Genomic DNA, 450,162 nt, shown 5'->3' with positions numbered 1-450,162 from the left:
GATCAGGACGGTGGCCACCGCGTACGGCAACGGCTGGCGGCAGGTGAAGCTCTACTTCATGTGCGGTCTGCCGACCGAGACCGACGAGGACGTGCTGCAGATCGCCGACATGGCGACGAAGGTCATCGCCAAGGGCCGCGAGGTCTCCGGCAAGAACGACATCCGCTGCACCGTCTCGATCGGCGGCTTCGTCCCCAAGCCGCACACCCCCTTCCAGTGGGCGCCGCAGCTCAGCGCCGAGGAGACGGACGCGCGCCTGGAGAAGCTGCGCGAGAAGATCCGCGGCGACAAGAAGTACGGCCGCTCCATCGGCTTCCGCTACCACGACGGCAAGCCGGGCATCGTCGAGGGCCTGCTCTCCCGCGGCGACCGCCGGGTGGGCGCGGTCATCCGCGCCGTCTACGAGGACGGCGGCCGCTTCGACGGCTGGCGCGAGCACTTCAGCTACGACCGCTGGATGGAGTGCGCCGGGCGGACGCTGCCCGAGTTCGGCGTGGACGTCGACTGGTACACCACCCGCGAGCGCGGCTACGAAGAGGTCCTGCCCTGGGACCACCTGGACTCCGGTCTCGACAAGGACTGGCTCTGGGAGGACTGGCAGGACGCCCTCGACGAGACCGAGGTCGACGACTGCCGCTGGACCCCGTGTTTCGACTGCGGTGTCTGTCCGCAGATGGACACCCAGATCCAGATCGGACCGACTGGCAGGAAGCTGCTGCCGCTGTCGGTCGTCAAATAACCCACGGCCCGACAAGTACGCTGGAAGAGGCACGGGCCGCTCCACCCGCTTCGGTGAGCGGCCCGCCCACCGGCGTATCACAGCCGTCAGACAGCAAGGAGAAGGACCCTGGGCAAGCGACAGCCCGAAGGCCCGCCGCCCGCACCCGCGGTACAGCGCATCCGTTTGCGCTACACCAAGCGCGGCCGCCTCCGGTTCACCAGCCACCGCGACTTCCAGCGCGCCTTCGAGCGGGCGCTGCGCCGCGCCGAGGTGCCCATGGCGTACTCGGCGGGCTTCACCCCGCACCCCAAGGTGTCGTACGCCAATGCCGCACCCACCGGCACCGGCAGTGAGGCCGAGTACCTGGAGATCCAGCTCACCGAGGCGCGCGACCCCGAAAGGCTGCGCGGGCTCCTCGACGAGTCGCTGCCCGACGGCCTCGACGTCATCGACGCCGTCGAGGCCCGTACGCCGAATCTGGCCGAGCGGCTGCAGGCCTCCGTCTGGGAGATCCGGCTCCCCAAAGTCGCCCCGGACGAGGCCGAGCGCGCCGTCGCCGCCTTCCTCGCGGCCGAAACGGTCGAGGTCGAGCGCAGGACGAAAAACGGGTTGCGATCCTTTGACGCGCGGGGCGCGGTGGCCCGGCTCGAGGCCCTTACGGCCCCGGTCGATAGGCCGGGAGACCCTGCCTGTGCGATACTGCGGCTGGTGGTACGGCATCTGACACCTGCCGTGCGACCCGACGACGTCCTGTCCGGTCTCCGCGCTACGGCCGACCTGGCGCCGCCGGTCCCCGCAGCGGTGACCAGGCTGGCGCAGGGGCTGCTCGATGAGGAGTCCGGCACGGTGACCGACCCGCTCGCGCCCGATCGCGAGGCAGTCCTGGCCGCCCCACCCACGGCCGCCGGGCTGACCGCCGCGATGGCGCCGGGAGGTTCCGCGTAGGACCGCCGTCGATGCGCCGCCGATGCACCAGGGAGCCACCCGGGTCCGGCAGGCGCACTGACCAGGAGACTTTCGCCGGTCCCGGCTTTTCCGGTCCCGGCGAGCGAGACGACAGCTCCCGTGCGGCGCCCGCGCCGCGGGCGGCGGCAATCGCGCAGAGCGCGGATTGCGGCCGGACGCAGACGCGGCGCCCGGGAGCGTGACGGGAGAAACGCCCGCATGCTCGAGCCTATTGAGCCGATCGAACCCATCCAGCCTCTGGGACAGCCCGCTCAGCGTGCCGTCGGACCCAGGGACACCACGGAGAACGACACGCCCAGCGACACCCTGCCGCCGCGGCGCCGCCGCGCGGCCTCCCGCCCGGCCGGCCCGCCCGCGGGGACGCTGAGCGCCGAGGCGGACCTGACCGCCGCCACCCCGGCCATACCGGCCGCCCAGTCCACCGACCTCGAGCTCCCGGCCGAGGCCCCGGCCGCACCGTTGGCCGCCGCGTCGGCCGAGGAGCCGGTGCCCGCGCCGCGTACGCGCCGTCGTGCGACGCGCAAGGCGACGGCTCCGGCGGGCTCGCCGGAGACCGCCGAGACGGTGGTCGCCGCCGCGGAGTCCGCTTCCGCCGCCGAGGACGTCGCATCGGCCGACGTCACCCCGGCCGAGGAGCCGGTGCCCGCGCCGCGTACGCGCCGTCGTGCGACGCGCAAGGCGACCGCTCCGGCGGGCTCGCCCGAGCCGGCCGAGGACGGCGCCGCTGAGGCCGAGGCGGCTGACGCCGGGGCCACCGGCTCCGAGGCCGCGGAGGAGGCCGCCGCGCCGGCGCGCAAGCGCCGCCGTGCGACCCGCCAGACCTCCGCTCCGGCGGAGGAGGCGGAGACCGCTGTCGCCGCGGAGCCCGTGGCCGCGTCCGACGAGGCGGCCGACGAGGAGCCTGCCGAGTCCGAGGAGGCGGCCGAGGCCGCGGCGCCGGTGCGCAAGCGCCGCCGTGCGACCCGCCAGGCGTCCGCTCCGGCGGGCGCGCCGGAGGAGGTGGCCGAGGTGGCCGCCGTCCCCGCTGAGGAGCCCACCCCGGTGGCCGAGGACGGCGTCGCGCAGGGTGCGGACGCCGATGAGGAGGCCGTGGCGCCGGCTCGCAGGCGCCGTCGTGCGACGCGCAAGGCGACGGCCCCGGCGGGCTCGCCGCAGACCGTCGGCGAGGAGACGGCGGAGGCCGCCACAGCGGACGAAACCGTCGGCGGGGCCGCCGAGCCCACCGAGATCACCGAGACCGCTGACGCCGCCGCCCAGGCCGCGTCCGAGTCCGAGTCCGAGGCGGCGGCGGAGGCCGCGCCGACCGCGCGGCGTACGCGCCGTCGTGCGACGCGCAAGGCCACCGCCCCGGCGGGCTCGCCCGAGTCCGAGTCCGAGCCCGAGGCCCCGGAGGCGGCAGCCGCCGTGGGCAGCGGCGCCGAGGAGACCACTGTGGCCGAGGCATCCGCCGCACCGGCCGACGAGAGCGACGCCGGCAAGAGCGCGAGCAGTGACGCCGCGGAGCAGCCCGCCGAGGCCGCGCCGCGCACCCGTACCCGCCGCCGCGCGGCCCGTGCGGCGACTGCCGCCGCCGAGCCGGCCGAGGCAGCGCCGCAGGCCCCGAGCCCGCAGGCCGAGGCCCCGCAGGCCGCCGACGAGGCCGAGCCGGAGGCTCCGGCCAGGAGGCGCCGGGCCGTACGGCCGCCGACGGCCGTGTTCCAGGCGCCGGTGTTCACCGAGCCGGTGTTCCAGACGCCGGAGAGCGCGGCCCTTGCCGCCGCCGCGGCCGCCGAAGAGGCGGACGAGGCGGATGAGACGGACGAGACGGAGGACGCGGCGGCGTTCGGGACCGCCGAGCCGTCGGCGCCCGCCAGTGGTACGCGCCGCCGTCGCCGTCGCCGCGGCGAGGCGTTCGACGAGCAGGCCGCTCAGGCCGAGGCCGAGGAGACGGCCGAGACCGCCGAGGACGCCGAGCTCGCGGAGGGCGAGCACGGCGACGAGGAGTCGGGCGAGCGCCCGGCCCGCCGCCGGCGCCGTGGCGGCCGTCGCCGCCGCCGGGGCGAGGCCGCGGACATCGAGAGCGCCGAGGGCGAGAACGGCGAGCGCTACGAGGACGAGCACGCCGGCGAGGGCGCGGAGGAGCAGGCCACCGACGAGGCCGGGGCCGAGGAGACCCACGAGGGCGACGAGGCGGCCGGCGCCGCGGGCACCAGCAGCAGCCGTCGCCGCCGGCGCCGCCGTCGGCGCAGCGGGGACGCCCCCGAGGCCGAGTCGGGCGACGACCCGGAGCGTACGGTCGTCAAGATCCGCGAGCCGCGGGAGCGGCGCGCGAAGGAGACCGAGTCCGGCGCCGACGAGGTGCAGTCGATCAAGGGGTCGACGCGGCTCGAGGCGAAGAAGCAGCGCCGTCGCGAGGGCCGTGAGCAGGGCCGCCGCCGGGTGCCGATCATCACGGAGGCCGAGTTCCTGGCCCGCCGCGAGGCGGTCGAGCGGGTGATGGTCGTCCGGCAGAACGGCGAGCGCACCCAGATCGGCGTGCTGGAGGACAACGTCCTCGTCGAGCACTTCGTCAACAAGGAACAGTCGAACAGCTACGTCGGCAACGTCTACCTGGGCAAGGTGCAGAACGTCCTGCCGTCGATGGAGGCCGCCTTCGTCGACATCGGCAAGGGCCGCAACGCCGTCCTCTACGCGGGCGAGGTCAACTTCGAGGCGCTGGGTCTCGCCAACGGCCCGCGCCGCATCGAGACCGCCCTCAAGTCCGGCCAGTCCGTTCTGGTCCAGGTCACCAAGGACCCGATCGGCCACAAGGGCGCCCGGCTGACCAGCCAGGTCTCCCTCCCGGGCCGCTATCTGGTGTACGTGCCCGAGGGCTCGATGACCGGCATCAGCCGCAAGCTGCCGGACACCGAGCGGGCGCGGCTGAAGCAGATCCTCAAGAAGATCGTCCCCGAGGACGCGGGCGTCATCGTCCGCACCGCGGCCGAGGGCGCGAGCGAGGAGGAGCTGTCCCGCGACGTCAAGCGGCTGCAGGCGCAGTGGGAGGAGATCCAGAAGAAGGCGAAGAGCGGTGGCGCCCCCACGCTGCTGTACGGCGAGCCGGACATGACCGTCCGGGTCGTCCGCGACATCTTCAACGAGGACTTCTCCAAGGTCATCGTGAGCGGTGACGGCGCCTGGGAGACGATCCACGGATACGTCTCGCACGTCGCGCCGGACCTCGCGGACCGGTTGCAGAAGTGGACGTCGGACGTCGACGTGTTCGCCACGTACCGGATCGACGAGCAGCTGATGAAGGCGCTGGACCGCAAGGTGTGGCTGCCCAGCGGCGGCTCCCTGGTGATCGACCGGACCGAGGCGATGGTCGTGGTCGACGTCAACACCGGCAAGTTCACCGGCCAGGGCGGCAACCTGGAGGAGACGGTCACCAGGAACAACCTGGAGGCGGCCGAGGAGATCGTGCGCCAGCTGCGGCTGCGCGACCTCGGCGGCATCATCGTGATCGACTTCATCGACATGGTGCTGGAGTCCAACCGGGACCTGGTGCTGCGGCGCCTGCTGGAGTGCCTGGGCCGGGACCGTACGAAGCACCAGGTGGCGGAGGTCACCTCGCTGGGTCTGGTCCAGATGACCCGTAAGCGGGTCGGCCAGGGCCTGCTGGAGTCCTTCTCCGAGCCCTGTGTGCACTGCAACGGCCGTGGTCTGATCGTCCACATGGACCAGCCGACGGCGGTCGGCGGTGGCGGCAAGCGCAAGAAGAAGAAGGCCGCCGCCCACCTGCCCGAGCCCGAGCAGGCCCCGGAGACCGTCGAGGTGGCCGAGGCCGTGGAGGCCGCCGCGGCGGCCGTGGTCGAGGCCGAGCCGGAGACGGTGGCCGAGGCCGCCCACGAGGCCGCCGAGCACAAGACCGTGCCGGAGCCGGTGACCTTCGCCGCCGACGAGGAGCTGTACAGCAGCGCCGCGGAGGCCGAGGCGGCCGCCACGCGTGGCCGTACGCGCCGCCGGGCGACCCGTAAGGTGACGGCCCCCGCGGGCGCCCCGAAGGCCGCGGAGCGGCCGGAGGCGGCCGTGGTGGTCCTGCCGGCAGAGGAGCCGAAGGAAGCCCCGGCGGAGCAGCCGAAGGCCGAGGCCGAGCCGGTCGCGGCGGCGGAGCCGGTGCCCGCGCCGCGTGCGCGCCGCCGGGTGACCCGTAAGGTGACCGCTCCCGCGGGTTCGCCGTCGGGCTCCGAGGAGGCGGCCGTGGTGGTCGTCAGCGCCACTTCCCAGGACCAGGCGCCGGAGCCCGCGGCCGTCGGCGGACCCGAGCCCGAGACGGCGCCCGCGGCCTCCGAGACGGCCCCCGAGGCCGCCGTGGAGCCGGAGGAGGCGGCCGCCCCGGCGCCGGCGAAGAAGACGGCTCGCAAGGCCGCCAAGAAGGCGCCGGCGAAGAAGGCGGCGGCCAAGAAGACGGCCGCGAAGAAGACGACGGCCAAGAAGACCGCCGCCAAGAAGACGACGGCCAAGAAGTCGGCGGCCAAGAAGACCGCGGCGGCGGAGCAGCAGACGCCGTCCTCGGTCTCGGCCTCCACCGACGACTGAGCACGCCGGACCGGGGCCGGGGCGCCCGGGTGTCCACCGCCACACGGTGCACACCCCGCCCCGGCCCCGGTTTGACCCCCTGGTTCCGGCCCCGTAACCTTGACCGTCGGCGTTTGTACGCCAAACCCCTGAGCAAATCCCTCCCGCTCTGTCGGGAGAGGCCGCTCGCCGTTGCCACGTCACCCTCCTGAGGCGATACGAGGCGATCGGTGAACCACGGACCGTGCGGGTCGGTGGGGAGCGGCTGGCATCAGAGGTCCCGATTACTAGCGAGAGAGTGAGAACCGCGTGTACGCAATCGTGCGCACCGGCGGCCGCCAGCAGAAGGTGTCCGTGGGCGACGTCATTGAGGTCGACCGTCTGTCCAGCAGTAAGGTCGGCGACACCGTCGAGCTCTCGACTCTGCTCGTTGTCGACGGCGACGCCGTGACCAGCGACCCGTGGGTGCTGGCCGGGGTGAAGGTTCAGGCCGAGGTCGTGGACCACCACAAGGGCGCCAAGATCGACATCCTGAAGTACAAGAACAAGACCGGCTACCGCAAGCGGATCGGCCACCGTCAGCTGCACACCGCGCTGAAGATCACCAGCATCGACGCGGCTGCGAAGTAAGGGACTGAGGAGAGATGGCACACAAGAAGGGCGCATCGTCCACCCGGAACGGTCGCGACTCCAACGCCCAGCGGCTCGGCGTCAAGCGCTTCGGCGGCCAGGTCGTCAACGCGGGCGAGATCCTGGTCCGTCAGCGCGGCACTCACTTCCACCCGGGCACGGGCGTCGGCCGTGGCGGCGACGACACGCTGTTCGCGCTGGCCGCCGGTGCGGTGCAGTTCGGCACCGCGCGTGGCCGCAAGGTCGTGAACATCGTTCCGGTCGCTGAGTAATCAGCCCGGGGCGACACCACACACCTTTCCGAGGGCGGACCGCTCTTCCCCGTGACGGGGAAGCGGGTCCGCCCTCGGTGCGTTACGCCTAAGACATCCTGTACGTCGTTACTTTGGAGGCACAGCGTCATGACCACCTTCGTGGACCGCGTCGAGCTGCACGTCGCCGCGGGTAACGGAGGCCACGGCTGCGCCTCCGTGCACCGCGAGAAGTTCAAGCCGCTCGGCGGCCCGGACGGCGGCAACGGCGGCCGTGGCGGCGATGTGATCCTGGTCGTCGACCAGTCGGTCACCACGCTGCTCGACTACCACCACAGCCCGCACCGCAAGGCCACCAACGGCAAGCCGGGCGAGGGCGGCAACCGCTCCGGCAAGGACGGCACGGACCTGGTCCTGCCCGTCCCGGACGGCACCGTCGTCCTCGACAAGCAGGGCAACGTCCTGGCCGACCTGGTCGGGCAGGGCACCACCTACATCGCCGCCCAGGGCGGCCGCGGCGGCCTGGGCAACGCCGCCCTGGCCTCGGCCCGCCGCAAGGCCCCCGGCTTCGCGCTGCTGGGCGAGCCGGGCCACGCCGGGGATGTGGTCCTGGAGCTCAAGACGGTGGCGGACGTGGCCCTGGTCGGCTACCCGAGCGCCGGCAAGTCCTCGCTGATCTCGGTGCTCTCGGCCGCCAAGCCGAAGATCGCCGACTATCCCTTCACCACCCTGGTGCCCAACCTCGGCGTGGTGACGGCGGGCTCGACCGTCTACACCATCGCCGATGTGCCGGGCCTGATCCCCGGCGCCAGCCAGGGCAAGGGCCTGGGCCTGGAGTTCCTGCGCCATGTCGAGCGCTGCTCGGTGCTCGTCCACGTCCTGGACACGGCGGCGCTGGAGTCCGAGCGCGACCCGCTGACCGACCTCGACGTCATCGAGGCGGAGCTGAGGGAGTACGGGGGCCTGGAGAACCGGCCGCGGCTGGTCGCCCTCAACAAGGTCGACGTCCCCGACGGGCAGGACCTCGCCGACATCATCCGGCCGGACCTGGAGGCCCGCGGCTACCAGGTCTTCGAGGTGTCGGCGGTCTCCCGGCACGGCCTCAAGGAGCTCTCGTTCGCCCTGGCGAAGATCGTCGCGGACGCGCGGGCGGCCAAGCCCAAGGAGGAGGCGACCCGTATCGTCATCCGGCCGAAGGCCGTGGACGACGCGGGCTTCAAGGTCGTCGTCGAGGACGGCTTCTACCGGGTGCTGGGCGAGAAGCCCGAGCGCTGGGTCCGGCAGACCGACTTCAACAACGACGAGGCCGTCGGCTACCTCGCCGACCGGCTGGCCCGCCTGGGCGTCGAGGAGGAGCTGGTGAAGGCCGGGGCGCGGGCGGGCGACGAGGTCGTCATCGGCGCCATGGACGACGCCGTCGTCTTCGACTGGGAGCCGTCCCTTACGGCCGGCGCGGAGATGCTCGGCCGCCGCGGCGAGGACCACCGCTTCGAGGAGCCCCGCCCGGCCGCCCAGCGCCGCCGTGAGCGCGACGCGGAGCGGGACGAGGCCCAGCACGAGTACGACGCCTTCAAGCCCTTCTAGCGGCGTCTGAGGCCCCGCTACGGCGGTGCGTACGGCGAAGGGCCCCGGGAGAACGCTCCGTTCTCCCGGGGCCCTTCGCCGTACTCGCGGGCGCGGCGGCCGGGTCAGACCGCCGCCGTCTCCTCCGCCTCGGGCGAGCCCGGCTCCAGCTCCGCCTCCTCGGCGGCGTCCCTGGCCTCACGCTGCGCGGGGATCTCGTCCGCCAGACGGGTGGCCATCCGGGCCCGGCGGGCGTCGGCCTTGGCGCACAGGGCCTGGGCGGCCGCGTTGAAGCGCACCAGCGACGGCGGGTCGGACGGGCCCAGCAGATGCACCTTCAGCTCCGCGCGCGCGGCCACGTTGGTGTCCTTCGCCGGGTCGCGGACCGCTTCGAGGAGCGCGGGGATGCCCTTGGCCTTCGGCGTGAGGATGGTCGCGGCGCGCACCGTCGGGAAGCCCGCCTTGAACTCGGCCTCGGACAGCCCGCTGGTGTTCGCCACCGCGTACGGCTTCTCGCTGGTCAGGTAGTCCGAGACCACGCTCGAGACGTCGCTGATCAGCAGGTCCGACTGGTTGAAGCAGGCGAAGATGGCCGGCCGGGGGCCGGTGATGATCTGGTGCTCCCACACCGGCATCGACGCCCAGTAGGCGTTCTCCCAGGCCGTGGTGGCCGCCGCGACGACCGCGGCGCGGTCCTCGCCCGGGGCGCCCTGGAGCTTCATGCGCTCGATCTCGTCCGCGCTGGGGCGGAAGGAGGTGCTGGTGAGGCGGTTCAGCTCAGCGGTGCGGCGGGCCAGCTCGGCGGCGGCCTCCGGGCCGGGCCGGGCGCCGCTCCGCTTGGTGTTGGCCTCGGCGATCATCGCCATGATGCGCTCGTTGGCGCGGCCCGCGCGCGGGTCGACCGAGCCGGTCATCGGGTGCGGCTTGTACAGCAGGCGCACCTTGGGGTCGGCGAGCAGCTCGCGGACGATGTTCTCACCCGCCAGGATGACCGAGGTGTTGCCCGGGTTGCCGTCCCATCCCTCCCAGGTGGGCGCGTACAGCACGGTGGTGAAGTGCTCCGCGCCGGCGCCGCCGAGCGCGCCGGTGGACGCGGCCGCGTAGGGGCGGATCGGGGCCAGCTGCGGGCGGCCGACCTCGGCCACGTCCTTGTCCTCGACGCCGATGTCGGCGAGCTGGTAGCGCTCACGCGCCGCCGGGCCCGCGACCCACACCTCGTCGTACGCCTTGGCGTACGGGTTGCAGCTGGAGAGCTTGTCGCTCTCGCCGTGGTTGATGAAGGCGTGCTTGATCGACGGGATGCGCAGGACCTGCGAGGTCTTGCCGGAGTTCGCCGGGTGGAGCAGCAGCTTGAGCGTGGAGTGCTCGAGCCGCATCAGGTGCGCGACCTTCGGCAGGCACACGATCGGCACGTCCGTCGCGTCGATCTTCTGCACCATGAACCGCTCGCGGAGCACGATGATCGGGTTGCCGTCGAGCGCGGCGAGCGTGGAGAGCCACATGTTCGCCTGGTACGCCGAGGTGGTGCCGCCGGAGAAGTACATGCCCACCGTCGGCTGGTACTCCGCCAGCCACTTGTCCAGCCACTCCAGCGCCTTGGCCTCGCCGACCACGCGCTTGCGCGGCAGCAGCCAGGTGCCCAGGTGGACGGTGCCGGCGACCGCGATCAGCAGCCCGACGGCCACGCCGATCGCGCCCCACAGGGCGTCCTCGGTGCCGGCGGTGACCAGCAGACCCGCGGTGACCGGGAGCGACAGGCGCACCAGCCGGCGGCCGTGCTGGCGGGCGAACAGCCGCGGCGGGGCGTCGGACAGCCGCAGCGCCGACGCGTCGATGTTGCGGGTGACGAACGGCAGCTGGCGGGTGCGGCGGACCACTATGGCCACGGCCTGGCAGGCGAAGTGCGTCACGTAGAAGAGCAGCAGCCCGGCCGTCAGCGGCGCCTGCTCGTGCAGCGGGTCGATGCCCTCTATGCGCAGCAGTCCCACCAGGATGAGCATGTCCCGGAAGAGCTGGCGCACCGTGACGTCGAGGCGGACCTTGCCCAGCAGCGACAGCAGTCCTGGTTGCTTGTGCTGCAGATAGAGATCGAGCGCGAGGCCACCCGCCGAAGCGGCGATCAGGAGGGGCACGTTCGGGAGCACGGCGCCGACGAGCTGTGTGGTGAAGAACACCAGCATCGCGAGCAGCGCAGCCAGCTGTACGGCCCGGCGGGGGGCGATTCCGGCAGAGGGCACGGGTTGAGCTCCTGGCAGGAGAACGAGGGAACTGTATGGGGGGACCCCTGACCGTATGCCGCCGCCAGGCCCGGTGACAATCCGCGCCCGCGCCAACCATCTCGAATCGGGTCCAAAGGATCCGCCCGAGGCCGCCCGGGCGACCGCCGGGCGACCGTAGGGCAACCGGCAGGCGGCCGGGAGGCGACCGCCGGGGGCGTTCGTCGGGCGTTCGCGGGGGCGGTGCGTCCAGGGGCTGAAATAGCCGGGCACTCGGCGCCCCGGCTGACGTACATTGCGCGCTTGTCATGATGAGTGTGGAGAAAGAAGCGCTCTTCAGGGCGCGCACCGACCAGGGGACGAGCAGGGGAGCGGCGTGAGCGAGCAGGACGGGTCGGCGGCGGTACGGGACGAGGTGGCCGCGGCCCGCAGGATCGTGGTCAAGATCGGCTCGTCCTCCCTCACCACCGCGGCGGGAGGCCTGGACGCGGACAGGGTCGACGCGCTGGTGGACGTCCTCGCCAAGTTTCTGGACGGCCCCCGCGACGCGGAGGGCAAGGAGATAGTCCTGGTCTCCTCCGGTGCCATCGCCGCGGGCCTGGCACCGCTGGGGCTCGAGCGGCGCCCGCGCGACCTGGCCCGCCAGCAGGCCGCCGCCAGCGTCGGCCAGGGCCTGCTGGTGGCCCGCTACACCGCCTCCTTCGCGCGCTACGGGCGCCGGGTCGGACAGGTCCTGCTCACCACCGACGACACCAGCCGCCGCGCCCACTACCGCAACGCCACCCGCACCCTGGACCAGCTGCTGGCCATGGGGGCCGTGCCGATCGTCAACGAGAACGACACGGTGGCCACGGACGAGATCCGTTTCGGCGACAACGACCGGCTCGCGGCCCTGGTCGCCCATCTGGTGCGGGCCGACCTGCTGGTGCTGCTCTCCGACGTGGACGGCCTCTACGACGGGGACCCCCGGACCCCCGGCACCTCCCGGATCGCCGAGGTCACCGGCCCCGGGGACCTGGACGGCGTCTCGATCGGCAGCGCCGGCCGCTCCGGGGTGGGCACCGGCGGCATGGTCACCAAGGTCGAGGCGGCCCGTATCGCGGCAGCGGCCGGTGTCCCGGTCGTGCTCACCTCCGCCAGCCGGGCCGGTGACGCCCTGTTGGGCCGCCCCACCGGCACGTTCTTCCACCGCACCGGCCGCCGCTCCGCCGACCGGCTGCTGTGGCTCGCCCACGCCTCCGCCCCGCGCGGGGCGCTCACCCTGGACGACGGGGCGGTGCGGGCCGTGGTGGAGCGCCGCACCTCGCTGCTGCCGGCCGGTATCGCCGCTGTGGAGGGCGAGTTCACCGCGGGGGACCCGGTCGAGCTGCGCGACACCGAGGGGCGGGCCGTCGCCCGGGGGCTGGTCAACTTCGACGCCAAGGAGATCCCCCGGCTGATCGGACGGTCGACGCGCGAGCTGGCCCGCGAGCTGGGCCCGGCGTACGAGCGCGAGGTCGTGCACCGGGACGACCTGGTCGTGTTGCACACGTGACGGACGTCACTCGAGGGAGAGAAAATCCGACAAGTCCGTTCATTCAACGGAGAGCTTCCGGAAAATCGCCACGCGGCCTCCCGCGGGCTGGTCAACTTTGTTGCACGGGGCCGCACCGGCAGTGGGCCCGTACATCGAACCGCGGGTAACCGCAGCACAACACCGGCTCCGCCCGGCGCGTGAGCGGAGCAGCGAGCAACAGGAGGCCGCCGGTGAGACGAGGGCGCTCGGGGGCGCTGCCCAAAGGAGCGGCGGGGCGCACCCTGACCAGTGTCGGGACCATGGGCGCGGGGGTGGGCGAGGCGCCGGAGGCGGTGGACGCGGCGGGCGCGCCCGGCGAGGCCACCCGCATGTGGCATGTCACCCTCAGCCTCTCGGGCGCGGAGGCCCCGCTGCGGGACGTCCGGCAGGCGCTCGAGCGGCTGGCCCATGACCATCCGTTCCTGCTGACCAGCCGCTATGCCAACGATCACGCCGAGATCCGCTACTGGGAACAGGCCCGGGACCTGCATGACGCGGCGGCGGTCGCCCTGCGGCTGTGGGGCGAGCACCGGTCCACGGCCAAGCTGCCGCCCTGGGAGATCGTCGGTCTCGAGGTCATCGACCGGGAGACATACCACCAGCGCGTCGCGGAGGGGTACGGCCCGCCGCCGGCCGCACCGGTGGGGGTGCACCCGTACTGACGGGGCCGACAGGGACTAACAGGGACGGACGGGGACGGACGGGGGCTGACAGCGGCTGACGGGGACGGACGGGGACCGATGGGGGCTGATGCGTCCCGATGAGGCCCAGCCGTTTCCATCGTGAGAATCCCGTCTCGAAAAGCGGGACGGCGGAGGGCATACGGCCGGGCGCTCAGTAGGCTTCATCCCATGACCAGCGCACCCACCTCGCCCCTCACGGACCCCTGGCCGAAGTCCCCGGTCCTCCAGGCCGCCTACCGTGCCCGCGTCGCGGCCACCGACCTCGCCCCGCTGCCGCGCGCGGCCAAGGACGACGCGCTGCTCGCGATGGCCGACGCGCTGGAGGTGCGGACCAAGGAGATCGTCGAGGCCAACGCGGCGGACGTGGAGCGGGCGCGCGAGGCGGGCACCAGCGAGGCGATCATCGACCGGCTCACCCTCACCCCCGAGCGGGTGCGGGCCATCGCCTCGGACGTGCGCGACGTGGCGGCGCTGCCCGACCCGGTCGGCGAGGTGGTGCGCGGCTCGACCCTGCCCAACGGGATCGACCTGCGCCAGGTGCGGGTGCCGCTCGGCGTCGTCGGCATCATCTACGAGGCCCGGCCCAACGTCACGGTGGACGCGGCCGCGCTGTGCCTGAAGTCGGGCAACGCCGTGCTGCTGCGCGGCTCGTCGTCCGCGTACCAGTCCAACGCCGCGCTGGTGAAGGTCCTGCGCGACGCGGTCGGCGGGGCCGGACTGCCCGCGGACGCCGTGCAGTTGGTGCCGGGCGAGAGCCGGGAGTCGGTGGCCGAGCTGATGCGCGCCCGCGGCCTGGTGGACGTGCTGATCCCGCGCGGTGGCGCCTCGCTGATCCGTACGGTCGTCGAGGAGTCGACGGTCCCGGTCATCGAGACCGGCACCGGCAACTGCCATGTGTACGTGGACGCGCAGGCCGACCTCGACATGGCGATCGAGATCCTGGTGAACTCCAAGGCGCAGCGGCCCAGTGTGTGCAACGCCGCCGAGACCCTGCTGGTCCACCAGGACATCGCGGCCGCGTTCCTGCCGCGCGCCCTGGACGCGCTGGCCGAGGCCGGGGTGACGGTGCACGCCGACGAGCGGGTGCTGGCCCTGGCGGAGGGGCTGGAAGGGTCCAAGGCCACGGTCGTCCCGGCGGTGGTGGAGGACTGGGAGACCGAGTACCTGTCGTACGACATCGCCGCGGCCGTCGTGGACTCCCTGGACGCCGCGGTGGCCCACATCCGGCTGTGGTCCTCCGGTCACACCGAGGCGATCGTCACCACCTCCCAGATGGCCGCCCGTCGCTTCACCCAGCTGGTGGACTCGACGACGGTCGCGGTGAACGCCTCCACCCGGTTCACGGACGGCGGCCAGTTCGGGTTCGGCGCCGAGATCGGCATCTCCACGCAGAAGCTGCACGCCCGCGGCCCGATGGGTCTGCCGGAGCTGACCTCGACCAAGTACATCGTCACCGGCGACGGCCACACCCGCTGAGCGGGACTCCCCCCGAGGCGTCCCGTACTGCCGTCATCCCCCGCATGGCGTCCCCCGATCGGGGGACGCCGCGGCCTCTTGGGGGTACGCCGATCGGGTGTATTTCCGCCGCTCCACTCCTGGCTCCTGTTCCCCCGAATAGCATTTCACCCTGCCCAAATTGACCCGTCCGGTCTACTCTGAATGGGTGCCGGACGATGTGGGAGGCAAGCCGTTCCCGGACGGTGACGAGCCCGAAGACCGCGGCCACGGGGAAGCGAACGACGAGTTCGCCACCGTGGTCTTCGACGAGGACTTCGTACGGTCCGCCGCGATTCACGAACCCACCGCCATCGAGCGGATGCTGGCCGCCGCCCAGGCCCGCGCCGACGCCGAGGCGTCCCGCCGCCGCACGGCCGGCGTCTCCCCCGAGGACGAGCTCTACGAGGACGGTTACGGCCCTGACGGCGACGCCGAGTTCGAAGACGGCCGGTACGACGATACCGACGCCGCCTTCGACGCCGACCCGGCCGGCGGATTCGGCCACGGCCGGGACGGCTACGGCCCCTATGGCCCGTACGGCCGGTACGGCAGCGCCGGGCGACCCTACCGCGGCCATGCCCGCTGGCACCGTCCGGTGGCCTGGCTGCTGGCCGTTCTGATGGGCATAGGGGTGGTCGCGCTGGCCTTCACGGCCGTCTACCGCGGCGCCTCCGGCAACCGCCAGGACCCGTCCCCGCCGCCGGCCACCAGCGGCGTCGACGCCACACCCGCCGGCCGGCCGGGCGCCGTGCCCTCGGAGCCGGCGTCATCCGAGTCCGCCGACGCGGGCGAGCCGGCCACCACGGTCACGGCCGTGCCGCGCTCGCCGTAAGCGGAAGTTGTGGAGTATCACCGCGTTTACCGGCGCCCCTCGCGACCTACTCTTGAGATATGACCGGGCGTGGAAACCCTCCTGAGGGGACACCCGAGGGCGTCCCGGGAGGCGGTGACGACGAGTATCGCTCCGTCGTTTTCGACGAGTCGTTCGTCCGTGCTGCCCGGCTTCAGGAATTCTCGGCCCAGGAGCGCATGGGCGAACACGCCAGAGCGGTGCGCAGCCGGCACGCCTGGGCGCGGGCGGGCGGCTCACGCCAGGCCGTCATCCTGGTGCTGCTGATCGCCTTCGCCTTCGCCACCGCCGTCTATCTGGGGGTGCGTCACCCCTACCCGAGCTCCCAGCCGCAGGCCGTCGAGCCGCTGCGCTCCAGCGTGGTGCCGCTCGCGCCGCGCGGTCAGGTGCCCGGCGGGGAGCCCGCGGCCCTGTTCGAGAACAGCCCGGCCGCCGCGTTCGCCACCGGCGCCGCGGGCGTCACCCTGCCCGGTGTGCGGCGCACCCGCAGCTTCTCCGAGAGCCAGGTGATGAGCGCGCTCACCACGGCCAAGGAATACGTCGTCAAGTCGGCCATCGACTCGGACGTGATCACCGGCGGCGAGGTGCGCTCCGTACGGCTGCTGCTCGACCCGGACCAGCTCGACCAGTTCGACCACAGCTTCGAGCACCCGGCCGACGACGGGCGGTACGCGGCCACCGGCTGGCTGAACCGCTTCAACCCGGCCGAGGCGTCGCTGGCCGCGCCCGTGGTCCGCGTCCACGGCACCCTGACGGCCACCGAGCGGACCACCTCGACGCTGGAGGTCACCGCCGACCACACCTTCGTCTACGCCCTGCAGCGGCCCCATGACGGCGGCACCGACCACGCCTCGCTGTTCACCGTGCGGCGCGAGACGCGGTTCCGCTTCGACCGCGGCGATCTGCGCGACCACCACCTGGAGGTGGTGCAGAGCTCCGTGCTGGCGGGCCCGCAGGCGTGCGCCGCTAACGCCGCCGGGTATCTGCGGCCGATGCTGGCCGGGCAGAGCGCCAAGGGCGACGCGCCGACCGGCACGGACCCGTACAGCTCCGGCCGCCCCAAGGCCTCCCTGTGCGGCGTCCTGGCCCCCGGAGCCCTGCCGCGTCTGCCGGGCTCCGGCTCCTGACGCCCGCCGCCCCTTACGGACGTTACGGAAGGTCCGGCCCGGGACCGGACTCGGGCGGGGTGTCGCCACCCGAGTCACCCGAGCCGCCAGAGCCACGCTGACCGCCCTGACCGCCCTGACCGCCCGGGCCGTCCTTGGGCGGCTCCTTGGCGGCCGAGGCGCCGCCGGTGAACTTCTCGCGCAGCTTGCTGCCGAGGTCCCCGGCACCGCCCGCCACATCCCGTACGAACGCCATCAGCGGGTCCTTGCTGCCGCGCACGGACTCCGCGTAGTGGTTCGCCGACTCCTTGAAGGAGTCGCTGACCGAGGTGTTCTTGTCCTCGTCGCGCCGCGGGTAGTGACCGTCCATGATCCGCTGGTAGTCGCGCCCGGCGGCCCACTTCTTCAGCTCGGCGGCGCGCACGGTGGTGAACGGATGGCTGCGCGGCAGCATGTTCAGGATCTTCAGCACGGAGTCCCGCAGATCGCCGCCGGCCTCGTACTCCTCCGCCTGCTCCAGGAAGGCGTCCACATTCATCTCGTGCAGGTGGTGGCCGCCCGCGAGCTTCATCAGCCCGCGCATCGACGCCTTCAGATCCTGCCCGACCAGCAGCCCGGCGCGGTCCGCCGACAGCTCCGACTTGCGGAACCACTCGCGCAGCGCCGTCACCACGGCCATCACCGCGACATTGCCGAGCGGGATCCAGGCGACCTTCATCGCCAGATTGGTCAGGAACAGCAGGATCGTGCGGTAGACCGAGTGCCCGGACAGCGCGTGGCCCACCTCGTGGCCGACGACCGCCCGCATCTCCTCCTCGTCGAGCAGTTCGACCAGGCCGGTGGTCATCACGATGATCGGCTCTTCCATGCCGATGCACATCGCGTTCGGCCGCGGGTCCTGTGTGACGTACATCGCGGGGACCTTGTCCAGGTCCAGGATGTAACAGGCGTCCCGGAGCATGTCGTGCAGATGCGCGAACTGCCGGTCGCTGACCCGCACCGAATCGGACAGGTACAGCAGCCGCAGGCTCCGCTCGGGCAGCAGCCCGCTCATCGCCTTGAAGACCGTGTCGAAACCGGTCAGCTTGCGCAGCGCGACCAGCGCGGACCGGTCCGCCGGGTGTTCGTACGCGCGCGAGGAGATGTCCGGGAACCGCCGCCGCTCACGCCCCGGCAACCGCTCCTGCCCGCCGCCAGGCGTGTTGTCGTCACTCATCTGGCCCCCTCGCTGGACTGCCTGGTCCGTGCGGTCACCAGCCTAGGGCCTGGTGACGGCCTCCGGCCCGGGGAGGGTTAGCGTGGAGGCATGCCCGACTTGACTGGTCTCACAGAAGTGCTCGCCGCCACCTCCAAGCACGAGGGTGGTCCGGGCGCCCTGCTGCGCATCGTCCTGGTGGTGGGCATCGTGGGCGCCGTGCTGCTGGCCTGGTTCCTGTTGCGCGGGTACAAGCAGGACTGAGATCCGGCTCGCATACGATGTGGCGGACGCACTTGCCCGCCTCGATCCGGATAGGTTCTGCCTGCGATGACCGCTCTCAGCACCGCGCACGCCACCCTGACGACTCTCGCCTCCGAGGGTGAGCACGTCGACAACCATCCGAGCATCAGCCCCTTCCTGACCGGCGGCGGTGCCCTGGTGATCCTCCTCCTGCTGCTGTGGGTGACCACGCGCTTCAACCGGGACCGCTGACCGAGGTCACAGTCCCCACGGGTCCCGGCGCCGGGCCGGGCCCAGTAGGGTCTGCTCGCATGGGAGAGCAGATGGGCCACGTCAAGCGGCGGCTCGGGGTGATGGGCGGGACGTTCGATCCGATCCACCATGGCCACCTGGTCGCCGCCAGCGAGGTCGCCTCACAGTTCCACCTCGACGAAGTGGTGTTCGTACCGACCGGGCAGCCGTGGCAGAAGAGCCACAAGAAGGTCTCCCCGGCCGAGGACCGCTATCTGATGACCGTGATCGCGACGGCCTCGAACCCGCAGTTCTCGGTCAGCCGCATCGACATCGACCGGGGCGGCCCCACGTACACCACGGACACGCTGCGCGATCTGCGCGCGTTGAACAGCGACGCGGACCTGTTCTTCATCACCGGCGCGGACGCGCTGGCCCAGATCCTCACCTGGCGGGACGCCGAGGAGCTGTTCTCGCTCGCGCATTTCATCGGGGTGACCAGACCCGGCCACATACTGGCCGATCCGGGGCTGCCGGAGGGCGGGGTGTCGCTGGTCGAGGTGCCGGCGCTGGCGATCTCCTCCTCGGACTGCCGCGCGCGGGTCGCACACGGCGAACCGGTCTGGTATCTGGTGCCCGACGGTGTGGTGCGTTACATCGACAAGCGTGAGCTGTACCGGCACGACTGCTGAAGGGGCACCGGTGAACGACCGACAGGACCCGTACGACCCGTACGCGCGGGATTCCTATCCCCAGGACCCGCAGATCTACGGCTACGACGCCTATGGCCGGCCGGTGTACGAGCCGCAGGACGCGCAGCAGGTCCCCCAGCCACCGCTGGACGGTGCCCCCTACGACCCGTACGCGCAGGGGCAGCCGCAGCAGCAGGAAGGTTACGGCTACGACCCGTACGCCCAGCAGCCGCAGCAGCAGCAGTACGGGCAGCCGCAGCCCCAGTACGACCTGTACGCCGGGCAGCAGCAGTACCCGCACCACTACGACCCCCAGCAGCCGCAGCCCCAGCAGCCCCAGCAGCAGGGCTACGACTACGCCCCGTACGACACCCCCCAGGACACCTCCCACGGCGCGGCCCCCTACGAGACGCCCTACGCCCCCGGCGGGCGCCCCGCCGTCCCCCCGCAGCGCGACCCGGCGGCCCCGGCCCCCGGTGACGCGTACGAGGAGCCACACCCCGCAGAGCGCGAGCAGGCGCCCTCCCGGGCCGACGCCCGCACCGGCGGACAGGCCGGCCGGCAAGCGGACGGGCGCCCCGGCGAGCAGTCCGCCGAGCAGCCCGAGGGCGAGCCGTACCGCACCGAGCAGTTCTCCTTCGTCGAGGAGCCCGACGAGGACTCCGAAGACGTCATCGACTGGCTCAAGTTCGCCGAGACCCGCACCGAGCGGCGCGACGAGCGCAAGCGCAAGGGCCGCAACCGCCTGGTGGCGCTCGTGGTGGTCATGGTCCTGGCGGCGGTGGGCGGGGTCGGTTACCTCTGGTACGCGGGCAAGCTGCCGGGCCTGTCCGACAGCGAGCAGGACCCGGCCGCGGCCGGGGGGCCGCAGAAGCGCGATGTGATCGTGGTCAACCTGCGGGAGACCAAGGGCGGGCGCACCTCCACCGCGCTGCTGGTCGACAACGAGACCACCAAGAGGGGCACCACCGTCCTGCTGCCGAACGCGCTGGCCCTGTCCACCGAGGACGGCGGCTCCACCACGCTCGGCAAGTCGGTGGTCGACGAGGGCTCCGACGCCACCCGTGACTCCCTGAGCACGCTGCTGGGCTCGAAGATCCAGGGCACCTGGCGGCTGGACACCCCGTATCTGGAGAACCTGGTCGAGCTGGTCGGCGGCATCACCCTCGACGCCGACGCCACCGTCCCGGGCGCCGCGAAGGGCGATGACCCGCTGGTCGAGCGGGGCAAACAGCGCGACCTGGGCGGCGAGGCCGCCGTCGCGTACGCCACCTACCGCGGGCAGGGCGAGACGCAGACCAAGCAGCTCGCGCGGTTCGGGCAGGTCATGCACGCGGCGCTGAAGAAGATCTCCAGCGACCCGGACGGCGCCACCACCACCGTGGAGTCGCTGGCCCAGATCCCGGACCCGTCGCTGAGCGAGAAGGAGCTCGGCGCGTCGCTGGCCCGGCTGGCCGAGCAGGCCAAGGGCGGTTCGTACGACACCACCATGCTGCCCGTCCAGCCGGACGGCACGCTCAGCGAGCAGTCCACCGACCGGGTGGTCAAGACCATCCTCGGCGGCGCGGTCAAGAACACCGACCAGGACGCGGCTCCGCGGGTCAGCGTGAAGAACGCGGGCGCGGTGCGGGGCGCGGCCAACGAGGCGCAGGTCGCCCTGGTCAACGGCGGCTTCACGGTCGTCGGAGCCAGCGAGCAGGGCGGTACTCCGCAGACGGCCTCGCAGGTGGTGTACGCGGACGCCAAGCAGGCCACCCAGGCCAAGGAGGTCGCCAGGACGCTCGGGCTCGGCGCGACCGCCGCGAAGAAGGGCAAGGTCGCCTCGAACGCGGACATCACGGTCCTCCTCGGCCCGGACTACAAGCCGAAGAGCTGACCGGGGGCGAGTAGGCCGGACGGGGTGACGGTGGGGCGTGAGACCCTTGGGGTGTCACGTCCCACCGACCGGAAGCCTTGCCTGTGACCGCCACTGACCGCTCCCTCGAGCTCATCAACGCCGCCGCCCAGGCCGCCGCCGACAAGCTCGCGCACGACATCATCGCGTACGACGTCAGCGATGTGCTCTCGATCACCGACGCCTTCCTGCTCGCCTCGGCTCCCAACGACCGCCAGGTCAAGTCCATCGTCGACGAGATCGAGGAGCGGCTGAACAAGGACCTGGGCGCCAAGCCGGTCCGCCGTGAGGGCGACCGCGAGGCCCGCTGGGTCCTGCTGGACTACGTGGACATCGTGGTCCACGTCCAGCACAGCGAGGAGCGCGTCTTCTACGCCCTGGAGCGGCTGTGGAAGGACTGCCCGCAGCTGGAGCTGCCCGCCGACGCCCAGGCCACCCGCGGCAAGGCCGAGGAGTACGCGAAGGCCCAGTCCGCCGACGTCGGGCTCGGCGGAATGGACGGTGAGCTGCGCTGAACGGCTCCGGGAGCGGCCGTGGCCGCCGCATAGTCCTGTGGCGCCACGGCCAGACGGCCTGGAACGTCGAGCGCCGCTTCCAGGGGACCACCGACATCGAGCTGACCGAGACGGGTGTCGTACAGGCGCGCCGCTCGGCGCGCCTGCTGGCCGCGCTGAAGCCGCACGCGATCCTCGCCTCCGACCTCAGCCGCGCCAGGGCGACGGCCGCCGAGCTGGCCGGCGTCACGGGCCTGGAGGTCGGCTACGACGCGGGGCTGCGGGAGAGCTACGCCGGGCAGTGGCAGGGGCTCACCCACGAGGAGATCACGGCGCGGTTCGGCGAGCAGTACGCGGCGTGGAAGCGCGGCGAGCCGGTGCGGCGCGGCGGCGGCGAGCTGGAGACCGAGGTGGCCGACCGGGCCGCCCCGGTCGTGACGGAGGCCGCCGACAAGCTGCCGGACGGCGGCACGCTGGTCGTGGTCAGCCACGGCGGCACGATCCGCACCACCATCGGGCGGCTGCTCGGCCTCGACCCCAATTCCTGGGAGGCGCTCGGCGGGCTGTCCAACTGCTGCTGGTCGGTACTGGGCGACGGGGCGCGCGGCTGGCGGCTCCTGGAGCACAACGCCGGATCGCTGCCGGAGCCGGTGCTCGGCGACGACGACTGAGCGGATTTCCTTTTCCGGCAGGTCACCGGCTAAGCTTCATCTCGTTCCAAGCGCTCCGGCGCGACGGAGCGCGGGGCTATAGCTCAGTTGGTAGAGCGCCTGCATGGCATGCAGGAGGTCAGGAGTTCAATTCTCCTTAGCTCCACAGAAGTTGGGCCATGGCGATCCCGCTTCCCTCACAGGGAGGCGGGATCTTTCGTTTCCGCCTTCGTGCCCCCGTCCGTGGCCGCCACCCGCTCCGCCAGGATCTCGGAGACGCGCCGGGCGTGCCGGGGGCAGCCGATGAGCAGGTCGTCGATCGTGCGCAGCCGGTCCAGGAGCACCCGGCTCTGCTCGTCGCTCGGGGTGTAGACCACGACGCGGCTCTCCGGAGCCCCCTGAATCACCAGGGAGGTCGAGATCAGCCGCAGATCGCCGACCGAGGCGTGGCGCACGAGTTTGATCCGGGAGCCGGGCGGGGCGACATCGCCGCTGTGCCACATCCGGGCGAATTCCTCGCTGAGGCCCAGCAGGCGGTTGATGAAGTCCTCCCAGGCGGGCTCGCCCACATGGCGGCCGTATCCGCCGCGCAGCGTCGCCACCATGAGCGGCAGTTCATTGGCCCGGTTGATGAACATGGAGCAGCAGCCGGGGTGGGAGAACAGCTGCCACAGCGCGTTCCGCTCGGCAGGGGGTGCTACCGCCAGCGACGGGAAGAGGGTCTTGTACGCGGCGTTCAGCGCCAGCAGGTCGTACCGGGCGTTGTAGACCACCGCCGGGAGCGGGTCGATCGCGTCGATGATGCCCTGCACCTCCGGGCTGACCGTCTGCGCCTGGCCCTCCCGATCGGGGGCGTACGGCACCTCGGCGAGGTGGTACAGGTGCTCGCGCTCGGCCTGGTCCAGACGCAGGGTGCGGGCCACGGCGTCCAGCACCTGGGCGCTGACGTTGATCGGGCGGCCCTGCTCCAGCCAGGTGTACCAGGTCACGCCGACCCCGGAGAGCTGGGCGACCTCCTCCCGGCGCAGCCCCGGCGTGCGGCGGCGCAGCCCCGGGGCCATGCCCACGTCGGCGGGCGTCACCCGGGCGCGGCGGGTGCGCAGGAAGGCGGCCAGCTCCGGCCGCCGGCGGTGGGTGCTCACTGCCATCGTCGTCCCCCAAGTCCCCCGTGTCCTGCACGCCCCCCATGTGTCCCATGCCGCCATGGGCGGGGGCCGCGTATGCGCCCCGGATCCACCCGGGGGTCTCCGTCCGCCCCATGGTCCTCGCTGCGGCGGACGGCTGCCAGGTGCTGCCAGTACCAGCATCGACGGGCTCTCGTTACCCGTACCGGCCCGCCTCCAGGCTTCGGTCCATGACACACACCACCCCGACCACCTCGGTGCCGCCCGGCGCGCTCGACGGCACCGGTGGATCCAGTAAAAGCGATGCCACTGACAACCGGCCGCGGCGCCGGGCGCCGGGCCCCGGCCGGGTGCTCGCGATCGTCCTGGCCGGGCAGCTCATGGCGGTCCTCGACGTCTTCATCGTCAACGTCGCCGCACCGGCCCTCAGCGCCGATCTGCATGCCTCGGGCGCCGGGCTGCAGATGGTCGTCGCGGGCTACACGATCTCCTACGCCGTGCTGCTGATCACCGGCGCGCGTCTTGGCGCCCTGATCGGCCACCGGCAGGCGTTCCTCGCCGGGCTCACGGTCTTCACCGCCGCCTCGCTGGCCTGCGGACTGGCCCCCGGGACGGGCGCGCTGATCGCCTTCAGGTTCATCCAGGGCGCGGGCGCGGCGGTGATGCTGCCGCAGGTGCTCAGCCTCATCCAGCGCACGTTCACGGGCGCTTCGCGGGCCCGTGCGCTCGGAGCCTATTCCGCGGTGCTGGCCTCCGGCGCGGCCGTCGGGCAGGTCCTGGGCGGGGCGCTGGTGCAGGCGGATCTGTTCGGGACGAGCTGGCGCCCGGTCTTCCTGGTGAACGTGCCGATCGGCCTCGTGCTGCTGGTCCTGGGGCCGCGCTGGCTGGGCGGCGCCGAGGAGCGGGCGGCGGCGGGCGCGGGCGGCGGCGCGGCGCGGCGGTCCGGGACCCTGGACCTGGCCGGTCTGCTGCTGCTCGCGGCGGCCGTGCTGCTGTTCACCGTGCCGATGGTGCTCGGCCAGGAGCGGGGCTGGCCGCTGTGGGGCTGGGCCATGCTGGGCCTGAGCGCGGTCCTGGCGGCCGTCTTCGCGGTGTACGAGGCCCGGCTGGCCGGGCGTGGCGGGGCACCGCTGATCTCGCCACGGGTGGCGGGGGCGCCGGGCATGCCGCTGGCGATCGTGCGGATCGTCCTGGGGATGGCGGCCAACGGGGGCTTCCTGTTCGTGATGACGCTGCACATGCAGGGCGGGCTCGGCTACAGCGCCCTGCGGGCCGGCTGCACATTCGCGCCCACGGCCGTGGCGTTCGGCCTGGTCGGGCTCAACTGGCAGCGGCTCCCGTCCCGCTGGCACGCCGTCACCGTACCGGCCGGATTCGTGCTGGCGGCCCTCTCGTTCACCGGGGTCGGGCTGGCGCTGCGCGACGGATCCAACGGCGGCGCCTGGCTGTTCGTCGCCCTGGTGGGTGTCGGGATGGGGCTCGCCTTCGCCTACAGCCCCGTGCTGACCCGGACGTTGGCGACCGTCCGGCCGCAGGACGCGGCGGACGCCAGCGGCGTGCTGGTGACATCGGCTCAACTCGGCCTGCTGACCGGCGTCGCCGTCTTCGGCGCGGTCTTCCTGGGCCAGGTGACGGGCGTGGACGCCTCCGCGGACGCTCTGTGGGTGACCTGCCTGGCGCTGGCGGGCGCGGCGCTGTGCGGGGCGATTGTTGGTCTGGTGATGCGTGTGAGGAATCTCCGCTGACCTGGGCGCCTTCCCGTGGCAGAATCGGCGGCCGGAGGGGGATGGGGCGACGAGTCCGAACGGAGGGGACAGTGGGATGCCGAGCAGCATTCTGCGGTGCCCGTCCTGCGGCTCCGGTGAGGTGGCCCAGGTCCTCGGTGACAACGGCGGTGTTTCCTACGTGTGTACGGCCTGCGGCCACAGCTGGAGCTGAGTGAGATTGGGAGCACACAGCCGGAAGTGCGACTGGTGTGGCAGCGGTACGCCGATCGTGCGCGACATGGAACCGCTCAACCCCGACTACCAGTACTGGTGTGTGGAGTGCGCCCGGGCGCTGATCATCAAGGGCGACCCGATCGAGACGTACCGGGAGCTCGAAGGGGAGCCGATCTACGGACGGCTCCTCGACGAGCACTGCACCCTGAAGCGCTTCTACTCCTTCGCGACGGCATAAGGAAACCGATTTGGCAGACGGCCGTGGGGTCCGTGTAATGTAGGCGATGCCGCCGGGGGGACCGGGCGGAGCAGGACCTGGGGCTATAGCTCAGTTGGTAGAGCGCCTGCATGGCATGCAGGAGGTCAGGAGTTCAATTCTCCTTAGCTCCACAGTGTGAATGGGCGGGCCGTCCGATGAGGACGGTCCGCCCATTGTCGTGGGCCCCGGGCCGGTCCGGCGGCGACCTCTGTGCGCGCCATTGGTGCCCTGCGGTAACCTGACCCCATGCGTGCCGTACGCCTTCTGCTTAGCGGGCCGCGCTGATCAGTCCCGACCGGTGAGCCACCTGGTCGGAATCGGCGCGGCGTCCCCTCCTGTGCGAGGGGTCTTTTTGTTTCAGATGCGACTGCGACGAAGAGTCGCCCGGTACCGCAGGCAGAGACGACCGATGGAGCTTTGAGGACCATGAGCGAGACCAATGCCGCCGAGGCGGCCGCGCCGCACCGCTACACCGCCGCGCTGGCCGCCGACATCGAGGCCCGCTGGCAGGACTTTTGGGACGCGAACGGCACGTACGACGCCTCCAACCCGAGCGGTGAGCTGGCCGGGGACCCGGAGGCCGTGGCGCGGCCCAAGAAGTTCATCATGGACATGTTCCCGTACCCCTCCGGCGCGGGCCTGCACGTCGGCCACCCCCTGGGCTATATCGCCACCGACGTCTACGCCCGCTTCCACCGCATGTCGGGCCACAACGTCCTGCACACCCTGGGCTTCGACGCCTTCGGCCTGCCCGCCGAGCAGTACGCCGTACAGACCGGCACCCACCCCCGGGTGAGCACCGAGGCCAACATCGAGAACATGCGGCGCCAGCTGCGCCGCCTGGGCCTGGGCCACGACCCGCGCCGCTCCTTCGCGACGATCGACCCGGACTACTACAAGTGGACCCAGTGGATCTTCCTGCAGATCTTCAACTCCTGGTACGACCAGGAGGCCGGGAAGGCGCGCCCGATCGCCACCCTGGTCGAGCAGTTCGCCTCCGGTGAGCGCACGACCCCGGACGGGCGCCCCTGGGAGGAGCTGACCGCCGCCGAGCGCGCGGACGTCCTGAGCGGCTACCGCCTGGCGTACGCCTCCGACGCGCCCGTCAACTGGTGTCCGGGCCTGGGCACCGTGCTGGCCAACGAGGAGGTCACCGCCGAGGGCCGCTCCGAGCGCGGCAACTTCCCGGTCTTCAAGGCCAACCTGCGCCAGTGGAACATGCGGATCACCGCCTACGCGGACCGGCTGCTGGATGACCTGGAGGCGCTGGACTGGCCCGAGGCCATCAAGCTGCAGCAGCGCAACTGGATCGGGCGGAGCGAGGGCGCCCGGGTGGACTTCCCCGTGGCGGGCCACCCCGACGCCAAGATCACGATCTTCACCACCCGCCAGGACACCCTGTTCGGCGCGACCTATATGGTGCTGGCCCCCGAGCACGGCCTGGTGGACGACATCGTCCCGGCCGCCTGGCCCGAGGGCACGCACGAGGTGTGGACCGGCGGCCACGCCACCCCCGCCGAGGCCGTCGCCGCGTACCGCAAGCAGGCCGCCGCCAAATCCGACGTCGAGCGGCAGGCCGAGGCCAAGGACAAGACCGGCGTCTTCACGGGCGCCTTCGCGGTCAACCCGGTCAGCGGCGAGCGGGTGCCGGTCTTCATCGCCGACTACGTGCTGATGGGCTACGGCACCGGCGCGATCATGGCCGTCCCCGCGCACGACACCCGCGACTTCGCCTTCGCCCGCGCCTTCGAGCTGCCGATGCGCTGTGTCGTCGAGCCCTCCGACGACCGCGGCACCGACCCGTCCACCTGGGACGACGCCTTCAGCTCGTACGACGCGAAGATCATCAACTCGGCGGGCGAGGGCATCTCACTGGACGGCCTGGGCGTCGCCGAGGCCAAGACCCGGATGGCCGAGTGGCTGGCCGCCCGCGGCATCGGCGAGGGCACGGTCAACTTCCGGCTGCGCGACTGGCTGTTCAGCCGCCAGCGCTACTGGGGCGAGCCCTTCCCGATCGTCTACGACGAGGACGGCGTGGCCCACCCGCTGCCCGAGTCGATGCTGCCGCTGGAGCTGCCGGAGGTCGAGGACTACTCGCCGCGCACCTTCGACCCCGACGACGCCGACACCTCCCCGGAGACCCCGCTGTCCCGGAACGAGGACTGGGTCAACGTGGTGCTGGACCTGGGCGACGGCGCCGGACCCAAGCGGTACCGCCGCGAGACCAACACCATGCCCAACTGGGCCGGCTCCTGCTGGTACGAGCTGCGCTACCTGGACCCGCACAACGCCGAGCGGCTGGTCGACCCCGACATCGAGCGGTACTGGATGGGGCCGCGTGAGGGGCAGCCGACCGGCGGCGTCGACCTGTACGTCGGCGGCGCCGAGCACGCCGTGCTGCACCTGCTGTACGCGCGGTTCTGGTCCAAGGTGCTGTACGACCTGGGCCACATCTCCTCGGCCGAGCCGTTCCACAAGCTGTACAACCAGGGCATGATCCAGGCCTATGTCTACCGGGACAGCCGCGGCATCGCGGTCCCGGCGGCGGAGGTCGAGGAGCGGGACGGCGCGTACTACTACCAGGGCGAGAAGGTCACCCGGCTGCTGGGCAAGATGGGCAAGTCCCTGAAGAACGCCGTCACCCCGGACGAGATCTGCACCGAGTACGGGGCCGACACGCTGCGCCTGTACGAGATGGCCATGGGGCCGCTGGACGTGTCGCGGCCCTGGGACACCCGGGCGGTCGTCGGCCAGTACCGGCTGCTGCAGCGCCTGTGGCGCAATGTGGTGGACGAGGCCTCCGGCGAGGTCACCGTCGTGGACGCCGAACCGGACGAGGCGACGCTGCGCGCCCTGCACAAGGCGATCGACGGCGTGCGGCAGGACATGGTGAACCTGCGGTTCAACACCGCCATCGCCAAGATCACCGAGCTGAACAACCACGTCACCAAGGCCCGCGAGGTGCCGCGCCAGGTCGCCGAGGCCCTGGTGCTGCTGATCGCGCCGCTGGCGCCGCACGTCGCCGAGGAGCTGTGGCGCAGGCTGGGCCACGACACGACGGTCGTCCACGAGCCCTTCCCGGTCGCCGACCCGGCGTATGTCGTCGACGAGACCGTGACCTGTGTGGTGCAGGTCAAGGGCAAGGTCAAGGCACGGCTGGAGGTCGCGCCCTCGGTCTCCGAGGAGGAGCTGGAGAAGCTGGCCCTGGGCGACCCGGCGGTGGTGGCCGCGCTGAACGGCGCGGGGATCCGGAAGGTGATCGTGCGGGCGCCGAAGCTGGTGAACATCGTCCCCGCGTGATCGCCTGCTGGCCGCTGATCGCTGATCGCTGATCGCTGATTGCTCCGGGGCGGAGTCGTCAGGGATCCCACCTACGGGTGGGTTGGGGGTTCGCCGGGAACCCCCGACCCACCCGTTGCGTTTACGGTGGGAGGACGACCGATGCCGTCGGCCGGAGCCACCCGGCCCGCCGCCGCGAAGGAGCGCGCATGGAAGCCGTTGTCTGGATCCTGCTGCTTGTCTTCCTGCTCTTCGTCTCGGCGGGGGTCTACGCGAGCGTGCGGGCGGTCAAGGCGGCCAAGCGCGGCATCGACCGCACGGTCAGCCAGGCCCGCCGCACGGTGGAGGACACCAGGCTGCGGGCCAAGCAGTTCGTACAGCCGGGCCCGGCGGGCGAGCTCGCCGAGCTGCGCCTGTCGCTGCGCACCTCGATGCGGGCGACCCATGAGGTGCTGCGGGCGGGGGCGCCCCAAGATCCGTCGCTGTCCGAGGCGTTGGGCCTCTTCGAGCGGCTGAGCGCCCACGGGCGGGAGCTGGACGAGGAGCTGAAGCGACTGGAGCAGGAGCCCGCCAAGGCCCGCCTGGAATCCCGGCTGCCCGAGCTCCGGGAGCGTACGGAGCGGATCACCCGCTCCGCTGACTCGCTCCGCTGGGCGGCGCAGGACCGGGCGCAGCGGTTCGCCCAGGACGACCTGGACGCGCTGGACCGCGAGATCGAGGTCGAGTCGGGCGCGCTGCGGCACTGGGCGCCGGGGACCGCGGCCGGGAACGGGGCGGGGTCTGCCGGTGCCGCGGCCGGGTCCGCCGGGCCTGCCGCGCCCGCGCCCGGACCGGCGTCCTCGGCGGACCGCCCGGCGGCCGGCGGCGAGCCACCCCGGTCCCTCACCGGCCCCGGCCCCACGGCCGGGGCGGACCACTGGTGGCAGAAGGTGGTGTCCCCGGCTGACGCCGCGGGCGCGCGCCGCGAGAACACGACCTGATCACCCGGCGGGGTCGCGCTGTCCGCCCAGGCCATCCCCCGATAACCTCCCAGTCATGTCCCGCCATGTCGCGATCGTGACCGATTCCACGGCGTACCTTCCACAGGAGGCCATGGAGCGGCACCACATCGTCTCGGTGCCGCTGACGGTGGTGCTCGGAGACCGGGCACTGGAGGAGGGGACCGAGATCTCGGCCCGGTCCCTCGCGCAGGCGCTGCAGAAGCGCAGACCGGTGACCACGTCCCGGCCCGGCCCGGCGATGTTCGCGGCCGCCTACCGCGCGGCCGCCGAGGCGGGCGCGACGGGCATCGTCTCCCTCCACCTGTCAGCCGAGTTCTCCGGCACCTACGACGCGGCCGTGCTCGCCGCCCAGGACGCGCCCGTGCCGGTGCGGGTGGTGGACAGCGGGATGGTGGCCATGGCGCTCGGCTTCTGCGCCCTGTCGGCGGCCGAGACCGCGGAGAGCGGCGGCACGCTGGACGAGGCGGTCGCGGCCGCCGAGAAGCGGGCCGAGAGCACCGCCGCCTACTTCTACGTCGACACCCTCGACTATCTGCGCCGCGGCGGGCGCATCGGGGCCGCCCAGGCGCTGCTCGGCTCGGCCCTCGCGGTCAAGCCGCTGCTCCAGCTGGACGAGGGCCGGATCGAGCTGCGGGAGAAGGTGCGCACCGCGTCGAAGGCCATCGCCCGGCTGGAGGAGATCGTGGTGGAGCGGGCCGGCCGGAGCCCCGTGGACATCGCGGTGCAGCACCTGGCCGCGGGCGAGCGGGCAGCGGCCCTCGCGGACCGGCTGCGCGAGCGGGTGCCCGGTCTCGAGGAGCTGTACGTCAGTGAGGTCGGCGCGGTGATCGGCGCCCACACCGGGCCCGGGCTGCTGGGCGCGGTGGTCTCGCCGCGCTAGCGCCGGTCATCGGCGGAGCGGGGAGGGGCGGGGCGTGGCGGGGCGTGGTTGGGTGGGCTCGTCCGGTGCCTGTCCGGGTGACGGAGTTATCCACAACTCGTGGGTTATCCCCGGAAATTGAGGGGCGTCGGCGAGATCGGCCGAGGCGGCCTACCGTCAGGCGCATGGGAGCACACTCACGCACAGTGACCACCAGGCCGGGCTCCGCCCGCCGCCATGACCGCCGCCCACCCTCCGGCCCGGGCCGCCACCTGCTCCGCCGCCGCCCTGGCGCCGGCGCACGCCCGGCAGCGGCCGCGTACCACCGCCAGGCGCGGGCGACCGCGCTCTTCCCCAGCGCACCACGAGTCACCGCCGCGACTCCCCAACCACCTCCGGCGCGCGAAGAACACGCCGGTGCCGGCACGGCGGACGCGGCGGACGCGGCGGACGGCGCCAAGGTGGCCGAGGTGGTTGAGGCAGCCAATGCGGCCGAGGGGGCTGAGGCAGGGAAGGAGGACGCCGGCACCGGCAGCCCGGGCCTGCCGCGCCGCGACCGCGTGCGGCTCGCGCTGAAGGAGCGGCTGCCGCTGTGGCTCCAGCTCCGCTGCGGTATCGAGCTGCGGACCCTGGCCGCGCTGGCCGTCGCGCTGCTCGTCGCGGCAGCCTTCGCGGCGTACCACTTCTTGACCGGCCGGCCGCAGACCGTCGCGGCCCCGGCCCCGGAGCCGCCGCGCCCGGCGGCCTCCGAACCGGCCTCGGCCGCTCCGGCGCCGGGGGAGGGGCCCACGGCCGGGGCGGGACCGGCCCCTGGCGCGGCGAGCTCGGTCGTGGTCGATGTGTCGGGCAAGGTCCGTGATCCGGGGGTGCACCGGCTGCGCTCGGGTTCGAGGGTCGCCGACGCGCTGGAGGCGGCCGGAGGGGCCCGGCCGGGCGCGGACCTCAGCGGGCTGAACCGGGCCCGTGTCCTGGCGGACGGCGAGCAGATCGTGGTCGGCGCGCCTCCTGCCCAGACCCCTCCTGGCAGCGGCCCCGCCGTCACGGCCGAAGCGGGCGGCGCGGCGGGTGGCGCGGGCCCGGCCTCCGCCGGGCCGGTCAGCCTGAACACCGCCACCGCCGACCAACTGGACACCCTCCCCGGGGTCGGCCCCGTGCTGGCCCGGCACATCCTCGACTACCGCACCCAGCACGGCGGATTCCGCTCCGTCGATGAACTCCGCGAAGTCAATGGGATCGGCGACCGCCGGTTCGCCGATCTCCGCCCGCTGGTCCGCCCATGACGCCCCGCCAGGCCCCGCGCCCTCGCGCGCCCGTGCACGTCGAGGCCGCCTCCCCGCGCGGAGCCTCCACCCCACGCCAGGAGGGCCCGGCCGACCTGCGCCTCGTACCGCCCGCCCTCGCGGCCTGGCTCGCGGCGGCCCTCGCCCTCGGAGCGTCCGGCCGCACGGTGGCCCTGGCCTGCGCGGGAGCATGCCTCGCGGCAACCGCCCTGGTGTGGTCCGCCCGCCGCTCCCGGGGCGCCGCGGCCACGCGAGCGGGACCGGCAGGTCCCCGCGAAGCGGGGGCCGTGGGCGTGCCGGGAGGCGGGGCGCCCGGGGGAGGCGGGGCCGTCCTGGGGGCTGTGGCTGACCCGGGGGCGGTGGCCGCTCCGGGAGCCGGGGCGCGGCGGCGGGGGCTTGGGGGGAGCGTGGCCGCGGCGCTGGTGTGCGGGGCCGTGGCGGCCGCTGTCGCCTGGGCACATGCGGCGGACGTACGGCGGGGGCCGGTGCCGTCGCTGGCCCGGGTGTACGCCGGGGCCTCCGTCGAGCTGACCGTCACGGGCGACCCGCGCCTCACCCGTCCCCGGGTCCGGGGAGCCGCGCCCGCGCCCGTGTCCGTGGTGCTGGAGGCGGAGGCCACTCGTGTCGCCGCCGACCGCGGCGGCCCGGCGGCCACCACCCGCGCCCCCGTCCTGGTGATCGTCCATCCACGGCCTCGGCAGCAGGCCGCGTGGCTCCGGCTGCTGCCCTCCACGCGCCTGCGCGTCCACGGCCGCCTCGCCCCGCCGATGCGCGACGGCGACCGCATCGCCGCCGTGGTGCGGGTCTACGGGGGCGGGGCGCCGCGGATCGTGGCGGGGCCCACCGCGGCCCAGCGGGTGGCCGGGCGGTTGCGGGGCGGTCTGCGGGCCGCGACCGACGGGCTGGCCCCGGACGCTCGGGCGCTGCTCCCGGGGCTTGTCGTGGGGGACACCTCACGGGTGCCTGCGGATCTCGACGAGGCGTTCCGGGCAGCCGACATGACGCATCTGCTGGCGGTCAGCGGGAGCAACCTGTCGGTGATCCTCGCGCTGCTCATCGGCCCGCCCCATCTCGCCGCCCGGGCCGAGCGGCGTGGTCTCGCCGCCCGGCTGGGCATCCCGCTGCGGATGACCGCGCTGTTCGGCGGCGGGCTGACGCTCGGCTTCGTCATCGTCTGCAGACCCGACCCCAGCGTGCTGCGCGCCGCCGCGTGCGGGCTGATCACCCTGCTGGCCATCGCCACCGGCCGGCGTCGGTCCCTGCTGCCCGCCCTGGCCGCCGCCGTCCTGGCCCTCGTCCTCTACGACCCCTGGCTGGCGCGGAGCTACGGTTTTCTCCTCTCCGTGCTGGCCACGGGCGCACTGCTCACCCTCGCACCGGGGCTCGGCGCCGCCCTGCGGCGGCGGGGGCTGCCGCCGCGGCCCGCCGAGATGCTGGCGGCGGCCATGGCGGCCCAGGCGGTGTGCGCGCCGGTCGTCGTGGTGCTGGCCGGGCGGGTGAGCCTGGTGGCGATCCCCTGCAATCTGTTCGCCGAGCTCGCGGTGGCTCCCGCCACGGTCCTCGGCTTCGCCGCCCTCGCGGCGGCCCCGCTCGCGTTCCCGGCCGCCGAGTGCCTGGCCTGGCTGGCCGGTTGGCCGGCCGGGTGGATCGCCTCCGTTGCCCGCACGGGCGCGGGGCTGCCGGGGGCGGAGCTGGCCTGGCCGGGCGGCTGGCCCGGCGGGCTGCTGCTGGCCGCCGTCACCGCCGTCGCCGTGTTCACCGGCCGCCGTCTGCTCAGACATCGGCTGCTGTGCGCGCTCTGTGCGCTGCTCCTGCTGCTCGCGCTGATCCGCCCGGCCCCGCTGGTCCGCGTCATCTCGGGCTGGCCGCCGCCGGGTTGGCGGCTGGTGGTCTGCGATGTCGGCCAGGGCGACGCGCTGGTCCTCTCGGCCGGCCCCGGCACGGCCGTCGTCGTGGACACCGGTCCCGAGCCGCGCGCCGTCGACCGCTGTCTGCGGAGGCTGGGCGTGGTCCGTATTCCGCTGCTCGTTCTCACGCACTTCCACGCCGACCATGTGGGAGGGCTGAGCGGCGTGCTGCGCGGCAGGGCGGTGGGCGCGATCGAGACGACGCCCCTGCGGGACCCGCCGGACCAGGCCGAGTCCGTGCGCCGCCGGGCCGGGGCGGCGCATATCCCGATGATCACCGCCGCGCCGGGCGAGCGCCGCCGGGTCGGCTCCCTGTCCTGGGAGGTGTTGTGGCCGCCGCCCGCGGCCGTGCGCTCGGCGGCGGAGCAAGGCGCGCCCGCGCCGCCCGGGGGAGGACAAGGCGTGGCCGTGCCGCCCGTGGAGGGGCCGAACGATGCGAGCGTGACCCTCCTGGTCCGCACAGGGGGCCTGACCTTCCTCCTGCTGGGGGATCTCGAACCGCCCGCACAGAGCGCCCTGTTGGCCGCCCACCCCGCGCTGCCCGAGGTGGACGTCCTCAAGGTCGCCCACCACGGCTCCGCCTACCAGGACCCGGGTTTGCTCCGCCGGGTGAGCCCGCGCCTGGCGCTGATCAGCTGTGGCGCGGAAAACCCGTACGGCCACCCGTCACCCCGAACCGTCAGCGCCCTCCGCGCCCAGGGCGCCGCCGTTCTGCGGACCGACTCCGCCGGTCCGATCGCGATCACCGGCCCGGATCTGCGGGCGGCCGTCAGATGACGCGGGTCGCGCCCGGCGGTGGCGCGCGGCCGCACAGCCCGGGGCTAGTCGGCCTCCAGCCACCCGTCGTACTCGGCCGCGAACGCGTCCAGCGCCGCCGGGTCAAGCGCCTCGGCCGGATCCTCCACGACCACCAGCCACTGCGCGTCCTCCGCGTCGTCCTCGCCGGCCAGCGCGTCCCGGACCAGATGGGGTTCCTCGGCGACGCCGAAGCGGTCGGCCAGGCCCTCGGCCACCTCCTCCGCCGCGTCGCGGTCGGGCAGCACGAGGACATGTCGTACGGGGTCGGGGCGTACATCGGTCACCGGATCATTGTCGGGCATCCGGGGAGCGGGGCTGTCGGGCCTGTCGGCGGGGCGTGGGATGCTGGACGGCGATGGCCAGGAAGACGACGACCGACGATCCGCTCGCCCCCGTGACTCTCGCCGTGGGCCAGGAGGACCTGCTGCTCGACCGTGCCGTGCAGCAGGTGGTGGCGGCGGCCCGGGCCGCCGACCCGGACACCGATGTGCGCGACCTCACTCCGGACGCGCTGCAGCCCGGCACGCTCGCCGAGCTGACGAGCCCGTCCCTGTTCGCCGAGCGCAAGGTCGTGGTGGTGCGCAGCGCACAGGATCTGTCGGCGGACACGATCAAGGACGTGAAGGGGTATCTGAGCGCCCCCGCCGAGGAGATCACCCTCGTGCTGCTGCACGCCGGCGGCGCCAAGGGCAAGGGGCTGCTCGACGCCGCCCGCAAGGCGGGCGCGCGCGAGGTCGCCTGCCCGAAGATGACCAAACCGGCCGACCGGCTGGCCTTTGTGCGGGCGGAGTTCCGGGCCACCGGGCGGTCCGCCACGCCGGAGGCGTGCCAGGCGCTGGTCGACGCCATTGGAAGCGATCTGCGCGAGCTGGCGAGCGCCTGTGCGCAGCTCGTCGCCGATGTGGAGGGCACGATCGACGAGGCCGTCGTCGCCCGGTACTACACGGGCCGTGCCGAGGCGTCCAGTTTCACCGTCGCCGACCGCGCGGTCGAAGGGCGCACCGCCGAGGCCCTGGAGGCGCTGCGCTGGGCCGTGGCCACGGGCGTGGCACCGGTGCTGATCACCAGCGCCCTGGCCCAGGGCGTGCGCGCCATCGGCAAGCTCGCCTCAGCGCCGCGCGGTGCGCGCCCCGGCGATCTGGCGCGTGAGCTCGGCATGCCGCCGTGGAAGATCGACCGGGTGCGGCAGCAGATGCGCGGCTGGTCGGCGGACGGCGTGGCGGTGGCGCTGCGCGCGGTGGCCGAGGCCGACGCGGGGGTCAAGGGCGGCGGTGACGACCCGGAGTACGCGCTGGAGAAGGCGGTGGTCACCATCGCCCGTGCCGCCCGCGCGGGCCGCTAGGCCCTGTCGTCAAAGTCCCGCCTGCCCCACGACGCCTGGCACGCGCCCCCAGCTACCGCTGGGAGGTGCCCCCGCGCTGCGTTGTCGGGATCGCCCCGCCCTGAGCGACCGGACGGGGCCGACGGCCCGTCCAGGCGCCGCTTCGGGCCGATTACTTCTGCAGCTTCTCCAGCGTCCCCTTGGCGCTCTCCTTGAGCATTTCGGTGATCTCGGAGTTGCTCTTGATCGGGCTGTCCGACGAACTCGACGCGTACTGCGACCACGTCGTCTGGTACGTCATCCAGCCGTCGCGCACCCCGAGGATCACATAGGCGCTGGTGTTGCTGGTGCCCTCGTACTCCTGGGCCACCACATACGCCTCGTCGCCGACACCGCTGACCTTGGACACCTTGTAGTGGGTGGAGGAGGTCTTCTGGTTCTTGTACGACATGTAGGTCGCCTTGAACTCGGGCGCGGGGTCCGTCTTCCGGTGCAGATACGCCGTCGTGTAGAGCCAGGCGGAGGAGTAGTCGCCGCTGGACGAGGAGCTGGGCTCGTAGTCGACGTTGCACGTCATCGAGTCCATGGCCGGGTCCTCCGAGCTGCTGTGCTGCGGATTGGCCCCGCTGGTGGAGTCCTTCTCCTTGAAGGAGGCGTTCTCGATGGGGGAGAAGTCGCTGGAGGTGCACAGGTTGCCGGCGTACTGGTAGCTCCCCAGGTCGGCCTTCTTCTCGGTGCTCCCGAAGCCGCCGGTCGAGAAGACCACACCGGCCCATACCGCCGAGGCGACGACCGCCCCGCCCAGGGCCCACACCCAGCCCTTGCCACCGCCCCTGCCACCGGTGCCGCCCGGGCCGGCGGGCGGCATGGGCTGCTGGGTGCCCATCGGGCCGTATCCGGCCCCGGCCGCCGTCTCGGGCGTGGACCAGCCCCCGGCCCCGGGAGGCCCGGGCGGGCCAGGGGGCATCGCGGTGACGGCCGGCATGGCGGGCATCGTCGGCTGCGCGTACGGATACGGCGACTGCTGAGGCGACTGTCCCTGCTGCGGGCCCTGGGCGTAGGGGTTGTGCTGTGGGGCGGGTGCGCCTGGCTGAGGTGGCTGGGGCTGCTGCGGCGGCCCGTACGGGTTGGGAGTCTCCCCCGGTATCGACATGACGTGAACATACCCGATTAAAAGCCAAAAGCCCCATGCTGCCCTGGGGAAAGGGCGAGCGTGGGGCTTTCGGTGAAAGCTGGTGCGCCGCACCCGCGTGGCGAACGCAGGCCGCGTGCGGCGCGGTGCCGCAGTCGTTGCTGTCGGCTGCCGGGGCGGAGCGGGTGAGAGGGACCGCTTGTGTCCGTACCGGTGGGGTGGGGCGGTCAGCCCCTGGGGCCAGCGCGGTGGCCCCGGAGATCAGCCCTGGAGGCCGGCGACCTGGGTGGCCAGGGCCGACTTCTTGTTGGCGGCGGCGTTCTTGTGGATGACGCCCTTGCTGACGGCCTTGTCCAGCTTGCGGGACGCGACGCGGGCGGCGACGGTGGCCTTCTCGGCGTCACCGGCGGCGACGGCCTCGCGGGTCCGACGGATCGCGGTCTTCAGCTCGGACTTGACGGACTTGTTGCGCAGACGCGCCTTCTCGTTCGTCTTGTTCCGCTTGATCTGGGACTTGATGTTCGCCACGTAAAGAGCCTTCGCAGGTTCGTTGGATTTCGCTGTTTCGTTTCGCATCCGGTGTCGCGCGCAAGAGGGGCACGAGACACAGTCGGCCAGGTTACCAGCAGGCTTCACGGCCTCCCAAACCAAGGCTTGAGGGCGTCCGCACCCAAGCCCCGAGGGCGTCCGCACTCAAGCCCCGAGGGCGTCCGCGACCAGGCCCCGAGGGGGTCCGGACAGGGCCCGGAGCCGTACCGAACCCGGACGCGGTCGCCAGTCGTGGGACCATGGACTGACTGACAACACCGAGTCCCGCCTAGACACAGGACCCTGCGTGCCCGCGACCCCTACCAATGTGCCGGAGCCGAGCCGTACCGACCCGGCTCTTATCCGTAACTTCTGCATCATCGCGCACATCGACCACGGCAAGTCGACGCTCGCCGACCGGATGCTCCAGCTGACCGGTGTGGTCGAGCAGCGGCAGATGCGCGCGCAGTACCTCGACCGCATGGACATCGAGCGCGAGCGCGGCATCACGATCAAGTCCCAGGCGGTCCGGCTGCCCTGGGCGCCCACCCAGGGGGATCAGGGCGGGGATGCGGGTGCCACCCACATCCTCAACATGATCGACACCCCTGGCCACGTGGACTTCACCTACGAGGTCTCGCGCTCCCTCGCGGCCTGCGAGGGCTGCATCCTGCTGGTCGACGCGGCCCAGGGCATCGAGGCGCAGACCCTGGCCAACCTCTACCTGGCCCTGGAGAACGACCTCACGATCATCCCGGTCCTCAACAAGATCGACCTCCCGGCCGCCCAGCCCGAGAAGTACGCCGCCGAGCTGGCCCACATCATCGGCTGCGACCCCTCCGATGTGCTCAAGGTCTCCGCCAAGACCGGTGAGGGCGTGGCCGAGCTGCTGAACGAGGTCGTCAGGCTGATCCCGGCCCCGGTGGGCGTCAAGGACGCCCCCGCCCGCGCCATGATCTTCGACTCGGTCTATGACGCGTACCGGGGCGTCGTGACCTACGTCAAGGTCGTCGACGGCACGCTGGGCAAGCGCGAGCGCATCAAGATGATGTCCACCGGCGCCGCCCACGAGCTGCTGGAGATCGGCACCAACTCGCCCGAGATGACCCCCGCCGACGGGCTGTCCGTGGGTGAGGTGGGCTATCTGATCACCGGTGTGAAGGACGTCCGCCAGTCCAAGGTCGGCGACACGATCACCCAGTTCACCCACGGGGCGACCGAGGCGCTGGGCGGCTACAAGGACCCCAAGCCCATGGTCTTCTCCGGGCTGTATCCGCTGGACGGCTCGGACTACCCGGAGCTGCGCGAGGCCCTGGACAAGCTCCAGCTCAACGATGCCGCGCTGGTCTACGAGCCGGAGACGTCGGCGGCCCTCGGCTTCGGCTTCCGCGTCGGCTTCCTCGGCCTGCTGCACCTGGAGGTCATCCGTGAGCGACTGGAGCGCGAATTCGGTCTCGATCTGATCGCGACCGCGCCCAACGTGATCTACCGCGTGGACATGGAGGACGGCTCCGAGCACACGGTCACCAACCCCAGCGAGTTCCCCGTGGGCAAGATCGCCCAGGTGCATGAGCCGGTGGTGCGGGCCACGATCCTGGCCCCGAGCGAGTTCATCGGCGCGATCATGGAGCTGTGCCAGAACCGCCGCGGTGTGATGCTCGGGATGGACTACCTCTCCGAGGACCGGGTCGAGATCCGCTACACCCTTCCGCTCGCCGAGGTGGTCTTCGACTTCTTCGACCAGCTGAAGTCCAAGACCCGCGGCTATGCCTCGCTCGACTACGAGCCCACCGGCGAGCAGGCCTCCGACCTGGTCAAGGTCGACATCCTGCTGCACGGCGACAAGGTCGACGCCTTCTCCGCGATCACCCATAAGGACAAGGCGTACGCGTACGGCGTCCGGCTGGTCGCCAAGCTGCGCGAGCTGATCCCGCGGCAGAACTTCGAGGTGCCGATCCAGGCCGCGATCGGCAGCCGGGTGATCGCCCGCGAGACGGTCCGCGCCATCCGCAAGGACGTCCTGGCCAAGTGCTACGGCGGTGACATCTCCCGGAAACGGAAGCTGCTGGAGAAGCAGAAGGAAGGCAAGAAGCGGATGAAGATGGTCGGCAGCGTGGAGGTCCCGCAGGAGGCCTTCATCGCCGTGCTGTCCTCCGACTCCGAGGGCGACGCGAAAGCGAAGAAGTAGCGCGGCCCGGAGGGCGGTGGGCCCGGCGCGCGGCGCGCCCGGCCCACCGCCCTCTTCACGCGACTTCTTCCCCGTGCTTCCGCACCGGCGCGCCCTAAGTTTCAACAAGGTGGCCGAAGCCCCCTTACGCGGTACGGTTCCGGCCCTTACCCTGATCACTGCTCAAAGGTTACTCGCGAGTCAATAAGCGCGAGGCAAGCACTGAGGCGGGCTCCGGAGGATGCCGTGACCGACACAAAGACCTTGCTCGAGAACCGCCCGCCGTCCCTGGCGACGCACTTCCTCCAGCGCGTCGAGGCGACGCCGGACGCCGAGGCCTACCGCTATCCGGTCCCGCCCGCCTCGGGCGAGGGCCCCGACGACTGGCAGCCCCTGACCTGGCGCGAGACCGCGGACCGGGTCTTCGCCATCGCCGCCGGCCTGATCGACCTCGGCGTCCGCCCCGAGGAGCGGGTGGCGCTGGCCTGCTCCACGCGCATCGAGTGGATCCTGACCGACCTCGGGGTGCTGTGCGCGGGCGCGGCCACCACCACGGTCTACCCGAACACCAACGCCGAGGAGACGGCCTTCATCCTCTCCGACTCCGGCAGCCGGGTGCTGATCGCCGAGGACGCGGCGCAGCTGGCCAAGGCGCGGGAGCAGCGCGAGGAACTTCCCGACCTGGCCCATGTCGTGGTGATCAACGCCGAGGACGCGATCCCCGCCGAGGGCGACCCCGAGGGCTGGGTGCTCTCGCTCGCCGAGCTGGAGAAGCGCGGCACGGCCCATCTCGAGGATCACCCGGACGCGGTGCGCGCGCGCATGGACGCGCTCCGCGCCGACCAGCTGGCCACGCTCATCTACACCTCCGGTACCACCGGACGCCCCAAGGGCGTACGCCTGGCGCATGACACCTGGTCCTACATGGCCATCGTGATCGGCAATCTCGACGGGATCCTCTTCGCCGACGATGTGCAGTACCTGTGGCTGCCGCTGTCGCATGTCTTCGGCAAGGTGCTGACGGCGGGGCAGGTGTACGTCGGGCACACGACGGCCGTGGACGGCCGGCAGGACAAGATCATCGAGAATCTGCCGGTGGTCAGGCCCACCTACATGTGCGCCGTGCCGCGGATCTTCGAGAAGGTCTACAACGGCGTGGCGCAGCGGGCCCGCGCCGGCGGCGCCGCCAAGTACAAGATCTTCCGGTGGGCGGTCGAGGTGGCCCGCGAGTACGCCAAGACCTCCCAGGACAACTTCCGCCGCACCGGCACGGCCTCCGTGCCCATGGGCCTCAAGGCCAAGCACGCCGTCGCCGACAAGCTGGTCTACGCCAAGCTGCGCGAGGCGTTCGGCGGGCGGCTGCGGGCCGCGGTGTCGGGCGCTGCCGCGCTGGCGCCCGACATCGGCTACTTCTTCGCCGGCGCCGGCATCAACATCCTGGAGGGCTACGGGCTCACCGAGACCAGCGGCCCCGGCTTCCTCAACCCGGTGGAGTACCGCACCGGCACGGTGGGCAAGGCGTTCGCGGGTCTTGAGGTGCGGGTGGCCGAGGACGGCGAGATCCTGATGCGCGGGCCGTCCATCATGCAGGGCTACCACGGGCTGCCGGACCTGACCGAGGAGGTGCTGGAGTCCGACGGCTGGTTCCACACCGGCGACATCGGCGAGCTCTCGCCCGACGGCTATCTCACCATCACCGACCGGAAGAAGGACCTGATCAAGACCTCGGGCGGGAAGTACGTCGCGCCGGCCGAGGTCGAGGGCCAGTTCAAGGCGGTGTGCCCGTTCGTCTCCAACATCCTGGTGCACGGCGCGGACCGCAACTACTGCACCGCGCTGATCTCCCTCGACGAACCCACGATCATGGGCTGGGCGCGGGAACACGGCCTGGAGGGCACGCCGTACGCCGAACTGGTGGCCACGGACGAGGTGCGGGAGCTGATCGACGGCTATGTGCGGCGGCTCAACGAGGGGCTGCAGCGCTGGCAGACGATCAAGAAGTTCCGGCTGCTGCCGCGTGACCTGGACGTCGAGCACGGTGAGCTCACGCCGAGCCTGAAGCTGAAGCGACCGGTGGTCGAGCGGGAATACAAGGACCTGCTGGAGGATATGTACACGGGCACGAGGGAAGCCTGAGAGCTCGGGTGGCCCGAAGGTTCGGGGTGGCCTGAAGGTTCGGGGTGGCCTGAAGGTTCGGGGTGGCCTGAAGGTTCGGGCGGCCGGCGAGTTCCCGTGCGCCGGGCATCCCGGGCGGGGTGTCGGGTGGGGCTCATGAGCCGCACGGGGCGTACCATCCGCACAGCTGCCGCAGCTCCGACACACTGTTCACCGGATTTTTCCCCTCATCGCGGCTCACTTGCGTAACTCGGTGCATATGAGGGCGGCATGTCTGCCACTCTGTCGGTGTCGGACTACGGCATGACGCCGGGACTGCTCAGGAGCCGCACAGTGGGGACGCCTTCTTCTGCCACACCTGCTTCTGTCACACCTGATCCGGCGCCGGGGGCAGTGCCGGGCGTAGTGCCCCGCCCCCGGCCCGGATCCGCGCCGGGACCGGCGCTCGTGGCCGTGCCCGGGGCCGTGCCGGCCGCTCGGATCGCCGCCGCGCGCACCAGCCTGCCCGGCAATCCGCTGGCGGCCTCCGCCGCCCGCCGGTTCGCACGCACGGCCCTCGCGGACTGGACCGCGCTCGACTTCCCCGCCGTCGGCCGGATCCCCGACCGGGTCGCGGACGAGGTCGTGCTGCTGATGAGCGAGCTGGTCACCAACGCCGTGGTGCACGCCGGGACGGCGGTTGAGGTGAGCTGTGCGCTGGACGTCTTAACGGGTGACGGGGAAGTGCCCTCCGTGGTCGTGGAGGTGACCGACCATCACCCCACCCGCTTCCTGCGCGGCGAGCCACCCGACGGGGGCGAGGACCCGGGGTGCACCGGACACGGGCTGCGGCTGGTGGCTGAGCTCGCCGAATGCTGGGGCACGGCCTATCGCCGGGACAGCAAGACGGTGTGGTTCCAACTGCCCGTCACCGCGGCCGAGCCCGTCACCCTTCCGGGGGAATCCGTCCCGGGCGGTTCACTGCCCGCCGACCTGCCCACCGCCCCGGGCGGCTCCCCGAAAGACGGCTCCCTCAAGGACGGCTCGTTCAATGACGGCTCCTTCAAGGGCGACGCGTCGAGCGGCGACCCGCTGAACGGCGACTCGCCGCGCGGCGACGCCTACGCCGTCGAACTGCTGGCCCCCGACCCCCGGCGCGTCGGCGTCCGCCCTACCGACGCCGACTGGATCCGGGAGGGCGCGCTGTCCTTCCTCGCCGAGGCGTCCGAGCTGCTGGCCGGGCAGTTCGACGAGGACATGGTGACCTCGCTGGCCGCCCAGCTGCTGGTGCCGCGGTTCGCCGACTGGAGCGCGGTGTGGCTCGACACGGAAGGCGGCCCGCCGCGGCTCGCCCAGGTGTGGCACGCGAGCGAGAGCCGGATCGAAACCCTCCGCCAGGTGCTCGAGAAGGAGCCCCCGGACCTGCCCGCCACCGCGCGCGGCCGGGCCGTGCCCTGGCCGTGGCCCACCGACCCCTCCGCCTACGGGCCCGGCGGCGCGGCCCTGGCCTGCCGCCTGATCGCGGGCGGGCGCACCGTCGGCACGCTGCTGCTCGGCCGGGCCGGGCTGATGCGGGTGCCGGGCGAGGTGGCGGGGCTGGTCGAGGACTTCGCCCGCCGGGTCGCGCTGGCGCTGGCCTCCGCCCGGCAGTACACGCGCCAGGAGACGATCAGCCGCGTGCTGCAGCGCGGGCTGCTGCCGTCCCGTATCGCCCGCATCCCGGGCGTGGAGTCGGCGGTGGTCTACGAGCCGACCGGCGGCACCTCGGCCGGGGGCGACTTCTACGACATCTTCCCCGCCGGGGACGGCCGCTGGGTCTTCGTCCTCGGCGACGTATGCGGCAACGGGCCGGAGGCGGCCGTGGTGACCGGGCTCGTACGGCCCTGGCTGCGGCTGCTGGCGCGCGAGGGGTACGGCGTCGGGGAGGTCCTGGAACGGCTCAACCGGATGCTCGGGGAGGAAGCCGTCGAGGCCGCCGTCGAGGGCGCGGCGGAGGCCGTGGCCGCGGGCGTGGGGCTGCCGGTGGGCGGCGGGGCGTCGCGGTTCCTGTCGCTGCTGTACGGGGAGCTGATGCCGCTCGGCGAGGAAGGCCGGGACGGCATCCGCTGCACGCTCGCCAGCGCGGGGCACCCGCTGCCCCTGGTGCTCCGGCCGGACGGGTCGGTGCGCACCGTCGCCGAGCCGCAGATCCTGCTGGGCGTCGTGGACGACGTCGCGTACGAGAGCGAGACCTTCGAGCTTGCGCCCGAGGAGACGCTGGTGTGCGTGACCGACGGGGTGACGGAGCACAGATCCGGCGCCCGGCAGTTCGACGACGGGGATGGGCTGGCGTCGCTGCTGGGCGACTGCGTGGGGCTGGACGCGGGGGACGTGGCGGAGCGGATCCGCCAGGCGGTGCACGCGTTCGCGGTCGAGCCGCCGGACGACGATCTGGCGATGCTGGTGCTGCGGGCGCGCGAAGATCGCCCGGAGAGGGCCTAAGGGGAATGGCCTAGGGGGCGTCCCGGACGGATCTCTTCCCCGACACGGATCCCTTCCCCGGCGCGCGGCTTCGGCCGCGCGGGGCGCCCCGGGCGCGAGGCGTTCGGCGCGCCGCGCCGATGGCGGACAATGGGGGGCATGCCTTCCGTACTGCCCGATGGCGAGCCCATGCCCGAGGACGGCGCGCTGCCCGCGAGCGCCCTGGCCCAGGCAGCGAACCGGCCGCTCGGGTTCTATCTGCATGTGCCCTACTGCGCGACCCGCTGCGGGTACTGCGACTTCAACACCTACACCGCCACTGAGCTGCGCGGATCCGGCGGCGTGCTCGCCTCCCGCGACAACTACGCCGACATGGTGATCGAGGAGGTCCGCCTCGCCCGCAAGGTGCTGGGGGACGACCCCCGGCCGGTCGAGACCGTGTTCGTCGGGGGCGGTACCCCGACCCTGCTGGCGGCCGCCGATCTCGGGCGGATGCTCGGCGCCATCCGGGACGAGTTCGGATTGGCGGAGGGGGCCGAGGTCACCACCGAGGCGAACCCGGAGTCGGTCGACCCGCGGTATCTGGAGCGGCTGCGGGAGTCCGGGTTCAACCGGGTGTCGTTCGGGATGCAGAGCGCCCGGCAGCACGTCCTGCGCGTACTGGACCGCACCCACACCCCGGGCCGCCCCGAGGCGTGCGTGGCCGAGGCGCGGGCGGCCGGGTTCGACCATGTGAACCTGGACCTGATCTACGGCACGCCGGGGGAGAGCGACGCGGACTGGCGCGCCTCGCTGGAGGCCGCGCTGGGCGCCGGGCCCGACCATGTGTCGGCGTACGCGCTGATCGTCGAGGAGGGCACCCAGCTCGCCCGGCGCATCCGGCGCGGCGAGGTGCCGATGACCGACGACGATGTGCACGCCGACCGGTACCTCATCGCGGAGGAGACGCTGTCGGCGGCCGGGTTCCACTGGTACGAGGTGTCGAACTGGGCCACCTCGGACGCCGGCCGGTGCCGCCACAACGAGCTGTACTGGCGCGGCGCGGACTGGTGGGGCGCCGGCCCCGGCGCGCACAGCCATGTGGGCGGCGTGCGCTGGTGGAACGTGAAGCACCCCGGTGCGTACGCACAGGCCCTGAGCGAGGGCCGGTCCCCGGGAGCGGGCCGTGAGGTGCTGACCGACGAGGAGCGCCGGGTCGAGCGGATCCTGCTGGAGCTGCGGCTCGCGGAGGGCTGCCCGCTGGACCTGCTGGCCCCGGCGGGCGCCGCCGCGGCGGCCAGGGCGCTGGCGGACGGCCTGCTGGAGCCGGAGCCGTACGGCGCGGGCCGGGCGGTGCTCACCCTGCGGGGGCGGCTGCTGGCCGACGCGGTCGTGCGCGACCTGGTGGACTGACGCCCGACCCGAGGCGTGCCTGACGCGCCCCGACAGGCCCTCTTACGGCCCGTCCGGACCGCCCACGGTCACATGGTCGATCAGCTCCTCCACCCGCCCCAGCAGGCTCGGCTCCAGGTCCTTGTACGTGCGGACCGAGGACAGGATCCGCTGCCAGGCCGCCCCCGTGTTCTCGGGCCACCCCAGCGCCCGGCAGACCCCCGTCTTCCAGTCCTGGCCGCGCGGCACCGTCGGCCAGGCGGGAATGCCGACCGAGGAGGGCTTCACGGCCTCCCACACGTCGATGTAGGGGTGCCCGACGACCAGCACGTGCTCCCCGGTGACCTCGGCCGCGATACGGGACTCCTTCGTGCCCGGGACCAGATGGTCGACCAGCACGCCGAGGCGGGCGTCGGGGCCGGGGGAGAAGTCGCGGACGATCGCCGGCAGGTCGTCGATCCCCTCCAGGTACTCCACGACCACGCCCTCGATGCGCAGGTCGTCCCCCCACACCCGCTCGACGAGCTCCGCGTCATGGCGCCCCTCCACGTAGATGCGCCCAGCGCGGGCGACGCGCGCGCGGGCCTGGGGGAGGGAGAGGGAGCCGGAGGCCGTGCGGCGCGGGCCCGTGGGGGCGGCGGCGCGGGGGCGCACCAGGGTGACGACGCGGCCCTCCAGGAGGAAGCCGCGCGGTTCCATGGGGAAGACCCGGTGTTTGCCGAAGCGGTCCTCCAGAGTCACCGTGGGGCCCTGCGCGGTCTTCTCGCAGCGGATCACGGCACCGCAGAACCCGGTGGTGACCTCCTTGACGACCAGGTCGGGCTCGGCCGGCACCTCGGGCGCGGGCGCCTGGCGCTTCCAGGGCGGGGTCAGGTCCGGGTCGTACTGTCGCATCCGAGTGACCCTAGCGCCGACCTCAGGGGGACACGCCGAAGCGAGCCGCGAGTTCGTCGCGCTGCGCCCGGACGAACCGGGCGTCCACGACGGCGCCGTGCCCCGGGACGTACAGCGCGTCCTCGCCGCCGAGGGCGAGCAGCCGGTCCAGGGCGGCCGGCCACTGGCCGGGGATCGCGTCGGCGCCCGCCTGGGGCTGCCCCGACTCCTCGACCAGATCGCCGCAGAAGACCACCTCGGGCTCGCCCGGGGCCCGGCCGGGGACGAGGACGGCCAGGTCGTGAGCGGTGTGGCCGGGGCCCACGTTCGCCAGCAGGACGGGCCGGTCGCCCAGGTCCAGGGTGAGCTCGCCGCACACCAGGTGGTGCGGGCGTACGAGATGGTCGGCGGCCCCGGCGGCGGCGCCGGGGTCCGCGCCGTGGCGCACCGCGTCCTCGCGCAGCGCGTCCCGTTCGCGGCCCAGCAGCTCGTCGAGTCCGGCGGCCCCGTACACCTCGCAGCCCGCGAAGGCGGCGGTGCCGAAGACATGGTCGAAGTGGGGGTGGGTGAGGGCGATGTGAGTGGGCCGGCGGCCGAAGAGCCGGGTGACCTCGCGGCGCACCCAGGCGCCCTCGGCCAGATCGGCGCCGGTGTCCACGACCAGGACGCCGGTCCGGCCGGCGATCGCGCCGACGGTCGCGTCCCAGCCCGGCAGCCGGCACCGGATGACGGACGGCGCGAGATCTTCCCAGCGCGCCTCTTCCCAACGGGTGTCCATACGGAGACGCTAGCTCCAGCGGTGGCAAAGCGGCGGCTCTTGCCCCGGCCACGGCACCCCGCCGTACACTGGCTGAGGGGTTCTGGCACTCGTGACCATTGAGTGCCAGGGGGAAGACCTGATGAGACGGCTGGACTGGAGGTGCGCGCGGTGCTCAGCGAACGCAGACTCGAGGTACTGCGTGCGATCGTCCAGGACTATGTGGGCACGGAGGAGCCGGTCGGCTCCAAGGCGCTCACCGAGCGGCACCGGCTGGGCGTCTCCCCGGCCACGGTGCGCAACGATATGGCGGCCCTGGAGGACGAGGGCTATATCGCCCAGCCGCACACCAGCGCCGGGCGCATCCCCACGGACAAGGGCTACCGGCTGTTCGTCGACAAGCTGGCCGGGGTGAAGCCCCTGTCCACGCCGGAGCGGCGGGCCATCCAGAACTTCCTGGACGGCGCCGTGGACCTCGACGACGTGGTGGGCCGCACGGTCCGGCTGCTCGCGCAGCTGACCCGGCAGGTCGCGGTGGTGCAGTACCCCTCGCTGACCCGCTCGACGGTCCGCCATGTGGAGCTGCTGTCGACGAGCCCGGCGCGCGTGATGCTGGTGCTGATCACCGACACCGGCCGGGTCGAGCAGCGCATGGTGGACTGCCCGACGCCCGTGAGCGAGGAGTCGCTGGCGGACCTGCGGGCCAGGCTGAACAGCCGGGTCGTGGGCCGGCGGTTCGCGGATGTGCCGCAGCTGGTGCAGGACCTGCCCGAGTCCTTCGAGCAGGAGGACCGGGGGTCCGTCTCGACGGTCCTGGCCACCCTGCTGGAGACGCTGGTCGAAGAGACCGAGGAGCGGCTGATGATCGGCGGCACCGCCAATCTCACCCGTTTCGGACACGATTTCCCCCTGACGATCCGGCCCGTGCTCGAAGCGCTCGAGGAGCAGGTCGTGCTCCTCAAGCTGCTCGGCGAGGCGAAGGACTCGGGCATGACCGTACGGATCGGTCATGAGAATGCTCACGAGGGCCTGAATTCCACTTCGGTCGTGGCAGTCGGCTACGGTTCGGGCGACGAGGCGGTCGCCAAACTCGGCGTGGTCGGACCGACCCGCATGGACTACCCCGGAACGATGGGAGCGGTACGCGCAGTGGCACGTTACGTCGGACAGATCCTGGCGGAGTCGTAAGTGGCGACGGACTACTACGCAGTCCTGGGCGTGCGGCGTGATGCCTCGCAGGACGAGATCAAGAAGGCATTCCGCCGGCTCGCGCGCGAGCTGCACCCGGACGTGAATCCGGATCCCAAGACCCAGGAGCGGTTCAAGGAGATCAACGCCGCCTACGAGGTCTTGTCCGATCCCCAGAAGAAGCAGGTCTACGACCTGGGCGGGGACCCGCTGTCCGCCGCGGGCGGCGGGGGCGGCGCGGGCGGCTTCGGCGCCGGCTTCGGCAACTTCTCCGACATCATGGACGCCTTCTTCGGCACCGCGTCCCAGCGCGGCCCGCGGTCCAGGACCCGGCGCGGCCAGGACGCCATGATCCGCCTCGATGTGGAGCTGACCGAGGCGGCCTTCGGGACCACCAAGGACATCCAGGTCGACACCGCGGTCGTCTGTACGACGTGCAGCGGCGAGGGCGCGGCGCCCGGCACCACGGCGCAGACCTGTGACATGTGCCGGGGCCGTGGCGAGGTGTCCCAGGTGACCCGGTCCTTCCTCGGCCAGGTCATGACCTCCCGGCCCTGCCCGCAGTGCCAGGGCTTCGGCACCGTGGTGCCGACGCCGTGCCCGGAGTGCGCGGGCGACGGGCGGATCCGCTCGCGCCGGACGCTGACCGTGAAGATCCCGGCCGGCGTGGACAACGGCACCCGGATCCAGCTCGCCGGCGAGGGCGAGGTCGGCCCGGGCGGCGGCCCGGCGGGCGATCTGTACGTGGAGATCCACGAGGTCCCGCACCCGGTCTTCCAGCGCCGGGGCGACGATCTGCACTGCACTGTGACCATCCCGATGACGGCGGCGGCCCTGGGCACGAAGGTGCCCCTGGAGACGCTCGACGGCCTGGAGGAGGTCGACATCCGGCCCGGCACCCAGTCCGGCCAGTCGATCCCGCTCCACCAGCGCGGCGTGACCCACCTGCGCGGCGGCGGCCGAGGCGACCTGATCGTCCACGTCGAGGTGCAGACCCCGGCCAAGCTCGACCCGGAGCAGGAGGAGCTGCTGCGCCGGCTGGCCAAGCTGCGGGGCGAGGAACGGCCGATGGGCGAATTCAAGCCAGGGCAGCAGGGGTTGTTCTCGCGGCTGAAGGATGCGTTCAACGGACGGTAGAGCCCTCAGGGGCCCCGAGCCGAGTACTGATCCACGCGGAGGACATGACACGATGTCGCCATGTCCTCCGCGCTGACCGATCTCTTTCGGTACCCGATCGTGCAGGCCCCGATGGCGGGTGGGGCCTCCTGCCCGCAGTTGGCTGTCACCGTCTCCGAGGCCGGCGGCCTCGGGTTCCTCGCCGCCGGCTACAAGACGCCGGAGGCGATGTACGAGGAGATCAAGCAGGTGCGGGGGCAGACCGGCCGGCCCTTCGGCGTGAACCTGTTCATGCCGCAGCCGCTCACCGCCGACCCCGCCGCCGTGGAGGTCTACCGCGAGCAGCTCGCCGGGGAGGCGGCCTGGTACGACACCCCGCTGGGCGACCCCGACTCGGGCTCCGACGACGCGTACGACGCCAAGCTGGCGATACTCCTCGACGACCCGGTCCCGGTCGTCTCGTTCACCTTCGGCTGTCCCACCCGCGCCGTTCTCGACGCGTTCGGGAAGGCCGGGACGCGGACGGTGGTGACCGTCACCTCGCCCGCCGAGGCGCAGGCCGCCCAGTGGGCGGGCGCCGACGCCGTATGCGTGCAGGGCGTCGAGGCGGGCGGCCACCAGGGCACCCACCGCGACGACCCGCGCGCCGACGGGACGGGCGCCGGGCTGGGGCTGCTGTCGCTGGTCGCGCTGGTCCGGGAGGTCGTGCAGATTCCGGTCATCGCGGCGGGCGGGCTGATGCGCGGCTCGCAGATCGCCGGGGTGCTGGCGGCGGGCGCGGTCGCGGCCCAGCTGGGGACCGCGTTCCTGGTCTGCCCCGAGTCGGGGGCCAACACCCTGCACAAGAAGGCCATGACCGACCCGGTGTTCGGCCGTACGGAGCTGACCCGCGCCTTCTCCGGGCGCCCCGCGCGCGGGCTGGTCAACCGCTTCATGCGCGAGCACGGCCGGTACGCCCCGGCCGCCTACCCCCAGGTGCACCACCTCACCTCGGGGCTGCGGAAGGCGGCGGCGAAGGCCGGCGATCCGCAGGGCATGGCGCTGTGGGCGGGGCAGGGGCACCGGCTGGCCCGGGAGCTGCCCGCCGCGCGGCTGGTGGAGACGCTGGCAGCCGAACTGGACGCGGCACGTGAGGGTTTGGGCGTCGGGCGGGACAGAGGTGCGGTGTCGTGACCGCTCCTGTCTTCCTGGCCGACTCCCTCGCGGGGGCGGCCGTGGGGGCGCGGCTGACGCTCGAGGGGCCGGAGGGCCGGCATGCCGTGTCGGTGCGCCGGCTGCGCGTGGGCGAGCCGGTGGTGCTGACGGACGGGGCCGGTACGGGCGCTTTCGGCGCCGTGGCGGCCGTCGAGGGCAAGGACCGGCTGCTGGTGGAGGTGGCCGAGGTACGTCATGAGGCGCCGCCGAGCCCGCGGATCACCGTCGTCCAGGCGCTGCCGAAGGGGGACCGCGGCGAACTGGCCGTGGAGACCATGACGGAGACGGGCGTGGACGCCATCGTGCCCTGGACGGCGGCGCGTTGTGTCACCCAGTGGAAGGGCGAGCGCGGCCTGAAGGCGCTGGGCAAGTGGCGTTCGACGGCCCGGGAGGCGGGCAAGCAGTCGCGTCGGCTCCTCTTCCCCGAGGTGACGGACGCGATGACGACCCGCCAGGTTGCCCGTCTTCTGGCCGAGTCCGACTTCGCGGCCGTCCTGCACGAGGAGGGCGGGGAGCCGCTGGCGACGGCGCCGCTGCCCGCCGGGGGGAGCGTCGCGCTGGTGGTGGGCCCCGAAGGGGGTGTGTCGCCCGAGGAGTTGGCTGCCTTCGCCGAGGCCGGGGCGCGCCCGTACCGCCTGGGCCCGACCGTGCTGCGCACCTCCACGGCCGGAACGGCGGCGGCCGCGCTGCTGTTGGGGCGCACGGGCCGCTGGAGCTGACGCCCCACCGCCACCCGGATGCCCCCGACTGCCCCCGCGCGCCCGGCGGATCATGTGGCCGAGTGTGCCCTTCCGGATTCCCCCGCTCCGGTGGGAACCTCTCCCTATGGGGGCAATGAGGCATCAAAGGAACGCGCTCTTGGCGGTGGTGGCGGCGGCCCTGGCGGCCGTCGCGGTGACGGCGTGCGAGCCCAGGGACAAGACGGGGCTCAGCGCCATCGGGGTGGCGGTCACCACGGACCGGGTCAGCACGCGCGCGCTCGAAAAGGGCGGCATAGACGTGCGCTGGATGACCTGCAACGCGGATGTGAAGGGCAAGCACACGTCCGGCCCGTCGCGGGACGCGAAGGCCTCCGTCCACTGCCGGGGCGAGACCAAGGACGACCGCACCATCAAGGTCAGCGGCACCGTCACCTACGAGCGCAAGAACATCTGCGTACGGGGCGATCTGACCGCCAAGGTGGACGGCCACCAGGTCTTCCGGGCGAATGTGATCGGCGACTGCAACGCACGGAAGACGGCGCATCCCAAGCCGTCCCGGAAGACCGTCCACCCGTGGGACCGGCGGACCACGGCGGCCAGCGACAAAGGCAGCGACAGAGGCAGCGACAGGGACAGCGGCAAGTAGGAGGCGGCCGACGGGCGGGCGCCGGGAAGCGGCCGGCCGAGAGGCGGCCGCAGCCGGCGCACCGCTCCCGCTCCACGGCGGCGGACCACCCCGTGGTTTCGGCGCGCGCCCTCCGGGCGTCCCGGTAGCATCCGGTTCCGTACCAGCCGACGTTGCGTAAGGAGCCACCGGTGGCGGGAGAACCGCAGGCCGACTGCCTGTTCTGCAAAATCGTCTCGAAGGAGGTGCCGGCGACCGTCGTCCGCGAGACCGGGACGACCCTCGCCTTCCGGGACATCAATCCCCAGGCGCCGACCCACGTCCTGGTGATCCCCAAGGTCCACTACCCGGACGCCGCCTCCCTCGCGGACGCGGAGCCGCAGGTCGCCGCCGACATACTGCGCGAGGCGGGCGCGGTCGCCGCCGACGAGTCGATCGACGGCACCGGCTTCCGCGTCATCTTCAACACCGGCTCGGGCGCGGGGCAGACCGTCTTCCACGCGCACGCCCACGTCCTGGGCGGCCGCGGCTTCAACTGGCCCCCCGGGTAGTCCCGTTGTCCGTACGTGAACTGGTCGTCCTGGGCACCGCGAGCCAGGTGCCGACCCGGCACCGCAACCACAACGGCTATCTGCTGCGCTGGGACGGCGAGGGCATCCTCTTCGACCCCGGCGAGGGCACCCAGCGGCAGATGCTGCGGGCGGGGGTCGCGGCCCATGACATCAACCGGATCTGTGTCACGCACTTCCACGGGGACCACTCGCTGGGTCTTGCCGGGGTCGTCCAGCGGATCAACCTGGACCGGGTGCCGCACCCGGTGACCGCGCATTACCCGGCGAGCGGACAGCGCTTCTTCGAGCGGCTGCGGTACGCGACCGCGTACCGCGAGACCGTGCCGCTGGCCGAGGCGCCGGTGTCCGGCCGGGGCGGGGTCCTGACGCGGACCGCCGGGTACACGCTGGAGGCGCGCAGGCTCTCCCACCCGGTCGAGTCCTACGGCTACCGGCTGATCGAGCCCGACGGCCGCCGGATGCTGCCCGAGCGGCTGGCGGCGCACGGCATCCGCGGGCCGGAGGTCGGCCGGCTGCAGCGCGAAGGGGCGCTGGAGCGGGAGGGGCGCACGGTCACGCTGGAGGAGGTCAGCGAGGTGCGGCGCGGACAGCGCTTCGCCTTCGTCATGGACACCCGGCTGTGCGAGGGCGCCTACGACCTCGCCCAGGGCTGCGACCTGCTGGTGATCGAGTCGACCTTCCTGGACGAGGACGAGCCGCTGGCGGTCGAGTACGGGCATCTCACGGCAGGCCAGGCGGCGCGGCTGGCCGCGGAGGCGGGGGTGCGGCACCTGGTGCTGACCCACTTCTCCCAGCGGTACGGCGACCCCTCCGACTTCGAGCGCCAGGCGCGGGCGGCGGGCTTCGAGGGCGAGCTCACGGTGGCGCAGGACCTGATGAGCGTGGCGCTGCCCAAGCGGCGCTGAGCGCCCGCTCACGCTCGGGCCCCGCCGCTGTCGGTGCCATCGTGCACACTGGCCGCAGCCGCACTGATCCACGACATTTCGCTGAACGAGATTCATTGAACGGGACCGGCGACGAGGCCGGTCCAATCTGGGAGCGCACGGTGACCACAGACCACGGCCAGCCGCTCGCGGCGGCGTACCCGGCGGAGTACCCCCTGCTCGACCCGCTCGCGGCCGTCCGCAGACCCGGTGACCCGGCCTGTGACGTCTATCTCACCGGCACGGTCTTCCTGGACATCATCTTCACCGGCCTGGACTCCGCCCCCGTGCGCGGCACCGAGTCCTGGGCCCGCGGTATGGGCTCCAGCCCCGGCGGGGTGGCCAACATGGCCACGGCCCTGGCCCGCCTCGGCCTGCGCACCTCCCTCGCCGCCGCCTTCGGGGACGACATGTACGGGGACTACTGCCGCGACGCCCTGGACCGCGGCGAGGGCATCGACCTGTCGCTGTCCCGTACGGTGCGCGGCTGGCACTCCCCGGTGACCGTGTCCATGGCCTACGAGGGCGAGCGCACGATGGTCTCCCACGGCCACGAGGCGCCGCCGCCCGAGGAGCCCGCCCCCAGCTGCCCGCCCCCGGCGCGCGCCGCCATCGCCTCCCTGGTCCCGGGGAACCGCGAGGAGTGGGTCACCCAGGCCGTCGGCCACGGCAGCATGGTCTTCGCGGACGTCGGCTGGGATGACACCGGCCGCTGGGACCCGGCCGACCTCGCCGATCTCGAGCACTGCGAGGCCTTCCTGCCCAACGCGGCCGAGGCGATGCGGTACACCCGCACCGAGTGCCCGCGCGCCGCCGCCCGCGCGCTCGCCGACAAGGTGCCGCTCGCGGTCGTCACCCTCGGCGCCGAGGGGGCGTACGCGGTGGACGGGCGCACCGGAGAGACCGCCGAGGTGCCGGCGATCGCCGTGGAGGCCCTGGACCCGACCGGCGCGGGCGATGTGTTCGTGGCGGGCTTCGTCACCGGCACCCTCGCCCAGTGGCCGCTCGCCGACCGGCTGGCCTTCGCGGGCCTGAGCGCCGCGCTGTCCGTGCAGGAGTTCGGCGGCTCGCTGTCGGCGCCCGGCTGGGTGGAGATCGCCGCCTGGTGGCAGCACGCGAAGTCGTACGACGACCAGGACCCCTCCGCGCTGCGCCGTTACGCCTTCCTGGACCGGATCCTCCCGGCGGCCGCCCGCCCCTGGCCGCTGCGCCGGGCGGTGCCGACGATCGGCTTCCGGCAGGCGTGAAGCGGGGGTGAGGCAGGGGTGACGGGGGAGGGTCCGCTGTGGACTAAAAGCACTCGGGTCTTGTCAGTGCTCCGTCGTACCCTTGTACTCGAGGTTGTCGAGCAACGAGAACCCCGTAAGAGGAGGTAGGAGCAGGCCTCAGAGCCGGCCCATGACGCAACCAACCACAGCACGCCAGGCGCATGCGCAGTTCACGGTTCCGAACAAGCACCCGATGGTCATGGTGCTGGGATCGGGCGATTCGCTGCTGCGCGTCATTGAGAAGGCCTTTCCGGCGACCGACATCCACGTGCGGGGCAATGAAGTCAGCGCGACCGGTGATCCGCGGGAAGTGGCCCTCATCCAGCGCCTGTTCGACGAGATGATGCTGGTGCTCCGCACCGGTCAACCGATGACAGAGGACGCGGTGGAGCGCTCGATCGCCATGCTGCGCGCGGCGGAGGACGGCGAGAGCGCGGTGGAGACCCCGGCCGAGGTGCTCACCCAGAACATCCTCTCCAACCGCGGCCGCACCATCCGCCCCAAGACCCTCAACCAGAAGCGTTACGTCGACGCCATCGACAAGCACACCGTCGTCTTCGGCATCGGCCCGGCCGGCACCGGCAAGACGTATCTGGCCATGGCCAAGGCGGTCCAGGCCCTGCAGTCCAAGCAGGTCACCCGGATCATCCTGACCCGGCCGGCGGTCGAGGCGGGCGAGCGGCTCGGCTTCCTGCCCGGCACGCTCTACGAGAAGATCGACCCGTATCTGCGTCCGCTGTACGACGCGCTGCACGACATGCTCGACCCCGACTCCATCCCGCGTCTGATGGCCGCGGGCACGATCGAGGTCGCGCCGCTGGCGTACATGCGCGGCCGCACGCTCAATGACGCGTTCATCATCCTCGACGAGGCCCAGAACACGAACCCCGAGCAGATGAAGATGTTCCTCACCAGGCTCGGCTTCGACTCCAAGATAGTGATCACGGGTGACATCACCCAGGTCGACCTCCCGGGCGGGACCAAGAGCGGTCTGCGCCAGGTGCAGGAGATCCTGGAGGGTGTCGAGGATGTGCACTTCTCCCGGCTCACCAGCACCGACGTGGTCCGCCACAAGCTGGTCGGCCGCATTGTGGACGCGTACGAGCTGTACGACAGCCGGAACGGAAAGTAAAACAACACTCTCATGGCGATCGACGTCAACAACGAATCCGGCACGGAGATCGACGAGCGGGCGGTGCTGGATGTCGCCCGCTACGCCTTGGCCCGGATGCGTATCCACCCGCTCTCCGAGCTCTCGGTGATCGTCGTCGACGCCGACGCCATGGAGCAGCTCCACATCCAGTGGATGGACCTGCCGGGGCCCACCGATGTCATGTCCTTCCCCATGGACGAGCTGCGCCCGCCCGCCAAGGACGACGAGGAGCCCCCGCAGGGCCTCCTCGGGGACATCGTGCTCTGCCCCGAGGTGGCCAAGAAGCAGGGCGAGGAGGCGCCGACCGGACACTCCATGGACGAGGAGCTGCAGCTCCTGACCGTCCACGGCGTCCTCCACCTCCTCGGCTACGACCACGAGGAGCCGGACGAGCGGGCCGAGATGTTCGGCCTCCAGGCGGCCATCGTCGACGGCTGGCGCGCCGAGCGCGGTATGACCGGCCCCTCTCCGGCCCCCACGACCCGATGACCGGCCGACTGATCACAGCCGCCGTCCTGCTGGTGGTGGTCGCCTGGCTCGCGGCCTGCGCCGAGGCCGGCCTGGCCCGTACCACCCGCTTCCGCGCCGAGGAGGCCGTGCGGGCCGGGCGGCGCGGCAGCGCGAAGCTGATGCAGGTCGCCGAGGACCCCACCCGCTATCTGAACGTCGCGCTGCTGGTGCGGGTCGCCTGCGAGATGGCGGCCGGCGCGGTCGTCACCTACGCGTGTCTGCGCGAGTTCGACGAGACATGGAAGGCGCTGACCCTCGCGATCGGCGTGATGGTCCTCGTCTCGTACGTGGCCGTCGGCGTCTCGCCGCGCACCATCGGCGCCCAGCACCCGCTGAACACCGCGACCGCCGCCGCGTATGTCCTGCTGCCCCTGGCCCGCGTCATGGGCCCCATCCCGCCGCTGCTGATCCTCATCGGTAACGCGCTGACTCCTGGCAAGGGCTTCCGCAAGGGCCCCTTCGCCTCCGAGGCCGAGCTGCGCGCCCTGGTGGACCTCGCGGAGAAGGAGTCGCTGATCGAGGACGAGGAGCGGCGCATGGTGCACTCCGTCTTCGAGCTCGGCGACACACTGGTGCGCGAGGTGATGGTGCCGCGCACCGACCTCGTCGCCATCGAGCGCTTCAAGACCATCCGACAGGCCCTGACCCTCGCGCTGCGCTCCGGCTTCTCCCGGATCCCGGTCACCGGCGAGAACGAGGACGACATCGTCGGCATCGTCTACCTCAAGGACCTGGCCCGCAAGACGCACATCAACCGAGAGGCCGAGTCCGAGCTGGTCTCCACCGCCATGCGGCCCGCCGCCTTCGTGCCCGACACCAAGAACGCGGGCGATCTGCTGCGCGAGATGCAGCAGGAGCGCAACCACGTCGCGGTCGTCGTCGACGAGTACGGCGGCACGGCGGGGATCGTCACCATCGAGGACATCCTCGAGGAGATCGTCGGCGAGATCACCGACGAGTACGACCGTGAGCTGCCGCCGATCCAGGACCTGGGCGACGGCACCCACCGGGTCACCGCCCGGCTCGGCCTGGACGACCTCGGCGAGCTGTACGGGACGGACCTGGACGACGAGGACGTCGAGACGGTCGGCGGGCTGCTGGCCAAGTCGCTGGGGCGGGTGCCGATCGCGGGCGCCACGGCGGAGGTCGCGGTCGAGGACGGCGGCCCGGACTCCGACCTCAAGGCCCTTCGGCTGACCGCCGAGTCCCCGGCCGGGCGGCGCAACCGTATCGTCACGGTCCTGGTCGAGCCGGTCCGCGCGACGGCGGAGACCGAACCCGAGGACCAGTGACGTCGCGGTGAGTTCGGGACGGCGACAGCGCCGAGGCCACGGCGTGCCGCCGTCCCGAACTCACCACAGGTCCAGGCCGGTGCCCGCCCCGCCTATGCTCGTCCGCATGAGCGAAGCCGCACCCCTGGACCCCGAAGACCGCAAGATCATCACCCTCGCCCGCTCCGCGCGAGCCCGCAACGGCGTGCCCGAGGGCGCCGCCGTACGCGACGAGACGGGCCGTACCTATGTCGCCGGCACCGTCGACCTCCCCTCGCTCCCGCTGAGCGCGCTGCGGACCGCCGTCGCCATGGCGGTGGCCAGCGGCGCGAAGTCCCTGGAGGCGGCGGCCGTCGTGACCGAGGCCGAGACCCTGCCGGAGGAGGACCGCGCGGCCGTACGGGACCTGGGCGGGGAGGGCACCCCGGTGCTGCTGGCGGGCCCCGACGGCGGGCTGCGCACCACGCTCCAGGCCTGAACGGCCCGCAGGCGCGGACCGGACCGCCCGCGCAGTGCGGCCGCCCGGGCAGTGCGGTCGGCGAGGGCCGGGGCATCGGGGACAATGGGCGCCATGAGTGCCGCTACGTCCCCCTCCCAGCCCGAGCCGCGGTCGACCGCGCACCGCGCGGGCTTCGCCTGCTTCGTGGGCCGCCCCAACGCGGGCAAGTCGACCCTGACCAACGCACTGGTGGGGACGAAGGTCGCGATCACCTCCAACCGCCCGCAGACCACCCGCCACACCGTCCGCGGCATCGTGCACCGCCCCGACGCCCAGCTGGTGCTGGTCGACACCCCGGGCCTGCACAAGCCGCGCACCCTGCTCGGCGAGCGCCTGAACGACGTCGTACGGACCACCTGGGCCGAGGTCGACGTCATCGGCTTCTGTCTGCCCGCCGACCAGAAGATCGGCCCCGGCGACCGCTACATCGCGGGCGAGCTCGCCGGGATCAAGAAGACCCCCAAGATCGCCATCGTCACCAAGACCGACCTGGTCGACTCCCAGCTCCTCGCCGAGCAGCTGATCGCCGTCGACCGGCTCGGCAAGGAGCTGGGCATCGAGTGGGCCGAGATCGTCCCGGTCTCCGCGACCGGCGGCGCCCAGGTCGGTCTGCTCGCGGACCTGCTCGCGCCGCTGCTCCCGGAGGGCCCGGCGCTCTACCCCGAGGGCGACCTCACCGACGAGCCCGAGCAGGTCATGGTCGCCGAGCTGATCCGCGAGGCGGCCCTGGAGGGCGTACGGGACGAGCTGCCGCACTCCATCGCCGTGGTGGTCGAGGAGATGCTGCCCCGCGAGGACCGCCCCGCCGACCGGCCGCTCCTCGACATCCACGCCAACCTCTACATCGAGCGCCCCAGCCAGAAGGGCATCATCATCGGCCCCAAGGGCAAGCGCCTGAAGGAGGTCGGGACGAAGTCCCGCAAGCACATCGAGGCGCTGCTGGGTACGCCGGTCTTCCTGGACCTTCATGTGAAGGTCGCGAAGGACTGGCAGCGGGACCCGAGGCAGCTGCGGAAGCTGGGGTTCTGACCGTACCGGTCACCGCCGGTCGGAGGCCGGCGCAGCCGTCCGAAGCCCGGGAGGCCCCCTGGGGCCGAGCGGTGCGAGGGCGGCAGAGGAGAGGGGACCCGAAGCAGCTGCGGAAGCTGGGGTTCTAAAGCTTCAGCAACTTATCCAGGAACGGGTTGCCGAAGACGCGGTGCGGGTCCAGCCGGTCCAGGGCGCGCACCGCCCGGTCCCAGGAGGGGTCCGGTCCTGCCCGGTACGTCTCCGGCACGGTGCCGGAGATGATCTCCTCCGCGTCCCAGGCGGCCGTGTCGGTGTAGCCCCAGCCCTTGGACCACTCGACCCGTACCTCCGCGTGTCCGCCGTCGAAGGTCCGCAGGCAGAAGCGCTCCAGCTCGCGGTAGAACTCCATCGCGCCCGGTGTCGTCGGCTGGGTGAGGACGTCCACCCACACCGCCACGTCCCACTCGGGCCGGTCCTCGCGCGGCCGCAGTACGGACAGCAGCGGCGGCCGGGCGCCCTCGGCGCGTACGTCGCGCGGCTGGTCGAGGCCGCTGACCCGGATCTCCACCTGTCCGTTGACCGGGTACCGGCCCTCGCGGGCCCAGGCCTCGAGCCGTTCCCGGTAGAAGCCGGCGAACTCCGAGACCACCCGCTGCACCTGGGAGCGCGCGGTCACGATGGCGTAGCCGTTCGCCGTCTCGCGCAAGGTGGTCGGCCGCAGATACATCAGCAGGTCCCGGGAGGGGCCCCACAGGTCGGCCGAGGCGGTGGCGGTGAGCCCGGTCGCGGCGACCGTGTACTGCGCGGCGCCCAGCTCGGGGGCCAGATACCAGGCGCCCTCGCCGACGAGGCGCCCGGCGAGCCGGGAGACCGCCGTGGGCAGCGAGTCGGAGAAGGGGTAGTTGTACGGGCCGGTGGTGGGGCGGGACGCGGCCGGGCGCCGCGGGCTGACGCTCCACACCTTCAGCCACGGCTTGTCCGTGTACGCGAACCAGATCGCCTCCACCCGGCCCGATTCGGCCATGAAGTCGGCGAAGGTGCGCCCCCGGCGGGCCAGTGGGCTGCCCGGCGCGGCGAACAGCTCGTCCACGGTGAGGTCGATCCGGCTCTGGCAGCGCAGCGGGGTGTCGGGCCCCGTCTGGAGCACGACCTCGGTGACGAAGGCGCGGCCGAGGTGGGTCAGGAGAGCGTCGGCGTCCTGGTCGGTGGCGCGGTCGAAGGTTCGCAGGACGTACGCGCCCTGGTCCGCGTCCCAGACCACGGCGGTGAGCCGCAGGATCAGATTGCTGAGGGTGCCGTAGGTGTGGCCGGGGAGCGGTGTCTCGCCGTCGGCCGGGACGCTGGTGCCGTGCCCGTCGATGGCGAGCACCCCGCCGAGCGTCAGCTCCCCGGGGGCCGGGGTGTTGGTCACGCCGAGGCCGTGGCCGCCGAGGAACTCCAGCAGCTCCTCGACGGTCGCCCCGGTCTGGGCCCGGACGACGCCGTGCGGGGCAGGGTTCTCCAGGCGTATCGCGGTCAGGTGCTCGGTGGTGTCCAGCAGCAGCACCTTCGCGTCGTCCGCGGTGGTGGGGGTGATGGTCAGCGGGGACCAGTTGTGCGACTTGCCGCGCGGGCGCAGCCGCCAGCCCGCCGTGTGCGCCCAGTTCGCCAGCGCCACCACGTCCTCGGCGGTGCGCGGGGCGCAGGCCCACAGCCCGTGGTGGCCGATCTCGCCGGACCAGTTCAGATACGGGGAGCGGTGGGCGGTGAGCCCGGCGGGCAGCTCGGGCGGCTCGGCCCCGGCCGCCGCGGCGGTGGGCAGGCCGCCGAGCGGGACGGCCAGCGATCCGGCGGCGGCCGCGGCTTTCAGCGCGCCGCGACGGGACAGTAACTTCGGAAGACTAAACATGCGCATGCCGCTTCACCGATGGCGAAAAATCAAACCAATCGACCATGGAAATCACCCGTACGAGTGAGCCCATACGGGTGACTCCCTACGGGTGAGCCCATGCGAGGGAGCGGGGCTATGCGCCCTCCTTGAGCACCGTACGCACCAGCTCCCGCTGGGCGTCGCTCAGGTGCGGGTCGGCGGCGTGGACGGTCCGGCCGTCCACCGTGATCTCGTAGTGGAAGCCGTCCGGGACGCCGCGCGAGGGCGTGATGTGCCCGGTCTCGACGGCCTGGTGGGCCAGGGCCTGCAGGTGCTTGGCGTCGGGCCGGCCGGAGGTGTCCAGCTCGGCCCGGCGCTCGATACCGGCGAACCCGCCGGTGCGGGTGACGGAAATGCGCATGCGTCCATCAGTACCCGGTACGGGCGGTCAGCGCGCTCCCGCCCGCGCCCGCAGGTCGGAGATGCCCACCTTGGCCCAGGCGTCCAGCACCGCCTGCCGCTCCTCTCCCTCTCCGTACCGCGACTGCGCGGCTGTCACCGTCGCCTGCGCGAAGTCGGCGAAGTCCGCGTCGGCGGCCAGCTCCCCGCCGGTCAGGGTGTCGTACCAGATCTGCCCGGCCCGCTCCCAGGCGTGGCCGCCGAGGGCCTTGGCGACGAGGTAGAAGGCGTGGTTGGGGATGCCGGAGTTGATGTGCACACCGCCGTTGTCCCGCGAGGTGCGCACATAGTGCTCCATCGTCGCCGGCTGCGGGTCCTTGCCGAGGACGTCGTCGTCGTACGCCGTGCCGGGGGCCTTCATCGAGCGCAGCGCGACGCCGGTGGCCCGGTCCGCGAGCAGCCCGGCGCCGATCAGCCAGTCGGCCTCGTCGGCCGTCTGGCCGAGCTGGTACTGCTTGGTGAGCGAGCCGAAGACATCCGACAGGGACTCGTTGAGCGCGCCGGACTGGCCGAAGTACTCCAGGTTGGCCGTGTACTGGGTGACGCCGTGGGTGAGCTCGTGGGCCGTCACGTCGACCGGGATGGTGAAGTCCTTGAAAATCTCGCCGTCGCCGTCGCCGAAGACCATCTGATCGCCGTTCCAGAAGGCGTTGCCGTACTCCTGGCCGTAGTGGACGGTGGCGTTCAGCGGCAGCCCGGAGTCGTCGATGGAGCGCCTGCCGTACGCCTTGAGGTACATCTCGAAGGTGGCGCCGAGGCCGTCGTACGCGCGGTTCACCGTCTCGTCACCGGTGGCCTGACCGCCCTCGGCGCGTGCCTTCTTGCCCGGCAGGTGCTCCTTGTGCCCGGCGTCGAAGATGGTGCGCTTGGGCTTGTCGGAGGGGGCCCCGGTGGGGGCGGCGAGGCCGCGGACGGTGGTGATACGGCGGCGGGTGCGCTCCAGCGCGTCGCGCTCCAGGGTGCGGCGGGCCGGCTCGGCGAGCGCGGGGTCCTCGGCGCGGGCCAGTTTGTCGAGCACGTGCGGCGGAACAATGGTGCAGAAAACGGGGCGGTTGTTCGCGTTGGCGTCCATGCGAGGCAATGTCGCAGTCTGTGCATCAGTTGTCACGCCTTGACATCGCGATTCCTGAAATCGAGTGATTGATGGTCAAGCGTGCCGGGTGAGCGTGACGGGTTCGAGTGAGCCATGAGAGTGACGCATTCGTCATCCCGGATAGTGATACGGGTCGGCCGGCCCCCGAGGTCTCGGTTAGGCTTCTTCGCATCATGCGTTTCGGGCTGCTTCTTCTTAGCTGCCGCGGCGAGGGCCTGTAGTCGTAGGCCGACCCCCTCCCCGCGGAGTTCGGTGTTGCGGTGCATACGCCCCGTCGGCCGCCCAGCGGACATACGAGGAGCCCCACGCATCATGAGCACGTCTGATCATTCCGCGAGCGCCCAGAGCCCCGTCGGCCGTCGTACGCCGATCACCGCCGCGACCGTCACCCAGCGCCCGTCCGGGATGCCGATCCACAAGTACGGCCAGTACGAGGCCGTGGACATCCCCGACCGCACCTGGCCGAACAACCGCATCACCGCCGCCCCCCGCTGGCTGTCCACGGACCTGCGCGACGGCAACCAGGCCCTGATCGACCCGATGTCCCCGGCCCGCAAGCGCGAGATGTTCGACCTGCTGGTGCGGATGGGCTACAAGGAGATCGAGGTCGGCTTCCCCTCGTCCGGGCAGACCGACTTTGACTTCGTACGGTCGATCATCGAAGAGGGCGCGATCCCCGAGGACGTGACGATCTCCGTCCTCACCCAGGCCCGCGAGGAGCTGATCGAGCGCACCGTGGAGTCCCTGCGCGGGGCCCACAAGGCGACCGTCCACCTCTACAACGCCACCGCCCCCGTCTTCCGCCGGGTGGTCTTCCGGGGCTCGCGCGAGCAGGTCAGGCAGATCGCGGTGGACGGCACCCGGCTGGTGATGGAGTACGCCGACAAGATCCTGGGCGACGAGACGGTCTTCGGCTACCAGTACAGCCCCGAGATCTTCACCGACACCGAGCTGGACTTCGCGCTGGAGGTCTGCGAGGGCGTCATGGACGTCTGGCAGCCCGAGGAGGGCCGCGAGATCATCCTCAACCTGCCCGCCACCGTCGAGCGCTCCACCCCCTCCACGCACGCGGACCGCTTCGAGTGGATGTCGCGCCACCTGTCCCGGCGCGAGCACGTCTGCCTGTCCGTCCACCCGCACAACGACCGCGGCACCGCCGTCGCCGCCGCCGAGCTGGCGATCATGGCGGGTGCGGACCGCATCGAGGGGTGTCTGTTCGGGCAGGGTGAGCGCACCGGCAACGTCGACCTGGTGACGCTGGGCATGAACCTCTTCTCCCAGGGCATCGACCCGCAGATCGACTTCTCGCAGATCGACGAGATCCGCCGTACCGCCGAGTACTGCAACCAGATGGAGATCCACCCGCGCCACCCGTACGCGGGCGATCTGGTCTACACCGCCTTCTCCGGCTCCCACCAGGACGCCATCAAGAAGGGGTTCGAGGCGATGGAGGCGAGCGCGGCCGAGCAGGGCAAGACGGTCGACGAGATCGAGTGGGCGGTCCCGTACCTGCCGATCGACCCCAAGGACGTCGGCCGCTCGTACGAGGCGGTCATCCGCGTCAACTCGCAGTCCGGCAAGGGCGGCATCGCCTATGTCCTGAAGAACGACCACAAGCTGGACCTGCCGCGCCGGATGCAGATCGAGTTCTCGAAGATTATTCAGGCCAAGACCGACGCCGAGGGCGGCGAGGTCACCCCGGCCCAGATCTGGTCGGTCTTCCAGGACGAGTACCTGCCCACCGACGACAACCAGTGGGGCCGGATCTCGCTGCGCACCGCGCAGACCTCGACGACGAGCGAGGGCACCGACGCGCTCACCGTCGAGGCGGTCGTGGACGGCGCCGAGACCGTGCTGACCGGCTCCGGCAACGGCCCGCTGGCGGCGTTCTTCGACGCGCTGGCCGCCATTGACGTGGACGTTCGGCTGCTGGACTACTCCGAGCACACCCTCAGCGAGGGCGCGGGCGCACAGGCCGCCGCGTACATCGAGTGCGCGATCGACGGCAAGGTGCTGTGGGGCGTCGGCGTCGACGCCAACATCGTGCGGGCCTCCCTGAAGGCCGTCGTCTCCGCGGTCAACCGCGCCGGCCGCTGAGCCTCCGGCCCCGCCGCCGGGGCCGCGTCAACCGCGTAAGGCACCACGAAACGCCTTCACCCACACGGGCCCCGCCCGCCGTGCACCCGGATGTCACAGCGGGCGGGGCTCCGTCTTTGGCCTGTTGTCTCCGTTCGGGGTACTGACGCCGCATCATGGATGTGGCTAGCATCACGTCAGCGCGGCAACGTGGCCGAAGCGTTATGGAGGTGTGACGTGGTGCACGCGCAAGCCCGACGCGACCGGGATCTGTGTGTGATAGGCGTTCGCACTCTGTGGCGGACCGTGGGCGACGGCGAGTTCTTCTGCCCCGACTGCGGAGGCGACCGGAACTATCGCCGCCGCACCGGCCGCCGCCGTATCGTCGTCCTCGGCCTCCCGGTCCTGCCGCGCGGGCCGGTCGCCCCCGTCGTCGAGTGCGCCGCCTGCGACGGCCGCTTCGGCACCGAGGTGCTGGACCACCCCACCACCACCCGCTTCTCCGCGATGCTGCGCGACGCCGTGCACACCGTGGCCCTCGCGGTGCTCGCCGCCGGCGGCACCGACTCGCCCGCGGTGCGGCAGGCCGCGGTCGGCGCGGTGCGGGCCGCGGGGTTCACCGAGTGCGGTGAGGAGCAGCTGCTGGAGCTCATCGAGGCGCTGGCCGCCGATACCGGGCGGCTGCCCGGCGCCGCCGCGTACGACGCGGCGACCGCCGCTGCCGCGGGCGCCGCCGGACCGGGCGGGCGGGACACCGGGCGGGACGGCCTCGACCCGTGCGGCACCGCGCTGGCCATCGAGCTCCACGAGGCCCTGGAGCCGCTGGCGCCGCACCTGGCGCCGACGGGGCGGGAGTCGATCCTGCTGCAGGGCGCCCGGATCGCGGTGGCCGACGGCCCCTACAGGCCGGCGGAGCGCGCCGTGCTGGAGACCGTGGGCCGGGCGCTGATGATCTGCCCCGACGACACGGCCCGGCTGATGGCCGCGATCCGCGCGCCGTTCTGAGCCCGCGCCCCTCCGAGCCTGGCCGGTCCTCCGCAGCGCCCCGGGGCGTTACTCCCCGGGGAGTAAGCGGGTCCGCTCCGCGCCCGCCGCAGTAGCCGTCATCTCCCTCGCCGGTGCGACGATTCGGCCGCCGGGCGCCGGGAGCCTGGAGGGCATGCAGACCACGCGACAGGCGCACGGCGCCGCGCCACAAGAACCCCGAGAACCCCGAGAACTCGGCGAACCGGGAGAGCCGGGAAAGCCAGGGGGGCCGGGGGGACCAGGGGGGCCGGGGGAGCCCGAAGGGGCGGCCCGCGCCACGGGGCGCCGCCGCGCCCTGCCGTGGACGGTCATCGCCGTATGGGTCCTGGTGCTCCTGGCCGCCGTGCCCTTCGCGGGCAAGCTGGGCGACGCCAAACGCGACACGGCGGTCGACTATCTGCCGGCGAGCGCCGACTCCACCCAGGTCGCGAAGCTCCAGTCGGCGCTTCCCGGCGGCGACACCACCGACCTCGTCCTCGTCTACCAGCGGGACGGCGGGCTGACCGCCGCCGACCGCGAGGCGGCCGACGCGCAGGTCGCCCGGGTCGCGGGCAGCCATGAGACCGTCCAGGGCAGGCCGCCGTGTGCCATCCCGTCCCGGGACGGCACCACCGTGATGTACCCCATGGCGCTCACCGGGCTGACGGACGAGGCGGAGCGCGCCGACGCTGTCAAGGACGTACGCGCCGAGCTGGCCGGCCATCCCAAGGGCCTGAGCGCCCGGGTGGGCGGCGGGGGCGCGCTGAGCGCCGACTCGCAGGAGGTCTTCGCCTCTACGGACGGCACCCTGATGTTCGCCACCGTCGGCGTCGTCGCCCTGCTGCTGATCCTCACCTACCGCAGCCCGCTGCTGTGGCTGATGCCCTTGGCCGTCGTCGGCGCGGCCGCGGCGGCCTCGATGGCCGTCGTCTACGGCCTGGTCCAGGGGTTCGACCTCGTCGTCACCAGCATGAGCTCATCGATCATGACCGTCCTCGTGTTCGGCGCGGGCACCGACTACGCCCTGCTGCTGGTCTCCCGCTACCGCGAGGAACTGCGCCACCACCGGCTCCCGTACGACGCGATGCGCGCCGCCCTGCGCGGCTGCGGCCCCGCCGTCCTCGCCTCCTGCGGCACCGTCGCGGCCGGGCTGCTGTGCCTGCTCGCCGCCGACCTCAACAGCAGCAGCGGCCTGGGGCCCGTCGGCGCGGTGGGCGTGGTGTGCGCGCTCGCCGCCATGCTGACGCTGCTGCCCGCGGTGCTGGTGCTGCTCGGCCGCCGGGTGTTCTGGCCGCTGATCCCCGCGTACGGCAGCGCACCCCGCGCCCGGCGCGGTCTGTTCGCCGCCATGGGCGCCTCGGCGGGCCGCCGGCCCGGGACCGTCCTGCTTGCCGGAGGCGCGCTGCTGGGCGCCCTGGCGCTCGGCATCCTCAACCTGCCCGGCGACCTCAAGCAGGAGGACACCTTCACCGAGCGGCCCGAGTCCGTCGTCGCCATGCGGACCCTCGCCGACGCCTACCCCGGGAGCAGCAGCCAGCCGATCAGCGTCCTCGCGCGCAGCGAGCGCGCCGATGACGTGCTCGACCGCGCGGGCCGTACGGAGGGCGTCGCGCGGGCCGAGCGCGGCCGCAGCGGCGGCGGCTGGACCGAGATCGACGTCTACGCCAAGGCGCCCCCGCAGTCCGCGGGGGAGCGGCACACCATCCACGCCCTGCGCGACGGGCTCCACCGGGTCCAGGGCGCCGACGCCCACGTGGGCGGGGTCAGCGCCCAGGAACTCGACCTGGAGGACACCAACGCCCACGACCGGGCGCTCGTCGTCCCGCTCGTCCTCCTCGCCGTCCTGGTGATCCTCGCCGTGCTGCTGCGCAGCCTGGTCGCGCCGCTCGTCCTGGTCGTCGCCGTGGTCGCCGTCTGGGGCGCGGCGATGGGCCTCGGCGGCCTCTTCTTCGAACCGGTCTTCGGCTTCGCGGGCATCGACCCCGGACTGCCGCTGCTCTCCTTCGTCTTCCTGGTCGCCCTCGGCGTCGACTACGGCATCTTCCTGATGCACCGCATGCGGGAGGAGTCCCTGCGCGGCGCGGACGTCCCCAAGGCCGCGCTCACCGCCCTGCGCACCACGGGCGGCGTGATCGCCTCGGCGGGCCTGGTGCTGGCGGCGACCTTCGCGGTGCTGGGGTCGCTGCCGCTGGTGATGCTGGCGGAGATGGGGTTCGTCGTCGCGGTCGGGGTGCTGCTGGACACCTTCCTGGTCCGGACGTACCTGGTGACGTCGGCGAGTCTGCTGCTGGGGCGCCGGGTGTGGTGGCCGGGGGCGCTGTTCCGCGGCTCGGCCGCCCCAGGGGCCGTTGCCCCGAGGCGGGCAGCGCCCGCAGCCCGGAGATGAGGGGATGAGCGGCGCCGCGCGGCGGAGCCGCATGTCGATACAGTCCCTGGCCCGAGCCGGTTTGCCCGGCTCGGGCCGGGACTCGCCCGGGGCGACCCGTCAGGATGGACCCGTGCCCCCACTGACCCGCACCGAGCCCGAGCGGCGGACGGAGCCCGGCACGCCGCCAGGCCCGGGACGCCGACCGCCGGCGGCGCGCTTGCCGCGCGCCCTCCACCGCCGCCGCGCCGCGGCCGAGACCCCCGCCGAGGCCGCGTCCCGGCGGCGGGTCGACGCCGCGGTCGCGGCGGTCGTGCTGGCCGTGCAGTGCGCGCTGGCGCTGTTCGTGCACGTGGACGGCAACCGAGGGCTCGACGCGATCGGGTGGGCGCTGCTGGTCGGCAGCGCGCTGGCGCTGATCGGGCGCCGGCACAGCCCGATGCGCGTCACCGTGGCGGTCGTCCTCATGGTCGGCCCGTACCACGCGCTGAACTACCAGCACGCCGCCGTCGTCCCGGCCGGGCTCACCGCCCTCTACACCCTCGCCGTCCTCGGCCCGCCGCTGCGCTCCCTGCTCACCGTCACCTTCGTGATCGGGCTCATGGTGACGATCATGTCGTGGGGCGGCAGACCCCATGGCGCGGTGGACATGCTGCGCAGCTCCGGCTGGGTGCTGTCGGTCGTGTTGGTTGGCGAGGCCGTACGGATCCACCGCGCGTACATCGCGGCGATCGTCGAACGGGCCGAGCGCGCCGAGCGGACCCGCGAGGAGGAGGCCGCCCGGCGCGTCGCGGAGGAGCGGCTGCGGATCGCCCGCGATCTGCACGACCTGCTGGCGCACAGCATCACGCTGATCGGCGTCCAGACCTCGGTCGCCGCCCATGTCCTGATCGCCGACCCCGACCGGCTCGACCGCGGGACGTTGGCCAAGGCGCTCGACTCCATCTCCGACACCTGCCGCGACGCGCGCGCCGAACTGCGGGCGACCTTGCAGGTGCTGAGGGCGGGGGAGGGCGGCGAGGCCGGGGAGGCGGACGGGGCCGACGGAGTCGGTACGGGGCCGCCGCCGGGGCTCGCCGGTCTCGCCGACCTGGCGGCAGCGGCGGAGGCGGCGGGCGTACGGGTGCGGCTGACCGTCGACGTGGACGAGGCGGACCTGTCCCCGGCCGTGGGCGCGGCCACGTACCGCATCGTGCAGGAGGCCCTGACGAACGCGGTCCGCCATGCGCCCGGCACGCTGGTGCGGCTCAGCGTGGCGCGGGAGGCGGTCGCCGGCCTGCGCGTCGCGGCCGTGGACGACGGTCCGTCCGGTCTGCCGGGTCCGCCGGGTTTCTCAGCCGGCGGTCCTCCTCCGTCCGCGGCCGAGGACCCCGACCGCCCGCGGGGCTACGGCCTCGTCGGCATGCGCGAACGCGCCCGCAGCGTGGCGGGAACCCTGACCGCCGGGCCGCGCCAGGACGGCCCCGGCTTCGCCGTGACGGCCGTCCTCCCGTACGGCAGGTCCGGGCGGGAGCACGCGGCGCCGCCCCCGCCCTCGCTCCCCACATCACGAACAGAGGGAACCGCATGAGTGCGACGAAGCCGACCCCGAGCGCCCCCATCAGGGTGCTGCTCGCCGACGACCAGACGCTGGTACGCGCGGCCTTCGCCATGCTGATCGAGTCGGCTCCCGGTATGGAGGTCGTCGGACAGGCGGGCACGGGCCGGGAGGCGGTCGAACTGGCCCGCACCGCGCGCGCCGACCTGGTCGTCATGGACATCCGCATGCCCGATCTCGACGGCATCGAGGCGACCCGCCGCATCGCCGCCGACGACGATCTCGCCGGGGTCCGGATCCTCGTCCTGACCACGTACGACACCGATGACCACATCGTCGAGGCGCTGCGCGCGGGCGCCTCCGGGTTTCTGGTGAAGGACACCCGGCCCGCCGATCTGCTGGACGGGATACGGACCGTGGCGGCCGGAGAGTCCCTGCTGTCCCCCGGCCCGACCGCCCGCCTCATCGCCCGCATGCTGCGCCTCCCGGCCGCCCCGCCGCCCGCGGCCCTGGCCGCCGCAGGGCTCGGCGCCCTGTCCGAGCGGGAGCGTCAGGTCCTCACCCTCGTCGCCCGCGGCCTGAACAACGCGGAGATCGCCGAAGCGCTCGGGCTGTCGCCGCTGACCGCCAAGACCCACGTCAGCCGCATCATGGGCAAGCTGGACGCCCGCGACCGGGCCCAACTGGTCATCGCGGCCTATGAGTGCGGCCTGGTCACCCCGTCCCGCTCCGAGGCGCCCTGACCGTCGGGCCCGGTCCGTCGGGCCCTGACCGTCGGACCCGGTCCGGCGGACCCTGACGCCCGCCGGACCGGACCGGCGGCTCAGGCCGCGTGCTCGTGCCAGGCGTAGGGCGCGAGCTGTTCGTCCAGCGGGGCGTCGATCAGCCGGTTGGCCAGGGTCGACATGGTGTAGGCGCCGATGCCCAGCACCACTTCGAGGGCGTTGCGCGGGGTGTAGCCGTGCGCCAGGAAGGCGTCGAGGGCGTCGGGGCCGACCGCCCCCGCGCGGTCCAGGACCTCGATGGTGAAGACCCGCACGGCCTCGAGCCGTTCGTCGGCCAGGGGCCGCCGTTCCCGCAGGGCCGAGGTGAGTTCGGCGTCCGCGTCGAGCGCGGCGAGCTTGCCGGTGTGCATGGCGACGCAGACGTGGCAGGCGTTGCGGGTCGCGACGGTGAGGATGACCACCTCGCGCGCCAGCGGGTCCAGGGTCGTCGTCTCGAACAGCCCGCTGAGCTTCAGGAAGCCGTCCAGCAGCTGGGGCGCGGCGGCCAGCCGCCCGACGGGCGCCGGGAGGTAGCCCAGCCGGCGGGCCGCGGCCTCCATGAGTCCGCGCGAGGCGGCCGGGGCGGACTCCAGGGTGTGATCGACGAACGGGGTGGACGGGTGCGTGGGCATGACGGGTCCCCTTGATCTAGGATGGACAACGTGGTTGTCGAAAAGGTAAACCAGGTTGTCGAGTTGTGCAATGGCCGATGACACCCAGGGCATGCCGCCCGCCCAGGACCGGCCGGGCTATGAGCTGCCTCTGCTGCTGTTCGCCGGATTCCGGTCCCTCATCGACCAGTTGCATGCCGAACTGGCCCGTCAGGGCCACCCGGACGCCCGCCCCGCCCACGGCTTCGCCATGCAGGCCATCGGCCGCGACGGGGCCACCGCCAGCGAGCTCGGCCGACGGCTCGGCGTCTCCAAACAGGCCGCGGGCAAGACGGCCGACCGCCTGGAAGCGCTGGGCTACGCCGTCCGGGCCGACGATCCGGCGGACGCCCGGCGCAAGGTGATCCGGCTGACCCCGCTCGGCGTGGACATGCTGGCCAAATCGGCGGCCGTCTTCGAGGAGTTGCGCGCCCAGTGGGGAGCGGCGCTCGGCCCTGAGCGGCTGCGCGACCTGGAGGACGATCTGCGCGTCATGGTGCCGCCCAGCGGCTTCCGTCTCGATGTGGCAGGGTGGTTCGGCCCCTGACCTCATCACCGGCGGCGCGAGCCACCAGCTTCCGCATCATGTCGGCGCCCGCCACGACGGCGGCGAGGTGCAGCACCGTGGCAACGGCAAGGTTCTCCGGTTGCGTGACTTCTGACGAGTCGGCCAGCGAAACGAACAGGGTGACCGGAAGTTTCCAGCCGCTCCAGGCGAACAGCGAGCCCGAGCCGAGCCAGCCGAGTGCCATCGGGAGCCGGCGGGGCAGCCGGGCGGGGCGCGCCCGGACTAGCGTCCAGAGGGCGGCGGCGCCGACCAGCGCCCACCACGCGCCCATTCCGGTCAGCAGGTAGCCGCTGCGGGTCCGCTCGGCCGGATGTGCGATTCCCGGGGTGCCGCCGGCCGCCCAGTACAGCCAGACCAGGCCGACCACGGCCGCGACGACGGCCGACCACAGCGGCGTACCGGCACCGCTACCAGTACTGGCGCCTTTGCCGTCCCCGACGCGCCCGGTGAACGCCGCGGGCCAGCGTCGCCGCAGGTAGGCGGGGAGCGCGACGGCAAGCCCCAGGCCTATCCCGACAAAGCCGAACTGGACCAGGGCCGCCTCCCAGCCTGGCATGACGGGGTCGTCGTCCCCGTCCGCATCGCCGGACCCCGAGTCCAGCAGTGCGCTGAGCACGCCAGCACGGACACGAGGAACCGTTCCTAGGGACTGAGCGGGAGTGAGTCCTGGTGCCAGGACTCGTGCTCAGCCGTGTGCCCCGAACGGTTGTGGGCACACTGGTCCCCCGCTTTCGCTCCGCATCCGGCGCCGGCGGATCGTGTCCGTGGTCCGGGAATGCGGGGGCGGGTTTCCTCACGCCCCAGGACGCCCGATGCGGCCTGGACGGTCCGATGCCCCACAGCATCACTCCGGTGCTGTGGGGGCGGTGTCGTCCGTCGCCTGATCGGGCATCCCAGGGCGCGCCGTCCGATGGCCACGGCGGCGGCGTCGTGGCGGGTGGTCGTGCGGGTCTTGGTGGTCAGGGGCTTTTGCCAGTGCTGGGCGCCCCAGCGGGAGGTGTAAGCGGGATCGACGGCCACGACGGTGATGCCGAGCTCGGCGGCCATGGAGATCAGTCTGCCACGCAGCCTGCTCACGGGCATGCCGGAGATCAGCTTGCGGAAGCGCTTGCGCCGCCCATGCTTCTCCCGGGTCTTCTCCGCCTGGAAGTCCAGGTCCTCGATCGCGATGGCCAGGCGGTGGCGTTGGGTCCAGTGCAGGAGGCGGATGAGGGCATGCCGCACCTGCGCGTCCCGGTGCGATGCGCTGCCGGACAGGTCGTAGTCGAACCTGCGGGGCTCGCCGAGGGGGTTGCCGTGGGCGTCCAGGCGCCAGGCGGCCAGATGGTCGGAGTTCATGTCCACACCCACCAGCCCGCCGGAGCGGGCCGCCTCCAGTGGGACCGTCCTGACCGGCGGGATCTGCCAGGAAGCCGTCAAGTACCAGCGGCCACGCCCCACGTCGAAGTGGATGCGATACGCAACGGCACGGTTGGCCGCGATACGGTCGGCCCACTGCTCGCCCCGGTGCGGGAAGCGGACCCGGCAGGCCAGGACGTACCGGCCGTGGGGGGTGTTCGCCAGCCCGGCCAGCGGCGCCGGAAGCCTCAGGCTCACCTCACCGTCCGGGGTGACGCGGATCGTCTCGTTTCCGTACCGCTTCCCCGACTCGCCATCGGCCTGGAGGAACCAGCGCTCGGCCTCCCACCGCTCCCGCCACTGTGCCTCGGTCAGCCGGGCGGCCTGGAGGTTGTGCCGGTTGCGCAGCAGCTTCCTTCCACCGCGCACCACCCGCACGCGTCCGGCCTCACGGTCGGCCTGTTCCCGCTCCAGCCGGTCTTGGAGCAGGTGCAGGCGCCGGGACTTGGCGAACCACTCCTGCCGGGATCGGTAACCACCCGGCGCCCCTTTGGAACCCTTCGCCCCGACCGGCAGCGACAGCCGACGAGCGATCATGCCGATGCCTGCCTGGAGGTTCTGGATATGCGCGAGCTGACCGCGCCGGGCCAGCGCCCACTGATCATGTGTGACCCTGGTGATACTGCCCGCCCAGCGCGAGGAGGAGTCCCCCGTCACGGCCCGCTTGCGCTGCGCCCACTGATCACTGTCGTGATGCAGCCCCGCCGCGCAGCGGGCCTTCAGGTCCCGCGAGGCCAGCGAGCCAAGCATGGCACCGACCAGGCACAGGACCTTCTCATCCTGCCCGGTGAGGCCCTTGAGGCTGCCGCGGATCGCCACCCCGGCCGGGCCTGGCACCACGAACGGCGCCGCCACCTCGCGTAGCCCGCCCACTTCCCCCACCTCCTATGCGAGGTCCCGCCACTGCACTCAACGAGCACCTCCCGCAAAGGACACGCATTCGACTTGGAAACCTCTATTCCCTTCCAAAGTTCGTCACGTGGTCGTCGATGCTCACTCATGCACACCAAAACGCGCCCAAGTACTGTCAACCGGCAGCAGCTCCCAACCCCGACCCCGTTCAGGTGTAGAACGTCACTAGCCACCCCGGTATCCGCGCTGAAACCCCCTCCGACCGGAGCCAGCCCTGCCAGTGAGCCGATCACCCACGACACCTTGATCAGCACATACGGCAGCAGCGCCAACGCCGCCCCGTATGCTCCACGCCGCCCGACCCGATCCCAGCGTTCCATCCGGCCGATCACCGGCGCACACGCTCACTCGCCGTCCGGGGCGCCCACCCCGAACAGCTCCAGGCACGGCTCGAGGCCCGCCACCTCCACCGGGACGGTCCGCCGCGCCTCCCAGTCGGCGCGCTCCAGGCGCAGCCGCTGGAGGGTGCGGGCCTGCCCGCGTACGGACAGCACCTCGAGCCCGTCCGGGCGGTAGCCGATCCGCCGCGAGACGCCCAGCGAGCGCGGGTTCTCCAGCATCGCGGCCGAGATCACGCTGCGCGCCCCCAGGCCCTCGAAGGCCAGATGTGCCACCGCCGCCCGCATCTCCGTGCCGATGCCCTGCCCTTGGTGGGCCAGGCCCAGCCAAGAACCCGTCTCCGCCTGCCGGGTCACCGCGAAGTCGGTCGCGAACAGGTCCTGGCGGCCGACCACCTTGCCCTCGTGCAGCACCGCGAAGCTCATGTTCCACTTCTGCGGGCTCCACTGCGCGATGGTGCCCAGCAGATGCTGGAAGGTGCTGCGTCCCACCTGCTCCGGGGGGTTGTCGGTCCATGCGAAGGAGAACGGCATCTCGGCGGGGTCGTGTACGCCCGCCACCGCGAGGGCGGCCATCTCGTCGAGGAGCTCCAGGTCCGGGAGGCGTAGTTCCAGGCGTGGGGTGGTGAGCCGCAACCCGTAGGGCGGCCAGTAATGGAGTTTCATGACGAGAGGCTGCCGGATGCCGGTTCGCCCGTCGAACCAATTTCGTCAACCGGGGTTGACGCCTTCCGTCGCGTCAACCTACATTGACACCATGACCGAGGCAACGAACCTTGCCGAGCGGGCCGGCGACCAGGACCCCCGGGTCGGGCTGCGTGCCGTCGCCGCGCTCCGCCGGCTGTTGGAGCAACTGGAGGCCGTGCAGGTGCGCAGCGCCCGCGCGAAAGGCTGGTCCTGGCAGGAGATCGCCGCCGAACTGGGCGTCAGTCGGCAGGCGGCCCACAAGAAGCACGGGAGGCGTTGATGTTCGAGAGGTTCACCACCAGCGCGCGCCAGGTCGTCAAGGGCGCCGTGAAGTACGCCGACGGCACAGGCAGCGGGTCGGGCAGCGGCACCGTCGGCGAGGCGGAGCTGCTGCTCGCGCTCCTGGACCGTACAGGCACCCCCGCCGCCGACGTCCTCGCCGCTCTCGGCGCGGCCGGTCGGCGCGCGGCGATCGAGCGCGACCTGGCCGCGGTGCGCCGCCGCGGCGGCATCTCGGCCGCGGACGCGAAGGCCCTGGCCGGGCTCGGCATCGATGTCGAGGAGGTCGTCGCGCGGGTCGAGCGGGTCCATGGCCCGGGCGCCCTCGCCGAGCCGGCGGACACCCCCCGTCGGCGTGGACGCCCGCTCAGGCGCGCCTTCGCGCGGGAGGCCAAATCGGTCCTGGAGCGGTCCCTGCGGATCTCGCTGGGCCGCGGCGACAAGTACATCGGCGATGAGCATCTGCTGCTGGCCCTGACCGCCCGCCCGGGGGTCGCCGCCCATGTGCTCGCCGACCACGGAGTCACGTACGTCCAGGTCGAACAGGCCCTCGCCAGCCGCCGGGCCGAGGCGGGGTAGAGGCGGCCCAACTACGTCGGCCGGTCGGCGTTGGCCTGACTCGCAGCGACGGCTTTCGTCATGCCTGGCGGGACGCACCCCCCGGCCACACGACATCCACAGGGACGCCTGCCTGGCGCGCTTCGTGGACCACGTCTGCGGTGCCGCCGCCCTTGCCGCTTGGCGGCTGCCCGTTCCACACGGCCACCAGGCGGTCGGCGCGCTTCAGCAGCACGGTGTTCGCCGCTTCGTACGCTTGCCGGTTCGCTGTCTCATGCGGCATCACCAGCACCTCGTCCGCAGCCTCCACAAGCCGGTCGAAGGTCTCGGTGTGGTCCGGCTTCACCTTTGCCTGCCGGTAATCCTGGGACGGAATCACCACGACCAGGCTCCCGCCCGCGGCCAGGACCGCATCCGCGAACAGGCTGTCGCTGCCCTTCGCGATGCACGACACGCCGACGAGACGGGAGGGCGCGTAGGCGGCCAGGAGCTCGTCCAACTCGGCACGCACCAGCGGCACCGACTCGTCGGTGAGGTCCATGTGCCCGGTCACGGCGATTGTCGTCATCGCGTTCGTGCCTTCCTTGTCATGCGGTCAGCAGACTCCGGATGCTACTGCGTACTTCGGCGACGGCCCGGGGCACACCGTCGCCCACCGTGTAGGGGTACAGCTGCGCAAGCTGTGCGCGCACACGTCCTGAGCGAAGTCCGGATGCGGCCTCAACCGCGCGGAGAGAGTCGTCGGCGGCGCCCGTGATGTCGCCGAGCAGGAAGGCGCATTCTGCGAGGCCGATCCAGTCAAGAGCATGGCTGCGGCCAGCCTCCGGTCCGCGCTGTTCCAGAGCGGCGCGGATGTGGTCGGCAGCCGACTCGGCGTAGGCGCGGGGTTCTTCGCGGGCCATGTCCAAGAGCCTGCCACCAGTAACTCCGGCGAGTTCGGCATCGTCGAAGTAGCCGATCCAGTACGGCTCCGCATCGGGACGGTCGGCGTCGCCGAGCGCCTCTGCGGCCTGCGCGGTCGCACGCCGGAATCCCGACGGGCGGTCCATGCAAGCCAGTGCCCAGGCCTCGCGCGTATGGAGCATCGCCCGCAACCTGGGTCCCGCTGTGTGACGGACGCCGTCCTGAGCGAGGCGGACGAGTTCGAGGGCGTCCCGCGGCCGGTCTTGGTAGAGCATCTGCCGGGCCATGCCGGCCAGCACGTTGGCACCAAATGTGTTGTCGCCACCTGAGTGGGCCGCACGGAGCGCGAGGCGATAGTAGTCCTGGGCGCGGCGCTGCTGGCCGACGTCCCAGGCCATCGAGGCGGCACTGCCGGCGAGTTGGGCCATGACTCCGTAGAGGCGGCTTTCGATGGCCGGGACCTGGTGCTCGTCGAGTAGGGCGGCCACGTCGGCGAGCTGCCCGGCCACTGCCCTTCTGCGGAGACCACCTCCGCCGGTGCGGCCCCACCGGCGAAAGGCGCGCGCGGTGGCTTCCAACTGTTCGACCTCGCGCATGCCAAGGTGGCCGGGACGGCGTGCTCGGTCATCAGTGGCGGTGGGCGTACGCCACCCGTCGAGGGCGTCGAGAAGCGGCGCCCCAGTGACGGCGGCGCCGGCGAGGGCGCGCGTTGCGGCTCGTCGGTCCACCACAAGATCGCTCCTGGTCAGGTCGGCGGCCATGCCGGTGGTGGCCTCCGGCCGCCACGGTACGGCGTCGGCATCCGCTTGCCCGGTGCGGGGGCCGGACGTCTGCGGTTCTCCCTGTGTGGTCTTCGCGCTCTCCCACGGGCGGGGTGCGAGGCCAACGAGTTGCCCGGGGATGCGCAGCCCGTCGGCGATCCGGCGAATGACCTCTATGGAGGTCACCCTGCTGGACCCGTTCATGATCGTGGATACCTTGCCGGGGGTGAGTCGGCAGGCGGCGGCGATCCGGTTCTGTGACAGGCCGCCCCACTTTTTGATGAGGCGGAAAGCCGCAGCGAAGTCGTGCTCATCCAGGGCTCGACGTAAGTCGTCCCTGTCAAGGACGGCCGGGGCGAGCGGGCCGGGGGCGGTGGCATCCATGAGGCCAACTTCCGGTTGATCGTAGGCGCAGGCGATGAGGTGTACCGAACCCAAAACGAGCGTATTACCGCCTCGGTAACACCCGCCGGTTATCCCGTGATCGCCGTCACACGACCAATCTCAATGTGTGCCCAAGAACCTTCACCGATGACACCGGGGGCCGATATGCCGGCGAAACTCCGAACCTTGCCGTGGACGCCGCCCAGCGGCAACGACCTACAGTTGCAGCCCGCTGGTAAAGCGTGGGACGCCGTCAGAGCGTCCATGCTCGTCGGAGAGCATGCGCTCAAACTGCTCGGCGACGAGTCCGGCGCCGTCATCCAGGACAAGCACGGCCCCATGTACTGGCTCGTTATGCTGGGCGCCGCCGAAGGCTGGAACGTGCGGCAGGTCCATGTGCTCGGCGCTTCCCTAGCCACAGCCAGCTACATCGGTGTACCGCCCGCGCATTGGACCAGCCGACCGGGCACCCACTGGCGCATCCCCGTGGGCCCCGGCCGCTACCTCACCGACGCCCGACTGCTGTGCGGGGCGCTCGTCTTGGCCGCTCTCGCCGAGCTCGGTCCGGCCGAGGAGACCGGCTGGTGACGTCTCAGGTCTGCGCGCGCTGCGACAAGCCGACCGCCAAACCGGTCATCGTGGGACATGTGCACTCCGCCAGCGTCGGGGGCCGCACTGCCTACGCGTGTCCCGACTGCGCGCCCAGCTTCCCGAAGGAGCCTGACCCGCTCGCCGAGATCGCCGCCCTGTGCCGCGCCCGACAGCAAGGCAGGGCCTGATGGCCGCCTGGATGTCCGCTTACTGCCGTCTCGCGACGCGAGACCCCCGGTACGCCGAAGTGCACGAGTGGTGCCGCGTCCCCGCATCCGCCCCGCTCGAACCATGCGGGTGCGACTGCCACAGGGAGAAGGCGCTGCCCCATCTGGATGAGGTCGCCCCGCAACCCGGAAAGGAGGCGAGCACCGCATGCACGGCCGATCCCAGTACGACGTGACCCCTGACGGGCGCCAGCGGATAAGCGTGGGCGAACTGATCGGCGGACCCTCCGACGCCGCATGATCACGCGGGCCGCGGTGCCGGGTCCACCGGCTCTGTCAGGCCCGCATACGCCTCGGCGAGGCGTTCTCGGTTCTCCGCCTCGGATGTGGCGCCCCGGATGATCCCCCGCTCGATCCGAGAGGCGAAGTAGATGGCATGGCACATCCACCGCAGCCTGACGAAGACGCCGAGATGACGTAGTTCTCCGCCGACTTCCGGAGCAACGTGCCGATAGCCCTCCAGGCACGGCGGCAGCGCCTCCGGGGTCTCCCGGGTCATCACTGCGAAACTGGCGAGATCGTAAAGGAGCGGCGCCTCCATGGCGGCGGCCCAGTCGATGAGGCCATCGTCTTGAGGCGACTCGTCACGCAGGCGGAAGGCGTCCAGCCCTGGGTCGCCGTGCACCACCCCCATGCGTGGCGAGATACGGGCCGTGACGTCGCGAGCCGTGTCGAGGGCACGCGCTGCCGCGTCGCGGACCCTGGACGCCATAGGCAGTTCCTGCAAGCAGACATCGGCCCACGCCCACGGCCACGTGTGCTGCTCGCTTACGCCCACTATGTCAGCTCCGACAGCCAGCTGAGCCCGAGCCAGGGCGCCCCCTACGCGTCGCATGTCGTCGTCCGACACAGCCGAGGGCGATCGTCCGGGAACGTACTGCAGCAAGGCGAGCACCCCCTCTGGCAGATCAACAGCCAAGCGGCCGTCGGCCGTGAGAACGGGGGCGCCGCTCGGGAAACCACGGGAAGCAGCAGCGCTCGCTACCCGCAAGCCACTACAAAATGCGTCACCGTCCTTGGAGTCGGCCAGCTTGGCCACATACTGGGCGGACTCATCACCGGAAGACACCCGGACAAGCCAGGTGGTCGAGTTCCAACCGCCGGCGAGCTTCTGGACCGACTGCACGGGCCTGCCCCACAGGGCAAGCACGGCCAGTAACTGATCAGGGCCGATGACGGTACCTCCTCGGACGAGACCGACGGGCCAGGCTACCGCTCCCTACCCGCGTGGGATTGCAAAGCGAAACAGGCATTCACCCGTCACGAATAGCCGTGATGACTCGCGCTTGGATCCGGACAGCGTCGCCCCGGCCGCGCACATCGGCCACGACGGGGCCTTCCGCGACGCTGCTGAGCTGACCGCGATGCTGCGCACCGCCGCCGACCTCGCCGAGGCGGTGGCCCCGGCCGTCCGGCAGTTTTTGAACTCCGTGCCACAGGTGCGCTGACCTGCGACGAAGCCCACGATCTACAGCTGGTGTAGGGGTGTTGTTTCCATCCTCGTAAAGATCTGTATTCCGTCGTCCCGAACCATGCCGAGGGGATAGTCGACGGCACCACGCCGTGTGTAGGGACGGGGGGAAGTTCAAGATGTCCTTCGACGAGGAATGGGCCGGGCTCAAGGCCGCCGCGCAGGAGGAGCACTCGGTGGCGGGGCGGTCCAGCGGTATGCGGCTCAACCAGCTCGACGGTGGCGGTGGCGGTGGTGGTGGGAGCACCCCGTTCGGCGGGCTGTGCTCGAGTCCGGCGCAGAAGAAGACAGCGGCCGGGGTCATCGAGGACGAGCTGGAGCCGGGCCTGACCAAGGCGGGCGACGACGCGGACTCCAAGTCCAACACCGCGATCAGCGAGTTCCAAGGCTGGGACACGGCGCTTGGGCTCAAGCACGTCCTGACCGAGTGGCGGACCCAGGTGAAGGCCCTGACGAAGCGGATCGGCGGGGAGAAGGAGGCCCTGCGGGGCACCAACACCCTGCTCACGGGCACGGACCTGCACACCGGTTCCAGCTTCTGCGGCATCTACGGGTTCCAGAACAACTCGTACGGCACCTCCGCCAACGGCGGTTCGCAGCCCTCGCTGCCCCTCCCCCTCACCTCCTCGCACCCCTGAGAGGGAAGCAGATGGTCACCTACCGCCAGGTCATGGACACCGACCTCGCCAAGCTGACCGACGCCGCCCAGGCGTGGGACGACATGGCCGACCAGCTCCAGAAGCTGGAGACGACGTACCAGACCAAGGTTCAGAAGATCAGCGCCGGCATGTCCTGGCGCGGTGTCAGCGCCAACACGGCCGCCAACACCGCCGTCCAGACCCGCCATGAGTTCGACGCTGCCCAGGTGGAGGCGCGGGCCGTCGCGGATCTGCTGCGCGATGCCCACGGCCAGTTCGTGCGGCTGGTGGCCGCGGTCAAGGACGCGGTCAAGGAGGCGCAGCAGGCCGGGATGAAGGTCGACGCCGACGGCCGGTGCACCTTCGACTACGCCAAGGCCACCAAGGAGGAGGCCTCCGCCGCCCACCACGACCCCGACCTCCCGGAGACCGAGCGCTCCTGGACCAAGAGGATCGAGCAGGCCGTCCAGGCCGTCGACGACGCCGACTACGGCGTCAAGCTCGCGCTGCGGGAGTCCGTGAGGGACACCGACGGCAAGGGGGACCTGAAGGGCTTCAACGGGGCCGCGCAGGGCGATGTCGAGGTGTACGAGGGGCGGCGGGCCACGGAGCTCGGGGAGAAGCTCGTCGACGGGAAGCTGTCGCCGGCGGAGCTGAAGGAAATGCAGATCCTGATGCGCAACAACGCGCAGAGCAAGCCCTTCAGCCAGACGTTCCTCAGCGGCCTGGGCCCCGGGGAGGCCATCAAGCTGAGCGACAAGCTCGTCGGGCTCTCGTACAACCGCGACGGCTCGGTCAGCAACACCGAATATCTCTCCGTGGAGCAGGGGCTGGCCCATTCGGTGGCCACGGCCACCGCGGTGCCGGGAACCCTCAAGGAGCGCCCGCCCGGCTCACCGCAGTTCAACGCCTGGCTGAACAGCCCGGACGGAAAGTTCTTCCGCGAGTGGACGGAAGGCGTCCGGAAGGTGGGCTTCGAGAAGTACGGCAGCAAGCAGGTGCCACGGTACGGCTACCAGTCGTATCTGACCATGCTCCAGAACTACGACAAGTTCGACGACCAGTACCTCTACACACTGGGCGACGACATCATCAAGGCGGAGAAGAAACAGCCTTCGGGCGTGTGGGACGAGTGGACCGGCGCCGACCCCAAATTCGTCAACGATCCGCTCGACACCGTCCTCGGCCTCATGAGCAAGGACCCCGACACCGCCACCGCGTTCCTCGACCCCGAGGGCAAGGGGCCGCTGAAGAACGACCACCTCACCTATCTCATCGAGCAGCGCGACTGGCCGAAGAACGTGCTGAACAGCGTCGGCCCGCCCCAGTCGATGGACGACACGTTCGGCAAGATGGGCTTCGGCGCCGCGCTCGAAGCGGCCGCCACCGGCCATGTCCCGGGCAGCGATTACCCCCTGGGGAAGCACACCGAGGACCAGGCCCGGGTGATGTACCAGGCCATCGAATCGCTCAACAAGGCGGGCGCGGCCGAGAACCTGGACCCCATGCTGCGCCGGCCGATGGCGAACATCCTCGCCGACTACACCCCCGACCTGCACCAGACCCTCGCCCGCGACAACCCCCTCTACCGCGAGCACAACGGACTCTGGAACGACAACGGCGAGCTCAGGGTCTCCGTCCCCGAGGAACACCTCGTCAAGATCATGCGCGGGGTCGCCAACGACCCCAGCGCGTTCGCGGATCTCTACAACGCCGAGCGGCACTACGCGGCGGGGACCTTCGCCGGCATGCCGGAGAAGATCTCCGAGCACACCCGGGTGCCGATCCAGGAGGCGTCCTCGGCCCTCGGCATGTACGACGGGGTGCGTGCGGACGTCCTCTTCGACGACCGCGACAAGAAGATCCAGTGGGAACGGGACTTCAACAACGCCCTCACCAGCGTCACCAGCATCGGCCCGAAGTTCGTGTCCAACAACGCCGCCGCGTTCGGCTCCGAGATCCTCTACCGGATCATCCGCTCCGAATCCCACAGCATCATGTGGGATCGCATCAAAGAGGCCAACCTGGACGCGAGCGTGGAGAACGCCAAACAGTTCACGGCGGGCCAGAAGGAGGTCGACTCCATGGTTGCCAACTGGGCACAGACCCACGGCCACGCCAAGGACAGCGACTACACCAAGGACCTCATCGGCATCGGCCAGACCAAGCACGCCGAGGGCCGCAACCAGGCCCTGATCCATCTGCGCGCCGACTACTGAGCCGCCGCCCCGCGGCCGGTGCGGTCCCGCACCGGCCGCGGGTCCCGCACCGGCCGCGGGTCCCGCACCGGCCGCGGGTCCCGCACCGGCCGTACGTCAGGCGGGGCGCCGCGCCGCGATCAGCCGGATGCCGAGCGCGGCGTCGTCCCACGCGGTCCGCACATGCCCGAGACCCGCCGCCCTCAGCGCGCCCTCGACCTCGCCGTCCTCGGGCGTACGCCCGCCCGCGAGCGCGAGGTCCAGGCGCGCCGCCGCGGCGCCCAGCGGGCGCTTGGGCGGCAGGGGGCACGGCAGGACGACCCAGCCGCCGGGCAGCAGCGCCTCCCCGGCCGCGGCGACGGCCGCCCGCAGCCGCCCGGGGTCCGGCAGTCCGGCGGCGGGCAGCCAGGCGAGCGCGAGCCGGTCGCCCGCCGTGAAGCCCGCCTCCGGGGCGTTCCTGGCGTCGTCGACCCGGACCCGTACCTCACCCTCACCCTCGCCCCCGGCTCCGGCCGCGCCCATGGCCACCGGCTCCGGCTCCGACGCGAGCACCGGGACGAACGGGATGTGACGCGCCAGCTCGGCGGCGGACCGGCCGCCGTCCCCGGCCGCGCAGCCCACCTGCGCCCCGGGCCGGTCCAGCAGCTCCGGCAGCCCCTCCAGCCTGCCCAGCAGCGAGTTGACCAGCACATCCGCCAGCGGCGCCGCCTCGCCTCCGCACCCGGTCAGCGACTCGCGCCCCGCGACCGGCTTCCCGTCTGAGCGGCCTCGGGGAGGTGGGGTGCGTTCCCGCGTCGTCCGGTGCGGTGCAGCGCAAGGCGGAGCGGCGCCCTCGTACTGGGCGTACTCGGGTGCTGCGACAACGCGGCGAGGTGCCGTGCTGGGCGGTGTGGGGGCGTGCCTCACTTCCCCGAGGTCGCTCAGCAGCCGGGCCCCGCCGTCCAGCGCGCGCCGCAGCCGCGCCGCGAACGCCGAGGCGCGCGGGCCGCCGATCAGCACCCGCTCCAGGCCCTCGTCGGCGACGTACCGGCCCTCGCCGTCCCGGTGCACCACCGAGGCGGCCACCAGGGCCTCAAGCAGCCCCTCGGCGAGGCCGGGCGGCAGCAGATCCCCGGCCGCCTCCCGTACCGTGCACGGCTCCAGCAGCCGGGCCAGCAGCCCGGTCTCGTGCGCCACCCCGCACGCCAGCAGGCCCCACGCCCCCGCCGCCAGGCGGGCGAGCCGCCCCTCGAACAGGCCCGCCGGCCCCTGCGGCAGCGCCTCCGGCGCCCGGCCCGCCCGTACGGCTGCCACCAGGGCGTGCGCCCGCTCGAGCAGCGCGGCCACCGCGGCCACCGCGCCGCGCCGGTCCGGGCCGAAAGCGTCGGGAGCGTCGAGCCCGGCCGCCGAGACCACCGCCGCCACCGCGTCGGCGAACTCCCCGCCGGCCCCGTGCGCGGCGGCGTGCAGCGCCCACCACCCGTCCGCCAGCTTGGACACGGTCCGCTCGGCGGCCTCCTCCCGGACCCGCTTGCCCTCCAGGCCGACGATCGTGCGCTGACCCAGCTGCAGCAGCAGCATCTCCTGGGAGCCCTGACCGGAGATCAGGCCCAGGATGTCGCGCATGAACCGCTCCCACGGGAACGCGGACATGTACGCCTCGCCGCCCTGCAGGCTCATCACCAGCCGGCCGACGCGCAGCGCGCACTCCGACGCATGGTGCTTGGCGACGGTCGCGAACTCGTCGAAGTACGGGTCGCGGTCCGGCGACCTGGTGCCGTCCAGCGCCCGGTAGACGCTCGCGCGGGCCGACTGCAGCAGCATGCGCATCTCGCCCACCGACCGCTCGACGTTGGGGTATTCGAGCACCCGGCGCCCGCCCCGCCTGCGCGGGTTCAGCGCCTCCACACAGTTCTCGATCACCCCGTCCAGCGCGCCCAGCACCCCGCACGCGCTCATCGTCCGCCGGATGCGCGCATAGGTGTTCAGCTCGCTGAGCGCGTCCGCGCGCCACACGAGCCGCGCCGGGGGCAGCCGCACCTCGTGCAGGATCACCTGGCCCAGGCCCATGGTGTGCATGCCCATGGTGTCCATGTGCACGGGGGTGACGCCCGGGTCGTCCTTCTCGACGAGGAACGCCAGCATGTCGTTGGACGCCTCGTCGCGCAGGAACAGCACAAAGAGGTCGGCGAAGCGCGCCCCGGCCAGAAACCGCTTGGCGCCGTTCAGCACCCAAACGTCGTTTTCCAGCCGCGCTGTGGAGTGGTAGTCGTACGGGTCCCGGCTCTCGTACGCGCCCTGCACGCCGAACCGCCGCCCGGCCACCAGGTCAGGAACGTAGGTCTCGATCAGCTCCGGTGTGCCGCTGGACAGGATCAGCTCGGTGATCTCGACGCTGATGTCGAGCAGGACCGCGAAGCCGGGGTCGCGCGAGAGACGGGCGATCTCCTCGACCACCACGCCCCACGCCAGTTTGTCCCGCCCCTCGCCGCCGATCTCGGCCGGCAGCGAGAACCCCAACAGCCCCAGCTCGCCGGCCTGCTCGAAGACGCGGTTGTCGAGCGGCCGGCACTCCTTGTTGCGGAAGTGCGAGCCGGGGTTGGCCACCTCCAGGACGAAGCTTCCGAACCTGCGCCGGGCCTCGCGGCGGATCCGCTCGATCTCGGCGTCGAGGGTGTGCTGTTCCGGGGCCGCCCGGTTCATCACATCGGCGGCGTGCGCCCGGTCCGTCATGCCCCGACCTCCTGGGCAGCGGCGTCCAGCTCGCGCACCAGGTCCTGAAGCGTCTCCTCGCCGAGGAACCGCTCCAGCGGGATGGTGGCGCCGGTGCGCTCCTCGACCTCGACGGAGAGCTGGGCCGCGGTGAGCGAGTCGATGCCGATCTCGCCCAGCGGCCGGTCGACGGGCAGCCGCTGCCCGTCCAGGCCCAGCAGCTCCCCGATCAGTGAGGGCAGCCAGGCGCCGGCGGACCCGGCGGTGCCGTCGCGGTGTTCGGTGGTCATGGCGTCCTCCCAAACGCGGCCGGAATGCGGCCTGGATGCGGCCCGAGTGTGGCCTGGATGCGGCCTAGATGCGGCCCGGCGCGGACCCCCGGTACTGCGGGGCGAGCCGCTGCGGTACGAGGGAGAACGCGCGATCGTCGTCGTCAAGGTCGTGCAGTCGGCGCACCAGCAGGTCCTCGGCCTCCCGGTCCGGCGGGGCCGGGAACCCCAGCCGCTCCACCACGCGGCGCAGCGCGGCCGAGAGCCAGGCCCGGTCGGCGGCCAGACCGCCGAGCGCGTCCCGGCGGAGCAGCCAGGTGTGCAGACAGCAGGCGCCGGCGTGCACCAGACAGTGCCGGCGGGCCGCCTCGTACGCCTCACCGGTGCGCGCCGTGCCGAGCCCGCGCAGCGTCTCGCGCGTCTCGTCGCGGACCTTCAGCAGCGTGTGCCCGAGCGAGAACAGCTCCTGGTCGTCGCCCAGCGCCGCGACCGTCTCGTCGAGGAGGTCGACCACCTCGTCGGCGGCCCCGTAGGTGAGCGACGGGCGCTGGTCCCGGGGCGCCACCGAAGTCACCGGCTCGCCGAACCCGAACAGCAGCGGCAGGGGCACCTCGGCCCGCGACCCCCCGGCGCGCCGCCGCGCCCCGCTGACCAGCTGCGCGCGGACCGTGTCCAGCTGCACCAGCTGGGTGCCCTCGAACACCGGGGTGATCGCCACATCGCGCGCCAGCTTCTGGAACGCCCCGTCCGCGACCCCCTCACGCAGATAGGCCCGGGCGCTCAGCACCTCGCCGCACGCGTTCACCGCGTCCACGCAGAGCGCGGGCACCACGTACTTGGCCACCGCGGACCACAGCGCCATCCGCTGCCGCGCCACATCGAGGGCGCGCGCCGCGGCAAGACCGGTGCACTCCGCGATCAGCAGGTCGGCGAAGGCGCGCGCCAGCAGCGAGCGCACCGGGGCCAGCGCCAGCGCCGGCTCGCCGTACAGCACCCGCCCGCGCGCGTGGCGCAGCGCGATGCGCAGCGCCGTGTCGGCGGCGCCGAGGCTGCTCCCGCCCACCAGCGTCCGGGTGAACTGGAGCATGCCGGTGACCATTTCGATGCCGCGGCCCGGCCGTCCGATCACGGCGTCTGAGCCGACCCGGCAGTCGTCGAGGACGAAGCCGCTCAGGTCGTGGCCGCGCAGTCCGTGGGTGGGCACCTTCGGCAGCCGCCGCACCGCGTCGCCGCCGACGGCCTCGAAGTCCACCAGGAACAGCCCGAAGGACGGGTCGGAGGCGGCGAGCACGGTGGCGAACGAGGACCGCCGGCCGTTGCCGACCAGCCACTTCCTCCCGTTCAGCACAAACCCGTCGCCTGTGGGCGCCGCGCGGGTGGCGGTGGCGAGCAGATCGCTGCCCGCCGCCTCCTCGCTGATGCCGGCGGTGCCCCAGGCGCGGCCGAGCGCCAGCTCGGCGACGCGGCGCCGCTGCGCGTCGTCGCCCCAGGTCCACACCGGCGCGGTGGCCAGCAGCGTCGAGCCGAACCCGACCGAGACCGCGAGCTCCCGGCGCGAGGCGGCGCGCACCACGGCCAGCAGCGATTCGAACGAGCCGAGCCGGCCGCCCTCGGTGACCGGCACCAGGTGCTCGTGCAGCCCGGCCGCCCAGGCCGCCTCGTACGCCGCGGTGGGCTCGGCCTCCAGGTCGTCCGCGCGCACCCCGCCCGCCAGCGACATGCCGGTGTCCGGATCGAACGGGCAGCCCAGCGCCCGCTCCAGCTCCTCCGCCGCCGCAAACGCCGCAAACGCCGAGAACGCGGCCGGCGATGCCCCGGTCATACGTGCTCCACCACGATCGCGTACGGCCCGCTGCCGTCGTCACCGTCGAGCCCCAGCTCATGGACGAACGCGAGCCGGCCGGCGTGGCGGTGGACGGTGGTGCGCACCCGCAGCAGATCCCACAGCTGACCGGCCCGCAGCCAGGTCGCGTCGACGCGGCGGACCCCCTCGGCCAGCGCGCGCCGCAGCTCCGGCACCTTCCCGCCGTGCCGCATCACGCACTCCTCGCGCGCGCCGCCCGCGAACCCGAGGGATTCGGCCCAGTACCACTGGTCGGCCACCTCGCAGTGGTGGCGGTGGACCCGGAACGTCGTGGTGTGCGAGGCGATCCGCTCGCCCTCGCGCTCGTACGTGCCCAACAGGGCGCGCACCGGCGACAGATACGGGGCGCGCTCGACCTCGTCGTCCGCGAAGCCCGCCACGAACGAGTCCGGCAGCGTCGTCGGCGCGCCCGAGAGCGCCTGGTCGCCGCTGAGCCGCAGCGGCACCGAGGTGGCGCGGGTGCGCACCGCCACGCCCGCCGGGCCCGAGACCTCCATCTCCATCTCCAGCTGCGAGGAGCGCGGTCCGCGCACCCGGGCGCGCACCTCGACCAGCGCCTCGTCGGCGTCGAGGAACCGCAGGGGCTGCTCGTACTCCAGCTGCCAGGCCCACAGCACGAATCCCACCTGGTGCTCGGAGACCAGCGTGCGGTGGCTGCACACATGGTCGCGCAGCCAGCGGGTGCCGGCCTGGAAGGCGAGCCGCCCGACGGCGGTGGGCTGCAGCCGGTCCGGGGTGAACAGGCTCGCGTCGAGCACGACCTCGTAGGTGGAGCTGCGCGGCATCGGCGCTAGCCCCCGGATATCGCGGTGACGATGTCCACCCGGTCGTCCTCGGTGGCCTCCCGGTCCAGCTCGTCCAGAGTGAGCTTTTCGCCGTTGAGGGCGATCAGATGGGTGGCGCGCACGCTTCCCTCGCGGTCCATCAGCACCTCGGCCAGGTCCGGGTAGCGGTCGGTCAGCGCGGTCAGCCCGTCGCGCACGGTGTCGCCGCCGACCTCGATCTCGCTCTCGTAGTCGGTGAACCGGAGCAGGACGCCCCGCACTTTGACGATCACGTCGGTTTCCCCCTCGTGGATGTGGTCATGTCGCGCCCGCGGGCCGGGCGGGAGCCTGGAGGCGGGCCAGCTCGTCGAGCTCGCCGGCGAGGAACTGGCGGCGCGCCAGCCAGCGCTGCACCTTGCCGCTGGAGGTCTTGGGGATGGTCCGGGGCCGCACCAGGACCACGGTGTACGGCGGGATGCTCAGCTCCATCGAGACCGCCCGCCGGATCCCCTCGACGGCCGCCGCGTACTGCTCCTCTTCCCCTTCTTTGACGGGGTTCGCCTCGTAGACCAGCACCAGCCGCTCGGCCGCGCCCTCGTCGTCCTCGATCGCGAAGGCGGCGCCGCAGTTGCGGCGGATGCCGGGGACCTCGGCCTCGCAGACCCGCTCGATGTCGACGGGGTGGTAGTTGCGCCCGTTGACGACGATCAGGTCCTTCAGCCGCCCCGCCGGGAACAGCTCGCCGTCCAGGACGAACCCGAGGTCGCCGGTGCGCAGATACGGGCCGTCGCCGGTGGTGGTCGTGGCGCCGAAGGTGGCGTCGGTGTCCTTTGGCCGCCGCCAGTAGCCGTCGGCGACGCTCGGTGAGTCGATCCAGATCTCGCCCACCGCGCCCTCGCCCAGCGGCTCGCCCGTGGCCGGGTCGGCGATCAGCAGCCTGGTCCCCGGGCCGGGGGAGCCGCAGCTCACCAGGGACCTGGAGCGCTCCTCGGACCCGGCCGGGCGGGCCGTGCCGTGCACGTCGAGCGCGTCGCGCGCGACCTCGACCGAGCGCCAGCCGCCCAGGGGTTTGCCGCCGGTCACGAACAGAGTCGCCTCGGCGAGCCCGTAACACGGGTAGAACGACTCGGCTCTGAAGCCGCAGGGCGCGAAACGCTCGGCGAAGCGCGCCATGGTGTCGGCGCGGACCGGTTCGGCACCGGTGAAGACCAGCTCCACGCCCGACAGGTCGAGCCCTTCCAGGTCCGCGTCCTTGGCGCGCCGTACGCACAGGTCGTACGCGAAGTTCGGGCCGCCGGTGACCGTCACGCCGTAGCGGGAGACCATGCGCAGCCAGGACAGCGGGCGGCGCAGAAACGTCACCGGCGACATGAGCGTCACCGGGATGCCGAAGGACAGCGGGGTGAGGATGCCGCCGATCAGCCCCATGTCGTGGTACGGGGGCAGCCAGACGCCGCCCGAGCTGCCCTGGTGCAGCCCGAACCCGCGGGCGATCTCCAGGGAGTTGTCGAGCAGCTGGGCGTGGCTGAGCATGACGCCGCGCGGCAGCGACGTCGACCCCGAGGTGTACTGCAGCAGCGCCAGCCGGTCCGGCCGGATCTGAGGCAGCGGGCCCTCGGCCCTCTCGCCGGTGGGCTCGGCCAGGTCGGTCGCGATCAGGCGGGGGGTGCGGCCGGCGAGCGCCGTGGCGAGCCAGCCGTCCAGCAGCGGTGCGATGTCCGAGGTGGTCAGGACGGTGTCCGAGCCGGTGTCCTCGATGATGGCGGCGAGCCGCGGCATCGTACGCGCCAGGCGCGCCGGGTCGGGCGGGAAGGCGGGCACCGCGGGCACCCCGGCGTAGAAGCAGCCGAACAGCCCCGCGAGGTAGTCCAGGCCGGGCGCGAAGAGCAGCAGCGCCGGATCGGGCCGCCCGCCGGTGGCGGCCGACAGCCTGGCCGCGACGGCTCGTGCGCGCGCGTCGAGCTCGGCGTAGGTGATCCGGTCGGCCGACTCGTCGTCCGCCACGAACCGGTAGGCGAGGGCGTCGGGCTCCCGCGCCGCCCGCTCACTCAGCAGCCGCGCGAAGCTTCCGGCGCCGCGACCATATGGACCAGCCACTTCAGCCGTCTCCCCCCGCGGTCGACCTCCGTGATCGACCCCCGTGATCGACACGGCGAGCAAGTGTTACAGCAATGTTGACGGTGGGTCAATGATCTTATGCAGACGGTCGGTTGAGGCGTGGAGGGTGTGTTCCGTGGGGCCGCCGGGGGGATTGACACTCACGGGTAACAACGAGCATCGTGATCGCCGAACCAGGGTGAAGGATCGGTGCCTGTCGACCGCGCGCTCCTGTCCAAGAGGGGACACCCCATGACCGACTTACCGGTCGCTCCCGACGGAACGCGGGGCGCCGTGGCGGGCGAGCCCGCCGCCGGCCCACCCGCCCGGCCACCCGTCAAGCTGGTCCTGCTGTGCTGCCTCGGCGCCTTCGTGGCATTCCTGGACAGCACCATCGTGAACGTGGCGTTCCCCAACATCGCCGAGGACTTCGACACCACCGATCTGCCCACCCTGTCCTGGGTGCTCAACGGCTACAACGTGGTGATCGCGGCGCTCCTGATGCCCGCCGGCCGGGCGGCCGACCGGCTCGGCTGCCGGCGGTCCTTCGCGGTGGGCCTCACCACCTTCACCGTCGCCTCCGCGGTCTGCGGGATCTCCGGCTCGGCCGCCGTCCTCATCGGCGCCCGGCTGGTGCAGGCGCTCGGCGCCGCGATCCTCGTCCCCACCTCGCTCGCGCTGCTGCTGCCCATGTTCCCGATGGCCAAGCGGCTGACGGCGATCACCATCTGGAGCGCGTCCGCGGCGCTGGCCGCCGGGATCGGGCCCGGCCTCGGCGGGCTGCTCGCCGAGCACTGGAGCTGGCGGGCGGTGTTCCTGGTGAACATCCCGATCGGGATCGTCGCCGTATGGGCCGGCCGGCACCTCGCTGAGCAGCGCGAACGCGGCGGCCCCACCCCCGACGTGCTGGGCTCGGCGCTGCTCGGCGCCTCCCTGGGCCTGCTCGCCCTGGGCCTGGTCAAGGCCCCCGACTGGGACTGGGCGAGCGGGCGCACCCTCGGCTGCCTGATCGGCGGGGCGGCGCTGGCGGTGGCGGTGGTGGTGCGCAGCGCACGCCATCCGGCCCCGGTCCTCTCCCTCGATCTGCTGCGCTCGCGCAACGCCGTGGGCGGCAACATCGGCTCGATGCTGTTCTCGGTGACCTTCTACGCCGTCATCCTGAACAACATCCTGTTCCTGACCGGCCGCTGGAACTGGTCCCTGCTCACCGCGGGCCTGGCCACCACGCCGCCGCCGCTGGCCACCGCCCTGGTGGCCCGGCCGGCCGCCCGCCTCGCCGAGAAATTCGGCGATCAGCTGGTCGTCATCGCGGGCTGTCTGATCTACATCTGCGGCACCTTGCTGCTGTTCTGGGGCGGCGGCCAGGACCCGGACTTCCTCACCCACTGGCTGCCCGGGGCGGCCGTCATGGGGCTGGGCGCCGGCCTGGTCTGGCCGGTGCTTGGCGGGGTGGCCCTGGCCGGGGTCGAGCCCAGCCGGCTGGCCACCGCCAGCGCGGCCAACGCCGCCTTCCGGCAGCTGGGCGCGGTCCTCGGCACGGCGCTCGCGGTGTCCATCGTCACCGCGTCCGCGGACGATGCGCTCGGCGGAGCGCGCAACACCTGGTACCTCTCGATCGGCTTCGCCTTCGGGGTGGCGGTGCTCGCGGCCGTGACCGTACGCCGCACCACGGCCCCGGCGGCCTGACACCGGAGACGACGATGACGACCGAGGCGAGCACGGCCAAGGCGGCGGAGACCAAGGCGGCAGAGGCCAAGGCGGCAGAGGCCAAGGCGGCGGAGGCCAAGCCGAGCACGGCCACGGCCGCCGGGGCGACCGGAGTGACCGAGGCGCCGTGCGCGGCCGGAACGCGGCTGCTCGGCTCGATGGCCGACCTGCTGGGCGATCCGCTGGCGGCCTATCTGCGGGCCCGCCGCGACCACGGCGACGTCGTCCGGTTCCGCGCCGGGCCGCCCGGCCTGCGGCGGGACATCTACGCCGTGTTCTCGGCCGAGGGCGTCCAGCAGGTCCTGGCCACGGAGGCGGCCAACTTCCGCAAGGACAACGTCATCTACCAAGAGCTGCGGCAGGCCCTCGGCAACGGCCTGCTCACCAGCCAGGACGAGGACTACCGGCGCCAGCGCCGGCTCATCCAGCCGCTGTTCACCCGCCGCCGGGTCGAGGGCTACGCCGCCGCCGTCACCTCGGAGGCCACCGCGCTGGCCGCCCGCTGGCGGGAGACCCCCGGCGAGGGCGTCGAGCTGGTGGAGGAGATGCGCGGATACGCGCTGCGCGTCGTCGGCCGCGTCCTGTTCGGCTCCGATGTCGAGCAGACCATCGAGGTCGTCCGGGACAGCCTGCCCATGCTCAACGAGCGCGCCCGGGCCCGCGCCCTGTCCCCGGTCAAGCTGCCCCGCGGCTGGCCCACCCCCGCCAACCGCCGCGCCGCCCGGGCCCAGGCCGGGCTGTACGCGCTGTGCGACGCGATCATCGGCAAGCGCATGGACGACCGGGAGCGCGACGGGCACGAGCGCGCGCCCGGAACCGGAGAGGAGGGCGGCGCCGAGGATCTGCTCACCCTCCTCATCCGCGCCCACAACGCCGAAGACGGCAGTCTGACCCGCGCCGAACTGCGGGAACAGGTCCTGGTCTTCTTCCTCGCCGGACACGACACCACCGCCACCGCGCTCACCTTCGCCCTCCACCTCCTGGCCCGCCACCCGGCCGAGCAGCAACGGGTGCACGAGGAGCTGGACCGGGTGCTCCCCGACGGCCGCACCCCCACCGCGGCGGATCTGGAGGCCCTGCCCCGCCTCACCATGGTGCTGAAGGAGGCCATGCGGCTCTTCCCGCCGTCCCCGGCCGTCAGCCGTCTGGCCGTGGCCGACACCGTCGTCGGCGGCCGCCGTGTCCCGGCCGGTGCCGCCGTGCTCGTCAGCCAGTGGGTCGCCCACCGCCACCCCGCCTACTGGGAGGATCCGGAGCGCTTCGACCCGGAGCGCTTCACCCCGCGGGCGGAGGCCGCCCGGCCGCGTTACGCGTACTTCCCGTTCGGCGGCGGGCCCAGGGCCTGCGTCGGCCAGCACTTCTCGACGCTGCATTCGGTGCTGAGCCTGGCGACGCTGCTGCGCGCGTACGAGGTGGAAGACGCGACGGACGGCGGCGACATTCCGCTCGGCGCCGGGATCACGCTGCTGACGAAGGGGCCGGTGCGCATCCGTGTACGACCCCGCATCTAATTGGCGACATTGCCGTGATATCGCCGGACCGGCACATTCGGGTAACTCGGATTGGAGTCCTCCGTTTGCTCAGTTGGCATCAACTTGCCTGTGTCTCCGATCACTTGGCCGAAAGAGCGGAAAGCCAGTACGCTTCTGAACCATGGTCACACCTGAAGTAGAGCCTTACATCCGGCAGAAATTCGCCGAGAACGCGGGCCTCACGGAAGAGCAGCTATTCAAGGCCGACGCGACATTGGCCGACGTCATCGCCGGTAGCCCCCGAATGACCAACAGCATCGATCTCATGGAAGCGTTTGCGCGCACCGCAAACGCATTGCGCAAGGACTACGGCGTGCGGGTGCGCCTCCCGGCGCTTCCTCTCGACACCCCGATTACGACCGTGCTGAAGACCTTCCTCGACGAATTCGAGCGTCAGCAAAAGGAGGCGGCCGCATGAGTATCGCCGAGACGGACCGCGCCTCGTCCCCGGTCATCCGCCGGTCGGCCGCCTCGGAGGGGCCGCCCGCCATCATCACCGACCTCTACGGCGCGCTGACCGAGCGCGGTATGTCCCTGGTCGACATCACCTGGGAGCAGCAGCGGCTGCACGAGTCCCGGCGGTGGAGCGTCGTGGAGATGCTGGCGGCCGTCGACCTGGACAGCCTCACCCCGCTCGACCGCAACCTGGTCTGGAACGCGGGCCGGGCCGAGCTGACCACCAAGCCGGGCGCGGACCGCCTCGAGCGCCAGGCGGAGGCCGAGGTCCGGCGCTGGCAGGACAAGAACCCTACGGTCGCCTCGATCATGGAGGCGTGCGGCACCTGGAGCCGCTACTGGAACGAGGAGGAAGCCCACCACGAGACGGTCTTCAACCGGCTGGCCGATCTCAGCGGGATGGAGCCGATCTCGGACGAGACCTTCATCCAGTTCCGCCAGGTCTTCCCCGACGACGACATGCTCCGCACCCTGGTGCTGCTCGCCATCTCCGAGATCACGGCCGCGGTCAACTACGGCCAGTGCCAGCACGTCATCGAGGACCAGGGGCTGCGCCGCATTTTCAAGCAGGTCGCCGCCGACGAGATCCAGCACCGCAACTACTTCGTCTCCTTCGCCAAGGCCCTGGTGGACAGCGGCGAATACCCGGCCAAGGACGCGTTCGCGGTGGCCCACCTCTTCCTCCGCGAGGACGGCGAACTGCAGGGGAGTGCCCGCACCCAGCTGGAGCAGCGCGGTTCGCATGTGAACTGGTGGGACCAGCTCGAAGTGGGCGACAGCGACTTCCGTCCCGAGGCGCTGGAGAAGAAGGAGCAGCTGATCTGCGGCGCCCTGAAGAAGATCACCGGGATCGAGGTCCATTCCCGTGAAGAGGTCGAGGACACGTGGATGGATCTCGTCGGGAGCTGATCGGTCTGGGGCACGACCTCCAGCGGATCAGTGAACTGGAGGTCGCCTCCTCTCTCCGCGAACCCGATGTCTTCTTCACCCGTGGAGAACTGCGCCACTTCGAATCCAAGATCTCTCCCCTGGAGAGCATGGCGGGGGCGTTCGCGGCCAAAGAAGCTCTTTTCAAAGCAATTCCGGCGGCGGACGAGACCTGGTTCTGGACCGATGCCGAGCTGGTCCACGACCACCATGGCGCACCGCGGTTCCAGGCCCATGGAGCGCTGGCGGACCATCTGGCCCGGCACCGGCTGCGGGTGAGCGTTTCCCTCTCGCACAGCGGCGGTTTCGTATCCGCCGTGGTCATGGTGGTCGGCGGGACCTCCGCACTGACACGTTTCTTCGACACGACCAATCGGGCGGTACGACGTGTTTTTCGGCGAATCCCGGCTGACCCTGCCGGTGCGCCCCAATGACCTCGACGCGCTGGGGCATGTGAACAACGCGGTCGCGCTCGAATATCTGGAGGCCGGCCGGTGGGACTGGCTCGGCCGCCAGGGGCTGGTGCACGGCGATCGCATGATCGCGGTGGTCGCCCGCACCGAGATCGACTACCTGGCGGAGATCCCCCGTGGCCGGGTCGAGGTGCGTACGTCCCTCGAATCGCCGTCCGCGGAGGAGTTCGACGAGGACGACCTCACCTTCCGGGCGCGGTTCCGGCAGCGCCTCCACCTTCCGGACGTGGCGCGCCCCGCGGTGGACGCCCTGGTCACCGTGGCCTTCCTGGACGCCGCCCAGCGGTGCCTGGTCTCGATGCAGGACTTCCTCGCGGCCTCCGCCGTCTCCCGCTGAACGGCGCCGAACCGGGCCGAACAGCGCCGAACGGGGCAGAACCGGGCTGGGCGAGGCTGAACGAGCAGGATTGGAGAGCGCGATGAGCACGGCAGACGACCCGGCGGAGACCGAACGCTGGGTGCCGACCTCCGACGGCCATGAGCTGCACCTCAGGCAGGTGCGGCCGGCGGCGGGCGGCGCGGCGGCGCCCGGAGTGCTGTTCCTGCCCGGCCTGTTCGCGGACGGCGGGTTCTTCCTCGGCAGATCCGGGCAGGGGCCCGCGAAGGCGTTCCTGGACGAGGGCTTCACCGCGTACGTGGCCTCGCTGCGCGGCCACGGCCCCAGCCGCTGGCCCGAGCGGCGGGCCTACGACTGGAACTTCGACACCTATGTGCGCCACGACGTCCCGGATCTGATCCGGGCGGTCTCCGCCGTCCACGACGGGCCGCTGTTCGTCCTGGCGCACAGCATGGTCGGCTATGCGGCCCTGGCCGCGCTCGGCGTCGACCCCGACCTGCAGAAACGTCTCGCCGGGGTGGTCACCGTCTCCTCGGCGGTCAACGACTACAGCGACGGCGGACTGTCCAAACGCGCCCAGGTGACGTTCTCCGCGGTGATCTCCCGGCTCGTCGGGCGGTTCCCGGCGCGGGCGCTCAAGCAGGGCCGCTGGGACGAACCGCCCGGCCTGATGCGGCAGTTCGCCGCCTGGGCCCCCTCCGGCGCCTTCCGCAGCGCCGACGGAGCGACGGACTACTGGCAGGCCCTCGGACAGGTGACGCTGCCGGTGCTGGTCGGGATCGGCGCGGGCGACACCTTCCACGCGTCCCCCGCCCGGGCCCGGAAGCTGGCCGACCACCTCGGCGGCGGCGCGGAGTTCGCCCTCTTCGGCCGCGAGACCGGGCTCAGCTGGGACCCCGGCCATGTCGATGTGATCCGCGGCGCACGCGCCCAGGAACAGGTGCTGCCCCAGCTGGTGGCCTGGATGCGCGGGACATCCCCTTCCGGCGACGCCCGTGGCGGCGCCACCGACGACACGACCAAGGAGTAGGAGAGGCGCGGTGCTCGAGCACATTCAGCGCAACCAGGAGTGCCCGCCCGAACGGGGCCTGTACCTGTACGACAAGTTCATCGACCCGCCCGAGTTCATCAGCTACCAGGGCTTCCCGGAGCAGGTCGCCGCGTACGCCGACTTCTTCCGCGACCAGGGCGTCGAACCGGGGGCGCGGGTGCTGTTCCCGTTCGAGACCTCCAGCGCGGTGATCTTCGCGTTCCTGGGCCTCATGGAGCTCGGCGCCGTCCCGCTGTCGGTCAAACCGCTGGTCCTGGACACGCCGAGGGACGCCTATCTGGACTTCCTGGGCCGGGTCGCACGGGACTACGAGGCGGTCCGCGTGCTGGAGACCCCGACCGTCGCCACCCTCGACCTGCCCGTCCCCACCCTGCCGCTGCCGCCGGCCGGCATCCGCAGGCCCGGCGCCCGGCTGCGCACCCCCGCCGCCGACGAACTGGCCTTCGTACAGTTCTCGTCCGGGTCGACGTCCTTCCCCAAGGGCATCCCGGTCCGGCAGGACATGCTCCGCACCAACCTGACCATGATCACCCGTACGGACGGCCGGAAGCCCGAGGAGCGGGTCAGCAGCTGGCTGCCGCTCTACCACGACATGGGACTGGTCGGCGGACTGCTCTCCTGCCTGGCCGTGGGGTGCGATCTGCTGCTCGCCGAGCCGGTGACGTTCCTGTTCGACGCCCGTGGCTGGTGGGAGCACATGGCCAGGGAGGGGGCCGCCGGCACGGTGATCCCCAACTTCGCGGTCGACTACTCGCTCAAGCTGATGCAGGACCTCGACGAAGAGGAGCTGACCGAGATCGACCTGTCCCGGGTGCGGTCGATCTACCTCGGCAGCGAACCCATCAACCTGCCCAACCTCAACGCCTTCCTGGACCTGATGGCCCCGGCGGGGCTGCGGCGCGATGTGTTCATGCCCTGCTACGGCATGGCCGAGGCCGTACTGCTGGTCTCCAGCCGCCCGGTCAGCAGCGAGATCCGGGTCGTCGAGACCCCCTCGGGAGTGCCGGCCATCTCGGTGGGCCGCCCGATGCCGGAGTACACCGTGCGCCTCCGCGATGAGCGGGGGCGGGTGTGCGAGGACGGCCAACTGGGCGAGATCGAACTGGCCGGCGGCAGCCTGGCCGCCTCCTACCTCGACAAACAGGCCCCGCTGACAGGGGACGACGGCTACTACGCCACCGGCGACATCGGATTCCTCGACGACGGCGAGCTGTTCATCACCGGCCGCATCAGCGACCGGATCAAGGTGGGCGGTCAGAGCTACTTCGCCGCCGACTTCGAACAGGCGATAGAGCGGCTGGACTTCGTGCGCGACGGCCGCACGGCCGTGGTGCAGATCGGCGCGGACATCGTCGTCCTGGCCGAGGTGGACCGCACGGCACGCGACGACATCCAGGGCAGCCGGGCGACGATCGTCGACCATCTGGTGCGCACGGTCGGGGTGACGGTGCGGGCCACCGATGTGCACTACGTACGCCCCGGCCAGCTGGAGCGCACCAGCAGCGGCAAGCTGCGGCGGCGGGCGATCGCGGAGGCGTACGAGCAGCGGCGGCTGAAGGGGCTGACCTTCGACCTGCCCGCGGGCGGCTGAGCCGGACCGGACAGCGGGCTCCGCCCCAGACCCCCGTCCAGGGGCGGAGCCCGATCCGCGCGGCGCAGCCGCACACCGACGGTCCGGGAGCTACTTCGCCCCGAGCACCAGGGCCAGCGGCACCTTCTCGTGGGACTCGGTCGAGGGCTTCATGGCGTTCTTGCTGCCGACGTAGAGCCGCTTGCCCGCGTAGATGATCTGCCCGTCCGTGGAGTAGCTGTTCTCGGCGAACGCGGTGTCCTCCGGGTTCTGCATCAGCTTCTTCTTCTCGTGTGATGTGGTGTCGATGCGCCAGACCGCACTGCCCTGGGTGAACGTGGGCTCCTGGTAGGCCAGGAGCGACGCGCCGTTCTCGTCGAGCCGGAGCGGCACCAGCGGGCCGCCCTCGGCGCCGTCGGCCTTGGCGGTCACCTTGCCGGTCTTCAGATCGATGACGACGATCTCGTTGGACGGACCCGAATCGGCGCCCGCGCGGTAGTCCGTGCCCATGTAGAGCACACCGGCCGCCTTGTCGACGACGATCTGCGTACAGCCCCCGACGTCGGTCGCCCCGCAGTCGGCCTGGTACTTGCCGCCCTCCATGCCGAACTTGCTCAGCAGCCTGCCCTCTTTGCCGCTGTCGTCGACCGCCAGGAAGTCGGAGACCCCCGAGCCCGACGAGTCGCCCGCGTTGACCCCGATGACCAGGGGGTCGGTGGAGACCACATGGGCGTACTCGATGCCCGACGTCACCTTGTACGAGGACTTCACCGCCCGGGTCTTCGGGTCCACGGTCTGGACCTCCAGCTGCGGGCTGCCGGACACCTCGCACTCGCGCACGGCGATCAGCTTCGGCCCCTCACCGAAGTAGCCGTTGTCCGAGCACTCCTCGTCCGACTCCGGCATCCACAGCGGCTTGCCGTCGATCGACCAGGCCGCGCCGCCGGAGAGGCCGCCCGCGGCGACGGTGTCGCCGCCTATGGTCACCTCGTCGAACATGATCGGGCTGTCGGAAGCCCACTCACCGGTCTCCTTGCCCTGCTTCGTCCAGACCAGCTTGCCCTTCTTCAGATCGACCAGGCCGACCTGGGTGCAGACCGAGGGGTCCTTGGAGTCGTCCTCGAAGAGGATCGCGGTCAGGCCCGCCTCGGTGACCTGCGGCGAGGACCAGCAGATCTCGCCGTCGAGCGGGATCTGCCACGAGGCGGAGCCCCCGGTGAGCGGATAGCCGACGATCTTCTTGACGTCCGCCTTGACGAACTTCTCGTCGGTCACCCACATGCCCGGGGTGTTGACCATCTTGGCGACCTTCGGCATCGGGACCTCGCCCAGCACCTGTGCCTCGACGGCCCCGTCCGCCGAGGCGTCGCTCCCGCCCCCGCCGGAGTCCTTGCCCACGGCCAGCCAGACGCCGCCGGCGACCAGCGCCAGCGCCACCACCGCGCCGACCACGATCCCGACGGGCGACTTCGACTGCTGCCGCCTCCGGCTCGCCCGGCCCCCGCCGGGCGGCGGGCCGGGCGGCGGCCCTTGCTGCGGCATCTGGGGCTGCTGTGGCATGTACGGCTGCTGCGGCGTCTGCGGTGGGGCCGGCGGTCCCGGGGGGCCCGGCGGCGGATAGCCGTATCCGGACGGCGGGGGCGGCTGGGACATCCCGATTCTCCTTCTCGCAGGGGTGGTCGCACGGGTCACACGAATATGTGGACCGACCATGTGAACCGGCAGCGAGAAGGATTTCTATCAAACGCGCGCCATTAATGCACGCCGCGGGGCCCGGATTCCCGAAAACCGCAGTTCACGAGATTACTGATCCAAATTCCAGTGGAAATGTTCCGCGGATTATTTTCCGAATTCGGCCTGCCGGGGGAGGAGCACCGTGCGCACATAGTCCTCGACCGCCGCCTCGAGCCCCACGTCCCGGCCCGCCCGCTCGCACAGCAGCCAGCGGTGTTCGAGCAGTTCGTGGTAGATCTGCGCGGTATCGGTGGAACCCCGCAGCTCCAGGGGCACGGCCCGCACGGTCGGCCGGAAGACGTCGCGGACCCAGCGGTGCGCGAGCACTTCCGGGCGGGCGCCGAGCGGATCGCCCGGAGCGTAGTCGTCCTGCGAGACCATCCACGTCTCCAGGTCGTTGAGGAGGCTGCGCGCCTGATTCTCCTCCGCGTCGAGACCGGTCAGCCGCAGCAATTGCCGCTGATGGTGCCCGGCGTCCACGACTTTCGGCAGAAAAGTGACCGCATCCCCGTCCGGTGAGCTCTGGATCTGCATTTCCGCGACATCGAAACCGAGCTCGTTCAGCCGCCGCACCCGCCGGTCGATGTAGTGCCGCTTGGCCAGCGGATAGACCGACTCGCGGGTCAGCTCGTGCCACAGCTCGTCATACCGCTCGACGATCTCCCGGCCGAACAGCACCGGATCCACGGAGGGGTGCAGCGACCCGCCCGCCTCCAGGTCCATCAGCTCGCCCGCGATGTTCACCCGGGCGACCTCGAGGTCGTAGCTGCGCTGCCCGCCCGACAGCCGCGGATGGAGCTGCCCGGTCTCCGCGTCCACCAGATACGCCGCGTACGCGCCCGCGTCCCGCCGGAACAGCGTGTTGGACAGCGAACAGTCGCCCCAGGCGAAGCCGCTCAGATGCAGCCGCACCAGCAGCACGGCCAGCGCGTCGAGCAGCCGCTTGATGGTGCCGGGCCGCATCGTCGTCTCGAACATCGACCGGTACGGCAGCGAGCCCACCAGATGGCGGGTGATCAGCGCGGGCTCCAGCGGCCGGCCGTGCTCATCGGTGCGCCCCGTCACCACCGCGACCGCGTCCACGGCGGGCACGGCCAGCCGGTCCAGGTCACGCAGCAGCCCGTACTCCCGCACGGCCGCCCACTCGCCGACCTCCTTGACCGCCACCACCTCCCCGCCCGCCCGCGCGAACCGCACCACATGGCGCGAGATACCACGCGGCAGCGCGACCAGATGCTCCTCCGGCCACTGCTCCAGCGGGACGCTCCACGGGAGGTCCAGGAGGGCGGCCGGGTGCTCGGGGGAGGTCGCGGTGATTTTGAGGTCCATGGAGAAACCAGTGACACACCCGCGCGCCGGAGTCCAGGGTTCGGCGCCCGGCAGCGACGGGTATCACACCCGCTGATGCGAGGCTGATCAGGGCTGATCAGCTCAGGGTGTCCAGCCAGCGGGTGAGGCGGTCCCCCTCGCGGGTCATGATCTCCGGGTCGCGCAGGGCGTTGGAGAGCAGCGACATGCCCTGGTACGCGCCGACGAGCGTGAGCGCCGGCCCCGCGGGGTCGGCCACGCCCATCTCGCGGAACTGCCGCTCCACCCAGTCCAGCAGCCGCCGCACGACCTGGCCCGCCGCGAGGTCGAGGCCGCCTTCGTCGCGTTTGCCGAGCTCGGTGGCGAGGGTGCCGGTGGGGCAGCCGTAGCGGGCCGCGATGTCGCGTTGGCCGATCCAGGCGGCCACCAGGCCCTTGAGGCGTTCGCGCGGGTCGGGGAGTTGGTCGAGCCGATCGGTGAGGGTCCGCAGATGGGAGACGTGCTCGGCGAGGGCCGCCTCGACCAGCTCGTCCTTGGTCTTGAAGTAGTAGTAGACGTTGCCCGCCGGGACATCGGCGGCGCGGGCGATATCGGCGATGGTCGTGCGCTCCACGCCCTGCTCGTGCAAGACCCGGGCCGCGGCGGCCGTCAGCCGCTGCCGCTTGCCGGCGGCTTTGCGCGGAGGGGGCGGCGAATCTCCTGAGTCAGTCACCCGACTCACTATAGACAACCGGGGGCCGGACTGTGCTAGCGTCTCGCCGTACCGAATAAGTCAGTCAACTAACTAACTTACTGAACAGGGAGAACGACATGATCGTGGTGACCGGTGCGACCGGAAACGTCGGGCGGGCGCTGGTACGGATGCTCACCGAGCCCGAGGCCGAGCCCGAGGTCAAGGCCCAGGTGCCGGTGACGGCCGTCTCCCGGCACATCACCGACGCCGACGTGCCCCCGGGGGTGCGGGCGGTGGCCGCCGACCTGGCCGACCCGGCCGGTCTGCGGGGCGCGTTCGAGGGAGCGGAGGCGCTGTTCCTGCTGGTGGCGGGGGAGGACCCGGACGCTCTCCTGGAGGTGGCCAAGTCCGCCGGAATCCGCAGGGTGGTGCTGCTGTCCTCCCAGGGCGCGGGGACCCGCCCGGAGGCCTACGGGCACCCGCGCCGCTTCGAGGCGGCCGTACGGGAGTCCGGGCTGGACTGGACGGTCCTGCGGTCGGGTGGAATGGCGAGCAACGCCTTCGCCTGGGCCGAGCCGATCCGTACCCGGCGGGAGGCCGCGGCGCCCTTCGGCGACGTGGGCCTGCCGTTCATCGACCCCGAGGACGTGGCCGCGGTCGCCGCCGTCGTCCTGCGCGACCAGGCCCCCCATCAGGGCGCCGTCCACACCCTCACCGGCCCCGCCCCCACCACCCCGCGCGAGCGGGCCGCGGCGATCGCGGCGGCGCTCGGCGAACCGGTCCGTTTCACCGAACAGACCCGCGAGGAGGCCCATGAGCTGATGGCGCGCTTCATGCCGCTGCCCGTGGTCGAGGGCACCCTCGCCATCCTCGGCGAACCCACCGAGGACGAGCGGCGGGTGAGCCCCGACGCCGAACGCGTCCTGGGCCGGGCGCCGCGCACCTTCGCCGCCTGGGCCGAGCGCAACATCGCGGCCTTCCGCTGAGCGGGTCGGCAGGCCCCGATTCCCCGGTCACAGGCCTCCGATTCCCCCGTCCCAGGCCCCCGATTCCCCCGTCAAAGGACCCGAACATGCCCGTTGTCCACGTCCACGACTCGACCATCCACTACCGGGAGTCCGGCACCGGAGTGCCGATCGTCTTTCTGCACGGCAATCCGACCTCGTCCTACCTGTGGCGGCATGTCATGCCGGCCGTAGGGCCCGGACGGCTGCTGGCCCCCGATCTGATCGGCATGGGCGAGTCGGGCAAACCCGGGATCGACTACACCTTCGCCGACCACGCCCGCTATCTGGACGCCTGGTTCGACGCGCTCGACCTTCAGGACGTGGTGCTGGTCGGCCACGACTGGGGCGGCGCGCTGGCCTTCGACTGGGCCGCGCGCCATCCGCACCGGGTGCGCGGCATCGCGTTCACCGAAACCATCGTCAAGCCGATGGCCTGGGAGGAGTTCCCCGAAGGCGGCCGGGAGCTGTTCCGGGCGATCAAGACGGACGGCATCGGCGAGGCGATGATCCTCGACGACAACGCCTTCATCGAGCAGGCCCTGCCCGGCACCGTCGCCTCCCCCCTCAGCCAGGGCGACCTCGACGTCTACCGCAAGCCCTACCCCACCCGGGAGAGCCGGCTGCCGCTCCTGCGCTGGCCGCGCTCGATGCCGCTGGGCGGCGAGCCCGCCGACGTCGTGGCCGGGATCGAGGCGTACGACCGGTGGCTCGGGGCCAGCCCCCGAGTGCCCAAGCTCCTGCTGACGTTCGCGCCCGGGCCGGGAGCGATGATGACCCCGGACACCATCGCGTGGTGTGCGAAGAACATCGCCGCCCTGGAGACCGAACACTTTGAGGCGGTCGCCGGGCACCACACCCCCGAGGACCAGCCGGCCCTGATCGCCGCGGCCGTCTCGGCGTGGGCGGACGGACACGGCCTGCGCCTCCCGTGAACCACGGTTCATGAACGCGGCCGCTCGTGGGGACTTGAGATCCCGTACCGGGGCAGTCGTACCGGATGGCTGCTCTCCTCGCACTGGCCTCGGCGGTGTGCTACGGCATCGTCGACTTCGCCGGCGGGCTCCTGTCCCGGCGTGCCCACTTCACCGTCGTCACCTTCCTCGGCCAGATCGGCGGGCTGTTCCTCGCCCTCGTGGCCGCGCTCGCGGTGCCCGCCGAGGCGCTTCGGCCCGAGGACTTGCTGTGGGGAGCGCTGTCCGGCGTCGGGAGCGGCACGGCCATGCACTTCCTCAACCGCGGCCTCAGCCGCGGCGCCATGAGCATCGTGATCCCGCTGAGCGCGGTCACCGGGGTGGCGCTGTCCGTGCTGTGCGGGGTGTGCTTCCTCGGCGACCGTCCCACCGCGCTGTCCTGGCTCGGTATCGGCCTCACCGTCCCCGCCCTGTGGCTCGTCTCCGGCGGCACCGTCCTCGGCCGCGACGAGCGCGGGCCCGGGACGGCGCGGGCCTCGGCGGACGGCCTGATCGCCAGCCTGGGAGTGGCCGTGCAGTACATCGGGCTCGCCCAGGCCGATGCGGCGAGCGGCCTGTGGCCCGTGGCCGCGGGCCGCCTCGCCGCCGTCGCCGTCCTGCTCCCCAGCGCCCGGCGGCACGCTCCGGACTTCCGCCAGCCGCCGAAGCTGCTGGCCCAGGCCCTCCTGACCGGCGCCGGCGCGGCATTGGGGCTGATCCTGTATCTGTGGGCGGCCCACCAGCAGATGCTCGCCATCGCCGTCGTCCTGGCGTCCCTCTACCCGGCCGTTCCCATCGTCCTCGGGCTGACGGCGCTGCGTGAGAAGGTCACCGCGAAGCAGACAACCGGCCTGGTCGGCGCGGCCGTCGCCACCGTTCTGCTGACCCTGGGATGAGGCGGCGGCGGGCCCCTCGACCCGCCCACGGCTCCGATCTCGCCGACCACGTAGGAAACATGACCACCCATCAGGGGCGGTCGTGCGCTATACAGACTGTCACACGAGGTGACGCACAGCGGGCGGGGCCCAAGGGGGGAGCGGCTGTGGCGGGTGGTGGCAAAGGTGCGGAACTGCTGACACGGATCGGCCTGGCGGCGGCCAGTGTGGGGCCGCCGGCGGTGTTGGGCGCCAAGTTCTGGTCGTCCGCCGCCGCGCATCCGGTCGCGGCGTTGCTCCTCTTCCTGGCGTACGAGGCGGCGCTGGCCGCCGTCGCGTTCGCGGCGAAGGTGTACGGCAAGGTGGCCGACCGGTGGGTGGACCGGGCCGCCGACGCCGTCGACCGGCGGCTGAAGTGGCGGATCTCCCGCGTCGAACGGGACTACCGGGCCTATGTGCTGCGGCACCACCGGTTCATCGACCTCAAGGGGCTGGCGACGCGCGGGGACTACACCCCGGGCCTCGAGGAGGTGTTCGTCGACGTCAGCCTGGTGCCCCGGCCGGCACACGAGGCGTCACAGGAGCCGCTGGCGGGCCCGGTGCTCTGGCCGCTGCCGGGCGGCACGGACGGCGGCGTCCCCGTACGCCGGTCGATCCGGGAGTTCATCGGCCGGCCGGAGGGCGCGGCGCTCGCGGTGATCGGCGCCCCGGGCACCGGCAAGACCACGATGCTCAAGCACCTGGCGCTGGGCCTGGCCCGGGAGCGCGGCGGACGCGGCCGCCGCGACCTGCCCGTGCTGCTGCTCCTGCGGGACCACGCCGGGGCGATTACGGCGAACCCCGCCCTCACGCTCCCCGAGGTGATCGGGGCCTCCCTGCGGCGCCCGCCGGACGACGAGCTGCCCGGCTGGTTCGACCGGCAGCTCCAGGACGGGCGCTGTGTGGTGCTGCTGGACGGCCTGGACGAGGTGGCCCGCGAGGAGGACCGGCGGAACGTGTCCAAGTGGGTCGAGGAGCAGATCGAGCAGTACGAGCCGAACGACTTCGTGCTCACCTCCCGCCCCCACGGCTATGCGAGCGCCCCGGTCAACCGCGCCCGTGTGCTGCAGGTCCGCCGCTTCACGGGGGAGCAGATCACCCGCTTCGTCCACGGCTGGTACCGCGCCATCGAGCGGCTGAGCACGGGCACGGACGACGCGGCCGTGGCGGACCGTGCGGAGGAGGGCGCCCGGGACCTGCTCGCGCGCCTCCACGCCCGCCCCGTCCTGTACGACCTCGCGGCCAACCCCCTGCTGCTCACGATGATCGCGAACGTCCACCGCTACCGGGGCGCGCTCCCGGGCAGCCGTGCGGAGCTGTACGGCGAGATCTGTGAGGTGTTGCTGTGGCGGCGGCAGGAGGCGAAGGGGGCCACGGCCGCGCCGGACGAGCTGAGCGGGGCCAAGAAGGAGCTGGTCGCGCGCGAGTTGGCGTATGTGATGATGGCCGACCGGCTACGGGACATCCGGGGCGAGTACGCGTCCGAGGTGCTGCGGCCGGTCCTCCTGAGGGTCGCCGCGACCATGTCCTCGCGGGAGTTCCTGGAGGCGATGGCCGCGAGCGGGCTGCTGGTGGAGAGGGAGCGCGGGCTGTACGCGTTCGCCCATCTCACCCTGCAGGAGCACCTGGCGGCCCTGCACATCCAGCACCGGGGGCTGGTCGACGTCCTGGTCGCGGGCGTCGACGACGACTGGTGGCGGGAGACCACGCTGCTGTACGCGGCGCGGGTGGATCCGGCGCCGGTGGTGGAGGCCTGCCTCGCCGAGGAATCCCTCACCATCAACAAACTCGCGCTCGCCTTCGACTGTGAGGAGGAGGCCACCGAGCTCGCCCCGGCCACGGCGGTCCGCCTCGGGGCGCTGCGCCACCAGTTGATGGAGGGGCCGGTGGACTCCCCCCGGCGCAGGCTGATGACGGGGGTCACCCTGGCCCGCTCGCTCCGCCAGGCCGTACGCCTCGGTGAGGACACCTTGGTCTGCGCGCGGCCGGTGACGAAGGAGGTCTACCGGCTCTTCGCGGCGGAGCGCGACACGCCCGCGGCCCCCGGGCTCACCGACGGCCCGGCCGATGACGTCGCGGTCGGGATGACCAGAACGGAAGCGGTGGCCTTTGTGCGGTGGGTGAATGCCCGCGCGGGCGGTGAGTTCGGCTACCGGCTGCCCACCCGGGCGGAGGCCGAGGACGAGGCGTTCGGTCTGGTCCTCGGGCCGGGCGACCGGCCGGTGTGGTGTCAGGACGACCCGGGGGCGGGGCCGGACGCCCCACCGTTGTTGTGGGTGCCGGACGGGGCCGGGCATCCGTGGGCGGTTCCGGCGGGCGCGGCGGACGGTGCGTGGCTCGGCCGGAGCGGTCAGGACGACATCGTCTTCTCCGAGGGGAGCCTCGGGCTCGCCCGCGCCATCAGCCTCCGGACGGACGTGGGCGGCGGTGACGCAGTCGGCTTCGACGTCGCCTATGAACTTCGCGCCGGGCGCGAGGTCAGGCTCATCCACACGGGGATGGACTTCCCCGACATCATGGCCCAGGTTCGCGCGGGAGGAGTTCGGATCAATCTCACGGGCGTCGAGGCCGGACTGCGGCTCCTGGACGGCGAATTCGCCGATCTGGGGTTCCCGGCGCGAGTCGAGTGGGCCACCCGGTGTGTGGCGCTCCTGTACGCGCTGGGCGGGCCGGTGGACGGGAACGCTCGCTCCGCTACGACAGGAGACTCCTTCGAAGAACGCTGCATACCCCTCCTGAGCGGGCTGGGCCCCCTTACCGTCCACCGCAAACCCCACTTCCCGGACATCTGTCACTGGGTGGCCGCCGATTGCGCGGGGCGCCTCGACGTTCTGCCCCCGGGCGACGTGCCGGAGCCGCTTCGGCCCACGATCCGCGAAGTGGCCGAGTTCATCGCTTCCCGGGCCAGGGTGCTCGCCGAGGCGCCGCATGCCATGGATCCCGCCGACGGCCCGTACCTGCGGATCGCCGCGCTCACCATGGCAGCGGTGATGGACCGGTTCCTCCCGCAGTCCGTACTGGCCGACGCCTACCGGGAGGTCGCGGCCGGCTTTCTGGCGCTTCAGCGTCGCGCCGACGGCACCGCCCCGCCGACCGAGACGCTCGTCCTGGTCCGCGCCTGACCGCGCCTGATCAGTACGTGGGACGGACCCGGCTCAGCCCAGCGGACGAGGCCGCGGCCACCGCTGGTCGGCGGCCCAGTCCGCGAAGGAGGTCCACGCGACGTCCGGGAAGTCGGCGCGCAGCGCGGGAATGTCCACGGCGTAGCCGGTCTCCGCGAGGAACGTGAACATGGCCCCCATGTCCGCGCTCGCCTGCCGGATCAGGTCCAGCGGCACATGGCGGTACTCGACCGGCCCGCCGGCCGCCGCGGTGATCGCCTGGGCCATCTGCCGTGGCGTGGGCGCGTCGCCCGCGACCTCCACCCTCCGTCCGATCCACCGCTCGGGGTCGGCGATGACGGCGGCCACCACCGCGCCCAGGTCGCGGCGGGCGATCTGCTGGAGCGGGGTGTCGGCGGGCACCGCGAGCGACAGGGTGCCCTGGGCGATCTCGTCCAGGCTGCCGAAGGTGTTCTCGAAGAAGTACGTCGGCGCGACGACGGTCGCCGGCAGCTCCGCCTCCGCCAGCATCCGCTCGATCCGCGCCTTGCTCTCGAAGTGCGGGATGCCGGTGGAGCGGTCCGCCGAGGCCACCGAGGCGAGCACCAGATGCGCCAGCCCCGCCCGGCCGGCGCCCTCGATGATCGCCCGGCCCTGCCGCACCTCCTCGTCCGTGCCCGACTCGAACGGTGTGGTCACCGCGAACGCGGCGGACGAGCCGTCGAAGGCCGCCGCCAGCGACGCCGGATCGGACAGCTCGCCGGGGACCACGTCCACCCCCTGCTCGGCGAGCCGGCGCGCCCGCGGCGCCGCGGGGTCCCGGACCACGGCCCGGACGCCTTGCCCCGACGCCAGCAACGCCTGGGTCACCGCGCCGCCCTGTCCACCGGTGGCTCCCAGCACTGTGATCATGAGTACTCCGTTACTCCGCAGAACAGCCGAGGCCGGCGGCCTCGGAACCCGGTGGGCGCGCTCGTGCCCCCGTGCGCCCCCATCGTCTTACATGATCAGTGAGCGGATGGCAGCCGAGGTGGTGTCCAGTCGCCGTGTCGGAGGACGGCCCGGACGGTCGCGCGGGGCGGGGCCAGCCGGAGAGCCGTGTTGCGCACGGCGATGGCCAGGGGGTGCGTCAGCTGCTGCCCCATTCGGCCGACCCGGCGGGCGGCGCGGGCGACGGACTGGCTGCGCGGGCGGCGCTCGGTGTCGTAACGGGACAGCGCCGCCGGGACGGTGGGCTCGGCGGCGAGCGCGGCGGCGAGGGTGGCCGCGTCTTCGAGGGCCTGGCAGGCGCCCTGGCCCAGATGGGGGGTCATGGCGTGGGCCGCGTCACCGAGCAGGGCGATCCGGCCCGCGGCGAAGGAGGGCACAGGCGCCGCCAGTTCGTGGAGGTCGTGGTGGAGGACGGCGTCGGGTCGGGTGGCCTCCAGCAGCGCCGGGATCGGGTCGTGCCAGCCGCCGAACCGCCGGCGCACCGCGGCGAGGGCGTCGGCGGGCCGTACGCCCGGGGGCGAGTTGAGCACCGCGTGCCACTCGGCCCGGCCGTCGGCGAAGGCGATGTGGCCGAACTCGGCGCCCCTGCCCCAGGTCAGTTCGAAGTCGGCGCGCAGCGCGAGGGGGCGCTCGGTGATGGCGCGCAGGACGGTCGAGCCGCTGTAGGCGGGGCCGGGGTGGTGGGGGAACAGCTGGGTGCGCAGCCGGCTGCGCACCCCGTCGGCGGCCACGACCAGATCCGCGTCCAGGGCGCCGCCGTCGAGGGGCACCCGTACCCGGGTGGGGTGGGAGCGGTCGACGGACGACACCTCGGCGCCGATGAGCAGGCACCCGGGCGGCAGGGCGGCGCGCAGGAGGCGGTGGAGCTCGGCCCGGGGGATGCCGACGATCGGTGTGCCCAGCGCGCGTTCGAGCGCGGCACCGTCCATCCGGGCCAGCCGGCGGCCGCCGGGGGTACGGGTGCCTCCGGTGTACTGCGGCCGGGCCGCCGCCCGCACCGCCCCGCCCACGCCGAGGGCGTCCAGCGCGCGGAGGCCGTTGGCGTGCAGCGAGATGCCCGCGCCCGCATCGTCGAGCACGCGGGCGCGTTCGACGACCGTCACCTCCCAGCCGATCAGCCGCAGGCCGATCGCGGCGGCGAGCCCTCCGATGCCTCCCCCGACCACCACAGCAGTACCGCCCATGCCCGCTCCTCGCTCCCTCGGCCCCGACCGCCTTCTACAGCTGTAGAAAGCGGATGCGGGAGGAGCGTACTCCGCCCCCTCTACAGGTGTAGAAAGGGGTGTGCCCACCGATGTGCCCGCCGATGTGCCCGCTGACCGACGCACCCTTCTCGCCGACACGGCCCTCGGCGTGCTCGCCGAGGCCGGGATGCGAGGACTGACCCATCGCGCGGTGGACCGGGCGGCGCGGCTGCCGTCCGGCACCACCTCCGCCTACTACCGCACCCGCCAGGCGCTGCTCACCGCGCTGGTGCGGCGGCTGGTGGCGCTCGACCAGGCGGAGCTCCAGGAGCTCGGGGCCCGGACACCGCCGCCACGCACCGCCGAGGACCTGGTGGCGGGGATCGCCCTGCTCGCCGGGCGGCGGCTCACGGGAGAGGGCCGCCGGCGCACCCTCGCGCGCTACGCGTGCGCCATCGAGAGCGTGCGCCACCCCGAGCTGCGGGAGATTCTGGAGCCCCGCGAGAACGCCGGCCGGCAGCTCGTGCGCGACTTCCTGGCCGCGCACGGCGTCGCGGACCCGGCGGACCGCACCGGCACCCTGCTGGTCTGCGTGGACGGCATGATCTTCGACCGCCTGGTGCGGGGCGGAAGCGTGTCCGAGGAGGAGATCCGCCCACTGGTGGCCGCGGCTCTGCGATAGCTCACACGACGGCAGGAGTGTGGTTGCAGGGATGCTGTGGGATGTAGTACTTCTTATACATGAGCGAGCAGGTGCACAACAGATTGGCGATGGTGCGCGCCGAGCGGAAAGTGTCGCGTCAGAGCCTGGCCGAGTCGGTCGGGGTGCATTACCAGACCATCGGCTACATCGAGCGAGGGCAGTACAACCCGAGTCTCGACCTGGCGCTGAAGATCGCGAAGTTCTTCGGGCTGCCGGTGGAGGCGCTGTTCTCACTCGAGCCGTTCCGGCCGCTCACGGACGAGGTCTACGGGAGGAAATAGCGATGCCGACGACGCGAATGACGCGCTATGACCAGCGCATGGTGCGGCTGATGAACAACCCCCAGGGGCGGCCGCTGTACGCCACGGCAGCACGCCGGCGCCTGGTCGTCGCCGTACACATCACGCTGACCGCGGCCTTCGGGGCGCTGATGGCCCACCTCTACCTCGCGAAGCCCGAGCCGATGTGGACCATCGTCGTGATGGCGGTGCTGCTGCTGCCCTGGATGGTCGCGACGGGGGTGATCAACGCTGCCACCCGCGGCCTGCTGGAACTGCGCGAACGCGCCCTGGACGAGCGGCAGTTGGCCGAGCGCAGCCGGGTCCTGGCCCGCGCCCACCGGGTGATGACCCTGCTGCTGGTCATGTTCGCGGCCGGCCTGCTGATCGCGGGCGCGGCCCGTGGCGACGCGCCCACGGCGTATGTGGCGCCCGTCCTCATCGCCACCCTCGTGGCCCACTGGCTGATGCCGCTGTGGGTGGCCGGCCTCATGGCCCAGGACGAGCCGGCCGAGGACGAGGCGTTCGCGGCGGTCCAGCCCGGCTGACCCGGCCGGCCCGCCCGGCCCGCCCGACCGGCGGGGCCGGTCAGGCGGGCCGTCGGGCGGTCGGTCAGACGGTCGGTCAGGCGGGGTCGGTCAGACGGCCCGTCAGGCGCTCGCCGGGGTGCGGAAGTAGTGGCCCTTGTCGAGGTCGTCGATGAGCCCGGGGTGGGTCGGCTGCCACCCCAGAAGCTCACGGGTCAGCTCGCTCGATACCGGGCCGTCGACCGCGAGGGCGCCGGCCAGCCAGCCGAAGTGCTCGGCCGCCTCCTCGGGGGAGACGGAGGCGACGGGGAGGCCGAGATGGCGCCCGATCGCTTCGGCGACGGCGCGGATGGGGACGCCCTCGTCCGCGGTGGCGTGCAGCGCCGATCCCGCCGGGGCCTTCTCGGCGGCCAGGCGGATGAGGCGCGCCGCGTCGAACCGGTGCACGGCGGGCCAGCGGTGGGCGCCGTCGCCGATGTAGCCGGAGACGCCGCGGGTGCGGGCGATGTCGACCAGCATCGCGATGAAGCCGTGGTCCCCCTCGCCGTGCACCGTCGGCGCGAGCCGCACGATCGACGAGCGGACGTCGTGGGAGGCGAGCGAGAGCGCAAGCCGTGCGTTGGCGTGCCGCCCGGCGCCCGGATTTCCCGAGGTCTGGCCCTCGGAAGTGCCGTCCTCCTCGGTGGCCACGCGCCCAGGTGCGAGCCCGAGCGTCCCGGCGGCGACGACCAGCGGCCGCCCGGAACCCGCGAGCGCGTCGCCGAATGTCTCGATGGCGCGGCGGTCCGCCGCGCCGGCTTCCTCGTAGCCGCCCGAGAAGGCGATGTCGTGCTTGAAGGCGAGGTGGATCACGCCATCCGAGGCGGCAGCCGCGCTCCGCAGGCTGTCGAGGTCGTCGAGGGAGCCGCGCCGCACCTCGGCGCCGGCCGCGGTGAGCGCGGCGGCCGATTCGTCCGAGCGGGCGAGCCCGACGACCTGATGGCCGGCGCCGATGAGCTCGGGTACGACGGCCGAGCCGATCCAGCCGGAAGCACCGGTGACGAAAACGCGCATGAGAAAGACCTCCAGTAAGCCGTTCGTCCCTGCCGCACGGCATGGCGCGGCGACAGGACGGACCGATCGATGTCAGTCACTGTCATCACTGCGACCGTAGCACCTGATGTCAGTCACTGCCATCACGTAGAATCACCGCCATGGGTCGATGGGAGCCGAACGCGCGCGGGCGACTCGAACAGGCGGCGCTCGAGCTCTACAGCGAGCGCGGGTTCGAGCAGGCGACGGTGGCGGAGATCGCCAAGCGCGCGGGGCTCACCGAGCGGACCTTCTTCCGGCACTTCGCCGACAAGCGGGAGGTTCTGTTCGCGGCCGGGGGCTCGCTGCAGGAGCTCTTCGTGAGCACCGTCGCCGACGTGCCCGATTCCGTGGCGCCCATCGACGCGGTGGCCACGGCCCTCGAAGCTGTCGCCGCCGGGTTCCAGGGGCGCCACGCCTATGCCCGGAAGCGCCAGGCCGTCATCGCCGCCAACGCGGAGCTCCGCGAGCGCGAGTTGATCAAGCTCGCGTCCTGGTCCGCGGCGCTGGCCGACAGCCTGCGTCAGCGTGGCGTCACCGAACCGGCCGCGAGTCTGATCGCCGAGACGGGGATCGCCGTCTTCAAGGTCGCGTTCGAGCGCTGGGTCGAGGAGCCGGAACCGCGAGACCTGACGCGGCTCGTCCGGGAATCGCTCGAAGAGCTCAAGGCCGCGACCGCGGGGAGGTGTTCGCCGGCGTAGGGCTCAGCGGCTCAGCGACTCAGTGGCTCAGCCGTTCAGTGACTCAGTGAACTCAGTGGCTCAGTGGACTCAGTGGCTCGGCGGGCGATGTCCAGCTGGATCTCCACGCCGGGCGCAGCGCCCTCGCCGCTGGTCAGGCTGTCGATGAGCGCCTGGAGGGTCTGTGTACGGGTTGCGGCACGCGGCGATGACCGCCTGGTCGTAGTCCTCGGCCAGGGTGTAGAAGCCCTGGTATTCGCGTGACTGCCCGGCGGCGTCCAGCGCGCGGAAGGACTCCTCGTGCTCGTCCAGCCGCGCCAGCAGCTCATGGAACGGGGTCAGTACGCGCTCGTCGGCCGCCCCCGAGGTCGCGACCAGGGCGGCGGCCCGAGGCTCGAGCAGCATCCGGATCTCGAAGAGCGCCCGCACTCCGCCCAGTGAAATCGCGGCCACCCGCGCCACCTCGCCCGGCACGAAGTCCACCAGCCCCTCGGCGGCCAGCCGGCGGATGGCCTCGCGCACAGGGGTGCGGGAGGCGCCCAGCTCCTCGCCGAGCTGGACCTCGCTCAGCTTCGCCCCGGGCTTCAGGCGCAGCGACTCGATGTCGCCCTTCAGCCGCTCGTAGACGGCCTCGCTCTTGCCGGTCGCCCGGGCCGCCGGCCCCCCTTGTCGATCCATCCGCACACGTTTCTGTATACACACCCTACTCAGCGCCGTCGGCCTGCGGCCCGGGAAGGCGCGGCCCCTCGACCTTGGTCCCGGCCTCGCTTCGCGGGCGGGGGTGCGCGGGGCGGTGGTGCTCGGTCAGCAGGGTGAGCAGGCGGGTGAGTTCGTCCTGCTGGCCGGGTGTGAGGGGGGCGAGGAGTTCGCGCTGGGCGTCGGTGATGAGCGTGTCCAGGCGCTCCAGGCGGCGGCGTCCGGCGGGGGTGAGGGTGATGACGTTGCGGCGGCGGTCGACGGGATCGGGTTCGCGGCGGACGCATTCGGCGTCGGCGAGCTCGTTGAGGACGGCGACCATGTCGCTGCGGTAGACCCCGGTGCGGCGGCTGAGTTCGGCCTGGCTCGCGGCACCGGCCTCGGCGAGCGCGACCAGTACGGCGAAGTGCCAGGTGCGGGCGCCCTCGGCGGCCAGGCGCTCGCCGACGAGCCGGTCGGCGACGGCCGCGGCCCCGGCGATCAGACGGCTGGGGATGGCGCGCAGCCGGGCCGGGGTGAGTTCGGGGGTCGGGCTCATCGGGGTCCTCCTCTGTTGCGTTAGTGCCACTAACAGTCTATCTTCGTTAGTGTCGCGAACGTTCAAGTCCCTAACGTTCCGGCTTCCGGTGAATCCCCCTGGAGTGAAGACCATGATCAAGCCGTTCCACATCGACATCCCCCAGGCCGACCTCGACGACCTGACCGACCGCCTCTCCCGCACCCGCTGGCCCAACGAGGTCGCCGACGCCGGGTGGGACTACGGCTTCCCCCTGGCGCGGCTGAAGGAGCTCGCCGAGCACTGGCGCACGGGCTACGACTGGCGTGCGCACGAGGCCGAGCTCAACGAGCTTCCGCACTTCACCACCGAGATCGACGGCCAGAACATCCACTTCGTCCACGTCCGGTCCGCGAAGCCGGACGCGCTCGCGCTGATCCTCACCCACGGCTGGCCCGGGTCGTTCCTGGAGTTCCTTGACGTCATCGAGCCGCTGTCGCGCGACTTCCACCTGGTGATTCCGTCCATCCCGGGCTACGGCTTCTCCGGGCCGACCCACGAGCGCGGCTGGGACGCCGTCCGGATCGCCCGGGCCTGGGCCGAGTTGATGCACCGTCTCGGGTACGAGCGCTACGGCGCGCAGGGCGGCGACTTCGGCGCGGGTATCTCCCTGGCGCTCGGCGCGGTGGCACCCGAGCGGGTCGTCGGGGCGCACATCAACTACCTGCCGACCCGGCCGGACCCGGACGCCGGCGTCGAACTGTCCGAAACCGACGAGGCCCGGCTCGACAAGGTCAGGCAGCTGATGGCGAACCGCCCGCCGTACCAGGCCCTTCAAGCCCTCACGCCCCAGACCATCGGCTACGCGCTGACCGACTCGCCGGTCGGCCAGCTGGTCTGGATCGCCGAGCGCTTCGCCCACTGGACCGACCCGCGCTCGCAGATCAGCGACGACCGGATGCTCACCGACATCTCGCTGTACTGGCTGACCGCCACCGCGGCGTCCTCGGCGCGGCTGCACCACGACGCTCCGCGGGGTGGGCCCGTGTCGTGCCCGGTGCCGGTGGGGGTGGCGGTGTTCGCACACGACATCACGCAGTCGGTGCGACCGCTGGCCGAGCGGCTGTACGACATCAGGCACTGGTCGGAGTTCGAGCGCGGCGGCCACTTCGCCGCGATGGAAGTGCCCGAGCTGCTCGCCGAGGACATCCGGGACTTCTTCCTCACCCGCGTCGAGCACGACCAGCAGGTCGCCTCCCGCTGAGAGGCGCTGCCGGTCAGCCGGCCCGGAGCAGGGCGCGCAGCTCGGCGGTGTCGATGATGTGGGCCCGTGAGGGGAAGACCCGGCGGAGCAGGACGTCGTGGACCTCGGTGTCCGGGTCGGCGACGCCGTCGGACAGGACGTAGAGCCGGTAGTCGCGGTCGGCCGCGTCGATGACGGTGGACAGGACGACTCCGCTGGTACTGATGCCGGAGACGACCAGAGTGGTGATGCCGCGCTCGCGGAGCCGCTGGTCGAGGTCGGTGGTGGACATGCCGCCGTAGCGGACCTTGCGCACGATGATGTCGCCGTCCTGGGGAGCCAGACGCTCATGGATGGCAGCGGCGGGGTCCTCGTGGTGCATGACGCGGTGCTGGGCCAGCGGAGCGAAGGACTTGTTGGAGTCCGGGATCGCGCCCCAGTCGGCCTCGGTGAAGCCGACGCGTACGTAGGCGATGGTGCCGCCGTTTGCGCGAACGTCGGCGATGGCCCCTTCCACGCGACCGAGCAGGGCGTCGCGGTCCGCGCCTTCGGGCACGAAGGCCAGGATCGCGGGCTGGTAGTCCATGACGAGAAGCGCGGTGTGCGTGGGGTCGAGTGCGGGGGCGGTGCTCACGCGAGTGTTCTCCTTGCTGATGGTGTTCGCGTCTGGTCATGTCGGGGAAGCAGGAGCGGGGTGGTCAGGATGAGCAGTCCCGCGACGGTGAGAGCGGTGCGTGGGCTGGTGACGTCGGCGAGCAGCCCGGCGAGCGCGGTGAGGACGGCGATGGACGCCTGCTGGCCGATCGACCAGGCCGCCAGGGTGCGGGCGACGAGATGCTTGGGTGTGTGTTCGAGCCGGTAGGTGGCGAGCACCGGGTTGTACAGGCTCATGTTGATGATGATCGCCAGTTCGACGGCCATCACGGTGACGAGGCCGACGATGCCAGGGCGGACGAAGGCCAGGCCGATCAGCCAGATGGCGCGCAGGGTGCCGACGGTCCGGAAGACGGTGGGCCGGCCGTAGCGGGCCACGACGCGGCGGGCCAGCCGGGAGCCGATGAGTCCGCCGAGGCAGGGGGCGGCGAAGGCGAGGGCGTACTGCCAGGGCGGGAACTCGAGCTGGCGGAGGAGGAGCACGGCCAGCAGCGGCTCGGTGGCCATGATCAGACCGGCGACGAGCATGTTGTTGAGGTAGAGCGGCCGCAGACCGGGGTGGCCCATGATGTGTCGCCAGCCGTCGAGCAGCGCGCCCGCCCTCACCGGGCTCTTGCCGGTCGTTCGCGGCGCTTCTTCCTGGCCGCGGATCGCGGTGATGCCCAGTGCGGAGAGGAGGTAGCTGAGCGCATCGGCCACCACGGTGGTGACCGGTCCGAATAGACCGATCGCCGCTCCGCCGAGCGGTGGCCCGACCGCGATGGAGCTCCAGTTCGTGGACTCGAACCGCGCGTTGGCGACGAGCAGGTCATCCGGTCGGACGAGGGCCTTGAGGTAAGCGCCGCTCGCCGCGTTGAACGCGATCTTGGCTGCGGCGACCACGGCCGAGATCACGAGCAGCTGGACGAAACTGAGCCGGCCGAAGGCGTAGGCGACCGGGATCGTCGCCATGGCGGCGAACCGGGCCAGGTCCATCATGATCATGACCGGGCGCTTGCGCCGGAACTCCACCCACGGCGCGAGCGGTACCGCGATCAGCGCACCCACCGCGGGCCCCACCGCGGACAGCGCGGACACCTCAGCGGGTCCGGCATGCAACACCAGCACGGCGATCAGCGGCAATGCCCCGAACCCCAGCCCGGACCCATACGCACTCACCGCGTACGCCGCCCACAGCCAGCCGAACTGCCGGCCCAGCGGTCTCCTGCCCACCATGCTCAGCGCGCTCCCCTTGCAGTCCCACCCGAACAAGCCGACGTTGACCAGGGAGAGCCAACCGGGTAGGGCAGAAGCAGGTCAAACAACTGACCTGCTGGTCATCCACAACTGTTGGTTGTGTAACTCCCGCCTGGTCATCCGGTTCATGCACAGGGTTCACCGCGCGCTGTTCGGCATCCAGCGAAGCGTCATGTCGGGCAGGTTCTCCATGTTGCGATCACCGTCGTTGGTGTCGACGACGGTGAACCCGTGGCGCTCGTAGAACGCGCGGGCGTCGGTGTTCTGCTGAAAGACGTGCAGGGACACCCCGCCAGGGCTGTGCCGCCTGACTTCATCGAGCAGTAGCGTGCCGACGCCCTGCCGACGGACGTCCGGGCGCAGATAGAGGTCTTCAAGCATGTCGCCGTCAAGGGCCGCATAGCCGATGATCTCCGCATCACGCACGGCGACCCAGGTACGGCATTGCTTGAGCAGGACGTCCCGGACCCATCGGGTCACCTGCTCGTGATCGCGCTTCTGCGGGGGCAGATAGGGCATGGTCGCCGACCGTGAGGCCATATGGATGCGCGCGATCACGGCTGCATCCGCCTCCTCGGCGCATCGGATTCGAGCCTCGCCGTCATCGCTCATGTCGGGAACTTACCCGTCTGCTGCCGTCATTCGGCGAGCGGGCCGCGCAGCTCGAACCAGATGTGTTTGCCGGTGGGGTGCGCCCCGCTCTCCCAGGTGACGCCGCAGGCGTGGGCGAGTTGCTTCATGAGGAAGAGGCCCCTGCCGCCTTCTTCGTCGGCCTCCGCCCTGCGGGGGCGGGGGAGGTCGTCCGGCGAGCTGTCGCGTACGGCGATGGTGGCGATGCGGTCGCGGACGAGGGTGTCGATGTGGATGACGGGGGTGGTGGTGTGCTGATTGACGTTGGTGACCGCCTCCGATACCAGGAGGCGGGCCGTGTCCGCGAGGTCGTCCAGTCCGTTGGCCTGGAGGAGGGCGGCGATCGCGTCTCGGCAGGCTTTGGGGCTCTTGGGGGAGTTGGGTGCGCTGAGCCGGTAGGCGTAGGCGGGTTCGACGGCGGCTTCGGCGGCTTCGGGCATGGCGGTGTCTCCCAACGCGGTGCGTGATGGTTCCGATGCGTTGTGCTATCGAGACCATAAGGCATAGATGAGCACAGGTGCTATAGCTACGTAGTATTGGTGCTCTCGTTGGACGTGTGGGAACGTCTCACGCGACACTGTGTTCGGGAGTGAAGGGGAGGGCGTACATGCCGAGGACGGCCCCGACCGCGCGGCAGCAACGGCTCGGAGCGGAGCTGCGCAAAATGCGCGAGCATGCCGGAATGAACGTGGCCCAGGCCGCCCAGCAGTTGGGGGTGGACCGAACCCGCATCAGCAATACGGAAGCCGGTCGCTTCGGCGTGAGCGAGGAACGTGTCAGGGCGCTTGCCGCGATCTATTCGTGCGGGGATCAGGTCTACGTCGACGCCCTTGTATCCATGGCTACCGAGCGCGGCAATGGCTGGTGGGAGGAGTACCGGGGAAAGCTCGCAGCCAGTGCACTGGATCTGGCTGAGCTGGAACACCACGCGGTGCGGCTGCGCTTGGCACAGATCATGCATATTCCTGGGCTTCTGCAAACCGAGGATTACGCGCGGGCCGTGTTCTCTACAGCGGAGCCCGAACCCACGCCCGTACAACTCCGGTGTCGGCTGTCCCATCGGCTGCGGCGTCGCGACGTGCTGGATCGCGAGGAGCCGCCGCAGTGCACGTTTCTCATCCATGAGGCGGCGTTGAGGTTGCAGTTCGGTGGGGCCAAGGTGGCCTTGCGACAGCTGGAGTACGTGGTAGAGGCGTCGGAGCGAGACAATGTGACCGTACGCGTCATCCCGTTCTCGGCGGGAGGGTTTCCGAACGCGGGCAGTTCCACGACATACGTCACGGGGCCCGTGCCACAGCTGGATACGGTGCAGATCGATTCGCCGACCGGCAGCGCTCTCCTCGACGCGGAAACATACCTGGCCAACTATCGAAGAGTTCTGGATCGGACGGAAGCGATGGCGCTGTCCCCTGAAGACTCACGTGACTTCATTCTCGCCATCGCGCATCAACTCTGAAGGCGTGGAGATGTCTGGAATACAGTGGCAGAAGTCCTCGTACTCGGCCGATGCTGAAGGCAACGCCTGTGTTGAGTTGGCTCGCGCTCCCGGCTCGACGATCCTGCTCCGTGAGAGCGACGACCCACAGGTGATCATTGAGACCTCCCCGGCCGCCCTCCGGGCGCTGACGCAAGGGATCAAGACTGGTGAGTTCGATGCCCTGGCCGGCTGAAGGCATCGGCATGTCCGGCATACGGTGGCAGAAGTCGTCCTACTCGGCGGACGGCCCCGGCAACAACTGCGTCGAGCTGGCTCACGTACCTGACGCGGCAATCCTCCTGCGGGAGAGCGACGACCCGCACGTGATCATTGCGACTACCCCGGCTGCTCTCCGGGCGCTGATACGAGGGGTCAAGACCGGTGAGTTCGACGCACTGGCCGGCTGAGGGCTGGCGGAAGTCCTCCCACTCGGCTGACGCCCCAGACAACGCCTGCGTCGAGCTCGCCCGAGCGCCGGACACCGTCCTCCTGCGGGAGAGCGACGAACCGCACACCGTGATCGCAACCACCCCCCGCCGCCCTCCGCGCCCTCACCCGCGCCGTGAAGGCCGGGCGGTTCGATCGCCTGCCCCACTAGGGGGTGTCCGGGGGCTTCGCCCCTGGACACCGGAGTCTGGGGCGGAGCCCCGGTTGAGGCCCGCCGCAGGCGTCACGAGCCGCCGGACAGGGCCTGGGCGTGAGGCCCCGCCTCCCCGTGGAGCGGACCGCTACAGTCGGCCCGGCGCGCGGCGCCGGGCCCGCGCGCGGCGCCGGGCCCGCCGCGAGAACAGGCACACGCACAGGGGGACACGCATGCCAGGGGGCCGACTTGCCGGACGCGCGGCGGAACGCGCGATGCTCACCGAGCTGCTCGACGGCGTCCGGGCCGGCGCCGGGCGGGTCCTGGTACTGCGTGGCGAGCCCGGCGTCGGCAAGTCCGCGTTGCTGCGGCACGCCGCGGAGCTCGCCGCCCCCGCCAAGGTGCTGCGCGCGACCGGGGCCGAACCCGAGACGGGCCTCGCGTTCGCCGCCCTGCACCAGTTGCTGCGGCCGGTCGCCGGGCTCATCGACGCGTTGCCCGGTCCGCAGCGGGACGCCGTGCGCGGGGCGTTGGGGCTGGCCGTGCCGCCCGCCGCGCAGGACCGGTTCCTGGTGGCCGCGGGGGTGCTGTCGCTGCTGGCCGAGGCCGGGGGGCCGCACGGGCTGCTGTGCGTGGTCGACGACTTCCACTGGGTCGACCGGGCCTCCGCCGACGCCCTGCTGTTCGCCGCGCGCCGCCTGGACACCGACGGCGTGGGGCTGCTGATCGCCACGCGCGACACCCCCGACACCCGGTACGCGCTGCGCGACCTGCCGGAACGGCGGCTGACCGGGCTGGACGCCGCCGACGCGGCCGCCGCCCTCGCCGACTGGGCGGCCGTGGAGCCCTCGCCACGGGTCGCGGCGCTGATCGCCGAGGCCACGGGCGGCAACCCGCTCGCCCTCCAGGAGACCGCCGAGCTGCTGACGGCGGGTCAACTGGCGGGTCACGAGCCGCTGCCCGACCCGCTTCCGCTGGGCGAGGAGGTCACCGCCGTCTACGGCGGCCAGCTCGCCGCGCTGCCCGCCGGGACCCGCCGGGTGCTGCTGACCGCCGCGCTCGACGGGCGGGGCGACCCCCGTGTGGTGCTGGCCGCCGCCGCCCGGCTCGGGGCCATGGAGCGCGCCCTGGAGCCGGCCGAAGCCGCCGCCCCGAGGCCGGCCGGGGCCGAACCTGGAGGTCGAACCCGTCGGCGCGCTGGTCAAGGTGCAGGCGCCCACCCTGGTTGTCGAGGGCACCTGCGAACCGGCCAAACCCGGACACGGGCAGCTGATCGCGGAGGCGGTCGCCGGGGCCCGGCTGCTGATGGTCCAGGACGTGACTCCACCCACGCGTAAACGCGCGGGCTTCCTGCGTCGGTGGCTAAGCCGCCGCGCAGAGGACCAGCCCGGCCCTGTTGAGGACGTTCGTCGCGCCGACGTGGTCCGCGTTCGCCGCGAACCCGCACGCCGTGCACTGGAACTGTTCCTGGGTGACGCGGTTCTCCTTTGCGACATGCCCGCATTCGGGGCACGTGCGGGAAGTGTTGCGCGCGTCCACCGGGACCACCAGGCGACCGGCACTCTCAGCCTTGTTCGCCAGGATTCCGAGAAACTGCGCCCAACCCGCGTCGAGGATGCTGCGGTTGAGCCCGGCCTTCGCGGCAGCACCGTTCGGCAGGAAGCTTCCGGGCTGCTCAGGGTCGGCCTTGGGTGCGGGACTCTTGGTCATGCCCGCAGTGTTCAGCCGCTCGTGCGCGATCACGTCGTGGTCGGTGATGAGCGCGCGGGCGGTCTTGTGGTGGAAGTCGGCGCGATGACGCCGGATCTTGCCGTGCAGCTTGGCGACCTTCCGGGCGGCGGCCCGATGTGCCTTGGTGCGCCGCCGGGTCCGCTTGGGGAACGTCGCGAGGTGCCGCTGCGCTCCGGCCAGTTCATCGGCCATCGCCTGAAGGAAGCGCGGGTTGCCGACGTGTTCGCCGTCCGAGGTGGTCAGGAAGTGGGCGACGCCCATGTCGATACCGACGATCGCCCCGGCGGGCGGCAGCTCCTCGGCGGGCACCTCGTCGCAGGCGAGGACGACGTACCAGCGGTTTCCTTCACGCTTCACACTGATCGTCTTGACGCGGCCCTGCGCGGGCCGGTGCTGGTGCACGCGGACATGCCCCACGCCCTGGAGGCGGACGCGGGTCTGCGGGTCGTGGGGCGTCGAGTCCCAGCGGCAGCCGTCACCGTCCTTGGGGAAGGTGACAGTGTCGAAGTGCCCGACGCCCTTGAAGCGCGGGTAGCCCGGGGTCTGCCCGGCCTTCACGCGGCGGAAGAACGCCTGGAACGCCTTGTCCAGGCGGCGCAGGGTGGCCTGCTGCGAGGAGAACGACCAGCGTCCTTGGCGCTCGGGGTCAACCGCGCGGATCTCCTTGAGCTGCGCGGACTGATCCCCGTACTTGACGCTCGTCTTCGAGGCGTGCCGGTAGGCGTCGCGCCGCTCTTGAAGGGCGCCGTTGTAGAGCGAGCAGTGGTCACGCAGCATCTCGCCCAGCGCGACCGCCTGACGGGCCGTGGGACGCAGGAGGAACTTGTACGCGCGGATCACGAGCCGTCCCCCTTCTTCCACGGGCGTTCCCACTGGGTGTTGATGTACTTCTCGACCGTCGCCGCCGAGACTGCGCCGGCCGACGCCGCGAAGTACGACGACGACCACAAGGTGGGCATCCGCGACTTCAGATGCGGGAACTCCTCACGCAGGACGCGGGAGGTGAAGCCCTTGAACTGGTTGGCCACGTACGAGGCCGACGACTTCGGGTCGTGCTTCACGAACAGGTGGACGTGGTCGGGCATCACCTCAAGGGCGATGATCTCCCAGCCGCGCTCCTCCGCCTTCTGCCGGATCAGTTCGTCCAGTCGTTCCGCGACCCGGCCGCCGAGGACCGGACGGCGGTACTTCGGGCACCACACCACGTGGAGCCCGAGGTCGTACACGCCGCCGGAGAATCGGCGAACCTTCCTGGTCACAGTCACGCGATCACTATACACGCGCCACAGGTCTAGTGCGGCAGAAAGGTCGGCTCAGGTGAACAGTGCGGATCCATGCACACAGCTGAGGTCAGAGCAGGGCTCAGAAGCCATTCCCCACCCCGCCAAAGCGGGGCGTCCCCTGGCTAGGTTCTGATGGGCCACATGATCGCGCCGGAGGTGGTCGAGCCGATCGCGTCGGCACTCGTCGCCCACTTCGCCACCGCCTGAGCGGACGGCGTTCTCCGCGGTGTCCGCCGTCATGGAGAATGAGGGCCATGAGTCTGTTCCGCGACGACGGCATCGTGCTGCGCACCCAGAAGCTGGGCGAGGCGGACCGGATCATCACGCTGCTCACCCGGGGTCACGGCCGGGTACGGGCCGTGGCCCGGGGAGTGCGGCGGACGAAGTCGAAGTTCGGGGCGCGGCTCGAACCGTTCAGCCATGTCGACGTGCAGTTCTTCTCGCGCGGGGGCGGCGAGCTGGTCGGCCGCGGGCTGCCGCTGTGCACACAGAGTGAGACCATCGCTCCGTACGGCAGCGCCATCGTGACCGACTACGCCCGCTACACCGCCGGTACGGCCATGCTGGAGACCGCCGAGCGGTTCACCGACCACGAGGGCGAGCCCGCCGTGCAGCAGTACCTCCTGCTGGTCGGCGCGCTGCGCACGCTCGCCTCGGGGGAGCACGAGCCGCATCTCGTCCTGGACGCGTTCCTGCTCCGCTCCCTCGCGGTCAACGGCTACGCGCCGAGTTTCGACGACTGCGCGAAGTGCGGCATGCCCGGGCCGAACCGGTTCTTCTCGGTCGGCGCGGGCGGGGTGATCTGCGGGGAGTGCCGGGTGCCCGGGAGCGTCGTACCCTCGGCGGAGGCGCTGACGCTGCTGGGCGCGCTGCTGACCGGGGACTGGAAGACGGCGGACGGGTGCGAGGCCCGGCATGCCCGGGAGGGCAGTGGGCTCGTGGCGGCGTATTTGCACTGGCACCTGGAGCGGGGGCTCCGGTCGCTGCGGTATGTAGAGAAATAGAGCGCGGAAGCATTCAGAGGGAGACGGCAGGCACATGGCACGACGCGGGATTCTGGGCCGACAGCGGCGCGAGTACCGGGCCCCGGACCCGCACCCTTCGGGTGCCCGTCCGCCGAAGATCCCCGGTGAGCTGGTGCCCAGGCATGTGGCCGTCGTGATGGACGGCAACGGCCGCTGGGCCAAGGAGCGCGGGCTGCCGCGCACCGAGGGGCACAAGGTGGGCGAGGGCGTGGTCCTCGATGTGCTCAAGGGGTGCCTGGAGATCGGGGTCAAGAACCTCTCCCTCTACGCCTTCTCCACCGAGAACTGGAAGCGCTCGCCCGACGAGGTGCGCTTCCTGATGAACTTCAACCGGGACGTCATCCGCCGCCGCCGCGACGAGATGGACGAGATGGGCATCCGTATCCGCTGGGCGGGGCGGATGCCGAAGCTGTGGAAGTCCGTGGCGCAGGAGCTCCAGGTCGCGCAGGAGCAGACCAAGGACAACGACGCCATGACCATGTACTTCTGCATGAACTACGGTGGCCGGGCCGAGATCGCGGACGCGGCGAAGGCGCTGGCGGAGGACGTCAGGGCGGGCCGTCTCGACCCGGCGAAGGTGACCGAGAAGACCTTCGCGAAGTACCTCTACTACCCCGACATGCCGGATGTGGATCTCTTCCTGCGGCCGTCGGGCGAGCAGCGCACGTCCAACTACCTGATCTGGCAGAGCGCCTACGCGGAGATGGTCTACCAGGACGTGCTCTGGCCGGACTTCGACCGCCGCGACCTGTGGCGGGCCTGCCTGGAGTACGCCTCGCGCGACCGCCGCTTCGGCGGGGCGATCCCGAACGAGGTGCGGGAGAAGGACGGTTCCCAGCCGGGTCCGCGCTGACGCCGACCACGCTCACACTCCTCACGGCCGGTGCCGCCGTCCACACGGACGGTGGCGCCGGCCGTCGTCGTCCTGTGCCGACGGGCGTTGACGGGGTACTCGGGTAGCCACAGCGGTAATCCGTCGATCCAGAGGAGGTGCGTGCCGTGCGCGGCTTAAAGCGCTGGCTCGACCGTAGTCTGACCGCTCAGGCGGCCCTGATCGTTCTGCTGGGTGTGGGTATCTCCGCCCTGGTGCGCCGGGACGAGCCTCCGGCGTCGTGGGTGGTTCACGGCGTGCTCTACGCCGGCGTGGGCATCGCGATCGTCGCCGCGCAGCGCCGCAGGGCCGGCCGTGCGGCGGGCACCGACGCGCGCGGACTCGCCGAGCTCAACCGCAAGCTCCGGCACCGTGAGGTGCCGAGCGAGCCCGAGGAGCGGGAAGCCATGCGGCGGCTCGTCGCGGACCATCTGAGGCGGATGGAGCGGGCGGGCCGGTGGCTGCCGTACTGGCTGGGCTTCATGGGCCTGATCGCGGTCGGCATCCTCGCGGTCGGGGTGGCCACCGGCTCCTGGCTCTTCCCGCTGGTCTACGCGGTCTTCATGGCCGGCCTCTGCTCCTGGGTGCTGTGGATGCGGCGCCGCTCGTTCGACCGCTGCCACTTCATGCGCTCGGCCCTGGAGAGGCAGCCCGAGCCGGTGCGTTGAGCTCCGCCGCCGGAACGGCCGCGCCGGTCGCGCTCTCCACAACCTGTGTTATGGGCCCCGGACAAGGTGCTCGAGGTCCGCAAGGTGCGGGACTGGCTGCGGCTGGGCAGGCGATGAGCTGCACCTAGGTACACCCCTGTTCGGCAGCTGTGTGCAAAGCCGGCGGGCTCCCCGACCGGCATCGTCGACAGCGACGAGATCCGGTTCGACCCGATCGGGGGCCTGGCGGTATGCACACGTGGAAAGCGAAGGCGGGGGTGTTCCTCGCGGTCACGTTCGTGACGGCGGGGGCGTTGGGCGGGGCGCAGCCCGCGACGGGGATACCGGTGGAGGTCATCGAGCTGACCCAGTTCGGGCCCGCGCTGGGCGTGGCGGCGGTGGCGCTGCTGTGGCCCTCCCCGGTGCGGGCGCTGCTCGCCGGGGCGTGGCCCGGCCGCCGGGCGGGGCGGCCGGCGGGCCCTTCAGCGCAACCGGCGGGCCCCTCGGCGCGGCCGGCGGGCCGTGCCCTGCCGCTGTTCGCCACGGCGCTGCTGATCACCGCGCTGAGCGCGGGCGCGTACGCCCTCGCCACCGGTGACGCCCATGCCACCGACCCGCGCACACTCGACCACCCCTTCGCGCTGATCGTGGTGGCGCAGTTGGCCGGCGCGTGCGGGGAGGAGATCGGCTGGCGCTGCTTCTTCCAGCCCCTCCTGCGGACCCGCTTCGGCCCGCTCGCCGCGTCGACCACGATCGGCGCGGTGTGGGGCGTGTGGCATGTCCAGGTGTTCGCGCAGGCCCCGGCGTACGCGGCCGGGTTTCTGCTGGGCACGGTGGCGATGTCGGTCGTCCTGGGGCTCGGTCTTGAGCGGGTACGGGCCAACCGGCTGCTGCTGGCGGGCGGCTTCCACGCCCTGGTCAACCTGGGCATGCTGCTGTTCATGGACGAGGAGTCCGGCGCCGTGCTGCCCATGGTGCTCTTCGGGGCCGCGTGCCTGGTGGCGGCGGTGCCATGGGTGCGCCGGGCCCCGGTGGCTACGATCCCCGCCATGGCGCACTCGGCGCGCTGATTCGACGGGAGCGATGAGCGGTCATGGGGGGATGGGGAGCCGGCGGCCTGCGCGCCCTCGTCCGGTGTCAGCTGCTCGGGCTGGTGGCCCTGGCGGTGGCCGCCGTCGGCGCTCTGGTGATCGGCGCGCTGCTGCTGCTGCCGATCGGGGCCGGGTTCCGGCTGCTGCCGCCCGCCGCGGCGGCCCTGCGCGGGCTCTCCGACCGGTACCGGTCCTGGACCGCCCGCTGGACGGGCACGGCGATCAGCCCGCCGGACCCGCTCGCGCCGGACCGGTCCGCGTCCGAGCGGCCCCGACGGCGGGCGGCCGCGGTCCTCGGCGACGAGGGGTTCTGGCGCGATCTGCGGTGGGCCTGGCTGGAGCCGTGGCTCGGGGGGCTGCTGGTCGCGCTGCCGCTCGCCCTCGTCGAGTACGGGGCGTTCGGCGCGCTGGTGCAGCCGTTCATCTGGCGGATCGTCGACGACGGCAACTGGTACGCCTTCATCCCCGTGCGCTCCACCCCGACGATGCTCGCCGCCCTGGCCCTCGGCCTTGCGTTCATCGCGGCGGGGGTGCGCCTGGCCCCCGGCGTGCTCGGACTGCACGCCCGCTGGAGCCGCCGGCTGCTGTCCGCGCCGCGCAGCACCGAACTGGCCCGGCGCGTCGAACGGCTCACCGGCATCCGCGACGAGTCGCTGGACGCGCAGGCGGCCGAACTCCGCCGTATCGAACGGGACCTGCACGACGGCGCCCAGGCCAGGCTGGTCGCCCTCGGCATGACGCTGGACGAGGCCACCCGGCTCCTCGACGTCGACCTGGAAGCCGCTCGCGGGCTCCTGCTGGACGTGCGCGAGACCTCCGCGCGGGCGCTCCAGGACCTGCGTGACCTGGTCCACGGCATCCAGCCCCCGGTGCTCGCCGACCGGGGGCTCGGCGATGCCGTACGGTCGCTGGCGCTCGACAGCTTCCTCGACGTCCATGTCGAGGCCCGGCTGCCCGGACGGCTTCCGGCGCCGGTCGAGTCCGCCGCCTACTTCGCGGTCAGCGAACTGCTCGCCAACGCGGCCAAGCACTCCGGCGCCCAGGAGGTGCGCATCGCCCTGACGCACGAGGACGCACGGCTGCGGGTCACCGTCACCGACGACGGCCGGGGCGGCGCGGACCCGGCGCGGGGGACCGGACTGCGCGGCGTACAGCGCCGGTTGGGTACCTTCGACGGCACCCTCGCCCTGCGCAGCCCGCGGGGCGGCCCGACCACCGTGACCTTGGAGATCCCGTGCGCGTCGTCCTCGCCGAAGACCTCTTCCTGCTCAGGGACGGGCTGACGCGCACCCTGCGGGAGCACGGCTGCGAGGTGATCGCCTCCGTGGACAACGGCCCGGCCCTGCTGCGCGCGCTGCGCGAGGAGGACCTGGACGTCGCCGTGGTCGACATCCGTCTGCCGCCGACCCACACCGATGAGGGGCTGCAGGCGGCCCTGGAAGCCCGCCGCACCCGCCCCGCGCTGCCGGTGCTGATCCTCTCCCAGTACGTGGACCAGCTCTACGCCCATGAGCTGCTGGCCGGGGGCGAGGGCGGCATCGGCTATCTCCTCAAGGACCGGGTCACCCACACCGGGCAGTTCATCGACGCGGTGCGCACCGTCGCGGCCGGCGGCACGGTCATGGACCCGCAGGTCATCTCCAAGCTGCTGGCCCGCAGCGACGCCAGGGGGCGCACCGGCGGCCTCACCCCGCGCGAACACGACGTCCTGAAGCTGATGGCCGAGGGCCGGTCGAACGCCGCCATCGCGCACACCCTGCACGTCAGCGAGAGCGCGGTCGCCAAGCACACCGCGAGCATCTTCGACAAGCTGCGGATCGAACCGTCGGCCGACGACAACCGCCGTGTCCTGGCGGTCCTGGCCTATCTCAAGCGGTGAGGCCGCTCAGGGGCGTGAGGCCGCCCCGGGCCCGGTTACGCCTGGGGCGCCGCCGCGCAGTCCCCGCAGGTGCCGAAGATCTCGATCGTGTGGGCGACGTCCACGAAGCCGTGCTCCGCCGCGATCGCGTCGGCCCACTTCTCCACGGCCGGGCCCTCGACCTCGACTGCCTTCCCGCAGGAGCGGCAGACCAGGTGGTGGTGGTGCTCGCCGCTGCTGCAGCGGCGGTAGACGGCCTCGCCGTCGGTGGTGCGCAGGACGTCGACCTCGCCCGCGTCGGCGAGGGACTGGAGCGTGCGGTAGACCGTGGTCAGGCCGACGGAGTCGCCGCGGTGCTTGAGCATGTCATGGAGCTCCTGCGCACTGCGGAACTCGTCCACCTCGTCCAGCGCCGCAGCCACCGCTGCCCGCTGCCTGGTGGACCGGCCGCGTACTGGGGGACCGGCGGTCACCACAGTTGCCTCCTCAACATCGCCTGCTCGTCGCCTGCTCGTACGTCGCGCATCCGCGTGGCCATTGTGCCAGGGAAAGCTGAGCGCACGGACTAGACGAGGACATCGTCCGCTTCGCCCGTCCCCGCACCCGGTGCGGCCGCGCGGGCGCCGGGGAGCGGGAGGGTGCAGCGCTCCTCGGCCGCGGCGGCCCTGCGGGCGCGACTTCTGGCCAACGGGGCGGCGAGCGCGGTGATCGCGGCGAAGACGGCGATGGCGAGTACGACGATGCTGGCGCCGGGCGGGACGTCCTCGTAGAAGGAGAAGACCGTGCCGGAGAGCGTCACCACGACGCCGATGGCGACGGCGAGCGCGAGCGTCATCGCGAAGCCTCGGGTGGCCTGTTGGGCGGCCGCGACCGGGACCACCATCAGGGCGCTGACCAGCAGCAGGCCCACGACGCGCATGGCGACGGTGACGGTGACGGCGGCGGTGATCGCCAGCAGCAGGTTGAGGGTGCGCACCGGCAGGCCGGTCACCCGCGCGAACTCCTCGTCCTGGCACACCGCGAACAGCTGGCGGCGCAGCCCGAGGGTGATCAGCACGACGAAGGCCGCCAGGCAGCTGATCGCGGTCACGTCCTCGGGCGAGACGGTGGTGATCGAGCCGAAGAGATACGTGGTGAGGTTGGCGTTGGAGCCGGTCGGCGAGAGGTTGATCAGCAGCACACCGCCGGCCATACCGCCGTAGAAGAGCATCGCGAGGGCCAGGTCGCCGCGCGTCTTGCCGTACCAGCGGATCAGCTCCATGAGGATCGCGCCGAGCGTGGAGACCGCGACGGCCGTCCACACCGGGTTGGTGCCGGTCAGGAAGCCGAGCGCGACGCCGGTGAGCGCGACATGGCCGATGCCGTCGCCCATGATCGCCTGGCGGCGCTGGACGAGGTAGATGCCGACGGCGGGGGCGGTGATGCCGACCAGGACGGCGGCGATCAGGGCCCGCTGCATGAACGGGTAGTCGAGGATTTCCAACATGTCAGGTCAGCAATCCCGTCCGGATCGGTTCGGCGTCGTGCGCCGCGTGCGGGTGTACGTGGTCATGGCCGGGCAGCGCGTGCTGGCCCACGGCCTTGGGCGGCGGGCCGTCGTGGACCACGCAGCCGTCGCGCAGCACCACCGCGCGGTCGATCAGCGGCTCGAGCGGGCCGAGCTCATGGAGCACCAGCAGCACGGTGACGCCCTGGGCGACCTGCTCGCGCAGCGTCTGGGCGAGGATCTCCTGGCTGGCCAGGTCGACCCCGGCCATCGGCTCGTCCATGATCAGCAGTTCGGGCTCGCCGGCCAGCGCACGGGCGATCAGCACCCGCTGGTGCTGGCCGCCGGACAGCGCGCTCACCGAGTCCTTGGCGCGGTCGGCCATCCCGACCAGCTCCAGCGCCCGGCGCACCGCCGCCCGGTCCGCCGCGCGCGGCGGACCCAGCCGCCTGCGGGCCAGCCTCCCGGAGGAGACCACCTCGCGGACGGTGGCGGGCACACCGCTGGCCGCGGTGGTGCGCTGCGGTACGTAGCCGATACGGGCCCAGTCGCGGAGGCGGCGGCTGGGGGCGCCGAACAGCTTCAGCTCGCCGCCGGACAGCGGCACCTGGCCGACGACGGAGCGCACCGCCGTGGACTTGCCGGAGCCGTTGGCGCCGAGCAGCGCGACGACCTCGCCGCGCCGTACGGTCAGGTCGACGCCGCGCAGCACGGGGCGGCCGCCGAGCGAGGCGGTGGCGCCCCGCAGGGATATGACGGCCGGGGCCTCGTCGGAGGCCTTGGTGGGGGTCTCGGCAGGGGTCTCGGCCGGGGCCTTGTCGGAGGTCTTGGTGGCGGTCTCGGGGGGTGTGGCGGGTTCCGGCTTCATGCGGCTTCCTCCGCTCGTCGTTTCGCGCCTCACTTGGCGCCCAGGGCCGTCTCGAGCGCCTTGAGGTTGGCGTGCATGACCTCGAAGTAGTCGTCACCCTTGGACTTGTCGCTGATGCCCTCGATCGGGTCGAGCACATCGGTGCGCAGACGCAGATCGCCCGCCAGGGTCTTGGCGGTCTTGTCGCTCACCAGTGTCTCGAAGAAGACGGTGCCGACCTTCTCCTTCTCCGCGACCGAGTGCAGGGCCTTCATCCGGGCCGGGCTGGGCTCGGACTCCGGGTCGATGCCGGAGATGGCCTCCTGGCGCAGCCCGTAGCGCTCGGCGAGATAGCCGAAGGCGGCGTGGGTGGTGATGAAGGTGTCCGAGGTGCGGCCCTTCAAGCCCGTCCTGAAGTCGTCGTTCAGCGCGCCGAGCTGCTTGACCAGCGCGGCGGTGTTCTTCTTGTAGTCGGCCGCGTTGTCGGGGTCGGCCTTCTGCAGCGCCTTGCCGACACCCTCGGCGACCTGGGCGTAACGCACCGGATCCAGCCAGATGTGCGGATCGGAACCGGCGTCCTCGCCGGAGTGCTCGTGCTCGTCGTGCCCGTGGTCGCCGTCCACCTCGGTGCCGTGGTCCTCCAGGGTGGTGAACGAGGCCGCGTCGGCGACGTGCTTCGGCTCGGCCTGGACGATGGCGGCGTCGACGGCCGGCTGCAGACCCTTGAGGTAGACGACCAGTCCGGCCTTGCTGAGGTCCGCGGTCTGCCGGGCGCTGATGTCCAGGTCGTGCGGTTCCGCGCCGGCCTTGGTCAAACTGGACACATGGACGTGACCGCGCCCTATGCGCTCGGCGAGGAACTGCATCGGGTAGAACGACGCCACCACATCGAGTTTGCCGTCCGTACGGCCGTCTGTCGCATCGGCGGAGCAGGCTGTGAGTGTCGTGGTCAGAGCGAGAACAGCGGCTCCGGCGACGGCGGCCGGGAAGGTGGAGCGGCGTATGTTCATGACTCTCATTTTCAACAAAGATGGAAACGATTGTCAACAAAGGGTCTCTTCTTGATCGTTTTCTCGATCGTTTCGCATACCGATTTGATCCGAGGGGTGGAGCCGCCGGTAACCTGAAGCATTCGCTTTGTCGTCCGCTCGCCGTCCGCAAAGCCGCCATCAGCCGACACACAGTCGTCTCACACAGTCGTCATCAGCCGTCATCAATGAAGAGAGCACCGTGGCCGCCGACAAGATCGACACCATCGTCAGCCTGAGCAAGCGCCGTGGCTTCGTCTACCCGTCCAGCGAGATCTACGGCGGGCAGCGAGCTGCCTGGGACTACGGACCGCTCGGCGTTGAGCTGAAGGAGAACATCAAGCGCCAGTGGTGGCGCTCGATGGTCACCTCGCGCGACGACGTGGTCGGACTCGACTCGTCGGTGATCCTCGCCCGCGAGGTCTGGGAGGCGTCCGGCCACGTCGCCACCTTCACCGACCCGCTCACCGAGTGCACCTCCTGCCACAAGCGGTTCCGCGCGGACCACCTGGAGGAGGCGTACGAGGCCAAGCACGGCCGGCTGCCCGAGAACGGGCTGGCGGACCTCAACTGCCCGCACTGCGGCACCAAGGGCAGCTTCACCGAGCCCAAGCAGTTCTCCGGCCTGCTCTCCACGCACCTCGGCCCCACCCAGGACTCCGCCTCGGTCGCCTATCTGCGCCCCGAGACCGCTCAGGGCATCTTCACCAACTTCCTCGCCGTCCAGCAGACCTCGCGCCGGAAGCCGCCGTTCGGCATCGCCCAGATGGGCAAGTCCTTCCGCAACGAGATCACCCCGGGCAACTTCATCTTCCGCACGCGTGAATTCGAGCAGATGGAGATGGAGTTCTTCGTCAAGCCGGGCGAGGACGAGACCTGGCACGAGTACTGGATGGAGCAGCGCTGGAACTGGTACCGCGACCTCGGCCTCCAGGAGGCCAACATCCGCTGGTACGAGCACCCCAAGGAGAAGCTCTCCCACTACTCCAAGCGCACCGCCGACATCGAGTACCGCTTCAACCTCGGCGGCTCGGAGTGGGGCGAGCTCGAGGGCGTGGCCAACCGCACCGACTACGACCTGAAGGCCCACTCCCAGGTCTCCGGCCAGGACCTGTCGTACTTCGACCAGGAGGCCGGCGAGCGCTGGACGCCGTTCGTCATCGAGCCGGCGGCGGGCGTGGGCCGCGCGATGCTGGCCTTCCTCCTCGACGCGTACGTCGAGGACGAGGCGCCCAACGCCAAGGGCAAGATGGAGAAGCGCACGGTGCTGCGGCTCGACCCGCGCCTCGCGCCGGTCAAGGTCGCCGTGCTGCCGCTGTCCCGCAACCCGCAGCTCTCGCCGAAGGCCAAGGGGCTCGCGGCGGACCTGCGCAAGCACTGGAACATCGACTTCGACGACGCGGGCGCGATCGGCCGTCGCTACCGCCGCCAGGACGAGATCGGCACGCCCTTCTGCGTCACCGTCGACTTCGACACCCTTGAGGACAACGCGGTGACCGTGCGTGAGCGCGACACGATGAAGCAGGAGCGGATCTCCCTCGACCAGATCCAGTCCTACCTGGGCGGCCGACTGATCGGCTGCTGACCAGGGCGTTTCATAAAGCGATCAGGCCATGACGGGCCCTGGCGCCGCGGGTAGACTGCCGCGGCGCCAGGGCCCGTCGGCTCTGCGGGAACGGGGGTTCTGGAATCGTGTTGCGAGGCGTGACGCACCACATCACGGCCACCCGCGAGGACGGCACCGTCTTCGAGGTGAGTTACGGATACGGCGCGCGGCAGCGGCGGATGCTCAGCTGTCTGCACTGCGACTGGGAAGAACAGATCACCTACGGCGGCGTCCGGCACAAGGCGCTCGATCACCTCGCGCAGGCACACGGCGCGGTCGGCAGCCCGACCATGACGGCCGACGCGCGGGCGCGGCGGCAGGTGCTGTGGACGATGACGGTCTGCTTCCTGATCGCCGCGGTCATCCTGTGGTGGGCCACGTCCCGGACGTGAGGTCGGCGGCTTCGGGGCCGGTGCGGCGCGTCCCGGGGGCCCGCTTCAGGGCCAGCACGGCACACAGCGCCGCCAGCGGCAGCTCCGCGCCCACGGCCATGGCCAGGGCCGCGGCCAGCTCGGCGCCCGGGGCCGCGGTCACGGTGTCGAACCAGGCGTCCACCACCAGCAGCGCGCAGGTCGCCGCCGCGGTGAGCCGGTGGCGGTCGTCGCCCCGCCGCCGCAGCAGCCCGGTGGCCACCAGCCCAACCGCCTCCAGCGCGTCCAGGCCCACCCACGCGACGTTCCAGTGACCGACCTGGGCGGTGGGCGGCAGCGTCGTCGCCAGGACGACGAGCCAGGGGACGAGCGCGACGCCGCTGCCGAGCAGCACGCACTCCACGGCCCGGGTGCCCCGGCGGCTGCGGCGGGCCGGGCCGCCGAGCCCGGCCCGAGTCGCGCGGGCGGCCCGTGCGGCCCGTGCAGGGCGGGCAGGGCGGGCAGTCCGCGCAGGGCGGGCCGTGGGGGCGTACAGGGCGCTCATCAGGGCTGATCTCCTTCCGGCCCGACTCGGCTCGGCTGCGTGTCGGCTGCGTCTCGGGCACGGCCACCAGCCTCCCCGGCGCGATCGCGCCTGTCGGTAACGCGAGTTGCCGATTGGGGGTGGCACTAGTTGCACCTCCGATCCGGGTACGGGCGTCAGCGACCGGCCCCGAGGCGGCGGTTTAAGGTCGGCGCATGAGACTCCCCACCGCGCCACGAGCAGCGCTCGCCCGGCTGCGGCGCGACGCGGTATTCCTGCTCGCGGGCATATCCGTGCAGTTCCTGGCCCTGTTGGTGTTGAGCGTGCCGTGGCTGGTCGACGACCAGATCGTGTCCCTGCCGGGTGTCCTGGTCGCGGTCGCCCTGCCGGTCGGCGCCCTGGCCGCCGTCAGCCCGGCGTTCACCCGGATGCAGCGGCGCCGTTTCAAGGGTCTGCTGGACGTCGACATCCCCGGCCCGGCACGCTGGGAACGGCAGCTGCGCTACAACCTGCTGGTCGGCCCGGCCATCGCATGCGGCGGGGCACTCGTCTGGTGCTTCGCTCTGGTGGTGGGGCTGGCGGCTTCGACCGTGCTCACCTGGAGCCCGCTGGGCGGGCGGCTGAAGTTCCTCCCCACCACCATGGCGGCCACGTATGTCACCGCGCTCGGCCTCGCCCTGCTCGCCCTCGCGTACTGGCTCACCGGCGCCCTCGTACGGCTTGACGTCCGCGCCGCCACCGCGCTGCTGGGCCCCGACCCGGCGAAGGAGCTGGAGCGCCGGGTCGAGGACCTGACCGAGCGCCGCGCGGGCACCGTCGACGCGGCCGACGCCGAACGCCGCCGCATCGAACGCGACTTGCACGACGGCGCCCAGCAGCGGCTCGTCTCCATGGCGGTCAACCTCGGCCTCGCCAAGGCCACGCTCGGCGATCTGCCCGAGGAGGCCCGCAAGGTCATCGACGAGGCGCACCGGGAGGCCAAGGAGGCCATCGAGGAGCTGAACAACCTGGTGCGCGGGCTGCACCCGGCCGTCCTCGACGACCGCGGGCTGGACGCCGCCCTCTCCGGCATCGCCGCCCGCGCCCCGCTGCCGGTACGGCTGCACATCGACATCCCCGAACGCCCCGCGCCCACCGTCGAAGCCGTCGCCTACTTCGTCGTCTCCGAGTCCCTGGCCAACACCACCAAGCACGCCCAGGCGACGGGGGCCGACGTCACGGTCGTCAGAACGGGCGACATACTGCGGGTGGTGATCGCCGACGACGGGGTCGGCGGCGCCGACCCCGCCCAGGGCAGCGGCCTCACGGGGCTCGTGGGGCGCGTGGGCTCCGTGGACGGGACCTTCGACCTCAGCAGCCCCCGCGGGGGCCCGACCGTCCTCACCGTGGAGCTGCCGTGCGTGCTGTGATCGCCGAGGACTCGGTCCTGCTGCGGATCGGCCTGGTGAAGGTCCTCCAGACCGCGGGCTTCGAGGTCACGGCGGAGGCGGACGACGCGGACGGCCTGCTCGCGGCGGTCGAGGAACACCGCCCGGACATCGCCGTGGTCGACGTCCGGATGCCCCCGGGCTTCACCGACGAGGGCGTACGGGCCGCGCTGCTGATCCGCCGCCAGTGGCCGGACACGGCGGTGCTGCTGCTGTCCCAGTACGTGGAGGAGCGCTACGCCGCGGACCTGCTGACCACGCACACCAGCGGCATCGGCTACCTCCTCAAACAACGCGTCGCGGACGTCGAGGACTTCATCGCCGCCCTCCACCGCGTCGCGGGCGGCGGCACCGCCCTCGACCCCCAGGTCGTCGCCCAACTCCTCGTCCGCCGCCACCGCGACCCCCTCGACCGGCTCACCGCCCGCGAGCGGGAGGTACTGGAGCTGATGGCCCAGGGGCGGTCCAACGCGGGGATCGCGGAGGGGCTGGTGATCAGCGAGTCGGCGGTGGCCAAGCACATCAACAGCATCTTCGTGAAGCTCGACCTGCCGGTGGCCGACGGCGACCACCGGCGGGTCCTGGCGGTCCTGCGCTTCCTCGGCGTGGGGTGAGCGACCGGGGCGCCGCCCCGCCTCGCCACTCACCCCAGCATCCGCGGCAGCCGCAGGCTCAGCAGACCGGTCACCACGACACCCGCGAGCTGCAGGGCCAGGGTCCTGACCATCGCGTCGCCCATGCCCATGGAGGGGGCCAGGGTGAGGAAGAGCGTGCCGAGGGTGGCCACGCCCAGGGCGAGGGCGGACTGCTGGGCGGTGACCATGACGCCGCTGCCGACCCCGGCCCGTTCCGCGGGGACCTCGGCGAGGATGCCGCGGATCAGTACGGGCAGCTGCAGGCCCTGGCCGAAGCCGGCGACCGCGATACCGGGCAGCAGGTCGGTCAGGGACAGGTCGGTCCAGCCCTGGTGGACGGCCCAGATCAGCAGGGCGATGCCCAGGGCCTGGATCACCGCGCCCGTGGTCACGACCCGGCTGCCGTAGCGGCTGACCAGGCGCGGGCCCATCAGGGACGCGACGAAGAAGGTCGTGGCCATGGGGGTCAGCGCGAGGCCGGCCTCGACGGGGCCGTACCGCAGGCCCTGCTGCAGGGCGACCGCGATGACGAACATGAAGCCGCCGAAGCCCGCGCTGAACGGCAGGATCATCAGCAGGCCCCGGCGCAGCCCGGGCAGGGCGAACAGGCTCGGCGGCAGCAGCGGGGTGCGGCCGGAGGACTCCAGGCGGCGTTCGACGGCGTAGAAGGCGATGGCGGCGACGGGGAAGACGGCCAGCAGCAGCCAGGTCCACAGCGGCCAGCCGGCCGCGCGGCCCTCGGTCAGCGGCAGCAGCAGCGCGACCAGGGTGAGGGCGAGCAGCGCGGTGCCGGGGGTGTCGACGGGCGCGGGGCGCTCGGAGCGGGTCTCCGGGATCGCGCGGGCCGCGAGGACCAGGCCGGCCAGCGCGACCGGGACGTTGACCAGGAACACCGCGCGCCAGCCGGTGCCCGCGAGGTCGGCGGCCACCAGCACGCCGCCGAGGATCTGCCCGGCCACCATGGCAAGACCGGCCGTGGCGCCGTACAGGCTCACCGCGCGGGCGCGGCGCGGCCCGGAGGTGGTGGCGTGGATGGTGGCGAGCACCTGGGGGAGCAGCAGCGCGGCCGAGGCGCCCTGCGCCACGCGGCCGGCCACCAGGGTCCAGGCGTTCGGCGCGAGCCCGCAGGCCAGGGACGTCAGCCCGAAGGCGGCCATGCCGGCGAGGAAGAGCCTGCGCCGCCCGAAGGTGTCGCCCAGCCGGCCCCCGAGGACCAGCAGCACGGCGTACGCGACGCCGTACCCGGCGACGACCAGCTCCAGCAGGGCGGGGCCCGCGTTCAGATCGCGGTCCATGGCGGGCAGGGCGACGTTGACGATGAAGAAGTCGATGAGGGGGAGGGCCGCGCCGAGCAGCACGGTGAACAGGCCGAGGGCGTTCAGGGTCCCGTCGACGTCGTGCGTGGCCCCGCCGGGACCGGGGGTCCCGACGGCCCTGGCGGCCGGTGTCTGGGTGCGGATGGTTGTCTGGCTCACGGATACGACCCTCGCGCCCGGCTCAGCCGGGTACCAGAGTCTTCTTATCCTGGTACAAGAAGTACCTGGAAACCGGCTGAGCCCTCAGGCACCCTGGTCCCATGACCACCATGGCCCAGGAGACCGCGCAGGTGACCGCCCAGGCAACTGATCAAGCGCCCGCCCGGGAGACCGCGACCGCCGCCACCGACGGCATACGCCGCGGCGAGCTCGCCGCGTTCCTGCGCAGCCGGCGCGAGCGGATCACCCCCGAGCAGGTCGGTCTGGAGCGCGGGCGGCGCAGGCGTACCCCCGGGCTGCGCCGCGAGGAGGTCGCCCAGCTCGCCGCCGTCGGGGTCACCTGGTACACCTGGCTCGAACAGGCCCGGGACATCCATGTCTCCACCCAGGTCCTCGACTCCATCGCCCGCGCGCTGCTCCTCGACCGAAGCGAGCGGCAGCACCTGTTCGCGCTCTCGGGGGCCGTCGACCCGAGCCCCGGCAGCCAGTGCACGGGGGTGACCCCGGCGCTGGAGCTGATGCTGGAGCAGCTGGAGCCGTTCCCGGCCTGTGTGCAGAACTCGCGGTTCGACATCCTCGCGTACAACCGCACCTACGGCCGGCTGCTGTGCGACCTGGAGGCGGTGCCGCCGGAGGACCGCAACTGCCTGTGGCTGTCCCTCACCCACGACGACTGGCGCGCCAGCATGGTCGAGCGGGACGAGTCGATCCGGCTGATGGCCGCCAAGTTCCGGGCCTCGATGGCCGAGCACCTGGCCGAGCCGCCGTGGAAGGCGCTGCTCAAGCGGCTCCAGGACGCCTCGCCGGAGTTCCGCGAGGTCTGGGCCCGGCACGAGGTGCTGCGGCCCGGCGACAAGGTCAAGGTCTTCCGGCAGGCACAGGTGGGCACGCTCCGGGTCACCGGCACCAGCCTGTGGACCGGCCCGAACGCAGGCCCCAAGCTGCAGGTCTACACCCCGGCGGACGCCGAGACCCACCAGCGCCTGGAGCGGCTTCACGCGCTGGTGCTCGCCGAGGCCTGAGCGGGCGCGCGCTCGTCGCCGAAGAGCGCGGCCGCGCGGCGGGCGGTGCCGGCCGCCCAGCGGCCGGTGGTCACCATCCCGAGCAGCAGTACGGAGGCCCCGCACCCGGCGATGATCCACCAGGCGGGGCGGGCCCCCGCGGCGTAAGCCGCTGATGTCTCGGTCACGAAGGCCGTGTCCGAGGCGGCGGAGTGCGCCCCACCGGCCGCGCTCGCCGCGCCCGAGGCCAGCACCGCGCCGATGACCGCGACGCCGAGCGACTGGCCCACCTGGCGGCTGGTGGAGGCCACGGCGGCCGCGACCCCGGCCTGGGCGCGGGGCATCCCGGACACCGCGGTGTTGGTGATGGGCGCGTTGACCAGGCCGAAGCCGATGCCGAACAGCACATAGCCGATCAGCAGCAGGGCGTCGGTGGCCTGGGCGTCGAAGGCCGCGAACAGCACCCCGCTCGCCCCCATCGCCGCCCCGGCCAGCAGCAGCGAGAGCCGCGGCCCGCGGCTGCCGACCAGCCGCCCGGACAGCGGCGCGAAGACGAAGCACATGGCCGCCATCGGCAGCATCCACAGCCCGGCGTGCAGCGCGCCGAGCCCGCGTACATCCTGCAGATACAGCGTGTTCAGGAACAGGAACCCGCCCAGCGCCGCGAAGGCGCTCACCGCTATCACTGTCGCCCCGCTGAACGGCGCGCTGTGGAAGAAGCGCAGCTCGATCAGCGGCTCGGTCCGGCGCCGCTCGTACGCCACGAGCGAGACCAGCGCGAGGACCGCGACCGTGGTGCACACGGCGATCAGCGGGGAGCCCCAGCCCCGGTCGGGCGCCTCGATGATCGCGTACGTGAGCGAGCCGAGCAGCGCGGCGACCAGCACCTGGCCCACCGGATCGGGCCGGCGCGGCTTCGGCGCGCGTGACTCGGGCACGTACCGGGCGGTCAGCACCAGGGCAGCGAGCCCCACCGGCAGATTCAGCCAGAAGATCGAGCGCCAGCCGACCGACTGCACCAGCACCCCGCCCACCAGCGGCCCGGCCGCCATGCTGATGCCGACGACCCCGCCCCACACCCCGATGGCCCGGGCCCGCTCCCTGGGCTCGGTGAAGGTGTTGGTGATGATCGACATGGCGACGGGGTTGAGCATCGAGCCGCCGACCGCCTGCACCATGCGGAAGGCCACCAGCGCCTCCAGGTTCGGCGCGAGGCTGCACAGCGCCGAGCCGAGGGAGAAGACCACCAGGCCGGTCTGGAAGGTGCGCTTGCGCCCCACCCGGTCGGCCGTGGAGCCCGCGAGCATCAGCAGCGCGGCGAGCACCAGCGTGTACGCGTCGATGGTCCACTGCATCCCGGAGACGGAGGCGTGCAGCTCACGCCGCATCGAGGGCAGCGCCACATTGAGGACGGTGTTGTCGAGGCTGACGAGCAGCAGGCTCATGCAGCAGATCGCCAGCACGAGCAGGCGCCGCCGTTGGCTCAGCTCAGGCATGCTTGAACGCTACATCGACAAGCCGGGTCGGGTCGTGCGGCACCGTGCGGGACAATGAGAATTCCGCCTCTGAGAATTCCGCCTCTCCGAGACCGCACACCTACCGCATACCTGAGGAAGCCGCTTCCATGACCGCCACGCAGCTGCAGATCGGACCGCACACGGTGACCCCGCCGGTGGTGCTCGCACCCATGGCCGGGATCACCAACGCGCCGTTCCGCACCTTGTGCCGCGAGTTCTCCGGTGGCAAGGGGCTGTTCGTGAGCGAGATGATCACGACGCGGGCGCTGGTCGAGCGCGACGCCAAGACCATGCGGCTGATCCACTTCGACGGGACCGAGAAGCCCCGCTCCATCCAGCTGTACGGGGTGGACCCGGTGACCGTCGGCAAGGCCGTACGGATGATCGTCGACGAGGACCTGGCCGACCACATCGACCTGAACTTCGGCTGCCCGGTGCCCAAGGTCACCCGCAAGGGCGGCGGCTCGGCGCTCCCGTACAAGCGGCATCTGCTGCGCTCGATCCTGCGCGAGGCCGTGACCGGCGCGGGCCCGCTGCCGGTGACGATGAAGATGCGCAAGGGCATCGACGACGACCACATCACCTACCTCGACGCGGGCCGGATCGCGGTCGAGGAGGGCGTGACCGCGATCGCGCTGCACGGCCGTACGGCGGCGCAGCACTACGGCGGCACCGCCGACTGGGAGGCCATCGCCCGGCTGAAGGAGACCGTCCCCGAGATCCCGGTGCTGGGCAACGGCGACATCTGGTCGGCGGACGACGCGGTGCGGATGATGCGCGAGACGGGCTGCGACGGCGTGGTCGTGGGGCGCGGCTGCCTGGGGCGGCCCTGGCTGTTCGGCGACCTGGTGGCGGCCTTCGAGGGCGGCGGCGCGCCGGCCCGGCCGACCCTCAAGGAGGTCGCGGCGGTCATGCGGCGCCATGCCGAGCTGCTGGCCCAGTGGCTGGAGGACGAGGAGCGGGGCGTCATCGACTTCCGCAAGCACGTCGCCTGGTACACCAAGGGCTTCTCGGTCGGCTCCGAGATGCGCAAGCGGCTGGCGATCACCTCGTCCCTGGACGAGCTGGACGCGCTGCTCGGCGAGCTGGACCTGGACCAGGAGTGGCCGGCGGGCGCGGACGGCCCGCGCGGGCGCACCTCCGGCCGCAACCGGGTCGTCCTGCCGGACGGCTGGCTCGACGACCCGTACGACTGCGCGGGCGTGAGCGCGGACGCGGAGCTGGACACCTCCGGCGGCTGAGCGCGCCCCTGGTTCTCCCCCTGGTTCACCCCCGGTTCTCCCTCTGGTGCTCCCTCCCTCTGATGCTCCCTCACTCCGGTCCGGCGGCCATCTCCCGCTCCGCCGCCCCCAGATCCGCACCCGCTCCGCCCGAGGTCACCAGCAGGTCAAGCGCCAGCGCCGCCGTCCAGCCGAAGTCGCGGGTGCCGCGCGCCTCGCCGGTGTACGGGTCGACGTACTCGGCGAAGCCGGAGGAGACGGCCACATCGAGGGCGGCGGAGCGCAGCGCGTCGGCTCGCTCCACCGCGCCGTGCTGCCGCAGACCGCGCTCCACCAGCCAGTTGACGTTGAACCAGGCGGGGCCGCGCCAGTAGCGGGACGGGTCGAAGGCGCGCCCCAGCAGGTCGTAGCTGGGCACCAGACGCACCGAGGTACCCAGGCCGAAGTGGGGGCCCGACGCGGTGCGGATCAGGGCGGCGGCGATCTCGCGCGGCAGGCCGGGCACGATCAGCGGCAGCAGGCCGGCGGCGCTGAGCTCGGGGACCAGCGCGCCGCCGCCTCCCTCAGGCCCGTCACCGCGCAGGTCGCGGCAGAGGAACAGGCCCGCGGCCGGGTCCCACAGCCGCTCGACCAGGGCGGCGGTGAGCCGGCGGGCCCGCGACCGGTGGGGCGCCGGGTCGGCGCCGGCGACGGCGGCGATCTCGGCCAGCGCGTGCTCGGAGGCGATCAGCAGCGCGTTGACGCCCGGGTCCTCGACGAGGAACGCCGAACCGGCCGCGCCGTCGCGGTAGCCGCGGTCCCGGTAGTCGGCCGCGAGCCTGACGTATCGCCCGTAGTCCAGGTCGGTGGGCCGGTCGGCGGCCGCGCCGTGGTCGAGGTCGGCGCGGCGGAAGGTGCCGGGCGGGGCGGGTTCGACCCGCGCCAGCGGGGCGTCCCAGCAGGGGCTGTTGTCCATGCCGGGCTCCCAGGGGTGGACCACGGACACCAGGCCGTGGCCGCCCAGGTCCCGGGACTCGGCGAGGTAGCGGTGCCAGGCCGCGAGCCGCGGGTAGACGCGGGCCGGGAAGGAGCGGCGGGCCGAGGTCCGGGGGTCGGCGAGGTGGACCAGCAGGCAGGCGAGGGCGTGGACCGGCGGCTGGACGATGCCGGAGGTCTCGACGGCCGCGGGCGCGCCGAGCGCCGCGCCCGCGCTGGAGGAGCGCCAGAAGTCGGGGCTCGGGAAGTACGCGTCCAGTGGCACCGCCGGGTTGAAGACGATGTGCGGGATCCGGCCGTCGCCCCACTGGGCGGCCAGCAGGGTCTCCAGCTCGCGCTGGGCGCGGCGTACCGACAGATGGCGCAGTCCGATGGCGATGAACGCCGAGTCCCAGCTCCACTGGTGCGGGTACAGGCCGCGCGAGGGGACCGTGGAGGTGCCGGTCCAGTTCTCCAGGAGCACCCGCCGGGCGCCGCGCAGCAGCCGCATCGGCACGGGTTGGAAGAGCTCGCCGCTTTCCACGAAAGGACTCCGAGGGGGTCATGGCTCGCCGTCGTCGCTACGGCGAATGTCGTTGTGGCGAAGGTATCTCAGACTTATGTCTTGTCAATACGCAAAACTGCTGCTGTGATGCGTTACTCACAAGCATAAGTAGGGCGTGAGGACAGAGATGCGACTGTGGACCCGGCGGTCGAAGGCGACCACGGCAGGGATAGCCGCCGCACTGGGCATCGGGCTACTGGCCGGGTGCTCGGGCGGCGCGACGGGCAAACCCGACAACAAGCTCACCGTGTGGTCACTGGAGAGCCTGCCCCCGCGCATGGCGGCGACCCAGAAGATCGTCGACCGGTTCGAGGAGAAGACCGGCATCGACGTCAAGCTGGTGGGGGTGAGTGAGGCCCAGCTGCCCCAGATGATCATGTCGGCGGCGGCCGCCGGCCGACTGCCCGATGTGATCGCCGCCCTTCCGCTGGGCCAGATGTGGCAGATGTACAGCAACGGCCTGGTCAACACCGGCGTCCCGGCCGAGGTGATCAGGCGGCTCGGCCCGGACACCTTCGACGCCAACGCCCTCCGCCTCGCCTCCGACCGGGGCACCCGGCTCGGCGTACCGTCCGACGCCTGGCTCCAGCTGCTCGTCTACCGCAAGGACCTGTTCGAGCGGGACGGTCTGCCGGCCCCCGACAGCTACCGCGACCTGCTGCGCGCCGCCGACCGGCTGGACGTCCGCGGCCGGGAGGGGATCTCCGCCGCCACCGACCCCGCGGACGTCTTCACCCAGCAGAGCTTCGAGAGCCTCGCCTTGGCCAACGGCTGCCGGCTCATCGACGACAGGAAAGACGACGAGGGAGACGTAGCGCTGGATTCCCCGGCCTGCCGCACCGCCTTCACCGCGTACGACACCCTGGCCCGGCGGCACGGCGCGCCGGGCACTCAGACCGTCGACTCCACCCGCGCCACCTACTTCTCCGGGAAGTCGGCGATGGTCGTCTGGTCGTCGTTCCTCCTGGACGAACTCGCGGGACTGCGCAAGGACGCTCTGCCCAGCTGCCCCCAGTGCGCGCGCGACCGCTCGTTCCTCGCCGACAACAGCGGGATCGTCACGGCGCTCAAGGGCCCCGACGGCAAGGAGGCCGCCCAGTTCGGCGATGTCACCTCCTGGACCGTGACCAAGACCGCCGAGACCGAGGCGACGAAGACCTTCCTCACCTACATGATGACCTCGGGCTACGAGGACTGGTTCGGCATGGCGCCCGAAGGCAAGATCCCCGTCCGCACCGGGACCGCCGCCTCCCCCGACCGCTACCGGCGCGCCTGGCGGGCCAGCGACATGGGCGTCGATGTCAGAAAGCCGATGAACGAGGTCTTCCCCGACGCGCTGCTCGACCAGCTCGCGGCGGGCGTCGGCAGGATCAAGCGCTGGGGGATCGAGCAGGGCGAGGGCGCCCTGGTCGGCGCGCTCAATGGCGAACTGCCCATCCCCAAAATCATCTCCGCCATGACCGGCGGCCAGCTCCCACCTGACCAGGCCGCGCATGACGCCGCCGAGGAAGTCACCGCCCTGCGGAGGTCCCTGCGATGACCGCGCCCCGCCCCGCCTCCGACCCCCGCCCCGCCTCCGACCCCCGCCCCGCACCCGACGCCCGCCCCGCGCAGACCCCGCCCGCCCCCGGCCCGCGACGCCACACCGCCGCCCGGCGCGAGAACCGCGCGGGCCTCGCCTTCGTCACCCCCACCTTTGTGGTGGTGCTGGTCGTGGTCGTGCTGCCCATCCTGTGGACCGTACTGCTGGCCTTCCAGCGTGCCCGGCTCATCGACATCCAGGGCATGGGCCTGTTCGGGCACTGGACCATGGACAACTTCGCCTCCGTCTTCGACTCGCCCGGCTTCTGGTCCTCCTTGTGGACCACCCTCCTGTACACCGTGGGGGCCACCTTCGGCTCGATCGCCCTCGGCCTGGTCGCCGCCCTCGCGCTGCGTCGGCCGTTCCGCGGCCGGGGGCTGCTGCGCGGGGCCATGCTGCTGCCGTACGTCGCCCCGGTCGTCGCCGTCGCCTTCGTCTGGCAGGTCGCGCTCAGCCCGCAGTACGGCATCGTCAACGCGTGGGGCGCGAAGCTCTTCGGCTGGGACGACCCGATCGCCTTCCTGTCCACCCGCCAGTACACCGTGCACCTGCTGGGGTCGGACTTCGACGTGCCGCTGGCCCTGCTCACCGTCATCGCCTTCGAGACCTGGCGCTACTTCCCCTTCGCCTTCCTGTTCCTGCTGGCCCGGCTTCAGGCGGTGGAGCCCGGGCTGGAGGAGGCGGCCAAGGTGGACGGCGCCACGCCCAGCCAGCGGCTGAGGCACATCCTCCTGCCGCAGTTGATGCCGGTGATCGCGCTGCTGAGCGTGTTGCGTTTCATCATGACCTTCAACAAGTTCGACGACGTCTATCTGCTCACCGGCGGCGGCGCCGGGACGGATGTGGTCGCGGTGCGGGTCTACGACTTCCTCACTTCGCGCTACGACGTCGGGGCGGCTTCCGCCCAGGCGCTCGTCCTCGCCGTGGTGTTGATGGTCCTGCTCGGCGTCTACTTCGCCTTCTTCGCCCGTAAGACCCAGGAGGAGGCAGCCAAATGAGCCGCCCGACGAGCCCCCCGATGAGCCGTGCGCAGTTCGAGGAGCGCTTCTTCGCCGTCGCCCGCTGGGTGGTGATCGCCTTCCTCGCGCTGATCACCGTCGTGCCGTTCGGCTACATGCTGCTGCTGTCGGTGAAGCCGATCGACGCGCTGCTGCTGGACCCCGGCAGCCTGTGGGTGTCCGCGAAGGACTTCACCCTCGACACCTACCGCAGCGTCCTGAAACCCGCCGACGAGGGCGGCCAGGGCTTTCTGGGGATGCTGCTGAACTCCGCGCTGGTCTCGCTCGGCACGGTCGCGCTGACCCTGCTGGCGGCGGTGCCCGGTGCGTATGCCGTCAGCAGGCTGCGGTTCTTCGGCAGCCGCCAGGTCGGGGCGCTGTTCCTCGCGGTGTACCTGTTCCCCGCGACGCTGCTGGCCGTGCCGTTGTTCGTCATGTTCGCCAAGCTGGGACTCCAGGGCAGCCTGGTGGGGCTGGCGATCGTCTACGTCGCGCAGACCGTGCCGGTGTCGGTGTACATGATGAAGAACTACTTCGCCACCGTCCCGTCCAGCGTCGAGGAGGCCGCGGCGCTGGACGGCTGCTCGCGGCTGCAGACGGTCCGCAAGGTCGTTCTGCCGCTCGCGCTGCCCTCCCTCATGGCGACCGGCCTGTACATCTTTATGATCGCCTGGAACGAATTCCTCTTCGCGCTGCTCTTCCTCGCCGCCGAACCCGACCGGTGGACCGTCTCCCTGGGCCTCCAGCAGCTCGCGGGTGGCGTCGAGGTCTCCAAGACGGTCCTGATGGCCGGATCGGTGGTGCTCACCCTCCCGGTGGTGCTGCTGTTCCTCGCCGCCGAGCGACTGTTGACCGAGGGCCTGACCAGCGGCGCGGACAAGGGTTAGGCAGAGGACCGAGTACGACCGACGACCGACGGCCGCGAGGAGCGAGATGGCGGGCAGCACCGGGACCCAGGCCAGCGCGGGCCACCTGCTTCAGCTGATCCGCAGCGGGCGGGCCACCACGCGCGGTGAGTTGCAGGCCGCCACCGGGCTGTCCAGGTCCACCGTCGGGCACCGCCTGGACCAGCTCTTCCGGGCGGGCTGGGTGCGCGGCGGCGCGGGCTCCACCTCCACCGGGGGGCGCCCCTCCGCCCGGCTGGAGTTCGACCCCGGCCATGCCGTGGTGCTGGCCGTCAACCTGGAGACCCGGCACGGGCGGGCCGCCGTCCTGGACCTGGCGGGCACCCCGCTGGCCGAGCACACCGCGCCACTGGACATAGCGGACGGCCCCGAGCGGGTGCTGGACGAGGTCGGCGGGTGGTTCGGGCCGCTGCTGGAGCGGGCCGGGAGCGACCCGGGCCGGGTCTGCGGCATCGGCCTCTCCGTTCCGGGCCCGGTGGACTGGGAGAGCGGGCAGGCCGTGCAGCCGCCGATCATGCCGGGCTGGGACCGCTACCCGATCGGGGAGCGGACCCGGCGCGCCTTCACCGAGAAGGTCGCGGGGGCCGCCCCGGTGCCGGTGCTGGTCGACAACGACGCCAATTTGATGGCATACGGGGAGCAGCGCTCCGGCTATCCCGACTGCTCGGCGTTCGTCCTGGTCAAGGTCTCCACCGGGATAGGCGCCGGGGTGGTCGTCGGCGGCGAGATCTACCGCGGCATCGACGGCGGGGCCGGGGACATCGGCCACATCCGGCTGCACGACCGCCCCGACGCGCTGTGCATGTGTGGCTCGTACGGCTGTCTGGCGGCGGTGGCCAGCGGGCGGGCGCTGGCCCGGGACCTGCGTGCGGCGGGGCGGCCCGCCGCCTCCGGCTCGGATGTGCGCGACCTGCTCGCGGAGGGCGACCCGACGGCGGTGCGGATGGCCAGGGAGGCCGGGCGGCGGGTCGGGGAGGTGCTGGTCACCGTGGTCACGCTGCTCAACCCGGGGGTGCTGATGGTGGGCGGGGACCTGGCCGGGGTGCCGTTTGTGACCGGGGTGCGGGAGCTGCTCTACCAGCGGGCGCTGCCGCGAACCACGGCGAATCTCCAGGTGGTCACCTCGCGGCTCGGCGACCGCGCGAGCCTGCTCGGGGCCACCGCGATGGTCGTGGAGTCGCTGTACTCCCCGGAGCGGGCGGACGCCCGGCTCGCGGCACTCGCCTGATGCTCTTTTGAGCGGGCCTCCACTCGTTGTATCCAAAAGGCGAGATGGAGCCCCGTCAGAGCGCGTGATTCTCGCCACTCTGATAGCGCCGACGCTCAGATGAGCAAATATCGCGAGGCGATCCGGCGTCCGGAGCTGCGCTCACCTCTCCAAGACATGGCACTCCGTGCCACCTGTTGATGTTCGACAGCTCGAACCATTGACTACGCACAGCGACAATCGCGCGCTTTGGCGTGGGCGCAGCGTGGGCGTGCGTTCGGCTCTTGAAGTAGCCGAATAGCGGCGTCCTTCGTACGAGTGACTTTCGAACTCGTGGCAGGCGGGTGGTTACGGCCGAATGACGGGGGAGTGCACATGCTCAGACGCCTTTGATCTGGGTACGCTCCCCGCCGTCAGGGCAGCCGAGCCGAGGAGATCGAGTCCCGTGCCGGAAACACAAGATCAGCAGAAGTTCGTTTACGACTTCACCGAGGGCAACAAGGATCTCAAGGACCTGCTCGGCGGGAAGGGCGCCAACCTCGCCGAGATGACCAATCTCGGTCTCCCCGTGCCACCGGGTTTCACCATCACCACCGAGGCCTGCAAGGTCTACCTCGACAGTGGTGAGGCGCCCGCGGCCCTGCGCGACGAGGTGAGTGCGCACCTCGACGCCCTCGAGCGGAAGATGGGCAAGAAGCTCGGCCAGGCCGACGACCCGCTGCTGGTCTCCGTACGCTCCGGGGCGAAGTTCTCGATGCCCGGCATGATGGACACCGTCCTGAACATCGGGCTCTCCGACGACTCGGTCGCGGGCCTCGCGACCCAGGCGGGCGACGAGCGGTTCGCCTGGGACTCCTACCGCCGCCTCATCCAGATGTTCGGCAAGACGGTGCTCGGCGTGGACGGCGACCTCTTCGAGGAGGCGCTGGAGGAGGCCAAGCGCGCCAAGGGCGTCACCGTCGACGTCGACCTGGACGCCGGTGACCTCAAGCGGCTGGTCGGCCAGTTCAAGGACATCGTCGCCAAGGAGACCGGCCGCGGCTTCCCGCAGGAGCCGCGCGAGCAGATGGACCTCGCCGTGCGGGCGGTCTTCGACTCGTGGAACGGCGACCGCGCCAAGCTCTACCGCCGCCAGGAGCGCATCCCTCACGACCTGGGCACCGCGGTCAACATCTGCTCCATGGTCTTCGGCAACCTCGGCCCCGACTCCGGCACCGGCGTCGCCTTCACCCGCGACCCGGCCAGCGGCCAGCAGGGCGTCTACGGCGACTACCTCCAGAACGCCCAGGGCGAGGACGTCGTCGCCGGTATCCGCAACACCGTTCCGCTCGCCGACCTCGAAGAGATCGACAAGGGCTCGTACGACGAGCTCATGCGGATCATGGAGATCCTGGAGACGCACTACCGGGACCTGTGCGACATCGAGTTCACCATCGAGCGCGGCAAGCTGTGGATGCTGCAGACCCGCGTCGGCAAGCGCACCGCCGGGGCCGCCTTCCGGATCGCCACCCAACTCGTCGACCAGGGCCTGATCGACGAGGCCGAGGCGCTGCGCCGGGTCAACGGCGCCCAGCTCGCCCAGCTGATGTTCCCCCGCTTCGACGAGGAGGCGGCCGAGAGCGGCAGCGTGCGCAAGCTCGGACGGGGCATCGCCGCCTCGCCGGGCGCGGCCGTCGGCAAGGCCGTCTTCGACTCGTACACCGCGGTCAAATGGTCCCGGTCCGGCGAGAAGGTCATCCTCATCCGCCGGGAGACCAACCCCGACGACCTCGACGGCATGATCGCCGCCGAGGGCATCCTGACCTCCCGGGGCGGCAAGACCTCGCACGCCGCCGTGGTCGCCCGCGGCATGGGCAAGACCTGTGTCTGCGGCGCCGAGGAGCTGGAAGTCGACACCAAGCGGCGCCGGATGACGGTGCCCGGCCTCGACGGCAAGGACGGCCTGGTGATCGAGGAGGGCGACGTCGTCTCCATCGACGGCTCCACCGGCAAGGTCTACCAGGGCGAGGTGCCGGTCGTCCCGTCCCCGGTCGTCGAGTACTTCGAGGGCCGGATGCACGCGGGCGCCGACGACGCCGACGAACTGGTCGGCGCCGTACACCGGATCATGGCCTACGCCGACCGGGTGCGCCGGCTGCGGGTGCGGGCCAACGCCGACAACGCCGAGGACGCCAACCGCGCCCGGCGGTTCGGCGCCCAGGGCATCGGCCTGTGCCGCACCGAGCACATGTTCCTCGGCGAGCGGCGCGAGCTGGTCGAGCGGCTGATCCTCGCCCACACCGACGAGGAGCGCGAGACCGCCCTCGGCGCGCTGCTGCCGCTCCAGAAGGACGACTTCGTCGAGCTCTTCGAGGCGATGGACGGCCTGCCCGTCACCGTACGGCTGCTGGACCCGCCGCTCCACGAGTTCCTGCCCGACATCACCGAGCTGTCGGTGCGCGTCGCGCTCGCCGAATCCCGCAAGGACCACAACGAGAACGACCTGCGGCTGCTGCAGGCCGTACACCGCCTGCACGAGCAGAACCCGATGCTGGGCCTGCGCGGGGTGCGCCTCGGCCTCGTCATCCCGGGCCTGTTCGCCATGCAGGTACGGGCCATCGCCGAGGCCGCCGCGGAGCGCCGGGGCGCCAAGGCCGATCCGCGCGCCGAGATCATGATTCCGCTGGTCGGCACGGTCCAGGAGCTGGAGATCGTCCGCGAGGAGGCCGAGCGGGTCATCGAGGAGGTGGAGCGGGCCCGCGGCGTGGACCTCAAGCTCACCCTCGGCACCATGATCGAGCTGCCGCGCGCCGCCCTGACCGCCGGTCAGATCGCCGAGTCCGCCGACTTCTTCTCCTTCGGCACCAACGACCTCACCCAGACCGTCTGGGGCTTCTCCCGCGACGACGTCGAGGCCAGCTTCTTCACCGCCTACCTGGAGAAGGGCATCTTCGGCGTCAGCCCCTTCGAGACCATCGACAAGGACGGCGTCGGCTCCCTCGTCCGCAGCGCCGCCGAGGCCGGCCGCGCCACCCGCCCCGACCTCAAGCTCGGCGTCTGCGGGGAGCACGGCGGCGACCCGGAGTCCGTCCACTTCTTCCACGAGGTGGGCCTGGACTACGTCTCCTGCTCGCCCTTCCGCATCCCGGTCGCCCGCCTGGAGTCCGGCCGCGCGGCGGTCATGGGGCGGTAACCCGACCACCGGAGTCACGCTGGGGTCTCCTACCCTCACCCCAGCGCTGACTCCGGACCGCGAAGGGGGCGGCACCTGTGCGGAGGTGCCGCCCCCTCATCCGCTGACCGGGCCGGCGACCTGGTCGACCAGGGTCGCGCCGGACGCCAGCGCGCGGGCGGCGTCGGCGAAGTACTGTTCGTCGGCGCCGGGGGCGAGGCCGAGGAGGACGCCCTGGGTGAGGCCGACGAACAGTGCCCTGAGCGCGGTGACCAGACGTTGCGCCTGATGCGACGTCACCACCCTCCCGTTGTGTGATCTGCCGGTGAACAACGCGACCAGGTGGCTCTCCTGGGTCCGGACGGACGCGGCGAGCCGGGAACCCAGTTCGGGGTCGTGCAGGGCCATGTCCAGCAGGGTGATCTGCAGCGACAGGGCGGGCAGCGCGTCGGGAGCGTCACAGCTGCGCCGGTAGTGCCGGGCAAAGGCGTCGACCGCTTCAAGGAGATCCATTTCGGCGGGAATCGCCTGTTCGACCTCTTCGTAGTGCGGTCGCAGGTAGTCGGTGACCAGGGCTACCACCAGGCCGCTCTTGCTGCCGAAGAGTGAGTAGACGGCGCCGGTGGTCAGTTCGGCCCGCTCGGCGATCTCCTCCAGTCTGGCCCGGTACCCATCCCGGGAGACGATCTCGAACGCCGCGTCCAGCAAGGCGCGGCGGTTGCGTTCCTTGGTCTCCGCTCGTGTCATTCTCATAATCTCATTATCCTAGTAATCTCGTTACGAGGGCGGATAGGCATCAGGAAGGAACGCTCATGACACAGGCCCAGGCTGCGACATCGTCAGCGACGCGCCGGTTGGCGGGGGCCATCGCCGATGGCGTCGTCAAGGTGTTGCTCGGTGCTGCCTTCGCCATCGGCGCTGCCCGGTTCGGCGATCTGCTCGGTGTGTCCGCGTGGCTGATGGTGGTCTCCGGGGTTGCCCTGCTGATCGGCGGCGGGATCGAGATCCGGTATGTGCGCAGCCGCCCGATGTCCACATACACGCGGCTCATGGTCGCCTACGACAGCGGCTGGGTGCTGGCGACGCTTGTCGGCCTGTTGCTGGCATGGCGGGGCAGCGGTGCCGGGGGCGAGGTGTGGATCGGATACCAGGCGGCGGTACCCATCGCGCTCGCCGCACTGCTGGTACGCTCCTGACGGCTTCTCACCGTTGGGCCTTACGCCTCGCCAACCAGCTTCACCCGGGTCCCGATGACACGGGGAAGGTGGAAGTCACCTCACCACATCCTGGGATGGGTGTTCTGTGACGGTGGCGACGTGTGTCAGTCGGCTCTTCCGGTTCTCCCTTCCCTCAGGGAGGTCTTGGGAGTGTCGGAAGTCAAGTCCGCAGTCACATCCGCCGACGAGCCAACTACACGGCGTCCGTGGCTGGTTCTCGCGATCATGTGCATCGGCTTCTTCATGTCGTTGCTCGACGGGTCCATCGTCAACGTCGCCGTCCCCACCCTGATCGACAGCCTTGACGCCTCGTACGACCAGGTGCTGTGGGTCATCGACGGCTATCTGCTCGTCTTCTCGGTGCTGCTGATCACCACCGGGCGGCTGGGGGACATCTTCGGATACCGGCGGCTGTATGTGATCGGCGTCGTCACCTTCACCATCGCCTCGGCGCTGTGCGGGCTGGCCGGTTCGCCGGGCCGGCTGCTGGCCGCCCGGGCGCTGCAGGGGCTGGCCGGGGCGCTGCTGTTTCCGCAGGTCATCTCGTCGATCCTGACGATCTTCCCGCCACGGCAGCGGGGCCGCGCGTTCGGTGTGTTCGGGGCGATCGTGGGCTTCGCCCCGGTCGTCGGCCCGGTCGTCGGCGGCTTTCTGCTCGCTCACCTCAGCTGGCGCTGGATCTTCTTCATCAACGTCCCGATCGGGATCGCCACCGCCGTGCTGGCGCTGACCCTCGCGCCGCCCATGCGCTCGGGCCGTACCCACCGGCTCGATCTGGTCGGCGTCGTGCTGGCCACCGCCGGGCTGAGCGGCATCGTGTTCGGCCTGATCGAGGGGGAGCGCTATAACTGGGGCACCATCACCGGGCCGATCAGCATCACCTCGGTCGTCGTCGCGGGCGTCGCGCTGCTGGTGGTGTTCGCCCTCTGGCAGCAGCGGCAGCGGGAAGAGCCTTTGATGCCGCCGGCGTTGTTCCGGGCGCGCAACTTCGCGGTCGGCAACTGGGTCGGCTTCGTCTTCCAGCTCGGCATGGTCGGCATCATGTTTGTGCTGGTGTTGTATCTGCAGATGGCGCGCGGGTACTCGGCGCTGGAAACCGGGTTGGTGGTGTTGCCGAACGCTGTGCTCACCGCGGTCGGCTCCGCGTACGCCGGACGGCTGTCGGACCGGTTCGGCGGCAAGTACGTGCTGATGGCCGGGGTGACGCTGCTGGCCGTCGGCCTGCTCGTCCTGGTGGCGATGGCCGGCCCCGCCGGCAGTGCATGGAGTCTGCTGCCGGGTCTGATCATCATTGGGATCGCCAGTGGCGCCACGTTCGCACCCCTGCAGCAGGCCACCATGGACGGCGTCGACCCACGGCTGGCCGGGGCGGCCTCCGGTGTCTCCAGCACCACGCGGCAGATCGGCGGCGTCCTCGGCACGGCCGTACTGGGCGTCCTGCTGTCCAGTCGGCTCTCCTCGGCCTTGCGCGGCGAAGCCGGGAAGCGCGCCGGCCGGCTGCCGGAGCAACTGCGTGCGCGATTCATCGACGACAGCGCCACCGCGGCGCAGCACTTCCGTCCACCCACGGCGCCCGACGGCCTGACCCCCGCCGCGACCCGCCTGTACGAACGCGTCACCGCCGACACGTTCGCCGCCGGCTTCGTCCACGCCATGCGCACCACTCTGGTGGCGTGCGCCGTGGTCCTGGTGGCCGCCGCCGCTTTCTGTCTCCTGTTCGGCCCGCACCGGAAACCGGCGGCCGAACCCACCGCGAACAGGCAGGCCGAAACCGCACCGCGGGAGTGACCGGGTGATGACGGCGGTCGCGGCCCGGGGGCCGCGACCGCCGTTGGGCTCACCCCTCGGCCGGCAACTCCGGCTCCTGATCCCGGGGACCGGGTTGAGGCCGCAGCAATCGGTCGACCAGCCCGTCGACGTACTCCGGGGTGAGCGGGCCCAGGCCGAACAGGACGCGGATGTACATCGGGGCCATCACGTGGTCCAGCACGCCCAACGCGTCGGGTGCGTGCTCGCCGTGTTCGCCGGCGCGATCGAGCATGGACTGCAGTTGCCGGGCGCGTTCGGCGAGGAGGTCGTCAAGCGCCCGCCGGCCCTGCTGACCGTTGCCCGACAGGGCGACGGCCAGGCGCAGCAACGCCAGGCCCTCGGGTCCGGTGATCTCGCGGGCCACTTGGGCCGCGTAAGCGCGCAGGTCACCGGCCAGGCTCCCGGTGTCGGGCATCGGCGACCGAGCGTTGAGGCGGGTGAGCGCCACGTCGGTGAGCAGGGTCTCCAGGTTGCCCCACCGGCGGTAGATGCTGCTGTCGGCCACGCCTGCGCGGGCCGCGACCTCGCCGACGGTGAACTTGCCGTAGCCGCGCTCGCTGATCAGGTCGGTGACGGCCTGGTGCACCGCCGCGCGGACGCGGGCGCCGCGCCCGCCGGGTCGCCGGGCTCGCTGTCGCTCCTCCATGCCCCCACCTTAACGCAGTCGAGGCTTGCGTTTGTGGGCGAGCCTCCTTACAGTCGCCTAACGCAGTCAACGGCTGCGTTAGAGCGTCCCAAGGCTGACCACATCGGTCGTGGAGAGGCGCGACCACCGATTGAGAGGAATCCCCATGGCTGCATCGGCTGCGGCCGCAGGCGGTCGACCAAACCGGGTCGTGCTGCTCACGGTGACCTGCCTGGGCCAATTCATGGTGTTGCTCGACAACACGATCGTGGGAGCGGCGCTGCCCGATATGCAGCACCGGCTGCACACCCAGCTGACCGGTCTGCAGTGGATCGTCGACGCGTACGTGCTGCTGGTCGCCATGCTGCTGCTGTCCGGCGGCGTCTTCGCCGACCGGTTCGGCCGCAAGCGGGTGTACCTGGCCGGTGCGGTGGTGTTCACCGCCGCATCGGGGCTGTGCAGCCTCGCGCCCTCGGCCGGATGGCTGATCGCCGGCCGGGTGCTGCAGGGCATCGGGGCCTCGGCGCTGAGCCCCGCCTCGCTGGCCCTGCTCGCCGCCGCCTATCCCGTTCCCCAGGAGCGCGTCAAGGCGATCGGGCTGTGGGCCGGATTCAGCGGAATCGGCCTGGCCGCCGGACCCGTGGCCGGCGGCATGCTGACAGAGGCCTTCGGCTGGCCCGCCATCTTCCTGGTCAATCTGCCCATCGGCGTGATCCTGCTGCTGGCCGGCCTGCGCCACCTCGACGAGTCCCGCAACCCGAACGCCCCCGCGATCGACATCCCGGGGACGGTGCTGTCCGTCCTGGCGGTGGGGGCACTGACCTACGGGCTGATCGAGGGTGGCGCCCGCGGCTGGACCTCACCGGTCATCCTGGGAAGCTTCGCCGCCGCGGCGATCCTCTTCGCCGGCTTCGTCGCCGTCGAAGCGCGTCGCTCCGCTCCGATGCTGCCGCTGCGGCTGTTCCGGCAGCGGCTGTTCACCGTGTCCAACACCGCCATGGTCGTGGTGGGGTTCGCGCTCATGGGCTCGTCGTTCTTCTTCTCCCAGTTCTTCGTGTACGTCCAGGGCAGCTCGATCCTGCGCGCCGGCCTGCAGACCCTTCCCACCACCCTCGCCATGGTGATCGTCAGCCCCTTCGCGGGCCGGCTTGCCGCCCGGTACGGCTTCCGGATCGTGGTCACCATCGGCCTGGCCCTGGCCGGAGGGGGGCTGCTGGCGCTGGGCATGGTGCACGCCGACACCGGTTACGGGAACGTGTGGTGGCGGCTGGGAGTCGTCGGCATCGGCTTCGCCCTGACCATGTCCCCACTGACCGGCGCCGCCATCCAGGCGGTCAGCCCGCAGGAAGGCGGCCTCGCCTCCGGCGTCAGCAGCACCACCCGGCAGATCGGCGCGGTGCTCGGCGTGGCGGTGCTCGGCGCCGTCGTCCGTACCCGGCAATCCGGCGGCGCCTCCTTCGAGGCCGGTCTCAACAGCGCCTTCGTCGTCGCCGGCGCCGTCACCTTGGCCACCGCCGTGTTCACCGGCCTGTGGCTGGCGAGGTCCAGGCCCGCGGAAGGCTCGGCGGTGCCGCGCCGGTCCCTCGATCCGGAGGCGGTCACCACGTCGGACGAGGTGTCCGCGAACAGCCGTTGACGGCGCCACCGACCTCGGCCGGGAGACGTCCCCATGCGCTCCACCGTCCGACACTTCCGATTCCCACGGAGAGACCCATGTCCCGCACGTTTCTCATCACCGGCGTGAGCAGCGGCCTCGGCCGCGCCTTCGCCACCGCCGCCCTCGAGGCCGGTCATACCGTCATCGGCACCGTTCGGAACCCGGACCAGATCGCCGCCTTCGAGCAGTTCGCTCCGGGCCGCGCTCACGCCCGCGTGCTGGACGTCACCGACACCGATGCCATCGCGCCGACCGTCGCAGCGGTCGAGGGCGAGGTGGGCCCCATCGACGTACTCGTCAACAACGCCGGCTACGGCGTCGAGGGCACCTTCGAGGAAACCCCGCTCGACACCTTCCGCCACCAGTTCGACGTCAACGTCTTCGGCGTCATCGCGCTCACCCAAGCCGTTCTGCCCCGCATGCGCGAGCGCCGTGCCGGGCACATCCTGTTCGTGACCTCCATGGGAGGTCTGCGCGCGTTCCCCGGCCTGGCCGCCTATCACGGCTCCAAGTTCGCCGTCGAGGGCATTGCGGCCACGCTCGCCCAAGAGGTCGCACCCTTCGGCATTCACGTCACGGCGATCGAGCCCGGCTCCTTCCGCACCGACTGGGCCGGCCGCTCCATGCACCGCGTGGAAAGCACCATCGCCGACTACGACCCGCTCTTCGCCCCGATCCGCGAACGCCGCCTCGACATGCGCGGTCAGCAGCTCGGCGATCCCGCCCAAGCCGGCCGCGCCCTGCTCGCCGTCGTGGAGGCCGAAAAGCCGCCGACCCACCTCATCCTCGGCAGCGACGCCCTCCGCCTCGTCGCCGACGCGCGCTCCGCCTTCGATGCGGAGACAGCCGCCTGGGGCGAGCTGTCGAAGTCCACCGACTACCCCGACGGGGAACAGATCGCGTGAGAGCCGCTGGGCGACTCTATCGATCCGACAGCGGACCGCATAGCGGGCGAGGGGGCGGCACCTGGCCGGGCGCCGCCCCCTCTCACTCCCCCCACGGGAGCCGTTGCCGCTCGCATCGGCTCGTGCGGCAACAGAAGTGCCCAGACGGCCGTAACACACTCGTCACCCCCCACGGGAACGAGCAATCCGGTCGTGAGCACCGCCTGTTGAATTGCGGACGTCCCTCCGGGGCCTTTCCCGGGGGCCGCGCTTTCAACGAGGAACAGCATTCCGGCCCCGCGCGGCTTGTCGCGCCCCGTTTCAACTCTGGCCAAAAGGACGTGGTCACTGACGGTGGCACCGTGCATACTCTTCCGTGGTCGGGGGGCGATCACGGGTGTCACTTGGTGGGGGGTCCAGTGCTGCGTGTGCATTTCGGCGAGCTCGATCTGGCCCGGCTGCGGATGGCCATCCGCCCGGACGCGCTGTGGGAAACGGTTTTGAGTTTCCACCGGCTGCGGGAACACCGGGCCGCCACCGTATACGGAGAATGGCGTTCACTGGCGCGAAATAGGCTGAACGGCGAAGCGCGGCTGCTCGCGCCGCTCATTCCCTCACGCGGCTATTTCCCCGACTTCCTGACCCCCGTCGAGGGCGGAATGGGCTGCGACAGCGGCATGGAGGCGCTGCGCGCCACCCCACAGGCCCGGCTGCACACCGAGATCTCCCGCCTCCCGGCCGCAGCCCGGCTCCCCGGCTGGGTGCGCGACCTCGGCCAGGGCGAGCGGCGGTCGCTCGACCGGCTGACCGCCGCGCTGACCTCCTACCACCACGCCGCCATCGCCCCGTACTGGCCGCGTCTGCAGGCCCGTATCGAGGCCGATCGCGCCGTGCGGGGCCGCGCCCTGCTGGACGGGGGAGCCGACGGGCTGCTGGCGTCCCTGCCGCCCACGATGCGCTGGCGGCCGCCGGTCCTGGAGGTCGACTACCCGGTCGACCGCGACCTGGAGCTCGGCGGGCGCGGGCTGCTGCTCCAACCGTCGTTCTTCTGCCGAAGAACCCCGGTCACCCTCTACGACCCCGAGCTGAGACCGGTGCTGGTCTACCCGGTCGAACACGCCCCGCGCCCCACGGCGCCCCGCCCCACGGCCCGCCCCGCCACCGCCCCCCGCACCCGGCCCGCGCCGACGTCCCGCCCTGCCCCCGCCCCCGTGCCCGTTCCGGGCCCCGGGGCCGCCCGATCGCTGAGCAAGCTCGTCGGGCAGACCCGCTCCGCCGTGCTGCAAGGGGTCGGCGGCGGCTGCACCACCAGCGAACTCGCCCGCCGCGTGGGCGTGTCGATCGCCTCCGCCAGCCAGCACGCCAGCGTGCTGCGCGACGCCGGCCTGGTGCTCACCCTGCGCCGGGGCAGCGCCGTACTGCACACCCTGACCCCGCTGGGCGCCGCCCTGCTGCGCGGCGGCGCCCCCGCTCAGTCGTCGATGCCCGAGCGCTCCACGCCCGCCACGATGTAGCGCTGCAGGAAGAGGAAGACGACCAGCAGCGGCAGGATCGAGACGGCCGCCGCGACGAACAGCTCGTGGATGTTGACGGTCTGGGCGGTGGTGAACGTCGACAGGGCGACCTGGACGGTCCACGCGTCCCGGTCCTGGCCGATGACCAGCGGCCACAGGAAGGAATTCCAGGCGCCGATGAAGACGATCGTGCCGACGGCGGCGAACACCGGCCGCGAGTTGGGCACCACGACCCGCCAGTACGTGCGCCAGTAGCCGAGCCCGTCCACCCGCGCCGCGTCCTCCAGCTCCCGGGGAAACCCCAGGAAGTACTGGCGGAAGACGAACGCCGCGAACGCGCTGAACAGCGTCGGCACCACCAGCCCGCGCAGCGTGGAGACCCAGCCCAGCGAGGACACCAGGACGAACGTCGGCACGAAGGTGACGGCCGCCGGGACCATGAGCGTGCCCAGGATCCAGTAGAAGACCACGTTCGCGTACCGGTACGGAATCCTGGCCAGGCCGTACCCCGCGAGCGAGGCCAGCAGCAGCGTGCCCAGCGTCGTCGCCACCGCGATCAGCGAGGAGTTGAGCAGCGCGTGCGCCATCGGCACATTCGGGTCGTCGAACAGCTCGCCGATGTTGGACCACCGCAGCTCGCTCGGGAAGAACGTCCACTCGGCGGAGGTGATGTCCTCCTCGCGCGACAGCCCGTTGCGCACCAGCAGATAGAACGGGATCAGGAAGAGCAGCGCCAGCGCGATCAGCAGGACGAGCCGCAGCGCGCGGCCGACGCGCACGAGGGGTTCGCGCACGAGGGGTTCGCGGACGAGGCGTTCTCTCATCGCGGTCAGTCCTCCTTCCGGCCGAGCCCGAACCAGCGGGCCTGAGCCACCGTCACCACCGCGATGATCAGCGCCAGGATCACCGCGCCCGCGCTGCCGAGCCCCAGGTTCTGCCCCTGCCCCAGCGCCGTGTAGTACAGGTACACCAGCGGCGGACGGGCATACGGCGGATAGCCGCGCGAGTCCGAGAGCAGGTTGTAGAACTCGTCGAACGCCTGGAACGCGTTGATGACCAGCAGCAGCGTCACCGCGATCGACGTCGCCCGCAGCTGCGGAAAGGTGATGTACCGGAACACCTGCCACCCCGGCCGCGCCCCGTCCACCGCCGCCGCCTCGTACAGATGGCGCGGGATGCGCTGCAGCCCGGCCAGGAACAGCACCATGTAGAAGCCCGCCTGCAGCCACAGCCGCACCGTCACGATGACCAGCCAGTACCAGGGCGGATCGGTCGTCGACAGCCAGGCGATCTGATCCGCGCCGAACCAGCCGAGCACGGTGTTGGCCAGTCCGAACCGTACCCCGTTGAAGATCGACATCTTCCAGATCAGCGCCGCCACGACATACGAGCACGCCACGGGCAGGAAGAACACCGAACGGAAGAACGCCTGCGCCCAGCGCAGCCGGTTGACCATCAGCGCGAGCGAGAGCGACAGGACGTAGGTGGCCGGGACGATGAAGGCCGTGAAGACCAGGAACGTGACGAGGCTGTCGGTGAACGCGTCGTCCCGCAGCATCGCCGTGTAGTTGTCCAGGCCGACGAAGTCGGTCGGCGAGACCGTGTTGTGCGCGTCGAAGAAGCTGAGGTAGACGCTCCAGGCCAGCGGTACGTACGTGAACAGGCCGAGCCCGATCGCGAACGGACCGACGAACACCCAGAACCACAGCGTGCGGTTCTGCTTGCCCAGCAGCCTGCGCCCAAGCGTGCGCCGCGGTGTGCGCGACGCGTCCGGCGCGGGCCCGTCCTGACGTGGGTGCGAAAGAGTGTCCTGCGCCATCGCGGGCGTCAGCTCTTCTTCTTCACGCGCCGCAGCTCCGCGCCCACCTTGCGCACCACGCCCCGCAGCTCCTGATCCGCGCTCGCACCGTCCTTGATGATCCGGCTGAGCGCGTCCTGGTAGGCGGTCCGGCTCGCCGGGGTCCACAGCAGCGGCTCGGCGAACCCGTGGTCGGTGGCGTAGCGCACCGCGTCACCGGCCGCGCCGTCGCGCAGCTTCTCGGCCTTCTTGGCGAGCGAGATCCGGGCCGGGATGTGGAAGCCGTACGACAGCGCGAAGTCCTCCTGATACTCCGTCCTGTCCACCCACAGCCACTTCACGAAGGCCTTCGCCTCCTCCTTGTGCTTCGCCTTGGCACTGACCGCCGCGCCATACGCCCCGACCGGCACTGACGGCTTCCCCGCCGATCCGTCCTTCGGGAACGGCAGCACCCCGAAGTCGTCGCCCAGCTCCTTCTTGATCTGCGGCAACGCCCACAGGCCCGACCACTGCATGGCCGTGAGCCCCTGGATGAACGCCGACGGATCCGACCAGTCCGAGGGCGCGCCGAGCAGCAGCGACTTGTCCGCGTACAACCGGTGGATCTTCTCCAGCGCGCGGGCGGCGGCCGGGTCGTCGAAACCGACCTCACCCTCGTCGGTGACCAGCCGCAACCCCGCGGCCTGCAGCGGGGTGCCGCCGAGCACCCCCGCGCCGCCGTCATTGCCCAGGAACAGCCCCTTGGTCTTCTTGTCCGTCAGCTCCTTCGCCGCGTCGACCAGCGCGTCCAGCGTCCGCGGCGGCTCCACGCCGGCGTCCTCCAGCAGGCTCTTGCGGTAGTAGAGCAACTGCATGTCGACGACCTGGGGAATGCCCCAGATCTTGCCCTCGTACGTCTTGGGGGCCAGGACCGCCTGGTTGAAGTCGTCCTTGACCCCGTCGAGGAGATCGGTCAGATCCACCACCTGGCCGCCCTGGATCTGGTCCAGCGTCGGGCCATTGGCCTCGAAGACGTCCGGGCCGGACGCGGTGAGCAGCGCGGCGGCCGTCTGCTGGTCGTAGTTCCCCGGCCGCCACTGCACCTCGACCTTGGCCTTGCCGGTCTTGCCGTACGCGGCGGCGTACCGCTTCACCGCCTGCTCGGTGCCGTCCTCGCCGTACTGGTGGTACCACTGCTCGATGACCGGCTTACCATCCGAGTCATCCGACTCCCGACCGGTGTTCGACCCGCACGCGGCGGCCAGAACCCCTGTCAGAGCCAGGCTCCCGCCGGTGCCGAACAGTCTTCTGCGGCTGATGGACATGCTGCGCCCCCTCGCGCCATCGCTCCCTGTGACCGGATCGTGCAACCAACCACGGTACCGACCCGATGATCAACCATGGAGGTGTATTGCGACAGCGCTGTTGCGGCCGTATGTCAGCCTGTCCGATTGGCGTTTGATGAACCGTCGGGGCCCGTGCCGTCGAGCTGGTCGAAGACCCGCTGCGCCGTGGCGAACGCGGAGTTCGCCGCCGGGACGCCGCAGTACACCGCGCTCTGCAGCAGCACCTCGCCGATCTCCTCGCGGGTGAGGCCATTGGTGAGGGCGGCCCGGATGTGCATGGCCAGCTCCGCGTCGTGGCCGTGGGCGATGAGCGCGGTGAGGGTGATACAGCTGCGGGTACGGCGGTCCAGGGCGTCGCCGGTCCAGATCTCGCCCCAGGCGTAGCGGGTGATGAAGTCCTGGAAGCGGGCGGTGAAGGGGGTCGTACGGGCGATCGCGCGGTCGACGTGGGCGTCGCCGAGGACGGCGCGGCGGACGGCGAATCCGGCGGCGCGGCGGGAGGCGTCGTCGCCGGCATTGGTGTTGACTTCTGCCCCCGCGGCAAAGTGCGCCAGCAGCGCCGCCGTGACCGGCTCCGGCCGCTCCACCCCGGCCAGATGCGCCGCCCCCGCCACCTCCAGCAGACTCGCCCCCGGTACCGCGTCCGCGATCTCGCGCGCGTGCGCGGGCGGGGTGGCGGGGTCGTCGCGGCCCGCGACGACGAGCGTGGGCACGCCCTCGACGGACGGCAGCGCGGGGCGCAGGTCGTACGCGGCGAGCGCGTCGCAGCAGGCGGCGTACCCCGCGCGGTCACAGGCCCGCAGGTCCTCCAGCAGCGCGACGGCGCGGGGCGAGGCGGCGAAGCGGTGCGAGAACCAGGTGCCCGGGCGGCTCGCGACCATCGCCTCCGTCCCCTCGGCCCGTACGAGCGCGGCCCGCTCGCGCCAGGCCGCGGGCTCGCCGAAGCGGGCCGAGGAGCAGATCACGGCGAGCGATGCGACCCGTTCCGGGTGGTGCGCGGCCAGGTGCAGGCCGACCGCCCCGCCGATCGAGATCCCCGCGTACGCGAACCGCTCCCACCCCTGCGCGTCGGCGAGCCGCAACACGAGGGCGGCGAGGTCACCGACGGTGGCGCTGCCGTCCGAGGGCAGCAGCTGGGCGGGGGAGCGCCCGTGCCCCGGCAGGTCCCAGCGCAGCACGCGGTGCGTGCGGGCGAGGGCGGGCAGTTGGGGCTCCCAGACGGCGAGGGAGGTGCCGACGGACGGGCCGAGGATGAGGGGAGGGGCGGTGGCGGGGCCGTCGAGGAGGTGGTGCGGGAGGTCAGTCATGGTCGGCGCTCCGAGCGGCGGTGGGCATGGGGCGAGGGTGAGCCGAATCCGGTGCCGGCACGGCTTTGGGCGGGCTGGAGACGGGCTGAGACGAGGGACCAGGGTCATGCATCGCCGGCGTGCGGCGGGCTGGGGAGGTCAGGGCCCGGGCGCCCGAGCGCCCGGTCGACGAGCGCGGCGGCGGAGCCGGTGTAGCGCGCCGGGTCCGTCAGCTCCCGCAGCCGCGCCTCGGAGAGCACGCCCGCGAGCCCCGGTTCCTCCGCCAGGGTCGCGCCCAGTGCCGCCGCCAGCCCGACGCCCTCCTCCCTCGCCCGCCGGGACGCCGACGCCAGCAGCTCCTTCGCGCGCGAGCGGCCGACGAGGGGTGTGAGCGCGGCGGCGATCCGCTCGCTGACGATGAGGCCGTCGGTCAGCGCGAGGTGTTCGCCCATCCGGCGCGGGAACACCCGCAGGCCCTCCGCCAGCTCGGCGGCCTCCCGCGCGGCCCCGCCCGCCAGCCGCAGCAGCTCGCGCAGCGGCTGCCACTCGGCGTGCCACGCCCCGGCGGGCCGCTCGTCCTCGGCGGCGAGCGAGCCGAGGAGCGTGGCGGCGAGCCCGGGCGCCTGCCGGGCGGCGGCGGCGATGAGCGTGGCGCGCACGGGGTTGCTCTTGTGCGGCATCGCGGACGAGCCGCCCCCGCTGCCCTCGGCGACCTCCCCGAGCTCCGTCCGGGAGAGCACCAGGACATCCGCCGCGACCTTCCCCAACGCACCCACGGCGAAGGCCAGCGCGGCCCCGAGGTCGGCCACGGGGGTACGCAGCGTATGCCACGGCAGCACGGGCTCGGCGAGCCCCAACTCGGCGGCGAATCGCGCCATGAGCCGAACCCCGGGATCGTCACCGGACATGCCGCCGGGCGCGTGGCCCGAGTCGGGCGCGGTCGGCGGGAGCGGGCCCCGGCCGGGCGGGGCCGGGGGCGCGGTTGCCGACCCCGTACCGGGCCCCTCCGCCGGCGCCGCGAAGGCCGCCAGCGTACCGGCCGCACCACCCAACTGCGCGGGCAGTCGCAGCGCGGTGAGGCGGTCGTGGGCGTCCAGGGTGAGGGCGCGCCAGCCTGCTGCCTTGAGGCCGAAGGTGGTGGGGACGGCGTGTTGGGTGAGGGTGCGGGCGGGCATGGGGGTGGTGCGGTGGGTGGCGGCGAGGCGGCCGAGCGCGGTGGCCGTGCGGGCGAGGTCGGCCAGGATGAGGGGCAGGGCGCGGGCGGTGACCAGCATGGTGGCGGTGTCCAGGATGTCCTGGCTGGTCGCGCCGCGATGGACGTACGCGGCCGCCTCCCGGTCCGCACGGGCCACCGCCGCCGTCACCTCGGCGACCAGGGGGATGACCGGGTTGCCCCCGGCGCGGGCGCGTACGGCGAGGTCGCGCACGTCGTACAGCTCGACCCGGGCCGCGCCCCCAACCGCCGCCGCGGCCGCGGCGGGCGCCTGGCCGAGCGCGGCCTGCGCCCGGGTGAGCGCGGCCTCCGCGTCCAGCATGGCCTGCAGAAACGCCGAGTCCCCGGTGGCCTCCTCGACGGCCGTCCCGACCCGCACCGGTGACAGCAGCCCGCTGTCGCCGGCGGAAGCGGCCGCGTCGTGGGGGCTAGCGGAACTCAAGGAAGACCGTCTCCCCCTCGCCCTGCAGGCGGATGTCGAAGCGGTACGTCCCGGGCTGCGGCCCGGCCGTTGCCACCAGGGTCTCGCGGCGGGCCGGGGGAAGCGAGGCGAGGAGGGGGTCGGCGGCGTTGGCGGTGGCGTTCTCGGGGAGGTAGACGCGGGTGAAGAGGTGGTGCAGCAGGCCGCGTGCGTGGACGCAGACGCTGATGTAGGGGGCCGGGGAGGGGGCGCCCGGGGGGAGGGTGCGGGCGGTCCAGTGGCCGTCGGCGTCCGTGGGAATCCGGCCGAAGCCGGTGAAGTCCACGCCGTTGCGTCCGGCGTAGCCGCCGGTCACCGGGTCGCGGCGGATCGAGCCGGGGGCGCCGGACAGGGAGCCGTCCGGGCCCGCCTGCCAGAGTTCGACCAGGGCGTCGGGGACGGGGGCGCCCGCGCCGTCGTAGACGTGTCCGTGCAGGGTGATCGCGTCCGCGCGCCCCGCCGGGGCCATGTCGCCGCCGCCGGTGAAGGGCAGCGCGTAGCCGTAGAAGGGGCCGACGGTGTGCGAGGGGGTGGGGGACAAGGGCGGTTGGGTCGGCATCAGCGGCCTTCCTCGATCCAGGTGGCGGACGGCCCGTCCAGGACGATGTCCCAGCGGTAGCCGAGTGACCATTCGGGCTGGGAGAGCGTGTGGTCGTACGCCGCGACCAGCCGCTGCCGCGCCCGCTCGTCGGCGACCGACTGCAGGATCGGGTCGTAGGCGAGGAGCGGGTCGCCGGGGAAGTACATCTGAGTGACCAGGCGCTGGGCGAACGCCGTCCCGAAGAGGGAGAAGTGGAGGTGCGCGGGGCGCCACGCGTTGACGTGGTTGCGCCACGGATACGCGCCCGGCTTGATCGTGGTGAAGGTGTAGCCCCCGTCGTCGCCGGTGAGGGTGCGCCCGACGCCGGTGAAGTTGGGGTCGAGCGGGGCGGGGTGCCGGTCGCGCAGATGGGCGTAGCGGCCGGACGCGTTGGCCTGCCACAGCTCGATGAGCTGTCCGCGCACCGGGCGGCCCCGGCTGTCCAGGAGCCGTCCGGTGACGGTGATGCGCTCGCCGAGGGGTTCGCCCGGGTGCTGGACGGTGAGGTCGTTGTCGGTCGCGGTGATGTCGGTGTGGCCGAAGACCGGCGTGTGCAGCTCGACGGTCTCCGGGTCGCCCTGGACGGCGACGAGCGGCTGTTCGGGGTGGCGCAGCAGGCTGCTGCGGTACGGCGGGAAGTCGCGCGGCGGGTGGTGGGCGGCGGGCGCCCCGCCGGCGCGCGCCTTGCCGTACTCCTCGTGGATCGCGGCCAGTTCGCCGTCGATGTCGGACTGGGTGAGGGGCACCTCAGGTATCTGGGCGGGCATCTGAGTCACCGTTACCTTTCGAGTACGAGGGCGAGGCCCTGCCCGACGCCGATGCACAGCGTGGCCAGGCCCACCCCGGAGCCGGCCGCCGCGAGCTGGTGGGCGACGGCTCCGGCGAGCCGGGCGCCGGAGGCGCCGAGGGGGTGGCCGATGGCGATGGCGCCGCCGCGCGGGTTGAGCAGGGCGGGGTCCAGGTCCGGCCACTCGGCGAGGCAGCCCAGCACCTGCGCGGCGAAGGCCTCGTTGAGCTCCAGGGTGGTCAGATCGGCGAAGGCGCGGCCGGCCTTGGCGAGCGCGCGGTTCACGGCCTCGACCGGCCCGAGGCCGAAGTACTGCGGCTCGATACCGGTGACGGCGGAGGCGCCGATACGGGCCAGCGGCTCGCGCCCGGTGGCCGCGAGCCCCTCCTCGTCGACGAGCAGCAGCGCGGCCGCGCCGTCGTTGAGCGGGGAGGAGTTGCCTGCGGTGACCGTGCCGCCGTCCTTGCGGAAGGCGGGCTTCAGCTTGGCCAGGGACTCGAGTGATGTGGTGTCGCGGATGGTCTCGTCCCGGGGCAGGTCCACGCCCTCGTACGGCACGACCTCCGCGTCGTACGCCCCTTCCTTCCACGCCCGTACCGCCTTCTGGTGGCTGGTGAGCGCGTACGCGTCCTGCGCCTCGCGGCTGATGCCGTGCTTGTCGGCGATCAGCTCGGCGCCCTCGCCGAGGGCGACGGTCCACTCCGGCGGCATGCCGGGGTTGGTCATGCGCCAGCCGAGGGTGGTGGAGTACAGCTGCTGGTGTCCGGCCGGGAAGGCACGCTCCGGCTTGGGCAGCACCCAGGGGGCGCGGCTCATCGACTCCACGCCCCCGGCCAGCGCGATGTGCGCGTCGCCGACGGCGATGGCGCGGGCCGCCTGCAGCACGGCCTCCAGGCCGGAGGCGCACAGCCGGTTGACGGTGGCGCCGGGCACGCTGACGGGGAGCCCCGCCAGCAGGACGGCCATCCGGGCCACATCGCGGTTCTCCTCGCCCGCGCCGTTGGCGTTGCCGAAGTAGACGTCGTCAATCCGTGCCGGGTCCAACTCGGGTGAACGGGCGAGGAGGGCGCGTACGACATGGGCGGCCAGGTCGTCGGGGCGCACACCCGCGAGCGCACCGCCGTACTTGCCGACGGGGGTGCGGACGGCGTCGACGATGTAGACCTCGCGCAGGGTGCCGTTGCTCATCTGTCCTCAGCGTCCTTTCCGGCGTTCTTTCCGGCGTTCTTGAGCGCGCGCAGCGCGGCCAGCTCCTGCGGCGTCAGCGGCTCGGTCACGCCGAGTCCGTCGCTCACCCGCAGCTCCCAGCCCGTGGCGGCCCGTACCTGCTCGACAGATACCCCCGGGTGCAGCTCGGTCAGCACCAGCTCCGCGGTCGCCGGGTCGGGGCGCAGCACGCCGAGGTCGGTGATGACGGCGACCGGGCCGGCGCCCGGCATGCCGAGCTTCTTGCGGTCGCCGGGGCCGGCGCCGTGGCCGAGGGTGGTCACGAAGTCGAGCTTGGGGACGAAGTTACGGGGGGAGTGGCGCAGCACCATCAGCACCTTGCCGCAGTTCGAGGCGATCTCGGGCGCGCCGCCCGCGCCGGGCAGCCGCCCCTCCGGCTTGTCCGGGCCGCGGTCCACGACCGTGGTGTTGATGTTGGCGTAGCGGTCGACCTGCGCCGCGCCCAGGAAGCCGACGTCGATCCGGCCGCCCTGCAGCCAGTAGTTGAACATCTCCGGCACCGGCACCACGGCGTCCGCGGTCTCCGCGAGCTCGCCGTCGCCGATGGACAGCGGCAGCCGGGTCGGCTTGGAGCCGATCGTCCCCGACTCGTAGATCAGGACCAGGTCCGGATTGACGGTGGCGCGGGCGAGGTTGGCGGCGGTGCTGGGCAGGCCGATGCCGACGAAGCAGGTCCTGGCGCCGGCGAGCGCGCGGGCGGCGTTGACCTCCATCAGCTCGTCGCGGGTGAAGCCGTTGCGTGTGGTGTGGTCGGTCATCGCGCGCCAACCTTGTCGCCGCTGCCGCTGCCGCCGCCATTGATGCCGCTGCCGATGCTGCCTCGCACGTTCTCCTCGATCCATCGCGTGAACGCCTCGCGGTCGCGGGCGACCGGGTCCCAGGCCTGGTAGAAGGCGTTGTCGCGGGTCGAGTAGCCGGAGGCGTACGAGGGGTGGGCGCCGCCGGGGACGTGGGCCACCGCGTCGATGACCCAGGTCGGCAGGGTGACCCCGCCCGGCCGTGGCTCCAGGGTGTCGACGATCTCCTCCACGGTCACCAGGACCCGGTCGGCGGCGAGCGCCGCCTCCTTCTGCACACCGGCCAGGCCCCACAGCTGGACGTTTCCGTTCCGGTCGGCCTGCTGGGCGTGGATGACGGTGACGTCCGGGTTGAGGGCGGCCACCGCGGCCAGCTCCTCGCCGGTGAAGGGGCATACGACAGTGGCGACCGTCTCCGTACGGGAGGGGATATCGCTGCCCCGGTAGCCGCGCAACACGGCGAACGGCAGCTTGGACGCGCCCGCCACATAGCGGTTGGCCATGCCCGCGTGGCTGTGCTCGTCCAGCTCCAGGGGGCGCGGCCAGCCGTTCTCCACGGCGTCACGGAAGCGGTGCAGCGAGCCGACGCCGGGGTTGCCGCCCCAGGAGAAGATCAGCTTGCGGACGAGCCCGGCGCCGATCAGCTGGTCGTAGATGACGTCGGGGGTCATCCGGGCGAGGGTGAGGTCGGTGATGCCCTGACGGATGATCTCGTGCGCGGCGGCGTACGGAATCAGGTGGGTGAAGCCCTCCATCGCGAGGGTGTCCCCATCGTGGACAAGGTCCGCCACGGCGTCGTGCAGGCTTCGGATGTCGGCCATCGTCACTCCGCGGTGCTCGCACAGCGAGCCCAGATGCTCAGTGTGCTGATTATTTTTGTCGTCCCAGAACGCTGCCATCGCCACGGGGCCTCAGTCAAGAGAGTCTAGGAAGAAACCTTGGCGCTCGACACGGGTGCTTCCGCGGGGCAGAATTGTTCCGTGCACGAATCAAATGCGGGGTGTGCGCAAGAGGTGCGCGCAGGAGCCGGACGCGGAGAGGGGCGACGGGGCATGGGCGCGGTCGATCTGAGCACTCACCCCGGGCACCTGGCCCGCCGGCTGCAGCAGGCGCACTCCCTGCTGTGGGGGGCGATGGTCTCGGAGGAGACGACCTCGCCGCAGTTCGCGGTGCTCAACGCGCTCGTCGAGAAGCCGGACATCGACCAGCGCACCCTCAGCGAACACGTCCACCTCGACCGCTCCACCATCGCCGATGTCGTGGCCCGGCTGGCCCGGCGCGGGCTGGTCGAGCGGGTGCGTGACCCGCGCGACGGGCGCCGCAATGTGCTCACGCTGACGGACGACGGCGTGCGTGTCCACCGCAAGCTGGTGACGCGTACGGCGCGGATGAACAGGGTCTTCCTCGCGCCGCTGGACGAGGGGGAGCGGGAGACGCTGCTGCGGCTGATCGCGCGGGTCGCGGACGCGGCGGAGGAGCTGCGGGCGTAGGTCGTCCTGCCCGCTGCGGCGGTGGCCCTGCCTGCCGCGGCCGTGAGTGGCCCTGTCCATTGCGGGCGTAGGGCGCCTACCCCCGCAGGCCGCCGAACCCTCCGCTTCCCCCGACCGTGCGGGCCGCCATCGTCAGTGCGTTGACGAAGCGTGGCAGCCGCTCCGCCGTGAAGCGGGCCGAGGGGCCGCCGAAGGACAGCGCCGCGACCACCTCGCCGCCCCGCGCCCGTACCGGGACGGCCACCGCCGACAGCCCCTCCTCGTGCTCACCGTGGCTGACCGCGTACCCGTTGCGCAGCGTCTCGGCCACCCAGCGGCGCAGCGTCGCGGTGTGGTCCGGGCCGTGCGGGGAGCGGCGGGCGACCCGGTCGAGCAGCGTGTCGTCCGCCCCGAGCAGCAGCACCTTGGAGGGCCCGCCCGCCCACAGCGGCAGTTCGTCGCCGACCTGGACGACATGGCGCAGCGCCTGCGGCCCCTCCTCCTGGGCGATGCAGATGCGGTGTACATCGCGCCGTACGTACAGGTGCACCGTCTCCCGGTGCTCGGTGGCCAGTTCGCGCAGCGCCCGGCGAGCGGGGGCGGGCAGCCGCCAGCCCTGGTCCGCCATGCGGACCCAGCGCAGGAAGGCGGGGCCGGCGGTGTAGCGGCCGTGTTCGTCCAGCCAGAGCAGCCCGTTGAGGCGCAGGGTCTGCAGGATCCGCAGCACGGTGGTCTTGGGCAGGCCGCTGGCGGTGACGATCTCGCGGAGGGACAGCGCGGGGCGGTGCTCGTTGAACAGCTCCAGGATGTCGATGGTCCGCTGGACCGTCCGCATTCCCCGGGCCTCGCCGCCCTCCTTCCCCTCCTTCCCCTCCTTCCCTCCCTTGTCGTCCGTGCCGCCCGTGCTGTCTTCGCTCATCCCGCTGCTCCTCGCCGTTCGGCCCGCTCGGCGGACCTGTCCAGGCCCGATGGGGACGCCCAGTATGGACCGAGGTCCGCTGCGCGGACCAGGGCCGGGGGCGGGTGGGTAAGGGCTTTCTGGCTTGTCAGGCCCGGGTTTCCGGCCGGGCCCTCCGTTTTACACCGGGGTTACTCGCCCGCAACCTCTTGTCGATGCTCAGCATACGTTCTATCGTCACCGGCACACGGACCCCAAGGTCCGTTCAGCGGACCAACTCCCCCGTCCGCCCTCCCCTCCCCACGTAGGAGACACGGTGAAAGCAGCCGTCCTCACCGCTCCCCGCCGCCTTGAGACAGTCGACGATTGGCCGGAACCCGAGTGTGGCCCCCACGATGTCCTGGTCCGCCTCGAAGGCATGGGCATCTGCGGCTCCGATCTGGCCGTTTTCGACGGCGACCGGGCCGTCCCGGCGCTGCCATGGGTCGTCGGCCACGAGGGCTTCGGCCGGGTGGTCGCCGTCGGCGAGCGGGTCGTGGACCGCGCCGCGGGGCAGCGCGTGGTCATCGAGCCGAACTACGCCTGTCTCGACTGCCCCGAGTGCGCCCGCGGCCTGACCTCCGCCTGCACCAAGCGCGCCATCGTCGGCATGAACGCGCCCGGTCTCCTCGCCGAGCGGATCGCCGTCCCCGCCCCGTTCGCCCACCCCGTCCCCGACACCGCCGACCCCGCCGACCTCGCCTGCGCCGAGCCGTACACGGTGGCCCGTACCGCCGTGCGGCGCGGGGGAGTCGGGGCCGGGGACAAGACGCTGGTCGTCGGCGCGGGTGCGCAGGGCCTGCTGCTGTGCCAGGCGCTGCTGGCCATCGGCATCCGCCCGGCCGTCGTGGAGCCGCGCCCCAGCCGTCTGGCGCACGCCGAGGCGCTGGGCGCCCGCGCGGCGGCCGACGGCGAGGGGGGCTTCCGTTACGTCTTCGAGTCCTCCGGGGTGGCTGCCGGGCTGGGCGCGGCCCTGGAGCGTACGGTCCCCGGCGCCACCGCCGTCCTCGTCGGGCTCGGCTCGGCGGGGCTGCCGCTCAGCGTCAACCAGCTGGTCCGCTCCCAGCTCACCCTGCGCGGCTCGCTCATCTACGACCACCCCGGCGACTTCACGGCCGCGCTGGCCGACATCACCTCCGGCGCGGTGCGGCCCGGCGCGGCGATCTGCGACCGCTTCTCGCTGGAGCGTGCGCAGGAGGCGTTCGCCGGGGCGCGCGAGCGGGCCGGCAAGACGTGGATCTCCCTGGATGACGGCGGTTGCTTCGACGCCGGTGGTAGTTCCGACGACGCGGGTCGCCTTGACGACGGTGGTTGCTCCGATGACGGCGACTGACGCACCCGGGCTCACCCTGTCTGCCCTGACCCTGCGCACCGCCTCCTTCGACGAGCGCGTCCGGGCCGCCGCGCAGGCCGGGTTCACCGGCATCGGCCTGGCCGTGCACCAGTACCGGCAGGCCCGCGCGGAGGGCTGGACCGACGCCCGGATGACGGGCCTGCTGACCGAGTACGGCCTGCGGCTCACCGAGGTTGAGCTGCTGCGCCACTGGGCGCGGCCACGGCGCTACGACGAGCGGCGCCGCAGTGAGGACGACACCGTCTTCCATATCGCGGAGACCTTCGGCGCCCGGCGCATCAACGCCGGGATGTTCGATGAGCACCCGTACCAGGACCTCGTCGACGGGCTCCGTGCGGCCGCCGAGCGTGCCGAGCGGGCGGGGGCGGTGCTGGGGCTTGAGTTCATGCCGTTCTCCGGCATCCGCGACCTGGGCCTCGCGGCGCGCGTCGTGGCCGCCGTACGGTCCCCGCGCCCGGCGGGGGCCGCCTCCCCGGGGCTGATCCTCGACGCCTGGCACCTCACCCGCGGCCGTACCCGCCCCGAGGAGATCGCGGCCCTGCCGCCCGGCGCCGTGGTGAGCGTCCAGCTCGACGACGTTCTGCCCACCCCCCTGTCCGACACCCTGCACGAAGCCCGCCACCAGCGGCAGCTGCCGGGAGAGGGAGCGGCCGACCTCACCGGTCTGCTGCGTCTGCTGCGCCGAGCCGGCGTACGGGCTCCCGTGTCGGTCGAGGTCCTTTCCGACGACCTCGACGCCCGCGCACCCGCGGAGACCGCCGCGCGCGCCTACCGGACCGCGTGTCGCGTCCTGGCCACGGCCGCCGTGGCCGCCCCCGCGGCCTGAGATCCCGCTGAGCCCCCAGCTGAGCCCCGAGCTGAGTCCCCCGGCCGAGTCCCCCGGCTGGGACAAAGGAGTCTTCGTGAGCACCACAAGCACCAACACCAACCCCTCCGCCGCCCCACCCCTCGTCCCCGACAGCGCCCGCCCGGCGGTCAGCCGTGCCCGCTACGGCCTGCTCGCGTCGCTGTTCGTCATCACCGCGATCAACTACCTGGACCGTACGAACCTGTCGGTCGCCCTCCCGCACATCAAGGACGACTTCCACCTCAGCGCCACCGAACAGGGCGTGCTGCTGTCCTCCTTCGGCTGGGCGTATCTGCTGCTGCAGATCCCCACCGGGCGGCTCATCGACAAGGTCGGCGCCAAGCTGGCCTTCGGATACGCGCTGATCGGCTGGTCGCTGGCCACCGCCGCCATGGCGCTGACCCGCGGCTTCGGCTCGCTGGTCGGCGTTCGCGTCGCGCTCGGCGCCTTCGAGGCCCCGGCCTTCCCGTCCAACAACCGGCTCGTCGTCAACTGGTTCCCCGGCCGCGAGCGCGGGCGGGCCACCGCCACATACACCGCGGGCGAGTACATCGGGCTGGCGATTGCCGCGCCCGTGCTCTCGCTGCTCACCGTGCACTTCGGCTGGCACTCGGTCTTCCTGGTGACCGGTGCCATCGGGCTGCTCTTCTCCGTCGTCTGGTTCCGCCGGGTGTACGACCGTCCGGAGCACAGTCCGCGGGTCAGCGCCGAAGAACTCGCCCACATCCGGCAGGCGGACGAGCAGGAGACCGCCGACGCCGCCGAGAAGGCTGCGGCGAGCGAGCCCACCGACATCTGGGCCGATCTGCGGGTGCTGCTCACCAACCGGCGGCTGTGGGGCATGTACATCGGGCAGTTCGCCAGCGCCTCCGTGCTGTTCTTCTTCCTCACCTGGTTCCCCAGTTATCTGGTGGAGGAGAAGGACATGGGTGTCATCAAGGCCGGGTTCTGGGCCTCCGCGCCGTATCTGGCGGCGCTGGTCGGCACCCTGGTCGGTGGCGCCTGGTCGGACCGGATGCTGAACAGCGGGAAGTCCCGTACGTTCGCCCGCAAGACGCCCGTGATGATCGGCTTCGTGCTGGCCTCGATCATCGTCTGCGCGAACTTCACCAACTCCGTTCCGCTCGTGATCACTTTCATGTCGATCGCGTTCTTCGCCCAGGGGCTGATGCAGAACAGCTGGGCACTGTTCTCGGACGCCGTCCCGCGCCGGCTCACCGGGACCGGCGGCGGCGTGTTCAACTTCATGGCCAACGCGGGCGGGGTGCTCACCCCGCTGGTGATCGGGGTCATCGTCGACGGCACCGGCTCCTTCGCGTGGGCACTCGGCTACATCGCCATCGTGGTGGCCGTGGGGCTGCTGGCGTACGCGCTGCTCATCGACAAGGTGGAGCGCGTCGAGGCGTGAGGTATGTGACGTGGAGCGGGCCGGAGCATGATCCGGCCCGCCGCGCCCGTGATCCGGCCCGCCGCGCTTCACCAAGGCCGGTGTGCCGCCGCTGTGCCACCGGTATGCCGGCCTATCGCGGATCATGGTCCGTGCAGCGGACCAAGTAAACCATTCAACGGTCCACGGAGCTACCATGGCCGGGTGACAGTGACTCAACAGCCCCCCACCCCGGCCGACTGGTGGGTGACCGCGGACCAGTCGCTCACCCTCGTCGGCCGGCACACCGGCGCCGCCCACACCGCCCCCGATCTGCTCGCCACCCTCAGCGAGATCGCCGAGGCCCGCCGCGCCACCGACTCCGCCCTCGGCGCCGCCGTCCAGGCGCTGCTCGGCTCGGGCCGCAGCTGGGACGAGATCGCCACCGCCCTCGGCCTCCCCGACGCTGAGACGGCGCGCCGGGCCACCGCCCCCGCCCTCGAAGGCGCCCGCCGCGCCCTCGACGAACGAATCGGACACCCCTGACGATGACCGCCCCCCGCCCCCGCGTCCTGCTGCTGCACGGTCCCAACCTCAACCTCCTCGGCGAGCGCGACCCCGCCACGTACGGGGCCACCACGCTGGAGCAGATCGAGGAGCGTACGGCCGCGCTGGGGCAGGAGCTGGGTGCCGAGGTGCGGTGTGCGCAGAGCAACAGCGAGGGCGTGCTCATCGACCTCGTCCACCAGGCCCGTCATGACGACGGCATCATCTTCAACCCCGGTGCGTACGCGCACTACAGCTACGCGTTGCGGGACGCGGTGGACGCCGTGGCGGGGCTGGGTGTGCCCTGTATCGAGGTCCACATCTCCAATGTGCACGCCCGCGAGCCGTTCCGGCACACGTCGGTGACGGCGGCGGTGAGCCAGGGGTATCTCTGCGGCCACGGCGTCTTCGGCTACGAACTGGCGCTGCGCGCCGTACTGAACCGCATCGAGGAGCGCCGCCGTCTCAACGGCTGACCGGACGGCCGGCCAGACGCCTGACCGGACGGCTGCTCAGACCCCGAGATCCACGGACATCAGCTCGGCAAGGCGCTCGACGGTCGCGCGGGATGTCACATGGAGCCCGTCCACGTCGAGCCCTTCGTCCCCCCTGACCGCCAGCAGCGCCTGTTCCCCGATGGCATAGACGACCAGGTACCCGGACTGTGCGCGGGTGACCACTTCCCGCAGCCCGCCGATGCCGAGCTCCCCCGCGGTGCGCCGGGCGAGGCCCAGCGAGGCGGCCGCGAGCGCGGCCACCGACTCGGCGTGGATCTCGTGGCTGTCGGACGCCACGAGAAGGCCGTCCGCGGTGGCGATGAGGGTGTCACTCACGCCAAGTACTCGTTCCCGCAGGTCTTTCAGCTCCTGGGCCAGTCCTTCATCACTCACTAAGAGAACTCCTTGCGCGGTGTGCGGGGGGTTGCTGCTGCTGTGTTCAGTTGTCGGTCGGTGCGGGGCGGCTTTGGCCCGGCCGGCGCCGGGGCAGGACGGCGGGCGGCAGCGGGGCGGGCGGTACGGCGGCGGGGGCGCCCCCCTCGCGCGCGGGTGTCCTGATCGCGGCGCCCGCGGCCCCGGCCCCCGTGGGCGCCGGGGCGGGACGGCCGTCCAGCAGGCCGCGGGCGGTCATGGAGACGATGTCGGTGACGACGGCGAAGGTGCCGCGCCCCACCAGAAAGGCGATGTCACGGGGTGTGTGCCGACCGTTGGCGTGCACCAGGATGTCGCGGAAACGGGCGTTCGCCACACCGGTCGGGGCGGCCCGGCCCGTCACCCGGTGCGTCACCAACTGCTGGGGCGAGCCCCACCGCCCGGACAGCTCGGACAGCCGGCGGCGGTTCTCGCGCAGCAGATCCCGCGGATGCACCCCGGGCCGTACGGGAAGCGGGAGGTTGACTGCTCCGGGTTCGGTCCGCCACCGCTCCGGCCGGTTCAGCGCCAGGACGAAGGCCGCGTCGTACAGGGCGGAGACCGTGACCACCTCCAGCTCCGCCGCGCTGACCCCGGCGCTCGCCGTCAGCTGCTCCGCCACCCGCTCCTCCGCGGCGCCTGCGGCGAACGCCGCGGACCACTCCCGCTCGGTGATCCGCCCCGACTTCAGCAACAGGGACTCGGGCCCCGGCGCGCCCGGGGTGACGATCCCCGCGATCAGCCCCTCGCGCAGATGCATGACCCCCGCCGGGCTTCCCTCGATCCGCAGCACCCCGGTGAACCGTTGCTCACACAGCGCCGTCAACTCGCTCCGGAAGTCACCCATGCTCATGCGAACAAGTGCCTTGCGTGGTCATCGATCTGACGGGCAGCCAACGCGAGGTTCGTGCTCTCCCTCGCCAGCGCGACCACCAGCAACAGGGCGTCGCCCCGCTCCCGGGGCACCACCCGGGTGACGTAGTGACACTGTGTGGTGGTCACCGTGATGTTCTCCAACTCGCCCTCGCCATGGGCGGCTTCAAGTGTGTCCGAAACCCGACGAGCGTCTTCACAGGCCTGCCCGGCACGCGGCAGCGCCGAACGGTCGCCGCTGAAGCCGTACTCCAGCCCCGTGGTGCCGTCCACCAGCATGGCGGCGCTGACCCCCTGGTGGTCGAGCAAGTGGCGCATGGACATGGCCAGTTCGGACACCCGGCCCCCTTCACTCTGGAGTGCCGCGACGATACTCTTCGATCACAAATTTGGCGAGAAAGAACTCAGCCGATCACAATCTGGGTAAAAATCATCAACAGCTGTGCTTCTCTTGCACGTTACGTGATGGCACCCGTTGCCGCATGCGATCTGCTGACCACCGTGCTCACCCATCCACCGCGCGGCCTGACGCCCGACGTTGACCTCGAAGGAAGTGCTGATGAACCTTGAGACCGCTCTGAAGGAGGCCATGACGATCGACGGTGCCGTGGGGGTGGCCGTCGTCGACTACGAAAGCGGAATGACCCTGGGCACCGCGGGCGGCGGCAACGGTCTCGACCTGGATCTGGCCGCGGCCGGCAACACCGAGGTCGTCCGGGCCAAGGTCCGCACGCTGGCCAGCCTGGAACTCCACGAGAACATCGAGGACATCCTGATCACGCTGACCGGGCAGTACCACCTCATCCGGCCGCTCCAGCAGTCCAACGGCTCGCTCTTCCTGTACATCGCCCTGGACCGCCAGCGCGCGAACCTGGCCCTCGCGCGGCACAACCTGCGCAAGATCGAGCAGGGTCTGGAGATCTGAGCGGCGCGGCGAGACGCGGCGCGGGACCTCGGCTACACGGGGTGCACCGGGCGCCGGTGCGCCGCCGTGCCGCGCTCACGGGAGGTCCAAGGCCCGGCGCGCCTGGATGATGACACGGTGGGCCTCGGCGCCGAAGACGGCGGACTCGCGCAGGGTGTTCCAGGCGCGTAGGTAGGTGGCGATGCTGGGGGCGTCGTTGATCCACAGTTCCGCGTGCCACTCCTCCACCATCACCAGCCGTTCGTCGTAGATCCAGAAGCCATTGGCCGGCTGGATCTTCAACGGCGCGGTGAACGGCACGATCCCGAGCTCGACCGTGTCCAGGCCGATGACACTCATGAGCCGGTCGAGCTGTGCGGCGAGCACCGAGGGTGGGCAGATGAGGGCGCGCAGAACTCCTTCCCACAGCAGGAACCGATAGCGCTTACCAGAGTTGTACAGCGCCTCCTGACGCCGTACCCGAGCGCGCACCGCAGCTTCGGTGTCCCGTGGCGACCGCTGGAATTCGGCGTTCCGAGTGAAGACGGCGCGGGCGTAGTCTGCTGTTTGGAGCATGCCCACGACGAGGCAGTTCTCCCATGTGCGCAGTGTGGTCGTGCGGTCGTGCTCGGCGGTGATCGCATCCTGGACTGGCCGGTGACCGGCGGCCAGTTGGCGGCGCCACGACCGGATATGGGATTCGAGCCCGCTGAGCCGCGAGTGCAGTTCCTCGGTCGCGTCGGGCTGGTCGGTTGCCTCTGCCCAGGCTCGCAGATCTTCGGCCGACGCGGTCTGGCGTGCGTTCTCCAGCTTGTAGATCTTGGAGTGCGGCCAGCCCAGTCGTTCCGCCAGTTGCGGGCCGGTGAGCCGACCGCCTGGGCATGAAAGACGCAGCTCTCGGAGGCGTGCTCCCAGGGTCTCCCGTGCCTGCTGAAAGTCCGTGCTCACCGGTCACACGTTACTTTGCCGCGACGCTGCCTACGAGGGCACGTCGGCCGCGAACTCCTTGTAGGGCACCGCGTAGTGCCAAGCCGCGTCACGCACCTGGACGTAGCGGTTCACCGCTACTGGCTCGGTGATCAGCTCGACGTCGACCAGGTTGTCGTCGTCATCGAAGTTGAGCAGGGCGACGAGCCGGGAGTCGAAGATCCAGAAGTCCTCGGCGGGCAGCCGCAGCCGGTCGGCGTCGGCGCGCCACAGGTTACGGATGTCCTCTCCCATGTCGTTGTTCCGGGTTGCGCTGTAGAGGAGGTAGCGCTGACCGATCGTGGGCGGATCGTCAACGATGCGCACCCGCTCGACCCGCTTTCCTTGCTGAGTCTGCTCATGGATCGTGGCGAAGAACGGGTGGTAGAGCTCCAGCGGCATCTGGCCCGTGTCGACGAACTCCTGGTAATCGGGCGCCGATTCATCACTCGCGAACCGGCGGCGTGTCTCCAGCCGCCAGGCGGTGTGCTCGAACGTCTCGAAGAGCTTCCCGAAGGCGTCCAGATCGATGATGCGCGGCGCGCGAGTGACTTCCTTGGGGCCGAAGTCGACCAGCAGCTCTCGCGGCACCACGATCGGCACCTCGCCTTCACCCAAGTGCTCGAGCTGGGTGAGGTCCTCGGGGTCGGTGAGTGGTGTGCCGTGCACGATGATCTCTCCGCTGTCCAGATCCTCGTGCACGGCCGGGCAGCCCGTAACTCCGGAGCCCGTCCCGTTGAAGCGCAGTCGTCGCGCCATACCCACGTCCTTTCATCGGGTGGTGACGCACCAGCATTCCGGAGTTTCGTCGCTCTGCGCTATGCAGTTCTCTACGCAGCGTGAGAATAAACAAGAACACTCCGCCGATGTGCGAGAACATTCGAGAACATCGCGTGGCATCGCCCGGCTCCACCTCCCTAGCGTCCTGTTTGTGCAGGACACAGCGGGAGTGCGACGCCGAGAGTCCGCGAACAGACGTGCGGATGGCCTGAAGTGGGCCGCGCTGGAGGAGCAGGCCAAGAAGGCCGCCTCGACGTAGGCAGCGCGCGTCGCGCTTCCCCTTGAGATCCCGCGCCGGCTGGACCGGAGCCCTGGCAGGTCGAGCCCAGCCGGAACGGGTGCACGTGCACGACGGCGCGAGGAGAGTCCCCGTGCCGATGGCACAGAAGGGAATTTTCCCGATGCGGCTGGCAGGACACAAGGCCGTCTTACGGCAGGACCCGGACGACGGCGACACCATGCCCGACACCGACGCACCCTCACCCCCCCTCGGGCGGCGGCTGCGGTGGCGGCGACGGCTGCGGCCGTCAGTAACCCCGGCGGACGGGACAGCCCCGCCCACTCACACGGGGCTGTCCTCTCCTGGTCAGCGAAGGCGACACAATGCACCACCACCCCCATCATCATCACCACCATCACGGCTACACCTGGCTCGGCTCAGCCCACGACCTCCTCAAGGACGGCCCCAGACGACCCATCCACCCCGAGTTCAAGACCACCAGGACCGTCCCCCTCGAACGCGCCCACTGGCTCCTCAAACCCGCCACCTTCATCCAGGGAACCTGGACGGACCCCACCCAGGCCACCGACTGGTTCGCCACCCAGGTCCGCGAACACACCGCCGCATTCGCCTCCGACCACGACCGCGACCCCGGAACACTGTCCACGAGGCTCAAGAACACCACCAAGGCCCTCGCGACAGGAGAAGACGTCGTCGGAGGCTGGTACCTCACCGGGCAGCGGTTCCTCTCCATCTGCCTGATCGCGTGCGGCCCCCACCGCTTACGCCCCGAGATCCCCTGCCCCCAGCGGCGAACGTGAGTCGTCAGCCCGCGAGCGCGTCGTACCGCACACCCGTCAGCCGCTCCGACGCCGCCCACAGCCCCCGCCCCGCCTTGTCGTCCCGCGTCCACTTCGCGCGGGGCGAGCGGGTGGGGGTGCCGCGCCACATGCCGAAGGGTGGGCCGAAGAAGTCGTCCTGGTGTACGTCGGGGGCGGTGGCGGCGTAGAGGGTGGGGAGGGCGCCGTTGTCGGGGGATTGGGCGAAGAAGCGGTTGCCGATCTCCATGAAGCGCTGGGTGCCTCGGCGGCCCTCCATCTTGGGGGCGGCGGTCTGGAGGTTGGTCGAGGCGTAGCCGGGGTGGGCCGCGGCGGCGGTGAGCTGGGTGTCGGAGGCGCGCAGGCGGCGGGCGAGCTCGTGGATGAAGAGGAGGTTGGCGGTCTTGGAGCGGGCGTAGGCGGTCCAAGGGCCGTACCTGCGCTCCATGTTCAGGTCACGCGGGTCGACCGTCCCCAGCATGTGCATGAAGCTGGAGACGCTGACCACCCGCGCCCCCGGCCCCGCCGCCAGCAGCTTCGGCAGCAGCAGGCCGGTCAGCGCGAAGTGGCCCAGGTGGTTGACGCCGAACTGCGTCTCGAAGCCGTCGGCTGTTCTGCGGTGGGGGAGGGCCATCACACCCGCGTTGTTGATCAGCAGGTCGAGCCGGTCGCCCTCGTACTCGGCCGCGAAGGCCCGTACGGACTTCAGGTCGGCCAGGTCCAGCGGCGCGACCCGCACCTCCGCGCCCGGCGCCTCGGCCCGGATCCGCTCCGCGGCCTCGGCGCCCCGCGCCTCGCTGCGGCAGGCCAGCACCACCTGGGCGCCGTGGCGGGCGAGCTCGCGGGCGGTGATGTAGCCGATGCCGCTGTTGGCGCCGGTCACGACGGCGGTGCGGCCGGTCTGGTCGGGGATGTCGTTCGCGGTCCAGCCCTTCATCGCGCGCTCCTTCGAGGTCTGTCGCCGTCTGCCGAGGTCTGTCGCCGTCTGGGCTACCAGTCGGTAGCCATCGCCTCCGGCGACAGCCTAAGCGCGAGGCCGTGAAGGTGCGAGGTGTGAGGGGTGTGCGGGACGGTCGCCTACCGGTCGGCCGCGGCCTTCTGCAGGAGGGAGACGAGGACGGGCTCGGCGTGGGTCCACAGCACCGCGCCGCCGATGCCCGGTACGACGCGACGGCCGGCGCCGGGGATGCGGGTGGCCAGGAACGCCCCGTTGTCGGGCGAGTGGCTGGTGTCATGCTCGCCGTACCAGAGGTCGACCGGAACGGCGATCCGGGTGAGGTCGAACGGCCACCGCCCCATGGCCAGGACCGTGTCCCGGGCGTATCCGGCCGCCCGGTGGGCGAAGCCCTCGGCCAGGGCGCGGCGGTAGGCGGCCGCGAAGCCGGGTTCCCGGTACACGGCGAGGTCGCACTCCGGACTGCCCGCCATCACCATGTCCCACATCGCCTCCGCGCTGAGACCGGCGAAGAACGCCTCGGTGCCGGCCGGGTCGCTCGCGGTCCGGTCGACGAGGCCGCGCAGATCCGGTGGCAAGGCGGTGGCGAACTCCGGCGCGGCCACCTCGTCCGCCCCGGAGACGACGGCCAGCGCGGAGGCGATGCCCTCCACGGCACACGCGAGCGCGAACGGCGCGCCCTGGGAGTTCCCCACCAGCGGCGGGCGTCCGAGCCCGCGGAGCCCGGCGAGTTGGCGGATGTCGTCGGCGAAGTCGGCGAAGCCCCGGCCGGGTGCGGGGGTCGAGACGCCCAGCCCCGGACGGTCCACCGAGACCAGGCGCACCCCGAGCGCGTGGACGGCGTCCGCGCCGAAGCCGAGCCACCGGCTGGTGGCGGCTCCCGGACACAGCAACACGGGCACGCCGTCCGGCGGGCCCCACTCGGCCCACCCCAGCGAACGCCCGTCGGACAGCCGCTCCTCACCGAGCCGCGCGGGATCCTCGATGAACACGCTCATGATCACCCATCTTGGTCGGGGAGCGGGCGCCGCGCACATGGGTTTTCGCGGCCCGCGGTTACGATCCCGGCATGGCTGACAGTCGGTTGATCAAGAGCAGCGTGATTCCGTCCGAAGGAAACATCGACGCCTTCGCTGTGGCCGACGTGAACGGACGGCCATGGGCGGTGTGCGTCAGCCGTGACGACGTGTGGACGTGGGACCTGATCGGGGACGAGTGGCTGGAGCGGCCACTGGACGATTTCGACAACGGGTCGTACGGAATACCCGTGTACCCGGACTTCCAGCATGTGGATGTGGCCGTCATCGAGGGGCGGCTGCTGTTCGCCGCGGGCGGGCAGCACCAAGGGCCGGGGTTGTGGGACGTGATGAGCGGCGAACTGCTCAATCCCCCGCCAGAGTTCCGCAGCTGTATTCATGGCCTGGCCATGACGTTGGAGGGCGGGCGCATCACCCTCGTGGCCGGTGCGGCCGCTCCCGGGGTGTGGGTATGGGACCCGGCGGATCCCGAGGTCGAGGCGTGGGGGCCGACGGATGACGAGTACGCGGAGGAGCAGGAGCCGCGGGAGCTTCCCGGCCACTCCGACGATATGAGCGGTCTTGCGGTGGGGCGGGTGCGCGGGCGTCCGGTGGTGGTGTCGGGCGGTGACGGCGACGTTCTGTTGTCGGATCTGGAGTCCGGAGAACTGGTCCACAAGTGGTCTGCCGACGGGCTGGTCCACGCCGTTGCCCTGTCCGAGGTCGGTGGCCGCCCCGTGGCGCTGGCGGTGACCGACTCCGGCGAGATGCGGATCTGGGACGCGGTCGGGGGTGAGCCGGTCGGCCGTTTCCCCACGGGACACAGGGGGCGTACGTCCGCCTTGGCCACCGCTGCGGCCGGGGCTCGTACGCTCGCGGTGACCGGCAGCGACGACGGGACCGCCCGGGTCTGGGACCTCGCCGAGGGGCGGCAGGTCGGGGCGCCGCTGGCCGGACACGAGGGTGAGGTCTGGACTGTGGCGTTCGCGCCGCTTGGCGGTCGGCACGTGGTGCTGACGGCGGGTCGGGGCGGTGTCGTACGGGTCTGGGACCCCTTGGTCTGACCAGGCGATGACTGCGCCCGCGTTGTCGGATCAGCCGGGCTCGGGCCGCGACGGGGTCGGTTCGCCTCGCCGTTGGACGGCATGGTGTGGTTGCCGGTGCGGGTATCGTCTCGCGCCTTCGGCGCAAAGCGGCCAGCAGCGGGATCGGGGGGAGGGGGCGCGCTGCTCTTCGAGCCGTCGGCCTGGCAGGCGTTCGTGGATGCCGTCCGGGGCGGTGGGCTCGACGGTTAGGCCGTCTACGCTGGCTCCGTGACGACTCAGGTGATCGTGCTCAATGGTGGTTCCAGCTCGGGGAAGTCCAGCCTCGCCAGGGGGCTGCAAGCGGTCCTGCCCGATCCATGGCTGACGTTCAGCGTCGACACGTTCGTCGAGGCGATGCCCGCGTCGATGACGGGGGCGGCGTCCGGGATCGAGTTCGCTCCGGACGGCGGGGTGAGCGTCGGGTCGGAGTTCAGGGCGCTGGAGGCCGCGTGGATCGAGGGGATCGCCGCGATGGCCCGGGCCGGGGCCCGGGTCATCGTCGACGAGGTGTTCCTGGGGCAGGCGGAGTCACAGCAGCGGTGGGTGAAGGCTCTGCGCGGTCTCGGTGTGCTGTGGGTCGGCGTCAGGTGTGAGCCCAAGGTCGCCGCCGCCCGTGAGGCCGCCCGTGGGGATCGGGCGGTGGGGATGGCCGAGTCGCAGGCGGATGTGGTGCACCAGGACGTGAGCTACGACCTGGAGGTGGACACCTCGCACGCCGGGTCCCTGGAGTGCGCGCGGGTCATCGCCGCTCACGTCAGGCGCGCTCCAGCACCTGCTTGAGCGTGGTGAGGTCGCGGGTCACCGCGTCCGCGTCGCGTTGGAAGTCCTCGTCGCTCATGCCCGGCTGTCGGCGGAGCGTGAACACCACCTCGCAGCCGCTGCCGTCGGCGATCACCCGCACCGGGTTGTAGACGGTCTCGCCCGACGGCAGCGTGACATCGTGATCGAGGACGCCGAACTCGTTCGGGGGCGCGAAGGCGACCACGACCCGTCCCAGGGGGGAGGAGTCGGCGATCCACTGGCCGTCGATCTCGGCGATGGTCTTCCCCAGCCCGTGCGCCCACTGGGGGAGGTTGGAGGGGTCCGACGCGTAGTCGTACACGGCCTTGGCGGGGCGGTCGATACGGGTGCTGATGTGGCGCGATTCCGGGGCGATGTTCTCCATGGCCCCGACGGTACGGCGCCGCTGCCGACGTGGTCTTGAACGAATCGGTCAGGGCTGAGCGGGAACGGGGAGCAGGCCGCGCAGACTCGCCGCGTACCCGGACGGGTGGCTGGTGTTGCCGTTGTGGCCGCCGGGGAGTTCCACCACCTCGGTGCCGAGCGCGTCCGCGAGGGCGTAGGCGCAGCGGCGGTCGAAGACGCCCTCGGGGGTGGTGCGGCCGACGGCCGGGATGATGCGGGTGGGGGTGTCGGTGAGGGGGGCCACATCAAGGGTGTCCTTGAGCACCGCCGTGAAGTCGTGGCGGATGAAGTAGTCGAAGTTGGCGCGGCGCAGGTCGTTGATGGGCTGCGGGGTCAGGCCGGGCTCGGAGTCGCGGCCGCTGGTGTCGATGCCGAGGACGCGGGCGATCTCCGGAAGGGCGGCGGCGAGGCCGTCCTGTGCGTAAAGCCCTTGCAGATGGGCCAGTTCGTGTTCGTGGTGGGTCCGTTCGGCGGCGGGCAGCAGGCGGGGCGCGACGGGCTCGTGGGCGATCAGGGTGTGGATCCGGCCCGGGTGGCGCACCGCGAGGTGCAGGCCGATGACGGCGCCGAGGCTGCAGCCGAGCATCGCGGCCGGCTCGGGTGTCACCGCCGCGAGTACGCGCGCCGCGTCGTCGGCGTGCTCGGCGAGCGTCGCGCCGTGCGACGGGTCGTGGAGCCGGCTGCGCGACAGGCCCCGCCGGTCGTAGGTGATCACCGTGTGGGTGTCGGCGAGGCGCGTGACGAGGTCGACGCTGCGATCGGCGTCGCCCTCGCCGCTCTGGCTGATCAGCAGCGCGGGGCCGGTCCCGCGCACCTGGTAGTGGAGGGTGGCGCCGGGCGCGTCGAGGGTGCCGGTGCGGGTGTTGTCGTACGTCATGGGATCCCCCTCGTGTCGGTGGCGTGGCTGCCGTGCGCCACATTAATCCATCGGATTCGATGTATCAAGATAGATGTATCGAATTCGATGTAGCCTCGCCGTGTGAACGGAGTCGAACTCTTCCTCCTCGGCCGTACGCTCATGAAGATCGGCGAGGACGCCATGCCCGAACCCCCCGGCGGGGCCGAACGCCACTCGGGCAGCACACGCCTCGTGCTGATCGCCGCCAGCGACATCGCCGCGCACCCCGGCACCACCGTCGGCGACATCGCGGCCCGCACCGGACTGCCGCAGAGCCAGGTCTCCACCGCCGTCGCCCGGCTGAAGGAGGCGGGGTCCATCACCACCGCCCCCGACCCCGCCGACCGCCGCCGCGCGCTCATCAGCCCCGCCGCCGAGCCCTCCGCCCGCGTCGAGCAGGTGCGCGCCACGACCATCGACGCGGCCCTCGCCACCGCCCTCGGCACCGACGACCCTCAGCGTCTGCGCGAGGTGACCGACGCCCTCGCGGTCCTCGCCCGCCACTTCAGCCCGTGAGCACCACCGGCACTACGCTGCCGTCCATGGCCGACCCGCTTCCCCGCACCAGCGCCGCCGAGCGCGCCGACGTCGCCGCCTTCCGCGCCGAGGTGGGGCTCGACCACCTCATCGACGTCCACACCCACTTCATGCCGCAGCGCGTCCTGGACAAGGTCTGGGCGTACTTCGACGCGGCGGGCCCCCTCGTGGGGAAGGTCTGGCCGATCGCCTACCGGCAGGAGGAGCAGGTACGCCTGGACGTGCTGCGCGGCTTCGGGGTGCGCGCCTTCACCGCGATGCTCTACCCGCACAAGCCGGGCATGGCCCGCTGGCTCAACGACTGGGCCGCCGACTTCGCCGCCCGTACGCCCGACTGCCTGCACACCGCGACCTTCTACGCCGAGCCCAGCGCCCTCGACGATGTGCGCCGCGCCCTCGACCAGGGCGCGCGCGTCTTCAAGTGCCATGTGCAGGTCGGGGAGTTCGACCCCAACGACCCGCTGCTGGACGGGGTGTGGGCGCTGCTCGCCGAACGCGGCATACCGGTGGTCACCCACTGCGGCTCCGGCCCCATCCCCGGCCGGCACACCGGGCCGGGCCCGATCGGCGCCCTCCTCGTCCGCCACCCCGCGCTGCGGCTGGTGGTCGCGCATCTCGGCGGGCCGGAGTACGCGGAATTCCTCGACCTGGCCGAGCGGTACGAGCACGTCATGCTCGACACGACCATGTCCTTCACCCCGTTCGTCGAGGCCGATATGCCCTTCCCGCGCACCGAGCTGCCCCGGCTCGCCGCCCTGCGGGAGAAGGTCCTGCTGGGCACCGACTTCCCGAACATCCCGTATCCGTACGGGGAAGGCCTGCGCGCCCTGCGGGACCTCGGCCTCGGCGCCGACTGGCTGCGCGCGGTCTGCCACGACAACGCCGCCCGCCTTTTCGGGCTGTGACAGGCCGCTCGGCCCGCTGTCGGACCCATGAGTCAAGATTTCCCCATGGAGACGACAGCGGGCGGGCTGGTGACGGAGCGCGCCGAGGTGGCCACCCTGGACGATTACGGCGTGGCGAGCGCGCTGAGCGGGCTCGTCGACGGGTCGGGGCATTGGGTGAGACACGGCTCCCTGGCCGGTATCGAACGGACCGGGCGCTATCTGACCGGGACATGGGACCCGGCCGAGCCGGACGGCGAACCGGGGAAGGCCGGCGAGGGGTCCTGGGCACGGTTCATCGGGCGGATCGGCGCCGTGGCCCTGCGCGCCGCCGCGCCGTCCACCCGCGAGGAGCGCCGTCAGCGGTTGCTGGCGCTGCTGGAGTTCTGGGCGGAGGGGCCGTTCGCCGACCCGAAGGCGCGGTTGCGCACCGGTGTGGTGCGCAAGACGGTCGACCGGGAGGCGGTGCGGGACGAGCGGGGGGCCGTCGTCGCGGTCGGCTGGGCCGGACAGGGCGGCCGGAAGTTCGTGGATCTGCGGACGGGGGAGGCGGAGCCGCCGAGCCTGGGGACCATCGAAGAGGTGCGGGACGTGCCTCGCGGCTGGGGCGGCGCCGAGCAGCTGCGTCGGCTGGTGGGGCTGGTCAGGGAGCGCGGGCCGGTGCCGTGGGACCCCCAGGCCGTGGCCTTGCTGTGTGACGGCACGGGCCTGGGACGCGCGGCCGCGTCCCTCGTGCTGGCGGGAGGCCTCGACCGGGCGCACACCCCGTTCCTCGACGGGCATGAGCGGGAGGTTCTGCGGCTCAAGGTGGCCGAGGCCGAGGACGGCGCGTCCGAACTGGCCCGGCTGACCTCGCTGGAGCGCCTTGAGCTGCTGGCGGATGTGCTGCCCGAGGACCCCGCCGAGCTGTGGGAGCCGGGCGGGATGCGTGGGGTGGCGGAGCGGCTGGTCGAGGAGTGGCGGGAGCGGCGCGGCCGGCGGGCCGTGGTGCCGCAGCGTACGCTCGACGCGGTCGTCGAGCTGCAGCTGCTGCGCCTGTCGGCGGCCGAGTTCTGCGCGGCGTTCACCGACCCCACCGCCGAGCCCGGCCTCAGCGCCCCCGTCGACACCTGGATCAAGAACACCGACCACGGCCCGATGGTCACCGACGCCAACGCCCGGCGGGACATCGCGAGGTTCGAGGACCGCCTGCTCGCCGTCGTCCCCAACCTGTTCTGGGTCTACGCCGAGCTTCCCGCCGGTGACCCCGTCCGAGCGGGGGCGCCCGGCCTGGTGCGGGTGGTTCAGGAGCGGTTGGACCACCCGGGGGTGCTGCTGGACGCCGGCACGCTCAACCGCGAGGTGGGGGCCTCGGTCGCCGAGTTGCACGAGCGATTCGGGTACCAGCCCTATGCCGGGCCGGAACGGCTGGACGTCGCGTCCATCGACGACGGGCTCACCGTGGTCACGGACGGCGTGGTCGACCGCCGAGGGTACCTGTCCCGGACCCGCCTGTACTTCCGCCCGGCGTTCTACGGCGACAACGAGCGCTCCCGGGCGCTGCTGGGGGCCAGGGCCGACTCCCGCTACGACCGTGAGCTGGGGATCGTCGAGTGGCTGCGCGGCCCGGTCTGCGCGCGCATCGTCGAGCGGATCGAGAGCGCCGCGCTGCCCGCCGGCGCGTACGAGACGAATCCGGCGGCCTCCGCGCCCGATGTGGTGGCTCAGGTCGCGGGGAAGCTCGGCATCGACGAGGACGCGGCGGCGCTCTATCTGCAGCTGCTGGCCCTGCCCGCGCCGACCGACCGGAAGGTCCGCACCTGGAACGGGTGGAAGGCCGCCCGGCACCAGAAGGCCGTCGCCGTGCTGGTCGAGCGCGGCCTGGTCGACGAGGACAAGCGCCCCCGGGCCGGCCGTCAGGTCTTCCTGCCGGGCGAGTGGATCCACGCCAAGAAGCCCTACCAGCCCATGGAGGCGTGGAAGGCGGAGCTGCTCGGGGTGGACCGCTCCTACAACGGGCGCCTGGAGAACCCCCTTCCGCTGCCCGCGCGCACCCTGCCCGAGCTGTTCGCCCACGCCTGGGCGCTGGTCGAGGACGGAGCCGGTCCCTCCGCGTAGCCCCCGGCCACCGGCGTCACTTCACCTCCACCGCGCACACCAGCCGCCGCCGGTGGTCCACCGCCCGCTCCGGCCCGGTCAGCGTCAGCGGCACCGTGTGCCGTACGTCGGCGTCCGCGCTGGAGGCGGCCAGGCGCAGCTCCAGCGGCCCGGGTGCGACGATCCGGCCCCCGTCGGGGGCATACGGGTAGGAGGCCAGGTCGGCGTGGAAGGTGAAGTGGACCTCGGCGCTCTCGCCGGGGTCGAGCGGGACGCGGGCGTAGCCGATGAGCCGGGAGACCGGGCGGACGGTGCGGGCCACGGGCTGGTGCAGATAGAGCTGGACCACCTCGGTGCCGGGGCGTTCGCCGGTGTTGCGGACGGTCAGCCGCAGCGTGGTCTCGCCGTCGGTGGCCAGGGTGGTCGCGTCCGTCGCGTCTGTCACCGGGGGGCCCCAGTCGAAGGAGGTGTACGAGAGGCCGTGGCCGAAGGGGTGCAGCGGGGTCGGGTCGACGCTGCTGGCCTCGCCCCGCAGGCCCAGCGGCGGCTGAAGGTACGTCCAGGGCTGGCCGCCGGTCGTGTACGGGACGCTGACGGGCAGCCGGCCCGAGGGGTTGACCCGGCCGGAGAGGACCGCGGCGACGGCCGGGCCGCCCTCCTCGCCGGGGAAGAAGGCCTGTACGGCGGCGGCGAGCAGGCCCGACCAGCGGCCGAGCGCGTAGGGGCGGCCGGTGAGCAGGACCAGCACGACGGGTGTGCCGGTGGTCAGCAGGGTGTCGAGCAGGGCGCCCTGTTCGCCGGGGAGTTCCAGGTCGGGGGCGTCGCAGCCCTCGCCCGAGGTGCCCCGGCCGAAGAGGCCGGAGCGGTCGCCGAGCACGACGACGCACACATCCGCGTCGGCGGCGACGCGGGAGGCCCGCGCGAGGCGGCTCTCGGCGGCGACGGCGGCCGAGGTCGCGGTGGCGCCGGCCGGGGTCGTGGCCGGGCCGGGCGGGGCGCAGCCCTCGGCGTGGGTGATGCGCGCGCCAGGCAGTTCGGCGCGCAGCGCGGCGAGCACCGTCGGCACATCGATGCCCAGCGGCAGGTCCGGGTGCTCGACGCCGACGTGCCGGGGGAAGGTGTAGCAGCCGAGCATCGCCGCGGGGTCGTCGGCCAGCGGGCCGACGACCGCGATGCGGGTCTCGGGCGCGAGCGGCAGCGCCTCGCGGTCGTTGGCGAGCAGCACGACCGACTCCTCGGCCAGCTGCCGGGCCACCTCCCGCATCACCGGCGGGTCCAGGTCCACGACCTGGGGCAGCGCGGGCGGCGTGGCCGACCAGTCGGGGTCGAGCAGCCCCAGCTCGCACTTCTGCCGCAGCACCCGCAGCGCCGCCGCGTCCACCAGCGACTCGGGCACCTCCCCGGCCCGTACGGCGTCCCGCAGCGGCGCGGCGAAGCAGCGCACCGCGGGCAGCTCCACGTCCACGCCCGCCTCCAGCGCCAGCGCCGCGGCGCGCGCCGGGGTGTCGGCGACACGGTGGTTCAGCTCCAGGAAGGAGAGGCCGAAGTAGTCGGAGACGACGGTGCCGGAAAAGCCCCAGCGCTCGCGCAGCAGTTCCGTCAGCAGCCATCGGTTCGCGGCCGACGGGACGCCGTCGAGGTCGTTGTAGGCGTGCATGACCGAGCGCGCCCCGCCGTCCCGCAGGGCCATCTCGAACGGCGGCAGGATGACGTCCGCGAGTTCGCGCGGGCCGATGGAGACCGGCGCGTGGTTGCGGGCGCCGCGGGAGGCGGAGTAGCCCGCGAAGTGCTTGAGGGTGGCGATGATCCCGGCCGACTGGAGGCCGCGCACATACGCGGTGCCGATGGTCCCGACGAGATACGGGTCCTCGCTGATGGACTCCTCGGTACGGCCCCAGCGCGGGTCGCGCACCACGTCGAGGACGGGCGACAGCCCCTGGTGGATGCCGACCGCCCGCATGGAGGCGCCGATCAGCTCGGCGGCCCGGCCCACCAGCGCCGGGTCGAAGGTGGCGCCCCAGGCCAGCGGGGTGGGGAAGACGGTCGCGCCCCAGGCGAAGAACCCGGTCAGGCACTCCTCGTGGGCGACGGCCGGAATCCCGAAGCGGTTGCCCGCGGCGACCCGCGCCTGGGTGCGGGCGAGGGCGGCGGCGCCCTCGCCCGGATCGACGGGCGCGGTGCCGAAGGGGCGGGTCAGCTGGCCGAGTCCGTGGGGGAGCAGGGCGTCGAGGTCCACCTCCTCGTTGACCTCGTGCTGGAGCGGGGCGACGTCCTCGCCCTCGGTGGACTCGGAGCCAGGCCAGACGCCGGCCAGCTGGGCGAGCTTCTCCTCCAGGGTCATCCGGGAGAGCAGGTCCGCGGCGCGGTCTTCGGCGGGAAGGGAGGTGTCCTGCCAGGGGTGAGGCATGAAGCTCCTTGTCAGATCTGCTCAGGCTGGTCGGGTCTGCTCACTTGCCGCCCACGCCCATCAGGCCGTTGATCAGCTGGCGCCGGGCGAAGAGATAGACGACGAAGATCGGGACGATGGACAGCACGACCGCGGTGAGCAGCGCCGGGGTGTCCACCCGGAACTCGCCGACGTAGTCGTACAGGCCGAGCGTCAGCACCCGGTTGCTCCGGGACTGGGTGAGGATCAGCGGGAACATGAAGCCGTTCCAGGCGTGCAGCGCCGAGTACACCCCGACGGTGGAGATCCCCGCCCGCGACATCGGCACCACCAGCCGCAGCAGCACCCGGGTGGGCCCCGCGCCGTCCAGCGCCATCGACTCGTACAGCTCCTCGTCGATGTCGCGCATGGTGCCCGCCAGGATCAGCACGCTGACAGGGAGGGAGAAGGCGGCCGTCGGAAGGATCACCGCCAGCAGGGTGTCGTACAGCTGGAGCTTGGTGATCACCAGATAGATCGGGATGATCACCGCCTGGGACGGGATCGCGAGTCCGAGCAGGAAGATCTGGAAGACGCGCCGGGACATCCGGCCGCGGGCGCGCACCACCGCGTAGCCGACGGTCACCGACAGCACGATGACGATGGCGGCGCAGACGGCGGTGACGACCAGGGTGTTGCCCAGGTAGGTGAAGAAGTTGCTGCTGAGCACCCGGTCGTAGTTGGCGAGCGTGGGATGGGTGGGCAGCGCGAGCGGGCCGTCGTCGATGTAGCCGTCGCGGGTCCGGAAGGTGGTGGCCACCAGTACGTACAGCGGGGCGCCGACGATGACCAGCCACAGCAGGGAGGCGAGACCGGCCGGGTAGTTGGGGCGCCGGGCGCCGCTGCCCCTCAGGAGGCGGGACAGGCCCGTGCGGCGGGGCGCCGGCGGCGGCGCCTTGTCCGTCCTGCGGTCCGCCCCGGGGCGCTGGTGCAGCACGTCGGTCATATCCCCTCCCGGGTGCTGCGCATCGCGCTGAAGCCGGTCAGCCGCACCAGCAGCAGCGAGACGGTGGTGGCGACGACCACGAGGAGGGCCGCGACCGCGCTGGCGTAGCCGAGGTCGAAGGCCTGGAAGCCGTTCTTGTACATCAGGAACGGCACGATGCTGGTGTCCGTGCCCGGACCGCCCTTGGTGAGGATCAGGACGGTGTCGAAGAACGTCAGCGCGCCCACCACCATGATCACCGACGAGGTGACCACGGTGTTGCGCAGCTGCGGCAGCGTGATCGAGAAGAACTGGCGGACGGTGCCGGCGCCGTCGATCGCCGCCGCGTCGTAGAGCGAGCGCGGGATGGCCCGGGCGCCGCCCTGGTAGATCAGCGTGTGGAGGGGGATGAACTGCCAGGCGGTGACGAAGAGGATCGCCCCGAAGGCGCCCTGCTGGTTGCCGAGCAGATCGCCGTCCTCGAAGCCGAGGGCCGGCCCGATCTCCGCGATGAGGCCGAAGTTGGGGTCCAGCAGTTGCTTCCACACCAGGGCGAGGGCCACGGAGGACGCCAGCAGCGGCAGGAAGAAGATCGCCGACAGCACGGCGCGGTTGCGCTGCCGCCCGGCCGCCCACACCCCCAGCAGCAGCGCGATCGGGGTCTGGAAGAGCCAGGTCAGCACGGTCAGCAGCAGGCTGAGCCAGACCGCCTGGCGCATGTCCGGGTCGTGCCACAGCCGGGACCAGTTGTCGGTGCCGGTCCACTGGGGGGAGCCGATGCCGTCCCAGTCGGTGAAGGCCAGATAGCCGACCAGCAGCATGGGGGCGACGGCGAAGCACGCGAAGAACAGCACCCCGGGGAGCGCCCAGGCGGCGCTGGGGCGGCCCACGGCGTCGCGCCCCACGGCGTTGCGCCCCACAGCCTTACGCTCCGAGCCGCCGCGGGGCGCGCCCTTGTCGGGCGCGCCCTTGCGAACGGCGTCCCCGCTGACGGGGCCCGCCATTACTTGATGTCCTTCTTCATCGCCGCGACGAACTCGGCCGGGCTCAGCTGCCCGTTGAACAGCTTCTGGATGTTGGTGTGCAGCGCCGGGGTGTTCTTGGCCGACAGCGCCTGGTCCCAGGAGAGGGTGAAGCTGGGGGCCTCACGGACCATGTCGTACTGGAACTTCGCGTAGGTCGGGTTCTCGTGCTTGCTCAGCAGCGATGTGGCGTCGGAGGTGGTGGGCACATCGCCGTTGGCTATCAGGTCCTTGGAGTAGTCCTGCTTGGCGGCGAACTTCAGGAACTCGATCGCCGCGTCCTTCTTCTTCCCCTTGGCCTTGGAGTTGACGGACCAGTAGTTGGTCGGGTTGCCCACCACGTTCTTGGGGTCGCCCTTGCCGCCCGGGGCGGCCGGGAAGGTGGTCCAGCCGAGCCCCGACTTGGCGAAGTCCGGCTGGTTCGCCTTCTGGTTGGCGTACTCCCAGGAGCCCATCAGATGCATCGCGGCCTTGCCCTTGGCGAAGAGCGTGGAGGCCCCGTCGGCGGTGTAGTTGACCGACTTGTAGTTCTTGCCGAAGGCGCCCCGGTCGACCAGCTGCTTGATCGTCTCGGCGGTCTTCAACACGCTCGGGTCGCTCCACGCCGAGGCGTCCCCGTTCTGGATCCGCTTGAAGACATCGGCCCCGCCGTAGCGGTCCACCAGGTACTCCACCCACATCAGCTCGGTCCACGCGTCGGTGCCCGCGAGCGCGAAGGGGGTGACGCCCTTCTTCTTGAACGTGTCGACAAGGCCCAGCAGATCGTCCCAGGACGTGGGGGGCTGCGCCCCCGCGTCCTTGAACACCTTCTTGTTGTAGAAGAGGATCACCGGCTGCATACCGCGCATGGGGATGCCGTAGAACCTGCCGTTCACCGCCCCGGCCTTGAGGATGGAGGGGATGAACGCCTTCTTCAGCTCCGGGTCCTTCTCCAGGGTCGGGCCGAGGTCGACCAGCATGTCCTTCTTGGCGAAGTCGCTGATGCTGCCCCCGCCCCAGTTGAAGAAGACGTCCGGGGCGTTGGGGGTGCCCATGGAGGTGCGCAGCTTGTCCGAGTAGCCGTCGCCGGGCACCTCGGTGAGCTCGACCTTCACATCCGAGGTCTTGTTGAAGCGCTCGACGACCGCCCGCTGCACCTTGGTCGAGGCGTCTCCGTAGACCCAGACGCTGAGAGAGTCGTCCGAGCCGCCGGGGCCGGAACTGCCGCAGGCGGTGAGGGTGGTGGTGGCCAGGAGCGCCGCGGCAGCCAGGGTGGACGCGCGGAGGATCGCCCGTGACCTGGGGGTACGCATCGTCATCGTCGCATTGCCTTCCGGAAGTAGCCCGATAATTCTCGGAAGTGATTGCGTGGACGGTATGAGCACGCCGACGGCCTGTCAATAGATCGCACAAACAGGCTTGTCGAAACGTACGAACGGCCGGGCTCAGCCGGTGCTCGGCGCGGCCGTACTGGCGCGGACGACCAGCGCCGTCGCGAGTTCCACCCGGGGCGACTCGATCTCCTCGCCACGCGCCTGGCGCAGCACCGTACGGGCCGCCAGCTTGCCCATCTCCGCCAGCGGCTGGCGCACCGTGGTCAGCGGCGGAGCGGACCAGCGGACTTCCGGCAGGTCGTCGAAGCCCACCACGCTCACGTCCTCCGGCACCCGCAGGCCCCGGCGGCGCAGGGCCTCGATCGCGCCCAGGGCCATCTGGTCGCTGGAGGCGAACACGGCGGTGGGCGGGGTGGCCGCGTCCATCAGCTGATCGCAGCAGACGAAACCGGACTCGTGGTAGAAGTCGCCCTGCGCGACCAGCCCCTGGTCGTACCGAAGCCCCGCCGCCTCCAGGGCGGCGCGGTGGCCGTCCTGCCGGGCCCGGCTGCACAGCAGCCGCGGCGGGCCGGCGATGAAGCCGATCCGGCGGTGGCCCAGGCCCAGCAGATGCTCGGTCGCGGCCATTCCGCCCGCCCAGTTGGTCGCCCCGATGGTGGGCGCGTCCAGGGCGGGGGAGCCGGCCGGGTCGACCACCACGATCGGCACGTTCAGCCGCCGCAGCTCCTCGTGGAGCACCGGTTCGAGCACGGAGGTCACCAGGATCACCCCGTCCGAGGCGCGCGCCCGCAGGTTCTTCATCCACTGCCGCGCCGCGCCCGCCCGGCCGTGGATGGCGGAGACCACCGTGCCCACCCCGTCCTCGTGCGCGACCTCCTCCACACCGCGGATGATCTCCACCGCCCAGGGGCTGTCCAGGTCGTTGAAGACCAGGTCCACCAGGGCGGCCCGGTCGCCCGGGGCGGTCTGGCGGCGGCGGTAGCCGTGGAGCCGCAGCAGATTCTCCACCCGGGCCCGGGTCTCGGGCGAGACGTCAGAACGTCCGTTGACCACCCGCGAGACCGTGGGCACCGACACCCCGGCCTCCTGTGCGATGGCCGTGATCGTCACCTTGGGCCGGGCGCCACCCTCGGGGCCCGCGCTCTCCGTAGCCATTTCCGCCTCCTCCGTTGACGAGAGTCACTCCCGCCTCTAGCTTTCCGGGCGCACCCTCGGAACCTTGCAGAAGTCTTCCGGAAAACCGGATCAGACGTGAAGAGAAGAGAGGGACGTCCTATGAAGCTCCTGAGCTTACGCAGCGGCGCACTGGTGGCCTCGGCCGCCGTGGCGACCCTGGCCTTCGGCCTCGCCGCCCCTGGTCAGGCCGCGGATCACCGGGCCGGAAAGGCGACCGCCGCGACCGGTGGCGACACCCGCGTGAAGGCCAACCCCACCCTGCGCGAGGTCGCCGCCCGCACCGGCCGCTTCGTCGGTACGGCGATCAGCGACGGCCGGCTCGGCGACGCCGCTTACGCCAACATCGCCAAGAGCGAGTTCTCCAGCGTCACCGCCGAGAACGCCATGAAGTGGGGCTCGGTCGAGCCCAACCGGGGCCAGTTCAACTGGGCCGCCGCCGACCGGCTGGTCTCCTTCGCCCAGAGCAACAACCAGAAGGTCTACGGCCACACCCTCGTCTGGCACAGCCAGATGCCGAACTGGCTGGCCAACGGCTCGTTCTCCAACTCCGAGCTGCGCACCATCATGACGAACCACGTCACCACCCAGGTCAGCCGCTACAAGGGCAAGGTCCAGCGCTGGGACGTGGTCAACGAGGCGTTCAACGAGGACGGCACGCTGCGCCAGTCCAAGTTCCAGCAGCAGCTCGGCGAGTCGTACATCGCCGACGCCTTCCGCGCCGCGCGCGCCGCCGACCCCGGCGCCAAGCTCTTCATCAACGACTACAACACCGAGGGCACGGGCGCCAAGAGCAACGGCCTGTACAACCTGGTCCAGCGGCTCAAGAGCCAGGGCGTGCCCATCGACGGCGTCGGCTTCCAGAGCCACCTCATCGTGAACCAGGTGCCCTCCACCATGAAGGCCAACCTGCAGCGCTTCGCCGACCTCGGCCTGGAGATCGTCGTCTCCGAACTCGACATCCGCATGGCCACCCCGGCCGACTCCACCAAGCTCCAGCAGCAGGCGGCCAACTACAAGACCGTGGCCCAGACCTGCCTGGCCGTCTCCCGCTGCGCGGGCATCACCGTCTGGGGCTTCGGCGACCGGGACTCCTGGGTCCCCGGCACCTTCCCCGGTCAGGGCGCGGCCAACCTGTACGACAACAACTACCAGCCCAAGCCCGCCTACACCGCGTTCCGCGACGGCCTGGCCGGATCCTAGGGGGCGGCACCAGATGAGACCTCACCCGCACGGTACGGGCGCCCGGGGCCTGCGCAGAGCCGCCCTCGGCCTCGCCGCCGCCGGGGCGCTCCTGCTGGGCCTGGCCACCCCCAGCAGCGCGGCCGACCCGGTGCTGCGCGACCTGGCCCAGGCCAAGGGCAAGTACTACGGCACCGCCGTGACCGCGTCCAAGTTGAACGGCACCTACGCCGCCATCGCCGGCGGCCAGTTCGACTCCATCACCCCCGGCAACGAGATGAAGTGGGAGTCCGTCGAACCCGCCCGCGGCTCGTACAACTGGTCCGGCGCGGACGCCGTGGTCAACTTCGCCCAGGCACACACCATGCAGGTGCGCGGCCACACCCTGGTCTGGCACAGTCAGCTGCCGGGCTGGCTGACCTCCGGCACCTGGACCGCCGACCAGCTGCGCACCCTCATGACCGACCACATCGCCACCGAGGTCGGCCGCTACAAGGGCAAGATCTCGCACTGGGACGTGGTCAACGAGCCGTTCAACGAGGACGGCACCTTCCGGCAGTCGATGTGGTACACGAAGCTCGGCCAGAGCTACATCGCCGACGCGCTGCGCGCCGCCCGCGCCGCCGACCCGGACGCCAAGCTGTACCTCAACGACTACAACACCGACGGCACGGGCGCGAAGAGCGACGCCATGTACAACCTGGTGAAATCGCTCACGTCACAGGGCGTCCCGATCGACGGCGTCGGCTTCCAGGGCCATCTCATCCTCGGCCAGGTGCCGTCCACCATGCAGGCCAACCTGCAGCGCTTCGCCGACCTCGGCGTGGACGTCGCCGTCACCGAGCTGGACATCCGGATGCAGCTGCCGGTCACCGACGCCAAGCTCGCGCAGCAGAAGGCCGACTACAAGGCCGTCACCAGCGCGTGTGCCGCCGTCACCCGCTGCAAGGGGGTGACGGTCTGGGGGTTCACCGACTCCGACTCCTGGATTCCCGACGTCTTCGACGGCCAGGGCGCCGCCACCCCGTACGACGAGAACTACCGGCCCAAACCGGCGTACTACGGCATCGCCGAAGCCCTCGGCTGGAGCGGCGACGGCGGGCAGGACCCGACGCCCACCACCGGCTGCGCGGTGACCTACTCCGTCACCAACCAGTGGAACACCGGCTTCACCGCCAACGTCACCGTCAAGAACACCGGGTCCGGCGCCGTCAACGGCTGGAGGGTGGCCTGGACCTACCCCTCCGGCCAGCAGGTGACCTCCGCCTGGAACGCCACCGTGACCCAGACCGGCTCCCAGGTCACGGCGGCCGACGCGGGCTACAACGCCACCATCGGCGCCGGCGGCTCGGTGTCGTTCGGCTTCAACGGCAACTGGTCCGGCTCCAACACCGCACCCGGCGCCTTCACCCTCAACGGCGCGGCCTGCACCACGGGCTGAGCGCTCCCGACCGCCTGGACGGCGGTGACCCGCCCCGCCGTCCAGGCTCCGCGCCCCATCCGGTGCCCCTTGGCGCCTGCGGCGCCACGCGGCGGAGCTGTATATCAGCACAGCTTCCCTCTAGGCTCGCGTCATGCCTGCATCGGACAGCGTGACACTTCGGACGCTCGATGGCCTACACCTGGCTGGCACACTCGTGCGCCCCGACACACCGGCCTCCCGTGCTGTCGTGCTTGTGCACGGCGGTGGCGTTACTCGGGAAGAGGGCGGGTTCTTCACGCGCCTGGCCGCTGGAATGGCCGAGAGTGGTACGGCGTCTCTCCGATTCGACATGCGCGGTCACGGCGAAAGTGAGGGTCGACAGGAAGAGCTGACCCTGGCCATGATCCTTAATGATATTCGAGTAGCCATCTCCTACCTCCGCGAAGCCACCAGAGCCCGGGAAATCGCGTTGTTGGGCGCCAGCTTTGGCGGCGGTGTCTGCGCATACTATGCCGCTAAGCGTTCGGTGGATCTTTCGCGACTGGTACTGTTCAACCCTCAGCTGGATTACAAATGGCGCACTATCGACACGCGAGACTATTGGGTCAATGATTCAATCAGTGAAGAGGCGGCACAACAACTCGCCGAACAAGGATTCATTCAATTCACGCCGACCCTGAGGCATGGGCGGCCTCTGTTCAACGAGGTGTTCTGGTTTCATCCGCGTGAGGTCCTTGGTGAGGTGCGGGCTCCGACCCTGATCGTCCACGGAACCGAAGACACGTTCGTGCCTATCGGATTGTCACGGGCTGCTGTGCAGAAGTTCAGGACCTCTTGTGAAATCATCGAGCTTGAAGGGGCGCAGCACGGTTTCGCTGTGCACGATGACCCACAGTATCTGAATCCTCAGAGCCAGGAGTGGCAGAAGTTTGTCATCCGTACCGTGAGTGAATGGCTGACCGCCGACTCCTCGCAGGGTTAGGCGGCGCGGAACGCTTCGCGGAACTCCCGCACCGCAGGCCGACTGTGCCAACGACTCAACGTCTGGAGCACTTCGCCCAGTACCCTCATGGTGCGTTCCGATTGCACAGCTTGGGCCACTTCAGCGGAAGCGGCACCAACCCTGGCCGCCTCGTCCGGTTCACCACTCAGCGCCAATGCCGCTGCTCTCCGGGCATTAAAGAATCCTGTGTCGCGGTGCGAGAGCGTGCCAGCCGAAATGATTTCGGCGAACAGATCGGCGGCGATACCTGGCTTGCCAGCCTCTGTATAACTCACAGCATTCCGGAGTAGCAACGTATGCTCGTTGAAGTATGCGCCAAGGCAGTTTGGTTCGCCGTCAGCGGCGCGTGTAAGCAGTTCACGGGCAGTATCGAGTTTCTGCTCAATCAGCGCGATCGGTTCTCCGAGCATGGCGCACCCAAGCGCTTCCTGCTGTAGCAGCTCTGCTTGCACGCGGGTAGGGAGGTGCCACCGCTGATGTTGGCCCGCCTGCGCCAGCGTCAGCACTCGCACTGCGTCCCGGTCGTCGTACGCCATTTGGGATTTCTTCAGCAGCATATAGCCTTGCATGGCTGGGTCATCAGCTTCTTGAGCCCATTCCATAGCCCGGTCGTACCAGAAAACAGCAACGTCCGGTTGGCGGGCATCTCGATACAGCCATCCAGCAAATTCCGCGCCATCTGCGCCAACCGACAGCAACTCTCGCCGAACGGCAGGCTTCACATCCCGGGCTTGCTGCTCAATGACATTCAGCAACCCCAGGACCACCGGCAGGGTTTTCTGTGCACCAAGCCTGCCGTCGTGACATTTCGCTGTTTCGAGTTGGCTGCGGAGATATTCAACCATCGTTCCATCAAAATGGCGGTGGGCATCACCCAAAGCAGCGGTCACACGCTGGAGGTCTTCAAGACTTGTCCCCCTCAGAGCGGTAACGGAAAATCCACCCTTGAGGAGTGTGCGTCGGTTGAGCGGGCTCATACTTTCGTGCTCCGTAGACGGGGCGGTGTCCCCTTCTGGGCTACCAGAAAGCACCAATTTCTCAAGGAGGCTGCCGAGTCCACGAGATTCCAATGATTTTCTATCTACCGGAACCAGGACCAGACGGCCATCGACGACAATGGGCAGTAGTGCGCTATCGGGCGTGTCAGGAATAGACGACCGCACATCGGCCGATGTGTCGCGTGGCGCTTTGGCCTCGGGGTTGGTCGCAGTTCCAACACTACGGCGAGCGCTGCTGGTTCCGTCAATACCTTCCGGGTAACCTTCCCACGGGCGAGGGGGCAAGCCCAGCATTTCGCCAGGGATGCCGAAGCCATCCGCAACTCGTTCGATTACCCGTTGTCCGCGAATGCCTCTGACGCCTCGGATGATGTCACTAACCCGAGCGCTGGTCATCTTTCCGACCGCCGACGCAATTACCGCGTGGCTGGAGCCCGTTCGTCTGTTGACGAGGCGAAAAATCTCCCGGAAGTTTCGGGTTGCGCATGCCCGTTGCATGGCCTCGCTCTGTAAGAGCGCGTCCGGGATCGTCAGCGGGTAGCCGCTTCGCCAGGTCTCGCGTTCGTCCATGAGCCACCTCGCAGGGACGGCATTGATCGCTCCCAGAGTATCCCCGACCCCGGAGCGGGGTTCCCCAAACAGGGCGGAAACGGGGTTCCCCAAATGGGCTTGCGGGGTTCCCCGTTTGCTGTTCCCCCAGGGTTCCCGTGGACCGGAAGCTCATGGGGTGGAGCGCATCCACGCCACGCAAAGGACCCCCGCGACCGTCCGACCGGCCCGGGGGCATGGTCACCAACCCCATGGAGGTTGACGACGTGAGCAAACATATCCGAGCGATCCTCGAATGGCTGCTGCAGCTGCTGTTGCCCGCTCCCGGGCGCCATCGAGCAGCCGACACCGCAACGTCCGCCCCGCCCCGCGCCGTCGTGCCCGTACCCGCCCTGACCTGCGTAGCTGCTTCTGGCTGCTCCGCAGACCCGCCGACACGCCGCCTACCTCGTAGCCCGGTCGGTGAGCGCTTCCCGATCGCATGGGACACCGACCCCGTGGGGGCGTACCTCATCCAGTACGAGCGGCAGCGAGCGCTGGCAGCGGCGCGGTGAGCGCGGACAAGCCCTTGCCCAAGCCGCAGGAGACGCAGCAGAGCTCGTCCAACCGCCCGACCCCGGCGGAGTTGGACGCGCGGGCGGAGGCGCTGAAGAAGGAGATCGACAAGCATCTGGGACGGGGGACGGGGCGATGAAGTCGTTCATGGTGCGTCGGTGCCCCCGGCTGACGGCGTGGTGGTACATGTCGGGCCGCATCTCCTGGCCTCTGCGCCTCGTCAGCGCCAGGGCTCGGCGGCGGCACGAGGAGTCGGCCGAGCCGGGCGCTGCCATCCGTACTGCCCTCCGCCGGATTCAGACAGAATGGGAGAGCGGGGCGTGATCAACGCAACCCGGGCCTGCGCAAAGTGCCAGCTGTACAAGGCGCTTCGGGAGAAGGCGAAGCAGGAGGGCGACTACGACCGGGCCGGCGACTACGAGGCACTGCGCCGTCGTCATCCGTCTCACACCCAGCCGGACCGAACGGCGCGGTGGGGGTTGCCCGCATGAGTCAGCCGACGCCGTACAGGGGCCCCAAAGTAGGCCAGGAAGCCTACGACGCTGCCACAGGGCGCGTGGGCGTTCTCCAGGCCGTCTGTCACGTTGACGATCTCGCCTTCGACCACAGGATGCCAGGGCCACTCGTTGCGTTCCTGCGTCCGGCTGAGGGCGGGCGGGAGTGGCTGACCGACGCTGGGAACGTCAGGTTCCCCAAGGAAGCGAGATCGCATCTCGCTGTTGGTGACGAGTCGCCATGGTCGTGACTGCGAGGCAGTAGCCCCATAGCCGAACCAGACCCCCGCCCGGTCGTCCCCGTGGCTGTTGATGGCCGGTCGGGTCAGCAGGCGCACGGCGGCGCTGGGAAGTTCCCTGCGCCGGCAGAGCACAAGGAGGAGAGGGGGGAGGAGTTCATGCCCCCGCCGAAGCGCGCTCGTCGCTTCGAGAGGTTGTTCACGACCGAGGTGCGGCGCCGGGTTCAGTCACCGGCTGAGACACACGAGTACAAGAAGACCTCGGGTTCGTCGGACGGTGCCAAGACGTACGACACCACCGCCACCTGAATCTGTCGGTCTCAACGCCCGAGGGGTGCGGTCTCACCGACCCCTCGGGCCCGCCGGAAGGGAAAGCACACTTGATCAAGGTACGCCTCACCCCGTACGCAAGCATGACATGGACGTGGGACGGCAGCAGCTACGTCACGGCCGACCGGACGAGCGAGATCACGCCATACGCCCACCCGATGTTGGAACAGGCCGCAGTCACGGACGGGAACCGCACTCTCCTTGTCGTACGTGAGCGCGTCGCAGGCCGGGAGATCACCGATCCGAACCCCCGCAACCTCCCCCCGGGAAACTTCGACAAGGCCCGCACGCTGGCCGAACAGTGGCCTACGGACTACGTGCTCGTGGAGACCGCCCCCGGCGACCCCTGCCGCGTCACCGCAGGCCCCGGAGGCATCGCACCGCTCTACGTCGCACACGACCGTACGAGCCTGCACGGGTCGTGGGACATGGCCGACCTCGCCGAACACGCCGTCGGGCTGAGCCCTCGCGAAGTCGCGCGGCTGCTGATCTACCGACCCCGGTACAGCACCGAAACCGTCTTCCGAGGCATTCACCGAGTGACCGAGCGCACGACGGCGGTCTTCGGCGGCCACCTGTACCTGCACTACCCCGAACCCGCCCTGCACAGTGGCCCGCGTGAACTGAAGCCCGATGCCGATGTGCTCGGCGCCTTCGTCAACGCCATGGACGACGCCCTTGACCTCCGGCCGTTCGACTCTGTGCAGACTGTGCTTCACCTGACGGGCGGATTCGACTCCGGCACTGTGGGCACCCGTCTCGCGGAGCGCTACCCGAACCGGTTCCCCACGGCCGCCCTCCTCGTCGGTTTGCCGCCGACCGCCCCCAGGAGACAATGTGTTCGCCATGCGCCCGGCCACCACCGGTGACATCCCTGCCGTCGAGAACATGATCCTCGCCCGCTCTGCGTGGCTGGAGGAGCGAGGGCATCCGAGCTGGCGGGAGAACGCTGCCGAACTCGCACGGCAGGCAGAGAACTCCGAAGGCGATGTGTGGGTCCTCGCCGAGGACGGCGGACAGATCATCGGGTGCACCACCGTGCAGGAACAGACACCACCCTGGGGCTGGACGCAAGACGAGCTGAACGAGCCGGCCCACTACCTCTACTCGACAGTCACCGACCCCGCGCACCGTGAGAAGAAGCCGGGAACCGTCATGGGGCTGTGGGCGGTGGACCGGGCCGCCCGGGAAGGGAAAGCATGGGTCCGCCGTGGCTGCAACTTCCCCGGACTGGTGAGGTACAACGAGACTCAGGGCTTCAGCCTGGTGCACGAAGTGCGGCGCACGAACAACCGGGTCTACCTGATGGGCCGACGCGCCGAGCGCATCGCTGACCTCAAGGAGAGGTTCCAGTCTCTGTAGCCACACCCCGAAGGCTCCACTCAATGCCTCCGGCAGGCTTGTAAGGGGCGGGTCAGGGGAGAGCTTCCCTCGGCCACCGCCCGCCACCCGAAAAGATTCTCCTTGGGGTGTAAGAAATCGCGGCTCCCGACCACTGCCTGGTGAGAGAGCCGAGATGAGGAGACGGTGCGTGACCGACGCCCAACGCTTCCGTGACCTGTACGAGGAGTGCCATCCCCGTGTGCTCGCCTACGCCTCGAGCCTGGTGGGCCGGCAGGTCGGTGAGGACATCACCAGCGAGACCTTCACGGTCGCCTGGCGGCGGATGCGGGACATCCCCACGCCACCGCTGCCGTGGCTGCTCGGCGTGGCCCGCAATCTGACCCGCGAGCTGCGCCGCCGCGACGGCAGGCAGTACGCCCTGGCCGTGGAGGAGGCCCAGCGCATCATCACCTCCGGCGCCCACGTCGGGGATGTGGCCGCGGATGTGACCGAGCGCGAGGCGGCGCTGCAGGCGCTGGCCACGCTGTCCGACGCGGACCGCGAAGTGCTGACGCTGGTCGCCTGGCACGGGCTCGGCCCGAGACAGGCGGCACGCGTCCTCGGCTGCTCCACCGCTACGTTCTCGGTGCGGCTGCACCGGGCCAGGCGGCGGCTGGAGCGGGCCGTCAACGGGGCCGCGGCCGGGGCCGTGGCCGGACCCTCTCGCGGTTCTCGCCCGAAAGTCACAGTGAAGGAGCACTGACATGGCACGCAAGCGGCCCGATGTCATGAAGACGCTGGCGGACGCCCGGCCCCCGGAGCTCGACCCGGAGCGCCTGGCCGGTTCCGCACGCGCCCGGCACGACCTGATCACCATCCTGAGCAGCGCCCCCGAGGCGCCGGGGGCGTCCCGGTCCGCCCGGCCCGTACGGCCGTTCACCTGGCGGTGGGCGCTGCCCGTCGCCGCCACGGCGGCCGTGGCCGGGGTGCTTGTCGCCACTTTGCCCCAGGGCGGCTCGGACTCCGACGGCTCCCGGGCGACGGCCGGGCCCACCACCGACGGCCCCCGGCACACCCCCGAGAACGGCCGCCTCGCACTGCGACTCGTGGCCAACCGGCTGGAGAGCAAGGCCGACGAAGGCACGTACTGGCAGATGACCACCCGGTCGGGCTGGATCGGCGTCGTCGCCGAGTCCGGGTCGACCTTCGCGGTCGTCTCCTCCGAGACACAGCAGTGGTCCTTCGGGGTGCGGCCCGGGACGCGGAGCCTGTGGATCTCGGGGATCGACGAGGCCATCGAGCCACGTACCGAGCGCGACACGGCGCGCTGGCGGGCCGCCGGATCGCCGAAGGACCTGACGCTCGCCGACACCGGGTCCCGGTCGGGCGGCAAGCTCGGTCTGCGGATGGAGCTCGGGGCCGAGAAACGGCCGACGGTGACCCGGATCAACCTGGGCGACAGGATCGCCGCCCTGGGCGCGCGCAATGTGACGTACGCGGATCTGCGGAAACTCCCCGGTGACAGCGCGAAGTTGAAGGAGGTGCTGGAGGGGCTGTACGAGGAGGACCCGGGGAGCGAGATCTCCGGCCGCACCGAGTGGATGTGGCGGCAGGCGGCCAACCTGATCAATCTCCCGGTCAGGTCCGAGGTCCGGGCCGCCGCGTACCGCGTCATCGCGGATCTGCCGGGCATCCGGTCGCTCGGCGAGGTGACCGACCCGCTGGGCCGCAAGGGGGTCGGCTTCGCCCTGCCCGCGACCGACCGGCCCGACTATGGGACCGCGCGGTCGGAGCTGATCGTGGACCCGGCGACCGGGGCCCTGCTGTCCGACCAGGAGGTGCTGACCAAGCCGAACGCCAAGGCCGCCGAGGCGGGGCTCACGGCGGGCACGGTGGTGAACCACACGGCCACGGTGACGTCGCGGTGGACGGACCGGCAGCTGAAGACCCCCAAGTGACCGGGCAAGGTCAGCTGTAAGAACCGTCGGCCGGTGGCCATTTCCTTCTGAGAACCCGAACCGAAGCAGAAGGAGCACCATGGCCAGGAACGCAGGGCTGCGCATAGCGGTAGCGGTGTGCGCGATCGCACTCGGCTCGCTCGGGGCGCAGGCGAACGCCGCGACCGGCACTGCGACCACCACCGCGTCCGATCGGGCGGCCCGCGCCGCCACCCCCTGGCAACTGGCAACGCCGCTGAGCGAGACCGTCTCGACGGAGCTGTGGGACGTCGCCTCGACCGGCGCCAAGGACGCCTGGGCGGTGGGCCGGAAGACGGACGGGGCCGACGGGGCCACCCCCGCGATCAGGCACTGGAACGGCACCACGTGGACCGACGTGGCCGCCGCCCCCACGGGGGGCAAGGCCGCACAGCTGGAGAAGGTCGCCGCCTCGGCGCCCGACGACGCCTGGGCGGCCGGCTCGCTGGTCGACAACATCTCCACGCCGCTCGTGCTGCAGCACTGGGACGGCAGGAAGTGGACGCGGGCCGACCACGCGGCCCCCGCGGAGGGGGCGGTGAGCTTCGTCGGCGACATCGCCACGTTCGGCAAGAACGCGGCCTGGCTGACCAGCTTCGACTGGGACCCGGCGGGCAACACCTCCGTATACCGCCTGGAGCGCTGGACCGGCTCCGCGTGGCAGAAGGTGTCCCTGCCCGCCGCCCCCGGCGGTGGCCAGGTGCAGCCCTGGGACATCACCGGCACCGGCCCGGACGACGTCTGGGTGACCGCCGACGCCGTGACCGGCGAGGTGGCCGTACCGCTGCTGTACCACTGGAACGGCAGCCGCTGGACGGTCCGCGAGGTGCCGGTCCCCAGCGAGCACCCGACCGGCTGGGTGGCGGGCCACGCCGTGGCCACCGGCCGTAACTCGGTCTATGTCGTCGGGAAGACCAACGACCCGCAGGTGCCCGCCGCCACCATGGCCGCCCGCTGGACCGGCAGCCGCTGGCAGTCGCTGCCCGCGCTCCCGGTCGACGAGGCGAACGCCGCGGGCGCGGACGGCGCCGGGCGGCTGTGGATCGCCGGCTGGGCCCCGGGCAACCCCCACTCCGTGATGGCCCGCTGGACCGGCACGAAGTGGTCGGCCGAGGAACTGCCCGCCGACGTCACCGAGCACAGCGAGATGTCCACGGTGCTCGGCATCACGGGCGTCCCCGGGACGAAGGGCGTGCTCGCCGCGGGGACGGCCGGCTGCGCGAGCGACCCCGTCCAGTGCGGGATCGTCGTCTCACGCGACCTGGGCTGACACCCCGTCATTCGTACGGGCCGCATACGCCTGGACGGCGACCCCCTCGTCGTCCAGGCACCGCCCCGTCTCCAGGTCGAAGCGCTGCTTCAGCAGCGGCGAGGCCACGAAGTGCCGGTCCCCCAGGGAACCCAGCAGGCCCCGCGAGAGCACATACGCGCCAGTGAACGGATCGCGGTTGTCGATCGCGTACGCCTGCCCCGCCCGGTCCAGGAACACCGCCACCTGCGTCCCGTCCGGCAGCAGCGCGGCCACCCCGCGCCCCGGGATCAGATCGGCGAGCTCGCAGACCGCGAACCACCGCTGGTCGATCAGGAGTTCCACGCGGACGGCGGTCCGCTCCAGTGCCATGGTCATCGGCTTGCGATCCCTTCGAGAGTACGGTCGGGGGTACGGACGGGGATGCTGGGGCCTGACAGGATCGTCAGGTCCGGCTTGACCTGGTCGCGCTCGGGAACGAACTTCACCGTCGGGTCCGGCGCGCCCGGCGCGTTCACGAAGGACACGAAGCGCCGCAGCCGCTCCGGGTCCTCCAGGGTCTCGGCCCACTCGTCGCGGTAGCCCGCCACATGGTCGGCCATCAGCGCCTCCAGCTCGGCGCACAGTCCCAGCGAGTCGTCGACCACCACATCCCGTACGTGGTCGAGGCCCCCCTCGATCCGCTCCAGCCAGGCGGAGGTGCGCTCCAGCCGGTCAGCGGTGCGGATGTAGAACATCAGGAACCGGTCGATCAGCCGGATCAGCTGCTCGTCGTCGAGGTCCTGGGCGAGCAGATCCGCGTGGCGCGGTTCCGCGCCGCCGTTGCCCCCGACGTACAGGTTCCAGCCGTTCGAGGTGGCGATCACCCCGAAGTCCTTGCCGCGCGCCTCCGCGCATTCGCGCGCACACCCGGAGACGGCCGACTTCAGCTTGTGCGGGGAGCGCAGCCCCCGGTAGCGCAGCTCCAGGTCGATGGCCATCCGCACCGAGTCCTGCACCCCGTAGCGGCACCAGGTCTGGCCCACGCACGACTTCACGGTGCGCAGCGCCTTGCCGTACGCGTGCCCCGACTCGAAACCGGCCTCCACCAGCCGCGCCCAGATCAGCGGCAGCTCGTCGACGCGGGCGCCGAACAGATCGATCCGCTGCCCGCCGGTGATCTTCGTGTAGAGCCCGAAGTCGCGCGCCACCTCGCCGATGACGATCAGCTTCTCGGGGGTGATCTCCCCGCCGGGGATGCGCGGCACGATCGAATACGAGCCGTTGCGCTGCAGATTCGCCAGGAAGTGGTCGTTGGTGTCCTGCAGCGCCGCCTGCTCGCCGTCCAGCACATAGCCGCTGGCGCCCACCGTCGGCGCGAGCGAGGCGATGATCGACGCCACGGTCGGCTTGCAGATCTCACAGCCGTTGCCGCTGCGCGCCTCCTCGCGGCCGTGGCCCTCGAGCAGCGTGGCGTAGGAGGTGATGCGCAGCGTCCGGACGATCTCGTACAGCTCGGCCCGGGTGTAGGCGAAGCAGCCGCACAGCCCCTTGTCGACGCTGACGCCGCTCGCCTCGAGCTCGTCGTTGACCAGCGTGGTCAGCGCCTTGAGACAGCTGCCGCAGCCTGTGCCCGCCTTGGTGCACTTCTTCACCTCGGGGACCGTGGTGCACTGGTGGTCGGTCACCGCCGAACGGATGCTGCCCTTGGTGACGTTGTGGCAGTTGCAGATCACCGCCTCGTCCGGCAGCGCGGACGGGCCGATCGCGGCCGGCGCCCCAAGACCCGCCGGCAGCACCAGCTGCTCGGGCGCGACCGGCGGCACCGAGCCGGTCAGCGGCCGCAGCATGCCGTACGCCTCGGCGTCGCCGACCAGCACCCCGCCCAGCAGCGCCCCGTCCGAGCCGATCACCAGCTTCTTGTAGACGCCCGCGCGGGAGTCGGAGTACACCACGTCCAGGCAGCCCTCGGCCGTGCCGTGCGCATCGCCGAACGAGGCCACGTCCACGCCCAGCAGCTTGAGCTTGGTGGACATGTCGGCGCCCGTGAAGCCGCCCCCGCCGCTCGCCTCGGCGATCTCGTCCGCGGCCACCAGCGCCATCTCGTATCCCGGAGCCACCAGCCCGTACACCCGGCCGTCCGAGGCCAGCGCGCACTCGCCGATCGCGAACACCGCCGGGTCGCTCGTACGGCACCGCTCGTCCACCGCGATCCCGCCGCGCTCCCCGACCGTCAGCCCGCAGTCGCGCGCCAGCTGGTCGCGGGGGCGCACCCCCGCCGAGAAGATGACCAGATCGGTGTCGATGGACGACCCGTCCGACAGGGCCATCGCGGTGACCGCGCCGTCCGGGTTCGTGGTGATCTCCTTGCCGCCCACGCCCGTGTGCACGATCAGGCCCATGTCCTCCACGGTGCGCCGCAGCGCGGCGCCGCCGCCCTCGTCCACCTGGATCGCCATCAGCCGCGGGTTGAACTCCACGATGTGCGTGGTCAGCCCGAGCCCCTTGAGCGCGCCCGCCGCCTCCAGACCCAGCAGCCCGCCGCCGACCACGGTGCCCGACGAGCAGTTCTTGGCGTACTCCTCGATCTCCAGCAGGTCCTCGATGGTGCGGTAGACGAAGCAGCCCCGGCTGTCCTTGCCCGGCACCGGCGGCACGAACGGATACGAGCCGGTGGCCAGCACCAGCGTGTCGTACGCGACGGTCAGCCCCGAGCGAGCGGTGACCGTGCGCGCGGCGCGGTCGATGTGCTCGGCCGGGTCGCCCAGGTGCAGCTCGATGCCGTGCCGGGCCATGAAGCCGTCCTCCACGAGGGACAGGTCCTCAGCGGTCCGGCCGGAGAAGTACGAGGTCAGCTGGACCCGGTCATACGCCGGACGCGGCTCCTCGCACAACACGATGACCCGCGCGCGCTCGGTCACGCCCCGCTCGACGAGGCCTTCCAGGAAGCGCTGGCCGACCATGCCGTGCCCGACGAGCACGATGGTGGGGGCGGTGGCGGTGGGGGCGGGGTTGGGTGCGCTCATCGTCAGGAGCCTCCATCGTTGGTCAGCAGGTGGAGCAAGGGGGCGGAGGGGAGCGGCTCGTCACCCTCCCACGTGCGGGCGAGCGCGCCGACGCTGCCGAGATCGCCGAGCAGAATCCCCCCGACGAGACGGTCCCCACGGACCACGACCTTGCGGTACGCGTTCCGTGTGGCGTCGGCCAGATGCACGACGTCGTCGCCGGGGGCGGGGGTCGTCTCGCCGAACGCGGCGAGGTCGAGGGGGTTGGCCGCGGAGGCGGCGTTGAGCGTGAGCCGGGTGAGGGCGCGGCTTCCCGTGTAGCGGGGGCCGGTCTCGTCGCCGTCCGCGGCCCGGTGGCCGGGTTGTGCCCACCCGTTCCCGCCCGCGGCACGATCGCCCACAACATGTGCCAGGACGTCCGCCTGGTCCTGGGCCGGGCCCGCCAGGCCGTAGAGAACGCCGTTGTGCTCCGCGCAGTCGCCGATCGCGAAGATCCGCGGGTCGCTCGTGCGCAGCTGGTCGTCCACGACGACACCGCGCGCCACGTCGAGCCCCGCCGCGCGGGCCAGGCCCACGCGGGGCCGGACGCCGCAGGCGAGGACGACGAGGTCGGACTCGAGGGCGTACCCGTCCGCCAGCTCCACCGCGGTCACGGCGCGCCCGCCGCCGGACGCGGACACGGACCGCGTGCGCAGGCCCCGCACCCGGCACTCCGTGTGGACCTCCACGCCCAGCGCCTCCACATGGCGCCGCAGCATCTGCGCGGCCCCGGTGTCCAGCTGCCGTTCCATGAGGTGTTCGCCCTGGTGGGCGAGGACGACCTGGGCGCCGCGCTGCGCCAGGGCCCGCGCCGCGGAGACGCCGAGGAGGCCGCCGCCGATGACGGTGGCGCGGACGCCGGGGCGGAGGGCCGCGCCGAGGGCCAGGCAGTCGTCCATGGTCCGGAAGGCGTGGACGCCGTCCGGCAGGTCGTGGCCGTGGGGCTCGAAGAGCCCGCGCAGCGGGGGCAGCACCGGGTTGGAGCCGGTGGCCAGCACCAGCGCGTCGTACGGGACGCGGCGCCCGTCGTCGCACACCACTTCCCCCGGGTCCCGGTCGAGCCTGACCGCGCGCACGCCGCGGAACCGGCGGCCGGCGGCAGGGGCCGGGAGGGCGATGACCTCGGGGGCGTACCGCCCGGCGAGGACTTCGGCGAGCAGCACACGGTTGTACGCCGGGTGCGGCTCCTCGCCGATGACCATCACATCGAGAGCGCTGTCGGAGCCGTCGGCGGCCGTCGCGGCGAGCTGCTGCGCCAGCCGCGTTCCGGCCATGCCGCCGCCGACGATCACCACCCGCCGGCCGCTGCCGGGCTCCCTGTACGACCTCATGCCAGGAAGCGTGCGGGGTGCCTGTTACCCGGCCGCATCCTCGCCGTTTCCCTGAAGCAACGCTGCCCTCAGCGCGCCCCGTCAGCCGCTGTGAGCCGCGGGACCCAGCCGCAGCGGAAGCTCCTGGGGGCTGTTTCCGACGAAGCTGGGGTGCGGGACGAGCGCGTCGTCGGGGACGGCCAGGTCAAGACCGGGGAAGCGGGTGAACAGCGCGTCGAGGGCGATCGTGGCCTCCATACGGGCCAGGGGCGCGCCGAGGCAGTAGTGCGCGCCGTGGCCGAAGGACAGATGGCGGACGGCGCCGGGGCGGGTGTGGCGGGTGATGTCGAAGCGGTCGGCGTCCGTGCCGTGGGCGCGCGGGTCGCGCCCGGCGGAGGTGTAGGAGACGAGGACGGGGGCGCCCTGGGGGATGACCGTGTCGCCGACGGTCAGGTCGCGGGTCGGGTAGCGGAAGGGGAAGAGGCTGACGGGGCTGTCGTAGCGCAGGGTCTCCTCGACCACATCGCCCCAGGACGCTTTGGCGGAGCGCACCAGCTCCAGCTGGTCGCGGTGGGCGCACAGCGCCCGCACGGCGTTGGTGATCAGGTTGAGCGTGGTCTCGTGCCCCGCGATGATCATCAGCAGCAGGGTGCCGATGAGCTCTTCCTCGCTGAGCCGGTCGCCGTTCTCCTCGCGCGCGGCTATCAGCGCGCTGGTCAGATCGTCGCCGGGGGAGCGCAGCCGCGTGGCGGCCACCTGCCCCAGGACGGCGATCATCTCGCGGTTGGCGGCCAGCGCCCGCTCGGGGGCGGTGCGGGTGCCGACGATGTCGTTGGAGAGGGCGTGCAGCCGGTCCTGGTGCTCGGGGCCGACGCCGAGCAGCCGGCAGATCACCCCCATGGGAAGCGGCAGCGCGAAGTGGCGGCGCAGGTCGACCACGCCGTCGGGGGCCTTCGCGGCGGCCTCGGCCAGCCGGTCCAGGAGGGAGCCGGTCAGCTCCTCGACGGTGGGGCGCAGCGCCTCCACCCGGCGCGGCGTGAACGCCCGCGTGACCAGGGACCGCAGCCGCTTGTGGTCCGCGCCGTCGGCGGTGGTCATGCCCCGTACGGTGGCGAAGGTGGCGAGCGGCCAGCCGGGCGGGATCTCACCGCCTTGCAGCGCGGCGAAGTGGCGGGCGTCCTTGGCGACGTCGGGGTGGGTGGTGAAGTCCTTGAGCTCGTCGTGGCGGGTGATGGCGTAGGCCGTGACCTCGCCGGGCAGCAGGACCGGGACCGCGGCCGCGTGCTCCCGCAGCCGTTCGTTGACCGTGTGCTGACCGGCCCCGGTGGGGTCCAGCCGATGGGGGGCCGGGGCGGCGTGCGGCACGGGGCACTGGCCGCCGGGCGCGTCGGTCATCATAAGTCTCCTGAGTCCGCGGGGTGGTTGGCCGTCCCCGGGCCCGCCGCGAGCTGCGGGGCGGTGAACCGCACCGGCAGCCCGGCCAGGTTCTGCGACCAGGGCGAGGTGATCCAGACCAGCTGGTCCTCCGGTACGGCGAGTTCGAGGTCGGGCAGCCGGTGCCGGAGCGTGTCCACGGCGGTCCGGGCGATCAGCCGCGCCGGGTCCCGCGCCGGGCAGGTGTGCGGGCCGGCGCCGAAGGCGAGGTGCGAGCGGTTGCCGACGACCGGGCGGCCGTCCTCGGGCAGCACCTCGGGGTCGGCGTTGGCCCCCGCCAGGCCCAGGATGAGCATGTCCCCGGCGCGGATGTGCTGTCCGCCGAAGCGCAGGTCGCGGGTGGCGTAGCGGCCGGGGAAGTTGGCGGTGGGCGGATGGCGCCACAGCACCAGGTCCAGCGCGTCGTCGACGGTGAGGTGCCCGCGGGCCAGGGAGGAGCGGAAGCCCGGGTCGGTGAGGAGGATGCGTACGGTGTCGGCGATCCAGTTCACGGTCGTCTGGTTCCCCGCCACGATGATCACGACGAGGTTGTGCAGCACTTCCTGGTCGGTGAGGCCGACCGGGTGCTCCAGCAGCCAGGAGGTCACATCCGCGCCCGGCCGCCGCTTCTTCTGCTCGATCAGCTCCAGCAGGAGGGAGCCCATGCGCCGGTTGGCGCCGGTGGCGGCGGCGGTGGGGTTGACGATGGCGGCGATCGCCTCGACAAGCCGCGGCCCGCGCTCCTCGTCCAGGCCCAGGATCTGGGTGACGACCTGCAGCGGGAGCATCCGCGCGTACTGCGGCACCAGATCCGCCTCGTGCCGGTCCGCGAACCCGGCGATCAGCCGCTCGGCGGTGGCCCGCACCCTGCGGATCAGCTCGTGCCCGTCGAGCCGGCCCAGCGCCTCGGCGACCGCCGAGCGCATCCGGCGGTGCTGTTGACCGTCGGCGAACAGCAGCGCCGGGCGCCAGCCGACCAGCGGGATCAGCGGCGAGTCGGGCGGCACCCGGCCGTCGCGCAGCGGGGTCCAGCGCCTGGGGTCGTGGGAGAAGTACTGCTCGTCGCGGGTCAGATGAAGCAGCTCGCGGTGGCCGAGCACCAGCCACGCCTCGATACCGGGCGCGATGGCGACGGGCACGACCGGGCCGTGCTCGCGGCGCATCCGCTCGTACAGCGCGGGCATGTCGCCGGCCGGCGCCGGCCCGTACAGCGGCACCGGGGCCGGCAGCGCGCCCTCTTGCCCCTCTGCCCCACCGACCGTCACGACGGCTCCGCGACGGTCTCTATGAGGTGGGTGACCAACGAGATCAGCGCCTTGACCGAGGACTTGTGCTCCCGCGCGTCGCAGATGACCAGCGGTGTGTGGGGGAGCAGATCGAGCGCCGAGCGCAGATCGTCCTCGCTGTGCAGCACGCTGTCGGGGAAGGAGTTGACCGCGACGGAGAAGGGGACGTCCAGGTCCTCCAGATGCCCGATGGCGTCGAAGGAGGCCTCCAGATCGCGGGTGTCGACCAGCGCGAGCGCGCCCAGGGCGCCGCGCGCCAGGTCCTTCCACGCGGGTAGAAAACGCTGCTGCCCCGGAGTGCCGAACAGATAGAGCACCAACTCGCCGCCGAGCGTGATCCGCCCGAAGTCCAGCGCCACCGTGGTCGTGACCTTGGACGGCCGTACGGCGGTGTCGAGCCGGGCGCCCGCCTGGGTCATGGTCGCCTCGGTCGACAGCGGTTTGATCTCCGAGACCGTGCCGATCAGCGTGGTCTTGCCGACGCCCATGGGGCCGACGACCAGGATCTTGGCCGCGCCGGACACGCTGGACTGCACATACATGACGGGTGTGCCGGCCAGATCGTCGGCGTCGTACGCGTCGGCCGAGTCGTCCGCGTCATTCATGTCGGCCATGTTGTCCCCGTCACCCTTGTCATCTTCGTCGTGCACATCGTCCACCTCGTGCACACCGTTCCTGTCATCCCCGCCGTCCGCTCCGTCCGCGATCTCAGAGCTTGCTCTCAAGCCCATCGAGCACCTTCCTCAGCAAGTCCCTATCGGTACGCTCGACGGCCCGGACGGGCGGACGCGCCACGATATGCCCCCAGTCGATGAGATCTGACAGCAGCACCTGCACCACGGCCGGCGGCTGGCCGAGGTGCGCGGCCACCTCCGCCACCGACAGCAGACCCTGGCAGAAGTCGACGATCCGCCGGTACTCCGGCTGCAGATCCGGGGGCGGCGCGCTTCCCGAGGCCATGACCAGCGTCTCCCACGGCAGACCGTCCCGTGAGGAACCCGCGCGGCCACGTGTGATCACATAGGGCCGCACGGCCGGGGTGGTCCGTTCCTCGCGGGGCTCGCTCATGACGTCGAGGTCATCGGCTCCCGAGGACGGCTGCTCAGATGGGCGCCGATCTTCGCCACCAGCAGCTGCATCTGCTGGGCCACCAGACCGACATCCGCTTCCGTATCGGTGGCCACGCCCAGGGACGCCCCCTGGCCGGCCGAGGTGAACAGCACGAATCCCCTGTCGGACTCGACCATCAGCTGCCGCACCCCGGCATCGTCCCCGAATAACAGTGCCGCCGTGGACTGCCCGGTCACCGTGAGGGCCGCGCAGGCGGCGGCCAGCGACTCGGCCTCCGCCACGCCCAGCCGGGGCACCTCCCCCGTCAGCCCCTCCGCGGAGCCGTGACCCATGCGCAGACCGTCCTCCGAGACGACGACGGCATGCCGCACGCCCGGGATCTGCGTCAGCGGACGCAGCATCCATCCAACGTCCGGCAGCCTGGATATGGTTCCGGCCACTACCGGCCTCCTTCTCGATCCGCTCGGTCCTGTTGGTCGGATTCGGCCACCTCCGCGCGCCCGCGACGGGTGCCGGAGACGATGCTGGCGATGGAGGCGCGGGCGGCCTCGGGGGTCCACGGGTCGCCGGTGGGCGCGGCGGAACCGGGCCCGGGGGCGGGCGCCTTCGGGTTCGTACGGCGGCGGTTGCGCCGCTGCGGCAGACCGGAACCGGCGGGTCCGCTCCCGGGTCCGGGATCAGCCCCGGGTCCGGGATCAGCCCCGGAGCCGGGACCGCCGAGCGCGGGTGCGGGCGCGACGGGGGCGGTCAGGGGCTCGATGACGACCGGCTCCGCGTCCACGACCGGCTCGCCGCCCCCGCCCAGCAGCCGGTGCGGCACGAAGACCACCACCCGCGTCCCGCCGTACGCCGAGGCCGTCGACAGCTCCACGCTGAACCCCAGCTCCCGCGACCACCGCCCGACACACGCGAGCCCAAGCCGCGGCACCGCCCCCAGCTCGGCCAGGTCAAGCCCGTCCCGCAGCTGGGCGACGGCCTGCTCCAGCACATCGGGCGGCATACCGAGCCCCGCGTCGTCGATCTCGACGACGGCGCCCGCGGCGACCTCCCGGATGGAGACCATGACCTGGGTGCGCGAGGGGGAGAAGACCGTGGCGTTCTCCAGGAGTTCGGCGATCGCGTGCATCAGGCCCTCGACCGCGGGCGCCACCACGTACAGCGTCTGGCCGCCGTGCACATCCACCCGCCCGAACTCCACGATCCGCGACTGCGCGCCGCGCACACAGTCGAAGAGCGTCACCGGCCGGGTCTCGCGCCGCGCGGGCCAGATCCCGCACATCACCATCAGGGTCTGCGCCTTGCGGGTCATCTGGGCCGCGGCGTGGTCGGCCTTCATCACCTCGGCCATCAAGGCCGCCTCACTGATGCGCTGTTCGAGGCCGTCGAGCACCTGCTGCTGCACCACCGCCATGGCGTGCACGTTCCTGGCCACGGACTCGAACGACGCCTGGACGGAGTCGCGCAGATGACGCTCCCGGCGGGCCGCCTCGTCCAGCTCGGCCCGTACGGCGGACAGCCGGGCCACCTCCTCGCCCCGCTCGGCCGCGACGCCCCGTTCCCGTTCCGCTTCGGCCCGCGCCTCAGCGGCGGCGGCCCGCTCCCGCTCGGCCGCCGTACGCGCCCGCGCGACCGCTGTGCGCAGCCTGGCGACCCATAACGAGCCCGCCAGCACCGTCAGCACCAGCAGAGCGGACGCGACGGCGATCACGGCCGCCGTCCCGGACAACACCTTCGTACACCTCCACCCGCGATGCGGCCAAGAACGGGCAGATACTACTGACCAACCGATCAGTCTGTTCCGGTAGTTGTCAAAGTCTCTTCTCACACGGCAGCCGCAGCAGCACCCGGGCCCCTCCCCGCGGGCTGGTGTGGAGGGTCAGGGTTCCGCCGTGGGGCCGGCGGTCCCGGGCCTGGGACCGGGCCTGGCTCCGGCCGGGTTTCCGGGCGGCTCTAGGCTGCTGATCATGCCTGACATACCGCTGGTGACGTTGCTCCTGCTCTGCCTGGCCGCGGCCGGTGCCGGCTGGATCGACGCCGTAGTGGGAGGCGGGGGCCTCCTCCTGCTGCCCGCCATGCTGGTCGGACTGCCGCACTACCAGCCCACCTACATCCTCGGCACCAACAAGGCGATCGCCATCGTCGGCACGACCGGCGCCGCCATCACCTACACCCGCAGGACCCCGCTCGACATACGGCTCGCCACGCGCATCGGCGCCGCCGCCGTCGCCGGCTCCCTCGCGGGCGCCTTCCTCGCCTCCGGCATCAACAGCGCCGTGCTGCGTCCGCTGATCATGGTGGTCCTGCTGGCCGTCCTCGCGTTCGTCCTCCTCCGCCCGGCCTTCGGCACCGCCCCGGCCCCCGCGGAGCCCCTGACCAGGCAGCGCGTCCTGGCCGCGATCCTCGCCATCGGCCTCGGCATCGGCTTCTACGACGGCCTCATCGGCCCCGGGACCGGCACCTTCCTCGTCATCGCCCTCGTCGCCGCCCTCCACATGACCCTGGTCACGGCCTCCGCCACCGCCAAGGTCGTCAACGTCTGCACCAACTTCGGCGCGCTGGTCACCTTCGCCGTCCAGGGCACGGTCCTGTGGCGGATGGCGGCGCTGCTCGCGCTGTTCAACCTGGGCGGCGGGATGCTGGGCGCGCGGATGGCGCTGAAGCGGGGGAGCGGGTTCGTCCGGGGGGTGCTGGTGGTCGTCGTGGTCTCGCTGGTCTGCAAGCTGGCGTACGACCAGTGGCTGGCGTGAGCGGGCTCTACTGTCCCAGCTCGGCCTCGGTGTAGTAGCCCTCCTCCACCAGGAGCCGGGTGTTGGACTTGTCGATGCTCACCGGCGTCAGCAGAGAGGACGGGACCTGCTTCTCGCCGTTGTCGTACGACGCGGTGGCGTCGGCCCCCGGCTTGCCACCCGTCAGCATCGCGTCGCCCGTCTTCACGGCGGCCTTGGCGAGCTTGCGGGTGTCCTTGTAGACGGTCTGCGCCTGCTCGCCCTCGTTGATCGACTTGACCGAGGCGAGCTCCGCGTCCTGCCCGGTGACGATCGGATACGGCCGGTCCCCGCCGCCGTAACCGGCGCTCTTGAGCGAGGCGAGGATGCCGAGGGACATGCCGTCGTACGGCGAGAGCACCGCGTCGACCCTGGCCTTGGTGTACGACTCGGTGAGCAGGTCGTTCATCCGCTTCTGGGCGAGAGCGCCGTCCCAGCGTTCGGTGGTGACCTGGTTCAGCCCGGTCTGGCCGCTGCGGACCACGATCTGGTGTTTGTCGATGTACGGCTTGAGCGTGTCCATCGCGCCGTTGAAGAAGTACGGGGTGTTCGGGTCGGCGGCCGCACCGGCGAACAGCTCGACGTTGAACGGGCCCTTCTCGCCCTTGTCGAGCCCCAGCTTGCGGACGATGAAGTCGCCCTGCAGCCGGCCGGCCTCGCGGTTGTCGAAGCTGACGTAGCAGTCGACCGCGTCGGTGTTCAACAGCGGCCGGTCGTACGCCATGACCTTGACGTCCGCCTCCTTGGCCCGCTCCAGCACGCCGGACAGCGCGGAGCTGTCGATCGGGGCGACCACCAGCAGCTTGTGCCCCTTGGCGATCATGTCGTCGAGCTGGGAGGCCTGCTGATTGGCGTCGCCATTGCCGTACTGGAGGTCGACCTTGTAACCCTTGGCCTCGAACTGCTTCTTCATGGCGTTGCCGTCGGTGGTCCACCGCTGGGAGTCCTTGTTCGGCATCGACAGGCCGATCGTGATGCCCTTGGTGCCGCTGTTACTGCTGCTGCCGCCACCCGCCTTCTTGCCGGCGGCCTTGTCATCGGACCCCCCGGACGGCCATGCCAGTACCAAGCCCGTCACCACGCAGGCCAGGACCAAGGCGCCCACGGCGACGAGCGCCCCCGTCCTGCGCCGGGGGCGTGAAGGGAAAGGTGGGGGCGAGCGGTGAGCCGTCTGCGTGGTCATGGCCGCTGTGGGGGAGCGGAGCGAGGCCAGGGCCGCCGCTACGGTCGGGCGCCGGTCCGGGTCCTTCTCCAACAGCCCCGTGATGAGCGGTGCGAGCCGCCCGGCCCGCCGGGGCGGTGGCGCCTGGTCGAACAGGACGGCCGTCAGCGATCCGGTGGGGGTGTCGCGGCGGAACGGCGAGACACCCTCGACGGCCTGGTACAGCGTCACTCCGAGGGAGAACAGGTCGCTGGAGGCCAGCCCGTCGGTGCCACGCACCCGTTCTGGGGCCATGTACTCCACCGAACCGATGATCGCCCCGGTGGCGGTCAGGGCGGTGTCGGAGTGGTGGACCGCGATCCCGAAATCGGTGAGCAGGACATCGCCGTTCGAGGCGATCATGACGTTGGCCGGCTTGACGTCGCGGTGCACGATCCCCGCGTCGTGTGCCGCGCCGAGTGCCTCAAGCAGCCGCTCGGCGATGTTCGCCGCCTCCTCCACCGACAGCGGTCCGTGCTCGGCGAGACGCTTCTCCAGCGAGCAGCCGTCGACCAGCCGCATGACGATCCAGGGGCGGTCGTTGTCGATGACGACATCGTGGACCGCGACGATGTTCGGGTGGTCCCGCAGCCGGGCGGCGTTGCGGGCCTCACGCTCGGCGCGCGCCAGCCGTTCGGCCTGCTCGGTCTCCGACACCGACGTGGGCAGCCACAGCTCCTTGACCGCCACGTCGATGCGCAGGGTCTCGTCGTGAGCCTTCCAGACCCGCCCGAATCCTCCTGAGCCAAGGTCGGAGACCAGCCGGTAGCGGCCTCCGATCAGCTCGCCCGGCTGTGCGTTCCGTGCCACTGCCACCCCCGTTCGGTCAAAGCCGCGGTCCAGCAAGCGAGCAGACGGTCAGTCGGCTCGTCCACAGGCCCTGGGGCAGGCACTTTACCGGGGACAGCGGGAGCGCTCGCCCGTGCGATGCGGCCATCCGCCGCTTGTGCGACGCACTCACACCGCCCGCTTCACCAGCTCGGTGATCCGCGCCTCGTCGCCGGCCGTCAGCTCCCCTGTCAGCGCGTACGAGGACGCCCACATCGCCCCCTCGTCCAGGTTCGCCTGGTCGCTGAAACCGAGCGTGGAATAGCGGGACTTGAACTTCGCGGAGCACTGGAAGAAGCAGAGCACCTTGCCGTTCTTCGCGTACGCGGGCATCCCGTACCAGAGCTTGGGCGTGAGCTCCGGCGCCGCCGCCGTGACGATGGCGTGGATCCGCTCGGCCAGGGCACGGTCGCCCTCCTCCATCTCGGCGATCTTCGCCAGCACCTCGCTCGTGCCGTCCGCCTTGGTGGAGCCGCGGCGAGCCGCCTTCACCTCCCGGCCACGCTCCTTCATCGCGGCGCGCTCCTCGGCCGTGAACTTCGTGTCGCTCATGACAGTCTCCCTCCGGACCGTGTCACCGCCGTGGTCGGCGGAACGAGATCGATACTAGAAAGCCGCTGGTGTGCGTGGCTTCTTCAAAACTGATCGGCTCTCTCTCGCGCGACCGCGATGAGTTTTCGGCGCCCGGCCGGTCTACCCGGGCATGGATGAGGACTATGGAGTCACCGGCGCCCGCGCCGAGGTGGAACTGCTCGTCGACCTGACCGTCGACGAGCTCTGGGCCGCGATCACGGATCTCTCGCGCTTCGGCGACTGGAGCCCCGAGTGCACCCACGCGGCCTGGCTGGACGGCTGGACCGCACCGGAGGTCGGCGCGCGGTACGAAGCGCGCAATCGGTTCCCGGACGGCTTGGTCACCCATGTGCTGTGCGTGGTCACCGCCGCCGACCGGCCGTACTCGTTCGGCTGGGACGTGTACGGCGGCGACCCGGAAACCCACGAACCCTTCGCCGCCTGGCGCTACGACCTGCGCCCCGCCGTGCGGCCCGAGCAGACGGTGGTCCGCCAGTCGTTCACACACGGCCCGGGTGACAGCGGAGCCCGGGCGGCCGTACGCGCCGACCCCGCCAACGCCACGGCGATCCTGCAGGGCAGGCTGGACCAGCTGCGCCGCAATATGAAGACGACGATCGGGGCGATGGTCTGCGACGTCGGACGGGGGCGGACCGAGGCGGTGTAGCCCAAGGCGGCTCGGGGGCTTGCGAACCGAGGTTGCTACGCTCCCGCCGTGATCCTGCCGACGGCCCGCGAGATGCGGGCGCTGCACGAGAAGTACGCGCCGACACGGGAAGCGTTCGACCTCGTGCACACGCACTGCGAGATCGTCTGGAAAGTCGCTGAGCGGCTGCTGGCCGCCGACGGACACCGGCTCGACTCCGACCTCGTCCGCGCGGGTGCCCTCCTCCACGACATCGGCGTCTACCGGCTCTACGACGACGGGGGCCGGCTCCGGGCCGGCGACTACATCCGCCACGGAGTGCTGGGGCACGCGATCCTGCGCGAGGAGGGCTTCCCCGAGCGGCTGTGTCGCTTCTGTTCCTGCCACACGGGCGTCGGGCTCACGCGGCACGACGTCGAGCGGCAGGAGCTGCCTCTGCCGGTGGCCGACTACGTGGCGGAGACCGCGGAGGAACAGCTGGTGATGTACGCGGACAAGTTCCACACGAAGACCACTCCGCCGGCGTTCGTCTCCTTCGGCACGTATGCCGCGCACGTGGTCCGGTTCGGCACGGAGAAGGTCGACGCGTTCCACGCCCTGCGCGCCCGGTTCGGTGAGCCGGACCTCGCCTCGCTCAGTGCCCGGTACGGACACGCGTTGGCCTGACGTCCCCACCTGCCACGCTGAAGGCGTGGACGCCGCGGCCCTGAAGCACGTCGGCGCACACGGACCCGTCCTGTGATGTCGAGACGAGGGAGAGCCTTTGTCCATCCACCCCTTCTACGGCGTGCGAGTGCTGACCCTGGCCCCCGACCGGCGGCGTGTGGGATTCCGGGTCTTCGTCGTCGACTACAACGCCAAGCGCCGGTGGCATGCCGAACTGCCGCAAGACCCCGGCTACTTCCTGTCGCTGCTGTGGGAGAGCGCGGACGACAGGGGCGGCCCACTCGGCGACTTGTTCACCTGGCGGGAGCTCGAGGACGACGGCTGGGTCGCCGTGAACGCCCGGTGGTTCGTCGAGAGCGTCGAACGTGTCGCCGTCCGCAACCATCCGCTGTCGGACGAGGGCTGGGAGCACATCGATGCCCTCTGGGAGGCGGGGATTCACCAACGGGACGGCGGCTGGCCGGATGAGGACCTGCTCGTGCAGGCCGACTACGAGGTCCAGGTCACCGACCCACGCTGGCTGGAGCATCTGCGGCCCGGCCTGAGCTGGGAGACGGGGTACTACCCGGACCCAACCCGTCGGTTGCGCGCCGAGGACGCCCCGCACGTACCGGATCTCACGGAACCGGAGGCCGTCCTCACACCGTTCGCCGGCTCCGACTATCCCGACATCGTGGTGACGGCCTTCTCCGACGACGGCCGCTTTCTCGCTGTCACCAGCGAGGACGGCGAACTGACCGTGTACGACATGGACAACCGGTCCGAGCGGCTCCGCGTGTCACCTGTCCTGGCCGGCCGGGACATCATGTGGGTGCCCGGGCGGCATGTGGTCACGCTCAAGGAGGACGAGGTCGACGAGGTTCGCCCGTGGGCCTTTGACCTCGACGCCGACGCCGAGGCCGACACTCCGGTGGAGCCGGGCCGCGTACGCTCGCGCACCGGCTGCTTCCGGGTCGATTACGGTGCCGGCGGCCGGGTGGACTTCGTCTCCGGGCAGTCCTCGCCCGATCGCACCGTACGGCTCGGTGACGAGTCCTCCGGCTGGGTCCAGGACGTGGCATTCCGCGCGGACGAGACCCGGATGTTCGTGGCCCACGCCTCGAAGGTGTACGTGATCGAGCCCGCCACCGGCACGATCCTGGACACCATGACGGTGCCGGGCGACCGGCTGAACGCGCTGGCGGTGAGCCCGGACGGCGCGTACCTGGCCGTGGCGACGGAGGACTGGAACGACGAGCGGAAGTGCACACCCGACATCTACCGGGTCGCCGACCGTGAGCTGATCATGCGACGCCCGACGAAGGACCGCACACAGCCCGGGATCAGAGCCCAGTCCCTCGCCTGGTCGCCCGACGGCGCCTGGCTGGCGGTCATCGTCGAGAACGAGGTTCATCTCTTCCGCGTCGGCCTGCCGGACGAGCCACCAGCCCGTCTCAGGCTGAACCTCAAGTCCGCCTCTGAAGTGGCGCCGCCCCGGATTCCCGAGGCCTCAACCAGACAATACTGGCAGTAGGGGAATCAGCGGGATGGACGGGGGCATTCCTGTGCGGATGATTTTCAGGCGCCGCGACACGGCGGCGCCGCTGACACTGAACATCTACGACATCGCTTACTTGGCGGGCGGGCCACGGCGCGTGGTTCAGACCGCCCTCATCGCGCTGCGCGAGCGCGGTGCGGTCAGGCTCGCCGGGTCTCGGGTGCGGGCGCTCAGGGCCGGAAAGCCGGCCGATCACCCGGTCGAGCGGGCTCTCATCGAGCTGTGCCACCCGATCGGCAGGCGCGCGGAGTCGGTGGCCACCAAGGTGCTCACCGGCCCCGAGGTGAAGGCGATCGGGCGCCGACTCGCCTCGTGGGGCCTGCTGAGCCGTCGGCGGCAGCTCCTCACGCTCGCGGGGAGAGGGGAGTTGAAGTCCGCCAAGGAGAAGGGGGCGCTCCCCGCGTACGTTTTCGACGGGCCCGCCGCCCTGCCGGACGGGCGGTTGCGCTCCGCCGTCAAGGGGGCGGTGCTGTTCTCGTCCGTGGTGAGCCCCAGTCGGCTCGACCTGGGCAGGGCCTTCGAGTTCGAGTACGGCCATGACGACGACCGGGGAACGGGCCCGGATTCGGGCTCGGAGTCGGCCTCGGGCTGGGGCTCCCACTCCGGCGGCGGCCATGCCTCCTGCGGGAGCGGCTGTGGCGGAGGCGGCGGCTACTGAGGGCGCCGGTGCGGCGCGTCAGCGCGCCGCGGCCGAACGGGAGCAGGCGCGGGAGCCGGGCGCCGGACGGGCGGCATGAGCCGATCCGTCCGGCGACCGCCCCGGCGCGCCCTCTAGGCGGCGGGCCCGGCGGGCCCGGCGGGCTCCAGCCGGACCAGCAGGGCCATCGGCGTACGCGGCAGCGTCACGGCCAGCTCGCCCCGCGCCGCGTCCCACCGCGCCTCGCCGTCCGGCCCGGCCGCCGGGTGCAGTACCTCGACCTCCGCCCGACGGCCCGCCAGGTGCCCGAGCGGCAGTGTGCACTTCGCCGGGCCGCCCTCCCGGCGCCACACCGTCACATACGTCGCCTCCCCGCCGCGCACCCCCAGCGCCACCCAGGCGTCGTCCCACGCCGGCAGTCCCAGCGGCCAGAACGGCAGCCCCGCGGCGAGCTCGCCCCGCACCCGCCGGTACGCCGCGACGGCACCCCGCACCCGGGCCAGCTGGGGCGGTGACATCCGGTCGAGGTGGCCGGAGAGGTGGACGCGGCCCAGCAGGGCGCCCGCCAGGGTGAAGTCGATCTCGTCGGCGGTGAATTCGGGCTGCGGATAGGCCCATACCGCGCCCTGCTCCGGTGGCACCGCCGTGGGCGCCGAGGCGGCGATGGGCGGGTAGCGGAGCGGGTCCTGCTGGTCGCTGGTGGACTGCAGCTGGGTGATGGACACGGAGGACCAGTCCATCCGCATCCCGCCCGAGGCGCAGTTCTCGATGACGAGCCCGGGGTGGCGGTCGAGCGCGGCGGCCAGCCAGTCCTGGTAGGCGCGGGCGTGGGCGAGGAGGCCCGCGCCGGGGGCGGTGCGGCCGGTCTCGGGGTGCCAGTCGGTGCCCGGCGCCACGCTGATGTTGTAGTCGAGCTTGAGGTAGCCGACCCCCCATTCGCCGGCGATGCGGTCGACGGTCTTGTCGAGGTGGGCGCGGGCGGCCGGGTGGCGCAGATCGAGGTGGTGGCGGCCGTGTTCGGTGAGGCGGACCCCGTCGCGCTGGAAGAAGGCGTCGCCTGGCAGTTCGGCGGCGACGGGGCTGCGCACGCCGACGGCCTCCGGCTCCAGCCAGAGCCCCGGGACCATGCCGCGTGAGCGGATGTGGTCCAGTACGGCCTGGATGCCGCCGGGGAAGCGGCGGGCCGAGGGCTGCCATGCGCCGACGCTGTCCCACCAGCCCTGTGCGTCGTCGTCGTACCAGCCGGAGTCGATGCAGAAGTACTCGGCCCCGGCCTCGGCGGCGGCCTCGATCAGCGGCAGCAGGCGCTCGGTGGTGGGGTCGCCCATGAGGGTGTTCATGTAGTCGTTGAACACCACGGGCAGGGTGGTGTGGTCCGGGTGCGGGCGGCGGGTGGCGCGGCGGTAGGCGGTGAGATGGGCCAGGGCCGTATCGAGTCCGCCGCCCCGGGCGAGCGCCAGCGCGGCGGGGACGGTGGTGAACGACGCCCCGGGCGCGAGGCGTTCGCGCCACTGGTGCTCGGCGTCGGTCGGCCCGTGGAGCGCGGCGTACGTGGCGTGGGCCCGCTCCCCGGTCTCCCACCGCCAGCCGGTCGGCGACTCGATCTGCCACACCCACGCGTCGCCGGTGGTGCGGTCGGTGAGCGCGCCCATGGGCAGATGGCCGTCGGAGGGCCAGCTGCCGCGGCTGTGGAGGACGAGGGCGGCGCGGCTGTCGTGCTGGTGGGCGTCCCGGTTGAGGTCGACGATCCGGGTGCGCAGGGGTTCGCCCGCCCAGCGGCACTCGGCGAGCCAGTCGTTGCGGGCGCGGTGCACATCGAGCGCGTCGGGGGAGGGGAGCCCGCCGAGGGTGAGGCTGGTGACGGCCTGGACGACCAGCGGAGCGGTGCCCTCGTTGGTGAGCCGGACCTCGCCGCGCAGCACCGGCAGCCCGTCGGGGGAGGACAGCCGGACCTCGGCGGTCAGGCCGGAGTCCGGGTCGTGGAGGTCGACCGTCAGCCGGTGCCAGTCCTGTCCGTCCCGCATGTCCCGCACGGCCCGGTGCCCCCGGTGGCGCAGGCGGGCGCCCAGCGCCGTCTCGATGCCGCGCTGCCCGGACCATTCGCTGCCGTGGCCGAGGGCCAGCACCTCGACGAGCGGCAGCGGGGCGGGGTGGAGGTCGCCGGGTCCCTCGGGGGAAGGCCCTTCAGGAGAGGTCCCTTCGCCGTCCGGAATCGTCAGCCGTACGAGCCGCACCACCCCGTCGGGGCCCGTCGTGAAGTGGGCCGTGAGCCGCGCGTGGCCCCAGGTGAACGCTTGCAGGGCGCCGTCTGACGCCACCTCGGATGCCGTACCGGTCAACGTGTCCCCTCCTGGTCCGTCCGTGATTTCCCGTTGCGTTCTTTCTCTTGACGACCCCTATGTGACCGGTCACAATCCTGGCATGAATGTGACCGGTCACACAAGGCGGCCAGGAATCCGCGATGTGGCGAGTGCGGCGGGCGTCTCCTACCAGACGGTCTCCCGGGTGATCAACAACCATCCGAGCGTCAAGCCGTCGACCCGCGAGCGGGTGCTCGCCGCCATCGAGGAGCTGGGCTTCCGCCGCAGCGCCACCGCCCTCGCGCTGGCCAGCGGGCGCGCGCGTTCGGTCACCGTGCTGACCGCCAACACCACGCACTACGGCTACGCCGCCACCCTGCAGGGCATCGAGGAGGCCGCCCGCGCCTCCTCCTACGCGGTCGGGATCGGCGTGCTGGAGACCGCCGACGAGGCCGCCGTGCGCGCCGAGGTGCAGCGCGCGGCCGACACCGGCGGCGGGCTGATCGTGATGGCGTACGACACCGCGGGCGTCCGGGCGCTGGCGGCGGTCCCGGAGGAACTGCCGGTGGTGGGCGTCGTGGAGACCCCCGCGAGCCCGCCGGGCGAGCACCGGCCCTGGGTGTGGACCGACGACCGGGAGGCGGCCCGCGCCGCCACCCGCCATCTGCTCGGCCTCGGCCACGAGACCGTGCACTACGTCGCGATCCCCTCCAGCACCCGCCGCACCGGCCAGCGCACCGCGGGCTGGCGGGACGCGCTGCGCGAGGCCGGGGCGCCCGAACCGCGGCCGGTGGCCGGCAGCTGGGACCCGGCCAGCGGCTACCGGGCGGCGCGGAAGCTGGCCCGCGACCCGTCGGTCACCGCGATCCTGTGCGGCAACGACGACCTGGCGCTCGGCGTGATCCGCGCGCTGCACGAGGCGGGCCGGGCGATCCCCGGCGAGGTGAGCGTGGCCGGATTCGACGACGCGCCGCACTCCGCGTATCTCACCCCGTCCCTGACCACCGTGCGGCTGGACTTCACGGGTCTTGGCCGGGCCGCCTTCGGGCTGCTGTACGGGCTGGTCGAACAGGCCGAGCCGGTCGCCCCGCACCCCGTGTCCGTACCCCAGCTGATCGTCCGGGAGAGCTCAGGCCCGCCGCCCCGCTGAGCGCCACGCCTCCCCCTTCGCGTAACCCCCCACTCCGCGCACGCCCGCCCCGCCCCCGCCCCCGCCCCCGCACTCCGACGACGCAGTGAGGCAGAGAACCGCGATGAGAAGAGTCCTCCCCGCCCTCGCGCTGATATGCGCCACCGCCCTGACCGCCACCGCCTGCAGCGACGCGACCTCCGCGGGCGGCGACGACACGGGCGGCGCGGCCAAGACGAAGGTCGACCCCACGGCCCGGCTCGACGGCGTCAAGCTGACGATGTGGACCGCGCAGAACACGGTCAACGCCCCCAAGCAGGTCATCGAGGCCTTCGAGAAGGCCACCGGCGCCAAGGTCGACACCCAGCCCATCCCCGACCTCTACGAGCAGAACGTGCCGACCAAGCTCGCCGCGGGCGACCGGCCGGACCTGATGTTCTGGCAGCCCAGCATCTCCACCCTCCCCTTCATCCAGCCGCAGCGGAACCTCCTCACCCTCGACGGAGAGCCCTGGGAGGCGAAGCTCGGCGACACCGAACGGAGCCTGGGCGTGATCGGCGGCAAGCGCTACGCCGCCATCGTCACCAGCCCCGCCATGCTCGGCGTCTACTACAACAAGGACGTCTTCAAGAAGGCCGGCATCACCGAGAAGGACTTCCCCCAGAGCTACGCGGAACTGCTCGCCCTCGGCCACCGCATCAAGGACAAGGTGCCGGGCACCGCGCCCTTCTACGAGGCGGGCGGCGACAAGTGGCCCCTGCAGTGGCAGGTCCAGGTGCAGCTGACCGACCTGGACAAGCAGTGGTGGGACGGGCTCAACAGACACGAGAACAAGTGGACCGACCCGACCGTCGTCAAGGCGATCACCACCTACAAGGACAAGCTGCTCGGCGCCGGGCTCGCCCAGAAGAACTACAAGACCGGGACCTTCACCGACTCCGCCGACGCCCTGTGGAACGGCGACGCGGGCATGGTCCTCAACGTCACGTCCTTCCAGACCCAGATCCAGGCCAAGCACAGCACCGCCGAGATCGACAAGAAACTCGGCTGGTTCCCCGTCGCCAACTCCAGCGCCGACGGCCTGTACTCCCCGGACCAGACCAACGGCGTCGTCGCCTTCAAGACCGGTGACGAGAAGCGGCAGAACGCCGCCCGCCAGTTCCTCGCCTTCTGGCTCGGCCCCGACTACGCCGACTACATCAAGACGATGAAGATCCCGTCCGTCGAGCCGTCCGTGCCGACCCCCGACGGGCTGCCGCAGACCGCCAAGGACCAGGTCGCCGCGTTGCCCAAGGCCATCGGGGTGTTCCAGGCCAAGGCCATCGTCGCCCCCGATCTGCACCTCGCCCTCGGAGACATGATCTACGGCAAGAAATCGCCGCAGCAGGTCGCCACGTGGGTGCAGGACCAGTTCGCCCAGGTGGCCAAGGCCCAGGGCGCTCCGGGCTTCTGAGCGAGGAGGGCCAGCCGTGGCAGACACCGCCGTACGAACGCGCGCCCGGGCCGCCGGGGGCAGCGGAGGCAGAAGGGGCGGGCAGCGGAAGAGCGTGGGGCGGCTGTCCAGAGCGGCCGTGCACCACCCCTGGTGGTTCGCGCTGCCGGCCGTGGTGGTCTTCGCGGGCTTCTTCCTGCTGCCGAACCTGCTGAACTTCTTCTACCCGTTCACCAACTGGTCGGCGTACCACACCGACATCTCCTTCGCCGGGCTCGACAACTTCACCACCATCGCCGACGACGGCTCGCTGCTCCGCGCCATCCGCACCACCTTGGTGTACGCGGTGCTCGCGGCGCTCTTCCAGAACGTATTCGGGCTGGTGCTGGCCCTGCTGCTGGAGCAGGACACTCGCTTCAACCGCTTCTTCCGCGCGGTGTTCTTCCTGCCCGTGCTGATCTCCGCGCTCGCCGTCGGCTATGTCTTCCAGGCCCTGCTCGACCAGGACGGCGCGGTCAACCAGCTCCTGGGCACGGACATCCCGTGGCTGGGCTCCACCACCTGGACGATGGTGCTGGTCAGCGCCATCCACGGGTGGAAGTGGATGGGGCTGGCCATGCTCATCTACCTCGCCGGGCTCAAGGGCATCCCCGGCGACATGCTGGAGGCGGCCAAGGTCGACGGCGCGAGCGCCTGGCGGACGTTCCGGTCGATCCGCTTCCCGATGCTCGCGCCCGCGGTCACCTTCAACGTGACCACCGCGCTGATCGGCTCGATGAACACCTTCGACATCGTGCAGGCGACCACCGGCGGCGGCCCGGCCTCCTCCACCGAGGTCTTCAACATCTACATGTTCCGGGTCTTCGGACAGGGCCTGTACGCGCAGGCGTCCGCGATGAGCCTGGTGCTCTTCCTGGTGGTCGTGGCCGTCGCGATCCCGCTCGTGATCGGACTGCGCCGAAGGGAGCAGATGCTGTGAGCGCTCTGGCTGTTTCGTCAACCGCCCGCGCCTGGCGGTACGCGCGGCCCGCCCTGGTCCTGCTGCTCGCGGCGCTCGCCGTCGGCGTACCGCTGTGGCTGGTCCTGACCACCTCGGCCAAACCCCAGGGCGAGGCCGTCAAGCCCAACCTCGACCTGCCAGGACACTGGCAGCCCGGCGCCAATTACGACCAGGCCCTCAGCGAGGGCGAGATGGTGCGCGGCTTCGTCAACAGCCTGTTGGTCGTGGCGCCCTCGGTGGTGCTGGTCCTGGTGCTGGGCGCGGGCGCCGCCTGGGTCTTCGCCCGGCGGCGGGGGTGGCTGGTGTCGGCCGCGTACGCCCTCACCATCAGCGGGCTGCTGCTGCCACCCGCCGTGATCACCATCGTCATGGAGCTGCGGCAGCTGGGCCTGGCCAACACCCGCCCCGGCATGATCGCCGTCTACACCGGGATGTACCTGTCCACGTCCATCTTCTTCATGACCGGCTTCATCCGCACCATCCCCCTGGAGCTGGAGGAGGCCGCGCGGATGGACGGCGCCTCGCCGCTGCGCGTCTTCGCGCGCATCATCCTTCCGCTGCTGCGGCCCGTGATCGCCACCGCGACGATCATGGTGATGCTCTACGCCTGGAGCGACATCTTCTACGCCTTCTTCGTCCTGGGCGGAGGGGACAAGGCGACGCTGCCGGTGGGCCTCTACAAGGTCGCCAGCGCACAGCTCTACCTCAACAACTGGCATCTGGTCTTCGCCTATGTGGTGGTCATGAGCCTGCCCATGGTCGCGGTGTTCCTGATTGCCCAGCGAAAGATCGTTTCTGGAATCACCAGTGGAGCCGTCAAGTAACTGGAGGTCCTGTGAGAAGAGTTCCCATGAGAAAGCGACGAGCCCTCACCACCGTGATAGCCGGGGCAGCGCTGTTCGCCGCCGCGCTACCAGCCGCCTCGTACGCGGATAACCACAACCCCGGAAGGTCCGAGGCGACGGCCCAGCGCATCTCCGTCGACCTCGCCGCGAGCGAGGGCCCGGTGCTGCACGGCGCCAACGGGGCGCTGTACGGGCTGAGCGACGACGGCGTGCCCAGCGACGCCGCCCTCGCCCCGCTGAAGCTGACCGCCATCTCGCAGAAACCGGAGGGCGGGGACCAGCACCCCAACGGCGACGCGCTGACCGTCTCCAAGTCGTACTTCCGCAACGGCGGCGGCGACGTCTACGTCATGATGCAGGACATCTACTCCCAGTGGCCGTACCAGGACCTGGGGATCGACGACTACCTCGCCAAGGTCGAGAAGATCGCCAAGGATGTGGCGGGCGCGCCGCACAGCGAGCGCTTCGTCTACGTGCCGTTCAACGAGCCCGACTGGATCTGGTACCAGCTCAACTCCTCCGACACGGCCACCTACCAGAAGGGCCGGGACCGCTTCTTCGCCGACTGGAAGACGGCCTACCAGCGCATCCGCTCCATCGACCCCGACGCCCGGATCGCCGGACCCAACGAGGCGTACTACGACACCCGCTTCCTCCCGGAGTTCCTGACCTGGGCGAAGGCCAACAAGGTGCTGCCGGACGTGATGACCTGGCACGAGCTGTACGCGGGCTCGCTGCACGACTTCCAGCCCCACTACGACCACTACCGGGCGCTGGAGAAGAGCGTCGGGATCTCTCCGCTCCCGATCAGCATCGACGAGTACGCCAACCGCCGCGACCTGTCCGTCCCGGGCCAGCTGGTCCAGTGGGTGTCGATGTTCGAGCGCAACAAGGTGTACGCCAACCAGGCCTACTGGGACGCCGCCGGCAACCTCAGCGGCAACGTCGTACAGTCGAACATCCCCAACGGCGGCTGGTGGTTCTTCCGCTGGTACGCCGGGATGACCGGCCGGACCGTCAAGGTCACCCCGCCCACCGTGGGCGCCGTGGACACCCTTCAAGGCCTGGCCTCCCTGGACCCGTCCCGCAAGCAGGCGCAGATCCTGGTGGGCGGCTCGGCGGGTGACGCGGAGGTGGCGGTCCAGCACATCGACCGCGGCGTGTTCGGCTCGCGGGTCGTGGCGACCGTCTCCGAGGCGGAGTGGTCCGGCTACGAGGGCGCCGCCGCGCCGCCGCGCGTGCTGTCCCGCAGCGAGGTCGAGGTCGGCGCGGACGGGTCGGCGACCGTGCCGCTGACCGGCATGAAGGCGATGTCCGCGTACCGGATCACGCTCACCCCGGCCGGCACCGGCACCCCGCGGGCGGCCACCGTGCCGTGGAGCGCGTCCTACGAGGCGGAGTCCGCGACCATCACCGACGGCCAGGTCAACACCCTGGGCACCGTCGACAACGCCAACGGCTACGCCGCCTCCGGCACCAAGGACGTCGGCTCCCTCAACAAGCCCACCAGCAAGGTCGCCTTCAAGGTCGACGTCCCCAGGACCGGCGCCTACGACCTGGCGGTCTTCTACGGCAACCAGTCCGGCGCCCCCTCCACCCAGACCCTGACCGTCGACGGCCGGTCGGCGCAGCCGGTCACCTACCCCTCCACCCTCAACTGGAGCTACCGCGGCATCCAGCACCTCACCGTCCGGCTGAGCGCGGGCAGCCACACCCTCGCCCTGGCCCACGACACGGGCGAGGCCACCCTCGACAAGATCGACCTGACCGCCGCCACCACCCCCGCCGCCTCCTACGAGGCCACCCTGGCCGACCCCTCCGGCAGCCCGCGCTACGACTACTCCTCGGCGGCCGGCATCGGCACCGGTTCCCTGGTCCTCGACGGCCGTGACGCCGCGGTCTTCGATGTGTACGCGCCGCGCGACGGCTACTACACCGTGACCCCGCGCGGCTCCGGCGCCCCCGTCAAGCTGTCCCTGCACGGCACCACCACGACCACCGCCCCGGACCGGGCCGAGCGGCTCTTCCTCACCGCGGGCAACAACCGCGTCACCGCCGCCTCCGCCACCGGGTCCGCCGTCCGGCTCACCTCCCTGGACGTGAGGGGCGCGGGCGACACCAAGGGGCTGGCCTCGTACGAGGCCGAGAGCGGCACCCTGGGCGGGGCCGCCGCCAAGACCTCCAGCGAGTACGCCTCGGGCGGCGCCTACGTCGGCTCGCTCGGCGACGGCGCGGCCAACAACCTCAAGATGACCGTCCAGGCCCCCTCGGCGGGCCGCTACATGCTGATCGTCGACTACGCCAACAACCAGCGCGCGAACGGACACCAGTACAACACCAACATCATCTCCCGGACCGCCGATATCGCGGTCGGGGGCGGCGCGGCCCAGCGCGTCACGTTCAAGAACACGTGGACCTGGAACGACTACTGGGGCCTCGGCGTCCCGGTCGACCTGAAGAAGGGCGCGAACATGCTGACGTTCTCCAACGCGAGCTCGTACGCGCCGAACATCGACCGGGTCCAGCTCGCCCCGCTGAAGGGCTGAGCCGGACCCGGTGAGCGCGCCCCCGTACGGCGGATCAGCCCGCCATATGGGGGCGCGCCGCGTGCTCGTGCTCGGCGGCCTCCTCGGTGGGGGCGGGGCAGCCGACCGTGGCGGTCACGGCGGTCAGCAGCACCACCGAGTCCTCCACCGCCACCAGCCCGTGGCGCTCCTGGGGGATGCGCTGCACCTGCCCCGCGATGAGGTCCAGCCGGCCGTGGCCGGTCTTGCCCGCGATCAGCCGGACATGCCCGTGCAGCACCTGCAGGCTGGCCGCGGGGGGCGCGTTGTGCTCGTCGAGCTCGCAGCCGGCGACCATGGCGATCACGCTCTGCCGCAGCGGCCCGTCGTGCAGGAACAGATGTGAGCTTCGGCCGTGGGGGTCGGTCTTGGCCCGGTCCAGGTGGTGGCGTGCGAGTGCGGTGAGATCGTCCATGAGTGTCCCTCGATCGGCCGTGTCTGATCGTCGCCGGGTTCCCTCAATCGTCACCGGCTAGCGTGGCGCGCGCCAGTCGCACAGCCGGGACGCATACAAGAAGGGCTCTTCCGCCGTGGCCGACTTCCTGACCGTACTGACCACCACCGACACCCCCGAGAAGGCCGAGGCGCTGGCGCGCGGGGCCGTGACCGCGCGGCTGGCGGCCTGCGCGCAGATCAGCCAGCCCGTCACGTCGGTGTACCGGTGGCAGGGCGAGATCGAGACGGCCGCCGAGTGGCAGGTGCTGTTCAAGACCACCGCGGCGCGGTACGCGGAGCTGGAGGCGCACCTCCGCGAGGCGCACGACTACGAGACGCCGGAGATCATCGCGACGCCGATCACGCAGGGCAGCGAGGACTACCTGGCATGGGTGGTGGAGCAGACGACGATCGACTGACCGACTGATCGACTGACCGGCTGAGGGCACGGCTCAGCGGGAGGCCGCCAGAGCCCTGTCGATCCCCCGCTCGCGCGGCCCCAGGAAGTGCGGATCCGGCTCGAAGGTCGCGTCCAGCGCCGCCTTGGCCGCCGCGACGGCCTCCCGCGCCCCGCCGAAGAACCACGTCACATCGTGCGGCTCGTCGACGCCGACCCCGTACGCGTCGATGCCCGCCGCCTCGCACAGCGCCAGCGCCCGGCGGATGTGGAAGCCCTGGCTCACCAGCACCGCCCGGCGCACGCCGAAGATCCGCTCGGCGCGGCTGCACGAGTCCCAGGTGTCGAAGCCCGCGTAGTCGCTGACGATGCGCTCGTCCGGCACGCCGTGCCGGACCAGATAGGCGCGCATCGCGTCCGGCTCGTCGTAGTCGTGCCGGCTGTTGTCGCCGGTCACCAGGATGGCGCGGACCTTGCCCCGCTCATACAGCTCGGCGGTCGCGTCGAGGCGGTGCGCCAGGTACGGGGACGGCTCGCCGTTCCACAGCCCGGCGCCGAAGACCACCGCCACCGGGGCCTTGGGGACGTCCGCGACCGTACGGACCCGGCCGTCGGTGGACAGCCGCAGCCAGGTCGCGGGCAGCAGCGCGACCACGCTGAGCGCCATCACCACCTGGACGGCGCGGCGCTGCCCGCGCCGGGTCCTGGGCAGCCGCAGCCGCGCCCGCCCGGCCCGCACCGCGCTCCGTACCCGCTCTCCGGCACCCATCCGTCCACCGCTTTCTCCGCTGTCCGACTGGACTGACGCCGATCCCGGCCGAACGGTTGCATGATCGGTTCGGCCGGGTGAGGCCGCCGCATTAGTCTTGTGACCCTCCCCGTCAGCGAAAACAGCAGGTGATCCCGTCGTGCCCCCGATCCCCAAAGCAGAGCTCCACCTCCACATCGAGGGCACCCTCGAACCCGAGCTGGCCTTCGCGCTCGCCGAGCGCAACGGCGTCGAGCTGCCGTACGCCACCCAGGACGAGCTGCGCGCCGCGTACTCCTTCACTGACCTCCAGGACTTCCTGGACCTCTACTACGCGCTGATGGCGGTGTTGCGCACCGAGGACGACTTCGCCGACCTGACCAACGCCTATCTCGCCCGCGCCCGCGCGCAGGGCGTCCGGCACGCCGAGATCTTCTTCGACCCGCAGGCCCACACCGCGCGCGGCGTCGCGATCGGCACGGTCATCGACGGGCTGTCGCGCGCGCTGGACGCGGCGGAGGAGACGTACGGCATCACCACCCGTCTGATCATGTGCTTCCTGCGCGACGAGAGCGCCGAGTCCGCCCTCGAGACCTTCGAGTCGGCCCGCCCCTACCTCGACCGCCTCACGGCCGTCGGCCTCGACTCGGCGGAGGTCGGCAATCCGCCGTCGAAGTTCCGCGAGGTGTACGCGCGGGCGCGCGAGGCGGGGCTCAAGTGCGTGGCACACGCGGGGGAGGAGGGGCCGCCCGCGTATGTGTGGGAGGCGCTGGACGTCCTCGGCGTCGACCGCGTCGACCACGGCGTGCGCTCCCTGGAGGACGAGGCCCTGGTGGCCCGGCTGGTCGCGGACCAGGTCCCGCTGACCGTCTGCCCGCTCTCCAACGTCCGGCTGCGGGTCGTCGACCGGCTCGAGGACCACCCACTGCGGGCGATGCTGGACGCGGGGCTGCTGGTGACGGTGAACTCCGACGACCCGGCGTACTTCGGCGGGTACGCGGGGGACAACTTCGACGCCGTACGGGACGCACTGCGCCTGGACGCCGCCACGCTGCGCGTGCTCGCGCGGAACTCCTTCCGCGCGTCCTTCCTGGACGAGGCGGCGCGGACGGCGTACCTGAAGGAAGTCGACACGTACGAGAGCTGACGCGGGGCCGCTGCCCCGCGACGTCCGGAGCTTGACTTTGTAGTGAGTATGGGACAGCGACACGCCGTGGTGTCGGCGTGTCGCTGTCCCATACTCACTACAAAGTCACTGGCACAGGGCTACGCCCGTTCCACCCGCACCGCGCACACCTTGAACTCCGGCATCCGGGAGACCGGATCGAGCGCCGGATTCGTGAGCGCGTTGGCCCGCCCCTCGCCCGCCCAGTGGAAGGGCATGAACACCGTGTCCGGCCGGATGTCCCGGCTGATGCGGGCCGGGGCGACGGCTCGCCCGCGGCGGGAGACCACCGCGAGCCGGTCGCCCTCGGCGGCACCCAGGCGCTCGGCGAGCTGAGGATGCAGCTGGACGAAGGGGCCGGGGGCGGCCCGGTTCAGCTCCTCGACGCGGCGCGTCTGCGCGCCCGACTGGTACTGGGAGAGCACCCGGCCGGTGGTCAGGAACAGCGGGTACTCCTCGTCGGGCTCCTCCGCCGCGGGGCGGTGGGACACCGGTACGAAGCGGGCCCGCCCGTCGTCGGTCGCGAAGCGGTCGAGGAAGAGGCGTGGCGTGCCGGGGTGGGGCCCCTCCGGGCAGGGCCAGAAGACCCCGTCCTCCTCCGCGATCCGGCGGTATGTGATGCCCGAGTAGTCCGCCGCCCCGCCCGCCGACGCGCGGCGCAGTTCGTCGAAGACCTCCTCCGGGTCCGTCGGAAAGCCCTTCTCCCAGCCCAGCCGGGCGGCCAGCCCGTTCAGTACCTCCAGGTCCGAGCGGACGCCGGGCGGCGGGGTGACGGCGGCGCGGCGCAGGACGACCCGGCCCTCCAGGTTGGTCGTCGTGCCGGTCTCCTCCGCCCATTGGGTCACCGGAAGGACGACGTCCGCGAGCGCGGCGGTCTCCGAGAGGACCACGTCCGCGACCGCCATGAAGTCCAGCGACCGCAAGCGCGCCTCTACATGGGCCGCGCGGGGAGCGGAGACCACCGGGTTGGACCCCATGAGCAGCAGGGCCCGCACGTCGCCGCCGAGCGCGTCCAGCAGCTCGTACGCGCTGCGCCCCGGCCCGGGCAGCGCGTCGGGGTCGACGCCCCACACGTCCGCCACATGGGCGCGGGCCGCCGGGTCGTCGAGCTTGCGGTAGCCGGGCAGCTGGTCGGCCTTCTGGCCGTGTTCGCGGCCGCCCTGGCCGTTGCCCTGGCCGGTGAGGCAGCCGTAACCGGACAGCGGGCGGCCCGCGCGGCCAGTGGCCAGGCACAGGTTGATCCAGGCGCCGACGGTGTCGGTGCCCTTCGACTGCTGCTCGGGCCCGCGCGCCGTGAGCACCATGGAGCTCCCCGCGTCGCAGAACATCCGCATCGCCGCGCGGAGTTCGGGCACCGGTACGCCCGTGATCCGCTCGACCATTTCCGGCCAGTGCGCCATCGCGGCGGCCCGCGCCTCGGACCAGCCGCTCGTGCGCCCCGCGACGAACTCCTCGTCCACCCGCCCCTCCGCGACCACCAGGTGCAGCAGCCCCAGCGCGAGCGCCAGGTCCGTACCGGGGCGCGGCGCCAGGTGCAGATCCGCCTGCTCGGCGGTCCGCGTCCGGCGCGGGTCGACCACGATCAGCTTGCCGCCGGCCTCCTTGAGCTCGGTGAGGTAGCGCAGGGCGGGCGGCATGGTCTCGGCCAGGTTCGAGCCGACGAGGATCACACACCCCGTACGGGCCACGTCCGCCAGCGGGAAGGGCAGCCCGCGGTCCAGGCCGAAGGCCTTGTTGTGCGCGGCGGCCGCCGAGGACATGCAGAAGCGGCCGTTGTAGTCGATCTGCGAGGTGCCGAGCACGACCCGGGCGAACTTCCCCAGCGCGTACGCCTTCTCGTTCGTCAGCCCGCCTCCGCCGAAGACCCCCACCGCGTCCCGCCCGTGCGCCTTTGCCGCGCTCGTCAGCCCTTCCGCGATCCGGTCCAGGGCCTCCTCCCAGGTGGCCGGTTCGAGCCGGCCGGTGTCAGGGCGGCGGACCAGCGGCTCGGTCAGGCGCACCCGGGAGGAGAGTACGGCGGGCGCGGTGCGGCCCTTGCCGCACAGCGCGCCGCGGTTCACGGGGAACGCCGGGCGCTCCACCACCTCCACGCCCCCTTCGCTCCCCGGGGCGGGGCGCAGCGCCATGCCGCACTGCAGCGAGCAGTACGGGCAGTGGGTGTCGACGGCGGGGTCGGGCGTCATGGCGCCGGTCACAGCATCATTTGGTTCGCTTCTCCGCCCGCGAGGCGAATCTGCAGCGCCCGAGGTGTGGCGCGGCTCGTCGGCCTCGCGTGCGTCGCTCACATGCGGCATGCGGTCAGCGTGCTACGGCCGTGTTACGTGCCGCGCCCGCTCGCGTTACGCGTCGGGCAACCGGACCTCAGCGCGGCCGGTGGTGATCGGTGAACTGGTGGCAATCACCTGTGACGGCCAGGCAACGGGGGCGCAATGTCCCGCTGCGAGGCTCCTGTCATGACGGCGTTGCCCCATCCCGGTCCCGCAGCCCCTTCCGGCCCGCTCGACACCACGGCCCAGCTCATGACCCGGGTCACCGCACAGCTCAGCGCGCAGCTCGGCCAGCTCGGCCGGCTCGGCCGGACGCCCCTCGGCGGCACGCGGCGTCGGCCCCGGCCCACCGGGCCGAGCCGCCCGCCCACCCTCGTCGCCGTGGCGCACGGCAGCCGGGACCCCGAGGCGCTGCGCACGGTCACCGCGCTCGTGGAGCGCGTCCGCGCGCTCCGCCCCGACCTGCCCGTACGCCTCGGCCATGTGGAGCTGAACGAACCGCTGCTCGCCGACACGCTCGCCGCGCTGCACGGCGAGGCCGTCCTCGTGCCGCTCCTCCTCGGCCGCGGCCATCACATCAAACGGGACCTGCCGGACGCCGTCGCCGCCGCGCCCCACCTGTCCGTCCGCATGGCCGCCCCGCTCGGCCCGCACCCGCTGCTCGCCGAGGCCCTGTACGCGCGCCTCACCGAGGCCGGGTGGCCGCCCGGCGGACTGGCCGGAGCGGGCGTCGTCCTGGCGGCGGCGGGCTCCCGCGACCGGGACTCGGCCGCCGACACGGCCCGTACCGCCGCCCTGCTCAGCGCCCGGCTCGGCGGTGTGCCCGTACTGCCCGGCTACGCCTCCGCCGCCGCGCCCACCGTGGCCGAGGCGGTGCGCGCCCTGGCCGACCGGGGCTGTAGCCGGCGGATCGCGGTGGCCTCGTACTTCGCCGCGCCCGGCCGCTTCGCGACCCAGTGCGCGGCCGCCGCGCCGGGCATCGCCTCCGGGCCGCTCGGCGACCATCCCGCCGTCGCCCGGCTCGTGGTCCACCGCTACGAAGAGGCGCTCGCCTCTGCACCCATGTCACACCCGGCGGTTACCGTCGGTGTATGAGCCGCACTGGACCCACGGCACCCGATCCCTCAGCTGAGTCCGCCGAACAAGCCCTGACACCTTCCCGGCCAACTCCCCGGCCCGCCCTCCGGCCGACCGAGTCCGCGGCATCGGCCTCGGCGAGCCCCGGCTACGAGGCGGCGGACCTCGAGCGATGGGCGGCCGAGCCCGACAAGCGTCCGGGCCGGACCGCCTTCCAGCGGGACCGGGCGCGGGTGCTGCACTCGGCCGCGCTGCGCAGGCTGGCCGGCAAAACCCAGGTCGTCCCCGCGTCCCCCGCCGCCGCCCCGGGGCCCGGCTCCGGCGTCCCGGCCTGGGACGCCACCCCGCGCACCCGGCTGACCCACTCCCTGGAGTGCGCCCAGGTGGGCCGGGAGCTCGGCGCCGCCCTCGGCTGCGACCCGGACCTGGTGGAGATGGCCTGCCTGGCCCACGACCTCGGCCACCCGCCCTTCGGGCACAACGGTGAGCAGGCGCTCAACGAGGTCGCCGAGGCCTGCGGCGGCTTCGAGGGGAACGCCCAGTCGCTGCGGCTGCTCGCCCGGCTGGAGCCCAAGCGGTTCGTCGCCGACCCGGACACCGGCGCGGCGGTGAGCGTGGGGCTCAACCTCACCCGCGCCGCGCTCGACGCCGCCACCAAATACCCCTGGCCGCGCGGCGGCCACCCCAGCGACCCCGGCTCGCGCAAGTTCGGGGTGTACGAGGACGACATCCCGGTCTTCGCCTGGTTCCGGCGGGGCGCGCCCGATCACCGCACCTGCTTCGAGGCCCAGGTCATGGACTGGTCCGACGATGTGGCGTACTCGGTCCACGACGTCGAGGACGGCCTGCACGCCGGCCACCTCGACCCCGGCCTGCTGCTCGCCGAGCCCGAGCGGCGCGAGGTGTTCGCGGTCGCCGCCGACCGCTACGCCCCGGGCGCCGAGCCCGACGAGCTGGCCGAGGCGCTGGACCGGCTGCTCGACCAGGAGTGGTGGCCCCACGGCTACGACGGGTCCTCCGTCGCCCAGGCCCGCCTCAAGGACGCCACCAGCCAGCTCATCGGCCGCTTCTGCCTCGCCGCGGAGGGCGCCACCCGCGCCGCGTACGGCACCGGCCGGTTCACCCGCTACGGCGCCGAGCTGGTGGTGCCGCGCGAGGCGCGCCTGGAATGCGCGGTGCTGAAGGCGGTCGCCGACCGCTATGTGATGCAGCGCGCCGACCAGGAGGCGGTCCGCGCCGACCAGCGAGTCATCATCGCCGAACTCGGCGAAGCCCTGACCGCCCGCGCCCCGGTCGGCCTGGACCCCCAGTTCCGCGCCCTGTACGACGAGGCCGACGCGGCCGGCGACGACACGGCCCGCCTGCGCGCCATCGTCGACCAGATCGCCTCCCTCACCGACACCTCCGCCCGCTCCCTGCACACCCGCCTGACCGCCCCGCACCGCCCCCACCACCCATGAACAGCCCCGCGCGCTGGCCCGTACGGCGTACTGCCCCTTCCCGCCGCACGCGTGGTGCGGGAGGCTCGAACATCGGCTCACACGACCGGGGCCCATACGACCGGCCTTGACACGGCGTAGCCGCGCACGGGAATCGCGCGGCAGCGAGGAGGAGACAAGTGGTCGACGCACACCAGACGTTCGTCATCGTCGGAGGGGGTCTGGCCGGGGCGAAAGCCGCGGAAACCCTCCGGGCCGAGGGATTCACCGGCCGGGTGATCCTGATCTGTGACGAGCGCGACCACCCCTATGAGCGACCGCCCCTGTCCAAGGGCTTCCTCACCGGCAGCCAGGAGCGCGACAGCGTCTTCGTCCACGAGCCCGCCTGGTACGCCCAGGCCGATATCGAGCTGCACCTCGGCCAGACCGCCGTGCAGCTCGACCGCGCCGCCAAGGCCGTCGTCCTCGGCGACCGCACCCGCGTCCACTACGACCGGCTGCTGCTGGCCACCGGCGCCGAGCCGCGCCGCCTCGACATCCCCGGCACCGACCTCGTCGGCGTGCACCACCTGCGCCGCCTCGCCCACGCCGAGCGGCTGCGGTCCGTCCTGGCCGCCCTCGGCCGGGACAACGGTCAGCTGGTCATCGCGGGGGCGGGCTGGATCGGGCTGGAGGTGGCGGCCGCCGCGCGCGGGTACGGGGCCGAGGTGACGATCGTCGAGCCGGAGCCCACCCCGCTGCACCGGGTCGTGGGCCCCGAGCTCGGCACCCTGTTCGCCGATCTGCACCGGGAGCACGGCGTCCGCTTCCACTTCGGCGCCCGGCTCACCGAGATCACCGGGCAGGACGGCGTGGTGCTGGCCGCCTGCACGGACGACGGGGAGGAGCACCCCGCCCACGATGTCCTCGCCGCGATCGGGGCCGCCCCGCGCACCGCCCTCGCCGAGGCCTCGGGCCTGGAGGTGGCGGACCGCGCGGCGGGCGGCGGCATCGTGGTGGACGCCGCGCTGCGCACCAGCGACCCGGACATCTTCGCGGCGGGCGATGTGGCGGCGGCTCCCCTCGCCTTCCCGGGCGGCGTCGAGCCGCCGGGCGGCCGGGTGCGCGTCGAGCACTGGGCCAACGCGCTGAACGGCGGCCCGGCCGCGGCCCGCGCCATGCTGGGGCAGGACGTGGCCTACGACCGCGTGCCCTACTTCTTCTCCGACCAGTACGACGTCGGCCTGGAGTACTCCGGCTACGCGCCGCCCGGCTCGTACGACCAGGTGGTGTGCCGCGGCGACGTCGGCAAGCGGCAGTTCATCGCCTTCTGGCTGAGCGAGGGCCGCCTGCTGGCGGGGATGAACGTGAACGTGTGGGATGTCGTCGAGCCCATTCAGCGCCTCATCCGCAGCGGCGTCCGCCTCGACTCCAACGACCTGGCGAACCCGTCCGTCCCGCTGGCGTCCCTGCTGCCGTAGACGGAACGCCCGAGACCGCTCGCGCGCGGCTGGGCGCGGGCCCGGCTGGGCTCCGGCGGTGTCGGAGCCCGGCCGTAGAATTCACGCGTGGCAGGCAGGATCAACGATGACGACGTGAAGGCGGTGCGGGACGCGGTCCCGATCGACGCCGTTGTGTCCGAGTACCTCCAGCTGCGCAACGCCGGGGGCGGCAATCTCAAGGGCTTGTGCCCGTTCCATGACGAGAAGTCCCCGTCCTTCCAGGTCAGCCCCAGCAAGGGGCTTTTCTACTGTTTCGGCTGCCAGGAGGGCGGCGACACGGTCGACTTCATCATGAAGATCGACCACCTCTCCTTCGCCGAGACCATCGAGCGGCTCGCCTCCCAGGCCGGGATCACCCTGCGCTACGAGCAGGGCAGCGCGACGCCCGGCCGGCAGCAGGGCGAGCGCACCCGCCTGGTGGAGGCCCACAGGGCGGCCGCCCAGTTCTATGTCGAGCAGCTGGACAGCCCCGAGGCGGAGATCGGCCGCAGATTCCTCGCCGAGCGCGGCTTCGACCAGGCCGCCGCCCAGCACTTCGGCGTCGGCTACAGCCCGGCCGGCTGGGACCACCTCGTCCGCTTCCTGCGCGGCCGCGGCTTCAGCGACAAGGAGCTGATCCTCTCCGGCCTCGCCCAGGAGAGCCGCCGCAACCCCATCGACCGCTTCCGCGGCCGCCTGATGTGGCCCATCCGCGACATCACGGGTGAGGTCGTCGGCTTCGGCGCGCGCAAGCTGCGCGACGACGACAACGGCCCGAAGTACCTGAACACGCCGGAGACGCCGCTCTACAAGAAGTCCCATGTGCTGTACGGCATCGACCTCGCCAAGAAGGAGATCGCCAAGACCAGCCGGGCCGTCGTCGTCGAGGGCTACACGGACGTCATGGCCTGTCATCTCGCCGGGGTGACCACCGCCATCGCCACCTGCGGCACCGCCTTCGGCGGCGACCACATCAAGATCCTCCGGCGGCTCCTGATGGACAATTCCAGCGCCGAGGTGGTCTTCACCTTCGACGGTGACGCGGCGGGCCAGAAGGCGGCGCTGCGGGCCTTCGAGGACGACCAGAAGTTCGCCGCCGAGACCTACATCGCGATCACGCCCGGCGGGATGGACCCGTGCGAGCTGCGCCTCGCCGAGGGCGACGACGCCGTCAAGGGGCTGGTGGAGAGCCGTACGCAGCTTTTCGAGTTCGCGATCCGGCACATCGTCGCCCGGCACAACCTGGATACGGCGGTGGGGCGGGCCGCGGCGCTGGAGGAGGCCGCGCCCGTCGTCGCCGGGATCAAGAACAGGTCGATCCAGCACGAGTCGGCGGTGCACCTCGCGGGGCTGCTCGGCATCCTCGACACCCAGTTCGTCGTCCGCCGGGTCGCGCAGCTCGCCCAGTGGGCCCGTGAGCGCGGCCAGCGCGGCGGCGGCCCCCAGCAGGGCGGCGCCCGCCGCGGCGGCGGCCCGGGGGGCCCCGGTGGCCCGGGCGGCCCGGCTGGCCCGGGCGGGGGCTACGGCGGCCCCGGCCAAGGCGCGGGCCCCGGCGCCAGGGCGGGCGCCGGTGCCGGGCCCGCGGGGCCTGGCGGCCCCGACGGCGGCCCGCAGCCCCCGCGCGGCCCCGCGCTGAACCTCCGCAGCCCCGCCCACCGCGTCGAGCGCGAGCTGCTGAAGCTCGCCCTGCAGCGTCCGGAGCTGGTCTCCCCGGCCTTCGACGCCTACGGGATCGACGAGTTCACCGCCCCGCCGTACGCCGCCGTGCGCCGCGCCATCGAGGACGCGGGCGGGGCGAGCGCGGCCGACGGCGACTATCTGACGCGGGTCCGCGACGCCGCCCCCGACGACACGGTGCGCGCGATGGTCCACGAGCTCGCGGTCGAGCCCCCGCACACCCGGCGCGACCCCGACGAGGCGTATGCGGGCGTCCAGTTGGTGGCCGTCCGGCTGGCCGCGGTGAACCAGCGGATCGGCGAGGTCCGGGGCGCCCTCCAGCGCCTCGGCTCCGGTGCCGACCCGGCCCACGTCGCCGCCGTGCAGAACGAGCTGTGGGTCCTGCAGCAGTACGGGCAGTCCCTGCGCGAGAAGGGCGCGGCGGCCCTCTAGACGGCCTGGGCCCTTGCACCGCGGCGGGCCGCGGCCTCGTAGGGCCGTAACCGCCCGGTCACGGCCCGCAGCGCAAAAAGTGCTCGCACGCCCCTCGTGGCGGGGCTGCGTCGTACTCCACACTGGGTTGCGGTGCCTGAGTCCTCGGAGCGCGGCGGTGTTGGCCAGGAAGGGCCGGATTCCCCCGCAGATCCGCTCATGATGTACGGGACGGACGGTGGCGTGGCCGCCGCAGCCGTACCCGATCGTTCTGCCGCCTCAGCAGCGATCACCCTGGAGGTCGCCCCCGTGCAGACCCAGACCCTGACCGACGCGGCCCCCGTGGTGACGCCGCCGCAGTCCCCCCACGCCGACTCCGAGCCGGCCGCGGCCTCGGCACCAGCCGCGCTGGAGGCGGTGGAGGCCCTGGCGGCCGCCGAAGCCCCCGGAGCCCCCGGAACCGACCCGTCAGAGGCTGCCGAAGCCGAGGCCGCCGAAGCCGAGGCACCCGAGGCCGCCGAAGCCGAAGCCGAAGCCGCCGAACCCGAGGCCGCCGAGCCGGCCGTACGCGCCGAGACCTCCAGCGGCCCCTCCTCGGACCTCTTCCGCCAGTACCTCCGCGAGATCGGCCGCATCCCGCTGCTGTCCGCCGCCGAGGAGGTGGAGCTCGCGCGCCGCGTCGAGGCGGGCCTGTTCGCCGAGGAGAAGCTCGGCAGCACCCCCGACCTCGACACCCAGCTCGCCCTCGACCTCGACCGGCTGGTCGTGCTGGGCCGCATGGCCAAGCGCCGCCTCATCGAGGCCAACCTCCGCCTCGTCGTCTCCGTCGCCAAGCGCTACGTCGGCAGAGGCCTGACCATGCTGGACCTGGTGCAGGAGGGCAACCTCGGGCTGATCCGCGCCGTGGAGAAGTTCGACTACGCCCGCGGGTACAAGTTCTCGACGTACGCGACCTGGTGGATCCGCCAGGCCATGTCCCGCGCCCTCGCGGACCAGGCCCGCACGATCCGGGTGCCGGTGCATGTCGTCGAGCTGATCAACCGGGTGGTGCGGGTGCAGCGCCGGATGCTGCAGGAGCGCGGCTACGAGCCCACGTCCGAGGAGGTCGCCCACCATCTCGACCTCCCCGCGGAACGGGTGAGCGAGGTGCTGCGCCTCGCCCAGGAGCCGGTGTCGCTGCACGCGCCCGTCGGGGAGGAGGACGATGTCGCGCTCGGCGACCTGATCGAGGACGGGGACGCCGCCTCGCCGGTCGAGTCGGCGGCGTTCCTGCTGCTGCGGGAGCATCTGGAGGCCGTGCTCTCCACGCTCGGGGAGCGGGAGCGGAAGGTGGTGCAGCTGCGGTACGGGCTGGCCGACGGGCGGCCCCGGACGCTGGAGGAGATAGGGCGGATCTTCGGGGTCACGCGGGAGCGGATCCGGCAGATCGAGTCGAAGACGCTCAACAAGCTCCGGGACCACGCGTTCGCGGACCAGCTCCGCGGCTACCTGGACTGACCGCTACCAGCCGAACCGCCTGCCCAGCCGAACCGCTGCCTGGACCGACCACCCGCGCAGCCTGACCGCTTACCCCATCCACCTACCCCATCTGCCCCTTACCCCATCTGCCCCGCACCCGGACCGGCCTCGGACGCCCCCGGGAAGGCCCCCGGGTGGGTCTGCTCGCGCACCGCGACGTACTGCTGCCGCACCGCCTGCCCCACCGCCAGCTCCTCGCCCGGCTCGAAGACCTGGCTCGCGGCCGCGGGCCACAGCGGCGGCTGGTGCGGTGAGAGGGTGCCGTGCGCGGCGCCCAGGGCCCAGGCGGCCTGCCGGGCGGCGCCCAGCGCGGCGTAGTCCGCGGGCTGGGGTACCACGACCTGGGCGCCCAGCAGCGCCGGGGCGATGGCCCGTACGGCGGGAAGGTCCGCCGCGGGCCCCAGCAGGAACACCCGGCGCACCGCGACCCCGCGCCCGCGCAGCACGTCCAGCGCGTCCGCGAGCCCGCACAGCATGCCCTCGAAGGCGGCGCGGGCCAGGTGCTCGGGCTTCATGCTCTCGCGCCGCAGCCCCGTCAGCGTCCCGGCGGTGTGCGGCAGATGCGGGGTGCGCTCGCCCTCGAGGTAGGGCAGCAGCACCAGCCCGTACGACCCAGGCGTGGACTTCAGCGCGAGCGCGGAGAGCCCTTCCAGGTCGACGCTCAGCAGCTCCGCGGTGCCGCGCAGCGCCCGTACGGCGTTGAGCGTGTGGACGACGGGCAGGTGCATGCCGGTGGCGTCCGCGTACGAGGTGATGGTGCCGGAGGGGTCGACAAGCGCCTCGTGGTGGACGGAGAAGACGGAACCCGAGGCGCCCAGCGAGATCACCGCGTCGCCGATGCCGACGCCGAGGCCGAAGGCCGCCGCCATGGTCTCGCCGGTCCCGGCGGAGATCAGCAGCCCCTCGGGGGTGTGGCCCGCGGCCTCGGCCGGGCCGAGGACCTCGGGCAGCCGCACCTGGTGGCCGAGCGCCAGCTCGATGAGGTCGGGGCGCCAGGAGCCGGTCGCGGCGGACCAGTAGCCGGTGCCGGAGGCCGTGCCGCGGTCGGTGGTGCGCCGCGCGGGCCGCCCCAGCAGCTGCCACACCAGCCAGTCGTGCGGCTGCATCAGCTCGGTCACCCGCCGCGCCGCGTCCGGCTCGGTGCGGGCCAGCCACCGCAGCTTGGCCACGGCCTGCGTGGCGGTCGGCACGGCGCCGACCGCCTGTGCCCACGCGGCGCGGCCGCCGAGCGATTCGATCAGGTCGGCGGCCGCGGCCTGGGCGCGCTTGTCGTTGCCCACCAGGGCGGGCCGTACGAGCACCCCGCCCGCGTCCAGCGCGAGCAGCCCGTGCCCCTGCGCCGATACGCCGATGGCCTGCACCCCCTCCAGCAGCTTGCCCTCGGCGGCCTCGCCGAGCGACAGCAGCCAGGACTGGGGGTCCACGTCGTACGGCGACGCGGGTCCGCCCCCCGGGGAGGCCGCGGGGTGCGGGGCGTACCCCTGCCTGAGTACGGCTCCCGTATCCGTATCGCAGACGACGATCCGTGTGCTCTCGGACGAACTGTCCAACCCGGCGACTATCCCCATGGACCCAGATCATGCCACCGCGGCGGGCTAGGTGTTGCTCGTCCCCCAGTCGTCCTCCCCGCCCGCGGGCTTCTCCCGCTGCCCGATCCGCTCGCGCAGCGGCTTGGCCTTCTCAAAGGCCTTGGTCGCCGCGTGCCGCCCGCTCAGCGCGGCTGATTCGGCGGTGTTCCGGACCGCTGGATTCTGTACGAACCGCTGCGCACATGTACGCAGCTGCTCGTACCGCTCGCGGCCGGCCCGCGTGCCGAGTACGTATCCGAAAGCCAGCCCCGTGACGAACGTCAGCCGGTAGCGCATCGACCTGCCCTTCTGGTTGTCCTTCGCGTCGGACCCTGCGGGTCGTGCAGCGCCTACCCGTCCTGGCCACAGATCACCCACGGCCGCCGTGGACACCCACGAGGTTACCGATTGGCGGAGCACCCCCCTGCTTGCGCTAATGTATGTGTCGCAGCGAGCGCACGCCGCCGGGGAGCCCCGGACGGGGTCGCGGTCGGTGCACACGGAGCAATCCCCTGTAGCTCAATTGGCAGAGCAGCCGGCTGTTAACCGGCAGGTTACTGGTTCGAGTCCAGTCGGGGGAGCTCGGTCCCCTGTAGCTCAATTGGCAGAGCATTCGGCTGTTAACCGGAGGGTTACTGGTTCGAGTCCAGTCGGGGGAGCAGCGGGAGAGGACCCCACGGGGTCCTTTTTCATTTCCGGGCCCCTTCCCTCCTCCTGCCCGGCCACCACGGTCCCCGGGCTGCCATGGGCCCCCCGTACGAGGGCATGGGGGTACCCATCTCCGGCCCCCCGAAGCAACAGATCGTATGAGCGGCTATGCTGCGGCAGACGGCGCGCGCGAATGTGCGCGACGCGCCGTTACGGGGCGGTAGCTCAGCCGGTTAGAGCAGCGGACTCATAATCCGTCGGCCGTGGGTTCGAGTCCCACCCGCCCCACCCAGCGGGTCTCTGACCTGCGGAAAAGTCGCAGCGGGCGTGCGGATTCAGGACTTTGGGCCAACGGACTGAATCCGCTGCTCGTGAGGTCGACGCCGTGGCTATCAGGGTTGGTTGGCGCCGCTCCGGCCTGGGCGGACGTCTCAGTTCGCTGCCGGGGCAAGCCGCCACAGGTGGGCTGTGCGAGCGGGTGGACGCCGAATCGGGACGCTCATGGGACGCAGGCGTGTGTGACGGTCGGCCACGCTGTGCAATATCTGGGTCGATGGTCTGCTGGGGGCCCGAGCTGGACGCCGGGGAAACGGCCCGTACTGGAAACGGCCCAGTTCGCTGGCCGGGGTGAGTCGACCCTCGAAGAAGGCGATCGACGAGGCCCAGAGGGGCTCGGCCGTCGACCTGGACCAGCGTCGGCGCCTTGTTGTGCTCGGGCGGTGGGTTCTCTCGTCGTTTCCGGTAAGGGATCAGCCGTGGTGTGAGGGCGGTGCGGGCTGATTCCTGGTGGTTTCGTCGTCCTGGCTGGCTGCCCAGCAGGCGAGCAGGACAGGTTGTCGTGGGAGATCGTTCCCAGTGCGGCGGTGTAGGTGATCAACAGGGCGGAAGGTGTCGCTGCGGGCGGACAGCTCGCCGACGAGGTTCCCCGCCGAAGTCCCGAGGCGCCGTTTCGTCACACGACGAGCCGCTCCGGCTCGTCCGTGACGAACGGGCCAGGCTCCGGCGCCACATCCGACAGCGCCTGCTCGGCCCAGATGGTCTTTCCGGTGGGCGACTGGCGGGTGCCCCAGCCCTGGGTGAACCGGGCCACGAGGAGAAGCCCGCGGCCGCCCTCGTCGAAGACGCGGGCACGACGCAGGTGAGGGGCTGTGTTGCTCGCGTCGGAGACTTCGCAGATCAGCGTGCGGTCGTGGATCAGGCGCAACTGGATGGGGGGTTCGGCGTGCCGGATGGCGTTGGTAACCAGCTCGCTGACCACCAACTCGGTGGTGAAGGCAGCCTCTTGGAGTCCCCATTCAGCCAGTTGAGTGGAGGCTTTCTTCCGCGCCTCGGCCACGGCTGTGGGATCGGCCGGTATGTCCCAGGTGGCGACCTGTCCGGTGTCAAGGGCGTGCGGACGGGCGATCAGCAGGGCGACGTCATCCTGGGGACGATCGGGCAGCAGGGCGCCGAGCACCGTGTCGCACGCCTCGTCCAGGGACCGGGTGGACCGGGCGAGCGCCTGGCGCAGTATGCCGAGTCCTTGGTCCACGTCGCGGTCGCGGGCCTCGATCAGTCCATCGGTGTACAGGACCAACAGGCTGCCCTCGTCCAGTGCCACCTCGGCCGATTCGAAGGGGAGGCCGCCCAGGCCCAGCGGTGGACCTGCCGGAAGATCGAGGAGGCTGACGGCGCCCTCGGGAGTGACCGTGAAAGGCGGTGGATGACCGGCGCGGGCCAGGGTGCAACGGCGGGAGACCGGGTCGTAGACCGCGTAGAGACAGGTCGCGCCGACGCCTCCGACGGCGGGTTCGCCCGCCAGGTCGGGGCCGGAGCCAGCGCCGTCCACACCGTCGGCAGCCTCATCGGCGAGGTGGGTGACAAGGTCGTCGAGATGAGTCAGCAGTTCGTCCGGGGAGAGATCCACGTCAGCCAGGGTGCGCACCGCAGTGCGCAGGCGGCCCATGGTGGCGGATGCCTGGATGCCGTGGCCGACCACGTCACCGACCACCAGTGCCACCCGTGCCCCGGAGAGCGGAATGACGTCGAACCAGTCGCCGCCCACGCCGGCCCGGGCGCTGGCGGGAAGATAGCGGGACGCGACCTCGACCGCGGCCTGCGGTGCCAGCCGTCGAGGCAGAAGGCTGCGCTGCAGGGTGAGGGCCGTGCTCCGCTCGCGGGTGTAGCGACGGGCGTTGTCGATGCAGAGCGCGGCGCGGGCCGTCATCTCCTCGGCGAGCAGCAGGTCGTCGGGGTCGAACGCCTCCTGAAGCCTGCGGCGGCCGAAGACGGCCACGCCCAGGGTCACACCACGGGCGCGCATCGGCACCACCAGCAGGTGGAAGCCAGATCGCCGCGCCGCGCCGCCCGCTGGGGCCTGGCCCGACCGCCGGCTGCCGGTGGAGTCCGGATCTGTCATCAGGTGCGAGATGGTGCGCCCGGTCGCCAGACACTCGCCCTGGGGCGAATCCTCCGCATATATGCTCAGGCCGTCCACCGCGGGGGGAATCTCGGGGCAGCTCTCGGGCGCATGGGCGAGATGGCGGAGTTCGACGGGCGTGCCCGTCCGCAAGCGGGAGGTCTGCTCGCCACCGTCGCGTGGGGTGAGCATCTCGACACAGGCGAAGTCCGCGAGCCCTCGAACGGCCACGTCGGCGAGTTCCTGTGCGGTGCGCACGACGTCCAGGGTGCTGCCGATGGTCGCGCTCGCCTCGTTGAGAAGCTGGAGGCGCTGACGCGCCCAGTACTGCCGGGTTTCGTCGTGGGCAGTAAGACATACGGCGTTCACCTCGCCGTCTGCGTCTCTCATCGGGGCGAGCGAGATGGCCCATGCCTGGTGGCGGCCATGGCCAGGCGTACGAAAGACATTTTCCCGATACTGCGGGCTACCGGTCTCCAGCACCTCACGCATGGCCTTGTCGGTAGCCTCCAGATCAGGGTGTAGAACGATCTCCGACAGGCGCAGCCCGCGCATCTCCGCCTGGGTGAGACCCAGCGCCCGTTCCATTTTCTCATTCGCTCGTCGCAGGCGCCGGTCACTGCCGTAGAGAGCAATGGGGCAGGACTGCTGAGCGAAGGCCCGCTCCAGCAGTTCCATGTCGTCCCGAGAGCTGGTGTTGCCCATGACAGGCGAGACGACCAGCCAGTCGCTCTCCCCCTGGCTGGAGGGCAACCGGTGATGCACCAACAACCTGGCCTCCACACTGCGACCGTCCCGGTGCCGCAGCCGGACCGTTCCGTGCCATCGGGACTGGTCTGCCCACGGAACCCGGTCTGCCAGGGATCGCAGCGCTGATTCGGACAAATCTTCCGTCAGTAGGAGAGCGGCGGACCGCCCCACGACTTCTGTGGCTGTGTAGCCCAGCAGCCGACGGGCCTCGGGGCTCCAGCTGGTCACGATGCCCCGTGCATCGATGACGGCTGAGGCCGTATAGCCGATGGCAGCGCGGTTCCGCATCGTATTCACCCTTCGCGCCGGGAAGGCCAAGGCCCAGCAACCTGGAGGCCTTCCCCCTCGGTACAACCAGCATGCGCCCTCGGGCGGCCGAAGCCCAATGCCGTCGGCGCCTGGCGGCCCGCACCGCCGTCCTCCATCCGAAGGAGGACGCGCCGCCAAGCGCCCGGTAGCCCTCGCGTCGCCGTCGATCGCCGCCTTCGGGCGTCGAGTCCGAGGGTGCGGGTCCGGGTACGCCTGCCGTCCGACGGCGCCGTGGCGATGATCCGTCCTGCCCCACTCCCGTCCCGGCTGGACGTCGAGACCTCCGTGCCGCCCGCTGTGGCAGGGACGACCACGCTCACCGTGCCTGATGCCTGCGACCGGTCGAAGCGCCGGGCCACGCGTGGCTGCCTGGGGACCTGCGCCGACGCTGCTCCGGCTGTGTGCGGCGGGTTGGGGGTGTGGCGGTCGGCCACGCTGTGCAACGCCTGGACCGATGGTCTGCTGCGGGACCCGGGCTCAGCGCCGGGGAAACGGCCCGTACTGGAAACGGCCCAGTCCGTGGGGCGGGCGCACGCGCACGGAATGAGGGCCGCTCGTCAGTGGGGCATCGCTGCGATACGACCGCCGGGCGTGCGTTCGACGAGAGGCCTGGTGCCCGTCCCTGCGACCGCGCAGGTTCTACTGCCTGAGGTCGATCGTGCGGACGGGCTGCCCTGTCGTGCGGGCGATGGTTTCGAAGTCGCGGTCGAAGTGGAGCAGGGTGAGTCCCGCTTCTTCCGCGGCGGCGGCCACCAGGAGATCGACGGGGCCCGCGCTGCGCTGCTCCCCCTTTGCGGTCAGTTGTTCCTGGACGATGCGGGAGCGGCGGTAGACGCCGTCCGGCATGGGGCACCAGGCGTAGTGGGCGTCGAGTGCCGCCTTCAAGCGGGTGCGGTCTGTGGCCGAACGGGCTGAGTACAGGACTTCCAGTTCGGTGAGGTCGCAGATCGCGACGAGCCCGGCGCCGATCCTGTCGTCCCATTCTGTCGTGTTCTGGCGGAGCAGGACGCGGGCGAGGGCGGAGGTGTCGATGAGGTAGTCGGCGACGGTCACTCGTCCGCTCCGGTGCCGCGGTCGTCGCCTGCCGCGCCTGTGGGGCGGTACGCGTCCTTGTTCAGTAGCAGGTCCATGTCCAGGGCGCCGTCGGCCACCATTTCGCGGGCTTCTTCGAGGGAGCGTAGACGCCGGTAGCGGGCCGTGACTTCCCGCAGGGCGGTGTTGATGGTGTCGCGCTTGGTGGTGGTGCCGAGTTCTTTGGCTGCTTCTTCCAGCGCCTCGTCGTCGAGATCGATGACCGTGCGACTCATGATGTCTTCCTCCGCCCGCCGACTGTGTATATCAAGGTACTGGATCGTTTATATATCGGCTAGGCCCGAGCAGTAGTCACCTGCCGGCTGCCAGTGCCTCCTGCCGGGCCGGCCGGTGGATGGGGCCGGTGATCCGGGATAGTGGCAGCCCGATGCAGGCGCTGGTGTGGGCGATGATCTCTGCGGCGATGGAGACGGCGGTCTCCTCGGGCGTCTGGGCGCGCAGGCAGCGGTGAGGAGGTCCACGACGAGCAGGCCGTGACGTCGTAGCCGAGGAATTTTCGGTGTCAGACGAGAGCCGCAGAGTGATCGGCTTGGTTTTGCCCCGAAGGGGCCAGGGTGGGGGTGGGCCCGACCGGAGTCGCCGTCGATGGCCTTCGAGATCCGCTCCCGGAGGGCGCCCGGGCCGGTCAGCTGCCGGCAGGTGCACCCAGCGGCGGCATTGGCCGCGGCCGGGATCCCGGCCGCGGCCAATGCCTGCTCGTCGGGGGTGCAGGCGGTGGTGCCGCAGCAGGTTTGGGGTGGCCTGGGCGCTCTACTGCATGTGGTTGTAGAGGGTGCCGGGCCGGTCGGTCGGCTCACCGGTCAGCGCGGGTGCTGCGCCTGGCCGCGGCCGGCGTCGGGTCACCACTGGGTGATGAGCGGCGTGTCCGGTCCGTGCTGCCGCCAGGCTTCGGTGATGCGGACGAGGCGGGTGGGGGCGGCGATGCCGCGCACGGTTGCGATCTTGTCGCCTGCGATGTCGAACGTCACGGCGCCGATGACCTGGTCGCCGAGCACGAAGAGGATGGCGGGGGCGCCGTTGACGAGCGCGTAGTGGATGGCGGGCGTGCCGCCGACAAGTCGCCGTTTCGCGGGTGTGGGTTTGAAGCCGGCCCGTGCGACAGCGGCGATGCGCTGCGGAGTGTCGTACCGCAGCAGCGTCTTGGTCTGGCCGGCGCCATTGGAGTCGGAGATCGCGGTCGCGTCGTCGGTGAGCAGCGCGACCAGCCGTTCGGTGCGGCCCGAGGAGGCAGCGGCGAGGAATTCGTCGACGATCCTGCGGGCGGATGCCGGATCGACTTCGCCACTGCCACTGCCACTGCCACTGCTACTGCCACTGCCACGGCGGCGCGCGGCGGTGATGCGGTGCCGGGCCCGATGGAGGTGCTGCTGGCTTGCGGACTCGGTGATGTCGAGGATCTCGGCGATCTCGGCGTGACTGTGGGAGAACGCCTCGCGCAGGACGTAGACGGCCCGCTCGAGGGGTGACAGGCGCTCCATGAGAGTCAGCACGGCCAGGGAGACCGATTCGCGCTGCTCGAAGGTGTCGGCCGGGCCGAGCATCGGGTCGCCGTCGAGGAGCGGTTCGGGCAGCCAGGCGCCGGCGGTGCGTTCGCGGCGGGCTTGTGCCGAGCGGAGCCGGTCGAGGCACAGGTTGGTGACGACCTTGGTCAGCCATGCTTCCGGCACCTTGATCCGCTGTCGGTCGGCGGCCTGCCAGTGCAGGAACGCATCCTGAACGGCGTCTTCGGCGTCGGTGGCGGAGCCCAGCAGCCGGTACGCCAGCGAGGCCAGCCGGTTCCGGCTGGCCTCGAACCGACTGGTGTCGAAGCGATCAGTGGCGGTGCTGTCCACGCGGATCACCCTAGAACTAGGCAGACGCTGGTCGGCTACGCGAACGCCTTCTCGACGGACGCACCCGGCGCGACGGCCAGGCGGCGCTTGCGCTTGGGCAGGCCGAAGGTCGGGTGCGAGGTGGTCCACAGCGACATCTTGAGGATGCCCGACTTGATCCGCGCGGCCTTCCGGCCGCCCACGTGCTTCGGCTTCGCCTGCCCTTCGTCGTCGACCATCTGCAGGATCCCGTCCCGCCGCCCCAGGCTGATGTGGTTGCCCAGGTACTCCAGCTTGGTGTTCGGGATCTTGCGGCCGGTCAGGCGTCCCACGATCGCGGCCGTGGCCTGCATGCCGGTATAGCCGGCCGAAGCGCAGGACATCGGCAACGGTCGGCCGTTGTCGCCGATGGCGTAGGCGCTGTCGCCGACGGCGTAGACGTTCGGGTGCGAGACCGACCGCATGATGCGGTCGACGACGATCCGACCGTCCTCGGTGACCTCCAGCCCGCCGGCGGCGGCGATGGGGTCGACCGCGAACCCGGCCGTCCACACGGTCACGTCGGACGTCAGGACGGTGCCGTCGGCACACAGCACCCGCGCCGCTTCGACGGCTTCGACCTCGGTGTGCTCCAGGACTGTGATGCCCAGCCGGTCGCAGGCCTGGCGCAGGTGGCCGCGGGCTCCGGCGGAGAGCCGGGCGCCCAGCTCTCCACGGGCGACCAGCGTCACCGACAGGCCGGGCCGGGATTCGGCGATCTCGGTGGCGGTCTCGATGCCGGTCAACCCGTCGCCGACGACCAGCACACTCCCGCCTTCGTCCCGCCTGCCCAGGCTGTCCAGGCGCTCGCGCAGGCGAAGCGCCGAGGGCCGGGCGGCGACGTCGAAGGCGTGCTCGGCCACGCCGGGGACGCCGCAGTCGTCGCCATGGCTGCCGAGCGCGTGGACGAGCGTGTCGTAGCCGAACTCGCCGCCGCCGTCGGCGCCGGTCACGGCGACGACCTGGCGCTGGGGGTCGACGGCGGTGACACGGGCCAGGCGCAGCTCTATCCCCGTGCCCGCGAAGACGTCGGCGAGCTGTGGAGCCTCGATCTCCTGGCCGGCCGCGAGCTGGTGCAGCCGCAGCCGCTGGACGAAGTCCGGCTCGGCGTTGATCACGGTGATCTCGGTGTCCGCCGGGGACAGCCGGCGGGCCAGGGTCCCGGCCACGTAGGACCCGGCATAGCCGGCGCCGAGGACGACGATGCGGTGCTTCATGTGTTGCTCCTGTCGGTTCGCTTGCTCCCGGTGAGTTGAGCGGGACGGCGCCCCGATTGCTGACAGGAACTACATGTGGCATAGGTCACAGAGCGGCAGGAGTGTCGCCCAGCGATGCTCGCGACGCCGAGGCGGCGCAGATGCAGGCCGAGCTGAACGACATGATCTGATCGCCGCCGCCCGCCGAGGGGGCGTATGAGCGTCGCCTCCGACGGTCCCGGCCCCCCGTTGATCGTCGACGGTACGGGCATGCTCTGCGTCACCTTCGAGCAGCGGGTACGCGGCCTGCTCGCAGACCTCGGTGTCCCGGCCACGGCATGACCACGGCGACCGAGGTCCGCGTCGCTCCGACGGCCGGAACATGCCGAACGGGTATCGAACCTGTGGGCAGGTCTTCTAGCCTGCGATAACGACCACCAAAGGCTCGGCCCGGAATACCGGGATGAGGCCTTTGTCCGTCGGAAGGCTGATCCGCTGCACAGGGGTTCAAGTCCCACCCGCCCCACCGCGCACTACGCGGGCAGAGACGCACCGCCTCGTGTACAAGCCGGCGGGTCGGCGCTTCGGGCGGCGACCCCGGGATCAGTAGCCCGGCAGGTCGCCCTTCAAAGGCTCCGGCTTGCCGATGCCCTTGAAGGGATGGCGCATGGTGTCGTCGATCAGCTTGTTGATGCGCTTGACCGTCTTGCGGTCGTTCTCGGCCCAGTAGGTGTAGTCCTCCCCGGCGTGCGACGTGAACGAGATCTTCACGCACGCTCCGCGTCGGGGTCGATCAGCTCACGCTGCCGAGCCTTCCCGGCCTCTGCCTCAGCGATGGAGTCGAGCAGACGGCGGGCGTTCTTGGGGGAGCGCAGGAGATGCACCGTCTCCGTCCAGGAGCTGAAATCCTCTTCGGACATCAGGACGGCGTTTCCCTTGCGGGAGGTGATGTGAACCGGAGCGTGGTCGTCGTTGACCTGCCGATCAGTGGGAACAGGTTCTGGCGCGCCTCGCACGGCCGTGACAGCCAGGGTGTTCCGGCAGCGGTCACGAGGACACGCCTCCGGTGCAGGCAGCCCCTTGCTCGGGGGTCTGTGCACCCTGGACGTACTTGCTGAAAAACTCGTTGACCCGCGCGTCGGACGCGTTCTGGACATTGAGCTGATGTCCCCAGGCCGTCAGCGTGATCGGCGACGACTGGCTCTTGTAGGGGCTCATCAGGGTGTACGGCGTCTTGGCCACCTTGGCCTCCAGCGCCGTGACGTCCGCGCGGGCGGCCTTGTCGTTGTACGTGACCCAGACGGCGCCGTGCTCCAGGGCGTGCACGGCGTTCTCGTCGCGGATCTGGCTGCTGTAGACGTCACCGTCGCAGTTCTGCCAGGCGGGGTCGTGGTCGCCACCGGCGGGAGGCGTCATGGGGTAGCTGACCGGGGTGGTGACGTGGTTCCGGCTCAGATTGGGCCACGTCTTTTCACCGGCGACCGCAGTCGCCTGGGGCGTGGATGTGGATGTGGATGTGGACGTAGGCGTAGACGTAGCTTTTTCCGCCTGCGGTTCAGGCTTTGCGCTGTTGTCGGAGTCGTCTTTGAGGAGGAAGAAGGCTCCGCTTCCCAGGAGAATCACCACCAATGCGAGGGCGATCCACATGGCCCCTTTCCTCTCCGCGCCGGGTGTGGGGGTCGGAGGGTGGGCCGGTGGGGCGTACGGCATGGGGCCGGGCGGTTGGGCGTAGGCGGGCTGTCCGACGGTGGTGGGGTGGCCCTCCCAGGTGGCCTGGGAGGTGTGCGCCGGCGGAGCCGACGGAGTGTGCGGCGGTGTGGTCGTCGGTCCGACAGTGGTGGCACGGCTCTCACTCGTCGCCTGGCCTGGGCGGGGTGGTTCTGCTGAGGGCAGTGCGGTGGTGGAGGGGAGCAGGGTGCGGGCTGCCTCGCTGGTCATCCGGTCGGCGGTGTCGCGGGTGAGGAGTCCGGTGATCAGTGTCGAGAGCGGAGGCTGGCAGTTCAGCGGCGGTAGGTCGTCGTGGAGGATGGCGTGCAGGGTGGCGGCCGGGGTCGGGCGGGCGAATGGATCGTGTCCTTCGACGGCGTGGAACAAGGTGGCGCCCACGGACCACAGATCCGCCGCTGGCGTGGGGTCTGCGCCCTGGAAGAGTTCTGGGCTCATGTAGCCGGTTGAGCCTGCGACGCCGTGGCGGGTCAGGCGGGTGTCGTCCAGGGCGTGGGCGATGCCGAAGTCGACGAGTTTCACTTCGTCGCCGGGCAGCACCATGACATTGCTGGGCTTGATGTCCCGGTGCACGAGCCCGATCGAGTGCGCGGCGTCCAAAGCGGCCAGCAACTGTCCGGCTATTCGGACCACTCGCTCCTGGGGCAGGGTCCTGTACCACTCCAGCAGCTCCGCCAGCGAGGGCGCCTCCACCAACTCCATGACGATGTAGACGGCGTCGTCCTCGGGCGTCGCCGGCACGAGATCATGGATCGCCACAACGCCCGGATGGTTGAGCCGGCCCGCCGTACGGGCCTCACGCAAGGCCCGTTCACCGAACCTCGAACGTTCCTCGGCCGACAGCCCAGGCGGAGTACGCAACTCCTTGACCGCCGCAACCCGTCCGATCAGCTCATCGGTCGCCCTCCAGACCACTCCCATCCCGCCCCGGCCCAGCACGCCTGCCAGGCGATAGCGGCCCGCCACCAGCCGCCCAGCCCCCTGGGAATCCGTTCCCACAACCGCGCTCCTCACCGAATCGCCCACTGGCCGGCGTCCCGCGCGCCGGCCTTACAGCAGGTTATCCAGTGGTGCCATCACGTGAAGATCGCTGACGACGCCCGGGAGCACACTCGTCAAGTCGGTCGAGTCGGTCGAGCATCACCCGCGGCTCCGGCGGGTCCTCAGAAGCCACCGATGCCGAAGCCGCCCGTGCCACCGGTCGCGGTGCCGCCGGAGGGGTTGTCCCGTCCTTGTGAGAGGCGCCGGGAGAACAGACGGCGCTGCCACTCCTCCGGCGTGAGGCCCCTCTCGCGGAGATACTCCCGGAGCCGTTCCTTCTCGGCGTCGATCCCGTGGCGTATCTCGTCGCGGACGGGTGCGTACGCCTCGCTCGCCTCCTGGACCACCTCGGCGTACCGCCGCTGTACCTCCTGCCACGCCTCGTCGGCGCGGCGCCGATCGCCCGGTATCCACCACCGGGCCCGCGCCGCTCGCTCCCGTACGGTCTCCACCTCCGCGCTGACGCGGTCCACGGCGGCGGCATAGGCGAGGGCGGCGTCCCGCCAGCGCCGGAACTCCTCCGCCGCGCACCGGACACGCACGCCCTTGCAGAATCCCACCTGCGGCGGTTTCCGCAGGAGGAACAGGGACGGGAGCCGGGCGCGGTACTGGCTGTCCTGGAGGAGAGCCCAGGGGACGAACTCCTCGGCGTCCACGCAGCCCTCGGCAGGCTCCGTCGCCCCCTGGGCCTCCAGCATCGCCACCAGCCGCCGGTGGCTCACCAGCGCGGGTATCTCCGGGCGTCTCATCGCGTATCCCTCCTGCCAGCCCGCTGATCGGATCGAGGCGTGGCCAGTTGAATCAGGACGGGGCTCCGGCCGGCGGCGAGGTAGCCGCGCCCGGGTGGTGCGGTGAAGTACTGGTCGGGCTCGAGGGTGATGCTGTGCGCGACGGCGGTGGGTCGGCCGGCGGGGGTGAGCAGGATCCGGTGTCCTGCGGTGACGATGGTGTTGATCAGGCGGGCGAGGGGGCTGGGGAAGCCGGTGAGGACGGGGGTGGCGTCGGCGGTGAGGATGAGGGCGTGGTGGCCGCGGGCTGAGAGGCGGGCGATGTCGTCCAGGAGGGTGGGGGCGTCGGTGAAGCCCTGTTGGGTGGGCAGGAGCGTGATGTGGTCGGCGTCGTCGAGGATCACCGCATAGGGGCCGTCGCCGAACGCGGCGGCCGTGTCGCGGAGGTCGGAGTCCTTGAGCGAGACGCTGGTGAGGACACGCACGCCGGAGTCCTCGGGAAGCAGGTGCGGCAGGGGGGAGCGCGGTGTGGCGAGGGCCAGGACGCCGATACCGGCTCGGCGCAGTGAGTGGGCGAGTGCGGCGGCGGTGGTGGTGCGGCCGGAGCCGTGGGGCCCGGAGAGCAGCAGCAGATGGGGTCCCTGGATGAGGTCGACGCCGATGGTGGTGTGCTCGGGGCCGCCGACTCCGAGGGGAATCCAGGTGGGGGACTGCGGTGTCTCGGGCCAGGGCAGCTCGTCGAGGGTCACGAGGCTGGGCAGGGCGGGGAACTGCCGCGGTAGCTGGGCGGGGTCGGCGTCGGGGAACTGTGTGGGGAGGTCGGTGGGGGGTGCGGTGGGGTGGCAGATGTGGATGTGCCGGCCGGTGGCGGCGTCGATCGCCCGGCCGGGCAGGAGGGGCGGGCTGGTCATGGCCGAGGTCAGGTGTGCGCGGCGGGTCTCTTCCTTGGGGAAGGGCAGGAGCAGGCGACGGGTGTAGTAGGTGGGGAGTTTGTGGTTGAGCATGTCGTGTCCGCCCAGTGGCACGATGTGCACTCCCAGCGGCGCTCCCGCGGCGACGATGGCGCGCAGGGTGGTGAGCAGCGAGGTCTCGGCGAACGCGGGGTCGCTGTGGTCCTCGAAGTGTTCCCAGCCGTCGATGATCACCACGATGCGGGGCAGAGGCGCGGCCTGAGGCATGGACCTGGTGGTGGCGCGCCGGTGGACTTCCTGGTCGAGCCAGGTGACCAGGCGTCGGATGCGGTCCGGTTCGGCGGGGGAGAAGACACCGCCACAGTGGGGCAGGCGGCTGTAGTCGGACAGCCCGGCCGGGTGGCGTTCAAAGACGTACAGGTGGGCTTGGTCGGGGCGGAGCCTGGTGGCGAGGCTGGTGATCAGGGTGCGGGCGAAGGTGGTACGGCCGGATTGCGGGCCGCCGGCGACCATCAGCCGGTCGGTGGAGGCGAGGTCGAAGAACTCCGCGGGCTGGGCCTGCTCTGCGGGGTCGTCGGCCAGACCAAACGGCACCGCCGTGGAGGGAGGAGCGGCGGTCTGGTGGTCGGCGAGGTCCTCCAGCGCCATGGCGACGGGCAGCGGGGGCAGCAGGGGCCGGAAGGGGGCGGTGAGCCCGCCGCGCCGGGCGGCTTCCTCGATGGCGGCGATGGCCAGGTCCTGATCGGCGGGCGCCTCGCCGTACTTGGTCTGTTCCGGGGGGCGGGGCGCGCCGAAATCCGTCCACGTGAGGGCGTGTACGGAAACGGGCTGGGCTGTTCCGGAGGGTGGCGGGTTGCCGAGGTAGCCGGACTGGAACACCTGCGGGACGCGGGTTTCACCGGTGGTGCACAGGATGAGGCCGCGCCCGCGCAGGGAGCCTGGGATGGCGGCGGCGTCGGGTGCGCCGAGGACTTCGGTGCTGTCGGCGGGTTCGTTCTGCCGCAGGCTGATCCGCAGCGAGATGTTGTTCTTCAGTTCGGGCGAGAGCTTGCCCTGCAGTGACTGGGTGGCCAGTACCAGGTGCATGCCGAGCGAGCGGCCCTTGGCGGCCACATTGACCAGTTCCTTGAGGAAGTCCGGGGAGGTCTCCAGCACGCGGGCGAACTCGTCGAAGACCATCACCAGGCGCGGCAGCGGCGGCATGCCGGCGGGGTTGGCCCGACGCCGGCGCCAGTACCTGTCGATCTCTCCGTCGTACCGGGCGAGCAGGGATTCGCGGCGGCTGACCTCGGCGCGTACGGAGGCCAGCACGCGGGCCGCGGCGGCGGAGTCGAAGACGTCGGCGGGTGTCTCGCCGGTGGAGCGGATCAGCGCGACGACGTGGGGGCAGTGCTGGAAGGGCAGGAAGGCACTGCCGCCTTTGAAGTCCACCAGCACGAGGTTGAGCTCGTCGGGCCGGTTGGCCAGCAGCAGGGAGGTCACCAAGGTCTGCAGCAGGATGCTCTTGCCCGCTCCGGTGGCCCCGCCGAGCATGGTGTGCGGGCCTTGGCGTGCCAGGTCGACCGTCACCGGGCCGCCGGCATCCGCACCCAGCACGACACGCGTCTGTGGTCCCTGCCCCCTGCTCCAGAGGCCGACGACGTCATCGGCGGTCGGCACGCCAACGCCCAGCAGGTCGAGGAAGCGCACATGGTCGGGCACGGCGTTCAGCGTGGAGGCGAGGGTGAGCCGGTCGCGCATCGGCGCGAGCGCCCGGGCCAGTGGCTCGACGGCCGCCTCGCCGAGCACGTCGGGCCTGGCCGTGACGGGGTGGTCGTCCGGGGTCGCGGTGAGGCGCAGAGTGTCCTGGTCCACCTCGCACAGGCCGCGGCACTCGTTCATGCCGCGCTGGTCGGCACAGATCAGATAGACGCCAACCGAAGGTCCGTCGCGCAGCACCTCGTCCATCCCGGGGAGTTCCCGCAAGGCCAAGGCGCCGTCCAGTACGACGACGACTTCCTCGGCGAAGCGGACCGTGGAGGAGGCGGCGCGCTCCGCCCGCCGTGCGGTGATGAGCCTTCTCAATTCCTGCACCCGGGCCGCTCGAGTGACATCGGTATTACCGATCGAGCAGGGAACCGCCGCGGCATGGCCCGCGTCCACGTGCGGCAGCCACCGTGCCCAGGTCGGACCGTCGTGTCCGGCCGCGGTGATCACCACGATGCGTAGGTCATCGGGGCCGCGCAGGGCACTCAGCTGAATCAGCAGCCATCTCAGCAGTGACTGCACCGGCTTATCAGGCCCGACCACCCCGAGCACGCCTGTGGCCCGCAGATCCACCGTGACCGGCACCATAGGCAGCACCGGCGTCTGGAAGCCCTCCCAGGGCTCGCCACGCAGGTCCACCGCTGCCTGCTGGTCGGCGACGCCCACCCGCAGGACCAGCCCGTGCGCGGAATCCATTCTCCGCGGCCAAAGGTCTGGCCGCACCCCTACGGCGGTCTCGGCGATCTGTAAGGGATCCGGGCCGAGCAGCCGCCGTACGCGCTGCTCCTCGGCCACATGGGCATCGATCTTGTCCTGGGCGGTCTTCTTCGCCTTGGCGAAGGCGGCCTCGCTCTCCTGGTGCTGCTTGTTCTGGATGAGTTGCATGACGAGGAAGCCCAGGACACCGAGCAGCCCGAACCACAGCATGGACGCCCGATGCATGGTCAGGGCCATCAGCACGGCCCCGCCCACGGGCAGCAAGGCGGACAACGCCATCATGGCCGTGTTGCGCACGACGGTCTGCCGCACCGGCAGGGTCACCTCAGTGCGCGGGATCGCCGGGGCAGCGGCGAAGGCCCGGTCGAAGTCCAGCCGCCCATCCGCGCTGCGTATCGCCCGCAGCGCCTCCACTGGGTGGGGAGTCCACCGCAACTCGTCCGAGCCCACCCGCAGCACGCTGCCCGGCTTCAACGCCATCCTGCCGCTGACCCTGGCACCATCGAGGAACGTGCCGTTGGTCGACCCTCCGTCCACGACGACAGCTTGGCCGTCTCCGGAGATCTCCAGCCTGGCGTGCTCGTTGCGCGAGACGTCCAGATCCCGCAGACACACCGCTGCCCTTGAGCTCCTGGCCACTGTGTGCGTCCCCGGAGCCAACGCCACGATCAGGCCAGTGTCCGGCCCGGCGGCCACCGAGAGAACACCCGCCGTCTGACCGGGCACATGGCGGAACACCGGCCCAGGAGCCCCCACCCTGATCACCGCGCCCGGTATCAGGGGACTGTCGGCCACGACAGCCCGGGGATCGAGCTCGACACCACCGACAAAACACCGCCTGCCACCCACAGGATCCGGCAGCGACTCCAGCAACGAGCCCACCGTACTGGTCGGCGTGGCAAGCACCTCGACATCCCGGCGCGTCGACGATTGAGCGTCCTCAACGGTCAACCGCAGAATCATCGCCGACCCCCGTCCTCGACCACTGCAATACCCCCCCTCAGAGCGACCCAACCGATGGCGCCGGGCATCGTGACCTCCAGCGGCACCCGGCGGGTGCGTGAAGCGACCCATCAGCTGGTTTGTCACTGCAGCTCGATGAGCCAACTGTCCCCGCTCCGCCTTAAAATCCACTCACTGGTCGCGTTGAACATACTGACGACAACGTGAGCCTTCGAGTTCCCCGCCAGCTCAACGGACTTGATCGCCAGATTGTCGACACGCCCTCGATTCGGGTCGGTGAGTTTCCTTGCTTCGCTTTTCCTGCGCTCCTCTGCGTTGCCGCATTCAGGAAACTTCATGTCGCTACTGACATGCGCACGAGGAACCACGAGTTCGCATGCGTTATCGAAATCATACATGCTATAGGCTTGGATGAATTCCAGTGTAACCACTCTCGCCTTCGCTTTGAGCTCTACGTCATCACTGGAGTCGTCACGGAGGTAGAAGAAGGCTAAAACTCCGCAAAAAAATATCAACGCGATCACATTGACGATCAACGTTTCCGCTCTTATTCGCGTATAGATACTGAGCAGCGGGGGGTCGGTTGGTGGGGAGTCGGGAGCGGGGTTCGGGGACAGGGTGTCGGTGTGCTGTTTGATGGTGGTGGGGTGGCTCTCCCAGGTGGCCTGGCGGGAGTCTGCCGGGGAAGATGACGGCGTGTGCGGTGGTGTGGTTGTCGGTCTGACGGTGGTGGCGCGGTCCTCACCCATTGCCTGCCTGGGGCGGGCTGGTTCTGCTGTGGGCGGTGTGGCGGTGGCCCCGGTGGTGGTGGACGGGAGCAGGGCGCGGACTTCCTGGCTGGTCATCCGGTCGGCGGTGTCGCGGGTGAGGAGTCCGGTGATGAGTGTGGAAAGCGGGGGATGGCAGTTCAGGGGTGGCAGGTCGTCGCGGAGGATGGCGTGCAGGGTGGCGGCCGGGGTCTGGCGGGCGAACGGGTCGTGTCCCTCAATGGCGTGGAACAGGGTGGCGCCCAGGGACCACAGGTCTGTTGCTGGTGAGGGGTCTGCTCCCTGGAAGAGTTCTGGTGCCATGTATCCGGTGGAGCCGGCGATGCCATGGCGGGTCAGGCGGGTGTCGTCCAGGGCGTGGGCGATGCCGAAGTCGACGAGCTTCACCTGGTCGCCGGGCAGCACCATGATGTTGCTGGGTTTGATGTCCCGGTGGACCAGCCCGATCGAGTGGGCAGCGTCCAAGGCGTCGAGCAACTGCCCGGCCATCCTGGCCACTCTCTCTTCGGCCAGGGCTTCGTTCTGCTCCAGGAGTTCCGCCAGCGAGGGCGCCTCCACCAGCTCCATGACGATATAGATGGCGTCGTCCTCCGGCGTCGCCGGCACGAGATCATAGATCGCCACGACACCTGGGTGGTTGAGTCGGCCCGCCGTACGGGCCTCGCGCAGCGCCCGCTCTGCGAACGTCGACCGCTCCTGGGCCGACAGCCCTGCCGGAGTGCGTAACTCCTTGACTGCCACGGCTCGTCCGATCAGCTCATCGGTCGCCCTCCAGACCACCCCCATCCCGCCCCGGCCCAGCACCTCCGTGAGCCGGTACCGCCCTGCCACCAGCCGTTGTGCCCCCTGGGAATCCGTCCCCACACCCGCACTCCTGTCGGAAGTCGCCCACCGGCCGACGGCCCGGCGCGCTAGCCTTACAGCAGGTTAGCCAGCGGTGCCAGCACGTAAAGATCTCGCGGGGGACGTCATTGAGCCGATGGCTGGGGCACGGCGCCGGTGTCGCCGCGGAGTTCGGAGTTCCCGCAGTGCTTTTCGACGTCACCCGCAGCGAACTCGCCGATATCTTCGGCGAGGACCGGATCGCGACCCTGCCCGCCGCTGCATTCCCGCACTCCACCGCGGGCACCGAGGGCGCCCGCCTCCTGCAGGCCGTCGGCGTCCCCACCGGAACGCTCTGGCTGTGTGAGCTTCGACGCGGAGACCGTGCAGGAACTCCACACGGACGTCTCCTCCCTCGTCCAGGTCACCCTCCGGTTCCAGCGCCTGCTCGAGGAGTTCACCTTCAGCGGCGACGACGGCGACGAGGAAGCCGACTTCGAGCGCCTTGAGCGCGAGGTCGAACGTATCCGCCGGGAGATGAGCGGCATTGACCCGCTCCCCTTCCAGCGCGATGACACCTGGGCCCGGATCTTCAGGCCGCGGCCGAGGCGAAAGGGCGGCTCCGCGGCGGGCTGACCCGTCCACAGCACGGGCACCGGTAGAGCGCGGTGTCGCGCGGCTGAGTCGTGGCGGATCTTCCGCAGGTCCCGGTGCGGTCCGAATCGAATGTCGTCAATCTCCGCGGTCGTGCTCACTTGGAGCGGGAATGCTGAAATAGCTCATTGACTCAGCCGCCGCTCTTGCGCCGGAACGACCGCTGGCTCGCAGCCGGGCCGTTCGCCCTGCGGACCTTCGACGCCTCGACGTTCGCAGCGTGGTCAGCGGCGTCCGCCTGCGCAACCCGCTTGCGCGCCAGGGCCTCCCGGAACTTGCGTTTCAGGTCGTAGTGGCCGTCGCTGTCGGGCACCAGGGCGGACGTCTCGGGGTCGGTCGGCTCCGAACCTTCTTGGGATGCAGACTCTGCGGTCATGGCGACCTCCTGGGTTCGGGCAGTGGGAAGCACAGCTTGTCATACCTGGGCACACGACGAGGGCGTTCATCTCGTAGGTGTATGCACAGGAGGGTTTCGGGCCGGGCTGGAGGCATCCGTTCCGGGCTCGGAAGTATCCGATTACCAGGGCAGCGGCTCTCAACCGCCACGACGCACCCGGGCCGCCTTGCGGGCTTCGGCGAGCTTGCGGGCCTCGCCCGCCTTTCGGGACTTGCCGCCGGCGCCGCGGGAGGTGCCCTTGCCGGTGCCCAGGCCGCGGAAGGGAGCGTTGGTGTTCTTGGGCCGGGGCGCGGCGGGCCTGTCGTCGAGCGGGGTGCCGGAGGGGGCCTTGGCCCCGGTGATCCGGCTCAGCTCCGCCTCGCCCGAGCGTACCTTGGTGATGGTCGGCTCGATGCCGGCCTCTGCCATCAGCCGGCTCATCTCGCGGCGCCGGCCCGCCGGCACCAACGTGACGACGCTGCCGGACTCACCGGCCCGGGCTGTACGGCCCGCGCGGTGCACATAGTCCTTGGGGTCGGTGGGCGGGTCGACGTTGACCACGAGATCGAGGTCGTCGACGTGCAGGCCACGGGCCGCGACATTGGTCGCCACCAGGACGGTGATCTGGCCGTTCTTGAACTGCGCCAGGGTCCGTGTGCGCTGCGGCTGGGACTTGCCGCTGTGCAGGGCCGCGGCGTGCACTCCGCTGGCTCGCAGATGCCGGGTGAGCTGGTCGACCGCGTGCTTGGTGTCCAGGAACAGCAGTACGCGGCCGTCGCGGGCGGCGATCTCCGTGGTGACGGCGTACCGGTCGGGGCCGTGGACGACCAGAACATGGTGGTCCATCGTCGTGACCGCGCCCGCGGACTGGTCGACCGAGTGGACGACGGGGTCGTGGAGGTAGCGGCGGACCAGGTGGTCGACGTCGCGGTCCAAAGTGGCCGAGAACAGCATCCGCTGACCGTCGGGGTGCACCTGGTCGAGCACCTCGGTCACCTGCGGCAGGAAGCCCATGTCGCACATCTGGTCGGCCTCGTCGAGGACGGTGATCCCCACCCGCCCCAGGCGGCAGGCCCTGCGCTCGATGAGGTCGTGCAGACGGCCGGGGGTGGCGACGACCACCTCGGCTCCATGGCGCAGCGCAGCGGCCTGCCGGCCGATCGACATGCCGCCGACGACCGTGGCCATCCGCAGCCGCAGCGCCTCTGCGTACGGCGCGAGCGCCTCGGTGACCTGTTGGGCCAGCTCTCGGGTAGGCACCAGGATCAGAGCCAGGGGCTGCTTCGGTTCCGCGCGCCGCCCAGCCGTCCGTACGAGCAGCGGTAGGCCGAACGCGAGAGTCTTGCCCGATCCGGTGCGCCCGCGCCCCAGGACGTCGCGTCCCGCGAGGGCGTTGGGCAGCGTGGCTGCTTGGATCGGGAAGGGCTCGCGCACGCCGAGTTCGCCGAGCGTTCGCAGCACCTCGGCTGGCAGTTCCAGGTCGGCGAAGGAAGCGACCGGGGGCACCGTTGGCGCAGTGGTCATGATCGGGGCGAGATCGCTGTGCGAGGTGCCGGGGAGATCAGGGTGATTCATGAAGAGCCTTCCGCATGCGAACGTACCGAGGAAGGCCCGGTAGGAATGAGCAGTCGACGAACAAGAGGAACCGGACAGGCAGGATCGCCAACCGTCACGAGCACGCAAAACCATGAGGCTAACACGAAGCGACAGCCCCCCGCGTCCCGAGATCACGGCCCGGCGGTCTCGGCCTCAGCCGGCCGTCTGCCCGCTACTTCCCCCGGCTGCCGGCCCTTGCGCGGTTACGCCCTCGATAGCCGTCCCCGTCACTCCAGTGGAGAGCACCGGGCATCGTGACCCCAGCGGCGTCCGGCGGGCGCGTGAGGCGGCCCATCAGCTGGTTTTCATGACAGCTCGATGAGCCAACTGTCCCCGCTCCGCCGTAAAATCCACACACCGGACACACCGAGCTGATCGTTGAGCCTGTCGACGACGACACGGGCTTTTGAGTTGTCCATCAGCTCGACGGACTTGACCTCGACCGGGTCGGTGACATTCGCGTAATGCCCGGCGAGTTTCCCGTTTTCGCTTCTCCTGCGCTCGTCTGCGTTGCCGCATTCGGGAAACCTCATAGCGCTGCTGACGTGCGCACGAAAAACCAGGAGTCGGCATGCGGCATCGAAATCGTACCTGCTATAGGCCCAAATGAAATCCAATGTGACCTTTTGTGCTTGCTTTTTAAGTTTCTCCTCATCTTTGGGTTCTTCGCTGGTGGGGAAGAAGGCGAAGGCTCCAGCTACCAGAAGAATCATCGCCATCACCGCAAGGGCGATCCACGTGGCCTTTCTCCTCTTCGCTCCGGATGTGCGGATCGAGGGGTCGGCTGGTGGGGAGTCCGGAACGGGGCCGGCTGGGTGGACGTCGGTGTGCTGTCTGACGGTGGTGGGGTGGTCCTCCCAGGTGGCCTGGGAGGAGGGTGTCGGCGGAGCTGAGGGCGTGGGTGGTGGGGTGGTTGTCGGTGTTGCGGTTGTGGTGTGGTCCTCGCTCGTCGTCCGGCCGGGGCGGGGTGGTCCTGCTGCGGGCGGTGTTGTGGTGGTCGCGATGGTGGGGGATGGGAGCAGGGCGCGGGCTTCCTCGCTGGTCATCCGGGCGGCGGTGTCGCGGGTGAGGAGTCCGGTGATCAATGGCAGGAGTGGAGGACGGCAGCTCAGCGGCGGTAGTTCGTCATGGAGGATGGCGTGCAGGGTGGCGGCCGTGGTCTGTCGGGCGAATGGATCGTGTCCCTCGACGGCGTGGAACAAGGTGGCGCCCAGCGACCACAGGTCCGCTGAAGGTGAGGGGTCTGCTCCTTCGAATAGCTCTGGGGCCATGTAGCCGGTTGAGCCTGCGATGCCGTGGCGGGTCAGGCGGGTGTCGTCCATGGCGTGGGCGATGCCGAAGTCGACGAGCTTCACCTCATCGCCGGGCAGCACCATGATGTTGCTCGGTTTGATGTCCCGGTGGACCAGCCCGATCGAGTGCGCGGCGTCCAAAGCGGCCAGCAACTGCCCTGCCATGCGGCTGACTCGCGCCTCGGGCAGGGCTGCGTTCCGCTGCAGGAGCTCTGCCAGCGAGGGGGCCTCCACCAGCTCCATGACGATGTAGACGGCGTCATCCTCAGGCGTCGCGGGAACGAGATCGTAGATCGCCACCACGCCTGGATGGTTGAGCCGGCCCGCCGTACGCGCCTCGCGCAGCGCCCGCTCCGCGAACACCGACCGCTCCTCATCCGACAGCCCGGGCGGAACGCGTAATTCCTTGACCGCGACCGAGCGCCCGATCAACTCATCGTGCCCTCTCCACACCACCCCCATCGCACCCCGGCCCAGCACCCCTGCCAGTCGGTACCGTCCGGCTATCAGCCGTTGGGCCTCCTGGGAACCCGTCTCCACAACCGCGCTCCTATCGCCCGCCCGCCGACGCCCCCCGTGCTGGCCTTACAGAAGATTAGCCAGCGGCACCATCAAGTAAAGATCTCACGGGGGAGTTCGCGAGCCTTGTGGATTTCGATGGCGACCCACCGGTAAGCCGATGCACCCGCGACCCGCACGGGAGTCGACCCGCCGCGCTCCGATATGCGGCTCCCGCTGGCGCATCCCTTGGGCGGTGTTTCAGACCCATGCCGCCACTCCTGCACGCCCGTAGAGCCGTCATCTCGGGTGACGCAGTTTCCGGCACCCACAGACGTCGAGGACCGCGTCGAGCTCCGCCGCCCACTGCTTGAGGAGGTTCCTGGACGGCGCCTCGACACCGGCCGTGTACCAGCGACGGGAGGTGGTTTGGACCGTGACGGAGAACCGGCGCCCGAGCCGGGCCGTGGCGATCTCGACCGCGTCTATCTCACTCCAGTCGAAATCAGCCGTTTCGCCGTCCAGCCGGAACGTGATGCCTGCACTGTTCGCAGTGATCGAGCTGTGGCGGTCGGCGGCCTCGAAGGGCTCGATTGTCGGGGTGACGGTGGTCGGGTGGTACGCCCAGGTGGCCTCGCCGAAGCTGACTGGTGCTGCCGGTGGCGGTGTGGCCGATGTTGTTGCTGTTGGGCTGGTGGCTATGGCGTGATCTGGCCGGACGGCTGCCCTCGGGCCGGTGGGCGTCGCTGCCGGCGGCGGTGCGGTGGTGCTGGCCTGGAGCAGAGCGCTGGCTTGTTGGCCGGTGATCCGGCCGGTGGTGTCGCGGGTGAGCAGGCCGACGACCAGGGTCGACAGCGGGGGATGGCTGTTCAGCGGTGGCAGGTGATCGTGGAGGATGGCGTGCAGGGTGGCGGCGGGGGTCTGGCGGGCGAATGGATCGTGTCCTTCGGTGGCGTGGAACAGGGTGGCGCCCAGGGACCACAGGTCCGTCGCCGGTGTGGGGGCTGCTCCTTGGAAGAGTTCTGGGGCCATGTAGCCGGTGGAGCCTGCGATGCCGTGGCGGGTCAGGCGGGTGTCGTCCATGGCGTGGGCGATGCCGAAGTCGACGAGCTTCACCTGGTCGCCGGGCAGCACCATGATGTTGCTCGGTTTGATGTCCCGGTGCACGAGCCCGATCGAGTGCGCGGCGTCCAAAGCGGCCAGCAACTGCCCGGCTATACGGGCCACTCGCTCCTGGGGCAGGGTCCTGTACCACTCCAGGAGCTCCGCCAGCGAGGGCGCCTCCACGAGTTCCATGACGATGTAGACGGCGTCGTCCTCGGGTGTCGACGGCACGAGATCGTGGATCGCCACGACACCTGGGTGGTTGAGCCGGCCGGCCGTACGGGGCTCGCGCAGCGCCCGCTCTGCGAACGTCGACCGCTCCTCGGCCGACAGCCCTGCCGGAGTACGCAACTCCTTGACGGCCACGGCCCGTCCGATCAGTTCATCGGTCGCCTTCCAGACCACCCCCATCCCGCCCCGGCCCAGCACCTCCGTGAGCCGGTACCGCCCTGCCACCAGCCGTTGTGCCCCCTGGGAATCCGTCCCCACAACCGCACTCCTGTCGGAAATCGCCCACCGGCCGACGGCCCGGCGCGCTAGCCTTACAGCAGGTTAGCCAGCGGTGCCATCACGTAAAGATCTCACGGGGGAGGTCACGACCGGATGGCTGGGAATTTCGCCTGCGATCCGCAGGAAGCCGAGCTGATCGCACGGGAGTTGACCCGCTTGCGCTCCGATATGCGGCTCTCGTTGCCGCGCCCCCCGGGGAGTGCTACGAGCGGGATGGGTTCCGGGGCGGTCGAGGCGGCGATGAGTGAATTCGTCCAGGCCGTGACCGTAACCCGGGCCGAGCTGATCGCCGCGGTGGGCTCGGCAGCAGGGTTGTTCGCCGGGCTGGCGGAAGGCACGCTCGACCTGGACAAGGCGTTCGCTGACCGAGCTACGGAGACATGAGGGGGCCCTGATGACGGATGTGAATGTCGGCTACGACGGTGTGAACCGGGCGGCCGGGCAGTTGAAGACCGGGCAGACCGAGATGAGCGGACAGCTCCAGTCCCTCAAGACCATGATCGACCAGTTGGTGACCAGCGAGTTCCGCACCCAGCTGGCGTCGGGCAAGTTCCAGGACTCCTACCAGCAGTGGACCACGGGCGCCCAGAACATGCTCCAGGGCCTGGAGGGCATGGCCGCCTATCTGACCGAGGTCGTACGGTCCCACCAGGAACTGGATGCCAAGCTCGCCGGGGGCGCCGGCTGACCTGACCGGGGACCGGAGATATGGAGGACTGGAGCGTCCTGGACCTCACGGGAGACCCCGTCCCGGGCGACCCCGCACGGATCCAGACCCTGGCAGCACAGCTGAAGCGTGAAGCCGAGCACGCCGAACAGCACACCAGCCGGCTCCGCCAGGTCGCCGCCAACAGCGGCGACCTCCGCATGCAAGGAGACTACGCCCCACGATTCCTGCGCAGGCTCGCCGAACTCCCCGAGCAGGCAGCACGCTTAGGGCCAGCGCACGAAAAATGCGGCAACGCCCTTGCCGCGTACGCGCAACAACTGGAGCAGGCCAAGATTCAGTCCCGGGCCGCACTGAGCCGCGGCATGCAGGCGGACGCCCAGTACCAAGCCGCCTTACAGCAGTTCTGCTCACTTGTGCCCGTGACCTTCTCCGGAGGCGGCGGCATCTGGCGCGGCCTGAACGCGGCGACCGCGGGGCAGCTCAGCCAGTACCAGCGTCCTGAAATCCGCCAGACGGCTGTCCGCATCGGCAGCTACGCCGGACAAGCCGAACAGGAACGGCAAGCAGCGGCCCAGATGGCCCGTGCAGCCGCACGGGCCGCAAGCGAAGCCGAGACCATCTGCGCACAGGCCATACGCGCAGCGGCACCGAGGGGCGGCGGTGCGCCCGGCCAGCGAGGGGTTCTTCCCGGGCCTGGCGCGGCAGGCGGAAACCTGTCGACAGCCGCCGCGGCAGGGCTCAACGGCGGAGGCAGGCAGGGAGGGGCCTCTGGCCCGGGCACGGGCCAAGGCCGTGAGCAGGTCCGGAACCCGCGTGAGGCGGGCCGTCCGCAGGAGTCGGTCTGCCCCGGCGGTGAGCCGGTGGACATGGCGACCGGGCGAATGTTCATCGAGCAGATGGATGTGTCCCTGCCGGGCTTGCTGCCACTGCTGTTCAAGCGTTCCTTCGAGTCCGGGTACCAGGCCGGGCGCTGGATGGGGCCGCGCTGGGTGTGCACCTTCGACGAGCGGCTGGAGATCGATGCTGAGGGCGTCGTCTACCTCAGTGCGGACCGCTACACGCAGGCATACCCGCACCCGGCTCCCGACGAGTCCGCGCAAGCGACGGCCGGGGTACGACAGGACCTGGAGATCGATTCCCTGTCGGGTGATTACACCCTGACTGATCGGGCCACAGGCCTGGTCCGGGAGTTCACTCGCCAGCCCGACGGTACGACGGCTCTGCTGACCCGCATCCGCGACCGGGCCGGTCACCATGTGGATTTCGCCTACGACGCCGACGGCGCGCCGCTGAGCATGACCCATTCCGGCGGCTACCGGCTCCTGGTCACCGTGTATGCGGGCCGGATCACCGCACTGCGCCTGGCCGGTGCGGGCGAGGACGGCCAGGACGTGCCGCTGACGCGGTACGGCTACACCGACGGCCATCTGTGCGCGGTGTACGACTCCTCTGGCCAGCCGCTCTGCTTCGACAACGACGCGCAGGGCCGGATCCTGTCCTGGACCGACCGCAACGGCACTCGGTACCTGTACACCTACGACGAGTTCGACCGTGTCGTCGAGGAGGGCGGTGCCGACGGCTCGCTCAGGTTCCGTTTCGAGTACGGCGTCCCGGACCCGGTCACCGGTATCCGGACCCACTCCGAGACCAACGCCCTCGGCCACACCACCCAGTACCAGGTCAACGAGCACGCCCAGATCGTCGCCCAGACCGACCCCCTGGGGAACACCACGCTCTTTGAACGGGACGAGTACGACCGGCTGCTGTCCCAGACCGACCCGCTGGGCCGCACCACTCGTCTCGCGTACGACGACGCGGGGAGGCTCGTCGCCGTCATCCGCCCGGACGGCGAGCAGTCCACGGCCGTCTACTCCGGCGACGTGCACCATCCGACGCAGATCACCCGGCCCGGCGACCGGACCTGGCAGCAGACCTTCGACGAGGTCGGCCGCCGCACCTCCCTCACTGACCCCACCGGCGCCACCACGCGCTACCGCTACGACACATTCGGCCACCTCGCCTCAGTCACCGACGCTCTCGGCCACACCACCCTCGTGCGGTGTAACCCGGTCGGCCTGCCCGTCGAGGTCATCGACCCGACCGGGGCCACCAGCCGGTACGAGCGAGACGCCTTCGGCCGGGTTACCGCCGTCACCGACCAGTTGGGCGGCGTCACCCGGCTGACCTGGAGCGTCGAGGGCCTGCTGACCTCGTACACGTCCGCGGACGGGAGCGCCGAGACCTGGACGTACGATGACGAGGGAAATCTCCTCGCGCACACCGACCGGCTCGGCCAGGTCACCGGATTCGAGTACACGCCCTTCGAGACCGTCGCCGCCCGCACCAACCCCGACGGCACCCGTCTCACCTTCGGCTACGACGCACACATGCAGCTCGTATCCGTCACCAACACTCTGGGACAGACCTGGAAACACACCTACGACGCCGCCGGGCGACTGGTGGCGGAGACGGATTTCCACGGCCGGAGCATCGGCTACGAGCTGGACGCCGGGGGACAGGTGGTGGCGCGGACGAACCCGAGCGGGCAGCGGATCCAGTACGCCTATGACGTGCTCGGCCGCATCGTGAAGAAGAACACCGACGACTCGATCGCCACCTACGCCTACAATGCGGCCGGGGACTTGATCCGGGCCACCAACCCGGACGCCGATCTGCACCGTGCCGTCGATCCTCTCGGCCGCCTGCTCGCCGAGACTGTGGACGGCCGCACCCTTACCCACACCCTGGACGCCCTCGGCCGCCGCGTCAGCCGTACCACCCCCAGCGGTCACACCAGCACCTGGACCTGCGACGCGGCAGGCCGCCGCACTTCCCTGACCACCAGCGGCGGCAGGCTCGACTTCGCCTACGACGTCGCCGGGCACGAGTACGAACGCACGCTGGACGGCCGCCTCATTCTGACCAGCACCTGGGACATCGAGCACCGCCTCACCGGCCAGATCCTCCGCTCCGACCAGGCGGTGCTGCAGCGCCGCGCCTACGCCTACCGCGCCGATGGAGCCCTGACCGGCATCGACGACGAGCTCAGCGGCCCACGGACCTTCGACCTCGACGCCGTCGGCCGCGTCACCGCTGTCCACGCCCCCACCTGGACTGAGAACTACGCCTACGACCCGGCCGGGAACCTCACCGACGCGCACTGGCCCACTACCGACGCCGCCGCAGGGGTCGCCGCCGCAGCGGTCGGCGCCCGCACCTACACCGGCACCCAGCTCGGCACCGCCGGCCGCGTCCGCTACGAATACGACGCCGCGGGCCGCACCACCCTCCGCCAGATCACCCGTTTGTCGAAGAAGCCCGCCACCTGGCACTACACCTGGGACGCCGAAGACCGCCTCACCCACGTCACCACGCCCGACGGCACCCGCTGGACCTACCTCTACGACCCCCTCGGCCGCCGGATCGCCAAGCACCGCCTTGCCCCCGACGGCGCCACGGTCGAGGAACGGACCGACTTCACGTGGGACGGCTCGACTCTGGCCGAACAGACCACCCGCGCCCCCAGCCTTCCCGGTCCGCACACCGTGAGCTGGGACCACCGAGGGCTGCACCCGCTGGCCCAGACCGAGACCACCGCCCCCCCGGCGACCGCCGAGACCCCGCAGGACCAGATCGACCGCCGGTTCTTCGCGATCGTCACCGACCTCATCGGCACACCAACCGAACTCGTCGACACCACCACCGGCGCCATCGCCTGGCGGGCCGTCCACACCTTGTGGGGCATCACCACCTGGCCGACTGACAGCGCCACCACCACACCGCTGCGCTTCCCCGGGCAGTACTTCGACCCCGAAACCAGCCTGCACTACAACCTCAACCGCTACTACGACCCCACCACCGCCCGCTACACCACCCCGGACCCGCTCGGCCTCGCCCCCGCCCTCAACCCCGACGCATACGTTCACAACCCACACACCTGGTGCGACCCGCTCGGCCTGATGCCGGATGAAGACGACGCCCTCAAGAAGCAGCTGATGGACCTGGCCAAGGCACGCGTCCAGCAGGTCGCCGACAGCCTCGGAGAGGACGACGTACCTCCGGGCGCCTACTGCGTGGGCCGGGACCGGACCACCGGTAAGATCTACTACGCCGAAAGCGGCTCGGCGACCGGCCATCATCGGTCCGTGATCAATGCGATGCCTGTTGAGTCGCAGCACCCGTCCGAGCGCCCGCCAGGAGTATGCGCGGAACCACGCATGTTCACCAAGGCCATCAAGGACGGTGCGGATCCCAAGAACATCGATCTGGTGACCGTCAACACCAAGGGCAAGAGGTTCAAGATGTGCCAGAACTGCGCGACCTGGGTGCCCGGCTTCGGAGGAAAGGTATTGACAGGATGAACACCACCCCCGACCGGCGGGCGCTCCAGGAAGTCCGGAACGCTCTGTCGGGGACCGCCGGGCTCGAGGTTCACCCCTTGGACATCGAGGAGGCCTGCCTCAAGTACGCCGAGGACGGGTACGAAGTCACCCCTCAACTCCGAGAATTCCTCGCGGCCTACGGCGAACTCACCGTGACCTGGGTATCACGTGAGTGGAAGTGCGAACTCACGACATCGGTCGAGAGGACACTGGAGTCCACCCACGCCACGCCCAGGACCCTGGGTGTCCTCGCCAAACGCCTCGGCTTTCCTGTCCTGTTGGTTGGCACCGTGTTCGACACCGAGGAGGCGGTGCTCCTCGCGGAGAACGGCGACGTCCTGCTCTACGGGGACGCTGGATTCCAGCGGGTCGCGAACGATTTCAGCAACGCACTACGAGCGGTCGTCACGGATACCTGGGACAAGACGTTCTTCTGACCAGCGTCCACGCTGTTGGGGCCGAAGGCGGCCTGCCGGACCTGACGGGTCCCGTCGAGATTCCGGCTGACCCGCACCAGGCCGACCGCTGAACGTCTCGGCGTGATCTCCTGCACGTTCGCCGGTGGCACTCGTGGCCAGAGGCGCGGTGCCAAGCTGGGGTGGAGCCTGTGAGGGGTCATCGAACGGCGGGTGCGCCGATCGTTGTCTTGTCTCGTGATGGCGTACGAGGCGCATGTTGGCGATGTATCATGGCTATGTACATCGAGTATTCGCAGTTTGGGGTGCGGTGGCATGTCTGTGACCCAGATCGATCTAGACGATGAGGCGCTCGCCGAGGCTATGCGTCTCATGGGCTCGACTACGAAGAAGGACACCGTCAACGCGGCCCTGCGGGACTATGTGGCGCGGATCAAGCGGCTTGAAGCCGCCGAGAGACTGGCTGCCCGGGGGGAGCGTGGCGAGTTCGAGGCCGCGGCGGCCGCGCACAAAGCCGCCAAGCGCGCGCGGCGGGCAGCCTTCGAGTGATCACGTACCTTCTCGACACGTCGGCTCTGTGGCATCTCTTCCGCACGCCGGGGGCGCTGCAGCCCTGGGAAGGGCACATTGCCGCCGGCGTGTTCTTCATCTGCGAGCCCACACGTGCCGAGTTCCTTTACTCAGCTACCAGCCCGGCCCACCGCGACGAGTTGGCTGAGGAACTGGATGCCTTGTGTCAGTTCTCACCGGTTCCGAAGAATGCCTGGCGCTGGGTGGACACGGCGCAGTACAAGCTCACGCAGCGCGGACAGCATCGCGCTGCGGGCGCTCTTGACCTTCTGGTGTGTGCGACCTCGGTCCACCACGGGCACACCGTGCTCCACGTGGACAACGACTTCGTAGCCGTGGCGGCTGTCTTGAAGGACGTGGAACAACGAGACATACGTTCCTGACCGTGACCCGCCCGGGGGGCGACGGTCCAGCCGAGTGTGCCGCGACCCGAGCTGAGTGCCGCTGTCTGTTGGTGGTCGGCCGAGAAGCACCCCCGCAAGGCGACCAGGTAGCCCATTTCCTCACGACAATGGACCGGGCCTGGAACAATGTGGTGCAATGCACACCTGCGCCAACCAGCGCCTGTTCTGCTCCACGGACTGCGTCCACACCTGGTTGCAGAAGTCAGGCCACGATCGCGGCTACGTCATGGATCTGGGCACCCTGTGGCGCTTCGCCGACGACTGGTACACCGAACGCCTGGGACCGGGCTACACCCGCCGCGACCCCACCTCCGCCACCGCCTACTTCGCCAAGGTCGGCCTGCACGGATCTTTCTGGGGGCTGCCTGACTGGTCTGGATGCACCTGCCACCTCGCAGGTCCCGAGCCGGCGTGGCGCCCGCCGCCCGGCAGGCTCGCAGGGTTCGGCGAGCAGCGGATCGAGTACGAGCCGCCCACGGCCTTGCCGCCCTGCACCATCACCGACGGCCTCACCCGTAGCACGTAGGAGCACGGCACCGTGATGGACAGCGGGTGCGCCTGTCTCAACAGTGCCCAGGTGAAGCCCCGTTGGGAGACAGGGTCTGGCTCATCCAGGACTCCTCCGGCTGCGGGGCTACCGCTTGAGGTCGATCATGCGCACCGGCTGGCTCGTGGTCCGGGCGATGGTTTCGAAGTCCGGGTCGTAGTGGAGCAGGGCGAGACCGGCCTCTTCGGCGGCAGCGGCCACGAGGAGATCGATAGGGCCCGCAGTGCGATGCTCGCCCTTCGCGGTGAGCTGCTCCTGGACCACGCGAGCGCGTCGATGGATGCCGTCCGGCATCGGGCACCATGCGTCGAGCGCTGCCTTCAGCCGGGCGCGGTCGGTGGCCGATCGGGCGGAGTAGAGGACCTCCAGCTCTGTGATGTCGCAGATCGCTACGAGACCGGCACCGATCCGGTCGTCCCACTCGGCCGTGTTCTGGCCGAGCAGGACGCGGGCGAGGGCGGAGGCGTCGATGAGGTAGTCGGCGACGCTCACTCATCCACCCTTGCGGCGCGCCCGGCGCCGGTGAGCTCGTGGGCCGGTACTTGCTCTTGTCCAGGAGCAGATCCACATCCAGGGCTCCGTCGGCAACCAGTTCACGCGCCTCTTCGAGTGAGCGCAGCCGCCGGTAACGGGCTGTGACCTCGCGCAGGGCGGTGTTGATGGTGTCGCGCTTGGTGGTGGTGCCGAGTTCTCTGGCGGCGGCTTCCAGCGCCTCGTCGTCGAGGTCGATCACGGTGCGGCTCACGACACCCCTTCGATACATACGGCAATTTATGCCAGTACCTATCACGCCAAGGTGGGGCGAGGCGGGATGCCATCCCCTCCCGGCCTGTGAAAACCTCACGAACGAGCATGGAGGGGCAAGGGCCGCCAAGATCCTCGAAGGGCTCATAATCCGTCGTCTGTGGGTTTGAGTCCGCCCCGCCCCGCCACGGCAGGGCTCCCGCCTGCAGAACGCCTCGCCCGTGAAGTCGGAGGGTGAGTTCTGGCCCGGTGGGGAGAGTGGGTTCGGCGCCCCTGAGGCCTGTGATGGCTGGTGCTTCGGCGGCCTGCTCGCATGCGTCGGTTCGTGGCTCGTGCGTGGGCACGGTGTGCCGACGGCGTCCGGCCGCGCATCCGCATCGACGCACGTGCAACACATGGCGATATCTAGTGGCGTGAAATTTGATATCATCGGGAGGTGTGGGTGCGCCGGCCTGGAGGAGGACTCATGACGCGAACCTTGATCGATGTCGATGACGAGATGCTTGCCGAGGCCGCGGAGATCTTTGGGACCACGACCAAGGTCGCCACGGTGAACGCCGCGCTGGAGGACGCGATCAAGCGGCGTAAGCGTGCATCGTTCCTGAACTGGCTTGCCGAAGGTGGCCTGCCGGACCTGACGGGGCCTGTTGAGGCTCCAGCTGATCCGCACCAGGCCGCATGACCGATTGCTACCTCATCGACAAGTCCGCACTTGCCCGTTACCCGAAGCCAGCCGTTCGTGCAGTGATCGAACCGCTGCACAATGCGGGTCTGCTCGCCGTGTGCGGTGCCGTCGAACTCGAGGTGTTGCACAGTGCCCGATCTAAGGCCGATGCGGAACGCATCCGCGACGAGATGCGCGGCTTCGACTGGCTTTCGACCCCTGATGAGGCATGGGACCGAGCCCTGGAGGTGCAGACCCAGCTCATCGCGGCCGGTAACTGGAAGGCTCTCTCGGTCTCGGACCTCGTGATTGCGGCGACCGCCGAACGGCACGGCGCGATCGTCCTGCACTACGACGGCGACTACGACATGATCGCCGCCGTGACGGGGCAGCCAACGCGATGGGTTGCGGTGTCCGGAACAGCGGACTGAGGCCCCTCTCAGCTCGTGCGACGCGAGGGTATGCCTGCCGCCGGTCTCCTCGGGCGCGGGCTGCCCGCGGCCAGGAGGGCGGCTCGCCCACGAGAAGGGTGAGATGGAGGGGTGGGTGAGAATCCCGCGTTCAGTGGTCTGCCGCGGGGTGGCCGGCGCTTTGCGCGGCCCATGAGGCGAGGATGCGCAGACGGTCGTGGCTGGGTGTGCCGGGTTCGGCGGTCAGGGTGATGAGCTGCTGGTCGGGGTCGTCGGTGCAGGTGAGGAAGGACCAGTCGAGGGTGAGCCGGCCGGCGATCGGATGGTTCAGGGTTTTCGTGCCTGTGCCCTGGACGGCGACGCGATGGGCGCCCCACCACCGCCGGAAGTCGGGGTCCTGAAGTGACAGCTCGCCCACCAGCTCGGCCAGCCGTGGGTCTTTCGGGTCCCGGGCGGCCTCCATGCGCAGCTGCGCCAGGCTGATCTGTGCCACCCAGTCCCAGTCCGGGTACAGCGCTCTGATGGCCGGTTCGCAGAAGACCAGCCGTACGAAGTTGCGTTTCCTTTCCGGGATCCGCGCGAAGTCGGTGAACAGGGCGGCGGCCATGGGGTTCCAGGCGAGGATGTCCGTGCGCCGGCCCAGGACGACGGCCGGTGTGGTGGTCAGGTCGTCCAGCAGCCGCCGCAGCTGTGTACGACAAGGACGAGTACGTCACCCCCGCCGTCGCCGAGCTCACCGAATTCTTCGGCAAGCACCTGGCCGGCTGACTGACCGCCGACAGCCCGGCCCGCGCCGCGCCGCGCACCGGCGCACATGGACAATCGGCGATCCTGATCAACAGGATGAGGCGATGAACACCGAGCACGACACGATCACCACACCCGTCACCGAGGACATCCTGCGCGGTCACCTCGACGTGGAAACGACCGCGCACGGTCTGCTGCCGCACCGGCTGCCCGCCCGGGCGCGCCGGCAGATTCCCGACAGCCAACTGGCGGTGGCCGAGGCCCAGCCCTCCGGGGTGCGGTTGGCGTTCCGCACCCGGGCCACCACGATCGAACTGGACACGCTGCCCACCAAGCGGGTCTACCGGGGTTTCCCAGCCCCGGCGGACGGCGTGTACGACCTGCTGGTCGATGGCCGTCTCGCTGCCCAGGCCACGGTGGTCGGCGGTAACGTGCGCACGATCACCGACATGGTCACCCAGTCCTCCGAGCTGTCGGAGGGGCCGGCCGGCACCGCCCGGTTCACCGGTCTGCCGGCGGGTGACAAGGATGTCGAGATCTGGCTCCCGCATACGGAGATCACCGAGCTGATCGCCCTGCGCACCGACGCCCCCGTCGAGCGGGCGCCGGACAGCGGGCGCAGGGTGTGGCTGCATCACGGCAGTTCCATCAGCCACGGCTCGAACGCCACGCATCCGACCGCCATCTGGCCGGCCCTGGCGGCCGCCCGGGGCGGGGTGGAGCTGGTCAACATGGGGTTCGGCGGCAGCGCGCTGCTGGACCCGTTCACCGCCCGGGCGATGAGGGACACCCCCGCGGACCTGATCAGCGTCAAGCTCGGCATCAACGTCGTCAACTCCGACGCCATGCGCCTGCGCGCCTTCGGCCCCGCGGTCCACGGCTTCCTCGACACCATCCGCGAGGGGCATCCGGCGACGCCGCTGCTGGTCGTGTCCGCCATCCTGTGCCCGGTCCAGGAGGACACCCCCGGCCCGCTCGCGCCCGACTTCGACGGTGGCACCCTGCGGTTCAAGGCGACAGGCGATCCGGCCGAACGCGCCGCCGGGCGCCTGACGCTGAACGTCATCCGTGGCGAACTCGCCCGGATCGTCCGCCAGCGGGCGGCTGACGACCCGAATCTGCACTATCTCGACGGCCGTGACCTGTACGGCGAGAGGGACTATGCCGAGTTCCCGCTGCCCGACGAGGTCCACCCCGATCCGGCGGGACACCGCCGCATCGGCGAGAACTTCGCACGGCTCGTGTTCGGCGGTGGCGGTCCCTTCGCCGTCGAAACCGGCTGACCACAATCGCGGTCCCGTCACGCGTGTTCGGGCTGAGCGGGCTGAGCGGGCTGGGCCCATGTCGGGGTCCAGACGCCGGTCTCGGGGCGGCCGGGATAGGCGGAGGTGAGATGGCGGCGCAGGGCGGCCAGGGCGGGGTGGGGGTTGTCGGTGCGCCAGATCAGTGAGTGGGGATAGACCGGGGTCGGTCCTTGGAGGGGGATGCGTCGCAGGTCGTGGCCGGCGGGCCAGACGAGCGGGGTCTGCTCGCTGACGAAGGTGGCCAGCGTCGTGGAGTCCGCGATGGTGTCGAGGAGGTGCTCGATGCCGAAGTTCGGGCCGACCGCGTCGATGGTGAGACCGAACGTGGCGGCGAGTTCGTCGTAGTAGGCGGCCCACTCGGTGCCGGGCATGTTGCCGGGCATCCAGATCCGGCGCCCGGCGAGCTGGGCGGGGGCGATCGCGCGGGCGCCGGCGAACTCGTGAGCCGGTCCGGTGAACAGGTAGAGCGGTTCGTCGAAGACCGGAGTGGCCTCGATGCCGTCGGGGAGCTGCCGGCCCGGCATGCTCACGGCGCGGAAGGTCGCGTCGATCGTCCCGGACCGGATGGCGGCGATGGCCGTGTCGTAATCGAACAGGGTGACGACATCGAGGTCGGTTTCGGGATGCGCGCGGTGGAAGTCGCGCAGCAGCCCCGCCACCGAGACCCGGTGGCGGATCACGTCGACGCGCAACGCCCGGCGCCCTGGCCGCACGGAAGCGGCCGCCCGTTCCTCGGCCTGGAGGAGGGCCCGGGCGTAGGGCAGGAACGCCTGCCCGTCGATGGTGAGCCGGGCTCCGCGGGCCGTACGGCTGAACAGCTGCACACCGAGGTCCTTCTCCAGCACCGCGACGCGCTTGGACACAGCCTGTGGGGTGATCGACAGGCTGGTGGCGGCTTCCTGGAACTGTCCCGCGTCCACGGCGGCGACGAAGGTGCGCACGGCAGTGAGGTCCATGCCGCCCATCCTAGGTGGACAACCAATCGTTGAGTCCGATCACCGAAATGGTTGTTTGATTCCGGTAAGCCACGCTCGCTTTGATGTCTCCGGTCAACCTGTGGTTTGGCAAGCAGCGCCACTCACCCCGGAGGCGACCCACCCGTGCCGGATTCCTTCGTGCACCTGCACAATCACACCGAATACTCGATGCTGGACGGCGCGCAGAAGCTGAAGCCGATGTTCGGCGAGGTGGCCCGGCAGGGGATGCCCGCGATCGCGATGAGTGACCACGGCAACATGTTCGGCGCCTATGAGTTCGCGCAGGTCGCGAAGGGTTTCGAGGGGATCAGGCCGATCATCGGCATCGAGGCGTACGTGGCGCCTTCCTCTCGGTTCGCCCGGAAGCAGGAGTTCTGGGGGCCGGGAGGCCGTCGCGCCACGAGCGCGGACGGTGAGGGGTCGAAAGACGTCTCCGGTGGCGGCCGCTTCACTCATATGACCATGTGGGCGCGGAACAGCCAGGGGCTGCGGAACCTGTTCTGGCTCAGCACGCAGGCCAGCTATGAGGGTCAGTTCCCTGCCGGAAAGCCGCGCATGGACCGGGAGTTGATCGCGCAGCGGCCGGACGGGGTCATCGCCACCACCGGCTGCCCGTCCGGCGAGATCCAGACCCGTCTGCGGCTGAACCAGTACGACGAGGCGAAGGCGGCCGCCGCGGCCTATCAGGAGATCTTCGGCCGTGAGAACTACTTCCTGGAACTGATGGACCACGGCCTGGACATCGAGCGTGAGGTCCGTGAGGGCCTGCTGCGCCTGGCCAGGGAACTGAACATTCCCCTCCTGGCCACCAATGACGCGCACTACGTCACCGAGGACCAGGCCGACGCCCACGACAGCCTGCTGTGCATCGGTGTCGGCAAGAACAAGGACGACCCGGGCCGCTTCCGTTTCAACGGCTCCGGCTACTACCTCAAGACGGCCGCCGAGATGCGCGGCCTGTTCTCGGAGCTCCCGGAGGCCTGCGACAACACCCTGCTGATCGCCGAGCGCGTCGAGTCCTACGACGAGGTCTTCGATTACGTCGACGAGATGCCGCGGTTCCCGGACGTGCCCGAAGGCGAGACCCAGGAGTCGTGGCTGCGCGAGGAAGTCCTGGGGGGTCTGGCGATGCGCTACGGGGACCCCGTCCCCCAGCACATCCTGGAGCGCTTCGAGACCGAGATGTCGGTGATCGGCCCCATGGGATTCAGCTCCTACTTCCTCGTCGTGGCGGACATCTGCCGCCACGCCCGGGAGAACAGGATCCCGCTCGGCCCCGGCCGCGGCTCGTGCACCGGCTCGATCGTCGCCTACGCCACCCGCATCACCGAGCTGTGCCCCCTGCAACACGGCCTGCTGTTCGAACGCTTTCTCAACCCCGAGCGCATCAACCCGCCGGATGTCGACCTCGACTTCGACGACCGTCAGCGCGACCGGATGGTCCGCTACGTCACCGAGAAGTACGGCGAGGAGTACACCGCCATGGTGAACACGTTCGGCAAGATCAAGGCCAAGAACGCGATCAAGGACTCCTCGCGCATCCTCGGCTACCCCTACGCCCACGGCGAGCGGATCACCAAGGCGCTGCCGCCGGACCAGAACGGCAAGTCCGCCCCGCTGGCCGTCCTCTTCGACTCCTCCCACGAGCGGTACGGCGAGGCCGGGGAGATCCGGCAGATGTATGACAACGAACAGGATGTGAAGCGGGTCATCGACACCGCGCGCGGGGTGGAGGGCCTCACCCGCGGCACCGGCGTGCACGCCGCGGCGGTGATCCTCTCCAAAACGAAGCTCACCGACCGCATTCCGCTGCACATGCGTGCCTCGGACGGCGTGAAGATCACCGGTTTCGACTACCCGTCCTGCGAAGCCATGGGCCTGATCAAGATGGACTTCCTGGGGCTGCGGAACCTGGGCGTCATCGACCAGGCCATCGAGAACATCCGCGAGAACCGGGGCATCAGTCTGGCCACCGTGGATCCCCTGGACGGCGACCCGTCCACCGTCGCGATCCCCCTGGACGACGCCAGGACATACCGGCTGCTGGCCGAGGGCAACACCTTCGGTGTCTTCCAGCTCGACGGCGGCGGCATGCGCGTCCTGCTGAAGCAGATGGAACCCACCCGGTTCGAGGACATCGCCGCGGTCAACGCCCTCTACCGGCCCGGCCCCATGGCGGCCAACGCGCACACCAACTACGCGCACCGCAAAACCGGACGCCAGGAGATCACCCCGATCCACCCCGAGCTGCGCGACGCTCTGGAGCCGATCCTCGGCAACACCTTCCATCTGCTCGTCTACCAGGAGCAGATCATGGCCATCGCCCGGGAACTGGCCGGATACACCCTCGGCGGCGCCGACCTGCTGCGCCGTGCGATGGGCAAGAAGAAACCGGAAGTGCTGGCCGCGGAGTGGGACAAGTTCCACTCCGGCATGCGCGGCAATGGATACGGCGAGGAAGCCATCAAGGCCCTGTGGGACGTCATGCTCCCGTTCTCCGGCTACGCGTTCAACAAGTCCCACACCGCCGGCTACGGCCTCGTCTCGTACTGGACCGCCTACCTCAAGGCGAACTACCCGGCCGAGTACATGGCCGCCCTGCTCACCTCGGTCGGCGACGACAAGGACAAGGCCGCGGTCTACCTCGCCGACGCCCGCAAGAACGGCGTCCGCGTCCTGCAGCCCGACGTGAACGAGTCCGTCGCCGAGTTCACCGCCGTCGGTGACGACGTACGGTTCGGGCTGCGATCCGTACGCAACGTCGGCGACAACGTCATCGAGGCCATCATCGACGCGCGCCGCCGGAAGGGGAAATTCGCCTCCTTCCCCGACTTCCTCGACCAGGTCGACCTGCCCGCGCTGAACAAACGAGCTGTGGAATCCCTGATCAAGGCCGGCACCTTCGACTCCCTGGGCCATTCCCGCAAAGGCCTCACCGCCGTCCACGAGGACGCCATCGACGCGATCATCCCCGTGAAGAAGGCGGCGAGTTACGGACAGGACGACCTCTTCGCCGGTCTGGGCGACGAGGAGAGCAGCGCACCGGCCTTCGGCCTCGACTTCTCCCTCGACGACGCGGAGTGGCCCCGCCGGCAGCTCCTGGCGACCGAACGCGACATGCTGGGCCTGTACGTATCGGCCCACCCGCTGGACGGCGCCGAGCACATCCTTGCCAGGGCACGGGACTGTTCCATCGCCGAACTGCTCGCCTCCGGCCGCACCACCGGGGACGTACAGCTCTCCGGACTGATCACCGGCATCCAGCTCAAGATGACCAAACAGGGCAACACCTGGGCCATCGTGAACCTCGCGGACCGTGATGCCGGCATCGAGGTCCTCTTCTTCCCCGCCGCATACCAGCTCGTGCAGCACGCACTGGCCGAAGACAACGTCATCGCCGTCAGGGGAAAGATCGAAGACAGAGACGGCACCATGAACATCTTCGGTCGCGAACTCTCCGTCCTCGACATCTCCTCCGCCGAAATCGGCGGCAAGCCACCCGTGAGGCTCGCACTCCCCTCGCACCGCGTCACCGAACAGTCCGTCAAGGAACTCAAGCGCATCCTCGCGGCCCACCCGGGCGACAGCCCCGTACACCTCAGTGTCCGCGGCGCACGCAAGACCACCGTCTACGCCCTCCAGGCCACGGTGGACCCCACGACCATCGCCTCCGATGTCAAAGGCACCTTCGGAGCCGACGCCTGGCAAGGCATCGCATGACAGGAGCCTGTGCGGCGCGGAGTGAACGCTCAGGCCACGGCTTCGGCGCCGACCGTCACCCGCTCGCCCGGCGAGCAGCGCAGGATGTGTGCGTCGTGCCCGCGGCGCCCGGCCTCGGCGAGGAAGTCGGAGAGCGGTGAGCGGAAGACGGTGTAGTCGTCGTAATGGACGGGCATCGCCCGGCCTGGACGGATCAGGTCGAGCAGGTCGGCGCCCTGTTCCGCGTCCATGGTGACCACCGTGGAGCCGGGCAGGGTGGTCCCGCCGAGGTGCAGGACCGCCAGGTGGATGTCGGGGCAGCGGCGGGGGATGTCGCGCAGGCCGTCGTACATCAGCGTGTCGCCGGTGAGGTAGAGGACCAGGCGGATCTCGCCCGAGCGGTCACCGAACTCCAGCAGGCTGCCCATCACCGGCGGCAGCAGGGCGCGAGCCGGGCCCTGCGCGTGGCGTCCGGGCAGTGAGGTGACGCGTACCAGGGAGTCGCCGTGCAAGAGGGTGTGGCTCTGCCATGTGCGCAGGCCCACCGCGCGGTGGAACCCGAACAGGCCCTGGAGGAAACGGGAGGCGTGCGGGGTCGTCACGAAGGGGAGCCCCCGGTCCAGGCCACGCCGGGCCACGCGGTCGAAGTGGTCGCCGTGCAGATGGGACAGCACGACCGCGTCCAGGTCCTCGTGGGGCAGGTCGGCGACGCCCAGGGCGGGCTCCGTCAGCCGGCGGGAGACAAGCCCGTAGCCGAGGTGGGCGCGCTGCCCACGGTGGAGGAAGTTCGGGTCGGTCAGCAGCGTCAGGTTTCCGTAGCGGATCAGTAGCGTGGCGTTGCCGATGAACATGATCTCCGCGGTGCCCTCGGGCGGTGTGTGCCGCATGGCGCACTCCCTCCGTCGCGTTCTGCGCCCGTGTGCTGCTCCCCGAGTGGCCGGCGAACCCGCGATCACGCCTCTTCGAGGACTTCGCCGAGGTTGCGGATGGTCTCGTTGCTGTGGCTGGTGGCGAGGAGGTGGCCGAGGCCGACGGCGGCAGCGACCGGCCACTCGATCACTCCGGCCGTGGCGAGGCCGCAGAGTCCGGCGTAGAAGACGAGTTGTTTGCGCGGCGGGAAGGTGATGGCGCCGATCAGGGGCAGATCCAGGCGCCCGGTACTGAGCCGCTCCGCGTAGGCGGCGGCTCGGTGTCCGGCCGTGGAGTCCGGGCGGTCGCGGGCGGGGGGTGTCCCCGCATTCCGTGCCTTGTCCTTGGACGGGGGAGTCGCCGGCATCGGAACGTCCCTTCGAAGGGAACGGCTGTGGTCAGCGGCCTTGCCGATGGCGTCGGGGGTGTCGGGGTGTCGGGGATGACGTCTCACTGATGGCGCCATGGCCGGGGCCGCCGAGAAGGACCATCTGTTCCCACTTTAGTCAGGCCGGGGCAATCGGCCTTCCGGGGAGGCACCGCGCGCGTTGTCCGGTCCCGCGGTGCCGGACGGCAACGCGGGGTGCATGCCGAGCAGCAGGACGCCGATGATCACGGCGGTGAGGCCGGCGATCTCCCAGGCGAGCGCGGTGGGGGTGACGCGGAGTTGGTCCCCGAGGAGACCGATGCCGCAGACGATGCCGGCGATTGGTTCCGCGGCGGTCAGGGCCGGCAGTGACATGCGCAGCGGTCCGGCTTCGAAAGCGCTCTGGACCAGCAGCAGTCCCGTGACGGCGAGGGCCACCACGGCGTAGGGCTGCCAGGCGGTGAGGAGCGAGAGGAGGCCGCCCGCGGAGAAGATGCCGGTCGCCATGCGGGTCAGCGCGTCCTGGATGCCGTAGAGCAGTCCGCCGGCCGCGGCCAGCAGCGGTGGTTCCTTGACCAGCCGCAGGTGTTTGGCGATGACGACCAGGATCAGCGAGGCGGCGAGCAGGGAGGCGATGACGAGCCCCTGCTGGACCGCGCCGACGGGGGCACTGGCCGCTTTCGGCTGTGCGGCGACGATGAACGCCGTCACCCCTCCGCTGAGCAGGGCCACACCGATCCATCCCGTCCAGCCCAGGCGCTGACCGCTGATCCGCCGTGCGAGGACCACGGCGAAGATCAGGTTGGTCGCGAGCAGCGGCTCGACACGGGAGACGTCCCCCCGCGCGAGAGCGAGGACGCCGAAGATCTGTCCGGCCACCATGCAGGCGATGCCGCCCAGCCACACCCGGTCCCGTACCAGGTCGAGCAGCAGCCGGAAGGAGAGCATGTCGGCCAGCGGGGCGCGCTGCGCGGCGTGCTGCTGGAGTACGAAGCCCAGCCCCAGCAGACACGCGGCGGTGAGACCGTATACGTAGACCGCGCCTGATACGTAGGCCGCGCTTGATACATAGACCGCGCCTGACACGTCCGGTCAGCCTCCTCGAAGGTGGCCAGTCGGCTGTTCACCGATCGTCGGCGAACGCGAGAGGATCACCACACAGGCCGCCATGAGAAGACCACTGGCCGCGGCGAGCAGCAGATAGAGGCCACCGCGCACCATCTCCCCGAAGACGATGACGCCCCACAGGACGGAAACCAGCGGATCGGTCAGCGTCAGGGCCGGCTGCGCGGCGACCAGCCGGCCCGCGTGCATCGCCGACTGGAGCAAGAACATCCCCAGCACACCGGAGACGACCATGCAGTACAGCTCCCACCCCGTGAACAGGCCGGCCATGCCCCCTTCACCGAACCGGACGGTGACCGCCTTGATGAACGCCGCCGTCAGACCGAACTGGCACCCCGCCGCCATGCCGAACCCCGCGGCCCGCCGCGCACTGCCCTGCCGCTGATCCCGGGCGACCCGGCCGCGCCGCGCCCACTCGAACGCGGCCGCTGTGGCCGTCATGGTCGCGACGCTCGCCACCAGCCACTCGTACCACGGCACCTCCTGCGCGTGTCCGGGGGACGGGGCGAGGAAGAACAGCAGCCCGGCCAGCCCCGCCGCCATACCAACGGCCGCGCCCGCCTCCCGGGCCCCCAGCGGTGCGTGCAGCATCCATGCCGCCAGGAACAGGGTCAGTGGCAGCTCACAGACCAGGATCGGCTCCACCACCGACAGCTCACCCTGGCCAAGGGCGGCGGCCTGGAGAAGGAAGCCGGCGATGACCCCGGCCACCCCGGCCAGCCACACCGGCTGACGCAGCAGCTCAAGAATGAGTTTCGGCCGCAGCGCCAATTCGGGAGGCATGTCGCGGTTCGCCTTGCGCTGCAGAACCGAGGAGACGGCGTTGGCACAGGCCGCCAGCACCGACAACAGGTATGTGAACACGCGTATCGGGTATCCGGGTCGTTCGGTGGCATTCAGGAGCGGGCCGTCACGAGTCGGACCAGGACGCCCGTACGGCGTGGGTGACGCTGGTCTCGGCCGGGCTTCGCCCGATATCGACCGTACCTGGCCGGTATCGGCCTTACCGCTCGTCCTGATGTGCCCTGGATAATTTGGCGTCGTCGCCGCGCCGCCTGCGCGGCGCCTCGGTTTGGAGGGGCCCATTCCGCCCTCCTTCTCTGCTCCACCTCGGTTCCCCTCCACGCATCTCTGTTCCGCTCTGCTCCATCGCACCAACCGGGAATTCAGTGATGGTCATTCACGCTCGTGGAACGGTTCGGCACCTTTTCCGGATCAACCGAAGACACCGTGGGAGACACACGTGAGAAAGCTGAAGCTGGGCAGCAGATCGGCCCGACGGGCGTCCGCGCTGGCGGTCGGGTTACTGATGGTGACGGGGCTGTCGGCCACATCGGCCGACGCGGCGCCGTCCTCGGCCAACGCGTCGCCCGAACTGGGCGTCCGGTTCTACCCCGACGGAGACGGCCAGTGCGACGGGCCGACGAACCCGCCTGAGCGGTGGGCCACCGCGCCCGACTGGACCTCCACCATCCGCCTGGACACCGACAACCGCGCGGGCGGCTGCCAGCTGGCCTTCGGCATCTACGACCCGTCGAACACCCTCGCCGGCCTGACCGTCACCTACACCTGGATGGCAGAGCCGGGCAGCGACGAGAGTCAGTGCCAGAACGAGGGCACGCACACGATCCCGATCAAGCCGTTCAGGACGTTCGGCGACAACATCCGGGTGGACACCGACAACCGCGCGGGCTGGTGCAACCTCACCTTCGCCCTCTACGGCCGCTCGGACATCATCCTCAACGTGCAGTGGTACGGCGATGGCGGACGCGACGCCTCGAATCAGTGCAAGGGGTACATTCCGCAGGGCGGCTGGGACACGGTCGATGAGACCAAATCCGTGACGGTGGGCGACGACACGGACGGCCGCCCCGGCGGCTGCTACCTCGCACTCCGCCTGAACCGCACCTTCTAGGGCACCGCGCACGGCCCGGGGTGCATGAGGGTCCGCCCCCGGGCCGTGGCGTGTGCGGGATCGGCTCATCGCTGTGTGAGGGAGCGCGCGCGGCCATCGGGCCACGCCTGGCCGGGCTTGGCCGGCGGCAACACGACGACGCTCGGCTTCGCCAGCACGGTGGGCGGCGCGTACGGCCCGGTCATCGATGACGTACGGGTCGAGACCTGCCGCCCGTGCGACTGCTCGAAGTAACGGCAGCGGTGTCGGCGGGGCCCGCGGTGGCGGCGGCGGTGTCAGTGCCGTGGTGTCGACTGGGCCGTGTGCACCACACCGGGCTCCGCCGCCTGCTTGTTTCCAGGACGCCCCGGGCTCGGGGTGTGGCGGTATTCGCTCGGCGATACGCCGTAGGCGGTGCGGAAGGCGCGGGCGAAGTCGCCCGGGCGGGAGAACCCCCACGTCGCGGCGGTGGCCTGGATCGGCCGGGCGGCGAGCCGGGGGTCGGTGAGATCGCGGCGGCAGCGTTCGAGGCGCTGATGGCGGATCCAGGACGCCACGGTCAGGCCGTGCCGCTGGAAGAGGCGGTGGAGCGAGCGGGGGGACATGTGGTGGGCCGCGGCGACGGTGGCCGGGGTGAGGCCGGGGTCCGGCAGGTTGCGGCGGATGAAGTCCTGCACCCTCAGGAGCAGCGCGCGCTCCCGGCTCTCGGGCGGCAGGCCGGACGTGGCATCGAGCCGCTGGGCGATGGTGTGGGCGAGCAGGTCGACCAGGGTCGTGGCCAGCCGGGGCGCGTCCTGAGGGGCGAACTGCTGCGGATTGCGGGTGACATGCGTGAGGAACTGGGCGAGCAGCGAGCCGAATCCCTCGCCGCCGGGTATACGGGTGGCCGCGAGACGGTCCACCTGACGCGCGGTCAGCGGCAGCACGGCCCGGGGCAGATGCAGCAGTAACTGGCGGACCGGCGCCGCGCCCTCGGGGCTCGCCCAGCCGTCGAACGGCTCGGAGGAGCTGTACACCGCCAGATCCCCGGCGCCGAGCAGGGTATGCCTCCGGAACTGTGTCAGCCCCATGGTCCCGGAGAGCGTGAGCGACAGCTGCACATAGCCGGGGTCGCTGCGCTGGATCAGCCGTGGGGTCCGGGTCACGGTCAGCATGGGGTAGGCCATCTCCGAGACTTGGACGTCATCGAGCTGCAGCACCCGGGCGGAGGCCTGGAAGTCCGCGGCGCGGTCGCTGCCCATGGCGGTCGGGATCAGCGTCGAAGCCGTCATGTCGTGCCACCAGCCGAACCGCTCTCCCGGTGTCAGCCACTGCGTCGTCATGGTCGCGATGTCCACGGTTCCCCCTCGGCCCCGCTTGTTCGTCGCCGTCCATACTGCTCCCACTGCCACGGCCCGTTGTCAGTGCCACGCCCTACCGTGGAAGACGTCCTATCCACGCTGCGGGCTGCGCGTGACTCGGACGCGAGAGGGCCGGACCCGATACAGCGCGGGTCCGGCCTTCGCATGCAGGAGCCCCCGAAACCGCGTTGCCCGGTCCGCCGTGTACGGCATAGAAAGAACACCGTGATCCGCAAGTACCCGAGGACCCCGCATCTGCGGGGCTCCCGACTCCAGCCCGGCGACGAGGACCTGGCCGCCGTACCGTTCGCCGAGATCGCGGGCCGGTACCTCGTGGTCGAGGAGAAGCTCGACGGCGCCAACGCGGCGATCAGCTTCACGCCGGACGGGGAGCTGCGGCTGCAGAGCCGTGGCCACTTCCTCACCGGCGGGCCCCGGGAGCGTCACTTCTCGCCGTTCAAGGCGTGGGCGGCGCTGGTCCGGGACCTGCTGTGGCCCCGGCTGGGGAGCCGCTATGTGCTGTACGGCGAATGGCTCTACGCCAAGCACACGGTGTACTACGACGCCCTGCCGCACTACTTCTGCGAATTCGACGTGCTGGACCGCGAGGAGGGCGTGTTCCTGTCCACCGCCCGCCGCGGTGAGCTGCTGGAGGGGCTTCCCGTGCACTCGGTGCCCGTGCTGCACACCGGTCCGCTGAGCAGCCTGGACGCGCTGACCGCGTTCGTCGGGCCCTCGACGTGCCGTACGCGGGGGTGGCGGGCGGCGCTGCGGGAGACGGCCGGGGCGGGCGGGCTCGACCCCGAGCGGGTGGCCGCGGAGACCGACACCTCGGACTTCATGGAGGGCCTGTATGTGAAGGTCGAGGAGGACGGCGTGGTGGCGGGCCGCTACAAGTGGGTGCGCGCCGGCTTCCTCACCAGCGTGCTGGACTCCGGTACGCACTGGCTCGACCGCCCGATCGTGCCCAACCGGCTCCGGGACCCGGCGGTGATGTATGCGCGCGCTTGAGGAGCAGGGCCCCTCCGGGAAGCCGGCCGGCACCCCCGCGCCATCCGGCGCTTTCCGGGCGCTGCTGGAGCTGTGCCCCGCGCCGCCCGACTGGACGGTGCCCTGGGAGCGGACCGTCGCGGCGTATCCGTGGATCCGCCGGCTGGAGGGCGTACCGCAGGACGCCGCCCACCACGGCGAGGGCGATGTGGCCACCCACACCCGCATGGCCGCCGAGGCGCTGGCGGGGCTGCCCGAGTGGCGGGCCAGGACCGCGGCCGGGCGGGCGCTGCTGTTCGCCGCCGTACTGCTGCACGACGCGGCGAAGCCGGACTGCACCGCCACCGACCCCGACGGGCGGATCACCGCCCGCGGCCACTCCCGGCGCGGCGAGCTGATCGCCCGCAGGGTGCTGTGGGAGCTGGGGGCGCCCATCGCCTGGCGTGAGCACGTCGCCGCCCTGGTCAGACACCACCAGGTGCCGTTCTGGGCGCTGGAGCGGCCGGACCTGGAGCGCATCGCCTTCCGGGTCTCCCTGCTGGCCGGCAACGACGACCTGGCGGTGCTGGCGCGGGCCGACATCCTCGGCCGGATCTGCGGCGATACGGACGTGATGCTGGAAAACGTCGACCTGTACCGGGAGTACTGTGCCGAGCAGCGGTGTCTGACCACACCGCGCGGGTTCCCCTCCGACCACGCCCGCTTCGAGTACTTCCGCACCCCCGGCCGGGACCCGGACTACGCCGCGTACGACGACACCCGGATGACGGTGACCGTCCTGTCGGGGCTGCCCGGCGTGGGCAAGGACCACTGGATCGGCGCCCACCGCCCCGGTCTGCCCCAGGTCAGCCTGGACGCGCTCCGCGCCGAGCTGGGCGTGGACCCGGCCGCCGACCAGGCCCCGGTGGTGGCGGCCGCGCGGGAGGCGGCGCGGGGGTATCTGCGCGCGGGCGAGCCGTTCGTCTGGAACGCCACCAACGTCTCGCGGCGGCTGCGCGAGCAGTGCGTGGGTCTGGTGGCCGCGTACGGCGGGCGGGTCGAGCTGGTGGCGCTCGAAGCGCCGCCCGCGGTGCTGCGCGCCCGCAACGCGGCCCGGCCCCGGCCGGTGCCCGAGGCGGTCATCGACCGGCTGATCCGCCGCTGGGAGACCCCTGACCCCACCGAGGCACACCGGGTCACCTGGATCGACACGGCGCGGACGGGCTGAGGCACGGCGCAGACGGGCCGGGGCACGGCGGCGACCGCCTGAGGCACGGTGGGGAATACCACCTGGAGCGGCCTGGTTGACGCGGTCCGGACCACTGCCCAACCGCAGAAACGGTCCACTGCCGACAGTACGGAAGCAGGTAACGCAGGCATGAGCACCGTTGAACTCACCAAGGACAACTTCGACGAGATCGTCTCGGGAAACGACTTCGTCCTGATCGACTTCTGGGCCTCCTGGTGCGGTCCGTGCCGGATGTTCGCGCCTGTGTACGAGCGGGCCGCGGCGAACCACCAGGACCTGGTCTTCGCGAAGGTCGACACCGAGGCGCAGCCCGAGCTCGCCGCCGCGTTCGACATCCAGTCCATCCCGACCCTGATGATCGTGCGCGAGAACATCGCCGTCTTCGCCCAGCCCGGCGCCCTCCCCGAGCCGGCCCTGGAGGACATCATCGGCCAGGCCCGCGGCCTCGACATGGACGCGGTCCGCGCGTCCATCGCCGAGGCCCAGGAGACCGAGGCCCAGGAGAAGGCGGAGGCGGGCGAGGCGGGAGCGCCGGGCAGCCATGGGTGAGCTGGTGCTGATCCGGCACGGCGAGACCGAGTGGAGCCGGTCGGGCAGGCACACCAGCTGGACCGATCTGCCGCTCACGCACCGGGGCGAGGAACAGGCCCGCTCGCTGCGTCCGCTGCTCGCCGACCGCAAGATCGCGCTCGCGCTGGTCAGCCCCATGAGCCGGGCCGTGCGGACGGCCCGGCTCGCGGGGATCGAGGGCCCGCGGACCGAACCGGATCTGCACGAGTGGGACTACGGCGGCTACGAGGGCATCACCACCGACGAAATCCACCGCACCAGGCCCGAGTGGAACCTGTGGACCGACGGGGTCGCCCCGGGCGCCCCCGAGCACCCCGGCGAGACCCCCGAGCAGATCGGCGCCCGCGTCGACCGGGTGCTCGACGCCATCGAGTCCGAGCTGCGCGCCGACCGCGGCGATGTGGTCCTCGTCGCCCACGGCCACGTCCTGCGCGTCCTCACCGCGCGCCGCCTCGGGCTGCCGCCCTCCGCCGGTGCGCTCTTCCGGCTCGACACGGCGACCGTCAGCCGCCTTGGAACCGAGCACGGCCGCCCCGCCGTTGTCGCATGGAACGTGGGCCCGGGGTCGTAGGCTCAGGGGTGATCACCGGCAGAACCTCACAGAAGCCGGCAGAAGCTCACAGAAGGCAGGAAGCATGGCTACGACGCGCACCGCGCACACCGTCTGGCACGGCAATCTGACCGAGGGCAAAGGGGCGGTGACCTTCGACTCCTCCGGGATCGGCGAGCAGCCGGTCTCCTGGCCCTCCCGCGCCGAGCAGGCGAACGGCAAGACCAGCCCGGAGGAGCTGATCGCGGCCGCGCACTCCAGCTGCTTCTCGATGGCGCTGTCGCACGGCCTCACCCAGGCCGGGACCCCGCCGACGCAGCTGACCACGCAGGCCGACGTCACCTTCCAGCCGGGCACCGGCATCACCGGCATCCACCTGACCGTGGAGGGCACGGTCGAGGGCGTGGACGAGGCCGGGTTCGTCGCGGCGGCCGAGGAGGCCAAGAAGAACTGCCCGGTGAGCCAGGCGCTCGCCGGTACGACGATCACTCTGTCGGCGAAGCTGGCCTGACGGCGTCGACACGCTGCAGCAGCCCCCAGGTGAACTCCGCCACGCAGTGGTGGAGTTCACCCGCGCCGTCCGGGGCCGTGAAGGCGAGCCGCCAGCGGGTGGGCGCCGAGCCCTCCATCGGCCGGGCGGGCGCGAAGGACCGCGCCACCTCGTCCACCGTGCAGGACCAGGGCGTCAGGTCACCGACCGTACGCGGCCGGGGCCCGTCGGCGCCGGGGGCGCGCACCAGCCACTCGTTCCACACCCCGCCGCCGGGCACGGTCAGCACCTCGAACCGCAGATCCGGCCAGAGCGGGACCGCCCAGCTCAGCGCCTCGCAGGTCAGATCGCCGATCCGGCGGGTGGCCGTGGTCTCGGGCGCACCGAGTACGGAACGGTAGTGGGCGACCGCGGACCGGCGCCGCGGCGAGCGCCGCATGGCCTGCCAGCGGCGGTTGGCCTCGCGCATCACGGAGCGGCTGAAGCCCAGCTCGCGCAGCGCGTCCTCGACCAGGCCGGGGTGGTAATCGGCCATTCTCCGCAGCAGCACCAGCACGAAGGGGAAGGGCGCGGGGAAGGAGTCGGCCGAGGGGTCGAGCGCGGAGTTCATGGTCCCATCGTGGCGTACCCGGCGCGCGGCCGACGCGCACGGCCATTGCCTGGAGAAGTCACCTCTGCGTAATCTGTTCGCGATACCGGCCGCTGGCCGGAATCTCGAACAGATGGTGCCAACTGGACCAGAAGGGGTGGGCGAGCGACATGGGACGCTTGGTGCCCGCGGTGACCCGGGCCCTGGACATACTCGAGCTCTTCCTCGACGGGGACGGCACGCTCTCCGCACCCGAGATCACCCGCAGGCTCGGGCTGCCCCGTACGACGGTCCATGAGCTGGTGACCACCTTGGCCGCCCGCTCCTACCTCGTGCAAGTGCCCGACCAGCCCGGTCGCTACCGGCTCGGGGTGCGCCCGTACCAGCTGGGCAGCCGGTACGCCGAGCAGCTGGACCTGGCCGCCGAGGGGCAGCAGGTGGCCCGCAGCGTCGCCGAGACCTGCGACGAGACCGTCCATGTCGCCATCCTCGAGGGCGCGGACGTCATCTACATCGCCAAGGTCGACTCCACCCACGCCGTGCGCATGGTCTCCGCCGCCGGCCGCCGGCTGCCCGCCCACTGCACCTCGGTCGGCAAGATGCTGCTCGCCTCCCTCTCGGAGGAGGCCCTGGCCGCCCGCATCCCGGAGGACGAGCCGCTGGCCGCGATGACGGACAACAGCATCACCTCCCCGCAGGAGCTGCGCCGCCACCTCGCGGCCATCCGCGAGCGCGGCATCGCCGTCGAGCAGCGCGAGTCCAACCCGGACGTGAGCTGTGTGGCCGCCCCGGTGCGGGACTCGGCGGGCAAGGTCGTGGCGGCGCTGTCGATCTCGGTACCGATGATCCGCTGGAGCCAGGAGCGGCAGGACGAGCTGGCGGAGCTGGCCGCCAAGGGCGCGGGCGAGCTGTCGGCCCGCCTCGGACACCGGAGGCGTGAAGCATGAGCGGGACGGATGGGACCACCGGCGTCAGCGGCGGCGCCGGTGACGGACTGGACGTCGCCGTCCGGGCGGCCGCCGAGCTGGGCGAGGGCCCGACCTGGGATGCCGCGGCACAGCGGCTGATCTGGGTCGACATCCTCTCGTCCCGCGTGCACACCTACGACCCGGCCGACGGCCGGCGCACGGTCCTGGCGACCGAGCAGCACGTCGGCGCGGCCAAGCCCCGCGAGGGTGGCGGCCTGGTGGTCAACCTCCGCGACGGCATCGGCCTGTACGGGGCCGACGGCGGGTTCTCCTGGCTGGCCCACGAGGCGGTCCCCGGCCGCCGGGGCAACGACGCTGCCGTGGCGCCGGACGGCTCGCTGTGGGCGGGCACCATGCGCTACGACGAGGCGACGGGCGGCGGCACGCTGTCCCGTATCGCCCCGGACGGCTCCCGTACGGAGATCCTGCCGGACGTCACGGTCAGCAACGGCACCGGCTGGAGCCCCGACGGCAGCCTCATGTACTACGCCGACACCCCGACCTGCCGGATCGACGTCTTCGACGTGGCGGGCGAGGGGGTCACGGGCCGCCGCCCCTTCGTACGGATCGAGGACGGCGCGGGCTTCCCCGACGGGCTGTGCGTGGACGCCGACGGCTGTGTGTGGGTCGCGCTGTGGGACGGCGGCGCGGTCCGCCGCTACACCCCGGACGGCACGCTCGACCGGGTGGTCGAGCTGCCGGTGCGCCGCCCGACCGCGTGTGCCTTCGGCGGCTCCGGCCTGACCGACCTGTATGTGACCTCGGCCCGGGTCGGGCTCGGCCCCGGCGAGCAGCCGCTCGCCGGGTCGGTGCTGGTCCTCGCGGGGGCGGGGCAGGGGCTTGCGCAGCCGGCGTTCAAGGGCTGAGGCGCTGCGGGGCGGCGGTGTCGATGCGCTGAGGAATTGAGCCGCCAAGGCGGACAATTTCGGCCAAGCGGAAGCAGGATCGGCGCGAGAACGATCCTTGCACAGGATTCTCACACTCCTCGGTTCCTCCGCGGCCCGCCGGGCACATAACCTGCCCGGCGAAATGGATTACTGCCCTGCTTGCCGCCGCCACCTCAACGGCGCTCTCGCCTGCCCCGGTTGCGGTGCGTACGCCCAGGAGTATCCGTATCCCGCCGCCGAAGGCGCTGCCGTCGACTACGGCGGGGCCTACGGCGAAACGGGCCGCGATGCCGAATTCGGCGAGGCCGAAGGCGTGAGCGAGGCGGCGGGCGAGGACGAGCCCGTCGGCGCGGAGGACGGCGAGGACGACGGCCTCTCCCCGGACCCCGGCGCGGCCTCGACCCGCGCGGACCGGCGCAAGGCGGCGTCCCGCAGAAAGCCGAAGCCCCGCGGCATCATCGGCGGCCGGGCGCGCCGCGCGCGGCGCGGGCGGGGGCGCCGGGTGACGATCATGGCGTCGGTGCTCGGTCCCGTGCTGGCCGGGCTGTTCGTGGCGGAGATCGCCACGGAGGGCGGCATCTTCCATGAGCCCTCGTCCTCGTCGAGCCCCGACACCTCACCGGAGGCCGACCACAGCCCGGGCGAGGGGGGCTCCAGCGGACCGCGTACGCGTCAGAGCGGAGCGCCGGGCGAGGCGCCGTCCGCGGGTGCGGACGGCGCGAGCGCGGACGAGGACCAGGGCGACGGCGAGGACGGCGCGGACAAGGGCGAGAAGAAGCCCAAGGACAGCGAGTCGCCCAGCGCCGACGGCTCCTCGTCGGCCGGCGGTACGGGCGGCGCCTCCGCCACGCCCTCCGCCACGGGCGGCGGGGGAGGAGGGGGAGGCGGGGCCACCCGGCCCCCGACCTCACCCTCCGACCCCGGCACCACCACCTCGCCCCCGTCCCAGCCCACGCCCTCGCCCACGGAGACCTGCGACCGCTTCCTGTGGTGGTGCGCCTAGGCCCTGGCCGGGGGTCAGGCCGGGTCTGTCCCGAGCATCCGCTTCAGCAGGTCGCGCAGCACCGTCCGCTCCTGCTCCGAGAGCCCGGCCAGCGGCGCGCGCGCGAAGTCGAGGGAGCCGCGCAGCCGGTCGGCGGTCTCCTTGCCCCGGTCCGTCGCGGCGGCGAGCTTGACGCGGCGGTCGGCCGGGTCCAGGCGGCGCTCGGCGAGGCCGCGGGCCTCCAGGCGGTCGATGATCCCGGTGACGTTCGACGGCTCGCACTTGAGCTGCTGTGCGATGTGGCGCATGGGCGTCGGACCCCGGGACAGCAGTCCGAGCACCCGCGCCTGCGCGCCGGTCAGGGTGTGCCTCGCGGCGGCCGTCTCGTATTCCTCGTGATAGCGAGCGACGATGGTGCCGATGAGTTCGACGACTTCGAGCGTCAGCGGATCAGGAGGTTCGGTACTGGAGGTCATGGGACCAGGGTACCCATTTATTTGACATCATGAAATATGTAGCAGCATGATTGTTTCATCACCTGAAGCATAAGGAGGAGACCCATGGCCCCCAAGCCCGAGATCCCTGCCACCGGCCGCGAATGGCACCTCGTCGCCCGTCCCGAGGGATGGCCCAAGCCGGAGGACTTCGCGCTGCGCGAGACCCCCGTCACCGAGCCGGGCCCCGGCCAGGTGCTGGTCCGCAATCTGTACATGTCGGTGGACCCGTACATGCGCGGCCGGATGAACGATGTGAAGTCGTACGTCCCGCCGTTCAAGCTCGACCACCCGATGGACGGCGGCGCCGTGGGCGAGGTCATCGCCTCCCGCGCGGAGGGCATCGCCGTCGGCGACCACGTCCTGCACTTCGGCGGCTGGCGCCAGTACGCACAGGTGGACGCCAAGCACGCGGTCAAGGTGGACCCGGCCGCCGCCCCCCTCTCCGCCTACCTCGGCGTCCTCGGCATGACCGGCCTGACCGCGTACGCGGGCCTGCTGGAGGTCGCCTCCTTCAAGGAGGGCGACGCGGTCTTCGTCTCCGGCGCGGCGGGCGCGGTCGGCAGCGAGGTCGGCCAGATCGCCAAGCTCAAGGGCGCCTCGCGGGTCATCGGCAGCGCGGGCTCCGACGAAAAGGTCAGGCTGCTGACCGAGGAGTACGGCTTCGACGCGGCGTTCAACTACAAGGACGGCCCGGTCGCCGAGCAGCTCAAGGAGGCCGCTCCCGACGGCATCGACGTCTACTTCGACAATGTCGGCGGTGAGCACCTGGAGGCCGCCATCGACCGGCTCAACGTGCACGGACGCATCACCATCTGCGGCATGATCGCCCAGTACAACGCGACCGAGCCGCCCGCCGCCCCGCGCAACCTCGCCCTCGTCATCGGCAAGCGGCTGCGCATCCAGGGCATGCTGGTGAACGACCACCAGCACCTCCAGCAGCAGTTCGTCGAGGAGGTCGGCGGCTGGCTGCGCGACGGCAAGCTGCACTACCGGGAGACGGTGGTCAAGGGCCTCGACAACGCGGTGGACGCGTTCCTCGGCATGCTGCGCGGTGCGAACATCGGCAAGATGATCGTCTCCCTGACCGACTGACAGCGCCCGGGCTCGGGCTCGGCCACCCCCTCTTAAAAAAATGCTTGATCTGCATCAAGCGTTTTTCTGAGAGGGGGCGGGGGGAGAGCCGATCCCGCGCATCAGCGCTCGCAGCGGAGCATCAGTCCACCCGTACGGCGTGGAGCGCGGCGAAGGCCAGCAGGGGGGTGGCGGTGCGCGGCGGATCCTCGAGCAGGGGCGAGTGCCCGAGACCGGGCAGCAACTCGACCTTCGCGCCCGGAACCGCCCGGTAGTCGAAGGCGGATGAGGATCGCCATCTGCGGTCGTCCTCGCCGAAGATCACCAGGAGCGGTTTGCCCAGGACCGTCAGCCGGTCCGGCAGTGCCCGCTGCTCCAGGTAGGAGCGGGTGGCCCGCATCGTCGTGGTGAACGAGTGGTACGTCATGTCGCGCACGTCGTTCAGGAGCTCTTCCGGTATCTGGTAGCCCGCACGGCTGAACCCCGTGCTCGCCAACCGGCGGAGCTGCTCGTCGGTCGGCGGCCACTGCGAGGGGCCGATCGCGGCGGACTCCGGTGCGATGAAGGCGTGCAGGCCGGGGCCGGTGTTGACGAGCGCGAGCGCGGTCACCAGGTCGGGCCGCTGTTCGGCGAGGGCGGTGGCGACCACGCCGCCGCTGGAATGGCCGACGACCACGGCGTGCTCGACGCCGAGTCTGTCCAGCGCCACGCCGGCCCGACGTGCCTGGTCCGGGATCGCGTAGCTACGGTCGACGGGTTTGGCCGACCGGCCGTGCCCGAGCAGGTCGATCCGGATGACTCGGTGAGATCCGGTCAGCAGCGCGACCATCGGGTCCCACGAGCGGGTCGAGGACGCGGATCCGTGGATGAGCAGGAGTGCGGGGGCGCCGCGGGGGCCGTCCTGGCACACGTGGATGTCGCCGTCGTCCAGCGACAGGGTTGAACTCTCGGTGGCCTCGGCGCCGCCGTTCACGTACGGGCCGCCGTTCACGTACGGGCCGCTGTCAGAAACAGTCATGAGCCCACTGTCTCCGCCGGTACGGGCCGGTGGATTGGACGAATGTTCCCCTCAGCCGGCTCACGTAGCATGCGATGATGCGGACCTTCGTGCACGGTGCGGCTGTGTGGGGCGTCGAGTGCCCGCGGCGGCCCAGCCGGGTGGCCGGTGTCACCATGGCCGGGTTCCGCGTCCGTGAGCTGGACGCGCTCCGGATGGTCCCGCACCCGGCCGTGACGCTGCTCCTGGAGTTCGGCGCCGGTTCGCCCGTCATTGACTGTGCCGCGGGGCGGCAGCAGCGGGGAAGCGTCGTCGCCGGGCCCGGGCTCGGGTCCGGTGGCGCGGTCCAGGCGCGGGGAGAGAACGTCGAGTGCGTGCAGGTGCGCCTGTCCCCGGTGATCGCACGCGCGATTCTGGGCGCCTCCCCCGCCGACCTCGACGGCGCCGTCGTGTCGCTGGGCGACCTGTGGGGCCGGGAGTCATCGCGGATCTGTGAGCAACTCGGCGAAGTCCCGTCGTGGCAGGATCGCTTCGCGTTGACGGACGCGCTGCTCGCCCGTCGGCATGAGGCGGGGCCGCCGGTGGACCCGGAGGTGGCCTGGGCCTGGCACCGGATCGTCGTCAGCCGTGGCCTGACCCGGGTCGACCAACTCGCGGCCGAGGTCGGGTGGAGCCGTAAGCGGCTGTGGTCCCGGTTCCGGTCGCAGCTCGGCCTGCCGCCCAAACGCGCCGTGAGACTGGTCCGCTTCGACCATGCCGCCCACCGCCTGGTCGCGGGTGAGGGCGCGGCCCGGGTTGCGGCCGACACCGGCTACGCCGACCAGTCCCACCTGCATCGGGACGTCATGGCGTTCACCGGGGCGACCCCCGCGGCCGTTGCCGGCGAGCCGTTTCTCGCCGTTGACGACATCGCATGGCCCAGCCGCGGGACAGTCGCGTCCCCCACTGCGTGATCAACGGCTGAGCAGGGCCACCGCGCCCGACCACGCCGGGGGCCGCTGCCAGCGCAGCCGGTCCCCGGCGAGGGAGAGCGCGCCGGTGCCGTCGGCGAGGAGCGAGGCGTCCAGCGTCCAGCCCCCGCCGCCCGCGCTCTCCTCGTCCGGCAGCCGTACCGACAGCGACTCGTCCGGGTCGGCGAAGGCGTGCAGGACGACCAGGGCGCGTCGGCCGTCGGGGGACAGCCGTACGACGGACTGCCAGCCGCCGGCGTTGCGCAGGGCGGCGCCGCGGGTGCCGCCCTGCCGCGTCGTCCCGTCGTCGATGAGCGGCGCGGCCTGCCCGTACAGGTCAAGCGCCTCGCGCACCAGGGCCCATCGCCGCTGGTCGAGCCGGTCCGGGTCGCCGGACAGGCAGATCCGTCCGAGGAAGCCCGCGGCCAGCTTGTAGACGAGCGCGGTGTGGGAGTCGTCGGCCCGTACGGTCGCCCACACCAGCGACTGGCGGGGGAGCAGCACCCGCTGCAGCCCGGCCGCGATCGCCGGGGCCTCGCGGGCCTCGAAGGCGTCCGAGCCGGAGGAGACGGCGGTCAGCCCGGCGTACGCGGGGTCGATGCGGTGGCCGCCGCCCGCGCAGTTCTCGATGACGAGGTCGGGCAGCCGGGCGGAGAGCCGGGCGATGAAGTCGCGGGAGGCGGCGGTGAGTCGGCGCAGGCCCTCGCCGTCGTCGCCGGGGCCCAGATGCGCGTTGTAGTCGATCTTGAGATAGCCGAAGCCGCCCTCGCTCAGCAGCGCGGTCATCCGGTCCAGCAGCGGTTCGGCGACCTCGGGGCGGCGCAGGTCAAGGAAGCGGCGGGCGGACACGTGCGCGGGGACGCCGTCGTACGCGATGTGGCGCGACGCGTCCTCGTACGCCCGCGACAGCTCGCCCGTCGTCTCCGGCTCCCACCACAGACCGGGGACGAAGCCGCGCTCGCGCAGCTGCCGGGCGGTCTCGGCGAGCCCGTGGGGAAAGCGCTCGGCGCTGGGCGTCCAGTCGCCGTGGCTGCGGCCCCAGTCCTCCCCGGGCTCGCTGAACCAGCCGCAGTCGATGACGAAGTAGCGCACGCCGGAGCCCTGGAGGCGGTCGGCGAGGGCGAGGATCCGGTCGTGGGTGGGGTTGCCCCAGGTCGTCGCGTACTCGTTGAACATCGCCGGCAGCGGTGACGTCCGCTCGGGGCCGGGCCGCGGGTGGTCGGCCCAGGCGCGCGTGAGCCGGTCGCACAGCGCGTCCAGGTCGCCGTGGACGGCGGTGATGACGGCCTCGGGCGCCTCGTACGACTCGCCGGGCGCGAGGGTACGGCGCCAGTGGCCGAAGTCGTGGTCCGCCGGGCCGCCGCCGATGGCCAGCCCGTCGCGGGAACGCAGCAGCTCCAGCTGCCAGGGGCCGCCCGCCGCAAGCTGGACGCCCCACACCACCTGGGCCTCGGTGTCCTCGACGGCCAGCCAGGGCATCCAGCCGGCCGCGGGCATCGACCCGGGCGCGCCGAAGCGCTCCGCCACCGTGCCGATGTTTACCCAGGGCCGCTCCAGGTGCAGTTGCTCGACCGTGTCGCTGACCAGCCGGGCCTCGGCGCTCCAGGCGGAGCGGACGCGGTGGACGAGGAGCCGGCCGGGGGCGTCGTCGGCGGCGAAGGGGGTGATGCCGCCGAGGGTGAAGGACGAGATCAGGTCCAGGGCGAAGGGGCGGTCGCCCTCGTTGGTGGCGCTGGTGCGGATCCGTACGAAGGGGTCGCCGGGGCGGTGGGTCAGCCGGTGGGCCACCAACAGGCCTCGCCCGTCGGAGAGTTCGGTGACGATCTCGGTGGCGGCCTCGGCGACAGCCTCCGCGTGCCGCTGCGCCCGCAGCCGCAGCGCGGCCGTCGTGGCCGTCCGCCGCAGGGTGCGCACCCCCGCGAACGGCTCGGGGACGGGGTCCCCGGCGCGGGCCACCGCCGCCAGCGGCTCGATGTGGCGGGCGGGACCGGTGTCGGGGTGGTGGCGGGCGGCGTCCTCCTGCAGACGGTCCCGGGGTGGCGCCAGGCGGTCGGCAAGAGCGGTCGGGAAGATCTCCAGACCGACCACGGCTCCGGCGCCGCCGTCGCCCGCCGCGCCCTGGCGCGGATATCGGACGGTCAGATCTCCCAGCTCATACATGCCTTGGCCCGCCCCGTCCTCACCTCACTCGTCCGACGGCCGGACGGTAAGCGCTTGCTGCGGCCGAGGTCAAGAGGTGGGGCGAGTCGTGTGCAAAGCGTTGACGCGCCCTCCGCGGCAGCCTATGTTTCCCGTCCGAAGTTACGAGCGGCATTCGAAATGGCGAACAGCGCTGCCTGAAGCAGCAGGAATGAGCCGCAATGCAAGGATCTTCCCCAGCCCGTCGCAGCGTGCTCACCGGGCTCGGCGCCCTCGCCGCCACCGGCGCCGTGGGCGTGGGTGCAGCCGGCTGCGCCGCGCCCTCGTCGGTCGCCGCGGGCAAGACCCGGCTGCGCTACTGGCACCTCTTCGGCGGCGGCGACGGCGTCAACATGAAGGCGATGCTGGACGCCTACAGCGCGGCCCATCCCTCGATCGGCCTGGAGGCCGCCACGCTCCAGTGGGGCTCCCCGTACTACACCAAGCTCGGCATGGCGGGTGCGGGCGGCCGCGCCCCCGAGGTCGCGGCGCTGCACCTGGCCCGGCTCGCCGGTTTCGCGCCCGGCCGCCTCCTCGACGCCTTCGACCTCGACCTGCTCGCCGACCACGGCGTGACCGCCGCCGACTTCCCCGAGGACATCTGGAAGCGCGGTGCGGTCGACGGCAAGCAGTACGCCATCCCGCTCGACACCCACCCCATGGTGCTCTTCTACAACACCGAGGTGTGCGAGAAGGCCGGGCTGCTCGGCCCCGACGGCAAGCTCAAACCCATCCACGGCGCCGAGGAGTTCACCGCCGCCCTGCGCGCCGCCAAGAAGGTCACCGGGCAGCCTGGCATGGTCACCGAGACCATCGGCGGCGATGTCGTCGGCCCCTGGCGGGTGTTCTCCACCTTCTACTCCCAGACCGGCGGAAAGATCCTGTCCGAAGACGGCCGCCGCCTCGCCCTCGACGACGCCAAGGCGCTCACGGCGCTCGAGTACATGGCCATGCTCGTCGACGAGGGGCTGTGCCACCGCCGGGTCGACTACCAGGGCTCCATCGGCGTCTTCAACGGCGGCAAGACCGCCTTCTACCTCAACGGCGAGTGGGAGATCAGCTCCTTCCGCACCACCAAGCTGCCGTTCTCCATGACCCGCGTGCCGGCCCTCTTCGGCCGCCCCACCGCCCAGGCCGACTGCCACTCCTTCGTCCTGCCCCACCAGCGGGACCGCGGCGGCGAAACCAACGAGGCGGCCCATGAGTTCGTGGCCTGGATGCTCAAGCACACCGTCGAATGGGCCAAGGGCGGGCACGTCCCGGCCTATCTGCCGACGCTGGAGAACCCCGCGTACCTCAAGCTCAAGCCGCAGTCCGAATACCGCTCGGTCGTGGGCGACGTCGTGCTCGACGAGCCCGCCTGGTTCGCCGGCTCCGCCTCCCTCATGTGGATCGAGCTCGGCTCGGTCTTCTCCGGGGTGCTCACCGGCTCCCGCACGCCCCGGAACGCGCTGAAAGAGGCCAAGTCCCGGCTGCGCGAGCTCCTCGACACCCCCAACCCCTTCGGAGGTGCGAAATGAGCGCGCCGACCGTCACCGCGCCCCCGCCGCGCTCCTCGCAGGCCGGGGCCGCCACCACCCCGCCCAGGACCGTGCGCCGCCACTGGACCGAGCACGGGCTGGTCTTCGTCGCGCCCTTCCTCGTCGTCTACGCCCTCTTCCTCCTCTGGCCGCTGCTGTACGGCGTCAAGATGAGCCTGGGCGACGACAACATCACCGGCACCGACAGCCACTTCATCGGCTTCGACAACTACGCCGAGGCCCTTCAGGACCCCGATGTCTGGTCCTCGCTGTGGAACACGGTCTGGTTCACCATCCTGTCCACCGTCCCCCTCGTCCTCGTCGGCCTGGGCCTGGCGCTGCTCGCGCACCATCTGCGCGTGGTCCAGTGGCTGTGGCGGCTGAGCTGGTTCGCGCCCTTCCTGCTGCCGTCGGGCGTCGTCGGGCTGCTCTTCATGTGGGTGATCTTCCCGTCCGACTTCGGCTTCGCCGACCAGGCGCTCGCCTCCCTCGGCCTGCACCCCGGCATCGGCTGGCTCACCGACGAGCGCTACGCCATGCTCTCCATCGTCGCGACCACCGTCTGGTGGACCGTCGGCTTCAACTTCCTGCTGTATCTGGCCGCGCTCCAGGCCATCCCGCAGCATCTGTACGAGGCGGCGGAGCTGGACGGCGCGGGCGCCTGGGCCCGGCTGCGGAACATCACCCTGCCGATGCTGCGGCGCACCACGGGCGTCGTGGTCGTGCTGCAGATCCTGGCCTCGCTGAAGATCTTCGATCAGGTCTACATCATGACCGCCGGCGGCCCGGACGAGTCCACCCGCCCGATCCTGCAGTACGTCTTCGAGTCCGGCTTCACCGGCTACCGCATCGGCTACGCCTCCGCCGTCTCGTATCTCTTCTTCGCCCTGATCGTGATCGTCTCCCTGGTCCAACTGCGGCTGACCCGCCGCGCGAGTGAGGAGGGCGCGCGGTCATGAGCGCGGAGACAGCTGTGACACCGGTGAAAGCGAGCGCGGGCGCGGGCGACGGCGCGGGCCGCAGGGTCCGCTGGTCCCCGGGCCGGTTCGCCATGCTGCTGATCGCGCTCGCGCTGGTGGTGGTGTGGGTGCTGCCGCTGGCGTGGGCGGTGGCCACCTCCCTCAAACCGGAGGGGGAGACCACCACGACGCCGCTGAAGTGGATCGGCTCGACGATCACCTTCGACGCCTACCGCCAGGTGTGGAAGTCGGGCGACATCGGTCAGTGGATGTTCAACTCCGCCTATATCTCGGTCATGACGACCCTGCTGACCGTCGTGCTGTGCGCCATGGCCGCGTACGGCTTCTCGCGGACCGAGTTCCGCGGCCGCAAGGTGCTCTACGGGCTGGTCCTGGCCGGGATCATGGTGCCGCCGCAGGTGCTGATGGCCCCGCTGTTCGCGGAGATGGTCTCCATGGGGCTCGTCGACACCTACTGGGGCGTGATCCTGCCGCAGGTCGCCGTGCCCGCGATGGTCTTCATCCTGGTCAAGTTCTTCGACGGGGTGCCGCGGGAGCTGGAGGAGGCGGCGTTCGTGGACGGGGCGGGGCGGTGGCGGGTCTTCTGGACCATCGTGGTGCCCCTGTCCCGGCCGGTGCTCGCGGCCGTGGCGATCTTCACCTTCATCTCGACGTGGAACAACTTCCTGTGGCCGTTCCTGGTCACGACCGACCCGAACGGGATGACGCTGCCGGTGGGGCTGGTCAACGTCCAGTCCTCGTACGGTCTGCGGTACGCCCAGATGATGGCCTCGGTCGTGATCGCCGGTCTGCCGCTGCTGGTGGTCTTCGCGCTCTTCCAGCGCCAGATCGTCCGCGGTGTGGCCCACACGGGTCTGGCGGGCCAGTGAGTGTCCCTCCACGGGGTGGGTCCGGTCCGCCCGGCCCGGCAGACCGCCGGGCGGACCGGACCCGCCGGCGGTTACTTCCCCAGCACCACCGTGGTCAGCGACCGCGCCGGCAGCTCGACCCCGAGCTTTCCGCCCCGGACCTCCGCCGCGCCGACCCGGCTCAGCGCGTGCGTCTCATCCGTGCGGTACACCGAGCCACGCGCCGAGCCGCCCGTCAGCGCGTAGTCGGCCCGCACTGCGTCCGTCCCGGTGTTGAGGATTTCCAGCACCCGCTTGCCGTCCCGGTTGCGGAAGGCCGTGATCTTGACGCCCGACGCCTCGGTCGACGCGGCCACCCGCACCGCCCCCGGCCGGATGAACCTGCTGTACGCGGCCAGCGCCCACAGCCGCTTGGAGACGTGGTAGTCCGCCCCGTCCAGCTGGATCAGCCCGCGGGTCGCCCCGATCGAGGCGCCGAACCAGTACACGTACGCGCTGGCGCGGGCGTCGGCGAGCGTGGTGTGGATGGCCTCGGCGACGGCCAGTCCGTCGTAGCCGGAGCCGTCGTCCCACGCCTCGTTCCAGGTGGCGCCGTTCGGGCTCCACTCGGACATCCAGGTGCGGCGGCCGGTGGGCAGCGGCTGGTCGGAGGGCGTGACGTACGGATGGCCGGTGTGCACCCCGACCAACGCCGCCGCCTGCGCGTCCGCCTCGATCGCCGCGCTGTACTGCGCCTGCTGGTCCCATCCGGCGGCGTCGCAGCACACCAGATTGATCCCGGCCCGTCGCACGGTCGGCCCGAGCGCCCTGACCGTCTCGACCGCCTGCTCGGGCGTGAACTGCATGGACGCGTACGAGGTGGAGAGGTCCGGCTCGTTGGTGAAGCCGAGGTCGGTGATGCGCACGCCCTCCTGGCGGTAGAACGTGGCGTACTGGACGAGGTAGTCGGCGTACGCCTGCCGCCACTCGGGTTTGAGCGTCCCGCCGTTCGCGTCCGTGCCGTTGGTCTTCATATAGCCGGGCGCGCTCCAGGCGTCGGCGTAGAAGCGCTTGACGCCGTACGCCTTCGCCTCCTTCGCCAGCCACACCTGGCCGCCGTCGTCGCCGTCCCATTCATAGCGCGGCGTGGCCTCGGGGCCGCCCGGGTCGGTCGGCTGGATCGACTTCATGTGGTCGTACACATCGTCCGAGGACGAGCCGATGCCCAGCCGCAGAATGCTGAGGCCGGCCCCGGACTTCCGGTTCAGCAGCAGGTCCAGGACCTCCCGCTGGTGTTCGGGGGTCAGCCCGCGCGAGCCGTGCATGATGTCGGCGCGCTGGAAGGCCTGGGAGAAGCCGAAGCCGTCGATGGGCTGGAGGCGTTGACCGAAGTCGACCCGGCCCGGGGCCCCTGCCGCGGTGCCGGCCGCGGCGCTGCCGTCGGCGTGGGCCTTTGGCGCGGTCGTCACCGTCCCCAGGAGGGCGACGGCCAGTGCGCCCGTCACCGCGGTACGCGTCACCGCGGCGCGCATCACCTTGATCACAAAAGCGTCCTTTCCCCTGCCACTGAAAAATTTCCGGAACGTCACCGAAACGTCCGGGGGAAAGTAGAGGCGGCTGAGGGGCGAGTCAATCCCCTGGGACAAGGGAGGTGTTGAGGCCACTCATCGCGCTCTGTACCGCCATGTGTTTCGGAGGGGCACCGAAAACATTCCGAAGGAGAGCCGAATGATCCACATCATGCCGAGGCGCACCGGCGCCAGACGCGCCGGCGGCCGGCGACTCGCCGTCCTGGCGGCCGCCACCGCCTTCGCCCTGCTGCCGGCCAGCGCCTCCGCCTACCCCAATCCGGGCCGGGTGACGGGCGACATCGTCGTGCACGACCCCACCATGATCCGCGCGAGCGACGGCACCTACCTGCTGTACTCCACCCACGGCGGCCTGGAGGCCCGCACCTCCACCGACCGGATCGCCTTCAGCCGCTCGGGGAACGCCTTCAACTCCCCGCCGTCGTGGTGGAAGAACTACTCGTCCAGCAATGACCCCTGGGCGCCCGACATCTCGTACCAGGGCGGCAAGTACCTGATGTACTACGCCGTCTCGTCGTTCGGGTCCAGCAACTCCGCGATTGGGTTCGCCACCTCGTCCAGCGGCAAGGCGGGCACCTGGACCGACTACGGCATCGTGCACTCCACGACCGGCAGCAGCAACTACAACGCCATCGACCCCAACCTCTTCGTCGACGGCGACGGCAAGTGGTGGCTGTCCTTCGGCTCGTGGTGGTCGGGGCTGAAGATGATCCGCCTCGACCCCTCCACGGGCAAGCAGTACGCGGGCGACAAGACCGTCTACTCCCTCGCCTCCCGGCCCACCGGCACCAAGGCCGTCGAGGCGCCCACGGTCGTCAAGCGCAACGGCTACTACTACCTGTTCGCCTCGTACGACACCTGCTGCGCGGGCACCAGCTCCACGTACAAGATCAAGGTCGGCCGCGCCACCAGCCCCACCGGGCCGTATCTCGACAAGAACGGGGTCAACATGATGAACAACGGCGGCTCGGTGGTGCTGGAGTCCCACGGCCGCTACATCGGCCCCGGTGGGCAGTCGGTCATGAGTGACGTCGACGGTGACCTGCTCGTCTACCACTACTACGACGGCCAGGACAACGGCACCCCGAAGCTCGGCGTCAACCTGCTCAGCTGGGGCGGCGGTTGGCCGACGGCGTACTGATACGTCCCCGGCTGACATGAACCTGACGGCTTGAGGAGGTGTACCCAAGGCAGATCTGGAGACGGAGTACCAAGAGCCTACGCGCGTAGCGCCCCCGCTCCTCCTCACCGAGGGACGGGGGCGCTCCAGCACACCCCCGACAGAAAGCGGAGATCCATGACGCAGGACCGCACCTGGAACAGACGCCGTTTACTGATGCTCGGCGGTGGCGCCGCGGCGGGCGCCGCGCTCGGGCTGGGGGCCAAGGTGGCCACCGCGAGCGAGGCCGCGCCCACCGCCGTACCGACCTCCCCGCGCTTCCAGCTGACCGAGCCCTCGTACGACCTCTTCCGCCACGCACGGCTGCACAACGCCAGGGTTCAGCAGTCCTTCACCTTCGACAACGTCAACCGGCGCCTGTTCGTGGCCCAGCTCAAGGACGGCTCCGCGGACAGCAGCGGCGATCTGTGCATCACACAGCTGGACTTCTCCGGTAACGAGCTCGGCTATATGTATCTGCTCGGCTTCGGACACGCCGTGTCCATCGGCGCGCAGGCCGTGGGGTCGGACACCTATCTGTGGACCGAGGTGGACGTCAACAGCGGGGCCCGCGGCAAACGGCTGGCCCGCTTCCGCTGGAGCAGCGGGACGACCCTCTCCAACACCTCCTCCGCGCTGACCAAGCACTCGCCCGTCTCCGACGCGACGGAGACCACCTGCGCGATCGACCCGGTGAACAACCGGATGGCGATCCGCTATCTGAACACCGCGGGCAGCAGGCGGTACGCGATCTTCAATGTGAACGAGGTCGCGGCCGGGAACTACACCAACCGACTGGCGGACTTCGCCCAGCCCAGCGACTCGGCCGTCTTCCAGGGCTACGCGCTCTACGGAAGCTACGTCTACCAGCTGACCGGTACCGCCTACGGCGCCGACAACCCGTCCCCCGGCAACGCCTACACCTCCAGCGTCAACGTCAACACCGGCGCGCTCACTCAGCGGGCCTTCACGGGAGCGGGCTCCACCCTGACCTACCGCGAACCCGAAGGCATGGGGGTGTACCGGACTGCCGCGGGGGAGGTCCGGCTCTTCCTGGGCTTCGCCTCCGGTGAGGCGGGCGACCGCCGCAGCAACCTCTTCTACAAGAACGTCCTCGTCTGAGCCGAGGCTCAGCGGGCCGGGCTCCCGCCCAGCGTCTGGTACCGGTAGTCGCTGGGCGGAAGCCCGTATACGGCGCGGAAGGCGCGGGTGAAGGCCGCGTGGTGGGGGAAACCCCAGCGGGCGGCAATGCTATGGACGGGGATCGCGCGCTGCGCGGGGTCGGCCAGCTCGCGGCGGGCGCGGTCCAGCCGCTGACGGCGGATCCATGCGGAGACCGTGGTGCCCTGGCCCTGGAAGAGCCGGTGCAGATGGCTGACCGAGATGTGGTGCGCGGCGGCGACGGTGCTCGGCGTCAGCTCGGGATCGCCCAGATGCTGCCGGATGAAGGCCTGGATGCGCAGCGACAGGGTGCGGTGGTGGGTCTCCGGCGGAAGCGCGGCGTCGAGGTCGAGCTGATGGGCCAGGACCGCGGACACCAGATCGACCAGGACCGCCTCCAGGCGGGGCCCGTCGGCCGGCCCGTAGGAGCCGGTGCCGTCGGTGAGGCGGGTGAGGAATCCGGCCAGCAGCGCGCCCACGCCCTCCTGCGCCGACAGCCGTCGGGTGACCAGCCGGTCGACCCGGTCCAGGGGCAGCGGCAGAAGCCTCTTCGGGATCTCCAGCCCCACCGCCCTGGCGCGGTCCGGGGCCAGCACATGGACCTCGTACGGCCGCGAGGAGTCGACGATGTGCATGTCGTGCGGTCCGAGGCTGCCCTCCTGGCCGGCCTGGACGGTCCCCTTGGCGCCCACGAGCGCGTAGGTGAGGTGGTAGACCTCCGGGTCGCACTGCCGGATCTGCCTGGCGGTGCGCCGCATGCGCATGGGGCGCATGCCCGCGGGCCATACGCGGGCGCCGCCGAGTCGCAGGATGCGCATCTCGGCCCAGTAGTCATCAGCGTGGTCACTGCTGATTTCCGCGGGTGCGGCCGCTTTGGTCCGGGTCAGGACCTCACGCCATAACTCGAAGCGATCCGCCACGGGTACGGCGTCGGTGCGGAACACGGTTTCGATCATCGCTTCTCCCCCCGTCGACCACAAGGTCACCAGATCGAAGGTAAAGGGTCGGTAAACCCCGCATGGGGAGCCCGCTGCCCGGGCTGTCGGCGTAGCTCCGGACGGGGCGGGTACCTGAAGGGTCCGTCCGCCGACGAAGGGAACCGGCAGTGACTGACCGACGACTGGAAGCCCCCGGCGACCACGCCCACGCCGTGCCGCGGGATCTGCCCGACCAGCAGGCGCACGAAGGCCCGGACCCTCTGGACGTGGACAGCCCCCCGGCCCGGCACGGCCCGCCCGAGGACCCCGATGACGTGCCCGATCTGGACGAGTCCGGCACCGGGCGGCGGGGGAGTCCTCCGCAGTCCGGGAGCCCGCGCCCGGGCGATCCGATTCCGGACGAGCCGTCCGGATAGAGGGGCGAGCCGCCCGGTCAAAAATCGGGCAAAAGTGCGAAAATGATGATGACGACAAGCGCCAACCGCTCAGCGAAGAAGGTGCCCGCCATGGCCAACGTGGAATGGCACGCCGAGCACGTCCTGGTGACCCTCACCGGAATCTCGCGGGACGACGCCGACGTGGTCTTCGACGTGCTCCACCGGTGTTACCGCTCCGACGACGCGTACGCCGGTCTGCCACAGCATCCGCTCGAAGGACACCCGGTGGTGTGGACCTCGACCTTCGAGGTGACCCCGACCCACCCGGAGCCCAAGCCCACCGCCCTGACCGCCCCCGTCACGGCCGATCTGCAGGGCTGCCCGTGCCAGGTGGAGCTGATGCGCGAGGTCCTGGCCCGCGCCTTCGCCGTCGAGGACCGGGGCAAGGTCCCGGGCGACCAGGAGCGCGAGGTGGAGCTCCGGCTGGTGAGCCGGAGCCCGATGGGACGCGCGGTGTGAGACGGCCGGGGGGGCTCCTTGCGGAGAGGGAGCCCCATCGGTCGGCGGAGCCGGCGGCGCACGGCGGCGGGGCGAACGGCGGTGGGGCTAGCGGCGGGGCGAACGGCGGCCGGGCGGGCGGCCCTCAGACCCCGACGGTGCCGTCGATGCCCTCGCGCAGGAAGTCGGCGTGTCCGTTGTGCCGCCCGTACTCCAGGATCATGTGCAGCATCACCGTACGCAGCGACACGTCCTGCCCCCACCGCTTGGCGTGGCGCGTGACATCCAGCGACTCGGCCTCCGCCTCGATCCGCCGCGCCTGCTCCACCTCCGCCTGCCAGGCCTCGAACGCCTCGGCCCGCGTGGCCTCCCGCGCGTCGTAGGCGGCCTGGAAGTCGAACGAGTCCGACCACACGAGCGGGATGTCCTCGCCGGCCATCACCCGGCGGAACCAGTTGCGCTCGACCTCGGCCATATGCCGCACCAGTCCGAGCAGCGAGAGCGTCGAGGGCGGCATCGACTGACGCCGCAGCTCCTCGTCGGACAGGCCGTCGCACTTCTGGGCGAGGGTCGCCCGGTGGAACTCGAGAAAGGCGCGCAGCGTCTCGCGCTCGTCAGCGGTGGTGGTGATGTGGGGGCGTTCGGTGGTCACAGAGGGAGTCCTTTTCGTATGGGCGGGCTTGCGGTGGCTTTCGGAAGGTTGCTTGCAGCCGGTGGCTTTCAGTCCAGCTCGACGAACCGGCCCGCCCACGCCCTGAACCGTTCCTCGTACTCCCGGTGCCCGGCCCTGAGCGCGTCGAGGTCCTCCGGCGGCCGCAGCCCGAAGGTCTCGTTCAGCCAGGTGATTCAGGGTGGCGAGGTCGGTCCGGTCGTCGCAGCGCCACAGGGCGTAGTGGGAACCGGAGCGGGTGGCCTTGGCGAAGGGGATGAAGGGGGCCAGGAACTCCGGATCCTCCGACCAAGTGTGCAGGCCGGCGTCCATGCCGTACTCGCATAGCTCGAACCCGTCCGAGTACCAGACCCGACCGATCCGGTCACTGAACTCCTTGAGCAGGTTCAGTTCCGGGATGGGTGAGTAGACGCCACTCAATTCGATGCCCCCGTGCCTCAGTTGCCGCGACAAACGCTCTCCGGTCGAGGCAAGTGAATCATGGGGCCGTCGGGCGGAGGTCGTCGATCCAGTTGCCGTGGAAGCCGAACGGCACCCGGGCCGGCAGATGGACCGTGGCGACGGGGCCCGCGGCCAGATCGTCCGCGTCCAGGATGACCAGGTCGCTGCGGTCGGTGGCGGCGTCGTGGACGTACGTCATGAGCCGGCCGGGGCCGCCGGGCAGCTCGTCGGCAGGGGCGAAGGCCGCCTCGCCGGGCGTGCGGCCGGGGCCGAAGTCGTATGCGGTCGTGGCCCCGGTGGCCAGGTCGTACCGCACCAGTGAGCTGCCGCAGGTCATATGCCCGTAGGCGGAGGCGAGTCCGGTCAGCCGGTCGTCGATCCGCGGGAACTCGCCCGGCCGGTCGTCGCACTGCTCCTCGTGGACCGTCCCGGCCGCCGGGTCGATCGTCCACTTCCACAGGACCGCGTCCCGGGGCGGGGCGATGCCGTGGTCGGTCCGCCGCCAGATCTCCGGGTAGCGCATCACGTGCATCACGATGGTGCCGTCCGGCGCGTCGTAGGCGTTGAAGGAGTGGAAGACGTAGCACGGGTCGATCTCGAACCACCGCACCGCGCCGTGCGGATCGTCGCGGCGCAGCACCCCCAGCCGGGCGCCGTATCCGTCGTCCCAGCTGTAGGGCATGGTGCCGCCGGCCATGGCGAGTTCGGGGTCGAAGACCACGGGCAGGTCCATGAAGACGACGTGTCCGGCGGTCAGGCAGAAGTCGTGCAGCATGGTCGGGCCCGGCACCTCGATGGCCCTGCTGACGACCAGTTCGCCCGTGGCGTCGGCCCGGTGGTAGGTGAGATGGGCGGACTCCAGCATCCCGTAGCCGAAGAAGTGCAGCTCTCCGGTGGCCGGGCAGGTCTTCGGGTGGGCGGTCATGGCGGTGTGCAGCCTGCCGCCGAAGTCGTGGAGGCCCTTGGTGTCCAGGTCGGGGGTGAGCTCGTAGGGCAGGCTCGTCTCGGCCAGGGCCAGCGTACGGCCGGCGTGCCGGATGACGTGGGTGTTGGCCGGGCCGGCGGTGAGGTCGCGGTGGCCCCGCGCGTCGTAGATCCGCGCCCCGTCGGTGAGACTGCGGGTGCGCACCCAGCGGTTGCGGTACGAGACGGCCCGCCCGCCCTCCAGCCGCAGCCCGTGGACCATTCCGTCGCCGAAGAACCAGTGCCCGGAGGCGGCGTCGGCCGGGTTCGGACCGTTGCGCAGATACCAGCCGGCCAGCTCGGGCGGGATCGTGCCGGTCACCGGCAGATCGTGGGCGGTGGCCTCCTTGGAGACCGGGGCGTAGTTCCCGGCGAGGTGCCGCGCGGTCATCGGGCCGGCTGCCCGGCCTTGGCCTGGACATGGGCGACGTAGCGGATGGTGAAGACCATCGGAACGGCGAAGCCGGCGACCTGGACGAGTGTGGCGGGGGTCGAGTGGCCGTGTCCGGCGTGCGCCTCGAAGGCGAGCGCGAGCGCGGTCAGGGCGAAGGCGGCGGTCCATACGGCGGTGATGACCACGTTGACCCGGATGAACGGCCCCCGCCCCCACAGCTCGCGCGGGGTGGTGCGCTTGGCGATGCCCAGGGTGAACGGCTTGCCGATGGCCACCGAAACTCCGGCGATGACCGCCAGGGTGCCCGAGGCGAGCGCCGCGGAGTAGTCGTGCACCCCCGAGTCGTGATCGGCGAAGGCGACCACGGCCAGTACGGCGAAGAACGCCGCCGAGCCCAGCTCGATGATCAGCGCGTCGAATCCGGCACCGGCCCGTGCCTGCTGACCGATCAGCGCCACCGCGACCACCAGCGCGGCCAGAGCGCCCCACTGCCAGCTCCCCGAGGGCAGCGCGGCGAAGACGATCCACGGCAGGAACGTACGCAGGTAGGACATGGTCTCTCCATTTCGAGGCATCGAGGTGTCTCTTCTGACATGTCAAAACTAGAAGGTCCAGCCTCGACATGTCAATCCTGGAAGGTAAGGTGAGGGCATGAGCCTTCGACACGCACTGCTCGGCCTGCTCTCGGAGCGCCCCGCCAGCGGATACGACCTGCTCAAGCGGTTCGAGACCTCACTGGCCACCGTCTGGCCGGCGACCCAGAGCCAGATCTACACGGAGCTGACCAAACTGGCCGGCAGCGGACTGATCACCGTGGCCGCCGAGGGGCCACGCGGCCGCAAGGAGTACGCCATCGCCGATGAGGGGATGGCCGAGCTGCGGCACTGGCTGACGGAGACCAAACCGCAGCGGAACACCCGCAGCGACATTCTGCTGCGGGTGTTCTTCCTCGGGGTGCTCAAGCCCGAGCAGGCGCGCGCGTATCTGACGGGGCTGGTCGAGATGTCCGAGCAGGGGCACGAGGAACTGCGCCGCCTGGGGGAGTCCATCGACTGGGGCGACGACGACCTCTCGGTCTACGGCCGGATCGCCCTGGAGTACGGCCTGCGGTTCAACGCCATGCGCCGCGAATGGGCCGAGTGGGCGGCCGATCAGATCAGGTAGGGATCAGCGACTCACGGCCCGGGACCGCCGTGTGTGGGGTTCTCGCCGTCGCGTACGCATGGGCACGGCGCCGGTGGGGGCGAGGGCGGGGGCGGGCGCCGATGTAGGGGCCCGGCACCCCGGGCCCGTACGGGGAGGCCCAGGGCCGGATGCGGGGATGCCCCGATGCGTGGCCAGGGCCGGCCGGCGGAGGGTGGGCGTTGTCATGCCGGTCCGGGCCGCGACGCGGCCCCGTAGGACAAGGAGAGCCCGCCCATGGCCACGCTCAGGACTTCCCGCTCCACCGCCACCTCGTCGCCGTCCCTGACCCGCCGCCGCGCGCTGCGCGCGGCGGGCGCGGGGGCGGTGGCAGTCGGGGCCGGGCTCGCGTCGGCGCCCGGCGCCTCGGCCGACGCGAGGCGAGGGGGTGAGAGCGGGCCGCCGGGGGCCGGGCGGATCGATACGCACCACCACGCGTTACCCCCGGCCATGCGCCAGTGGGCCATCGACGCGGGGCTGCTTCCGCCCGAGGGCGGGCCGGACTGGGCGCGCTGGACCCTCCGCGAGACGCTGGAGGTGATGGACGCCAACCACATCGCGGCCGGTGTCGCCTCCGCCCCGGTGCCGTCGGTGGCCTTCCGCGACCGGGCGGTGGCGAAGGAGGGGGTCCGGGTGTTCAACGAGTCCCTGGCGGGGCTCGTCGCGGACCACCCGACCCGGTTCGGCTTCTTCGCAGGCGTCGCGATGGCGCACATCGACCTGGCGATCGAGCAGGCCGCGTACGCGCTGGACGAACTCGGGGCCGACGGCGTGATCATGATGACCAGCACGGGCGGCCGCTACCTCGGCGACTCCGCGTTCGACCCGCTCTTCGCCGAGCTCAATCGCCGCCGCGCCGTGGTCTTCGTCCATCCCCAGGGGCTGCCCGAGGGCGGCACCGAACTGCCGGGGGTGTCCGAGGCCATCGCGGACTTCCCGCTCGACACCACCCGGGCGGCGCTGAACCTCATCGCCACCGGCACCCTCGACCGCTACCCCGATCTGTCGGTCATCCTGTCCCACGCCGGGGGCTTCCTCCCGTACGTGACCGGGCGGGCCGTCTCCGCCGGCCGGCAGGGCGAGGGCCCCGCCCCGGAGGCGATCCGCCGGGCGCTGCGCCGCTTCTTCTACGACACCGCCCTGCCGCTGTCCCCGTACGCCACCCCGACCTTGCTGGCCGCCGCCGACCCGACCCGCGTCCTGTACGGGACCGACTGGCCGGCCAGGCCCGCCGGCGAAGTGCGCGCCATCACGGCGGACTTCGACCACGACCCCGCCCTCGACCCCCGCGCCCGCCGACGCATCAACCGCGACAACGCCCTCCGCCTCCTGCCCCGGCTCGCCGCCCGGCTGGGGCGCTGAGCGGCGAGCCGACTTCGCGGTGGATAGGGGACAGCGACACGCCGACACCATGGCGTGTCGCTGTCCCCAACTCACCGCAAACCAGCGCTGGGGGCCAGTGGCGGGTGGTTCAGCCGCCCGTCATCCGCGCTGTACGAGGCGTTGACGCGTGGGGAACGGAGATCTTACCGTCTCGTTCGAAGTTGCGATCGACATCCGATATCTCGGACGAGATCTCGGACAAGCGACCAAGCGACAGCGCGCCAGCGCAGGAGAGAGACGCCGCAATGCAGCCGACGCCACCCAGCAACCGCACCGCCGACGACACCCCCGCTTCCGCCCGTCCGGCCCGCTTCACCCTCGACCCCGCCTTCGCCGTGGGCGACGTCGACCCGCGCCTGTTCGGGTCGTTCGTGGAACACCTCGGCCGCTGCGTCTACACCGGCATCCACGAACCCGGACACCCCACCGCCGACGAGGCCGGTCTGCGCACCGACGTCCTGGAGCTGATCCGCGAGCTGGGGGTCACCGTCATCCGCTACCCGGGCGGCAACTTCGTCTCCGGCTACAAGTGGGAGGACAGCGTCGGCCCGGTCGACGAGCGGCCGCGCCGACTGGACCTGGCCTGGCGGTCGACCGAGACCAACCGGTTCGGGCTCGGCGAGTACATCGACTTCCTCCGCAAGGTCGACGGCGAGCCGATGATGGCGCTCAACCTCGGCACACGCGGTGTGGCCGAGGCGCTGGAGCTGCAGGAATACGCCAACCACCCGTCCGGCACCGCCCTGTCCGACCGCCGTGTCGCACACGGCGACAAGGACCCGTACGACATCCGGCTGTGGTGCCTGGGCAACGAGATGGACGGGCCCTGGCAGACCGGCCACAAGACGGCCGAGGAGTACGGGCGGCTGGCCGCCGAGACCGCCCGCGCGATGCGGCAGATCGACCCGGATGTGCAGCTGGTGGCCTGCGGCAGCTCCTCGCAGTCCATGCCGACCTTCGCCGCATGGGAGGCCACGGTCCTGCAGGAGGCCTACGACCTCGTCGACTACATCTCCCTGCACGCCTATTACGAAGAGCTCGACGGCGACCGCGACTCCTTCCTCGCCTCGGCCGTCGACATGGAGTCCTTCATCGAGAACGTGGTCGCCACCTGCGACCACGTGGGCGCCCGGCTGAAGTCCAAGAAGAAGATCAACCTCTCCTTCGACGAGTGGAACGTCTGGTACATCACCCGCTTCCACGGCGCCGAGCCGCCCAACTGGGACGAGGCCCCCCGGCTCCTGGAGGACAACTACTCCGTCACCGACGCCGTCGTCTTCGGCTCCCTGCTCATCGCGCTGCTGCGCCACGCCGACCGGGTGACCGTCGCCTGCCTCGCCCAGCTCGTCAACGTCATCGCGCCGATCATGACCGAGCCGGGCGGCCCGGCCTGGAAGCAGACCACGTTCTTCCCGTTCGCGCAGGCCTCCCGCCACGGGCGCGGGCGGGTCCTGCAGGTCAACGTCGACAGCCCCACGTACGAGACGGCCAAGTACGGCGAGGTGCCGCTGCTGCACGCCACCGCCGTCGCGGACGAGGAGAGCGGCGCGGTCACCGTCTTCGCCGTCAACCGCGCCCAGACGGACCCGCTGCCGCTGGAGGTGGACCTGCGCGGCCTGTCCGTGGCCCGGATCGTCGAGCACAGCGTCCTCGCCGACGCCGACCCCGAGGCCCGCAACACCCTGGCCGAGCCGGAGCGCGTCACCCCGCACGCCGCGACCGGCACGACCCTGGAGGGCGGGGTGCTGCGGGCCACACTGGAGCCGATGTCCTGGAACGTCATCCGGCTGGGGTGAACGCGGTCAGCGCCGCGCGATAGGCCTCCTCCGGCTGCGCGCCTTCGAGGACGGTCCCGCCCTCGAAGGCGACGTACGGCACGGCCTCGACATCGACGCCGAGCGCGCGCACGCGGTCGAGTTCGGCGCGCAGCGCGGCCGTGCCGCTGGTGTCGGCCGTTTCGTCCGCCACCCCGGTCTCGACGGCCAGCCGGGCCAGGGTGGCGCGGTCGGAGATCAGCAGCCCGTCGGTGAAGTACGCCCGGAACAGCCGCTCCGCCATCCGCTCGCCGAGCCCCTGCGCGGACGCGCGGGCGACCAGCCGGTGAGCCTCGAAGGTGTTGGTGAACAGGGCGCGTTCGAAGTGGAGCTCCAGGCCGTCCGCCACGCCGAAGGAGGTGTCCGACGCGACCTGTCGTACGAACGCCTCGCCACGGGTCCGCCGCCAGACCTCGAACAGCGGCTCACCGGCGGACGGCGCGTCCGGCTCGGCCTGGAAGGGGCGGATGACCATGTCGACCTCGCCGCCGTCGGCGCGGTGGCGGCGGACGGCCCGGGTGAGGCGGGTGAAGCCGAGGTGGCAACGGACACAGGCGAGGTCCAGGGTGATCTCAACACGGCGTACTTGCATGGTCATTGTCGGTCCTTTCGGGGGTGGTCACCAGGGGAGCGGGCCGGCGGCCGAGAAGTAGCCGCCGGTGGGGCCGTCGGGCGCGACGGTGGCCATCCGCACGATGATCTCGGCGCCCTCGGCGACCGTCCGGTGTCCGGCGTGGCCGTTGAAGTCGGTCGCGGTCAGGCCGGGGTCGACGGCGTTGATCCTGAAGTGCGGGAGGGCGTGGGCGTACTGCACGGTGACCATGTTCAGCGCGGCCTTGGAGGAGCCGTACGACAGCGCCGGGAGCCACACGGGCACGGACGAGGCGTGGGCGGGCGGGTCGGCGGCGACGGCCAGCGACCCCAGCCCGCTGCTGACGTTCACGACGACGGGCGACTCGCCCGCCTCCAGCAGCGGCAGAAAGGCATGGGTGACCCGTACGGCGCCGAAGACATTGGTGTCGTAGACCGTCAGCAGCTCGTCGGCCGTGGCCTCGGCGGCGGAGGTCGCGGGGCCGCTGATGCCGGCGTTGTTGACCAGCACGTCGAGGCGGCCCGCCTCCTCCTGGACGACCTTCGCGGCCGCCCGTACGGAATCCTCACTGGTCACGTCGAGCCGCAGCGCCCGCGCCCCGACCCGCCGCGCGGCCTCCTCGCCACGCCGGGCGTCCCGCGCCCCGAGATAGACGGTGTGCCCGGCCTCGGCCAGCTGCCGGGCGGTCTCCAGGCCGAGCCCTCTGGTGGCACCGGTGATGAGTGTCGTTCGCATGCCGCCAGCGTCGGCGCCGGGCGAGGAAACAGGGAGTACAAGGCTCTTCCTGGTAAAAGCGATACCAGGCTGGGCGCGGGACGCCCGCCGCCCCCGGCCGGATACTGAACCGATGAGTGGTACGGGGAGCCGAGACGGGAACAACGGACGCCCGGGCGGGAACGACGCGGGCGGTGGGGGTGTCAGGGCGAACTCGGCCGGCGGGGGTGTCAGGGACCACGCGGCCGATGGGGGTGTCGGGGCCGACGCGGCCGGCGACCTCGCGGGCGCGCTGCGCCGCTGGCGCGACCGGCTCGACCCCGCGACCGTCGGCCTGCCGGCCGGCCGCGTACGCCGCGCCCCGGGGCTGCGGCGCCAGGAACTGGCCCAGCTCGCGGGGATGTCCGTCGACTACGTCATCCGTCTCGAACAGGGCCGCGCGACCTCCCCCTCCCCCCAGATCCTCACCGCCCTCGCCCGGGCCCTGCGGCTGTCGGAACCGGAACGCCGCCACTTGTTCCTGCTCGCGGGCCGCCCCGCGCCCACCACCGACCGCATCCCGTCCCACCTCACCCCCGGTGTCCAGCGCATGCTCGACCAGATGCGGGCCACCCCGGTCGGGGTGTACGACGCGGCGTGGACCCTGATCGCCTGGAACCAGCTGTACGCCGCGCTGCACGGCGACCCCTCCGGGCACTCGGAGCGCGAGCGCAACGTCCTGTGGCGCCACTTCACCGGCCGCCCCGACCGCGTGACCCACACCCCCGAACAACAGGCCCGCTTCGAGGCCGCAACCGTCGCCGACCTGCGCTCCGCCACCGCCCGCCACCCCGCCGACCGGAGCCTGCGCACCCTCGTCGCCGACCTGCGCCGCGCCAGCGACCGCTTCGCCCGGTTGTGGGACTCCCACGCGGTGGGCACCCACACCATGGACACCAAGACCGTCCACCACCCCGACGTCGGCCCGCTCGTCCTCGACTGCGACGTCCTCAACGCCCCCGGCAGCGACCTCCACGTCGTCATCCACACCGCCGCGCCGGGCACGGACGCGGCGGACAAGCTGAGTTTGCTCGCGGTGATCGGCACGCAGACGATGGCGGAACCCGGTAGTGGGGCCTTTGGACGCCGTCAGTGAGACGGGTGTGCCTGGCCCCAGGGGCCAGGCACACCCATCCCTCTCGCTGCCGTACTCGCTACACGACCAGCCAGAGCAGGCTCGTCAGCAGGAAGCCCGCCACGCCCATCACCGTCGTCAGGACGGTCCAGGTGCGCAGGCCGTCGCCGACATCGAGGCCGACCAGGCGGGTGAACATCCAGTAGCCCGCGTCGTTGATGTGCGAGACCGACAGGCCGCCCGCGCCCATCGCCAGGCAGACCAGGGCCAGTTGCTGCGGGGACAGGTCGGTGCGCTGGAGCAGCGGGGTGATCAGGCCGGCCGTGGTGACCAGGGCGACCGTGGTGGAGCCCTGCACCGCGCGCAGCAGCATCGTCATCGCGAAGGCCAGGGCCAGCAGCGGCAGCCCCGTACGGTCCAGGACGTCGGCCACGGCGTCGCCGATGCCGGTCTTCACCAGCACCTTGCCGAAGACACCGCCCGCGCCCGCCACCAGGATCACCATGGCCACGCCCGGCAGCGCCGAGCCCATGACCTCGGAGATACGGGCGCTCGACCAGCCGCGCCGGGCGCCCAGGAAGTACGCGGCGAGCGCCGCCGCGACGAGCAGCGCGACCATCGGGGCGCCCAGGACGGTGAGGACGGCGCGGAGGGTGGAGCCGTCGGGGAGGAAGTTGGTGCCGATGGTGCCCAGGAGGATCAGGGCGATCGGGGTGACGATCAAGGACACCACCATGCCGAAGGACGGCGGGTTCTCCGCGCCCTCGACCCCGGTCTTCGGCGCGGGCTCGCTCCCGGACCCGGACCCGTGCCCGGACCCGTGCCCGGACCCGGGCCCGTGCTCGGACCCGGCCTCGGAGTCGTCCCCTTCGCCGAACACCTTCGCGTACACATCGGCCGTCATCGGGTACTCACGGCGCGTCATCCGCTTGGCGAGCAGATAGCCCAGCAGGATCACGACCGCCGTCACCGGGATGCCGAAGAGCAGCACCCAGCCCTGGTCGGCGCCGATCGTCGTGGCCGCCGCCACCGCGCCGGGGTGGGGCGGCAGGAAGGCGTGCACCGTGAGCATCGCCGCGCCCATGGGCAGGGCGTACACCAGCAGCGGCTTGCGCGACGCGCGGGCCACGCCGTACGCGATCGGCATCAGGATGATCAGGCCGACCTCGAAGAACACCGGGATGCCGAGCAGAAACCCGGCCGCGGTGAGCGCGAGCGGGGTGCGCTTCTCCCCGAAGCGGTCCATGAGCGAGTGCGCCAAGGACGCGGCGCCGCCGGACAGTTCGATGATCCGGCCGATCATCGCGCCGAGGGCGATGATCGTGGCTATGTGGCCGAGCGTCGAGCCCATGCCCTCTTCGATGGTGGCCACCAGCTCCGCGGCCGGGACACCCGCCGTGAGCGCGACACCGATCGACACCACGACCAGGGCGACGAAGGGCTGGATCTTCGCCTTGATGATCATGAGCAGCAGGAGGGCCACGCCCACCGCCGCCACCAGCAGAAGCGCGCCGTGGCTCATCGGCCCTCTCCTCTCGGGGACAGGACGGTCACGATGGAGGAGTCGTCGCGGGCCGCGAGCCCGGCCCGCTCGCCCAGCAGGTACAGCTGCTCGGCCGCCGAGGCCAGCGGCACCGGCACATGCGCGTCCTTCGCGATGCCGGTCACGATGCCCATGTCCTTGACGAAGATGTCGAGGCGGGAGCGGACCTCGACGGAGTCCGCCTCGTCGCCGTACGCCTGCGCCATGCGCGGCCCGCGGTCGGCGAACATGAACGAGCCCGCCGCGCCCTGGCTCAGGCTGTCGATCACGGTCTGCGGGTCGAGGCCGAGGCCGCGCGCGAGGGCCACGGCCTCCGCGGCGGCGGCGATGTGCACACCCGCGAGCAGCTGGTTGATGGCCTTGAGCGCCTGGCCGTCGCCGGGCTTGTCGCCGATGACCGTCAGGGTGGAGGCGAGCCGGTCCAGCACCGGGCGGGCCACCTCCAGGGCGGCCGGCTCCGCGCCGACCACGATCAGCAGATCGCCGTTCCCGGCGCGGGTCGGGCCGCCGCTGACCGGCGCGTCCACGAGCCGTACGTCCTTGCCCCGCTCGGCGAGCGCGGCGGCGGTCGACCGGGCCGCTTCCGGGCCGACGGTGCTGGTGAGCACCACCACGGTCCCGGCCTTCAGCGTCTCGGCGGCGCCCGCCTCGCCGAACAGCGCGCCGTCGACCTGGGCCTGGTCGCGTACGGCCAGCACGACGACATCGGCGTCGCGGACCGCGTCGGCCGGGGTGGCGGCCCCGGTGGCACCGTGCTCGACGGCGAGCGCGCGGCGCTCGGCCGCGATGTCGAACACGGCCACCGGGAACGCCCCGGCCAGCCGCCGCGCCATGGGCAGCCCCATGGCGCCCAAGCCGATGACGGCGGTTCGGGGTGTGGATGCTGCTGGGGAAGCGGATGTGGACATGCGGGTTCCTTGGGAGGGAGGGGGAGGGGACGAGAAAAAGGGCATGAGAGGGCACAGCGGGGCTGTCGCCGCCGGCGCGGACACCCGCGCCCAGCGGTGACCGGGGGGAGGGAGATCCGTGAGGAGGGAGCGCCCGGGCCGGCGCGGGTCGCGCCCGGCCCGAGCTACGTTGCGGAGGGGGCGGGGTTACGTCGGCTGCGTCGTCGAGGGGGCCGGCGCGGGTCCCGACAGCTTCTGCGTGATCCGGAGCGCGGTCGCGGCGACCGCGTCCCGCCCCGCGGCCCACGTCGACACCACGTCCGAGCCGGGCAGCGCGCCGGGCAGCGCGGAGGCCACCGACTCCAGGTACGCCCGCCGCAGCTCCGCGTTCACGTTCACCTTCGCCACGCCGCGCCGTACCGCCCCGAGCAGCTGCTCCTCGGGGAGCCCGCTCGCGCCGTGCAGGACGAGGGGCACCGGGACGGCTGCGCGGATGCGCGCCAGGCGGTCCAGATCGAGCCGTACCGGCTCGGCCGTGAAGCCGTGGACGTTCCCGACCGCGACCGCCAGCGCGTCCACACCCGTCGCGGCCACGAACTCCGCTGCCTGCTCCGGATCGGTCATGGAGCCGCCGGCCGCGCGGGCGTCGGTCGACACGTCCTCGTCGCCCGCCAGCGCGCCCAGTTCGGCCTCGACCCACACGCCCGCGGCGTGGGCCCGCTCGACGGCCTTGCGGGTGAGCGCCACGTTCTCCGCGAAGGGGAGGTGCGAGCCGTCGACCATGACGGAGCTGTAGCCCGCCTCGACGCAGGCCGTGATCTCCTCCAGGTCCCGGCTGTGGTCCAGGTGCACACCGAGCGGGGCGTCCGAGCGCCGGGCGGCGTCGAGCGCGAGGGCCATCAGGGCCTCGCGGCCCGCGTGTTTGAAGGCGCTCGACCCGGCCTGGAGCAGCACCGGCCGGCCGGCGGCCTCGGCCGCGGCGACGATGCCCTGGACGGTCTCGAGGTTGTAGGCGACGAAGCCCGGTATCGCCCGGCCCTCGCGGGCGGCGTCGGTCAGGGCGTCGGTTCCACGCAGCAGCATCATCGGCTCCGGAGCAGGTCGATCGCGTCGGCGAGGGCGTTGTCGTCGCCGACGTTGCCGGCGAAGACGATGTACGGGATGCCGACGCTCGGGCCGGACTCGGGCTCCCACAGCGAGACGATGCCGGGGAGCAGCGTGCCGCGCGCCCAGGCCCGGCGGATCTCCAGGCCCTCGGTCGCGATGTCGCTGGAGGTGATGCCGCCCTTGGCGACGACGAACGCGGGCCGCCGCTCGGCGGTGATCGCCCGTACGGTCTCGACCAGCGCGGCGGACACATTGCGGGCGATGGCGAGCGAGTCGTCCGCGTCGGCGCCGGTGACGACGGCGCGGGTGGTGCGCACCACGACCTCGCTCTCCTCCAGCGCCCGGGCGCAGGCCTTCGCCACTTCGGCGATGTGCGCGGCGCGGCGCGCTTCGTCGAGCAGGGCGTGGACGTCGAGCTCGAACTCGGCGATGCCGCCGCGCTCGCGCAGCCGCTCCAGCTGGCGGGTGGTCAGCCCGACGTGCGAGCCGACGGCGATCAGGCCGTGGCCCGCCGGGGCGGCCTGCGCTCCTGGCTCCGCCGGGGCGGGTGCCGAGGCCACCGCGCGAGGCGTTCCCCGCCCGGCCCGGAGCTCCTGTGCCGTCAGCGGGGCGCGGGCGGCCTGGCCCGCGCGGGCCCGGACGAAGGAGGGGCCGCAGCGGTACAGCAGGCGGGCGCCGGCGGCCTCCGCCGTGGCCGAGGCGAGGGCGAGGACGCGCAGATCGTCGTCGGTCAGGGCGTCCGCGACGGCCGTCCGGCCCCCGCGCAGCGAGCCCAGCAGCCCGGCCACGTGCTCGGGGCCGCGCACCCGCAGGTCCTCCAGGGTGATGCGCACGACGTCGGCCGCGGCCACCCGGCCGCCGGTCTTCTCCTCGACCCACTCCGGGAGGCGGGAGTTGGCGTAGCCGAACGTGGCGTCGCGCGCGAACTCGCTCTGCCCGACCGGCAGCATCCCCTCGGCCGTACGCATCCAGTGGACCGAGTCGGCGGTGAGCCGCCCGGCCTCGATGTACGCGGGGACGAGGACGACACCGTCCACGGGCACCTCGTCGGCCAGGACGTCCGTCTCCAGCGGGAAGTGTCCGCGCAGCGTGGAGTCGCCGCGGCTGGCCAGTACATAGCCGATGCCCTCGGCGGCGGAGGCCTGTGCCAGGGCGCGGACCACCTCGCGGTTGCGGGCGGCGGCCGCGGCCGGGGCGAGGCTGCGGGTGTTGGTGAGCACGAAGAAGGCCGCGCTGTCCTGGCGCAGCGCCCACCGCAGGTCCTCGACCGTCCAGGTGGTGAGGACGGGCACGTCGGCGACGGTCTGTGTGCCGGTCGGGTCGTCGTCGAGCACCACCAGGCGGCGGTCCGCGGCGAGGGCGGCGGTCACCTCGGCGGGGGTCACCTCGCGGGGCGGGGGCAGCTCGTGCGCCTCGGGGAAGTGGAGGGTCTGGGACATGGGTGGATCTTCTTTCGTGCGGTGTCCGGGCAGGCCGGGGCCGTGGTGCGGCGCCCTGCGGTGTGGCGGCCGGGGCGGGCCCGGGGAGTGGCGCCCTGCGGTGTGGCGGGCTCGGGGGCTCAGGCGTCGTCCTGCGCCTTGGCGACCTGTATGACGTGCGTACGCAGATCGTCCGTGGTCTGCGCCATGTGGTCGTCCATCGCGCGCCGGGCCTTCTCGGGATCCGCCGCGCGCAGCGCCTCGAGGACGGCCTCGTGGTGCTGGATGGCGTTCGTACGGATCTGGGGCACGGCCGAGGTCTGCCGACGGCCCTCGACGAGCAGCCTGCCGAAGGGTTCGAAGAGCAGGGGCACGAAGGCGTTGCCGGAGGCCCGCATCACCACGTCGTGGAAGGCGATGTCCGCCTCGACGAACTGCTCGGTGTCCCCGGCCCGCGCGGCGGCCCGCATCTCCTCCAGCAGCTCGTCGAGTTGCGCCAGGTCGTCCTCCGAGCGCCGGTCGGCGGCCAGCTGGGCGGCCCCGACCTCGATCATCCGCCGCGCCTCGATCAGCTTCTCGGAGACCGCACCGCCCGTCCGGGGCCCGGCGGCCGCGGCGCGGATCATCGGTTCGAGCGCGGTCCACTGGTCGGGCGTGTTGACGTAGGTGCCGCGGCCGCGGTGGATGCGGACGATGTTCTGCGACCGCAGAACCTTGATCGCCTCGCGGAGCGTCAGCCGGCTGGCCTCGTGCTGCTCGGCCAGCACGGCCTCCGGGGGGAGCGCGGTGCCGGGCGGGTAGTGGCCGTCGATGATCGCGGACAGCAGTCGCTCGGCGATGTCGTCGGACAGCGGCATTGCTGTCGACCTCCTTGCCGTGTGCATCAGACATCAGACATCTGATGTCCCAGTGAAGGTAGGCAGGGTTCCGGACGCCGTCAACCCCCTGCGGCGAAAAAGACGGCCCCCGCCGGGCCGTGGGTGGCGCGCCGGGCGGGGGCCGGAAGGCGGGAGAGCGGGGCCGGTCAGGCGTCGGGGTCCACGCCGACCGTGAGGGTGCCCTTGTAGCCGGCCGAGGGCGAGGAGCCCAGTGCCGTCAGGGTCAGCAGGCCGGAGGACGCCCCGCCGCCGTCGTAGATGCCGTCGGCCTCGAGGGTGGTGCGGGGAACGGTGTTGGTGGAGTACGGGGAGAGCTTCGCGACCGCCTTGGTGACGGTCTCGGAGAAGAAGAGTTGGCCGGTGTGGATCTCGTTGCCACCGGTGAACGAGCCGTCGGAGGTGAGCGTGACGTCGGTGTGCACCTTGAGGTGGACGTGGACGCAGCGGCCCCGGTACCAGCCGGGGTAGATGCCGGTGAGCTTGGCGATGCCGTCGGTGCCGGTGAGCACGCCGCCGCGGAGGAACTTGCCGTTGTCCGGCTCCTGGTGGCCGTTGTTGCCGACGAAGCCGGAGTACTCGCCGAGCGCGTCGCAGTACCAGATCTCCACGAGCGCCTTGTTCAGCGGCGCGCAGGTGGCGTTGTCGACGACGGTGAGGGCGAGTTGGAGCGGGATTCCGGGCTTGCCCTCCGAGACGTCGGAGCGGACGAGCGCGTGTTCGAGGTAGTAGGGGCCTTCGGTGAGCTCCTTGGTGAGGGTGCAGACGGCGGCCGCCGCGGGGGCGAGCCGGGGGGATGAGGCCTGGGGTTCGGCTTCGGCTTCGGCGCGGCCGGCGGTCGCGGCGGCCGCGCCCAGTCCGACGGCCGCGGCGGCGGCGCTACCGGCGATCAGTACTCTGCGGCGCCCGATGGGGGCTTGGGATTCTGTCATGAGCACGCAAAGTAGAAGGGCTTTCTGTGCGACCGCTGTGGGTTCGGCAAAGTCTCCGCGCGTCAACAGGTCTTTAACGCCAACTCCTTGTGGCGTGAGTGATGCGATTGCCGGGCGGCGATATCGCGGAGGCCGGACGCAGGCTTGGCTGCTGCCGAATCGGAGGCGATCAGGCCGTGACGGGCTGTACCTCCTGGGCGGCCCGCGCGTCGTAGGCGTCGCGGGCGTCCAGGACGGAATTGATGTTCTCCTCCGACCAGGCGCGGATCGCGTGCATCAGCGCGGTGACGCTCTCGCCCAGCCCGGTGGCCGCGTATTCGACCTTGGGCGGAATGGTCGGGTAGACCGTGCGAGTGACCAGGCCGTCCCGCTCCAGGGTGCGCAGGGTCTGGGTGAGCATCTTCTGGGTGATGCCGTCCAGCCGGCGCCGCAGCTCGCCAAAGCGCATCGGGCCGCCGGAGAGTGCACCCATGACCAGCATGGTCCACTTGTTGGCGAGTACGTCCAGGATCTGGCGCGAGGGACAGGCAGCCAGATAGGCATCCGCGCCGCCATAGAAGCGCAGGTCGTCAGTAGTACCCATGAGGTACCTATATACCTTTGAAGTGCCTTCTGTTCAACGGTTACCGACCCGCCGAGGATAGGGACATCCCAAGCGACCTTCCGAACAGGAGTGCATGACGATGCGTGCGATCACCCAGAAGACATTCGGTGGCCCCGAGGTACTGGAGCTCGTCGACGACGCCCCCAAGCCGGCCCCCGGACCGACGCAGGTGCTGGTCCGGGTCAGGGCGACCAGTGTCAACCCCGTGGAACTGTTCGTCCGCTCCGGCGCCTTCCCGTTGCTGGGCGAGCCGCCTTTCGTCCTGGGCTGGGACATCTCCGGGGTGGTCGAGCAGGTCGATCCGGGTGTGCACCGGTTCCAGGCCGGCGACGAGGTCTACGGGATGCCGTACTTCCCGGCCGCGGCCGGGGCGAACGCCGAGTACCTGGTCGCCCCCGCGCGGCAGCTGGCTCGCAAGCCCGCGGGGATCAGCCACGAGGAGGCCGCGGCGCTGCCACTGGTCGGCCTGACTGCCTGGCACGCACTGGTGGAGATCGCGCAGCTGCGGCCGGGGCAACGGGTACTGATCCACGGCGCGGGCGGCGGGCTCGGCCACGTCGCGGTTCAGCTGGCCAAGCACCTCGGCGCGGAGGTGGTGGGCACGGCGAGCGCGGGCAAGCACGACTTCCTGCGCGGGTTGGGTGCGGACCAGCTGGTCGACTACCGGACCCAGGACTACTCCGAGGTGCTCCGGGACGCGCCGGTGGACGTGGTGTTGGAGACGCTGGGCGGCGGGAACGCCGAGCGTTCCTTCGGCGTGCTGCGGCAGGGCGGCGTGCTGGTGACGGCGGTGGAGCGGACCAGCACCACCCTGCCGGAGCTGGCGGAGCAGTCCGGTGTACGCTTCGCGGCGGTCGGCGTGGAGCCGGACCCGGCCGGCCTGGAGGCGCTGAGCGAGCTGGTCGAGGCGGGAAGGCTGCGGATGCACCTGCAGCAGGTCTTCCCACTGGAGAAGCTGGCCGAGGCGCACGAGATGCTGGCTGCCGGCGGCGTGCAGGGCAAGCTTGCGATCACGGTCTGAACGGATCGCGTGCGGCGTCATCGGGCTGCGGCGTCCTCGGGAGGGCAGGCGGTGCAGACACCTCAGGGCCCCAAGACCATCCCCTGGCTCCTTTCGGACTTACCAGGAGACGTTGACGGTGATGCAAGGGCGTTGACATCAATACAAGCGCTTACTAGCTTCGTTCCCGGTAGCTGCCCTCTGCTGTCGCGGACTGACCACCCGCTCGGCGGCAGAGTCGAACACGTCAGAGAACACGTCAGAGCCGCACCTTTGGCGATCTCCACCGGCCCTAGTGACCAGCGTGCTTGCCGCTCTTCAGCAAGCGCTTGCCTCCCCTCCCGTGTGGAGATCTTCTCGGAATGAGAGGACTCCCCCCATGTCAGAACAGCGCACTATCCTCCGTCGGCGCCAGCTGACCGCCCTCGCCGCGGGTGTCGTGGCCGCGCTCACCCTCGGCACCGTCTCGGCCGTCTCCGCCCACGGCGCGCCGTCCGGCGATACGGCCGACACCGCCATCACGGCCGAGAACTCGCCGATCGGCTTCGGCGCGGGCACCACCGGCGGCGGCAACGCCTCCGCCACCACCGTCACCACCCTGGCCGCCTTCAAGAGCGCCGTCGCGAGCGACAGCGCGAAGGTCGTCAAGGTGTCCGGCCTCATCTCGCTGTCCGGGCAGGTGGACATCGGGTCCAACACCACCGTGCTGGGCGTGGGTTCGTCGTCCGGGTTCACCGGAGGCGGGCTGCGGCTGAAGGGCAAGACCAACGTCGTCATCCGCAACCTGAACATCAGCAAGCCGGTCGCCCCCGCGGACGGGATCACCGTCCAGAAGTCCACCAAGGTGTGGATCGACCACAACACCTTCTCGGCCGACCGGAACCACGACAAGGACTACTACGACGGCCTGTTGGACATCACGCACGCGTCCGACAACGTCACGGTGTCCTGGAACAAGTTCGCCGACCACTTCAAGGGCAGCCTGGTCGGACACAGCGACAACAACGCCAGCGAGGACACCGGTCACCTGAAGGTGACGTACCACCACAACTGGTTCTCCAACGTGTACTCGCGGATTCCGAGCCTGCGGTTCGGCACCGGGCACTTCTACGACAACTATGTGCAGGGCGCGGAAACCGCCGCGCACCCCAGGATGGGCGCGCAGATGCTCGTCGAGAACAACGTGTTCCGTGACACCAAGGTCGCGGTGACCACCAACCGCGACAGCGACGTGGACGGATACGCGGTGGTGCGCGGCAACGACCTCGGTGGCGCCGCCACCGAGATCTCCCAGGTCGGCAGCTTCACCAACCCGCCGTACTCGTACACCGCCGAGCCCGCGTCGTCGGTCGTCGGGACGGTGACCGGGCAGGCCGGGGCGGGCAAGATCTGACCACCACCTGAGCACCACCTGAGCACCCCCACACCCGTACCGCCCCACCGGAGCCGGCTCCGGTGGGGCGGTACTCCCCGCAGCCCTCCCAGGAGAGGAACGCACATGAGACGGGCCACACGGCTGGGAATCGCACTGACGGCGGCGCTCGCCGCGGCCACGGCAGCCCTGGGCGGCGGCACACCGGCCGCGGCCGCGGACACCCCCACCGCCGCCGCGAACGTCCCCACCGCCGCCCCCGACAGCGGCTCGTTCAACGTCCTCACGTACAACGTGGCCGGACTGCCCGAGGGGCTGTCCTCCAGCCACCCCGAGAAGAACACCCCGCTCATCTCCCCGCGCCTGGGCGCGTACGACCTCGTCAACGTCCAGGAGGACTTCAACTACCACGCCGCGCTGTACGCCGGCGACGACCACCCGTACCGCACCCCGACCAGCGGCGGAGTCCCCTTCGGCGACGGCCTCAACACCCTCTCCGACCTGCCGTACGACGATTTCGAGCGGGTGAAGTGGGCCAGGTGCAACGGCACCGACTGCCTCACCCCCAAGGGCTTCACCCTCGCCCGCGCCCGCCTGGCCGAAGGCGTCCACGTCGACCTGTACAACGTCCACACCAACGCGGGCACCACAGCCGCCGACCTCGCCGCCCGCCGCGCCAACATCACCCAGCTCTCCGACTTCATCGCCGCCAACTCCGCCGGCAACGCCGTCATCGTGATGGGCGACACCAACACCCGCTACACCCGCGCCGAGGACAACATCCGCGACCTCACCGGCCGCAACGGCCTCACCGACGCCTGGGTCCAGCTCGTCCGCGGCGGCTCCGCCCCGCCCGCCGGCTCCGACGCCCTGGTCTGCGACCCGGACCACGTCACCAACACCTGCGAGGTCGTCGACAAGGTCCTCTACCGCTCCGGCCCGCTGCTCACCCTCACCGCCACCCGGTACAACAACGAACACCAAGACTTCCTCGATGCCGCCGGAGAACCGCTGTCCGACCACTACCCGCACACCGTCGACTTCTCCTGGAAGCTCCCGCAGGGCCTGCGCGCCAGCGACCAGTTCGGCGGCCCCGGCGGCGCGGCCTTCAACGACGCCGACGACCTCCCCGCCACCCCCGCCGCGCCCCGCACCCTCACCCTGCGCGGCGCCTCCCGCCTCGACGCGGTGTCCCTGAGCCTCGACGGCGGAACGGCCCTCACCCACGGCGGCCCCGGCGGCACCCCCGCCTCCCTCACCCTCGCCCCCGGCGAACACCTCACCTCGGTCACCCTCACCCGGGGCACCAAGGACGGCCGCACCCGCCTCTTCTCCGCCACCTTCACAACTGACACGGGACGCCGCCTCGCCGCCGGAACGCCGACCACCGACGCCGTGACGTACACCGCGCCCGATGGCTGGCAGATCACCGGCTTCACGGGGCGTGCGGGGGACGAGATGGACAAGCTGGGAGTCGTGTACACGCGTAAGTAAAGGATTCACCGGGTCCAAGTAAGCTACGGCCCCATGCGTGATCTTGCGGCCGGGTTCGGCTATCTGGTGAAGGGGCAGCGCTGGGTGGCCCGGCACGGACGGTGGTGGGGGTTCGGGATGATTCCCGCCCTCATCACCCTCGTCGGGTACGCGGCGGCGCTCGTCGCCCTGTTCTTCTGGACCGACGACATCATCGACTGGGCCACCCCCTTCGCCGACGGCTGGCCCTCGCCCTGGCTCGACGTCTTCCGGGGCGCGCTCGCCGTCCTCTTCGCGGGCGTCTGCCTCTTCCTCGCCATCCTCACCTTCACCGCGGTCACGCTGCTCGTCGGCCAGCCCTTCTACGAATCCCTCTCCGAACAGGTCGACATCTCGGAGTCCGGCACCGCCCCCGAGTCCGGCCTGCCGCTGTGGCGCGAGCTGTGGATCGGCCTGCGCGAGGCGATCGCGCTGGTCATACGCGTCGCGCTGTGGGGCGTGCTGTTCTTCGCGCTGGGCTTCGTACCGGTGATCGGCCAGACCGTGATCCCGGTGCTCGCCTTCTGCGTCACGGGCTTCTTCCTGACCGAGGAACTTACGTCGATCGCACTGCTGCGGCGCGGCGTGCTCCTCAAGGAGCGGCGTCGGCTGCTGAAGGGGCGCCGCATGTTCACCCTCGGCTTCGGCGTCCCGCTGGCGCTGGCCTTTCTCCTGCCGCTGGTGGCGGTGTTCCTGATGCCGGGCGCGGTGGCGGGGGCGACGCTGTTCACGCGCGACCTGATGGGGGAGGAGACGCGCGAGGACGATGATGAGGACGGGGACGACGACCGTTCGCAGCCGGGCTCCCCTGCGGCGCCTTACTCCGGGGCCCAGCCGTAGCGGCTACGGGGTGAAGCGAACCGTCACGTTCGCCCAGCCGTCCGGACTCGCGTACCGCCATTCGCCGACTTCATCAGCCGACAGCATCGCCTCGGAGTACAGGGCTGCGACGAGGAGTTTCCAGGGCTCGTCTCGCTCGGCGGTTTCGTCGTGGGCCTGGTCCCGTAACGATGTGGAGGCCGCTTTGAAGACGGCGGTGCGGATATCGACATACCGCGTGCGGTCGGCCCTTCCTGTGGTGATGCCGGACGTGCTGATGAACGTCCATTCGGCGTGCCAGGGGCCATCTGCCATGGGGGCTCACTCCGGCGAAGTGCTCTGCGTCATGACTTTGTAGTGAGTATGAGACGACGACACGCCGACGCCATGGCGTGTCGTCGTCTCATACTCACTACAAAAGGCGATCTTGGCCGGTCCCGGCCATGCCTCGTTGGCGCTGGGCGTGAAGCTTGGCGATGGCGCGTAGCTGCCGCCGCTCGTACGCGGTGGCCGGTCGCACCGAGGCACAGTGCGATCGCCATGTGAGGCCGGTGGGGCGGGTGAGGCAGACCATCGGGCCGTCGAAGTCGGCGATGGTCGCGGGCATGTCGTAGTGCCGGTCGTAGACCACCATGCCGACCGCGAGACTGGGCAGGATGCTGGTCCAGTGCGCGCGGGTCACTTCGCCCCCCGCGCCAGATGCTGAGCGATCTGTTCGCCCAGGGTCACCGACTGCTGCCGCAGTTCCTCCAGGGTCGGCCGGTCGTCGCCGCGCTGCTGCCCCTGCTGTTCGTACTGTTCGTCGGCCTGTCCTGGCGGGTTTACGGTTTCGCCAGCCATCGGCCGCTCCTCTCCGTAGTGCTTCCGCTACCAAGTGCGTTCAGCGTGGCCTATGGTGGAGACCCGTTCAACGTGTCGGAGAGGAACGGAAGGTAGCAAACGGCCCATGAACAAGAACGAGTTGAACCCGGACGCCTCTCCTGCGGCGGCCTACGGGGCGCGTTTACGCAGCCTGCGGGAGGCTCGTGGCTGGACTCAGGAGATCCTTGCCGAACGTACGGAATACTCCAGTGTGCATATTTCGGCCGTCGAAAATGGTCGGAAGCCTCCAACCCTCCGTTTCTCGCGCAGCGTGGACGTGGCGTTCGGTATCGCGGGCACGCCAGAGTCGTTCGAGCGCGAGTACCGCGAGATCAAACACGGCGGTCTGTTGGAGGGCTTCCCGGAGTACGTTGGGTTCGAGGGCCGGGCAGTCGAGATCCGGCTGTTTCAGATCGGGCTGATCCCCGGCCTATTGCAGACCCCTGAGTACGCGCGGGCGGTCGCGGATGGTGACGTGCAGCGCGGGGCCATCCCGCCCGAACAAGCTGAGGAGCGCGTGTCCTTCCTCGTGGAGAGGCAAGCCGCGCTGGTGCGTCCCCGGCCCCCCATGGTGCTTGTAGTGATGGATGAGAGCTGTCTTCGTCATGAGGTCGGCCATGCCGGGGTCATGGAGGGTCAGCTACGGCGACTGGTCGAAGTCGCCTCTCTCCCCAACTGGGTACTGCAAGTGTCGCCCTTTGCGATAGGAGCGCGGCGATCGTTCAACCTGCCGGTCAACCTCCTTACTCTGGCCGACCGATCCGTGATGGCGTACACCGAGTCACAGGCACGGGGGCACTTGGAGCGCGAAACCACCGCTGTCGTACCCATGCTGACGGCATACCATCAGTTGCAGGCCGAAGCACTGTCGCAGGCGGAATCCGTGGCCATGATTGAGCAGGTACGAAAGGGCATCTCGTGACGACCGAATCCCCCCGCTGGTTCAAGTCCTCCTACAGCAGCAACGGCGGCGACTGCGTCGAGGTCGCCGCCAACTTCGTCGCCTCGCGCGGCATAGTCCCCGTTCGTGACAGCAAGGAGCCGCACGGCCCGGCGCTCGTCTTCGAGTCGTCCGCCTGGTCGTCGTTCGTCGCCGCCGTCAAGGGCGGGGAGTTCCCCGCCGCCTGACCACGAAGCAACGCGAACTCCCTCCTGGCCCTGCGCTGCGAAACCGTCGCGTGGGACAGGAGGGACCGACCGTACGTCGGCCTACCCTTCGTCCACGCCTTCGGTGGGCTGATCGAGCAGGGCGGCCAGCCACCGGGCCTCCCCGCGGAGGTACGGGGAGTCGGGATCCGGGAGGGAGGCGTGGACGGCCCGCAGCGCGGCGAGATCCTCCGGCGTGAGGGGCAGGCCCAGCGAGCGCAGCCGGTCCACGGCCTCCCTGACCGCGTACAGGTCGAGGAGTTCGTCCTGGACGGCGCGCGCCGCCAGCGCCTTCCGGTACGCGGCGGCCGCTCCGGCTATATCGCCGCGTCGCTCCAAGATGCCGCCGATCCGCGCGAACTCGAAGTCGAGCCTGGCACGGGCGGACCACCGTTGGACCAGATCGTCCAGAGCCTCCCGCTCGCCGGACCGCTCCAGCATGTGGGCCAGTTTCTCCGTCTCGCGCGCGGGCAGGTGCGGTGAGGCGGCGACTTCGAGGAGCAGGGCCCGTCCCTCCTCGGGCCGGATGGCGGACAACAGCCGCAGAAGCTGGGAGAGACTCCAGGTCCGTTGGGCGTTGGGGGCGCCGATGAACGTGCGCACCAGCGTGAGCGTGAACCGTGTGGCGTCGTCCTCGGCCCCCGCGCCGGCGAGGAGCCGCGCGATCTCCTGGCGGTTCTCCGGCGGGGTCGGCCGCCGCGACACTTCGACGAGCGCTTCCACCGCGGCCGTGTGGAACTCCCCGTTGAGCAGACCCTTGATCGCGCTCAGCGCGAGCCGGGTGCTGGTGTCGGGGTGATTGGCGATGGCCAGCAGGACGTCCGGACCTCGCGGGTCACCGACCTCCACGAGGTACTTGGCGACCTCCACCGCCTCATCCAAGGGCATGGGATACGCGAACCGGGCGTCGACCGCGTTCCGGACCGCCTCGCCATGGCCTTCGCGGTACAGCGTGCGGGCGACTTCGGCCCACCCGTATTCGTGCAGTGGAGGTGATGTGCCGTCCTCGCCGGGAGGGCGCGCGAGCACGGCAAGGGCGGGTTCCGGCTCGCCCACACGCGCCAGCACCGTGTACGGGGTGGTGCCCAATTCCTCGAGGAGGAGGGGCGTGGCGAGCATCCGCCGGGCGAGCGCCGCAGCCGCCTGGTCCTGTCCGGCGGACAGGTATGCCTCGGCGGCGGCGCTCAGGACCTCGACGATGTCCCTGAGGCTGTCGCCGAGCCGGTACTTCCGCTCGCCCCACCTGAAGGGCCGGCCATCCGTCGGCGGACCCTCAACCGCCGTGAAGAGGGCATCGACCAGGGAGTCCACCACGTCGTACGCGCCCGCTCGGATCAGCAGCCGCATGTCCTCCCGGGTCGGCACTCTGCCCCTGTGGGGCGACAGGTCGAGCAGGCGCAGCAGTGAGGCGGTGTCGCCCAGCGCGAGGGCGCACTCGCCGAGGAGGACGCGCCCCAGCTCGTCGTCCGGCGGCAGTGACACATCGGCGAGTACCCGTCTCACGGGCCCGTGGATCCGGCTGCCGAGGGCCAGCAGGTGGTACGCCGCAGCGATCCGTCCTTCGCTGACCGGAACGCCCCAGATCCCCGAGTCGTCCGGCAGGGTGTAGATCACGTGCTCGCGCTCCCGTGATGCCAGCAGACGCTCGGCCTTCGGCAGGGCGGCCTCGAAACCGAAGATGCGCCCGAGGGCTGTCACGGCCCCCGCTCGGATGCCGGTCTCCAACAGCTCGTCGTCCGCCATGGACAACAGCGCCTGATGGGCGACGTCGCGCGAGGGCTGGGCGGCCAGCAGAGTGCAGAATTCCTGCGCGTGCCAGGCGGAGTTGGCCCTTTCCAGGAGCCGGTTCAAAACGGAGCCGGTGAGGGCGTCGGACACCCGCACGCCCTCCGCGAGGAGCCGGCCTGCCAGCGCCGCGTGGTCGTCCGGAACGCTGCTGTCCTCGCCGATGAGGCTGCCCCAGTACTTGCCGAGCAGGTCGTACTCGTCACTGCCCCGCAGCAGCCACTCCACCAGCCCCTCCGCCTCGGCCGCGCCCGCCCGCCCCGCCCAACACGCGATGGCCAGCACCCCGAAGTCCCGCCGCTCGCCCCGCAACGCGTCCCGGACCAACTCGTCCCGCAGCGGCTCCGCCCCCGGCCAGTCGGCGGGCAGCCGACCCGCAGTGTCGTGGGCGGCCAGGTACTCCGCGAAGCTGCGGTGAGCCCAGTGCAGCTCGCCCGAGCCCCGCTCGTACAACAACAACCCGGTGCCGCTCAGCAGACCGGTGACGACCTCGCGCCAGCCGTGCACAAAGTCCGTGGGTTCGTCGGCCTGCTGGACGATCCATCGCAGCGCCTCGTCCAGCAGTGGCGCGTCAGCTGTCAGCGTGTTGTGGGCGAGCGCGGTGAGCAGCGGGACACGCGCGCCGTACAGCCACTCCGCGAGCCGCCGTGAGCCGCCCGCCTGAGCCACGGCACGCAGCAGCCCGGCCCGCCGTGCTTCCTCCCCTGGACGACCGCTGAGCAGATAGGGGACGCACTCCTGGTAGAGGCCGGGGCGCCCGGTCGGAAGCCTGGCCTCCGGGGCGCGGCGGAAGAGGGACAGGCTGATGGCCGCGAGCAGGGGCGTACGGACCAGTTGCCGCAGCCCGCTGCGCTCGACCTCTCGCAGGAAGCCCTCGGCCCGCTCGGCGTCCCCGTCCAGCCAGCGGCGGGCCAGCTCGCGGAGCTGGGCGTCGTCGAAGGGGGTCAGCGCGTACGAGGCGAGGCCCGCGTCCCGTAGCGGGGCCAGTTCGTGCGGGGGCAGGAAGCGGGTCGTGACGACCCAGCGGTACGGGCCGGACGCGCGGGCCGCGTTGGTCGCGACGATGTCGATCACGCGCCGCCGCGCCGCCGTGTCCACGATCTCGTCCAGGCCGTCGACCAGGAGCAGCCAGCCCGTGTCGGCCGGCTCGAAGAGGTCGCGGGGGAGTTCGGTCCTCAAGTGGCCCCCGAGCCGCCGGTGCACGGACTCGCGCAGCAGGGTGGGCAGCGGGGCGCCGCCGGTCAGGTCGACGGCGGGGACGCGTACGGCGTGCTCCCTGGCCCCGGCCCCGGGCACGTCCGCGCTGCCCCGCGCCACCTGTTGGGTGAACGTCGACTTGCCCGCGCCCGCCTCGCCCTCGATCAGTACGTGCCGGTGCCGGTCCAGGATCTCTTCGGCAGGGATGGGCTCGGGGGCCGCCGCCTCGGTGTGTTCCACCACCCGCTGGTGGACGTAGACCCGTTCCAGACCGGGAGCGTCGGCGTCGAGGAAGCGGTAGGGCTGGACGTCGGAGTCCGTGCGCTCGGCGCTCAGCAGGGCCCGTAGCGACTCCTCCCGCCGCGCCGCGCGCCCGGCAGGCACGCGGACCTCCCGCAACCCCTCCCGCCGTGCGGGAAAGCCGGTGAACAGGGCGAGTTGGGCCGCCTCCGTCTCGCTCAGCGCGTCGTGCCAGCGGTCCACGCGTGAGGCCGTGAGCCGCCCCAGGCCCTCGGAGGCATGGTGCTCGATGACGACGCCGATGAGATGGCCCTCGCTCCACACGGCCGCGCCCGACATCGCCTGCCAGGGGGATACCTCGGGGTCGGGGTCCGGGGCGGGGGCGTCGACCCGGATGGAGAGGGTCTTCTGGCGGGTGTTGGACCAGGGAGAGATGGTGCCCTGCTGGTGGTGGGCGTCCCGGAAACGTGAGCCCGATCCGGGTGCGTCCTCGCGGAGTTTGAAGCGCGGGAAACCCATCGTCGAGCAGGGGAGTTCGCCGTCGGCGGCCATGACCCGGCCGAAGGTGACGGGGGTGACGGGCGGCGGGTCGGGGGCGTCCACCAGGGACACCACCGCCACGTCGATGTCCGGGGCCGCGAACACGACAACGCCGTCCGCGCTCCACGCCCCGGGCTGGTCGGCCCTGAAGCGCAGGCGGACGGCGGTGGCCTCATGCACCACATGCGCGGCGGTCAGCACCGTACGACCGGTGACCAGGTACCCCGATCCGCGCTCACCCGGCCGCAGGCCGCCACCGCGCTTGACGATGATCTCCGCGACCCGGTCGGGGTCCAGACCCGGCATGCGATCTCCCTCCCGCCCCGCACTCTAAGGCCATCGTGCGGGGTGGGAGGGAGAGAAAGACACGCTCAGCGCGTCGAGAACGAGTGCACTGTCGTCGACCGGTACGTCTGCCCCGGTCGCAGCACCGTGGACGGGAAGCCCGGCTGGTTCGGCGAGTCGGGGAAGTGCTGCGTCTCCAGGCAGAAGCCGTCGCCCTGCCGGTAGACGTTCCCCGACGTGCCCGCCAGCGTGCCGACCAGGAAGTTGCCGGAGTAGAACTGCACACCCGGCTCGGTCGTGGCGATCCGCATCACCCGTCCGGACTCAGGCTCGCTCACTGTCGCGATGTGCTCGGGGCGGCTGGTGATGCCCTTGTCGAGTACGAAGTTGTGGTCGAACCCCTGCCCGAAGAGCACCTGCTGGTGCGCCTCGCGGATGTCCCGGCCGACCGCCTTCGAGCGACGGAAGTCGAAGGGCGTGCCGGCGACCTTCGCCAGCTCACCCGTCGGGATGAGGGTCTTGTTGACGGGGGTGTAGCGGGAGGCGGCGATCTGGAGCCGGTGGTCGTAGATGGAGCCGGTGCCTTCCCCTCCCAGGTTGTAGTAGGTGTGGTTGGTCAGGTTGACGACCGTGGGCTTGTCGGTCGTGGCCTCGTAGTCGATGTGCCAGTCGCCCGTCGGCGTGAGGGTGTAGTCGACGCGAACCGTCAGTTTCCCGGGGTAGCCCATCTCGCCGTCGGGGCTGACCCGGCGCAGGGTCAGGCCGACGTTGCCGCGGCTCTCGAACGGCTCGACGGACCAGACCCGCTTGTCGAAGCCCTTGTCCCCGCCGTGGAGGCTGTTGGGGCCGTCGTTGACGGGGAGCTGGTAGGCGTGGCCGTCGAGGGTGAACTTGCCGGCCGCGATGCGGTTGCCGTAGCGGCCGATCAGGGCGCCGAAGTAGGGGCTGCCGGCCACGTACGAGTCCAGGTCGGCGAAGCCGAGCGAGACATTGGCAACTCGGCCGTGGCGGTCGGGGATCTCCAGGGACTGGACGATGCCGCCGTAGCTCAGGACGGAGAGCCGGGTGCCCCCGTTCTCGATGGTCCAGCGGTCGACCTTGGTGCCGTCCGCCAGCGTTCCGAAGTGTTCCTTCACCGCGCGTCCGCCGCCCTTCGCGTCCTTCGCGTATGCCGTGCCCGTGCCCGTACCGACGGCCGTGGCCGCCAGCCCGGCGGCCGCCGCCGCCGTCATCAGTGTGCGTCTGCTCGTGGTCATGTGCGGCTCCATCAGTAGTGGTGGAAGACGGACTTACGAACCGACCCTGCGCTTGTTCCAGATGTCGAAGCCCACCGCGGCGAGCAGCACCAGGCCCTTGATCACCTGCTGGTACTCGGTCCCGATGCCCACCAGCGACATGCCGTTGTTGAGCACACCGAGCACCAGACCACCGATGATCGCGCCCAGCACGGTGCCGACGCCGCCGCTGGCCGAGGCGCCGCCGATGAACGCGGCGGCGATGGCCTCCAGCTCGAAGTTGAGGCCCGCGCTCGGGGTGGCGGAGCCCAGCCGGGCGGTGAAGACCAGGCCGGCGAGCGCGGCCAGCAGGCCCATGTTGACGAACACCATGAAGGTGACGCGCTTGTCGCGGACACCCGACAGCTTGGCCGCGGGCTGGTTGCCGCCCAGGGCGTACACATGCCGTCCGACGACGGTGTTGCGCATCACGAAGCTGAAGATCACCATCAGGCCGGCCAGGATCAGCAGACCCACCGGCGCGCCGTGCCAGCTGGAGAGGGTCATGGCGAAGGCCATCACCGCGGCCACGATCGCGGCGCACTTGACGTAGAACAGGCCGAGCGGCATCACGTCCAGCTCATAGGCCGCACGCTGCTGCCGGCCCCGCCACTCCTGCCAGACGGCCGCGGCGCACACCGCGAGGCCGATGACCATGGTGGGGTTGTGGTACTGCGTGTACGGGCCCATCTCCGGGATGAAGCCGATGCTGATCTCCCGGAAGCCCTCCGGGAAGGGCGACAGGGACTGTCCGTCCAGCAGGATCTGGGTGCCGCCGCGGAAGACCAGCATGCCGGCCAGGGTGACGATGAAGGACGGGATCCCGACGTACGCGATCCAGAAGCCCTGCCACGCCCCGGCCGCCGCGCCGACCAGCAGACAGAGAATGACCGCGAGTGGCCAGGGCACATCGTGGTTGACCATCAGCACGCCCGCGAAGGCGCCGATGAACGCGACCAGCGATCCGACCGACAGATCGATATGCCCCGCGATGATCACGATCATCATGCCGATCGCGAGGATCAGGATGTAGCCGTTCTGCTGCACCAGGTTGGTGACGTTGAGCGGCCGCAGCAGGATGTTGTCGGACCATATCTGGAAGATGACGATGATCAGCGCGAGCGCCACCAGCATCCCGTACTGGCGCACATTGGCCCGCAGGCTCTGCACCAGCAGCGTCCCGATGCCCGGGGTGCCGTCGGCCGGTGGTGGTGCCGGGTTCTTGATGTCCTGGGTCGCCGTGCTCATCCTTCGTCTCCTCTGTCCCTGGTCATGTGGCGCATCAGAACCTCCTGAGTCGCCTCGGCACGCGGGACCTCCCCGGTCAGCCGCCCAGCCGCCATCGTGTAAATCCGGTCGCACATTCCCAGCAACTCGCCCAGCTCCGAGGAGATGAAGACGACGGCCTTGCCCTGTGCCGCCAGGTCGTTGATGACCGTGTAGATCTCGTATTTGGCCCCGACGTCGATGCCACGGGTGGGCTCGTCGAGGATCAGCACCTCGGGACCCACATGGATCCATTTGCTCAGGACGACCTTCTGCTGGTTGCCGCCGCTGAGCTTGCCCACGTGCTCGAAGACCGTGGGGGCCTTGATGTTCATCGTCTTGCGGAACCGCTCGGCCACCCGCGACTCCTCGTGCTCGTTGACCACGCCGCGGCGCGCCACCTTGGCCAGCGAGGAGAGCGAGATGTTCCGGCTGATGGTGTCCTCGAGGTTGAGCCCGTAGTGCTTGCGGTCCTCGGTGACATAGGCGATGCCGTGCTCGATCGCCTCCGGGACGGTGCGGGTACGGACCTCCTTGCCGTCGCGGTAGACCCGGCCGCCGGTGTACCGGCCGTAGGCGCGCCCGAAGACGCTCATCGCCAGCTCCGTGCGGCCCGCGCCCATGAGGCCGGCGATGCCCACGATCTCCCCGCGCCGGACGTTGAGCGAGACCCCGTCCACGACGTTGCGCTGCTGGTCGATGGGGTGGCGGACGGTCCAGTCCTCGATGGCCATGGCCACCTCGGAGGCGTCGTCACCCTCGTACGGGGTGCGCTCGGGGAAGCGGTGGTCGAGATCCCGGCCGACCATCCCGCGGATGATGCGCTCCTCTGACACCTGCGGCTGTGACTCCGGCGTCTCGCGGACGACCATGGTCTCGATGGTCTGGCCGTCGCGCAGGATGGTGACGGAGTCGGCGACCTTGCGGATCTCGTTCAGCTTGTGCGAGATGATGATGCAGGAGATGCCCTGGGCCTTGAACTCCAGTAGCAGGTCGAGGAGTTTACCGCTGTCCTCGTCGTTGAGCGCCGCGGTCGGCTCGTCCAGGATCAGCAGCTTCACCTCCTTGGAGAGCGCCTTGGCGATCTCCACGAGCTGCTGCTTGCCGACCCCGATGTCGGCGACCCGCGTCTGCGGGGACTCGGCCAGCCCGACCCGCTTGAGCAGCGCCTTGGCGTGCTTGAGGGTCTCGTTCCAGCTGATCAGGCCGCCCTTGGCGTGTTCGTTGCCCAGGAAGATGTTCTCGGCGATGGACAGATACGGGATCAGGGCCAGTTCCTGGTGGATGATGACGATGCCGCGCTGCTCGCTGGCCTTGATGTCCTTGAACGCGCACACCTCACCCTGGAAGTGGATCTCCCCTTCGTAGCTGCCATGCGCGTAGACCCCGCTGAGCACCTTCATCAGGGTCGACTTCCCGGCGCCGTTCTCCCCGCAGATGGCGTGGATCTCGCCCTCGCGGATGCGGAGGTTGACATCGGACAGCGCCTTGACCCCAGGGAAGGTCTTGGTGATGGAACGCATTTCGAGAATGTCGTTCATGTTCCCGGCCTCCATCCCTACTTCAGCTGGCCGGCGGTGTAGTAGCCCTCTTTCACGAGGAGCTGGGTGTTGGACTTGTCGATGCTGACCGGGTTGAGCAGATAGGCCGGCACGACCTTCTTGCCGTTGTTGTACGACTTGGTGTCGTTGACCTGGGGCTTACCGCCGTTCAGCTTCGCGGTGGCCATCTGGACGGTGGCCTTGGCGAGCTTGCGGGTGTCCTTGTAGACGGTCTGCGTCTGCTCGCCCCGGATGATGGACTTCACGGAGGGGAGCTCGGCGTCCTGCCCGGACACGGCGGGGTAGGGCTTGTCCTTCGTGCCGTAGCCGACGCCCCGCAGCGCGGACAGGATGCCCATGGACATGCCGTCGTACGGCGAGAGCACAGCGTCCACGTTGGCGTTGCTGTACGCCTTGTTGAGCAGGTTCTCCATGCGGTCCTGGGCGTCTTTGCCGCTCCACTTCGCCGTGTACAGCTGGTTGAGCTTGGTCTGGCCGCTGCGGACGACGAGCCGCCCGTCGTCGAGGTACGGCTTGAGCACGCTCATCGCGCCGTTGAAGAAGTACCGGGTGTTGTTGTCGTCCGACGAACCGGCGAACAGCTCGATGTTGAACGGGCCCTTCTTGTTCCCCTTGTCCTTGGGCAGCCCGAGCTTGTTCACGAGGTACGTGGCCTGGAGCACGCCGACCTTGAAGTTGTCGAAGGTCGCGTAGTAGTCGACGTACTTCGAACCCAGGATCAGCCGGTCGTAGGAGATCACCGGTATGTTCGCGTCGTGGGCGCTCTGCATCACATCGGTCAGCGCGGTCCCGTCGATCGGCGCGATCACCAGCAGCTTGTACTGCTTGGTGACCATGTTCTCGAGCTGCGCCACCTGGGTGCGTACGTCGTCCTCGCCGTACTGCAGGTCCGTCTTGTAGCCCGCCGCCTGGAACTGCTTGACCATGTTCTTTCCGTCGGCGATCCACCGCTCGGAGGACTTGGTCGGCATCGCGATGCCGATCGTGTTGCTGTTGCCGCCCTTGTAGCGGCTGCCGCCGACCGCCTCCTGGCCGCAGGCGGTGGCGGTGAGCGAGAGCGTGAGCAGGGCGGCGAGGGCCGCCAGCGCTCGTACCGCTCTGGCCTTACGCATGATCATCGGGTCGTCCTTCCCTTGTGCGTCGTGGCTCAGGATTCTTGGGGCGCGGGCTGCGCCTGCCCCGCGGCGAAGCGCCGCAGTCGGCCGGGCAGCCGGGAGCCCAGCGGGGACATCCCGCCGTCCGCGCCCAGCCGGGCGAGCATGTCGAGCACGAGCCGGCCGCGGCGTACCCGCTCACGGGCGCTGTTCAGCGCGAGATCGCGCAGCTGGGCGCCGTAGGGGTAGATGCCGGGAGACTTGCTGAGCCCGAACTTCAGGTAGATGGGGGCGCCGCGGCGGATCAGCTCGGCGGCGTCGTAGATGCGGACGAAGCCGCCCAGGTCGTCGGGGGCCTCCACATAGAAGTCCATCGGGGCGCCGGAGACCCGGCGGATCTCGGTCAGGTGCTCCAGCGTCAGGTCCGACGGGATGTTGATGGAGTCGGCGCCCAGCTGCTCGTACACCGCGAAGGAGGCCGGGTTGACCGGGCCGATCAGCGCGGACAGCTTGAAGGTGGTGTCGGCCGGCAGCTCGCCGCGCTCGCGCAGCTGGTGCAGCAGCCACAGCACGCCCTCGTCCGCGACCAGCAGGCACTTGACGCCCAGCGAGGCGGCGCGCAGCGCGTCCTCGACGCAGCCGGCGACCGCGTCATGGCCGCGGGCGCGCAGGCCGCCGCCGCGGGAGTCGGTGCGGGTGGCGGCGCCGATGTCCCAGGTGCCGCGCGGGCCGGTGAACAGGCACAGCTCGGCGTTGCGCTCGGCGCAGGACTCCACCATCTCGGTGATCTCGGAGTCGGTGAGCATCCACACGCCGCTGCCCTGGCTGATCCGGTGGATCGGCACATCGAGGCGACTGGCCTCCTTGAACACGGTGGCCAGCGCCTCGGGCCCCTCCACGGAGGGGATCTCGGTGCGCCAGGTGCCGCCGTCCGGGAAGGAGTGCGGGGAGGCGTCGGCGGGGTCGGCGGCGGGTGCGGAGTGGCCGAGCGACGCGAGGGCCGCGTCGGCGGGGCGGCGGGGGCCGGAGGTGGTGGCTGAGGCGGCGGTCACGGTGCTCCCTGTGGAGTGATGGCCGGTGTTTCGGCGTCCGGCTGCGGTGCTGCCCGGCACGTCGTCGTCCGGGGTGGGTGGTGCGGGGGGTTGTCTGATGCGCGGCGTGTCGTTCGACATTTCGGACGACATTCGGTTGATTGGGTGCACGTCGGTACGAGCCGTGTCAGGGCGGCCCGTACCGACGCGCGGCTACGGGAGGCCCTGCGGGCGCAGCAGGACCTTGCCGACCTTCGGATCGCCGCTGCCGACCAGGTCGATCGCGGTGCCGAAGTCGGTGAGCGGCAGTTCGTGGGTGACCAGCGGCAGCAGGGACAGCAGCCCGGCGTCGAAGACCCGCACGGCGTGTGCCCACGCGGTGGGCGGGGCCCCGAAGACCGTGTGCACCTCGATCTGGCGCACCACCAGGTCGGTGGGGTCCAGACCGTCCGCGCCCGCCGCCGGGATGCCGGTGAGCACGAGCCGCCCGCCGCGCCGCAGCAGGGCGGCGGAGTCCCGGGCCGCCGAGGCGGAGCCCGCGGTCTCGATAACGATGTCGTACGTCCCGGCCTCGGCCTTGGGCAGCGCGTCCGGGGTGTGGAACGCCGTCGCGCCGAAGGACAGCGACAGCTCCTCCCGGTCCCTGCGGATGTCGACCACCAGCAGCTCGGCGGGCGATGCCGCGGCCAGGAACTGCACCGCGATCATGCCGAGGGTGCCGCTGCCGACCACCGCGACCCGCTCGCCGGGCTGGGCGTTCGCCTTGAGCGCGGCCGCCGCGACACAGGCGGCGGGCTCCAGCAGGGCGGCGGCGGAGAGGTCAGCGTCGGCGGCGAGCGGGTGCAGCAGGCGGGCGGGGAGGGTGAGGGTGGTGGCCATCGCCCCCGGCTGGGTGAAGCCGGTCTCCTCGTACCCGGCGGTGCACAGCGTGGTGTCCCCGGCGTGGCAGCGGTCGCACACCTGGCAGTTGCGGAACCCCTCGCCGACCACCTTCCGGCCGACCAGCGCGGCCGGCACCCCGGCCCCGACCGCCTCGACCGTGCCCGACCACTCGTGGCCGGGGGTGACCGGGTAGCGGACGTACCCCTCGGGCCGGTTCCCCTGGTAGATCTCGCGGTCGCTGCCGCAGATCCCGGAGGCGTGCACCCGCACCCGCGCGTCCCCGGGCCCGGGCTCGGCCACGGCGCGGGTCTCCAGCCGGTGGCTGCCCGGCGCGTCGAGTACGAGGGCCTCTTCCATGCCGCTCACATCTGCTCCGTCGCCGCCGGTCGTCACTTGCCGCCGGTCCCGGAGGGGTCCCGCTTCTCCCAGCCCTCGGCCCACAGGTCGAAGCGGGCCTGCTGCTGGGGGAACTCGGCGGCGGCGTCGGTGTCCAGCTCGACACCGAGGCCGGGGGCGTGGGAGAGCTCGAAGTAGCCGTCCACGACCTGCGGGGCGCCCTTGACCACCTTCTTGATCTCCGCGTCGGCGAAGTCGTTGAAGTGCTCGAGGATCTTGAAGTTGGGCGAGGTGAAGCCGACCTGGAGGGAGGCGGCGGTGAGCACGGACCCGCCGACGTTGTGCGGTGCGACGAGCATGTAGTGGGTCTCGGCGGTGGCGGCCAGTTTGCGGGTCTCCCAGATGCCGCCGATGTGGCCGACGTCCGGCTGGAGGATGTCCACGGCCTGACTCTCGAAGAGCTCGCGGAACTCGATGCGGTCGTGGATCCGCTCACCGGTGGCGACCGGGATGTCCACCTTGGCCGCGACCTTCTCCAGCGCCTTCAGGTTCTCCGGCGGCACCGGCTCCTCCAGCCAGGCCGGCTTGAAGGGGGCCAGCTCGTTCGCCAGGCGGACGGCGGTGGCGGGGGAGAAGCGGCCGTGCATCTCCAGCATCAGCTCGGCGTCCGGGCCGATCGCGTCCCGCACGGCCTCGATGAGCGAGACCGCGTACAAGGTCTCCTTGTGGTCGAGCTCGAAGTGCCCGGTGCCGAACGGGTCGATCTTCAGCGCCTTGTAACCGCGCTCCATGACCCCCTGGGCGGCCTTGTGGTAGGCCTCCGGGGTCCGCTCGGTCGTGTACCACCCGTTGGCGTAGGCCTTGACCTTGTCCGTCACCTTGCCGCCGAGGAGCTGCCACACGGGCACGCCCAGCGCCTTGCCCTTGATGTCCCAGCAGGCCATCTCGACGCAGGCGATCCCCGACATCACGATCTCGCCCGCACGGCCGTAGTCGCCGTACTTCATCCGCCGTACCAGGTCCTCGACGGCGAAGGGGTCGGACCCGGCGATGTGGTTGGCCTCGGCCTCACGGAGGTAGCCGAGCAGCGCGTCGGTGTGGCCGAGCATGCGGGTCTCGCCGACGCCGGTGATGCCTTCGTCGGTGTGGACCTGGACGTAGGTCAGGTTGCGCCAGGGAGTGCCGACGACATGCGTGCTGATTCCGGTGATGCGCAAGGCGGTATGCCCTTTCGCGAGTGGTGCGGTGTGTGTCGTTCGATATTTCGTCACACGTTCGAAATCCTGGCGTGACGGTAGTCACCGGGCGTAAGGGGTGTCAATGGTCATGGGTCGAATGGTTGTCGAATGATTTTCACGTTTGTGTCGGGGCCCGGGCGGGGTGACGGCAGCTTCGTTGTCGAACAGATACAGGAGCGGGCCGCTGGGCCCTCGCCGTCGAGCCCGGGACGCGCGGGGTGCGGACCGAGCGCCGCAGGTGACCGAGAGATTTCTGTTATCGGCCCCGGCCCCGTGCAGTCTCCCTCTCGTGCACAGCCTCACTCACAAGACAGCAGCATCCGCCGGAGCCCTCGCGGCGGTCGCCCTCATGCTCGGTGCCCCCACCGCGAGCGCCGCGGGGCCCCGGGACGTGACCGCCGACGTGCTGGCGGGCCGGAACGTGACACTCGCCGGCGACACGGTGGTGACCGTGCCGGCCGGGACGACCACATACAACGGCGTGTTCAGCGGCACCGGCACGCTCACGGTGCGCGGCACCGGCACCCTGATCCTCACCAAGGACAGCGACTTCACCCTGCCGAAGTCCCGGCAGCGGCAGGTGGTGACCACGCGGGGCGGCAACCACCCGTACGTCACCGTCACCAACCCGGACCCGCCGGCCGTGACCGTGGCGAAAGGCGCCACCCTTCAGTACGGCAACGGCGGCACCACCGGACTGATCGGCCACTTTCCGTACGACACCCCGGCGTTCCGGCTGAACCAGGACAACATCCGGGTGGACGGCACCCTGCGGCTCTCCCTGAAGAGCGTCTACAACCTGGGCACCATCAGCGGCTCCGGGCTGGTCACCCAGCCGAGATTCCTCTGGGGCACCTGGGACCTGTCGGGCGCGCACCCCTTCTCCGGGGTGATCGACAACGGCACGCAGCTGAACGCCGGCCGGCCGGAGTACGCGACGTCGCTGCGATTCGTCCGCAAGGTCCTCAACCAGGGCACCTGGACCGTCGACACCCCGCTGGGCCAGACCGTCACCATGGGCATGGACTTCTACCAGCGCGAGTACGGCAGCGATATCAACGTCCAGTCCCGGCCGGGGAGCAAGGTCATCCTGACCGGCCAGTACAGCTGGTCGAACCAGGGCGGCGACACCAATCCCTCGCTCAGCGACCCCGCCCTGAACTGGACGCCCGCGCGGAAGAACGTCAACAAGCGCGGCACCAACATCAAGGGCGCCAACGTCCAGTGGGGCGACGGCACCACGAGCAAGATCTTCATGCCGGGCACCGCCGACACCGTCTACATCAACCTGCTGGCCGCCCGCTCCCGTTCGCTGCTCACGTTCAACTACAACGGCCCGGTGACGCTGGGTGCCCCCATAGGCGGCGGTGTTTTCCACGACACGCTCTCCGCACCCGGCGCCGGCGACATCGTCATCAAGGGGACGAAGGGCAACGACGTCACCTTCGCCGCCGTCCAGTACTACAACGGCTCGACGACCGTCGAGAAGGGCGCCGTACTGCGGCTGGGCAGCGGCAAGCGGGGCGGCGACGGCGGGCTCTACACCAAGGGCGACCTCTACAAGGTCGTCAACAACGGCTCTCTCGTGCTGAACAACACGGGCAAGTCCGCTGCCCTGTCCCGGATCAGCGGAAGCGGGTCGCTCACCCAGGCGGGTGCCGCGACGGCGATCCTCAGGGGCGGCGCGGTGACGTACACGGGGACGACGACGGTCAAGAAGGGCACGCTGGCGCTGCGCTCCGGGGCGACTCTCGCCCGCAGCAAGGCGATCCGCCTCACCTCGGCAGCGGCGAAGCTGGACGTCGGCGCGACGGGCTTGCGGGTGGCGACCTCATTGTCCGGCAAGGGCACGGTGAAGGGCTCGGTGACGAACCAGGGAGAGGTCACCGGCGGCCTCACCGTGACCGGTGACTACAGGCAGGGAGCGAAGGGACGACTGACCCTGAACAGCGAGCCGTTGCACGTGTCGGGCAAGGTCGGGCTGGCCGGGAAGCTCGACGTCTCGGGCGTCGGTGCCAAGCCGCCACGGAAGATCACCGTCCTCGACCACATGGGCGGCGCCAAGACCACGGGCGCGTTCACCGGTCTCCGTGAGGGGGCCGAAGTGAAGCTTGCCGAGGCCACATATCGGATCAGCTACCGGGGTGGGGACGGCAACGACGTGGCGCTCACCGCCACCACTGCCGCCCGCCCGTCCTCGAGCGCCCCTGCCGCCCCCTCCACTGCGGCGGGCACCACGAAGCACGCGAGCGCCTCCAGTGACGGCGGGGCCCACTGGTGGCCGTACGCGCTGGCCGCCGTGGTGCTGGGCGGCGGCCTGGCGGTGGCGCGGCGCGGGCGCAGGCCCGGTGGGCGCCGGGGCGGACGGCACGCCGCGCGCGGGTGACCCCTGGCCCGGCGTCAACCGGCCGGTCGGCGGACCGGGGTGGTCACCGGCCGGTGGGCCCATTCCAGTCGACGAGCTGGACGATGACGCCGTTGGGGTCGCGGACCTGGAAGGCGCGCTCGCCCCACTCCTCCTCCGTCAGCGGCATGGTGATCGTGACGCCCTCGCCGCGCAGGCGGGCCAGTTCGCCTTCGAGGTCGTCGACGACGAGGGCGAGGATCAGGCCGGCGGCGTGCTCGTCGCGCTGGTCGGCGGGCAGCGTCTCCAGCCCGCGGCGCAGGAAGATGACGTTCATGTCGAGGTCGTCGCGGGTCAGCGACGCGAAGCCGTCGGCGGCCATCTGCTCGTGGAAGCCGAAGTGCTCGACGAGGAAGGCGCTGGAGGCGGGGACATCGTCGACGTTGAGGGACACGGCGGAAGAGGTGACCTTCATGGGCTCTCCTTACAAGATCGCGTTCACTTTCTCCGTACAGAGTACAGCATACAGCGTATAGAGTTCCTGGGTGTGCGTGGGCGGGGCGGTGAGGGCGCCTATGGCGGTCCGGGCCCCGCCTGGTACACCAGAGGCATGACCGCCGACGAACCCACCGCGCTGCCCGGCCTCGGCGAGGAACCCGCCGCCCCGCGACGCCGCGTCACCTGCCGTATGTGCGGGCGGCCGTTGCGGGGGCGTGAGGCGCGGTTGTGGGGGCTGGGGGATGAGTGCCGGGCGAAGCTGGCGGTGCGGAGTGCGCCGAGACCGCCCACGCATGATGTCGAGCAGGAGACGCTGCCGGGGATCTGACGGCGGCGCGCTGCCGGGGCGCTCGGGGCGGTTCTGCCGGACCTGGTGGCTGATTGCCGATGCGCTGGTGGGAGCGCCGCCGGGCTGGTTGTCGCGGGGGGGTCGTCGTGGTGCGCGTGGTGAGTTCGCCCGCGTTCGGGGTGGAGGCGGCGCCGAGGGGGGACGCGCCGGAGTGCGGGCGGATCGCGAAGGCGTGGGCGTCGCCGTCAGTGCGGTGCCCGCTCCTTCCACTCCTCGCGGTCGCGTGCGTAGACCTCGTCGGGCGCGAGCAGGTCGGTCGCGCCGGTGAAGCGGAGGAAGTCGGGGTCCAGACAGTTGTCCCAGTCGTCGGCGGCGCGGTGCTGCCAGGAGGGGCCGTCCCAGTCGTCGTCCTCGCGGGCGCGGTGGACGACGCGGCCTCGCCAGCGGTATTCGATCAGCGTGGCCGCCGGGTGCTGGTCGGCGAGCGGGGCGAGCCAGAGGGGGTCGAGGGCGCTGAGGGACTCGCCCCAGTCGTTCGGGGTGGTGGGGGTGGACAGGGCCGTCGGCGGCGGGTCGGGCAGCGGGGTCGCGGGGGTGGCCATGGGGCCGACCTCGGCGTCGCGGCAATTCCCGGTGAGATAGCTGCCGTTGACGGACAGCCGCCAGGAGCCGTCGGGGTCGCGCCGCCAGGCCGCCGCGGCGGCGTCGGCCTCGGGGGCGACGGGCGGGCGGTCGCCGCTTGTGGTCGCCACCCGCACTTCGTCGAAGCCGTACCGGCAGTACCGGTACGGGCCGTCGTTGACGTCCCCCTGCCAGATCACGTCCTTGGTGCGGCCCTCGTTGTGGTGCCGGCCCCACACGGCGCCATAGAGGTAAGGGGCGTGGTCCTGGCAGAAGTTCACGATGTCGGGGCTCTTGCCCGAGCCGTACTGGATGTCGACATAACGCCCCTCCGGGCCGCACCGGGTCACCACCGGGACGTGGTACGAACCGCCGCGGCCGAGCAGCATCCAGGTGAGCCACTGCGCCTCGACACCGTCGATGCGGTCACCGGGGCGGGCGTAGACCCGGATGGCGTCGGTGAAGATGTTCGACATGCGCTCATGGTGTCAGCCGTGGCGCGCGTCGGGCGACGGGCTCCGGCGATGTCCGGTCGGCGGTGTTCGCGCGGCGGTGTTCAGTTGGCGATCCCCACCGCGTGGCCCACCGTGTCCGGGTCGTCCAGGCAGGTCAGCAGCGCGTCCGCCACGTCGGCGCGGCTGATGGTCATGCCGCCCGGAACGTTGCCGCCGATCACCCGCCGATAGGTGCCGGTGTGCGGCTTGTCCGTCAGCTTGGGCGGTCGTACGACGGTCCATTCGGTCTCACTCGCGCTGATCGCCTGCTCCATGGCCGCCAGGTCTGCGTAGGTGTCGCGCAGTACCCTGCGCAGCAGCGGGAAGACCACCGCGCGGGTGAGCGTGCCCTCGCCCTCGGCCACCGGGCCGACCGGGGCGGCGCTGACGGCCGACAGCCGGCGTACGCCCGCCTGGTCCATGGCCGTGACGATCGCGCGCAGGGCGGTGCCGGCGATGTGAGTGGTCCTGGCCTGTGCGTTGCTCGACGGGCCCACGGCGGAGATCACCGCGTCCCGGCCGGCCACGGCGGGGAGGAGCGGTTCGTGGTGGGTGAGGTCGGGGATGGTGACGACCTGGAGTCGCGGATGGTCGGGGACGGGCAGCCGCGCGGGGTCGCGCACCACCGCGGTCACCTGGTGTCCCGAGTCGAGGGCCTGCTGTACGACGTGACGGCCGACGCCGCCGGTGGCGCCGAACACGGTGAGCTTCATGGGGTTCCCTTCGGGAGCAGAGGGGTGGGTGAGTGTTTACTCACCTCTGCCTCCGGTAGGGTGAGTGAATGCTCACCCCGAAGTCAAGTCGGCCCACCCCGGAGCGGCTGTTGGACGCCGCCGAGAAGCTGATGCGCACCACCGGACTGGCCAACGCCACGACCAAGGCCATCGCCCGCGAGGCGGGCTGCTCGGAAGCCGCGCTCTACAAGCACTTCGCGAACAAGGAGGAGCTGTTCGTGCGCGTGCTCACCGAGCGCTCGCCCAACGCCGGCCCGCTCCTCGCCGCGCTCACCGGCGACCCGGGGGAGCGCTCCGTCGAGGAGTGCCTGACGGAGATCGCCCGTCACGCCTCGCTCTTCTACGCCGACGCCATGCCGATGGCGGCATCCCTCTTCGCGGAGCCGGCTCTGCTCAGCCGCCACCGGGAGGGCATCCAGAAGATCGGCAAGGGCCCGCACATGGTGCTCGACGCGCTGACCGGCCATCTGCGGCGGGAGCGCGACCGCGGACGGATCCGCGCCGACGCCGATCCGCGCGCCGCCGCCGCGCTGCTGCTCGGGGCCTGCTTCCAGCGCGCGTTCTTTCTGCACTTCTCCGGAGAGGAGGCCGTGCAGCCGGTGGAGGAGTTCGCGCCGGCCGTGGCCCGCACCGTCCGGGCCGCGGTGGGGTGAGCCGCGCGGCCGTCGGACCCCGTGTCAACTGCGCTGTTGTCGAACGGCCTTGCGTATGATGCGGGCGGCGTCGCAGCCGCGGGGCCCTGTGCGTTTGTTGCGAGAAAGGCGGACCACCGCAGTGTCCGATGACCAGGAGGACGAGGTCCACGAGGTGCTCGACGAACTGGAGGACGCCCTGGAGGACATGGGCATCGACATCGAGCTCGACGGCGACTGAGCGGCGGCGCTTCAGGAGCTGAGCGCGACGAGGGTGGCCGACGCCTGTTGGCCGCCCTCCTCGCGTCCCGGTCGCGGACGGCGTCGGCTCACTGAGCGGTGGTCCAGGCGCTCGGGCGGGGGGCGGGCGTCCTCGTGGAGGTCTCCTTGGGGACGTACCAAGGACTGACGCCCAGCTTGCCGGTGTTGCCGAGGTCGATCAGTTCGGTCACGGTCTGCCGGGGGCTCCCCTCGGTCGGGGCCACGTCCAGCGCCTTGCCGTTGACGGCCGGGACCGTCGAGTCGGTCACGGTGTTCCGCCATGCCACGCCCGCTACCGCCGTCTCGTGGGGGCGCAGCGTCACCTGCCGGGGCGGGGCGTCGAAGTTCTCGAGGGTGGCGATGCCCGACGACCCGTGGCCGACCCGGACGTCCAGCGGCTTTCCGTCCCCGTCCAGGACGCGGACGGTCGGATAGCCCTTCAGCGTGTAGGCGCGCTTGCCGCAGTTGGTCAGCCGCAAGGTCATGGCGCGCAGGCCCATCGCCGCGCTCGGCTCCTCGGCCTGGACGTACACCCCGGACTTTGGGCAGGTGGGCGGCGCGGAGGGGGTGAGGGTCGGCGGATCGCCGTAGGGGCGCTGGCTGGGGTCGAGGGTTTCGGCGTGCGGGGCGGGAGGCGGGGCGGGTGCCGCGACCGACTCGGAGGCGGGCTTGCTGCCGCAGGCGGTGAGGAGGCCGAGCAGACCCGCGGTCGCACCGAGCGCGACCACTCGGAGGGGAGCTGAGACACGGGGTCTGACCGGGTCCGGGTCCGTCGGTCTCTCGCTCGTACGGCCATGTGTCGTCATGGCGGCATCCTCGCACGGTCGGCCATGAGTTCGAGTCGTATCGCGGGTATCGCGAATATCGCGGGTGCCCCGGGTGCCCCGACGAAAGTCAGGTGCGCACCTGGCGATCGACAGTGGGGCGGGGGCGGCGTCCCGGGCCAGAGTCGGGGCATGCGATTGATGACTTCCGCCGTGTCCCGGCTCTCACGGCGTCAACTACTGGGCGGCCTGGCCGCCACGGGGGCCGCTGTGACCCTCGCGTCCACCTCCCTCGCCTCCGGGGCGGTGTCCTCGAACGAGGGCGGCAAGGGCCACAAGGGCGGCAAGCGGCAGATGAGCGAGGGGGACGCCATACGGGTCGAGTTGCCGGCACCCACCGGCCCGTACCCGGTCGGGATGGTCGAGCTGCACCTGGTGGACCAGGGGCGGAAGGAGCGGTGGGGGCCCGGCGACCGGGAGCTCATGGTGAGCGTGTGGTACCCGGCGCGGCGGGACGCGGACGGGGCGCCGGCTCCGTATATGCGGCCGGAGGCGGCCGAGGTGTTCGGGGCGGGGGCCGCGCAGATCCTGAAGGTCGACCGCGGGGCCATCGACTGGGCCGGGTTCACCACGCACGCCCGTGAGGGGGCGGATGTGGCGCGCGGGCTGGGGCGCAGGCCCGTGGTGCTGTACTCGCCCGGGATGTACAACGAGCGCACGCTGGACACCAGCGCGGTGGTGGAGCTGGCCGGCCATGGCTATGTCGTGGTGACGGTCGACCCGACCTACGAGGCGCATGCCGTGCGGTTCCCCGACGGGAGGGTCGCCGAGCCGTCGTCGGAGATCGGCAGGATCGAGCCGGTCGCCGACCGCAACAAGGCGGTGCTGGAGGTGCGGGTGGCCGATGTCCGGTTCGTACTGGACCGGCTGGAGGTGCTGGCGCGCGGTGGCAACCCCGACGCCGAGGGGCGGCGGCTGCCCAGCGGGCTCGGAGCGGCGCTGGACATGGCGCGGGTCGGGATGTTCGGCCACTCGCTCGGGGGCATGACGACGGCGGAGGCCATGCGTCTTGACCGCCGGATCCGGGCCGGGGTCAACCTGGACGGGCCGCTGGGTTACGACTGGAGTGACCCCGATCTGCTGCTGCCGGTCGCGCACAGCGGGCTCGACCGGCCGTTTCTGCTGATGGGGGCGTGGCTGGCGACGACATCGGGCCGGCTGCCGCACACCCATGAACACTCGCCCTCCTGGCGGGCGCTGTGGCAGAACTCCACGGGCTGGAAGCGCGACCTGTGGACACAGGCGGCCGAGCACAACTCGTTCACCGACTACGAGATCGTCCTCCCCGCCCTCGCCGACCGCCTCACGCTGCCCGAGGGGCTGGAGAAGCAGATGATCGGCACCGTGAACCCGACCCGCTTCACGGCGAGCCGGCGGGAATACCTCACGGCGTTCTTCGACCGGCATCTGCGCGGGCTGCACCGGCCGGTGCTGGACGGGCCCACGCCGCGCCACCCGGATGTGCGGTTCATCGGCTGAACCGGGAGCTCACCCCGGCGGGGGCACATAGGTGAAGGTCAGGTTGTTGCTGGTGCCGCCCGTGGCCGTGACGTTGACGTTGGCCGAGCCGGTGCCGGGCGGGGAGACCGCGACCAACTGGGTGTCGGAGAGCACCGTGAACGCGGCCAAGGCGGCGTTGAAGTGGACGGACGAGGTGGTGGCCAGGTTCGTCCCGGTGACGGTCACGGCCGTGCCGCCGATCTCCGGGCCCAGGGTCGGGTTGAGGGTGGTGATGGCCGGGGCCGGGACGTAGGTGTAGACGAGGTTGTTGCTGGTGCCGCCGGGGGTGGTGACGTTCACATTGACGCTGCCGCTGCCGGCCGGCGCCGGGAAGCTGACCTGATTGTCGTTGAGGACGGTGAAGGTGACCGAGGCGGCGCCGACGTGCACCGCGCTGGTGAGGGTGAGGTTGAAGCCGTTGATGACCACCGTGTTGGCCCCGCCCGTCGGTCCGGTGGCGGGGACGAGCGAGGTCAGCGCGGGCGGCGACACATAGAAGTAGAAGACGCCCGAACTGCTGGTGCCGCCCGGGGTGACCACGTTCACCGCGGCGGCCCCGGGGGCGCCGGGTGGGGCGGTGGCGGTGATCTGGGTGGCGGAGTTGACGGTGAAGGCGGGGGCCGCGGTGGCGCCGAACAGCACCTGGGTGGCGCCGGTGAAGCCGGTGCCGGTGACGACGACGGAGTTGCCGCCGGACGTGGGGCCCTGGGCGGGGCTGACCGCGGTGACGGTGGGGATGGCGCTGTAGGTGTAGGGCAGGTTGTTGCTGGTGCCGCCGGGGGTCGTGACGTTGACGTTGACTGTTCCGGTGCCGGGCGGGGCGACCGCGTTCACCTGGGTGGGCGAGAACACCGTGAAGCCGGCCGCGGCGGCGCCGAAGTGGACGGATGTGGTGGTGGCCAGGTTGGTCCCGGTGATGGTGACCGTGTTGCCGCCGGCCTGCGGCCCCGAGGACGGGCTCAGCGAGGTGATGGTCGGGCCGGCGACGTAGGTGTACGTGAGGCCGTTGCTGGTGCCGCCCGGCGTGGTGACCGTCACCTGCACACTGCCGGTGCCGGGCGGGGCGGTGGCGGTGATCTGGGTGGCGGAGTTGACGGTGAAGGCGGGGGCCGCCGTGGCGCCGAACAGCACCTGGGTGGCGCCCGTGAAGTTGGTGCCGGTCAGGACGACGGAGTTGCCGCCGCCGGTCGGCCCGGAGGCCGGACTGAGACTGCTGAGGGTCGGCGCCGGCGCCGTGGCGTAGGTGAAGTTGACGGCCTGGGTGCTGGTGCCGTTCGGCGTGGTGACGGTGATCCGGACGGTGCCGCTGTTCGCCGGGACGGTCGCGTTGATCTGCGTGTCGGAGACGACGTTGAAGGAGGACAGGGCGGTGCCGAATCTGACCTGGGTGGCGCCGGTGAAACCACTGCCGCTGATGACCACCGGCGTCCCCGCCGGCCCGCTGTTCGGACTCACCCCGGTCACCACGGGCGGCGCGGCGGCGGCCCGCGGGGTGGAGGTGGCGGTCTTCGGGTCGGCATCAGCGGCGGTGGGGGGTGGTGCGGTGGTGGGTTGGGCAGCGGGGGTGGAGGGCACGGCTGCGCCTTTCTCGTCTCCGGTTCCAGGGGCGTGGATGTGGGGCAGGACCGCGGGGTGCCGCGGGGGCGGGTGGTCGGGGAACGGGGGTACGGCGCGCGGCGAGGGGCGGGAGAAGGCCGTGGCCGTCTCCCGCCCCTGAGGGGTCGGTCATCCGGGCGGGGGCGCGTAGGTGAAGGTCTGCGTGGAGTCGGTGCCGCCGGGGGTGGTCACATTGACGGTGACCGTCCCGGTGCCGGCCGGGGCGTAGGCGATGAGCTGGGTGTCGCTGTTGACCACGAAGGCGGCCGAGTTGGCGCCGTAGGTCACACTGGACGTGTCGCTGAGGCCGGTGCCGACGATGGTGCTGGCGGTCCCGCCGGTCTCCGGGCCGGTGGCCGGGGTGATGCTGGTGGTGGTGGGCGCGGCCTCGTAGGTGAAGAAGAGCCCGTTGGTGGAGCCGCCCTTGGTGGTGACGGTGACCCCCACGGTCTGGGCGGTGCCGGAGGTCGGCGCCGTGACATTGAGGGTGCTGTCGTTGACGACGGTGGGGGTGGCCGAGCCGACCGCGCCGAAGGTCACCGACGAGGCGGTGCTCAGGTTCGCGCCGGAGATGGTGGTGGTCGCCCCGGTCAGCGGTCCCGAGGTGTTGCTGAGGGCGGTCTTGATCGGCTGGGGGACGTAGAAGTAGTTGACGGGGCTGGTGGTGCCGCCGGGCGTGGTCACCGTGACGCCCACGACGCCGTTGCCCGAGGGAGCGGTGGCGGTGATCTGGGTGGCGGAGTTGACGGTGAACGTGGCGGATTTGGTGCCGAATTTCACGCTCGTCGCGCCGGTGAAGTTGGTACCGGTGATGACGACCGGGTTTCCGCCTGCCGCTGGGCCTTGGGTGGGATTGAGTGTTGCCATGGGAGGCTCCTTTTGTGGGGTGCGGCGGATCTCCCGGGTACGGATGGTGATTGCCGTTCCCGCTGCCATGGATTGCGGAAGGGCCGTATCGGATCCGTTCAGGCGGCGGGCCTGCGCCGGGGGATGGGAAGCCGCTGGCCGAGAGGGGGTGGCGGTCCCTTGGTCGGCGGATCGGGACTCGCGGGCCTGGTTCGCAGCCGGTAGCTCTGCGAGTTGGCTGCCTCTCAGGATCGATTGAACGGAATGTTCGATCAGGTGAGAAGGGCGCACGCGATGCGGCTGAGAGTGAATATGACTGTATGAAGACGCAACGCACCGAGGAATTCCACACCCGAGTGCTTCCATACCGTGCCGGTTCCCCTTCACCCGGCCGGATACCGCGCCGTGGGCCACGGCCCTGTCGGTATCGCGATGGCCCCCGACGGCGCGCACGCCTATGTCAGCAATTTCGGCTCGGGCACGGTCAGTGTCCTCGACACCGCCACGGACACCGTCTCCATGTGGTGGTCGCCCCCAACGGCCGGCGCGCTTATGTGAGCGTGGACGGCGCCGGCTCCGTGCAGGTCATCGACATCGCCACGGACAGGGTCACGGCCACCGTGCCCGGCCTCAACGTGCCCAACCGGCTCGCCGCCCCTCCTCACCGATCTGTCGCCGCCCGGCGGCCCGGTGGGCGGCGGCAACGCGGTCGTGCTCAGCGGTGAGCACTTCAGCACGGTGAGCGCGGTGAAGTTCGGGGCCACGAGCCTGTTCCCCACCGTGGACTCCGACAGCCGGCTCACCGTGATCGCCCCCGGGGCGCCGGGGCCCGGGGACGTTCTGGTCCAGGTCATCACCCCGGGCGACCCCTCGAACACCCTCACCTACCGCTACGCGTGAGGCCATGTGCCGGTTTCGGGCCGTCAGTCGCGCGGCGGTGCCGGCTGCCCCAGCAGGGCGAGGAAGGACCGGAAGGCGGCCGGCATGTCCACGGCCTCCGGGTCGTGCAGCCACTGGTACTGCAGCCCGTCCATCACCGCGACCAGCAGCGGCGCGGCCTCCTCGGGCCGAAGGCCCCCGGGCAGCCGGTCGCCGAACTCGCCGCGCAGGGTGGCCGCCATGTCGGCGCGCACCCGCTCGTAGCGCCGGGTGAAGTACTCGCGGGCCGGGTGGTCGTCGGTGACGCTCTCGCCGAGGAGGGCGGAGAAGGTCTGCACGATCCCCGGCCGCATGGCGTTGTACTCCACCAGCGAGGCGAGCAGGTCCAGCGGCCAGGCGGCGGACTCGGCGTCGCGCCGCGCGGAGCCGGTGTCCCACTGGTCGCGCTCGGCGAGCACCGCGACGAGCAGGGCCTCCTTGGTGGGGAAGTAGTGCAGCAGACCCTGCTGGGTCAGGCCGACGCGCTCGGCGACAGCGCCCAGGGTGGCGCCCCGGTAGCCGCGCTCGGCGATCACTTCGAGCGCGCAGCGGACGATCTCGGCGCGCCGCTCCTCGCCGCGCGCCCCGCGTCGGGCGCCGCCGCCCCCGCCCCCGCTCCCTCCATTCCGGGTCCGCTCGTCCATCGCCGTCCCGCCTTCCCGCTCGCCGCCTCGAACACCGGCCGCCTCGAACGCTCGCCGTCTGAAACACTCGTTCGCCGCTCGCCGACCGTACGGCATCCCCGCGTCCACGGGGCCCTGGACACCGAGTCGGATAACGAAACGGTAACCATGCCTACCCGGCTACAGGTCGCCGCGGGCGGTGCGGTCCACCATGGCCTGGACCGACCGCAGCGATCAGGAGGTTCCGCCGTGAAGGCAGTGGAGAACGCGCTGGGCAAGCTCGATCTGGACACCAAGGCGCGGCTGCTCTCCGGCCAGGACATGTGGTCGCTGCCCGCCGTCCCCGAGATCGGGCTGCGGTCGCTGGTGATGTCGGACGGCCCGATCGGCGTGCGCGGGGTGCACTGGAGCGCCGACGACCCGTCGATCGCCCTGCCCAGCCCCACCGCCCTGGCCGCGACCTGGGACCCCGGCCTCGCCCGCCGCGCGGGCCACCTGCTCGCCCGGGAGGCGCGCCGCAAGGGCGTGCACGTGCTGCTGGCGCCGACCGTCAACCTGCACCGCTCGCCGCTCGGCGGCCGCCACTTCGAGGCGTACAGCGAGGACCCGTACCTCACCGGCGAGATCGGCACCGGCTATGTGACCGGCGTCCAGGAGGGCGGGGTGGGCACGACCGTCAAACACTTCGTCGCCAACGACGCCGAGACCGAGCGCTTCACCGTCGACAACAGGGTCGGCGCGCGGGCGCTGCGCGAGCTGTACCTCGCCCCCTTCGAAGCCATCGTCAAGAACGCCCGCCCCTGGGGCGTCATGGCCGCCTACAACAGCGTCAACGGCTCGACGATGACCGAGCACCGCGAGCTCCAGCAGGGGGTGCTGCGCGGCGAGTGGGGGTTCGACGGCTTCATCGTCTCCGACTGGCTGGCCGCCCGCGACACCGTACGGTGCCTCCTCGGCGGGCTCGACGTCGCCATGCCGGGCCCGCGCACCGTCTACGGCGAGGCGCTGGCCGCCGCCGTACGGGCCGGCCAGGTGCCCGAGGCCGACGTGGACGAGGCGGTGCGCCGCGTGCTGACGCTCGCCGCCCGCGTCGGCGCCCTGGAGGGCCTGGACGGGGCGGCCCCGGCCGTGGCGGCCGCCGACCGGGCGGAGGCTGTGGACGGCGATTCGCTGGCCCGCGAGATCGCCCGGCGCTCCTTCGTCCTGCTGCGCAACGAGCCCGCGACACCCGGGCAGGGCCGCCCCGCCCTGCCGCTCGACCCCGCCGGCCTGAGGAGCGTCGCGCTGCTCGGCGCGGCGGCCCGCGACGCCCGGGTGCTCGGCGGCGGCTCCGCGCAGGTCTTCCCCGAGCGCGTCGTCTCACCGCTGGAAGGGCTGCGCGCGGCCCTGCCCCCGGACGTCCTGACCTACGCCGTCGGCGCCGACCCCACCGATGAACTCGCCCCGGCCGCCCATGGGTTCGAGCTGCGCGCCACCGTGCGCGACGAGTCCGGGCGGACGCTGGGGGAGTCGCGGCTGCCGAACGGAGAGGTGCGCTGGATCGGCGACTTCCCGGAGGGCGTGACGTACGAGGAGCTGCACACCGTCGAGATCACCGGCACCTTCACCCCGCGCGAGTCCGGCCGCCACACCTTCGGCACCCGGGGCCTCGGCCGGTTCCGGCTGACCGTCGACGGCAAGGTGCTCTACGACGGCGTGCAGGACATGGAGGACGCGCGCGACCCCTTCGAGGCGTTCTTCGGTGAACCCAAGCCGCGCGCGACCGCCGAGCTGACGGCGGGCCGGCCCGTACCGGTCAGCCTCACCTGTGTGGTCGTCAAGATCAAGGACGCCCCGCTGCAGGCCGTGAGCCTGAGCCTGATGCACCGCGCCCCCGAGCGCGACGCCGACGAGCTGATCGAGGAGGCCGTGGCGGTCGCGGCGGCCGCCGAGGTCGCCGTGGTGGTGGTCGCCACCACCGAGCGCGTCGAGAGCGAGGGCTTCGACCGCTCCGACCTGCGGCTGCCGGGCCGTCAGGACGACCTGGTGCGGCGGGTGGCCGCGACCGGCACCCGCACCGTGGTGGTCGTCAACTCCGGCTCGCCGGTGGAGATGCCGTGGCGCGAGGACGTCGCCGCGGTGCTGCTGAGCTGGTTCCCGGGGCAGGACGCGGGCCTCGCGCTCGCGGACGTCCTCCTCGGCGCCGAGGAGCCCGGCGGCCGGCTGCCCACCACCTGGCCGGTCCGGCTGGCGGACGCCCCGGTGAGCCGGGTCCGGCCGACGGACGGCAGGCTGAGCTACGACGAGGGCGTGTTCATCGGCTACCGCGCCTGGGAGCGGCGCGCGGCACAGCGGCCCGAGGAGGCCCCGGCCCCCGCGTACTGGTTCGGCCACGGCCTCGGGTACACCGAATGGGCCTATGAGTCGGCGGAGTTCACCCCGGCGGGGGAGCCGGACGGCGACCACCTGGGCACCCTGACCGTATGGGTCCGCAACACCGGGGCGCGGGCCGGCCGGGAGGTGGTCCAGGTCTATCTCGAGGTGCCCGAGGGCGACGGCGTGGAGCGGCCGGTGCGCCGCCTGGCGGGATTCGCCTCCGTGGCCGCCGAACCGGGCGCAAGGGCGCGGGCGGCCATCGCGCTGCCGCGCCGGGCCGCGGAGATCTGGGACGAGTCCGCGCACGCCTGGCGGCTGGTCCCCGGCGCGTACACCGCGCGGGCGGGCCGCAGCCTGGCCGACCGCCGGCTGTCGGCGCGGGTGCCGGTGGCCTGAGCCCGGGAGGCAGGGATGTGTGGTGAGTATGAGACGGCGACACGCCGACACGACGGCGTGTCGCCGTCTCATACTCACCACAACCTCCTGCGCAGGGGCTACGGAGCAGTGATACGGCGGTAGGCCAGTTCGGCCAGCTGCTGCTGGCCCTCCTTGCTCGGGTGGAACCAGTCCCACTTACTCAATTCGTCGGTGGAGAAACGGTAGTTGTGCACCGCGTCGTCGTACCGGCACAGCACGTCCTGGGCGCAGACGGACTTCAGCACCGTGTTGTACTCGTCCACCCGGTCCTCCACCCGGCGGCGCCGCTCCTCCGCCGCCGGGTCGGTGGCGTCGGAGTCCTTGAGCATCGACGGGCAGATCCCCAGCTTCCAGATCTGCCGGCCCAGCACGTTCTTGCGCCCCTCGGACCACAGCCGCTTCAGGTCCGGCACGCTGGCCACGTACACCTGAGTCCTGGGCAGGTCCTGGCGCAGCGTCTTGAGCGCGGCGCCGAACTCGGCCCGGAAGTCGGCCGTCGGGGTCATCTCGTCGACGGAGGGGCGGCAGGCGTCGTTGGCGCCGATCAGGATGGTCACCAGCTGCGGCTTGCGGGTGACCGCCGATTGGACCTGGCCGGACAGGTCGGCCACCACCGCGCCGGTCTTGGCGTAGTTCCAGGTGCGCGTGGTGGAGCGGGAGGTGGTGGGCAGCAGCCGGCGGGCGAGGCTGTTCACCTCCGTGCCGGTGGACCAGGACACCTCGGGGCAGTCGGCCAGCACCGAGCAGGCGTCGAAGCCGCGGGTGATGGAGTCGCCGAGGGAGGCGATGGAGTCCGGCCTGGTGTTCCACGGGGCGCTGGGCTTGGCGGCGGGGCGCTTGCCGCGGGAGCCGCCCGGGTGGGAGGCGTCGTCGGAGCCGCCGAGGCAGCCGCCCGACGCCAGTACGGCGGCCGTGGTGAGCAGCGCCACAGCGGTGCGCGCGGCGGTGGTGCGGGTGGTCGTGGACGCGGACCGTGACCCCGGAAACGTCCGGCGCCGGCGTGGAGCGCTGCCCCGCATGGCTGTTCCCCCTCCGACTCTTGGGTGATTCTGTCCAGGACCGACGGTACGTCACTCCTCCGGCCGCACCGCGCGATAGCTTTTTCCCGTGCCAGTTGAGCCCCGCCCCTGGCGGCAGCGGGAGCGTTCCGGTACGGGCAAGTCACCTGGCGTCACATCGTGTCCGTTTTCAGAAGAATTCTGCCTGAAAAATTTCACTGCAGGTAACCTCGGGACTGGTGCGAGGGTGATCATTAGGGCAGAATGTCTAGTGCTGTCCCGGGCACCACCGGTACGGACGCGAGGCCGCTGGGGAAGGCGTACCTCGAGAACCGCACAGGAGGCCCAGGTGACGACACGTGGAGTTCTGTACGTGCACTCCGCTCCGCGCGCGCTGTGCCCGCACGTCGAATGGGCCATCGCGGGCGTACTCGGCGTGCGCGTCACCCTCGACTGGATCAAGCAGCCCGCCGCGTCCGGCACGTGGCGCGCCGAGTTCTCCTGGCAGGGCGAGGTCGGTACCGCCTCCAAACTGGCCTCCGCGCTCCGCGGCTGGCATCTGCTGCGCTTCGAGGTGACCGCGGAGCCGTGCGCCACGGCCGAGGGCGAGCGCTACAGCTCCACCCCCGACCTCGGCATCTTCCACGCCGTCACCGGTATGCACGGCGACATCCTGATCCCCGAGGACCGGCTGCGCGCCGCGCTCGCACGCTCGGCGCGCGGGGAGAGCGATCTGCAGGCCGAGGTGGCCAAGCTGCTCGGCCAGCCCTGGGACGACGAGCTCGAGCCCTTCCGCTACGCGGGGGAGGGCGCCCCCGTCCGCTGGCTCCACCAGGTGGTCTGAGCCCGGCGGTTGGGTCCGCTTTTGGCCTGGAGCCCGCTCCAGGACCTAGCGTGCTGATATGACCGAAAACCTCCCCACACCCCGTCCCGCCCAGTCCGTAGCGGTCCTCGGCACCGGCATCATGGGCTTCCCGATGGCCCGTAACCTCGCCGGAGCCGGGCTCGAGGTCCGCGCGTGGAACCGCACCCGCGCCAAGGCCGAGCCGCTGGCCGCCCACGGCGTGCGCGTCACCGACACCCCCGCCGAGGCCGTGGACGGCGCCGACGCCGTCCTGACGATGCTGTACGACGGCCCGGCCGCCCTCGACGCGATGCGACAGGCCGCCCGGGCGCTGCGCCCCGGGGCGGTGTGGGCCCAGTCCACCACCGCCGGTCTCGGCGCCCTGGACGACCTCGCCGCGTTCGCCCGGGAGAGCGGGCTGGTGTTCGTCGACGCCCCCGTCCTGGGCACCAAACAGCCCGCCGAGAGCGGACAGCTGCTGGTGCTCGCCGCGGGCCCGGAGCCGGCCCGTACCGTCCTGGCCCCCGTCTTCGAGGGGGTCGGCGGCCGGACCCTGTGGGTGGGCGAGCGCGGCGAGGAGGGCGCGGCCACCCGGCTCAAGCTGGTGGCCAACAGCTGGGTGCTCGCCGTCACCAACGGCACCGCCGAGGCCCTGGCCCTCGCCAAGGGGCTCGGCGTGGACCCGCACGCCTTCCTGGACGCCGTCGCGGGCGGGCCGCTGGACATGGGCTATCTGCGGGCCAAGGCGGAACTGCTGCTCAGCGGGCGGCTGGAGGCCAGCTTCGCGACCAGGACCGCCGAGAAGGACGCCCGGCTGATCGTCGAGGCGGGCGAGCGCGCGGGGGTGCGTCTCGACGTGGCGGCCGCGGGCGCGGAGCGGTTCCGGCGGGCCACCGAGCGGGGGCACGGCGACCAGGACATGGTGGCCTCGTACTTCGCCAGCTTCGACGAGGACGGAGAAGCCTGAGCCGGTCGATCCGGCCGGGCGCCCGGTGTCCGGACACGCGCGAGGCCCGTACGGCCACTCACCACTGAGTGGCCGTACGGGCCTTCGTGTCGCGGGGGGGCCTTCAGACCGTACGGAAGGCCAGCACCACGTTGTGGCCGCCGAAACCGAACGAGTCGTTGAGCGCCGCGATGGTGCCCGCGGGCAGGGGGCGCGGTTCGCCGCGCACGATGTCCGCGTCCGCCTCCGGGTCGAGGCTGTCGAGGTTGATCGTCGGCGGGGCCAGCCGGTGGTGCAGGGCCAGCACCGTGGAGACCGTCTCCACACCGCCCGCGCCGCCGAGCAGATGGCCGGTCATCGACTTGGTGGCGGAGATCGCCATGTGGTCGACATCGTGGCCGAAGACCTTGCGCAGCGCCTTGAGCTCCGCCACATCGCCCTGCGGGGTCGAGGTCGCGTGCGCGTTGACGTGCGCGATCTCGGCCGGCTTGAGCTCGGTGGCGTCGACCAGGTTCTGCAGCGCGTGTGCGATGCCGTTACCGGACGGCTCCGGCTGGGTGATGTGGTGCGCGTCGGCGGAGATGCCCTGGCCGACGGCCTCGGCGTAGACCCGCACACCACGGCGGGCGGCGTGGTCGGCCGACTCCAGGACGATGGCGCCCGCGCCCTCGCCCATCACAAAGCCGTTGCGGGCGGTGTCGAACGGACGCGAGGCGCCCTGCGGGTCCTCGTTGTTCTTCGACATCGCCATCATGTTGCCGAAGGCCACAATGGGCAGCGGGTGGATGGACGCCTCGGTGCCGCCCGCGACGACCACATCGGCGCGGCCGGTGCGGATCATCTCGATGGCGTAGCCGATGGCCTCCGCGCCCGACGCACACGCGCTGACCGGGGTGTGGACACCGGCGCGGGCGCCGACCTCCAGGCCGACGTTGGCCGCCGGACCGTTGGGCATCAGCATCGGCACGGTGTGCGGGGACACCTTGCGGACGCCCTTCTCGCGCAGCACGTCGTACTGGTCGAGGAGGGTGGTCACACCGCCGATACCGGAGGCCATGACCGCCCCCAGCCGGTCGGGGTCGACCGTCGGGTCCTCGCCCGCCCTGGCGGTGAAACCGGCGTCCGCCCAGGCCTCGCGAGCCGCGATCAGCGCGAACTGCGCCGAGCGGTCGAGCTTGCGGGCCTGCGGACGCGGGATGACGGTGCCCGGCTCCACCGCGATGCGCGCGGCGATGCGGACCGGCAGATCGGCTGCCCAGTCCTCCTCGAGGAGACGGACGCCGGAACGCCCGGCGAGCAGGGCCTCCCAGGTGGAGGCGGCGTCGCCACCCAGCGGCGTCGTGGCACCAACACCGGTGACGACCACGGTGCGATTGGTCGAGCTCACAGGATTTCCTACTTTACGTGTAGAAGGTGCTGGACCTGCCACCGCTCGGGTGGCGACAAGCGCTCGGACTCAGCCCTGGTGCTTGAGGATGTAGTCGACGGCGTCGCCGACGGTCTTGAGGTTCTTGACGTCGTCGTCCGGGATCTTGACGTCGAAGCGCTCCTCGGCGGCGACGACGACCTCGACCATGGACAGCGAGTCGACGTCCAGGTCGTCGGTGAAGGACTTGTCCCGCTGGACGTCCTCGGTCGGGATACCGGCGATCTCGTTGACGATCTCGGCGAGACCCTCGACGATCTCTTCCTGGGTGGCGGCCATTGCGGCGCTCCTTCTTCGGGTGATTGCGGTGAGTGCGCAGCGTCCGACCTGTTCGGGGCTGCGTTAAGGATCTTGACTAAGGGAGGGTAACGACCGTCGCTGCGTACACGAGACCCGCCCCGAAGCCGATGACGAGCGCGGTGTCGCCGCTCTTCGCCTGCCCGGTCGCCAACAGCCGCTCCATGGCGAGCGGGATGGAGGCGGCCGAGGTGTTGCCGGTGGTCTCCACGTCACGGGCGACCGTGACGTGCTCCGGCAGCTCAAGGGTTTTGACCATCGAGTCGATGATCCGCATGTTGGCCTGGTGGGGGATGAAGACGTCGAGGTCCTGCGGGCTGACCCCGGCGTCGTCGAGCGCCTGCTTGGCGACCTTGGCCATCTCGTAGACCGCCCAGCGGAAGACCGCCTGGCCCTCCTGGGTGATCGCGGGGAAGCGTACCTCAGCGGCCTTCTGGTCGCGGTACACGTCCCACGGCAGCGTCTGCATGATGGTCTCGGACTTGTCACCCTCCGAGCCCCACACGGTCGGGCCGATCGCCGGCTCGGTGGACGGGCCGACGACCACGGCGCCCGCGCCGTCACCGAACAGGAAGGCCGTCGCGCGGTCCTCCAGATCGGTCAGGTCCGAGAGCCGCTCCACGCCGATGACCAGGACGTACTCCGCGGTGCCGTCGGTGACCATGCCCTTGGCGAGGGTCAGGCCGTAGCCGAAGCCCGCGCAGCCCGCCGAGATGTCGAAGGCGGCCGGCTTGCCCGTGCCGAGCAGATGGGCGACCTCGGTCGCCACCGCGGGGGTCTGCTTGAAGTGCGAGACGGTCGCGACGACCACGCCGCCGATCTGCTCCGGCGACAGGCCCGCCGCCGCGATGGCCTTCCCGCCCGCCTCGACGGACATCGTCGCCACCGTCTCGTCCGGCCCGGCCCAGTGCCGCGTGGCGATCCCCGAGCGGCTGCGGATCCACTCGTCGGAGGAGTCGATGTGCTTGAGGATCTCCTCGTTGGGCACCACGCGGTGCGGACGGTAGCCGCCGACGCCGAGGATGCGCGCGTACGGTGCGCCCTTGCTGGGCTTGATCTTCGCGGTCATGCTCTGGGAGCTCCTATTCGGCCGGGGTGTCGGCGACCGGAACAGCGTGCTCGGCGATCAGCGCACGGGCCGCCTCGAGGTCGTCGGGAGTCTTGAGGGCCAGCGTCTTGACGCCCGGCAGGGCGCGCTTGGCGATGCCGACGAGGGTGCCACCCGGCGCCACCTCGATGATCGCGGTGGCACCCAGCTGCTGGAAGGTCTCCATGCACAGGTCCCAGCGGACCGGGTTGGACACCTGGGCCACCAGCCGCTGGGCGACCTCGGAGCCGGAGGTGACGACCTGTCCGTCCCGGTTGGAGACGTACGGAAGACGCGGATCGGCGACGGGGGCGCCCTCGATCAGGGACTGGAGCGCCGAGACCGCCGGGGCCATGTGGTCGGTGTGGAACGCGCCCGCCACCTTCAGGGGGACGACCCGGCGCACCCCCTCCGGCTTGTCCTCGGCCAGCGCGGCCAGCTGCTCGGCGGTGCCGGCCGCCACGATCTGGCCGGCGCCGTTCACATTCGCCGGGGTCAGCCCGTGCTTGGCCAGATGGGCGACGACGTCCTCCTGCTCACCGCCGAGCACCGCGGCCATACCGGTCTCGGCCTGCGCCGCGGCCTGTGCCATCGCGAGCCCGCGGTGGCGGACCAGCACCATGGCGGCCTCATCGGTCAGCACACCGGCGACCGCGGCCGCCGTGATCTCGCCGACGCTGTGCCCGGCGCTCGCGCCGAGCGAACCCCGCACGTCCTCGGCGCCCTCCGCGAACAGGGCGTGGGCGGAGGCGAGTCCCGCGGCCACCAGCAGCGGCTGGGCGACGGCGGTGTCCCGGATCTCCTCCTCGTCGGCCTTGGTGCCGTAGTGGATCAGGTCAAGTCCGGATACGGCGGACCACCAGGTCAGCCGTTCGGTGACGCCGGGGAGGTCGAGCCAGGGGGTCAGGAAGCCGGGCTTCTGGGCGCCCTGGCCGGGAGCGACGAGTACGAGCACCCTCACACTCTCTCTTGTGGGCGGTCCCGCCCGCCCGTGAGGACAAGGACGAAGAACCGTTAGGGGAATTGTTGGACTCCGACAAAGACCTAGACCTGGGGGTCCGCGTCGGCCAGACGCCCCAGGATCAGGGCTATGCGCAGAGTAAACGCCGACCGCACATCGGAAGGCGACCATCCGGTGACGTCGGTCACACGTCGCAGCCGGTAGCGCACGGTGTTCGGGTGAACGAAGAGCATGCGTGCCGCGCCTTCCAGACTGCTTGCCTGCTCCAGATATACGCTCAGAGTTTCCAGCAGGGCGGAGCCCGCCTCCTCCAGCGGTCTGTAGATCTCCTCCACCAACTGCTCACGAGCCGCCGGGTCCGCGGCCATCGCGCGCTCCGGCAGAAGATCGTCCGCGAGCACCGGCCGCGGCGCGTCCGGCCAGGCGGTGCACGCCTTGAGCCCGGCCGCGGCGGCCGCCGCGGACTTGGTCGCGGCCAGCAGGTCGGAGACCACCGGGCCCGCCACCACAGGACCCGCCGCGAACGGCCCGATCAGCGCTTTCGCCGCCTGCAGCGGATTGTCCGAGCCGCCCGCGACCACCACCAGACGGTCGCCGAGGACACCGGTGAGCACCTGCAGCTTGGCGTGGCGGGCGGCGCGCCGGATCGCCTCCACGGTCAGCTCGCTGTCCCCGTCGGGCGCGGTGCCCAGCACCACGCACACATGCTCCGGGGCGTTCCAGCCCAGGGCGGCGGCGCGGGACAGCGCCCCCTCGTCGGCCTCCCCCGACAGCACGGCGTTGACCACCAGCGACTCAAGACGGGCGTCCCACGCACCCCGGGCCTCGGCCGCCTGCGCGTACACCTGCGCGGTGGCGAAGGCGATCTCCCGCGCGTACACCAACAGCGCCTCGCGCAGCACCGACTCGTCCCCGGGGGCCGCCACCTCGTCGATCGCGGACTCCATGACCTCGATCGTGGTGCGGACCATCTCGACGGTCTGCCGCAGCGTGATCGCCCGGGTCAGCTCGCGCGGCGCGGTGCCGAAGACATCGGTGCTGATGGCCTGCGGGGCCTCCGGGTGCCGGAACCACTCGGTGAACGCCGCGATGCCCGCCTGGGCGACCAGCCCGATCCAGGACCGGTTCTCGGGTGGCATCGCGCGGTACCACGGCAGCTGCTCGTCCATGCGGGCGATGGCGCTCGCCGCGAGCTTCCCGGAGGACTTCTCCAGGCGACGCAGGGTGGCGCTGTGCGGATGAGGGCTGTTCGCGGCTGGTTCTGGCACGAGGACAAGACTGCCTTATCGGATGACGAGGGTGGTGGCGTGGGTACTGTGGGCCGGATGATGTGGGTACAGCGCGCCGGTGAACGGTACCGGGGCGGAGACGGGGCGGGCATCGAGACGCGCCACGCCTTTTCCTTTTCTGGGTATTACGACCCGGAAAATGTGCGATTTGGGTCACTCGTGGCCTGTAACGAGGAGCGGCTGGCGCCGGGGGCGGGCTTCGCCGAGCATCCGCACCGCGATGTGGAGATCGTCACGTGGGTGGTCGAGGGCGAGCTCACCCACGAGGACTCCACCGGGGGCCGCACCGTGGTGCGCCCCGGCGAGGTGCAGCGGCTCAGCGCGGGCGGCGGGGTGCGGCACAGCGAGCGCAACGAGGGCCGTGAGCCGCTGACCTTCGTCCAGATGTGGCTGGCTCCGGCGCCCGGCTTCACCTCGGCGGAAGCCGGTGGAGAGCCCGGGTACGAGGTGGCGCGCGGCGTGGCCGGCCCCGCGCCGTACGTCCTGGAGCGGGCGGACGCCGCGCTCCGCGTGTGGCGGCCGGCCGCCGGGGAGCGGGTCCGGCTGCCGGCGGCGCCCTGGGTGTACGTCCATGTGGTGCGGGGTGAGATACGTCTCGCCGAGCAGACCCTGGCGGCGGGGGACGCGGCGCGGATCACCGACGGGCGGGGGCTCTTCGTCCGCGCCCTGGGCGGGGCGGAGTTGCTGGTGTGGGAGATGCGCGCGGAGCCGTCGTACGGCTGAGCGCGGTGGGTGGGCGAGGTGGGTCAGGCGCGCAGCTCGGCGAGGACCGCGTCGGTCAGCGCGGGCCAGACCTCGATCGCCCAGGGGCCGAAGGCGCGGTCCGTCAGCGCCACACAGGCCGCCCGCGCCTCCGGGTCCACCCACAGGAACGTGCCGGACTGGCCGAAATGCCCGAAGGTGCGGGGCGAGGAGGCGGTGCCCGTCCAGTGCGGCGCCTTGCCGTCGCGTATCTCGAAGCCGAGCCCCCAGTCGTTGGGCCGCTGGTGCCCGTAGCCGGGCAGCACCCCGCCCAGGCCGGGGAAGGCGACCGAGGTCGCCTCCGCCAGCGTCTCGGCGGCCAGCAGCCGCGGGGCCTGCAGCTCGGCCGCGAAGCGGACCAGGTCGGCGACGGTGGAGGCGCCGTCCTTGGCGGGGGAGCCGGGCAGGTCGGTCGAGGCCATGCCCAGCGGCTCCAGCACCGCCTGGCGCAGGTACTCGGCGAAGGGGATGTCCGTGGCCTTGGCGATGTGATCGCCCAGCACCTCGAACCCCGCGTTGGAGTACAGCCGGCGGGTGCCGGGCGCGGCGGCCGGGCGGTGCTCGTCGAAGGCGAGCCCGGAGGCGTGGGCGAGCAGATGGCGGACCGTGGAGCCCTCGGGCCCGGCCGGCTCGTCCAGCTCGGCCGCGCCCTCCTCGACGGCGACCAGCGCGGCGTACGCGGCGAGCGGCTTGGTGACCGAGGCGAGGGGGAAGCGGTGGTCGGCCGGACCGTACGATCCGGCCACCGTGCCGTCCGCGCGCACCACGGCGGCGGCCGCCGTGGGTACCGGCCAGTTCTCGATGATCCGCAGGCTCTCCATGGCCCAGAGCCTAACCAAGGGGCGGGTCGGCACAAGAATTCGTCAAATCTTCGCTTGCTTGGAGTGCGCTCCAAGTCAATAGCGTTGAGGAAGGTGTGAGGGCTTATGGATCAACGACCGGATCAACGACCGGATCAACGACCGGATCAACGACTGCGAGAGGGCGGCGAAGCGGCATGACCGTGCTGGAGAGCGCGCCGGTGAAGGTGCAGGCCTGCGCGGGGGCGACCACCCACCCCCGGCCCACCGGACAGGACCGCTACACCATCAGCGAGGTCGTCGCCCACACCGGGCTGACGGCGCACACCCTGCGCTGGTACGAGCGGATAGGGCTGATGCCGCATGTGGACCGCACCCACACCGGCCAGCGCCGTTTCACCAACAAGGACCTGGACTGGCTCTCCCTCGTCGGCAAGCTCCGGCTGACCGGGATGCCGGTCGCGGACATGGTCCGCTACGCCGAGCTGGTGCGCGAGGGGGAGCACACCTTCCCCGAGCGTGAGGAGCTGCTGACCGCGCACCGGGAGAGCGTGCGGCAGCGGATCGCCGAGCTGCAGGACACCCTGCACGTCCTCGACTTCAAGATCGATATCTACTCCGAGGCCCGCCGGGCGTCCGAGCGGGTCTGAAAGCCATGAGCAATGCTTTTCCGGAATTCACCGGAAAAGCATTGCAGGGGGGACATGGCCCCGGTGGTGTATTTTGTCTTCCGGGTCCGGTCCCGTCGTTTATTCATTCGCGGAATAAAAAATAAAGCTTCCCCCGGTGATACCCGCCTCACTAAGATCACCACCATGTTTATTCGTCGGATGTTAAGAGCGACCGTCGGCTTCGCTGTTGTCGCCGGTGTCGCCTTCACGGGGACCGTCGAGGCCGGCGCGCAGACGGCGCGGACCGCCAAGAGTGAGCAGTCGGCCGCTGAGCAGGTGCTCTACTACAACCACTCCTACGGAGTCGTCGACCGCGAGACGGCCGACGCCGTGGAGAATTCGGACTTCCTGCGGAAGTTCGCCAATTTCGAGGTCCGCACCACGAGCAGCGGTGACCTCACCTGGAAGGGCCGTTACCTCTACGGCGGCCAGACCTACATCGAGCTGTTCGGGACCGGCGACCTGCCGGGCCAGGACGCCAACTTCGGTTCCAGCGCCGTCGCGTACTCGACCGAGCACGACGGCGACCTGGCGAAGGTGAGCCAGGGCCTGCGGGATCAGGGGTTCGACAAGCTGGACGAATTCCTCCAGACGCGTGACTTCGGCGACGGCGTCCGGGTGCCGTGGTTCGACGGCGTCCAGTTCCCCGTCGCCGACTATCCCTATGACTTCTTCGGCTCATGGGCGATGGAGTACCGGGAGGAGTACTTCTCCGACCCGCGCAGCAAGACCGGTCCGGCGAGCTACCCCGGCGACACCAGCCGTCAGCGCTATCTGCCGGACACCTACAAGGACCACCAGATGCGGGACCTGACCCGCATCCGCTTCGCCGTCACCGAACGCGACCTCAACACGCAGCTGCCGCTGTTCGAGGCCGGCGGTCTCGACATCAGGAAGGTCCCGGGCGGCGTCCTGGTGAAGGACGGCCTCACCACGATCCAGTACGACGTGGTTCCGGCCGACAAGGTGGGTCTCAAGCAGATCCAGATGTCGCTCAACGCGCCGGCGGCCACCCGGCACGTGGAGCGGATCGGCAACTCGACCCTCGTCGTGGGCCCCGGCGACCGCGCCGTGTGGACCTTCGACAAGCCGTAACACCACACGCCACACGGCAACGCCGGCCTGGATTCGTCCAGGCCGGCGTTGCCGTCTCGGCGCGAGGGCTCTCTCACACCAGGCCGTGGCGGCAGTCAGAGCCGTGGCCCGCGCCGTCCGCGCAGCGGACCGCCGCGAAGTGACCGAGGGCGATCCGCGCGAAGTTGCGCAGCGACTCCGTGCCGGGGGCGAAGTAGCCCGTGTGGCCGCGGGCCCGGTCAGCGGAGACCACACGCGCGCCGAAGGACCGGTCGGTCGGGTCCTCGCCGTGGCCCAGGCCCAGGAAGTCGAAGCCGGTCACCCGCCGGACCCAGTCGGAGGAGTCGCGCGCCGCCCAGACGCGGGCGGCCGGGCCCAGGTCCGCGGCGTCGTCGGCGCGTACCCCGGGGGAGCCGAACACCACCAGGTCGGAGATCTCGGCGCGGTCGAGACGGGAGGCGGTCAGCCCGCAGACGACCGAGCCGTAGCTGTGGCAGAAGACGGCCGGCGGGGCCTGCGCGGCCTCGCCGGCGGTCGCGGCCAGACCGGCGAGGAAGCGGTCGAGGCGGTCCACGCCCGCCTTGGCCAGGCGGCCGGTGGCTGCGTCCGGGCCCAGGCCGAGCGGGGTGGTGTAGCCGACCCACACGATGACGGCCGTACGCACGCCCGGCGCCTCCCGGCCCATCTGCGCGCGCAGCGACCTGGCCATGCCCGCCGCGGAGCCGTACGGGTGGTCCGTGCGGTCGAAGGTCGACAGGTCGGTGTCGGAGCCGGGGACGAGGACCGCCGTGCGCTGCGCGGTCGTCAGCTCCCCGAACACCTCGGCCACCTGGCCGCGGCCGCGCGGATCGAAGGCCAGGATGTGGCGGCCGGGGGCGAGGAGCCGGGTGTACCGGTCGATGAGCGGACTTTCCGGGTCGGCGGCCCGCTCCTTGTCCCGCTCCGCCCTGATCGCGAGCGCGTTGGCGGTGTACCGCAGCGCCACGGGCGCGCCGTCGAGATTGCCGACGACGCTCGGATGACGCAGCGCCAGGGTCCGCTGCTGCGACGGGGTGAGCTCGGCGAAGAAGCGCGCGATCGCGGCGGGCGAGGCGGTGGCCGGGTCGGGCAGCCGGCCCGCGGCGCCGGGGACCGGCGAGTGGTCCGCGCGCCAGGCGGCCGTGCCGGGCGGCGGGCCGGTGACGGGCTGCTGCTCATGGGCGACGGTCCAGCCGGCGGTGCCCGCCATGACGGTGACCATGAGCGCGGCGGTGATCAGGCTGCGGGCCCGGTGCCTGCCGACCGGTGTGTGCGACATGGCCGCGTCCCCCCTCTGTTGTCCAGTGGCGGGGGGAAACGTAGGGAGGCGACGGGTGGCGAGGCGTCACACCCCGGAGCCAACTGCCGGGTCATACCTGGGTAGGGGGTGGGGTGTGCGGCGCCCGCCTATTGACCGGGCGTCACCAGGCCCGACTCATAGGCGAAGATGACCGCCTGGGCCCGGTCGCGCAGCCCCAGCTTGGCCAGCACCCGGCCGATGTGCGTCTTGACGGTCTGTTCGGCCAGCACCAGCGACTCCGCGATCTCCTGGTTGGAAAGACCACGGGCGATCAGCTCGAGCACCTCGGTCTCGCGCGGGGTGAGCGCGCCGCGCCGCACCGCGAGGTTCTTGCGCGGCGCGGGGCGCTGCCGGGCGAAGTCGGCGATGAGGCGGCGGGTGACGGAGGGGGCGAGCAGGGCCTCCCCGGCGGCCACGATCCGTACCGCCGATATGAGATCGGCGGGCGGCGCGTCCTTGAGGAGGAAGCCGCTGGCGCCCGCGCGCAGCGCCTCGTACACATAGTCGTCGACGTCGAAGGTGGTGAGCATCAGCACCTTCGGGCGGTGGGTGACGCCGGGCGGTGGGTCGAGTATCCGCCGCGCCGCCTCCAGACCGTCCATCTCGGGCATCCGGACGTCCATGAGCACGACGTCAGGGTGTGTGCTGCGGCTGACGTCGACGCCCTGCTTGCCGTCAGGGGCCTCGCCGACCACGTCGATGTCGCTCTGCGCGGCGAGCAGCGCGGCGAAGCCCGCGCGCACCATGGCCTGGTCGTCGACGATGATCACCCGGATGGTCATGGAGCGAGAGGGTACCTTTCCGTGACGAGCGGGAGCCGGGCCGCGAGGCGGAAGCCGCCGTCGGGCAGCGGGCCGGTGTCCAGGGTGCCGCCGACCAGACGGACGCGTTCGCGCATGCCGACCAGGCCGTGGCCGGTGCCGCTGGTCTCCAGGGGCGGTCCCGGTGTGCCGTTCGCCGGGCCGTTGACGACCAGCACGGTCAGCCCCGTACGGTCCGCGGAGACCAGGATCGACACGCTCGTCGGGGCGCCCGGCGCATGCCGCACCACATTGGCCAGCGCCTCCTGCACGATCCGGTACGCCGACAGGTCCACCGCCTGCGGCAGCGGCCCGAGGGCCGCCACGTCCTTCGCGATCGACAGCGTGGTCGGTATCCCGGCCCGTACGGTCGCCTCGACCAGCTGCGGCACCCGGTCGAGACCGGGCTGCGGCGCCCGCTCCCCGCGCGCGTCCTCGCTGCGCAACACGCCCAGCAGCCGCCGCATCTCGGCCAGGGACTCGCGGGCGGTGGCCGCGATGGTGCCGAACTCCCGCTCCGCCTCGGGCGGCAGGCCCCCGATCCGGTACGGGGCGCTGTCCGCCTGCACCGTGATCACCGACATGTGGTGCGCCACCACGTCGTGCAGCTCGCGGGCGATCCGGGCGCGCTCCTCCAGCAGGGTGCGCCGGGCCCGCTCCGCCTCGCTGATCGTCTCCTGCTCGGCCAGCCGCCGCTGCGCGTCCCCGCGCTCCCGCAGCGCGCCGCCGACCAGCAGCACCACGCCGCCGAGCACGAACATCAGCACATTGGTGCCGTCGCTGTACCTGGCGCCGGGTATCCCCAGGAGCACGCCCACACCGCCGGTCACCAGCCAGACCGCGACCAGGGTGCGGCGGGGCTCGCGCAGTGCGAGGAAGAGGAGGAGGAAGAGATAGCCGATGATGTTGGGCGGCTGCCACGGCCAGGTGCGCTCGGGGAGGTCGGCGTAGCCCAACACCGCGAGTGCGCCGACGGTATCGGCGACGAAGGCGATCCACCAGGCGGGCAGCGGACGGGTGACGGCCAGCAGCAGCGGCCCGGCCTGGGCGGCGGCCAGCACGGTGGCCAGACCGCCGTTCAGGCCGTAGTTGTTGGTGAGGAGCTGGGCGGTGACGGGGAGCAGGATGATGGTGAGCAACCCCGCGACCGCGTACGGCAGCCGCCGCAGCCAGCGCCTGGAAGACCCCGCGAGCAGCGGGGTCGCCGGGTACGAGGGCGTCACGAGCGCCCGGGCGAGGGCGGACAGGTGCCGCCGGGTGACCGACAGCAGGCTCTCGTGCGCGGCGGACGGCACGGCGGTGGACGCCCCTGAGGACGCCCCCGGTGCCCGCGTGGCGGGCGGCGTCTGGGCTTGCGGCGGCTGGGACATGGCGGCTACAGCGTAGGGGGGACGGCGCGCCCCGGACGTCATACCCCGGTATGGGGTTACCCCCGGGCCGTCACAGCTCCGCCAGCAGTTCGGCCTTCTTCGAGCTGAACTCGTCGTCGGTCAGCAGCCCCGCCGTGTGCAGTTCGCCGAGGTGGCGGATGCGGTCCGCGATGTCGGCGGGGTCGCGGCGGCCGGGCCTGGCCGCGGAGCGGGCGCGGCCCAACCCGGCCGCCGACGGGTCCGGGATGGCGCTCTGCACGGCCTCCAGCACCGCCGCGGCGAACGGCAGCGACTCATGGATCAGGCCGTAGCCCAGGCCGAAGACCACCGCGGCGGGGTGGTGGTCGGGCCGCGTCGCGGCTCCGGCGCTCCCCGCGCCCGCCGAGCCGGGTACGACCGCGCCCGCACGCGCCCCGCCCATGCCGGTGGCCGAGCCGTCGGCGCCGCCGTGCCCGTCGTCCGCACCGTGCTCAAGCAGCCGCAGATAGCCGCTGCGCCCCTGCTTGGGGGAGCCGCCGGCGCCCCCCTTGGACTCCGGCGAGCGCCATTCGACGCCTGACAGCTCGTCGATCCGGAAGCGCTGGTCCCCGGCCTTCCATTTGGTCGAGGAGGCTCGGGTCAGGAACCAGCGGAACGAGACGGCCTTGCCGTCGAAGGACGCCTTGCCGTCGTACGCCTTGAACGACAGCGGCGGCGTGGGCGCGGCGACCAGATAGGACTCGGCGTGGGTGGCGGCCGCGGGGCCGAGGGCGGTGCGCAGCTCGTCGGCGTAGTACTCGGCGAGCGATCCGCGCTCGGCGGGCAGCACCAGGCGGTACGGGTCGCCCGCGTCCTTGAGCTGGCCGTCGGCGGCGTCCATCAGGGGGTCGGCGCCGGGTCTGGGCACGGCGCGCAGCACCACCGTCCCCCGTTTGCCGGGGGCGACCTCCACCGCGGACAGCGCCTCGTAGGGGATGCGGCGCTCGCCGAGCGCCTGCAGCAGCTTCGGCGTACGGATCCCCCGTTCGAAGCGGATGAGCACGGAGTCGGTGTCGAACTCCCAGACGGTCTGAAAACCGGCCAGCACATCACCCATGCGGCTCATCGTATGCGGCGGGGGCCCGCCCGTCCCCCTTCGGAGGTTACGCGCGTCAAATCAATTTGCGCCGTCAGCTAATTTTCAGCCGTCAGCTCAGGTTCCAGCCGTCAGCTCAGACCGGACCGGCAGGTGGCGCCGTCCGCACAGTTCACGGACTGGACCGAGCCGATGCCCACCCGGGCGAAGTTGTCGAGGCTGGTGGTGCCCGGCTCGAAGTACCCGGCGTGTCCCTGCGCCCCGTCGGCGGACAGGATGCGGGCCCCGAAGCCGGAGGAGACCGGGTCCGCGCCGTGGCCGAGCCCGCCGACCTCCACGTGCGGGATGTCCTGGATCCAGTCGCCGGAGTCGCGCATCGCCCACACCCGGGCGCTGGTGCCCAGGTCGGAGGCGTGGTCGGCGCGCATACCGGGGCTGCCGGCGACGGCGATGTCGGTGACCTTGGGCGCCAGGTCGCGGGCGGCCACCCCGCACACCACCGAACCGTAGCTGTGGCACATCAGCGAGACGCGGGTGAGCGCGGGCAGGCCGTTGACCAGCGCGCGCAGCCGCAGGGCGCCCTGGGCGGCGAGTTTGCCGGTGGCGGCGTCCATGCCGACGCCGCTCGGGGAGGTGTAGTCGGCCCAGGCGATGACGGCGTTCTTGCCGTTCGCGTCGAGGGCCCGCTCGGCGTCGTAGAGGGCGCGCGCCATGCCGTCGACCGCGGTGTAGGGGCGCCCGGCCTTCTGGAAGGTCAGGATGTTGGTGTCCACGCCGGGCACCACGACCGAGACGCGGCCGGCGTGTTCCAGGTCGCCGAAGACCTCGGCGGCCCGCCCGGAGCCGGTGGGGTCGAAGGCGAGGATCTGCCGGTCGCCGCTCAGCAGCTCCTCGTACCGCTGCATCCGGCGTTCGGCGTCCTGCCGCCCGAGCGGGGTGAGCCCGCTGTCGTGCGTCCGCTTGCGCTCGATGTTCCGGGCGCGGGCGAGGGCGATCCGGTTGGCGTGGTAGCGCAGCTCCACCGGCGCGCCGTTCATGTTGCCGATCACCAGCGGGTAGCGGCGGGCCAGGCGCTCGCGCTGGGCCGCGGTGAGCGAGTCCAGGAAGCGGGCCAGACGGCGGGGCGGGCCGGACGGGTCGGGGAGGGCCCGGGCGCTCTGGGAGCCTCCGGCCACCGCCGGGAGGTGCCCCTTGCTCCAGGCGGCCAGCTCGGCGGCCAGCGAGCCCTTGGGCCCTCTCTGCTCCCGCATGGCCGTCCAGCCGGTGGTGGCGAGCAGGATGAACACCACGGCCAGGGCGAGCAGCGCGCGCCAGGCGGTGGATCCGGGGGAGGGGGAGCCGAGCTCAGAGAAGGAAGTCACCGCGGGACACCCTAGGAGACGCGTGGCGGTGGCTGCCAAATGCGGTGACGCTTCTCACGTTTGAAGGGGATTCTGGCGACCCTTTTGCCCGATTTCGTATTATCTATCCCACGGTTCGGTCAGCGCCGCCCTGACGTGCTCGAGGTGGTAGGCGGTGAGATCCCGCAGGGACTCCATGCTGGCGTCCTCGCTCTCGCCCCACAGCCGGCCCGCCACCCGGATCACCCCGCCGAACGCCGCGACCACCAGGCGCGGCCGCGGGTCCGTGTCGATGTCCAGGCCCTCGCGCCGGGCGATCTCCCGGGCCAGCCGCTCCTCCAGTTCGGCGGTGCGGCGCAGATGGACGGCCAGCAGGGCGGGGGTCGACTCGATCACGCAGTACATGCGCATGTGGAGGTCCCGGGGGACCAGCTGTGAGACGGCCTCGCCGATGGTGTCCCAGGCGTCGAGGACGGCTCCGTGCAGGGCGGTGAGCGGTGCCTCGCCGGCGGGGCGGTCGACCAGGGCGGTGAAGAAGTGGGACTCCGCCACGTCCTGGGCGGCGAAGGCCACTTCCTCCTTGTTGGCGAAGTACCGGAAGAAGGTGCGCTGCGAGACGTCGACCGCGTCCGCGATCTCGTCGACCGTCGTGTGGTCGTATCCGTTCCGGGTGAACAGCTCCAGGGCCGAGCGCACCAGGGCGGCTCGCGTCCGTTGCTTCTTGCGTTCCCGCAGTCCCGCCGGTGGTGGTGCCACCGCCTGGTCCGTTGTCACCTGTGGAGCTCTCTTTCTGGCGCGTTCGGGCCGCTCACCATACCTGCGGGAAAGGTGACAGTTACCGAATCGTGAACTTGTTTGTCAATTGTCAGTGACTGACACTAGCCTCCGAGCATGACGTCTGAGACCACCGTCGCCAACGCGGCGCCGGAACCTCCCATACCCGATCCCCCGAAGGGGCTGCGGGGACACCCATGGCTGACGCTGCTGACCGTCGCCATCGGCGTGACGATGGTCGCCCTCGACGGCACGATCGTCGCGATCGCCAACCCCGCCATCGCCGAAGACCTCGACGCCTCGCTCGCCGACGCCCAGTGGATCACCAACGGCTATCTGCTCGCCCTCGCCGTCTCGCTGATCACGGCCGGCAAGCTCGGTGACCGCTTCGGCCACCGCCAGACCTTCCTGATCGGCGTCGTCGGCTTCGCCGCCTCCTCGGCCGCCATCGCCCTGTCCGGCAGCGTGAGCCTGCTGGTGGCCTTCCGCGTGCTCCAGGGCCTGTTCGGCGCCCTGCTGATGCCCGCCGCGCTCGGCCTGCTGCGCGCCACCTTCCCGGCCGAGAAGCTCAACATGGCCATCGGCATCTGGGGCATGGTGATCGGCGCGTCCACCGCGGGCGGACCGATCATCGGCGGTCTGCTCGTCGAGCACGTCAACTGGCAGTCCGTCTTCTACATCAACGTTCCCGTCGGTGTCCTGGCCCTCGTCTTCGGGATGGCCATCCTCAAGGACCACCGCGCCGAGAACGCCCCCAAGTCCTTCGACATCCCCGGCATCGCGCTGCTGTCCGGCGCGATGTTCTGCCTGATCTGGGCCGTGATCAAGTCCGGCGAATGGCAGTGGGGCGACTCCCGCACGCTGCTGTTCCTCGGGCTCGCCGCGGTCTGCTTCGCCGCGTTCGCGTTCTGGGAGACCCGTACCAGCGAACCGCTGCTGCCGCTGCGCATGTTCCGCTCCGTCCCGCTGTCCGCCGGCACCGTGCTGATGGTGCTGATGGCCTTCGGGTTCATGGGCGGGCTCTTCTTCGTCACCTTCTACCTGCAGAACGTCCACGGCATGAGCCCGGTCGACAGCGGGCTTCACCTGCTGCCGCTGACCGCCATGATGATCGTGGCCTCGCCGCTGGCCGGGCTGCTGATCACCAAGCTCGGGCCGCGCATCCCGCTGGTGGTCGCCATGGTGCTCACCGCCGTGTCGATGTTCGGCGCCTCCACCCTCGACGTGGACTCCTCCACCGCCGAGATGTCCCTGTGGTTCGGCCTCCTCGGCCTCGGCCTCGCCCCGGTGATGGTCGGCGCCACCGAGGTCATCGTCGGCAACGCGCCGATCGAGCTCTCCGGCGTCGCCGGCGGCCTCCAGCAGGCCTCCATGCAGGTCGGCGGCAGCATCGGTACGGCCGCGCTCGGCGCGGTCATGGCCGCCAAGGTCGACGACGACCTGCCCGGCTCCTGGCAGCGCGCCGGGCTGCCGCCGATGTCCGCGGAGCAGCTGGACGGGGCGTCCAAGGCGGTCGAGGTCGGCAAGGCCCCGCTCACCCCGGACACGCCGCCGGAGCTGGTCGGCAAGATCACGGGCGTGGCGCACGACACCTTCGTGTCGGGGATGGGCGTCGCCTTCACCGTCGCGGGCGTCGTCTCGCTCCTGGCTGCCGTGGTGGCGGCGTTCACCAAGCGCGGCAAGAACGCGGAGGCGGGCGCGGGAGCGGCGCACATCTGACCGCACGACGTCTGACGACCGCGTACGGCAAAGCGCCGGGAGGGCTCAGCCTCCCGGCGCTTCGCCGTGTCCGTCAGCGATACGTCAGCGCTACGCGTCGCCCCCGGCCGCGCCCGGGTCGGCGGCGGCCACGTCCAGCAGCTGGTACCGGTCGATCGCCTGCTTGAGCACCGAGCGGTCGATCCGGCCCTCCTTGGCGAGCTCGGTGAGCACGGCCAGCACGATCGACTGGGCGTCGATGTGGAAGAAGCGGCGCGCCGCCCCGCGGGTGTCCGCGAAGCCGAAGCCGTCGGCGCCCAGCGACTGGTACGTGCCCGGCACCCAGCGCGCGATCTGGTCCGGAACGGCCCGCATCCAGTCGGAGACGGCCACCTTCGGCCCCTCCGCGTTCGTCAGCTTCCGCGTCACATACGGAACGCGCTGCTCCTCCTCGGGGTGGAGCAGGTTGTGCTCCTCCGCCTCGACGGCGTCGCGCCGCAGCTCGTTCCAGGAGGTCGCCGACCACACATCGGCCTTCACGTCCCACTCGTCGGCCAGGACGCGCTGCGCCTCCAGCGCCCACGGCACCGCCACGCCCGAGGCGAGGATCTGCGCCGGGATGGCGCCCTTCTCGCCCTCCTTGAAGCGGTACAGGCCCTTGAGGATGCCCTCGCGGTCCACGTCGGCGGGCTCGGCCGGGTGCTGGATCGGCTCGTTGTAGACGGTGAGGTAGTAGAACACGTCCTCACTGTCCTCGCCGTACATCCGGCGCAGACCGTCCTGGACGATGTGCGCGATCTCGAAGCCGAACGCCGGGTCGTACGCGACGACCGCCGGGTTGGTCGAGGCCAGCAGCTGCGAATGGCCGTCCGCGTGCTGCAGACCCTCACCGGTCAGGGTCGTACGGCCGGCGGTCGCGCCCAGGACGAAGCCGCGCGCGAGCTGGTCGGCCATCTGCCAGAACTGGTCGCCCGTGCGCTGGAAACCGAACATCGAGTAGAAGACGTACACCGGGATCAGCGGCTCGCCGTGGGTGGCGTACGCCGAGCCCGCCGCGATCAGCGAGGCCGTACAGCCCGCCTCGGAGATGCCGTCGTGCAGCATCTGCCCGGTCGGCGTCTCCTTGTAGGCCAGCAGCAGCTCGCGGTCGACCGACTCGTAGGTCTGGCCCAGCGGGGAGTAGATCTTCGCCGAGGGGAAGAGCGAGTCCATGCCGAAGGTGCGGTACTCGTCGGGCGCGATCGGCACGAACCGCTTGCCGATCTCCTTGTCCCGCATCAGGTCCTTCAGCAGCCGTACGAACGCCATGGTGGTGGCGATCTGCTGCTGGCCGGTGCCCTTCTTCAACGTCGCGTACGTCTTGTCGCCCGGCAGCTTCAGCGGCTCGGCGCGCACCACGCGGGTCGGGACGTACCCGCCCAGCGACTTGCGCCGGTCGTGCATGTACTGGATCTCCTCCGAGTCCCGGCCCGGGTGGTAGTACGGCGGCAGGCCGGACTCCAGCTCCTTGTCGGGGATCGGCAGGTGCAGCCGGTCACGGAAGCGCTTGAGGTCGTCGACCGTCAGCTTCTTCATCTGGTGGGTCGCGTTGCGGCCCTCGAAGTTCGGGCCGAGCGTCCAGCCCTTGACCGTCTGGGCCAGGATCACCGTCGGCTGGCCCTTGTGGGCCTTGGCCGCCGAGTACGCCGCGAAGATCTTCTTGTGGTCGTGGCCGCCGCGGCCCAGGTGCAGGATCTGGTCGTCGGTCATGTGCTCGACCATCTTGCGCAGCCGCTGGTCGTCGCCGAAGAAGTGCTCGCGGATGTAGGCGCCCGTCTCGGTCGCGTACGTCTGGAACTGGCCGTCGGGCGTGGTGTTCAGCCTGTTGACCAGGAGGCCGTCGCGGTCCTGCGCGAGCAGTGGGTCCCAGGTGCGGTCCCACACCAGCTTGATCACGTTCCAGCCGGCGCCGCGGAACTGCGACTCCAGCTCCTGGATGATCTTGCCGTTGCCGCGCACCGGGCCGTCGAGGCGCTGCAGGTTGCAGTTGACGACGAAGGTCAGGTTGTCCAGGCCCTCACGGGCGGCCAGGGAGAGCTGGCCGAGCGACTCCGGCTCGTCCATCTCGCCGTCGCCCAGGAACGCCCACACGTGCGACTGGGAGGTGTCGGCGATGCCGCGCGCCTCCATGTAGCGGTTCATCCGCGCCTGGTAGATCGCCCCGAGCGGGCCGAGGCCCATGGAGACCGTCGGGAACTCCCAGAAGTCCGGCATCGACCGCGGGTGCGGATAGCTGGACAGGCCGTGGCCGGCCTTCGACTTCTCCTGCCGGAAGGCGTCCAGATGCGCCTCGTTCAGCCGGTCGAGGAGGAAGGCGCGGGCGTAGATGCCGGGGGAGGCGTGGCCCTGGAAGAAGATCTGGTCGCCGCCGTCGCCCCCGTCCTTGCCGCGGAAGAAGTGGTTGAAGCCCACGTCGTACAGCGAGGCGGAGGAGGCGAAGGTGGCGATGTGGCCGCCCACGCCGATGCCCGGGCGCTGGGCGCGGGAGACCATCACCGCAGCGTTCCAACGGGTCGCGTTCAGGATCTTGCGCTCGATCTCCTCGTTGCCGGGGAAGAACGGCTCGTCCTTGGTGGCGATGGTGTTGACGTAGTCGGTGCTGCGCATCTCGGGCACCGCGACGCGCTTCTCGCGGGCGCGCTCGATCAGGCGGAGCATGAGGTAGCGGGCACGTTCCCGGCCTCGCTCGTCGACGGCTGCGTCGAGCGAGTCGAGCCACTCCTGGGTCTCTTCAGGATCGAAGTCCGGGACCTGGCTGGGAAGGCCGCCAATGATGATCGGGTTGCGATCGGATCCGGAAGCCACGCTGTTCCTTCGCTTTTCGGTCGTGCTGTGCACGCAATGGATTCGTGCTCTGCTGGGTCGCGCCGATCTCCATCGTGTACCTCGCGTAGGGGATACGTCACCTCTACCGGGTGGTAACCATCACGTGGTGAGACGGTCGCAGTGCGGGCGTCGGGGTGCGACGGCCGAACCGCAACCTTACGCGCCCCCGGACGGGGCACGCGTACGCCCGTTCGGCCCTGGGTGGCCTACCCGGCGTATCGTGGCGATACGCGCGTTCAAACGGTGCATTTTGGAGTGATGTGACTCACTCGTGGCTGTTCGTCCATGATGGGAGTTGCGGTGACACTCCCCCAATACTCCGTTGAACGCCGTATGGGGGGACGCCCCACGTTTGGGCGGGATCGCTGGCCAGGTACTTGCGCGATCCGCCCGGCCCGTGTGGACTACGCCCCAAGCCCCGCGCACGCGCGTGGCGCACAGCGACTCTAAGAATGAACGCAAGATGACAGGAGGCAATCCGTGAGCGCGACCGCGGACCACGCGGAGGAGCGGACCAACCCTGCCGTGAGGCTGGGGTTCCAGCCCGATCAGGTGGTCCAGGAGATCGGCTACGACGACGATGTCGACCAGGAGCTCCGCGAGGCCATCGAGGAGATCACCGGCCAGGAGCTTGTCGACGAGGACTACGAGGACGTGGCCGACGCCGTCGTGCTGTGGTTCCGTGAGGACGACGGCGACCTGACGGACGCGCTGGTGGACGCCATCCAGATGATCGACGACGGCGCGCCGGTCTGGCTGCTGACCCCCAAGACCGGCCGTGACGGCTATGTCGAGCCGAGCGACATCAATGAGGCCGCGACCACCGCCGGCCTGTCCCAGACCAAGAGCTTCAACGCGGGCAAGGACTGGACGGGCAGCCGTCTGGTCACCCCGAAGGCCGCGAAGTCGAAGCGCTGAGCCGGTCCGGTGGTCGCCGGTCCGGTGGCCGCCGTTCCGGCGGGGCCGTCGGCACACGGCCCCGCGACACCCTGCGCAGAGCCCCCCTCCGAACCGATCGGAGGGGGGCTCTGCGCGTAGGGTGTTCCCCGATCAACCAGCCCATCCAGCCAACACGAGCTACCAGCGAAGGGATGCCACCCATGGCGATAGAGGTCGGCGCGAAGGCCCCCGATTTTGAGCTGAAGAACCAGCACGGGGAGTCGGTCCGGCTCTCCGACTTCCAGGGTGAGAAGAACGTCGTCCTCCTCTTCTACCCGTTCGCCTTCACCGGCGTGTGCACCGGCGAGCTGTGCGCCCTGCGCGACGAGCTGCCGAAGTTCGTCAACGACGAGGTGCAGCTGCTCGCCGTCTCCAATGACTCGCCCTTCTCGCTGCGCGTGTTCGCCGAGCAGGAGGGTCTTGAGTACCCGCTGCTGTCGGACTTCTGGCCGCACGGCGAGGCCAGCCGGGCGTACGGCGTCTTCGACGAGGAGAAGGGGTGCGCGGTGCGCGGCACCTTCGTGATCGACAAGGAGGGCGTGGTCCGCTGGACCGTCGTCAACGGACTCCCCGACGCCCGGGACCTCAACGACTACGTGAAGGCCCTGGAATCCCTGTAAGGCCCCGGAAACCCTGTGACGGGGGGAACCGCTCACTAGGATCGACGCGTTGATCCTGATGGGACCCCCGGGCGCCCCAGGTCGTGGCCTGGCGGTGCCCCCGGTACCCGGCATAACAATGAGGGGGCACACAGTGCTCCTGACGAACCTTTTTGGGAGGACTCGTGGGAGTCAGCCTCAGCAAGGGCGGAAACGTCTCGCTGACCAAGGAAGCCCCGAACCTGACCGCCATCACCGTGGGTCTGGGCTGGGACGTCCGCACCACCACGGGCACTGACTTCGACCTCGACGCCAGCGCCCTGCTGACCAACTCCGAAGGCAAGGTCACCAGCGACCAGAACTTCGTCTTCTTCAACAACCTGAAGAGTCCCGACGGCTCGGTCGAGCACACCGGTGACAACCTCACCGGTGAGGGCGAGGGCGACGACGAGCAGATCAAGGTGAACCTGGCCGGCGTGCCGGCCGATGTCGCCAAGATCGTGTTCCCGGTCTCGATCTACGACGCCGAGACCCGCCAGCAGAGCTTCGGCCAGGTCCGGAACGCGTTCATCCGCGTGGTCAACCAGGCCGACGGCAATGAGCTCGCCCGCTACGACCTGACCGAGGACGCCTCGACCGAGACCGCCATGGTCTTCGGCGAGCTGTACCGGCACGGGGCGGAGTGGAAGTTCCGGGCGATCGGCCAGGGGTACGCCTCCGGTCTGCGCGGCATCGCGCAGGACTTCGGCGTCAACGTCTGATTCCGCCCGTAGCCCCGTAGCACCACCCGCGTATGTACGTCCCGCGTACGCACCGTACCGCCCGCGCGTCCGGCGCCGCGCCCCTGCACACCGGCAGGGGCGCGGCGCCGGACGCGCTGCTTCGCAAGCCATGAGGCGCCTCGTGCGCCGCATGCGTGCTCCGCGCTCCACGCGCACCTCGCGCATCGCGCGCACTCCGCGCTTGATGCGCACTTCGCGACACCAGGGGAGGAACCAGGACCATGAGCGTTACCCTCGCCAAGGGAGGCAATGTCTCCCTCACCAAGGCCGCGCCGAATCTCACCCAGGTGATGGTCGGCCTGGGCTGGGACGCGCGCTCGACCACCGGAGCGCCGTTCGACCTCGACGCCAGCGCCCTGCTGTGCCAGTCGGGGCGAGTGCTCGGGGACGAGTACTTCGTCTTCTACAACAACCTGAAGAGTCCCGAGGGCTCGGTCGAGCACACCGGTGACAACCTCACCGGTGAGGGCGAGGGCGACGACGAGTCGATCCTGATCGACCTCACCAAGGTCCCGGAGCGGGTCGACAAGATCGTCTTCCCTGTGTCGATCTATGACGCGGACACCAGGCGCCAGACGTTCGGGCAGGTCAGCAATGCTTTCATCCGTGTGGTGAACCAGGCGGACGGCGCTGAGCTGGCCCGCTACGACCTCTCGGAGGACGCGTCGAGCGAGACGGCGATGATCTTCGGAGAGGTTTACCGCTATGGCGGTGAGTGGAAGTTCCGGGCCGTGGGGCAGGGGTACGCGTCAGGTCTGCGGGGCATCGCTCTAGACTTCGGGGTCAACGTTTCGTAAAGCCGCGTAGAGAGCGCGGGGGAGACCTTACGAAGAGGGATTGGACAGGAAGTGCTCCTCAAAACCTTTGGTTGGTCGTTCGCCGTCACGGCGGCCGGCCTGGCCTTGGCAGGCGTCCTCTGGGGGTGGAAGGGGCTCGCCATCGTCGGGATCCTCTCGATCCTGGAGATCTCGCTCTCCTTCGACAACGCGGTCATCAACGCGGGCATCCTCCGAAAGATGAACGCCTTCTGGCAGAAGATCTTCCTGACAGTCGGCATCCTGATCGCCGTCTTCGGCATGCGCCTCGTCTTCCCCGTGATCATCGTGGCCATCACGGCGAAGATGGGGCCGCTGGAGGCCGTCAACCTGGCGATCAACGACAAGGACAAGTACGAACACCTGGTCACCGCCGCCCACCCGGCGATCGCGGCCTTCGGCGGGATCTTCCTGCTGATGATCTTCCTCGACTTCATCTTCGAGGAGCGCGACATCAAGTGGCTGGGCTGGCTCGAGCGGCCGCTGGCCAAGCTCGGCAAGCTGGAGACGCTGTCGATCGTCGTCGCCCTGCTGGCGCTGCTCGTGACCGCGATGACCTTCGCCACCGACGTGGCCCACGGCGGCGGCGACAAGACCGCGACCGTGCTGCTGGCCGGTGTCGCCGGTCTGCTCACCTACCTGATCGTGGGCGGCATCTCCGGCTACTTCGAGGACAAGCTGGAAGAGGAAGAGGAAGAGGAAGAGGCGGACGAGGCCGAGGAGTCCGAGCGGGCCGAGAAGGCGGCCTCCGGAGCCTCGAAGGGCAGCCAGGGCGCCACGGTGGTCGGCCTGGCCGGCAAGGCCGCGTTCTTCCTCTTCCTGTACCTGGAGGTCATCGACGCGTCGTTCTCCTTCGACGGCGTCATCGGCGCCTTCGCGATCACCAACGACATCTTCGAGATGGCGCTGGGTCTGGGCATCGGCGCCATGTACATCCGGTCCCTGACCGTCTTCCTCGTCCGCAGGGGCACCCTCGACGACTACGTCTACCTGGAGCACGGCGCGCACTACGCCATCGGCGCGCTCGCCGCGATCCTGCTGGTCACCATCAAGTACGAGATCAACGAGGTCATCACCGGCCTGATCGGTGTGGTGCTGATCGGCGCCTCGTACTGGTCCTCGGTGGTGCGCAACCGCCGGGAGGCGGCAGCGGGGGGCGAGGACGCCGAGAGCAAGGCGGAAGTCACGTCCGGAGTGTGAGGTCACCTCCGGAGTGCGAACCTCCGGAGTGTGACGCGGGTCCGTTTGAGGAACGCTCTGAGCGGGGCGGGCCGGGAGTCCTCTCTCCCGGCCCGCCCCGCGGGCAGTTGGGCGATCGAGTAGTCGACTGGTGGGGGTGCGCACGATGGCGTTCTGGAACAACTGGGGACGGGGCGCGTGGCGCGAATTCGACAGCGGTGACGCCTCGGGTGTGGTCGCGCTGACCAAGCGGCACCAGACCATCTCGCTGACCAAACAGGGGGCGGCCAGCGGCAACCTGCGGATCAACCTGTCCTGGCGGATGCGGACATCGGACTTCAACGAAAGGTCGGGGCGCGGCTCCCTGCGCCATCCGCTGCGGATGTTCAAACCGGAGATGGTGCAGGCCCAGGGCTCCGCGATGGTCAATGTCGACCTGGACCTCGCCTGCATGTACGAGCTGCAGAGCGGCGCCAAGGGCGTGGTCCAGCCGCTCGGCAACTTCCTGGGCAACCTGAACGAGGCGCCGTACGTCAAGCTCAGCGGCGACGACCGGTTCGGGTCCGGGTCCGGCGAGACGATCTACATCAACATGGACCACAAGGACGACATCAAGCGGCTGCTCGTCTTCGTCTACATCTACGACGGCACCCCGGCCTTCGACCGCACCCACGGCATGGTCACGCTCTACCCGAGCAACGGGCCGCGGGTGGAGATCGAGCTCCACGAGCGCGCCCCGCAGGCCCGCTCCTGCGCCGTGGTGATGATCGAGAACGTCAAGGGCGAGATGCTGGTCCGCCGCGAGGTGAAGTACGTCTACGGCTTCCAGGCGGAGCTGGACCGGCTGTACGGGTGGGGGCTGCAGTGGGGCCGGGGCTACAAGGAGAAGGTCTGAGGGCGGTGGCGTGGCCGGGTGCCCGGGGCGTGCTCCCCGGGCACCCGGCCCATCACCTGAGGATGCTCACCGGTGCTGGAACTGCGGCCCCTGCGGCGGCAGCGTGAAGTTGGGGTCGGGCAGCGGGGGCGGCGGTATGGGCTGGGTGCGCTGCACCTGCTGCGGATAGCCGTACGCGGGCTGCTGCGGATATCCGTACGCCGGCTGCTGGGGGTAGCCGTATCCGGGCTGCGCCGCCTGCGCCGCCGGGGGCTGGGCGGGGGGCTGCGGATAGCCGTGGGTGGGCTGCTGCGGATAGCCGTAGCCGGGCTGTGACGGCGGCTGCGGCGGGGCGGCCGGTGGAGCGGTCGGCGGGGGCGGCACGGGGCCGTAGCCGGTCGGCAGCGGTGTGGGCGCCGCCATCGGCTGGGTCAGCTGCGAGTCGTCCCAGGAGTCCGGCCCGAAGGCGGGGCCGGGGGGCGCGGCCTCGTCGGCCGTGGTGGTGTGCGGCGGCGGGGGTGGCGTCACGGGGGTGGGGGTGGACTGCGGCTTGATCCCGTTCGCGTTTCCGGTGCCGTTCGCGGTGGTGTCCGCGGCCCCGGACCCGCCCGCGCCCGGGGCGGCGTCGGCCGCCGGGCCCTCCCCGCTGTCCGCGGCGCCGGCCTCGCCGTCCCCCTCGCCGTCGTCCACCGAGATGCCGTACTCCGTGGCCAGCCCGACCAGCCCCGACTCATAGCCCTGCCCGAGCGCGCGGAACTTCCACGAGCCCCCGCGCCGGTAGAGCTCGCCGCAGAGCAGCGCGGTCTCCTGGCCGGTCTCCGGCGCCACCACGAACTCCGCGAGCGGCTCCGCGCCCGCCCCGCCCGCCGCGTCGTACAGCAGCAGGCTCAGATCCGTCACCTGGCCGAAGCTGCCGCCGTCCGCCGACGCGGCCAGCACCACCCGGTGGACGGCCGGCTCCAGTGCCGCCAGGTCGGCCTCGACGGTGTCCGTCAGCCCCTCCGGCACCCGCTTCTTGGGCAGGTGCCGCACCAGGCCGGACGGATGCCGTGGCTGGTTGTAGAAGACGAAGTCCTCGTCCGAGCGCACGCGGTCGTCCGCGCCCAGCAGCAGCGCCGAGGCGTCCACGTCGGGTACGTCCGTGCCGGGGGTCCAGCGGAGCACGGCCCGTACAGCGGTGGCCTCCAGCGGGATGTTCGATCCCTTCAGCATCGCGTGCGTCATGGCCGCAATCCTGCCCTCCCTGCCCTGGCCGGGACAACGCAGGGGGCCGTGCGGGGCCGGGAAGAGATCGGAAAAGGTGTGATGAGCCAGTATCCCGGACACGCAGTGGACGCATATGAGTTACGCGATTTTCACGCGCTTGGGGAACTTTTGACCAGTCGCCGCACGTACGATTATCGGCCACCACCCGGGCCGGAACGGCCAGCGCGGGCACGGCAGCGTGGGGAGAAGTATGCGGCATTTTGGACACCTGTCGGCCGAGGTGCGGAAAGATCTGTTCTATCGGGAGCCCGGCGAGTTCACCGCCCAGTCCCCGGCCCAGACGCTCGCCGTCGCCCTCGGCGCCACCCTCTACAGCCCGGCCACCCGCCCCCGCCTCGCCGATGACATCGCCAAACAGGCAGGTCAGGGCGTTACCTCCATGGTGCTCTGCCTCGAGGACTCAATAGACGACAATCAGGTGCCCGCGGCCGAGGAGAACCTGGTGCGGCAGCTGGGCGAACTCTCGGCGCGCGGCCCGCACCTCTCGCTGCCCCTGTTGTTCATCCGGGTCCGCACCCCCGAGCAGATCGTCGATCTCGTCCAGCGGCTCGGCAGCGCCGTGCGACTGCTGTCCGGATTCGTACTGCCGAAGTTCACCGAGGAGCGCGGCGTCCCCTTCCTCGAGGCACTGATTTCGGCCGAAACCACGCAGGCGACCGAGGCCCTGGGCGGACGGCGACTGTACGCGATGCCGGTCCTCGAATCGCCGGAGCTGATGCACCGGGAGACCCGCACCGAGACCCTGGCCGGCATCGGGCGCACCGTCGACAAGCACCGCGAGCGGGTCCTGGCGCTCCGCCTCGGCGTCACCGACCTGTGCTCGGCCTACGGGCTGCGCCGCGCGCCCGACATGACGGCGTACGACGTACAGCTCGTCGCCTCCGTCATCGCGGACGTGGTGAACATGCTGGGCCGCGCGGACGGCACCGGCTTCACGGTCACCGGGCCGGTGTGGGAGTACTTCAAACCGCACGAGCGGATGTTCAAACCGCAGCTGCGCCTCAGCCCCTTCACCGGCCGCGCCGCGTCGTCGCTGCGCACCGCCCTCATCGAGCACGACATGGACGGGCTGCTGCGCGAGATCGAACTCGACCGCGCCAACGGCCTGCAGGGCAAGACCTGCATCCACCCGACGCATGTCGCCCCCGTGCATGCGCTGTCCGTCGTCAGCCACGAGGAGTACAGCGACGCCGTGGACATCCTCGAGCCGGAGCGCGACGGGGGCGGGGTGCTGCGCTCGGCGTACACCAACAAGATGAACGAGGTGAAGCCGCACCGTGCCTGGGCCGAGCGGACCCTCCGGCGCGCCGAGGTGTTCGGCGTGGCCCAGGAGCACATCAGCTTCGTGGAGCTGCTGGCGGCGGGGTTGAGGACGGGGTGAGGGGTAAGTGACGGGGTTGATGGGGCTGACGGAGCGGATGGGGCGTACGGCGTGATGTGGTCGGGGCAGTGGGTCGCGGACCGGCTGGGGGTCGGGCTCGAAGGCGGCGACGAACTGCGCGAGCTGCTGGGACTCGCGCTGCGGCGCAACCCCAAGCGCGCGCACCTGCTGGTGTCCAATGTGCTCGGCAAGCACGTGCCGCAGCGGCCGCGTGCCGTCCACGGCGCCGGCGTACGGCTCGGCCGCCGGGTACGCGAGCTGCTGGGCGAGGAGGCCGCGGCGCGCGCGGTCGTGCTCGGCTACGCGGAGACCGCGACCGGCCTGGGCCACAGCGTCGCGGACGGCCTGGGCCTCGCCCCCTACCTCCACTCCACCCGCCGCCCGGTCGCGGGGGTCGCCCCGGTGGGCGGCTTCGAGGAGGAGCACAGCCACGCCACGTCCCACCTCCTCCTCCCCGAGGACCCCGGCCTGCTGGCCACGGACGGCCCTCTGGTCCTCGTCGACGACGAGTTCTCGACCGGCCGCACGGTGCTCAACACGATCGCCGCCCTCCACCGCCGCTTCCCGCGCGAGCGGTACGTGGTGGTGGCCCTGGTCGACATGCGCTCCGCCGAGGACCGCGCCCGCCTTGACGCGTTCGCCGCCGACCTCGGCGCGCGCGTGGACCTGATCGCGGCGGCGACGGGCACGGTCCGGCTGCCGGAGGGCGTCCTGGAGCGCGGACAGCGGCTGGTGGCGGAGCACGAGACCGCCACGGGGCGGCCGGGGGCGGGGCCCGGCGCGGCGCCCGGGTCCGGCTCGGCGTTCGCCGACTCGGGGTCCGCGCCCGGCGCGGCGCTCCGGTCCGTCTCAGGGAACGCACCCGAGCCCGGTCCGCGGTTCGCACCCGCGCGCGGCTCGGAAAACGTGCTTGCGCCCGGGAACGCGCCCGCGCCCGCGCCCGGGGCGGGGACGGCGTCCGCGCCCGGCCCGGGGAACGCGCCCGGCCCGGCGTCAGGGCCCGGCGCGGCGCACGCGGTGGCGCCTGGCTTCGCCTCGGCGCCCGCGGCCGGGCCTGATTCCCCGACCGCGCCCGGCGCCGGGCTCACCGGGCTCACCGGGCACGCCGGGCGTACGGGGGCGGTCCGCGTCGAGCTCGGCTGGCCGCTGGGCGTGCCCGACGGGGGGCGGCACGGGTTCACGCCCGCGCACCGGGAGCGGCTGGAGGCCGCGCTTCCGGGCATGGCGGCCCGTATCGCCGAGGCGCTGGGCAGCGGGCCGCGGCGCGTGCTCGTGCTCGGCTTCGAGGAGCTGATGTACGCGCCGCTGCGGATCGCCGAGGCGCTGGAGACCGCGCTGGACAGCGGGTCCAGCGGCCCGGACGCCGGGTCGGGCGGGGCCGAGGTGCGGTACTCGACCACCACGCGCTCACCCGTGCTGGCCGTCGACGACCCCGGCTACGCGATCCGTACCCGCCTCGCCTTCCCCGCGCACGACGCGCCCGCCGACGGGCCCGGCGAGCGCTACGCCTACAACGTGGCCCCCGGCAGCGACCCCGCGCGCCGCTTCGACGCGATCGTCGCCGTCGTCGACTCGCCCGCCGACACCCCCGAACTGCACGCCCCGGACGGGCTGTTGGCGCACCTCGCCGAGCACACCGACCGCCTCCTGCTGGCCGTCGTGCCGTCCTACACCCCCGCCCGTAACTCCGATCGACAGGCGCCCCCCATGTCACAACCGCCGCTGCCGGAACCGCTGCGCGGCCCGGCGTTCTCCTCGTACGCCCCCGAAGAGGTCGGCTGGCTGCTGCAGGACTTCTCCGACGTCACGCTCGAGGCGCCCACCGAGGAGCGCGAAGAGGCGATCCAGAGCGGCGGCGCGCACTACGCCGAGTCGCTGCCCGTCGAGTACCAGCCCACCGAGGAGTACCAGGCGCTGTTCCGGGCCGCGCTCACCACCTCCGCGGCGCGCATCGCGCGGGCGGTCGGCGCGGTCACCGAGACCGTGCTCGCGGAGCGTTCGCCGCGCCCCGTGCTGGTGTCGCTGGCCCGGGCCGGCACCCCCGTCGGCGTGCTGATGCGCCGCTGGGCGCGCCACGCCCACGGTCTCGACCTGCCGCACTACGCCATCTCCATCGTGCGCGGCCGCGGCATCGACACCACGGCGCTGCGCTGGCTGGCGGACCGTCACGACCCCGCCGACGTGGTGTTCGTGGACGGCTGGACCGGCAAGGGCGCGATCACCCGCGAGCTGGCCGAGGCCGTACGGCCGTATCCCGGCTTCGACCCGCGGATCGCCGTACTCGCCGACCCCGGCCGCTGCGTGGAGACGTACGGCACGCGCGATGACTTCCTCATCCCCTCCGCCTGCCTCAACTCGACCGTCTCCGGGCTGATATCGCGCACCGTCCTCCGCGCCGACCTGGTCGGGCCCGACGACTTCCACGGCGGGAAGTTCTACCGCGAGCTGGCCGGCGCCGATGTCTCCGGGCTCTTCCTGGACACCGTCACGGCCCGCTTCGACGAGGTCGCCGACCAAGTCGCCGCCGACGCGAAGGAGCTCGCGGCCGCCGACCGCACCCCCACCTGGGAGGGGTGGGCGGCCGTCGAGCGGATCAGCGAGGAGTACGGCATCCACGACGTGAACCTCGTCAAGCCGGGCGTGGGCGAGACGACGCGGGTGCTGCTGCGCCGCGTCCCGTGGAAGATCCTCGCGGCGCGCGGCGCCGGCGCGGACCTGGCGCATGTGCGGCTGCTGGCCGAGCAGCGCGGGGTGCCGGTGGAGGAGGTGGGCGACCTGCCGTACTCGTGCGTCGGGCTGATCCACCCCCGCTACACGCGCGGCGCGACGGGCGCGGACGGCAAGGCGGTGAGCGCCTGATGACAAGCCATGACCAGCAGCCCCTGCTGATCGCGAGCGACCTCGACCGCACGCTGATCTACTCCGCGGCGGCCCTCGACCTCCGTATGCCGGACGCCGAGGCACCCCGCCTGCTGTGTGTCGAGGTGTACGGCCACCGGCCGCTGTCGTACATGACGGAGACCGCGGCCGGGCTGCTCACCGAGCTGGCCCGCGGCGCCGTCTTCGTACCGACCACCACGCGCACCCGCGAGCAGTACGGCCGGGTCCGCCTCCCCGGCCCCGCCCCCCGCTTCGCGATCTGCGCGAACGGCGGGCATCTGCTGGTCGACGGCGAGTCCGACCCGGATTGGCAGGCGTCCGTGCGCGCCCGCCTCGCCGCGGCGTGCGCGCCGCTGGAGGAGGTCCGCGCCCATCTCGTCCGTACCGCGGACCCGGCCTGGCTGCTCAAGGAGCGGGTGGCCGAGGACCTGTTCGCCTATCTGGTCGTCGAGCGGGCCCTGCTGCCCGAGGGGTACGTCAAGGAGCTGACGGTCTGGGCCGAGGAGCGCGGCTGGACGGTCTCGCTGCAGGGCCGCAAGATCTACGCCGTGCCGAAGCCGCTCACCAAGAGCGCGGCGGTCGCCGAGATCGCGCGCCGTACGGGGGCGCGCGAGGTGCTGGGCGCCGGGGACTCCCTCCTGGACGCCGACCTCCTCCTCGCCGCCGACCGGGCCTGGCGCCCGGGCCACGGCGAACTCGCCGACGAGGGCTGGACGGCGCCGCGGGTGACGGCGTTGGAGGCGAGGGGCGTGGCGGCGGGGGAGGAGATCCTGCGGGCCTTCGCGGCCCGGGCCGGCGTGGCGCCGTAATCCGTTCACCCCCGCCGCCGGCCCTGCCCCGGGCGGAAGACCCGTACGCCGACGAAGACCACCACCCCCAGCGCCGCCGCGCCCGCCACCACCTTGGAGTACACCGACACGTAGTCCGTCACCTCGTGCCAGTTGTCCCCCAGCGCGTACCCGGCCAGCACGAACACCGTGTTCCAGATCAGGCTCCCGAGCGTGGTCAGGGCGAGGAAGGCGGGCACCGGCATCCGCTCGATCCCGGCCGGCACCGAGATCAGGCTGCGGAAGATCGGCACCATGCGCCCGAAGAAGACGGCCTTCGTGCCGTGCCGGGCGAACCATCGCTCCGTGCGCTCGATGTCGGCCACCTTCACCAGTGGCAGCCGCGCGGCGATCGCGACCGTACGGTCCCGGCCGAGCAGCCCGCCCACCCAGTACAGGGCGAGCGCCCCGATCACCGAGCCCGCCGTGGTCCACAGCAGCGCGGCGTACAGGTTCATGTCGCCCCGCGCGGCGGCGAATCCCGCCAGCGGCAGGATCACCTCACTGGGCAGCGGTGGGAAGAGGTTTTCCAGGGCGATGGCGGCGCCCGCGCCGGGCGCGCCCAAGGTGTCCATCAGGCCGGTGGCCCAGTCGGTGATCCGGTCGCTCATGTCCCACGACGCTAGGAACGCGGGCGCCCCGGGACCATGAGGGCGCCCACCCGGCCCCGCGGTCGTGCACCACACCCACAACCTGCGGAAATCCTCAGTGTGCGGGCCGGTGCGCGCCACTAGCGTTGCCGTCCATGAGTACGAGGGGGACGTTGGGGAGCTGGCCGCGGCGCGGGCTGCGCCTGGCGGGCGGGCTGCTGATCGGCGCGGGCACCGCGCTCGTGGAGCTGGTGTGCGTCGTGGCGGCGGGCCTGGCCCTGCTGTGCGTACGGACCTGGCCCGGCGGATGGCCGGCCGCCCGGCGGTGTGTGCTGCGCACGGTGACGGCCGGGGCGCGGCGGCTGACGGAGACCGAGCGCCGCCGGCTGGCCCGCTTCCTGGGCCATGACACCGCGGCCGAGTACGACGGGCGCGCCGCCCGCCACTACCTGGCGGTGCGCTGGTCGCTGGGGCTGCTGGGCGGGCTGGTGCTGCTGGCCGTGGCGGTCGGCACCGCGTACGGCAGTCTGCTGCTGTGGGGCTGGTTCCTCATGCGCGACGGCGCGTGGATCACCATCACCACCTCCGCGATCGGCGGCCTGTTCCTGCTCTTCCTCGCTCTCCAGGGCATCGTCGGCGTCGCGCTCCTGGAGGGGCGGCTGGCCCGCCACTTCCTCGGCCCCAGCCACCAGGAGGCGCTTCGGCGCCGGATCGACGAGCTGTCCACCAGCCGCGCCGGGGTCGTGGACGCGGTGCACGACGAGCGCCGCCGCATCGAGCGCGATCTGCACGACGGGGTGCAGCAGCGGCTGGTCGCCCTCGGCATGCTGCTCGGCCGGGCCCGCCGCAGCCAGGACCCCGACAAGGCGCGTGCCCTGCTCGTCCAGGCCCACGAGGAGAGCCGGGCCGCGCTGATCGATCTGCGCGAGGTGGCGTGGCGGGTGTACCCGACGGCGCTGGACGAGGCCGGGCTGCGGGCGGCGCTGGAGGCGGTCGCCGAGCGGTCGCCCATCCCGGTGCAGCTGGAGTACGGGCTGACGGCGGAGCCGGGGGAGGCGGTCCGTACAGTGGCGTACTTCGTGGTCGCCGAGGCGGTGACCAACGCGATCAAGCACTCGGGCGCGGAGCGGGTCACGGTGGCGCTCACCCGGCGGGAGGCGGAGGTGGGGACCTTGGGCGGGCTGCTGGTACGGGTCACCGACGACGGCAGGGGCGGCGCGGACCCGGCGGGCGGCGGGCTGCTGGGCCTGGCCCGGCGGGTGGCGGCCCTGGACGGCCGGCTGCGGGTGGTCAGCCCGCCCGGCGGACCCACCACGGTCGGCGCGGAGCTGCCGGAGCTGCCATGCGCGTGATCCTGGCCGATGACTCGACCCTGCTGCGCGAGGGCCTGGTGCGGCTGCTCGCCGAGGAGGGCCACGAGGTGGTGGCGGCGGTGGGCGACGGCACGGCGCTGGTCGAGGCGGTGGGGCGGTGCCCGGACGTGGACGCGGTGGTGGTCGACGTACGGATGCCGCCGACCCACAGCGACGAGGGGCTGCGGGCGGCGCTGGAGATCCGGCGGCTGCACCCCGGCGTGGGCGTGCTGGTGCTGTCGCAGTACGTGGAGAAGCGGTACGCGACCGAACTGCTCACCGCCGAGGACGGCGGCGCGGGGGTCGGATATCTGCTCAAGGACCGGGTGGTGGAGGTCGACGAGTTCCTGGACGCGCTGGAGCGCGTCGCGGCGGGCCGCGCCGCCTTCGACCCCGAGGTCGTCCGCAGACTGCTGGCCCGCAGCACCCACACCGACCCGCTCGGCCGGCTCACCCCGCGCGAGCGGGACGTCCTCGGCGCGATGGCGCAGGGCCACGCCAACACCGCCATCGCGGAGCGGCTGCATGTCTCGCGCAGCGCCGTCGAGAAGCACATCAATGCGATCTTCGACAAGCTCGAACTCCCCGCGAGTTCGGGTTACAGTCGCCGCGTACTGGCTGTACTGCGTTATCTGGGAAGCTGAAGGGGGCCACGTTGGCCGAGAGCAAGAGCACGCCGGTCACGGACGAGCTGTACGGCTACATGCTGGGCCACAACCCGCCGCTCGACCCGGTCCAGCGCGAGCTCGTCGAGGTCACACACGCCCGGCTGCCCGAGTACGCGGGCATGCAGTCAGCCGAGGAACAGGGTCCGCTGCTGGCGTTCCTGGTGCGGCTGACCGGCGCCCGGCACATCGTCGAGGTCGGCACCTTCACCGGCTTCTCCGCCCTGTCGATGGCGCAGGCGCTGCCCGCCGACGGCACGCTGATCGCCTGCGACGTGTCGGAGGAGTGGACGGCGTACGGGCGGGACGCCTGGGCCAAGGCGGGGGTCGCGGACCGTATCGACCTGCGGATCGCCCCCGCGCTCGACACGCTGCGGGCGATGCCGGCCGAGCCGCACATCGACCTGGCCTATCTCGACGCGGACAAGGGCAACTACATCGCGTACTGGGATGAGTTGGTGCCGCGTATGAGCCCGGGCGGGCTGATCGTCGCGGACAACGTGTTCTTCCACGGGTCGGTCGTCGACCCGGAGGCGACGGGCTCGGGGGCGGCGATCAAGGCGTTCAACGAGCATGTGGCCGCCGACGACCGGATGGAGTCGGTCATGCTGACGGTCGCTGACGGGCTGACTCTGGCCCGCCGCCGCTGAGCCTGCGCCGCCGCAGCAGCCGCCGGGCGTGCCGGCCTCCTTCCTGCTGCTGGGGGGCGTGCGAGGCCCGGGACGCTCCGGGGGGCTGATCGAGCTTGCCCCACTTTCCGGGAGGCGTACCGGGCGGCGTGCCGGGCGGCTTCTCCGTTGCCTGATCGCCACGACCGGCCTGGAGCTCCCGGGCACGCGCCTCGCGTTCGGCGAGGACGGGGTGGCGGGCCTGCCAGTACGGATTGTCGTGCGGCAGCCCGCCACTGACCCGCCCGTACATGCCGAACCACATCAGCATCAGGCCGACCACAAAGCTGAACAGCACGTTCTGCAGGCGGAAGGCCAGGAAGTCGTAGGGCGTCCTTATCAGGGCGAGATTGACGAAACCGCTCAGCAGGAAGAGGACGCCCAGCACGATGTTGAGGGTCGAGGCGAAGTTGCCGCCGATGACCATGCCGGCGACCAGCAGCGCGCCGATGACGATGGACAGCACGCTCAGCGTGCCATTGGTGTTCAGACCCGCGACGGTGGCACCGCCGGTGTCAAAGAAACCGATCTGGTGGACCAGGCCCAGGATGCCGAAGGCGATCAGGACCAGGCCCATCAGGGCCGCACCGACGCGGTAGACCTGGCTGAGCCGGTGGTCGACCGGCAGATGTTCGTCGAGTTTGATGCGGACGCCGATCCGCTCCGGGAACTGGCGTCCGATCCCCGCTGGGTGAGGACCGATGGGGGAGGGGCGGCCAGTAGCCATGTCCGGCCTCCTTCGGGCTGGTGGGCTTTACCCCTGCCGCGCGCGGAGACCCCGGCCTCACGGTGCTGCGCGCTGCGCGGTCGAGGCCGTACCTGCGTACGTACCTCCCAGGATCCGCCCCCGGCCGGTCCGGCTCAACCGCGCCCGCGTCACCGGCGGCATCCGCGCCCGCGCGGCCTCACCCGCGGCATCCGCGCCCGCGCGGCCTCACTCGCAGCATCCGCCCCCACAGCACCCGCCACCGCCGCCACCGCCACCGGAGGCCTGCGAGCGCGCCGGAGCGGAGGAGGCTCCGGTGACGGCGACCGTCGAGAGCAGCTTCACCGTGTCGTCGTGCCCGTCCGGGCAGGACGCGGGCGCCGAGGACTCGGCCATGGGCCGGTTCAGCTCAAAGGTGGTCCCGCAGGCGCGGCATCGGTATTCGTAACGAGGCATAGGAGGCAGCATAGCCAGGCCAGACGCGGTCCAACAGCACACAAAGCGCGCAAAACCGCAGGTCGACGACCGCCACGCTCAGTGCGCGCCGCCACCCCGCTCCTCACGGATCTCCTGCACCACGCGGGCGGCCGTCTGGCGCACGGCCTCCGTCTCGGTCAGGAAGTGCCACCAGTCCGGGTGCCGCCCCTCCAGGCCGGCGATCGCCTGGTCCAGCCGCTCCACCGCGCCGTCCAGCGGCCGCGCGTGGCGCGGGTCGGGGGTGTCGCGCCCGGCCATGGCCAGCCGCTGCGCGTCGCGGATCGCGAAGCGCGTGCGCTCGACTTCCTTGTTCCGGTCGTAGGACACCTCGTCGAGCCGCCGCAGCCGGTCGCCTGCCGCCGACACCGCCTCGTCCGTGGTGTTCAGCAGTGCCCGTACGGTCGACAGGAGGGCGGTGGCATCGGCCCAGCGCTGGTCGTCCCGCGCCTCCTGCGCCTCCTTGAGCTTCGCCTCGGCGCGCGCGACCTCCTCCGCCGCCTGCTCGGGAACGGCCTGCAGATCCTGCCAGCAGGCCGCGCTGTACCGGCGCCGCAACTCGCTCAGCACGGGCCCCACCCCCTCCGTACGCGTGGTGATCGCCTGCGCGCGGGTCCGCAGCGACACCAGCCGCCGGTCGATCTCCGAGGCCCGCTCCGGCAGCCGCTCCGCCTCGCCGCGCACCGCCTCCGCCCGGCGCAGCACATCGTCGGCGCGCCGGATGGTCTCCTGCACACCGTGCCGGCCCGCCCCCTCGTTGAGCTTGGTCAGCTCGGGCGCCAGCGCGGCCAGCCGCGCCGCCAGGTCGTCGGCCCGCAGCCCCGACCCCCGCACGGCATCCAGCGCCTCGCTCGCCGCGCGCAGCGCCTGCCGGGCGCGCTCCACGGCGGGCGCCAGCCGCGCCAGCTGGGTCTCGGCCTGCTCCAGCAGCGGGGCGAGGCCCTGCGCGAAGCGGTCGAGGTCCCCCTTGGTGCGCCGCAGCTCGTCCTTCGCCCTGACCAGATCCGCGCGGGCGCGCGAGGCGGCCGAGCCGTCCAGGTCGTCGCGGTCCAGGTCATGGGCGTCCACGGCGGTGATGTAGTCCCGGCTGACCTGGTCGATCCGCTGGCCGAGCGCCTCGAAGTCGGCCTTGGCCCGCCGGGCGGCCGGGGAGTCGTCGACCGCCGTGATCGTCTCGATCGAGATCCGCAGATCGCGCTGCGCGGTGTCCAGCTCGTAGAACGCCGCCGCGGCCTCGTCCTTCGCCGCCTGCGCCTGCGCCCGCTGCCCTTCCCCCCGCCCCCCGAACCACCGCCGCGCCCCGCCCCCCGCGAACGTCACCGGCACCACCGCCACCAGCAACGGCAACGGCGCCACCACCAGCGCCACACCCCCCACGAACCCCTCGACCACCCGCCGCCCCAGCCCCCGCGGCCGCCACCCCGCCCCCAGGCGGCGCGCTGGACCCGGACGGCGCGCTGGACCCGGACCATGCTCCGGACGAGGACGACGTACTGGACGTGCAGATCGCGCGGATGTCGCCGCCACTTCCCTCTCCCACATGGATCGCCCCAGGCCCGGCTGTCATTCTCCCACCAGTGACCGACGAACAGGCGTGACGGATGGTTCGCGATCAGGCCCGTTCTTTCGCTCAGCCACTGGATTGCGGCGGCGCGGCGCGGACAGGGTAGGCTGGCACCTCATCCCGGGCGCATAGCTCAGCGGTAGAGCGCTGCCCTTACAAGGCAGATGTCGGCGGTTCGAACCCGTCTGCGCCCACGGTGATTCACCGCAGGTGAGAGCGTGACTTCAGCCCCTCAACCACTCTGGGTTGAGGGGCTGTTGCGCCTGAGAGGCAAGACGGCCGGCTCCCGGCTGAACGGCGCCTAGTCCGGCAGTTGCCAGGTCACGCCATCCGGCTCGTCCAGCCACAGCGAATGCCCGCCGTCCGGAGCGACGGTCACGCCGTACCGCTCGTGGCCAGGGCGCCCGGCATCCCGCCAGTGCGAGAGCAGTGGCTCCCGCTCGGCCCACAGATCACGCGGCCCCCCGTGATCGAGCCGAGCGCTCGTCACTCCGGTCATCGTGATCCGCGCCCACGACGAGCTACCCGGGTCGTACAGGCACCGGATCTGCCGGCCCTCGTCATCTACGAGGGCGAAGTCGGCCGCAGTGGGGTGCACCAGAGAGGACAGCAGTTGCGGGGCCGGCACGTCCAGGCTCGCCGGGACGGTGATCTCCCGTGTCTGGCCGGACCACGTCAGCAACGGTTGCACGAGGCTCCCCACCGTGGTGCCCACGGCGTCAAGGGCCGGCCGAGCCGTCATGAAGGTAGCCAGGCCGGGAAGGAAGCGTCCGGTGGCGGAGCGGTCGGCCTCGAGTACCAGGCGCGCGATGCCGCAGCCGATGTTGACCACGATCACCCCACCGGGCCGAAGCTGCTCCCGCCACGCGTCCGGGGCCCGCCCCACACCGCACGTCGCCAGCAGCCGGTCGTACGGTGCGCGCTCCTGGTAGCCGGCCATCCCGTCCCCAGCGACCAGAGTGGGCTCGTAGCCGGCTTGCCGCAGGCGGGCTCGCGCCGCGGCCACCAGCTCGGGGTCGACGTCGACCGTCACGACGTGATCGCTGCCAAGTCGATGGGAGAGCAGCGCCGCGTTGTAGCCGGTGCCCGCACCGATCTCCAGCACGGTGTCGCCGTCCCGCACGTCCAGGGCCTCGAGCATCTGGGCCATGAGGGAGGGCTGAGTGGACGAGCTGGTGGCGGTGCCGTCCTGGTCGAACTGGGTCAGCAGGGAGATGTCCTGGTAGGCCGCGGCCAGCCATGCGGGGTCGCCCTGACTGTATTCGTGCAGGCTGCCCTGGGACCGGACGGTGAAGGTCGGCACAAAGGTCTCGCGGGGGACGCTCAGGAAGGCGGCGTGCCATGGCTTGGACCGGATGCAGCCAGCCCTCACCAGCTGTTCGGCCATGTGCTGGCGCAGCTCGTCTGCCGATGGTGCTTCGGTGATCACGCTTTGCCCCTCTCCAGTAGGTCAGCGAGTGCTCGGGTAATGGGCATGCGCAGGTCGGGGATGAATCCCCACTGCCGTTGGGGTTGACGTCGACCAAGTACCAGTGGCCTTGGGCGTTAACGAGGAAGTCGAGGGCGACGTATTGCAGGCCGAACGTGCACATCAGCATGTGGACGCCCCCGGCGATGTGCTCGGGCGCCTGGCAGGACTTGAACGTCAGGCTGTCGTAATCGGCGCGGAAGTCGATGCGGGAGGCGTCTGAGCCTGCGTGGATCTCGGCCGCGAACAAGGTGTGCGCGACTGCGGTGAGCCGCACCTCGTACGCCTTGTCCACCCACTCTTGGAACTGGTGCGCGGTGCGCCTGACGGACTCATCGATCTCACCCGGTCGGACCTGCGTCGTCCACAGGGCCTGCGGCCGGTCGTCCTGGTCGCTGGGGTGGGTGGTGCCGAGCGCCTTGTACGCGGCGACTTGGCCCGGCAGCTCGGAGATGAACTCGCGGGCTTGGACGGGGTCGTTGGTGATCAGCGTGCGGGGGACAGAGAGCCCGCCGCGGGCCGCTGCGGCCAGGGCGACGGGCGGGTATGCAGCGAGGGCGTTGCGGTTCGGGTGGTTCACCCACAGGCAGGGCAGCGAATACGTCATCCCGTTGAACCCGGCTTGTGCCTCGGCCTGCGCCCATCGTGCGTCCTGCTCGGACATGTCGGGGTGGAGACGGGGCGCTCCGGGGCGTCGGTAGTACACGGATCGGATGTCGCTGAGAGACACGTCCCGGTGCTGACCGCGTAAGACGCCCTGCCACGACGTCAGGTCGGGGCCGATCCGGGCCGCCACGGTCAGGCTCTCCGGGAAGTCACCGGGGTTGAGCCGGTGTACGGGTACGGATCGTTCGTTGAGCTCCGCTATGACCAGGTCAGCGGTCGCATCATCGGGCCGGGTCAGCACCAGGACGGTCATGGGTCAGATCCTTCTGTCAGGTCAGTCGGTGTCGTTCTCGGTGTCGGTCGCCAGCTGGTTGTCCTCCTTGGTCTGGGTCGTCGTCGTGAGCTTCGTCTTCATCGACGGCTCGCTGATGAACGGCGTCCCGGTCGCGGTCACGCTGATCTGCCGCTCGGGGCAGAGGTGCAGGGCCGGGATGACGAGGGCCTCGTCCGCCACGGGGACGGCCTTGGACAGGCCGAACGGGCGGACGGCCGAGGTGGCGGGGCGCTCCATGGTCCGGGTCGCGGTCACGGTGTTCTCCATTCGTGTGTGGATCTTCTGTGGTGGTGCACTTGCGGCCCGCCCCGGCCGGACCGTCCTCCCGATAAGGGGGCGGCCGGGGCGGGGGCTTATGGGGTGACGTCGTGCACGCAGGGGTTTTCGCAGGTGTCGTCGCAGACGTGTGTGGTCTGCCTGACGTGCCGGTCGGCCAGGTCCTCCTGACGAGCTGCCGGACCGCTGGACGGTCGCACGTCCCGGCTGGTTCTGGCCGCGTTGATGGTGTGTCGCCTGCTGGTCATGCGTGCCTTTCTTGATGGTGGTGCGTCTTCGGCGGGACTCCGGCGCGGGTGCCTGGCCGGTGCCGGAGTCCCGTCTCCCTGTGGCCGACGTCCGCGCAGCCGACCAGAGGGGTCGAGGGGCGGGCCGCCGATGGCGCGTCCGGTACGGGGGAACCAGACACCGGGGCCCGCCCGGTCATGGGGCCGCAGTGCGTCTGCGTCGTGGCGGCGGCATCTCCCGGCGGGCGTTCATCGGCGGTCGCCAGCTGACGCGTCGCGCCGGGCGGCGATCGCGCGCCGGGCGGCGCGGGGTGAGTCGGCCACCGTGGCGAGCCCCACGAGCAGCCGGCCGTTCTCCCCGCCCGCTTCTATGTACTCGTCGACCTCGGCCCTCGACGCGACCGGGGACAGCTCGTCCAGGCCGACGGCGAGCAGCAGCTGCCCGAAGCCGCTTATGGCCTGCGCCCACCGCGGATGGGCGGGGAGGCGCAGCGCGTACTGGGAGCCGTCGAAGTGGAGCAGGATCGCGCCGCCAGCGTGGACGGTGATCCGTTCGCCGACGCCCACGAGCCCCTGGTCGCGGGCCGCTACGCCCAGGGATGCGGCGACGCCGCGCATGGTCCGCTCGACCTCGTGCGGGTCGACGTCCTCAAACTGCGGCGCGGGGTGGGTGAGCAGCAGCGCGGTGAACACCTGGCCGCCGAGGGTGTGGTCGAGCCACACCCGGGCGTTGAGCGAGGCGATCAGGCCGGGGGTCGGTACTGGCGGCGCGGTGGCCTCGATGGCACTGGTCATCGGCGCATCTCCCCAGCTCTGGCCAGGGCGGCGAAATAGGCGCCGTACAGGTCGTCGGGGTCCGTCAAGATGAGGGGATGGCTCGGTACGACGATCCACGACCGTCCTTGTCGGGTGACAGGAGCGACGATCTCCAGCCCCGGAATTAGCAGGGTCTCACCGGCCGTCAACACGCTTGCGCCGGGCAGCTCCCAGCCGTCCGCCGAGTGGACGGGCACCGGCACCTCGACACTGAAGTGCGCGTGGAGCACCGGCCCGAGGGGTGCCCCCATCTTCCGCATCATCCGGATGGTTGCCCAGCCAGCGGGTTGGGGCAGGCGCACGACGTCCCATGCCTTCCCGACAGGGAGCGGGGCCAGTTTGTCGTGCTCCCATGCGAGGAGCGTCTTGCTGACGCTGGCTCCGGCGTCCTGGATCCACTGAGTGGGGCTCGCCGCGGTGCCGCTTCGGCTGGCGTCTGGGAGCGGTTTATGGGTGGTCACAGCGCGCTCCACTCGTGCTTGGCTCGGTCGACGTGCTGTGGATGGGATTCGCGGCCTGGCTCAGCGCCTCGTGTAGCAGCTGGGCGTCGGTGAGGTACCGTTCGGGATCCACTGGGATGCGCCAGTGGGTGCCGGGCCGACTGGTCCAGTGCGCGGGCGGCACGCCCACGTAGCTGGCCCCGGCGGTGGAGGCGCCGAGTACGTGAACCTGCTGCAGGCCCCAGTTGTCGGCGGTGCCCGGTGTCACGAGCCAGTACATGGGTCCGTGGCTGTCCTGGATGACGGCGCCGGACTGGTCGCCGAGTAAGCCGAGCGCGTGCTCTCCCAGGCGTTTGGGCACGCGGACGGCGTCCCACCATTGACCGGTCGGAACGACCTTAATGTCGCGTCCGTTCGGCGGAGTCCACGGCAGCGCTTCGGTACTCATGACTCGTGCGTCCCTTTCCCCGTTACGGGTAGTGAGGAGACGAAACCGCGCGTCACGCTGCATCGGCCAGCGCTGACCCGTGACACGCATACGCGTATGCACTGAGCGCATACGCGTAGCGGGCAAACGGTAAAACCCAGGTACCAACAGGAGTGGGCATGAACTGGTCTTCGCAGGCGATTCGGGACGCCGCCCGCCAAGGCGACTACGGGCGGGTCGTCAGCCTGGCCCGCCGCGACGCTGGTGTATCCCAGCGCCAACTCGGCGACGCCTGCAGGATCAGCCAGTCCGCCGTCTCTCGTCTCGAAGGACGCGGCACGGCCTCATACGACATGACCATTCTGGCGAGAGCTGCCACGCACCTACACATTCCCCCGCGTCTGGTTGGCCTCGCCGACCACACAGCGGCGAATTTCGCCGAGAACGGACAGCACGACGTGCACCGGCGCAACTTCCTGGGGGGGGCCGCAGCGATCGTTGCCACCCCTGCTCTCGCAGCCCTCCACCCCCAGCCCCCGGACACTGGCCAGGCCGCGACGCTCCGCGTTGCCACCACCGCCTTCCGCCGCCTGGACGGCACCACCTCATCTCGGCATCTCTCGGAGCCGGTCCTGGCGCATCTGCGGCTCACCCAGACCATCAGAGCTGAAGCCGAGTCTCCTGAGCAGCGGACCCGCCTGGCGGCTGTGGGTAGCGAAGCGGCCTCGCTCGCGGGTTGGCTGGCCTGGGACATGAACGATGTCGGGTCCGCGCGCACCTGGTACGGCACGGCGATCAAGGCCGCTCGCATGTCCGGTGATCGACTGCTCACCGCCTATCAACTCGGCAGTCTCGCCGGGTTCGAAGCGGATGCCGGGAACGCGGCCCAGGGCATGTCCCTCATCCACCGCGCTCGTCGTCAACTGAGTGAGGCGACACCAGCCATCGCCTCAGCGTGGCTCGGCACGGTCGAGGCACTCGCGCATGCGGCAGCTGGGGATCGAGCAGCTGCTCATGCTGCACTGGAGCAAGCCGCCCGCTATACGGAGGTCGTACCGAACGAGCAGCCGCCGCCCTGGCCGTGGGTCTTCAGCTTCACGCCCAGCAAGGTGGCGGCGGCCAGACTCACCTGTGGCGCGCGGCTGGGGATCCCGGCATGGGTCACGGCATCACAGGATGCGGCCGCTGCCGCCCTGGCTTCCGGACACGAAAAGCAACGCGCCCTGCTCATGCTCGACCTGGCTGCGGCGCATATGGCGCAAGGACGTTTGGACGGCGCGTTTGCCATGGCTGCCCGGGCACTTGAGGTAGGCGTGCGGTACCGCTCGGGCCGCATCATAGAGCGCGCTCGCAGCCTCCGACGCGCCTACACTTCGACCACCCCACCTCGGGTGGTCAGGGAGTTCGATGACCGAATGCACGGCATCTACCTGTGAGAACGGCAGAAGGAGAGCGACGCATGCGACTGGGCATCACCGGCCACTGCGGGCTGCCACCCGAGACGGAACAATTGGTCCGTGCGGCCCTGATAGCGGAGATCAAGCGGCATCCCGCGGAAGGGCTGGTGGGTGTCTCGTGCATCGCTGATGGCCCTGACGCCTGGTTCGCCGAGATGGTCCTGGACGCGGGCGGACAGCTGGAGGTTGTCCTGCCCGCAGAGCAGTACCGCGAGGGCCTTCCCGAGGAACACCACCGGATTTATGACGAGCTCATGCGGCGTGCGGCGGAAGTCCACCGCACGGGCATGGTGGAGTCGGACTCCCAGGCGCATATGGCCGGTAGCGAGATTCTGGTGGGCGTGGTGGATGAGCTCGTCGCTGTCTGGGATGGGCAGCCAGCCCGTGGGTATGGGGGTACAGCTGATGTCGTCGCCTATGCCAACCGTACGGGCGTCCCTACACGGGTGATTTGGCCGGAAGGCGCTACCCGGGACTGACCCGGACGTGAGAAACGCCCCCTCCCGGCCGCAGCTGAGAGGGAGCGGGTTCCCGCTCCCTTCGAGATCAGTTCGTACATGGTGAGAGCAAGAGCGGCGAGGCTGACCAGCACAGCCAGGGGAGGCAGCGGCCAGCGGGCCCGCTCAGCCCGCCGGACTTACGCCGACCAGGCTGGTGGCCACATCCGCACTCTGCTGACCACATGATCAGGAAGGCAACGCCCCCCCCCAATGACGACGATCGCTGTGACCGGGCACATGGACCTCACCGACGAGTCGGTACCGCTGGTGCGCGCCGAGCTGGACAAGACCCTCGCCGCCTACGATTCCACCAGCCTGGTCGGTGTGTCATGCATTGCGAAGGGCAGCGACAGCCTGTTCGCCGAGGCGGTTTTGGCGGCTGGGGGGGAGCCTGGTCGTGGTGATTCCGTCGCAGGACTACCGGCAGGCGAAAGTGAAGCCGGACCACGCCGAGACCTTCGATCGACTTGTGGAGGCAGCTGACGAGGTTCTGGTGATGCCTCATGAGACGGCGAATCGGCAGGCGTACGAAGCAGCGAATGCCGTGCTGCTGGAGCGCGCAGATCGGCTGGTGGCTGTGTGGAATGGGCAACCACCGGGCGGTAGGGGCGGTGGCACCGCCGACGTGGTGTACGAAGCGCGTGAGGCAGGCGTCCCTGTGGATGTCGTCTGGCCGGACGGGGCATCCCGCCGGGCATGATGCCTGGCGGCCGGGTGCGTCTTTGCCGAAGGGGCATCCGGACGGTCGGCCACTGATCCACAATGATGCGCATGAGCGACGCACAGCCACAGCCACGGTTCACCATATTCGTCCACCTCACGGCCCTGCCGGCGTGGCTTGCCCTGGGGCGGCCCGAGCGTCAGCGGATCATCGCCGATCATGTGCAGCCGCTGCTGGAGAAGCACTCCGCCGTGCAGGTCCGCTGGTTCGATGCCGAGGCGTGGGCGGCCGCTCCGTCCGATGTGCTGGTGGCGACGACCGACGATCTGACCGCGTGGTCCGACCTGTTCGAAGGCCTTCGCGACAGCCCGCTGTGGAGCGTGCCCTACTTCCGCGTGGAGTTGGTGCTGCCGACGATCGAGGACGGCTTCGCCGACTACGAGCGTCGTACCGGGCAGCGCGGCTGACGTGCACACCTGACACGCCGTGGCGCGCGCCGTGCAGAATGCCCGCATGATCAAAGGCGTTCACACCGACAAGGCGCCGTTCGTGCGCTTCTCCGACGGCACCGAGCCGCCCCTGTCCCAGGCCGTCGTGTCCGATGGCCTGGTCTTCACCTCCGGACAGGGGCCGCTGGACCCCGTCACGAACGAGATGCCGGCCGGTTTCGCCGCGCAGGTGACGCAGGTGCTGAAGAACCTGGTGGCGGTGTTCGAGGCGGCGGGCAGTGGTAAGGACCGGATCGTCAAGTGCACGTGTTATCTGAGCGACAGGAAGAACTTCCCGGAGTTCAATCGCGTGTACCGGGAGTTCTTCGCGGACTGCGCGCCGCTGCCCGCCAGGACCACCGTGGTGGCGCAACTCGTGCGCGAGGGTGTGCTCGTCGAGATCGACGCGGTGGCGGAAGTCTGAGGGGCGACGGAGCGGACGGAGTGACGGCGCGGTGAGCTACATCGAACGGTACTACCCGACCGTCATCGTCGGGCTGCACGGTGTTTTCCACCAACACCCCTGGATCGCCCGGCTCCAGGCCGAGGAGGACCTCGACGAGGACGTCTTCAGCCTCGCGGTGAAACGGGCCGAGGCGTACGGGTGGACCACCACGGGCGGCGACGACCTGGAGGGCGCGCGGTGGGGGCACAACGACGCGGGTGAGGACTGGACGGAGGACGGCCGGACACGTCAGATCGCCTGGCTCCAGATCGCCGCCGAGAGCCTGCGCGGGCAACGTCTGCCGGTTCTGCCGGCGGCGAGGATCCTCGGCGACGCGCTGTGCCGCATGGGTACGTTCCGGCTGACGGGTCTGCACGCCCTGGCGCCGCTCCACCTCGCCCCCGACAGCCTGCCCCATCTGGCGGGCGCGGCGGACTGGTTCGCGCTCGCCGACCCCGACGGCGCCGTGGAGTTCACCGTGACGGTCTCGGCGAGGGAGGCGGTGGCATCGGCCGTGCGGCGCCATGACGTACCGGCCCTGGCGCGGGAGCGGGCCTTCGGGCGGCTCGCCGTCGAGGCCGTACCGACGGGGTCCGGCACCCAGGAGGGGCTGGCCCTGCCGGTCGCGGGGGAGGTGCAGACGGAAGGGATGCGGCAGGTGCTGGCGCTGCGCTGCGGCGGGCGCTCCTGGTGCCTGGACACGGCCGTCTGGGCCACCGAGATCGTGATCGACGCGCTGCGGGCGGCGGGAGCGACCGAGCCGGTCCTCATCGCGGTCTCGGGCCCCACCGCGGGCTGACGGCCGGCGCCCGTCACGCCCGCAGCTCGGGCGGGAAGCCGGTCCAGCGCAGGTCGGCGGGCAGGTGGGACATGTCGTTGTAGAAGAGGACGGAGGACGGACGGCCGGGGGCGTAGCGGATGACGGTCAGCGCCGCGTTGGCGTGGTTGAGGCCGAGCCAGCGCCAGTCGGGGGCGTCCTGGGCCGCGCGGACGAGCCAGCCGATGAGGAAGTTGTGGGTGACGACCAGCTCGTGGCGGGGCTCGTCGCCGGGCACCGGGCCGGTGAAGAGGGCCTCGGCCTCGCGGGCGAGGGCCGGGCCGTGGTCGCGCGCCTCCGGGGGGAACCGGCTGAGGAAGCCGAGGAGGGCGTCGGCGGCGTCCGCGGGGAGTTCGCTCCGGTCGGGGACGTACGGGAGGTAGTCTCCGGCCGGTTCGGACGGGCGGAGGAGGACGCCGGGGTCCGCGGGGACGCCGGGGAGGCCGGGGCCAGCGGGGCGCTGGGTGAACTGCTCGGCGATCAGGCGGGCGGTCTGGGCGGCGCGGGGGAGCGGGCTGTGGTGGATGGCGGACAAGGGGCGGCCGCGCAGCCGCTCACCGAGCAGTACGGCCTGGCGGCGGCCGTTCGCGGTCAGCTCGGTCTCGTCGGGCGAGGCCTCGCCGTGGCGGGCCAGGTAGAGGTAGCGGGCGGCCGTTGTGGTCATGGGCGTAGGGGTGTCCTTCGCGGGGTTTCTCGGGCACCTTTGGGGACGTCCTCGGCTCGGCCGGGGTTGCGTGTCCCTGAGATCGGTCCTGGCGCGGAAGCGGCGGTGTGGTCGCTGAACTCTCGGTGAAGGTTCCCCCGGATGAGTTCAGGAAAAGTTCAGGGGGAATCCGACGCCGTGCATCCGGGAAGCCCCAGTACTACCTCGACTACCAGGTGAACGTCTGGGACCGGTACAGCTGGAACGAGAGTTCGGTGACGCACTACGACTACCAACAGCCGGGGTCGGACGGCGTGTACGACGGGCCGGGGCCGAAGGTCCAGGACCGGCCCCGGCCCCCGGGTCCGCAGCCGGAGCGACGTCATCCGATTCAGCTACCATGCGTTGTGATCTGCGATCCGGTGCGCCGCGGCCAGGGGAGGAGCGGCCGCGGCGCCGGATGCGCGGACACCCTCTACTGGAGGTAACGGGGAAATGTCATTCGACAGTGAGTGGTCTCAGCTCAAGGCGGACGCGTCCGAGCGGCAGAGCGCCCGGACGCGGCTCAACCAGCTCCCCGCGGACGGCGGCGGGAGCGCGCCGGCCGCGAGCGGCGGCAAGGCCTCCGATCTGATCGTGCGCCAGGACGACTTGGGCGCCGTGGGACACGAGGCCTTCGTTCTGCACGGGGAGTTGCAGAAGGTGGCCGACATCGCCGGGGCCGGGGCGAACAAGGACGGCGTGGGGTCGTCCATGCAGGCGGCCAAGGCGCTGAGCGACCACAACTTCACCATGGGTGACGCGCTGAGCACCACGGTGTCCGTGTGGAGTTCCCAGGTGAAGACCGTGCTGCAGATGTGCGCCCACATCTCCAATCACCTGGACTACTCGAAGAAGGCACACGCGCACGACGACGCGCAGATCGCGGCCTCCTTGCGGAACCGGGACGGCTCCGCCGTGAGCGTTTCCGAGATATCCAAGATGGTGAAGTAACAAAAACCACGGGGGAAAGACGATGGGGGCTCTCACCTACGCGGATCTCATGGCCGTCGATCTGGGGAAGCTCGGCACCGCGGTCACGGACTGGAAATGCTCCGTCGACGGTTTGAAGCGGCTGATGAGCGACGCCCGTTCGGGCCTGCAGAAGAAGTCGGAGGGGGCGCGGTGGGCCGGGCTGAACGCGGATGTCACGCGTGAATTCGTCGGCAAGACCGCGAAGGAGATCGCGGATCTGCACAAGGAAGCCAGCAGTATCTGGAGCGTCCTGGACGACGCGCATTCCCAGCTGACCGAGATCCAGGCCGGCGTCAGGTCGATCGTCGCGCAGGCGCAGGACGACGGGCTCCGGCTCTCCGACAACTTCGACGGCACCGTGCGCTTCCTCTACCCCCATACGCCGGGGGACGACGGGGTGCGCACGCAGAAGCAGCTGGACACCCAGGAGGCGTACGCCAACCGCGTCAACCGGAAGATCGCCCGGGCCGCCGAGATCGACGGCATCGTGAAGGCCGCGCTGGCCAAGAGCCACGGCGGCGACGCGTACAACGCGGGCCACGCCCAGTACCACTCGCTGACGGACGTCCAGGTGGACCGGGCCATCGACCTCGCCTCGCTGGGTCAGGGGGTGAACCCCCGGCAGCGTGCCGAACTGCGCGGGATCTGGGACGGCCTCAGCCCGGAACTGCGCGGCCGGGTCTGGGAGGCCGACGCGATGGGGCTGCTGGCGGCCGGGATCACGGATCCGCAGTACAAGTGGAAGCCGGCGGACGTGGGGTCCGGGAAGTTCCACTCGCGCGATCCCGGCTACAAGGACTACTTGTTCCAGGTCGAGGCGAAGGCCATGGCGAAGGGCGGCCGGCTGGCGGGCTACGACCAGGGGGCCCGCGCGTTGGCCCACTACCTCGCAGGGTCCGGAAAGCCGCTGGATCTGGACATCAACCGCATGTGGGACGAGGACGAGGGATTTCGGAAGGCCGCCACGGAGAACCTCAGCAAGCATGAGGACGAGTGGCGGCAAAAGGCCCTGAAGGCGTTCGAGGAGTCGGGCGGCCGGCCGGTGGCCATTCCGGTGGAGACGAAGGCCCAGGGATACGAGCAGGGCGACCGCGACTGGAATTTCGCCGTCGGCCACGCGATGGTGAACCATTCGGGAGTCGTGAGCGTGGAGCCCGGCCCGCACGGGAAGCCCAAGGTGTCCCTCGACTACCAGGTGAACGTCTGGGACCGGTACAACTGGGATGACGACACGTCCTTCGACATCGCGGGCGTCACCGTCACCGGCGAGCAGATGCAAGGGCTCCACCAGACCGGCCTCGCCCAGGAATTCAACATGCACGGCAGCAGCTCGACGCGCTGGCGCGACCTGACCCAGGGGCAGGAGCCGAAGGGCTGAGGGCTACGGGGAGTCCGGGGGCCGCTCGCCGTGGCGCGGCGGCGGCCACTGCCGTAGCACCTCGCCCGGCGCCAGCCGGACCACCACCTCGGCGAGCTGGGTGCAGATCAGCTCGATCTGCTGGCGGGTGCGGTTCCGCTCGGTGATGATCGCCGACAGCAGCAGCGCGGTCAGCGCGGTGGAGCCGTTGAACGCCTGCAGGGTGACCATCCGCGCCAGCAGCGTATGCCCGGCGAACGGGCCGACCCCCGCCGCCGTCGCCTGGATCGCGCACAACGACACGATGAGCGAGCACGGCGCGGCCCCCGCCAGCTGGAAGCGCAGCGCCGCCCAGATCAGAAACGGGAAGACCAGGAAGAGCAGACTGCCGACGGAGTGCGTGGCGAGCAGCGCGACGGCCGCCGTGGCCGCGAACAGCAGCCCCGCCTCGGCCCACCGGTAGGGGCGGACGCCGCGCGGCAGCCGGGCCCTGCTCAGCATCAGCAGCAGCGGTGTGACCACGAGGACCCCCATCGCGTCCCCCGTCCACCACACCGACCAGGTCGACCAGAAGGCGTCGGCGGGGAGCGCGCCCTCCAGGACGAGCACGCCCGTGCCCACCGTGGAGCTGATCAGCATGCCGGCCAGCGCGCCGAGGAAGACCAGCGACAGCGCGTCCCGCAGCCGGTCCAGCTCCGGGTGGAACCCCATGCGCCGCAGCAGCAGATACGAGCACACCGGGGACAGGGTGTTGCCCGCCACGATCGCGACGACCGCGGCGGCCGTCGGGCCGATCGGCGCGTTGACCAGCAGGGCGCCCAGCGTGATGCCCGGCCAGCTGCGCAGGCCGAGGAGGAGGAGACAGGCCAGGGCGATACCGGTGGGCGGCCAGAGCGGGGTGACCTGGCCGCGCACCAGCTCCTGCAGCAGCCCGATCCGGGCCCCGGCGTAGTAGGCAGCCGTGACGGCGGCGATCCGCAGGCCCGTGGCGCCGTATCGCCGGATCCAGTCGTCGCCTGCCACAGCGGCCATCAGACAACGCCGTCGCAGTGGGGCGTGGGTGACACGCAGAGCCGCGGCGCGGCGTCCGCCGCACGGCGGAACCGGGGCGCGCTCAGGGCCGTACGCCGTCGTGGCGGAGCACCAGCACGGCCGCGTCGTCGCTGTGGCCGGTCCGGTCGGCGACCTCGCTCACCCGCGCGGCCAGCTCCTCCGCGTCCGCGTCATAGCCCGCGCCGACCAGCCGCGACACCTCCGCCAGCCCCTGGTCGATCGAGTAGGACGGCCCCTCCACCACCCCGTCCGTGATCAGGACGAAGGCTCCCGCCCGCGTCAGCCGGTGCCGGGTCACCGGATAGATCTCGCCGGACTGGATCCCCAGCGGCAGGCCCCCGGGGTCCCAGACGACCTCGGCCGGGGAGTCCGCCGAGGCCTGGATGGCCGGGACGTGGCCCGCGCGGGAGCAGGCCAGCTCGCCCGCGACCGGGTCGAAGCGGACGAAGGAACAAGTGGTGAACAGGTCGCTGCCCATCGAGATGAGCAGTTCGTTGACCCCGCGCAGCACCTCGCCCGGGTCGCAGGTGGCGGTGGCGACGGCGCGCAGCCCCGTGCGGACCTGGCCCATGAAGGCCGCCGCCTCCACGTCATGGCCCTGGACGTCGCCGATGGCGAAGCCGACCGAGGCGGTGCCGGGCAGCGGGAAGGCGTCGTACCAGTCGCCGCCGACGTCCAGCCCGTCCCGCGAGGGCGTGTAGCGGGCCGCGGTGTGCAGGCCGGGGAGCGTCGGCAGTTCGGAGGGCAGCATCTGGCGCTGCAGGGCCACGGCCAGCTCCACCCGCGCCTGCTGCAGCTTGATCCGCTCCAGGATCTGCGCGGTCAGCCGGCCCAGGGCGCTCAGCGCCTGTTCGGTGGATTCGTGCGGTGCGGTGCGGCGGCGGTTCATCGGTGCTCCGAGTGGTGCCTCCCAGCGCCGGCTGGGGGAGCTCTGGCCCGCGTCTTATGTTACGCGCGGTCACGGGGGAGGGGGCGGGCCGGGGAGGGCCATTCGATGTGCCGCTGCCGCCGCATCGCGCGGCCCGTCGCGGTCCGCGCCCAGATCGGGACCGTGGGTGAGCGGGGCGGGCGGCGCGCCCCGCCCTCGCTGCCTGTCAGGTCACGGTCAGGCCTTGCTACGCATATGCGCAGCGGCCTTGCCGAGGCCGCCGGTTGGCGACACCGTTGTCCGGCAACGGGCACGCGCGCCGCGTGCCCGTCTTCGACAGGGACCGGAGGTGCCATGGGACCGATCGTTCCACCCCTCGTTCCACCGTTCGAGCTCGTCGGTGAAGGGCCGCACCGGGTCGTGGCCGTCCACGGCTGGTTCTCGGACCGCGCCGCCTTCGCGGCCATGCTGCCGCATGTCGACCGTCGGGCCTTCACCTACGCACTCCCCGATCTGCGCGGCTACGGGGAGGCGCGGGACATCCCCGGTGAGTACACCACCGGCGAGGCGGGCCGTGATCTGCTCGCGCTCGCCGACCACCTCGGCTGGCAGCGGTTCTCGCTCCTCGGGCACTCGATGGGCGGCGCCGTCGTGCAGCGCGTCGTGGCCGCCGCCCCCGACCGGGTGGGGCGGCTTATCGGGGTCGCCCCCGTCCCCGCGAGCGGGCTGCCGATGGAAGGTGAGCAGTGGGAGCTGTTCACCTCGGCCGCCGAGCGCCCCGAGAGCCGACGGGCGATCATCGACTACACCACCGGCGGCCGCCACCCCGCCGCCTGGCTCGACCTGATGGTCCGGCACTCGCTGGAGCACAGCGACGCCAAGGCGTTCCGGGCCTGGCTGGACTCATGGGCGCTGGAGGACTTCCACGAGGACATCGTGGGGTCCCGGGTGCCGGTCCGGGTGGTGGTCGGGGCGCAGGACCCGGCGCTGACGGCGGAGGTGATGCGGCAGACCTGGCTGCGCTGGTATCCGCGCGCCGACCTCGTCGAGCTGCCCACCGCCGGGCACTACCCCGCCGACGAGGCGCCGCTCGAACTCGTACGCGCCGTAGAGGACTTCATCACGGCGGACGCGTGATCACGGACCGGAGCCGTCGGCTTTGAGGGCCGAGCCGGACGGGCCGGAATCGAAGGAGGCCGAGGCGCGGGCGGAGGGGGAGGAGGACGCGGAGGGGCGCGCCGAGTGCTTCGCCGCGTACTTCTCCTCGCTCTCCCGGTACTGGGGGAGCAGCGTGTTCAGGATGCGGTCCACGTACTCACGGGTCTCGGCGATCCTCGGGACCCCGCGGGCCTTGAGGACCGCGGTCGGACCGGCGTTGTACGCGGCCAGCGCCAGCTTGGTCGGGTCGCCGGGCAGGGATTTCACCACGCCGTACAGATGGCACATGTAGCGAGCCTGCGAGGGGATGGCGTCCTTGGGCTCCCAGACGTCGGCCTTTCCGTCGCCGTCCCCGTCGCGGCCCCACTCGGCCCAGGTCTGCGGGGTGAACTGCGAGATGCCCTGTGCGTGTCCGGAGTCCGCGTCCGGCCGCCAGCCGCTCTCCGCGTGGATCTGCGCGGCCAGCAGCGCCACGCTCACCTTGGGGCAGGCGCGGGCGGCCGCCTCGACCACCGGGCGCTCGGCCGCGGGGATGGCCGGAAGCTCGGGCTCCGAGGGGGTGGTGAACTGCCGTAGGACGAGGATCCCGGCGGCGAGCACCAGGGCGGCGCCGGTCAGGGCGGCCGCGGTACGGCTGCGGCGGGTCACCATGCGGGCGCCGGAGGGACGGGGATGTGCATGAGGGGACGGTAGCCGGATTTTGGAGCCGGGTCCGTGATTCAGTGCTGCCCGGCTCCGCTCACCGCCGACTGCGCCGCCGGGAGCGGCTGTTCCTCGTCGGCGGGCCGCCTCATCACATAGGCCGCGCCCGCGCCGGCCGCGAAGAGCGCGAGCACCGAGACCGCCGTGCCCAGCCAGGTGGCGCCGAGCCACTGGCCGCCGACGTACCCCAGGCTCACGCTGTAGGCGGCCCAGGCCAGTCCGGCCACCGCCGACCAGGGCAGGAACTCCTTGGCCCGGCGGTGCGCCGCGCCCGCGCCGAGACTGACGACGGATCGTCCGGCGGGCGCGAAGCGGGCTATGACGACCAGCGCGCCGCCGCCCCGGACCAGCGCACTGCCCAACTTCTCCTGGGCGGAGGTCAGCCGGCGGGAGCGGGCGATGGCGCGGTCGAGGCGGTCGCTGCCGCGCCAGGCCAGCCGGTAGGCGACCATGTCGCCGAGGACGGAGGCGGTGGCGGCGCACAGGATGAGGGCGAACATCTGCGAGAAGTCGGCAGCGCCCGCCTGGACGCGCACCACGCCCACCGCGTCCACGGTGGTTCCGGCGGCCGCCGTGGCGGCCGTGATGACGAGGACACCGCTCGGAAGGACGGGGAGGAACACGTCGAGGAGAACGGACATGCCGACAACCGCGTAAATCCATGGGGTGTTGGTCAGCGACCCCAAATGCTCCAGCAACGTTTCTCCCGATCCGGTTCCCCCCGGCCGCGCCGCCGCGGGGAGCGGCGGAAGCGGCCTTTTCACAGCCATACAGCGTACGCCTGTGACGGGTGAGGATATCGGCAAGAAGGTGTTGATGTTGTTCGAATCACGTCACACGGGGATTGCCTCCCCGGTGACGAATGGGAGGTACCCCCGCATAACGTGACCCGTGGCGTGCGGTGGAGGCTCAGGCCGCGGTCGGCTGACGGTGTGTCTCGGAGGCCGTGACCGTCTGGCGCGCGGAGCCGAGGAAGCGGTCGAGGGCCCAGGGGCCGGGGCCGGTGAAGACGATGAGCAGGAACGCCCAGCAGAACATCGCGGCCGCCTCGCCGCCGTTCTGGATGGGCCACAGCTTCTCCGGCTGGTGCTCGTGGAAGTACGCGTACGCCATCGAGCCGGAGCAGATGAACGCCGCGCTGCGGGTGCCCAGGCCGAGCAGCACCAGGCCGCCGCCGACGAGCTGGATCACGGCCGCGTACCAGCCGGGCCAGGTGCCGGCGTCGACGGTCTTGCCGGTGCCCATGAGGCCGCCGAACCAGCCCAGCAGCGAGGAGGCGCCGTGGCAGAAGAAGAGCAGGCCGACGACTATGCGGAAGAGCGAGAGGACATACGGTCTCGTGCTGTCCAGACGGTCGGCGAGACCTTGGGGGGTGGCGGACGGGGACATGGGGACAGCTCCTTGTTCCGGGGACGGGAAACAACGGGAGTGTCAGGTTAGGTTCCCCTCACCTTTTGTTGCAAGTTCAAGTTCCGCCAACTCCGGCCCCACCGCGCGCAGCACCGCGCGGGCCACCGCGTCGGTGTCGCACAAGGTCACCGAGTTGACCCCGGGCCGTGCGCCCGCCGCCGTGACCCAGTGCACGCCCTCCGTCGGCACCCCGATCGCAAAGCGCCGTGGATGGGGCCGCCCCTCCGCGTCCACCAGGCGATATGGGCTCGGGGTGACGTCCAGGCCGCCCGTCTCATAGCCCTCCACCCGGTGCGGACGGCACCCCCCGGTGCGCAGCAGATGGGTCAGCAGCGGGTCCGCGGTCCGCCGCAGATCGGGCTCCGGCAGCCGCGCCTCGATGAGCGTCGTCGCCACCACCCCAGACCCCGGCACCCGCGCCGAATGCCCCCCGAAACCAGGGGTTCCGCCCGGCTCGCTGACGGTCACTTCGGTCACCTCCAGATGCGGACCGAGTACGTCCAGCACCCCCGCCTCGATCAGCGCGGCCATCTCCTCGATGCGGCGGCGCGGCGGGCCGATCGACAAAAAGGCGTTGAGCGGGGTGTACCAGCGATCGAGATGGGACCGGCGCGAGCGCCCCGACAGACCGCCGTGGTCGACGATTTGCCGCAGCTCATTGCGCAGATCACGAAGTACGTCGAGGGCCGCCTTGACGGGGCCCGAGACATTCCCGAGCCGGGCGTGGGCCACGTCCTCGCGGGCGTACACCAGCAGCCACCGCCGGAAGTCCTCCCGCCCGGTGAAGTCCCGGCCCTGGTGCGGATGGGCCACCGAATCCCAGCACCATCGGTCGGCCGGTGCGATGCCGAAATCGTCCAACACCGCCGCCTCTTCCGCCCCGCCGTGCTCGGTGGCCAGAAAACGCCCCCTGAAACCCGTGAAGCCCGTAGATCCCTGCCGTCCCTGCTGACTCTGCTGGCTCGATTCACCCGACTGCCCCCGCCGGGCCGTCTGGTCCGGCCGGTCCGTCCGGCCCAGCAGCGCCTCGTAATAGACCGTCTCGGCCTCCTTCGCGACCAGCGGCCAGACCTCGGTCAGGAAGTCCGGCGGATCGCCGGATTCCGCGCGCTTGCGGAAGTGGCTGATCACCTCGGGCGTCAGCAGCAGCGGATCGTGGCGCCCGTGCGGTCCCTTCGCGTTGTCGCCCCGCGCGTGGTACGGAATGCCGCGCCGGGAGCCCGCGTACAGCCGCGGCTCGCGGCCCGAGGGGCGGTAGACCAGCGTGCCGCCGTCGCCCGGCGCGAAGCCGCCGCCGCGGCCGACCGTCAGCAGCGCCATGTGGTCGAAGAAGTTGAGACCCAGGCCGCGCAGCAGCACCGGCTCGCCGGGCGCGATGGGCGACAGATCGACGTCGGCCGGGTTGGCGGGCGGGTAGTAGCGCAGCCCATGGCGCCGGGCGTGCGCGGCGAACCGTTCCTCCGCCGCATCGGCCACCGTCGGCAGATGGCCCTGGGCCAGCACGACCGCCCGCAGCCCGTCGAGCCGGCTGCCGTCCTCCAGGGTCAGCACCTGCTCGCCGCCCGGGCGTTCCTCGAGGCGCACGGCGCGCGCGGCGTGCACCCGGACGGTCACCGTGTCCGGCGCGCCCCGCACCACCTCCCCGAACACCCACTCCAGATAGCGGCCGTACAGCGCGCGGCTGGGGTAGTCGTCCGGGCCCAGGGCCGGGTCGAGCCCGCGGGCGGCGACCCACTCGTGCAGGCTCGGCCCGGTGCGGACCGGCCCCTCGCATGCGACGCTCGCGTCGGTGAAGAGGGTCACCTGCGAGGCCACGGTGTTCATCAGCAGCTCGCCCGGCTGGGCCGTACGCCACACCCGGCCGGCGCCGGGCGGGGACGGATCCACCATATGAACGGTGAGCCGCGCGCCGGCCGCGAGCTCCGGGGCCGAGGCGCACAGCCGCTCGAGCACGCTGGTGCCACGGGGACCGGCACCGACGACGGCTATGGCGTAGGGGTCTCCGGTAAAGATGGTGTCTCCCGGGGCAGATGTGACTCAGGGAGCGCCCATCATGCCGCCCGGCTCCCGGGAATCGCGCCGAGGTACGGAACTCCGGCCACCGTTGTGGGAGGGATCACGCGGCCCAGTCCGTCTCCAGGGCCGTGACCAACCGCGCCCCGCCGCCCGACGGATCGGGCAGGGCCTGGTCGAGCCGCAGCCGCGCGGCGCGCCCGCGCAGCGTCAGGGTCATCAGCTGGTTGCCGAACCACGGGCCGCCCGTCTTGCGCCAGTCGAGGCGGCCCGGGGCGACCCGTCCGTGCCGGGCGAAGGCGCGGCCGAGCCGACGGCCCGCCCGGCTCCAGCCGAACCGGAAACCGAGCCGGATCGAGGCATAGGTGCGGTTGTGCACGGGCGAACACGTCAGCTGCCGCACCTGGCTGTCCGGCGGCTGCGGCCAGCGCGACCAGTCGGGCTCGGCGACATACGCATGGTGCACATCGCCGGACAGCACGCTGATCGTCGCCGGCGCCGAGGGCCCGCCGCCGACCTTCGCGATCAGCTCGGTCAGCGCCTCGAAGGACGCGGGAAAGGCGGCCCAGTGCTCCAAGTCGCCGCGCCGGCGCAGGTTTTCCGCGAGGCGCGCCCAGCGCGGGCCGCGCCTGCCGCAGCACACCGCCGCGTTCCAGGACTCCACGTCATGGACGAAGGGCGGCAGCAGCCAGGGCAGCGAGGTGCCGATCAGGAGGTGGTCGTACGGCCCGGCGCTGCCGCTGGTGGCGTAGCTGTCCGTGCCGTCCAGCGCCTGCTCGCGCAGCCATGCCAGCTCGGGCTCGGCGACCATCGCCCGCGCGCCCTCCTCCAGCACCCGCGCGGCCCGGGTGTCGACCATCAGCAGCCGCACCCGCCCGAAGTCGCGGCGGTAGCTCCAGCGGGCGTATGCGGGGTCGGCGTCGGCACGGGCGGCGAACTCCCGCAACAGGGCCGTGCCGTCCGGCGCGGCCCGCACCGCCGCGTACAGCTCATCGGCGGCCAGCTCGGCGGGGGAGAGATTGCCCAGGTGCTGATGGACCCAGTACGACATCAGACCGCTGAGGATGCGCTCCTGCCACCACGGTGTGGCGCGCATCTCCCGCTGCCACGCCTCGCTGGTGTTCCAGTCGTCGATGACATCGTGGTCGTCGAAGATCATGCAGCTGGGGACGGTGGAGAGCAGCCAGCGCACCTCCGGGTCCAGCCAGGACTCGTAGTACAGCCGGGTGTACTCCTCGTAGTCGGCGACCTGCTGCCACGGGGGCCGTGTCACATCGCGCCGCCCGGCGAGCCAGCGGCGGGTCTCCTCGGAGGTCTCGTCCGCGTAGACCTGGTCGCCCAGCAGGACGAGCACGTCGGGGCGCTCGGCCCCGGGCGTGTGGGCGAGGGTGTGCGCCAGGGTGTCCAGGGCGTCGGGGCCCATCGGGTCCGCCGAGGCGTCGGCGGGCGCCGCGGCCCACCGGCAGGAGCCGAAGGCGACGCGTACGGCGGCAGGGGCGGCGCCGTCGGCGTCGTCGGCTTCGGGGCCGTCGGGCTCGGCTTCGGGGCCGTCGGGCTCGGCGTCGGGGCCGGCGGGGCCGGCGGGCCGGGCGGGGGTGCGGATCGTGGAATCCGGGAAGCGGGAGTCGGGCAGCGGCCACACCTGCTCGCCGTCCAGCAGCACGCGGTAGGCCGTCTCACCGCCCGGACGCAGTCCGGTGACCGGGACCAGGGCGTAGTGGTGCCCGGCGATCGACCAGGTGCGGGCCGCGCCGCCCGCGCCGTCGGCACACCGCACCTCGGCCTCGCAGGGGTGGTCGGCCTCGATCCAGACGGTCGCGCTGGTGCCGGTTTCCCAGTCGACATGGCGCAGCAGCGGTCCCAGGCGCAACTCGGCCATCCGGCCCTCCTCCGTCGCTTCGGCGTGCAGGCGTCACGGTACGGAACGACGGAGGAGGGCGCGGCGGTTCCGGTGCGGAGCCTTCAGCACCCGTTCGTGGTTGCGGGGCGGAGCCTCAGCAGCCGTTGAGGATGGAGCTGAGGGCGCTCTTCTCGGCGGAGTCGACCGACAGGTCGTAGTAGTACTTCACCTGCACCCAGGCGCGGGCGTAGGTGCAGCGGTACGAGGTGACCGGCGGCAGCCACTCGGCCGGGTCCTTGTCGCCCTTGGCCTGGTTCACGTTGTCCGTGACGGCGATCAGCTGCGGACGGGTCAGGTCGTTGGCGAAGGACTGGCGGCGGGAGGTGGTCCACTCGCTCGCGCCGGAGTCCCAGGCCTCGGCGAGCGGGACGAGGTGGTCGATGTCCAGGTCGGAGGCGGCGGTCCAGGTGGCGTTGTCGTAGACGGAGCGCCAGGTGCCGCTGACGGCGGCGCAGCTGGAGTCCTGCTGGACGTTGGTGCCGTCGCGCTTGAGGACGACCTCGCGGGTGTTGCAGGCGCCGCTCTGGGTGATCCAGTGGGGGAAGAGATCACGGTCGTAGCCCGTGCGGTCCTCCGTCGCCACGGTCAGCGAGGCGAGGTAGGTGCGGGCGGTGGCGGCGCTGACGGGGGTGGGCAGTGCCGCCTGGGCGGCCGGGCCGTTGAACAGGCCGGTCAGGGCGATCAGACCGGTGGCCGCGGCCAGTACGCTCAGCCGTCGACGCGCGTAGAAGCCGCGCCGGGTGAAGGCGTTGCGTATTCGGGACATGCGAACTCCCTTGTGGTGGGGGATGGTTCGGCCCGGTGAGGGCCGGGTAACGCGGGGGTAATGCTGTCGCCGGAACGTTTCTCTCCGGAGTGCGACAGGTAACAGATTGGCGACATGGACACGTCATGTCGAGAGGGTGGGGCCCGGCAATCTCATCGGGCCGGCGGACCGCCGTCCGGGCCGGCGGACCGCCGTGAGCCACGCGCCGACGGCGTCGCGTATCCTTGCCGACAGCAGAAGGGGAGTAGCTCTTCGCCGGACCGTCGACATACTGCCCGTCCCTCGTGGCCGGGCCGGCGCCCGGAGCGTATGGCACCCGTCCCGGTGGGAGGTGCGTACGCCAGCGAGACCTTCGGCCGCAGTGTCCGACGCTGCCGTGCCGAAGCGACCCCTCCCCACGGGCCCCTCTCGGTGCGGCCCGAGCCCTTGAGGTAACCACCCGTGTTCAGTCTCACCGTCGCCGCCGTCGTCTTCGGCGTCGTCTTCCTGGCCGAGCTGCCCGACAAGACCGCACTCGCCGGGCTGATGCTCGGCACCCGCTACCGCGCCTCGTACGTCTTCGTGGGGGTCGCCGCCGCCTTCGCGGTCCATGTCGTGCTCGCGATCGCGGCGGGCAGCGCGCTCGGCCTGCTCCCGCACCGCCTCGTCCAGGCGATCGTGGGAGTGCTCTTCCTCGGGGGCGCGGCGGTGCTGCTGCTGAAGAAGGACGACGAGGAGGAAGAGATCCGCACCCCCGCCGACCAGAGCTTCTGGAAGGTCTCGGGGGCGGGGTTCATGCTCATCCTGATCGCGGAGTTCGGCGATCTGACCCAGATCATGACGGCCAACCTGGCCGCCCGCTACGACGACCCGCTGTCGGTCGGCATCGGCGCGGTGCTCGCCCTGTGGGCCGTCGCGGGGCTCGGCATCGTGGGCGGCCGCACGCTGATGCGGTACGTGCCGCTGCGGCTGATCACGAAGGTGGCGGCGCTGGTGATGCTGGCGCTGGCCGGGTTCAGCCTGTACGAGGCGGTGGCGGGCTGACGTACACCGCGGCCTGAGACCCCGGCCCGGGCCGGGGTCTCAGGCCGCGGTGCCGTGCCCGGGGTGTGCTGCCCGGGGTGTCCTGCCCGAGCCGTGCTGTCCGAGCCGTGCTGTCAGTCCGTGAAGCGCAGGCGCAGGGTGCCGTCCGGCAGCGCCTCGACGCGGACCCGCTCCAGGTCCTGTACGTGCGCGTCAGGGGCGTGGGCCGCGGCCCGGGGGCCGACCCCGACGACCCGCATACCGGCCGCCCGGCCCGCCGCGATGCCCACCTCGGAGTCCTCGAAGACGACGCACTCCTGGGGCTCGAAGCCCAGCTCGGCCGCGCCCTTGAGGAAGCCCTCCGGGTCCGGCTTGCTCGCCCCCACGCACTCCGCCGTGATCCGCACGCCCGGCATCGGCAGCCCCGCCGCGTCCATCCGGGCGCGGGACAGCCCCTCGTCGGCGGAGGTGACCAGGGCGTGCGGCAGGCCCGCGAGCGAGGCCAGGAAGGCCGGGGCGCCGGGGATGGCCACGACGCCGTCGACGTCCGAGGTCTCCCACTCCAGCATCCGCTGGTTGTCCGCCAGGTTCTCCTCGACGGGCCGCTCGGGGAGCAGCACCGCCATGGTGGCGTGCCCCTGCCGCCCGTGTACCACCTTGATCACGCTGTCCCCGTCGAGCCCGTGCTCGGCGGCCCAGCGGCGCCAGCAGCGCTCCACCACGGCGTCGGAGTTCACGAGCGTGCCGTCCATGTCGAGGAGGAGGGCGCGGGTGGTGAGCGGGGCGGTAGCCGGCATCGGCGTACTCCAGGGCGCGGGAAGCGAGACAAGTGGTCCCGCCCGCCGGTCAGGGAGTGCGGGCGGAACCACTTTGTTCCTCCACGATACAAAGAGCGCCGCCGGTGCGCCAGTGGCCCCGGCGGGTTCCCTCAGGGATCCGCCGGGGCTTCTCCAGGCCGTCGCCGGGCCTTCGCCTGGGCGTCGCCGGGTCTCACCGGGTCGCCGTCGTGTCTTTACGGCTCGTGTTCCATGGCTCGTGTTTTTACGGCTCGTCCCGCGGCTCGTGTTCTACGGCTCGTGTTTTTACGGCTCGTCGGTCCGCGACTCCAGCGCACGGCGAGTATTGGGCCCGTAGACCCCCTTCGGGTCGCCCTCCACCCCGTATGTGTTCTGGAAGCTGGTGACCGCGTTCCGTACGGCGTCGTCGTAGTCGCCGTCCGACGGCCCGAGGTAGAGCAGCAGCTGGCCCAGGCGCTTCTGGAGCTCGACCACTTCCGAGCCGCTGTCGCCCTCCTGGAGCACCGGCGGGCCGGTCGGGGTCGGGGTCTCCGTCGGGCTGGGGGTGACGCTGCCGGTCGCGCCGGTCGCCGAGGGGGTGGGCGGGGCGGCCGTCTTGGCGGGCTCCTCCGACTTGAGGGTCGAGGGCGAGCGGCTGGGCCGCGGGCTCGCGCTCTCCTTCTTGGAGGCGGAGGGTGTCGCGGTCGGGGTGGCGGACGATGCCGAGGGCGAGGGCTTGCCGGGCGTCTCGTCGTCCTTGGCCGACGGATCGTCGTCCGGCGCGCTGGAGCTCGGGTCCGACAGCGTCCGGTCGGCTTCCTGGTCGTGCTTCTTGTCACCGCCCAGTAAACCGGTGCCGAAGGCCAGCGTGCCCGCCACCGCCACCGCGGCGGCCCCCGAGAGCACCGCCACCACCGGGCCCCTGCGGCTCTTGCGGTGGCGCCCGGTGCCGGACGCGGCCCCGCCCTCGGCGGGGACGGGCGCGTCGGCCCCGGCCCGCGCGGGCTCGATCGACCCGATCCTGTCGATGGGCTGGGTGACGGGTTCGAACGCCTGGGTCACCGCGGCGGCCCCCGCGGCTCTGTTCCCTCTGCCCGTTCCGGCCGCTGCGCCACCAGCGGCGTCGTCCGCCTCGTCCGCTCTCCCGGCCCGTTCCCTCCCGGGCCGTTCGAGTTCCGCGTCCACATCGTGGGCGTCGCGGTCCTCATGAGCGGATCTTCGGGGCGTCATGCGCTCGAACAGCCGGATGTCGCGGAGCTCGGGGCCCTTGCGGCGGTCTTCGCCCGCGAGCGTGACGTACGGGCGTGGGCCCATCGGGTCGTCGCGTATCTCGTCGTCGAAGCCGTCGCGCCGGTCCTCGCGCGTGCTGTCGCGCATGCCGTCCCGGCCGCGTATGCCGTCGCGGTCGTCGCGCATGCGGTCCTCGCTGTCGCCCGCCGCCGCGGCAGCCGCGGCGGCGCGCGCTGCACACGCGCAACCGGGGCGGCCGTTCTCGCGCGCCGGCGCGAAGCAGTGCGGGCAGAGGTCTGCCGTCACGGGTCTTTCCCTCCCTGGACTCGCAGCGATTATGCAGAGCCTGTCATGTCCGCGCAGCGCTTCCCAACGAGTGTGGGCCTTCTCGAGAGGCCGTACCGGGTCATAGAGGTGAGGATGGGGATGAAGGACGCGGATCAGGACGACGGCGACGAGTCGAGGACGAGTCGGCGGCGAGTCGAGGACGGTAGCGCGGCGGCTCGCGAGCGGGCTGCCGCGCGGGCCGACAACGTACGGAGTCACCATGGCGCAGGACGCGAGCCCCTCGACCCCGGCCCCGGGTCCCGTGGCGCTCGGCCCGGGGGAGGGCCGTACCAGGCGTACGGTCCTCGTGGCGATCGGCGCCCTGCTGCTCGGACTGCTGCTCGCCGCCCTCGACCAGACGATCGTCGCCACCGCCCTGCCCACGATCGTCAGCGATCTCGGCGGGCTGTCGCACCTGTCCTGGGTCGTCACCGCGTATCTGCTCGCCTCGACCGCCGCCACCCCGCTGTGGGGCAAGCTCGGCGACCAGTACGGGCGCAAGAAGCTCTTCCAGGCCGCCATCGTCATCTTCCTGATCGGCTCGGCGCTGTGCGGGCTCGCGCGGAACATGCCGGAGCTGATCGCCTTCCGCGGGCTGCAGGGGCTGGGCGGCGGCGGGCTGATCGTGCTGTCGATGGCGATCGTCGGCGACATCGTCCCGCCCCGCGAGCGCGGCCGCTACCAAGGGCTCTTCGGCGCGGTCTTCGGCGCCACGAGCGTGCTCGGGCCGCTGCTGGGCGGGCTCTTCGTCGACCACCTCAGCTGGCGCTGGGTCTTCTACATCAACATCCCCCTCGGCATCATCGCGCTCGCCGTCATCGCCGCCGTCCTGCACATCCCGGTCCGCGGCGCCCACCACACCATCGACTACCTCGGCACCCTCCTCATCGCCGCCGTCGCCGCCGCGCTGGTGCTGATGACCTCCCTCGGCGGCGTGACCTACCCGTGGGGCTCCTGGCAGATCGTCGGGCTCGCGCTGCTGGGCCTGGCGCTGCTGGTGGCCTTCCTGCAGGTGGAGCGGCGCGCCGCCGAGCCCGTGCTGCCGCTGTACCTCTTCCGCAGCCGCTCCTTCGCGCTCTGCTCGGTCATCGGCTTCGTGGTCGGCTTCGCGATGTTCGGCAGCATGACCTACCTGCCGACGTTCCTGCAGGTCGTGCAGGGCGTCACGCCGACCCTGTCCGGTGTCCACATGCTGCCGATGGTCTTCGGCATGCTGCTCGCCTCCACCGGCTCCGGGCAGGTCGTCAGCCGTACCGGCCGCTACAAGGTCTTCCCGGTCCTCGGCACCGGCGTCACCGCCGTCGGCCTGCTGCTCCTGCACCAGCTGCGGCCGTCCACCGGCGTGGCCGAGACCAGCGTGTACTTCTTCGTCTTCGGCTTCGGGCTCGGCCTGGTCATGCAGGTCCTGGTGACCATCGTGCAGAACTCCGTCCGCTACCAGGACCTGGGCGTCGCCACCTCGGGCAACACCTTCTTCCGCTCCATCGGCGGCTCCTTCGGCGTCTCCGTCTTCGGCACGATCTTCGCCAACAGCCTCGCCCCGCACCTCGCCCATGTGCTGGCCGGACAGCGGCTGCCCCCCGGCGTCGACCCCGGCGCGCTGAGCGCCGACCCCCGGGGCGTCCGGCTGCTGCCGGCGGCGCTGCGGGGGAGGGCGCTGGACGCGTACTCCGTCTCCATCACCGACGTGTTCCTGTACGCGGTGCCGTTCGTCCTGATCGCCTTCGCCCTCGCCTGGTTCCTGCGGGAGGAGCCGCTGCGGGCCAGCGTCACCGCGCCCGAGGCCAGCGAGGTGGTCGCCAGCAACCCCGTCGAGCGCTCCTCCCGGGACGAGGTCGCCCGCGCCCTCTCGCTGCTGGGCAGCCGCGAGGGCCGCAAGCAGGTCTACGAGGACATCGCCGAGCGCGCCGGCCTCGACCTCAAACCCGCCGCGAGCTGGATGCTGCTGCGGATGAGCCACTACGGCGCGGTCGAGCCCTTCCTGCTGGCCGAGCGCTCGCATGTGCCGCTGCGGGTCATCACCGAGGCGACCCGGCAGATCGAGGAACGGGGGCTGGGCGCGCGGGACGGGGCGTCGCTCGTACCGACCCAGGAGGGGCGAGGGGTGGCGGAGCGGCTCTACCGCGCCCGGGCGGAGTCGCTGGCGGAGCTGCTGGGCGACTGGTGGTCCCCGGACCGGCCGACCGACCTGATGGAGCTGGTGCGCGAGCTGAACCGGGAGCTGTGCGGCTCGGACGCGGAACAGCCGGACGACGGCGACGCCCCACCCCCGCCCCGCCCGGGACCGCGGCGGGCGGCGTAGCGCGGGGCGGTGGGGTGGGGGGTGCGGGGCGGGGGCCGCTGTGGGTGTGGGTCAGTTGGCTGCGGGGGTGCCTACGGTCAGTTGGCGGCGGGGGCGCCGAGGTCCTTGCCCAGCCAGACCTCCGTGTACGGCCCCTCGCGGAACGGCGGCACATCCACGTACCCGTACCGCGCGTACAGGGCCCGCGCCTCGCGCAGATCCAGCCGCGTCTCCAGCACGGCCCGCTCGGCGCCCAGCTCACGCGCGGCCGCCTCGGCCGCCGCGAGGAGCACCGCGCCCACGCCCAGGCCGCGCTTGGCCGGCCGTACGAACACCCGCTTGAGCTCCGCCGTGCTGCCGCCGTCCAGCAGCCGCACACCGGCACACCCGGCGGGCTCGCCGTCGTGCTGGGCCACCAGGAACATGCCGTGCGGCGGGGTGAGGTCGTCGCTGGGCATCTCGACGAGATGCCTGTCGATCTCCTCGGGGGTCGTGTCGCGCCCCTCGTGGAGCTGATACCAGCGGTCGGCGACATCGATGAGGAACTCGCGCAGCAGCCCGTCCGAGACGGGGTCGCCGACCGGGAGCGGGGCGACCGTCAAGGATGCCGGGGGGCGGGGCGTGCTCATGGTCATGGCAGGCATCGTGACAGCCGCCGCCGGGACCGCGCACCTGAGTTACCGCCGGCCCGCTCGCCGAGGCGCATCCTCCCCCAACGCCCGCCGCGAAGCCCGTGAGTTTGAGGGCGGGGAGGGGGGCAACCCGGCGGGGAACAGCCCCCGGACGGAAGGGGGCACCGGTGGAAGGCAGAAGGAGACCATGTCAACAGGCGCGAGCATCATCGTGGTTGTCGCTGCCGTCGTCCTCGTCATCGCCCTCGCGGCCGCGCTCGCCGCGGGATTCGTCAGGGCGCGCGACGGAGGCCGGAACCGCTCTCTGCGACGCCGCTTCGGACCTGAGTACGACCTGACGGTCGCCCGCCATACGGGCGACACGAGGGCGGCGGAGCGCGAGCTCCAGGAGCGGCTGCGGCGGCACGGGGACCTCAAGACCGCGCCGCTGTCCGGCGAGCTGCGCGAGCGGTACGCGGCCGAATGGGCCACGGTGCAGGAGGAGTTCATCGAGCAGCCGGCCCGCGCCACGGCCGACGCCGACCAGCTGCTGGCCCGTCTCGCCCACGACCGCGGGTTCCCCTCCGACCGCTACGACGAGCAGGTCGAGGCCCTGTCGGTGCACCACGCGGACAGCGTGCAGGGCTACCGCCAGCTCCACACCGCCGCCCTGCGGGCCCGCGAGGGCCGGGCGGACACCGAGGAGCTGCGCGAGGCCGTGGTGCACGCGCGGGCCCTCTTCGAGGACCTGGTCAGGCCGCCGCACCACAGCGTCGACGGCAGCGACGCCCCCAACAAGCGGCACCACCCCGGGGGCGGCCGCACCCGCCACTGGCTGGGCACACGGACCCGGCCGCACACGCACACGCCGTAGGCGGTGCGCGGCGGGAACCCGGAACGGGTGACGTCTGATGACCGAGCCCTACGACACGACTACGGCTCCGCGCGCCGGAGCCACCAGCAAGGCCGCGAGCGCATGGAGCGCCCCGAGTGCCCCGAGAGCCCGGAGCGCGCCGAGAGCCCCGAGAGCCAAGGAGGCAGCGGGAACCATGGGAACCTCGGACGGAGCGGGATCCAAGGGCATCAGGGGATCCAAGGGAATGTCGGGAACCAACGGAACCACGGGATCCAAGGGGATGTCGGGAACCAACGGGACCACGGGATCCAAGGGCATCACGGGATCCAAGGGAATCACAGGAACCAACGGGATCACGGGAACCGCGGGTGCCGTCCCCGACGCCCCCAACGGCCCCACCTTCCCGGTCCTCCCGCCGAGCGAGCACGATGAGCTGACCAACCGCCTGCACCACGCGGTCAGCGGCTTCGTGGATGCCCCGCGCGACGCCGTGGAGGAGGCCGATCTGCTCCTCGACGAGCTGTCCGGCCGTCTCACCGACCTCCTGGCCGACCGCCGCCGTACGCTCCGCGACGCCTGGGAGGAGAACGAGTCGGGCGCCGCCGCACACACGGAGGAGTTGCGGCTGGCCATGCGCGGCTACCGCAACGTCCTGGAACGGCTGCTGAGCATCTGACCGGCCGACTGACCGACCGGCCGACTGACCGGCCACGAGCGGCCGACTGACCGGCCGACCGGCCGACCACGAGCGGCCGACCCCCTACGGCCGTCGCCTCCGGCACCCCCGACAAGGCGCCCCGACCCGGCGCGCCGGAGGCGACGGCCGTAGGGCTGGATCACACGGCGAAGCGGGCGACGAAGCGGCGCTGCCAGGGCGTCTCGACGGCACGCCGGGCGTAGTGCTCCCGGACGTAGGCGACCGCTTCCTGGTTCGGGACCCCGTCCAGCACGGCGAGGCAGGCCAGCGCCGTACCGGTGCGCCCGACCCCGCCGCCGCAGGCGACCTCGACGCGTTCGGCCCCGGCCCGCTCCCACGCCTCGCGCAGCGCCTCCCCGGCCGCGGCACGGTCGGACGGCAGCCGGAAGTCCGGCCAGCGGACCCAGCGCGCCTCCCAGGAGACGGCGGGCGGTTCCTTGCCCAGCAGATACAGCGCGAAGGCGGGCTCCGGCCCGGCGGGCAGGGGGTGGCGCAGCCCCCTGCCCCGTACGAGCCGACCAGAAGGCAGCCGCAACACGCCCGCGGCAGTGGGCTCCCAAGTAGTAGTGATCATCCGAGCGAGCGTAGCCCTCGCGCCTTGCCCGCATCCGGGATTCAGCTCAGCGCGAGAACGCTGACGGTCCGCCGTTCACGGGCATCAGGCCGACGCGTCGATGGTGACGACGCCGACGGACTCGGCTCCGACAAGCAGCAGGCAGGCGCGGAAGCCGTAGTCCTCATCCGAGACCTCGAAGGGAAGGCCGATCCCGTACGCCAAGGGGAGCACACTCTTTGAGCCTGAGCCGCCGGTGACCTGTGCGGTGACGGTGTCGAACACGTCCCGGCCGAGGAGGGCCACCAGCCGGTCTCCCGGGAAACGGGGCTGTGGGTCGTCGTCGATGTCGTAGTCGTCGATCTCCCCCATGGCCCAGGCGCCGCTCCTGGCCTGCTCCAGATTGTGCGCTTCGAAGTCCGCCAGGACCCTCGCCAGAGTCTCGTCGTCCAGTCGGCGGAGCTCGGCTTCGTTCTCCTCCTCCCACCACTCGTCGTCCGCCAGCTCCGCCCAGCGGTCCGACTTCGGCCACCAGGCGCGGAACGCGGCGTCGGCGGCGTCCGGGTCGGCGAGGTCCAGGTCAAGGCTGTGTGGCTGGACCTTGAGGCCGACTCGCATGCGGTCGTTGTTGGTCAGCCAGACGAACTCGCCGAGTAGTTCCGCGGCGCATTGGGCGCGCACGGCCAGATCCGCCTGCCGGTACTCGCCCTCGGTGAGGGTGGGAGGTGCGGCGATCTCGCCGTCCAGCACACGGGAAGGGTCCGGCCACAGCCCATCGGAGGGCGGCAGCGCCGCCGAGGGGGCTATGGACAGCCGGAACGTGTCCCCGCCGAGACCTCGGCCGAGCAGGTGCAGCTCATCGTCGAGCGGGTGACCGCCCGGCTCCGCGGCGACCGTGACCCGCACCAGATCGCGAAAGCCCCCCGCCAGTTCCCGGGCCAGTGCGGCGATCAGCTCGCGAGCCCGTTCGGCCGGCGCGTCCGATCCCGAAGAGAGCGCGCCGGTCAGCAGCCGGTGGACATCTTCGGTCACTTCTCCGTCCGGACGCGCACTCGTCCAGGGCTCTCCCGGGTGCTCGATCGCGTGGTTCAGCACCTCGACGGCCACCGGATGGCGGTGCCCTGATGTCCCCTCGCCCGCGAACGTCCCCGGAAACCCGCCGTACTCGGCGATCTCCAGCGACGTCGGCGCCGCATGCCACGGCCGCTCGCTCGGCGACGGCGCGCTGCCCATGACCGGCGTCAACCGGTACGCGGGGCACCCGGTCCCGGGGTGTTCAGGCGCCCAACGCTGCAACAGATGCGTCGCGGGAACCAGCTCAAGCGATGTCATCCACTCTCTCCCGAGTGATTGCTGAGACGGCACTTTGGGGCGTGTCATGCTGCCACGGTGGGCGGTTGGGCGGCGTCCGGACCACCGGCCGACGGCGGGGCACGCCGCGGCGGGACCCCCCGGCGGCGGGGGGTCGGCGGTCCGGGCCCGGGGGGGTGGGGGGGGGCCGGCCCCCCGGGGGGGGGGGGGTCCCGGGGGGGGGGGCCCCCGCCGTCGGCCGGTGGTCCGCGATCCGGGCCCTTGCTGGTGCGGGCGCGTCAGCCCTGCTTGGGTCCCGTCTGCTGCACGACCTCGAAGGACCACAGCGTGGAGCCGGAAGCGGCGGGCTTCTGCTGGGGCGCGCCCTCTCCGCCGCGCTGGTGGGCCGCCTTCATCGGGCCCTCCATCCACGCCTGGAAGTCCTCCTCGCTGCGCCAGCGCGTATAGACGAGGTACTGGTCGGTGCCCTCCACCGGCCGCAACAACTCGAACCACTCGAACCCGTCCGAGCCCTCCACGGTCCCGGCCCGCGACGCGAAGCGCTTCTCCAGCACCTCGCGCTGCTCCTCGGGGACTGTCAGCACATTGATCTTCACGATGCTCATGGGCCCATCCTGCCTCAGCACGCAGCGCCGTAAGACCGAACCGGGTGTGCTCCGGCCTGCCCCGGCTTTCCCACCACCGGTACGCCGCCTCCACCTCGTCCCACAACCGGCGCGGCCCCGACTGCCAGACGCGCGCCGTGCCCCCCTCGCGGAACATCGCACACGCCCAGGGCCAGGACGCGGCCATACGGCGCGTTGCCGACGCAGCCCTTGAACCCGTCACCCGCTATGACGTCCGGGTACAACCCGGCCGCGCACAGCCGTTCGCGGGCGCGCATCGACAGGGCGCGGTCCACTTCCACCGCGGTGACGTTCCGGCCACCGCAGCGATGTGCCAGCGCTCCGGCCGTCTCGCCCGTGCCGGTCTCCATGTCGAACGGCCACATCAGGTCGGGGAGAAGGCGGCCCGGTCCCGGTACGCCTACAGGCCCAGGGGCCAGACGCGGAGTTCGCCGTGGCGGCCCGCGGTGATGATGACCGTGCGGCCGTCCAGTTCGGTGAGGTGGATGGCTCGGATTCCGCCGGAGTGGGCGGTGAAGGGCGCTGCCGCCGGGCCACCGTCCGCGAGGTCCCAGGTGTGGACGGTGCCGTCGTCGGTGCCGGTCACGGCTATCTGACGGCCCTTTACCGAGGTGACGCCCAAGCAGGTGATGTCGCCGCCCGATGAGGGGAGTTGTCGCAGCCACCCGCCGGTGGCGGGGTCGCCGAGGTGAAGGGCCGTGCCTCCGGCGGCCACGACGCGCGGGTGGCCGTCCACGGTGACCAGGGCGACGCCCTCGACGACCATGTCGAGCTGTTCGAAGGTCGTCACGGGGGCCTCTTCGCGGAGGTCCCACACCCACACCTCGCCGTCCCAGCTGCCGGAGACAAGGGCGGAGCGGTCTGTCAGGCGGCCCGCCGCGAGGGCGCCGACGCCGGAGTACGAGCCGTGGTCCGAGAGGAACAGCTCTATGGACTCGGGGTCCCCCTCCTGCGGGGCGACGTCTGCCACCGGGTCCGACAGCAGGATCCCCGGGCCGGTGCCGCCGGCGGCGAACCAGGTGCGGCCGTCCAGTTCCACCGTGGTGGCCGAGGCCACGCCGCCCAAGTCGTCGCGCTCCGCGGCCCGTAGGGCGCCGCTGTCCAGGTACCACTGGGCGAAGCCCTGATGTTCCCCGCCGCCGCCGACCACGATCCGCCCACCGACGGCGGTGGCGGCCAGCGAGGTCACCTCCACCTGGTCCACCAGCTTGTGATCGGTCCACCGGTCGTCGGACAAGGACCACACGGCGGCCGAGTGGCCGCAGGCACAGACCACCAGGGGGCGGCCGGCGCCGCCGACGACGGTGAAGTCCTCGACGGGGCCGTGGGGGCATGTGGTGGACAGGAGGGGGTTGGGCGAGGTCATGGCCGGATTGTAGGAATCAAGGTCGGCCGGCGCGGGCCGACCTTGATTCCTACGAGGTCGGCCGGCGCGGGCCGATCGGCCGGGACCGACCTGTGGCCGCCCCGGCTAGCCGACCGCCGCCCCGGCTAGCCGGCCGCCCGCCGGTATCTGCACACCTGCACACCCGTGCCGCCGGCGGTCGTGGAGGCGAGCTCCAGGGTGCGCAGCGCTCCGTCGAGGGGGAAGATGCTCTTTCCGCCGCCGAGGATCACCGGCATGTGCATCAGCAGGAGCTCGTCGAACAGGCCTTCGTGCAGGAGGGTGCGGACGAGCGTGGGGCTGCCCATGACCAACAGGTCGCCGCCTTCGGCGCCGTGCAGCTCGCGGATGCGGGCGACGGCCTCGCCGCCGGCGATGCGCGTGGTGTTGTCCCAGGTCAGCTGGTCGTCGCCGAGGGTCTGGGACACCACGTACTTCCGGATGGAGTTCATCTGGTCGGCGAACGGGTCGCCGGCCCGCTCGGGCCAGGCCGCGGCCATCGTCTGCCAGGTGCGGCGCCCGAACAGCAGCGCGTCGGCCTTGGAGAGCGTGTCCGCGACCGCGCCGCCCACCACCTCCGGGTCGAAGAACGGGTGGGTCCAGCCGCCGTGCGCGAAGCCGCCCTCGGTGTCCTCCTCGGGGCCGCCCGGGGCCTGTACGACGCCGTCCAGGCTGATGAACTCACTGATCACGATGCGCACGGGACTTGCTCCTCCTGGTCGTTGCGGGGCTTACGGCAATAAAGACGGCCGAGCCGCGCCGAAATTATCGCTTCCACGCGAACCGGCGGAGATCCGGCGGTGTGATGCCGGGCACACCGGAGGGGGCGGTCAGAGCGTACGGCCGAAGAGGTCGAGAAGCGCTTCCCAGTGGCGCTCGGCCCCGGCCGCGTCGTAGGCGGAGGTGTCGGCCTGGGTGTAGCCGTGCCGCGCGCCCGGGTAGACCTCGCTGCGGTGGCGCACGCCCGCGGCCGTGAGCGCCGCGTCGAGGCGTTCCATCTGCTCGGGCGGCATCGAGGAGTCCTGGTCGGCATGGCCGAAGTACACCTCGGCGGTGATGCGGTCCGCGACCAGGTGCGGGCTGTCGGGGGCCTCGGTGGCCAGGTCCCCGCCGTGGAAACCGGCCATCGCCGCGACCCGTTCCGGGCAGGCGCCGGCCGTACGCAGGGCCAGGCGGGCGCCCATGCAGTAGCCGGTGACGCCGACCGGTCCGTCCGTGGCCTGCGGACAGGCGGCCAGCCACCGCAGATAGGCGTCGGCGTCACGGGTGACCGCCTCGGGGGTGAGCGACGGGAGGAAGGACATGAGCTCCGGGAGGAGTCCGGGGCGGGTGTCGGGGCCGATGAAGTCGGGAAGCTCCACCAGCGGGGCGCGGCCGCGGCGGTAGAAGACGTTGGGGAGCAGCACGGTGTAGCCCGCCCCGGCCAGGCGGTCGGCCATCTTCCGCAGGTGGGGGCGCGGCCCGAAGACGTCCATGTAGAGCAGGACCGCGGGATGGGGAGTGTCGTCGTCGGGGTGGGCCAGGTAGGCGTCGGCGGTGCCGTCCGGAGTGGGGATGTCCACCGTGGTTCCGCGCGTCGTGGTCATGGACGTCATTCCTCTTTTGTCTCGTATGCCTGGATCTGGTCGGTCATTCAAGACGTGCGCAAGATTCCCGCATGGCTTTGCCGGGACCGTGGTTCGCGGCGGCCGGCCGGCCGCATCACCGCATTCGGAGGGAATCACCGATGAAGCGCACGCCTCTTATGCTCTCCGCCGTCGTGGCGTCCTCGCTCGCCGTGGTGGCCTCGGCGACGACGGCGGAGGCCGCCTCGCGCCCCGCCACGGCCAGGTCGATACTCAACCACCGGGGCATCTCTCTGGCCACCACCCACGACAGCGGCCGCCACGACAAGGCGAACGCCAAGCAGAACATCGTGGACACCGCCGCCGGGCGGAAGGCCAGGCGCAGCCATTACGGCACCGCCCCCGGCGGATCGGTCACGCTCAACAAGAACATGCTCAACTCGATGCTCAAGCTCAACACCGCCAAGCGGTTCACCTTCCGGGTCACCGAGGTCGCGGGCGGCAGTCACTCGCCCCGTTCGAAGCACTACGCGGGCCGGGCCTTCGACGTCGGCACCGTCAACGGCAAGCGGGTCAGCACCGGCGGGGCGGGCTACAACAACGCCAAGAAGTTCATGAGGGCCTGCCGGTCCTACGGCGCCGTCGTCGTCCTCGGCCCCGGAGACTCCGGGCACTCCACCCATGTCCACTGCGAGTGGTGATCAGCGGCATGCCTGGTGGCGTCCGGTCCGTGCCGCGGGTCACGTTCGCGGTGCGGACCGAACACCTGGTGAAATTGGGACAGACCTCACGGGCTGCCCGGCCGACCGAGCGGTACTTTTCGGACAACTCTTGAATACGGTCAGGTGGCGAGGGGGTATTCCGCGTCTGAGTACAGGGCTCAGTAAGGTCTCAAACAACCGGAGCGAGTGACAAGGACGAGTGGGGGAGCGGCAGGGCGTGGCGAACGCGGAGCGAAGCGGACTGGGGAGCACCCCGGGCACGGGGTCGAGCCCCGGTCCCGCCGGGGCACGGACGTCGCGAAACGCGCTGGTGCTGGGAGCGCTGTGGCTCCTCGCCGGTGTGCTGGCCGTCCGTCAGGCCGCGGCCGTGCTGCGTCTGCCACCCGATGAGCGGCTGACCGACCTCGAGACCTGGATCGGTGAGCAGGGCGTCCTTCATGTGAGCGGTTCGCTGTACGACGGGGACGCGTTCACCGGGACGCCCTTCTCCGGGCTGGTCCTCAAACCGCTGACGCGCGCCGCCGAGCAGAGCCTCGGCTACGCCTGGACCTTCGGCACCCTGCTGCTGGTCGTGGTGCTCGGCCTGGTCGCCGCCCGCTCCCTCCCGGGCCCCGTCTCCCGGCGCACCGCGCTGCTCGCCGCGCCCGTGGCCATCAGCCTGCTCGTGCTGTCCCTGCCGGTACGGAACACCTTCACGCTCGGCCAGACCAGCATCATCCCGGTGCTGCTGGTGGTGCTCACCGTTCTGCCCAGGACCTCCGGGCGGCAGGCGGGGGCGCTGATAGGGGTCGCCGCGGCGCTGCAGCCCGCCCTGCTGCTGTTCGCGGTGGTCCTGTGGCTCATCGGGCGGCGGCGCGCGGCGGCCATCGCGGGCGCCACCTTCGCCGCCTGCTCCGCGCTCGCCTGGGCCGCGATGCCGCACGACTCGTGGACGTACTGGATCCACCACTTCGGCGGCGCCGGGCTCGGCGCGCCCGCGGACGGCCTGGCCAACCAGTCGCTGCACGGGCTGCTGCTGAGGGTCGGTCTTTCGGGCCCGGTCGAGCTGGCGCTGCTGGCGGTGCTCGCGGTGGCGGTGGCCGTGGTCGGTCTGCGGCGCGCCGCGCACTACGCCGAGGACGGGCAGCTGCTGCTGGCGGCGGCGATCACCGGCAGTGTGGCGCTGGCGATTTCCCCCACGTCCTGGCAGTACCAGCAGCTGTGGATCCTGCTGGCCGTCGTGGGCCGGGTCGGCAAGCGCGCCTCGGACCGGCTGGTGTGGCCGGTGCTGGTGGTGCTGGTGATGAGCCTCAACCGCCGTGCGCTGCTGCCGGATATCGACATTCTTGGTCATATCGGTTATAACGCACCGCTGCTGGCGGCCCTTGCCGCCGCCTGCCTGGTGCCCTTCCTGTCCCGCACCTCCCCGGCGTGGGACAACCCGGCCCCGACCCCGGTCTCGGAACCGGTCCCGGGGCGCTTCGCCTGGGTGCCGCTGCTGCGCTTCGTACGGCGGCCGCTGTCCCGCCCGAACCTCATGCTCGAGCTGATGTTCATCCGTATCGGCTACTTCGGGTACTCCTACATCCGTGCGCACGCCCCCGACTCACGGACCCTCGCGGAGAGCCACGGACACCAGATCCTCACCGCCGAGAAGTGGCTGAGTATCGACATCGAACACTGGTTCAACAGCGTGGTGGCGGACACACCATGGCTGAGGGACAGCATGAACTGGTACTACAGCACCTTCCACTTCCTGGTGCCGCTGTCCCTGCTGGCCTGGCTGTATCTGCGCCGCCCCGCCACCTACCGCTGGGCCCGCACCCCGCTGGCCTTCGCCACGCTCCTCGCGCTGATCGGCTTCTGGCTCTACCCGACCGCCCCGCCACGGCTGATGGGCCTCGGCTTCGTCGACACCGCACACGGGCCGCAGGACCTGGAGAATCCGGACTTCGGCGCGCTGACCAAGCTCTCCAACCAGTACGCGGCCATGCCCTCGCTGCATGTGGGGTGGTCGCTGTGGTGCGGGGTCGTCATCGCGCTGGTGGCGCCGTATGTGTGGATGAAGGTGCTCGGGCTGCTGTATCCGCTGATGACCACCGCGGTGATCGTCGGTACGGCGAACCACTGGGTGCTGGACGCGGTCGGCGGCGCGGTCGTCGTATCGGCCGGGTTCGGGTTGCAGTATCTGCTCCTCGGCGTCGGCAAGCGGCCGAAGGAGGAGGCCACCGGTCCGCTGTGGCCGCTCAGGTTCCGCAAGCGGGAGCCGGAGCCGGCGGCGGCGGGGTCGGCTGAGCCGGCGGCGGGGCCGGCGCTCGTCGCCTCGGTGCCGGGGCAGGCCAAGGAGCCCGCCGCTGAGGCCGTCGAGCCGACGGAGGTCGCCGGGCCGGGCCCGCGCTGAGCCCGCCCGCGGGGCCTGCGCCGGGGCCGCCGGCCGGGCTCGCGTTGAAGGGTGTGACGAAGGGCACTAGCGTGGAAATGCGGGGGACGGGTCCGGCCGGACGGGGTGTGGCGCGGGGCCCGCGCCCGGGGGCCAACCAAGGGGGGTCCACGCTCGGAGGAGTGATCCCCCATGTCTCTTGCCATGGCGGTCACGGCGGCGGCCGCGGCGTCGATGGTCGCGGTCTCCCCTGCGGTCTCGCCCTGCCCCTTCGTGGTGGTCCACGCGAAGTTCGCGCCCGCCGCCCAGGCCCATGACCACAAGGCGGTGACGTACGACACCAAGCTGGTGCCGGACTCCGCCAAGGTCGTCGTCGTGGAGTTCCTGGGCAAGTGGCACGGCGAGGGCGAGTACCGCCACCACCATCGATGGCAGGGCGCACCCCAGGGAGCACCCCAGGCAGGGCTGAGCACACCGAGCCCGCAAGGCACACAGACCACACCGAGCCCGCAGGGCACGCAGAGCCCGCAGACCTCGCCGAGCCCGCAGGGTACGCAGGGCGAGGGCAAAGGCACCCGGGTCCTGGTGTGGGTGCGCGGCCTCAAGGCGAACCACACCTTCGGGGTACATGTCCATACGAAGACCTGCGGGACCAAGCCCGATGACTCGGGCCCGCACTATCAGAACATGAAGGACCCGAAGCAGCCGTCGACCAACCCGAAGTACGCCAATCCCCACAACGAGGTGTGGCTGCAGATCACCACCGACAAGAACGGTGAAGCCCACGCCATGACCCATGTGAACTGGCGGTTCCGGGACTCGGAGGCGCGCTCCGTGGTCTTCCACGAGCATGCGACCGCCACGGAGAAGGGCAAGGCCGGGATGGCAGGCGTGCGGGTGGCGTGCGTCAAGGTGCCGTTCAGAGGGTAGCGCGGCGGCGCGTCAAGGCGTCAGCGGCGCGGGGGTCAGCAGCCCGCGCCGCACCGACGCGTCCCGCACCTCCTCGTACAGCTCGCGCAGCGTCTCGCTGACCGCCACCCGCGGGAGTTGCAGCCGGTCCAGGGCGTCGGCGTCCATGGCGGCGTTGGTGTCGGTGGGCACATCGTGCCAGCCCTGGCCGGTGAGGTACCGCATCAGCGCGGGGTTGAGCCGGTCCACCCCGCGTACCAGGCAGGCCTCGGGCGTACGGCCCTCCTCGTACTCGTGCCACAGGGCCTGGAACTCGGAGCGCAGCGCGCCCGGCAGCGAGGCGAAGGGGTCGGCGTCGAGACCGGAATCCTCTGAAGAATCGGGATCGGGATCGGGATCGAGTTCGACCAGGTCGTGCATCAGACAGAGCTTGAGCATCTTGGTCAGGTCGAGGCAGTGGCCGACCTCCCGCTCGAACTCGGCGTGCAGTATCCAGCTGACCACCGCCAGATGCCAGGAGTGTTCGGCCACGCTCTCCTTGCGCGTCGGGGTGGCGTTGTTGGGGCGTTCGATCTCCCGCAGCCGGGCTGTGAAGGCGATGAAGTCGAAGAGTCTTCGGAACTCCTGCTCGTGCGGTGCGCCGGGCGTGCCGTTCGTGTCGCTCATGGCGGACAGTGTGCCCCCGGGCGGGTCCGCGGCGGCACTCCCGGGGCGGGGGCGGCGCGGCGGGTCACGGACGGTCAGCCGTAGGTCACCTGCAGCTCCTTGATCCCGTTCAGCCACGGCGACCGCAGCCGCCGGGGATCGCCCGCGAGCCGGATGTCCGGCATGGCGTCCGCGATCGCGTTGAAGATGAGGCGGATCTCCAGCTCGGCAAGGCTCTTGCCGAGGCAGAAGTGCGGGCCTCCGCCGCCGAAGCCCAGGTGGGGGTTGGGGTCGCGGGTGATGTCGAAGTCCTCGGGCCGGTCGAAGACCTCCGGGTCGTGGTTGGCGGAGGAGTAGAAGATGCCGACCCGCTGGCCCGCCGCGATCCGCTGCCCGCCCAGCTCGGTGTCCTGGGTGGCGGTGCGCTGGAAGGACATGACCGGGGTGGCCCACCGTACGATCTCGTCGGCGGCGGTGGCCGGGCGCTCGCGCTTGAACAGCTCCCACTGGTCGGGGTGGGTGAGGAAGGCGTGCATGCCGTGGCTGATGGCGTTGCGCGTGGTCTCGTTGCCCGCGACCGCGAGGAGCAGCACGAAGAAGCCGAACTCGTCGGAGGCGAGGTTGCCCTGGTCCTCGGCGGCGACCAGCTGGCTGACGATGTCCTTGGCCGGGCAGGCCTTGCGGTCGGCGGCCAGGTTCATGGCGTACGAGATCAGCTCCATGGCCGACTCCGCGCCGATCTCCTCGGTGATGGCGAGCTCCGGGTCGTCGTACGCCACCATCTTGTTGGACCAGTCGAAGATCTTGGTGCGGTCCTGCTGCGGGATGCCGATCAGCTCGGCGATGGCCTGCAGCGGCAGTTCGCAGGCCACATCGGTGACGAAGTCGCCGCTGCCGTCCTCCTTGGCCCCGGCCACGATCCGGGTGGCGCGCTCGCGCAGGGCGTTCTCCAGCGCGCGGATGGCGCGGGGGGTGAAACCGCGCTGGACGATCTGGCGGACCCGGGTGTGCTCGGGCGGGTCCATATTGAGCATGATCAGCTTCTGGACGTCGATCTGGTCGCGGTGGATGTGTTCGTTGAAGCGGATGATCGCGGTGTTGAGGTGGGAGGAGAAGATCTCCGGCTTGGTCGACACCTCTTTGACGTCGGCGTGCCGGGTGACGGCCCAGTACCCGTCGTCGTCGAAGCCCGCGACTCCATGGGGCTGGGGGATCCACCACACCTTGGCCGTCTGCCTCAGCTGGGCGAACTCGGGGAGCGGCAGACGCTGCTGGTAGAGGTCGGGGTCGGTGAAGTCGAACCCTTCGGGAAGCGCTGGACAGGACATCGGCCACTCCAGATCTGACGGCCTATCAGAAGTAGCGGAGAAGGTAGTAACGGGTTCTACAAGTGGCAAGTGTCATGGCCGCCTTTGTTGCGCACAACGGGCGTGCAAGCCCCTTGCGTCGTCGGGCGGGGCGTCAGCAGACTGATTGAGGAACTAGAACGCGTACTAGTTCTATCGCGGGCGCTGCCGGGAGCCCCGCGGAACCAGGAGAGGACGAGTCATGGCCGCGGAACCCGTCATCGTCGAAGCCGTACGCACCCCGATCGGCAAGCGCGGAGGGTCGCTCGCCAATCTGCATCCCGCCTATCTGCTCGGCGAGACGTACCGCGAACTCCTCGCCCGTACCGGCATCCAGCCCGACTGCGTGGAACAGGTCGTCGGTGGCACGGTCACCCACGCCGGCGAACAGTCCATGAACCCCGCCCGCAACGCCTGGCTCGCCGTCGGGCTGCCGTACGAGACCGCGGCCACGACCGTCGACTGCCAGTGCGGCTCCTCGCAGCAGGCCAACCACATGGTGGCCAACATGGTCGCGACCGGGGTCATCGACGTCGGCATCGGCTGCGGCGTCGAGGCCATGTCGCGGGTGCCGCTGGGCAGTGGCTCCAAGCACGGGCCCGGCAAGCCGTTCCCGGACGAGTGGAACGTCGACCTGCCCAACCAGTTCGAGGCGGCGGAGCGGATCGCGCGCCGCCGGGGGCTCACCCGGGAGAAGGTCGACTCCCTCGGCCTCCTCTCGCAGGAGCGGGCCGCCCGGGCGTGGGCGGAGGAGCGCTTCAAGCGGGAGACCTTCGCGGTGCAGGTGCCGACGACCGAGGAGGAGCAGGCGGCCGGGCAGGGCATGTGGCGGCTCGTCGACCGGGACGAGGGGCTGCGCGACACCAGCATGGAGGCGCTCGGCGGGCTCAAGCCGGTGATGCCGACCGCCGTGCACACCGCGGGCAACTCCTCCCAGATCTCCGACGGCGCAGCCGCGGTGATGTGGGCCTCCAAGCGCATGGCGCGGGCGCTCAAGCTCAAAGCCCGCGCCCGGATCGTCGCCCAGGCGCTGGTCGGCACCGATCCGCACTACCACCTGGACGGGCCGGTGGACGCGACGCGCGCGGTGCTCGGCAAGGCGGGGATGACGCTCAAGGACATCGACGTCGTCGAGATCAACGAGGCGTTCGCGTCGGTGGTGTTGTCGTGGGCGCAGGTCTTCGAGCAGGACCTGGAGAAGGTGAACGTCAACGGCGGCGCGATAGCGCTGGGGCACCCGGTGGGGGCCACCGGCGCCCGTCTGATCACCACGGCGCTGCATGAGCTGGAGCGGGCGGACAAGGAGTTCGCGCTGATCACGATGTGCGCGGGTGGCGCGCTGGCGACCGGGACGATCATTCAGCGCCTGTGACCGGAGCACTGCCTGTGGCCGGGGCACTGCCGGTGGCCGGGGCACCGCCTGCGGCCGGGGTGCTGCCAGTGACCGGGGCGCCGCCTGTGACCAGGGCGTGGAGGGCGGGCCGCAGGGCGGCGGAGATCTCCTCCGGGGAGGCGCGGCGCAGTTCGTCGATGCCGAGCAGCTGATGGCCGATGGTCACCCCGACCATGGTGGCGACGGCCAGCGCGGCGTGCAGACGGGCGTCCTCGGACGCGTTCTCCCCCTGTCCGGCTGAGATGGCGGCCGCGACCTCGGCGATCTGATGGTCGAGGGCGGCGCGGGCCGCGTCCGCCGCCTCCGGGTGGGTGAGCATGGAGCGCAGCATCGCCAGCGAGGCCTCCGGCAGCCCGCCGATCTTCATCCCGAGCGAGGCCAGCAGCGAATCCGTCAGCGCCTCGGGGTCGCCGCCCTGCGGCCTGTCCTCCGTCCCCGCGACCGAGACCCGTACGGCCTGCGAGAACAACTGCTGCTTCGAGCCGAAGTACTGCATGACCAGCGCGGGGTCGACCTGTGCCGCCGAGGCGACCGCGCGGATCGTGGTGCGCTCGAAGCCGCGCTCGGCGAACAGCTCGCGGGCGGCGGCGAGGATGCGCTGCTCGGTGCTGCGGCGGCGCTCGGCGCGGGTGGGTCCGGCTGCGGTCATATCGCTGACTCTACCGATCGCTCTACAGCTGTTGACCGGGACCGCGCTCGCTCTACACTCGTTGAGTCAACACATGTTGAGCGAAACGCATGAGTGAACGGAGCGCATCGTCATGCCCGAAACCACCGCGGGGACAGATCGGATCGTCGAACGCTTCCACCGCGCGATGCTGGAGAAGTCCGCGGACGACCTCGCCGACCTGTACGCGGTCGACGCCCGCCATGAGTTCCCGTTCCTGTTCCCCGGGCTGCCGACGTGCTTCAACGGGCGCGAGGAGATCCGGGCGGGCTACCGGGCGATGTGGGGCGCGACCCCCGTGGAGCCCGAGACGATCCGTGACGTGGTGATCCACGAGACCGCGGAGGCGGGCACGGTCGTCGTCGAGCAGACCGTGGTCGGGGCGCTGACGCCGACCGGCCGCCCCGTCACCGTCCCGGGGATCCTGGTCATCCGGGTCAGGGACGGTCTGATCGTCCACACCCGCGACTACATGGACGGCCTCGGCGTGGCCACGGCCACCGACCGGCTGCCGGACCTCGTCGCCGCGCTCGGCGGATAGCGCCGCCGGTCAGTACGGCAGCCGCCCCGGGCTCGACCCGGCCGCGAGGGCTGTGTGTTTCCTTACGACTCGGTCAACGCCGACCGAGTCGAAGGGAAGCGACACACATGTCAGCTCGCCGCATGCTCACCGGTACGTTTCTGGGGCTCAGCGCCCTGCTCATGACCACATCCGCCCTCGCCCCCGCGGCCGCCGCCGCGCCGGTGCCGGTCACGGCGGTCAACTGCGACGGCAACACGTACAAGTGCGCGGCCAATCTGCAGTACGGGGACGGGAAGTGGGTGGCTGACTGGTCGGTGAACGTGTACCACCAGGGTCTGGCGTCGGGGTCGTCGTCGCAGTCGTCCTCGGCGGCGGCGCGGAGTGCGGCGGCGCCGGTGCCGGTGACGGGGCTCACCTGTGACGGCAACACGTACAAGTGCACGGCGAAGCTCCAGTACGGGGACGGGAAGTGGGTGGCTGACTGGTCGGTGAACGTGTACCACCAGGGTCTGGCGTCGGGGTCGTCGTCGGAGCCGTCCTCGGCGGCGGCGCGGAGTGCGGCGGCGCCGGTGCCGGTGACGGGGCTCACCTGTGACGGCAACACGTACAAGTGCACGGCGAAGCTCCAGT

The 450,162-nt window shown here is 71.4% G+C and carries 416 protein-coding genes, 6 tRNA genes and 12 pseudogenes (1 of these 434 only partly in view); 234 read left to right on the top strand and 200 right to left on the bottom strand.

All coding sequences use genetic code 11. The features are described from left to right. The 6 genes from ACFZDL_RS14975 to obgE form a co-directional block, all read left to right on the top strand. Positions 1-739 carry the final stretch of a TIGR03960 family B12-binding radical SAM protein gene (locus ACFZDL_RS14975; protein ID WP_353589680.1) on the top strand. The gene continues 1,187 nt to the left of window position 1, outside the view, so only the last 739 of its 1,926 coding nucleotides appear in the window; its start codon lies beyond the left edge, outside the window; the stop codon is at positions 737-739. 165 nt (positions 740-904) lie between these two features. Further along, positions 905-1,666 carry a TIGR03936 family radical SAM-associated protein gene (locus tag ACFZDL_RS14970; RefSeq protein ID WP_353589678.1) on the top strand — a complete coding sequence of 254 codons (762 nt, stop codon included), beginning with the start codon at positions 905-907 and terminating at the stop codon, positions 1,664-1,666. Between the two features lie 219 nt (positions 1,667-1,885). Continuing rightward, entirely contained in the window at positions 1,886-6,244 is a 4,359-nt protein-coding gene (locus ACFZDL_RS14965; RefSeq protein WP_353589676.1) for an Rne/Rng family ribonuclease, read from the top strand. A gap of 288 nt (positions 6,245-6,532) precedes the next feature. Beyond that, positions 6,533-6,853, top strand: a complete 321-nt coding sequence (gene rplU / locus ACFZDL_RS14960) for a 50S ribosomal protein L21 (protein WP_014179695.1) — start codon at positions 6,533-6,535, stop codon at positions 6,851-6,853. A 14-nt stretch (positions 6,854-6,867) separates the two neighbouring features. Further along, a complete protein-coding gene (rpmA, locus tag ACFZDL_RS14955) occupies positions 6,868-7,125 on the top strand; it encodes a 50S ribosomal protein L27 (RefSeq protein WP_014179696.1) in 258 nt (85 codons plus the stop codon). A 129-nt stretch (positions 7,126-7,254) separates the two neighbouring features. Beyond that, positions 7,255-8,688, top strand: coding sequence for a GTPase ObgE (gene obgE / locus ACFZDL_RS14950; RefSeq protein ID WP_353589673.1), 1,434 nt, complete (start codon positions 7,255-7,257; stop codon positions 8,686-8,688). Between the two features lie 104 nt (positions 8,689-8,792). Here the strand turns inward: obgE and ACFZDL_RS14945 are convergent, their stop codons facing one another. Beyond that, positions 8,793-10,904: a hypothetical protein gene (locus ACFZDL_RS14945; RefSeq protein ID WP_353589671.1), complete on the bottom strand. Its 2,112-nt coding sequence runs from the start codon at positions 10,902-10,904 to the stop codon at positions 8,793-8,795. A gap of 355 nt (positions 10,905-11,259) precedes the next feature. On the opposite strand from ACFZDL_RS14945, the gene proB reads away from it, so the two are divergent. The 5 genes from proB (at position 11,260) to ACFZDL_RS14920 (ending at position 16,595) form a co-directional block, all read left to right on the top strand. Then, positions 11,260-12,417, top strand: a complete 1,158-nt coding sequence (gene proB, locus ACFZDL_RS14940; protein WP_353589669.1) for a glutamate 5-kinase — start codon at positions 11,260-11,262, stop codon at positions 12,415-12,417. A 212-nt stretch (positions 12,418-12,629) separates the two neighbouring features. Beyond that, entirely contained in the window at positions 12,630-13,100 is a 471-nt protein-coding gene (locus ACFZDL_RS14935; protein WP_353589667.1) for a hypothetical protein, read from the top strand. A gap of 189 nt (positions 13,101-13,289) precedes the next feature. Continuing rightward, positions 13,290-14,597, top strand: coding sequence for a glutamate-5-semialdehyde dehydrogenase (locus ACFZDL_RS14930; protein ID WP_353589666.1), 1,308 nt, complete (start codon positions 13,290-13,292; stop codon positions 14,595-14,597). A 187-nt stretch (positions 14,598-14,784) separates the two neighbouring features. After that, complete coding sequence (locus tag ACFZDL_RS14925) at positions 14,785-15,450, top strand: hypothetical protein (protein WP_353589664.1); 666 nt, start codon at positions 14,785-14,787, stop codon at positions 15,448-15,450. A 59-nt stretch (positions 15,451-15,509) separates the two neighbouring features. Further along, complete coding sequence (locus ACFZDL_RS14920) at positions 15,510-16,595, top strand: hypothetical protein (protein WP_353589662.1); 1,086 nt, start codon at positions 15,510-15,512, stop codon at positions 16,593-16,595. Positions 16,596-16,617: 22 nt separating this feature from the next. On the opposite strand, the gene ACFZDL_RS14915 is transcribed toward ACFZDL_RS14920, so the two are convergent. Further along, the gene (locus ACFZDL_RS14915) at positions 16,618-17,790 is read right to left on the bottom strand and encodes a M48 family metallopeptidase (protein WP_353589660.1); all 1,173 of its coding nucleotides are present in this window, start codon (positions 17,788-17,790) and stop codon (positions 16,618-16,620) included. A gap of 90 nt (positions 17,791-17,880) precedes the next feature. Between ACFZDL_RS14915 and ACFZDL_RS14910 the strand changes: the two genes are divergently transcribed. From ACFZDL_RS14910 to ACFZDL_RS14880, 7 genes are all read left to right on the top strand, one after another. Continuing rightward, positions 17,881-18,033, top strand: a complete 153-nt coding sequence (locus tag ACFZDL_RS14910; protein WP_353589658.1) for a hypothetical protein — start codon at positions 17,881-17,883, stop codon at positions 18,031-18,033. A gap of 66 nt (positions 18,034-18,099) precedes the next feature. Continuing rightward, positions 18,100-18,264 (top strand): hypothetical protein, encoded by a 165-nt coding sequence (locus ACFZDL_RS14905; protein WP_353589656.1) that lies wholly within the window; start codon positions 18,100-18,102, stop codon positions 18,262-18,264. Between the two features lie 59 nt (positions 18,265-18,323). Then, positions 18,324-18,935: a nicotinate-nucleotide adenylyltransferase gene (gene nadD / locus ACFZDL_RS14900; RefSeq protein WP_319685608.1), complete on the top strand. Its 612-nt coding sequence runs from the start codon at positions 18,324-18,326 to the stop codon at positions 18,933-18,935. Positions 18,936-18,945: 10 nt separating this feature from the next. Next, entirely contained in the window at positions 18,946-20,811 is a 1,866-nt protein-coding gene (locus ACFZDL_RS14895) for a LytR C-terminal domain-containing protein (RefSeq protein WP_353589654.1), read from the top strand. 83 nt (positions 20,812-20,894) lie between these two features. After that, positions 20,895-21,344, top strand: coding sequence for a ribosome silencing factor (gene rsfS, locus ACFZDL_RS14890; protein WP_353589653.1), 450 nt, complete (start codon positions 20,895-20,897; stop codon positions 21,342-21,344). After that, a complete protein-coding gene (locus ACFZDL_RS14885) occupies positions 21,341-21,994 on the top strand; it encodes a histidine phosphatase family protein (protein WP_353589778.1) in 654 nt (217 codons plus the stop codon). The genes rsfS and ACFZDL_RS14885 overlap by 4 nt, the downstream gene beginning before the upstream one ends. 72 nt (positions 21,995-22,066) lie before the next feature. After that, positions 22,067-22,139 (top strand) — tRNA-Ala (locus ACFZDL_RS14880). Between the two features lie 31 nt (positions 22,140-22,170). Here ACFZDL_RS14880 and ACFZDL_RS14875 read toward each other — a convergent pair. Next, a complete protein-coding gene (locus ACFZDL_RS14875) occupies positions 22,171-23,121 on the bottom strand; it encodes a helix-turn-helix transcriptional regulator (RefSeq protein ID WP_353589651.1) in 951 nt (316 codons plus the stop codon). A 206-nt stretch (positions 23,122-23,327) separates the two neighbouring features. On the opposite strand from ACFZDL_RS14875, the gene ACFZDL_RS14870 reads away from it, so the two are divergent. The 8 genes from ACFZDL_RS14870 (at position 23,328) to ACFZDL_RS14835 (ending at position 34,399) form a co-directional block, all read left to right on the top strand. Continuing rightward, complete coding sequence (locus tag ACFZDL_RS14870) at positions 23,328-24,842, top strand: MFS transporter (RefSeq protein ID WP_353589649.1); 1,515 nt, start codon at positions 23,328-23,330, stop codon at positions 24,840-24,842. Between the two features lie 199 nt (positions 24,843-25,041). Beyond that, complete coding sequence (locus ACFZDL_RS14865; RefSeq protein ID WP_065959277.1) at positions 25,042-25,275, top strand: hypothetical protein; 234 nt, start codon at positions 25,042-25,044, stop codon at positions 25,273-25,275. Between the two features lie 79 nt (positions 25,276-25,354). Next, positions 25,355-25,427, top strand: a tRNA-Ala gene (locus ACFZDL_RS14860). 295 nt (positions 25,428-25,722) lie between these two features. Next, positions 25,723-28,596, top strand: a complete 2,874-nt coding sequence (gene leuS / locus ACFZDL_RS14855; protein ID WP_353589647.1) for a leucine--tRNA ligase — start codon at positions 25,723-25,725, stop codon at positions 28,594-28,596. A 188-nt stretch (positions 28,597-28,784) separates the two neighbouring features. Next, the gene (locus tag ACFZDL_RS14850; protein ID WP_353589646.1) at positions 28,785-29,555 is read left to right on the top strand and encodes a hypothetical protein; all 771 of its coding nucleotides are present in this window, start codon (positions 28,785-28,787) and stop codon (positions 29,553-29,555) included. A 55-nt stretch (positions 29,556-29,610) separates the two neighbouring features. Further along, positions 29,611-30,456, top strand: coding sequence for a DegV family protein (locus ACFZDL_RS14845; protein WP_353589644.1), 846 nt, complete (start codon positions 29,611-29,613; stop codon positions 30,454-30,456). A 164-nt stretch (positions 30,457-30,620) separates the two neighbouring features. Next, positions 30,621-31,715: a ComEA family DNA-binding protein gene (locus ACFZDL_RS14840; RefSeq protein ID WP_353589642.1), complete on the top strand. Its 1,095-nt coding sequence runs from the start codon at positions 30,621-30,623 to the stop codon at positions 31,713-31,715. Then, on the top strand, positions 31,712-34,399 hold the full coding sequence (locus ACFZDL_RS14835; RefSeq protein ID WP_353589640.1) for a ComEC/Rec2 family competence protein: 2,688 nt from the start codon (positions 31,712-31,714) through the stop codon (positions 34,397-34,399). Before ACFZDL_RS14840 ends, ACFZDL_RS14835 begins: the two co-directional genes overlap by 4 nt. 44 nt (positions 34,400-34,443) lie before the next feature. Here ACFZDL_RS14835 and ACFZDL_RS14830 read toward each other — a convergent pair whose 3' ends face one another. Beyond that, on the bottom strand, positions 34,444-34,722 hold the full coding sequence (locus tag ACFZDL_RS14830; RefSeq protein WP_353589638.1) for a hypothetical protein: 279 nt from the start codon (positions 34,720-34,722) through the stop codon (positions 34,444-34,446). A 53-nt stretch (positions 34,723-34,775) separates the two neighbouring features. Between ACFZDL_RS14830 and holA the strand changes: the two genes are divergently transcribed. After that, positions 34,776-35,762, top strand: coding sequence for a DNA polymerase III subunit delta (gene holA / locus ACFZDL_RS14825; RefSeq protein ID WP_353589637.1), 987 nt, complete (start codon positions 34,776-34,778; stop codon positions 35,760-35,762). A 151-nt stretch (positions 35,763-35,913) separates the two neighbouring features. Here the strand turns inward: holA and ACFZDL_RS14820 are convergent, their stop codons facing one another. After that, on the bottom strand, positions 35,914-36,894 hold the full coding sequence (locus ACFZDL_RS14820) for a hypothetical protein (RefSeq protein ID WP_353589635.1): 981 nt from the start codon (positions 36,892-36,894) through the stop codon (positions 35,914-35,916). A gap of 240 nt (positions 36,895-37,134) precedes the next feature. Then, positions 37,135-37,401 (bottom strand): 30S ribosomal protein S20, encoded by a 267-nt coding sequence (gene rpsT / locus ACFZDL_RS14815; protein WP_353589633.1) that lies wholly within the window; start codon positions 37,399-37,401, stop codon positions 37,135-37,137. 307 nt (positions 37,402-37,708) lie between these two features. On the opposite strand from rpsT, the gene lepA reads away from it, so the two are divergent. The 4 genes from lepA to hemW all read left to right on the top strand — a co-directional run bounded on the left by lepA (position 37,709) and on the right by hemW (position 45,514). Beyond that, the gene (gene lepA, locus ACFZDL_RS14810) at positions 37,709-39,589 is read left to right on the top strand and encodes a translation elongation factor 4 (protein WP_353589632.1); all 1,881 of its coding nucleotides are present in this window, start codon (positions 37,709-37,711) and stop codon (positions 39,587-39,589) included. A gap of 225 nt (positions 39,590-39,814) precedes the next feature. After that, entirely contained in the window at positions 39,815-41,704 is a 1,890-nt protein-coding gene (locus ACFZDL_RS14805; protein WP_353589631.1) for an AMP-dependent synthetase/ligase, read from the top strand. Between the two features lie 426 nt (positions 41,705-42,130). After that, positions 42,131-44,143 (top strand): SpoIIE family protein phosphatase, encoded by a 2,013-nt coding sequence (locus ACFZDL_RS14800; RefSeq protein ID WP_353589629.1) that lies wholly within the window; start codon positions 42,131-42,133, stop codon positions 44,141-44,143. A gap of 138 nt (positions 44,144-44,281) precedes the next feature. Then, positions 44,282-45,514, top strand: a complete 1,233-nt coding sequence (gene hemW / locus ACFZDL_RS14795; RefSeq protein ID WP_353589627.1) for a radical SAM family heme chaperone HemW — start codon at positions 44,282-44,284, stop codon at positions 45,512-45,514. 42 nt (positions 45,515-45,556) lie between these two features. Here the strand turns inward: hemW and ACFZDL_RS14790 are convergent, their stop codons facing one another. Both ACFZDL_RS14790 and ACFZDL_RS14785 read right to left on the bottom strand, forming a co-directional pair. Beyond that, positions 45,557-46,387, bottom strand: a complete 831-nt coding sequence (locus ACFZDL_RS14790; protein WP_353589625.1) for a DUF3097 domain-containing protein — start codon at positions 46,385-46,387, stop codon at positions 45,557-45,559. Between the two features lie 22 nt (positions 46,388-46,409). Next, a complete protein-coding gene (locus ACFZDL_RS14785; RefSeq protein WP_353589623.1) occupies positions 46,410-47,144 on the bottom strand; it encodes an MBL fold metallo-hydrolase in 735 nt (244 codons plus the stop codon). Between the two features lie 150 nt (positions 47,145-47,294). Between ACFZDL_RS14785 and hrcA the strand changes: the two genes are divergently transcribed. The 13 genes from hrcA to era all read left to right on the top strand — a co-directional run bounded on the left by hrcA (position 47,295) and on the right by era (position 59,172). Further along, positions 47,295-48,311, top strand: coding sequence for a heat-inducible transcriptional repressor HrcA (gene hrcA / locus ACFZDL_RS14780; RefSeq protein WP_353589621.1), 1,017 nt, complete (start codon positions 47,295-47,297; stop codon positions 48,309-48,311). After that, positions 48,312-49,448: a molecular chaperone DnaJ gene (dnaJ, locus tag ACFZDL_RS14775; protein ID WP_353589619.1), complete on the top strand. Its 1,137-nt coding sequence runs from the start codon at positions 48,312-48,314 to the stop codon at positions 49,446-49,448. 60 nt (positions 49,449-49,508) lie between these two features. Further along, the gene (locus ACFZDL_RS14770; RefSeq protein WP_353589617.1) at positions 49,509-50,600 is read left to right on the top strand and encodes a nitronate monooxygenase; all 1,092 of its coding nucleotides are present in this window, start codon (positions 49,509-49,511) and stop codon (positions 50,598-50,600) included. Next, positions 50,597-51,340: a 16S rRNA (uracil(1498)-N(3))-methyltransferase gene (locus ACFZDL_RS14765; RefSeq protein WP_353589615.1), complete on the top strand. Its 744-nt coding sequence runs from the start codon at positions 50,597-50,599 to the stop codon at positions 51,338-51,340. The genes ACFZDL_RS14770 and ACFZDL_RS14765 overlap by 4 nt, the downstream gene beginning before the upstream one ends. 145 nt (positions 51,341-51,485) lie before the next feature. Next, on the top strand, positions 51,486-51,968 hold the full coding sequence (locus tag ACFZDL_RS14760) for a hypothetical protein (protein WP_353589774.1): 483 nt from the start codon (positions 51,486-51,488) through the stop codon (positions 51,966-51,968). Between the two features lie 170 nt (positions 51,969-52,138). After that, entirely contained in the window at positions 52,139-52,498 is a 360-nt protein-coding gene (locus tag ACFZDL_RS14755; protein WP_353589613.1) for a histidine triad nucleotide-binding protein, read from the top strand. A 5-nt stretch (positions 52,499-52,503) separates the two neighbouring features. Continuing rightward, positions 52,504-53,424 (top strand): ribonuclease Z, encoded by a 921-nt coding sequence (locus ACFZDL_RS14750; protein WP_353589611.1) that lies wholly within the window; start codon positions 52,504-52,506, stop codon positions 53,422-53,424. A gap of 140 nt (positions 53,425-53,564) precedes the next feature. Then, positions 53,565-54,689, top strand: coding sequence for a PfkB family carbohydrate kinase (locus ACFZDL_RS14745; protein WP_353589609.1), 1,125 nt, complete (start codon positions 53,565-53,567; stop codon positions 54,687-54,689). 151 nt (positions 54,690-54,840) lie between these two features. Further along, positions 54,841-55,842, top strand: coding sequence for a PhoH family protein (locus tag ACFZDL_RS14740; RefSeq protein ID WP_353589607.1), 1,002 nt, complete (start codon positions 54,841-54,843; stop codon positions 55,840-55,842). Between the two features lie 12 nt (positions 55,843-55,854). Beyond that, positions 55,855-56,352 carry an rRNA maturation RNase YbeY gene (gene ybeY, locus ACFZDL_RS14735; RefSeq protein WP_311722500.1) on the top strand — a complete coding sequence of 166 codons (498 nt, stop codon included), beginning with the start codon at positions 55,855-55,857 and terminating at the stop codon, positions 56,350-56,352. Then, on the top strand, positions 56,349-57,665 hold the full coding sequence (locus tag ACFZDL_RS14730; protein WP_353589605.1) for a hemolysin family protein: 1,317 nt from the start codon (positions 56,349-56,351) through the stop codon (positions 57,663-57,665). Before ybeY ends, ACFZDL_RS14730 begins: the two co-directional genes overlap by 4 nt. Before the next feature lie 94 nt (positions 57,666-57,759). Next, the gene (locus ACFZDL_RS14725) at positions 57,760-58,122 is read left to right on the top strand and encodes a cytidine deaminase (RefSeq protein ID WP_353589772.1); all 363 of its coding nucleotides are present in this window, start codon (positions 57,760-57,762) and stop codon (positions 58,120-58,122) included. Between the two features lie 84 nt (positions 58,123-58,206). After that, a complete protein-coding gene (gene era / locus ACFZDL_RS14720) occupies positions 58,207-59,172 on the top strand; it encodes a GTPase Era (protein WP_353589603.1) in 966 nt (321 codons plus the stop codon). A gap of 124 nt (positions 59,173-59,296) precedes the next feature. Here the strand turns inward: era and ACFZDL_RS14715 are convergent, their stop codons facing one another. The 3 genes from ACFZDL_RS14715 to ACFZDL_RS14705 all read right to left on the bottom strand — a co-directional run bounded on the left by ACFZDL_RS14715 (position 59,297) and on the right by ACFZDL_RS14705 (position 62,531). Next, positions 59,297-61,039: a cholesterol oxidase substrate-binding domain-containing protein gene (locus tag ACFZDL_RS14715; RefSeq protein ID WP_353589601.1), complete on the bottom strand. Its 1,743-nt coding sequence runs from the start codon at positions 61,037-61,039 to the stop codon at positions 59,297-59,299. 115 nt (positions 61,040-61,154) lie between these two features. Then, positions 61,155-61,421, bottom strand: a complete 267-nt coding sequence (locus ACFZDL_RS14710) for a protealysin inhibitor emfourin (protein WP_353589599.1) — start codon at positions 61,419-61,421, stop codon at positions 61,155-61,157. Between the two features lie 27 nt (positions 61,422-61,448). Then, on the bottom strand, positions 61,449-62,531 hold the full coding sequence (locus tag ACFZDL_RS14705; protein WP_353589598.1) for a M4 family metallopeptidase: 1,083 nt from the start codon (positions 62,529-62,531) through the stop codon (positions 61,449-61,451). A gap of 333 nt (positions 62,532-62,864) precedes the next feature. Here ACFZDL_RS14705 and leuA point away from each other — a divergent pair, with 333 nt between their 5' ends. The 5 genes from leuA to ACFZDL_RS14680 all read left to right on the top strand — a co-directional run bounded on the left by leuA (position 62,865) and on the right by ACFZDL_RS14680 (position 70,278). Continuing rightward, positions 62,865-64,649: a 2-isopropylmalate synthase gene (gene leuA, locus ACFZDL_RS14700; RefSeq protein WP_353589596.1), complete on the top strand. Its 1,785-nt coding sequence runs from the start codon at positions 62,865-62,867 to the stop codon at positions 64,647-64,649. Between the two features lie 285 nt (positions 64,650-64,934). After that, positions 64,935-65,633, top strand: coding sequence for a TerB family tellurite resistance protein (locus ACFZDL_RS14695; RefSeq protein WP_353589594.1), 699 nt, complete (start codon positions 64,935-64,937; stop codon positions 65,631-65,633). 154 nt (positions 65,634-65,787) lie between these two features. Next, positions 65,788-68,019, top strand: a complete 2,232-nt coding sequence (locus ACFZDL_RS14690) for an MMPL family transporter (RefSeq protein ID WP_353589593.1) — start codon at positions 65,788-65,790, stop codon at positions 68,017-68,019. Positions 68,020-68,131: 112 nt separating this feature from the next. Then, positions 68,132-69,568 carry a histidine kinase gene (locus tag ACFZDL_RS14685; protein ID WP_391191163.1) on the top strand — a complete coding sequence of 479 codons (1,437 nt, stop codon included), beginning with the start codon at positions 68,132-68,134 and terminating at the stop codon, positions 69,566-69,568. Next, a complete protein-coding gene (locus ACFZDL_RS14680; RefSeq protein WP_353589591.1) occupies positions 69,565-70,278 on the top strand; it encodes a response regulator transcription factor in 714 nt (237 codons plus the stop codon). Before ACFZDL_RS14685 ends, ACFZDL_RS14680 begins: the two co-directional genes overlap by 4 nt. An 80-nt stretch (positions 70,279-70,358) precedes the next feature. On the opposite strand, the gene ACFZDL_RS14675 is transcribed toward ACFZDL_RS14680, so the two are convergent. Beyond that, the gene (locus ACFZDL_RS14675; protein WP_353589589.1) at positions 70,359-70,931 is read right to left on the bottom strand and encodes a carboxymuconolactone decarboxylase family protein; all 573 of its coding nucleotides are present in this window, start codon (positions 70,929-70,931) and stop codon (positions 70,359-70,361) included. 70 nt (positions 70,932-71,001) lie between these two features. Here ACFZDL_RS14675 and ACFZDL_RS14670 point away from each other — a divergent pair, with 70 nt between their 5' ends. Then, positions 71,002-71,496, top strand: coding sequence for a MarR family winged helix-turn-helix transcriptional regulator (locus tag ACFZDL_RS14670; RefSeq protein WP_353589587.1), 495 nt, complete (start codon positions 71,002-71,004; stop codon positions 71,494-71,496). Here the strand turns inward: ACFZDL_RS14670 and ACFZDL_RS14665 are convergent. The 3 genes from ACFZDL_RS14665 to ACFZDL_RS14655 form a co-directional block, all read right to left on the bottom strand. Continuing rightward, positions 71,441-72,133, bottom strand: a complete 693-nt coding sequence (locus tag ACFZDL_RS14665) for a hypothetical protein (protein WP_353589585.1) — start codon at positions 72,131-72,133, stop codon at positions 71,441-71,443. The two genes, ACFZDL_RS14670 and ACFZDL_RS14665, sit on opposite strands and share 56 nt — an antisense overlap. A gap of 26 nt (positions 72,134-72,159) precedes the next feature. Then, positions 72,160-73,788, bottom strand: a complete 1,629-nt coding sequence (locus tag ACFZDL_RS14660) for an IS200/IS605 family accessory protein TnpB-related protein (RefSeq protein ID WP_353589584.1) — start codon at positions 73,786-73,788, stop codon at positions 72,160-72,162. Positions 73,789-74,171: 383 nt separating this feature from the next. Beyond that, entirely contained in the window at positions 74,172-74,831 is a 660-nt protein-coding gene (locus tag ACFZDL_RS14655) for a GNAT family protein (protein ID WP_353589582.1), read from the bottom strand. Positions 74,832-74,922: 91 nt separating this feature from the next. Between ACFZDL_RS14655 and ACFZDL_RS14650 the strand changes: the two genes are divergently transcribed. Beyond that, on the top strand, positions 74,923-75,132 hold the full coding sequence (locus ACFZDL_RS14650) for a helix-turn-helix domain-containing protein (protein ID WP_353589580.1): 210 nt from the start codon (positions 74,923-74,925) through the stop codon (positions 75,130-75,132). Further along, positions 75,132-75,710: a Clp protease N-terminal domain-containing protein gene (locus ACFZDL_RS14645; RefSeq protein ID WP_353589579.1), complete on the top strand. Its 579-nt coding sequence runs from the start codon at positions 75,132-75,134 to the stop codon at positions 75,708-75,710. The genes ACFZDL_RS14650 and ACFZDL_RS14645 overlap by 1 nt, the downstream gene beginning before the upstream one ends. Before the next feature lie 58 nt (positions 75,711-75,768). Here ACFZDL_RS14645 and ACFZDL_RS14640 read toward each other — a convergent pair whose 3' ends face one another. Continuing rightward, positions 75,769-76,257, bottom strand: coding sequence for a hypothetical protein (locus ACFZDL_RS14640; RefSeq protein WP_353589577.1), 489 nt, complete (start codon positions 76,255-76,257; stop codon positions 75,769-75,771). Positions 76,258-76,276: 19 nt separating this feature from the next. Then, positions 76,277-77,737, bottom strand: coding sequence for a helix-turn-helix domain-containing protein (locus ACFZDL_RS14635; RefSeq protein ID WP_353589575.1), 1,461 nt, complete (start codon positions 77,735-77,737; stop codon positions 76,277-76,279). Between the two features lie 264 nt (positions 77,738-78,001). On the opposite strand from ACFZDL_RS14635, the gene ACFZDL_RS14630 reads away from it, so the two are divergent. Both ACFZDL_RS14630 and ACFZDL_RS14625 read left to right on the top strand, forming a co-directional pair. Next, positions 78,002-78,325 carry a hypothetical protein gene (locus tag ACFZDL_RS14630; protein WP_353589573.1) on the top strand — a complete coding sequence of 108 codons (324 nt, stop codon included), beginning with the start codon at positions 78,002-78,004 and terminating at the stop codon, positions 78,323-78,325. Further along, complete coding sequence (locus ACFZDL_RS14625; protein WP_353589571.1) at positions 78,322-78,516, top strand: hypothetical protein; 195 nt, start codon at positions 78,322-78,324, stop codon at positions 78,514-78,516. Before ACFZDL_RS14630 ends, ACFZDL_RS14625 begins: the two co-directional genes overlap by 4 nt. Before the next feature lie 280 nt (positions 78,517-78,796). Here the strand turns inward: ACFZDL_RS14625 and ACFZDL_RS14620 are convergent, their stop codons facing one another. Beyond that, a complete protein-coding gene (locus ACFZDL_RS14620; RefSeq protein ID WP_353589570.1) occupies positions 78,797-79,681 on the bottom strand; it encodes a phosphotransferase in 885 nt (294 codons plus the stop codon). Between the two features lie 160 nt (positions 79,682-79,841). Between ACFZDL_RS14620 and ACFZDL_RS14615 the strand changes: the two genes are divergently transcribed. The 3 genes from ACFZDL_RS14615 (at position 79,842) to ACFZDL_RS14605 (ending at position 82,883) form a co-directional block, all read left to right on the top strand. Then, positions 79,842-80,003: a hypothetical protein gene (locus ACFZDL_RS14615; RefSeq protein ID WP_353589568.1), complete on the top strand. Its 162-nt coding sequence runs from the start codon at positions 79,842-79,844 to the stop codon at positions 80,001-80,003. Positions 80,004-80,145: 142 nt separating this feature from the next. After that, complete coding sequence (locus tag ACFZDL_RS14610) at positions 80,146-80,664, top strand: hypothetical protein (protein WP_353589567.1); 519 nt, start codon at positions 80,146-80,148, stop codon at positions 80,662-80,664. Positions 80,665-80,675: 11 nt separating this feature from the next. Beyond that, positions 80,676-82,883, top strand: a complete 2,208-nt coding sequence (locus ACFZDL_RS14605; protein WP_353589565.1) for a DUF6571 family protein — start codon at positions 80,676-80,678, stop codon at positions 82,881-82,883. Positions 82,884-82,979: 96 nt separating this feature from the next. On the opposite strand, the gene ACFZDL_RS14600 is transcribed toward ACFZDL_RS14605, so the two are convergent. The 6 genes from ACFZDL_RS14600 to ACFZDL_RS14575 form a co-directional block, all read right to left on the bottom strand. Next, the gene (locus tag ACFZDL_RS14600) at positions 82,980-85,574 is read right to left on the bottom strand and encodes an acyl-CoA dehydrogenase family protein (protein ID WP_353589563.1); all 2,595 of its coding nucleotides are present in this window, start codon (positions 85,572-85,574) and stop codon (positions 82,980-82,982) included. After that, a complete protein-coding gene (locus ACFZDL_RS14595) occupies positions 85,571-85,843 on the bottom strand; it encodes an acyl carrier protein (protein ID WP_353589561.1) in 273 nt (90 codons plus the stop codon). The genes ACFZDL_RS14600 and ACFZDL_RS14595 overlap by 4 nt, the downstream gene beginning before the upstream one ends. A 64-nt stretch (positions 85,844-85,907) precedes the next feature. Continuing rightward, positions 85,908-87,644 carry an acyl-CoA dehydrogenase gene (locus tag ACFZDL_RS14590; protein WP_353589559.1) on the bottom strand — a complete coding sequence of 579 codons (1,737 nt, stop codon included), beginning with the start codon at positions 87,642-87,644 and terminating at the stop codon, positions 85,908-85,910. Beyond that, positions 87,641-88,471, bottom strand: a complete 831-nt coding sequence (locus ACFZDL_RS14585; RefSeq protein WP_353589557.1) for an acyl-CoA thioesterase — start codon at positions 88,469-88,471, stop codon at positions 87,641-87,643. Before ACFZDL_RS14585 ends, ACFZDL_RS14590 begins: the two co-directional genes overlap by 4 nt. Positions 88,472-88,476: 5 nt before the next feature. Further along, positions 88,477-88,743, bottom strand: a complete 267-nt coding sequence (locus ACFZDL_RS14580; protein ID WP_353589555.1) for a MoaD/ThiS family protein — start codon at positions 88,741-88,743, stop codon at positions 88,477-88,479. A 25-nt stretch (positions 88,744-88,768) separates the two neighbouring features. Next, a complete protein-coding gene (locus ACFZDL_RS14575) occupies positions 88,769-90,547 on the bottom strand; it encodes a fatty acyl-AMP ligase (protein ID WP_353589553.1) in 1,779 nt (592 codons plus the stop codon). A 252-nt stretch (positions 90,548-90,799) separates the two neighbouring features. Here ACFZDL_RS14575 and ACFZDL_RS14570 point away from each other — a divergent pair, with 252 nt between their 5' ends. The 8 genes from ACFZDL_RS14570 to ACFZDL_RS14535 all read left to right on the top strand — a co-directional run bounded on the left by ACFZDL_RS14570 (position 90,800) and on the right by ACFZDL_RS14535 (position 98,621). Beyond that, complete coding sequence (locus ACFZDL_RS14570; RefSeq protein ID WP_353589551.1) at positions 90,800-92,233, top strand: MFS transporter; 1,434 nt, start codon at positions 90,800-90,802, stop codon at positions 92,231-92,233. A 179-nt stretch (positions 92,234-92,412) separates the two neighbouring features. After that, positions 92,413-93,765: a cytochrome P450 gene (locus ACFZDL_RS14565; RefSeq protein ID WP_353589768.1), complete on the top strand. Its 1,353-nt coding sequence runs from the start codon at positions 92,413-92,415 to the stop codon at positions 93,763-93,765. Between the two features lie 142 nt (positions 93,766-93,907). Further along, a complete protein-coding gene (locus ACFZDL_RS14560; protein WP_353589550.1) occupies positions 93,908-94,204 on the top strand; it encodes a hypothetical protein in 297 nt (98 codons plus the stop codon). Next, the gene (locus ACFZDL_RS14555; RefSeq protein WP_353589548.1) at positions 94,201-95,151 is read left to right on the top strand and encodes an acyl-ACP desaturase; all 951 of its coding nucleotides are present in this window, start codon (positions 94,201-94,203) and stop codon (positions 95,149-95,151) included. The genes ACFZDL_RS14560 and ACFZDL_RS14555 overlap by 4 nt, the downstream gene beginning before the upstream one ends. Beyond that, positions 95,127-95,603, top strand: coding sequence for a 4'-phosphopantetheinyl transferase superfamily protein (locus ACFZDL_RS14550; RefSeq protein WP_353589546.1), 477 nt, complete (start codon positions 95,127-95,129; stop codon positions 95,601-95,603). Before ACFZDL_RS14555 ends, ACFZDL_RS14550 begins: the two co-directional genes overlap by 25 nt. Then, positions 95,590-95,979, top strand: a complete 390-nt coding sequence (locus tag ACFZDL_RS14545; protein WP_353589544.1) for an acyl-CoA thioesterase — start codon at positions 95,590-95,592, stop codon at positions 95,977-95,979. The genes ACFZDL_RS14550 and ACFZDL_RS14545 overlap by 14 nt, the downstream gene beginning before the upstream one ends. A gap of 82 nt (positions 95,980-96,061) precedes the next feature. Next, positions 96,062-97,009 carry an alpha/beta fold hydrolase gene (locus tag ACFZDL_RS14540; RefSeq protein WP_353589543.1) on the top strand — a complete coding sequence of 316 codons (948 nt, stop codon included), beginning with the start codon at positions 96,062-96,064 and terminating at the stop codon, positions 97,007-97,009. 10 nt (positions 97,010-97,019) lie between these two features. Further along, positions 97,020-98,621: an AMP-binding protein gene (locus ACFZDL_RS14535; RefSeq protein ID WP_353589541.1), complete on the top strand. Its 1,602-nt coding sequence runs from the start codon at positions 97,020-97,022 to the stop codon at positions 98,619-98,621. Positions 98,622-98,711: 90 nt separating this feature from the next. Here the strand turns inward: ACFZDL_RS14535 and ACFZDL_RS14530 are convergent, their stop codons facing one another. From ACFZDL_RS14530 to ACFZDL_RS14520, 3 genes are all read right to left on the bottom strand, one after another. After that, entirely contained in the window at positions 98,712-100,253 is a 1,542-nt protein-coding gene (locus tag ACFZDL_RS14530; protein ID WP_353589539.1) for a hypothetical protein, read from the bottom strand. Between the two features lie 186 nt (positions 100,254-100,439). Then, complete coding sequence (locus tag ACFZDL_RS14525; protein ID WP_353589538.1) at positions 100,440-101,663, bottom strand: DUF4032 domain-containing protein; 1,224 nt, start codon at positions 101,661-101,663, stop codon at positions 100,440-100,442. A 97-nt stretch (positions 101,664-101,760) separates the two neighbouring features. Then, complete coding sequence (locus tag ACFZDL_RS14520) at positions 101,761-102,354, bottom strand: TetR/AcrR family transcriptional regulator (protein ID WP_353589536.1); 594 nt, start codon at positions 102,352-102,354, stop codon at positions 101,761-101,763. 98 nt (positions 102,355-102,452) lie between these two features. On the opposite strand from ACFZDL_RS14520, the gene ACFZDL_RS14515 reads away from it, so the two are divergent. The 4 genes from ACFZDL_RS14515 to ACFZDL_RS14500 all read left to right on the top strand — a co-directional run bounded on the left by ACFZDL_RS14515 (position 102,453) and on the right by ACFZDL_RS14500 (position 108,308). After that, positions 102,453-103,301 (top strand): NAD(P)H-binding protein, encoded by an 849-nt coding sequence (locus ACFZDL_RS14515; protein ID WP_353589535.1) that lies wholly within the window; start codon positions 102,453-102,455, stop codon positions 103,299-103,301. A gap of 86 nt (positions 103,302-103,387) precedes the next feature. Continuing rightward, positions 103,388-104,254 (top strand): haloalkane dehalogenase, encoded by an 867-nt coding sequence (locus ACFZDL_RS14510; RefSeq protein ID WP_353589533.1) that lies wholly within the window; start codon positions 103,388-103,390, stop codon positions 104,252-104,254. A gap of 65 nt (positions 104,255-104,319) precedes the next feature. Beyond that, positions 104,320-105,168, top strand: coding sequence for an EamA family transporter (locus tag ACFZDL_RS14505; RefSeq protein WP_353589531.1), 849 nt, complete (start codon positions 104,320-104,322; stop codon positions 105,166-105,168). Between the two features lie 146 nt (positions 105,169-105,314). After that, positions 105,315-108,308 (top strand): NACHT domain-containing protein, encoded by a 2,994-nt coding sequence (locus tag ACFZDL_RS14500; protein WP_353589529.1) that lies wholly within the window; start codon positions 105,315-105,317, stop codon positions 108,306-108,308. A gap of 33 nt (positions 108,309-108,341) precedes the next feature. Here ACFZDL_RS14500 and ACFZDL_RS14495 read toward each other — a convergent pair whose 3' ends face one another. Both ACFZDL_RS14495 and ACFZDL_RS14490 read right to left on the bottom strand, forming a co-directional pair. Further along, entirely contained in the window at positions 108,342-109,199 is an 858-nt protein-coding gene (locus tag ACFZDL_RS14495; protein WP_353589527.1) for an NmrA/HSCARG family protein, read from the bottom strand. Positions 109,200-109,294: 95 nt separating this feature from the next. After that, on the bottom strand, positions 109,295-110,461 hold the full coding sequence (locus ACFZDL_RS14490; protein ID WP_353589525.1) for an FAD-dependent monooxygenase: 1,167 nt from the start codon (positions 110,459-110,461) through the stop codon (positions 109,295-109,297). A gap of 124 nt (positions 110,462-110,585) precedes the next feature. Here ACFZDL_RS14490 and ACFZDL_RS14485 point away from each other — a divergent pair, with 124 nt between their 5' ends. The 3 genes from ACFZDL_RS14485 to ACFZDL_RS14475 are packed head-to-tail and all read left to right on the top strand — an operon-like array spanning position 110,586 to position 111,990. After that, a complete protein-coding gene (locus tag ACFZDL_RS14485) occupies positions 110,586-111,143 on the top strand; it encodes a TetR family transcriptional regulator (RefSeq protein WP_353589765.1) in 558 nt (185 codons plus the stop codon). 59 nt (positions 111,144-111,202) lie between these two features. Continuing rightward, positions 111,203-111,445, top strand: a complete 243-nt coding sequence (locus ACFZDL_RS14480; RefSeq protein ID WP_014179785.1) for a helix-turn-helix transcriptional regulator — start codon at positions 111,203-111,205, stop codon at positions 111,443-111,445. Positions 111,446-111,447: 2 nt separating this feature from the next. Continuing rightward, positions 111,448-111,990, top strand: a complete 543-nt coding sequence (locus ACFZDL_RS14475) for a hypothetical protein (protein ID WP_353589523.1) — start codon at positions 111,448-111,450, stop codon at positions 111,988-111,990. Between the two features lie 102 nt (positions 111,991-112,092). Here the strand turns inward: ACFZDL_RS14475 and ACFZDL_RS14470 are convergent, their stop codons facing one another. Continuing rightward, positions 112,093-113,022 carry an SDR family oxidoreductase gene (locus tag ACFZDL_RS14470; protein ID WP_353589521.1) on the bottom strand — a complete coding sequence of 310 codons (930 nt, stop codon included), beginning with the start codon at positions 113,020-113,022 and terminating at the stop codon, positions 112,093-112,095. A gap of 140 nt (positions 113,023-113,162) precedes the next feature. Here ACFZDL_RS14470 and ACFZDL_RS14465 point away from each other — a divergent pair, with 140 nt between their 5' ends. After that, a complete protein-coding gene (locus ACFZDL_RS14465) occupies positions 113,163-113,741 on the top strand; it encodes a TetR family transcriptional regulator (RefSeq protein WP_353589519.1) in 579 nt (192 codons plus the stop codon). 69 nt (positions 113,742-113,810) lie between these two features. Here ACFZDL_RS14465 and ACFZDL_RS14460 read toward each other — a convergent pair whose 3' ends face one another. Further along, positions 113,811-114,398 carry a GntR family transcriptional regulator gene (locus ACFZDL_RS14460; RefSeq protein ID WP_353589517.1) on the bottom strand — a complete coding sequence of 196 codons (588 nt, stop codon included), beginning with the start codon at positions 114,396-114,398 and terminating at the stop codon, positions 113,811-113,813. Between the two features lie 25 nt (positions 114,399-114,423). Further along, positions 114,424-114,954, bottom strand: coding sequence for a MarR family transcriptional regulator (locus ACFZDL_RS14455; RefSeq protein ID WP_353589515.1), 531 nt, complete (start codon positions 114,952-114,954; stop codon positions 114,424-114,426). Between the two features lie 112 nt (positions 114,955-115,066). Here ACFZDL_RS14455 and ACFZDL_RS14450 point away from each other — a divergent pair, with 112 nt between their 5' ends. Next, positions 115,067-116,176, top strand: coding sequence for an epoxide hydrolase family protein (locus ACFZDL_RS14450; RefSeq protein WP_353589513.1), 1,110 nt, complete (start codon positions 115,067-115,069; stop codon positions 116,174-116,176). Positions 116,177-116,189: 13 nt separating this feature from the next. Here ACFZDL_RS14450 and ACFZDL_RS14445 read toward each other — a convergent pair whose 3' ends face one another. The 4 genes from ACFZDL_RS14445 to ACFZDL_RS14430 all read right to left on the bottom strand — a co-directional run bounded on the left by ACFZDL_RS14445 (position 116,190) and on the right by ACFZDL_RS14430 (position 119,115). Next, entirely contained in the window at positions 116,190-116,789 is a 600-nt protein-coding gene (locus ACFZDL_RS14445; RefSeq protein ID WP_353589511.1) for a cysteine hydrolase, read from the bottom strand. Then, the gene (locus tag ACFZDL_RS14440) at positions 116,786-118,024 is read right to left on the bottom strand and encodes an MFS transporter (protein ID WP_353589509.1); all 1,239 of its coding nucleotides are present in this window, start codon (positions 118,022-118,024) and stop codon (positions 116,786-116,788) included. Before ACFZDL_RS14440 ends, ACFZDL_RS14445 begins: the two co-directional genes overlap by 4 nt. A gap of 159 nt (positions 118,025-118,183) precedes the next feature. After that, complete coding sequence (locus ACFZDL_RS14435; protein WP_353589507.1) at positions 118,184-118,657, bottom strand: GNAT family N-acetyltransferase; 474 nt, start codon at positions 118,655-118,657, stop codon at positions 118,184-118,186. Positions 118,658-118,683: 26 nt separating this feature from the next. Next, positions 118,684-119,115: an ATP-binding protein gene (locus ACFZDL_RS14430; RefSeq protein WP_353589505.1), complete on the bottom strand. Its 432-nt coding sequence runs from the start codon at positions 119,113-119,115 to the stop codon at positions 118,684-118,686. 167 nt (positions 119,116-119,282) lie between these two features. On the opposite strand from ACFZDL_RS14430, the gene ACFZDL_RS14425 reads away from it, so the two are divergent. The 5 genes and pseudogenes from ACFZDL_RS14425 to ACFZDL_RS14405 all read left to right on the top strand — a co-directional run bounded on the left by ACFZDL_RS14425 (position 119,283) and on the right by ACFZDL_RS14405 (position 122,069). Continuing rightward, positions 119,283-120,131: a Scr1 family TA system antitoxin-like transcriptional regulator gene (locus ACFZDL_RS14425; RefSeq protein WP_353589504.1), complete on the top strand. Its 849-nt coding sequence runs from the start codon at positions 119,283-119,285 to the stop codon at positions 120,129-120,131. Next, complete coding sequence (locus ACFZDL_RS14420) at positions 120,097-120,345, top strand: DUF397 domain-containing protein (RefSeq protein WP_391191149.1); 249 nt, start codon at positions 120,097-120,099, stop codon at positions 120,343-120,345. Before ACFZDL_RS14425 ends, ACFZDL_RS14420 begins: the two co-directional genes overlap by 35 nt. A 10-nt stretch (positions 120,346-120,355) precedes the next feature. Beyond that, on the top strand, positions 120,356-120,559 hold the full coding sequence (locus ACFZDL_RS14415) for a DUF397 domain-containing protein (RefSeq protein ID WP_353589502.1): 204 nt from the start codon (positions 120,356-120,358) through the stop codon (positions 120,557-120,559). Continuing rightward, positions 120,534-120,626: pseudogene (locus ACFZDL_RS14410) on the top strand (DUF397 domain-containing protein); the annotation flags it as partial. The gene ACFZDL_RS14415 and the pseudogene ACFZDL_RS14410, both read left to right, overlap by 26 nt. A 339-nt stretch (positions 120,627-120,965) precedes the next feature. Further along, positions 120,966-122,069 (top strand): ATP-binding protein, encoded by a 1,104-nt coding sequence (locus tag ACFZDL_RS14405; protein ID WP_353589764.1) that lies wholly within the window; start codon positions 120,966-120,968, stop codon positions 122,067-122,069. Between the two features lie 25 nt (positions 122,070-122,094). Here the strand turns inward: ACFZDL_RS14405 and ACFZDL_RS14400 are convergent, their stop codons facing one another. Both ACFZDL_RS14400 and tnpA read right to left on the bottom strand, forming a co-directional pair. Next, positions 122,095-123,303, bottom strand: a complete 1,209-nt coding sequence (locus ACFZDL_RS14400) for a transposase (RefSeq protein WP_353589501.1) — start codon at positions 123,301-123,303, stop codon at positions 122,095-122,097. Further along, entirely contained in the window at positions 123,300-123,722 is a 423-nt protein-coding gene (tnpA, locus tag ACFZDL_RS14395) for an IS200/IS605 family transposase (RefSeq protein WP_353589763.1), read from the bottom strand. The genes ACFZDL_RS14400 and tnpA overlap by 4 nt, the downstream gene beginning before the upstream one ends. A gap of 278 nt (positions 123,723-124,000) precedes the next feature. On the opposite strand from tnpA, the gene recO reads away from it, so the two are divergent. The 6 genes from recO (at position 124,001) to ACFZDL_RS14365 (ending at position 129,259) form a co-directional block, all read left to right on the top strand. Next, positions 124,001-124,750, top strand: a complete 750-nt coding sequence (gene recO, locus ACFZDL_RS14390) for a DNA repair protein RecO (RefSeq protein WP_353589500.1) — start codon at positions 124,001-124,003, stop codon at positions 124,748-124,750. A 34-nt stretch (positions 124,751-124,784) separates the two neighbouring features. After that, a complete protein-coding gene (locus ACFZDL_RS14385) occupies positions 124,785-125,624 on the top strand; it encodes an isoprenyl transferase (protein WP_353589498.1) in 840 nt (279 codons plus the stop codon). A gap of 146 nt (positions 125,625-125,770) precedes the next feature. Further along, positions 125,771-126,310 carry a hypothetical protein gene (locus tag ACFZDL_RS14380; protein WP_353589496.1) on the top strand — a complete coding sequence of 180 codons (540 nt, stop codon included), beginning with the start codon at positions 125,771-125,773 and terminating at the stop codon, positions 126,308-126,310. A gap of 230 nt (positions 126,311-126,540) precedes the next feature. After that, positions 126,541-127,359, top strand: a complete 819-nt coding sequence (locus ACFZDL_RS14375; protein ID WP_353589494.1) for a CPBP family intramembrane glutamic endopeptidase — start codon at positions 126,541-126,543, stop codon at positions 127,357-127,359. Positions 127,360-127,382: 23 nt separating this feature from the next. Next, entirely contained in the window at positions 127,383-128,663 is a 1,281-nt protein-coding gene (locus ACFZDL_RS14370; RefSeq protein ID WP_353589492.1) for a sensor domain-containing protein, read from the top strand. After that, positions 128,615-129,259 (top strand): response regulator transcription factor, encoded by a 645-nt coding sequence (locus tag ACFZDL_RS14365; protein WP_353589490.1) that lies wholly within the window; start codon positions 128,615-128,617, stop codon positions 129,257-129,259. The genes ACFZDL_RS14370 and ACFZDL_RS14365 overlap by 49 nt, the downstream gene beginning before the upstream one ends. A gap of 35 nt (positions 129,260-129,294) precedes the next feature. On the opposite strand, the gene ACFZDL_RS14360 is transcribed toward ACFZDL_RS14365, so the two are convergent. The 4 genes from ACFZDL_RS14360 to ACFZDL_RS14345 form a co-directional block, all read right to left on the bottom strand. Then, positions 129,295-129,714, bottom strand: a complete 420-nt coding sequence (locus tag ACFZDL_RS14360) for a Fur family transcriptional regulator (protein WP_353589488.1) — start codon at positions 129,712-129,714, stop codon at positions 129,295-129,297. Between the two features lie 89 nt (positions 129,715-129,803). Next, entirely contained in the window at positions 129,804-130,724 is a 921-nt protein-coding gene (locus tag ACFZDL_RS14355) for a metal ABC transporter permease (RefSeq protein ID WP_353589486.1), read from the bottom strand. Between the two features lies 1 nt (position 130,725). After that, complete coding sequence (locus ACFZDL_RS14350) at positions 130,726-131,592, bottom strand: metal ABC transporter ATP-binding protein (protein WP_353589484.1); 867 nt, start codon at positions 131,590-131,592, stop codon at positions 130,726-130,728. 29 nt (positions 131,593-131,621) lie between these two features. Continuing rightward, positions 131,622-132,581, bottom strand: coding sequence for a metal ABC transporter substrate-binding protein (locus tag ACFZDL_RS14345; protein WP_353589482.1), 960 nt, complete (start codon positions 132,579-132,581; stop codon positions 131,622-131,624). Positions 132,582-132,801: 220 nt separating this feature from the next. Between ACFZDL_RS14345 and ACFZDL_RS14340 the strand changes: the two genes are divergently transcribed. Then, the gene (locus tag ACFZDL_RS14340; protein ID WP_353589480.1) at positions 132,802-134,184 is read left to right on the top strand and encodes a glycine--tRNA ligase; all 1,383 of its coding nucleotides are present in this window, start codon (positions 132,802-132,804) and stop codon (positions 134,182-134,184) included. A 119-nt stretch (positions 134,185-134,303) separates the two neighbouring features. After that, on the top strand, positions 134,304-134,597 hold the full coding sequence (locus ACFZDL_RS14335; RefSeq protein WP_353589478.1) for a hypothetical protein: 294 nt from the start codon (positions 134,304-134,306) through the stop codon (positions 134,595-134,597). Here ACFZDL_RS14335 and ACFZDL_RS14330 read toward each other — a convergent pair. Beyond that, positions 134,566-135,120, bottom strand: a complete 555-nt coding sequence (locus tag ACFZDL_RS14330) for a hypothetical protein (protein ID WP_353589476.1) — start codon at positions 135,118-135,120, stop codon at positions 134,566-134,568. The genes ACFZDL_RS14335 and ACFZDL_RS14330 overlap by 32 nt on opposite strands. A 194-nt stretch (positions 135,121-135,314) precedes the next feature. Here ACFZDL_RS14330 and ACFZDL_RS14325 point away from each other — a divergent pair, with 194 nt between their 5' ends. Together ACFZDL_RS14325 and ACFZDL_RS14320 are read left to right on the top strand one after the other, a co-directional pair. Continuing rightward, a complete protein-coding gene (locus ACFZDL_RS14325) occupies positions 135,315-136,508 on the top strand; it encodes a histidine kinase (protein WP_353589474.1) in 1,194 nt (397 codons plus the stop codon). Further along, positions 136,496-137,140: a response regulator transcription factor gene (locus tag ACFZDL_RS14320; RefSeq protein WP_353589472.1), complete on the top strand. Its 645-nt coding sequence runs from the start codon at positions 136,496-136,498 to the stop codon at positions 137,138-137,140. The genes ACFZDL_RS14325 and ACFZDL_RS14320 overlap by 13 nt, the downstream gene beginning before the upstream one ends. 29 nt (positions 137,141-137,169) lie before the next feature. On the opposite strand, the gene ACFZDL_RS14315 is transcribed toward ACFZDL_RS14320, so the two are convergent. Further along, positions 137,170-138,636, bottom strand: coding sequence for an MFS transporter (locus tag ACFZDL_RS14315; protein WP_391191142.1), 1,467 nt, complete (start codon positions 138,634-138,636; stop codon positions 137,170-137,172). Between the two features lie 110 nt (positions 138,637-138,746). Here ACFZDL_RS14315 and ACFZDL_RS14310 point away from each other — a divergent pair, with 110 nt between their 5' ends. Further along, positions 138,747-139,658 (top strand): helix-turn-helix domain-containing protein, encoded by a 912-nt coding sequence (locus ACFZDL_RS14310; RefSeq protein WP_391191204.1) that lies wholly within the window; start codon positions 138,747-138,749, stop codon positions 139,656-139,658. Here ACFZDL_RS14310 and ACFZDL_RS14305 read toward each other — a convergent pair. Beyond that, on the bottom strand, positions 139,631-141,133 hold the full coding sequence (locus tag ACFZDL_RS14305; RefSeq protein ID WP_353589469.1) for an MFS transporter: 1,503 nt from the start codon (positions 141,131-141,133) through the stop codon (positions 139,631-139,633). The genes ACFZDL_RS14310 and ACFZDL_RS14305 overlap by 28 nt on opposite strands. 128 nt (positions 141,134-141,261) lie before the next feature. Between ACFZDL_RS14305 and dusB the strand changes: the two genes are divergently transcribed. Then, the gene (dusB, locus tag ACFZDL_RS14300) at positions 141,262-142,395 is read left to right on the top strand and encodes a tRNA dihydrouridine synthase DusB (RefSeq protein ID WP_353589467.1); all 1,134 of its coding nucleotides are present in this window, start codon (positions 141,262-141,264) and stop codon (positions 142,393-142,395) included. Between the two features lie 70 nt (positions 142,396-142,465). Here the strand turns inward: dusB and ACFZDL_RS14295 are convergent, their stop codons facing one another. Continuing rightward, a complete protein-coding gene (locus tag ACFZDL_RS14295; protein ID WP_353589759.1) occupies positions 142,466-143,839 on the bottom strand; it encodes a hypothetical protein in 1,374 nt (457 codons plus the stop codon). A 181-nt stretch (positions 143,840-144,020) separates the two neighbouring features. On the opposite strand from ACFZDL_RS14295, the gene ACFZDL_RS14290 reads away from it, so the two are divergent. From ACFZDL_RS14290 to ppdK, 5 genes are all read left to right on the top strand, one after another. Beyond that, the gene (locus ACFZDL_RS14290) at positions 144,021-145,433 is read left to right on the top strand and encodes an extracellular solute-binding protein (protein ID WP_353589465.1); all 1,413 of its coding nucleotides are present in this window, start codon (positions 144,021-144,023) and stop codon (positions 145,431-145,433) included. After that, positions 145,430-146,473 carry an ABC transporter permease subunit gene (locus ACFZDL_RS14285; protein WP_353589463.1) on the top strand — a complete coding sequence of 348 codons (1,044 nt, stop codon included), beginning with the start codon at positions 145,430-145,432 and terminating at the stop codon, positions 146,471-146,473. Before ACFZDL_RS14290 ends, ACFZDL_RS14285 begins: the two co-directional genes overlap by 4 nt. Before the next feature lie 20 nt (positions 146,474-146,493). Further along, complete coding sequence (locus ACFZDL_RS14280; protein ID WP_391191202.1) at positions 146,494-147,360, top strand: ABC transporter permease subunit; 867 nt, start codon at positions 146,494-146,496, stop codon at positions 147,358-147,360. Between the two features lie 46 nt (positions 147,361-147,406). After that, positions 147,407-148,606 carry an ROK family transcriptional regulator gene (locus ACFZDL_RS14275; RefSeq protein WP_353589459.1) on the top strand — a complete coding sequence of 400 codons (1,200 nt, stop codon included), beginning with the start codon at positions 147,407-147,409 and terminating at the stop codon, positions 148,604-148,606. A gap of 424 nt (positions 148,607-149,030) precedes the next feature. After that, positions 149,031-151,757 carry a pyruvate, phosphate dikinase gene (gene ppdK, locus ACFZDL_RS14270; protein ID WP_353589458.1) on the top strand — a complete coding sequence of 909 codons (2,727 nt, stop codon included), beginning with the start codon at positions 149,031-149,033 and terminating at the stop codon, positions 151,755-151,757. Positions 151,758-151,853: 96 nt separating this feature from the next. On the opposite strand, the gene ACFZDL_RS14265 is transcribed toward ppdK, so the two are convergent. Then, the gene (locus ACFZDL_RS14265; protein ID WP_353589456.1) at positions 151,854-152,483 is read right to left on the bottom strand and encodes a TetR/AcrR family transcriptional regulator; all 630 of its coding nucleotides are present in this window, start codon (positions 152,481-152,483) and stop codon (positions 151,854-151,856) included. A 65-nt stretch (positions 152,484-152,548) separates the two neighbouring features. Between ACFZDL_RS14265 and ACFZDL_RS14260 the strand changes: the two genes are divergently transcribed. Both ACFZDL_RS14260 and ACFZDL_RS14255 read left to right on the top strand, forming a co-directional pair. Then, the gene (locus ACFZDL_RS14260) at positions 152,549-152,932 is read left to right on the top strand and encodes a hypothetical protein (protein ID WP_353589454.1); all 384 of its coding nucleotides are present in this window, start codon (positions 152,549-152,551) and stop codon (positions 152,930-152,932) included. 171 nt (positions 152,933-153,103) lie between these two features. Further along, a complete protein-coding gene (locus ACFZDL_RS14255; RefSeq protein WP_353589452.1) occupies positions 153,104-154,741 on the top strand; it encodes an MFS transporter in 1,638 nt (545 codons plus the stop codon). Between the two features lie 49 nt (positions 154,742-154,790). On the opposite strand, the gene ACFZDL_RS14250 is transcribed toward ACFZDL_RS14255, so the two are convergent. Next, positions 154,791-155,408: a TetR/AcrR family transcriptional regulator gene (locus tag ACFZDL_RS14250; protein WP_353589450.1), complete on the bottom strand. Its 618-nt coding sequence runs from the start codon at positions 155,406-155,408 to the stop codon at positions 154,791-154,793. A 145-nt stretch (positions 155,409-155,553) separates the two neighbouring features. Here ACFZDL_RS14250 and ACFZDL_RS14245 point away from each other — a divergent pair, with 145 nt between their 5' ends. The 3 genes from ACFZDL_RS14245 (at position 155,554) to ACFZDL_RS14235 (ending at position 159,442) form a co-directional block, all read left to right on the top strand. After that, positions 155,554-157,023: an MFS transporter gene (locus tag ACFZDL_RS14245; RefSeq protein WP_353589448.1), complete on the top strand. Its 1,470-nt coding sequence runs from the start codon at positions 155,554-155,556 to the stop codon at positions 157,021-157,023. A gap of 77 nt (positions 157,024-157,100) precedes the next feature. After that, positions 157,101-157,949, top strand: a complete 849-nt coding sequence (locus ACFZDL_RS14240; protein WP_353589446.1) for an oxidoreductase — start codon at positions 157,101-157,103, stop codon at positions 157,947-157,949. 398 nt (positions 157,950-158,347) lie between these two features. Next, entirely contained in the window at positions 158,348-159,442 is a 1,095-nt protein-coding gene (locus ACFZDL_RS14235) for a helix-turn-helix domain-containing protein (protein WP_353589444.1), read from the top strand. Here ACFZDL_RS14235 and ACFZDL_RS14230 read toward each other — a convergent pair. The 10 genes from ACFZDL_RS14230 to ACFZDL_RS14185 all read right to left on the bottom strand — a co-directional run bounded on the left by ACFZDL_RS14230 (position 159,400) and on the right by ACFZDL_RS14185 (position 169,736). Beyond that, positions 159,400-160,266, bottom strand: a complete 867-nt coding sequence (locus ACFZDL_RS14230) for an ABC transporter permease subunit (protein WP_391191136.1) — start codon at positions 160,264-160,266, stop codon at positions 159,400-159,402. The genes ACFZDL_RS14235 and ACFZDL_RS14230 overlap by 43 nt on opposite strands. Before the next feature lie 5 nt (positions 160,267-160,271). Further along, complete coding sequence (locus ACFZDL_RS14225) at positions 160,272-161,261, bottom strand: sugar ABC transporter permease (protein ID WP_353589442.1); 990 nt, start codon at positions 161,259-161,261, stop codon at positions 160,272-160,274. Between the two features lie 8 nt (positions 161,262-161,269). Continuing rightward, the gene (locus ACFZDL_RS14220) at positions 161,270-162,544 is read right to left on the bottom strand and encodes a sugar ABC transporter substrate-binding protein (RefSeq protein ID WP_353589440.1); all 1,275 of its coding nucleotides are present in this window, start codon (positions 162,542-162,544) and stop codon (positions 161,270-161,272) included. Positions 162,545-162,657: 113 nt separating this feature from the next. Beyond that, positions 162,658-163,872: a 4-carboxymuconolactone decarboxylase gene (pcaC, locus tag ACFZDL_RS14215; protein WP_353589438.1), complete on the bottom strand. Its 1,215-nt coding sequence runs from the start codon at positions 163,870-163,872 to the stop codon at positions 162,658-162,660. Positions 163,873-163,976: 104 nt separating this feature from the next. Continuing rightward, positions 163,977-165,506, bottom strand: coding sequence for a lyase family protein (locus ACFZDL_RS14210; protein WP_353589436.1), 1,530 nt, complete (start codon positions 165,504-165,506; stop codon positions 163,977-163,979). Further along, positions 165,493-166,083, bottom strand: coding sequence for a protocatechuate 3,4-dioxygenase subunit alpha (gene pcaG, locus ACFZDL_RS14205; protein WP_353589434.1), 591 nt, complete (start codon positions 166,081-166,083; stop codon positions 165,493-165,495). Before pcaG ends, ACFZDL_RS14210 begins: the two co-directional genes overlap by 14 nt. After that, positions 166,083-166,871, bottom strand: a complete 789-nt coding sequence (pcaH, locus tag ACFZDL_RS14200) for a protocatechuate 3,4-dioxygenase subunit beta (protein WP_391191133.1) — start codon at positions 166,869-166,871, stop codon at positions 166,083-166,085. The genes pcaG and pcaH overlap by 1 nt, the downstream gene beginning before the upstream one ends. A gap of 11 nt (positions 166,872-166,882) precedes the next feature. Beyond that, positions 166,883-168,079 carry a thiolase family protein gene (locus tag ACFZDL_RS14195; RefSeq protein ID WP_353589432.1) on the bottom strand — a complete coding sequence of 399 codons (1,197 nt, stop codon included), beginning with the start codon at positions 168,077-168,079 and terminating at the stop codon, positions 166,883-166,885. Beyond that, positions 168,076-168,876, bottom strand: a complete 801-nt coding sequence (locus tag ACFZDL_RS14190) for a CoA-transferase (RefSeq protein WP_353589430.1) — start codon at positions 168,874-168,876, stop codon at positions 168,076-168,078. The genes ACFZDL_RS14195 and ACFZDL_RS14190 overlap by 4 nt, the downstream gene beginning before the upstream one ends. Continuing rightward, positions 168,873-169,736, bottom strand: coding sequence for a CoA transferase subunit A (locus tag ACFZDL_RS14185; protein ID WP_353589753.1), 864 nt, complete (start codon positions 169,734-169,736; stop codon positions 168,873-168,875). The genes ACFZDL_RS14190 and ACFZDL_RS14185 overlap by 4 nt, the downstream gene beginning before the upstream one ends. 231 nt (positions 169,737-169,967) lie before the next feature. Between ACFZDL_RS14185 and ACFZDL_RS14180 the strand changes: the two genes are divergently transcribed. After that, positions 169,968-170,405 carry a MarR family transcriptional regulator gene (locus ACFZDL_RS14180; RefSeq protein ID WP_353589428.1) on the top strand — a complete coding sequence of 146 codons (438 nt, stop codon included), beginning with the start codon at positions 169,968-169,970 and terminating at the stop codon, positions 170,403-170,405. Between the two features lie 76 nt (positions 170,406-170,481). Here ACFZDL_RS14180 and ACFZDL_RS14175 read toward each other — a convergent pair whose 3' ends face one another. Beyond that, positions 170,482-171,303 (bottom strand): IclR family transcriptional regulator, encoded by an 822-nt coding sequence (locus tag ACFZDL_RS14175; RefSeq protein WP_353589426.1) that lies wholly within the window; start codon positions 171,301-171,303, stop codon positions 170,482-170,484. 295 nt (positions 171,304-171,598) lie between these two features. Here ACFZDL_RS14175 and ACFZDL_RS14170 point away from each other — a divergent pair, with 295 nt between their 5' ends. The 5 genes from ACFZDL_RS14170 (at position 171,599) to aroQ (ending at position 175,910) form a co-directional block, all read left to right on the top strand. Beyond that, entirely contained in the window at positions 171,599-172,654 is a 1,056-nt protein-coding gene (locus tag ACFZDL_RS14170) for an alcohol dehydrogenase catalytic domain-containing protein (RefSeq protein ID WP_353589424.1), read from the top strand. Then, positions 172,641-173,501 carry a TIM barrel protein gene (locus ACFZDL_RS14165; RefSeq protein ID WP_353589422.1) on the top strand — a complete coding sequence of 287 codons (861 nt, stop codon included), beginning with the start codon at positions 172,641-172,643 and terminating at the stop codon, positions 173,499-173,501. The genes ACFZDL_RS14170 and ACFZDL_RS14165 overlap by 14 nt, the downstream gene beginning before the upstream one ends. A gap of 76 nt (positions 173,502-173,577) precedes the next feature. Beyond that, entirely contained in the window at positions 173,578-174,930 is a 1,353-nt protein-coding gene (locus tag ACFZDL_RS14160; protein WP_353589420.1) for an MFS transporter, read from the top strand. Positions 174,931-175,113: 183 nt separating this feature from the next. Continuing rightward, on the top strand, positions 175,114-175,434 hold the full coding sequence (locus ACFZDL_RS14155; RefSeq protein ID WP_353589419.1) for a hypothetical protein: 321 nt from the start codon (positions 175,114-175,116) through the stop codon (positions 175,432-175,434). Between the two features lie 2 nt (positions 175,435-175,436). Continuing rightward, positions 175,437-175,910 (top strand): type II 3-dehydroquinate dehydratase, encoded by a 474-nt coding sequence (gene aroQ, locus ACFZDL_RS14150; RefSeq protein ID WP_353589417.1) that lies wholly within the window; start codon positions 175,437-175,439, stop codon positions 175,908-175,910. Positions 175,911-175,946: 36 nt separating this feature from the next. On the opposite strand, the gene ACFZDL_RS14145 is transcribed toward aroQ, so the two are convergent. From ACFZDL_RS14145 to ACFZDL_RS14135, 3 genes are read right to left on the bottom strand one after another with little or no spacing between them, the layout of a single operon-like run. After that, positions 175,947-176,324, bottom strand: coding sequence for a roadblock/LC7 domain-containing protein (locus tag ACFZDL_RS14145; protein ID WP_353589415.1), 378 nt, complete (start codon positions 176,322-176,324; stop codon positions 175,947-175,949). Between the two features lie 46 nt (positions 176,325-176,370). Then, positions 176,371-177,195 (bottom strand): hypothetical protein, encoded by an 825-nt coding sequence (locus tag ACFZDL_RS14140; RefSeq protein ID WP_353589414.1) that lies wholly within the window; start codon positions 177,193-177,195, stop codon positions 176,371-176,373. Further along, positions 177,192-177,554, bottom strand: coding sequence for a hypothetical protein (locus ACFZDL_RS14135; RefSeq protein ID WP_353589412.1), 363 nt, complete (start codon positions 177,552-177,554; stop codon positions 177,192-177,194). Before ACFZDL_RS14135 ends, ACFZDL_RS14140 begins: the two co-directional genes overlap by 4 nt. 220 nt (positions 177,555-177,774) lie before the next feature. Here ACFZDL_RS14135 and ACFZDL_RS14130 point away from each other — a divergent pair, with 220 nt between their 5' ends. Beyond that, on the top strand, positions 177,775-178,140 hold the full coding sequence (locus tag ACFZDL_RS14130) for a hypothetical protein (RefSeq protein ID WP_353589410.1): 366 nt from the start codon (positions 177,775-177,777) through the stop codon (positions 178,138-178,140). 75 nt (positions 178,141-178,215) lie between these two features. On the opposite strand, the gene ACFZDL_RS14125 is transcribed toward ACFZDL_RS14130, so the two are convergent. Beyond that, positions 178,216-179,067: a helix-turn-helix transcriptional regulator gene (locus tag ACFZDL_RS14125; RefSeq protein ID WP_353589408.1), complete on the bottom strand. Its 852-nt coding sequence runs from the start codon at positions 179,065-179,067 to the stop codon at positions 178,216-178,218. 30 nt (positions 179,068-179,097) lie between these two features. Next, positions 179,098-179,844: a DUF6879 family protein gene (locus ACFZDL_RS14120; RefSeq protein WP_353589407.1), complete on the bottom strand. Its 747-nt coding sequence runs from the start codon at positions 179,842-179,844 to the stop codon at positions 179,098-179,100. Positions 179,845-180,468: 624 nt separating this feature from the next. Here ACFZDL_RS14120 and ACFZDL_RS14115 point away from each other — a divergent pair. Beyond that, positions 180,469-180,906, top strand: coding sequence for a hypothetical protein (locus ACFZDL_RS14115; protein ID WP_353589405.1), 438 nt, complete (start codon positions 180,469-180,471; stop codon positions 180,904-180,906). A gap of 4 nt (positions 180,907-180,910) precedes the next feature. Here the strand turns inward: ACFZDL_RS14115 and ACFZDL_RS14110 are convergent, their stop codons facing one another. Continuing rightward, positions 180,911-181,840 carry an oxidoreductase gene (locus ACFZDL_RS14110; protein ID WP_353589403.1) on the bottom strand — a complete coding sequence of 310 codons (930 nt, stop codon included), beginning with the start codon at positions 181,838-181,840 and terminating at the stop codon, positions 180,911-180,913. A gap of 140 nt (positions 181,841-181,980) precedes the next feature. Then, the gene (locus ACFZDL_RS14105) at positions 181,981-182,856 is read right to left on the bottom strand and encodes an alpha/beta hydrolase (protein WP_353589401.1); all 876 of its coding nucleotides are present in this window, start codon (positions 182,854-182,856) and stop codon (positions 181,981-181,983) included. A gap of 71 nt (positions 182,857-182,927) precedes the next feature. Between ACFZDL_RS14105 and ACFZDL_RS14100 the strand changes: the two genes are divergently transcribed. Continuing rightward, on the top strand, positions 182,928-183,938 hold the full coding sequence (locus ACFZDL_RS14100; protein ID WP_353589400.1) for a hypothetical protein: 1,011 nt from the start codon (positions 182,928-182,930) through the stop codon (positions 183,936-183,938). Positions 183,939-184,187: 249 nt separating this feature from the next. Then, positions 184,188-184,739: a chloramphenicol phosphotransferase CPT gene (gene cpt / locus ACFZDL_RS14095; RefSeq protein WP_353589398.1), complete on the top strand. Its 552-nt coding sequence runs from the start codon at positions 184,188-184,190 to the stop codon at positions 184,737-184,739. Here cpt and ACFZDL_RS14090 read toward each other — a convergent pair. After that, complete coding sequence (locus tag ACFZDL_RS14090) at positions 184,714-185,124, bottom strand: SRPBCC family protein (protein ID WP_353589397.1); 411 nt, start codon at positions 185,122-185,124, stop codon at positions 184,714-184,716. The genes cpt and ACFZDL_RS14090 overlap by 26 nt on opposite strands. Positions 185,125-185,172: 48 nt before the next feature. Beyond that, positions 185,173-186,021, bottom strand: a complete 849-nt coding sequence (locus tag ACFZDL_RS14085) for an alpha/beta hydrolase (protein WP_353589395.1) — start codon at positions 186,019-186,021, stop codon at positions 185,173-185,175. Between the two features lie 102 nt (positions 186,022-186,123). Here ACFZDL_RS14085 and ACFZDL_RS14080 point away from each other — a divergent pair, with 102 nt between their 5' ends. From ACFZDL_RS14080 to ACFZDL_RS14070, 3 genes are read left to right on the top strand one after another with little or no spacing between them, the layout of a single operon-like run. Then, positions 186,124-186,558 carry a helix-turn-helix domain-containing protein gene (locus ACFZDL_RS14080; RefSeq protein WP_353589394.1) on the top strand — a complete coding sequence of 145 codons (435 nt, stop codon included), beginning with the start codon at positions 186,124-186,126 and terminating at the stop codon, positions 186,556-186,558. A gap of 26 nt (positions 186,559-186,584) precedes the next feature. After that, entirely contained in the window at positions 186,585-187,484 is a 900-nt protein-coding gene (locus ACFZDL_RS14075) for an amidohydrolase family protein (RefSeq protein WP_353589392.1), read from the top strand. Positions 187,485-187,529: 45 nt separating this feature from the next. Next, complete coding sequence (locus ACFZDL_RS14070; protein ID WP_353589390.1) at positions 187,530-189,560, top strand: hypothetical protein; 2,031 nt, start codon at positions 187,530-187,532, stop codon at positions 189,558-189,560. 16 nt (positions 189,561-189,576) lie between these two features. Here the strand turns inward: ACFZDL_RS14070 and ACFZDL_RS14065 are convergent, their stop codons facing one another. The 5 genes from ACFZDL_RS14065 to ACFZDL_RS14045 form a co-directional block, all read right to left on the bottom strand. Then, on the bottom strand, positions 189,577-191,946 hold the full coding sequence (locus tag ACFZDL_RS14065) for a glycoside hydrolase family 3 N-terminal domain-containing protein (RefSeq protein ID WP_353589388.1): 2,370 nt from the start codon (positions 191,944-191,946) through the stop codon (positions 189,577-189,579). Between the two features lie 40 nt (positions 191,947-191,986). Further along, positions 191,987-192,910, bottom strand: a complete 924-nt coding sequence (locus tag ACFZDL_RS14060) for a carbohydrate ABC transporter permease (protein ID WP_353589386.1) — start codon at positions 192,908-192,910, stop codon at positions 191,987-191,989. Beyond that, positions 192,907-193,893: a sugar ABC transporter permease gene (locus ACFZDL_RS14055; RefSeq protein WP_353589384.1), complete on the bottom strand. Its 987-nt coding sequence runs from the start codon at positions 193,891-193,893 to the stop codon at positions 192,907-192,909. The genes ACFZDL_RS14060 and ACFZDL_RS14055 overlap by 4 nt, the downstream gene beginning before the upstream one ends. Beyond that, entirely contained in the window at positions 193,893-195,203 is a 1,311-nt protein-coding gene (locus tag ACFZDL_RS14050) for an extracellular solute-binding protein (RefSeq protein WP_391191199.1), read from the bottom strand. Before ACFZDL_RS14050 ends, ACFZDL_RS14055 begins: the two co-directional genes overlap by 1 nt. Positions 195,204-195,335: 132 nt before the next feature. Then, on the bottom strand, positions 195,336-196,379 hold the full coding sequence (locus ACFZDL_RS14045) for a LacI family DNA-binding transcriptional regulator (protein WP_353589379.1): 1,044 nt from the start codon (positions 196,377-196,379) through the stop codon (positions 195,336-195,338). Between the two features lie 120 nt (positions 196,380-196,499). On the opposite strand from ACFZDL_RS14045, the gene ACFZDL_RS14040 reads away from it, so the two are divergent. From ACFZDL_RS14040 to ACFZDL_RS14030, 3 genes are all read left to right on the top strand, one after another. Continuing rightward, positions 196,500-197,600: an endo-1,4-beta-xylanase gene (locus tag ACFZDL_RS14040; RefSeq protein WP_353589377.1), complete on the top strand. Its 1,101-nt coding sequence runs from the start codon at positions 196,500-196,502 to the stop codon at positions 197,598-197,600. Positions 197,601-197,613: 13 nt separating this feature from the next. Further along, a complete protein-coding gene (locus ACFZDL_RS14035; RefSeq protein WP_353589376.1) occupies positions 197,614-199,020 on the top strand; it encodes an endo-1,4-beta-xylanase in 1,407 nt (468 codons plus the stop codon). A 133-nt stretch (positions 199,021-199,153) separates the two neighbouring features. Next, positions 199,154-199,984: an alpha/beta fold hydrolase gene (locus ACFZDL_RS14030; RefSeq protein WP_353589374.1), complete on the top strand. Its 831-nt coding sequence runs from the start codon at positions 199,154-199,156 to the stop codon at positions 199,982-199,984. On the opposite strand, the gene ACFZDL_RS14025 is transcribed toward ACFZDL_RS14030, so the two are convergent. After that, entirely contained in the window at positions 199,981-201,573 is a 1,593-nt protein-coding gene (locus ACFZDL_RS14025; protein ID WP_353589372.1) for an XRE family transcriptional regulator, read from the bottom strand. The genes ACFZDL_RS14030 and ACFZDL_RS14025 overlap by 4 nt on opposite strands. A 529-nt stretch (positions 201,574-202,102) precedes the next feature. Between ACFZDL_RS14025 and ACFZDL_RS14020 the strand changes: the two genes are divergently transcribed. The 8 genes from ACFZDL_RS14020 (at position 202,103) to ACFZDL_RS13985 (ending at position 207,739) form a co-directional block, all read left to right on the top strand. Beyond that, positions 202,103-202,246 (top strand): hypothetical protein, encoded by a 144-nt coding sequence (locus ACFZDL_RS14020; RefSeq protein ID WP_353589370.1) that lies wholly within the window; start codon positions 202,103-202,105, stop codon positions 202,244-202,246. A gap of 181 nt (positions 202,247-202,427) precedes the next feature. Continuing rightward, positions 202,428-202,598, top strand: coding sequence for a hypothetical protein (locus tag ACFZDL_RS14015; protein ID WP_353589368.1), 171 nt, complete (start codon positions 202,428-202,430; stop codon positions 202,596-202,598). A gap of 401 nt (positions 202,599-202,999) precedes the next feature. Continuing rightward, positions 203,000-203,149: a hypothetical protein gene (locus tag ACFZDL_RS14010; protein ID WP_353589366.1), complete on the top strand. Its 150-nt coding sequence runs from the start codon at positions 203,000-203,002 to the stop codon at positions 203,147-203,149. Positions 203,150-203,220: 71 nt separating this feature from the next. After that, complete coding sequence (locus ACFZDL_RS14005; protein WP_353589364.1) at positions 203,221-204,039, top strand: hypothetical protein; 819 nt, start codon at positions 203,221-203,223, stop codon at positions 204,037-204,039. Further along, on the top strand, positions 204,017-204,532 hold the full coding sequence (locus ACFZDL_RS14000) for a GNAT family N-acetyltransferase (RefSeq protein ID WP_353589751.1): 516 nt from the start codon (positions 204,017-204,019) through the stop codon (positions 204,530-204,532). Before ACFZDL_RS14005 ends, ACFZDL_RS14000 begins: the two co-directional genes overlap by 23 nt. A 169-nt stretch (positions 204,533-204,701) precedes the next feature. After that, positions 204,702-205,256, top strand: coding sequence for an RNA polymerase sigma factor (locus tag ACFZDL_RS13995; RefSeq protein WP_353589362.1), 555 nt, complete (start codon positions 204,702-204,704; stop codon positions 205,254-205,256). A 1-nt stretch (position 205,257) separates the two neighbouring features. After that, positions 205,258-206,451, top strand: a complete 1,194-nt coding sequence (locus ACFZDL_RS13990; protein WP_353589360.1) for a CU044_5270 family protein — start codon at positions 205,258-205,260, stop codon at positions 206,449-206,451. A gap of 79 nt (positions 206,452-206,530) precedes the next feature. Next, on the top strand, positions 206,531-207,739 hold the full coding sequence (locus tag ACFZDL_RS13985; protein ID WP_353589358.1) for a hypothetical protein: 1,209 nt from the start codon (positions 206,531-206,533) through the stop codon (positions 207,737-207,739). Here the strand turns inward: ACFZDL_RS13985 and nirD are convergent. From nirD to ACFZDL_RS13940, 9 genes are all read right to left on the bottom strand, one after another. After that, positions 207,722-208,096: a nitrite reductase small subunit NirD gene (nirD, locus tag ACFZDL_RS13980; protein ID WP_353589356.1), complete on the bottom strand. Its 375-nt coding sequence runs from the start codon at positions 208,094-208,096 to the stop codon at positions 207,722-207,724. The genes ACFZDL_RS13985 and nirD overlap by 18 nt on opposite strands. Then, positions 208,093-210,723: a nitrite reductase large subunit NirB gene (gene nirB / locus ACFZDL_RS13975; protein ID WP_353589354.1), complete on the bottom strand. Its 2,631-nt coding sequence runs from the start codon at positions 210,721-210,723 to the stop codon at positions 208,093-208,095. The genes nirD and nirB overlap by 4 nt, the downstream gene beginning before the upstream one ends. A 2-nt stretch (positions 210,724-210,725) precedes the next feature. Next, positions 210,726-212,072 carry an FAD-dependent oxidoreductase gene (locus ACFZDL_RS13970; protein WP_353589352.1) on the bottom strand — a complete coding sequence of 449 codons (1,347 nt, stop codon included), beginning with the start codon at positions 212,070-212,072 and terminating at the stop codon, positions 210,726-210,728. Between the two features lie 81 nt (positions 212,073-212,153). After that, the gene (locus tag ACFZDL_RS13965) at positions 212,154-213,446 is read right to left on the bottom strand and encodes a cytochrome P450 (RefSeq protein ID WP_353589350.1); all 1,293 of its coding nucleotides are present in this window, start codon (positions 213,444-213,446) and stop codon (positions 212,154-212,156) included. After that, complete coding sequence (locus ACFZDL_RS13960) at positions 213,446-214,648, bottom strand: cytochrome P450 (RefSeq protein WP_353589749.1); 1,203 nt, start codon at positions 214,646-214,648, stop codon at positions 213,446-213,448. The genes ACFZDL_RS13965 and ACFZDL_RS13960 overlap by 1 nt, the downstream gene beginning before the upstream one ends. A 77-nt stretch (positions 214,649-214,725) precedes the next feature. Further along, complete coding sequence (locus tag ACFZDL_RS13955; RefSeq protein WP_353589747.1) at positions 214,726-215,292, bottom strand: ATP/GTP-binding protein; 567 nt, start codon at positions 215,290-215,292, stop codon at positions 214,726-214,728. A gap of 166 nt (positions 215,293-215,458) precedes the next feature. Further along, positions 215,459-215,818: a DUF742 domain-containing protein gene (locus tag ACFZDL_RS13950; protein ID WP_353589348.1), complete on the bottom strand. Its 360-nt coding sequence runs from the start codon at positions 215,816-215,818 to the stop codon at positions 215,459-215,461. Continuing rightward, the gene (locus ACFZDL_RS13945) at positions 215,815-216,261 is read right to left on the bottom strand and encodes a roadblock/LC7 domain-containing protein (protein ID WP_353589346.1); all 447 of its coding nucleotides are present in this window, start codon (positions 216,259-216,261) and stop codon (positions 215,815-215,817) included. The genes ACFZDL_RS13950 and ACFZDL_RS13945 overlap by 4 nt, the downstream gene beginning before the upstream one ends. Beyond that, positions 216,261-217,550 (bottom strand): ATP-binding protein, encoded by a 1,290-nt coding sequence (locus ACFZDL_RS13940; protein WP_353589345.1) that lies wholly within the window; start codon positions 217,548-217,550, stop codon positions 216,261-216,263. Before ACFZDL_RS13940 ends, ACFZDL_RS13945 begins: the two co-directional genes overlap by 1 nt. A gap of 235 nt (positions 217,551-217,785) precedes the next feature. Here ACFZDL_RS13940 and ACFZDL_RS13935 point away from each other — a divergent pair, with 235 nt between their 5' ends. Continuing rightward, entirely contained in the window at positions 217,786-218,568 is a 783-nt protein-coding gene (locus ACFZDL_RS13935; protein ID WP_353589343.1) for a TSUP family transporter, read from the top strand. 7 nt (positions 218,569-218,575) lie between these two features. On the opposite strand, the gene ACFZDL_RS13930 is transcribed toward ACFZDL_RS13935, so the two are convergent. The 3 genes and pseudogenes from ACFZDL_RS13930 to ACFZDL_RS13920 all read right to left on the bottom strand — a co-directional run bounded on the left by ACFZDL_RS13930 (position 218,576) and on the right by ACFZDL_RS13920 (position 221,167). Beyond that, positions 218,576-219,769, bottom strand: coding sequence for a substrate-binding domain-containing protein (locus ACFZDL_RS13930; protein ID WP_391191198.1), 1,194 nt, complete (start codon positions 219,767-219,769; stop codon positions 218,576-218,578). Between the two features lie 36 nt (positions 219,770-219,805). Beyond that, positions 219,806-220,597 (bottom strand): annotated as a pseudogene (locus tag ACFZDL_RS13925) (serine/threonine-protein kinase); the annotation flags it as partial. A gap of 147 nt (positions 220,598-220,744) precedes the next feature. Next, entirely contained in the window at positions 220,745-221,167 is a 423-nt protein-coding gene (locus ACFZDL_RS13920; RefSeq protein ID WP_353589339.1) for a DUF1801 domain-containing protein, read from the bottom strand. Positions 221,168-221,318: 151 nt separating this feature from the next. On the opposite strand from ACFZDL_RS13920, the gene ACFZDL_RS13915 reads away from it, so the two are divergent. The 4 genes from ACFZDL_RS13915 to ACFZDL_RS13900 all read left to right on the top strand — a co-directional run bounded on the left by ACFZDL_RS13915 (position 221,319) and on the right by ACFZDL_RS13900 (position 224,695). After that, entirely contained in the window at positions 221,319-221,855 is a 537-nt protein-coding gene (locus tag ACFZDL_RS13915; protein WP_353589337.1) for an SRPBCC family protein, read from the top strand. Positions 221,856-221,903: 48 nt separating this feature from the next. After that, positions 221,904-222,500, top strand: coding sequence for an HD domain-containing protein (locus ACFZDL_RS13910; RefSeq protein ID WP_353589336.1), 597 nt, complete (start codon positions 221,904-221,906; stop codon positions 222,498-222,500). Positions 222,501-222,597: 97 nt separating this feature from the next. Then, positions 222,598-224,013: a hypothetical protein gene (locus ACFZDL_RS13905; protein WP_353589334.1), complete on the top strand. Its 1,416-nt coding sequence runs from the start codon at positions 222,598-222,600 to the stop codon at positions 224,011-224,013. 37 nt (positions 224,014-224,050) lie between these two features. Continuing rightward, positions 224,051-224,695 (top strand): TIGR04222 domain-containing membrane protein, encoded by a 645-nt coding sequence (locus ACFZDL_RS13900; protein WP_353589332.1) that lies wholly within the window; start codon positions 224,051-224,053, stop codon positions 224,693-224,695. Positions 224,696-224,808: 113 nt separating this feature from the next. Here ACFZDL_RS13900 and ACFZDL_RS13895 read toward each other — a convergent pair whose 3' ends face one another. Next, positions 224,809-227,013: an alpha-galactosidase gene (locus tag ACFZDL_RS13895; protein ID WP_353589331.1), complete on the bottom strand. Its 2,205-nt coding sequence runs from the start codon at positions 227,011-227,013 to the stop codon at positions 224,809-224,811. 82 nt (positions 227,014-227,095) lie between these two features. On the opposite strand from ACFZDL_RS13895, the gene ACFZDL_RS13890 reads away from it, so the two are divergent. The 5 genes from ACFZDL_RS13890 to ACFZDL_RS13870 all read left to right on the top strand — a co-directional run bounded on the left by ACFZDL_RS13890 (position 227,096) and on the right by ACFZDL_RS13870 (position 233,926). Then, the gene (locus ACFZDL_RS13890) at positions 227,096-228,124 is read left to right on the top strand and encodes a LacI family DNA-binding transcriptional regulator (protein WP_353589329.1); all 1,029 of its coding nucleotides are present in this window, start codon (positions 227,096-227,098) and stop codon (positions 228,122-228,124) included. Between the two features lie 103 nt (positions 228,125-228,227). Continuing rightward, positions 228,228-229,556, top strand: coding sequence for an ABC transporter substrate-binding protein (locus ACFZDL_RS13885; RefSeq protein ID WP_353589327.1), 1,329 nt, complete (start codon positions 228,228-228,230; stop codon positions 229,554-229,556). Positions 229,557-229,572: 16 nt separating this feature from the next. After that, positions 229,573-230,514, top strand: a complete 942-nt coding sequence (locus tag ACFZDL_RS13880; RefSeq protein ID WP_353589326.1) for a sugar ABC transporter permease — start codon at positions 229,573-229,575, stop codon at positions 230,512-230,514. Beyond that, on the top strand, positions 230,511-231,359 hold the full coding sequence (locus ACFZDL_RS13875; protein ID WP_353589324.1) for a carbohydrate ABC transporter permease: 849 nt from the start codon (positions 230,511-230,513) through the stop codon (positions 231,357-231,359). The genes ACFZDL_RS13880 and ACFZDL_RS13875 overlap by 4 nt, the downstream gene beginning before the upstream one ends. 26 nt (positions 231,360-231,385) lie before the next feature. Beyond that, the gene (locus ACFZDL_RS13870; protein WP_353589322.1) at positions 231,386-233,926 is read left to right on the top strand and encodes a CBM35 domain-containing protein; all 2,541 of its coding nucleotides are present in this window, start codon (positions 231,386-231,388) and stop codon (positions 233,924-233,926) included. 34 nt (positions 233,927-233,960) lie between these two features. On the opposite strand, the gene ACFZDL_RS13865 is transcribed toward ACFZDL_RS13870, so the two are convergent. Next, positions 233,961-234,359, bottom strand: coding sequence for a cupin (locus ACFZDL_RS13865; RefSeq protein ID WP_353589320.1), 399 nt, complete (start codon positions 234,357-234,359; stop codon positions 233,961-233,963). Positions 234,360-234,474: 115 nt separating this feature from the next. Between ACFZDL_RS13865 and cutA the strand changes: the two genes are divergently transcribed. Further along, the gene (gene cutA / locus ACFZDL_RS13860) at positions 234,475-234,798 is read left to right on the top strand and encodes a divalent-cation tolerance protein CutA (RefSeq protein ID WP_353589318.1); all 324 of its coding nucleotides are present in this window, start codon (positions 234,475-234,477) and stop codon (positions 234,796-234,798) included. Positions 234,799-234,831: 33 nt separating this feature from the next. On the opposite strand, the gene ACFZDL_RS13855 is transcribed toward cutA, so the two are convergent. Then, positions 234,832-235,545: an ElyC/SanA/YdcF family protein gene (locus tag ACFZDL_RS13855; protein WP_353589316.1), complete on the bottom strand. Its 714-nt coding sequence runs from the start codon at positions 235,543-235,545 to the stop codon at positions 234,832-234,834. Positions 235,546-235,684: 139 nt separating this feature from the next. On the opposite strand from ACFZDL_RS13855, the gene ACFZDL_RS13850 reads away from it, so the two are divergent. Further along, positions 235,685-236,671, top strand: a complete 987-nt coding sequence (locus ACFZDL_RS13850) for an adenosine deaminase (RefSeq protein ID WP_353589315.1) — start codon at positions 235,685-235,687, stop codon at positions 236,669-236,671. Between the two features lie 119 nt (positions 236,672-236,790). Here the strand turns inward: ACFZDL_RS13850 and ACFZDL_RS13845 are convergent, their stop codons facing one another. Then, positions 236,791-238,872, bottom strand: coding sequence for a molybdopterin oxidoreductase family protein (locus ACFZDL_RS13845; RefSeq protein WP_353589744.1), 2,082 nt, complete (start codon positions 238,870-238,872; stop codon positions 236,791-236,793). Between the two features lie 270 nt (positions 238,873-239,142). On the opposite strand from ACFZDL_RS13845, the gene ACFZDL_RS13840 reads away from it, so the two are divergent. The 5 genes from ACFZDL_RS13840 to ACFZDL_RS13820 all read left to right on the top strand — a co-directional run bounded on the left by ACFZDL_RS13840 (position 239,143) and on the right by ACFZDL_RS13820 (position 246,517). Further along, positions 239,143-240,051, top strand: coding sequence for a CbiX/SirB N-terminal domain-containing protein (locus ACFZDL_RS13840; RefSeq protein WP_353589313.1), 909 nt, complete (start codon positions 239,143-239,145; stop codon positions 240,049-240,051). Next, positions 240,048-241,493, top strand: coding sequence for a deoxyguanosinetriphosphate triphosphohydrolase (locus tag ACFZDL_RS13835; protein WP_353589311.1), 1,446 nt, complete (start codon positions 240,048-240,050; stop codon positions 241,491-241,493). The genes ACFZDL_RS13840 and ACFZDL_RS13835 overlap by 4 nt, the downstream gene beginning before the upstream one ends. Before the next feature lie 158 nt (positions 241,494-241,651). Continuing rightward, a complete protein-coding gene (locus tag ACFZDL_RS13830; protein ID WP_353589309.1) occupies positions 241,652-242,932 on the top strand; it encodes an FAD-dependent oxidoreductase in 1,281 nt (426 codons plus the stop codon). A gap of 87 nt (positions 242,933-243,019) precedes the next feature. After that, complete coding sequence (gene dnaG / locus ACFZDL_RS13825; protein ID WP_353589307.1) at positions 243,020-245,041, top strand: DNA primase; 2,022 nt, start codon at positions 243,020-243,022, stop codon at positions 245,039-245,041. 132 nt (positions 245,042-245,173) lie between these two features. Beyond that, positions 245,174-246,517: an RNA polymerase sigma factor gene (locus tag ACFZDL_RS13820; protein ID WP_353589305.1), complete on the top strand. Its 1,344-nt coding sequence runs from the start codon at positions 245,174-245,176 to the stop codon at positions 246,515-246,517. Positions 246,518-246,615: 98 nt separating this feature from the next. Here the strand turns inward: ACFZDL_RS13820 and ACFZDL_RS13815 are convergent, their stop codons facing one another. Then, positions 246,616-248,106: an FGGY family carbohydrate kinase gene (locus ACFZDL_RS13815; protein ID WP_353589303.1), complete on the bottom strand. Its 1,491-nt coding sequence runs from the start codon at positions 248,104-248,106 to the stop codon at positions 246,616-246,618. Between the two features lie 27 nt (positions 248,107-248,133). Beyond that, positions 248,134-248,403: a YtxH domain-containing protein gene (locus ACFZDL_RS13810; RefSeq protein ID WP_353589301.1), complete on the bottom strand. Its 270-nt coding sequence runs from the start codon at positions 248,401-248,403 to the stop codon at positions 248,134-248,136. Positions 248,404-248,614: 211 nt separating this feature from the next. On the opposite strand from ACFZDL_RS13810, the gene ACFZDL_RS13805 reads away from it, so the two are divergent. The 3 genes from ACFZDL_RS13805 to ACFZDL_RS13795 all read left to right on the top strand — a co-directional run bounded on the left by ACFZDL_RS13805 (position 248,615) and on the right by ACFZDL_RS13795 (position 249,042). After that, positions 248,615-248,687: transfer RNA gene (locus tag ACFZDL_RS13805), tRNA-Asn, on the top strand. 5 nt (positions 248,688-248,692) lie between these two features. Next, a tRNA-Asn gene (locus ACFZDL_RS13800) sits at positions 248,693-248,765 on the top strand. 203 nt (positions 248,766-248,968) lie between these two features. Then, positions 248,969-249,042 (top strand) — tRNA-Ile (locus tag ACFZDL_RS13795). Between the two features lie 664 nt (positions 249,043-249,706). Here ACFZDL_RS13795 and ACFZDL_RS13790 read toward each other — a convergent pair. The 5 genes from ACFZDL_RS13790 to ACFZDL_RS13770 all read right to left on the bottom strand — a co-directional run bounded on the left by ACFZDL_RS13790 (position 249,707) and on the right by ACFZDL_RS13770 (position 256,370). Beyond that, on the bottom strand, positions 249,707-252,190 hold the full coding sequence (locus ACFZDL_RS13790; protein WP_353589299.1) for a SpoIIE family protein phosphatase: 2,484 nt from the start codon (positions 252,188-252,190) through the stop codon (positions 249,707-249,709). A gap of 660 nt (positions 252,191-252,850) precedes the next feature. Continuing rightward, positions 252,851-253,264: a PIN domain nuclease gene (locus ACFZDL_RS13785; RefSeq protein WP_353589298.1), complete on the bottom strand. Its 414-nt coding sequence runs from the start codon at positions 253,262-253,264 to the stop codon at positions 252,851-252,853. Beyond that, positions 253,261-253,518, bottom strand: a complete 258-nt coding sequence (locus ACFZDL_RS13780) for a type II toxin-antitoxin system VapB family antitoxin (protein ID WP_353589296.1) — start codon at positions 253,516-253,518, stop codon at positions 253,261-253,263. The genes ACFZDL_RS13785 and ACFZDL_RS13780 overlap by 4 nt, the downstream gene beginning before the upstream one ends. Positions 253,519-254,142: 624 nt before the next feature. Beyond that, a complete protein-coding gene (locus tag ACFZDL_RS13775) occupies positions 254,143-255,135 on the bottom strand; it encodes a sigma-70 family RNA polymerase sigma factor (protein ID WP_353589294.1) in 993 nt (330 codons plus the stop codon). A 35-nt stretch (positions 255,136-255,170) separates the two neighbouring features. Beyond that, positions 255,171-256,370: an FAD-dependent oxidoreductase gene (locus ACFZDL_RS13770; RefSeq protein WP_353589292.1), complete on the bottom strand. Its 1,200-nt coding sequence runs from the start codon at positions 256,368-256,370 to the stop codon at positions 255,171-255,173. A gap of 195 nt (positions 256,371-256,565) precedes the next feature. Here ACFZDL_RS13770 and ACFZDL_RS13765 point away from each other — a divergent pair, with 195 nt between their 5' ends. Then, positions 256,566-256,691, top strand: coding sequence for a hypothetical protein (locus ACFZDL_RS13765; RefSeq protein WP_353589290.1), 126 nt, complete (start codon positions 256,566-256,568; stop codon positions 256,689-256,691). 264 nt (positions 256,692-256,955) lie between these two features. Here ACFZDL_RS13765 and ACFZDL_RS13760 read toward each other — a convergent pair. The 6 genes and pseudogenes from ACFZDL_RS13760 to ACFZDL_RS13735 all read right to left on the bottom strand — a co-directional run. After that, positions 256,956-257,120 (bottom strand): annotated as a pseudogene (locus ACFZDL_RS13760) (Txe/YoeB family addiction module toxin); the annotation flags it as partial. Beyond that, a pseudogene (locus ACFZDL_RS13755) lies at positions 257,117-257,376 on the bottom strand (type II toxin-antitoxin system Phd/YefM family antitoxin). The pseudogenes ACFZDL_RS13760 and ACFZDL_RS13755, both read right to left, overlap by 4 nt. A gap of 20 nt (positions 257,377-257,396) precedes the next feature. Next, positions 257,397-259,073: a DUF3105 domain-containing protein gene (locus ACFZDL_RS13750; protein ID WP_353589288.1), complete on the bottom strand. Its 1,677-nt coding sequence runs from the start codon at positions 259,071-259,073 to the stop codon at positions 257,397-257,399. A gap of 164 nt (positions 259,074-259,237) precedes the next feature. Then, a complete protein-coding gene (locus ACFZDL_RS13745; RefSeq protein WP_353589286.1) occupies positions 259,238-259,864 on the bottom strand; it encodes a hypothetical protein in 627 nt (208 codons plus the stop codon). Further along, positions 259,861-264,180 (bottom strand): FtsK/SpoIIIE domain-containing protein, encoded by a 4,320-nt coding sequence (locus tag ACFZDL_RS13740; RefSeq protein WP_353589284.1) that lies wholly within the window; start codon positions 264,178-264,180, stop codon positions 259,861-259,863. The genes ACFZDL_RS13745 and ACFZDL_RS13740 overlap by 4 nt, the downstream gene beginning before the upstream one ends. Before the next feature lie 122 nt (positions 264,181-264,302). Next, the gene (locus ACFZDL_RS13735) at positions 264,303-265,811 is read right to left on the bottom strand and encodes a serine/threonine-protein kinase (protein ID WP_353589282.1); all 1,509 of its coding nucleotides are present in this window, start codon (positions 265,809-265,811) and stop codon (positions 264,303-264,305) included. On the opposite strand from ACFZDL_RS13735, the pseudogene ACFZDL_RS13730 reads away from it, so the two are divergent. Together ACFZDL_RS13730 and ACFZDL_RS13725 are read left to right on the top strand one after the other, a co-directional pair. Further along, positions 265,787-266,083: pseudogene (locus tag ACFZDL_RS13730) on the top strand (hypothetical protein); the annotation flags it as partial. The gene ACFZDL_RS13735 and the pseudogene ACFZDL_RS13730 sit on opposite strands and share 25 nt — an antisense overlap. A 49-nt stretch (positions 266,084-266,132) precedes the next feature. After that, positions 266,133-266,405: an SUKH-4 family immunity protein gene (locus ACFZDL_RS13725; RefSeq protein ID WP_353589280.1), complete on the top strand. Its 273-nt coding sequence runs from the start codon at positions 266,133-266,135 to the stop codon at positions 266,403-266,405. Positions 266,406-266,556: 151 nt separating this feature from the next. Here the strand turns inward: ACFZDL_RS13725 and ACFZDL_RS13720 are convergent, their stop codons facing one another. The 4 genes from ACFZDL_RS13720 to ACFZDL_RS13705 all read right to left on the bottom strand — a co-directional run bounded on the left by ACFZDL_RS13720 (position 266,557) and on the right by ACFZDL_RS13705 (position 271,778). Next, a complete protein-coding gene (locus ACFZDL_RS13720) occupies positions 266,557-266,799 on the bottom strand; it encodes a DUF5302 domain-containing protein (RefSeq protein ID WP_353589278.1) in 243 nt (80 codons plus the stop codon). Between the two features lie 159 nt (positions 266,800-266,958). Continuing rightward, the gene (locus tag ACFZDL_RS13715; protein ID WP_391191117.1) at positions 266,959-268,374 is read right to left on the bottom strand and encodes a DEAD/DEAH box helicase; all 1,416 of its coding nucleotides are present in this window, start codon (positions 268,372-268,374) and stop codon (positions 266,959-266,961) included. A 326-nt stretch (positions 268,375-268,700) separates the two neighbouring features. Then, positions 268,701-270,227, bottom strand: coding sequence for a serine/threonine-protein kinase (locus ACFZDL_RS13710; protein WP_353589274.1), 1,527 nt, complete (start codon positions 270,225-270,227; stop codon positions 268,701-268,703). Positions 270,228-270,485: 258 nt separating this feature from the next. Next, a complete protein-coding gene (locus ACFZDL_RS13705) occupies positions 270,486-271,778 on the bottom strand; it encodes a serine/threonine-protein kinase (protein ID WP_353589272.1) in 1,293 nt (430 codons plus the stop codon). Between the two features lie 234 nt (positions 271,779-272,012). Between ACFZDL_RS13705 and ACFZDL_RS13700 the strand changes: the two genes are divergently transcribed. From ACFZDL_RS13700 to ACFZDL_RS13670, 7 genes are all read left to right on the top strand, one after another. After that, positions 272,013-272,183 carry a hypothetical protein gene (locus ACFZDL_RS13700; protein ID WP_353589270.1) on the top strand — a complete coding sequence of 57 codons (171 nt, stop codon included), beginning with the start codon at positions 272,013-272,015 and terminating at the stop codon, positions 272,181-272,183. A 10-nt stretch (positions 272,184-272,193) separates the two neighbouring features. Continuing rightward, positions 272,194-272,487 (top strand): WXG100 family type VII secretion target, encoded by a 294-nt coding sequence (locus ACFZDL_RS13695; protein ID WP_353589268.1) that lies wholly within the window; start codon positions 272,194-272,196, stop codon positions 272,485-272,487. Between the two features lie 20 nt (positions 272,488-272,507). Next, entirely contained in the window at positions 272,508-276,830 is a 4,323-nt protein-coding gene (locus ACFZDL_RS13690; protein ID WP_353589266.1) for a DUF6531 domain-containing protein, read from the top strand. After that, entirely contained in the window at positions 276,827-277,288 is a 462-nt protein-coding gene (locus ACFZDL_RS13685) for an SUKH-3 domain-containing protein (protein ID WP_353589264.1), read from the top strand. The genes ACFZDL_RS13690 and ACFZDL_RS13685 overlap by 4 nt, the downstream gene beginning before the upstream one ends. A gap of 294 nt (positions 277,289-277,582) precedes the next feature. Further along, a complete protein-coding gene (locus tag ACFZDL_RS13680; RefSeq protein ID WP_353589262.1) occupies positions 277,583-277,816 on the top strand; it encodes a type II toxin-antitoxin system VapB family antitoxin in 234 nt (77 codons plus the stop codon). Beyond that, positions 277,813-278,220: a PIN domain nuclease gene (locus tag ACFZDL_RS13675; protein WP_353589260.1), complete on the top strand. Its 408-nt coding sequence runs from the start codon at positions 277,813-277,815 to the stop codon at positions 278,218-278,220. Before ACFZDL_RS13680 ends, ACFZDL_RS13675 begins: the two co-directional genes overlap by 4 nt. A 157-nt stretch (positions 278,221-278,377) precedes the next feature. Further along, the gene (locus tag ACFZDL_RS13670; RefSeq protein WP_353589258.1) at positions 278,378-278,767 is read left to right on the top strand and encodes a hypothetical protein; all 390 of its coding nucleotides are present in this window, start codon (positions 278,378-278,380) and stop codon (positions 278,765-278,767) included. A 108-nt stretch (positions 278,768-278,875) separates the two neighbouring features. On the opposite strand, the gene ACFZDL_RS13665 is transcribed toward ACFZDL_RS13670, so the two are convergent. Further along, on the bottom strand, positions 278,876-279,280 hold the full coding sequence (locus ACFZDL_RS13665; RefSeq protein ID WP_353589256.1) for a PIN domain-containing protein: 405 nt from the start codon (positions 279,278-279,280) through the stop codon (positions 278,876-278,878). A gap of 40 nt (positions 279,281-279,320) precedes the next feature. Then, positions 279,321-279,533, bottom strand: a pseudogene (locus tag ACFZDL_RS13660) (type II toxin-antitoxin system VapB family antitoxin); the annotation flags it as partial. A gap of 465 nt (positions 279,534-279,998) precedes the next feature. On the opposite strand from ACFZDL_RS13660, the gene ACFZDL_RS13655 reads away from it, so the two are divergent. Beyond that, the gene (locus ACFZDL_RS13655) at positions 279,999-280,214 is read left to right on the top strand and encodes a type II toxin-antitoxin system VapB family antitoxin (RefSeq protein ID WP_353589254.1); all 216 of its coding nucleotides are present in this window, start codon (positions 279,999-280,001) and stop codon (positions 280,212-280,214) included. Then, positions 280,211-280,627 carry a PIN domain nuclease gene (locus ACFZDL_RS13650; protein WP_353589252.1) on the top strand — a complete coding sequence of 139 codons (417 nt, stop codon included), beginning with the start codon at positions 280,211-280,213 and terminating at the stop codon, positions 280,625-280,627. The genes ACFZDL_RS13655 and ACFZDL_RS13650 overlap by 4 nt, the downstream gene beginning before the upstream one ends. 130 nt (positions 280,628-280,757) lie before the next feature. Here the strand turns inward: ACFZDL_RS13650 and ACFZDL_RS13645 are convergent. Next, positions 280,758-281,303 (bottom strand): annotated as a pseudogene (locus ACFZDL_RS13645) (transcriptional regulator); the annotation flags it as partial. Positions 281,304-281,457: 154 nt separating this feature from the next. Between ACFZDL_RS13645 and ACFZDL_RS13640 the strand changes: the two are divergent. Next, positions 281,458-282,636, top strand: coding sequence for a GDSL-type esterase/lipase family protein (locus tag ACFZDL_RS13640; RefSeq protein WP_353589251.1), 1,179 nt, complete (start codon positions 281,458-281,460; stop codon positions 282,634-282,636). A 17-nt stretch (positions 282,637-282,653) separates the two neighbouring features. On the opposite strand, the gene ACFZDL_RS13635 is transcribed toward ACFZDL_RS13640, so the two are convergent. Continuing rightward, entirely contained in the window at positions 282,654-283,613 is a 960-nt protein-coding gene (locus ACFZDL_RS13635) for a LysR family transcriptional regulator (RefSeq protein WP_353589250.1), read from the bottom strand. Positions 283,614-283,757: 144 nt separating this feature from the next. Between ACFZDL_RS13635 and dnaE the strand changes: the two genes are divergently transcribed. Beyond that, positions 283,758-287,354, top strand: coding sequence for a DNA polymerase III subunit alpha (gene dnaE / locus ACFZDL_RS13630; protein ID WP_353589248.1), 3,597 nt, complete (start codon positions 283,758-283,760; stop codon positions 287,352-287,354). 29 nt (positions 287,355-287,383) lie between these two features. Here dnaE and ACFZDL_RS13625 read toward each other — a convergent pair whose 3' ends face one another. From ACFZDL_RS13625 to ACFZDL_RS13610, 4 genes are all read right to left on the bottom strand, one after another. After that, the gene (locus tag ACFZDL_RS13625; protein ID WP_353589247.1) at positions 287,384-288,220 is read right to left on the bottom strand and encodes an MBL fold metallo-hydrolase; all 837 of its coding nucleotides are present in this window, start codon (positions 288,218-288,220) and stop codon (positions 287,384-287,386) included. Between the two features lie 65 nt (positions 288,221-288,285). Beyond that, positions 288,286-288,609: a hypothetical protein gene (locus ACFZDL_RS13620; RefSeq protein ID WP_353589246.1), complete on the bottom strand. Its 324-nt coding sequence runs from the start codon at positions 288,607-288,609 to the stop codon at positions 288,286-288,288. Between the two features lie 135 nt (positions 288,610-288,744). Next, positions 288,745-289,695, bottom strand: a complete 951-nt coding sequence (locus ACFZDL_RS13615) for a DMT family transporter (RefSeq protein WP_353589244.1) — start codon at positions 289,693-289,695, stop codon at positions 288,745-288,747. Between the two features lie 6 nt (positions 289,696-289,701). Next, positions 289,702-290,598 carry a DMT family transporter gene (locus ACFZDL_RS13610; RefSeq protein ID WP_353589242.1) on the bottom strand — a complete coding sequence of 299 codons (897 nt, stop codon included), beginning with the start codon at positions 290,596-290,598 and terminating at the stop codon, positions 289,702-289,704. A gap of 379 nt (positions 290,599-290,977) precedes the next feature. Here ACFZDL_RS13610 and ACFZDL_RS13605 point away from each other — a divergent pair, with 379 nt between their 5' ends. Continuing rightward, on the top strand, positions 290,978-291,649 hold the full coding sequence (locus ACFZDL_RS13605; protein WP_353589240.1) for a hypothetical protein: 672 nt from the start codon (positions 290,978-290,980) through the stop codon (positions 291,647-291,649). A 75-nt stretch (positions 291,650-291,724) separates the two neighbouring features. Further along, a complete protein-coding gene (locus ACFZDL_RS13600; RefSeq protein ID WP_353589784.1) occupies positions 291,725-291,883 on the top strand; it encodes a hypothetical protein in 159 nt (52 codons plus the stop codon). Positions 291,884-291,924: 41 nt separating this feature from the next. Here the strand turns inward: ACFZDL_RS13600 and ACFZDL_RS13595 are convergent, their stop codons facing one another. Continuing rightward, positions 291,925-292,965 carry a helix-turn-helix domain-containing protein gene (locus ACFZDL_RS13595; RefSeq protein WP_353589238.1) on the bottom strand — a complete coding sequence of 347 codons (1,041 nt, stop codon included), beginning with the start codon at positions 292,963-292,965 and terminating at the stop codon, positions 291,925-291,927. 228 nt (positions 292,966-293,193) lie between these two features. On the opposite strand from ACFZDL_RS13595, the gene ACFZDL_RS13590 reads away from it, so the two are divergent. From ACFZDL_RS13590 to ACFZDL_RS13570, 5 genes are all read left to right on the top strand, one after another. After that, entirely contained in the window at positions 293,194-293,979 is a 786-nt protein-coding gene (locus ACFZDL_RS13590) for an RNA ligase family protein (RefSeq protein ID WP_353589235.1), read from the top strand. Next, on the top strand, positions 293,966-295,165 hold the full coding sequence (locus ACFZDL_RS13585; protein ID WP_353589233.1) for an AAA family ATPase: 1,200 nt from the start codon (positions 293,966-293,968) through the stop codon (positions 295,163-295,165). The genes ACFZDL_RS13590 and ACFZDL_RS13585 overlap by 14 nt, the downstream gene beginning before the upstream one ends. Before the next feature lie 48 nt (positions 295,166-295,213). Then, a complete protein-coding gene (gene trxA / locus ACFZDL_RS13580; RefSeq protein ID WP_353589231.1) occupies positions 295,214-295,735 on the top strand; it encodes a thioredoxin in 522 nt (173 codons plus the stop codon). After that, positions 295,728-296,327 (top strand): histidine phosphatase family protein, encoded by a 600-nt coding sequence (locus ACFZDL_RS13575; protein WP_353589229.1) that lies wholly within the window; start codon positions 295,728-295,730, stop codon positions 296,325-296,327. Before trxA ends, ACFZDL_RS13575 begins: the two co-directional genes overlap by 8 nt. A 64-nt stretch (positions 296,328-296,391) precedes the next feature. After that, on the top strand, positions 296,392-296,817 hold the full coding sequence (locus ACFZDL_RS13570; RefSeq protein ID WP_353589227.1) for an OsmC family protein: 426 nt from the start codon (positions 296,392-296,394) through the stop codon (positions 296,815-296,817). Here ACFZDL_RS13570 and ACFZDL_RS13565 read toward each other — a convergent pair. Beyond that, positions 296,792-297,406: a hypothetical protein gene (locus ACFZDL_RS13565; RefSeq protein ID WP_353589226.1), complete on the bottom strand. Its 615-nt coding sequence runs from the start codon at positions 297,404-297,406 to the stop codon at positions 296,792-296,794. The two genes, ACFZDL_RS13570 and ACFZDL_RS13565, sit on opposite strands and share 26 nt — an antisense overlap. Positions 297,407-297,555: 149 nt before the next feature. Here ACFZDL_RS13565 and ACFZDL_RS13560 point away from each other — a divergent pair, with 149 nt between their 5' ends. From ACFZDL_RS13560 to ACFZDL_RS13550, 3 genes are all read left to right on the top strand, one after another. Next, positions 297,556-298,332, top strand: a complete 777-nt coding sequence (locus ACFZDL_RS13560; RefSeq protein WP_353589224.1) for an IclR family transcriptional regulator — start codon at positions 297,556-297,558, stop codon at positions 298,330-298,332. Beyond that, a complete protein-coding gene (locus ACFZDL_RS13555; protein ID WP_353589222.1) occupies positions 298,329-299,219 on the top strand; it encodes an SMP-30/gluconolactonase/LRE family protein in 891 nt (296 codons plus the stop codon). Before ACFZDL_RS13560 ends, ACFZDL_RS13555 begins: the two co-directional genes overlap by 4 nt. Positions 299,220-299,382: 163 nt before the next feature. Further along, a complete protein-coding gene (locus ACFZDL_RS13550; RefSeq protein ID WP_353589220.1) occupies positions 299,383-300,243 on the top strand; it encodes a hypothetical protein in 861 nt (286 codons plus the stop codon). Positions 300,244-300,257: 14 nt separating this feature from the next. Here ACFZDL_RS13550 and ACFZDL_RS13545 read toward each other — a convergent pair whose 3' ends face one another. Then, positions 300,258-300,698, bottom strand: coding sequence for a MarR family transcriptional regulator (locus tag ACFZDL_RS13545; RefSeq protein WP_353589218.1), 441 nt, complete (start codon positions 300,696-300,698; stop codon positions 300,258-300,260). Positions 300,699-300,782: 84 nt separating this feature from the next. On the opposite strand from ACFZDL_RS13545, the gene ACFZDL_RS13540 reads away from it, so the two are divergent. After that, entirely contained in the window at positions 300,783-301,811 is a 1,029-nt protein-coding gene (locus tag ACFZDL_RS13540) for an NADP-dependent oxidoreductase (protein WP_353589216.1), read from the top strand. A gap of 121 nt (positions 301,812-301,932) precedes the next feature. Here ACFZDL_RS13540 and ACFZDL_RS13535 read toward each other — a convergent pair whose 3' ends face one another. Then, entirely contained in the window at positions 301,933-302,808 is an 876-nt protein-coding gene (locus ACFZDL_RS13535) for an alpha/beta fold hydrolase (RefSeq protein ID WP_353589214.1), read from the bottom strand. Between the two features lie 77 nt (positions 302,809-302,885). On the opposite strand from ACFZDL_RS13535, the gene ACFZDL_RS13530 reads away from it, so the two are divergent. Then, on the top strand, positions 302,886-303,740 hold the full coding sequence (locus ACFZDL_RS13530; RefSeq protein WP_353589212.1) for a helix-turn-helix domain-containing protein: 855 nt from the start codon (positions 302,886-302,888) through the stop codon (positions 303,738-303,740). Here the strand turns inward: ACFZDL_RS13530 and ACFZDL_RS13525 are convergent, their stop codons facing one another. After that, the gene (locus tag ACFZDL_RS13525; RefSeq protein ID WP_353589210.1) at positions 303,741-305,897 is read right to left on the bottom strand and encodes a glycoside hydrolase family 36 protein; all 2,157 of its coding nucleotides are present in this window, start codon (positions 305,895-305,897) and stop codon (positions 303,741-303,743) included. A 200-nt stretch (positions 305,898-306,097) separates the two neighbouring features. Between ACFZDL_RS13525 and ACFZDL_RS13520 the strand changes: the two genes are divergently transcribed. From ACFZDL_RS13520 to ACFZDL_RS13510, 3 genes are read left to right on the top strand one after another with little or no spacing between them, the layout of a single operon-like run. Further along, positions 306,098-307,435 carry an extracellular solute-binding protein gene (locus tag ACFZDL_RS13520; RefSeq protein ID WP_353589208.1) on the top strand — a complete coding sequence of 446 codons (1,338 nt, stop codon included), beginning with the start codon at positions 306,098-306,100 and terminating at the stop codon, positions 307,433-307,435. Next, the gene (locus tag ACFZDL_RS13515; RefSeq protein WP_353589206.1) at positions 307,432-308,394 is read left to right on the top strand and encodes a sugar ABC transporter permease; all 963 of its coding nucleotides are present in this window, start codon (positions 307,432-307,434) and stop codon (positions 308,392-308,394) included. The genes ACFZDL_RS13520 and ACFZDL_RS13515 overlap by 4 nt, the downstream gene beginning before the upstream one ends. Next, positions 308,391-309,284: a carbohydrate ABC transporter permease gene (locus tag ACFZDL_RS13510; RefSeq protein ID WP_353589205.1), complete on the top strand. Its 894-nt coding sequence runs from the start codon at positions 308,391-308,393 to the stop codon at positions 309,282-309,284. Before ACFZDL_RS13515 ends, ACFZDL_RS13510 begins: the two co-directional genes overlap by 4 nt. A 71-nt stretch (positions 309,285-309,355) precedes the next feature. Here the strand turns inward: ACFZDL_RS13510 and ACFZDL_RS13505 are convergent, their stop codons facing one another. Continuing rightward, positions 309,356-310,786, bottom strand: coding sequence for a glycoside hydrolase (locus ACFZDL_RS13505; RefSeq protein WP_353589203.1), 1,431 nt, complete (start codon positions 310,784-310,786; stop codon positions 309,356-309,358). A 184-nt stretch (positions 310,787-310,970) separates the two neighbouring features. On the opposite strand from ACFZDL_RS13505, the gene ACFZDL_RS13500 reads away from it, so the two are divergent. Further along, the gene (locus tag ACFZDL_RS13500) at positions 310,971-311,972 is read left to right on the top strand and encodes an arabinan endo-1,5-alpha-L-arabinosidase (protein WP_353589202.1); all 1,002 of its coding nucleotides are present in this window, start codon (positions 310,971-310,973) and stop codon (positions 311,970-311,972) included. A 156-nt stretch (positions 311,973-312,128) separates the two neighbouring features. Beyond that, on the top strand, positions 312,129-313,112 hold the full coding sequence (locus ACFZDL_RS13495) for a teichoic acid biosynthesis protein C (protein WP_353589200.1): 984 nt from the start codon (positions 312,129-312,131) through the stop codon (positions 313,110-313,112). An 8-nt stretch (positions 313,113-313,120) separates the two neighbouring features. Here the strand turns inward: ACFZDL_RS13495 and ACFZDL_RS13490 are convergent, their stop codons facing one another. Then, positions 313,121-314,107 (bottom strand): helix-turn-helix domain-containing protein, encoded by a 987-nt coding sequence (locus ACFZDL_RS13490; RefSeq protein ID WP_353589198.1) that lies wholly within the window; start codon positions 314,105-314,107, stop codon positions 313,121-313,123. Positions 314,108-314,256: 149 nt separating this feature from the next. On the opposite strand from ACFZDL_RS13490, the gene ACFZDL_RS13485 reads away from it, so the two are divergent. Together ACFZDL_RS13485 and ACFZDL_RS13480 are read left to right on the top strand one after the other, a co-directional pair. Further along, the gene (locus tag ACFZDL_RS13485) at positions 314,257-314,505 is read left to right on the top strand and encodes a hypothetical protein (RefSeq protein WP_353589196.1); all 249 of its coding nucleotides are present in this window, start codon (positions 314,257-314,259) and stop codon (positions 314,503-314,505) included. Positions 314,506-314,595: 90 nt separating this feature from the next. Next, positions 314,596-314,985: a hypothetical protein gene (locus tag ACFZDL_RS13480; RefSeq protein WP_353589194.1), complete on the top strand. Its 390-nt coding sequence runs from the start codon at positions 314,596-314,598 to the stop codon at positions 314,983-314,985. 124 nt (positions 314,986-315,109) lie between these two features. Here ACFZDL_RS13480 and ACFZDL_RS13475 read toward each other — a convergent pair whose 3' ends face one another. The 3 genes from ACFZDL_RS13475 to ACFZDL_RS13465 form a co-directional block, all read right to left on the bottom strand. Then, positions 315,110-315,616: a DinB family protein gene (locus ACFZDL_RS13475; RefSeq protein ID WP_353589192.1), complete on the bottom strand. Its 507-nt coding sequence runs from the start codon at positions 315,614-315,616 to the stop codon at positions 315,110-315,112. Positions 315,617-316,112: 496 nt separating this feature from the next. Further along, positions 316,113-317,429 carry a carotenoid oxygenase family protein gene (locus ACFZDL_RS13470; protein ID WP_353589190.1) on the bottom strand — a complete coding sequence of 439 codons (1,317 nt, stop codon included), beginning with the start codon at positions 317,427-317,429 and terminating at the stop codon, positions 316,113-316,115. Then, positions 317,426-317,986, bottom strand: a complete 561-nt coding sequence (locus ACFZDL_RS13465; protein ID WP_353589189.1) for a hypothetical protein — start codon at positions 317,984-317,986, stop codon at positions 317,426-317,428. The genes ACFZDL_RS13470 and ACFZDL_RS13465 overlap by 4 nt, the downstream gene beginning before the upstream one ends. Positions 317,987-318,083: 97 nt before the next feature. Between ACFZDL_RS13465 and ACFZDL_RS13460 the strand changes: the two genes are divergently transcribed. From ACFZDL_RS13460 to ACFZDL_RS13450, 3 genes are all read left to right on the top strand, one after another. Next, positions 318,084-318,596 (top strand): PadR family transcriptional regulator, encoded by a 513-nt coding sequence (locus ACFZDL_RS13460; protein WP_353589187.1) that lies wholly within the window; start codon positions 318,084-318,086, stop codon positions 318,594-318,596. A gap of 255 nt (positions 318,597-318,851) precedes the next feature. Further along, entirely contained in the window at positions 318,852-319,976 is a 1,125-nt protein-coding gene (locus ACFZDL_RS13455) for an amidohydrolase family protein (protein WP_353589185.1), read from the top strand. Between the two features lie 266 nt (positions 319,977-320,242). Further along, positions 320,243-321,793, top strand: a complete 1,551-nt coding sequence (locus ACFZDL_RS13450; protein WP_353589183.1) for an alpha-N-arabinofuranosidase — start codon at positions 320,243-320,245, stop codon at positions 321,791-321,793. On the opposite strand, the gene ACFZDL_RS13445 is transcribed toward ACFZDL_RS13450, so the two are convergent. Together ACFZDL_RS13445 and ACFZDL_RS13440 are read right to left on the bottom strand one after the other, a co-directional pair. Beyond that, entirely contained in the window at positions 321,777-322,409 is a 633-nt protein-coding gene (locus ACFZDL_RS13445; protein WP_353589181.1) for a DsbA family protein, read from the bottom strand. The two genes, ACFZDL_RS13450 and ACFZDL_RS13445, sit on opposite strands and share 17 nt — an antisense overlap. Positions 322,410-322,430: 21 nt before the next feature. Further along, positions 322,431-323,138: an SDR family oxidoreductase gene (locus ACFZDL_RS13440; RefSeq protein WP_353589179.1), complete on the bottom strand. Its 708-nt coding sequence runs from the start codon at positions 323,136-323,138 to the stop codon at positions 322,431-322,433. A gap of 112 nt (positions 323,139-323,250) precedes the next feature. On the opposite strand from ACFZDL_RS13440, the gene ACFZDL_RS13435 reads away from it, so the two are divergent. Next, entirely contained in the window at positions 323,251-324,252 is a 1,002-nt protein-coding gene (locus ACFZDL_RS13435) for a helix-turn-helix transcriptional regulator (protein ID WP_353589177.1), read from the top strand. A 58-nt stretch (positions 324,253-324,310) separates the two neighbouring features. Here the strand turns inward: ACFZDL_RS13435 and ACFZDL_RS13430 are convergent, their stop codons facing one another. From ACFZDL_RS13430 to ACFZDL_RS13400, 7 genes are all read right to left on the bottom strand, one after another. Continuing rightward, entirely contained in the window at positions 324,311-325,753 is a 1,443-nt protein-coding gene (locus tag ACFZDL_RS13430; RefSeq protein WP_353589175.1) for a GntP family transporter, read from the bottom strand. Then, a complete protein-coding gene (locus tag ACFZDL_RS13425) occupies positions 325,750-326,682 on the bottom strand; it encodes an NAD(P)-dependent oxidoreductase (protein ID WP_353589173.1) in 933 nt (310 codons plus the stop codon). Before ACFZDL_RS13425 ends, ACFZDL_RS13430 begins: the two co-directional genes overlap by 4 nt. 186 nt (positions 326,683-326,868) lie before the next feature. After that, positions 326,869-327,744: a class II fructose-bisphosphate aldolase gene (locus tag ACFZDL_RS13420; RefSeq protein ID WP_353589171.1), complete on the bottom strand. Its 876-nt coding sequence runs from the start codon at positions 327,742-327,744 to the stop codon at positions 326,869-326,871. Beyond that, positions 327,744-329,207, bottom strand: a complete 1,464-nt coding sequence (locus ACFZDL_RS13415) for a four-carbon acid sugar kinase family protein (protein ID WP_353589169.1) — start codon at positions 329,205-329,207, stop codon at positions 327,744-327,746. The genes ACFZDL_RS13420 and ACFZDL_RS13415 overlap by 1 nt, the downstream gene beginning before the upstream one ends. A 119-nt stretch (positions 329,208-329,326) precedes the next feature. After that, positions 329,327-330,043, bottom strand: coding sequence for a FadR/GntR family transcriptional regulator (locus ACFZDL_RS13410; RefSeq protein ID WP_353589167.1), 717 nt, complete (start codon positions 330,041-330,043; stop codon positions 329,327-329,329). Positions 330,044-330,210: 167 nt separating this feature from the next. After that, positions 330,211-330,993 (bottom strand): intradiol ring-cleavage dioxygenase, encoded by a 783-nt coding sequence (locus ACFZDL_RS13405; RefSeq protein ID WP_353589165.1) that lies wholly within the window; start codon positions 330,991-330,993, stop codon positions 330,211-330,213. A gap of 169 nt (positions 330,994-331,162) precedes the next feature. Beyond that, positions 331,163-331,576, bottom strand: a complete 414-nt coding sequence (locus ACFZDL_RS13400; RefSeq protein WP_353589163.1) for a helix-turn-helix domain-containing protein — start codon at positions 331,574-331,576, stop codon at positions 331,163-331,165. 100 nt (positions 331,577-331,676) lie between these two features. On the opposite strand from ACFZDL_RS13400, the gene ACFZDL_RS13395 reads away from it, so the two are divergent. The 4 genes from ACFZDL_RS13395 to ACFZDL_RS13380 all read left to right on the top strand — a co-directional run bounded on the left by ACFZDL_RS13395 (position 331,677) and on the right by ACFZDL_RS13380 (position 336,321). Further along, entirely contained in the window at positions 331,677-332,618 is a 942-nt protein-coding gene (locus tag ACFZDL_RS13395) for an NADP-dependent oxidoreductase (protein WP_353589161.1), read from the top strand. A gap of 358 nt (positions 332,619-332,976) precedes the next feature. Continuing rightward, positions 332,977-333,990 carry a pectate lyase gene (locus ACFZDL_RS13390; protein WP_353589159.1) on the top strand — a complete coding sequence of 338 codons (1,014 nt, stop codon included), beginning with the start codon at positions 332,977-332,979 and terminating at the stop codon, positions 333,988-333,990. 105 nt (positions 333,991-334,095) lie between these two features. Further along, a complete protein-coding gene (locus ACFZDL_RS13385; protein WP_353589157.1) occupies positions 334,096-335,463 on the top strand; it encodes a jacalin-like lectin in 1,368 nt (455 codons plus the stop codon). Positions 335,464-335,496: 33 nt separating this feature from the next. Then, the gene (locus tag ACFZDL_RS13380; RefSeq protein WP_353589155.1) at positions 335,497-336,321 is read left to right on the top strand and encodes an EI24 domain-containing protein; all 825 of its coding nucleotides are present in this window, start codon (positions 335,497-335,499) and stop codon (positions 336,319-336,321) included. A 3-nt stretch (positions 336,322-336,324) separates the two neighbouring features. Here ACFZDL_RS13380 and ACFZDL_RS13375 read toward each other — a convergent pair whose 3' ends face one another. The 3 genes from ACFZDL_RS13375 to ACFZDL_RS13365 all read right to left on the bottom strand — a co-directional run bounded on the left by ACFZDL_RS13375 (position 336,325) and on the right by ACFZDL_RS13365 (position 337,140). Next, a complete protein-coding gene (locus tag ACFZDL_RS13375) occupies positions 336,325-336,615 on the bottom strand; it encodes a hypothetical protein (protein WP_353589153.1) in 291 nt (96 codons plus the stop codon). Positions 336,616-336,712: 97 nt separating this feature from the next. After that, on the bottom strand, positions 336,713-336,982 hold the full coding sequence (locus ACFZDL_RS13370; protein ID WP_353589152.1) for a hypothetical protein: 270 nt from the start codon (positions 336,980-336,982) through the stop codon (positions 336,713-336,715). Beyond that, the gene (locus ACFZDL_RS13365; RefSeq protein ID WP_353589150.1) at positions 336,979-337,140 is read right to left on the bottom strand and encodes a hypothetical protein; all 162 of its coding nucleotides are present in this window, start codon (positions 337,138-337,140) and stop codon (positions 336,979-336,981) included. The genes ACFZDL_RS13370 and ACFZDL_RS13365 overlap by 4 nt, the downstream gene beginning before the upstream one ends. A gap of 106 nt (positions 337,141-337,246) precedes the next feature. Between ACFZDL_RS13365 and ACFZDL_RS13360 the strand changes: the two genes are divergently transcribed. Then, complete coding sequence (locus ACFZDL_RS13360; protein ID WP_353589148.1) at positions 337,247-338,083, top strand: helix-turn-helix transcriptional regulator; 837 nt, start codon at positions 337,247-337,249, stop codon at positions 338,081-338,083. Then, positions 338,080-338,289: a DUF397 domain-containing protein gene (locus ACFZDL_RS13355; RefSeq protein WP_353589146.1), complete on the top strand. Its 210-nt coding sequence runs from the start codon at positions 338,080-338,082 to the stop codon at positions 338,287-338,289. Before ACFZDL_RS13360 ends, ACFZDL_RS13355 begins: the two co-directional genes overlap by 4 nt. 81 nt (positions 338,290-338,370) lie before the next feature. Here the strand turns inward: ACFZDL_RS13355 and ACFZDL_RS13350 are convergent, their stop codons facing one another. The 8 genes from ACFZDL_RS13350 to ACFZDL_RS13315 form a co-directional block, all read right to left on the bottom strand. Beyond that, positions 338,371-342,375, bottom strand: coding sequence for a trypsin-like peptidase domain-containing protein (locus ACFZDL_RS13350; protein ID WP_353589144.1), 4,005 nt, complete (start codon positions 342,373-342,375; stop codon positions 338,371-338,373). Between the two features lie 65 nt (positions 342,376-342,440). Beyond that, positions 342,441-343,610, bottom strand: a complete 1,170-nt coding sequence (locus tag ACFZDL_RS13345; protein ID WP_353589142.1) for an aldose epimerase family protein — start codon at positions 343,608-343,610, stop codon at positions 342,441-342,443. A gap of 33 nt (positions 343,611-343,643) precedes the next feature. Further along, positions 343,644-344,876 (bottom strand): multiple monosaccharide ABC transporter permease, encoded by a 1,233-nt coding sequence (mmsB, locus tag ACFZDL_RS13340; RefSeq protein ID WP_353589140.1) that lies wholly within the window; start codon positions 344,874-344,876, stop codon positions 343,644-343,646. After that, a complete protein-coding gene (mmsA, locus tag ACFZDL_RS13335; RefSeq protein WP_353589138.1) occupies positions 344,873-346,435 on the bottom strand; it encodes a multiple monosaccharide ABC transporter ATP-binding protein in 1,563 nt (520 codons plus the stop codon). Before mmsA ends, mmsB begins: the two co-directional genes overlap by 4 nt. Before the next feature lie 17 nt (positions 346,436-346,452). Then, positions 346,453-347,568: a multiple monosaccharide ABC transporter substrate-binding protein gene (gene chvE / locus ACFZDL_RS13330; protein WP_353589743.1), complete on the bottom strand. Its 1,116-nt coding sequence runs from the start codon at positions 347,566-347,568 to the stop codon at positions 346,453-346,455. Between the two features lie 35 nt (positions 347,569-347,603). Then, positions 347,604-348,602, bottom strand: a complete 999-nt coding sequence (locus ACFZDL_RS13325) for a hypothetical protein (protein ID WP_353589136.1) — start codon at positions 348,600-348,602, stop codon at positions 347,604-347,606. Between the two features lie 192 nt (positions 348,603-348,794). Next, a complete protein-coding gene (locus ACFZDL_RS13320; protein ID WP_353589741.1) occupies positions 348,795-349,820 on the bottom strand; it encodes an alcohol dehydrogenase catalytic domain-containing protein in 1,026 nt (341 codons plus the stop codon). A gap of 32 nt (positions 349,821-349,852) precedes the next feature. Beyond that, positions 349,853-351,016, bottom strand: a complete 1,164-nt coding sequence (locus ACFZDL_RS13315; protein ID WP_353589134.1) for a mandelate racemase/muconate lactonizing enzyme family protein — start codon at positions 351,014-351,016, stop codon at positions 349,853-349,855. Positions 351,017-351,326: 310 nt separating this feature from the next. Here ACFZDL_RS13315 and ACFZDL_RS13310 point away from each other — a divergent pair, with 310 nt between their 5' ends. Beyond that, positions 351,327-353,423 carry an autotransporter gene (locus ACFZDL_RS13310; RefSeq protein ID WP_353589132.1) on the top strand — a complete coding sequence of 699 codons (2,097 nt, stop codon included), beginning with the start codon at positions 351,327-351,329 and terminating at the stop codon, positions 353,421-353,423. Positions 353,424-353,466: 43 nt separating this feature from the next. Here the strand turns inward: ACFZDL_RS13310 and ACFZDL_RS13305 are convergent, their stop codons facing one another. Then, complete coding sequence (locus tag ACFZDL_RS13305) at positions 353,467-353,856, bottom strand: VOC family protein (RefSeq protein WP_353589130.1); 390 nt, start codon at positions 353,854-353,856, stop codon at positions 353,467-353,469. A 135-nt stretch (positions 353,857-353,991) separates the two neighbouring features. On the opposite strand from ACFZDL_RS13305, the gene ACFZDL_RS13300 reads away from it, so the two are divergent. Further along, positions 353,992-354,207, top strand: coding sequence for a DUF6011 domain-containing protein (locus ACFZDL_RS13300; protein ID WP_353589128.1), 216 nt, complete (start codon positions 353,992-353,994; stop codon positions 354,205-354,207). A gap of 206 nt (positions 354,208-354,413) precedes the next feature. Here ACFZDL_RS13300 and ACFZDL_RS13295 read toward each other — a convergent pair whose 3' ends face one another. Both ACFZDL_RS13295 and ACFZDL_RS13290 read right to left on the bottom strand, forming a co-directional pair. Next, complete coding sequence (locus ACFZDL_RS13295; RefSeq protein ID WP_353589126.1) at positions 354,414-355,265, bottom strand: hypothetical protein; 852 nt, start codon at positions 355,263-355,265, stop codon at positions 354,414-354,416. A gap of 80 nt (positions 355,266-355,345) precedes the next feature. Then, on the bottom strand, positions 355,346-355,996 hold the full coding sequence (locus ACFZDL_RS13290) for an SDR family oxidoreductase (RefSeq protein ID WP_353589125.1): 651 nt from the start codon (positions 355,994-355,996) through the stop codon (positions 355,346-355,348). A 68-nt stretch (positions 355,997-356,064) separates the two neighbouring features. Here ACFZDL_RS13290 and ACFZDL_RS13285 point away from each other — a divergent pair, with 68 nt between their 5' ends. Then, positions 356,065-356,670 (top strand): helix-turn-helix domain-containing protein, encoded by a 606-nt coding sequence (locus tag ACFZDL_RS13285; protein ID WP_353589123.1) that lies wholly within the window; start codon positions 356,065-356,067, stop codon positions 356,668-356,670. A 308-nt stretch (positions 356,671-356,978) separates the two neighbouring features. Here ACFZDL_RS13285 and ACFZDL_RS13280 read toward each other — a convergent pair whose 3' ends face one another. Beyond that, positions 356,979-357,716, bottom strand: coding sequence for a DUF4232 domain-containing protein (locus ACFZDL_RS13280; protein WP_391191088.1), 738 nt, complete (start codon positions 357,714-357,716; stop codon positions 356,979-356,981). Positions 357,717-357,866: 150 nt separating this feature from the next. Here ACFZDL_RS13280 and ACFZDL_RS13275 point away from each other — a divergent pair, with 150 nt between their 5' ends. Then, positions 357,867-359,213 carry a lipase gene (locus ACFZDL_RS13275; RefSeq protein ID WP_353589119.1) on the top strand — a complete coding sequence of 449 codons (1,347 nt, stop codon included), beginning with the start codon at positions 357,867-357,869 and terminating at the stop codon, positions 359,211-359,213. A 9-nt stretch (positions 359,214-359,222) separates the two neighbouring features. Here ACFZDL_RS13275 and ACFZDL_RS13270 read toward each other — a convergent pair whose 3' ends face one another. Next, the gene (locus ACFZDL_RS13270) at positions 359,223-360,809 is read right to left on the bottom strand and encodes an IPT/TIG domain-containing protein (protein WP_353589117.1); all 1,587 of its coding nucleotides are present in this window, start codon (positions 360,807-360,809) and stop codon (positions 359,223-359,225) included. A 150-nt stretch (positions 360,810-360,959) separates the two neighbouring features. Beyond that, entirely contained in the window at positions 360,960-361,697 is a 738-nt protein-coding gene (locus ACFZDL_RS13265) for an IPT/TIG domain-containing protein (RefSeq protein ID WP_353589115.1), read from the bottom strand. A gap of 348 nt (positions 361,698-362,045) precedes the next feature. Between ACFZDL_RS13265 and ACFZDL_RS13260 the strand changes: the two genes are divergently transcribed. The 3 genes and pseudogenes from ACFZDL_RS13260 to ACFZDL_RS13250 all read left to right on the top strand — a co-directional run. Continuing rightward, positions 362,046-362,234: a hypothetical protein gene (locus ACFZDL_RS13260; RefSeq protein WP_353589113.1), complete on the top strand. Its 189-nt coding sequence runs from the start codon at positions 362,046-362,048 to the stop codon at positions 362,232-362,234. Next, on the top strand, positions 362,198-362,401 hold the full coding sequence (locus tag ACFZDL_RS13255) for a hypothetical protein (RefSeq protein WP_353589110.1): 204 nt from the start codon (positions 362,198-362,200) through the stop codon (positions 362,399-362,401). The genes ACFZDL_RS13260 and ACFZDL_RS13255 overlap by 37 nt, the downstream gene beginning before the upstream one ends. Beyond that, a pseudogene (locus tag ACFZDL_RS13250) lies at positions 362,343-362,576 on the top strand (IPT/TIG domain-containing protein); the annotation flags it as partial. The gene ACFZDL_RS13255 and the pseudogene ACFZDL_RS13250, both read left to right, overlap by 59 nt. A 23-nt stretch (positions 362,577-362,599) precedes the next feature. Here the strand turns inward: ACFZDL_RS13250 and ACFZDL_RS13245 are convergent. Then, positions 362,600-363,238, bottom strand: a complete 639-nt coding sequence (locus tag ACFZDL_RS13245; protein ID WP_353589108.1) for a TetR/AcrR family transcriptional regulator — start codon at positions 363,236-363,238, stop codon at positions 362,600-362,602. A gap of 237 nt (positions 363,239-363,475) precedes the next feature. Between ACFZDL_RS13245 and ACFZDL_RS13240 the strand changes: the two genes are divergently transcribed. Continuing rightward, positions 363,476-365,968: a glycoside hydrolase family 3 C-terminal domain-containing protein gene (locus ACFZDL_RS13240; RefSeq protein ID WP_353589739.1), complete on the top strand. Its 2,493-nt coding sequence runs from the start codon at positions 363,476-363,478 to the stop codon at positions 365,966-365,968. A gap of 98 nt (positions 365,969-366,066) precedes the next feature. Here the strand turns inward: ACFZDL_RS13240 and ACFZDL_RS13235 are convergent, their stop codons facing one another. Next, complete coding sequence (locus ACFZDL_RS13235) at positions 366,067-367,008, bottom strand: SGNH/GDSL hydrolase family protein (protein WP_353589106.1); 942 nt, start codon at positions 367,006-367,008, stop codon at positions 366,067-366,069. Positions 367,009-367,336: 328 nt separating this feature from the next. Here ACFZDL_RS13235 and ACFZDL_RS13230 point away from each other — a divergent pair, with 328 nt between their 5' ends. Both ACFZDL_RS13230 and ACFZDL_RS13225 read left to right on the top strand, forming a co-directional pair. Then, positions 367,337-367,831 carry a DUF3145 domain-containing protein gene (locus ACFZDL_RS13230; RefSeq protein ID WP_353589104.1) on the top strand — a complete coding sequence of 165 codons (495 nt, stop codon included), beginning with the start codon at positions 367,337-367,339 and terminating at the stop codon, positions 367,829-367,831. 58 nt (positions 367,832-367,889) lie between these two features. After that, the gene (locus tag ACFZDL_RS13225; protein ID WP_353589102.1) at positions 367,890-368,798 is read left to right on the top strand and encodes an NAD(P)-dependent oxidoreductase; all 909 of its coding nucleotides are present in this window, start codon (positions 367,890-367,892) and stop codon (positions 368,796-368,798) included. A 103-nt stretch (positions 368,799-368,901) separates the two neighbouring features. Here the strand turns inward: ACFZDL_RS13225 and ACFZDL_RS13220 are convergent, their stop codons facing one another. From ACFZDL_RS13220 to ACFZDL_RS13200, 5 genes are all read right to left on the bottom strand, one after another. After that, on the bottom strand, positions 368,902-370,164 hold the full coding sequence (locus tag ACFZDL_RS13220) for a beta-ketoacyl-[acyl-carrier-protein] synthase family protein (RefSeq protein ID WP_353589100.1): 1,263 nt from the start codon (positions 370,162-370,164) through the stop codon (positions 368,902-368,904). A 69-nt stretch (positions 370,165-370,233) separates the two neighbouring features. Continuing rightward, on the bottom strand, positions 370,234-370,482 hold the full coding sequence (locus ACFZDL_RS13215; RefSeq protein WP_353589098.1) for an acyl carrier protein: 249 nt from the start codon (positions 370,480-370,482) through the stop codon (positions 370,234-370,236). Positions 370,483-370,558: 76 nt separating this feature from the next. Further along, the gene (locus tag ACFZDL_RS13210) at positions 370,559-371,569 is read right to left on the bottom strand and encodes a ketoacyl-ACP synthase III (RefSeq protein WP_353589096.1); all 1,011 of its coding nucleotides are present in this window, start codon (positions 371,567-371,569) and stop codon (positions 370,559-370,561) included. 13 nt (positions 371,570-371,582) lie between these two features. Beyond that, positions 371,583-372,542 (bottom strand): ACP S-malonyltransferase, encoded by a 960-nt coding sequence (locus ACFZDL_RS13205; protein ID WP_353589094.1) that lies wholly within the window; start codon positions 372,540-372,542, stop codon positions 371,583-371,585. Positions 372,543-372,631: 89 nt separating this feature from the next. Continuing rightward, entirely contained in the window at positions 372,632-373,816 is a 1,185-nt protein-coding gene (locus ACFZDL_RS13200) for a helix-turn-helix domain-containing protein (RefSeq protein WP_353589092.1), read from the bottom strand. Positions 373,817-373,873: 57 nt separating this feature from the next. On the opposite strand from ACFZDL_RS13200, the gene ACFZDL_RS13195 reads away from it, so the two are divergent. Beyond that, positions 373,874-374,560: a pirin family protein gene (locus ACFZDL_RS13195; protein WP_353589738.1), complete on the top strand. Its 687-nt coding sequence runs from the start codon at positions 373,874-373,876 to the stop codon at positions 374,558-374,560. Positions 374,561-374,583: 23 nt separating this feature from the next. Here ACFZDL_RS13195 and ACFZDL_RS13190 read toward each other — a convergent pair whose 3' ends face one another. After that, positions 374,584-375,399: a serine hydrolase domain-containing protein gene (locus ACFZDL_RS13190; protein ID WP_353589090.1), complete on the bottom strand. Its 816-nt coding sequence runs from the start codon at positions 375,397-375,399 to the stop codon at positions 374,584-374,586. A gap of 176 nt (positions 375,400-375,575) precedes the next feature. Here ACFZDL_RS13190 and ACFZDL_RS13185 point away from each other — a divergent pair, with 176 nt between their 5' ends. Beyond that, positions 375,576-376,028, top strand: a complete 453-nt coding sequence (locus ACFZDL_RS13185) for a MerR family transcriptional regulator (protein WP_353589088.1) — start codon at positions 375,576-375,578, stop codon at positions 376,026-376,028. Between the two features lie 180 nt (positions 376,029-376,208). After that, positions 376,209-377,144, top strand: a complete 936-nt coding sequence (locus ACFZDL_RS13180) for a DUF5829 family protein (protein WP_353589086.1) — start codon at positions 376,209-376,211, stop codon at positions 377,142-377,144. A 73-nt stretch (positions 377,145-377,217) separates the two neighbouring features. Here the strand turns inward: ACFZDL_RS13180 and ACFZDL_RS13175 are convergent, their stop codons facing one another. The 6 genes from ACFZDL_RS13175 to ACFZDL_RS13150 all read right to left on the bottom strand — a co-directional run bounded on the left by ACFZDL_RS13175 (position 377,218) and on the right by ACFZDL_RS13150 (position 383,779). Beyond that, positions 377,218-378,420, bottom strand: coding sequence for an alpha/beta hydrolase (locus ACFZDL_RS13175; RefSeq protein ID WP_353589084.1), 1,203 nt, complete (start codon positions 378,418-378,420; stop codon positions 377,218-377,220). Between the two features lie 128 nt (positions 378,421-378,548). Beyond that, positions 378,549-379,223: a response regulator transcription factor gene (locus tag ACFZDL_RS13170; protein WP_353589082.1), complete on the bottom strand. Its 675-nt coding sequence runs from the start codon at positions 379,221-379,223 to the stop codon at positions 378,549-378,551. Beyond that, a complete protein-coding gene (locus tag ACFZDL_RS13165) occupies positions 379,220-380,611 on the bottom strand; it encodes a sensor histidine kinase (RefSeq protein ID WP_353589080.1) in 1,392 nt (463 codons plus the stop codon). The genes ACFZDL_RS13170 and ACFZDL_RS13165 overlap by 4 nt, the downstream gene beginning before the upstream one ends. A gap of 70 nt (positions 380,612-380,681) precedes the next feature. Then, positions 380,682-381,686, bottom strand: a complete 1,005-nt coding sequence (locus tag ACFZDL_RS13160) for a DUF4429 domain-containing protein (protein WP_353589078.1) — start codon at positions 381,684-381,686, stop codon at positions 380,682-380,684. A gap of 110 nt (positions 381,687-381,796) precedes the next feature. After that, positions 381,797-383,026 carry an alpha/beta hydrolase gene (locus ACFZDL_RS13155; protein WP_353589076.1) on the bottom strand — a complete coding sequence of 410 codons (1,230 nt, stop codon included), beginning with the start codon at positions 383,024-383,026 and terminating at the stop codon, positions 381,797-381,799. A gap of 99 nt (positions 383,027-383,125) precedes the next feature. After that, positions 383,126-383,779 (bottom strand): TetR family transcriptional regulator, encoded by a 654-nt coding sequence (locus tag ACFZDL_RS13150; protein ID WP_353589075.1) that lies wholly within the window; start codon positions 383,777-383,779, stop codon positions 383,126-383,128. Between the two features lie 117 nt (positions 383,780-383,896). Here ACFZDL_RS13150 and ACFZDL_RS13145 point away from each other — a divergent pair, with 117 nt between their 5' ends. Beyond that, positions 383,897-385,498, top strand: coding sequence for an MFS transporter (locus tag ACFZDL_RS13145; RefSeq protein ID WP_353589073.1), 1,602 nt, complete (start codon positions 383,897-383,899; stop codon positions 385,496-385,498). Positions 385,499-385,588: 90 nt separating this feature from the next. Here the strand turns inward: ACFZDL_RS13145 and aceE are convergent, their stop codons facing one another. Further along, complete coding sequence (aceE, locus tag ACFZDL_RS13140; RefSeq protein WP_353589072.1) at positions 385,589-388,321, bottom strand: pyruvate dehydrogenase (acetyl-transferring), homodimeric type; 2,733 nt, start codon at positions 388,319-388,321, stop codon at positions 385,589-385,591. A gap of 501 nt (positions 388,322-388,822) precedes the next feature. Here aceE and ACFZDL_RS13135 point away from each other — a divergent pair. The 6 genes from ACFZDL_RS13135 to ACFZDL_RS13110 all read left to right on the top strand — a co-directional run bounded on the left by ACFZDL_RS13135 (position 388,823) and on the right by ACFZDL_RS13110 (position 393,551). Beyond that, on the top strand, positions 388,823-389,260 hold the full coding sequence (locus ACFZDL_RS13135) for a DUF3052 domain-containing protein (RefSeq protein WP_014180045.1): 438 nt from the start codon (positions 388,823-388,825) through the stop codon (positions 389,258-389,260). Between the two features lie 182 nt (positions 389,261-389,442). Continuing rightward, positions 389,443-389,901 carry a peroxiredoxin gene (locus ACFZDL_RS13130; RefSeq protein ID WP_353589070.1) on the top strand — a complete coding sequence of 153 codons (459 nt, stop codon included), beginning with the start codon at positions 389,443-389,445 and terminating at the stop codon, positions 389,899-389,901. 164 nt (positions 389,902-390,065) lie between these two features. Further along, positions 390,066-390,641, top strand: a complete 576-nt coding sequence (locus ACFZDL_RS13125; protein WP_353589068.1) for a TerD family protein — start codon at positions 390,066-390,068, stop codon at positions 390,639-390,641. 242 nt (positions 390,642-390,883) lie between these two features. Further along, positions 390,884-391,459: a TerD family protein gene (locus ACFZDL_RS13120; protein WP_353589066.1), complete on the top strand. Its 576-nt coding sequence runs from the start codon at positions 390,884-390,886 to the stop codon at positions 391,457-391,459. Positions 391,460-391,510: 51 nt separating this feature from the next. Then, positions 391,511-392,677 (top strand): DUF475 domain-containing protein, encoded by a 1,167-nt coding sequence (locus tag ACFZDL_RS13115; RefSeq protein WP_353589064.1) that lies wholly within the window; start codon positions 391,511-391,513, stop codon positions 392,675-392,677. Positions 392,678-392,822: 145 nt separating this feature from the next. Continuing rightward, positions 392,823-393,551, top strand: coding sequence for a Tellurium resistance (locus ACFZDL_RS13110; RefSeq protein WP_353589736.1), 729 nt, complete (start codon positions 392,823-392,825; stop codon positions 393,549-393,551). A gap of 66 nt (positions 393,552-393,617) precedes the next feature. Here the strand turns inward: ACFZDL_RS13110 and ACFZDL_RS13105 are convergent, their stop codons facing one another. Next, positions 393,618-394,754 (bottom strand): TerD family protein, encoded by a 1,137-nt coding sequence (locus tag ACFZDL_RS13105; protein ID WP_353589062.1) that lies wholly within the window; start codon positions 394,752-394,754, stop codon positions 393,618-393,620. 232 nt (positions 394,755-394,986) lie between these two features. Here ACFZDL_RS13105 and ACFZDL_RS13100 point away from each other — a divergent pair, with 232 nt between their 5' ends. From ACFZDL_RS13100 to ACFZDL_RS13090, 3 genes are read left to right on the top strand one after another with little or no spacing between them, the layout of a single operon-like run. After that, positions 394,987-396,177, top strand: a complete 1,191-nt coding sequence (locus ACFZDL_RS13100) for an HpcH/HpaI aldolase/citrate lyase family protein (RefSeq protein ID WP_353589061.1) — start codon at positions 394,987-394,989, stop codon at positions 396,175-396,177. Positions 396,178-396,231: 54 nt separating this feature from the next. Beyond that, positions 396,232-399,036: a phosphoribosyltransferase gene (locus tag ACFZDL_RS13095; protein WP_353589734.1), complete on the top strand. Its 2,805-nt coding sequence runs from the start codon at positions 396,232-396,234 to the stop codon at positions 399,034-399,036. Next, complete coding sequence (locus ACFZDL_RS13090; protein ID WP_353589059.1) at positions 399,036-399,866, top strand: HAD family hydrolase; 831 nt, start codon at positions 399,036-399,038, stop codon at positions 399,864-399,866. Before ACFZDL_RS13095 ends, ACFZDL_RS13090 begins: the two co-directional genes overlap by 1 nt. A gap of 5 nt (positions 399,867-399,871) precedes the next feature. Here ACFZDL_RS13090 and ACFZDL_RS13085 read toward each other — a convergent pair whose 3' ends face one another. Continuing rightward, complete coding sequence (locus ACFZDL_RS13085; RefSeq protein ID WP_353589057.1) at positions 399,872-400,495, bottom strand: DedA family protein; 624 nt, start codon at positions 400,493-400,495, stop codon at positions 399,872-399,874. A 134-nt stretch (positions 400,496-400,629) separates the two neighbouring features. Here ACFZDL_RS13085 and ACFZDL_RS13080 point away from each other — a divergent pair, with 134 nt between their 5' ends. Genes ACFZDL_RS13080 through ACFZDL_RS13070 form a run of 3 tightly spaced genes read left to right on the top strand, consistent with a single transcriptional unit; the run spans position 400,630 to position 403,141 of the window. Beyond that, positions 400,630-401,826 carry a histidine kinase gene (locus ACFZDL_RS13080; protein ID WP_353589055.1) on the top strand — a complete coding sequence of 399 codons (1,197 nt, stop codon included), beginning with the start codon at positions 400,630-400,632 and terminating at the stop codon, positions 401,824-401,826. After that, a complete protein-coding gene (locus tag ACFZDL_RS13075) occupies positions 401,817-402,470 on the top strand; it encodes a response regulator transcription factor (protein ID WP_353589053.1) in 654 nt (217 codons plus the stop codon). The genes ACFZDL_RS13080 and ACFZDL_RS13075 overlap by 10 nt, the downstream gene beginning before the upstream one ends. 59 nt (positions 402,471-402,529) lie before the next feature. Further along, the gene (locus ACFZDL_RS13070; protein WP_353589732.1) at positions 402,530-403,141 is read left to right on the top strand and encodes a class I SAM-dependent methyltransferase; all 612 of its coding nucleotides are present in this window, start codon (positions 402,530-402,532) and stop codon (positions 403,139-403,141) included. Between the two features lie 130 nt (positions 403,142-403,271). Here the strand turns inward: ACFZDL_RS13070 and ACFZDL_RS13065 are convergent. The 3 genes and pseudogenes from ACFZDL_RS13065 to ACFZDL_RS13055 all read right to left on the bottom strand — a co-directional run. Continuing rightward, positions 403,272-403,886, bottom strand: a pseudogene (locus ACFZDL_RS13065) (DUF4383 domain-containing protein); the annotation flags it as partial. A 207-nt stretch (positions 403,887-404,093) separates the two neighbouring features. Further along, complete coding sequence (locus tag ACFZDL_RS13060) at positions 404,094-404,321, bottom strand: zinc ribbon domain-containing protein (RefSeq protein WP_353589049.1); 228 nt, start codon at positions 404,319-404,321, stop codon at positions 404,094-404,096. A 78-nt stretch (positions 404,322-404,399) separates the two neighbouring features. After that, positions 404,400-405,707 (bottom strand): hypothetical protein, encoded by a 1,308-nt coding sequence (locus ACFZDL_RS13055; protein ID WP_391191191.1) that lies wholly within the window; start codon positions 405,705-405,707, stop codon positions 404,400-404,402. Between the two features lie 318 nt (positions 405,708-406,025). Here ACFZDL_RS13055 and ACFZDL_RS13050 point away from each other — a divergent pair. Further along, positions 406,026-406,097, top strand: a tRNA-Val gene (locus tag ACFZDL_RS13050). Positions 406,098-406,204: 107 nt separating this feature from the next. Here the strand turns inward: ACFZDL_RS13050 and ACFZDL_RS13045 are convergent. The 7 genes and pseudogenes from ACFZDL_RS13045 to ACFZDL_RS13015 all read right to left on the bottom strand — a co-directional run bounded on the left by ACFZDL_RS13045 (position 406,205) and on the right by ACFZDL_RS13015 (position 410,518). Beyond that, entirely contained in the window at positions 406,205-407,332 is a 1,128-nt protein-coding gene (locus tag ACFZDL_RS13045; RefSeq protein WP_353589046.1) for a methyltransferase domain-containing protein, read from the bottom strand. Positions 407,333-407,999: 667 nt separating this feature from the next. Continuing rightward, positions 408,000-408,290: pseudogene (locus tag ACFZDL_RS13040) on the bottom strand (MvdC/MvdD family ATP grasp protein); the annotation flags it as partial. Between the two features lie 21 nt (positions 408,291-408,311). Further along, entirely contained in the window at positions 408,312-408,566 is a 255-nt protein-coding gene (gene tgmA / locus ACFZDL_RS13035; RefSeq protein ID WP_353589044.1) for a putative ATP-grasp-modified RiPP, read from the bottom strand. Between the two features lie 98 nt (positions 408,567-408,664). Beyond that, the gene (locus tag ACFZDL_RS13030; RefSeq protein WP_353589042.1) at positions 408,665-408,835 is read right to left on the bottom strand and encodes a hypothetical protein; all 171 of its coding nucleotides are present in this window, start codon (positions 408,833-408,835) and stop codon (positions 408,665-408,667) included. A gap of 228 nt (positions 408,836-409,063) precedes the next feature. Next, positions 409,064-409,609: a hypothetical protein gene (locus tag ACFZDL_RS13025; protein WP_353589040.1), complete on the bottom strand. Its 546-nt coding sequence runs from the start codon at positions 409,607-409,609 to the stop codon at positions 409,064-409,066. Further along, positions 409,606-410,091 carry a hypothetical protein gene (locus ACFZDL_RS13020; RefSeq protein ID WP_353589038.1) on the bottom strand — a complete coding sequence of 162 codons (486 nt, stop codon included), beginning with the start codon at positions 410,089-410,091 and terminating at the stop codon, positions 409,606-409,608. Before ACFZDL_RS13020 ends, ACFZDL_RS13025 begins: the two co-directional genes overlap by 4 nt. Further along, positions 410,078-410,518: a hypothetical protein gene (locus tag ACFZDL_RS13015; protein WP_353589036.1), complete on the bottom strand. Its 441-nt coding sequence runs from the start codon at positions 410,516-410,518 to the stop codon at positions 410,078-410,080. Before ACFZDL_RS13015 ends, ACFZDL_RS13020 begins: the two co-directional genes overlap by 14 nt. Positions 410,519-410,676: 158 nt before the next feature. Here ACFZDL_RS13015 and ACFZDL_RS13010 point away from each other — a divergent pair, with 158 nt between their 5' ends. From ACFZDL_RS13010 to ACFZDL_RS12985, 6 genes and pseudogenes are all read left to right on the top strand, one after another. Next, positions 410,677-411,933: a helix-turn-helix transcriptional regulator gene (locus ACFZDL_RS13010; RefSeq protein WP_353589034.1), complete on the top strand. Its 1,257-nt coding sequence runs from the start codon at positions 410,677-410,679 to the stop codon at positions 411,931-411,933. A 23-nt stretch (positions 411,934-411,956) separates the two neighbouring features. Beyond that, positions 411,957-412,433: a hypothetical protein gene (locus ACFZDL_RS13005; protein WP_353589032.1), complete on the top strand. Its 477-nt coding sequence runs from the start codon at positions 411,957-411,959 to the stop codon at positions 412,431-412,433. A 231-nt stretch (positions 412,434-412,664) separates the two neighbouring features. Next, a pseudogene (locus ACFZDL_RS13000) lies at positions 412,665-413,154 on the top strand (hypothetical protein). A 71-nt stretch (positions 413,155-413,225) separates the two neighbouring features. Next, positions 413,226-413,582 carry a darcynin family protein gene (locus tag ACFZDL_RS12995; protein WP_353589030.1) on the top strand — a complete coding sequence of 119 codons (357 nt, stop codon included), beginning with the start codon at positions 413,226-413,228 and terminating at the stop codon, positions 413,580-413,582. 19 nt (positions 413,583-413,601) lie between these two features. Continuing rightward, a complete protein-coding gene (locus ACFZDL_RS12990; protein WP_353589028.1) occupies positions 413,602-414,027 on the top strand; it encodes a RidA family protein in 426 nt (141 codons plus the stop codon). Between the two features lie 31 nt (positions 414,028-414,058). Beyond that, complete coding sequence (locus ACFZDL_RS12985) at positions 414,059-414,847, top strand: hypothetical protein (protein WP_353589026.1); 789 nt, start codon at positions 414,059-414,061, stop codon at positions 414,845-414,847. 13 nt (positions 414,848-414,860) lie between these two features. On the opposite strand, the gene ACFZDL_RS12980 is transcribed toward ACFZDL_RS12985, so the two are convergent. Continuing rightward, positions 414,861-415,529: a histidine phosphatase family protein gene (locus tag ACFZDL_RS12980; RefSeq protein ID WP_353589024.1), complete on the bottom strand. Its 669-nt coding sequence runs from the start codon at positions 415,527-415,529 to the stop codon at positions 414,861-414,863. A gap of 474 nt (positions 415,530-416,003) precedes the next feature. Between ACFZDL_RS12980 and ACFZDL_RS12975 the strand changes: the two genes are divergently transcribed. Continuing rightward, entirely contained in the window at positions 416,004-416,501 is a 498-nt protein-coding gene (locus ACFZDL_RS12975) for a hypothetical protein (protein ID WP_353589022.1), read from the top strand. 22 nt (positions 416,502-416,523) lie between these two features. Next, the gene (locus ACFZDL_RS12970; protein ID WP_353589020.1) at positions 416,524-417,900 is read left to right on the top strand and encodes a hypothetical protein; all 1,377 of its coding nucleotides are present in this window, start codon (positions 416,524-416,526) and stop codon (positions 417,898-417,900) included. A 3-nt stretch (positions 417,901-417,903) separates the two neighbouring features. Here the strand turns inward: ACFZDL_RS12970 and ACFZDL_RS12965 are convergent, their stop codons facing one another. Together ACFZDL_RS12965 and ACFZDL_RS12960 are read right to left on the bottom strand one after the other, a co-directional pair. Beyond that, positions 417,904-418,911: an MASE1 domain-containing protein gene (locus tag ACFZDL_RS12965; RefSeq protein WP_353589018.1), complete on the bottom strand. Its 1,008-nt coding sequence runs from the start codon at positions 418,909-418,911 to the stop codon at positions 417,904-417,906. A gap of 82 nt (positions 418,912-418,993) precedes the next feature. Beyond that, positions 418,994-419,821, bottom strand: coding sequence for a PP2C family protein-serine/threonine phosphatase (locus ACFZDL_RS12960; RefSeq protein ID WP_353589016.1), 828 nt, complete (start codon positions 419,819-419,821; stop codon positions 418,994-418,996). A 333-nt stretch (positions 419,822-420,154) separates the two neighbouring features. Here ACFZDL_RS12960 and ACFZDL_RS12955 point away from each other — a divergent pair, with 333 nt between their 5' ends. Then, positions 420,155-420,937 (top strand): alpha/beta fold hydrolase, encoded by a 783-nt coding sequence (locus tag ACFZDL_RS12955; RefSeq protein ID WP_353589014.1) that lies wholly within the window; start codon positions 420,155-420,157, stop codon positions 420,935-420,937. Here ACFZDL_RS12955 and ACFZDL_RS12950 read toward each other — a convergent pair whose 3' ends face one another. The 6 genes from ACFZDL_RS12950 to ACFZDL_RS12925 all read right to left on the bottom strand — a co-directional run bounded on the left by ACFZDL_RS12950 (position 420,938) and on the right by ACFZDL_RS12925 (position 427,749). Continuing rightward, the gene (locus tag ACFZDL_RS12950) at positions 420,938-421,609 is read right to left on the bottom strand and encodes a lytic transglycosylase domain-containing protein (protein ID WP_353589012.1); all 672 of its coding nucleotides are present in this window, start codon (positions 421,607-421,609) and stop codon (positions 420,938-420,940) included. A 68-nt stretch (positions 421,610-421,677) separates the two neighbouring features. Next, positions 421,678-422,358: a VTT domain-containing protein gene (locus ACFZDL_RS12945; RefSeq protein WP_353589010.1), complete on the bottom strand. Its 681-nt coding sequence runs from the start codon at positions 422,356-422,358 to the stop codon at positions 421,678-421,680. Between the two features lie 211 nt (positions 422,359-422,569). Then, positions 422,570-423,049: a DoxX family protein gene (locus ACFZDL_RS12940; protein ID WP_353589008.1), complete on the bottom strand. Its 480-nt coding sequence runs from the start codon at positions 423,047-423,049 to the stop codon at positions 422,570-422,572. 42 nt (positions 423,050-423,091) lie between these two features. Next, positions 423,092-425,023, bottom strand: coding sequence for an FAD/NAD(P)-binding protein (locus ACFZDL_RS12935; protein WP_353589006.1), 1,932 nt, complete (start codon positions 425,021-425,023; stop codon positions 423,092-423,094). A 163-nt stretch (positions 425,024-425,186) separates the two neighbouring features. After that, entirely contained in the window at positions 425,187-426,962 is a 1,776-nt protein-coding gene (locus tag ACFZDL_RS12930) for an alkaline phosphatase D family protein (RefSeq protein WP_353589004.1), read from the bottom strand. 115 nt (positions 426,963-427,077) lie between these two features. After that, on the bottom strand, positions 427,078-427,749 hold the full coding sequence (locus ACFZDL_RS12925; RefSeq protein ID WP_353589002.1) for an HNH endonuclease family protein: 672 nt from the start codon (positions 427,747-427,749) through the stop codon (positions 427,078-427,080). 441 nt (positions 427,750-428,190) lie between these two features. Between ACFZDL_RS12925 and ACFZDL_RS12920 the strand changes: the two genes are divergently transcribed. Further along, positions 428,191-428,772 carry a TMEM165/GDT1 family protein gene (locus ACFZDL_RS12920; RefSeq protein WP_353589000.1) on the top strand — a complete coding sequence of 194 codons (582 nt, stop codon included), beginning with the start codon at positions 428,191-428,193 and terminating at the stop codon, positions 428,770-428,772. A 113-nt stretch (positions 428,773-428,885) separates the two neighbouring features. Here ACFZDL_RS12920 and ACFZDL_RS12915 read toward each other — a convergent pair whose 3' ends face one another. Continuing rightward, positions 428,886-429,548: an HAD-IA family hydrolase gene (locus ACFZDL_RS12915; protein ID WP_353588998.1), complete on the bottom strand. Its 663-nt coding sequence runs from the start codon at positions 429,546-429,548 to the stop codon at positions 428,886-428,888. 285 nt (positions 429,549-429,833) lie between these two features. Next, entirely contained in the window at positions 429,834-431,063 is a 1,230-nt protein-coding gene (locus ACFZDL_RS12910) for a peptidoglycan-binding protein (protein WP_353588996.1), read from the bottom strand. A gap of 241 nt (positions 431,064-431,304) precedes the next feature. Here ACFZDL_RS12910 and ACFZDL_RS12905 point away from each other — a divergent pair, with 241 nt between their 5' ends. Further along, the gene (locus ACFZDL_RS12905) at positions 431,305-433,386 is read left to right on the top strand and encodes an MDR family MFS transporter (RefSeq protein ID WP_353588995.1); all 2,082 of its coding nucleotides are present in this window, start codon (positions 431,305-431,307) and stop codon (positions 433,384-433,386) included. A gap of 77 nt (positions 433,387-433,463) precedes the next feature. Here the strand turns inward: ACFZDL_RS12905 and ACFZDL_RS12900 are convergent, their stop codons facing one another. After that, positions 433,464-434,000, bottom strand: a complete 537-nt coding sequence (locus ACFZDL_RS12900; protein WP_353588993.1) for a GNAT family N-acetyltransferase — start codon at positions 433,998-434,000, stop codon at positions 433,464-433,466. A gap of 184 nt (positions 434,001-434,184) precedes the next feature. On the opposite strand from ACFZDL_RS12900, the gene ACFZDL_RS12895 reads away from it, so the two are divergent. Continuing rightward, positions 434,185-434,850, top strand: a complete 666-nt coding sequence (locus ACFZDL_RS12895; protein ID WP_353588991.1) for a hypothetical protein — start codon at positions 434,185-434,187, stop codon at positions 434,848-434,850. A gap of 262 nt (positions 434,851-435,112) precedes the next feature. Beyond that, positions 435,113-435,508, top strand: coding sequence for a hypothetical protein (locus ACFZDL_RS12890; RefSeq protein WP_353588989.1), 396 nt, complete (start codon positions 435,113-435,115; stop codon positions 435,506-435,508). Between the two features lie 160 nt (positions 435,509-435,668). Here the strand turns inward: ACFZDL_RS12890 and ACFZDL_RS12885 are convergent, their stop codons facing one another. From ACFZDL_RS12885 to ACFZDL_RS12855, 7 genes and pseudogenes are all read right to left on the bottom strand, one after another. Further along, a complete protein-coding gene (locus ACFZDL_RS12885; protein ID WP_353589730.1) occupies positions 435,669-436,100 on the bottom strand; it encodes a protein-tyrosine phosphatase family protein in 432 nt (143 codons plus the stop codon). A gap of 87 nt (positions 436,101-436,187) precedes the next feature. After that, entirely contained in the window at positions 436,188-437,315 is a 1,128-nt protein-coding gene (locus tag ACFZDL_RS12880; protein WP_353588986.1) for a hypothetical protein, read from the bottom strand. Positions 437,316-437,671: 356 nt separating this feature from the next. Beyond that, complete coding sequence (locus ACFZDL_RS12875) at positions 437,672-437,998, bottom strand: antibiotic biosynthesis monooxygenase (protein ID WP_353597031.1); 327 nt, start codon at positions 437,996-437,998, stop codon at positions 437,672-437,674. Positions 437,999-438,002: 4 nt separating this feature from the next. Then, a pseudogene (locus tag ACFZDL_RS12870) lies at positions 438,003-438,167 on the bottom strand (protein-L-isoaspartate(D-aspartate) O-methyltransferase); the annotation flags it as partial. A 252-nt stretch (positions 438,168-438,419) separates the two neighbouring features. Next, positions 438,420-439,385: a hypothetical protein gene (locus ACFZDL_RS12865; protein ID WP_353597032.1), complete on the bottom strand. Its 966-nt coding sequence runs from the start codon at positions 439,383-439,385 to the stop codon at positions 438,420-438,422. 125 nt (positions 439,386-439,510) lie between these two features. Continuing rightward, on the bottom strand, positions 439,511-440,104 hold the full coding sequence (locus ACFZDL_RS12860; RefSeq protein WP_353597033.1) for a dihydrofolate reductase family protein: 594 nt from the start codon (positions 440,102-440,104) through the stop codon (positions 439,511-439,513). 129 nt (positions 440,105-440,233) lie between these two features. Then, positions 440,234-440,989: a dienelactone hydrolase family protein gene (locus tag ACFZDL_RS12855; RefSeq protein WP_353597034.1), complete on the bottom strand. Its 756-nt coding sequence runs from the start codon at positions 440,987-440,989 to the stop codon at positions 440,234-440,236. A gap of 140 nt (positions 440,990-441,129) precedes the next feature. On the opposite strand from ACFZDL_RS12855, the gene ACFZDL_RS12850 reads away from it, so the two are divergent. From ACFZDL_RS12850 to ACFZDL_RS12840, 3 genes are all read left to right on the top strand, one after another. Beyond that, positions 441,130-441,669: a hypothetical protein gene (locus tag ACFZDL_RS12850; RefSeq protein ID WP_353597035.1), complete on the top strand. Its 540-nt coding sequence runs from the start codon at positions 441,130-441,132 to the stop codon at positions 441,667-441,669. Between the two features lie 238 nt (positions 441,670-441,907). After that, a complete protein-coding gene (locus tag ACFZDL_RS12845; protein WP_391191063.1) occupies positions 441,908-444,070 on the top strand; it encodes a phosphatase PAP2 family protein in 2,163 nt (720 codons plus the stop codon). A 171-nt stretch (positions 444,071-444,241) separates the two neighbouring features. Further along, entirely contained in the window at positions 444,242-444,979 is a 738-nt protein-coding gene (locus tag ACFZDL_RS12840) for a superoxide dismutase family protein (protein WP_353597036.1), read from the top strand. A 12-nt stretch (positions 444,980-444,991) separates the two neighbouring features. Here ACFZDL_RS12840 and ACFZDL_RS12835 read toward each other — a convergent pair whose 3' ends face one another. After that, entirely contained in the window at positions 444,992-445,624 is a 633-nt protein-coding gene (locus tag ACFZDL_RS12835; protein WP_353597037.1) for an HD domain-containing protein, read from the bottom strand. Between the two features lie 74 nt (positions 445,625-445,698). Then, on the bottom strand, positions 445,699-446,931 hold the full coding sequence (locus ACFZDL_RS12830) for a cytochrome P450 (protein WP_353597038.1): 1,233 nt from the start codon (positions 446,929-446,931) through the stop codon (positions 445,699-445,701). 220 nt (positions 446,932-447,151) lie between these two features. Between ACFZDL_RS12830 and ACFZDL_RS12825 the strand changes: the two genes are divergently transcribed. Continuing rightward, positions 447,152-448,321 carry a steroid 3-ketoacyl-CoA thiolase gene (locus ACFZDL_RS12825; RefSeq protein WP_353597039.1) on the top strand — a complete coding sequence of 390 codons (1,170 nt, stop codon included), beginning with the start codon at positions 447,152-447,154 and terminating at the stop codon, positions 448,319-448,321. Here the strand turns inward: ACFZDL_RS12825 and ACFZDL_RS12820 are convergent. Beyond that, the gene (locus tag ACFZDL_RS12820) at positions 448,305-448,991 is read right to left on the bottom strand and encodes a TetR family transcriptional regulator (RefSeq protein WP_353597040.1); all 687 of its coding nucleotides are present in this window, start codon (positions 448,989-448,991) and stop codon (positions 448,305-448,307) included. The two genes, ACFZDL_RS12825 and ACFZDL_RS12820, sit on opposite strands and share 17 nt — an antisense overlap. A gap of 112 nt (positions 448,992-449,103) precedes the next feature. On the opposite strand from ACFZDL_RS12820, the gene ACFZDL_RS12815 reads away from it, so the two are divergent. Both ACFZDL_RS12815 and ACFZDL_RS12810 read left to right on the top strand, forming a co-directional pair. Beyond that, positions 449,104-449,550, top strand: a complete 447-nt coding sequence (locus ACFZDL_RS12815) for a nuclear transport factor 2 family protein (protein ID WP_353597041.1) — start codon at positions 449,104-449,106, stop codon at positions 449,548-449,550. 107 nt (positions 449,551-449,657) lie between these two features. Further along, a partial coding sequence (locus ACFZDL_RS12810; protein ID WP_391191059.1) for a hypothetical protein occupies positions 449,658-450,162 on the top strand: 505 nt, incomplete at its 3' end.

This window comes from Streptomyces sp. NPDC007917, assembly GCF_042959105.1.
Taxonomy (GTDB): Bacteria; Actinomycetota; Actinomycetes; order Streptomycetales; family Streptomycetaceae; genus Streptomyces.
The sequence above is the reverse complement of the archived record's forward strand: the minus strand, read 5'-3'. Positions and strand labels throughout refer to the sequence as shown.

What these genes read in the sequence shown, in the direction of transcription:
- ACFZDL_RS14965 (WP_353589676.1), top strand. Translation starts at nt 1,886, where the DNA reads ATGCTCGAGCCTATTGAGCCGATCGAACCCATCCAGCCTCTGGGACAG.
- rpmA (WP_014179696.1), top strand. Translation starts at nt 6,868, where the DNA reads ATGGCACACAAGAAGGGCGCATCGTCCACCCGGAACGGTCGCGACTCC.
- obgE (WP_353589673.1), top strand. Translation starts at nt 7,255, where the DNA reads ATGACCACCTTCGTGGACCGCGTCGAGCTGCACGTCGCCGCGGGTAAC.
- ACFZDL_RS14930 (WP_353589666.1), top strand. Translation starts at nt 13,290, where the DNA reads ATGACCAGCGCACCCACCTCGCCCCTCACGGACCCCTGGCCGAAGTCC.
- ACFZDL_RS14920 (WP_353589662.1), top strand. Translation starts at nt 15,510, where the DNA reads ATGACCGGGCGTGGAAACCCTCCTGAGGGGACACCCGAGGGCGTCCCG.
- ACFZDL_RS14915 (WP_353589660.1), bottom strand. Translation starts at nt 17,790, where the DNA reads ATGAGTGACGACAACACGCCTGGCGGCGGGCAGGAGCGGTTGCCGGGG.
- ACFZDL_RS14910 (WP_353589658.1), top strand. Translation starts at nt 17,881, where the DNA reads ATGCCCGACTTGACTGGTCTCACAGAAGTGCTCGCCGCCACCTCCAAG.
- ACFZDL_RS14905 (WP_353589656.1), top strand. Translation starts at nt 18,100, where the DNA reads ATGACCGCTCTCAGCACCGCGCACGCCACCCTGACGACTCTCGCCTCC.
- nadD (WP_319685608.1), top strand. Translation starts at nt 18,324, where the DNA reads ATGGGAGAGCAGATGGGCCACGTCAAGCGGCGGCTCGGGGTGATGGGC.
- ACFZDL_RS14875 (WP_353589651.1), bottom strand. Translation starts at nt 23,121, where the DNA reads ATGGCAGTGAGCACCCACCGCCGGCGGCCGGAGCTGGCCGCCTTCCTG.
- ACFZDL_RS14870 (WP_353589649.1), top strand. Translation starts at nt 23,328, where the DNA reads ATGACACACACCACCCCGACCACCTCGGTGCCGCCCGGCGCGCTCGAC.
- leuS (WP_353589647.1), top strand. Translation starts at nt 25,723, where the DNA reads ATGAGCGAGACCAATGCCGCCGAGGCGGCCGCGCCGCACCGCTACACC.
- ACFZDL_RS14850 (WP_353589646.1), top strand. Translation starts at nt 28,785, where the DNA reads ATGGAAGCCGTTGTCTGGATCCTGCTGCTTGTCTTCCTGCTCTTCGTC.
- ACFZDL_RS14845 (WP_353589644.1), top strand. Translation starts at nt 29,611, where the DNA reads ATGTCCCGCCATGTCGCGATCGTGACCGATTCCACGGCGTACCTTCCA.
- ACFZDL_RS14840 (WP_353589642.1), top strand. Translation starts at nt 30,621, where the DNA reads ATGGGAGCACACTCACGCACAGTGACCACCAGGCCGGGCTCCGCCCGC.
- ACFZDL_RS14835 (WP_353589640.1), top strand. Translation starts at nt 31,712, where the DNA reads ATGACGCCCCGCCAGGCCCCGCGCCCTCGCGCGCCCGTGCACGTCGAG.
- ACFZDL_RS14830 (WP_353589638.1), bottom strand. Translation starts at nt 34,722, where the DNA reads ATGCCCGACAATGATCCGGTGACCGATGTACGCCCCGACCCCGTACGA.
- holA (WP_353589637.1), top strand. Translation starts at nt 34,776, where the DNA reads ATGGCCAGGAAGACGACGACCGACGATCCGCTCGCCCCCGTGACTCTC.
- ACFZDL_RS14820 (WP_353589635.1), bottom strand. Translation starts at nt 36,894, where the DNA reads ATGTCGATACCGGGGGAGACTCCCAACCCGTACGGGCCGCCGCAGCAG.
- hemW (WP_353589627.1), top strand. Translation starts at nt 44,282, where the DNA reads ATGCCTTCCGTACTGCCCGATGGCGAGCCCATGCCCGAGGACGGCGCG.
- ACFZDL_RS14790 (WP_353589625.1), bottom strand. Translation starts at nt 46,387, where the DNA reads ATGCGACAGTACGACCCGGACCTGACCCCGCCCTGGAAGCGCCAGGCG.
- ACFZDL_RS14785 (WP_353589623.1), bottom strand. Translation starts at nt 47,144, where the DNA reads ATGGACACCCGTTGGGAAGAGGCGCGCTGGGAAGATCTCGCGCCGTCC.
- ACFZDL_RS14770 (WP_353589617.1), top strand. Translation starts at nt 49,509, where the DNA reads ATGTCCTCCGCGCTGACCGATCTCTTTCGGTACCCGATCGTGCAGGCC.
- ACFZDL_RS14740 (WP_353589607.1), top strand. Translation starts at nt 54,841, where the DNA reads ATGACGCAACCAACCACAGCACGCCAGGCGCATGCGCAGTTCACGGTT.
- ybeY (WP_311722500.1), top strand. Translation starts at nt 55,855, where the DNA reads ATGGCGATCGACGTCAACAACGAATCCGGCACGGAGATCGACGAGCGG.
- ACFZDL_RS14730 (WP_353589605.1), top strand. Translation starts at nt 56,349, where the DNA reads ATGACCGGCCGACTGATCACAGCCGCCGTCCTGCTGGTGGTGGTCGCC.
- ACFZDL_RS14725 (WP_353589772.1), top strand. Translation starts at nt 57,760, where the DNA reads ATGCTCGTCCGCATGAGCGAAGCCGCACCCCTGGACCCCGAAGACCGC.
- era (WP_353589603.1), top strand. Translation starts at nt 58,207, where the DNA reads ATGGGCGCCATGAGTGCCGCTACGTCCCCCTCCCAGCCCGAGCCGCGG.
- ACFZDL_RS14715 (WP_353589601.1), bottom strand. Translation starts at nt 61,039, where the DNA reads ATGTTTAGTCTTCCGAAGTTACTGTCCCGTCGCGGCGCGCTGAAAGCC.
- ACFZDL_RS14710 (WP_353589599.1), bottom strand. Translation starts at nt 61,421, where the DNA reads ATGCGCATTTCCGTCACCCGCACCGGCGGGTTCGCCGGTATCGAGCGC.
- ACFZDL_RS14705 (WP_353589598.1), bottom strand. Translation starts at nt 62,531, where the DNA reads ATGGACGCCAACGCGAACAACCGCCCCGTTTTCTGCACCATTGTTCCG.
- leuA (WP_353589596.1), top strand. Translation starts at nt 62,865, where the DNA reads ATGAGCACGTCTGATCATTCCGCGAGCGCCCAGAGCCCCGTCGGCCGT.
- ACFZDL_RS14690 (WP_353589593.1), top strand. Translation starts at nt 65,788, where the DNA reads ATGCAGACCACGCGACAGGCGCACGGCGCCGCGCCACAAGAACCCCGA.
- ACFZDL_RS14680 (WP_353589591.1), top strand. Translation starts at nt 69,565, where the DNA reads ATGAGTGCGACGAAGCCGACCCCGAGCGCCCCCATCAGGGTGCTGCTC.
- ACFZDL_RS14675 (WP_353589589.1), bottom strand. Translation starts at nt 70,931, where the DNA reads ATGCCCACGCACCCGTCCACCCCGTTCGTCGATCACACCCTGGAGTCC.
- ACFZDL_RS14670 (WP_353589587.1), top strand. Translation starts at nt 71,002, where the DNA reads ATGGCCGATGACACCCAGGGCATGCCGCCCGCCCAGGACCGGCCGGGC.
- ACFZDL_RS14655 (WP_353589582.1), bottom strand. Translation starts at nt 74,831, where the DNA reads ATGAAACTCCATTACTGGCCGCCCTACGGGTTGCGGCTCACCACCCCA.
- ACFZDL_RS14650 (WP_353589580.1), top strand. Translation starts at nt 74,923, where the DNA reads ATGACCGAGGCAACGAACCTTGCCGAGCGGGCCGGCGACCAGGACCCC.
- ACFZDL_RS14645 (WP_353589579.1), top strand. Translation starts at nt 75,132, where the DNA reads ATGTTCGAGAGGTTCACCACCAGCGCGCGCCAGGTCGTCAAGGGCGCC.
- ACFZDL_RS14640 (WP_353589577.1), bottom strand. Translation starts at nt 76,257, where the DNA reads ATGACGACAATCGCCGTGACCGGGCACATGGACCTCACCGACGAGTCG.
- ACFZDL_RS14635 (WP_353589575.1), bottom strand. Translation starts at nt 77,737, where the DNA reads ATGGATGCCACCGCCCCCGGCCCGCTCGCCCCGGCCGTCCTTGACAGG.
- ACFZDL_RS14630 (WP_353589573.1), top strand. Translation starts at nt 78,002, where the DNA reads ATGCTCGTCGGAGAGCATGCGCTCAAACTGCTCGGCGACGAGTCCGGC.
- ACFZDL_RS14610 (WP_353589567.1), top strand. Translation starts at nt 80,146, where the DNA reads ATGTCCTTCGACGAGGAATGGGCCGGGCTCAAGGCCGCCGCGCAGGAG.
- ACFZDL_RS14605 (WP_353589565.1), top strand. Translation starts at nt 80,676, where the DNA reads ATGGTCACCTACCGCCAGGTCATGGACACCGACCTCGCCAAGCTGACC.
- ACFZDL_RS14600 (WP_353589563.1), bottom strand. Translation starts at nt 85,574, where the DNA reads ATGACGGACCGGGCGCACGCCGCCGATGTGATGAACCGGGCGGCCCCG.
- ACFZDL_RS14595 (WP_353589561.1), bottom strand. Translation starts at nt 85,843, where the DNA reads ATGACCACCGAACACCGCGACGGCACCGCCGGGTCCGCCGGCGCCTGG.
- ACFZDL_RS14590 (WP_353589559.1), bottom strand. Translation starts at nt 87,644, where the DNA reads ATGACCGGGGCATCGCCGGCCGCGTTCTCGGCGTTTGCGGCGTTTGCG.
- ACFZDL_RS14585 (WP_353589557.1), bottom strand. Translation starts at nt 88,471, where the DNA reads ATGCCGCGCAGCTCCACCTACGAGGTCGTGCTCGACGCGAGCCTGTTC.
- ACFZDL_RS14570 (WP_353589551.1), top strand. Translation starts at nt 90,800, where the DNA reads ATGACCGACTTACCGGTCGCTCCCGACGGAACGCGGGGCGCCGTGGCG.
- ACFZDL_RS14565 (WP_353589768.1), top strand. Translation starts at nt 92,413, where the DNA reads ATGGCCGACCTGCTGGGCGATCCGCTGGCGGCCTATCTGCGGGCCCGC.
- ACFZDL_RS14560 (WP_353589550.1), top strand. Translation starts at nt 93,908, where the DNA reads ATGGTCACACCTGAAGTAGAGCCTTACATCCGGCAGAAATTCGCCGAG.
- ACFZDL_RS14555 (WP_353589548.1), top strand. Translation starts at nt 94,201, where the DNA reads ATGAGTATCGCCGAGACGGACCGCGCCTCGTCCCCGGTCATCCGCCGG.
- ACFZDL_RS14540 (WP_353589543.1), top strand. Translation starts at nt 96,062, where the DNA reads ATGAGCACGGCAGACGACCCGGCGGAGACCGAACGCTGGGTGCCGACC.
- ACFZDL_RS14530 (WP_353589539.1), bottom strand. Translation starts at nt 100,253, where the DNA reads ATGTCCCAGCCGCCCCCGCCGTCCGGATACGGCTATCCGCCGCCGGGC.
- ACFZDL_RS14525 (WP_353589538.1), bottom strand. Translation starts at nt 101,663, where the DNA reads ATGGACCTCAAAATCACCGCGACCTCCCCCGAGCACCCGGCCGCCCTC.
- ACFZDL_RS14515 (WP_353589535.1), top strand. Translation starts at nt 102,453, where the DNA reads ATGATCGTGGTGACCGGTGCGACCGGAAACGTCGGGCGGGCGCTGGTA.
- ACFZDL_RS14510 (WP_353589533.1), top strand. Translation starts at nt 103,388, where the DNA reads ATGCCCGTTGTCCACGTCCACGACTCGACCATCCACTACCGGGAGTCC.
- ACFZDL_RS14505 (WP_353589531.1), top strand. Translation starts at nt 104,320, where the DNA reads ATGGCTGCTCTCCTCGCACTGGCCTCGGCGGTGTGCTACGGCATCGTC.
- ACFZDL_RS14495 (WP_353589527.1), bottom strand. Translation starts at nt 109,199, where the DNA reads ATGATCACAGTGCTGGGAGCCACCGGTGGACAGGGCGGCGCGGTGACC.
- ACFZDL_RS14490 (WP_353589525.1), bottom strand. Translation starts at nt 110,461, where the DNA reads ATGGGCGGTACTGCTGTGGTGGTCGGGGGAGGCATCGGAGGGCTCGCC.
- ACFZDL_RS14480 (WP_014179785.1), top strand. Translation starts at nt 111,203, where the DNA reads ATGAGCGAGCAGGTGCACAACAGATTGGCGATGGTGCGCGCCGAGCGG.
- ACFZDL_RS14475 (WP_353589523.1), top strand. Translation starts at nt 111,448, where the DNA reads ATGCCGACGACGCGAATGACGCGCTATGACCAGCGCATGGTGCGGCTG.
- ACFZDL_RS14470 (WP_353589521.1), bottom strand. Translation starts at nt 113,022, where the DNA reads ATGCGCGTTTTCGTCACCGGTGCTTCCGGCTGGATCGGCTCGGCCGTC.
- ACFZDL_RS14465 (WP_353589519.1), top strand. Translation starts at nt 113,163, where the DNA reads ATGGGTCGATGGGAGCCGAACGCGCGCGGGCGACTCGAACAGGCGGCG.
- ACFZDL_RS14460 (WP_353589517.1), bottom strand. Translation starts at nt 114,398, where the DNA reads ATGGATCGACAAGGGGGGCCGGCGGCCCGGGCGACCGGCAAGAGCGAG.
- ACFZDL_RS14455 (WP_353589515.1), bottom strand. Translation starts at nt 114,954, where the DNA reads ATGAGCCCGACCCCCGAACTCACCCCGGCCCGGCTGCGCGCCATCCCC.
- ACFZDL_RS14450 (WP_353589513.1), top strand. Translation starts at nt 115,067, where the DNA reads ATGATCAAGCCGTTCCACATCGACATCCCCCAGGCCGACCTCGACGAC.
- ACFZDL_RS14440 (WP_353589509.1), bottom strand. Translation starts at nt 118,024, where the DNA reads ATGGTGGGCAGGAGACCGCTGGGCCGGCAGTTCGGCTGGCTGTGGGCG.
- ACFZDL_RS14435 (WP_353589507.1), bottom strand. Translation starts at nt 118,657, where the DNA reads ATGAGCGATGACGGCGAGGCTCGAATCCGATGCGCCGAGGAGGCGGAT.
- ACFZDL_RS14430 (WP_353589505.1), bottom strand. Translation starts at nt 119,115, where the DNA reads ATGCCCGAAGCCGCCGAAGCCGCCGTCGAACCCGCCTACGCCTACCGG.
- ACFZDL_RS14425 (WP_353589504.1), top strand. Translation starts at nt 119,283, where the DNA reads ATGCCGAGGACGGCCCCGACCGCGCGGCAGCAACGGCTCGGAGCGGAG.
- ACFZDL_RS14415 (WP_353589502.1), top strand. Translation starts at nt 120,356, where the DNA reads ATGTCCGGCATACGGTGGCAGAAGTCGTCCTACTCGGCGGACGGCCCC.
- ACFZDL_RS14405 (WP_353589764.1), top strand. Translation starts at nt 120,966, where the DNA reads ATGCCAGGGGGCCGACTTGCCGGACGCGCGGCGGAACGCGCGATGCTC.
- recO (WP_353589500.1), top strand. Translation starts at nt 124,001, where the DNA reads ATGAGTCTGTTCCGCGACGACGGCATCGTGCTGCGCACCCAGAAGCTG.
- ACFZDL_RS14385 (WP_353589498.1), top strand. Translation starts at nt 124,785, where the DNA reads ATGGCACGACGCGGGATTCTGGGCCGACAGCGGCGCGAGTACCGGGCC.
- ACFZDL_RS14375 (WP_353589494.1), top strand. Translation starts at nt 126,541, where the DNA reads ATGCACACGTGGAAAGCGAAGGCGGGGGTGTTCCTCGCGGTCACGTTC.
- ACFZDL_RS14370 (WP_353589492.1), top strand. Translation starts at nt 127,383, where the DNA reads ATGGGGGGATGGGGAGCCGGCGGCCTGCGCGCCCTCGTCCGGTGTCAG.
- ACFZDL_RS14355 (WP_353589486.1), bottom strand. Translation starts at nt 130,724, where the DNA reads ATGTTGGAAATCCTCGACTACCCGTTCATGCAGCGGGCCCTGATCGCC.
- ACFZDL_RS14350 (WP_353589484.1), bottom strand. Translation starts at nt 131,592, where the DNA reads ATGAAGCCGGAACCCGCCACACCCCCCGAGACCGCCACCAAGACCTCC.
- ACFZDL_RS14345 (WP_353589482.1), bottom strand. Translation starts at nt 132,581, where the DNA reads ATGAACATACGCCGCTCCACCTTCCCGGCCGCCGTCGCCGGAGCCGCT.
- ACFZDL_RS14330 (WP_353589476.1), bottom strand. Translation starts at nt 135,120, where the DNA reads ATGAGCGCCCTGTACGCCCCCACGGCCCGCCCTGCGCGGACTGCCCGC.
- ACFZDL_RS14325 (WP_353589474.1), top strand. Translation starts at nt 135,315, where the DNA reads ATGAGACTCCCCACCGCGCCACGAGCAGCGCTCGCCCGGCTGCGGCGC.
- ACFZDL_RS14310 (WP_391191204.1), top strand. Translation starts at nt 138,747, where the DNA reads ATGGCCCAGGAGACCGCGCAGGTGACCGCCCAGGCAACTGATCAAGCG.
- ACFZDL_RS14305 (WP_353589469.1), bottom strand. Translation starts at nt 141,133, where the DNA reads ATGCCTGAGCTGAGCCAACGGCGGCGCCTGCTCGTGCTGGCGATCTGC.
- dusB (WP_353589467.1), top strand. Translation starts at nt 141,262, where the DNA reads ATGACCGCCACGCAGCTGCAGATCGGACCGCACACGGTGACCCCGCCG.
- ACFZDL_RS14295 (WP_353589759.1), bottom strand. Translation starts at nt 143,839, where the DNA reads ATGCGGCTGCTGCGCGGCGCCCGGCGGGTGCTCCTGGAGAACTGGACC.
- ACFZDL_RS14290 (WP_353589465.1), top strand. Translation starts at nt 144,021, where the DNA reads ATGCGACTGTGGACCCGGCGGTCGAAGGCGACCACGGCAGGGATAGCC.
- ACFZDL_RS14285 (WP_353589463.1), top strand. Translation starts at nt 145,430, where the DNA reads ATGACCGCGCCCCGCCCCGCCTCCGACCCCCGCCCCGCCTCCGACCCC.
- ACFZDL_RS14280 (WP_391191202.1), top strand. Translation starts at nt 146,494, where the DNA reads ATGAGCCGTGCGCAGTTCGAGGAGCGCTTCTTCGCCGTCGCCCGCTGG.
- ACFZDL_RS14275 (WP_353589459.1), top strand. Translation starts at nt 147,407, where the DNA reads ATGGCGGGCAGCACCGGGACCCAGGCCAGCGCGGGCCACCTGCTTCAG.
- ACFZDL_RS14265 (WP_353589456.1), bottom strand. Translation starts at nt 152,483, where the DNA reads ATGACACGAGCGGAGACCAAGGAACGCAACCGCCGCGCCTTGCTGGAC.
- ACFZDL_RS14260 (WP_353589454.1), top strand. Translation starts at nt 152,549, where the DNA reads ATGACACAGGCCCAGGCTGCGACATCGTCAGCGACGCGCCGGTTGGCG.
- ACFZDL_RS14250 (WP_353589450.1), bottom strand. Translation starts at nt 155,408, where the DNA reads ATGGAGGAGCGACAGCGAGCCCGGCGACCCGGCGGGCGCGGCGCCCGC.
- ACFZDL_RS14245 (WP_353589448.1), top strand. Translation starts at nt 155,554, where the DNA reads ATGGCTGCATCGGCTGCGGCCGCAGGCGGTCGACCAAACCGGGTCGTG.
- ACFZDL_RS14240 (WP_353589446.1), top strand. Translation starts at nt 157,101, where the DNA reads ATGTCCCGCACGTTTCTCATCACCGGCGTGAGCAGCGGCCTCGGCCGC.
- ACFZDL_RS14230 (WP_391191136.1), bottom strand. Translation starts at nt 160,266, where the DNA reads ATGAGAGAACGCCTCGTCCGCGAACCCCTCGTGCGCGAACCCCTCGTG.
- ACFZDL_RS14225 (WP_353589442.1), bottom strand. Translation starts at nt 161,261, where the DNA reads ATGGCGCAGGACACTCTTTCGCACCCACGTCAGGACGGGCCCGCGCCG.
- ACFZDL_RS14220 (WP_353589440.1), bottom strand. Translation starts at nt 162,544, where the DNA reads ATGTCCATCAGCCGCAGAAGACTGTTCGGCACCGGCGGGAGCCTGGCT.
- pcaC (WP_353589438.1), bottom strand. Translation starts at nt 163,872, where the DNA reads ATGACTGACCTCCCGCACCACCTCCTCGACGGCCCCGCCACCGCCCCT.
- pcaG (WP_353589434.1), bottom strand. Translation starts at nt 166,083, where the DNA reads ATGCCGACCCAACCGCCCTTGTCCCCCACCCCCTCGCACACCGTCGGC.
- pcaH (WP_391191133.1), bottom strand. Translation starts at nt 166,871, where the DNA reads ATGCCCGCCCAGATACCTGAGGTGCCCCTCACCCAGTCCGACATCGAC.
- ACFZDL_RS14195 (WP_353589432.1), bottom strand. Translation starts at nt 168,079, where the DNA reads ATGAGCAACGGCACCCTGCGCGAGGTCTACATCGTCGACGCCGTCCGC.
- ACFZDL_RS14190 (WP_353589430.1), bottom strand. Translation starts at nt 168,876, where the DNA reads ATGACCGACCACACCACACGCAACGGCTTCACCCGCGACGAGCTGATG.
- ACFZDL_RS14185 (WP_353589753.1), bottom strand. Translation starts at nt 169,736, where the DNA reads ATGGCCGACATCCGAAGCCTGCACGACGCCGTGGCGGACCTTGTCCAC.
- ACFZDL_RS14180 (WP_353589428.1), top strand. Translation starts at nt 169,968, where the DNA reads ATGGGCGCGGTCGATCTGAGCACTCACCCCGGGCACCTGGCCCGCCGG.
- ACFZDL_RS14175 (WP_353589426.1), bottom strand. Translation starts at nt 171,303, where the DNA reads ATGAGCGAAGACAGCACGGGCGGCACGGACGACAAGGGAGGGAAGGAG.
- ACFZDL_RS14165 (WP_353589422.1), top strand. Translation starts at nt 172,641, where the DNA reads ATGACGGCGACTGACGCACCCGGGCTCACCCTGTCTGCCCTGACCCTG.
- aroQ (WP_353589417.1), top strand. Translation starts at nt 175,437, where the DNA reads ATGACCGCCCCCCGCCCCCGCGTCCTGCTGCTGCACGGTCCCAACCTC.
- ACFZDL_RS14140 (WP_353589414.1), bottom strand. Translation starts at nt 177,195, where the DNA reads ATGAGCATGGGTGACTTCCGGAGCGAGTTGACGGCGCTGTGTGAGCAA.
- ACFZDL_RS14130 (WP_353589410.1), top strand. Translation starts at nt 177,775, where the DNA reads ATGAACCTTGAGACCGCTCTGAAGGAGGCCATGACGATCGACGGTGCC.
- ACFZDL_RS14120 (WP_353589407.1), bottom strand. Translation starts at nt 179,844, where the DNA reads ATGGCGCGACGACTGCGCTTCAACGGGACGGGCTCCGGAGTTACGGGC.
- ACFZDL_RS14115 (WP_353589405.1), top strand. Translation starts at nt 180,469, where the DNA reads ATGCACCACCACCCCCATCATCATCACCACCATCACGGCTACACCTGG.
- ACFZDL_RS14110 (WP_353589403.1), bottom strand. Translation starts at nt 181,840, where the DNA reads ATGAAGGGCTGGACCGCGAACGACATCCCCGACCAGACCGGCCGCACC.
- ACFZDL_RS14105 (WP_353589401.1), bottom strand. Translation starts at nt 182,856, where the DNA reads ATGAGCGTGTTCATCGAGGATCCCGCGCGGCTCGGTGAGGAGCGGCTG.
- ACFZDL_RS14100 (WP_353589400.1), top strand. Translation starts at nt 182,928, where the DNA reads ATGGCTGACAGTCGGTTGATCAAGAGCAGCGTGATTCCGTCCGAAGGA.
- ACFZDL_RS14090 (WP_353589397.1), bottom strand. Translation starts at nt 185,124, where the DNA reads ATGGAGAACATCGCCCCGGAATCGCGCCACATCAGCACCCGTATCGAC.
- ACFZDL_RS14085 (WP_353589395.1), bottom strand. Translation starts at nt 186,021, where the DNA reads ATGACGTACGACAACACCCGCACCGGCACCCTCGACGCGCCCGGCGCC.
- ACFZDL_RS14075 (WP_353589392.1), top strand. Translation starts at nt 186,585, where the DNA reads ATGGCCGACCCGCTTCCCCGCACCAGCGCCGCCGAGCGCGCCGACGTC.
- ACFZDL_RS14070 (WP_353589390.1), top strand. Translation starts at nt 187,530, where the DNA reads ATGGAGACGACAGCGGGCGGGCTGGTGACGGAGCGCGCCGAGGTGGCC.
- ACFZDL_RS14065 (WP_353589388.1), bottom strand. Translation starts at nt 191,946, where the DNA reads ATGCCTCACCCCTGGCAGGACACCTCCCTTCCCGCCGAAGACCGCGCC.
- ACFZDL_RS14060 (WP_353589386.1), bottom strand. Translation starts at nt 192,910, where the DNA reads ATGACCGACGTGCTGCACCAGCGCCCCGGGGCGGACCGCAGGACGGAC.
- ACFZDL_RS14055 (WP_353589384.1), bottom strand. Translation starts at nt 193,893, where the DNA reads ATGGCGGGCCCCGTCAGCGGGGACGCCGTTCGCAAGGGCGCGCCCGAC.
- ACFZDL_RS14050 (WP_391191199.1), bottom strand. Translation starts at nt 195,203, where the DNA reads ATGCGTACCCCCAGGTCACGGGCGATCCTCCGCGCGTCCACCCTGGCT.
- ACFZDL_RS14045 (WP_353589379.1), bottom strand. Translation starts at nt 196,379, where the DNA reads ATGGCTACGGAGAGCGCGGGCCCCGAGGGTGGCGCCCGGCCCAAGGTG.
- ACFZDL_RS14040 (WP_353589377.1), top strand. Translation starts at nt 196,500, where the DNA reads ATGAAGCTCCTGAGCTTACGCAGCGGCGCACTGGTGGCCTCGGCCGCC.
- ACFZDL_RS14035 (WP_353589376.1), top strand. Translation starts at nt 197,614, where the DNA reads ATGAGACCTCACCCGCACGGTACGGGCGCCCGGGGCCTGCGCAGAGCC.
- ACFZDL_RS14030 (WP_353589374.1), top strand. Translation starts at nt 199,154, where the DNA reads ATGCCTGCATCGGACAGCGTGACACTTCGGACGCTCGATGGCCTACAC.
- ACFZDL_RS14025 (WP_353589372.1), bottom strand. Translation starts at nt 201,573, where the DNA reads ATGGACGAACGCGAGACCTGGCGAAGCGGCTACCCGCTGACGATCCCG.
- ACFZDL_RS14010 (WP_353589366.1), top strand. Translation starts at nt 203,000, where the DNA reads ATGCCCCCGCCGAAGCGCGCTCGTCGCTTCGAGAGGTTGTTCACGACC.
- ACFZDL_RS14000 (WP_353589751.1), top strand. Translation starts at nt 204,017, where the DNA reads ATGCGCCCGGCCACCACCGGTGACATCCCTGCCGTCGAGAACATGATC.
- ACFZDL_RS13990 (WP_353589360.1), top strand. Translation starts at nt 205,258, where the DNA reads ATGGCACGCAAGCGGCCCGATGTCATGAAGACGCTGGCGGACGCCCGG.
- ACFZDL_RS13985 (WP_353589358.1), top strand. Translation starts at nt 206,531, where the DNA reads ATGGCCAGGAACGCAGGGCTGCGCATAGCGGTAGCGGTGTGCGCGATC.
- nirD (WP_353589356.1), bottom strand. Translation starts at nt 208,096, where the DNA reads ATGACCATGGCACTGGAGCGGACCGCCGTCCGCGTGGAACTCCTGATC.
- nirB (WP_353589354.1), bottom strand. Translation starts at nt 210,723, where the DNA reads ATGAGCGCACCCAACCCCGCCCCCACCGCCACCGCCCCCACCATCGTG.
- ACFZDL_RS13970 (WP_353589352.1), bottom strand. Translation starts at nt 212,072, where the DNA reads ATGAGGTCGTACAGGGAGCCCGGCAGCGGCCGGCGGGTGGTGATCGTC.
- ACFZDL_RS13965 (WP_353589350.1), bottom strand. Translation starts at nt 213,446, where the DNA reads ATGACCGACGCGCCCGGCGGCCAGTGCCCCGTGCCGCACGCCGCCCCG.
- ACFZDL_RS13960 (WP_353589749.1), bottom strand. Translation starts at nt 214,648, where the DNA reads ATGCCCGCGCTGTACGAGCGGATGCGCCGCGAGCACGGCCCGGTCGTG.
- ACFZDL_RS13955 (WP_353589747.1), bottom strand. Translation starts at nt 215,292, where the DNA reads ATGTATGTGCAGTCCAGCGTGTCCGGCGCGGCCAAGATCCTGGTCGTC.
- ACFZDL_RS13950 (WP_353589348.1), bottom strand. Translation starts at nt 215,818, where the DNA reads ATGAGCGAGCCCCGCGAGGAACGGACCACCCCGGCCGTGCGGCCCTAT.
- ACFZDL_RS13935 (WP_353589343.1), top strand. Translation starts at nt 217,786, where the DNA reads ATGCCTGACATACCGCTGGTGACGTTGCTCCTGCTCTGCCTGGCCGCG.
- ACFZDL_RS13930 (WP_391191198.1), bottom strand. Translation starts at nt 219,769, where the DNA reads ATGACCACGCAGACGGCTCACCGCTCGCCCCCACCTTTCCCTTCACGC.
- ACFZDL_RS13920 (WP_353589339.1), bottom strand. Translation starts at nt 221,167, where the DNA reads ATGAGCGACACGAAGTTCACGGCCGAGGAGCGCGCCGCGATGAAGGAG.
- ACFZDL_RS13915 (WP_353589337.1), top strand. Translation starts at nt 221,319, where the DNA reads ATGGATGAGGACTATGGAGTCACCGGCGCCCGCGCCGAGGTGGAACTG.
- ACFZDL_RS13900 (WP_353589332.1), top strand. Translation starts at nt 224,051, where the DNA reads ATGATTTTCAGGCGCCGCGACACGGCGGCGCCGCTGACACTGAACATC.
- ACFZDL_RS13890 (WP_353589329.1), top strand. Translation starts at nt 227,096, where the DNA reads ATGAATGTGACCGGTCACACAAGGCGGCCAGGAATCCGCGATGTGGCG.
- ACFZDL_RS13885 (WP_353589327.1), top strand. Translation starts at nt 228,228, where the DNA reads ATGAGAAGAGTCCTCCCCGCCCTCGCGCTGATATGCGCCACCGCCCTG.
- ACFZDL_RS13870 (WP_353589322.1), top strand. Translation starts at nt 231,386, where the DNA reads ATGAGAAAGCGACGAGCCCTCACCACCGTGATAGCCGGGGCAGCGCTG.
- ACFZDL_RS13865 (WP_353589320.1), bottom strand. Translation starts at nt 234,359, where the DNA reads ATGGACGATCTCACCGCACTCGCACGCCACCACCTGGACCGGGCCAAG.
- ACFZDL_RS13855 (WP_353589316.1), bottom strand. Translation starts at nt 235,545, where the DNA reads ATGGGTGCCGGAGAGCGGGTACGGAGCGCGGTGCGGGCCGGGCGGGCG.
- ACFZDL_RS13845 (WP_353589744.1), bottom strand. Translation starts at nt 238,872, where the DNA reads ATGACGCCCGACCCCGCCGTCGACACCCACTGCCCGTACTGCTCGCTG.
- ACFZDL_RS13840 (WP_353589313.1), top strand. Translation starts at nt 239,143, where the DNA reads ATGACGGCGTTGCCCCATCCCGGTCCCGCAGCCCCTTCCGGCCCGCTC.
- ACFZDL_RS13835 (WP_353589311.1), top strand. Translation starts at nt 240,048, where the DNA reads ATGAGCCGCACTGGACCCACGGCACCCGATCCCTCAGCTGAGTCCGCC.
- ACFZDL_RS13815 (WP_353589303.1), bottom strand. Translation starts at nt 248,106, where the DNA reads ATGGGGATAGTCGCCGGGTTGGACAGTTCGTCCGAGAGCACACGGATC.
- ACFZDL_RS13810 (WP_353589301.1), bottom strand. Translation starts at nt 248,403, where the DNA reads ATGCGCTACCGGCTGACGTTCGTCACGGGGCTGGCTTTCGGATACGTA.
- ACFZDL_RS13790 (WP_353589299.1), bottom strand. Translation starts at nt 252,190, where the DNA reads ATGCGGAACCGCGCTGCCATCGGCTATACGGCCTCAGCCGTCATCGAT.
- ACFZDL_RS13780 (WP_353589296.1), bottom strand. Translation starts at nt 253,518, where the DNA reads ATGAGTCGCACGGTCATCGATCTCGACGACGAGGCGCTGGAAGAAGCA.
- ACFZDL_RS13770 (WP_353589292.1), bottom strand. Translation starts at nt 256,370, where the DNA reads ATGAAGCACCGCATCGTCGTCCTCGGCGCCGGCTATGCCGGGTCCTAC.
- ACFZDL_RS13765 (WP_353589290.1), top strand. Translation starts at nt 256,566, where the DNA reads ATGAGCGTCGCCTCCGACGGTCCCGGCCCCCCGTTGATCGTCGACGGT.
- ACFZDL_RS13745 (WP_353589286.1), bottom strand. Translation starts at nt 259,864, where the DNA reads ATGAGACGCCCGGAGATACCCGCGCTGGTGAGCCACCGGCGGCTGGTG.
- ACFZDL_RS13740 (WP_353589284.1), bottom strand. Translation starts at nt 264,180, where the DNA reads ATGATTCTGCGGTTGACCGTTGAGGACGCTCAATCGTCGACGCGCCGG.
- ACFZDL_RS13720 (WP_353589278.1), bottom strand. Translation starts at nt 266,799, where the DNA reads ATGACCGCAGAGTCTGCATCCCAAGAAGGTTCGGAGCCGACCGACCCC.
- ACFZDL_RS13715 (WP_391191117.1), bottom strand. Translation starts at nt 268,374, where the DNA reads ATGAATCACCCTGATCTCCCCGGCACCTCGCACAGCGATCTCGCCCCG.
- ACFZDL_RS13700 (WP_353589270.1), top strand. Translation starts at nt 272,013, where the DNA reads ATGGGTTCCGGGGCGGTCGAGGCGGCGATGAGTGAATTCGTCCAGGCC.
- ACFZDL_RS13695 (WP_353589268.1), top strand. Translation starts at nt 272,194, where the DNA reads ATGACGGATGTGAATGTCGGCTACGACGGTGTGAACCGGGCGGCCGGG.
- ACFZDL_RS13690 (WP_353589266.1), top strand. Translation starts at nt 272,508, where the DNA reads ATGGAGGACTGGAGCGTCCTGGACCTCACGGGAGACCCCGTCCCGGGC.
- ACFZDL_RS13685 (WP_353589264.1), top strand. Translation starts at nt 276,827, where the DNA reads ATGAACACCACCCCCGACCGGCGGGCGCTCCAGGAAGTCCGGAACGCT.
- ACFZDL_RS13680 (WP_353589262.1), top strand. Translation starts at nt 277,583, where the DNA reads ATGTCTGTGACCCAGATCGATCTAGACGATGAGGCGCTCGCCGAGGCT.
- ACFZDL_RS13670 (WP_353589258.1), top strand. Translation starts at nt 278,378, where the DNA reads ATGCACACCTGCGCCAACCAGCGCCTGTTCTGCTCCACGGACTGCGTC.
- ACFZDL_RS13655 (WP_353589254.1), top strand. Translation starts at nt 279,999, where the DNA reads ATGACGCGAACCTTGATCGATGTCGATGACGAGATGCTTGCCGAGGCC.
- ACFZDL_RS13650 (WP_353589252.1), top strand. Translation starts at nt 280,211, where the DNA reads ATGACCGATTGCTACCTCATCGACAAGTCCGCACTTGCCCGTTACCCG.
- ACFZDL_RS13640 (WP_353589251.1), top strand. Translation starts at nt 281,458, where the DNA reads ATGAACACCGAGCACGACACGATCACCACACCCGTCACCGAGGACATC.
- ACFZDL_RS13635 (WP_353589250.1), bottom strand. Translation starts at nt 283,613, where the DNA reads ATGGACCTCACTGCCGTGCGCACCTTCGTCGCCGCCGTGGACGCGGGA.
- ACFZDL_RS13625 (WP_353589247.1), bottom strand. Translation starts at nt 288,220, where the DNA reads ATGCGGCACACACCGCCCGAGGGCACCGCGGAGATCATGTTCATCGGC.
- ACFZDL_RS13620 (WP_353589246.1), bottom strand. Translation starts at nt 288,609, where the DNA reads ATGCCGGCGACTCCCCCGTCCAAGGACAAGGCACGGAATGCGGGGACA.
- ACFZDL_RS13585 (WP_353589233.1), top strand. Translation starts at nt 293,966, where the DNA reads ATGCGCGCGCTTGAGGAGCAGGGCCCCTCCGGGAAGCCGGCCGGCACC.
- ACFZDL_RS13575 (WP_353589229.1), top strand. Translation starts at nt 295,728, where the DNA reads ATGGGTGAGCTGGTGCTGATCCGGCACGGCGAGACCGAGTGGAGCCGG.
- ACFZDL_RS13570 (WP_353589227.1), top strand. Translation starts at nt 296,392, where the DNA reads ATGGCTACGACGCGCACCGCGCACACCGTCTGGCACGGCAATCTGACC.
- ACFZDL_RS13565 (WP_353589226.1), bottom strand. Translation starts at nt 297,406, where the DNA reads ATGAACTCCGCGCTCGACCCCTCGGCCGACTCCTTCCCCGCGCCCTTC.
- ACFZDL_RS13560 (WP_353589224.1), top strand. Translation starts at nt 297,556, where the DNA reads ATGGGACGCTTGGTGCCCGCGGTGACCCGGGCCCTGGACATACTCGAG.
- ACFZDL_RS13555 (WP_353589222.1), top strand. Translation starts at nt 298,329, where the DNA reads ATGAGCGGGACGGATGGGACCACCGGCGTCAGCGGCGGCGCCGGTGAC.
- ACFZDL_RS13550 (WP_353589220.1), top strand. Translation starts at nt 299,383, where the DNA reads ATGGATTACTGCCCTGCTTGCCGCCGCCACCTCAACGGCGCTCTCGCC.
- ACFZDL_RS13545 (WP_353589218.1), bottom strand. Translation starts at nt 300,698, where the DNA reads ATGACCTCCAGTACCGAACCTCCTGATCCGCTGACGCTCGAAGTCGTC.
- ACFZDL_RS13540 (WP_353589216.1), top strand. Translation starts at nt 300,783, where the DNA reads ATGGCCCCCAAGCCCGAGATCCCTGCCACCGGCCGCGAATGGCACCTC.
- ACFZDL_RS13535 (WP_353589214.1), bottom strand. Translation starts at nt 302,808, where the DNA reads ATGACTGTTTCTGACAGCGGCCCGTACGTGAACGGCGGCCCGTACGTG.
- ACFZDL_RS13530 (WP_353589212.1), top strand. Translation starts at nt 302,886, where the DNA reads ATGCGGACCTTCGTGCACGGTGCGGCTGTGTGGGGCGTCGAGTGCCCG.
- ACFZDL_RS13525 (WP_353589210.1), bottom strand. Translation starts at nt 305,897, where the DNA reads ATGTATGAGCTGGGAGATCTGACCGTCCGATATCCGCGCCAGGGCGCG.
- ACFZDL_RS13520 (WP_353589208.1), top strand. Translation starts at nt 306,098, where the DNA reads ATGCAAGGATCTTCCCCAGCCCGTCGCAGCGTGCTCACCGGGCTCGGC.
- ACFZDL_RS13515 (WP_353589206.1), top strand. Translation starts at nt 307,432, where the DNA reads ATGAGCGCGCCGACCGTCACCGCGCCCCCGCCGCGCTCCTCGCAGGCC.
- ACFZDL_RS13510 (WP_353589205.1), top strand. Translation starts at nt 308,391, where the DNA reads ATGAGCGCGGAGACAGCTGTGACACCGGTGAAAGCGAGCGCGGGCGCG.
- ACFZDL_RS13500 (WP_353589202.1), top strand. Translation starts at nt 310,971, where the DNA reads ATGATCCACATCATGCCGAGGCGCACCGGCGCCAGACGCGCCGGCGGC.
- ACFZDL_RS13495 (WP_353589200.1), top strand. Translation starts at nt 312,129, where the DNA reads ATGACGCAGGACCGCACCTGGAACAGACGCCGTTTACTGATGCTCGGC.
- ACFZDL_RS13490 (WP_353589198.1), bottom strand. Translation starts at nt 314,107, where the DNA reads ATGATCGAAACCGTGTTCCGCACCGACGCCGTACCCGTGGCGGATCGC.
- ACFZDL_RS13480 (WP_353589194.1), top strand. Translation starts at nt 314,596, where the DNA reads ATGGCCAACGTGGAATGGCACGCCGAGCACGTCCTGGTGACCCTCACC.
- ACFZDL_RS13470 (WP_353589190.1), bottom strand. Translation starts at nt 317,429, where the DNA reads ATGACCGCGCGGCACCTCGCCGGGAACTACGCCCCGGTCTCCAAGGAG.
- ACFZDL_RS13465 (WP_353589189.1), bottom strand. Translation starts at nt 317,986, where the DNA reads ATGTCCTACCTGCGTACGTTCCTGCCGTGGATCGTCTTCGCCGCGCTG.
- ACFZDL_RS13460 (WP_353589187.1), top strand. Translation starts at nt 318,084, where the DNA reads ATGAGCCTTCGACACGCACTGCTCGGCCTGCTCTCGGAGCGCCCCGCC.
- ACFZDL_RS13455 (WP_353589185.1), top strand. Translation starts at nt 318,852, where the DNA reads ATGGCCACGCTCAGGACTTCCCGCTCCACCGCCACCTCGTCGCCGTCC.
- ACFZDL_RS13450 (WP_353589183.1), top strand. Translation starts at nt 320,243, where the DNA reads ATGCAGCCGACGCCACCCAGCAACCGCACCGCCGACGACACCCCCGCT.
- ACFZDL_RS13445 (WP_353589181.1), bottom strand. Translation starts at nt 322,409, where the DNA reads ATGACCATGCAAGTACGCCGTGTTGAGATCACCCTGGACCTCGCCTGT.
- ACFZDL_RS13440 (WP_353589179.1), bottom strand. Translation starts at nt 323,138, where the DNA reads ATGCGAACGACACTCATCACCGGTGCCACCAGAGGGCTCGGCCTGGAG.
- ACFZDL_RS13435 (WP_353589177.1), top strand. Translation starts at nt 323,251, where the DNA reads ATGAGTGGTACGGGGAGCCGAGACGGGAACAACGGACGCCCGGGCGGG.
- ACFZDL_RS13430 (WP_353589175.1), bottom strand. Translation starts at nt 325,753, where the DNA reads ATGAGCCACGGCGCGCTTCTGCTGGTGGCGGCGGTGGGCGTGGCCCTC.
- ACFZDL_RS13425 (WP_353589173.1), bottom strand. Translation starts at nt 326,682, where the DNA reads ATGTCCACATCCGCTTCCCCAGCAGCATCCACACCCCGAACCGCCGTC.
- ACFZDL_RS13420 (WP_353589171.1), bottom strand. Translation starts at nt 327,744, where the DNA reads ATGCTGCTGCGTGGAACCGACGCCCTGACCGACGCCGCCCGCGAGGGC.
- ACFZDL_RS13415 (WP_353589169.1), bottom strand. Translation starts at nt 329,207, where the DNA reads ATGTCCCAGACCCTCCACTTCCCCGAGGCGCACGAGCTGCCCCCGCCC.
- ACFZDL_RS13410 (WP_353589167.1), bottom strand. Translation starts at nt 330,043, where the DNA reads ATGCCGCTGTCCGACGACATCGCCGAGCGACTGCTGTCCGCGATCATC.
- ACFZDL_RS13405 (WP_353589165.1), bottom strand. Translation starts at nt 330,993, where the DNA reads ATGACAGAATCCCAAGCCCCCATCGGGCGCCGCAGAGTACTGATCGCC.
- ACFZDL_RS13400 (WP_353589163.1), bottom strand. Translation starts at nt 331,576, where the DNA reads ATGGGTACTACTGACGACCTGCGCTTCTATGGCGGCGCGGATGCCTAT.
- ACFZDL_RS13395 (WP_353589161.1), top strand. Translation starts at nt 331,677, where the DNA reads ATGCGTGCGATCACCCAGAAGACATTCGGTGGCCCCGAGGTACTGGAG.
- ACFZDL_RS13390 (WP_353589159.1), top strand. Translation starts at nt 332,977, where the DNA reads ATGTCAGAACAGCGCACTATCCTCCGTCGGCGCCAGCTGACCGCCCTC.
- ACFZDL_RS13385 (WP_353589157.1), top strand. Translation starts at nt 334,096, where the DNA reads ATGAGACGGGCCACACGGCTGGGAATCGCACTGACGGCGGCGCTCGCC.
- ACFZDL_RS13380 (WP_353589155.1), top strand. Translation starts at nt 335,497, where the DNA reads ATGCGTGATCTTGCGGCCGGGTTCGGCTATCTGGTGAAGGGGCAGCGC.
- ACFZDL_RS13375 (WP_353589153.1), bottom strand. Translation starts at nt 336,615, where the DNA reads ATGGCAGATGGCCCCTGGCACGCCGAATGGACGTTCATCAGCACGTCC.
- ACFZDL_RS13365 (WP_353589150.1), bottom strand. Translation starts at nt 337,140, where the DNA reads ATGGCTGGCGAAACCGTAAACCCGCCAGGACAGGCCGACGAACAGTAC.
- ACFZDL_RS13360 (WP_353589148.1), top strand. Translation starts at nt 337,247, where the DNA reads ATGAACAAGAACGAGTTGAACCCGGACGCCTCTCCTGCGGCGGCCTAC.
- ACFZDL_RS13350 (WP_353589144.1), bottom strand. Translation starts at nt 342,375, where the DNA reads ATGCCGGGTCTGGACCCCGACCGGGTCGCGGAGATCATCGTCAAGCGC.
- ACFZDL_RS13345 (WP_353589142.1), bottom strand. Translation starts at nt 343,610, where the DNA reads ATGACCACGAGCAGACGCACACTGATGACGGCGGCGGCGGCCGCCGGG.
- mmsB (WP_353589140.1), bottom strand. Translation starts at nt 344,876, where the DNA reads ATGAGCACGGCGACCCAGGACATCAAGAACCCGGCACCACCACCGGCC.
- mmsA (WP_353589138.1), bottom strand. Translation starts at nt 346,435, where the DNA reads ATGAACGACATTCTCGAAATGCGTTCCATCACCAAGACCTTCCCTGGG.
- chvE (WP_353589743.1), bottom strand. Translation starts at nt 347,568, where the DNA reads ATGCGTAAGGCCAGAGCGGTACGAGCGCTGGCGGCCCTCGCCGCCCTG.
- ACFZDL_RS13320 (WP_353589741.1), bottom strand. Translation starts at nt 349,820, where the DNA reads ATGGAAGAGGCCCTCGTACTCGACGCGCCGGGCAGCCACCGGCTGGAG.
- ACFZDL_RS13305 (WP_353589130.1), bottom strand. Translation starts at nt 353,856, where the DNA reads ATGAAGGTCACCTCTTCCGCCGTGTCCCTCAACGTCGACGATGTCCCC.
- ACFZDL_RS13300 (WP_353589128.1), top strand. Translation starts at nt 353,992, where the DNA reads ATGACCGCCGACGAACCCACCGCGCTGCCCGGCCTCGGCGAGGAACCC.
- ACFZDL_RS13295 (WP_353589126.1), bottom strand. Translation starts at nt 355,265, where the DNA reads ATGTCGAACATCTTCACCGACGCCATCCGGGTCTACGCCCGCCCCGGT.
- ACFZDL_RS13290 (WP_353589125.1), bottom strand. Translation starts at nt 355,996, where the DNA reads ATGAAGCTCACCGTGTTCGGCGCCACCGGCGGCGTCGGCCGTCACGTC.
- ACFZDL_RS13285 (WP_353589123.1), top strand. Translation starts at nt 356,065, where the DNA reads ATGCTCACCCCGAAGTCAAGTCGGCCCACCCCGGAGCGGCTGTTGGAC.
- ACFZDL_RS13280 (WP_391191088.1), bottom strand. Translation starts at nt 357,716, where the DNA reads ATGACGACACATGGCCGTACGAGCGAGAGACCGACGGACCCGGACCCG.
- ACFZDL_RS13275 (WP_353589119.1), top strand. Translation starts at nt 357,867, where the DNA reads ATGCGATTGATGACTTCCGCCGTGTCCCGGCTCTCACGGCGTCAACTA.
- ACFZDL_RS13265 (WP_353589115.1), bottom strand. Translation starts at nt 361,697, where the DNA reads ATGGCAACACTCAATCCCACCCAAGGCCCAGCGGCAGGCGGAAACCCG.
- ACFZDL_RS13245 (WP_353589108.1), bottom strand. Translation starts at nt 363,238, where the DNA reads ATGGACGAGCGGACCCGGAATGGAGGGAGCGGGGGCGGGGGCGGCGGC.
- ACFZDL_RS13235 (WP_353589106.1), bottom strand. Translation starts at nt 367,008, where the DNA reads ATGCGGGGCAGCGCTCCACGCCGGCGCCGGACGTTTCCGGGGTCACGG.
- ACFZDL_RS13225 (WP_353589102.1), top strand. Translation starts at nt 367,890, where the DNA reads ATGACCGAAAACCTCCCCACACCCCGTCCCGCCCAGTCCGTAGCGGTC.
- ACFZDL_RS13215 (WP_353589098.1), bottom strand. Translation starts at nt 370,482, where the DNA reads ATGGCCGCCACCCAGGAAGAGATCGTCGAGGGTCTCGCCGAGATCGTC.
- ACFZDL_RS13210 (WP_353589096.1), bottom strand. Translation starts at nt 371,569, where the DNA reads ATGACCGCGAAGATCAAGCCCAGCAAGGGCGCACCGTACGCGCGCATC.
- ACFZDL_RS13195 (WP_353589738.1), top strand. Translation starts at nt 373,874, where the DNA reads ATGATGTGGGTACAGCGCGCCGGTGAACGGTACCGGGGCGGAGACGGG.
- ACFZDL_RS13190 (WP_353589090.1), bottom strand. Translation starts at nt 375,399, where the DNA reads ATGGAGAGCCTGCGGATCATCGAGAACTGGCCGGTACCCACGGCGGCC.
- ACFZDL_RS13185 (WP_353589088.1), top strand. Translation starts at nt 375,576, where the DNA reads ATGACCGTGCTGGAGAGCGCGCCGGTGAAGGTGCAGGCCTGCGCGGGG.
- ACFZDL_RS13180 (WP_353589086.1), top strand. Translation starts at nt 376,209, where the DNA reads ATGTTAAGAGCGACCGTCGGCTTCGCTGTTGTCGCCGGTGTCGCCTTC.
- ACFZDL_RS13175 (WP_353589084.1), bottom strand. Translation starts at nt 378,420, where the DNA reads ATGTCGCACACACCGGTCGGCAGGCACCGGGCCCGCAGCCTGATCACC.
- ACFZDL_RS13170 (WP_353589082.1), bottom strand. Translation starts at nt 379,223, where the DNA reads ATGACCATCCGGGTGATCATCGTCGACGACCAGGCCATGGTGCGCGCG.
- ACFZDL_RS13165 (WP_353589080.1), bottom strand. Translation starts at nt 380,611, where the DNA reads ATGTCCCAGCCGCCGCAAGCCCAGACGCCGCCCGCCACGCGGGCACCG.
- ACFZDL_RS13160 (WP_353589078.1), bottom strand. Translation starts at nt 381,686, where the DNA reads ATGGGTGATGTGCTGGCCGGTTTTCAGACCGTCTGGGAGTTCGACACC.
- ACFZDL_RS13145 (WP_353589073.1), top strand. Translation starts at nt 383,897, where the DNA reads ATGACGTCTGAGACCACCGTCGCCAACGCGGCGCCGGAACCTCCCATA.
- ACFZDL_RS13130 (WP_353589070.1), top strand. Translation starts at nt 389,443, where the DNA reads ATGGCGATAGAGGTCGGCGCGAAGGCCCCCGATTTTGAGCTGAAGAAC.
- ACFZDL_RS13120 (WP_353589066.1), top strand. Translation starts at nt 390,884, where the DNA reads ATGAGCGTTACCCTCGCCAAGGGAGGCAATGTCTCCCTCACCAAGGCC.
- ACFZDL_RS13110 (WP_353589736.1), top strand. Translation starts at nt 392,823, where the DNA reads ATGGCGTTCTGGAACAACTGGGGACGGGGCGCGTGGCGCGAATTCGAC.
- ACFZDL_RS13105 (WP_353589062.1), bottom strand. Translation starts at nt 394,754, where the DNA reads ATGACGCACGCGATGCTGAAGGGATCGAACATCCCGCTGGAGGCCACC.
- ACFZDL_RS13100 (WP_353589061.1), top strand. Translation starts at nt 394,987, where the DNA reads ATGCGGCATTTTGGACACCTGTCGGCCGAGGTGCGGAAAGATCTGTTC.
- ACFZDL_RS13095 (WP_353589734.1), top strand. Translation starts at nt 396,232, where the DNA reads ATGTGGTCGGGGCAGTGGGTCGCGGACCGGCTGGGGGTCGGGCTCGAA.
- ACFZDL_RS13090 (WP_353589059.1), top strand. Translation starts at nt 399,036, where the DNA reads ATGACAAGCCATGACCAGCAGCCCCTGCTGATCGCGAGCGACCTCGAC.
- ACFZDL_RS13085 (WP_353589057.1), bottom strand. Translation starts at nt 400,495, where the DNA reads ATGAGCGACCGGATCACCGACTGGGCCACCGGCCTGATGGACACCTTG.
- ACFZDL_RS13080 (WP_353589055.1), top strand. Translation starts at nt 400,630, where the DNA reads ATGAGTACGAGGGGGACGTTGGGGAGCTGGCCGCGGCGCGGGCTGCGC.
- ACFZDL_RS13075 (WP_353589053.1), top strand. Translation starts at nt 401,817, where the DNA reads ATGCGCGTGATCCTGGCCGATGACTCGACCCTGCTGCGCGAGGGCCTG.
- ACFZDL_RS13070 (WP_353589732.1), top strand. Translation starts at nt 402,530, where the DNA reads ATGCTGGGCCACAACCCGCCGCTCGACCCGGTCCAGCGCGAGCTCGTC.
- ACFZDL_RS13060 (WP_353589049.1), bottom strand. Translation starts at nt 404,321, where the DNA reads ATGCCTCGTTACGAATACCGATGCCGCGCCTGCGGGACCACCTTTGAG.
- ACFZDL_RS13030 (WP_353589042.1), bottom strand. Translation starts at nt 408,835, where the DNA reads ATGACCAGCAGGCGACACACCATCAACGCGGCCAGAACCAGCCGGGAC.
- ACFZDL_RS13025 (WP_353589040.1), bottom strand. Translation starts at nt 409,609, where the DNA reads ATGACCAGTGCCATCGAGGCCACCGCGCCGCCAGTACCGACCCCCGGC.
- ACFZDL_RS13015 (WP_353589036.1), bottom strand. Translation starts at nt 410,518, where the DNA reads ATGAGTACCGAAGCGCTGCCGTGGACTCCGCCGAACGGACGCGACATT.
- ACFZDL_RS13010 (WP_353589034.1), top strand. Translation starts at nt 410,677, where the DNA reads ATGAACTGGTCTTCGCAGGCGATTCGGGACGCCGCCCGCCAAGGCGAC.
- ACFZDL_RS13005 (WP_353589032.1), top strand. Translation starts at nt 411,957, where the DNA reads ATGCGACTGGGCATCACCGGCCACTGCGGGCTGCCACCCGAGACGGAA.
- ACFZDL_RS12995 (WP_353589030.1), top strand. Translation starts at nt 413,226, where the DNA reads ATGAGCGACGCACAGCCACAGCCACGGTTCACCATATTCGTCCACCTC.
- ACFZDL_RS12980 (WP_353589024.1), bottom strand. Translation starts at nt 415,529, where the DNA reads ATGACCACAACGGCCGCCCGCTACCTCTACCTGGCCCGCCACGGCGAG.
- ACFZDL_RS12975 (WP_353589022.1), top strand. Translation starts at nt 416,004, where the DNA reads ATGTCATTCGACAGTGAGTGGTCTCAGCTCAAGGCGGACGCGTCCGAG.
- ACFZDL_RS12970 (WP_353589020.1), top strand. Translation starts at nt 416,524, where the DNA reads ATGGGGGCTCTCACCTACGCGGATCTCATGGCCGTCGATCTGGGGAAG.
- ACFZDL_RS12965 (WP_353589018.1), bottom strand. Translation starts at nt 418,911, where the DNA reads ATGGCCGCTGTGGCAGGCGACGACTGGATCCGGCGATACGGCGCCACG.
- ACFZDL_RS12960 (WP_353589016.1), bottom strand. Translation starts at nt 419,821, where the DNA reads ATGAACCGCCGCCGCACCGCACCGCACGAATCCACCGAACAGGCGCTG.
- ACFZDL_RS12955 (WP_353589014.1), top strand. Translation starts at nt 420,155, where the DNA reads ATGGGACCGATCGTTCCACCCCTCGTTCCACCGTTCGAGCTCGTCGGT.
- ACFZDL_RS12950 (WP_353589012.1), bottom strand. Translation starts at nt 421,609, where the DNA reads ATGGTGACCCGCCGCAGCCGTACCGCGGCCGCCCTGACCGGCGCCGCC.
- ACFZDL_RS12940 (WP_353589008.1), bottom strand. Translation starts at nt 423,049, where the DNA reads ATGTCCCCGTCCGCCACCCCCCAAGGTCTCGCCGACCGTCTGGACAGC.
- ACFZDL_RS12930 (WP_353589004.1), bottom strand. Translation starts at nt 426,962, where the DNA reads ATGGCCGAGTTGCGCCTGGGACCGCTGCTGCGCCATGTCGACTGGGAA.
- ACFZDL_RS12925 (WP_353589002.1), bottom strand. Translation starts at nt 427,749, where the DNA reads ATGTCCCGAATACGCAACGCCTTCACCCGGCGCGGCTTCTACGCGCGT.
- ACFZDL_RS12915 (WP_353588998.1), bottom strand. Translation starts at nt 429,548, where the DNA reads ATGCCGGCTACCGCCCCGCTCACCACCCGCGCCCTCCTCCTCGACATG.
- ACFZDL_RS12905 (WP_353588995.1), top strand. Translation starts at nt 431,305, where the DNA reads ATGGCGCAGGACGCGAGCCCCTCGACCCCGGCCCCGGGTCCCGTGGCG.
- ACFZDL_RS12900 (WP_353588993.1), bottom strand. Translation starts at nt 434,000, where the DNA reads ATGACCATGAGCACGCCCCGCCCCCCGGCATCCTTGACGGTCGCCCCG.
- ACFZDL_RS12895 (WP_353588991.1), top strand. Translation starts at nt 434,185, where the DNA reads ATGTCAACAGGCGCGAGCATCATCGTGGTTGTCGCTGCCGTCGTCCTC.
- ACFZDL_RS12890 (WP_353588989.1), top strand. Translation starts at nt 435,113, where the DNA reads ATGTCGGGAACCAACGGGACCACGGGATCCAAGGGCATCACGGGATCC.
- ACFZDL_RS12880 (WP_353588986.1), bottom strand. Translation starts at nt 437,315, where the DNA reads ATGGGCAGCGCGCCGTCGCCGAGCGAGCGGCCGTGGCATGCGGCGCCG.
- ACFZDL_RS12875 (WP_353597031.1), bottom strand. Translation starts at nt 437,998, where the DNA reads ATGAGCATCGTGAAGATCAATGTGCTGACAGTCCCCGAGGAGCAGCGC.
- ACFZDL_RS12865 (WP_353597032.1), bottom strand. Translation starts at nt 439,385, where the DNA reads ATGACCTCGCCCAACCCCCTCCTGTCCACCACATGCCCCCACGGCCCC.
- ACFZDL_RS12855 (WP_353597034.1), bottom strand. Translation starts at nt 440,989, where the DNA reads ATGACCACGACGCGCGGAACCACGGTGGACATCCCCACTCCGGACGGC.
- ACFZDL_RS12850 (WP_353597035.1), top strand. Translation starts at nt 441,130, where the DNA reads ATGAAGCGCACGCCTCTTATGCTCTCCGCCGTCGTGGCGTCCTCGCTC.
- ACFZDL_RS12840 (WP_353597036.1), top strand. Translation starts at nt 444,242, where the DNA reads ATGTCTCTTGCCATGGCGGTCACGGCGGCGGCCGCGGCGTCGATGGTC.
- ACFZDL_RS12835 (WP_353597037.1), bottom strand. Translation starts at nt 445,624, where the DNA reads ATGAGCGACACGAACGGCACGCCCGGCGCACCGCACGAGCAGGAGTTC.
- ACFZDL_RS12830 (WP_353597038.1), bottom strand. Translation starts at nt 446,931, where the DNA reads ATGTCCTGTCCAGCGCTTCCCGAAGGGTTCGACTTCACCGACCCCGAC.
- ACFZDL_RS12825 (WP_353597039.1), top strand. Translation starts at nt 447,152, where the DNA reads ATGGCCGCGGAACCCGTCATCGTCGAAGCCGTACGCACCCCGATCGGC.
- ACFZDL_RS12820 (WP_353597040.1), bottom strand. Translation starts at nt 448,991, where the DNA reads ATGACCGCAGCCGGACCCACCCGCGCCGAGCGCCGCCGCAGCACCGAG.
- ACFZDL_RS12815 (WP_353597041.1), top strand. Translation starts at nt 449,104, where the DNA reads ATGCCCGAAACCACCGCGGGGACAGATCGGATCGTCGAACGCTTCCAC.